Consider the following 413,725-nt stretch of genomic DNA (forward strand, 5'->3'; position numbering starts at 1 on the left):
CACAAGCATGGATGCGGCGGCCAGCTGGAGCAGACGGGTGCGCGGCCCGCTGCCCCGGTGCACCACGGCCACCACCACAACCAGCGCCACCAGGGCGACAAGGACTGAAACAACAACCGACAACATGCGGACCCTACCCGTGCCTATCCCCTAGAAGGAACAATTTTCATCAGAACGATAATGGCACAGCAGCGGCAAAGAGTCTACCCCCACATCACTTGTGTGGGAGAGAATCAAGCGAGAACCAGCCGTCCTCGTCGGTACCGGTTTCCAGGCCACAGGCTTGCCTGGCGGCGCAAGGCAAGGCACGCCATCAGGACTGCCAGACTAGGATCGCGGTGGGCGACGCAGGCCTCGCCCCAGCCAGCGCATAGCCCGCGATGGCCTGACCTCGGTGGAGCGCACGGCACCCGGCACATCCTGGGGTGGCGTCACTCCCAGGAGAACGTCCTCCACGACCTGGTCCATGGAGGCCAGCAGCAGCCCGGCCGAGGCCTCCTCCCCCGCCTCTGCCTCCACGTAGCGACGGGCGGTGACCGTACCGGACAGACCGGACTCGATACCGACATCAGTCGCCAGGTCGGCCGTCATAAGGACCACTCCCGCCCGGGACACCCGGGAGAGGCTGGCGGCCAGCTCAGCCGCCTCAGCAGGCTCGGTATCCGCACCGCCGACCAGCTCGGAGATGTCCCACTCCTCGTGGGCGGAGACCAGCTGCCTCACCGCCAGGGCACCACTGGTGGAGGGCACCACGATGCACTCCAGGTCGCTCACGGCGCACAGCGCGGCCAGGGCCTGGGCACTGGCCACCGGGGTGACCACGACGGCGACCTTGACCGCCCTGGGCGCCTGGGAGCCGCCAGCCTGGTCCGGCTGGTCCCACAGGTCGTCAGCCCGGTCCGGCTGACCCCTGCCCGCCGGGCGGGCCTCCTCGTGCCCGTCATCTCCCTGGTCGGGGTCGGACTCCTCAGCCAGAGCCTTAGAGCCTACTGGCTCAGAGGCTGCCAGGCCCTGGGTCAGAGCAGCGAACTCCGCATCCACGTCGCGCGGGGCACCGTCATGGTCACCGGTGTGACCACTGGTCCGGCCAGCGGCCTGACCGTCGCCGCGGCCAGTGCCCTCACTGCTGCCCTGGCCGTCCCCCGACCCGCCGTCCCACGTGTCGTCACGGCTGTCCTGGCTCATCACAGGGCTCCTTTCGTCGAGGGAATCGCCTCCACACGGGGGTCGTCCTCGACCGCTGCCCTCAGCGCACGGGCCAGGGCCTTGAACTCCGCCTCGGCGACATGGTGCGGGTCACGGCCGGAGATGACGCGCACGTGCAGGCAGATACCGGCGTGGTAGGCGATCGCCTCCAGCGCGTGGCGGACCATCGACCCGGTGAAGTGTCCGCCGATGAGGTGGTGGACAAAGGCGTCGGACTCGCCCTCGTGCACCAGGTAGGGGCGCCCGGACAGGTCCACCACGGCCTGCGCCAAGGCCTCGTCCAGGGGGACCAGAGCGTCCCCGAAGCGACGGATACCCCGCTTGTCCCCCAGGGCTATCCGCAGCGCCTGGCCGATACAGATCGCCGTGTCCTCTACGGTGTGGTGGACGTCAATGTGGGTGTCACCCGTGGCCTGCACGCTCAGGTCCATCAGCGAGTGCCTGCCCAGGGTCGTGAGCATGTGGTCGTAGAAGGGGACTGTTGTGGACACGTCCGTGGTACCGGTGCCGTCGAGGTTGAGTCCGACGACCACGTGGGACTCGCTGGTGGCCCGCTCCACACGTGCGGTCCTCGGGGCAGGTGTGCTCATGCTTCCTCCTTGACAACGGTCGCGACGACGCTGGACGCCGCCGCGCCAGGCCTCAGGGCCTCAGACGCCAGGACGGCGGACAGAGACCGGCGGAAGAGCGCCGTCTCCTCAGGCGTGCCCACACTGACACGCAGGTAGCCCTCAGGACCGACGACACGTACCAGGACGCCGTCGTCCAACAGGTGCTGCCAGACCGCCTCGCGGTCGGCAAAGGAGCCGAAGAAGACAAAGTTTGCGTCAGAGTCACAGACGTCAAGACCCCTGCCGCGCAGCCACGACACCAGGTCGTCACGCTCGGCCCGTAGCGAGGCCACCTGCGCCATCAGCTCCTCACTGTGGTCCAGCGCCGCCAGGGCGGCGGCCTGGGTGAGGGAGGAGAGGTGGTAAGGCAGACGCACCACACGCAGCCAGTCAACCAGCTCGACGCTGGCCGCCAGGTAGCCCAGACGCAGGCCCGCCGCACCAAAGGCCTTGGACATGGTGCGGGTGACGACCAGGTGGGGGTAGGTGTCCAGGAGCTCCAGGGCGCTGGGCACACCCGGGCGCCGGAACTCAGCATAGGCCTCGTCCACGACGACGACGCAGTCAGCGGCCTGGGAGCCTGCCCGGTCCCGCTCACCAGCCGCAGGCTCCCGGGGCCCACTTCCGCGAGCGGCCTCCAGGACGGCACGCAGGTCCTGGGGGGGCAGGGCGGTTCCCGTGGGGTTGTTAGGGCTGGCCAGGACCAGGAGTGCGGGGCGACGGCGCCGCATCAGGGCAGTCACCGCCTCCAGGTCCAGGGAGAAGTCCCGACGGCGCGGCACGGTCACGTACTCAGTGAGGGTGTCGCGGGCGTACTCGGGATACATGGAGTAGGTCGGGGTTGCGGACAGGCAGGCCCGTCCCGGCCCCCCGAAGGCCTGGAGGAGGTGGAGCATGACCTCGTTGGAGCCGTTGGCCGCCCAGATCCTTCCCGGCGCCAGGCGCACACCGGACTCACGCTCCAGGTAGCCCGCCAGAGCCTCCCGGAGAGCCGGAAAGTCCCGGTCCGGGTAGCGGTTGAGTCCCGCGGCCGCACGGGCCACAGCCGCAGCGACGTCGGCGACGACCTGCTCCTGCGGGGGGTGCGGGTTCTCGTTGACGTTGAGGCGCACGGGTACGTCCAGCTCAGGAGCACCGTAGGGCTGGCAGCCCTCCAGCCCCGGGCGCACGGGCAGCACGGGTGGTCGGGACCGCCCGGCGTGCGGGGCGGAAGGCGCGGCAGCAGAGGCAGGAGGCTTGGTAGAGGTCACGGCAGGAGTCTAGGAGGTGGCAACGGGTCTCAGAACCTCTCGCTGGCCAGGCGGGCGCCCTCCACCAGGGACTCCAACTTGGCCCAGGCGATCTGGGAGTGGACACGCCCGCCCAGGCCGCAGTCGGTGGAGGCCACCACCCGGTCCGGACCGACGGCACGGGCAAAGCGCTCGATACGGTCGGCCACCAGCTCGGGATGCTCCAGCACATTGGTGGCATGGGAGACTACGCCAGGGATCAGGTACCTGTCCTCGGGCAGCTCGTGGACCAGCCAGAGTTTCCACTCGTGCTCGTGCCGGACGTTGGCGGCCTCAAAGCTCAGGCCGTGGGCGCTGACCATCGCCGCCAGATCGAGGAGCGGCTCAAGCCCCAGGTCTGTGGAGTGGGGACCGTGCCACGACCCCCAGCACACGTGGTACCGCACCTGCGAGGGGTCGATCCCGCTCAGGGCGTGGTTGAGAGCCTCGATACGGACCCGGGAGAAGTCCCTGTAGGCCCCCATGTCGGGCTCGGTGACGAACTGGTCCCAGGACTCGGCGAGGTCAGGGGCGTCAATCTGGAGAGTCAGGCCCGCCTCGGTGATGGCCAGGTACTCCTCGCGCAGCGCCTGGGCCCAGGCCCAGACGGCGGCCTCGTCGTCCTCGTAGTAGTAGTTGCCGATCCGGGCCGCAGCCGCCGGGGAGACCGCGGTCAGGAACCCGTCGCTGACAGGCCTGCCCACGGCGCGCAGGGCTGAGGTGAGAGCAGCGACGTCACGGGCCACCGCGTCCTGCCCGGTGTAGGACAGCTCACCGGTGACGGCCGGGACCACAGGCGGCGGGGCGCTGGCCAGGTGGATGCCGCTGGTGGGGTCCTGATAGGCCTCGGCGAAGGCGACCCAGTCACGCCGGTCGCTCATGGCGTCCAGCTCCAGCTTGCCTGCAGGCGTGGGACGCCTGGATGCCGCCGCCTCCTCGGGGCTGAGGACGGACAGCCCGGAGAAGCGTTCAAAGGTGTAGAACCACCAGGCCCCGTAGTCGACCTTCTCGGTCATGGCGTGGCCGTACTCGCCGTCGTTGACGGCGCTCAGGCCGAGATCGGCCTGCCGACGCACCACCTCGGCGGTCTCGGCCTGGACCACCTGGGCCAGGCCGGCGGCGTCCAGGCCACCTGCGGCATGGTCGGCATTGGCCTGCCGGAGGGCGTCGCTACGAGGCAGGGAGCCCACGTGGGTGGTACGGATCGTCGTTGACATCAGGAATCCTTCCTGGACAGGGCCAGGCGCGCGGGGGCGTCGGCGGAGCGGCCTCAAGGCAGCTGGCGTAGTAGCAGGTCCGTGGCGCTGCCCTGAACGAGGCACCGGTCCCGGTGCCACCGCCAACGCTACCCTGTCCCCGACGTGGTGGCGATCCCCGTCACAGCAGACCCCGACCAACCCGCAGACTCCGGGGCAGGCGCTCAGGCAGTCGTCCCCCGGGCGGCCTCGGCAATCGCCTCGGCGACTCCCATGCCTGCCTCGTCCTCCAGGTAGTACCACCAAAACGGTGCTCCCCACGCCGTCTCGCGGCCCATAGCGGCGCTGGTAGCGTGGGTGATCACCGCCTCGCGGGCAGCAGCCAGGTTACTCGACGAGCCGAACCACCACGGTCCGTCATCCAGGTCCGCACCTCCGTAGCCGAGCTCGGTCAACGCGACCTGCGCGGCGGGCCAGGCCTGCTCCAGGGTGGCCAGGACCCTGTCCGCTGCCGTCCCCAGGGGGTGGAGCTGGGGGTAGACCGACAGGCCGACCACGTCTACCAGATCCCGCAGGTCCTCCCCCACCTGGTCGGCAAGAAAGGTGAACACCGAGCCCTCCGGGCTGCCCTGGCCCAGCTGGTAGTACAGCGTGAGCAGCGTCTGGGCACCGGTCCTGTCACGAACCTGGCGTGCGGCGTAGGTGGTGCGGGACACCGCGCTGTCTCCCAGCCAGTCCCCGCCGAGCTCGTTGCCCACCTCCCACACGTCGGTACCCGGCAGCGCATCAAGCAGAGCGTCCACCCGCTCCTTCCAGGCATCCCCGTCCACGGACCCCATCAGCTGGGAGTCACAGACCTGCCCTACGGCGAGGGCGCCGTGACGGTGCAGCTCGGCGACCACCTCCTTCCACCCCGCCGTCTCAACAGGGTCGGACGGGTCGAGCACCACCATGCGCGCCGCCAGCCGCCGCACCCCACCCGTGGGCCCCTGGGGTCCCACCAGGGAGGCCAGCTCGACTTGTGAGGGAGGACGGGTCAGGGTCACGCCTACCACGGCGTCCTGCGGACCCCGGGCTGCCAGCTCCTGGTCCAGGAGGAACTGAGCCGAGCTGGCGGCCTCCAGGGCCATACGCGACCAGGTGCCTCGCTGGGTCCAGGAGACGGCGCTGCCGCAGGCCTCCAGAGCCTCCTGCGCCCTGGCCCGGCTGGCGAGGAGCCCCGCGCTGGCCTCCACACCCAGTGCCGCCACGCCCGCCTCCTGCCTGCCGTGCAGCGAAGAGGCGGCCAGCTCCAGGAGGTCGTACTCACCGGGACCAGGCAGGTCGGCCATGAGGGCGGAGTACCCGTGGCTGGTCGGCCAGGACAGGGACAGGACGTAGGGTCCCCCAGCAGGAAGGTCCAGGCAGACCCCTGTCCCGGCGGCCTCCTGAAGAGGCCAGGGGGTGACCACGGTCAACGTGCTCGCGTCCAGCAGGACGTCGTCGTAGCCGTCCTCACCGACACCGTTGGACTGCACGGCACGCACGCCCTTCAGGTCCAGGGCGGCCCCGGTCCCATCCGTGACGTGAAGCACCACCCGGCCCCCTGCGGTAGGCCCGGGTCCCGCAGCCGTGGCGCGGGAGGGCAGCAAAGCAGGTAGCGTTCCTAGGCCAGCCAGTCCCAGTGCCGTCCGCCTGGTCATCGTCACGGCCCGGCGGCCGTGACGGGCACAGTACCCTGTCATGGCGACACAGAATAGCCCTGGCGGGCCCTGACAGCCTCCGCGTGGGCCGGGAGGTCCTCGCACCGGGCCAGGGCCTCCAGCGGGTCGGCCAGGCTCGCCAGCGCCGCGGCGTCGTAATCGATGACCTGGACAGGCCTGAGGAAGGCCATGACGCTGAGTCCCGAGGCAAAGCGGGCCGTCCCGCCGGTGGGCAGCACATGGTTGGAACCTGCCAGGTAGTCGCCCAGCGGTACCGGACTGTGGGGGCCGACGAACACCGCGCCAGCGTTGCGTACCCGGCGGGCCACCTCTGGGGCACCAGCGGTGTGGATCTCCAGGTGCTCGGCGGCGTAGGCGTCAACCACGGCTACTCCCTGGTCCAGGTCACGCACCAGAAGGGTGCCGGACTGGGGGCCGCTGAGGGCGGTGGCAGCGCGCTCAGCGTGCCGGGTACCGGCCAGACGGCGACGCAGCGCCGCGTCCACCGCATCAGCGAGCTCAACGGAGTCGGTGACCAGCACGCTGCCCGCGCTCGGGTCGTGCTCAGCCTGGGAGAGCAGGTCCGCGGCCACGTACTCCGGGTCCGCGGTGGCGTCAGCCAGCACGGCAATCTCGGTGGGACCGGCCTCGGCATCGGTGCCGACCACACCGCGTACCGCCCGCTTGGCCGCTGCGACGTAGATGTTTCCCGGGCCCGTGACTACGTCGACCGCCTCGCACAGGAGCGAGCCGTCCCCGGCGCCACGGTCGGTGTCCGTGTCAGCAGAAGCACCGTAGGCAAACATCGCGACCGCCTGGGCACCGCCGACGGCGTAGACCTCGGTCACACCCAGGAGAGCGCACGCGGCCAGGACCGTCGGGTGCGGGAGACCACCGTACCCGGCCTGGGGGGGGCTGGCCAGGGCGACCTGCTCGACGCCCGCGACCTGGGCGGCGACCGCGTTCATCACCACCGAGCTCGGGTAGACGGCCAGACCACCGGGAGCGTAGAGCCCTACCCGACGCACCGGGACCCAGCGCTGAGTGATCGTCCCGCCGGTCACGACCTCGGTCACGCGCTCCGTGGGCAGCTGGGCGGCATGAGCGCTGCGGGTGTGGTCGATAGCCAGCCGCAGCGCGTCACGTACCTGCGGGTCCAGCTCCTCCAGCGCTCGGGTCAGGGCCACAGCCGGGACCCGCAGGTGCTCAGGACGAACCCCGTCAAAACGCTCGGCAGCGTCACGCAGGGCGGCAGCCCCCCGGACACGGACGTCCTCGACGACCGGCCGGACGGCCTCCAGGGCGGCGGAGACGTCCAGGCGGGCACGAGGGAGCACCCCCGCCAGGTCACGGGTGTGACGGTCCAGGTCCCGCAGGTCGGTACGGCTGAGCATGGGCACAGGATATCGTCGGCCAACCCCGCCGCCAGAGCGAGCGCGCCACCGTAGGCTAGTCTCTCCCCTACCTTGGGGCCCAGTAGTCCCAGCAGGCCTGACGTTCCGGCGGTGCCCAGGACAGGTCGGGGGTCCCCACCTCCCCGGTCGCGGCGGTAACCACCAGGGACGGCAGACCTGGCTCCCCACGGGCCGCGCAGTCATGACCAAGCATATGGAGCAGAGGACCCATGTGCCGGGGCAGCACCATCCCCGATATCGCCTCGCTCAGCTCGCCGTAGGTCATGACCTCGCCGTGGCTGGCAGCCTCAATGAGGACGGCACGTGCCCGGGCAGTGGCCAGGGCCAGGCGCCGGGTCAGCAGGTGCTCCCGATGTCCCACCGGGTAGCGGGAGCCGACCTGGAGGACCAGCCCCTCCTCGACGGCAGACTCGGGCTGCGCCGGCCCCTGCAGGTCCTCACCGCGGCGCTGTCGCCCCGGGTCAGGCACCCTGGCCAGCCCCGTCCTGCCAGGCGACGTTGACCAGCACCCCCCGGTCCACCGCGGTGCCTGCCTGCGTCCCCAGGGCCTGGGCGACGTCGTCAGGAAGAGGGTGGCCTGATCCGAGGGCGGGACCTGCCGGGCGGAAGTCCGAGGTCTTCCAGGCTGTGGGGTCCGGGGACTCGCTGACGAGCAGCGGGTTGTCCTGCCTGCTGCCATGGAGGTCCAGCCCGTTCTGCTCCCGCGCGGGCAGCGTCACGTGGGGGCTGTGAGTGAACTCAGCCAGGGTTGGGGCGTTGACGGTCTGGGATGACAGGTCCTCGCCCCAGTTCCACAGCAGCGTCGTCGACGGCAGATCGGTGTCCTGGTCCCGGTAGTAGGCGTTGTAGTTAACCGTGGAGACCATCTCGTTTGCGTAGACGGCTCCTGAGCCGTCATCGTTGGCACCACCGGTGACCTGGAGCATGGCGGCATAGCGCCACGGGTCACCGGGAAGCGGGGTCGTCTGCTCCGAGGACAGGATGTTGTTAACGATCTCGGTGCCGGTGGTGTCCCAGGACAGGCTGTGGCTGGCGCTCCAGTTCTGCACGGCAGTGCAGGTCCCGTCCTCGGAGCGGGCGTTGCACCCGTCGGAGCGGGAGTCCTCCTGGACGACGATGCTGGTCAGGGCGTGGGAGACGGTGTTGTTCCACACCTTGGTGGAGTCAGACCCCGAGATGTGAACTCCTATGCCGGCCCCCTCAATGAGGTTGGAGGCCACGAGGTTGCCGGAGGAGACCTCGTTGAAGACCGCCACTGGAACATTGACGAAGTAGTTGCCCAGGACCTGGGATCCGATAACCCCCTCGTCAAACCAGACCCCGACCCTGCGGTCGGTCCTGAAGACGGTTGGGTCGGAGGCGTCGGCCTCGGCCCCGGAATAGTCAACAGTGTTGAAGGCGAATCGCACGGCAGTAGAGTGGGTGACCTTGGTGTCGCCGATGGTGCAGTACGCCCCGCAGCCGGTCGTGATGAAGCCGGCGGTGTTGTTGGAGGTAAAGACATTGCCCTCAACAGTCACGTTGCTGGAGGAGTTGACGCCCAGCCCGACCCCGCCGTTGCGCTCGAAGCGACTGCCTGTCACTGTCGAGCCCGAGCCGCCGGAGACCGCCAGGGCGGTGCCGGCCGCTGAGTAGCGGAAGACGGAGTCCTCCACGACCGCCCTGTCGGAGGTGGTCACCACCATGGCCCCGCCCGTGGCTGTACCGATCTGCGGATCGGCGTAGTCCCAGCGCTGTACCGGGGAGTACTTCTCGACGGTCAGGCCCCTCAAGGTGACGTCGTCAGCGCTGACCGATATGGCCCGGGAGTGCTGCACCACCTCTACGTGGTGCTCCTGCGGGTCGACACCGATGACGTAGGAAGCGCCGGTGTGCGGGCTGGCGTTGTACCCGGCACGGTTGTTCCCGCTCTGCCTGAGCGTCACCGGCTCAGGGTCCTCCACATAGAAGGTGGAGGCGGTGACCTCGGCACGGCTGGTCACCTGCGTCAGCGGCTGGCCGTCGACGAAGACCTGCTCCGGGTAGGCGGCCATCCCCTCCTCCGCAGGGTCAGCGTTCTCCGTGCACACCTGGCAGAACCGAACCATGTCCGCGGAGGTCGTCCACCTCCCGTCCGCCTGGGTCCAGGAGGAGGGCACGACCGCCCCTGACAGGACCGGGCTGGCACCTGCGGCGGCTCGCACCGTCACCGATGTGCTCACAACCAGCTCCCCCTCGCGGTAGGTGCCGTCCGCAAGCTCAATGACATCCCCGTGCGAGGCCGCCTGGAGCGCAGCGGAGAGGGTGCGAAGCGGGCTGTCAGACGTCCCGTCCCCGGTGTCGTCGGAGCCGCTGCGGGCCGAGACGTGGATCGTGGTTCCCCCGGGCTCAGCCGCAGCCGGGGAGGCGAGCAGGCAGGTGGCGGTCAGGGACGGAAGAGCCAGGACCAGGAGCAGGACCACGGTGCTGGCGGCAAGACGACGCATACCGATACTCCTCAGTATTTTCTCAGCACGGCTGATACCGTCACCATATCGCAGTCTCCCTTCCCTGAACTGCCTGCTACCTGGTTCCCAGGATATTCCAGGGTGAGGAAGAGCCCGCTCTGCGGCACCGACAACTCGCCGCCCAGCCACCAACCCGTCGCCAGCCCGCAGGAGCAGGCGGACCGGCCCGCGACGCGCCTGGGAGGTGTCTGCGATGATGGCCACCGTGACACAACAGCCCTCATCGACAGAACAGCCCTCATCATCAAGGACCTCATCGCAGCCTTCACCGTCCTGCCCGCCTGTTCCTCACCTGCTCCGGGTCCCGGTGCAGGGCCGCATCCGCCTGGGGCAGTTCCTCAAGCTCGCCGACCTGGTCCGGGACGGGGCGCAGGCGCGCGCGGCGGTCCAGGCGGGCGACGTCACCGTCAACGCCGTCACGGAGACCCGGCGTGGCCATCACCTCGATGACGGCGACGTGGTGGTGGTCGACCTGCCTTCCGGCCCGGTAGCCGCCGTGGTGGAGGTCAGCGCCGCAGGCACCCCGGCCCCAGCAGGGCCTTGATATCGGAGTAGAAGGCCGGTGAGGCCTCCACCCGCAGGGAGGCGTCCAGCTGGGTGCGAACCTCCCGCCCCGGGCTGGTCAGGGTCAGGCGCACGGTGGACATCCCGGGGTGACGCACCAGGACGTCCTTGAACTGCTCCACCAGGGGCCCGGTGCACCGGTTGGTAGGCAGGGTGATGAGGACGGCCTCGTGGGTGGCGCTGGAGACGTCGGGGATCGTCATCTCCTGGGCGTACAGCGCAGTCTGGCCGTCCCGGCGGTTGAGGCGTCCGCGCACCGTCACCACCGTGTCCGGAGCCAGCATGGTAGAGACCGTCTGGTAGGTCTGGGGGAAGAACAGCACCTCCACACTGCCCGCCAGGTCCTCCACCTGGGCGATCGCCCACAGATTGCCCTGCTTGGTGGTCTTGCGCGTCAGAGAGGTGATGAGCCCGGCGACAGTAACCACCGCGCCGTCAGGCAGGGCGTCGTCCTCGTGGAGCTCGGCGATCTCCCGGTCGGCCAGGCGGCCCAGCACGCCCTCCAGACCCATGAGCGGATGGTCGGAGACGTAGAGACCCAGCATCTCGCGCTCGTAGGCCAGTTTGTCCTTCTTGTCCCACTCCGGCAGGCTGGGAACCTCCGAGGAGAAGACCGGCCCCGAGCCGAAGGCGGCTGCGGCGGAGGCCGGGGAGGCTTTGCCGCCCGAGCCGCCGTCAGCACCGTCCGGGCTGTCAAGGAGCGAGGCGAACAGGTCGAACTGCCCGGCGGCCTCGTTGCGCTTGACCCCGATGACCTCGTCGACAAGGTCCTCGTGGCAGGCCTGGAGGGAGCGACGGGTGCGCCCCAGGGAGTCGAAGGCTCCCGCCTTGATAAGGGAGTCGATGGTGCGCTTGTTGCACACCACGGCGGGCACCTTGTCCAGGAAGTCCTCGAAGCTGGTGAACTCGCCCTTGTCCCTGCGTGCCGCCACGATCGCCTCGACCACGTTGAGACCCACGTTGCGCACCGCGGCCAGGCCAAAGCGCACGTCGTCGCCGTCAGCGGTGAACTGGGCGCGGGAGGCGTTGACGTCTGGAGGGAGCACGGTGATCCCCATGTGGCGGCACTCCCCCAGGTAGACGCCGAGCTTGTCCTTGTTGTCCTTCTGGGAAGTCAGCAGGGCGGCCATGTACTCGGTGGGATAGTGCGCCTTGAGGTAGGCCGTCCAGTAGGACACCACGCCGTAGGCGGCGGAGTGGGCCTTGTTGAAGGCGTACTTGGCAAAGGGCACCACCACGTCCCACAGCGCCTTGACAGACTCCCTGGAAAACCCCCGCTCCACCATGCCCGCCTCGAAGTCGACGAACATCGTCTCCAGGATGTCCATCTTCTTCTTACCCATGGCCTTGCGCAGCGCGTCGGCCTTGCCCATGGTGAAGCCCGCCAGGTCGGTGGCGATCTTCATCACCTGCTCCTGGTAGACGATGAGGCCGTAGGTGGTCCCCAGGATCGGCTCCAGGGCCTCCTTGAGCTCGGGGTGGATGGGGACGATCTCCTGCAGCCCGTTCTTGCGCAGAGCGTAGTTGGTGTGGGACTCCGCCCCCATGGGCCCGGGACGGTAGAGGGCACCCACCGCAGAGATGTCCTCGAAGTTGTCCGGCTTCATCAGCCGCAGCAGGGTGCGCATACCGCCGCCGTCGAGCTGGAAGACGCCCAAGGTCTCCCCACGGGAGAGCATCTCATAGGTGGGCCGGTCGTCGAGCTCGACGTGGTCGATGTCCAGGGGCTCCTTGCCGTTGGCGACGATGTTGTCCAGGGCGTCGGAGATGACGGTAAGGTTGCGCAGCCCCAGGAAGTCCATCTTGAGCAGGCCCAGGTGCTCACAGGTGGGGTAGTCGAACTGGGTGATGAAGGCTCCGTCCTGGAGGCGCTGCATCATGGGGATGATGTCGGTCAGCGTCTGGGAGGACATGATGACGGCGCAGGCGTGCACCCCCCACTGACGGGTCATGCCCTCCAGCCCCTTGGCCAGCTCGACGATGCGCTGGGCGTCGGTGTCGTCGGCGTGGAGCCTGCGGAACTCCTCGGCCTCGCCGTAGCGCTCGTCCTCGGGGTTGAAGATACCCTTGATGGAGATGTCCTTGCCCATGATGGTGGGTGGCATCGCCTTGGTCAGGCGGTCCCCCACCGCGTAGGGGTAGCCCATGACACGCGAGGAGTCCTTGAGCGACTGCTTGGCCTTGATGACACCGTAGGTCACCACCTGGCTGACCCGGTCGTCCCCGTACTTCTCCTTGACGTACTCGATGACCTCGTCGCGCCTGCGCTCGTCGAAGTCGACGTCGATATCGGGCATGGAGATGCGCTCGGGGTTGAGGAAGCGCTCGAAGATCAGCCCGTGCTTGAGGGGGTTGAGCTCAGTGATACCCATGGCGTAGGCGACCATGGAGCCAGCCCCCGACCCGCGCCCCGGGCCCACGCGGATACCCTGGGCCTTGGCCCAGTTGATGTAGTCGGCCACCACCAGGAAGTAGCCGGGGAAGCCCATCTGGACGATGACGTCGATCTCGTACTCGGCCTGCTTGCGGCAGTCCTCGGGGACGTCGCCGTGGAAGCGGGCGTCCATACCGCGCCAGCACTCCTTGACGAACCAGGACTCCATGGTCTCCCCCTCCGGAACGGGGAAGACCGGCATGAAGGAGGCTCCCTCGTCCACGGTGGTGAAGGAGACGTCGCACTGTTCAGCAACAAGGAGCGTATTGTCGCAGGCCTGGGGCATCTCAGCAAAGAGCTCGCGCATCTCGCGGCCCGGGCGCAGGTAGTAGGTGTCGCCGTCGAACCTGAAACGGTCAGGGTCGGTGAGCACCGAGCCGGAGTTGATGCACAGCATGGCGTCCTGGATCTCTCGGTGCTCGGGGCGCACGTAGTGGGAGTCGTTGGTGGCCAGGAGCGGGGCACCCAGCTCCTTGGCCAGGCGCAGCAGGTCCTTGGTGACGCGGCGCTCGATCTCCAGGCCGTGGTCCATAAGCTCGACGTAGAAGTAGTCGCGCCCGAAGATGTCCTGGAGCTCGGCGGCGCAGCGGCGGGCCTCCTCCCACTGCCCCAGGCGCAGGCGGGTCTGGACCTCCCCGGAGGGGCAGCCGGTGGAGCCGATGAGGCCAGCGCAGTAGCGGCTCAGCAGCTCGCGGTCGATACGGGGCGCCTTGCCCCACTGCCCTTCCAGGGAGCCGTAGGAGTCCATGCGCATGAGGTTGCTCAGGCCCTCGTTGCTGCGGGCCAGCAGGGTCATGTGGGTGTAGGAGCCACGGGCGGAGACGTCGTCGCCGCGCTGGGACTCCTCCCCCCAGAACACGCGGGTCCGGTCGAAGCGGGAGGTGCCCGGGGTCATGTAGGCCTCGACCCCGATGATGGGCTTGATCCCGGCCTTTCTGGCGGCAGCGTAGAACTCGTAGGCGCCGAACATGTAGCCGTGGTCGGTGATGGCCAGGGCAGGCTGGCCCAGGCGCTTGGCCTCAGCCACGTAGTCCTGGATCTTGCCCGCGCCGTCGAGCATGGAGTAGTCGGTGTGGACGTGGAGGTGGACGAAGTCGTCACCGGTCCCGCCCCTGGTGCTGCTGGCTCCTGCCGTGCTACCCGTCGTGCTACCCATGCGGTCATCCTATGCCCCTGTCCCCGAGGAGCCGCCCAGGCGGTCCCGACAGCCGTGGAAGGGCAGTCGGGACCGCCCGCTTACGCCCCCTCCCACCCGTGGCACTGGTGCGCCGGTGCGCTGCCGCACCAAGGGATGGAGCCACGAAGCATTCAGCCGTAGGGGCCACGGGCGGCGACCTGTATGAGGACCTGTATGAGGACATTGAGGGGCTGACGGCACCGAGGGCCTGGCTGTCCTGGCCCGAACCGGCGTCGACGTAGTCCTGGCTGACGCCCGCATGCCGGGCATGAACGGCGTGGAGCTGGTAGAGCGCTGCCGTGGCCTTTACCCGGAACTTCCAGTGGTGGTGCTGACCACCTTCGACGACGACGCACTGGTCCAGGACGCGCTGGGTGCGGGTGCCGCAGGGTTTGTACTCAAGGACTCCTCGGTCGAAACCCTGGCCAGGACCATCACCTCGGTGCACGCTGGGGGGATGGTCATTGACCCTCGGGTAGCTCGTGCGGCTCTGCGGCACGATCCTCCGGCCCCAGCACCCCCCCCGTCTGCGGAGGACCCGCAGCTGGCTGTCCTGACCCCCGCCGAGCGGGAGGTTGCTGTCTTGGTGGCCCAGGGGCTGACCAACCGGGAGATCGCTGCCAGGATGGTCCTGGCCAAGGGGACGGTGAAGAACGATGTCTCAGCGTTGCTGCGCAAGATAGGCTCAGGCAACCATACGGCGCTGGCGCTAGCACTGGACCGCCTGCTTCGCGCCCAGCCGTGAGCCAGGCGCCGGATCACGGCGTCAGCACACGTGCCATGTCCTGGTGGGGGATCCCGGCGTCCAGGTAGCGCCGCCCGCTCACAGCCTGGTAGCCGCAGCGCTGGTAGAAGCCCATGGCCTGCTCCTGGGCGGACCCGCCCCGGCACGGCCCCACAAGCTCTCAGACCAGGCGCAGGACCTCCAGGGCGTGCACCAGGTCCTCGGGATAGTCAGAGGTGAAGTCCATCCTCTCCCCGGTGACCGGGTGGGCCAGCCCCAGCCCCACCGCGTGAAGCCACTGCCGGGCCAGCCCGGCCCGGGCACCCAGGCGCGGGTCCGCCCCGTAGGTCCCGTCACCGACACAGGGGTGCCCCACCGCCGCCATGTGCACACGGATCTGGTGGGTACGCCCTGTCTCAAGACGCACCTGCACCAGGCAGGCACCCGGCATGACCTCCATGACGTCATAGTGCGTCACAGACTCCCTGCCACCGGGGACCACCGCCATCTTCCACTCCCGCCCCGGATGACGACCGATAGGCGCCTCAACCGTTCCCGAGGACGGGTCCAGGTGCCCCTGCACCAGGGCGTGGTAGGTCTTGTCCACACGGTGGTGCCTGAACGCCGCCTTGAGCACGCTGTAGGCACGCTCCCCCTTGGCCACGACCATGACCCCGGAGGTGCCGACATCCAGGCGAGAGACGATACCCTGACGCTCAGGCGGCCCGGAGGTAGCCACCCGCACCCGCATCGCCCGCAGCGCCCCCAGGACGTCGGGCCCATCCCACCCCACCGACGGGTGAGCGGCGACCCCCGCAGGCTTGTCCACCACGACAATGTCCTCGTCCTCGTAGACCACCCCCATACCCTCCACAGGCGTAGCCACCAGCCGACTGACCGGAGGATCAGGCAGCTCGACCTCCAGCAGGTCACCCTCACCCAGACGCTGCGACTTAGCCAGCACCACTCCCCCACGACGCACGGCACCCTGCTGGCACAGGTCACCCACCCTGCTGCGCGACAACCCTGTCATCCGGGCCAGGGCAGTATCCGCCCTCTCGCCGACCAGCCCCTCAGGTACCGGCATGACACGCAGGCTCATGCCTGACCCTCCCGGCCGCCCGCTGCACCAGCAGGCCGCTGCCGGGTACCGTCACGGTCCCGGCCGCCCAGGGTCAGCACCAGGAGCCCCACCGCAGCCACCACGATAGCGATGTCAGCCACGTTACCCACAAAGTACCCGCCGTAGTCGATGAAGTCGACGACGTGCCCGCGCAGGGGGCCCGGGGGACGCACCAGCCGGTCCAGGAGGTTGCCAGCAGCCCCTCCCAGCACCAGTCCCAGCACGAGCGCCCACCAGGTGGAGGCCAGCCTCCGCGAGGCCCGCACGATCGCGACGATGACAGCGACAGCCACCAGTGACAAGACCCACGTGTACCCAGCGGCCAGGGAGAAGGCCGCGCCCGAGTTGCGCACAAGCACCAGGCCGAGCACGTCACCCACAACCGGGAGGCGAGCCCCGTCGCCCAGGGCAGACAGCGCCCAGGCCTTCGTGACCTGGTCCGCCACCACCACGGCACCAGCAACCGCCCATAGCAGCACCGTCGCTGGGACGGCCTGTCTGCCGGCAGCAAGAGGCAGGCCACCGCCCTTGTCAGCCTCTACGGACTGGCCGTCGCTCATGGGATCCTTTCAGTGGCAGGAGGCGGGCCGCACAAGGTCACCAACGCACCACGCAATGTACTAACTGCACTAACTCGGTAGCCACCGTACCCGCCCAGAACTCACCCGCTATTGAGGCAATATTCAAGCGACGCTCAGAAGATGTTCACGCGAAACCACGGCCCACCCGGAGAAACGTTATTGACGGTCCGACAGCAAGGGTCGCCGCCGTGACTGCTCCAGTACGCAGCCACGGCAGCGGAACACGCAGCAGCACCCGGTAGCCCCGCCTGATCACGGGACGGGCCAGGCGGCGGTCGTGACAGCAAGCCTCAGCTGGACTGTCACACACCGCCCCTGGCCGTTGTCAGCGCCTCAGAGGCGCTGACAAAAGGCACCGCTTGGGCACGGTCCGCATGACGCTACCTCAGGTATGCAAGGGCTCAGACCTACAGACCTGCAGTGGCGCCGTCGCTGCCGTCCTCCACGTTGGTGAGAAGGTTTTGCAGGTAGCTCTTGAGTCGGGTCCGGTAGTCGGACTCGAAGCGACGCAGCTCGTCGATCTTGTGCTCCAGGCCGGAGCGCTCCTTCTCCAGCTGGGCCAGGGTGCGGTTGCGCTGGTCCTCGGCCTCACGAACGATCTGCTCACCGGTGGAGCGGGCCTCAGTGACGATGCGCTCACCCTCTGCCTTGCCGTTGGCCACGTGCTCGTCGTGAAGGCGCTGGGCCAGCTCGAGCATGCCTGAGGCAGCAGCCGGGCCCTGCGCGGAGTCGGCCCCGGGAACTACCGGCACGGAGCCGGAGACAGGGACGGAGGGCTCGGGCATAGCGGCAACAGGAGCCACAGGGGCTGCCGCCGCTCCCTCCCCCAGCTCCGCGACACGCCGGTTGGCAGCCTCCAGCTTCGCCTTGAGGTCTGCGTTCTCAGCCTCCAGCTGACGCATGGCCTCAACCACCTCGTCGAGGAAGTCATCGACCTCGTCCTGCTCGTAGCCCTCGCGGAACTTGGTGGCCTGGAACTTCTTGTTGAGGACGTCGTCTGCCGTCAGCAGCGTCATAGTCGTCACCTCGGTGTCGTTACGGGAAAGGTCACGAGCACCGGGATACCGGTCACTCATGCGGACAGAGTACCTGAACTCAGGGTCCAGGCCGTATCAAGCGCGCTGCCTGTCACGTTGGGATCATGGCAGCAGCATATATCGTCTCGGTCTCGCCCGTCCTCAGATCAAGAGGACAAGCAGACGCTGGACGACGATGATCCCAAGAAACAGGACCAGGAAGCTCAGGTCGATCCCGAGCCCGCCCATGCGAAGCATGGGCAGCACCCCGCGGATCCAGCGCAGCGGCGGATCGGTGAGGGTGTAGACAAGGTTAGCCAGGACCAGGACGACACCGGTCGGGCGCCACTGGCGGGCGAACATCTGGACCCAGTCCAGGACTACCCTGACGAGAAGGACCAGGGTGTACAGGCTCAGGAGGCTGGAGAGTATCCGGGCAACCAGCGCGATGGGACCCATGTGCGCGGCTCAGCCCTGATTGAAGAAGCGGTCCCGGCCCTCGACCGCCTCGCCGCCGTCAATCTCGACACTGGCGGGAGTCAGCAGGAAGACACGAGGCGTGACCCTCTCAATAGCCCCGTGGAGACCAAAGACCAGTCCTGCGGAGAAGTCAACCATCCGGCGGGCGTCGGACTCACTCATCCCCGTGAGGTTGATGATCACCGGCACCCCGTCACGGAAGGACTCGCCGATGACGCGAGCCTCGTTGTAGGTGGAGGGGTGGACCGTCACGATCCTACGCAGGTCTGCCGGGACGACGGGCTCAGGGACCGAGGCGGCGTAGTCCTGGAAGTCGTTGTCAGCGAGCTCGTCCTGCTCCTGCACGGCATAGTCGGACTCCGCGACCTCAAAGTCGTCCTCGTAGGCCTCTTCCGTCGGCTCGGAGTAGCCGAGGAAGTTGCTCATACTGCGCAGCGCGCCCATGGGTAGCTCCTTGATTCGTCCGGTCCCCTGCGTTCCGGATGTGGGCCGACGTTATCCGCCCACCCACCGCCACAGGGGGACGCCGTGTCGGCGTGTCACCAACCCCAGGTTCCAGAAAGATTACGTCCAGGATACTCCCATATTGTGTTTTTCTCACACACTACCCGGACCCTTCCGCGGCAGGAAACCCCTCTCCTCCCAACGCCTTAGACGCACCGTGGCACGACGACTCCGGCAAGACGACCGGTCCTGCCGTCGCGCCGGTAGGAGTAGAGGCCGGGGTCCTCGTAGGTGCACCAGTAACCGGTGCTGATCCGCTCGATTCCGCACCGCTCCAGCTGCGCGACCACCCCGGCGGCCACGTCGAGACCAGGGGTGCCCCAGCGGGTCACCGCAGCACAGGCGGGTTCGCGCTGCGCGGATTCCGCACGCATACGCTCACTCACCTCGTAGCAGCCCGAGCAGATACATGGTCCCGTAGCGGCCCACAGGTCGGCCACGCGCGCCCCGGCCGCGACCAGGGCGTCCACGGTGGCCGGGACGACGCCGTCGAGCATCCCGCGACGCCCCGCGTGCACTGCAGCCAGCAAGGAGCCGTCCCCGGAGGCGAGCAGCAGGGGCACGCAGTCAGCGACCAGGACGCAGGCACCTGCCGGGGCTGCGTCCTGGCGGGTGTCGAGCACCAGGGCGTCGGCCGTGGGGACCTCGTACGCCGAGGCGGCAGCGACCACGGCGGAGTGGACCTGGTCCATCCAGGCCAGGCCCCCTGCGCTCCCGCTCCCGGCACCCCTGCCGCCGCGGATCACGCGCCGCTCCAGCTCGGCACGATTCCTGCCGACGCGATGAGGGTCATCACCTACGTGCAGCGCCAGGTTCCAGCCCGCATAGGGGTCCCCGCCGTCACCGGCACCACGCGCACGAGCTCCGGCACCCCGGGTCGTGAAGAACCCGCGAGCGCCGGGGCCCAGGTCAACCTCCAGGAGGTCGCCGTACCCGTCGGCCGCCGGGCCGCTCAACGCAGGAAGTCAGGCAGGTCGATACCGTCGTCCTCGGCATCGACCCCGAGGACCGCCGGGACCTCTAGCTCAGAGGCCGCCCGGCCGGCTGTCTCGTCCACGTAGGCAGGCACCTCACTGGTTGATACCTCGGACTCCGGCACGGGGAGCTCCACCAGGTGCGCAGCCGGTGCCGGGCGAGTCACGGGGTTGCGGGCCGCGTGGGCACCTCCCCGACTGGGCAGGACCTCCTCAGCCGAGGGTGACGGTGCCGAGGCCGCCGCAGAGGCAGACCGGGCAGCACGCGAGGCCGCGGCCACCGCCGCAACAGGCTCGGCATCGAAGCCGGCCGCGATGACGGTGACGCGGACCTCGTCCCCCAGGGCACCGTCCACGACGTTGCCGACGATGATGTTGGCCTCGGGGTGGACCGCCTCGCGAACGAGGTTGGCGGCCTCGTTCATCTCGAACAGGCCCAGGTCCGAGCCGCCCTGGAAGAACAGCAGGACACCGTGCGCCCCGTCGATGGAGGTCTCCAGCAGCGGGGAGGCGATCGCCTCCTCGGTCGCGGTGACAGCACGCCCCTCACCGGTGGCCGAACCGATCCCCATCAGGGCGCTGCCCGCTCCCTGCATGACCGACTTGACGTCGTTGAAGTCGACGTTGATGAGGCCGGGAGTGGTGATAAGCTCGGTGATGCCCTGAACGCCCTGGAGGAGGACCTGGTCGGCCTGCTTGAAGGCGTCGACCACGGAGATGTTCTTATCGGCGATCTGCAGCAGACGGTCGTTAGGGATGACGATGAGGGTGTCGACCTCCTCGCGCAGCGCCTGGACGCCGTCCTCGGCCTGGGCCGAGCGTCGGCGCCCCTCGAAGGAGAACGGCCGCGTGACCACGCCGATCGTAAGGGCGCCGATGGCCTTAGCCAGGCGCGCGACGACAGGAGCACCCCCGGTACCGGTACCGCCCCCCTCCCCTGCGGTGACAAAGACCATGTCCGAGCCGTCCAGGGCCTCGCGGATCTCCGACTCGTGGTCCTCGGCCGCCTTACGACCTATTGCCGGGTCGGCCCCGGCCCCGAGCCCGCGGGTGAGGTCGCGGCCGACGTCGAGCTTGACGTCGGCGTCAGACATGAGCAGGGCCTGGGCATCCGTGTTCACGGCAATGAACTCCACACCACGCAGATCCGCCTCGATCATCCGGTTGACGGCATTGACACCGCCGCCACCGACGCCGACGACCTTGATTTCGGCCTGGTAGTGCTGTGTGTCGTCCACAGCCATGCTCTCCGCCACTGGCGTTCCCCTCACGGTCGTCATGAGTCCCGCGCGGGACTCCCCTGCGCCCTCAACCTGAAGTTAAGGTTTACACTTATGTCATTCTTCGAACGACGGACACAACGCTATAGAACCACATCGTTGTGCTACGTATTGAGGCCCCGGCGTGTTCGCCCCCGGAGCCACCGCCCCGACCTGCTCCAGCCGCTGTGAGGAACCACGGCGCCAAGGCACCTGAGCACCTGTCACCCTGACTGCTGTCACCGCTACGCCCGCTCTCACCGCTGGGCGCCGGAGTCCTCCGGAAGGCCCGACTGGGAGGTTGTCGGGTTGTGCGGTGAGGACACGTCGTAGACAGCGGCCTCAGTCTGCATCAGCACCGACAGCGCCCGGGCCTTGAGGTCGTTGTCCTCACTGCCTCCCCACACCACTGTGGCGCCGCCCTCCATCACCAGGGTCACCTGGCCGTTGTCCGTCGAGGTCCCGCTGGACACCTGGGCCAGAACCTCCGGGTCCAGGGCGCCCACGGCCTGCGTCACCGCCGAGACCTGCTGAGCGCTGAGCGCCCCCTGGGGACTGTCACCGGAGTCGGCACCCTCCTGCGCCACGATACTGACCAGATCCTCGGGAACGGAGTCAGCCGTCTCAAGGACCACCGCCTCCTCGTCCAGGACCTGGTAGCCGTCCTCACCCCGGTAGGAGGCTACCGGCACCCGCATCTCCAGAGCCACCTCCACACCGTGGGGCCACGAGCGCGTCACCTCAGCGGTACGGACCCGAACCAGGCTGTCCTCCACGGCGGCCGACATCTCGGCAGTATCCAGGAGCAGCAGAGAGTCCCCCTGGTAGCCAGCAAGCACCTCACGGACCTGCACATCCTCCACGCTCCCGTCTGAGCCCGTCACCGTGACGGCTGAGCCACGCAGGGCGACAGCGGGAGAGGCCAGGAGCACCCAGGCCACCGCTGCGGTAGCCAGCACGGCCGCAGCGAATAGGGCCACCTGCCGCAGACGCAGACGGGCCAGGGCGTGCCTGCGCTCTGCCAGCCGATCAGCCAGGCCCGTGGAGACCACGGTGCGCTCGTGCCGTGGCTCGGAGACCGGGCGACGGCTGAAGACGGCCAGCTCGGTCGAGCCCGACGCACCCGCCGAGTCCCGTGAGCCGGAAGAACGTACCGCGTCCGCGGTACCCGCGGAGGCGGCTGGCACAGCCGAGGCCCTGGCCGGGCGAGAAGCCGGGGAGGACCCCGGGGAGGACGCAGCAGCACCGCTGGCGGCTGGAGGTGAGCCTGCCCGCCCGGGAACTGGTGCGCCGCTGCCCCCACCACGACGCTGCTGCCCGGAGGCAGCCTCGGTCAGGCCGGGGGAACGACGTCGGTCGGCAGAGGGTGCTCCGCGGCGGGAGGAGCCCCCACGCACGGGCGGGACAGCAGGCGGAAGATCCTCCCGCTGGGTAGCCGGCGCCTCCGGGCGGGGGCGAGCGGGCTTCCTCATCACGGCTCAGTCCCCCTGCCCGTCGGAGAAGGGAGAGCATTACCTCCCCGCTGGGCGGAGGAGGCCTCCAGCTGCTCCAGGACTGTCACACCCAGCTCGGTGACGTCACCAGCCCCCACCGTCAGCAGCACGTCCCCGGGACGCGCAGCCGAGGCGAGGGTACGTGCGGCCTTGCACCGGTCAGGCACGTAGAGGGCCGCAGGTCCTGCCCCACCAGACCCGCCAGAAGCAGCAGGAGCGCCGCCCTGGCCACGGCCCTGCACCACCTGGTCCACGACCATGGCGCCGGAGACCCCGGGGAAGTCGGCCTGTGTCTCGCGTGCCGGGTAGATACCCGTGACCACCACGGTGTCGGCCAGGGCAAGAGCCTCTCCGAAGCGCTGGGCGAAGGCCCTGGTGCGTGAGTACAGGTGGGGCTGGAACAGGACCAGGACCCGCCCGTGACGGGAGCGGGCGACCTCGCGTGCCGTCCTCAGCAGCGCCTCCACCTCGGTGGGGTGGTGGGCGTAGTCGTCGATGACCCGTACGCCAGCAGCCTCGCCGCGGTCCTCGAACCGACGCCCGGTACCGGAGAAGGCCCCCAGTGCCCGTGCCATCGCCTCAGGGTCCACACCCAGCTCCAGCCCGACCGCCCACGCCCCTGCGGCGTCCAGCGCGACGTGGTCCCCCGGTACGGACAGCCGCAGAGGCACCGGCCCCGTAGCGGAGGGACCGCCGTGGCTGCCACGCGAGGTCAGGGTCACGGCAGCCCGGGTGGCGGCCTCCGTGCGCTCGTGCACATCCAGGTGGACGTGGCCCTCCCCCAGCAGTACCTCACCCGGCAGCCCCTCAACGCCCTGGGAGGAGTAGGTCACCACCCTCAGTCCCTCCTGGACGGCTCTGACCGCCAGCCGCAGCGACCCCTCGTCGTCGGCACAGGCCACGAGGAGCCCGCCGGGGACCATGCAGTGCGCGAACTCTGCAAAGGCCTCCTCAAACGCCTCGGCGGTGCCGTAGCTGTCCAGGTGGTCCGGCTCCACGTTGGTAACCAGCTCGACACGAGGCCTGTAGTTGAGGAAGGAGCGGTCGGACTCGTCGGCCTCCGCCACGAAGGCTCTCCCGCTGCCCAGGTGGGCTCCCGTCCCCAGTGCGCGCACGACACCCCCGACAGCAAAGGACGGGTCGGCACCGACCAGGGTCAGGGCCTCGGCCAGCATGCCCGAGGTCGTCGTCTTGCCGTGGGCGCCGGCCACAGCCACGAAGTCGGTGCCCTGTGCTGCCAGAGCCAGGGCCTCGGACCGGTGGATCACCTCCTGGCCGCGCTGGCGAGCCACCCCCAGCTCCGGGTTGGTCTGCCTGATAGCCGAGGACACCACCACGACAGCCTCGGTGGGCACCTGGGACGGCTGGTGCCCCACACGCACGTCCAGCCCCAGCTCGGCCAGCTGTCTCAGGGCGGGGCTGTCCTGGGCGTCCGACCCGCTGACCCGGGCACCACGGGCCGCCAGGAGCCGGGCCACCACGCTCATGCCCGCGCCGCCGACGCCGAGGAGGTGGAACGCCCTGCCCTCCAGAAGCGGACCACCACCCCGTCCCGTCTCGCTGCGGGCGGCCTCCCCCGAGCCCCCGGCTACGGGCATCACCCCGGCCGCCCTGGCCGCCTCGGTCTCCGTACCAGCCTCGCTGCCGCTGCTACGACGCTTAGTCCTGCTCATTGGTCCCTCTCCCTCAGGTTCCTGCCTGGCTGTCCTACGCCGGCTACCCGCAGACCCGCACCTAGCGCGGCTCGTCCTCTCCCGAGGTCACGTCCACGTCGCCCGTCCGTCCGGCGCTGTCCCGCACCAGGGCCGTCAGCCGGGCAGCGGCGTCACGCACACCTGTGGAGGCCGCGGCCTGGGCCATGGCGCCGCGCCGTCGGGGATCAGTCACCACCGCCGTGAAGTCCAGGACGTCGTCCACGGTGAGCCGGGCGTCGAGGACCAGCCGCCCGCCTCCGGCCGACACGACGTCGGCGGCGTTGAGACGCTGTTCCCCGTTACCCACCGGCAGGGGCACGTAGAGGGCCGGTAGCCCCAGGGCGGTCAGCTCGGCCACCGTGCCTGCGCCCGAGCGGCAGATCACGCCGTCCGCGCACGCGTAGGCCTGCTCCATGGTGGTCAGGTAGTCCAGGACGTGGTAGCGCTCCTCCAGGTCCCCTCCCCCCTCGGTGCGAGCCGCCTGGGCCAGGGCCTCACGCACCGGGGCGTCCTTGCCCCGGCCGGTGAGGTGGACAACCTGAAGGGAGGCGGGCAGACGTGGCGGGTCGGCAGCGACGGCCTCAACGAGCACCTCGTTGAGCCGCTGCGCGCCCAGGGAGCCCCCGGTCACCAGCAGCACCGGGGCCGAGGGGTCCAGCCCCAGCGCCGTAGCAGCCTCCTGGCGGGCCTGCCAGGCCTTCTCCTCCGTGGCGCGCGCGGCCACCAGGTCAGCCACGGCGGGCCTCAGGGGCAGGCCTGTGACCTCGGTGCGTCCTCGCCGGGCTGACAGCCGTGTCGAGGCGAAGGTCAGGGCAACCGCTCTGGCCCAGGAGGCCCCCAGGCGGTTGGCCAGCCCGGGCCGGGCGTTCTGCTCGTGGATGACGACGGGCACTCCCGCCTTGCGGGCTGCCAGGTAGGCGGGAGTAGCGACATAGCCGCCGAACCCGACGACCACCTCCGCGCCGATGGCCTCAATGGCCTCGGCAGCCGCGCCGACCGCCCGACCCATCTGTCGCGGAAGCCGCAGCAGGTCCCCGCTGGGGCGGCGCGGCAAGGGGACCCGGGGGACGTAGGCGAGGTCGAGACCAGCCTCGGGCACCAGCCGGTCCTCCAAACCCTCCCGGGTACCCAGGACCAGGACCCGGGTCCGAGGGTCCCCGCCGCAGCCGGGGTCCTGCAGCGCCGCTGCGGTGGCCAGCAGCGGGTTGACATGCCCCGCAGTCCCGCCTCCCGCCAGAAGGACCCGCAACGGCCGGGCACCGGGCGCGCCAGGGCCGGAAGCGGCAGCGGTGTCGGCGGACTCAGCAGGCTCAGGCACGGTTCCTCCTCGGGACGATCACCGACAGGGTGCGGCGCAGAGCGCCGGGGCTTGATCTCAGGGCCTCCTGGGCGCCTGGCTCGTGACGAGCGAAGGCCAGCAGGACGCCCATGGCCAGCAGGACGGAGACCAGAGCGGTCCCGCCCCGGCTGACCAGGGGCAGGGGCAGCCCCAGGACGGGAAGGATACCGGTCACGACCATCATGTTGATGAGAGCCTGGCCCACCACCCAGGCACCGATGGCCGAGGCGGTGGCCACCACGCAGGGATCCGTATGCCGCCGCATGGTCCGCAGGCAGCAGCCCCCGATGACCGCGAACAGGGCGATGACCGTCAGGGTGCCCAGCAGGCCGAACTCCTCCCCCAGCACCGCGAACACGTAGTCGGAGTCCGCCTGGGTGAGATAGCCCCACTTCTGTCGCGAGGAACCGGGGCCGACCCCGAACCACCCTCCCGTGCCCAGCGCCCACTGGCCGTGGCGCGGCTGGTAGCCCACACCAGTGGGGTCGGCGCCGTCGGGACGCAGCCAGGCGAGGATCCGGGCACGACGGCTCACCGACAGCAGGGAGGCGGTCATGAAAAGGAGCAGCCCCAGGCAGCCCAGGGCAGCGAACCACCTCCGGGCCAGGCCGCCCACCCACAGCGCCCCCGCAACGATGAGGACCAGGACGATCACCGTTCCCAGGTCCTGGCCAGCCATGACGCTGAGGACAGCCAAGGCCACCATCACCCACCCGGCCATGACCGCTCGCCCTCGGCGACCCTGGGCGTACCAGGCCACCAGCGTCCCCAGGGCCAGGGCCAGGGCCAGCTTCATCGGCTCCGAGGGCTGGGCGGTGCCGATCCCGGGAACCTGGATCCAGTTACGGTTGCCGTAGACGTTCACGCCGACGGGAGAAAAGACCAGGAGCTGCATCCCCATCGTCAGCACCAGCATCACCCAGGCCAGCCTTGGGAACCAGGACAGGGGCACCCGGGAGAGCGCGAGCATCCCCACGACACCCACGACGGCAAAGACCAGGTACTTGGCGAAGTCCGTGTACGGGTTGCCCCCCGTGGCGGCCACCGTCACCGACTGGACCGAGAAGACCATAACGAGCCCCAGGGTCAGCAGGACCAGGGTGGACAGCAGTAGCGCGTAGTAGGTCAGTGTCGCCTGCTCCCCCCCACGGCGGCCCCTCCCGCCTGCGGCGCCGCGGTCGTCGTCGGGCCGGGACCGTCTCCAGGAGCCGCTCCATGGCCTCCACCGCCGCAACCGGGACCGCAGCCCCTCGCTACCAGGCAGGTCCTGGCCGACGTGGCCTGCCGACGTGGAGGGAGCCGCAGCAGGACGCAGCCTCGGCGGTGAGACAGGCACGCTCACTCCTGGCACCTCCTCTGCCCCCGGCTACGCCCCCCGGCTCCCGACAGGTCCCCGGCGTCACCCGACTCCTCCACCAGCGCGCTCACCGCGGAGGCGAAGAGATCCCCGCGCTGGGCGTAGGAGGAGAACTGGTCCCAGGAGGCGCAGGCGGGAGCCAGGACCACCGTGTCGCCAGCGCGGGCCAGGCGGGCGGCCTCGCTCACCGCCGCGCGCATCAGGGCGCTAGGCGGGGCGTCAGGGACCTGCCGCACCGGCACCTGGGGAGCCTGTGCCGACAGAGCCGCCAGGACGTCGGTCTGGTCCCGTCCGATGACAACCGCACCGCGAAGGCGCGACCTCACCGCGGAGACAAGGTCGAAGAACCGGGCGCCCTTGGTGTCGCCCCCCACGACCCACACGGCACTACCGGCAGGCAGGCCGCTGAGCGCCGCCTGTGCCGCGTGGGGGTTGGTGGCCTTGGAGTCGTCCACCCAGGTCACCCCGTGCGCCTGGGCCACGGTGACGCTGCGGTGCGCCCCCGGGCTGTAGGCACGCAGCCCCGCGGCGACTGCCTCCTCGTTGGCGCCGCCGGCACGGGCCAGGCACGCCGCAGCCAAGGCATCGGCCACGATGTGCCCGGGCAGCCTGTCCACGGCTGCACCCGGTGCAAGGTGGGCCAGGTCCAGGGTCGTGGCCAGCTCGACGGCGTGAGAGCGTCCACGAGAGTGGAAGGCGCGGTCCACGAGCAGGCCGTCCACCACGCCGACCTGGCCCGGGGCGGGGGCACCCAGAGTGAACCCGACCGCCCGGCAGCCCTCCACGACGTCGGCCCTGTCGACCATGTCGACAGTGGCCCGGTCAGCGGCGTTGTACACCGCCGCGGCCCTGGTCCGGGCGTAGACACGGGCCTTGTCCGCAGCGTAGGCCTCCAGGTCCCCGTGCCAGTCGAGGTGGTCAGGCGCCAGGTTAAGGCAGGCCGAGGCCAGCGGGGAGATGCTCGTCGTCGTGTGCAGCTGGAAGCTGGACAGCTCGACAGCCAGGGCGTCCGCCCCGCCCTCCAGGACCGCCTCAGTCACCGGCCTACCAATGTTGCCTACGGCGGGTGCCCTCAGGCCCGCCTGGCCCAGGATCTCCGAGAGCATCGAGACGGTGGTCGTCTTGCCGTCCGTACCGGTCAGCGCCAGCCAGGCCACGTCCGGGCGGGAGGAGTCCTGCTGGAGCCTCCAGGCGAGCTCGACCTCGCTCCACGTCGTCGTGCCGACACGGGCCAGCGTCCTCAGGACGGGGCCGGTGGCGGGAACTCCCGGAGAGACCACGACCAGTTGCAGGTCGCTGTCCTCCAGCGCCCGCGCCGTCGCCTCCGCGTCACCCACGGTGACACCCGCCACCGTGCTCCCCAGTGACTCGACCGAGGGCTCCCGGGAGTCGAAGACGTGGACCTGCGCACCCAGGGTGGTCAGCGCCTCCACGGCAGCACGGCCGCTGCGCCCCAGGCCCACGACGCCAGCGCGGGCACCCTCCAGGTCCTGGCGCAGCGGCCTGCCGACCGGGCCGGTGGTCCGAGAAGGCCGCTGCGGGGGCACACTGCTGGTCGCTGCGGTGGTCACGGTGCTGTACACCCTCCTGCTGGTCCTGGCTGTGGTCAACACTGTCAGCACTGTGCTGAACACCGTGCTGAACGCGGTGGCGTCGGTACGCCCCGCGGCCCGCCGACGTGGGTGCCGCGGCACGGCCGCGCCCAGAGTACTCAGGCTACGAGGAACTCCGCGTAGAACAGGCCGAGCCCCGCGACGACGCACAGGCCGGCAATGATCCAGAAGCGGATCACGACGTTGACCTCGGTCCATCCTCCCAGCTCAAAGTGGTGGTGGAGTGGAGCCATGCGGAAGACACGCTTGCCGGTTGCCTTGAAGGAGGCGATCTGGATGACGTCGCTCATGACCTCGGCCAGGAACAGCCCTCCCAGGACCACGGCAAGGAACTCCGTACGGGTCAGGATCGACAGCCCGGCCACGGCTCCCCCCAGCGCCAGGGATCCGGTGTCCCCCATAAAGATCTTGGCCGGGGAGGCGTTCCACCACAGGAAGCCGAAGCTGGCCCCCATGAGCGCTGCGGAGACCATGGCCAGGTCCCGGGGGTCGCGTACCTGGTAGCAGGTCGTGGCCACCACGTCGGAGTGCCCGTAGAGGCAGGACTGGTTGGTCTGCCACACCCCGATAAGGGTGTAGGCAGCGAAGACCATGGCGGAGGCGCCCGCTGCCAGGCCGTCGAGTCCGTCGGTGAGGTTGACCGCGTTGGACCAGGCAGTGATGAGGAAGTTCGCCCACAAGATGAACAGGAGGAGGCCCACAAGAGCCCCGGCGAAGGCGAGGTCCAGGGAGGTGTCCCGGGCGAAGGAGACCCGGGTCGAGGCCGGGGCGACGCCGTCACGGTCGGTAAAGCGCAGGGCCATGACCGCAAAGCTGATGCCGATGAAGGCCTGGCCGACGATCTTCTGCCAGGCCCGCAGGCCCAGGGACCGCTGCTTTGAGATCTTCTCGAAGTCGTCCAGGAAGCCGATGAGCCCCAGCCCCACGACCAGGTACAGCAGGAGGACCCCGGAGGCCCGGGGAGTACGCAGCTCGCTCAGGTTGGCCAGGGCGTAGCCCGCCACCGTGGACAAGATGATGACGACACCACCCATGGTGGGGGTGCCACGCTTGGTGAAGTGCCCCTGCGGGCCGTCCTGGCGGATGAACTGCCCGTACTCCTTGACCTGGAGGTAGCGGATCAGCAGCGGTGTCCCCAGGAGTGTGCCGACCAGGCCGACAAGGCCGGAGACGAGGATGGCGGTCATCGGGGGCGAGCCTCCTTGAGGTGGTCGGCCAGGCGCCAGGCGCCGGAGCCGTGGGATCCCTTGATCAGGACGGCGTCGCCGTCACGAAGCAACGTGCTGGACCGTGTCACAGCCTCCTGGGCGTCGGCGAGGCCGACGGCCTCCACGCCCTCAGCCCGGGCCGACTCCAGGGCCGGCTCCGTCCCCGCTCCGATGCCTACCAGCAGGTTGGCCCCTGCCTGGGCCGCCAGCAGGCCCGTCCGAGCGTGGTCTGCCACCGAGGCCCCACCCAGCTCCAGCATCTCCGAGACGACGACGACACGCCGCCGCTGTCCCGCCAGGGCAGGCAAGGCTGCCAAGGCTGCGGTCATGGAGTCGATGTTGGCGTTGTAGGAGTCATCGATGAGCAGCAGGTCACCCCCGAGCACAGCCACGTCCATCCGGTGCGGGCTCTCGATCTCCACCTGTCCCAGCTGGTCGGCGACGACCTCGGGAGCGGCCCCGGCAGCCAGCGCGAGCCCGGCCGCGGCCAGCGCGTTGGAGACGTTGTGCGCCCCGGGAACAGCCAGGTGGACCCGTCGGGGCTCGGCGAGCCCGGGAAGGCTGAGAGTGAAGGACGCCCGGGCTCCCTGGCCCACGACGACGTCGCTGGCGCGCAGATCAGCGCGGCCTCCGCTGGCTGAGAAGGTCAGGACCGGTCCGGGTGCACTGGTGACCATAGCCGCAGCGCGCTGGTCATCGACGTTGAGCAGGGCCGTGCCCCCAGGCAGCAGGCCGGAGAGGATCTCTGCCTTGGCCTGGGCCACGCCCTCGATGGAGCCGAAGCCGCCCATGTGCGCGTGGCCGACCATGAGGACGGCGGCCGCGTCCAGGGGCGCGACACCGGTGAGGTAGTCGATGTGGCCGGGGCCGGAGGCCCCCATCTCCAGGACCAGGTAGCGCGTGGCCTCGTCAGCCTCCAGCACCGTCAGCGGCAGCCCGATCTCGTTGTTGAAGCTGGCTCGCGGCGCGACGGTAGGACCACAGGCGGCCAGGACCTGACGCGTCAGGTCCTTGGTGGTGGTCTTGCCCACCGACCCGGTCATCGCCACCACGTCCAGGCGGCTGCCTCGAGCCAGGGCCGCACTGCGCAGGTGCTCCAGGTGGGCACGGGCCAGGGCACCCAGCGCCTCTACCGTGTCGGGGACCACCACGAGTCCCAGGGGCAGGTCGGCACCCGCCTCAGGGCTGCTCACCAGCGCACCCACGGCCCCTCGCTCCAGGGCCGAGGCCAGGTGGGCGTGCCCGTCAGTGCGCTCCCCGCGCACCGCGACAAAGAGCGAGCCGGGTCGAGCCTGCCGGGAGTCAGTAACCACCGGTCCGTCCACGACCGCGTCAGGTCCGAGGAGGCTTCCGCCGACGACAGCAGCAGCCTGCGCCAGGGTGCGGCTCATGCCTGGGGCCACTTCTGGGCGACGGCCTGGGCCATGACCGGGGCGTCGTTGTAGCGGATGAACTCGCCCCCGGCCTCCAGGAAGGGCTCGTGGCCCTTGCCTGTGACGATGACAGTGTCCTGCGGCCCGCACAGCTCCACACCCCGACGCACGGCGTCGCCGCGCCAGGTCGTGACCTCCTCGACGTCGCGCAGGTCCGGACGCACCGAGCGCACCCCCTCCAGGACGGCGTCACGGATGGACTGGGGGTCCTCGCTACGGGGGTTCTCGTCAGTGACGACGAGGACGTCCGCGAGCCTGGCGGCTACCGCGCCAAGCATGGGGCGCTTGCCCTGGTCACGATCGCCGTCGGAGCCGAAGACCACGATGAGACGCCCCGGGGTGATAGGCCGCACAGCCTGCAGCGCCAGCTCCAGGGCGTCCGGTGTGTGCGCGAAGTCCACGATGCACAGCCCCCGGGTCCCGTCACGCTGGCTGATGCGCTGCATCCGTCCGGGCACGGCGTGGGCGCCCGCCAGCGCCTCCACCGCGGTCTGCGCCGGGACCCCGGCACACAGGGCCATGACCAGGGCCAGGGCGGCATTCTGCACGTTGACGGCGCCGGGCAGCGGACAGGAGGCGGGGAGCTCCTGCCCGTCGGGGCCGTGGAGGACAAAAGTGGTCGCGGCCTGCGTCAGGGAGACGACGGCGTCGCTCACCCACCACTGCGCCTGCGCGTCACCAGGGTAGGTCCGTACCCGCTCCACCGGCACGGCCGCCGAGGCGGCCAGCTGTCGGCCCCACTCGTCATCGACGCACACCACCCCGCGGCGCGCGTGCTCCGGGGTGAACAGCCGGGACTTGGCCTCCAGGTATCCCTCCATGGTGCCGTGGAAGTCCAGGTGGTCACGCTGGAGGTTGGTGAAGCCGACGACGTCCAGGACCGTTCCGTCCAGCCGGTGCAGGACGACAGCGTGGCTGGATGCCTCCAGGCAGGCCGCGCCCACCCCCTGCTCCGCCGCCAGGGCGAACATCCTGTGAAGCACCGGGGCCTCGACGGTGGTGCGCGGAGACTCCACCCGGGAGCCGCCCACACGCAGCTCGACGGTGCCGGCCAGCATGGTGGACCCCAGGTGCGCCGTGAGGATCGCGTCCAGGAAGTAGGTGGTGGTGGTCTTGCCGTTGGTCCCGGTCACAGCCGTGGTCACCAGCTGCCGGGCGGGGTGGTGGTAGATCTCAGCAGCCAGCGGCCCAGCGAGCGCCCGCGGGTCGGGGCAGGTCAGGACCGGGGTGCCGGGAGCCGTCTGACGAGCCAGGGACACCCCGTCAGGGTCGGTCAGCACGGCGACAGCGCCGTCGGCCACGGCCTGACCGCAGAACCGGGCACCGTGGGCAGTGAACCCGGGCACCGCGACAAAGACCTCCCCAGGTGCCACGTCCGCGGAGTCCACAGAGGCCCCGGCCACAGCCAGCCCGGCCAGGGCGGCCGCGTCCTGGTCAGTCGCAGGGCTGGCGCCCAGGCGCTGGGCGAGCACCTCTAGCGAAGTGGGCGCGTTGTGCTGCGGCCGCAGCGAGGCTGCCGACTCGTAGGCGTGGTTGGTCATAGTTCCTCAATCTATCGCGAGCCCGGATGTCGATCCCCCACAGATGGAGTATCAGTGACGCATCTCGGAGGTGCTTGCTGTCACGTCCGCCTCTTCTACCTCTCCTGCCCCGTGCTGTCCCGCACCGCAGCCCGGTCACCGCGCGTCCACACCGTCAACCTGCTCCCCGTCCCCCTGTGCCGCGGCCCCGGCAACGACTGCGGGGTCGGGGGCGATTCCCAGGGACTGCATGGCCGCCAGGGCCACCTCACGGAACACGGGAGCGGCCACCGTGCCCCCGTACACCCCCTTGGGGCGGTAGACGATGACGGCGATCGCCAGAGCGGGCTCCTTGGCTGGCAGGAAGCCGACAAAGGATGCCACCGTCCCGTCCTCAGTGAGGATTTCAGTGGTACCGGTCTTGCCCGCCACCAGGTAGCCGTCAACGGAGGCCGCCTCGGCGGTGCCACCCTCCTGGGTGACACCGATGAGCATATCCGTGAGCGTGGCGGCCGTCTCCTCGCTGATGACGCGTACCCCCTCGGGCACCGTCTGCGTGGTCTCCTCGCCGTCCGCAGTGATCCAGGCGTCGATGACCCGTGGCGCGACCCGCACACCACCGTTGGCAATGGTCGCCAGCACCTGGACGGCTTGGAGGCTCGTGCAGGCGATCCCCTGCCCGAACATGGTGGTGTAGCGGGTGCGGTCGTCCCAATCCTGCGGGGAGGTGAGCAGCCCGGCGGACTCGGCGGGCATCTCGATCCCGGTGGGCGCCCCCCACCCGAACCTCTCCATGCAGGAGTATCGAGCCTCGTCCGAGACCCGTTCGCCGACCTGGACCGTACCGACGTTGGAGGACTCCGCCAGCACCTGGGCTGTTGTGAGGACCTGGTGGTCGTGAGGGTGGGAGTCCCGGAAGGACTGGCCGTTGGAGGCAGTCCAGGTGTAGGGCACGTTCCACGTCTCCTCGGCAGTGACGGCCTCCTCCTCCAGGGCGGTCGCGAAGGTCACCACCTTGCCGACACTTCCGGGCTCGAAGACGGCCTCCACGCTGCGCGCGCCACGGTCCTCCTCGGCGGTCGCCGCCGGGTCGGAGGGGTCCACAGAGCCGGAGTCGGCTAGGACAAGCACCTTGCCAGTGGCCGGCTCCACGGCCACGACGACGCCCCACAGCGCCGACTCCTGGGCAACCACCTTGTCGATCGCGGCCTGGGCTATCGACTGCAGGTCCGGATCCAGGGTGGTGCGCACGGTGGTGCCGGGTACCGCCTCGTCGTCCTGCTGGTCCCCGGTGGGGATGATGGCCCCGGTACGGCCGATCTCCTCGCTGCCACGCCCGTCGGTACCGGTCAGGAGGTCGTCCTGGGTCAGCTCGAGGCCGGCGGAGCCGATCAGCTGGCGGCTGTCGCCCTCGTAGGTGTAGCCCAGGACGTTGCCGGCGACGTTGCCCGCCGGGTAGGTGCGCCGGGTCCGCTGATCGGGCTCGACACCGGGTATCCCCAGAGCCTTGATCCGGCGCCAGGTGTCAGGATCGACCTCCTGGGCAATGATTGAGTAGGACGAGTCACCAACCAGCGCGGCCCCCAGCTCCAAGGGGTCCTGGTCCAGGACCGCAGCCAGCTGGGCCGCGGCGGCCGCGGCCCCGTAGCCCACTACGACCTCTCGCGTGCCGCCGGTAGCCTCGTCGGCCTGCTCCTCAACCTGCTCGTACTGGGACACAGCCTGCTGGTTGACTCCGACGTCGTAGGTGACGGCGCTGGAGGCCAGCACCGTCCCGTCCCGTCCCGTGATGTCCCCGCGACGCGCACGGTTGACCCAGCTCACGGTCCGCTCCGCCTTGGCCCGAGCTGCCAGCTGTGGTCCGGCGACGGCCTGGATGTAGACAGTACGACTCGCAAGAAGACCGAACAGGCCGATTCCTGCCAGCCGCAGCGCCTGGCGACGAGAAGGGTTCACCGCAGGCTACCCCGCCTGGTTCGCGTCATCGGTGGCAGGGGAGCCCTCCGTCAGCGTGGAGCGCTCCAGGTCCACCACTCCGGGCGCCCCCGCCGGGACCATACCCCGCTCGGAGGCACGGGTCGCCAAGGAGTCCGGGGCGGAGGCCTCCTGGACGTCGGTGCGCAGCGTCTCCACGTGGTCGTTGAGGACGTTGAGCTCGACCTGCGCCTCCTTCATCCGGTAGGCGGTGTCAGCCATGCGGGCGTTGAGCAGCATGGAGGCGACCAGCGCTCCCGCCAGGACGAGGATGATGATCGCCAGGAAGGGCAGGGTGGTGCGTGCGGGGGCGGTTCCTGTGACCACACGCAGCCGAGGACGACTGGTACCTGCCTCGTCGTGCTGGAGCCCACGGGCGTCGCCCTCACCTGCTACCAGGGAGCCGCCCCAGGACACTGCGGAACGACGTGTCGCAGCGGGACGGGTTGCTCGCGCTGTCGCGGCTGCGCTCATCTCTTGCCGGCCTTTCCTCGTCGGTTACTGGTGTCTGTACGGCGCGCATACGGGCCGCCGCGGGGCTCGGGTGCGGGCGCCTCCTGCACGCTCCTGGTGCGGGCCGCTGCCCGCAGTCTCACGGATGCCGCCCGCGGGTTGAGCGCGACCTCGTCGGGACCAGCCCTGACGGCACCGTGGGTGAGCAGCTCGAGGTAGGGGCGGTCGGAGTCCGGGACGGCGGGAAGACCGTGGGGCGCTCTGGTGGTCGCGCCTGACACCAGTGCCCGCTTGACGATCCTGTCCTCCAGGGACTGGTAGGACTCCACCACCACGCGCCCACCGACCCGCAGGCAGTTCAGTACCCGCGGTACCGCGGTCTCCAGGATCTCCAGCTCGGAGTTGACGGCGACGCGCAGCGCCTGGAAGGTGCGCTTGGCGGGGTGGCCTCCGCTACGGCGCGACGCCGCCGGGACCACCTGGCGGACCAGGTCAGCCAGGTCCTGGCTGGTGGTCACCGGGTTCCCCGCCTCACGGCGACGCACCACCGCCCGGGCGATCTGGGAGGCGAAACGCTCCTCCCCGTACACCCGCAGGATCCAGGTAAGGCTGGCCGCGTCCTCAGTTGCCAGGAGGTCACGGGCCGTGGGACCAGTGGTCTGGTCCATACGCATGTCCAGGGGCACGGGCCTGGAGTAGGCGAAACCGCGGGCGGCCTCGTCCAGCTGGAGGGAGGACACGCCCAGATCCATGAGGACGGCGTCAACAGTGCCGTCGGCTGCACCTGCGAGGAGGGGGGCATGCTCCCGCACGATCTCAGCCACCTGGTCGTAGGTACCGTGGACAGCGAGGAAACGTCCCCCGTAGCGGGCCAGCCGCGCCTGGGCCAGGCGGAGGGCCTGCGGGTCGCGGTCGATACCGATGACACGCAGGCCCTGGAAGCGGTCCAGGGCTGCCTGGGTGTGCCCACCCATGCCCAGGGTGCAGTCGACCATAAGCGGTGCGCCCCGCCCCGCCTCCCCGTTGGCGTCCGCGGTAGCCAGGGCAGGTTCCAGGAGGTCCAGGCAGCGCCCCAGGAGGACGGGAGCGTGCCGACGGGCGACATCCTCCGCCTGCAGCGGCTGTGGTGGTAGGCGTGTAGTGCCAGCAGCGGTCACGGCATGTCCTCCTTCCGGCTGTCTTCCTGCTACGTTGGTCTGTCCTGCCGGGGCCAAGGCCCCCGCCCCGGTGAGCCACCTGGCCAGGACTCCTCCCGTGGTTCCGGCACCGGGGAAGAGGTGCCGGACTCGGCATCGGGCGGAGACCTCGTCAGGCGGGTCACCGTCGGGGCGTCTCAGAAGAACCCGGGGATGATCTCCTCGGCTGTGTCGGCAAAGACCTGCTCCTGAGCGGCCAGGTAGTCGCTCCAGGCAGTGGCGTCCCATATCTCCACCCGGGCCCCTGCCCCGATAACGGCCAGGTCCCGTCTCAGCCCGGCATAGCTGCGAAGCTGAGCGGGGAGGGTGATCCGCCCCTGCTTGTCCGGAACCTGGGAGTCCGCTCCTGAGAGCATGACTCGGATGTAGTCGCGTGCCTGCTTCTGGGCCAGAGGTGCCTCACGGAGCTGTGCGTACATGCGCTCGAACTCCGCAGAGGTGAACGCGTACAGACAGTGCTCCTGACCTCGGGTGATCACCACGCCGCCAGCCAGCTCCTCACGAAACTTGGCAGGCAGGATGAGGCGGCCCTTCTCATCCAGCTTTGGGGCGTGGGTGCCCAGGAACAACGGGACACCTCCTTCCCCTCGGCTTTCCCCTGGCCCCCACCTTACTCCACTTTCCTCCCCTCCTTCCCACGCCGTGCGGGAAGGCTGTCACGTCACGACGTCGTCTTCCGCCAGATCAAGCGGATCTGCCGTGGTGGAGGGAAGTGGAGGGGGACGCGACACGCCAGTCACGGCCAACCTCTCCGGGCACCGGGCGCAGGAGAGCCGGGACGACTACGCCCCAGCCCGGGCGGGTCAGGAAGGGTCAGGAAAAGGCATCAGAGAGGGACAGGTAAGAGGGACAGGCTGGGTGTTTAGGGATCGAGGGAGCCGGGAAGGGGTCCGGGGACAGGCGAGGTTCTCACGCGGGACTCATGTGGAGGCTGCGGGAGGGAGCCCGCAGCCTCCACGTCTACCGGGCACGTTGGCGAGGCCGACCGGGTGGAGGGAGGCCGACCGGGTGGAGGACAGTGGAGGGAGGAGACGCGATACCCGGCACCACACAGGAACGACCGGCGCACCCGGTCAGGGCGTACACATCACTCGATGCCGACGCAGCGTGCGCACGGCACCCAGGGACACCTGCTCGGGGGCACGCACACGTCACCCCCGTCAGGCACGGCTCGCTCAGCCCTGAGAACCGCGCCGACGGTCCCACCGCTGCGACTGACGGTCCATGAAGGAGGAACGCCGTGAGGGACGTCGGGACGACCCAGGACCGCCACCGGCCTCCACACGCGTCAGGGCGAGGGTGACACCCCAGACGGCCATCCCGAAGCCGACGACACCCAGCAGGATAGAGATCACGCTGTTACGCACAACCACACCGCCGACGACCAGGCTCATCCCCACTAGCACCAGGGCGACTCCGGCCCCGATGTGCCTGGGGGACAGACGCAGGGGCCCAGTCGTCCTGCTGTCCATCGTGTCGGCAAGTCCCGGGTCCTCCTGGTGGAGCTGCGACTCCAGATCACGCAGGACCTGCTGCTCTCGCTCTGACAGTGCCATCGTGCTCCTCGTTTCTGAGCCAGGGGGTGGAGTCGTGTGCGTCGTAGCGGGACGGTCTACGCGGTCGGCTGGGGCCGCTGTTCCGCCACAGCCAGGATAGGCCTTGTTGTGCCCCGGGAAAACCTGGGAGCCAGATTGGTCATCCCTCGGGACGTGGTGAGGTCGGCGGGGGCAGCAGGCTGGCTGGCCTCAGGGCCTGCCCGCCCCAGCGTCTGCGCACGGCGTCCGCAGCCCTCTCCGGCGCGCCGTATCGGGGGTCCTCGTCCAGGAGGAGCTGGACACCCTCCTGGACGCGGAACAGTCCCTCGACCCGAACGCCCAGCAGGCGGAAGCCTCCGGGGGGCGTGGGCAGCGCGTCGAAGAGACCGCCCAGTGCCTGCCAGACGTCACGGGCCAGGTCCGTTGGCACGGCCAGGGTCCGCGAGCGGGTCACCGTGGTGAAGTCCGCCCCCCGGGCCTTGAGCACCACGACGCGGCAGCGCAGAGACCCAGCGCGCAGCCTGGCGGCGCACTGGTGGGTCTGGTCCAGCAGGACCCGGCGAGCGTGCTCACGGTCGGTAATAGTGGAGTAGAAGGTGGTCTCGGTACCGACGGACTTCTCCTCACGGACCGGGTTGACAGGCCTGGGGTCGATGCCGTGGGAGAGGTCGTGAAGATGCCGCCCGGCAGCGGTACCGAGGATCTTCTCCAGACGGCGCACGTCCGTGGCGGCCAGGGTCCGCACGTCCTTGATACCCCAGCGCTGGAGCACCTGCGCGCTCCTGGCACCCACCCCCCACAGTGCCTCCACGGGGAGCAGGTCCAGGAAGTCCCTGGTGGCTTCAGCCGGGATCAGGAGCAGGCCGTCAGGCTTGGCGTGGGCCGAGGCGAGCTTGGCGACGAACTTGGTGGAGGCCACCCCGACCGAGGCGGGAACCCCTACGCGGCCGCGCACCTGCTCACGGATCCAGGTAGCGACCTGGACGGGGCCGCCCATGCGGCGCCTGGCGCCCGAGACGTCCAGAAAGGCCTCGTCCACACTGACCCTCTCCAGGACAGGGGTCACTTCGGCCAGCACCGCCATAACCCTGGCCGACACCTGGCTGTAGAGCTCGTGGCGCACGGGCAGCACCACGGCCTGGGGGCAGCGCCGCAGCGCCTCCGCCATGGGCATGGCCGAGGACACGCCGTAGGCACGAGCCTCATAAGACGCGGCAGAGACCACGCCACGTCCGTGGGAGCCCCCGACGACGACCGGCCGCCCCTCCAGCTCAGGATGCTCCATGACCTCCACGGAGGCGAAGAAGGCGTCCATGTCCACGTGCAGGATTGGGGTCCCGGAGTCGTCCTCCCCCCAGGAGCGACGGGCTGACTCCGCCCGCGGAGCCCTGCTCATGACCCTCACCTCCCTATCCGCAATCTCTTCCTCAGCCGCAGCGGTACCGCCGACAGCGCCCCTCCTCAGAGCCGGTGACAACGCTACGACCGCGTCCACTCCGCAGCGCACCCCGGCAGGCACCCCGCACGCGGCATCCTCGTCCAGGCTAACCTGTCCCTGTGACACGTAAGCGCGGATTCAAGGGGGTCGTGTCCCGCCAGTCCCGCAGGCCCGACGCTGTGCAGACGCTGCCCTCGGGGCCTGTCACCACCTCCTGCTCCACCGCCGAGCTGGTCGTCAGGGACACCGGGGTGCTGCTTCTCCTGGACGGCGCGGAGTCCTCCTACCTCGACCTGCGTGACCCCGCCCACCTGGACTTTGAGTACCACCAGCAGATGGACGCGGTGCTGACGGTGCTGCGCGGCCCGGAGGCAGCAGTCCGGGCCGCGCACCTGGGCGGAGCGGGATGCGCGCTCGCTCGGGCCTGGGACGCGGCTCGGCCAGGGTCCCGACAGCTGGCGGTGGAGATCGACGAGGTACTGGCCCGTCTGGTACGGCAGTGGTTCGACCTGCCACGCTCACCTCGGCTACGAATCAGGGTCGGCGACGCGGCCGAGGTCGTGGATACCCTGGACGCCGGGAGCTGGGACGTCGTGGTACGTGACGTGTTCGCGGCCGGACAGGTCCCGGACTTCTGCCGCACCGAGAAGTTCCTCACCTCCTGCTCCTCCGCCCTGGCACCGGGGGGACTGCTGCTGACCAACTCCCTGTCGACCCCGCGCGCGCCGCTGCACCAGGAGCTGTCCGTCCTCACCGCGATCTTCGGAGGTGTCCTCGTGGTGGCTGACGCTGCTGCCGCTAGGGGCAGACGACAGGGAAACGTCGTGACCGTCGCGCGACGCGACCCCTACAGCACCCGCGAACGCGAGGAGATCGACCGTGCGGTGCGACGCCTGCCCCTCCCCGTACGCGCCTGGGACCCCGCAGACCTCCCGCTGACCCGTGGCTGAGACTGCGTTGCCCCGTCGCTGAGGGACGCTGAGGGACCCCGAGCGAGCCCGGTCGGGCAGCAGGAGCTCAGCCCTCTGGGCTGGGGCTCCAGCCCTGCTGCCCCAGGTCGCCGGACTCGTTGGCCTCCAGGAAGGCCTCTAGCCGGGCACCGATCTCATCCGCGCTGGGCAGGTCGAGCACCGGGGCCGCGCCGGAGGCGTCAGCTGCCGAGATCCGCGGAGCCAGTGCGTCGTACTGGGCCTCCAGGGCCGACACGACGGCGGAGACCTCCGGCTGCTGGGCGGCCTCGGCGTCGATCTCGGCACGATTAGCGCTGGCGGCCGCCTCCAGGTCTCCCACAGGCAGAGCCAGCCCCGTGGACTGCACGACGGCTGTCAGCAGCGCCGAGGCTCCTTGCGGGAACTCGTCCCGGGCCACGTAGTGGGGGATAGCAGCCGAGACTCCCCGGGAGTCCAGCCCCAGCTCACCCAGGCGCATCTCCAGGTAGGCCGCCAGTGAGCCAGGAAGCTCCACGTGGCCGAAGATCTCGGCCTGGGTGGGCAGGAGGTCCGGCTGGCTGCCGTGGAAGTGGACGTAGGTCGGGCGTGTGTGGGGCACGGCCATGGGAATACCACCGATACCCACCGCCTGGCTCACACCCATGGACACCGCCAGGTGCGCGACAGCGCCGACGAACTCGTCCCACCGGTAGTCGGGCTCGGTGCCGTGCAGGAGCAGGAGGTCCTCCCCGTTGTCGTCGTGAAGAAGGTCCAGGACCAGCTCAGGCATGGACACCGAGCTGTAGGTGTTGTGGGTGAAGGTCATGACCGGTCGTCGGGCACGATAGTCCACAAGGGAGTCGACGTCGAAGGTCGCCAGTCGCTCGTTGGGAAGCGTCATGAGGAGCTGCTCGACAGCGAGCGACCCAGCGTTGCCGGCGTCCATGGCCCCCTCGAAGTAGTGAATGAGGACGCGCGGGGAGACCGGCTGGTCCGCTGGGTGCTGCACGCTGAACAGTGGTCTCACAGATCTGCCTCCTTCCTCGTGTCTCCTCGTGTGGTGCTGCCTGGTCGGACCGCTGCGGGGCGACCCGTACTGCTCGAAGCCTAGACGAGCAGCGCCGTCTGTAGGCCGAACAAGCCGAGGCGCCCATGTGTTCCCGGCACACCAGGCAGCGACGGCCGCTGTTCGCCGTCGGCTTTCCCGCCGCCACAGCAGCAGGAGAATAATAGGGCGTCCCTGTGCCGTGGGAGGCTACGGCACCGTGCACCGTGTATACCGTGCGGACGGCGGCACACTCTGCTGCCACCAGCCTGACCGCGCTCCGTCCGCCCTGACCCTCAGTGAGGCCACGTGAGTCACACACCACCCTCCTCAGGCGACCAGCCGGGACCCCGACAGCCAGCATCTGCTGAGTCTGCTGAGGCCGCCCGTCGCCGCGAGCTCGACACCGAGCAGCAGGTGGTCGACCTCGCCTACGCCGAACTGGACCGCCAGCTGGACCGGGCCCGCCGGTCCCTGGCCGAGACCGAGGCACAGGAGGTCTCCGGCACCCACCAGTCGCGCGGTGAGCGCGACGCCTACGCCGTCCACTACTCCGGCCTGGTCTCCTCCCTGGAAGGAGTGGAGTCCAGGCTGGTCTTCGGACGGATGGACATGACGGCCCAGGCCGCCCAGGCAGCAGGAGGCTCCTCCCCCGTCACACGCGGCGGCGCACGCCACTACATAGGCCGCACCGGGCTGCAGGACTCTGCGCATCGCGAGGTAGTCCTGGACTGGCGCGCTCCTCTGGCCCGCGCCTTCTACCAGGCCACTGCACGCGACCCGATGGGCCTGGTGCGCCGCCGCCACATTGACACCCGCGACCGCACGGTGGTGGGGGTGGAGGACGAGTTGATCGACGTCACCGCCCTGGGCGGGAAGGACGGGCACCAGGATGACGGGGGCAGCGGGAGGCGCACCCACGACCTGCAGGAGGAGGACCTCCAAGGGGAGGGGGCGCTCATCGCGGCCATGTCCGCGGCACGTGACGGCCGCATGGGCGACATCGTGGCCACGATCCAGGCGGAGCAGGACCGGGTCGTCACCTCCGGCGGCAGGGGCGTCCTCGTCGTCCAGGGCGGTCCCGGCACGGGCAAGACCGCAGTGGCGCTGCACCGGGTGGCCTACCTGTTCTACTCCGAGCGCGAGCGCCTGGAGCGCTCCGGGGTGCTGCTGGTCGGCCCCTCGCCGACGTTCCTGCGATACGTCGAGCAGGTCCTGCCCTCGCTGGGAGAGACCGGGGTGGTCTCCACCACCATGTCCGACCTCCTGCCCGGGGTGCGGGCGCGCGGCACCGAGCCTGCACAGGCGGCAGAGATCAAGGGGCGCTCCGCGTGGGTGGAGATCCTGCGTCGCGCGGTGCGCAGTCTGCAGCGGGTTCCTGACGGGCCGCGCACTATCAGGGTCGAGGGCACCAGCCTGGTCCTGGAGCCCTCACAGGTGCGTGAGGCGGCCACGCGGGCCCGGCGCTCCGGTAAGCCCCACAACCAGGCCAGGGAGCCCTTCGTCCTGTGGCTCCTGGAGAGGCTGACCGACCAGTACGCGGCCGCCACGGGACAAGACGTCTCGGACCCTGACACGCGCGCCTGGATCCGCGAGGACATCCGCACGGCACGCGACGCCCGCCGGGAGATCAATCTGTGCTGGATGCCGACCACGCCCACGGGGCTCCTGGAGCGGCTGTGGACGCGTCCCCAGCTCCTGGAGACGCTGGCCCCCGAGCTTACCGCGACCGAGCGCGGCCTCCTGCGACGACCTGCTGGCTCCGCCCTGACGGCCGCCGACGTGCCTCTCCTGGACGAGCTGGCCGAGCTACTAGGTCCCAGCGAGGACGCCCAGGCCCACCAAGCCCGTCTGGAGGCTCAGCGCCACGAGCAGCTGGTGGCCTACGCAGCCCAGGCCATTGAGTCCCAGGAGCTGGGCAACGGCATGGTCAGCGCGCAGATGCTGGCCCAACGGGTCCAAGGTACAGGCCCGTCCCTGACCTTGGCGGAGCGCGCCCGCGCGGACAGGAGCTGGACCTACGGGCACGTGGTCGTCGACGAGGCCCAGGAGCTGGGCGCTATGGCCTGGCGGGCCCTGGCGCGCCGCTGCCCAGTCCGCTCCTTCACGGTGGTCGGTGACCTGGCCCAGTACTCCGGCCCCCACGCGCCCGCCAGCTGGCAGGAGGCGCTGGCCGGGCTGGGGACCTCGGCGGGTGGGAGCCCCCCGCGAGGATCTCGTGGCCACAGTGGTAAGAAGACGTCGGGGTCAGCGCCCCTGCGCCAGGAGGTGCTCAGCGTGTGCTACCGCACCCCTGCCACCATCATGGCGGCGGCCGAGGCCGTGGTCGGCGCGCTCGGGCACCCCACCCCCTACCCGGTGCGCTCCGTGCGCGACCTGCCTGACTGCCTGCACGTGGACGACCTCTCCGGCACCCGGTCGGCTCAGGACGACCAGGCCTGGGCACAGGTGCTGCGTAGCGCGGTCAGCGAAGAGCGTGACCTCCTGGACTCCTGGGCCGGTCCCGGTGGTGGACGCCTCGCCGTCATCACTGCGGAGGCTGACCAGGAGACCGACCAGGTGGTCCAGGCGCTGGCCCAGGACCCGGCGCTGGCTCAGGCCATGGAGGCACCCGGCGGTGACGTGCTGCGTGCCCGTGTGGCGGTCATGGCGGCGGCAGCGGCCAAGGGCCTGGAGTTCGACGTCGTCGTCCTGCTGGACCCCGACCGCCTGGCTGCGGCCAGCCCGGGGGACCTGTACGTGGCCATGACCCGGCCTACACGGCGTCTGCGGGTCCTGTGCCGCTCCACCCCGCCCCAGGGCCTGGACGGACGACACCGCTGACACCAGCTACTGACCACACCGACCACCACCGGCCGCGCCGACCACCGTGGCATCATCTGACACTGTCCGTGAGCGTGACGACACACTATTCGCCTCCTCCCCCCACGGGACGCGAGGCTACGCATCCGTAGGTTAGCGTTGCGCCAGGCACAGTACCTGCCTCGGTACCTGCCCGCCTCGGCGGGCAGGTACCGACACCACCCCGTGTTCTTGAGCGAAGGAGAGACCGTGAGCACCCAGAGCACGCCCGTGCCCCCTGAGTCCCGCGGCGACGGCACACCTGCCCCCCGCTCCCCTCACTACGCCCCGGGGGTCCCTGCCACCATCCCCCCGGTCACCGAGCCCCTGTCCTGTATGCTGCGCGACGCCGCGAGGCAGTTCCCCGACCAGGTGGCCCTGGACTTCATGGGTGCCACCACCACCTATAGCCAGCTGACCCATCAGGTGTCCCAGGCCGCCCAGGCCCTGCGAGGGCTGGGAGTGCAGGCTGGCGACGTTGTGGGGGTGGTGCTGCCCAACTGCCCTCAGCACGTGGTCCTGGCCTACGCGGCGTGGCGCATCGGCGCCGTGGTCGCCGAGCACAACCCCCTGGCCCCGGCCTCCCAGCTGCGCGAGCAGGTACGTATCCACCGGGGGCGCGTGCTCATCGCCTGGGAGAAGACCCTCGAGCGCCTGGTCCAGGTCACCGGCTCCCTGCGCGAGGCCGGCCTTGCGGACATGGAGGTGTACTCCGTGAACCTGTCACGGGGCTTGCCCCTGCGCAGCCGCCTGGCGCTGCGTCTGCCAGTCGCCGCCGCCCGGGAGCGCCGTCGCGAGCTGCGGGGCCGGGTCCCTGCCGGAGTCCGCTCCTGGGACGACGCGGTCGCCTCAGCCCCGGCGCTGGCCAGCAGCCACCCGCTGCCCGGCGCGGGGGACCCGGCGGCCCTGCTGTACACCGGCGGCACCACCGGCACGCCGAAGGCCGTCTGCCTGACCCACGCCAATCTGCGATCCAACGCGGAGATGAGCCTGGCGTGGGCCTCACAGACTACCGTAGTGGGGCAGGAGACCTTCTACGCAGTCTTGCCGTTCTTCCATGCCTTCGGGCTGTCCCTGTCGCTGCTGTGCGCCGTGGGCCTGGCCGCCACTCAGGTGGTGCTGCCCAAGTTCGGCACCGACATGGTCCTGGCGGCCTGGAGGCGCAGACCTGCCACCTTCTTCCCCGGAGTCCCCGTCATGTTCGATCGGCTGGCGGCCCGGGCGGCAGCCACGGGTGCGGACCTGTCCTCCTGCAAGATCGCCGTCTGCGGGGCCGCTCCCAACCCCGTGGCCGTGGCCCAAGCCTGGGAGGAGGCCACCGGGGGTGTCATCATCGAGGGCTACGGAATGACCGAGTCCTCCCCCATCGTCCTGGGCAATCCGATCTCGCCCGAGCGCAGACCCGGGACGCTGGGCATACCCTATCCCTCCACCGAGGCGAGGCTGGTGGACCCGGACAACCCCGACCGTGAGGTGGCCCCCGGTGAGATTGGCGAGCTGGTGGTCCGTGGCCCGCAGGTGTTCCCGGGCTACTGGCAGGACCCGCAGGAGACGGCAGAGGTGCTGACCAAGGACGGGTGGCTGCGTACCGGTGACCTGGTGCGTGAGGAGGAGGGCTTCTACGTCATCGCCGACCGCCGCAAGGAGCTCATTATCTCAGGGGGCTTTAACGTCTACCCCTCCGAGGTAGAGGAGGCGGTGCGCTCCATGCCGCAGGTTGAGGACGTCGCCGTCGTCGGCCTGCCCGGCGAGGCGGGTGGGGAGTCCGTGGTCGCGGCCATCCTCCCTAAGGAGGGGCAGAACGTGACCCTGGAGCAGGTCCGCGACTGGGCCGCCCGGACGCTGTCGCACTACGCCCTGCCGCGCCAGGTCGCCATCCTCTCCGAGATGCCCCGCTCCCAGATCGGCAAGATCCTGCGCCGGGCGGTGCGCGAGGAGCTGCTGGCTGCGCGCGAGGCCGCCTCGGTGGCGGCCACCGCGGCCGTCACCTCTGTCAAGGGGCACCTGGCTGGGGGTACCGGCCAGACCGGGGACGGTCCGGCCTACCAGGGCGGTACCGAGCCCGGACACAGGGACGACCAGAGGCCCGGCAAAGACAGCACTCCGGCGTGAGCAGCCTGCTGGAGACGGCCACGGACTTCTACCCCAGCGGATCGCCCTGGACTTCAAGAGTGCCACCCTCACCCACACCGAGCTGCTGGAAGCCTCCGAGCGTGCCGCCTGGCTGCTGCACCGCGCCGGTGTGCGCCACGGCGACCGGGCGCCCCTGCTGCTGCCAAACTGTCCCCAGCACGTCGTCGCCATCTAAGCGGCCCTGCGGCTGGGGGCGATCGTCTCCGAGCACAACCCCTGGCCCCGGCTGCCGGGGTCCGCGCCAGCTGGTCGGCGACGGCGCGCAGGTGCTGGTGGCCTGAGAGAAAGGGCTGGGACCGTGAGGTCGCCCGAGCCCAAGCCCAGCGCCTACCCACCGCTCACCCCTACCCTGCGGTCCCCGACGTCGCGGTCCTGCTCTACACCGGCGGTACCACGGGCACACCCAAGGCGGCGCTGCTGACCCACGCCAACCTGCGGGCCAACGTGAACCGGGTGCCGATGCCGCACGAGGGCGCGGAGACCTTCCTGGCGCTCCTGCCGTTCTTCCAAGCCTTCAGGCTGACCTTCAACGTGCTCAGTGCCGTGCACAAGGCGGCAACCCAGGTGCTGCCCCCCAGTTCGACGTGGACCAGGTGCTGGCCGCCCACAGACGCCGACCCTTTACGTTATGCGGATGACGCGGGCGGCGGGCGTCCACTGTGAGATCGCGAGGGCGGGGCCGGGTCCGCCCACATGTCGCCTGTTGACAGACCGTCCACCGAGGGATTAGTATTCCTGTTATACTTACTAAGTAGTAAGTAACGACCGTTGTTGAACACCGCTGTTCAATGAAAGGGTCCACGCACATGGCACAGCAGCCCGCGTCCCCCGCCGAGGAAGACACCTCGGCCCTCTCCAATCTCGCGCCCGACACCGGCCTGCCGCTACAGCGCGCCACCATGGTGCGCTTCGGCATCGGCTTCTTCGGCATCTCCATACTGTGGGCGATCGGCCTGAACACCATCGCCGCAGTCCTCCTTCCTCAGCGCCTGAAGGACATCGGCGTCGACAACCCGACCGCCCTGCTCGGATCCATATCCGCGGTCACCGCCTTGGTGTCGCTGTTGTCCAACTTCATCTTCGGGAATCTCTCCGACCGCACCCGCTCCCGCTTCGGCAAGCGCAGCCCCTGGGTGGTCAGCGGCGGCGTTCTCGGCGGCCTGTGCCTGTTCGCCATCGGCATCCTGACCAACGCCAGCGCCATCACCTTCATCTACTGCGTGTGCATGGTGGGCCTCAACATGATGCTGGCCCCGGCGATCGCCGTGCTGTCCGACCGCGTGCCGGAGACAATTCGCGGCACCATGTCCACCTTCTGGGGCGTCGGCGTCTCCATCGGCTACCCGATCGGCGCGATCGTCGGCGCCCGCTTCATCTCCGAATCTGGCGCCTCCGTCTCCGGATTCACCCTCGGCGGCATCCTCATGGGCATCGCCGGCATCTTCGCCGTTGCGGTATGGCCGCGCGAGCGCTCCCCCGTGAATGAGGCCACCGACGCGGGGGGCCTGGTTGACCTCCTGCGCTCCTTCATCCTGCCGATCCATGGCGCGGCCGACTTCTGGAAGGCCTTCTTCGGCCGCTTCACCATGCTGGTCTCGTACCAGATGATCAACGCCTACCAGCTCTACATCATCCAGGACTACCTGGGCCTGTCTACCAGGGAGTCCGCGGCCACCGTGACGCTGATGTCCACGATTACGCTGGTGGTCGGATTGATCGGCGGCTTCATTGGCGGCCCACTGTCCGACCTGCTGCGGCGCCGCAAACTGCCGGTGGTCATGGCCTCCATGTGCTTCGCCCTGGGTGTGCTCATGCCCTGGATCATGCCGACGACAACCGGAATTTACCTGTTCGCCTTCATCGCCGGCTTCGGCTACTCCGTGTACAACTCGGTGGACCAGGCCCTCAATGTGGACGTGCTGCCCAACCCCGACACCGCCGGCAAGGACCTGGGCATCCTCAACATGTCCACCACCCTCGGCCAGATGTCCGGGCCGGTGATCACCTCCACGATCGTCACCATCACCGGTGCCTACACGCTGGTGTTCCCGGTATCCATCGCCTGCGCCCTGATTGGCTGTATCTCCATCCTGGCGATCCGCTCGGTGCGCTGAGCGCAACCTCGCACGCGCCCGGCCGGGCGCGCCTTATTGTCGCCACCCGGGCCAAACGCCGGCCGGACGCTTCTCAACCACCTGTAGAACCGTACGATCTCAACGACCCGCAGTAGGGCGGCCACCGCTGCGGGTGCGTTTGTCCCGGATTCAGACAGTTGACAAGCCCTGGCCATAGGATCGGCACATGCCGCTAGCGTCCTCCACCAAGCGTCACCGCATGACCGCCGCCCAGCGGCGCGAGCAGATCGTGGAGGTCACCACCGAACTGGTGGCCAAGCACGGGTTTAACGGACTGTCGCTGCAGGAGGTGGCCGACGCCGTCGGCATCACCCAGGCGGGACTGCTGCACTACATCGGTACCAAGAACGGCCTGCTGGAGCTGCTGCTGGATAACCGCTACGACCGCCAGGGCACCCCGCAGGACTTCATCGACTCCGGCGACCCGGCGGCCACCCATCCCGATGGCATCAGCCTGCCGGCCTACTTCCGCTACCTGGTGGCCTTCAACGAGGCCCGCCCGGAGCTGATGGAACTTTATATGACGCTGGGCGTGGAGGCGACCGACCCGCGCCACCCCGCCTACGACCACTTCATCAACCGCCCCGACCAGGTGTGGGACCACTACTCCACCTTTACCTGGCGCCTGCCACCCGACATCGTCGCGGCGGGCGGCTGGGAGACGATGCGGCCGCTGGTGGAGATGGCGATCGAGGCGATGGACGGGGCGCAGATCCGCTTCTTCCGCCGCCCGCCCATCTCCCTGACCAAGGAGTGGGCGCGCTGGGAGGCTGTGTTGTTCCCCTCCCCGGTCTGGGACGACTACCGCTAGCCGCACCCCATACATTGCACGACCCCGGGGTCGTAAAACGTCACCAAGGTCGTGGAATGGGCCTACAAGCGAGCGCAGCCGGGAACAGCAAGCTGCGAGCGCGGGCGGGAACAGCGGGCTGCAGGCGTGGCCGGGGCTTGGCAGGAGCACTCCGAGGCGCGAAGGCTACGGATGGTAGACCAAGGCCTCTGCCGCTCCCGCCCGTCCTGCGGGGGCCGCTCCCGCGCACCGCTCAGGCCAGCGGCTTGGAGGCCACCTCCACGTGCTCGGCGGGCACCACCACGGTCACCAGGGAGTCGGCCGGGGCGGTGAAGGACACGTTCCTGTTCCCCACGCCCACCACGAACTCCTGCGGAGTGGTCATGTCATTCTGGGCGGCCACCACCACCGAGCCGTCGGGGTTGTGGAAGGCCAGCAGGTTCTCATACCCGGTGTAGGACAGCGTCGGCACGAAGCGGGCGCCCGGCTGCACGAAGCCGGACAGGTGCCGCAGCACGTAGTACTCGTAGGTGAAGCGGCTCTTGCCGGTTTCAGGGTCCACGGTCACCAGGGAGTTCTGGCTCCACCCCCAGCGGGAGACGCCGCCCTCGTCCAGCGCCAGGTTCCAGTAGTCGTAGACGCAGGCCCCGTTGTTGAAGTAGTGGCGCATCATCGTCCAGGCGTAGCGGGCGTAGCGCCAGTCGTTCCTGCCGTCGCCGCACTCCTGCTCGGACTGGTAGATCTTCAGCTCCGGGTGGTTGTGGTGGACAAAGGGCACCGCCCGCTTTCCGTCCCACTGGAAGCCGGCACCGGCGATGTGCGGGCCCACCTCCGGATCAGCCAGGACCTTCTCCACCATGGTGTCGTCCGGGCGCTCCATGGTGCCGAAGAAGACCTTCACGCCGCGCCGCTCCATCTCGGGGACCAGGTGCTTCAGGAAGGCGATCAGTCCCTCCGACGTCCAGGTGCAGGCGGGGTAGATCTGGGCGGAGTTGAACTCGTTCTGGGGCATGACCATGGAGATGTCGATGCCGCGCTCGGCGTAGGCGTCGATGAACTTGCCGAAGTAGCGGGCGTAGGCGTCCAGCACCTCCTCGGTGAGAATCAGCCCGTCGGTGCCCTCCTCGATCTGGTTGTCCGGGGGCAGGCCGTTGTCGAAGGCGGTCTGCTCGCTCATCGGGTTGGGGGCGGCGCAGGCGTAGTGCTTGTTGCGCTTGAACCAGGACGGCGGCCCCCAGGGGGAGGCCCACAGGGTCAGGTCGGGCCGGTGGGCCTTGGCGGCCTGGATGTAGGGCACCAGGGTGGCGTCGTCGTGCTCGACGCTGAAGTGCTCCAGGGCGAAGTCGCCGTCAACCTCGTCGTAGGAGTACCAGTCGGTGGCGAAGTCGTTGGCGCCCACCGGCATGCGGCACACGGTGAGGTCGGTGCCAACGCCGGGTGCGAAGACCTGCCGCAGCACCTCGTTGCGCTCGGCCTCAGACAGCCGGGACAGCGCCACCCAGCCGAGCTCGTTGAAGCAGACACCGAAGCCGTCGATCTCCTGGGCGGGCGCGTCCAGGCGCAGGAAGGTGCCGGGGAAGGTCTGCATCGGCTCGATGGTGACGGGCGTTTCCGGGGTGAACCAGGGATCGGCCTCGGTGGTGGCGTAGAACTGGAAGCCGTCGGCGCCGACGGCGAGGGGGCTGGCTGGGCTGGTGTCGGTCATGGTGCTCTCCCAATGGTGCAGTTTGTGTGCTTCATTGCGGGTTGCCGGGGCGGCTCAGGCCTCGACGAGGAGGACGCCCCAGGCGGGAATGGTTACGGTGGCGCCGGACTCCAGGCGAGTGCCCGGGGCGACGACGGTTCCCAGGACGTCCTCACCGCCCTCCGGCAGGGCGATCTCGACGGCGTCACGGGAGTAGTTCAGGAAGTAGCTCAGCCCCCGGCCGCGGCCGTTGGTGCCGCGGCGCACGGTGACGGTGCCGACCAGGTCCTGCGCCCAGTCGGTCACGTCCGCCCGCTCTGCCACCAGCCGCAGCACGGCGCGGGTCAGCGCCGGGGCGGTCATGGTGGCCAGGTGGGTGATCGAGCCGGCGCCGACGGCGCGGGTGGCCACCGCCGGCCCGGACCAGGTGTGGTGGTCGTACTCGGCGAGCACCTCCACCTCGGCGTCACCCTGGAGAGTGTCGGCGTCGACGGGGGTGAGCAGCTCCATGAAGGTGGAGGCGGCCAGCTCTGTCGGGACTGCCGGATCTGTCGGGCCGGCGACGCCGTCGTCCAGGGCCGCGGCGAGCGCGCCCACCGGGCGCAGGGCGACGCCGTCGGGGCGGGTGAACTGGTCGGTTCCCAGGCCCAGCAGGCCGGACAGGCCATGGGGCTGGCGGTCGGTGAAGACCTGCAGGTTCTCGTCGGCGACGCCGGTGCGGAAGGTGGTGACCAGGTGGCCGCCGCCGGCCACATAGGCGCGTAGGGCGTCGGTGGTGGCCTGGGCAGTGACGTACAGGGCGGGGGCGATCAGTGCGGCGTAGCGGTTAAGGCGCTCAACGGGGGCATCGGCGGGGACGACGTCAACCTCCAGGTTCAGGTCGAACAGGGCGTCGTAGAGCCAGCGGAAGACGTCGTTGTAGTTGGCGCCACCGCCCGCGTACTGGCGGGGGAAGCCGGCCTCGAGGCTGAACCACTCCAGGGCGGTGTAGGCCTCGTTGGAGACCATGACGGCGATCCGGTTGTACTTGCGCAGGCCGGTGAGCGAGTCGGCATGCTCGGCCAGCTCGCGGCCGATCGCGACCGCCTCCCGGTAGGTGGGGTTGGGCGTGTAGTCCTGGCTGAGCAGGCCCTTCCAGTAGGTCTCGAAGGAGTTGTGGATGGAGCCCCAGTGCCAGTACATGACGCCGCAGGCGCCGGAGGCCAGGTGGGAGTATGCCTGCAGGCGCAGCTGGCCGGGGTAGGGCAGCCAGCCCATCTGCCCCTGCGCCTGCGTCTCGATGACCAGGTAGGGGTCGCCGTCCTTCAGGGAGCGGGAGATGTCGCCGCCGAAGCCGATCTCCCTGCCGGTGAGCTGGTCCTCGCCGGGGTGGTAGATATCCACACCGGCCAGGGTGACGGCGTCGGCGGCCTGGAAGTGGTCAACGGCGGGCTGGATGCCGAAGGAGTAGCCGCGCCACTCGTAGTCGAAGTTGTGGGTGACGAGCTGGTCCTCGCGGCGGTACTCGTCGACGATGGCACGCTGCCAGGCGAGGAAGTCAGTGACCAGGCCGCGACGGAAGGCGTCGAAGGCGGCCGCCAGGGAGGCGTTGATGGTACCGGTGACGTCGGGGAAGTCCTGCCAGGCACCCACCCGGTTGGACCAGTAGTTCAGGCCGAACGCTGAGTTCAGAGCGTTGAGGCCCTCCTGCCCGTCGCCGAAGCGGTCCTTGAGATGGTCGACGAAGGCGCGCTGGATGTCGGGGTTGGCGGCGTCGTAGTACTTGGTCTCGTTGTCCAGCTGGAAGCCGACCACGTTCGCGCGCGGCGCGGTGTGCTCCACCAGGGCACGGATGGCCGCCTCGCCGTAGCGGCGGTAGGCGGGGGCGAGGATGTTCATGTTCTGGCGCGGCCCGTACTTGTTGGGTCCGGCGGCGGTGACACCGAGGACCTCGGGGTGGCGGGAGGCCAGCCAGGTGGGGATGGCGGCGGTGGGGGTGCCGATGATGACGTCGAGGCCGTGGCGCTGCGCGGCGTCAAGGGCGCGGTCGATGTGGGTGAAGTCGAAGGCGTCGGGGGCGGGGTTCCAGGTGCCCCAGGTGAACTCGGCGATGCGGATCGTGGTGAAGCCTGCCTCCATCATCATCTGCATGTCGCGTTCGAGCCGGTCCGGGCCCGCGGCAGCGGGGGTGTACTCGTCGTAGTAGGCCGCTCCGAAGATGAGCCGGTCCGGGTACTGCGTCATTGTGCCCTCCTGTGCGGCGCCCTCGCCGCTTATCTAGTAGTTACTAGATAGTAGGTCAGATGGGCGTGGAAGGGAAGACACGGTCGCGAGCCGGAGTTCTCCGGCCACGCCCGAGGACAGCACTCCGGGCCGGTGGCCGCTGTGCGCTCGAACGCGACAGCACCACCGGCCCGGGGGCCTTTCATTTCGTTGATTTACAGCCATATACCGACGTGCGTGTGGCGGACCCCGACGACCCCGACCTCGCCCGGGAGGTGCCCGACGGCGAGCCGGGCGAGCCCCTGGTGCGCGGCCCCAGGTCTTCGCCGGGTAGTGGGAGGACCCCGGGACGACTACGGCTGCTGTGCTAGGGGACGGCTGGCTGCTCACCGGCGACATGCTGCGCCGGGAGGCCAGGCGCAGGCTGCTGGAGAGCGGCTCCTAACCGGTGGGGACCGCAAGGCACTGGCACGACAGGCACCCGGCTCAGCTCTCTGTGCGTTCTGTGTGCGCTCTGTCCCCAGGCGTAAGTGCCAGGCGGGCGGCTCGCGTACGGCCGCCCGTGCTGGTCAGGGCCTGGACGCGTCCCGCCCGTCTGTCCACCACCTGCCGGTGCTGTCCTCCTTGAGCGAGGCGCTTAAGGCGGCCGTGGCAGCGAGCAGGACGATGATGGCCAGGGCCTGCAGCCCCGGCTGGTTGAGCGCGGCGGCCAGGGGGACCATCATGGACCCCAGGGCCATAAGGACCCATCCGGCGAGGCGGCTGAGAGACAGAAGCATCTTTGTACGGTCCTTTCAGGGTCGAGCCCCGGCCGAGCACCTAGGAGCCGGGGGCTCCCAGGAGACTGCGGAGGGGGCGCAGACGGCCAGCGGGCTGCCGACCTGACACGTCCTATTCCACAAGAGACGCACCGACCGCGAATCACCCCCGGGAAGGAAAAACCGAACCAGGCCTCCCCCAGAAGGAGGAGACCACCCTCACAGCGCTGTCGGCAGGGGACGAAGGCCGCCCAGGCCGACCGCAGAGCCCGTCGTGCCGCGCCCTTTCGGACTGCCCTTGAGCCGCGTGCCAGCGGTCTGCTGCCATCAGGGCCAGCAGACCTAGGGCACGCAGCAGTCAGGCTCCCTGCGCCAGCAGCCCACAGGCCTCCAGGGTGGTGCGCAGCGCCTCGACCTCCGCCGCCTGCGCGCGTACCAGGGGCAGGCGCAGGCCCGCGTAGGGCAGGCGCCCCTGGAGCACCAGGGCCTCCTTGGCCATGACCGCCCCCTGGCCACCCCCCATCATGGCCCGTACCAGGGGCCTCATGCGCTGGGCGACGGCCCGGGCACCTGCTAGGTCCCCAGAGTCGACCTCAGCGATCATCTCCCGCCAGGAGTGCGCATCAGCGTGAGCCACTACGGAGACGACGCCGGAGGCACCGTGGGTCAGCCACGCAAAGTTGAGGCCGTCGTCGCCGGAGTAGTACTCCAGTCCTGTGGACTCCATGCGCTCAAAGCCTTGCTCGACGTCACCGGTGGCATCCTTGACCGCCTTGACGCGGGGGTGCTCGGCCAGGCGGGCCAAGGTCTGGTCACTGATCCGCACTCCGGCGCGTCCGGGGATGTCATAGATCATGATCGGCAGGTCGGTGGCCTCCACCACAGCCATGATGTGGCGGTAGACACCCTCCTGGCTGGGGCGGTTGTAGTAAGGGGCGTTGACCAGGAGCCCCTGCGCCCCCGCCTCCTGGGAGCCCACGCCAATGCGTACCGCGTGGGCGGTATCGTTGGAGCCTGCCCCGGCGATGACCATAGCCCGCTCCCCCAGTGCCGCCCGGACCTCCCTGATGAGCAGCTGCTTCTCCGGCAGGTGGGTAGTGGGGGCCTCCCCAGTGGTGCCCGACAGCAGGACCGTGTCCACGCCGTCGTCCACAAGGCTGACCGCCAGTGCACAGGCGGCGTCCACGTCCACCTTGCCGTCAGGGGTGAAAGGCGTGACCATGGCGACGCCGACGGAGCCGAAGGTGCGGGAGGCAGCGGTGCTCATGGAACAAGCCTACCGGTGCCGCAGCACCTGTTCCGTGGTTCCTGGGACCATGATCGCGCACGGCCACCTACCCCGACCTCTCCAGGCGTGCTACCACTTCAGGCATATTCAGGCATGCTGCACATCTTGGAGGGGGCGCGGACAGGTCCCGCCAACACGATCTGGCGGTATGACAAGGTTCCGGAGAGCAACGCGTGGCTTCAGCAGCGCGCGAGGGGTCTGAAGATGTGCAGCGAAGGTTTCGCTGCACATCTTCGGTCCGCGACCTGGGGCATCAGTGGGACAGCAGCACTTCCTGACTACTGCCTCTCCGCAGAACATCGCCGGTCGATTGCCGCCAGGGCTGGCGACACTGCGCAGCAGCCCGTTGACGATGTGCAGACGGATAGGCTGGGAGCATGACCGCTCCCCACACGCCCGAGGTGCCAGAGCCCACCGGCCACGACGACGCCGCGCCAGAGCCGACGCAGCTCCCACAGCAGCCAGACAGCCCCGCACCGGACATGGCGGGAAGCGCGATCGCGGATCTGGACGCCCGCACCAGCCACCTCGACTATCTCAGCGGTCACGCCACCCCCGCGAAGCACAGCCCCGGTCGTGGCCTTTCCCAGGGCGCTGGTACCGACGGCACGGGCCCGGCGGGCGTCACCGGCTTTGTGCGGGAGGCCCGCCCCGACGACCTCACCGCGATCGGCACCGTCCACGCCGCGTCCATGCTGGCATCCCTGGAGGCAGGCCACCGCAGCGCCCACGGCACGGACCTGCCCGAAGGTGTGCGCGCCATGGTCGCGCCCCCGGTTGTGGCCACCGGCTGGCAGGAGGCTGTCACCTCTCCCCCGTCCCCGGACCACCACGTGCTCGTGGCCACCCAGGAGGGGACGGTCGTCGGCCTGCTGGGGCTGGCCCCGACCCGGTCAGTGGGTACCCAGCCCCTTGCCCCCGACAGCTCCGAGCCTGGCAGGGCTGACAGCTCCGAGCCTGGTGGAACTGACAGCACCGGGGCTGACGGCACCGGGAGTGTCGCTACAGGGCGCACCGGTTCTGAGTCCGTCGTGCCCGCCGCTGCCGGGACCAAGCCCCCTGCACTTACCGATGCGAACAGGTCGCAGGTCCCCCCGAGCCTCCCGGTCCCTCGGGACTCACGGCCGACCGAGAACCGGGCGTCCCTGCCCGCAGCCGAGGTCACGGCCCTGGGCGTGGACCCGGCCTACCAGCGTCGTGGTCACGGCTCCCGCCTGCTGGCTGCTGCTGCTGACACGGCGCGAGACCGAGGAGCCAGGGCGCTGGTGGTCTGGGCGGTGCGCGGTGACGACTCGTTGGCCCGGTTCCTGCGCTCGGTCGGCCTGGCCCCCACCGGGGCGCACCGTGGGCTTCCCGTGGGCCAGGGGGTCACCGAGGACTGCTGGGTGGCGCAGCTGTAGCGTGCCAGGACTGTGGGCACCCACCGCGCGTGCACCAGCCGGGACCCTGCGGGCGCCTCACAGACCCCAGGCCAGCTCCTAGAAGTCCTTCCTGGTGAGGCTGCGGTAGCCCCACAGGAACAGGGGCAGGCACCAGGCCACGGCCAGCAGCACCGTTACCGCTGGCTCCTCCAGCCAGATGGAGGGGGTGTTGGCCACGCCCTGCAGCCTGGCCAGGACCGCGTTGGGCGTCACCGCGTACACCGGGTACAACAGCGCCGCTCCCCGCCCGGGCATCAGCAGCGAGACAGCCACCGCGCTCATGACCTGGGCGCCCCCGATCGCCAGGGCGAAGATGATGGAGGCGGTCGCGACCAGGCGTGTTCCCATGGACAGCAGGGCGCCAGCCGCGCTGGCTAGGGCCAGTACCAGTCCCGCCCGGACCACGGCCTCCAGGGAGGTGGCCAGGTCGAAGGGGACGGACTGGTAGTCCATGTAGGGCCTGGTGGTCAGGGCCAGCCCCAGCATGAGCATCAGCGCGGGCAGGGCCGGGACCGCTGCGGCGCAGACCAGTTGTGCCCAGAACAGCCTGGAGCGGCTGCCGACCGCAACTACCGTGGGCATGATGGCGCCGGAGGCGTACTCCGCCCCGCCGATGACGATGCCTGCAAGGCCTGCCGGGACGCAGGCCGCCTGGACCCCGGGCACTCCGACGTAGGAGGAGAAGAAGCCTACGACGCACAGCTCGAGGACAACCAGGACCTGGACCGAGCGTGTCCTCACCGCCTTGTCGAGCTCGCCAGCCAGCACCCGGCGCCAGGTCACCGTCGACGGGGCGGCACGGTCACCAGTCATGACTCCTGGCCTCCTTCTTCCAGCACGTGGAAGAACCAGTCCTCCAGCGTGCGGCTGGCCTGGCGCATCTCGGTGAAGGAGAGCCCCTCCTGGGAGAAGGCCTTCTGGACCTCCTCAATCTCCGCGTCTATGAGCACCGTGTCCTGGTCCTCGTGCTCCTCCACCTGCCACTGTCTGGCCCGTGCCAGCACGAGGACCCGGGCACGCTCACCCGAGCGGACCAGGACCCCACTCGAGCGTCGCACGTCATCGGTCCAGGCCTGGGCCAGGACCCGCCCCTCCGTGAGGACGACGACGCGGTCGGCTATGTCCTCGACCTCGGCGAGCAGGTGGGAGGAGACCAGGACGGCTCTGCCCTCCTCGGCCTGGCTGCGCAGGAGGGCGCGCAGCCACCGGACCCCCTCGGGGTCGAGGCCGTTGAAGGGCTCGTCCAGGACAAGGTTGCGGGCCTGGCCCAGCATGGCAGCCGCCAGCGAGAGACGCTGGCGCATTCCCAGAGAGTAGGTCCTCACCTTGCGGTCCCTCACCGCCGCGATACCGGCCTCTTCCAGGCACTGCCTGACCCGGCTCTCCGGGACCCCGGAGGTCATGGCCAGACCCTTGAGGCTGTGGAAGCCGGTGCGGGACTCCACCCAGTGGTCCGGTCCGAGCACGAGCCCCAGGTGCCCCAGGGGGAAGGAGGAGGTCCCCGGTGCGGCACCGTCCACTTGGACCTCTCCCCCGTCAGGCCTTACCAGTCCACCCAGCGCCTTGAGCGCGGTGGTCTTCCCGGCGCCGTTAGGCCCCACCAGGCAGGTGACAGCGCCGTCGGGAACCTCAAAGGAAGCGCCCCGAAGCGCCTGGACGTGGTCATAGACTTTATCCATCAACGTGACAACTAACGACATCTACACCCCCAACAAACTACGTAAACAAATACGGCCTACACGCTGCTCGTCCAACTATTGGAGCGAACTTTTACAACAGTTCCACCAGAAATCTCATAAACAGCGTCCGCATATTTCAACGTAGATTTCCTATGAGTTGCACAGATAACAGCGACCCCCATTCCCCTCAACCTATCAGTCAGTAACATCATGCCGCTTTTGTCGACTTAGCTCATCTAGAGCATTGGATTCTGATTGAGGATCATCTTTTCTCGAAGACATATGGCATTTATCGTACTGATTACGAACATGGCATATACGCACAGCAGTGCTGTGATGCTCGCGTCGCCTTGCTGGTGTAAACTAGTGGAGCCAAAGAACACCATATGTACCCAAGCTGTCCACCCTGCCCACCTGACTCGGACAGGAGTCGCACTAGCGAGGAGGCGCACCCAGACCAGCTGCTCCACAATGAGGACGCAGTAGACTACAATGGTGGCCCTGACGCTTGTAGGCTCAAAAGCAAGCGGTTGCGACGAGAGGCACGCATCAACCAGGAACGCGCAACACAACGCTGCTCCAGCAAGAAACAGAAGACGGGCCGTTGTAAGTCTAGGAGAAACATGTGCGGTTCCTCGCGGCGCTGCTTGCATTGTCCGCTCGGACACCATGCGTTACCACTCTGCCTCTGGGCGGTTGGTTTCGATTGCGGGCTACGTTGTTGGCGGGTCCTTATGTAAGTAGTTTAGCAGACGCGGATGTGTCGCAGTTCACAATACTGCCGATTTTCTTTACTCTCAATGAGATGCATCACATACATTTATGCTTCGTTACATCTCCATCACTGCGTCCAGCCCCACTGTCAGGCCCTCCAGCCAGCCCACCTGGCGCACCGCCAGGATGACGCCAGGCATAAAGGAGGAGCGGTCGAAGGAGTCGGTACGGATGGTCAGCTGCTCCCCCGGGTTGCCCAGGACCACCTCCTCGTGCGCCGTCAGCCCGCGCAGGCGCACGGCGTGGACGTGGATACCGTCGATGACCGCGCCCCGCGCGCCGTGCAGGTCCGTCTGGGTGGCGTCAGGAACCGGTGCCAGACCTGCCTGCGCCCGGGCGGCGGCGATCCCCCGTGCGGTAGCCACCGCTGTCCCCGAGGGGGCGTCCACCTTGTCCGGGTGGTGGAGCTCAATGACCTCGGCGGACTCAAAGAAGCGCGCGGCCCTGGCAGCCAGGCTCATGGCCAGCACCGCAGACAGCGCGAAGTTGGGGGCGATGAGCACGCTGCGCCCCGCCGCCTCAGGGCGGGCCAGGTGCTCGCGCACACGCTCGTAGGCTGCCTCGGTCCACCCGGTGGTGCCCACGACGACGTCACACCCTGCGTCAACGAGGGCGTGGACATTGGCCTCAGTCACCCCAGGAACAGTAAAGTCCACAGCGACCTGGGCGCCGCCCAGGTGCTCGACGTCGATGGTGTCCCCCACGTCCAGGCGGGCCACAAGCTCTAGCCCCTCGGCCTGCTCCACCGCCTGGCAGACGGTAGAGCCCATGCGCCCGGCGGCGCCGATGACAGCAACAGTGATGCTCATGGCCCGACCCTAGCAGCTGTAGCCGCAGCCGACTCACGGCACCACCCACGCCTAGCAGCCTGTCCAGCACCACGCTGGGCGTCACAGGACCAGCACCAGCACGGGACAGCCACACCCGCCGTGGCACTGACCAGCTGCGCGCAGAACACTCTGCTCCGCCGACCCGCCGCGTCCCCACACCGATCCCCGTTGATTTAGCCTGGGCACCTACCGGGCGCCACCGGGACCACGCACCGAGCACGAGAGCGAGGGCGAGCGCGCAGGGGACCTCTATCGGGGCTGGCACTCGCTGGCCAGGCGGGCGATATGGAGGGTCAGGTAGGCCAGCTCGGCGTCGGTCAGGCACGGCCCGTTGACCTCAAGCAGCGCGCGCACGCGAGAGGCGGCGCGGAAGGCCAGGGGCTGCGCCTGGCGGATCGGCGTGACCAGGTCCTCCAAAGAATCCGATATCTGGCGGCCGTCCTCCAGCCGGACGAACAGGTAGCGCAGGTGAGTTGCGAAGCGCGCCGCGCTCATAGCCTGCTCATCCACCTGGATGCCCAGCACGGCGGAGACCACGCCCAGGATCTGGGTGATGGTCCTGGTCATCCGCACCGTGGGAGCCAGGTCGGAGCCCGCGAACTGGGCGTTGACCAGGTGCAGGGCCAGGGTAGTGGCCTCTCCGTCGTCCAGCCGCACGCCCAGACAGTCCTCCACCAGGCGCACCGCCTGCCTTCCCCAGCGGGTCTCCTCCGGGTAGAGCTGCTGGACCTCCCAGCGCAGCGGGTGGTCCACGACGATACCGCGGCGACTGCGCTCCACCGCGAAGCGCAGGTGATCGGCCACGGCCAGCAGCAGCGACTGGCTGACCGCGACCCTCCCCTGGGCGCGCACCGGCTCCAGTGCCTCCGAGGCGAGCCGGACGGTCTCCAGCGGGGTCTCAGACAGGAAGGACACCAGCCCGGGCACCGAGTGCTCGGCGTCAGGGACGAAGATCTCTGAGACGGACCCGGCGTCAACCGGGTCGCCCAGGTGCCTGCCGTAGCCGATCCCCCGCCCCAGGAGCACCGCCTGGCCCGCGTCACGGTCCCGGGCCAGCACGGCGTTGTTGTTCAGCACCCTGACGATCTGCCAGGCCCTGGCCCCGGCGCTATCCGACATCCTCGTGTCCTTCTTGTCCCGTGGACCTTGCTCCACAGATCCCGCTCCGCAGACCGTGTGTTCCCCGGTCCGTACTCCTACCAGAGGGTCCGTACTCCTACCAGAGCTGCGCGCCGTTAGAGGCGATGACCCTGCGGTACCACTCGAAGGAGTCCTTGGGCCGCCGCTCCAGGCTGCCCTGGCCCGCGTCGTCGCGGTCGACGTGGATCATGCCGTAGCGCTTGCGCATCTCACCGGTGGTAAAGGACACCAGGTCGATGATCCCCCAGGGGGTGTAGCCGATGAGGTCCACTCCGTCGTCGAGCACGGCCCGCTTGAGCTGGTCGATGTGGGAGCGCAGGTAGTCGATACGCTGGGGGTCGTGCACGGAGCCGTCCGACTCAACCTGGTCCACAGCCCCGAAGCCATTCTCCACCACGAACAGTGGCAGCTCGTAGCGCTCGTAGAGCATGTTGAGCGTGTAGCGCAGGCCCACCGGGTCCACCGGCCAGCCCCAGTCGGTGGAGGCCAGGTGAGGGTTGTCCACCGAGTTGGGCATGCCTCCGTTGAGGCTGGTGGAGGTGTCGGCCCGGGCCCCGGCCCGCACCACCTGGGACATGTAGTAGGAGAACCCGATGTAGTCCACCGTCCCGGCTGCCAGGATCTCAGCGTCCCCGGGCTGGACGCCCAGATCCCACCCTTCCCGCTCCACGCGCCGCTGCCAGGCGGCCGGGTAGTGGCCGCGCACGTGGACGTCGGGGAAGAGGAAGCGGTCGCGGTTGGCGACGGCAAAGGCCATCATGTCCTGCGGGTCGCAGGACCAGGGGTAGATGGTCGGGGAAGAGATCATGCAGCCGATGCGTAAGGCAGGGTTAAGCCCATGGCCGACCACGACCGCCCGTGCGGAGGCCACCAGCTCGTTGTGTCCGGTGCGCAGCATGACCTCCACAGGGTCGTCGCCCGCCTGGAGGGTCACCCCCGAGTTCGTCCACAGGAACAGGGGGTTGTCCACGTTCATCTGGTTGTTGATCTCGTTGAAGGTCATCCAGTAGGTGACCCTGTCCCCGTAGCGCTCGAAGCACACCCGGGCGAAGCGCACGAAGTGGTCAGCCACCTCCCGGTTGCGGAAGCCGCCGAGGCTGCGAGCCAGGTGCAAGGGCATCTCAAAGTGGGACAAGGTCAGTACCGGCTGGATGCCGTGGGCCAGGAGCTCGTCGATGAGGGCGTCGTAGAAGGCCAGCCCCTCCTCGTTGGGCTCGGCCTCCTCGCCCCTCGGAAAGATCCGGGACCAGGCGATGGAGGTGCGCAGGCACCTCAGGCCCATCTGGGCCATGAGCGCGATGTCCTCCCGGTAGCGGTGATAGAAGTCGATCGCCTCATGGTTGGGGTAGTACTCCCCGGGCTCGACGCGCTCGGTGATGCGCCGTGGCACGCCACGGGCGCCCGCGGTGAGAACGTCCACGACCGAGGGCCCCTTGCCGCCGACGTCCCACCCGCCCTCCAGCTGGTGGGCAGCCACGGCACCTCCCCACAGGAAGTCCGCGGGCAGAGGCCTGGTGTCGGCCACATCAGGCGGCAGGCCCCACGGGTCGCCAGCCACGTCCTGGCGGAAGGGCTGCGCGCCCGGAGAGGACGGACTGGGGCGAGAGGACTGGGACGACTGGGCTGTCATGGGTGTGCTCCTCCCGCCCGTCAGGACTCGTCCCCGGCCTGTGCCTGGGAGACGGCCGCCCCGGAGACCTGCGCCTCGTCCTCAGCCTCGTCCTCAACGCCCTCAGAGCCGGTCAGGAGGGCCGTAGCCAGCTCCTCACCGTGCCTGACGCTGGACTGGGGGTAGAGCAGCACCTTGTCATAGGCGTCGGCGTTGGTGACGATGACCGGGGTGACGGTCTTGTAGCCGGCCTCGGTGATAGCCTCGCGGTCACACTCCATCAGCAGGTCGCCAGCCCTCACCTCCTGGCCTGCCTCGACGTGGCTGGTGAAATACTTGCCGTCGAGCTCGACAGTGTCGATACCGATGTGGATGAGGAGCTCGACCCCGTCGGAGGAGATCAGCCCCAGCGCGTGCCTGGTAGCCGGCACCATGACCACCTTGCCGTCAAAGGGCGCGTAGATGCTGTCCTCGCTGGGCTCCACGCCCACACCCTTGCCCATGGCACCCGAGGCGAAGACGGCGTCAGGGACGTCACGCAGGGGCACGAGCTCGCCGGAGACCGGGCTGGCCACGGCATAGCGCTGGGAGGCCGCTGCCAGCTCGGCGTCATAGTTCTCCTCCCCCAGCTGGGAGACCATCGCACCAGGCGCCGCAGAGACCTCGGCCCCGTCTGCACCGGCGGCCCCACCAGCCTCGGCAGGGTCCTCAGGGTCCTTGGGGTCCTCAAAACCGGTGACCCACACCAGGGCGATCGCACCCAGGAAGGCCACCAGGCAGCCGATGACCTCACCGACCAGGGAGCCTGAAGCCGTCTCGGAGTAGCTGTTGAGGATGGTCAGCGGACCGGGCAGACCTGCGTAGGCGTAGTAGTGGGAGCCGAACAGGGCGACCACGACCGCGCCGGCCGCCCCGGCGAGGCAGCCCATGACGAAGGGACGCTTGAGCCGCAGGGTGACACCGTAGATGGTGGGCTCGGTGATGCCGAAGATACCGGTGACGGCGGCGGATCCGGCTACCCCGCGCATCTGGCGGGAGCGGGTGCGGATGAGCACGCCCACGGCCGCCCCGACCTGGCCGATGACCGCCGCGGTCTGGAAGGCCTGGAAGGTGTCCTGGCCGTAGTTGTCAAAGTTGGCCAGGACCATGGGCGTAACCCCCCAGTGGACCCCGAAGATGACAGCGACCTGCCACACACCTCCGATGACGGCACCAGCGATCACCGGAGCGACCTCGACGAGCCAGTTGTAGCCGTTGGCGATACCCGTGGCTGTCGAGCTGGACAGCGGACCGATGACCAGGAAGGTCAGGGGCACCATGATGACAAGGCAGAAGAAAGGGGTGAACAGCTGCTTGGCCGCTGCCGGGAGGTGGTTGTTGAGGAAGCGTTCCAGGTAGGACAGCAGCCACACCAGGATGAGGGGAGGCAGCACCGAGGAGGTGTAGACGGTGGGCGACATGGGGATAGTGAGGAAGCTGATGGTCTCCCCCTGCGAGATGGACTCCGCCATGGTGGTCCAGTCCGGGTTCATGATGGCCGCGCAGCACAGGACCGCGACGTAGGTATTGGTCTGGAAGTGGCGGGACGCGGTGATCGCGATGAGGACAGGCAGGAACGTGAAGGGCGTCCAGGACATGAAGGACAGCACCTGGTCCGTCCCGGTGTCGGTGAAGTCCGGGTAGAGCATACGGGTGATGATCAGCGCCCCCTGGAGGATGCCAGCCGCAGCCAGCACGTAGATGAAGGGAGCGAAGACGCCCGACATCGTGGCAATGACACGGTTGAGGACCGACTGCTTGGGGACCTCGGCCTCCGAGCCTGTGCGGTTGGCCAGGTCAAGCTCCTTAGCAACAGCGTCGTAGACCTCGGTCACGTGGTTGCCGATGACGACCTGGAACTGGCCTCCCGACTCGACGACGGTGATGACACCGGGCATCTGGGAGATCGTGTCCTTGGCGCCCTCCGGTGTGGTGCCCAGCACCAGCCGCAGCCGGGTGGCACAGCGCGAGGCCTGCCGGATGTTGTCTCCACCACCGACGACCTCAATGATGTCGTGGGCAAGTCTGGGGTAGTCGCGGACCTTCTCAGCCATTGAGGGTCTCTCCTTTACGGAACGGGACAGTCGAACCCTGTGACGGCCAAGGAAGACCACGCACTATAGCGCCTACGCTACAGCGCGAGGCGTGCCGCCTCAGGCGTGGCACCACACGACCCCGCGTCCAGGAACGCAGGATACTGGGTACCGCTACCGACCTCGGGTTCTTGCCTCGACGGAGTAACAGGCCCGACGACCATGCCCTAGACTACGCGGCACCACCGCCACAGACAAGCCCCCGGCGAGACTCACCCGGTATGCCCGTGAGAGAGGCTCCGCGCCCCATCAGGCGGATCGTCGTGGAGTGCGGCCCGGAGCAGGCAGTGCGAGGCCGGGGCCTGCGGAGAGGACCCGAGACGTGCCGTCCAGGGGCGCGGTCCCGGGGAGGCGTGGCGACCACGCTCTCAGGAGGAGGACCTGGGGAGCGCGTCAGTCCCCCGGTCCCACCAGTACCTGGCAGCGCTCCTGGCTGACCAGCCACGCGGCCAGGTCACGCACCTCCTGGGCGGTGACCTGGTCCAGGAGGTGCAGGCTATGGTCCATGGAGCGCAGGCGCCCGGTCACCACCTCGCTGCGGCCCAGTCGACTCATCCTGGCCAGGGAGTCCTCGCCTCCCAGCACCATGGCGCCACGCAGCTGGCCGCGAGCGCGAGCCATCTCCTGCTGCGTAGGCCCGTGGGCGGCCAGCTTCTCAAACTCGCCGAGCATGACTGCCCCCACCTCCTCCACGTTGCGCGGCGCGCAGCCCGCGTACAGGCCGAAGGCCCCCGCCCCGGCGTAGGAGATATCAAAGGCGTAGGTGGTGTAGGCCAGCCCGCGCCTCTCCCGGACCTCCTGGAACAGGCGCGAGGACATACCCCCGCCTAGCACGGTGGTCAGCACGCTCATGGCCCAGCGGCGCTCGTCACGCACCGGGATGCCCTGGCAGGCCAGGTAGAGATGTGCCTGCTCCGTGTCACGCCCCACCCTCACGTCGTGAACCTCCAGGGGCGTGACGGGCTCGGCCTCGAAACGACGCGGCCTGGGTGCCACCGGGGAGGAGTCCCACCCCGCGCGAGCCAGGTCCTGACTGACCCGCTCGCACAGCTCGTCATGGTCCACCGCTCCGGCAGCAGCCACGACCAGGGCGTCGGAGGCGTAGGTGCGCCGGTAGTGGTCCCACACGGCGTCGCGCGACACCTCGGAGACGGTCTCGTAGGACCCGCCGATCGGCCGCCCCAGCGGGGTCCCCTCCCCGAAGGCGGCCCGGGCGAAGGCCTCCTGAGCGACCTCGGCAGGGTCGTCGGCGGCCTCAGCCAGCTCGGAGACGATGACGCCCCGCTCGGTCTCCACCTCATCAGGGTCTAGGAGGGAGGAGGTGACCATGTCCGTCACGACGTCCACAGCCCCCATGGCGTCAGGGGCCAGGACCCGGACGTAGTAGGAGGTGTGCTCCTTGGAGGTGGCGGCGTTGGCCTCACCGCCGATCATGTCGAAGGCCTCGGCGATCTCGCTGGCACTGCGAGTCGCGGTGCCCTTGAACAGCAGGTGCTCCAGGAAGTGGGTCGAGCCCTCCTGCCCGCTGGCCTCGTCACGAGAGCCCACCCCCAGCCACAGACCGATCGCCGTGGAGCGCAGGCCTGGCACCGACTCAGTAATGACACGCACGCCACCGGGAAGCACGCTGCGGCGCGTCAACGCGCCGTCATCCTCCAGCGAGAACTCAGTGCCTGCCTGTCCGGGCTCGCCACGCACCAGCTCGACCTCGGTGTATCCCTCAGAGAGCTCCACACCGCCGACAGGTGTCACCGCCCCGGCCCCCGGGGAGGAGCCGGACGCTGGCTCTGCGCCACCACCTGCCGTACTACCTGCCCTACCGTCAGCGGCACGAGCTGTCACGCTGCGTGCCGCACTACCTGCTGCACTGGTCATCACCGGCTGAGCCTACCGAACAGCGAGGGCTCCAGCAGGCCGGCCCCAGGTGTCAACCCACCTGGCACGCAGCCAGTCCTTGCTGACACTCTCCACCCGGGTGGCAGCCGTGCCAGCCCACCTGGCACGGCTCCCACTGAGATGGAAGTGTTCACAGGGACTATCCCGCCCTACCCAGAGAATGCAGTATCACAACACAGAGACTGGCCTCCTCGCGGGAGGGTGGGCCCACCCGTCAGGTCAGGCGATCCGCCCTGGGGGGCTGCACCCAGGCCGAGCCCCCTCGTAAGTCACTCCTCCTCTGAGTCTCCCTCCCGCAGCGGCGTTCGCTCCACCGAGACGGTCCCTGTCTGGGAGGAGAGCCGGGCAACGGCGTCCCTGATGCGCTGGCCGACAGCTGCGTCAATACTGTCCCAGTACCACAGGGCACGCTCCAGCACCTCGGGCCGCTCGACCTGGACCAGGCTGCTCGAGACCGTCTCTACCAGCCGTCGGCGCTGGGCCTCGGTAAAGACGTCACGCACCAGGATGCCAGCCTGGCTGAAGTCGTCATCGTCCTCCCGGAGAGTCTGGGCGGCGACCACCATCTCGCCGTCAGCCTCCCACCCGTCCTCCAGGCGACCTTGCTCGTCAGCATAAGGGCGTCCACCAGAGTTGGCGGCGTAGGTCGGCTGGCCGCCAGAGTGGAAGTAGCGCATCGGCCCGTCGAAGGTGTAGGTGTTGGCGTGCTCACGCACCTCCGGCAAGGGCTGGTTGACCGGCAGCTGGTCGTGGTTGACGCCGAGCCTGGCCCGGTGGGCATCGGCATAGGCGAAGACACGGGCCAGCAGCATACGGTCTGGGGAGAACCCGATGCCCGGGACGATATTGGAGGGGGCGAAGGCCGCCTGGTCGATCTGGGCGAAGAAGTTCTCCGGGTTCTCGTTGAGCGTCAGCGTCCCCACGGTGATGAGCGGGTAGTCCGCGTGGGGCCAGGTCTTGGTCAGGTCGAAGGGGTTGATCCGATAGGTCTTGGCCTCCTCGTAGGGCATGACCTGGATGGACAGCGTCCAGCTCGGGTAGTCGCCCCGCTCGATGGCTTCGAACAGGTCGCGGCGGTGGAAGTCAGCGTCCACCCCGGCCAGCTCCTCGGCGTCCTGGCCGCCCCAGTTCTCCACACCCTGGTTGGTGTGGAAGTGGAACTTGGTCCAGAACCGCTCACCCGCCTCGTTGATGAGCATGTAGGTATGGGACCCGTAGCCGTTCATGTGCCGCCAGGTGCGCGGCAGGCCCCGGTCCCCCATGAGGTAAGCGACCTGGTGGGCGCTCTCTGGGGACAGAGTCCAGAAGTCCCACTGCATGGTCTGGTCACGCAGGCCCTTGTCCCCCAGGCGCTTCTGGCTGCGGATGAAGTGGGGGAACTTCATGGGGTCCCGCAGGAAGAAGACCGGGGTGTTGTTGCCCACCAGGTCCCAGTTACCCTCGCTGGTATAGAACTTGAGGGCGAAACCGCGCACGTCGCGCCAGGTGTCAGGCGACCCGGCCTCCCCTGCGACGGTGGAGAACCGCAGTAGTGCGCGCGTGCGCGCACCCGGCTGCAGAGCGGCAGCCTTGGTGTAGCGGCTGATGTCGTGGGTGATGACCAGCTCACCGAAGGCTCCCGAGCCCTTGGCGTGGGGCTTGCGGTCAGGAATGTTCTCGCGGTTGAAATGAGCCAGGGAACTGACCAGGTGGTGGTCGTGGAGCAGCAGCGGCCCGTCCGGTCCCAGGGTGATGCTGTGACGCTCGCTCGTGGCCGGGGCGCCGTTAGCCATCGTGGACCCAGATCCGCCACTCGGATTAATCGGCTTTTCCAAAGTATTACCTCCTCATCGACGGTAGGCACAATAGAAGCACGAAGAGCCTCAGATCACCAGCAGGTTGCGGCCACAGCCACCGGGAGGAGCGTCAATCGGGAGAATATCGCCAGAAGACCCGCACCAACGACAGCGCTCACCAGCGTCGACCGTGTCACGACAAGGCCGACGCCTCCCCCTATTCATCACCCTCCTGTTGCGAATTACCAGACAGAAGGATCACGGACCCACTAGGGGAACAGACCGAGCACGCACGGTGGGGCCGAGCCTTCCGGCCCGGCCCCACCGCAGTAGTGACCAGTAACGACCAACAACGACTAGCAGTGCCAGCAGCAGCTGCCGAGGACGCCCTGGTCGCAGCGGACTTCTACTCGTCCTCGGAGTAGTCCACCGCACGCGTACGTCGCCGACGCGGACGGCGCTCGCGCCGCTGGCCGTCACCATCGTGGTCCCGGCGGCCCCAGTGCTCGGAGTGGCTCACCGCCTTGCGAGCGGCCTCGTTCTCTGCCTCGGCAGCCAGCTGCTCGTCAGTGAGGACCGCGTTGAGGGAGAGCTTGCCGCGCTGGTCGATCTCCGCGAGCTCGACCTGGACCTTGTCACCCACGTTGAGGACGTCCTCAACGTTCTCAACACGCTTGCCGCCCACCAGCCGACGGATCTGGGAGACGTGGAGCAGCCCGTCCTTCCCCGGGGTCAGGGACACGAAGGCGCCGAAGGTCGTGGTCTTGACCACGGTCCCCACGAAGCGCTCGCCGATCTCCGGCATCTGGGGGTTGGCAATGGCGTTGACGGCCTCGCGGGCAGCCTCCGCCGAGGGGCCGTCCGCAGCACCGATGTAGACGGTGCCGTCGTCCTCGACCGTGAGGTCGGCGCCGGTGTCCTCCTGGATCTGGTTGATCATCTTGCCCTTGGGGCCGATCACCTCACCGATCTTGTCCACAGGGATCTGCACGGTCAGCACCCGCGGAGCGGTGGGAGCCATCTCGTCAGGGGCGTCAATAGCCTGTGCCAGCACGTCCAGGATGAAGAGACGGGCGTCGCGCGCCTGCCCCAGCGCCCCGGCCAGGACCTCGGAGGGCAGGCCGTCCAGCTTGGTGTCCAGCTGCAGGGCGGTGATGAAGTCCCGCGTGCCGGCGACCTTGAAGTCCATGTCGCCGAAGGCGTCCTCGCTTCCCAGAATGTCGGTGAGCGTGGCCCACCGGGTCTCGCCGTCGATCACCTCGTGCATGAGCCCCATGGCGATGCCGGCCACAGGTGCGCGCAGCGGCACGCCCGCGTTAAGCAGGGACAGCGTGGAGGCGCACACCGAGCCCATGGAGGTGGACCCGTTGGAGCCCAGCGCCTCCGAGACCTGGCGGATGGCGTAGGGGAAGTCCTCCCGGCTGGGCAGCACCGGCACTAGCGCACGCTCAGCCAGGTTGCCGTGCCCGATCTCTCGACGCTTGGGAGCACCCACACGCCCGGTCTCACCGGTGGAGAAGGGGGGAAAGTTGTAGTTGTGCATGTAGCGCTTGTGGGTCACGGGCGAGAGGTCGTCCACCTGCTGCTCCATGCGCAGCATGTTGAGCGTGGTCACCCCCAGGATCTGGGTCTCCCCCCGCTCGAAGACAGCCGACCCGTGGACGCGGGGCAGGACCTCCACCTCCGCGGCCAGGGTCCGGATGTCCTTGAGGCCGCGGCCGTCCATGCGCACGCCCTCGGTCAGGGTGCGGTGGCGCACGATCTTCTTGGTCACGGAGCGGAAGGCGGCCTTGAGGGCCTTGAGGTCCTCCTCGGCGGGGAAGGACTCACCGACCTCGGCGAGCACCTGCTCCCTAACCGTGTCCACGGCCTCGTCACGAGCCTGCTTGCCCTCGGTGGCCAGGGCTGCGGCAAGACCACGGGCCTGCGCTGCCTTCTCCACAGCGTCGTACTGCTCGTCAGTGTAGTCCAGGTAGAGGGGAAACTCCGCCGTGGGCTTGGAGGCGTGGGCGGCTACCTCGCCCTGGGCCTCGCACAGCGCCTTGATATGCGGCTTGGCCGCCTCCAGGCCCTCGGCAACGACCTCCTCGGTGGGGGCGACGGACCCGGCCCTGATCAGGTCCCAGGCGTTCTCGGTGGCACCGGCCTCCACCATCATGATAGCCACGTCACCGGAGTCCAGGACCCGGCCGGCCACCACCATCTGGAACGTGGCCTGCTGCTGCTCGGAGTAGCGGGGGAAGGCGACCCAGCTGCCGTTGACCAGCGCGATACGGGTGCCTGCCACCGGCCCGGAAAAGGGAAGGCCGGCGATCTGGGTGGACATGGACGCGGCGTTGATAGCCAGGACGTCGTAGTCGTCATCAGGGTGGATCGCCAGGACCGTCTCAACGACCTGGACCTCGTTGCGCAGCCCCTTGACGAAGGAGGGGCGCAGCGGACGGTCGATGAGACGGCAGGCGAGGATGGCCGAGGTGCCGGCCCTGCCCTCGCGCCGGAAGAAGGATCCGGGGATCTTGCCTGCCGCGTACTGACGCTCCTCCACGTCGACGGTGAGCGGGAAGAAGTCAAACTGGTCCTTGGGCTGCCTGCCGACGGTCGTGGCGGACAGGACGGCGGTCTCACCGTCGAGGTAGGCCATGGCGCTTCCAGCAGCCTGCTTGGCCAGACGACCCGTCTCGAAGCGAACCACACGCTTGCCAAGGGGGCCGTTGTCAATCACTGCCTCCGCGGCAGTGACCTCGGGATCATCAATGAACATCTGCGATGCGTCTCTTTCTCGTGATCTGGGCCAGGCCGTGGCCTTCGATCGAGGCCCACGCAAGCAGGTACCACCCCGCCCAACCCGCTGCGTGACCCCAAGGAGCATACCCTGAGAGCCACAACGTGCCTGGCAAGAGGTCCCGATTCCGGGGGCCACCACCGAAAACCGACGGCGGCCGACATCCGCGGCGCGGAGACCTGTCTGCCCCGCGCGCGAGGCCGCTCAGATCGGGGCGCTGGCAGGCGCCTTGAGAGCAGCCGCAGTGGATAATACCGTGCGAACACAGCCTGTGGCGCCAAGGTGACCAGCGGGTCACGTGAGATCGGCCGCGTAGGTACGCCTCCCCTCGCCCCCGGCCCAGCGTCGTCTCGCCACCAACCCGGGACCTTGGGGCTCTGGTGCCGCGCAGCCCAGAGTGCCATCGTGCCAGCAAGACCACCAGGAACCAGCACCCGACAAAGCCAGAGGGGCACCGTCAGCCCCCCAGAGAGGACAGACCGCCATGACCCACCGCATGATCCTCAACCAGACCGGCTACTTCGGTCGTGGCTCGATCAGTTCCATTGCCCCCGAGATCATCCGCCGGAACCTGACCAGGGCCTTCATCGTCACCGACCCGGCCCTAGTGGGCAACGGTACCGTAAGACGGGTCACCGACCTGCTGGACGAGGCCCGCGTGCCCTGGGACATCTTCTCCGACGTCGTGCCCAACCCGCCGGTGGAGAAGGTCCAGGCAGGCCTGGCCGCCTTCCGGGCGTCAGGGGCCGATGTCCTCATCGGCCTGGGAGGGGGCTCGCCCCAGGACACCTGCAAGGCGATCTCCGTCATCGCCACCAACCCGGAGTTCGAGGACGTCGTGAGCCTGGAGGGGCAGTCCCCGACCAGGAACCCGGGCGTGCCGATCATCGGGGTTCCCACCACCGCAGGAACCGCCAGCGAGACCACGATCAACTACGTCATCACCGACACCTCCGCGCAGCGCAAGTTCGTGTGCGTGGACCCGCACGACATCCCAGTTGTGGCTGTCGTCGACCCCGACCTCATGGACGGCATGCCCCGCTCCCTCAAGGTGGCCACTGGCCTGGATGCGCTGACCCACGCCATCGAGGGATACGTCACCCCGGGCGCCTGGGAGCTGAGCGACGCTCTGTGCCTGCGCTCGATCCAGATGATCGCCGCCAGCCTGCGCGCCGCCGCCGACGGGGACCCGGAGGCGGTAGAGCAGATGGGCCTGGCGGCTTACATCAACGGCATGGCCTACTCCAACGTGGGCCTAGGGCTCGTCCACGGCATGGCCCACCCGCTGGGCGGGCGCTACGGCGCCCCTCACGGCGTAGCCAACGGCATCCTGCTGGCCCCGGTCATGGCCTTCAACGCCGAGCACACCGGGGAGAAGTACCGAGACATAGCCCAAGCCTTCGACGTGGCCGACTCCCGGACCATGCCACTGGACCAGGCGCGCGCCGCCGCCGTCGACGCCGTCGCCACCCTGGCAAAGGAGCTGGGCAACCCGACCAGGATCTCGCAGATCGGCGTGGACGCCTCTGGGATCGATGCCCTGGCCGACGACGCCTTCGCCGACGTGTGCACTCCGGGTAACCCACGCCCCGCCACCCGCGAGGACATTCACACCCTGTACACCTCGCTGCTGTGAAGACAGGCGCAGCCCCGGGACGAGCCTGTGTCCACCGCCCGCCCTACCGGCGGATACCGAGGCGGGCGATCAGGGAGCGATAGCGCTCGATGTCCTCCCTCATGAGGTAGTCCAGGAGGCGGCGACGCTTACCGATGAGCAGGTAGAGCCCCCGGCGCGAGTGGTGGTCGTGGATATGGCCCTTGAAGTGCTCGGTCAGGTTGGAGATGCGCTCGGTCAGGATGGCGACCTGGACCTCGGGTGAGCCCGTGTCGCCCTCGTGGGTCGCGTACTCGGCGACGAGCTGCTGCTTGCGCTGGGGGCTGATCGACATTCGGACTCCTCAAGTCTCGTTGCGCGGAGCACCGGGGCAGGTTCTCCCGGGCATGACTCGTCCGCGGCCGGTCTACGGCGGCGCAAGACTACCAGCGGAGGCGGGGTCCTGCGCCACCACCTCCTGTGGGGCAGAACACCTACCGAACAGCACCAGCAGGGCGCCTGGAAAACGCCCCACAGGCAGCCCACGAGGACTCCATGAGGCAGCCGACAGGAAGGCACCCTGGCAGGGAGGGGATGCGGGCACGATCAGAGACGACGGTAGACTCCAGCCCGGTCTGCCTGACGCCGCGCCAGCCACGTTCCCGCAACCACTCCCGCCACAGATGCCGCGGGGCCGACACCGTGCCCCCGGCCATCCCTCCACCCCCTACGCCCCTCCGCTCCCATATCCTCCCAGCCCCCACCCGACCAGGACCCCCCTACCAGCACCAACGACCGGAAAGGACCGATCGATGCACCGCCGGAGCCGCCGCACCCTGCCTGCCCTCTTTCTGTGCGTCTTCCTGTCCGTCGTCGTGTTTCTCGGCATGGCCACCTACCTGCTCCCCGAGCCCGGCACCCACAGCCCCTCGGCCGCACCCACGGCGACTGCCAGCCCCGCCAGCACGGGGTGCGACTCGCAGCTGTCCCCTGGCACGACCACCGTGCAGGTCACCTTCTCCGGGCAGCGCTACCCCGTCCGCGTCCACCTGCCCGAGGAGCCCTCTATCCAGGGTGCCGAAGACGGCACCCGCGACGAGCTCCCCGACCAAGCCACCCCGGCGACTGACCAGGAGGCCCTGGCGCTGGTCCTTGACCTTCACGGCTCCGGTGCCAACGCTACCGCCCAGGCGCAGATCAGCGGTCTGGACGAGATCGCCGACGCTCACGGCTTCGTCGTGGCCCAGCCGACCGCCGCGATCCCGCTGGAGTCGGACAGCCCGCTCCCCGACGGGAGCTGGGCCTGGAACGTCCCCGGCGTCCCGATGGTCGCGGGAGACTACCCTCCTGAGGACGCCCGTGACGACGTCGCCTTTCTCACTGCGGTAGTGGACCACCTGGTCCAGACGGCCTGCGTGGACTCCCAACGTGTCTACGCCACCGGCTTCTCCGGTGGCGGGCGCATGGCCAGCGCCCTGGCCTGCGCCCGGCCCGGTCTGCTTGCCGCGATCGCCCCCGTGGCCGGGCTGCGCGCGGGCAGGGCCGCCTACGACAACACCTCCGAGACCGACCCTCTGACCTGTGACCCGGCTACAGGGGTCCCCGTGCTCACCTTTCACGGCACCGACGACTGGGTCAACCCCTACGAGGGCAATGCCGACCCCCGCTGGGGCTACTCGGTGAACACCGCTCTGGGGCGCTGGGCGGAGCTCAACCAGTGCACCGAGCCGCCCACTCAGACCCAGGTCAGCGAGCAGGTGCTGCTCACCTCCTACAACGACTGCTCCGGCGGCTCCGGGCGAGTACAGGGCTACACCCTCACTGGTGCGGGCCACACCTGGCCGGGAAGCGAGGCAGACTTCGGCGAGCTGGGAACCGTCTCTCAGGAGATCGGCGCCTCGGAGCTGATGTGGGAGTTTTTTGCCAAGCACCCCGGCCGGTAGCCGCCTGCGGCAGTACGGGGCTAGGCCGTGACGTCCTCCGGCCGGATCGGGCCGGGGACGGGCACGCCCAGGATCTGCGCAGTCTGGGCGACGTCCTGGCGCATCTGGACCAGCAGGGGGTCCAGTCCGTCAAAGGCCAGCATGGGGCGCAGGTACTCCACCAGCTCGACGCCAACCTCCTCCCCGTACAGGTCAAGGTCGCAGCGTCCCAGCACGTGGGCCTCCACGGTGCGCTGGGGAACATCGTCGAAGGTCGGGTTGGTGCCGATGGAGACCGCCGCGGGCAGGCGCTCCACCTGGTACCCCACCTTACGGACAGCCTGGGCACCTAGAGCCTCCCGGCCGCCGCTGCCCTGGTTCTCGCTGTTCTCGCTGCTCCTGGCGTCCTCACCGCGCCGACCGCGCACGAGCCAGCCAGCATAGACGCCGTCCGCAGGGACCACACCGGCGGTAGCCGCGTCCAGGTTGGCGGTGGGGAAGCCTAGCTCCCGCCCGCGGCGCTGGCCGTGGACCACCCTCCCGCGCAGCCGGTGAGGGCGGCCCAGGATGTCAGCGGCCTCACGCACCTGCCCCTTCTCCAGGCAGCGCCGCACCCAGGTGGAGGACCACCGGCGCCCCTCCTGAGAGCTGACCTCACCCAGGATCTCCACGTCGAGACCGACCGCACGGCCGATCCTGCGCAGGTAGGAGGCGTCCCCCGCGTTGTCGCGCCCAAAACGTACGTCGTCACCAACGACGACGGCCCTGGCTCCCAGAGTGCCCAGCAGCCAGGTACGCACGAACTCCTCCGGCTTCTGGGCGGCAAAGTCGAGGTCGTAGGTGACCACGAGGACGGCGTCCAGCCCGGCCTCCTCCAGGGAGGCCAGACGGTCCGTCAAGGAGGTGATGAGCGCGAAGCGCTGCTCGGGGTGGTGGACGTGACGGGGGTGCGGGTCGAAGGTCATGGCCACGGCCAGCGGCCGGACCCGCCCCTGCCCTGTCCCCTCCGCCATCTCGTGGGCGCGCTCGACCACACGGTCCAGGACCGCCCGGTGCCCACGGTGCACACCGTCGAAGACGCCAACTGTCACCACGCTGCCCGGCCCTGCGGCCGCGCCCAGGGACGCAGGAACCTGCTGCGCGCTGTACCAGACCTCCACCGCGTCCCATCCTGTTTCTCGATCCACCCGGCAGGCTGCACGGACCGTGCCGGTCTTGCGGGTCAAACCCTGCCACGACCAGACCGTGCCGCGCGACCCCGCCAGCCCTGACACGCCCGCCCTGGCACACCAGTGCTCGCACACCCGTCCCGACGCGTCTGCCCAGACACGCCCCGGCTTGACCCGACCGCCGAGCATCGCTAGGGTCCTTCTCGACCGACGGTCGGTCGATGTGCTGAGCCAAGCACCGACGAGACGTCAGCAGCCAGGGAGACCCGGGAAAGTCCAGGAAACCCAGGGAAATCCAAGAAGAGCAACGAAAGAAGGGAGGGCCGCACCGTGCCAGCCGCCCGATCCGCCAAGCCTGCGCCCCAGCGGCGTACCGAGATCCTTGACGCCGCCCAGCACCTGTTCGCCACCCAGGGGGTCCAGGCGACCTCCATGGAGGACATCCTCTCCAGGGTCGGTATCGCCAAGGGGACGCTCTACTACCACTTCTCCTCCAAGGAGGAGATTCTCCACGCCCTCATCTCCCGCACCACCAGCAGAGTGGCTGAGCGGGCCCGAGACGTCGCCACCAGCCAGGAGCCCACCATCCGCAGGTTCCTGCTCATCGTGGCCGCCGCGCGCGTCGACGAGCCAGAGCGTCGGCTCGCCGAGGAACTCCACGCAGCGGACAACGCCGCGTTCCACGTCCTGTCGATCGTCGAGACGGTCCGCAGCCTGGTACCGGTCCTCACCGAGGTCGTCGAGCAGGGGGTCTGCGAGGGGGTCTTCGCCACCGAGCATCCCCGCGAGGTCGTCGAGATCCTCCTGACCAGCGCTAGCATGCTCCTGGATGAGGGCATCTTCGCCGGTGAGCCGCAGGAGGCCCAGCGACGTGCGGCCGGGATCGTCCACGCCGCCGAGACGCTGCTGGGCTGTGAGCCCGGAGCGCTGGCGCCAGCCCTGGAGAGACTGTCATGAGGTACCTCTACCTCCTGCTGGCTGGCGTCCTAGTCAACTCCCTGGGCAGCGGCCTGACCGCCTTCGGCCTGGCGGTCTTCGCCTACACCACCTACGGCACCGCCTCAGCGGTGGCCATGGTCCAGCTGTGCGCCTTCGCCCCCGTCGTGCTGCTGGCCCCCGCGGCCGGCGCCCTAGCCGACCACTTTGACCGTCGTCTCATGATGGTCCTCGGCGACGGCGGGTCCGTCCTGGGCCTGGGCGTGGTCGTGCTCGCCCTGAGCACGCCCTCTCCCCGGCTGGGACACATCCTCCTGGGGGTGGTCCTGTCCTCCTGCCTGGCCGCGCTCACCGAGCCGGCACTGCGCGCCTCCGTGAGCGACCTGGTGGACCCACAGGACCATGTCCGCAGCTCGGGGCTCCTGCAGGCGGCATCCTCCGCCCGCTACCTGCTGTCCCCGGCGCTGGCTGGCCTTCTTCTGCCCCTGACGGGCCTGCGGGCGCTGCTTGTGCTCGACGCCGCCACCTGCCTGGTGACGGCCGCCTGCTCCTGGAGCGTCATGCGGGCGGTGGGACGCAGGCCAGCCGAAGCCTGGGGCAGCCGGGCCGACGTCGTCAACCACACGCTGGGAGGCTGGCGGGTGCTCGCAGCCCAGCCCGCTCTGAGAGCGCTCGTGGGCCTCATGACAGTCATGACGCTGCTCCTGGGTACCCTCCAGGTCCTGGTCAAGCCCATCCTGCTGCCCCACGCCGACGCCGCCGCGACAGGGCGGGCCGAGACCCTGGCCGCCTGATTGCCTCCACCTGGGCCACGCTGCGGCGACTGAGACGGATCCCCGCCGTGGAGGCTCTGCGCAGCACGACCAGCGGCGGGCTGGCCAGGCGCCGTCACCGCTGGAGCCTCGCCAGGGCGCGCCGCCTGCCCGTCCAGGTGTGGATGGGGGTGCGTGAGGCGTGCCGCCCCAGCAGCGCGCTCCTGACCGGGGTCCTGGCAGTGTGCGCGCTCACCATGGTTCTTCCGGCCAGCGCCTACACCACCCTGGAGGATCCACGCTTCATCACCTACCTGGGTATCGGCGAGGCCGACATCCGTATTGACGTCTACTCCGGTTCCGGCGACCTGGCACAGGTAGAGGACGTCGTCGGCTCCGAGACCCGCATCACCCACCACACCACCCTGCTGAGCCGCCGATACGAGATGGCCGCCTCCGAGGGGCAGTGGGAGTCGGTCGTGGTCGAGGTCGGCGACCATGACGCCATCCCCCTGAGCTACGTCTCGGGGGAGCCTCCCACCAGTCCCGACGAGGTCGCCCTGTCCACCGCCCAGGCGGAGGCGGTAGGTGTCGAGACAGGGGCGCGGGTCCCCGTGCGCACCGCGGACGGAACCGTCGACCTCACCGTCACCGGCACCTACCAGGACATCACCAACGGAGGGCGCACGGCCAAGGCCGTCCTCGACGACGGCAGCCCGGATCTGTGGCAGGTGGTCTACGCCGACCTGGAGGATCCGCAGCAGGGCGACCTCGTGGTCGACAGCCTCAGAGCCAGCCTGCCCGACGCCCAGGTCAGGACGACCGACGACTACGCCTCACAGGTGCTCGGCGCCACCAGCAGCCAGCTGCGCACCGTTGCCGTCCTGGCCTGCGCCGTCGCCCTGGGGCTGGCCTTCCTCGTCACCACCCTGCTGACCACCCTCCTGGTCTCCCGGGAGAGGCAGGCTACCGCTGTGCTCAGTGCCCTGGGCTGCACCCGGAGGGACGTCACCCTCCAGTACCTGACCCGTTTCATGACCATCACCCTGGCAGGCCTCGCCCTGGGCGGCCTGGTGGCTGCCACCGCAGGCCAGCAGGTCATCGGGGGCGTCCTGTCGGCACTGGGCGGAGGAGGCGCGCAGATCCAACTCCTTGCCCGCCCGTGGCTGGTCGGAGGGGCCGTGCCGCTGGCGCTGGCTGCGTGCGTGGCGGGGGCCGTCCTCGTGGCGCTGCGAAGGCTCCCCGCACCCACGCTCACGACCCTGGGAGCAGGCGAGTGAGACCGGGTAGAGGCAGGTGGCAGGAGCCCTCCCGCGCGGGCACGCCCGCTACCGTCCGGCCTCCTCCCGGTAGTACCGCGGCGGCGTGCCCGACGAGGCACCACAGAGCAGCCGCGAGCACCCACAAGCACCTCCAAGCACGACATCAGCCCAGGACAGGAGAACCAGCATGACAGCACCCAGGACAAGCAGCACGACGACATCGGCCCAGGCCTCGCAACCGACCAGAGACAGCAGGACCACGAGACCGCCGGCCTCCACCGTCGCAGGTGTCGAGCACGAGGCCGCCAACCCTTCTGTCCCCGCGCTCCGAGCCCGAGGGCTCACCAAGAGCTATGCCAGGAGCTGTACCAAGAGGTACGGCAGGAGCCGTAGCCTGGCCTGGGCCAGACCCCGAGCCGGGACAGCGCCGGAGGACTCTACCACCCCCGTGCTGGACAGCCTTGACCTCACCATCGAGCGGGGACAGCTCGTCGCCGTCATGGGACCCTCCGGGTCAGGCAAGTCCACGCTCCTGCACTGCCTGAGCGGCATGGACCGACCCACCTCAGGCGCAGTGCTCCTGGAAGGCACCGACCTCACCACCCTGACGGAGCCCGAGCTGGCGGCACTGCGCCTGTCCCGCCTGGGACTGGTCTTCCAGCAGCCCCACCTGCTGGCGACCCTGAACCTGCTGGACAACATCGTCCTGCCCGGCCTCATGGCCGGTCACCGCCCCCGGCGCGAGGTCGTGTCACAGGGTCGTGAGCTCATGAGCCGTATGGGAATCGCTGAGCTCATGGGCTCCGACGTCACCCAGGCCTCGGGTGGTGAGCTCCAGCGTGCCGGCATCTGCCGCGCCCTGATCAACGACCCTGACATCGTCTTCGCCGACGAGCCCACGGGAGCCCTCAACTCAGCCACTGCCGCACAGATCCTCGACCTGCTCACGAAGATCCACGTGTCAGGAACCACCATGGTCGTCGTCACCCACGACGCCCGTGTGGCGGCCAGGGCCGACCGGGTGCTGATTCTGGTGGACGGCGCGGTGGTGGAGGACCTCAGCCTGGGCGGGTTCAGGCAGGACGAGGCCTCCTCACGGCTGGCGATCGTGTCCGAGGCCCTGGGACGGCACTCTGTCTAGCAACCGCTGGGAGCCCCGGCTCCGCAGTCTGGTCCCAGCCTGAGCAGTCTTGTCAAGCCCGTCTGGAGCGCTGCGCCCTGGCCCAGGGTCTGGTCCCAGCCTGAGCAGTCTTGTCGGGCCTCGGCACCCGCCTCAGTGCCCGCCGCAGCCGCAGGCGGACCGGCGGTGCTCCTCGTGCCCGGCGCGGCCGCCGCCGCAGCCACAGCCGCCCGAGGGCGCCGCGGAGACGTCTCGCAGTCCCAGCTGGTTACCTGCCTTGCGTCCCGGTAGGACTCCCGCGGCCTGCCCTGCTGCCGTCGTCGGGGTGCCTGCGCTCCCCTCTGCCTGCATCAGCACGGAGACAACAGCCTGGGCGATCGCTGCAGGACTGCCCGGTTGCGCAGGGGCCTCCTGCTCGGGGGCGTCGGGAGCCCCGGTGCCCTCAGGTGGCTGGCCGTGCCCACCGCAGCCGCAACTACAGCCCTGTCGTGAGACGCCGTCCTGGCTCACGCCGGTTTCCCTCGTCTCCTCGCTCTTGGCTGTCGTACCTGATGCCTGTGTTGTCTGTGTCATGGGAGCGTGCTCCTGCCTGTTCCCCGCAGTCCTGCTTCTCGCAGCACTTCTCACGATTCTCGCAATACTGGCCGCTTCGGCCGCTCGTGGCGGCCCAGCCCCGCCGAGTCCTGGATTCTGCCAGCAGACGGCCTCCCGCTCACGCCGGGGCCAGTACCAGCACTGGACGGGCTCTGGTGCCCTTGCGAGCCAGCAGCGCCACGAGGGTACCGTCCGGGTCAAGTCCCGCGACCACGTCCTGCCCCTGGGCCGCCTTGGAGGTGACAGGCCGCTCGGGGAGCTGTGCCTGGTCCAGGAGCGCCGCCTCCAGCGGCTGCCCGTATCCCAGCGCACAGGCCTGGGAGGTGGTCAGACCCACCGTGGGCAGACAGCGGCGAGCCACCGCGCCCAGAGGAAGTACCGGCAGCCCCCGCGGGTCGCCGGACGCGGCATCAGCCTCCACCTGGACGCTCAGCTCCTCCAGTGTGGCTGCCTCGCCACAGTCGAAGGGTCCCACCGAGGTGCGGCGCAGCGTGGTCAGGTGCGCCCCACAGCCCAGCGCCCGGCCCAGGTCCCGGGCCAGGGCACGCACGTAGGTCCCAGAGGAGCAGGCCACGTGCAGGTCGACGTCGACCACCGCGGTGCCGTCCCGCGCCGTGGTCGGGCGTGGCTGCCCGAGCAGGCCTATGTGGTGGACCACGACCTCCCGGGCCGCCAGCCCGACCTCCTGTCCCGCTCGCACCCGCTGGTAGGACCGCCTACCGTCCACCTTGACCGCGGACACGGCGCTGGGAACCTGCATGATCCGCCCTGTCAGCGGGGCCACGGCCTGCTCGAGGCGGGGTAGTAGCACATCCTGAGGCTGGCAGCCGGTACTGGCCGTCACCGGCCCCTCAGCATCCTCGGTGAGCGTCTCCTGCCCCAGCCGCACAGTGGCCTCGTAGGTCTTGTCCGCACCCACCAGGTAGGTGAGAAAGCGGGTCGCACGGCCCACCCCCAGGACGAGCAGACCGGTCGCCATGGGGTCCAGGGTGCCCGCGTGCCCGACCTTGCGGGTGGCCGCCAGACGTCGCAGCGCCCCCACGACGTCGTGGCTGGTCACGCCCTGGGGCTTGTCCACCAGGACGAGGCCGTCGGGCGCAGCCACCCCGGCTCGCGCGACGCGCAACCGCGGACGGGCTGCGGCAGCGCCAGCACTCACCGGAGCCCGTCGAGGCCGCCGGAGCCGTCACCACCGCTCAGGTCGTCAGGGCCGCCAGGTTCGTCAGGACTGTCGGGATCGTCGTGGCGGTAAGGGTCTGCCTCTCCGGCGTAGGAGGCGCCGCGAGCGGCCTGGGATATCTGCCGGTCACGCTCACGCGCCTGGGCCAGGGCCTCCTCCATGGTCCTGGCAGTGTCAGGCAGCGCGTCACGCTGGAAGAACAGGGCCGGAGTCAGCCGGATGCCTAGTGCCCTCCCCACCTCCGAGCGGATCAGTCCCCTGGCTGACTCCAGCGCCGCGGCCGAGGAGTCCTGCTCCTCCTGAGAGCCGTAGACGGTGTAGAAGACCGTCGCCTGCTGGAGGTCACCCGTCACACGGACGTCAGTGATTGTGACAAAACCGAGCCGAGGATCCTTGAGGCGGTGGAGAAGACGGGCCACGGTCTCGTGGATGCGGTCGGCGACCTTGCGGGCGCGAGCGGGGTCAGCCATAACGGATCCTCCTGGGGGCGCGGGCTCCTCGTCAGGTCCTGGCGAGGTAGTAGTGACAGGGGCCGGTGACACGGATGCCGGGGTCTGGGCGACACACGTCACCAGCGGGTGTGCGGCCGCTGGCCCGTCCGGCAGCCGCCGGTCAGCCGGGGCGCACCTGCCTATGCTACGCAGCGCACGACCCAGGTGGAGCACGACCCGAGTACAGTCAGCACTATCTCCCCAACGCGAACGGACCGCTCATGACACCTCCTGACCGGGCTGGCAGGACCAACCGGGCTGGCAGGGTTGGCAGGACCAACCGGACTGACTGGGCTACCAGGAGTCACAGGACCGGCAGGGTCAGCGCTCCTCCCCCCGATCCTGCTCCCGGCCCCGGCCACCATGCCACCACGACCCGTACCGGGGCTGCCCTGGTCCTGGGGTGCTACGTGCTGTGGGGGTTCTTCCCCCTGTACTTCCGCCTGCTGTCGGCAGCGGGCAGCCTGGAGGTCATCGGCAACCGGGTGGTGTGGACCCTGGCTACCTGCCTGGTGCTGACCGCCGTGCGCCACCGCTGGCGGGTGCTGTGGTCCGTGGCCTCCACGCCCGGCCTGCTGGGGACGCTGGCCGTCTCTGGTGCGCTGGTGAGCCTCAACTGGCTGGTCTACGTCTACGGCGTCACCACCGGGCGCACCGCCGACGCCGCCCTGGGATACTTCATCAACCCCCTGGCCACCGTGGCGCTGGCGGCCCTGGTGCTGGGCGAGCGCCTGCGCAGGGCCCAGGTCGTGGCAGTAGGGCTGGCAGCGGCCGGTGTCGTAGTCCTGGTCGTGCTCCAGGGGTCGCTGCCCTGGATCTCCCTGGCCCTTGCCCTCAGCTTCAGCCTTTACGGCCTGGTCAAGAAGCAGGTCGGTACCAGGGTCGACGCCCTGACCGGGGTGGCGGTGGAGACCGCGGCCATGTCTCCCCTGGCACTGGCCTACCTAGGGTGGCTGGCAGCTCACGAGAGCCTGGTCGTACAGGCTTCACCGCTCCCCCTCCCTCTGGTGGTGCTGCTGGTGGCAGCCGGACCAGTCACGGCGCTGCCCCTGCTGCTCTTCGCCGCCGGGACCCGTCAGGTCCCCCTGTCCCTGGTCGGACTAAGCCAGTACCTCACCCCGATTACCCAGTTCCTACTGGCCTGGGCCGTCTTCAGGGAGGACATCTCCCCGGCCCGGTGGGCAGCCATGGCTCTGGTGTGGGCCGCCGTGGCTGTCCTGGTCACCGATACCGTCCGCCAGGTCGCCCGGCGCCCACGCCCTCACCTCACGAACCCGTGACAGCTGTGCACCGTTCCGGAGAACCTGCGAGGGACCCCGGCCTCATGCCTGCTCCTTGTCACTAGCATCCCCGGCGTGACCTCCCAGCAGAAGGGGCACCACGTAGCGCTACCCGCCGGGGAGGCCTCCAGGGAGGCCCTCCGCTACCCCGGGCGCGTGGGAGACCAGACCAGGCACAGGGCCTGGTAGCGAGTCGACCAGGACCAATCAGGACAAGGAGCACCATGACTTCTGCGGCACCCTTCGCAACAGTCTCCGCAACGATCTTGGCGGCGGCCCCAGCATCCACGGAGTCCGGCCGGTGCTGACCACAAGTCTCCTGCCTGCCCTGATCCTCCTCGGCCTCACCGCACTGGTTATCACCCGAAGCGGACCACTGACCCAGCTCCTTCTGCGAGACGCGGCCAGCAGGCAGCTGTCCGTCAGGCTCTCCCCCCGGTTCCGGGTCCTCCCTCTCCTGCGGCGACAAGTGCCAGGCAGCTTCACCCTGGCCTATCCCCGGTGGCCCTACACGGACAGCAGCAGCTCCCGAGGGTATGAGGAGACGGACGACCGAGGTAGCGGACCGTGGTCAGTCCTCGAGGTCGGCAGGTGGAAGATCCTTTGCCATGACGTGTACCACCTCTACGAGCTGGTCCTGGAGGTACGGGCCGCAGGGACTTCCGTGGCCTACTCCGACCATGAGATCCTCACCCGGAGAGCCGCACGCGACCAGGTGCACCCCCTCCAGGGGCTCACGGTCCTGGCAGGAGACGAGGGACCCAGCGCCACTACCGTGGGAGCGGGCGACCACGCAGCCAGTGAGACCGACCCCGGGGACACACACAGGGGCCTTGACGCCATCATCGCCCACTGCGACAGCAGGCCGACGGCCTTCGAGTCCTTCTGCGCCGACCTCTTCCGGGCGCACGGCTACCACGTTGCGGTCACGCCGTCCTCGCGCCCGCGGGGATTCAACCTGCGCCTGCTGCGCAACCAGCGCATCTCGCTCGTAGAGTGCCTCTACGATCAACACGACCCCGTTGATGTCCCTGTCGTCGAGAGGCTGCGCAGCGCCAGCGCCCGCGAGCACGCCGACGCCCTGGTCGTGGTGACGACCGGCTCGTTCACCCTGGAGGCGACTTCCCTAGCCCGCCAGAAGGACGTCCGGCTCGTTGACGGCCAGAAGCTGGTGGCCATGTGCCGCCAGGTGTGGGGAACCTTCCTGGAGAGCACCGCCCCGACCGAGGTCGGGCCGGTGCACGACGTGGTGGGGGCCTCCTCCCCGGATACCGGGGAGGAGGCCCCCACCACGACCGTGAGCGCCAGGCTCAGGAACGAGGCTTCTCCCGCATCTCCCAGGTCTCAATGACGTCGCCCTCAGCGATGTCCTTGAACCCCAGGTTGATACCGCACTCGTAGCCCTCACGGACCTCGGTGACATCGTCCTTCTCCCGGCGCAGTGTCTCGATGGACAGGTCACCGTTGACGACGACGCCAGCCCGCACCAGACGCGCCTTGACGCCACGCCTGATGGTGCCAGAGCGCACGAGGGACCCGGCGATCGAGCCGAACTTCGAGGAGCGGAAGATCTGGCGAACCTCTGCCGTCCCCAGCTCGACCTCCTCGTAGACCGGCTTGAGCATGCCCTTCATAGCGGCCTCGACGTCCTCGATCGCGTTGTAGATGACCGAGTAGAACTTCATGTCCACGCCCTCGCGGTCGGCAATCTCCGAGACGCGCTCGGCAGGGCGGACGTTGAAGCCGATGATGATCGCTGAGTCCACGGTCGCCAAGTTGACGTCGTTCTGCGTAATCGCGCCCACCCCGCGGTGGATGACACGCAGCGCGACCTCCTCGCCGACGTCGATCTTGAGCAGGGAGTCCTCCAGGGCCTCCACGGCGCCCGAGGAGTCGCCCTTGAGGATGAGGTTGAGCGTGTCGACCTTGCCCTCCTTGAGGACGTCGGAGAGGTTCTCCAGGGACACCCGCTTGCGGCGCTTGGCCAGCATGGCGGCACGCTCGGCAGCCTCTCGCTTGTCCGCGATCTGACGGGCCGTGCGGTCGTCAGGAGCCACGATGAAGGAGTCCCCGGCACTGGGTACGTTGGTCAGGCCCAGGACCAGTGCCGGACGCGCGGGACCGACCTCCTCCAGGTTCTCACCGTGCTCGTTGAACATGGCGCGCACGCGCCCGTAGGCGCTGCCTGCCACAATCGGGTCACCGACGTGCAGGGTACCGCGCTCGACCAGGACCGTGGTCACAGCACCACGCCCCTTGTCCAGCTTGGCCTCAATGGTGACACCGCGAGCATCACTGTCCGGGTTGGCCCGCAGGTCCAGCGCGGCATCAGCCGTCAGCAGCACCGCCTCCAGCAGCTCGTCAATGTGGAGACGCTGCTTGGCGGAGATGTCGACGAACATCGTCTCGCCACCGTACTCCTCAGGCACCAGGCCGTACTCGGTGAGCTGGCCGCGGATCTTCTCCGGGTTGGCCCCCTCCTTGTCGATCTTGTTGACCGCCACCACGATCGGCACGTTCGCGGCCTGGGCGTGGTTGAGGGCCTCGACCGTCTGGGGCATGACGCCGTCGTCGGCGGCCACGACAAGGATCGCGATGTCGGTGACCTCGGCCCCCCGGGCACGCATAGCCGTGAAGGCCTCGTGACCCGGGGTGTCGATAAAGGTGATGCGACGGCTCTCCCCTGCCAGCTCGACCCCCACCTGGTAGGCACCGATCGACTGGGTGATACCGCCGGCCTCGGCAGCCACGACATCTGTAGAGCGGATGGCGTCCAGCAGCTTGGTCTTACCGTGATCGACGTGCCCCATGACCGTGACCACCGGGGGACGCGGGAGCAGGTTGGCGTCGTCCTCGTCGGCCTCCTCAGCCTCCAGGTTGATGTCGAAGGACTCCAGCAGCTCTCGGTCCTCGTCCTCCGGGGAGACGATCTGCACGTTGTAGCCCAGCTCGGCACCCAGCAGCGCGAAGGTGTCCTCGTCCAGGGACTGGGTAGCCGTAGCCATCTCACCCAGGTGGAACAGCACGGTGACCAGTGCCGCCGGGTTGGCGTTGATCTTCTCCGCCAGGTCGGTCAGGGTAGCGCCCTGCTTAACACGCACCAGGGTGGAGCCGTCACCGCGGGGGACGACGACACCGCCGATCGACGGGGCGCTCTGCTGCTCGAACTCCTGCCTCTTGGCCCGCTTGGACTTGCGCCCGCGCGGGGCGCCGCCGCCACGGCCAAAGGCGCCCTGGGTGGACCCGCGTCCGCCACGGCCTCCACGAGGACCGCCAAAACCGCCGCCCGGGCGGCCTGAGCCGCTACCAGGACGCCCCCCACCGGGGCGCCCACCACGGCCACCGCCACCAGAACGAGCCGGGGCACCCGGACGTCCGATAGAGGACTGGCCCGGCATCATGCCCGGGTTGGGACGGGCGCTGCCAGAACGTGCCGGTCCCGGACGGGCCGACGTCTGGGAGCGACCACCGCCACCAGCCGACTGGGGCCGCGGCCCCCCGGGACGAGGACCCCCCTGGGGCCGAGGGCCTCCTGCCCCGCCGGGACGGGGCATGCCCTGAGAGGAGGCGTAGGGGTTGTTACCAGGCCGTGGGCTGCCGGGACGCGCGGAGCCCGAGCCGCCCGGGCGCCCTGTCCGCCCTCCTGTCCCGCCGGGACGGGGCATGCCCTGAGAGGAGGCGTAGGGGTTGTTACCAGGCCGGGCCGGGCCGGGCCGGGGCCCGGGCGTGGACGCGCCGCGCCGCGGCCCGGGCACAGGAGCCTTCCTGGAGGTGGGGGAGCCCGACGTCCCCGCACCACGACTACCAGTCCCAGGCCTGACAGCATCCTGGGGCTGCGGCCGGGGACGGTCACGGTCAGCCGCGGCAGCCGTCCCGGTCGGCTGGTCCTCTACCGTCCTGCCGGGCGCCTCCGATCTGGGCGAGGCGCCTACGGGTCCGGGCTTGGGCGAGGCACCGCCAGGTCCCGGCCTGGGCACGGGCTTGGGCGAGGCACCACCGGGTCCCGGCCTGGGCACAGGCTTGGGCGAGGCACCACCGGGTCCCGGCCTGGGCACAGGCTTGGGCGAGGAACCGCCAGGTCCCGGCCTGGGCACGGCCTGCGGGGTCGCACCTGCCTCACGGGAGGTGGCACCCCCCCGAGGAGACGGGGTCGTCTGGTCGGCCTGCGCCGCGAAGTGCTCGCGAACCCGGCGAGCGACGGGGGGCTCCACCGTGGAGGAAGCCGCCTTGACGAACTCTCCTTGGTCCTTGAGCCAAGCAAGGATCACCTTGGAGGTGACCCTCTTGCCAGTGGGGTCGAGCTCTTTGGCGAGCTCGTGCACGCGTGGTTTAGCCACTTTTCTCCTGTCCGGTTACCCACCCCGGACAGGGGTGGGTGCTTCTAGAGGCAGCTCATCGCCGGGTACTCATCGGGTGCCCATCAGCTTCCTACCCGCCTTTGCCATCGGTCGGCCTGCTACCCGGAGGGACAGCAGGGTCCGTGCTGAGCCGCCCAGCCAGCCACCGCCAGACCAGGTCGGAGTCAAGCGGTGCGCTGACACGCAGGGCACGCCCGAAGGCCCGCCTCCGCTCAGCACGGGCGACGCACTGAGGATCCGGGTGGATCCATGCGCCGCGTCCGGGCGCGGCCGCCCGGAGGTCGACATCGAGCACTCCGCCCGGTGCCAGCACGAGACGCACCAGCTGCGCCCGCGGGACCCGTTCCCGGCAGCCGACGCAGGTCCGCTCAGGAACATGTGGTGCACGTGCCAAGGTACAGAAGTTCCTTCCGCTTGCTGGGCCACCTGCCGACACGCTGCTGTCACGAAGACGCAGCAGCCGCAAAGGTCCGCTAAAAGTCTACCTCTCGGCGTCACCGCCGTCAGTCGGCCACCTCTGAGGGGCCCGTCACGTCGTCGGCCTGGGAACCCCGCCCCGGCAGGACCTCACCAGCCTCGGCGTCGGCGTGGATGTCAACTTTCCACCCCGTCAGACGGGCGGCGAGACGGGCGTTCTGCCCCTCTTTGCCGATGGCCAGGGAGAGCTGGAAGTCCGGGACCACGGCCCGGGCGATCTGCTCCTCCATGCTAAGCACCTCCACCGAGGAAACCCGCGCTGGCGAGAGGGCGTTGGCCACGAACCGCGCAGGGTCCTCCGAGTAGTCGACGATGTCGATCTTCTCCCCGCCGAGCTCAGCCATGACCGCGCGCACGCGCTGCCCCATGGGTCCGATGCAGGACCCCTTGGCGTTGACCCCACGGACACGGGCACGCACCGCCATCTTGGTACGGTGCCCGGCCTCCCGGGCCAGGGCGACGATCTCCACGTCCCCGGAGGAGATCTCGGGCACCTCCTTCTCGAAGAGTCTGCGGACCAGGCCGGGGTGCGTGCGGGAGAGGATGATCTGGGCACCCTTGACGCCTCGGGAGACCTCCGTGACGTAGACGCGCAGCCGGTCGCCGTGGCGGTAGCGCTCCCCCGGAACCTGCTCGTGCGGGGGCATGATGCCCTCGTGCTCCTCGTCAAGACGGACGTGGACCACCCTGGGGTCCCGCCCTTGCTCAACCGTGCCGGAGATGAGCTCACCGGTCTTGTCCTTGAAAGTCCCCAGGACCTCGAAGTCACGCCGGTCCTGGATCCTCTGGACGATGACGGAGCGAGCCGTCGCCTGGGCGATGCGGCCGAAGTCGTCCGGGGTGTCGTCAAAGTACTCCCCCGTCGGCTGGTCCTCCTCGTCGACCTCGGGCGCTAGTACGCTCATGTGCCCCGTCCTGCGGTCGATCTCGACGTGCGCACCCCGGATGGCACCCGGAACCTTAAAGTAGGCCCCCAAGATGGCGTCCTCGATAGCGGGCAGGAGGTTGTCCAGGTCAATCCCCAGCTCGTCAGAAGCCCCTCGCAGCTCCGGCATGTTGATGTCCATGGGTCCTATCGTCCTCTCTCATCCATCTGTCGTCCGTGGCGGTCACGTGCAACGCCGTCTGCAGCACCGTACTCAACAGCGCTCAACCCAATGGTGCTCACGGTACTCTGCGCCCCCTGCGCCCGCTCCCCCGAGACGGTACCCGCAGGCACGGCCGCGCTACCTTGTCGCTACCTCGTCACGGGATCAGAATCCGGATACCACCATCCGGGCGGCCGTGACGTCCTCCAGGGCGACCACCGTCACCTCTCCGTCGACATCCAGGGTCACGTGGGTCTCATCCGCCTGCGTGACAGTCCCGCTAACCTCGCCCCGCGCGGTGACCAGAAGCACGTCGTGGCCCACAGCACGCCGAAAGTGGCGGGGCGTGGTCAGGCTGCGCTCCGCCCCGGGGGTCGAGACCTCCAGGGTGTAGCGGCCCTTGACAGGGTCCGCCTCGTCCAGGGCCGTCGAGACCGCCGAGGAGACTCCCTGCAGGGAGTCCAGCGGGAGGTCGCCCGGACCGTCGGGGAGGTCGACAAGGACCCGTACCACGGAGAACCTCCCCGCCCTGGTAGTCTCCACCCCCTCCAGGAAGAGGCCCTCACGCTCCACCACCGGACGCAGCAGTGTGGCAAGGGCATGGTTGTCATGTCTGCCGTGACGGTCGTGACCCCCTCCACCGTAACTCGTGTCTGCCATAAGGTCGGCTCCCCTCCTGAGGCGTACCCTGTCCGGGCGTGGTCTGGCTAGGATCATGCTACCTGCCGTGGGAGGATCACCAGGTGACGAGTCCCCTAACGCCGCCCCGCCTCGCTCCTGCCTCGCGCCGCCCGACAGGCCGGGAAGCAGGAGAACGACTGGCACGCGGGAGCACCTGCCTCCTGGTGGTGCTCCTCGCGGCGCTGCTCAGCGGCTGCGGGCTACGTCTGGGAGAAGGAACGCCAGCCTCACTGCCCCAGCCTTCTGCCCAGGAGTCCGTGCGCGACGCACTGGCTCGGCACGCCTGGCTCATCTCCTCCAGCGCCGCCGTCGTGGCCCGATCCGAGGACCGGCAGGCTGAGGCCGCGCAGCAGGTGGAGACGGCAGCAAACTCCCAGCTCGACGCCCTGGGCGGGGTGTGGGAGCCGTGGGCGTCCGAGGTTCCGACGCGCTTTCCCACTGTCAGCCCAGCGGCCACGGCCGCAGCGACCGCCACCAGCGAGGACCTGGCCGCGCTCCTCAGCGAGGGCGTCACCCTGGCCCAGGAGGCGGCCATGAGCGCACCCTCCGGCCAGGAGGCCCGGCTCTACGCCTCACTAGCCGCCTCCTGGGCCGTCCAGCACGAGACCGTCTCCCCCGGATCGACCACCTCGGTCCCGCGCAGCTCGCTGGACACGCCCCAGCAGATCAGCAGCGGGCTGCTCGCTGCCTACGACGCAGCCCGCTACGCCTGCCAGGAGGTGGCCGCGCGCGCGCAGGCCGCCACGCGTGAGCGCGCCACCCAGGACGCGGCCTCCGCCTCCACTGCTGTCAGTGCCGCGTTGGCTGCCGGCAGCCAGGACAGCCGTCTTTCGTCCTATGCGAGCCCCTCCCAGCAGTCTTCTGAGGCCTCTGCAGCAGACACGGACGTCCTGTGGGCCCAGACCGTGTGGTCAGACGTGGTTGACCACGAGGCCCTGGAGACGGCCTCCACGCAGGCAGGGTCCCCCGCCCGGCAGGCTGCCGTGGAGGCGACGACCGACGCGGCCCTGCGCGCACACGCCTGGGGGACACAGCTGTCCTCCCTGCCCGGCTACCTGGAGTCCTCAGAGTCGCCCTAAGAAGCCAACCTGAGAACACCCTGACAAGAGGCTCACGCCAGGGCGGCACGGACCAGGCGGACCAGCGTGACGGCCGCCTCACTGGCCAGGACCGAACTGCGCTCCCCGCTGCGACGGTCACGGATCTCCACCGTCCCCTCCCGCCCCAGGTCACGGCCCACGACCAGCGTGTAGGGAAGACCGAGCAGCTCGGCGTCGGCAAACTTCACCCCGGCGCTGACCTTGCGGCGGTCGTCGTAGAGGACCTCGACACCGGCGTCATCCAGGTCCGCGGAGATCTGGGCGGCCACGGCAAAGACCTCCTCCCCCTTGCCGGTGGCCAGCACCTGGACGTGGTAGGGGGCCACCACGGCTGGCCAGGCCAGGCCGCGTTCGTCGTGGTGGGCCTCGGCCAGGGCGGCCATGACCCGGGAGACCCCGATGCCGTAGGAGCCCATGGTCACCACGCGCGCCCTGCCGTCCTCGTCCAGCACGCTCAGCCCCAGGGCTTGGGAGTACTTCCGTCCCAAGGCAAAGATGTGGCCGATCTCAATGCCCCGGGCCAGCTGGAGCGGGCCCGAGCCGTCGGGAGCGGGGTCGCCCTCACGCACCTCAGCAGCCTCGACAGTACCGTCCACCTCGAAGTCACGCCCCATGACCAGGTCCAGGACGTGCTTCTGGGGCTGGTTGGCCCCGGTGATCCAGGCAGTGCCCTGCACCACGCGCGGGTCCACCAGGTAGCGAACCGAGCCGACCAGCCGCTGGCTGCCGTCCTCGGCGGTCTCCACACGGCGCAGAGGCGAGCTGGGGCCGACAGCCGGCGGACCGATGTAGCCACGCACCAGCTCGGGGTGGCCCTCAAAGTCCTGATCGGAGGCCATCTCCACCTGCACAGGAGCCAGGGCGGCCTCCAACCGCCTGAGGTCGACGTCGCGGTCACCGGGGACGCCGACGACCAGCAGCTCGCGCTCGCCCGAGGGGTGAGTCGCCACGACGACGACGTTCTTCAGGGTGTCGGCCGCGGTCCAGGCCTGCCCGTCCTGGCGGGGGTAGAGGTCGTTGCACACCGCGACAAGGGAGTCGATCGTGGGGGCGTCAGGGGTGTCCACAACCCGGGCAGGTCCCGTCCGCGAGGCGTCAACGGCCTCGGGCACCGGGGTGGTGACAGCCTCGGCGTTGGCCGCGTACCCGCCGTCAGTGCGGACAAAGGTGTCCTCCCCGATCGGGGAGGGGTGGAGGAACTCCTCGGAGCGAGAGCCTCCCATGGCCCCGGCCACGGCGTTGACGATGACGTAGTCCAGGCCCAGGCGTGTGAAGATACGGTCGTAGGCCTCGCGGTGGGCCTGGTAGGAGGCCTCCAGCCCCACCTCGTCCAGGTCGAAGGAGTAGGAGTCCTTCATGACGAACTCGCGCCCACGGATGACCCCGGCCCGCGGGCGGGCCTCGTCACGGTACTTGGTCTGGACCTGGTATATGACGGCAGGCAGGTCCTTGTAGGAGGAGTAGAGGTCCTTGACCGCGAGGGTGAACATCTCCTCGTGGGTGGGTGCCAGCAGGTAGTCCGCGTCCTTGCGGTCCCGTAGCCGAAACAGCGTGGGGCCGTAGTCCTGCCAGCGCCCGGTGGCCTTGTAGGGCTCAGCGGGCAGCAGCGCGGGAAAGTGGACCTCCTGGGCGCCGATTGCGTCCATCTCCTCACGCACGACGCGCTCGATCTTGCGCAGGGTACGCAGCCCCAGCGGGAGCCAGGTGTAGACGCCCGGGGCGGCACGACGGATGTAGCAGGCTCGTAGGAGGAGCCGGTGGCTGGCCACGTCGGCGTCGGCGGGGTCCTCACGCAAGGTGCGGATGAAGGCGGTGGACATCGTCTGAATCACAGGCACATGCTACGTGCTCAGCCCCGCCCGCAACGCACCGCGCCCTCCGGACGCCCCCGCCGGACCCACTAGGGTCCTCACCACAGCCTGGCCGCTACAGCCACCAGTCAGGTTCATACCGGCAGCGCCAGAGGTCGGGGCGGGCTGTCCCGGCGCACCATCATCGAGCTGGCGCGCACCGGTGTCGCAACGGCCGACGTAGAGGAACTGCGCCGCACCGACGCCACGGTGAGCAGACCCGCCACTGAGACAGCCGCTGAGACAGGCTGGCGTGGCAGCCGTGCACGGTCAACAAGGCCTGCGTGGAGAAGAGCCACGTCAATGACCCGCTCACAGACCGTCCCATCGGCCTCAGTGTCGTATAGGACCTGTATGCGCCCGGCGGCTCCTGTGCACACGGCCCAGATGAAGTCAGCCAGGCAGCCAAGAACATCAGGCAGATATAGCACGGAGCCGCTGACATCGACACCCGTCAGACTAGCCGCAACCAGGTAGCCGCCCCCGTCCTGCGGGTAGCGGCGTCTCTTTTGTAGCGGCCACCGCCTTCATCCATACCCTGCGCCAGGCCGCCGACACCACGGTAGGGACGCAGAGGTGCCCGTCAAGGCACCCACGCACTGGAGGCGGACATTGTCTGAGGCACCGAAACACGAACACGCCGTGCTCCAAGCGTCGCCGACGGCCTCGCTTACCGGGAGACAGGCGCTCCAGGCGACCAGGGACCTGCCCGCCTGGCACTGTGCTGCCGGACCAGCTGGGCCAGGAGCTCCTCCGGGGTGGTGTCCAAGGTAGCGGTGAGGATCCTGCCCGGTCCGCTGCCCGTACTGGCGTTGGCACGCGCGACCAGCGCCCTGAGGCCCCTCATCCGGCTCCATGGCCACCGGGGATCGACGAAGACGATCTCGACGCCGTCCAGGAGTCCCGATGCCGCAGGAGCCTGTGCGGAAGCCGGTGGGCGCTCTAGCCTGCCTTCCTCCTCACAGGCCTGCACGCCCTCTGCGCTCTGCACACCCCGCGCAGCTGCCGCCTCATCCTGGCCCGTCCAGAATCCTGCCACCTGCTCCCACGGCACATGCTGGACGCAGACCAGGCTGGTGCGGTTAGTGATCCCGCTGTCGTCCACGCGCAGCGCAGGACCGCAGGCCAACCAGGCGATCCCCAGGCCGCCCCCTCCGAAGAACACCAGGGAGGCCAGGCCCACGAGCACGTAGAACATCCCCTCCAGGCCTCCTTCCTGGGCCTGGGGCAGTCCCGTGCTGACCATGACGATGCCCGCCACGACGAAGGCCGCCGCCCCGACGAGACGACCAAGGACGGACCACGGCCTGTGCCAGATCACAAGCGGTGCCATGCCTCTATCCTCCCTCACAGGTTCCTGCCCACGCAGGCCTTCGGGCGCAACCGCAGATGCACCCGCTCACAGCACCTTGCAGCGGCTCATAACAGCACCGTGGCGAAGGTGTCCACCTGGGTAAAACCCACCGACCGGTACAGGGCCAGGGCGGGGGTGTTGAAGTCGTTGACGTAGAGGCTCACCATGCCCTGCGGCCCCACGTGGTCGCGACGCACCGCGTCCACCACGGCGGCCGTGGCGACGGCCCCCACCCCCCGGCCGCGCAGGTCCGGCCGGGTCCACACCCCGGTGAGCATGGCCACGTGGTCCCGCGCACTGCGCCACACGGAGCCGACGTCCGCCTTGAAGGCCACCACCGCAGCCGATCCAGGGCGCGCAGGTGCCCCAGTGCCGTCGTCCAGGACGACGTAGCTGCGTCCTGTGGACACCAACCAGCTGACGTGGCGTGCGTAGGAGGAGCCTGTGGTCGTCGGGTCGTAGCCGACCTCGTCGGTGAACATGGCCACCGAGGCCGGCATCACCAGGGGCTCCTCCCGGCGCGTGGCAGCGTGAAGCCCCTGGGCTACCCAGCCCAGGGCGGGCCGACGGCGCCGCTGCCCCGCCGCAAGGCCCTCTCCCTCCAGGGAGGCGGGGGCGCACAGCAGCGGCTGGTTCCACCGCTCCTCGCGGGCTACCACTCCCAGGCCGCGCAGCGGCTCCCACAGGGCCGCCACGTCGCGGGCCACACCAACCACCGAGCCATGCCGACCGAGGCGGGGCCCAGTGTGCTCGGCCAGGGCCAGGAGCGTGGAACGCGCCACGCCACCGTGCCCGGTACCGGGTCTGGGGGCGAGCCCGAAGGGCATGGCGACGCCCGTGGTCCAGGCCGCGCCGACAGGCGCCCGGGGGTCTCCCGCCACGACGACGTCGCCTCGGCCCCACCTGGACCAGCGCTGCACCTGGTGAGCCAGCGGAGTGGCCTGGACCGGCTCCGTACCGCACAGGTCCAGCAGCCCGCCGACTCCGTCGGCGGACACGGGCACCAGGCCTGTTCCTTCCGGGCCTCGGCGCCACAGCCGACTCACCAGGGTCATACCGTCCTCAACACCATCCTCAGCATCGCGCTCAGCGCTGTCCTCCTGCCCCAGGGCCCGCACCCTGCCGGGCCGCGCCGTGCTAGCCAGCGGCAGAGACCATGGGAGCCGTGCCCGCGAGTGCCTCCTCGCCGAGCTCGCGGGTCATGTCCTCGGCCATGTCCTGGGCGTAGCGCAGCAGGGTCTCCACCACCTGCTCCTCGCGGACGGTCTCGACCACCTTGCCGCGCACGAAGATCTGGCCCTTGCCGTTTCCCGAGGCGCAGCCCAGGTCCGCCTCCCGGGCCTCACCTGGACCGTTGACCACGCAGCCCATGACGGCCACCCGCAGCGGGGCGGTGACGCCCTTGAGCCCCTCCTCGACCTGCTCGGCCAGGGACCACACGTCCACCTGCGCGCGCCCGCACGAGGGGCAGGAGACAATCTCGAGCTGACGCTGACGCAGACCCATGAACTCTAAGAGCTTGGTGCCGACCTTGACCTCCTCCACGGGCGGGGCCGACAGGGACACGCGGATCGTGTCACCGATGCCCTCCGCCAGCAGGGTCCCAAAGGCGGCGCAGGACTTAATGGTGCCCTGGAAGGCCGGGCCGGCCTCGGTGACCCCCAGGTGAAGGGGCCAGCGCCCGGCCTGGGACAACAGGCGGTAGGCATGGACCATGGTGACCACGTCGTGGTGCTTGACGGAGATCTTGAAGTCGTGGAAGTCGTTCTCCTCGAACAGGCCCGCCTCCCAGGTGGCCGACTCCACCAGCGCCTCAGGCGTGGCCTTGCCGTACTTCTTAAGCAGGCGTGGGTCCAGGGACCCGCCGTTGACCCCGATACGCAGGCTGACGCCGTGGTCGGAGGCTGCCTTGCAGATCTCAGCCACCCGGTCGTCAAACTTGCGGATGTTGCCGGGGTTGACACGCACGGCCCCGCACCCGGCCTCGATCGCGGCAAAGACGTACTTAGGGTTGAAGTGGATATCGGCGATGACGGGGATACGCGACTGCCTGGCGATGACCGGCAGGGCGGCGGCGTCCTTGTCTGTCGGGCAGGCCACGCGCACAATGTCGCAGCCCGCTGCGGTCAGCTCGGCGATCTGCTGGAGAGTGGCGCCGATGTCGTGGGTCTTGGTGGTGGTCATCGACTGCACCGTGACGGGGGCGTCCCCACCCACCTCGAGACCACCCACCCTGATCTTGCGCGTGGGCCTGCGCGGTGCCAGCACGGGCGCCTCGGCACGCACGGAAGGGATACCAAGATCGATCACGTCGCTCACGCGCCCAAGTATGGCACCGGCGATCACCGCCGATCATGCCCGGACGTGTGGCATGGCTCCCTGCCTGCGGCACCACCGCGCAACCACGACACCCAGACCTCCGCAGCTGCTCCCGAGCACGGGCGGGGTCGGCCCTGAAGGTAGCGACCAGATGCCGCAGCCTGCCAGGCTCCCGTGCCGCCGACGGCTCAGGTCACCGGCGCCACGAGGTCCGCCCACACCAGGACCACCGCCATGACGACAAGCAGGGCGAAGACGACCTGGCTGACAGGCAGCAGGCGGGCGATGTCCACCGGACCGGGGTCAGGTTGCCCGCGCACGGCAGCCCAGCGCCTGCGGAGCCCTTCCCAGCACGCCCCAGCCACGTGCCCGCCGTCCAGGGGTAGCAGCGGCACCAGGTTGAAGGCGAACAGTGCCAGGTTGAGGCTTCCCAGCAGGCTCAGCATGGCCGACACCCGTCCTGCGAAGGGAACAGTTCCCTCGCCGACCCCCGTGCTGGAGACCTGCCCTGCGTAGCGGCCCAGCCCCACCAGGCCGATGACCCCGGTGGTGCTGCGCTCCTCCAGCCCCAGGCCGGCGGCGACCACGTGGTACAGCCCCACCGGCAGGGTGGCGATCGCCCGCAGCGTCCCCCCGACGGCCTGAGCGACCATCCCCGGCAGCTCGCCCAGGGGCACGCGCCGGATCTCAGTGGCGGGAGCAACCCCCACGTAGGGTCGCGACCGGGTGAGAACGGTACCGGTAGAGTCGGTGACCGGGCTGCCCTGGTCATCGCGCACGGCACGCTCCACCTCCACGGCCGTGACGCTGACAGCGCTGAGCGCCCCGTCCCGCTCGACAACCACCTCCGCCGGGGTGGTCCCTGCCCGTTCGATCTGGGCAGTCACCTCCTGCCAGGTCGAGACCGGGACACCGTTCCAGGAGATGATCCGGTCCCCCGGCTCCAGCCCGGCCCGGGCCGCCGGGGATTCCGGGTCCTCCTCGGTGCAGGGCGCTGCGGCGTCGATGTCGGAGGAGACGCAGGGGGCGACTGTGGCCAGGGAGGAGGTGCTCGTCGGGACTCCTACCACACCGAGGCTCACGGCCAGCAGCACAACACCCAGGAGGAGGTTGGTGAGAATGCCGCCGGCCATGACCACCAGCTTGCGGGGGACGCTGAGCCGGTAGAAGGCACGGGCCTCCTCACCGGGGGCGATCTCCTCCATGGAGTCGGCCCGGGCCTGACCCACCATGCCCAGCTCGCCGCTGCTGGTGCGCCGGTCCGGACGGTCGGGGTTCTCCGGCGGCAGCATGCCGACAAGCTTGACGTAGCCTCCCAGCCACAGGGCCTTGACCCCGTACTCCGTCTCCCCGCGCCGCACCGACCACAACCGCGGGCCGAAGCCGATGAAGTACTCGGGAACCTTCACCCCGAACTTCTTGGCGGGCAGCATGTGGCCCAGCTCGTGGAGGGCCACGGACACGGCGATACCAGCCACCATGACGGCGATACCCAGGGCGTAGGCCAGTGCCTGGCTCATGCGTCTCCTCCCATGTGCCCGGTCCGGGCGCCCGACCGGTCCTTGACCATCTCCTGGGCCCGTGCACGCGCCCAGGACTCCACCTCCAGCAGCTCGTCAAGACCAGGACTGCTGAGGCCCTCGTGCTCTGTCAGGACCGCAGCGTCGATGCTGACGACGTCCAGCCACTCCAGCCCGCCTGTCAGAAAGGCCTCCACCACCTGCTCGTTGGCCGCGTTAAGGACCGCAGGATGGGTGTCGGAGGCCGATACGGCCTGGCGAGCCAGGTCCACCGCCGGGAAGGTCTGGGAGTCCAGGGGCTCGAAGGTCCAGGCCACCGGGTTCTCCCACCTGTTGGGCTCGACCAGCCCTGACAGGTCCTCCCGGTCTGGCCAGGTCAGGCCCAGGGCGATGGGCAGGCGCATGTCGGGCGGGGAGGCCTGGGCGATGGTGGCGCCGTCGAGGAGCTCGACCATGGAGTGGACCACCGACTGCGGGTGGACGACGACGTCGATGTCGCCGGGGGCCACGTCGAACAGGAGGTGGGCCTCAATGAGCTCCAGGCCCTTGTTGACCATGGTGGAGGAGTTGACGGTGACCACGGGTCCCATCGACCACGTGGGGTGGTCCAGGGCCTGGGCCGCGGTCACGCCAACCAGCTCCTCGCGGCGCCTTCCCCGGAAGGGCCCCCCGGAGGCGGTCAGCACCAGCCTGCGCACCTCGCTGCGGCCGGTAACCAGAGGACTGGTCAGGCCCCTCTCGTGACGGGCGGACAGCAGGCACTGGGCGATGGCGGAGTGCTCGGAGTCCACCGGCACCACCTGTCCCGGACGCTGCAGGGCGTCACGCACCAGCGCACCTCCCACGACCAGTGACTCCTTGTTGGCCAGGGCCAGACGGGCACCGCTGCGCAGGGCTGCCAACGTGGGCAGGAGTCCCACGGAGCCGGTGACGGCGTTGAGCACGGTGTCGTTGCGCGCCGGAGCCGCAGCCTCCACCACGTCCACCGTGGCCTGCGGACCGGTGAGGACCGTGGTCACAGGGTCGGGCATCACGCTGCGGGCAGCCGCCCGGGACAGGGCCTGGCGCAGGTGCTCCCGGACAGAGTCCTGCTCCTCCCCCCGGCAGGCGACAGCCAGGACCGGCACCTGCCAGGCCACGGCCTGCTCAGCAAGAAGGTCCAGGCGGGAGCCGCCCGCGGCCAGCGCCGCCACCTGCGGTGCGCGATCGCGCAGCCTGGTGAGGACCTGGAGGGCCTGGGTCCCGATAGAGCCCGTAGAGCCCAGCAGGACGAGACGAGAAGGTTCAGTCATGAGGATCTGCCCGAGGGTGTCTGCCCGGAGGCTGTGTCCGGGACCGGTGGATGCTGCCGTGCACGCACGACAGGCACGGCCACGGACACCCTACACGGGAGCGCCCAGGTGATCTGTCACCAGGTCCAGCCGCTGTCACCACCTGCTCCACCGGCAGCTACTCCACCGACAGCAGGACCTCCACCACACGGGCAAGGTAGCGGTCCACGCTGGCCTCGTCATAGGCCTTGGAGCCGCGCGCCGCCCGAAAGACCGCGCCCCTGACCTCGGTGGAGGCCAGGGCGTTGTCCGAGTCGAAGTAGCCTGCGATCCGGTCCATGAGCGCGTCCACGTCCTCCTTGATGTAGCCCTGACCGCTAGCGGGCAGGAAGCGCTCCCCCTCGGGCCTGAGCAGCCTGGGGTAGAGAGTGGTGGCCAGTTGGGTGACCTGGTCCATCCAGGCACGGCGGCCGTGCTGGGCCACGAAGTCGGCGCGGCGTCGCTGCAGGAAGGCCGCCTCCAGACGGTCCAGGGCGGCGTCGACTGCAGCGGGCTGGTACCCCCCGGGAACGATGTCGAAGGCAACCGTGCGCACACCCTCGGAGTCCATCTCGTCAAGCTCGCCGGCGTCGTAGATCTCGCGCGCGGTCTCAAAGTAGCGGTCCACCTGCTCAGGGCGGTAGCCCGGTCGCAGGGGCATGGACTTGGGAAACATGTTGCTCATTGCGTCCTTGCCCTCTCCTGGTTGAGTACCTCCGTAGCGAGCTGGCCGCAGGCACCGTCGATGTCACTGCCCCGAGTGTCTCGCACCGTGGTGGTAATTCCAGCACACCGCAGCGTGTCGACAAAGGACTGCTGGGCCTGGGGCGTAGAGCAGGTCCAGATCGACCCTGGGGTCGGGTTAAGGGGGATGGGGTTGACGTGGGCCCAGCCCCGGCCTCTGCGGCTGAGCTCCTCGGCCAGGCGCTGCGCCCGCCAGGCGTGGTCGTTCATGTCCTTGATGAGCGCGTACTCGATGGACACGCGGCGTCCGGAGGCCCGGAAATAGTCGTAGGCGGCGTCCAGGAGGTCAGCGACCTTCCACCGGGAGTTGACCGGGACCAGTTCGTCACGCAGGGCGTCGTCAGGCGCGTGGAGAGAGACCGCCAGCGTGACCGGGATCCCTTCTCCAGCCAGGCGACGGATAAGGGGAACCACCCCCACCGTGGAGACCGTGATGCTCCGCGCCGACATTCCAAAGCCCTCCGGCGCGGGGTCGACAAGGCGGTGCAGGGCTGCCACCACGTTCCTGTAGTTGATCATCGGCTCGCCCATCCCCATGAAGACCACGTTGGACAGGCGTGCGGGCCCGCCCGTGAGGTCGCCTCTGGCCGAGGCCAGCGCGGCGTGACGAACCTGCTCGACGATCTCTGCAGCGGACAGGTTCCGGGTCAGCCCCATCTGGCCGGTGGCGCAGAAAGGGCACGCCATCCCGCAGCCGGCCTGGGAGGACACGCACAAAGTGGTGCGGTCCTCGTAGCGCATGAGCACGGACTCCACGCGCACGCCGTCGTGGAGCTCCCACAGGTACTTGACGGTACGACCGGCGTCAGCACGCAGGGCACGGACCTCGCGGACGAGAGGCGGCAGCAGCTCGGCGCACAGCTGGTCCCGCTGGGATGCCGGCAGGTCGGTCATACGCGCCGGGTCGCGTGTGAGGTGGCTGAAGTAGTGGCGTGAGACCTGGTCGGCCCTGAAGCCTGGCAGGCCCGCGTCCCGGCAGGCGGCCTTACGACCCGCCAAGTCCAGGTCCGCCAGGTGCCGAGGCGCCTTACCACGAGGCGTCGGCACCGCCAGGGACAGCCGGGGGCGGGCGTCAGGACTGGTGGCGCCCTCGGGGGGCTGGTCGGTCGGCAGGACCTGGGCCTCGCCAGGAGCCGGGCCAGCAGGACCGGTACGGCTGACAGGAGCTGGCCCCCGGTCAGCGGGACCGCGCCCGGCCGGGGCACCAGGACGGTGACTGGTGGGACTCACTGTCCTCACGCTCCTTTCCGGGCGGCCTCAGGGCCGCCTACCACACCACGAGGGTGAAGACGTAGACCACGGGCGCGGCCACGAGAACCGAGTCCAGGCGGTCCATCATCCCCCCGTGGCCGGGCAGGAGGGTGCCCATGTCCTTCAGACCCAGGTCACGCTTGAGCAGCGACTCCCCCAGGTCTCCCAGGGTCGAGACCACCACGACACACGCCCCCAGGACCGCGCCCGCCCATACAGGGCCGTCCAGGAGGTGCAGGATCCCCGCACCCGCTGCGACCGAGGCCGCCAGGGAGCCGATGAACCCCTCCCAGGACTTCCCGGGAGACACCGAGGGGGCCATGGGGTGGCGGCCGAGCAGGACGCCGACCAGCCAGCCGCCGGTGTCGCTGGCGGCTGGCAGGGCGATCATCATCATCACCCGCTGCGCCCCCTCCTCCTGCGCCGCCACCAGCACCGCGAAGGAGGCCAGGAAGGGCAGGTAGGTGGCGGCGAACACCGATGCCGCCGCAGAGCGGGACCGGGAGCGGCGCACCATGTCGTGGAGGTCGCTGCGAGGCACGGCGTTGCCGGACTCCTCCAGCGGCGTACCGGTGTCGGCCTCCGCCTGATCCATGAAGCACCACAGGACACAAGCCCCTGAGGTAGCCACGTAGGCGCCAAAGGCTGCCTCGGCGCCCACCTGCCACGCGCACACGGCAGTGCCCAGGGTCCCCAGCCACAGAGGGGCCAGCGGCAGGCGGATCCGCTTACGGGCTAGCGCGCCTGCCATCTCCCACAGCGCTGAGCACACGGCCACCACAGCCAGGAGGACAAACAGCTCCCTGTAGAACAGCAACGACCCCGCGACTAGAACAACAAGGACAACCGCCACGCCCACAGCGGCAGGAAGGTTGCGTCCGGCACGCCCCGTCGCGGGAAGAGGGGCACGGTCACGTGTGGGGGGCGGGGTTAGCAGGGTGCTCACGACACCCACGGCTCACGTCTTGAGGTCATCAGTAGTCCTCCAGTCACGAAAAGTCACCTCCCGTCCAGGCGTGGCTCTCCTGGCCACGACGGCGAGCTCAACGTCGCACTGCCGACGAGCCAGGGGCACGCTCGCCCAAGAGCTCACACGTCCAAGAGCTCGCTCTCCTTGGCAGCCAAGGCCGCATCAACCTGCTCCACGTAGCGCCGGGTCAGGGCGTCTAGCTCCTGCTCGGCCCGCTTGACCTCGTCCTCTCCGGCCTCGCCGTCCTTCTTGATCGCCTCCAGCTCCTTCTTGGACCGGCCCCGGATACCGCGCACCTGGACACGAGACTCCTCTGCCCGTGAGCGGGCCAACTTGACATAGTCCCTACGGCGCTCCTCCGTGAGCGCCGGCAGTGTAACCCGAATCACGGTACCGTCGTCGGTGGGGTTGACGCCCAGGTCGGACTCGCGCACTGCGGTGACAATGTTCTTCGTCGCTGAACGGTCAAAGGGAGTGATGAGCACGGTACGCGCCTCTGGGATCGTCAGGGAGGCCAACTGCTGGAGAGGAGTGGGAGCCCCGTAGTAGTCGACCATGATGCCGTGGAACATGGAGGGGTTGGCCCGGCCGGTACGGATGGAGGCCAGACCGCTCCTGGCAGCCTCAAGAGCCTTGTCCATCCTGTCCTCGGCATCAAGCATGACGTCGTCAATCATGGTGCTTCCCTCCGGTGGTGGTAGCGTAACTTGGTGGGGGTTCTTACGGCGGCAGGGCAGGTCGGTACCCGGTCAGCCTGGACTGACAAGGGTACCGATCTTCTCACCCAGGACTGCCCGGGAGATGTTGCCAGGCTCTCCCATCCCGAAGACCCTCATCGTGAGCCTGTTGTCCCGGCACAAGGAGAAGGCGGCGGCATCCACCACCTGGAGACCGTCGGCCAGCGCCCGCTCGTAGGTCAGGTGCTCCAGCAGGACGGCAGAGGCGTCCTTGCGGGGGTCGGCGGTGTAGACACCGTCCACCCCGTTCTTGCCCACGAGCAGCTCGTCGCAGTGAGTCTCCAGGGCGCGCTGGGCAGAGACGGTGTCGGTGGAGAAGTAGGGAAGCCCGGCCCCGGCCCCAAAGACCACCACGCGCCCCTTCTCCATGTGCCGGATAGCCCGCAGAGGCACGTAGCTCTCAGCGACCTGGCCCATGGCTATCGCAGTCTGGACCCGTGCGGGGACCCCGGCCTTCTCGATAAAGTCCTGCAGCGCCAGGGCATTCATCACGGTGCCGAGCATTCCCATGTAGTCGGCGCGGGCACGGTCCATGCCGTGGGCGGACAGCTCGGCGCCGCGGAAGAAGTTGCCTCCCCCGACGACGACGGAGACCTGCACCCCCTGGCCCACCGCTGCGGCGATCTGCTGAGCAGCAGCGGACACGACATCAGGGTCCAGCCCGACCTCCCCACCCCCGAATACCTCGCCGGAGAGCTTGAGCAGGACCCGCCTCGGGTGCCTGGTGTGGGCGACGCGGTCGTCACGGGCCGGGGACTCACTCATGCCGGTGCCTCCTGAGCTGTTGTTCCGTTGTGTCAGACGTCCGCCACAGACTACCCTCTCCGGAGACGTGCGCCACCACCCGCACGCCGCTGCGCGGCTGGCAGCCGGGGACCGTGACAAGCCAAGACACGCTGCGGCAGGCAGCAGGGCGGGCACAACTCCTCGCAGGAGGAGCCGTGGGGTGGCAGCGGGTCCCGGCGGGACCCGCTGCCACCCCACGGCCACACGGCTCAGGCTCCGACCCGGAAGCGGACGAAGCCGGTCAGCTTCCCGCCAGAGGCCTCGACAATCTTGCCTACGGTGGCCTTGGGGTCCTTGGCGTAGGCCTGCTCCAGTAGGACGTGCTCCTTGAAGAAGCCTCCCAGACGCCCCTCGACGATCCTGGGGATCGCCTTGTCAGGCTTGCCCTCAGCCCGGGTGGTCTCCTCGGCGATAGCCCGCTCCTTGTCCACCACCTCGGCCGGGACGTCCTCGCGGGTAAGGTAGTCCGGGGCGTAGGCGGCCACGTGCATGGCAACGTCGTGAGCCACCTCGGCGGCCTTGGCATCGGTCCCGACCAGGACACCGACCTGGGCGGGAAGGTCAGGGCTGGTGCGGTGCAGGTAGAGCTCCACCGCGGGGGCGCTGAGGCGGGCGAGGCGGCGCACCACGATCTTCTCGCCAATCACCGCCTGCATGCCGTCGGTCAGGTCCTTGACGGAGGTGCCGTCCACCTCGACCTCGGCCAGGGCCTCAGCGTCCTGGGCACCGGAGTCCACAGCCGCAGCCAGGACCTGGTCAGCGAAGTCGAGGAACTTCTGGTTCTTGGCCACGAAGTCCGTCTCCGCGTTGATCTCGACCAGCACACCGACCTGCCCCTGGCCGTCGTCAGCCACCGTGGCCACCACCAGCCCGGCGGAGGCCGCCCGCCCCTCGCGCTTGGCGATCCCCTTGAGTCCCTTGACCCGGATGATCTCAACAGCCTTCTCAGCGTCACCGTCAGCCTCGTCGAGGGCCTTCTTGACGTCCATCATCCCCGCCCCGGTCCTCTCACGCAGAGCCTTGATGTCAGCAGTGGTGTAGTTCGCCATAGATATCTCCTGAAGTGTCTCGTGTCTCAGTCACGCCAGCACCGCGCTGCGCAGCCTGCGAGCATGACTGCGCGACACGGCTGGCAGCCGCAGGCTCAGGCCTGCTCGGGAACCTCTGCCTGCACCGGCGCCTGGGCCGCGTCCCCGGCGTCCTGGGCCACCTGCTCCTGGGCAGCCCCAGCGCCCCCGGCAGGCTCGGCAGCCGCCCCGCTCGAGGCGGCCTCCGCGCCGGCAAGCAGCTCGGCCTCCCACTCCGGCAGCGGCTCGGCGTCCACGGGATCAGGCTGCGCCTGTGCCCCGCTGCGTCCGCGACCCGCGGACCGAGCCAGCAGCCCCTCCGCAGCGGCGTCAGCCACGACACGCGTCAGGAGGGAGACGGCGCGGATAGCGTCGTCGTTGCCCGGGATGCCGTAGGTAGCCTCATCCGGATCACAGTTGGTGTCAAGGATGGCGATGACGGGAATCCCCAGCTTCTGGGCCTCGGAGATGGCCAGATGCTCCTTCTTGGTGTCAACGACCCACACGGCTGCAGGCAGCCTGCTCATGTCGCGGATACCACCCAGCGTGCGCTGGAGCTTGTCCTTCTCCCGGCGCATCATGAGCAGCTCCTTCTTGGTGCGGCCGGACCCGGCCACGTCGTCGAAGTCGACCTGCTCGAGCTCACGCATACGGTCCAGGCGGGTGCGCACGGTGGAGAAGTTGGTCAGCATGCCGCCCAGCCATCGCTGGCTGACATAGGGCATGCCCACGCGCTGGGCCTGCTCGGCAACGGCGGCCTGGGCCTGCTTCTTGGTGCCGACGAACAGGATGTTGCCGCCACGGGCGACGGTCTCCTTGATGAAGTCGTAGGCGGTGTTGATGCCCTCGATGGACTGCTGGAGGTCGATGATGTAGATACCGTTGCGCTCGGTGAGGATGAAGCGCTTCATCTTGGGGTTCCAGCGGCGGGTCTGGTGCCCGAAGTGAACACCGCTCTCAAGGAGCTGACGCATTGTGACGACGGCCATGAAGGTCCTTCCGTGTGTGGGCCGAGAGGTTGCTCGACGCACGTGTCGTTCAGGGGACCCTGATGCTGAGGCCAGCGGGGTCCCGGCTTGTACCTTGGGTTCACCCCCGTCAGCCGCCTCGCAGGGGTCTCCCCCCGGAAGGCAGCCACAGGGCCTGGTGCCCGCGACGCGCAGCCACCCGCTCCTCACGGTGCGGGACCACGGCTGCGTCGTCCGGAAGGGACGTCCCGAGTACCTCAGGGTACCTCGGGTGCGGGCACGCGAAGTCAGCTCCTCCGAGCCGCCGGAACGATCCGCAGGATGCTGCGGAGCAGAGGCTACCACAGGGCAGGCTCCACCCAGCAGCCGAGCAGGGATGAGCCGTCGTCGTCCCGGTCACCACAGGGAGGGTCAAGCAGGCTGCTGCCACAGGCCGGTGATACCGACATGGCCCGAAGGCGACGCCACCTCCCACCCTGCATCCATGAGACTCCTTCCCCCTGGAACTCCACCCGGTACCGCTGCCCCTGCCAACCAGGCTCCCGGCACTGCCAGCCCTGCTACCGGCACCGCAAGGACCGACACAAGGACCGCTACAAGGACCGCTACAAGGACCGCTACAAGGACCGCTACAGGGACAAGGGTGCTTCCTTGGCCGCTGCGGGCAGGCATCGCGGTCCTCCTGGCCGCCACCGCCCCTCTCCTGCTCGCCGCCGCACCGGGAGCAGGGGACTCCCCACGCGCCTGGGCCGTGCCGCCAGCCGCTGTCCCCTCTGAGGAGGTGCCGCCGCAGCCGGGGACCCGCTACGGGTGGCCCACCGGGGAGGCGGCAGCCGTCCTGCAGCCCTTCGACCCTCCGGCACTCGTGTGGGGGGCCGGGCACCGCGGGGTCGACCTTGGGGCTCCCGCCGGGTCCCCCGTCCTGGCCGCCGCCGACGGCACCGTGGCCTTCTCCGGGGTGGTCGTCGACCGGCCGGTGGTCTCCGTAGACCACCTTGACGGAATACGCACCACCTACGAGCCGGTGGAACCGGTGGTCAGCGCAGGCCAGGCTGTCACCCGGGGACAGATGCTGGGCACCCTCGTGGCAGGCCACCGCACCGACGGGAGGGACGCCCTGCACTGGGGTGCACGTACCGGTCCTACGAGCTATGTCAACCCGTTGCGGCTGGTGCAGCCCGCCGTCATCCGGCTCAAGCCGGTAGGCGCAGACTGAGCCGACCACTGCTCCAGCGGGCCTGGCAGCCCCGGCGGGCAGCCGGGTCAGGCCCGGGGGAAGGCCTGCTCGTAGACAGCGCGCAGGCGTTCGGCGGAGACGTGCGTGTAGCGCTGGGTGGTCGCCAGGGAGGAGTGCCCCAGGATCTCCTGGACGCTGCGCAGGTCCGCGCCGCCGGACAGGACGTGGGTGGCTGCGGAGTGCCGCAGGCCGTGGGGGCCGAGGTCGGGGACCTGGGCTGCCGCGCACAGGCGGTGGACCACCTGCCGCACGACCCGAGGGTCGATACGACGCCCGCGTGCCCCCAGGAAGAGCGCCTGGCCAGCATCCGTGCCCGCTAGCTGCGGGCGGGTGCCCAGCCACCGGTCCAGGGCGCGCGCGGCGGGGACGCCGTAGGGGACGACCCGCTCCTTGTCTCCCTTTCCCAGCACTCTCAGCGTGCGGGCGCTGCGGTCAAGGTCAGCAGCGTCCAGACCGCAGAGCTCTGAGACCCGCACCCCGGTGGCGTAGAGGGTCTCGACCAGCGCCAGGTCCCGCACGGCCAGAGGGTCCTCCTGACAGGCAAGCTCGGCTGCGGTCGCAAGCAAGCGACCGGCCTGCTGCGTGGTCAGGACACCGGGGAGGCGGTTGTCGGGCCGTGGGGAGCGCAGCCGGGCGGCCGCGTCAGCGGGGATCAGGCCCAGCCCGTGCGCCCACGACGAGAAGGCTCTGGCCGCCGCCGCCCGCCGGGCCAGCGTCGCCCGCGAGCGACCCGAGGCGGCCTGCTCCGCCAGCCAGGCGCGCAGGTCAGTCAGGCCCAGGCTGGCCAGCACCGGCCCGACCGGCTCCTCATCCCCGGGTCCTACGCCGAGGAAGCCGAGGAGGTCGCGCAGGTCGGCGGCGTAGGCTCGCACGGTGTGCTCGGAGAGGCCTCGCTGGAGGCTCAGGTGGCGCAGCCACCCCGCAACCAGGCTGCCACGTGTGAATGAGCCTGGGGAGCGCCCCGGGTCACCTGGAGCCTCGCGACGCTCCCCCGTGCTCCCCGACGGTGTACCGCGCCCCTGGGGAGCAGCACTGGGCAGAGAGCCGGGCGCAGGTCTGGATGCAGGGACGGACACGGGCCCAGGCTAGGACCACGGAGCCCATAGACTCCCAGGGCGCGCCAACCAGGAGCCCCGCGACACGCCGCCTCCTGGCACTCACGGTTCACTGCCCTTGGCACCAGCCGAGCCCCCTGGGCACGGCTGGCACGCAGCGGACCGCGGCAGACACCGTCAGGCACGCGCCGACCGGCGTCGTCGCCACCGGCTACCGACCCGCTCCACTCGTCCGGCCAGCTCCAGGATCCCCAGCGCCGCCGTGGTCTCACGGGGTGAGAGCCCGCAGGCACGCACAACCGCCTCGGTGGAGGCCGAGGAGCGGGCAGGCAGCGAGTCGAGGACCACAGCGCTGGCATGGTCGAGGCCGTCCAGCAGCCGACTGCTGCCCAGGGAGTGCTCAGCCTCCTTGAGCCCGTCGGCGTCCACCGTCCCCAGCGGGCACACCAGCTCCAGGACGTCATCGGTGTCGGTCACGCACACGGCACCATTGCGCAGGAGCCGGTGGCACCCGACCGAGGTCATAGAGGTGACCGGCCCGGGAACGGCACCGACAGGCCGTCCCAGCTCCTGGGCGCGGTGGGCCGTAGACAGCGCCCCGGAGCGCCAGGCTGCCTCGATAACCACCGTGGCCTGGGACGTCGCGGCGATCAGCCGGTTACGGGTGAGGAAGCGGTGCCGTGCCGGCGCGCACCCCGGGGGGACCTCAGCCACGAGTGCCCCGCGGTCGATAACCGCCCGCAGCAGGTTGGCCTGACCCTGCGGGTAGAACCGATCCACTCCCCCGGCACTGACGGACAGGGTGGTGCCGCAGCGCAGCGCGCCCCGGTGGGAGGCGGCATCGATCCCGAAGGCCCCGCCGGAGACAACGACGACGCCTCGACGAGCCAGCCCGGCAGCCAGGTCGGAGGCGACCTGCTCCCCGTAGGGTGTCGCGGCGCGAGCCCCGACCACTGCGACAGCACCCGGGCCTTCCGGACAGTCTGCTTCCGGAGGGGTGCCACCGACCATGACAGCAGGGTCCCCGCGTACCCACAGGCAGAACGGTGGCTGTTCCAAGTCGTCCAGCCCCCCTGGCCACCACCGCTGCCCCGGAAGGACCAGGTGCCCGCCCAGGCGCTCCAGGACGTCCAGCTCACGTCGTATGTCCAGGCCCTGGAGCCTGGGCGCCCACCGCGTCGCCGCCTGCGCCCACCTGACCCCCGCCTCCCCCGGATCACCGGGAGCGGGCAGGGGCGGGGGCGCGGCCGTGCGCACCTGCCCATCCCTGGTCAGCGCCTCCTCAAGCAGCCATCCCAACGCCCGACTGGGCCCCAAGGCTCCCACCAGGCGGGCGGCAGCGGGATCGGCAGGCTCAGCCAGGCGGGACCAGGTAGCCCGGGCCAGCCTGGTATCGCTCACGTCGTAGGGAAGCAGCCGGGGCGGCCGGGAGGTCCGGGAGGTCACGGTCGCGCTCCCCGGGTACGCAGGGCCAGCGCGGTCCCCAGGTGCTTCGGGGAGGGCGTGTCAGCCCGGTCGAGGTCGGCCAGGGTCCACGCCAGGCGCAGGACCCGGTCCACCCCGCGCAGGGAGAGGTCCCCACGGTCCATCACCCGCATGAGTCCTCGTGACACCTCCGGGCTCAGACCACCCTCGGGACCACGCAGGTAGGACCCCGGCACCTCCGCGCTGACCTGCCACGGGGTGCCTGCCAGGCGGCGGGCCGCACGCTGACGCGCCCGGAGCACACGTCGGGCCACGAGGACGCTGGACTCCCCTGTCCTGGCGGCGGCTATCTCTGCCGCGCTGTGGGCAGCGACCTCCACCTGGATGTCCACCCGGTCCAGCAGGGGGCCGGACAGGCGGGAGAGGTAGCGGCGGCGCTGGAGGGAGGTGCAGGTGCACTCCAGCCCCCTGCCGCCTCCCCTGCCGCAGGGGCAGGGGTTGGCCGCCAGGACCAGCTGGAAGCTCGCGGGGAAGGAGGCCCGGCCACCGACACGGTCGATGGTGACGGTTCCCGACTCCAGGGGCTGACGCAGGCTGTCCAGCACGCCGGGGCTGAACTCGGGGGCCTCGTCCAGGAAGAGGACGCCCCGGTGCGCTAGTGAGATCTCGCCGGGGCGGGGCATGCCTGTGCCCCCACCGACCATCGCCGCCCGTGTCGCCGAGTGGTGCGGGGCGCGCAGAGGCGGGTCACTCATGAGACCTGACTCCGGGCTGAACACACCAGCCACGGAGTGGATCGAGGTGACGGTGACCGCGTCCTCCTGTCGCAGTGGCGGCAGGATCGTGGGGAGGCGCTCGGCCAGCATCGTTTTGCCAGTGCCCGGTGGGCCGGTCAGCAGCAGGTGGTGCCCGCCCGCCGCAGCGACCTCAAGGGCGTGGCGCGCCTCCTCCTGCCCGATGATGTCAGCCAGGTCCGGCTGCCGGGCAGGCGAGGGGGTCGCAGGTGCCCCAGACCGGCGGAAGGCGTGCTCGACCGAGCTGCTCACCAGGTGGGCTGCCCCCGCTGGCAGCACTCCTCCGTAGCGCTGGATCATCTCACCGAGATGGTCCACGGCCACGACCCGGGCTCCCGGGACCAGCCTGGCCTCGGCAGCGGCCGCCTGAGCCACGACAACCTCCTGCGCACCGGACTCCACGGCGGCATGCACGGCGGGAAGCACCCCACGCACCGGGTGCACCGTCCCGTCCAGGCCGAGCTCGCCGATATAGACCGTGCGGCTCAGCATCTCCGAGGCGTCGCTGGTGAGCCGCCCACGGGCTCCCAGGACCGCCAGGGCCAGGGCCAGGTCCAGGCTGCTGCCCGACTTGGGCAGGTCCGCCGGGGAGAGACTGAGCGTCAGCCGCTGCTCCCCCCAGGCCAGGCCGCAGGTGCTCAGAGCCGCCCTGACACGCTCCCGGGACTCCCTGACCGCGGTGTCGGGCAGCCCGACCAGGGTGAAGCCCGGCAGTCCCTGGGTCGCGTGGGCCTCAACCTCTACCAGGTGCCCGCTGAGCCCGGTCAGGGTCACTGCCAGCGTCCTGGCCAGACCTGTCACAGTACCACCCCCCGGTGGTGACGTAGGACCGCAGGCTGTCGGGAACGTAGCAGGACAGATACCACGTCAATGCGTGTCCCGCCGTGGACAACACGATGAGTGGCAGCCCACAGCGCTGCCAGGCTGCGTATCCTGGCGATCTTCCTGGCCCCCACGGCCTCGGCCGGACAGCCGCGGCTCAGGGAGGTCCGGGTCTTGACCTCGATGACGACCAGGACCGGCCGCTGTCGGGCGGTGTCGCTGCCTCCCTGGGCGGCCTGCTCCCGTCCCGCTCCCGTCCCCGGATCGAGCGCGATGACGTCGAGCTCACCGCGCCTGCTGGTCGTCGGCCGCCAGTTGCGCTCCAGCACCTGCCACCCGGCGTCCTCCAGGTAGCGGGCGACCAGGTCCTCACCACGGCGGCCCACCTCGGCACTGTGGCCGGCACTGCGACCAATGCTGGGCTGCGAAACCGGTACCGTGCCCTGCTCTCCTTGTCCCCCCGACCTCTCCTGCAGACGACGGACAGTAGTGTGTGCCTCCACGACGGCATCCTCCCTCCCTGAGTGCCCTGAGCATGGCCCACGGCGGAGGCAGCAGGTGCAGGGGAGCCCGGCGCCTTGTGGACTGCGGTCCCGCACAGGCACCTGTGGTGACCAGGCAGGCTCAGGCAGCGGGGGCGGAGCCTGTCACCAGGCTGTCCCAGCAGCCTCAGGAGGGGATGTCCATCTCCAGCTTAGTCAGTTCCTCGACGTTGACATCTTTGAAAGTGACGACGTGGACGGACTTGACAAAGCGGGAGGCACGGTAGATGTCCCACACCCAGGCGTCCTCCAGGGCCAGCTCGAAGAAGACCTCACCGCCGTTGCCACGGACCTGGACGTCAACAGCGTTGGCCAGGTAGAAGCGGCGCTCGGTCTCCACCACGTAGGAGAACAGGGAGACGACGTCGCGGTACTCCCGGTACAGGGCCAGCTCCAGCTCGTTCTCATATGCCTCAAGGTCGTCGGCGCTCACCAGGCCATCATGCACGACCGGCGGGCACAGCGGGCGTGGTCAGCCGGGCGAGTCGGTCCAAGGGTGCCCGCCCCGGGTCAGGTCCGGGGACCGCTCAGCCCTGGCAGGCGCCAGCTGCGGCGGTGGTGCTCGCTGGCCCCCAGCCTGCCCAGTGCCTCCACGTGGGCTGCCGAGGCGTAGCCCTTGTTCGAGGCCCAGCCGTATCCGGGGTCCTCCAGCTGTGTCATCACCGAGTCGCGTTCCACCTTGGCCAGGACGCTGGCTGCCGCGACGACGGCGCAGGTGGCGTCAGCCCTGGCCCGCAGGTGCACGCGCGGAGCCTGCCAGCCCGGCCCGCGAGCCTGGTCGAGGTCGGTGTGAAGGTCCGTGTGGAAGGCGCTGTGGAGGTCAGTAGTCTCCCTGCGGGCAGCGGGCCTGAGCCCGCTGAGGAGGTCGGGGGGCTCGGTAGTGGCCCCGAGAGAGGCCTGGAGGCTCTGGGGATCCTGAGGACGCAGCCAGTCCGAGACCCCGTCGAGGATGAGCGCCTCCGGGGTGTGCCCGCGGGCGGAGACCTCCGCCAGCGCCCGCTGGCCCGCCAGGTGCAGGGCACCGGTGATCCCGTAGGCGTCGATCTCAGCGGAGGTGGCGTGAGCCACGGCCCAGTCCTCCAACCACTGGCGCAAGGGCATGACCAGCGCCCGGCGCCTGGGCGCACTCAGCTGCTTGGAGTCGGCCAGCCCCCGCGGGAAGGCATCAGGAGTCTCCCGGGAGACGATAGCCACACCGACGCTGACGGGACCGGCCAGCGCGCCCCGGCCGACCTCGTCGACGCCACCCACCAGGGCCGCGTCCACCAGCAGGTCACGCTCCAGGCAACGGTCAGGCCGCAGCCTGTCCCTGGCAGCAGGTGTCACTGGCCGTCCCCGGAGGCAGCCGTCGGCTGGGGAGACCGGGAGTGCCCAGGAACGTCAGCAAAGACGGTGCGCCCCTCGTCAAGGACCTCCCAGCGGTCCAGCGGCCAGATGACGTACCTGGCCACACCGACGATACTCGACTGCGGCACGAAGCCTGCGTGCTCCTTGTCCTGGTGGTAGCGGGAGTCCGCCGAGTTGGAGCGGTTGTCCCCCATGACCCAGACGTACCCCTCCGGCACGGTCACGTCGAAGGCGGTCAGTGAGGCCAGCTCGCCGTCCCTGAGGTAGGTCTCCTCCACGACGGTCCCGTTAACGGACAGTACCCCTTGCCCGTCGGAGACGACGTGGTCCCCGCCCACGCCGATGACACGCTTGATGAGGTGGTGACCCGTGTCCTGGGGTAGCAGACGCAGGGCGACAAGCGCCTCCTGGAGGACCCTGCGCAGGCCCGTGGGCTCAGTGACGTCGAGCCACCCGCCCGGATCGGTAAAGACAATGACGTCACCACGCTCGACCTGTCCCGAGTCATACATGGTCACCGCCACCTGGTCCCCGACACTGAGGGTGTCCTCCATGGACGCCGAGGGGATCGTGTACGTCTGGAGGACAAAGGTCTTGAACAGGGCCGTCACCAGGAGGACGGTGACGATGAGCCCCAGGCAGGCCACCGCGCGTGAGGAGCGCCGCCGCACCGGGACGATGACAGGAGCGGGACTGCGACGCGGAGGGATAGAGGGCGGCAGGGGCGGCTCGTCCCCCGGTTGCTGGACACCTCCCTCGCTGGCCTGCTGGTCCCGGCTCTCATGATCGGCGTCCTGCGACAGGCTCACGTCTCCCTCCCCGCTGACCTCATGGTCCTGGTGGTAGGTGCCCCAGGAGACGTCCCGGGGCACCTACCAAGGCACCAGGAAGGTCACGACTCGCGACGCTCCTTGATCTTGGCCGCCTTGCCGCGCAGGTTGCGCAGGTAGTAGAGCTTGGCACGACGGACGCGACCACGGGTGACGACCTCGATCTTGTCGATCGAGGGAGTGTGGAGGGGGAAGGTGCGCTCCACCCCCACACCGAAGGAGATCTTGCGGATGGTGAAAGTCTCGGAGACTCCCCCTCCCTGCCGGGCGATGACGACGCCCTGGAAGACCTGGACACGTGTCCGCGTGCCCTCAACCACCTTGACGTGCACCTTCAGGGTGTCACCCGGACGGAAGTCGGGAATGTCCCGGCGCAGGGACGCGGCGTCGATCTCGTCGATCAGGTTCATTGCTTCCTCCACACCCATGCCGCTGGTCACGAGTGATTACCTCAGCGGTGCGACCCCCCACGAGGCCGACCGGTCTGCGACGCCCCGAGCCGCCTGAGCGCAGGCCTCCCCAGCGGCAGAGGCGCTACGGCGCACGAGAGCGTGCCTAAGTGTGCCACACGCTAGAGACCGCCAGGCGGGAAGACCGTAGGGACGTGCCAGAGTTCACGCCCGAGTAGCACAGCTCGTCGTACCACAGGCCGTTCCTTGCGACCGCCGCCCCAGGCCCGGCCAGCACAGGGTGGCCCTGCGCCTGGCCCCCGGGCAGGGGCGAGGCCTGGGGAGCCGGGACGGAGCGGAACACCTCCCTGCCCCCACCCAGGCCTGTCCAGTGAGTGACCGGCCACTCCACCGCCTTGGCGACACCCACGACGTTGCTCAGGGGGACGAATCCCCCATGGGTGTCATCACGGTGGAGGCGGGAGTCAGCCGAGTTGGAGCGGTTGTCCCCCATGACCCAGACGTACCCCTGCGGCACGGTCACGTCGAAAGCGATCTCTGAGGCGGAGCGCCCGGGCTTGATGTAGGGCTCGTCGACCTCGACGCCGTTGACGCTCAGGCTCCCCTGACCGTCCGCGACGACCCGGTCCCCAGGCATGCCGATCACCCGCTTGATGAGGTGGTGCCCCGCGTCCTGGGGAAGGATACGGATCGCCACCAGCACGTCCTGGACGACGCCCTGCAGCCCAGAGGGCTCGGTGACCTCCAGCCAGCCGTCGGGGTCGGTGAAGACCACGATGTCACCGCGCTCAATGTCCTGGGAGTCATACATGGTGACAACCACCCGGTCCCCCTCGGAGAGGGTGTTCTCCATAGAGCCGGAGGGGATGATGAAGGACTGGAGCACGAAGGTCCGGAACAGCGCCACCAGAAGCACCGCGACACCGACATAGAGCAGCGTCGAGCCCCACCGCAGCGCCAGGGCGAGGCCGCTGACGGAGCGCGTGGGTTCGTCGGCGCCTGCGCCTGCACGCCCTCTGCGAGCACCTGACACACCGTCGCGGCGTCGGCTGGTGGCCTCCACGCGCCTCACAGCGTCCGTCACGGCACCGTCCACGCTACCGTCCACGTCATCATCCACGCCGTCCTCCACCGCGTCTTCTCCTATCTCCTCCGTGGTCTCAGTGACATTCTTCATCGTGTCCCTCGTCGCCTGCGCTACAGCGCCCGGCGTCGTGCCCGCATCCTGCTCCTGCCTGCCCCCGGAGATGCTGGGGTACTCTCGGCCGCGACTGGCCGACATGGCCTCGCTCATGACCGTGCTCCCGTCCCTGCCGACGCCACGCCCGGCCCTGTCCCGGGCTGAGGCCCCGAGCCCGTCCTGGCTGGTGCCTCACGGACCATGACGACGTCGCGGCACAGGCGTCCCCCGACGTCGTAGGTCCGGGTGCCGACCCGGGCGAAACCGACATGCCTGTAGGCCCTCTGCGCCCGTCTGTTGGAGGTGCTGGTCCCCAGCCACACCAGGTCCACGCCCCGCTGGGTGGCACAGTACAGCACCTGGTCCAGCAGCGCCCGGGCCAGGCCAGACCCCCGCATGGAGGAGTCGACATAGATCTTGGACAGCTCGGCCACCCTGCGGCCCTCACCTGCCGTGACGCACTTCGGCCGGGGATCCAGCCCTGCGGGCACGTTCCCGTCCCGGTCAGCCTGCTCCTCGACGACCAGGGCGTAGCCGACGACACGGTGGCACTCCTGCGGCTGGTCCTCCAGCTCGGCCAGGACCAGCTCGGCACGGGGGTCCTCCACCCAGGAGGCAAAGTGGCTGCGTGTCAGATTCGTGGCGATATGCTCCGCAACCTGGTCCGAGGTGATCTCCCGAGGGCAGGCGTCCGGGAAGGTCCGTGCCGCCAGGTCAGCCACGGCCCCGACGTCCTCGTGGCAGACGTGCCGTACCCGCGCCCGCACCGGGTGGTCAGCCCCCTGCGGCACCACCCACCCGTGGGCGGCCAGGGCCGCACGGTCGGCGCCGTCGAGGGCGGAGGCCCCTAGCACCGCGACCAGGTCCGGGCGCCGCTGCGCCGTGCGGGCAATCGACTGGTCCCTGCGGAGACGACGCACACGGGCGTGGTCCCCCGAGACGAGTACCGGGTCAACCTCCAGGCCCCGCCAGGAGAGGGGACGGGTGTAGGCGGGGTGCTCCAGGAGCCCGTCAGCCCCGTGGGACTCCTCCACCACCGAGTCCGGGTTGCCCAGGACACCGGGAACGAGCCGGGCCACAGCCTCGATAACCACCAGTGCCGCAACCTCTCCGCCGCTCAGGACGTAGTCCCCGATGCTCAGCTCACGGACCTCGACGCCACGCGCCCGGTAGTGCTGCGCCACCCGGGCGTCAATGCCCTCGTAGCGCCCGCAGGCGAAGGTGATGGTGGCCGCCGAGGCCAGGTCCTCGGCGGTGCGCTGGGTGAAGAGCTCCCCCGACGGGGTGGGGACCACCAGCACCCGACGTCCCGGGGCCGGGTCGGCACCGTCCGTGGACGAGCCCGTACCGTCCAGGCCCATGACCTCGTCGAGCGCCTTGCCCCAGACGTCAGGGCGCATGACCATACCCGCTCCGCCACCAGCCGGGGTACCGTCCACCGTGCGGTGCCGGTCGTGGGCCCAGCGGCGCAGGTCGTGCACGTGCACCTCCAGGGTGCCTGTGGCGACGGCCCTGCCGACCAGCGAGAGGTCCAGCGCCCGCAGGTAGTCGGGAAATATTGTCACCACGTCGAACCTCATCACTGCGCCTCCGTCCCGCCCTCCTCGGGGAACAGACCTCCTGGCGGGTCCAGGACGACCACGGCGGAGGCGGTATCCACCACCGGGACAAGAGCCTCGACGAACGGAACGGAGACCTGGGAGCCCTCCGGGGTGCGCACCACCAGGCGGTCCTGGGCGACACCGCGCTCCAGGTCGACAACCTCGCCAAGGTGGGTCCCGTCGACACGGCGCGCCCTCAGCCCTACCAGCTGGTGACGGTACCAGCCCTCCTCGCTGTGCCCGGAACCACCCTGCCCGCGGTCCGGCTCCTGATCGGTGTCCACCAGCAGGCGGACGCCGCGCAGCGCCTGTGCCGACGTGCGGTCGGGGGCCTGCTCGAAGGCCGCCAGCCACCTCCTGCCGTCACGGCGCAGCCGGGTGACCGTCAGCGGCCCCACCTGCACGGGATCCGTGGGCAGCACAGTCCCCGGGGCCAGGCGCCCCTGGGGGTCGTCAGTGCGGATGTCAAGGCGGACCTCGCCCCTGAGGGCGTGAGCGGCCCCGATGACGGCGACGGTAAGCAGCACCTGGTCTCCTGCCTGGTCGTGGTAACGGTCGGTGCTAAACCTACCGTGGTCTACGGACGCAGTGGTGCCCGGCCCTGGTGGGGCCGGGCACCACAGTAACAACGGTGGAACGAGGAGGCGCCTCGTGCGCCGCGTCGCACAGGTCTGCTCAGCGCCGATCGGTGTCGACCACGTCAACGCGTACCGGGGCATCGGCCAGCGCTCCCACGACCGTGCGTAGCGCCCGGGCAGTACGGCCGGAACGGCCGATGACCCGGCCGAGGTCCTCAGGGTTGACCCGCACCTCCAGCAGGTCCCCGCGGCGCAGGGACCTGGAGGTGACGGTCACGTCGTCAGGGTTGTCGACGATGCCGCGCACGAGGTGCTCAAGCGCCTCGGCTAGCATCTCAGGACTCCTCAGCAGGTGCTGCGCCCTCGGCAGGCTGGTCGGCCGCCGAGTCGTCCCCGGCCGCCTCCTGCTGCGCCTTGGCCTGGGCCGCGTCAGCCTTGCGCTTCTCCGCGTCGTCAGCCGCGGCCTTGACGGCGGCAGCCCTGGCTGTGGCGGCAGCGTCAGCGTCCTTGACCTTGAGACGGCCCTCCGCCCCGGGCAGACCCTTGAACTTCTGGTAGTCACCGGTGATCTTGAGCAGCTTGAAGACAGCGTCTGTCGGCTGGGCGCCCACGCCGAGCCAGTACTGCACACGCTCGGAGTCGATACGAATCAGCGAGGGCTCCTGCGTCGGGTCGTAGAGACCGACCTCCTCAATGACGCGGCCGTCGCGCTTCTTGCGGGCGTCGAGGACGACGACCCGGTAGAAGGGAGCGAACTTCTTGCCCATGCGCTTGAGGCGAATCTTGACTGCCACTTGGTTGAACTCCTGGTCCTGGATGAGGTGGTCCGTGCCGGCTCCCGGTGGGGGCTGGCAACAGGCTCCGGTACGGGCCGATGACGCGGCTGGAGGCGGGAGAGGGCCGACCTGAAGCCGAGTACAGCCGGAAATTCTGCCAGAGCGGCGCCGACAGACGCCACCGTGCGGGACCACGAGCCACTCTCTCCTCGTGCGAGATCGCCCACACACTCGTGGCTGCGGCACGACACCGTCGTGGTGCCACGCGTGCCGCACGGCAGGCATGACACCTGTCATGCCCAGGCGGTGACAGGGCTCAGCACCGGCAGGTCGGCCACGAGCACATGCTGGCACCATGAGCATCTCGCAGCCTGGCACGCACAGCCCGGCCCCGACCGTCCCGCGACCTGCCCGGACCCCTGCCGTCGAGGCCACGGGCCTGCGCAAGAGCTTTGGGCGACTGACCGCCGTCAGCGGCCTGGACCTCACGGTCACCCCCGGTGAGGTCGTTGCCTTCCTGGGACCCAACGGGGCAGGAAAGTCCACCACCTTGGACATGATCCTGGGGCTGTCGAGTCCCGACGAGGGGAGGGCTCGCGTCCTGGGCAGGTCACCGGCTGCGGCGGTGCGTGACGGCGCCGTCGGGGCCGTCCTCCAGGACGGGGGTCTTCTCGGCGACCTCACCGTGGCCGAGACCCTGCGGGCGGTGGCCTCCATGGGCAGCGGGCGGGTGGACCTGGACGACCTTGCGGCCCTCACCGGGTTGTCTGAGGTGCTGCGCAGGCGGGTCAGCCGCTGCTCGGGCGGCGAGCGTCAGCGGCTGCGCCTGGCCCTGGCCCTCATGCCCGACCCGGAGGTGCTCGTCATGGACGAGCCGACGGCCGGGATGGACGTCGCGGCACGTATCACCTTCTGGGAGACCATGCGCTCCCAGACCAGGCGGGGGCGCACCGTCCTCTTTGCCACCCACTACCTGGAGGAGGCCTCCTCCTTCGCCGACCGCGTGGTCATCATCGCCCAGGGCAGGGTGGTGGCCGACGGAAGCGTCGACGACGTACGTGGCTTGGGCACAGGGGCCACCGTCACCGCCTCCTGGCCCGGCGCCAGCGAGCACGTCCTGAGCACCGCCCTGGCCTGGTGCCCCGTGTCCTCCACGGTTCTGCGCACCGTGGTACGCGGTACGCACGTGGAGATCCGCACCACTGACCCCGACGGCCTCGCCCGCTGGCTCCTGACGGACACTCCGGCCCGGAACCTGGGCGTCACCGCCACCAGCCTCGACGAGGTCTTCACCTCACTGACCTCCTCAGGCACAAGCCCGGCGCCCTCAGCAGCAAAGGACAGCTGATGCCCTCCCCCACCTCCAGCACCACCTCCAGCACTACCTCCAACACCACTGCGCGGGCCGCTCCCGCTGGGGCAGGCACGGCCGCCCCCCGGATAGGCAGGGTACGTCCCCTGCTCACCTACATACTGCTGGAGACACTGCGTACCCTGCGCCACCCGGCCAACCTGTTCTTCGTCATCGCCTTTCCCCTGGTCATGTTCCTTGTCTTCAGCGGTATCGTGTCCGGCCAGGCCACCAGCGGCGCGGACGGGGACTACATCTCAGCCACGATCATGCTGGCCATGGCGGGCTTCAGCTCCTGTCTGAGCGCCGCCAGCACCGCCTCCGCGGCCGCCGTCGAGCTCAACGAGGGCTGGGGACGGCAGATGGCTCTCACCCCCCGAGGCCTAGTGGGCTACGCCCAGGTCAAGGTTCTCGCGACGGCGGCATCGGCAGCCGTCCCGGTGGGCGTGGTGATGGCAGCCGGTGCCCTGACCACCGCGCAGGCGCCGGCCCGGGTCTGGGTGCTGGGGCCGCTCCTGTGCCTGGTCAGTGCGCTCCCCTTCGTCCTGTGGGGCCTGGCCGTCGGGCTCTGGCTGCCGCCCCAGGCCTCAGTGGGGATCGCCACCTCGTTGGTCAGCCTCTTCGGCTTTCTCGGCAACACGTTCATGCCGCTCAGTGAGACGCTGCTGAGCATCGGGCGCCTCACCCCGATGTACGGACCCACGGCACTTGCCCGCTGGCCCCTGACCCACGGGTGGGTCTATGCCACCGACGCCCCGTCCTTCCAGGACCCCCTGTGGATCCCGGTCGTTAACCTGGTGGGGTGGACACTGATCTTCGCCGCGCTGGTGGCCCTGGCCCGGCACCGGATGACGGTGCGCCGGTGACAGGGTCCACTACAGGTCACGGCAACGAGGGGCGTGACACTGCCATCAACACCGCATCAGAGTGGCTGAGCACCGCAGAGGCGACCGAACGGCCTGTGCCGCGGCCTCCCGTGCCAGCCTTGCCACAGCCCTTACGGCACCGATGGGTCAGTAGCCTCCGTAAGGTCAACTGGATGGCGGTGGTCTGGGTCGGCTTCCTGGCCCTTCCCCTCATCCTGCTGCACACCGGGCACGTCGAGCCCTGGCGGCGCGTGGCGGGCTCAGCCGGGATCATCGGCTTCACCCTCACCTACACCTGGGCCACCTTCCTCATGGTCGACACCAGGAGTGCCGATCAGCCCGGCTTGGCCAGCCCCGGCTGGTCGGCCCTGCGGGGTCCTGCCCTGTCCCGGCTGGTGCTCCTGATGGTGTTCACGGGCCTGACCACGGCGGCCACGGGATGGCTAGCCGCCTACCTCTTCCCCTTCTTCTGCGCCTTCCTGCTGTATATCTCGCCACTGGTGCCAATGCTGCCCGGGATATGTCTGGTAATGGTGGCCATAGGTGTCCTTGACGCTGCCATTCTGACCTGGGCACCCTCTCCCTACGCCCGCTGGATGGCCCTCGGCTGCTGCGCGGGGGGAGTCATCATCATCCTGTCACGCCTGTCCATGGAGTCCTCAAGGCGCCAGGCGCAGGCCGATCGCCACCTGGCTGCCGCCACGGAGCGCGAGGAGATCAGTCGTGACGTCCATGACATCCTCGGCCACTCCCTGACCCTTCTGACCCTCAAGGCGGAGGTCGCCCACCGCCTGCTGGCCCACGACCCGCAGGCGGCCGAGCGCGAGCTGGCCCAGGTCATTGAGCTCTCACGCGCGGCACTGGCCGACGTGCGCACGACTGTGTCGCGCCTGCGCACGCCCGACCTAGCCAGCCAGCTGGCGTCATCCCGGTCCGCTTTTGCCGCGGCAGATCTTACCGTCGCGGTGTCAGGCAGTGCCTCGTCAGTGCCCCTGCCCCAGCGCGAGCTGGTGGCCTGGACCCTGCGTGAGGCCACGACCAACATCCTGCGCCACGCACGGGCAACACGTGTGAGCATCCAGCTGGCACCAGGACTGGTCCGGGTAACCGACGACGGCCAGGGCCTAGGAGGGGCACCCATGGGCAACGGCCTGCTGGGACTGCACCGGCGCGTCGAAGCCGCCGGTGGCCGTCTGGTGCTGACCAGCCCGGCCCCAGCCAGCGTCGCCACCCCGGACCGCGGGACAGCCGTGGCCGCGGGCGGGCGCCCAGGCACCTGCCTGGAGGTGCGACTATGAGCGTCGTCGTAGGCTCCGTGCCCTCCCCCACCCCGCCCTGCGCCCATACCATCCGCCTTCTTGTCGCCGACGACCAGGCGCTGGTGCGCGGCGCCCTGGCCACACTGCTGGGCCTGGAGAAGGACATCGCCGTGGTGGCCCAGGTGGGCACGGGCAGGGAGGTCGTCGGTGCCGTCCGGGACCAGCGTGCCAATGTCGCCCTCATTGACATCGACATGCCGGACATGGACGGCCTGGCAGCCACCGCGGCACTGACCGCCTCGGGACTGGCCTGCCGCAGCCTCATCGTCACCACCTTCGGACGACCGGGCTACCTCTCCCGCGCGCTGGAGGCCGGGGCCAGCGGCTTCCTGGTCAAGGACACTCCTCCCGGGGATCTGGCTGAGGCGGTGCGCCGGGTCCACGCGGGCCTGCGGGTCATTGACCCGGCCCTGGCCCAGGAGTCGGTACTGCTGGGTCCCAACCCGCTGACTGACAGGGAGCGGGCGGTGCTGCGTCTGGCCGCGAGGGGCGCCGACGCCCGGGAGATAGCCGTGGCGCTCCACCTTGGCCAAGGCACCGTGCGCAACTACCTCTCCAGCGCCATCGCCAAGACGCACGCCCGCAACCGCACCGAGGCAGCCCGCGCCGCCGAGACCAACGGCTGGCTGTGACACGGGTGGCTGTGGGCGGCCGAATGAGCCGAGACCGTCAAACCTCCACCTACAAACCTCCACCAACAGCACCGCTGCAACCGGTCTCCTCAGGCGCCGCAGAGGTTCCTACACCTAGGAGTATCCAGGATCACCGTGTGCCCGCCGTCATGCCCTATCCGCACTGCCGTCCCTGCCACCCAAAGCCACCAGCAGGTCGTGTTCGAACGCCGCGAAGGACGGGCTGCGGCCCCGCGCGGCCTCCAGACTCATCACTCCTGTGAAGCGGACCTGGTGGAGCGTCTCCTTGTAGGACTCGGTCATGATCTGCTCAAGGCGTCCCTTCGCGTCACGAGGACGCTCCGGGTCGCCGTCGAAGCTGGCGTCGTCACGAACGGCGGTATGAGAACGAAGCGACTCGGCGGCAGCCAGGAACCACGCCTCGTACTCCCGCACCGCCACAGCGACAACCGTCTGAATCCCGCCCAAGGCCTCTAAGGTCAGGCGCCGAACTTTCTGCGGATCGTCGTCATCGGCGTCGCACAAGACGACGACGACACCACCCTGACCGGCTCTCAGCCGCTGCATGCGCACCGCTTTCGCCACCTTGCTGCCCGTCATCTCGGCTCGAGGCAGCCGGTGTGGCTGGGTGGTCCTCACACCGTAATGACCATGCTCCTCGGCGATACGGCGGATGAGCACAGGGAGGGCACTGACCTCACCATGCCCCTCAACCACGGCTCCCACACAGGGAGTCATGAGGCGACCACCTCACGCACCTCGGGATGGAGCTGGTCAGCACGCAGAAGCTCACCGGCAGTGAACAGCGACTCCTTGAGAGCCATACGAGAGGCCTCGTCGGGTCGGCTGACCTCGGTGGTACCCTCGACCGACCTGACCGCAAGGAGCTCGTCAGGGCGGATCGACGCGGAGTCAAGAAGGTCCGGGCTGTGAGTAGTGAGCAGGACCTGCCGCCGCTCAGAGGCGTCACGGATCGCGTCAAGAAGCACCCCGGCTGCGGCAGGGTGCAGCGCTGTCTCGGGCTCCTCCACCCCCACGGCGGACAGGGTGGTGCCGGTTCCGGCGAAGAGGGCCACCAGCACACCCAGTGCGCGCAGCGTCCCGTCGCTCACCGACGTCGCCTGGAAGGACCATGGGGCCGACGCACCCTGTACCCTCTGCTGGAACTCCAGGGTCTCCCAGCGCGCGACCGCGAGGCGTCGCACCGACTCGACACCCGGGACGATCGAGTGCAGGTAGTCCTCGATCCTGCGCTTGACCTCCGGTCTTGCACGATCAAGGCGCTCAATGACGGAGGCGATGTTCGAGCCGTCACGTCGCAGCAGATCACCTGGATCAGGTGCGACAGGTCGCCGCATGGCCTCAGGGGACGGGCTGAACACCTCCATGGCGGACAGCCCGTCGTACACAGGCCGGAAGACCTCAATGCCCGACAGGGAGACCAGAGCCAGCCTGTCGGCAGACAGGCGCGGGAGGCGGTCCTCCGAGGTCGAGACCACCTCTCCACCCCGGATCTCATAGTAGTGCCTCCCACCGCCGGGCTCCGTCGAGGTGATGGTGCAGGACTCCTTTGCCACACGGAACCCGCCACCGGATACCGCCCCGACCTGAAGTTCGTAGGTCCCCTCCGCACCACCTGCGGACTCCAGGAAGTCGATCGTGACCGTGAAGCTGGTGGGGCGGCCGGTCGAGCGTCTCCGGACCTCCTTGACTCCGCCACGGTCCCTGAGAGCGTTGTCAAGGGTCTCGCCGAGGGCCTGCCGGACGAGCCTCAGCGAGTCCAGCACGTTCGACTTGCCAGACCCGTTGGGGCCCACCAGCATGGTGACTTGTCCCAGCTCAAGGTTGCACGAGCGGATACTGCGGTAGTTCCTTAACCTCAGGCGACTCAGCCTGAACCTGGAGAACGTGGAGCCGGTCATGTGCCCAGGTTATATGACTCCCGCCTCCACTCAGCCCAGCCCCATGTGGCGGCGCAGGTCCTCCGGGAGCGCGGCGAGCGCCTGAGCCGGGTCAGCAGGCTCGCTGGCCGCCTCCTGCGTGCCAGATTCAGGCATGATCCCGTAGGAGCCCGCCGCGCCTCCACCCAGGCCGAAGGCAGAACCTGCTGAGTCCGCGGCCGGGGCGGCCTGAGCCGCCTGGGACCTGCTGGCCGCTACCTCCCTGGCCTGGCGGGCCGCCTTGGCCGGGTTGCCGGAGCGCCCCTTCTTCCCGCCCTTGCCCTTCTTACGGGAACGGGGGGCCTGGCGGCCCTTGGAGTGCTTGCCGCTGGAGGGCATGGCGCCCGCTCCCGGCAGGCCACCAGCACCGAGCGCCCCTGCCCCGCCGCCACTGGCGGCCATGGACTCCATCATCCTCTTGGCGGCCTCGAACCGGTCCACCAGCTCGTTGACGGCCTGGACGGTGGTACCTGAGCCCTTGGCGATACGTGAGCGGCGTGAGCCGTTGAGGATCGACAGGTCCCTGCGCTCCGCGGGGGTCATGGAGCACACGATCGCCTCGATGCGGTCCACCTCCCGCTCGTCAAAGCTCTCCAGGGCCTCGCGCATCTGGCCCATGCCGGGCATCATGCCCAGCAGCTTCTTCATCGATCCCATCCTGCGGATCTGGCGCAGCTGGGAGAGGAAGTCCTCCAGGGTGAAGGTCCCCGAGGCCAGCTTGGCGGCGGCGTCCTCGGCCTCCTTCTGGTCAAGGGTGCGCTCCGCCTGCTCGATGAGGGTCAGGAGGTCCCCCATGTCCAGGATGCGTGAGGCCATCCGGTCGGCGTGGAAGCGCTCGAAGTCCCCCAGCCCCTCACCGGTGGAGGAGAAGAGCACAGGAGCCCCAGTCACCCCCCGCACCGACAGGGCGGCACCGCCGCGGGCGTCGCCGTCGAGCTTGGACAGGACCACGCCGGTGAAGCCCACGCCGTCACGGAAGGCGACCGAGGTGTTGACCGCGTCCTGGCCCACCATGGCGTCCAGGACGAAGAGGATCTCGTGAGGGTCCACGGCGTCACGGATGCGGACCGCCTGGTCCATCATCTCCGCGTCCACGCCCAGGCGCCCAGCGGTGTCCACCACCACGACGTCGTAGCCCTGCTCACGCGCCCGCTGCACCCCGGAGCGGGCCACGGCCACCGGGTCACCCACCCCGTTGCCCGGCTCAGGTGCCCACACGTGGACGCCCGCCCGCTGGGCCACGACGCTCAGCTGGGTGACGGCGTTGGGACGCTGCAGGTCGGAGGCCACCAGGAGCACCCGTTTGCCCTGGTCGCGCAGCCAGCGCCCCAGTTTCCCGGCCAGGGTGGTCTTACCTGCGCCCTGAAGGCCCGCCAGCATGATGATCGTGGGACCGGTGGGTGCCCAGTGGATCTCCCGGCTCTGGCCACCCAGGACCTCGACCAGCTCCTCGTTGACGATCTTGACGACCTGCTGGGCAGGGTTGAGCGCCTGGGACCGAGCCGCGTCCGTCGCCTTCTGGCGCACAGCTGCCGTGAAGGATCGCACCACCGGCAGAGCGACGTCAGCCTCCAGCAGGGCACGTCGGATCTCTGAGACGGTCTCATTGACGTCCGCCTCGGACAGACGACCCTTGCCTCGCAGCGAGCTGAAGGAGGCAGTGAGCCGGTCGGAGAGATTGCCGAACACGTGGGGTCCTTCCTGGCGCACCGGGCGCCGGGGTCGTTGCTTGTCGGTCGCACACCCGCCGAGGTAAGACAAGGTAGGCACAGGCACAGGTACGTCACCCAGGGCGCGGAGCCGACCGGGACTGGCTGCGCACCAGGATAGCGGGCAGACCACGAACCCGCCGCAGCCTAGGCAACAGAAACGTCGTAGGACACCATGGTGCCACGTTGTCCTACGACGTTTCTGTTGTCCGGGCAGCCGGAAAGCCCGGCCTCAGGCCAGCAGGGCGTCGACGAACCCCTCCGGGTCGAAGGGGGCCAGGTCGTCAGCCCCCTCCCCCAGGCCCACCAGCTTGACAGGCACGCCCAGCTCCTTCTGCACGGTGACCACGATCCCGCCCTTGGCGGTACCGTCGAGCTTGGTCAGCACGATACCGGTAATACCCACGGCCTCGGAGAAGACCTGGGCCTGGCGCATCCCGTTCTGCCCAGTCGTGGCGTCCAGGACCAGGAGAACCTCGCCTACCGGGGCCGCCCGGTCCATGACCCGCTTGATCTTGCCCAGCTCGTCCATGAGGCCAGCCTTGTTCTGCAGACGTCCCGCCGTGTCCACCACGACGACGTCGCTGCCCTGCTCGGCCGCGCGCCGCACGGCGTCAAAGGCGACCGAGGCCGGATCGGCACCCTCACGCTGGGAGCGCACCACCTCGACCCCCACGCGCTCGCCCCAGGTCGCCAGCTGCTCGGCAGCGGCAGCCCGGAAGGTGTCGGCCGCGCCCATGACGACGGTCTTGTCCTGGGCGACCAGGACGCGGGCGAGCTTGCCACAGGTGGTGGTCTTGCCGGTGCCGTTGACACCGACCATGAGGATGGCTGCGGCCGGAGAGCCTGAGGAGGTGTCAAAGCCCTCAGCCGGGGTCGGACGGTCCAGACTGAGGGACCGGTCCAGGGTGGGGTCCACCAGGGTGAGCAGCTGGTCCCGAAGGACTGCCCGGACGGCCTGCGGGTCAGTGGTGTCAAGGACCCTGGCCTGAGTGCGCAGCTCCTCCATGAGGGCGGTCGTGACGTCGAGGCCCAGGTCGGCCGTCAGGAGCGTGTCCTCAATCTCCTCCCAGTCCTCCTCACTGAGGTCGCCGCGGGACAGGACAGCCAGGACGGCCCGCCCGAAACCTCCAGAGCCGGCCAGGCGCGCCCGCAGGCGCTGCATGCGGCCGGGGATGGACTCCGGGGCCTCCACCGTAGCGACCCCGCCCGGTCCGCCCGGCGCCTCCACAGGGGGTGCCACCCCAGCCTGGCCCGACGACGTGCCCGACGGCTCCTGCCCCCGCTCAGTGGGGGCGGTATCCCTGTCGGGAGGCGAGGGCGTGCCCCGGTCCTGGGACAGCCGCCCCCTTCGCCGGCGAGTGTAGAGCCACAGGCCGCCAAGAAGCAGGAAGACGGCGAGGACGGCAAGTACGACATAGATAGGGTCCATAGTCACATCATGCCTGATCAACCAGCACCGGCTTCAGCCTGCCTGCGTCTGCTAGGCCTGACGTCGTAGGCGGGGACAGCACGACCGGGCATGGCACGCCTGAACGCCCGCTAGGGAAGACGGGAACAGCCTCCCAGGCGGGCGCTCAGGAAGGTGTGACAAGACAAGGGTGCCGACGGACGGACCAGGCCGTCCACCTGAGGATGCGCGGGCGCGTGGCCCGCAGCAGCCGCGGCGCTAGTCGCGTGCTGCTCAGCCGTTGATAGGACCGCTGTGCTGGACCTGGGTCTTGGCCGCACGAGTCTGGCGACGCCTGGCCTCCAGCTCCTGCGCCCTGCTCCCGGCGCTCTCCCTGGCCCTTTCCGCAGAGTCCATGGCCTTCTCCACGACGTCCACGAGCCCCTGAAAGGAGTCGGTCCCGGTATAGACGGCAGGGCCCTCACGGGTCATCAGCTCAGAGAGGTGGGCCTCCTGCGCGACGACCTCCACGCCAGGCTCCTCCTCACGAGCATCCTGCACAAGTCCGCGTACCCGCTGCGGCCAGGAGCGCACAGGGTAGCGGTCAGCGATCACCACGCCCAGGACGAGCAGCGCGGCAACCAGGACGACGGCCAGTGGAACAATCATGACACCCATGGACCTGATTCTGCACCGGCGGGACGAAAAACCCAAGCCCTATCGTGGCGATGTCATCAATCATACAGTGGATCCTGATCAATCTCTGATATCGATGTTGAGGGAATCCGGCAGTCCTCGCCGCCCTGACGGGCATTGTCGCCCGGGGTCCGTCAAGCCGCCCATCCATACGCCGTGACAAAGAGGGCTGACCGGAGACCTGGCCAAGGGCGAGCGCCGTCGAGGCTCCTCAGCCGCCGCCGTCGTGGGGACCACGGCGGTCACCTCCCAGGTCGCCGCTGCGCCCGCCTACCTCCCCGTGCTCCTTGCTACGGCTCCCGCCGCGCTCACCACCTTTGGCCAGGCGCTGGGAGACGGCCTTGGTGATCCCCTCGCGCATGGTGATTCCGTACAGGGCGTCGGCCACCTCCATAGTGCGCTTCTGGTGGGTGATAATGATCAGCTGGCTGGAGGCCCGCAGCTCGGTGATGATCTCCAGAAGCCTGCCCAGGTTGGTGTCGTCCAGGGCGGCCTCCACCTCGTCCAGGACGTAGAACGGTGAGGGTCGTGCCCTGAAGATCGCGATCAGCAGCGCTACCGCCGCCAGGGAGCGCTCGCCACCGGACAGCAGGGACAGGCGCCTGACCTTCTTGCCCGCAGGCCGGGCCTCGATCTCGACACCCGTGGCGAGCATGTCGTCGGGATCAGTGAGCACCAGCCGCCCCTCCCCGCCGGGAAACAGCCGGTCAAAGACCGTGGCGAACTCCCGGGCGGTGTCCCTGAAGGCGCTGGTGAACACCTCCCGGACACGGGCGTCGATCTCCTCCACGATGCTGAGCAGGTCGTCCCGGGAGCGCTTGAGGTCCGCCAGCTGCTCCGCGATGAACTGGTGGCGCTGCTCCAGGGCGGCGTGCTCCTCCAGCGCCAGGGGGTTGACCTTGCCCAGCCGTGCCAGGTCCCGGGATGCCTGGGCCAGACGTCTCTCCTGCTCGGCGCGCACGTAGGGTCTGCCCGCCCCGTCCGACCGCTCCTGGCCGACCAGGTGTGCACGCCGCCTGTCGTCGAGGTCCTCACCGTCCTCAGCGCCGTCAGGACCCGCGTCAGCACCGGGGTCTGCCGTGTCGGACAGGTCGGGCACCAGCACGTGGGGACCGTAGCCCTCCACCAGCGTCTCGAGCTCGAGGCCAAGGTCCTTCATGGCCTTGTCCGCCAGCGCCTCCAGGCGCGTGCGCCGTTCAGCACGGGCGACCTCCTCACGGTGGGTGGCGTCGCTGAGCCGGGTCCGCTCCCGGACCAGGGAGTCGATCTCCTCACGCACCGCGTCGGCAGCGCTGCGGGCCTGCTCCCGCTCGGCCTCGACAGCGGCACGACGTGCGGAGGCCTCCTCGGTACCGACCTGGGCCACCCGGGCAGCCTCCCGCGCCCGGTCCCGCACCACGGTCGCCACCTCCAGGCGAGCGGCCCGGGCCTTTGCCGCCCGGCGGGCTTCCTCCCGCTGCTCACGCTCGCGCCGGGCGGCGGCACGCAGGGAGTCGGCCCGTCCCCGCACGGAGCGGTCACGCTCCTCGGCCGTGCGCAGAGCCAGCCTGGCCTCCGTCTCGTCCTGGCGGGCCTGGCGGGCCTGTGCCCGGGCCTGGTCGCAGCGGGTCCGGGCCTGCTCAAGGACGTCGTGAGCGCCCTGCCCCAGCTCAGCCTCCTCTCCGGTATGTCGCCCCCCTTGCCTGTCTGCCCCGGTGGCCCGGCTGTCCTGGGCCTCCTCGAACTCAGCCAGTGCTGTCGTGGCCGCGGCCAGCTCGGCAGCGTGTCGAGCCGCCTCCTCCTCCGCGCGCTCCAGGAGTCGCTGAGCACGCTGGGTCTCCTGTGTCGCGGCCTGGACCGCCGAGGTCAGGCGAGCAACGGCCTGCGCCTGCCGCGCCGCCTCGGCGTCGGCGCGGCGCAGGGTGTCCAGGGCCTCGGAGACTGCACGGCGGGCGACCTCCTCCTGATGACGGGCGTCCTCAAGAGCAGTGTCAGCCCGGGACTCCTCCTCCTGGGCGGCCTGGGCCGCGTCCCTGGCCTCCTCGTAGGCCGCAGCCAGCTCTAGGACGGAGGAGGAGGCGCGCCCCGGTCCGGCCACCCATCCGGGTGCCAGGACCTCACCCGCCCGGGTCGCGACGACAGTGTCCGGCCGCGCCTGGCGCAGGCGGCGGGCAGCCCCCAGGTCCTCCACCACCCAGGCCTCGCCCAGGAGCCTGTCCATCACGCCATGGAGCCCTGGCAGCCTTACTGTCACCAGGCTCGAGGCCCGGACCGCCCCCGCCGCAGGCGCCGCCTCACGGCTGTCGGCGTCCAGGGCGTCAGGGCCACCAGGAGCCCCCGGCCCTGGGTCGGGAGGACCGCCGTCGCGGGCACCAGCGTCTGGGGCGCTGCCTCCTGGCGACGGCGCGTCGTCAGGCCCTGCCGACCCGACCTGGGGAGCCCGGGCCACGACCAGCCGTACCGGTCCTGCGTCCCGGTCCCGGGCGTGCTCCAGGGCTCGCAGCGCAGCGTCGGCGTCGGCAGCGAGCCCAGCCTCAGCCAGCCCGCGCAGCAGGCCGGTCACGGCGTTCTCCCAGCCGCGGCGCACGCTCATGTACTGCCTCAGGGCTCCCAGCACACCGCCAGGCTGGTCCTCCAGCAGGGCCGCGGTACCGTCCTGGCTACGCAGGGACAGGGCCAGGGTGTCTCGCCGCGAGACCCAGGTAGCGTGCTTCGACGCCGCCTCACGACGGGCGTCAGCGGCGGCCAGGACCGCGTCACGGGCCTGAGACAGCACCTGGGTGGCCCGCTCGTGCGCGGCAGCCGCCTGGGCGGAGCCCGTCTCCTCCGCCTCGGCTGCACCGTCCTCGGCTGACCGGCCAGCCTGCCCGGGGTGGCCGCCCGCCTCAGCCAGGCCGTCAAGCCCTGCCCGCGCCTGGTCCTGCCTCTCCTGGGCCTCGGACAGGGCGGTTCGAGCCTGCTCCACCGCAGCCAGGGAGGCCTCGTACCTGCTGCGGGCTGAGGCCACCCGACCCCCGGCACGAGCCACTCGCTCCCGGCGCTCAGCCTGCTCGTGCTGCAGGGCGGCCAGCGTCCTGTCCGCCTCCTCCTGCGCCTTCTCCGCCTCGGTCCGCTCCTGGACGGCCTCGTCCAGGACGCAGCGGGCGGCCTCGACGGACTCGGCCAGCGCCTCCTCCTGCCTCGCCGCGGCCTGGGCACGGCGGTCGAGCTCGTCGGGGTCGGTCCCGCGCACCGGTGCCGGGACCGAGGCCAGCAGCCGTACCCGCTCGGCAGCGACCTCAGCCAGCGCCGTGAGCGACTGCCCCACCCGGGTGAGCTCCTCCCACAGGTCCGTGGCCTGAGACAGCCTCTCCACGGAGGTGACCTCCAGCCGGGCGAGCTCCTCCAGGCGGGAGCGGGCCGTCGTCTCCGCCTCGTCCACCTCGCGGCTGCGCCGCGCCAGGGCGGCGGAATCCTCCTCCCCCGAGCCCAGGAGCGCCTGGACCTGGACGACGTCATCAGCCAGGAGCCGTGCCGTGGCGTCACGGACCTCCGCCTGGATGACCTGTGCCCTGCGGGCGACAGCAGCCTGCCTCGCCAGGGGCGCGAGCTGGCGGCGCAGCTCCTGGGCCAGGTCGGAGACACGGGCCATGTCGGCCTGCATGGCCTCCAGCTTGCGCAGGGCACGCTCCTTGCGCCGTCGGTGCTTGAGGACCCCGGCAGCCTCCTCGATGAATCCACGACGGTCCTCAGGCGTGGCGGTCAGGACGGCGTCGAGCTGGCCCTGCCCCACCACGGAGTGCATCTGGCGGCCCAGACCGGTGTCGGAGAGCAGCTCGGTAACGTCGAGCAGCCGGCAGGAAGTGCCGTTGATCCGGTACTCCGAGCCCCCTCCGCGAAACAGGGTACGGCTGATCGTCACCTCGGTGTAGTCGATGGGCAGGGCGCCGTCGGTGTTGTCGATGGTCAGCGACACCTCGGCCCGGCCCAGGGCCGGGCGCGAGCCGGCGCCGGCAAAGATGACGTCGGCCATGGAGCCCCCGCGCAGGTTCTTGGCCCCCTGCTCTCCCATGACCCAGGTCAGGGCGTCGACGACATTGGACTTTCCCGAGCCGTTGGGGCCGACGACCGCGGTGATACCAGGCTCCAGACGCAGGGTCGTCGACGAGGCAAAGGACTTGAAACCCTTGATCGTCAACGTCTTCAGGTGCACGGCCCCACGATAGCGGCCAGCAGCCACGGTACCGCTCCACGCCGCGGCCAAGTCGGCCCGGCAGCACGAGCCTGAACGAGCCTGACGGTGCGGCAGGCCCGGTGTCCCGCCCCGTCCCCCGATACGCTAGGATATGCCGCCGTTACCGCTCCCGCCAGCGGCTGCCTCACCTGCCCTGAGCGAGCCCTGCCCCTGCCCTGAGGAGACCCGTGCTCTCAGTGTCCCGCCTGTCCAAGCGATTCGGACGGCTCCAGGCCCTCGACGACCTCTCCCTGCACCTGGCCCAAGGGGAGATCGTCGGGTTTGTCGGCGCCAACGGCGCGGGCAAGTCCACCACCATGCGCATCATTATGGGCGTGCTCACCGCCGACTCGGGAACCCTGACCTGGAAGGGGGCTCCCGTGGACGCGGCCGTGCGCCGCTGCATCGGCTACATGCCCGAGGAGCGCGGCCTCTACCCCCGGATGAGGGTCACCCACCAGCTGTCCTACCTGGCTCGCCTCCACGGGCTGGGTGCCGCACAGGCGAGGACGGCAGTGCACCACTGGACCGACCGCCTGGGGCTGGCTGAGCGCCGGGGCGAGGAGGTCCAGAGGCTCTCCCTGGGTAACCAGCAGCGTGTCCAGCTGGCTGCCGCCCTGGTCTCCGACCCGCAGCTGCTCATCCTGGACGAGCCCTTCTCCGGGCTGGACCCGGTGGCGGTCACCGTCATGAGCGAGGTGCTGCGCCAGCGCGCCCAGGAGGGCGTACCCACGCTCTTCTCCTCCCACCAGCTCGACGTCGTCGAGCGCCTGTGCGACCGTGTCGTCGTCATCCGCTCGGGCCGGGTCCTCGCCGAGGGGACCGTGCCCCAGCTCCAGGTCGGCTCCGGGCGACGCTGGCGGGTCGTGGTCACGCCGGACCGCCCCGACAGCGAGGAGGCCCAGACGGCGCTCGACCAGGCGCTGGCGGGCCTGCCCGAGGTCTGCGTCAGCGCTGCAGACGGCGCCGTCGGCACAGGCAGCGCAGACAGCACGGCTGCTGCCGCCACGGGCTCTCCCGCGGTTCCCACTACTCAGCCCTACACACTGGCTGAGGCGAGTGGCCGCCTCGTCATCACCGCAGGCGGTGCGGACGAGCAGCCGCTGCTGGCCGCCGCCCAGCGGATTGGCACCGTGCACGAGCTGGGGGCGGTGCGACGATCCCTGACTGAGGTCTTCCAGGACTCCCTGACAGCCGACGACGGCACCGATGACGACACGGACGACCCCGTGCACAACAGGACCCCACGTGCCAAGGAGGCGCGCGCATGAGCAGCCCGGCTGGCCCCACACGCCCCACGCCTCGGGGGTCCCAGGGCTCTCAGGAGTCCCCGCACCTGAGCCGGTGGGAGGAGATCCGGCTGGTAGCCGCTCGTGAGCTGCGTACCCAGGCAGTGAACCGGGCGACCATCATCTCCACCCTGGTCATGCTGGTCCTTGTCGTGGGCGGCATCCTGGCCTACGCCCACCTCAGCGGGGGCGAGACCCAGCCCTACCGGGTCGCGGTCGCCGGCCCCCAGGAGCTCACCGGCCTGGACCAGGTAGTGGACTCCGCAGGGCAGCCAGTCAGCATCGTCAACCTCCAGGGCGCTGAGCCGACCACTGCCCTGGACTCCGACGCCCCGCAGGACGTGCGGGTCGACATGGTGGTCGATACCACCGGGACCTCACCACGTCTGCTCGTGGCCGAGGAGGCCGACGAGGCCGTCTCGGCGGCGCTGACGTCCCTGCTCCAGCAGCAGGCCCTGGCCAGCCAGGTCACCTCGCTAGGGGGCGACCCCTCCTCCCTGGGCCAGGTCCTGGAGCAGGCCTCCCCAGAGGTGGTCGCCCTGGACCCCCCGCAGAGCGACGCGGAGGACTTCTTCACCAGGTACACCGTCCTCCTGGCCATGGACGTCCTGCTGTTCCTCGTCATCATGGGAGGCGGCCAGGTCATCGCCATGAGCGTGGTGGAGGAGAAGTCCAGCCGTATCGTGGAGATCCTCCTGGCCTGCGTGCGCCCCTCCTCCCTGCTGGCAGGCAAGGTCCTGGGCACTGGGACGTGGCTGCTGCTGTCCAGCGCGCTCCTGGGGGGCGCGGCGGTGCTCACTGCCAACGCCACCGGGATCATGCCGGAGGCCGACCTCGACCTGGACACCACCTTCCTGGCCATGCTCGGGTGGATGCTGGTCGGTTACGCCACCGTCTCCGTGCTCTTCGGCGCGGCGGCCTCCCTCGTGAGCCGGCAGGAGGACGCGGGAACCGTGACGGCACCGCTGGCCATGCTCCTCGCAGTGCCCTACGGTGTGTCCATCCTCATGGCGATCGGCGACCCCCAGATGGTGGTGTACCGGGTGCTGTCCTACCTGCCGGTCCTGTCCCCCTTCCTCATGCCCGCACGGCTGGTCCTGGGCGTGTCCAGCACGGTGGAGCAGAGTGTCGCCCTGGCCCTGTCCCTGGTAGCCCTGCCGCTGCTCGTCGCACTCTCAGGCAGGGTCTACACCCGTGCGGTGACGCGGACAGGCGCACGTGTCCCCCTCAGGGAGGTCCTGAGTCGGAGGTCCTGAGGCGGGGCAGGGTGGTCAGGGCCAGCAGGACGGCGGTCGCCACCACCACCGCCGTGACGGTGGTGGGCAGGCCAACCCCCTCGGCAGCGAAGCCGATGAGTACGGGACCACCCAGGTGGGCCGCGTAGCCCACCACGCTCAGGCGGGCAGTGACTCCGGCGACCCCGGCGACCCCAGCGGCGTTGTGCGCTGCCACCCGGCCCGCCTGCGCTAGCGCCAGCGGGAACAGGGGGCCGACGCACGCTCCGGTGACCACCACGCCGACCACGGTGGCAGGCACCGAGCCCGTGGCGAGACCGGTCGGGACCGCCAGGGCGAGGAGCACCGCAGCGGCACGCAGCAGTGTGGCCTCCTCCACCCGTCGCAGGAGGGCGTCGCTGAGTGACCGGGAGACGAACATCGCCACGCTGAACATTGACAGCACGGAGGCCGCCAGCGTGGGCTGTGCACCTAGGTCGCGGCGCAGCAGGAGGGCTGACCAGTCGGTGAGGAGCCCCTCCAGCAGGAAGCCTCCTACGGCGATGACACCGACGCCCAGGGTCAGCCCGGGGACGGCCAGCTGCCCCCGCCTGGGCGGGCCGGGCTTCGCGTCCCCTGAGCCGACCGAGCCCGCCCGCTCCTCCGAGGACGAGCGCGTCGGCGCCGTGCGGGGTGCCCGGGTGAGGAGAACCACTGAGGCGCTGGCGGCGGCCAGGAGCAGGGTGGCGCTCACGGCCACGAAGTGGCGGCCGACGCTGAGGCCCAGGTAGGTCGCTACGGCAGCGGCGGCCGTAGCCGCCAGGACACCCAGGCTGTAGGCGCCGTGGAGGCGCCCCAGGACCCGCGTGCGCCACAGCACCTGCAGGCGCACCGCCAGGGTGTTCATCGCGATGTCGAGGCAGCCGCTGGCCGCGCCCAGGAGCATGAGCACCGCCATGAGGCCGGGCAGGCCCGTGACCACGTCGATGAGCGGGAGGGCAGCGGGGAACACCAGCGCGGCCACCGCGCACACGGCCACGTCGCTGACACGCCCCACCAGGCGCGCGGTGACGAGCATGGCTGGCACGGCGCCCAGGGCCACGCCCAGCAGCGCGACACCGAGGTCGGCGTCGGACAGCCCTAGGCGCTGCCTGACGTCGGGGATACGCGGGGCCCAGCTGGCAAGCACGGCCCCATTGACAAGGAATACCAGCCACAGGCTGGACACGACGACACGACGTGACGCTGGCATCAGCACCTCCGACCGCCCTGCAGCTTCAGGAACGTCGCCGCTCCCGGACGGAACAGCAGTGACTGGCGACTACCTTCTGTCTACCTTGTCCACACCCTCACCAGCACCTGGCCAGCAGGCCTGGTCACGTCAGCTCAGGGAACCAGATGGCGATCTCGCGGGCGGCCGACTCGGCGCTGTCCGAGCCGTGCACCAGGTTCTGGATGGCTGAGGTCCCCCAGTCACGTCCCAGGTCCCCCCGGATGGTGCCGGGAGCGGCCGTCGTGGGGTCGGTAGCACCCATGAGGGAGCGCACCCCCTCCACCACGCGCTGCCCCGCCACGACTGCGGCCACGACCGGGCCGGAGGTCATGTAGTCCACCACCCCGGGGTAGAAGGGCTTGGTCACGTGCTCGGCGTAGTGTGCGGCCAGCGTGGCCGCGTCGGGGGTCAGGACCCGCAGGGCCACCAGCTCGTAGCCCTTGGCCTCAATGCGCCGCAGGATCTCACCGGTGAGACGGCGCTGAACAGCGTCAGGCTTGATGAGGACAAGGACGCGCTCCCCGGTGGAGCGGGCCTGCGGCCGGTCCTGGGGCTGGGTCTGCGAGTGGGGTGTGGTGGGCAAGGGTAGGCCTTCCTGTGCAGCGTGGTCCTCACGCGGCGCGCGGACAGGACCGTGGACGGGATCGGTGCGATTCTCACAGGAGGTCGCCGTCGGGGCAAGCCCGCCCTGCGAGCCAGGCTGCAGGAACGTAGCGCAGTACACGCACCGGACAGACCACACGCGCTGAGCTGCCCGTCGGCTTGCTAGATTGAGGCCCTCAGCCGAGGCCCTCGGCACGGCTGGTCCGCAGGCCCGTAGCCAGGGCCGCAGCACCCACGTGCCGCAGCCAGGCACAGGAAGGAACACACTCGCCGTGGCCCAGGCCAAGTACGACCAGATCGTCCAGGTCCTGCGCTCCCAGATCGAGGAGGGCCGCTACGCCTTCCGCGACCGGCTCCCCTCGGAGCACACCCTGGCGGCCGAGTTCGGCTGCTCACGCAACACCGTGCGCAAGGCCCTGGCCCTGCTGGCCTCACGCGGCTACGTACAGGCCGTACAGGGCAGTGGCAGCCAGGTGATCTACCAGCGCAGGCCGACCTCCACCTTCCTGCTGGGCGGTATCGAGTCCCTGCCGGAGGCAGCTGCGCGCAACGAGGTGGACCTGCGCACGGTCATGCTCAGCCTGGAGCCCACCACTGTGGACCAGCCCTTGTCCGAGCGCTCCGGGCTGAAGGCGGGCACCCCGGTCCTGCGGGTCCACCGTCTGCGCCTGCTGGACGGCCGCCCGCTCATCCTGGACACCTCCTGGCTGCTGACCTCGGTGGTACCGGTGCTAACCCGTGAGGTCGTGGAGACCTCGATCTACTCCTACCTGGAGGACGTCCTGGGCGTGCGGGTCGTCAGCGCCTCACGCACGGTCACTGTGGAGAGGGCCACGCAGGAGGACCGCGCCCGCCTGGACCTGGAGGACATGGGGTGCGTAGCCGTGGTCTCCAGCGCCACCTTTGACTCCTCCGGGCTCATGTTCGAGTACTCCTGCTCACGCCACGCCCCGGCAGGCTTCGAGTTCCACGGCAGCGCGCTGCGCCTGCCCTGAGACGAATGGTCCGGGGACCGGGACGGCCCAGGGCAGGCGCAGGCGCGTACGGTGACGCGGTGACAAGGAGGCGGCGCGCTACGGCAGAGGAAGCTACGACGAGGAGGCCACTGGCTCGCGCCTGCCCAGCCGGACCTTCCTAACCTCACGGCCCTTGTCGGCGTCGGCGTCGGTGTAGCCGAAGAAGTAGGTGCAGGTGAAGGACACCACCAGAGCCGCCAGAGAGGCGATCCAGTAGCCGGTGAAACCGGAGTCCATGCCCTCGGGGTTGACGAAGGACGGGAAGCCGACGAAGGCCCCGGTGAACCCGTACATGTTGACGTCGAGCAGCCCGGTCAGCAGCCCGCCGACCGCCCCGCCCAGCGAGGCGGTGAGGAACACCCGGCCGTACTTGAGGTTGAGGCCGTACATCGCGGGCTCGGTGATGCCGCAGAAGGCGGAGATGGTCGCGGGCCCGGCCAGGGTCCGGATACGCGCGTTGCGGCTCCTCACCCAGATGGCCAGCGCGCCGCCGCCCTGGGCAATCATAGTGGTTGACACGATGGCGTTGAGCGCAGAGCTGCCGGTGGCGGCGATCTCAGAGGAGATGAGCGGGATGACGGCCCAGTGCAGCCCGAAGATGACCAGGCACTGGTAGAAGCCGCCGATGACCAGGCCCGCCAACGGGAAGCTCAGGTCCAGGACCGCGTTGATCGCGGAGGCGATACCGCCGGAGGCAAACATGACCACCGGGCCGAAGACCACCAGGATGAGGGCTGAGACCACGAAGACCTCAATGAGCGGGGCGAAGATCGAGCGCAGCACCACCGGGATGTACTTCTTGAGCAGAGGCTCGATCCGGGCGGCCAGCCAGGCGGCGACGATGACGGGGAAGATCGAGTAGCTGTAGGCGTTGCCCTCAGGCAGGGCCACTGGGATCCCGAAGAAGTCGGCGTTGAACACCGTGCGGCCGATGCTGGCGGTCACCTCGTAGCCCTCGGCGTCAGGACTGGCCATCTCCACGATGGAGGGGTAGCACAGGACGCCTCCGATGATGGCCACCACGATCGGGTCCGATCCCAGTCGCCGGGCAGCGGTAAAGCCGACGATGATGGGCAGGAAGTAGAACATCGAGTCCGACATCGCGTTGATGATGGTGTAGGTGGGGCTTCCGTCCTCCACCAGGTCGAACTGCGTGAGCAGGGCCAGGATCCCCTTGAGGATGCCGGAGGCAGCCAGCAGGCCAATGACGGGAATCATGGAGCCGGTGATGACGCCGATGAGCGAGCTGAAGCCGAAGCGGACCCAGCCGACCAGGGTGGTGGGCCGCTCCACCTCCTCCTGCTCCTCGGCGGAGGTCTCACCCCCGCCAGCCCCCTGGGGCAGCTGTCTGACAACCGCCTCGTAGACCTCCCCGACGGCAGGCCCGATGACGACCTGGTACTGACCACCCGCCTTGACGACGTCGATGACGCCCTCGGTACCGGTTACGGCCGCGTCGTCGGCCAGGGACTGGTCCTTGAGGTAGAAGCGCACCCGGGTGATGCAGTGGATGACGGAGCGGATGTTGTCCGCCCCGCCGACACCGGCGATGATGCCGTGGGCCGTGGCGTCGTAGCCGCTGAGTTCCTGGCCACCAGGTGCCGCGCCACCCTCGCGCGGGGCCACGGCGGAAGGGGCGGCAGCACCGCCAGCCCGGCCCTGCTCCTGCGTGTCCCGGGTAAGGACGGCCGTGGCGACCTCCTGGCCCACCGGGGCGCTTCCCAGGCTGACGCTTAGGGACTCCAGCCTCTGGGCGGTGTTGGTGACCACCAGGATCGCTGTGGCGTCCTTACCAGCCGCCTGGATGACCTCCAGGTCCATCGTCCCCAGAGGCTGGCCGGCCTCAACCTTCTCACCCACCTCGACACTGAGGTCAAAAGGCCTGCCCTCCAGCTCTACCGTGTCAACCCCCAGGTGGAGGAGCACCTCAAGCCCCTGGGGGGTTATCAGGCCGATAGCATGACTGGTGGTAGCCACCATGGTCACCGTCCCGCTCACGGGAGCAGCCACCATCATCAGGGAGGGGTCGCAGGCAGACGGCGGCCGGACGCCGAAACCGTCGCCGACGGTGCGGGCGGAGAAGACGGGATCGGGGACGTCGGCCAGGTCAATCACCTCACCAGCTACGGGTGAGACGATCTTGGCCCCTGGCTCATTCTCGTCGTTGGACACAAGGCACCTTTCTGTGTTGTTTCCTGCGTGAGGCTCTGCCCTCAGGGCAGCGGGTCAGCTCGGACCGGAAGCGTCATGAGAGGCAGATAGGGATAAAAACAGTTAAAGAAACGGGTCATGGGCGACGGCGGGGCGGGCGGCGGCAGTCGCGGTGGCGCCACCGTCTCAGTCTGTCTGGAGGGAGGACCTGACAGGGCAGGAGACCAGCAGCGCCAGCGCCTGGTAGGGCCTCAATCTGACCGCCACGTCTGCGCCGTCACTGGCCAGCCAGGTCGGCTCGTCATCGTAGTTGGAGACGAGCACCCGGCTGTCCTGGAAGTCGGCCGGGACCTCGATCGTGGTCTCGTAGGCGCGGAAGCTGCACAGCACGAGCAGGTGCTGCCCCTCGTGGTGGCGCTGGTAGGCCAGGACGTCAGGGTGGTCCAGGGCGTAGGGCTCGTAGCTGCCCTCGGAGACGACCGGGTACTGCTTGCGCAGGGCGATAAGACGCCGGTAGTAGGGCAGGATCCTTCCCTGCCTCTCCTCGGCCTCCACACTGACCTGGTCCTGGTTGGCGGGGCGCAGCCAGGGGGTGCCGCGGGTGAACCCTGCCCCCGGCCCAGGCTCCCACTGCATGGGTGTGCGGGCGTTGTCCCGGGCCTTGGCACGCACCACGTCGAAGGCCTCCTCCTGCGTCAGCCCCTGGGTGAGGAGCTCCTGGTAGGCGTTGAGGGCCTCGACGTCGACGTAGTCACCGATGCTGGTGTAGGCGGGGTCGGTCATGCCGATCTCCTCACCCATGTAGACGTAGGGGGTTCCGCGCATGAGGTGGATGACGGTGGCCAGCATGGTGGCGGACTCGACGCGGTAGCGCCCGGGGTCGGCGAAGCGGTTGAGCGCGCGGGGCTGGTCGTGGTTGTTCCAGAACAGGGCGTTCCACCCGCCTCCGGCCTGCATGCCCACCGCCCAGTCGTTGAGGACCCGCTTGAGGGCGGGCAGGTCGAAGTCCATGGTGGTCCACTTCTGGCCCTCGGCGTAGTCAACCTTGAGGTGGTGGAAGCTGAAGACCATGTCCAGCTCGTGATTGGCGGGGTCGGAGTAGCCCACGCAGGCCTCGATGCTGGTGGAGGACATCTCCCCCACCGTCACGGTACCCGGGTCACGCCCGAAGCTGGCGGCGGCGAGCTCGCGCAGGTAAGTGTGGACGTCGGGGCCGTCGGTGTACATGGCCCGGTCGTCCGTACCGGGCGGGGCGTCCAGAAGCACCTCGCTCTTGCCGATGACGTTGATGACGTCGAACCGGAAGCCCCTGACCCCCTTGCCCCTCCAGAAGTTGACGATGTCAGCCACCTCGGCGCGCACCGCGGGGTTGCGCCAGTTGAGGTCCGCCTGCGTGAGGTCATACAGGTGCAGGTAGTACAGTCCGGTGTCCCCAAAGGGCGCCCAGGCCGGGCCGCCGAACTTGGAGACCCAGTTCGTGGGCAGGGCACCGTCGGCGCGGGCGGGCCGCAAGATGTAGTAGTCCTGGTAGTGCTTGTCCCCCTCCAGTGCCCGGCGGAACCACTCGTGCTCGGTGGAGGTGTGGTTGAGCACCATGTCCACCATGACGCCGATACCGTGCCCGCCCAGGGCCTCGACAAGCTCCTCGAAGTCCTCCATGGTTCCCATGGCCGGGTCGACGGCCCGGTAGTCGGACACGTCGTAGCCGTTGTCCCGGCCGGGCGAGGGGAAGAAGGGGTTGAGCCAGACGTGGTCCACACCCAGGGAGGCGATGTAGGGGACCTTCTCGATGACACCCCGCAGGTCACCGACGCCGTTGCCGGTGGAGTCACGGAAGGACCGGGGGTAGACCTGGTAGACGACGCTGTCGTGGAAGGACATGAGGGGTGTCTCCTCGGGAACCGGGACCGGCCCGGGGCGCAAGCCGGGCCGCTTGTGCACACAAGATTACATCTGTGTACACAAGCGGGAACGTGACGGGAGCGTGACCTCCCCCATACTTTGTGCTGCCTCGATTCCCGGTGCTGCTGCGAGCCAGTACCCCGGCAGGTCCCGGGGCTGGCGGGGCAGCGTGCGCCCACAGGCTCCCGGGCAGCACCCGGGCGGCACCGCGAGAGCGCCAGGGGCACGAGGCCCGGTCTACCGTGCTCCTGCCGCGCTCCTAGCGTGCTCCGAACAGCGCCCGGGCCTGGGCGGCAAGGAGGACCGAGCCGACAATGACCACCCCGGACGACGTCGCAGGAGCGTCAGTGCCCTCCGCGAGGGTCGCGGCCAGGTCCACGCCCTCAGCCAGGTCATGGGCGAGGCTGACCCGGTCCTGCCCGTAGACCTCCCGGGCGACCTCCGCCAGGTCCTCCACGTCCATGGCCCGCTCAGAGGCGATCGGCACACAGACCACCGCGTCGGTGGCCGGCTCCAGCCCGCCCAGGATCCCCTCGACGTCCTTGTCCGCCATGACACCCACGACGGCCACCAGGTGGCGGAAGCCGAAGACCTCCTCGACCGCCTCGACGAGCGCCTCGACGCCGTGGGGGTTGTGGGCGGCGTCCACCAGGACGGTCGGCGAGGAGCGCAGCACCTCCAGCCGCCCCGGGGAGGTCACCGAGGCCAGCCCTTCCTCCACTACCCGGGGAGGCAGTGCCCGCCCACCCATGACCGCCTCGGTCGCAGCCAGGGCCAGCAGGGCGTTGTGCGCCTGGTAGCGGCCGTGCAAGGGCACGAAGACGTCTTCGTAGACGGCCGCAGCCGTGCGCAGGGTGACCAGCTGGCCGCCGACGGCCACCTGGCGCCCGCTCACCTCCAGCACGCCCGCACCCGGCTCCTCCGGGTCCTCCAGGGTGTCGTGCTCACGGCGTTCCACCGCCCGGTGGGCAGCCACAGCCTCCTCCACCTGGGCACGGACCTCGGGAAGCTGGTGGGCGGTGACCACGACGGCGCCGTCCTTGATGATCCCAGCCTTCTCACGAGCGATGTCGGCCAGGTCCGAACCTAGCCAGCGCTCGTGGTCCCGGGCGACGGGGGTGATGACAGCGACATCGGGGCCGATGACGTTGGTGGCGTCCCATCGACCACCCAGCCCGACCTCGATGACCGCCACGTCCACCGGAGCGTCAGCGAAGGCGGCCAGGGCCATGACGGTGAGCACCTCGAAGAAGGACAGCCGGGGACCGCCCTGCACCTGGGAGCGCTCGTCCACCATCTGGATGTAGGGGGCGACGTCCTCCCAGGCCGCGATAAAGCCCTCCTCGCTGATCGGCTCGCCGTCGAGCGTGATGCGCTCGCGGATCGTGGCCAGGTGCGGGGAGGTGAACCTGCCGGTACGCATCCCGGTAGCGGCAAGCAGCCGCTCGGTCATGCGGGCTGTCGAGGTCTTGCCGTTGGTGCCGGCGACGTGGACGGTGCGGTAGCTGCGCTCCGGGTGGCCCAGGATGTCCAGGACTGCCTCGACCCGCTCCAGGGAGGGCTGGACCTGGTGCTCGGGCGCCCGGGAGAGGATCTCGGTCTCGACCTGGCGCATGCGTGCGGACACCTCCACCTGGCGGGCCGCCGCCTCCAGGTCGCGGCGACGGGTCTCCTCCTCGGCCAGGTCAGCAGCCGGGTCAGCAGCCGGGTCCTGCATGCCCGAGGTGTCAGAGGGGTCCTCATCCGGCTGCGGCTCCCAGGAGCCCCACCCGTCAGGATCATCAGCGTCCTCCGCGTCAACCTCGGCGAGGAGCTCGTCAAGACGCTCCAGGTCCCCGCCGGGCAGCATGCTGGCCACCACCAGCTCGCGCAGAGCAGCCAGGTCCTCCTCCTCAGCCTGGGCCTGGCGCTGCCAGGAGGTGTCCTGAGCCTCAGCGGCGTCCGCCAGGGACCAGCCGTCGGCGGAGCCGCCACCGGGACCGGCACCGTCCACTGTCTCCGCTAGACCAGCGGCACCGGCAGGGTCCTCGGGGTCAGGGGCGTCGGCAGCCTCCAGGTAGGGCAGGAGCTCGGGGTCCACGCCACCGGTCTCTCCGGCACCCCTCACGCCGCCGGGGCCCTCACCACCCTCAGGAGCTCCCCGGCTACCAGCCCGCCGGGTAGGACCCAGGGCGGCGCCGTCAGCCGCGACACCAGCGGCGCCCCCCTCACCGTTTTGCTCACCGTCCTGCCGACCAGCCCGGCCGGGGAGGCCAAAGGCCGCACCTGGGTGATGGCCTGGCCGAGGACCTCGACCCTGGCGGCCGACGGCGTCACGCTGGTGCCTGCTGCTCATGTCCCTGAGTCCTGCTTCCTGGTGGGTGCTCGTACCTGAGGAAGCAGCCTAGACGACAGGCCCTGGCTGTACGTCCCTGTGAGGTTGTGTGCGTGCTTGTGCGGAGGTCTGGCCGCTGGGGCCGGGGCTGGTGGTGGTGTGGGTCAGTGGGTGCCTGGCGCGCTGAGGGCCTGGCGCCGAGTGTCTGCTGCCACACCTCCTGGGAGGGGTGGGGTTGTCCGTTTGAGCGGATCCACTCCTACGGGACTCGTGCGAGGTGAGCTGGCACGAATCAGCCCTGGCTAGAAGGTGTCACCAGGGGGTGGATCGGCGCCAGCACACCAGGACACGCTGGGGGCCAGGCGGTCCCCGCCCTCCAGCCCGGGGTGGATCGGCGCCAGCACACCAGGACACGCTGGGACACCGGCAGTGCCCGGGGGTGTGAGACTGGCTCGCGCTGCTGCACCCCACAACGACACCCTTCACCCACGCGGGAGCGGTGACAGGCAGGCTCACATCACTGCACCCCACCTGGAACAGCCCAAACAAGCACACGGCCCACCCCCGCCAGCCTCCCGCCCAACAAGTAGTCCCAGACTCCCGGCCACGCGAGGCGGCTGAGCCCCGAGTGGCTCTGACGACGCGAGGCGGCTTCGAGCGGCTTCGAGCGGCACCGAGCCAGCCGGGCGTGGCCGGCCCCGGCACAGGACCCTTCACACGCGGCGTGGATCAGGCCCCGGCCAGGCAATGCGAACATCGTGACCCACAGCATGCTGGAGACCCTCACCACCCACCCTGTCCACAACCCCCAGGGAAGTGCACCTAGTCGGCCTGGCTCCGCTCACTACTCACTCGCTCTCGGCGCTCCACTGACCCTCAGGCGTGCGGTCCAGACGGTCCAGGATGCCGGCGTCGCGGAAGGCCCGCAGCGTGGCACCGGGCCCGTCGGCAAAGTGCTCCCAGCCGGTGTGGTAGGCAACTACCACGTGCGGGGAGCCGAGTACCTGCGCGGCCGCGCTGGCCCGCTCGGCTGACAGGCTCAGCGGCCTGCCCCCGAGCTTGGCTGGCACGGTGGCCCGCCCCGCGTGCAGGACGGCGTGGTCGGGGACCCCGAAGCGCTGCCTGACCTGGGCCACCAGCTCCAGGGAGGCGTTGTCACCACTGAGGTAGACCGTGGTGCCCCGAGCCTGGAGGAGGAACCCGGTCACCTCGCAGTTGACGAAGCCTGCGGCATCGGTCTGGCCGTCGGCCGGCCCGTGCTGGGCCGGGACGGCCCTCACGCCCACCCCGTCGGCCACCTCGGCGGCCTCCCAAGGTGCCAGGCCCTGAGCGCCCTCCCCCAGCAGCCGGGCCGAGCCCGGGCAGGTGAGCAGGCGCGGGGCGGCCAGGGCGAAGTCGCGCCCGGCAGCATCAAGGTTGTCGGCGTGGTCAGCGTGGCTGACAAGCACCACGTCAGCGTCGGCGAGCGCCTGGGCGGGCACTGCGGGTCCGCGGGTCTTACGCAGGAGGCCGTAGTCGGTGGGCGGGTCGAAGGTGGGGTCGGACACGATCCGCAGGCCTGCGACGTCGATGACCACAGTGGGACCGCCAACCACGAGGAAGCCTGTGTCGTGGCGGGGAAGCAGGGACGTCATGAGTCTCCTTGAGACGGTCGCAGGGCGTGTGACGGGGAAGGTGCAGGGCAGGAGACCTGTCGGAGAGCTGACAACGGTCAGTGGGACCGCGCGACAAGAGTGGTGGGCGGACCTACGGGACCAGGCAGCAGGGCTCGGGCGGCGCGGTCAGGAGGCGGGTCGATCCGTAGGGGTGGCCCAGTGGCTGGAGCACCAGGTACATCATGCCACCAGCCCGTCCGTCAGCCCCCTCATGATCTGAGCCACGGTTCCTGTGGGTGTCTGCTGCCAGCTGGTGCCAGCCCACAGGGACAGGTTGTCGAGGTCGCCCGAGCGTGCAGCCGCGGCACGCAGCACTCCGGTCAGCCTGTTGACGGCAGGGTAGGCGGCGGGGGCGCCGTCCGAGTAGGCGTCGGTGAACCCGTTGCGCAGTCCGCGCGCCCACCGCCCGGAGAAGGCCCGGGTGACCACGGTCTGGGTGAACCGGGAGTCGTGCAACGCGGCCCGGTAGAGGGGGTGGGTCCCCGCCTCCTCGGCGTCAAGGAACGCGGTGCCCAGCGCCACGGCGTCGGCCCGGCCCAGCCAGGGACGGACCTCCTCGGGCGCCGTCAGACCGCCGGTGACCACCAGCGGCAGGTCCACGACGCTGCGCACGGCGCCGAACAGGTCGTCGAGGCTCTGCTCGGGCGGGTTGGCGCGGGCGTCGAAGACCGCGCGGTGGCCCCCGGCGCCCGGTCCCTGGACCACGAGGGCGTCCACCCCCGCAGCAGTGGCCCGCCGTGCCTCCCCGGCCGAGGTGACGGTGGCCAGGCAGGCGGTTCCGACCTGGTGGAAGCGGGAGACGACATCGGCGGGCGGGCAACCGAAGGTGAAGGACACCATCGGCACCCTCAGGTCGAGCAGGGCCGGGATCTTACCGTGCCACCCGTCGTCGTCAGCCCCGCTGGTACCCGCCCTGTCGTCATCCGGGTCCAGCCGGGGCATCTCGACACCGTAGTGGCGTGCCAGCGGTACCAGACGGTCGCGGTAGGTGCGCACGGCAGCCAGGTCGCTGGGGCTGGTAGGTCGGGTGCCGGGAACGAAGAGGTTGACGCCAAAGACGGTGGTACCCGCGCGCTGGACCATCTCGACCTGCTCGACGACCTCCTCGACGCTCCTGTAGCCAGCGGCGAGGAAGCCCATACCACCAGCCTCGGCAGCAGTGGTGACGAGCCCCGGGGTGGAGGGGCCTCCAGCCATGGGGGCGACGATGACCGGGCGGCTGAGATCCGATACATGAAGCACAGGACCAGGCTACGCTCCCCCGCAGGCCCAGCCCTCAGCCCTGGGTCCCCACAGGAGCCTCAGCCGGTCTCGGCTGCTCTGTGAGACCAGCCCTCGACCTTCTCCACCCTGGCAGTGGGCGCCGTGGCCCCAGGGACGGCAACCACCGAGGCGTCTACGCAGCCCACCTCGCTCTTGACCAGGTCGATGTGGGTGTGGGTCCAGGCCCCCTTGTCCTGCGGGACGCTCAGCTCCAGGCGGATACGGTCACCCACGTGCAGCCCGGCGGCCTTGCGCTCGTCCTGGACCAGACGCACCAGGTCGCGCGCCCACCCCTCAGCCTCCAGGGCGTCGTCCAGGGCGGTGTCCAGGAGCACGAAGGCGCCCGAGTCCAGCATGGCAGCGGCCAGGGAGTCGTCGTCAACCTCGATACGGCTGGTCACCGTGAAGGCGGAGTCCTCGGCCTCCAGCACCACGGGCACGCCGTCCAGCAGCACCTGGCTGAAACGTAGGTCGCCGTCCTCGGTCAGCTCCCACTCCCCCGCCTTGACAGCGGCGAACAGCCGGGAGGTGAGCCTGCGCACCTGCGGGCTCAGCGCCCGGGGGTTGAGGGCGACCTCCCTGGTGACCCGGTACCCGGCAGACTCAGCATCCAGGACACGCACCTCCTTGACGTTGACCTCCCCGGCCACCAGGTCCTTGAAGGGCGCCAGGGCACCGGGGTCCGCGGTGGCGATGGTCAGCGTGCGCAGCGGCTGACGCACGCGCAGGCCCTCCGTCTTGCGCAGGCCCAGCGCCGCGGAGACCGCCGCCCGCGCCTCGTCCATGGCGGCCACCAGCGCCGGGCTGCCCACGTGGTCGGGGATCACCGGCCAGTCTGTCAGGTGCACCGAGCGGCCTCCGGTCAGGCCCCGCCACACCTCCTCGGCGGTCAGCGGGGCCAGCGGCGCCATGACCTCGGTGAGCAGGCGCAGCACGGTGTGGAGGGTGTCGAAGGCGGTGGTGTCACCGTCGGTGAAGCGCTGCCGGGAAGTACGCAGGTACCAGTTGGTCAGCACGTCCATGAAGTCACGGATCGTGGCACAGGCCCCGGTGATGTCGTAGGAGTCCATCTGGGCGCCCACGGTGGACACCAGGTCCCGGGTTCGGGCCAGGATGTAGCGGTCCATGACGTGCAGCCCGCCCCGGGAGACGAACAAGGAGGCGTCGTGGAGGTCCACGCCCTGGGTGAGGTAGCCTCCCCTGCCCCCCGGCTGCCCTCCTGGGTCCTGGCTGTCCTCCCTGCCCTCACCGCCCGCCTGGGCGGCGTAGAGGGCGAAGAAGTACCAGGTGTTCCACAGGGGCAGCAGCACCTGGCGCACCGTGTCACGGATGGCCTTGTCAGTGACCACGAGGTTGCCACCACGCACCACCGGCGAGGACAGCAGGAACCAGCGCATGGCGTCGGCGCCGTCGCGGTCGAAGACCATGGAGACGTCGGGGTAGTTGCGCAGGGACTTGCTCATCTTCGCCCCGTCGTCGCCCAGGAGGATGCCGTGGGAGACGCAGGTGGTGAAGGCGGGCCGGTCGAACAGCGCGGTGGCTAGCACGTGGAGGGTATAGAACCAGCCGCGGGTCTGGCCGATGTACTCCACGATGAAGTCCCCCGGGTTGTGGGACTCGAACCACTCCACGTTCTCGAACGGGTAGTGGACCTGGGCGAACGGCATGGCGCCGGACTCGAACCAGCAGTCCAGGACGTCGGGGATACGGCGCATGGTGGAGCGCCCCGTGGGGTCGTCCGGGTTGGGGCGGGTCAGGGTGTCGATGAAGGGCCGGTGCAGGTCGGTGACCTCCACCCCGAAGTCGCGCTCCAGCTCGGCGAAGGAGCCGTAGACATCGGTGCGCGGGTAGTGCGGGTCGTCAGAGACCCACACGGGGATGGGGGCTCCCCAGAAGCGGTTGCGCGAGATCGACCAGTCCCGCGCACCCGCCAGCCAGTTGCCGAAGATCCCGTCCTTGACGTGAGCGGGGAACCAGTCGATCTCCTGGTTGAGCTCGACCATCCGGTCGCGGATGGCCGTGACCCTCACGAACCAGGAGGACACCGCCTTGTAGATGAGCGGCTTGCGGCAGCGCCAGCAGTGCGGGTAGGAGTGGACGTAGCTGGACTGGCGCACCAGTACCGCCCGCTGGTCCTGGGGGCGCCGGGCCAGGGGCCCGGCGGCGTCGCGCAGGTCAGCCACGATCGGCCTGTTGGCGTCAAAGATGTGCGTGCCCGCGTAGTCGCCCACCTCAGTGGTGAAGCAGCCGCCGTCGTCGACGGGGATGACCGTGCCGATGCCGTGGGCCTGGCAGGTGTACATGTCGTCCTCACCGAAGGCCGGCGCCAGGTGCACCAGCCCCGTCCCGTCGGTGGTGGTCACGTAGTCGGCCGCGACGACCTGCCACGCGGCGGGACCGGGGGCGGCGCCCTCGGCGCGGTGGGTCTCGTCGTCAAAGTAGTCGTAAGCGGGCACGTAGCGCGTCCCGACCAGGTCGGCGCCCCTGTAGGTGGCCAGCACCTGCGGGTCCTCCCCCAGCTCGCGGGCGTAGGCGCCCAGCAGGTCACGGGCCAGCAGCACGTCCTGCCCGGCCACCGGGGAGTCCAGGCTGGCGTCCACGCGCACGGTCACGTACTCGATGTCGGGCCCCACGGCGACGGCGGAGTTGGACGGAAGGGTCCACGGTGTGGTGGTCCAGATCAGGGCCAGCTCGGGGGCGGCGTCGGGGTGGGTGGTGTCCAGCCGCTGCTCCAGGCGCAGGCCGACGGTGACGGTGGTGTCCTGGCGGTCGGAGTAGACGTCGTCGTCCATGCGCAGCTCGTGGTTGCTCAGGGGGGTGCGGTCGTGCCAGCAGTAGGGCAGGACCCGGTGGCCCTGGTAGGCCAGGCCCTTGTCGTAGAGGCTCTTGAAGGCCCAGATGACCGACTCCATGTAGGTGGGGTCCAGGGTCTTGTAGTCGTTGTCGAAGTCAACCCACCGGGCCTGGCGGGTGACGTAGTCCTCCCACTGACTGGTGTAGCGCAGCACGGAGGTGCGGCAGGCCGCGTTGAACTCCTCGATGCCCAGGCCCCCGGGCCGGGTGATCTCGGTGACGTCGTCGATGCCCAGCTCGCGCTGGGCCTCCAGCTCGGCGGGCAGGCCGTGGGTGTCCCAGCCGAAGCGGCGCTCCACCCGCCGCCCGCGCTGGGTCTGGTAGCGCCCCACCGCGTCCTTGACGTAGCCGGTCAGCAGGTGCCCGTAGTGGGGCAGGCCGTTGGCGAAGGGCGGGCCGTCGTAGAAGACGAACTCCTCGCAGGGCTCGCCGCTGCTGTCAACGCGGCTGCCGGCACGGTTGTCGACAGACGCCTGGAAGGTGGCGTCCTCCTTCCAGTAGGCCAGGACCTCCTGCTCCAGGGTCGGGAAGGACGGGGAGGCGGGGACATCCTCGCCGCTGCGGTGGAGGGGGTAGAAGGCAGCCCCCGTGTGCTGGGTGGCGGTGGTCCTCCCCGTGCTCGTGCCTGCCATCAGTGGTGCGCCTCGCTCTCGCTCGTGCCTGCCGCCCCGGGCGGGTGCCCGGGGACTGCGAGGACGACACCACCGCCCGGCCGGGGCGTGCTGCCTGGCGCAGCCCCGGTGGGCGCCGCGTGCCGCGGTACCACCTCGCTTGTCGCGCTACGCCCGCCCCCCGGGGACCGGGAGGCCAGGCCTGCGCGACCGCCTCGTGACCAGCTGTGACGGGCTGTCCCGTCCGGTTCTACTAGGGGCAGCCCACGCACGCGCCGGTCACGCCCTGTTCCTCCGGAGGCTCGCCGGTGATAGCCGGGTCCACGCCTTGTGCCGGGAAGTCTAGGACACCGGCACCGCACGGGCCAGCACGGCCCGGGGCCAGGCAGCGTCATCCCGGCCACACACCACAACCCGACATACCCCGGCCAGCTTCACCTGCGTCCCGGTGACCGCCGTGGCTGCGGCGGTCAGGCCGTCGAGCCGGTCCCCTGGCCGACCGACAGCGCCTGAGGGCGTCACCGAGGTCGATCAGGCTGAGGCTGGCGACACCGAGGGCTGTGCCGACTCCTCCGAGAACCTGGAGGGCTCCGTGGCACCAGAGCCTGAGTCCTCGGAGCCACCAGACCCGTCGGAGCCCTCAGAGGCGCCGGGGTTACTACTCTCCTCGGGCCACGGGCCGCTTCCGTCAGGGACCGTCCGCCCGTCCCCGCCCGACCAGTCTTGCCCCTCCAACCCGTCCGCGCCGTCCATGGGACCGGGACCACCGTGCCCTCCGGGCATCCAGTCCTCGTGCGAGCCGCTACCCCTGTGCTCGTCGTGCCACCCGCCTCCAGCCATAGCGTGGGCACCCCATCCCAGGCCGAAGGAGCCCGCCAGGAGGGCCACGGCAGCAGCGGCACCCACGACTCGCCTACGGTACCATGGCCGCTTGCCGCTGCCGCTCTTGCCGTCTGTGCCCGCCTGCGGCTGGGCGTACGCGGCACCGGCCACCGTCGTCAACCCGGGGGCGGGTGCCCCACTCGCCGCCGCCTGCGGGCCAGCCGCAGGGGTGGGCGCCGCCGCGGGGGCGGGGGTCCCGGACTGAGGCCCGGACCGGGGAGACGAGGAGGCGGCAGCTGGCTCGCCAGCAGGGGGCTGCTCAGCCGACCCCTGCTCAGCCGGTCCTTGAGCGGCTGGAGCCTGCTCAGACAGACCCCGCTCGGAGCCGTCCGGCGCTGGCGACGTGGTGTTGGCCATGCATATGTCCTTTCGCGTCTTAACGGCATGGTTCCGGGCTCCCGGAACATCCCTGACACTACGGACAGGCCCTGTGCCTGGCTCAGGCCCCTCCTGTGCGCAGTCTGTGACCCAGCGGGCACCGGTGGCAGCAGCCGGAGCCGCCACCGGCCACCCAACCGACCGTGCTGGCAGGACTGGCCGGGCTGGTGTGCTGGCTGTGCCAGCCGGTCCTGGCCGAGCCCCTCAGCCCTCGCGGGCCACCACCGTGTTGGAGGCTTGTGCGCGCGGCCGCACGATCATCGAGTCGATGTTGACGTGGGAGGGGCGCTCCAGCGCCCACGTGACGCACTCGGCCACGTCCTGGGCGGTCAGGGGCTGCGCGACCCCGGCGTAGACCTTCTGGGCCGCCTGGGCGTCACCACGGAACCGGTTGAGGGAGAACTCCTCGGTGGCCACCATCCCGGGGGCGATCTCGATGACGCGCACCGGCTCTCCCACCAGCTCCAGGCGCAGCGTGCCCGCGATGACCCGCTCAGCGTGCTTGGCCGCGACGTACCCTGCCCCACCCGGGTAGGTGTCGTGGGCCGCGGTGGAGGTGAGGAAGACCAGGTCCCCGCCGCGCTCGCGCAGACCGGGGAGGAAGGCCTGGCTCACCCGCAGCGCCGCCAGCACGTTGCGCTCATACATGGTCATCCACTCCTGCGGGTCGCCCTGCGCCACAGGGTCGACACCCAGGGCACCGCCGGCGTTGTTGACCACGGCGTCTACCGGTCCGTCCGCCAGGACCTCGCGGGCCAGGCGGTCGACGTCGTCGCCCACCTGGAGGTCGGCTACCACCCAGGTGCAGCCGGTCTCTCCCGCCAGGGCCTCCAGCCGCTGCTGCCGACGGGCTGTGGCCACCACCTGCCAGCCGTGGGAGCGCAGACGCCTGACGGTGGCAGCACCGATACCGGTGGAGGCGCCTGTCACCACGGCCCTGCGTGCACCGTTGTCGCTAGTGGTGCCGCTGGTGATGTCACTACTGGTCGGAGTCACGCTCATGGTCCCATGATGCACCCCGGGACGCCCTGGCGCCGACCGCTCACGGCCCGCAGAGAGCCCCGGCAGCACAACCGGGACGCCAGTGCGCCACCACGGTCGGGAGCACGGCAGGCAGCACGGCAGGCAGCACGCCGGACCAGACGCCAGGACACGGCGGGCACAGCAGACGCAGCAGGCACGGTAGGCTCTGCCCGCTCCCTCCCTCGAGTCGGAAGGCTCCACGATGAACGCCGTCCTTCTTGCCGTCCTGGTCATGCTCGTCCTGGCCACGTTGCGCGTGCACGTGGTCCTGTCCCTGTTCGTAGGCGCCCTGGTGGGCGGGCTGACCAGTGGCATGGGGATCGAGGGGACCATGGTCTCCTTCCAGGAAGGGCTTGCTGGCGGCGCCCAGATTGCCCTGTCCTACGCGCTGCTAGGCGCCTTCGCCATGTCCGTGGCCCACTCGGGGCTGCCCCAGCTGCTGGCCAACTGGCTCATCGCCCGCCTGGACACCAGTGACGCGAGCACCTCGCAGAAGATCGTGAGCACCAGCCGGTGGGCGCTGCTGGCCGGGGTCATTGCCATGGCCGTCATGAGCCAGAACCTCATCCCGGTGCACATCGCCTTCATCCCGCTGGTGGTCCCGCCCCTGCTGGTCGTCATGAGCCGGCTGGGACTGGACCGGCGTGCGGTGGCCTGCGCCATCACCTTCGGCCTGGTGACCACCTACATGTTCCTGCCCCTGGGATTCGGCCGGGTCTATCTCAACGACATCCTCTACGGCAACATCGCCAGGGCGGGCCTGGACGTCTCCGACGTCCCGGTCACCCACGCCATGGCCCTGCCCGCCCTGGGGATGCTCGTCGGTGTGCTCACCGCCCTGCTGGTCACCTACCGCAGGCCGCGCGCCTACGACCTCAACGCCCAGGTCGACGCCACCACCCCGCAGACCATCGACCGCCGCCGCGTGGTCGTCGCCCTGGTGGCCGTCGTGGCCTGCTTCGCCGTGCAGACGGCCCTGACGCTCCTGGACTCCGAGGCCGACCCCCTGCTCATCGGCACCCTGGTGGGACTGCTGCTGTTCATGGCCACCAGGGTGGTCGGCTGGAAGGAGGCCGACGACGTCTTCACCAGCGGAATGCGCATGATGGCGCTCATCGGCCTCATCATGATCACTGCCCAGGGCTTCGCCCAGGTGCTCCAGGACAGCGGCCAGATCGACTCCCTGGTGGAGTCCGCGACAGGCCTGTTCTCCGGCAGCCGCGCCGCCGCAGCACTAGTCATGCTGCTGGTGGGTCTGGTCATCACCATGGGTATCGGCTCCTCCTTCTCCACCCTGCCGATCATCTCCGCGATCTACGTGCCCCTGTGCGCCACGCTGGGCTTCTCCCCCGCCGCCACCGTCGCCCTCATCGGCACCTCCGGGGCCCTGGGCGACGCGGGCTCGCCCGCCTCGGACTCCACGCTGGGACCCACCGCCGGCCTCAATGCTGACGGACAGCACGATCACATGCGCGACTCGGTCATCCCCACCTTCATCCACCTCAACATCCCTCTCATCATCGCCGGGTGGCTGGCGGCCATGGTGCTGTAAGACTCCCGGGCCCAGTGGTTAGCCCACCGTGAGCCCCGGCACGAGGCTGCGGCCGCTACGCTGAGGCCATGGCCTCCTCCGCGACCCCCCCAGCACCACCCCCACCGACTGCTGCTACGACCGTCGGCTTCATCGGCGCGGGCAACATGGCGGGGGCTGTCCTCCGTGGCGGCACAGCCTCAGGGGTCCTGAACCCCAAGGAGGTGCTGCTGGCCCCCAGCCCGGACCCCAGCGCCGAGCGGCTGGCCGCCGCCACGGGAGCCCGGGTCGCGGACAGCGCCCCAGCCCTGGTGGCCGCCAGTGACGTCGTCGTCCTGGCGGTCAAGCCGCACGTGGTACCCATCGTCCTCGCTGAGGTCCATGACGTCGCGGCCAGCCACACCCCGCTGGTGGTCTCGGTGGCGGCCGGGCTGAGCACCACGCGTCTAGAGTCCCTGCTGCCCGCCGGTGCCCGGGTGGTGCGCACTATGCCGAACATGGCCGCCCTGGTGGGCGAGGCCATGACCGCCCTGGCACCGGGTCGCTCGGCCACCCCTGAGGACCTGGCCACCGCCAGGCGGCTCATGGGCTCGGTGGGCGCCGTCACCGAGCTCGACGAGCACCTCTTCAGCACGTTCACCGCTATCTCGGGTTCCTCACCCGCCTTCGTCCTCACCTTCGTCGAGGCCCTGGCACGGGCGGGTGTGCTGGGCGGGATCCCCAAGGGCCAGGCGGTGGAGATCGTCACCCAGGTCCTCCTGGGCACGGCCCGCACCGTCCAGGCTGAGGCACAGCAGGCCCAGGCCGGCCAGGCTGCCCGCACGCCAGCGGACCTCGTGGACGCCGTGTCCTCCCCCGGCGGGACAACTGTGGCCGGGCTGGTGGCCATGGAGCGGGCGGGCTTCTCCGACGCCGTCATCCGGGGTGCCCAGGCGGCCGCGCAGCGCGACCGCGAGCTGGGCGAGGACTGAGGTCCCCCACTCCAGCAGGCAACCGGACAGTGGAGACGTGCATGGGCATCACAGTCAACTCGATAAGCAAGTCATTCGGCCACGGCGAGGGGGCGGTCCAGGTACTCAAGGACGTCTCCCTCACGGTGGACACCTCGGAGATCTGCTGCGTCGTGGGGGCCAGCGGGTCGGGGAAGTCGACCCTGCTGAACTGCACCGGAGGCCTGGACCGGCCCGACTCGGGCACGATCACCGTGGCCGGCCAGGAGATCACCTCGCTGGGGCACAAGGCGCTGACCCGGTTCCGCCGCCACCACATCGGGTTCGTGTTCCAGTTCTACAACCTCGTCCCCAACCTCACGGCCAGGGAGAACATCGAGGTCTGCGAGTACCTGAGCAGGACCCCCATGCCGCTGGACGAGCTCATTGACGAGCTGGGCCTGGGCGAGCACCAGCACAAGTTCCCCTCCCAGCTCTCCGGCGGCCAGCAGCAGCGGTGCGCGATCGCGCGCGCCCTGGTCAAGCGACCCGCCGTCCTCCTGTGCGACGAGCCCACCGGCGCGCTGGACTACGAGATGTCCAGGGAGATGCTCCGGCTGCTGGAGCAGGTCAACCAGGACCACGGGACCACGGTGGTCATCGTGACCCACAACCAGGCGATATCCGCGATGGCCCACCGCACGGTCACGGTCAGGGACGGACGCGTCGAGGACGTCTCCCTCACACCGAGCCCCGTGCCCGCGTCCAGCCTGTCCTGGTGAGAGAGCTGAGGGAGTCTGAGCCATGAGCACGCGCGTGCTACGTCGGCGCAGCATGAGGGACCTGCGCGACCACGCAGTTAGGTACGCAGGCTCGGCGCTGCTGGTCCTGCTGGGCGTGTTCGTCGCCACCGGCATGTCCGCGGGAAGCGAGACGGCCCTGGGCACCGTCCTGGACAACCACGAGGCCGCCCACGTCGAGGACGTCTCCATGACGACCTCCGGCCCCCTTGACGCCCAGGTCCTCGAGGCCCTGGAGCACAGGGGCGTGCAGGTCGAGCGGTCGGACTACCTGGACGTGTCCGGGCCAGGTGACAGCACCAGCACTGGCAGTCCTGACAGCACTGTGCGCGTCTTCCAGGACCGCTTAGAGATCAACACCGTCACCCTGGACTCCGGGAGCCTGCCGCAGTCCTCCGACGAGGTCGTCGTCGAGAAGCTCTACGCCGCAGCCCACCGCCTGGACGTCGGCTCCAGCATCGAGCTGGACGGCGCCTCCTACACCGTCAGCGGCCTGGGATCCACCCCCGACTACTCCACCGTCGTGTCCCGGGCCTCCGGCGTCATCGCTGACGCCGAGACCTTCGGCACCGCCTTCGTCTCGCCGCAGGGATGGCAGCGCCTGGCAGACGGCTCCCGCACACCCGTGAGCGCCTACTCCTTCCTGCTGGGAGACTCCGGCCTAAGTGCCGAGGACCTGGCCACCGAGGTCGCTGAGACGTCGGCCAAGGTCGCGGCCCGGTCCCGCCAGCAGCCGGACGCAGGAGACGCATCCGACCCGGCTAGCCTGGCTGACGCGGCCGTCTCAGCGGTGTCAGTCACCTCCTTCCTCAAGCAGGAGGACAACCCGAGGATCGTCGCAGCCGCGGACGACCTGCGGCTCACCACGCAGACCGCCCGCCTGGCGGGAGGCATCGCCATGCTCCTCATCGCCTACGTGCTGGCCACCCTGGTCGCGGAGAGCATCCGCAGGGACTCCCCGGTGATCGGCACCTTCTACGCGCTGGGGCTGACCCGTGGCGAGCTGATCCGGCACTACATGACTCTGCCCCTGGCCCTGACGGCCGCCTCCGCCGTGGTCGCCACGGGCGCGGGTGCCCTGGCCGCCCCCTACATGCAGAACCAGACGAACTACTACTCGCTCCCCGCCGTCCACGCCAGTGTCACACCGCTGACGGTGGTCTACGGCCTGGCGGCCCCGCTGGTGTCGGTCACGGTGGTGGGCTACATGGTGCTCAGGCGGAGGCTGTCCAAGGAGCCCCTCCAGCTCCTGCGGCGCGACCTCGGCAGGACCCGCCCGCCTAGGATCAGGCTCTCCAGGCTGTCCTTCGCCGCCCGGTTCCGGGTCCGTCACGCGCTGCGGGAGTACCGGACCTACCTGCTCATGCTGTGCGCGATGCTCCTGTCCGTCCTTCTGCTCGTCCTCAGCCTTGGCATGAGGGCCAGCATCGCCGCCTATGCCGATGACGTCAGGTCAGGTATCCCCTTCGGCTACATGTACGTGCTGGCTGGCGACCTCCCGTCCTCGCAGCACCCCGGCGACCTCCCCGACGACCTCCTCGATGACCTCCCCGACGACGCCGAGCTGGCCTCGGTCCGCTCGGTGTCCCTGTCACGGCCCCTGTCGCGCTCCTCAGGCGCGGGGCCTGACAACGTGAGCCTCATCGGGGTCAGTGAGGGCAGCCGCTACTTCACCCAGGACCTCCAGGTCCCCGCGGCGGACCACGTCTACGTGTCCGAGCCCATGGCACTGCGCCACTCGCTGTCTGCCGGCGACCAGCTCACCCTCACCACGGCAGACGGCCAGGGCCATGACGTCGTCGTCGAGGGGACCGTCTCCTACCCCGAGCCCATGGTCTTCTCGCCCCGGGCCAGCGCCAACGAGCTGCTCGGCGAGCAGCCCGACTCCGCCAACGCCGTCCTGACCAGCGCCGAGGACGACGCCCTGGCCCGGCAGGCCGTCACCACCGTCAGCCGCAGCGGCATCATCAAGGGGGTCGACACGATGGCCAGCCTCATGGCGACCCCGGTCTACACCGTGCTGGCAGCCTCGGTGGCCCTGCTGGTCCTCGTCATGCTGCTGCTGATGAGGATGGCCATCGACAAGGAGACCTACTCCATCTCCTTGATGAGGACCCTGGGCTACTCCGAGCGCGAGGTCGGCTCGTTCTACCTGGACAGCTACCTGCTGCTCGCGGTCGTGGCCCTCCTGGTAGGGGTGCCCCTGTCGGTGGCGGTCATGCGCCCTGTGTGGCAGGTCCTCATCGCAAGCGTGTCCTTCTCCATCGAGTTCGTCCTGCCCTGGGGCTCTGTGGCCGTCATCGCGGCGCTGGTCATCACCACCTGTGCCGCCGCACGCCTCGCCGCCGGGCGCCACCTGAGCAGGGTGGAGGCCACGGAGATCCTCAAGGACAGGGAGTAGGCCACAGGGAGCAGGTCCGGCCGCGCCCCGCCCCCGGCCACGCGCCCGGCGCTGGCTAGCAGCCGCGAGCCCGCCCGTACCACCGCACGTATGAGGCTAACCACACTTGCCGTCAGCAAGACGCTGTGCCTAGCATCCCTGTCATGACCTCCCAGCACGCGCTGCGCACCGTCGGGCACCGCCTCGCGGTGGGTCGGCGTGCCCATGCTTGGGTCATGTGTTGTCAGGCCTGACCAGCGCCTGAGACCCAGCGGGAGGCACCTGCCACGCTGAGCAACGACTCGGGCGCGACGACGCGTCCGGGCGGCCTGCTGCTCTCACGAGGCCCCAGCACCCAGACAGCTCTCGACGGCACTGCCAGCTGTGCCCAGACGACTGCTCCGGACGCTCCCCACCCACACACGGAGAAGCCTGGAGAAGCCATGAGCACCGCAGACAGGCCCGGTACCACCGGTACCGGCACCCGCCCGCAGCCAGCGGAGAGGGTACGCCCTCCGCGCAAGGCCCGTCCCAACGGCCAGTGGGCCGTCGACGGCACCACCCCGCTCAACGAGAACGAGGCCGTCAAGCAGCAGGGTCCCCCGCTGGAGGTGCGTGAGCGCATCCTCTCCACCTACGCCACTGGCGGCTTCGAGTCGATCGACCCTGACGACCTCCATAGCCGCTTCCGCTGGTGGGGCCTGTACACCCAGCGCCGACAGGGGATCGACGGCGGGCGCACCGCCCAGCTCGACATCTCCGAGCTGGAGGACCACTACTTTCTTCAGCGCATCCGCCTGGACGGAGGCAGCCTCAACCGCGAGCAGCTGCGCACCATAGGCGGGATCTCCAACGACTTCGCACGCGGCACCGCCGACCTCACCGACCGGCAGAACATCCAGCTCCACTGGGTCGAGATCGCCAGCGTGCCCGAGATGTGGCGGAGGCTGGAGTCCGTGGGCCTGACCACTATCGAGGGCTGTGGGGACACGCCGCGCGGCTTCCTCGTCTCCCCCGTGGCCGGTATCGCCAAGGACGAGGTCATCGACCCCACCCCCGTGGCCCAGGCCATCAGGGACACCTATCTGGGCGACCCCGAGCTGGCCAACCTGCCCCGCAAGTTCAAGACTGCCTTGACCGGCTCCCCCACCCTGGACGTGCTCCACGAGATCAACGACATCGCCCTGGTGGGAGTCAGGCACCCCAAGCTGGGCCCCGGCTACGACCTGTGGGTTGGTGGCGCCCTGTCCACCGCCCCGCGCCTGGGCCAGCGCCTGGGAGCCTTCGTCAGCCAGGAGGACGCCCTGGACGTGTGGCACGGGGTCATCAGGATCTTCCGCGACTACGGCTACCGCCGACTGCGCAACAAGGCCCGGCTCAAGTTCCTTATGGCCGAGTGGGGGCCGCAGCGCTTCCGTCAGGTCCTCCAGGAGGAGTACCTGGGGCGGACGCTGCCCGACGGGCCACCGCCCGAGCCACCCCGAGGCGACAGCGACCACATCGGTGTCCACGAGCAGAAGGACGGCCTGTTCTGGGTGGGAGCCAAGCCACCTGTGGGACGGCTGTCCGGAGACGTCCTGCTGGGCCTGGCCGACCTGGCCGGGCGGCTGGGCAGCGACCGGGTGCGCACCACACCCTCCCAGAACCTGCTCCTGCTCGACGTCCCCCCCGAGCGGGTCCCTGAGGCCGTCAGCGGACTACGCGAGCTGGGCCTGGAGGCGCAGCCGGGTGTCTTCCAGCGCCACACCATGGCCTGCACCGGCCTGGAGTTCTGCAAGTTCGCCATCGTGGAGACCAAGAGGCTGGCCGAGCGCGTCACCGCCGAGCTCGACCAGCGCCTGGCCGACCTGGGCGAGGCCGGCCCGGACCGCAGGATCACGCTGACCGTCAACGGCTGCCCCAACTCCTGCGTACGCATCCAGACCGCCGACATCGGGCTCAAGGGGCAGATCATCACTGTCGACGGCGAGCAGGTCCCCGGCTTCCAGGTGCACCTGGGAGGTGGCCTGGCCACGGCTGGGCGCTCCGAGGCGGGGCTGGGACGCACGGTGCGGGGCCTCAAGGTGCCCGCCAGCGACCTGACCGACTACATCGAGCGTCTGGTGCGCCGCTACCTCGCCCAGCGCGAGGACGAGGAGTCCTTCTCCCAGTGGGCGCACCGGGCAGACCAGGAGGAGCTCCAGTGACACCAGCAACGACACCATCCACCACGTCACCGGGGACGCCGGGGGCACAGCTCGGACCGGCGGCAGCAGCACCTGGCGCCCGTGGTCCTCAGTCCTCGGCCCCGCCCACCCGCCCACGCCGCCCCGTCACCGAGCTGCGCGAGCTGGCCGAGCGCGGCGCCCGCGAGCTCGGTCACAACGCCCCCGCGCAGGCCGTGGCCCGCTGGGCGGTGGAGAACTTCCCCGGGACCCTCGCCGTGGCCTGTTCCATGGCCGACGCCGTCCTCCCCCACGTCATCTCCCAGGAGGCGCCCGGCGTCGACGTCCTCTTCCTGGACACCGGCTACCACTTCCCCGAGACCCTCGGCACCCGCGACGCGGTGGCGGCCACCATGGACGTCAACGTGGTGGACGTCGTGCCCCAGGAGAGCGTGGCCGAGCAGGAGGAGCGCCTGGGTGCCGACCTGTGGGCGCGCGACCCGGCCACCTGCTGCCGGCTGCGCAAGGTCGAGCCCCTGAACCTGGCGCTGGGCGGGTACGAGGCCTGGGCCACCGGCGTGCGCCGTGAGGAGGCGCCCACCCGTACTGCGACCCCCCTGGTCGGCTGGGACCAGACCCACCAGATGGTCAAGATCAACCCCCTGGCCCCCTGGAGCCTTGAGGAGCTGATGTCCTACGCAACCGAGCACGGGGTCCTGGTCAACCCGCTGGTCTACGACGGCTACCCCTCCATCGGGTGCGCCACCTGCACCAGGCGGGTCGCCCCCGGTGAGGACCCGCGCTCAGGGCGGTGGGCCGGCTTCAGCAAGACCGAGTGCGGCATCCACCTGTGAGCAGGCAGCCCATCGCATGGCACCAGCACCTCAGGAACCATGTCAGGACCAGCCGCAGCGACCAGCACAGCAGCCACAAGCCACGAGAGCCGGAGAACGATGAGTACGACCACGACATCGAGTGAGACAGCAGCCCCGGTCAGGCAGCCGAGCGCCCCTCCCACGGGACGCGGGCGCCTGGACCACCTGGAGGCCCTGGAGGCCGAGGCGATCCTGGTCATCCGGGAGGTGGTCGCCGAGTGCCGTCGTCCCGTGCTGCTGTTCTCTGGCGGCAAGGACTCCGTGGTCTTGCTCCACCTGGCCCGCAAGGCCCTGTGGCCAGCGCCCGTCCCCTTCCCCGTGCTGCACGTGGACACCGGTCACAACTTTCCCGAGGTCCTGGACTATCGTGACGCTGTTGTCCGTGAGCTGGGGCTGCGGCTGGTGGTCGCCAGGGTGCAGGACTACATCGACGACGGCCGCCTGCGCGAGCGGGCTGACGGCACCCGCAACCCCCTCCAGACCCTTCCCCTGCTGGACGCCATCGCCGACGGAGGGTTCGACGGGGTCTTCGGTGGCGGCAGACGCGACGAGGACCGGGCGCGGGCCAAGGAGCGCGTGGTGTCCCTGCGTGACGAGTTCGGCCAGTGGGACCCGCGTAACCAGCGCCCCGAGCTGTGGAACCTGTTCAACACCCGCCACCGCCCGGGTGAGCACGTGCGGGTCTTCCCGCTGAGCAACTGGACCGAGCTGGACGTGTGGCGCTACGTCGAGCGTGAGGACATCAGGCTGCCCAGCCTCTACTACGCCCACGAGCGCGAGGTCGTCTCCCGCGACGGCATGTGGGTGGCTGTGTCTCCCGTGACCGTGCCGCGGGACGGGGAGGAGGTGGTCACCCGCACCGTGCGCTACCGCACTGTGGGCGACATGTCCTGCACCGGCGCGGTTCTGTCCCGCGCCGCCACCAACCACGAGGTCGCCGTCGAGGTCGCCGCCTCCACTGTGACCGAGCGGGGCGCCACCCGTGCTGACGACCGCCTCAGCGAGGCCGCGATGGAGGACCGCAAGAAGGAGGGCTACTTCTGATGGACACCCTGGCCCAACCAGCCCAGTCGGCCCCGCCGCAGGCGCCAGCCGACCAGCCGGCCCAGCACTCACCCGTCGGCGGGCTGCTGCGCCTGGCCACCGCCGGCAGCGTCGACGACGGCAAGTCCACGCTCGTGGGCCGCCTGCTCCTGGACTCCAGGTCGGTGCTGCGCGACCAGATGGCCGCCGTCGAGCAGGTCAGCCTCGACAGGGGGCTGACCAGCGCGGACCTCGCTCTGCTCACCGACGGCTTGCGGGCCGAGCGCGAGCAGGGCATCACCATTGACGTCGCCTACCGCTACTTCGCCACCACGCGGCGCTCCTTCATCCTGGCTGACTGCCCCGGTCACGTGCAGTACGCCCGCAACACGGTCACCGGCTCCTCCACCGCCGACGTCGTGGTGCTGCTGGTGGACGCCCGCCACGGCGTGGTGGAGCAGACCCGCAGGCACCTGGCGGTGGCCGCGCTGCTGCGCGTGCCCAACGTGGTGGTCGCGGTCAACAAGATCGACCTAGTGGGGTTCTCCGCCCAGGCCTACCAGGAGGTCGACACCCAGGTTCACGAGGTCGCCTCCGGGCTGGGAGTCAGGCAGGTACGCACACTACCCACCTCCGCGCTGCTGGGGGACAACGTGGTGGAGGCCTCCCAGCGCACCCCCTTCTACACAGGCCCCACCCTCCTGGGCCTGCTGGAGACCCTGCCCGCCCAGGTCGAGGAGGCAGGACTGCCCTTCCGCATGCCGGTCCAGATGGTCATCCGCCCGCAGGCCGCGGCCCCCAGCGAGGAGCTGCGTGACTACCGCGGCTACGCGGGCCAGGTCTCCTCCGGCAGTGTGCGGGTGGGCGAGGAGGTGGTAGCGCTGCCCAGTGGCAGGCGCTCCACCGTTGCCAGCATCGACCTGGCCGACACCCGACTGGGCGAGGCCTCAGCCGGGCAGTCGGTGACGATACGCCTGGCCGACGACATCGACCTCGCCCGCGGGGACACCCTGGCCTGCGCCAGCATGCCGCCCCAGCCTGTACGCAGGCTTCAGGCCGACCTCGCCTGGCTGAGCGAGGACCCGCTGCGGCCACGCACCCGGGTGCTGCTCAGGCACGGTACTCAGACCGTCCAGGCCCTCGTGGAGGAGCTCGAGGGACGCCTCGACCTCGACGACCTGACCACCACACCGACCACCTCCCTGGTACTCAACGACATTGGCCGCGTCCGGCTGCGCCTGGCCTCCCCCGTCCCGGTGGAGGACTACTCCGTCTCCCGCCGCGACGGGGCCTTCCTCCTCATCGACCCTCAGGACGGGGGGACCCTGGCGGCGGGCATGGCCCGTCTGCCCCACGGCGCGCAGCCTGCCCCAGCGCCCCCGGAAGCCGGGATGGTCCTGCCGTGAGCGCCGTACGGGACACCTCCGGACTCCCTGCCCACCACCGGGCTACCGGGCCTGGCTCCCAGGGCTGGGTGGCACTGATCGGCGGAGGGCCCGGTGCCGCCGACCTCATCACGGTCCGTGGCCAGCGGCTGCTCGCCCAGGCTGACGTCGTGGTCACCGACGCCCTGGCCCCCCGGGCCCTGCTCGACGAGGGCCTCCCGGGACCGGCAGGCGGCGCCTCAGGGGTCGGCGCAGAGATCATTGACGCCTCCAAGCGACGGGGCAGCCACACCATGGACCAGCGCGACATCGACGCCGTCCTGGTGGAGCGCGCCCTGAGGGGCCAGCGTGTGGTCCGGCTCAAGGGCGGCGACCCCTACGTCCTGGGACGCGGGGGCGAGGAGGCGGCTGCCTGCCGCAGCTCGGGTGTGCCGGTGGAGGTCGTACCCGGGGTGACCAGCGCCGTGGCCGTGCCCGCAGCCGCGGGCATCCCGGTCACCCACCGGGGCCTGTCCCGCGGGTTCACCGTGGTCACCGCCCACGCCGACCTCGGGGAGGTGCCCCGCAGGCGGGACCACACCCTCATCCTGCTCATGGGGGTCACCCACCTGGAGGCCTCGGTGGGGGTGCTGCTTGAGACCGGGCACGACCCGGCGACACCCGTGGCCGTCATCGAGCGCGGCTACCACCCCGACCAGCGGGTGACCACCACGGTGCTGCGGTGCCTGCCCGACGTGGCCGCCAGGGTGGGCGTGAGCGCCCCGGCGGTCATCGTCATCGGCGACGTCGTCACGGTCAGCCCGGCCTGGGCTGACCGGGTCACAGCTGGGTCCACGGCTGGCTGAAGGAGCTCTCACCATGCGCACACTTGTCCTCCTGGCCGTCTTCGGCCTGGTCGCACAGCTGGTGGACGGCACCCTGGGAATGGGGTACGGGCTCACATCCTCCTCCCTGCTCCTGCTGGCCGGGCTGAGCCCGGCCACGGCCTCCGCCAGCGTCCACCTCGCTGAGATCGGTACCACGCTGGCTGGCGGCGCCTCCCACTGGGGCCTGGGCAACACCGACATGCGTCTGGTGGCCCGCCTGGGCCTGCCCGGGGCGCTGGGGGCCTTCCTGGGAGCGAGCATCCTGTCCCGCCTGCCGGTCCGGGCGGCCACCCCGGTCACGGCCACCCTCCTGGCCGTCCTGGGGGTCTACGTGCTGGCACGCTTCACACTGCGTCCTGCGCGGCAGGGCGGGACACGCACGTGCCCGCACCGAACCCGCTTCCTGGCGCCGCTAGGAGTCGTAGGCGGGTTCTTGGACGCCACCGGGGGCGGCGGCTGGGGACCAGTAGTCACCACCGCACTCATGTCCTCGGGCAGGACGGCCCCCCGCACGGTGGTGGGCTCGGTCAGCGCCTCGGAGTTCCTCGTCACCGTAGCGGCCTCCCTCGGCTTCCTCGCCGGGCTGGGCGGCACCGGTATCCGTCCTGGCGTGGTGGCGGCACTGCTGGCAGGCGGGCTGGTGGCCGCGCCGGTGGCGGCCTGGCTGGTGGCCAGGCTGCCCACGGGCGTCCTGGGCGCCGCGGTGGGCGGCCTCATTGTGGCCACGAACCTGCGTACCCTGCTGGCCTGGGCTGAGGCCTCGGCCCAGGCCTACGCCATCACCTACACGCTGCTGGTACCCACCTGGCTGGTCCTGCTGTGCCTGGCTGTCAGCCGGTCCCACACCGGACAGGCAGGGCGGGCGGCCACGAGCCTGTCCCGCCCCCAGCGACAGAAGGTCGGCGTATGAGCGGCACGAGCCGCGCGGCGCGTGGAAGCCAGCCGCCCCTGGTCCTGCTGGCCCACGGGTCGAGGTACCCCGCACGCTACCCACCGCTGGCCCGCACCGTGCAGCAGGTCCGCACGGCGCTGCCCCGGGTCGAGGTGCGCTCCGGCTACGTCGACCTGCAGGAGCCCGGGCCCGAGGCGGCTCTGGAGGGGCTCACCGGCCCTGTGGTTCTTCCGTTCTTCCTGGCCCGGGGCTACCACGTCCTCCACGACGTCCCCGCTGCCGTCCACCGGCACGGCTCGGGGACGGTGACCACCCACCTGGGGAGTGACAGCCAGGTGGTCACGGTGGTCGCCCAGAGGCTGGACCAGGCGGCACGGCACCTGGGCGGGACCGAGGCGCTGGACCACGTCGTCCTGGGCGCCGCAGGGTCGCGCAACCGCGCGGCACTGGCTGAGGTTGAGGCCGTCTCAGCCAGGTTGTCTCAGCTCCTGGGCCTGCCGGTGACAACGGCCTACCTGTCCGCGTCGGGACCCAGCGTGGCCCAGGCGGTCCGCTCCGCCCGACTGCGCGGGGCCGCCCGGGTGGGCGTCGCCACCTACCTGCTGGCCCAGGGACGCTTCCACCAGGCGCTGGGCACCACAGGGGCCGACATCGTGGCTGATCCTGTGGGAGGGCACCCCGGCCTGGCGGAGGTAGTGGCACGCCGCTACCTTCAGGCCGTGGACCGCCAGCAGCCAGGCACAACGCCATCTCTCCCGCTCTACCCGTCCGTCCTGCCAGCTCTGGCAGGTCTGTCAGCCCGGCACCCCCAGGCCTGAGCGGCCAGGCAGGTCGATAAGGCGCATCTCGCGGCGGCTCAGGCTGCGCACCCGTTCGGTCAGCGCCTGGGCGGCGTCGTCCTGGCTGGCCAGGGGGTCGGGCAGGTCCACTGGCGTGGTGGGCGGGGAGTCCAGGCGCAGGCTCTCCCAGGTCACCGAGAAGTCTGCCCCCCGGGCCAGGCAGGCCCGGACAAACTCCCCACGCAGCGCGGCCCGTGTGGGCGGGGGCTGGGTGCGGGCCCGGGCCGTCTCCTCCGGGTCGCACAGACTGGCCAGACCACCCTGCTGGCGCAGCCGCGCGGTCAGGCCGGTGTCGGCGTCCAGGTCGTGGTAGGCCAGGTCCACCCGGGTGCGCAGCACCTCCAGGGCCCTGCCGCCCAGATCAGGGTGGCGCGCACGATGTGCCCGCATGACCCGCCTCTTGACCGCCCAGTCGATCTCGGTGTCGATGCCGCTGGCGTCACGGGTGCGCAGGGCGGTAACCACCCTGGGGGCGAGGTCACGCAGCAGGTGGTCGGCCCCTTCCAGGGCGGGCGGAGTGCCCTCGGTCTCCAGACGGCGTGCCAGCCGCTCGGCGAAGGCCTCCTGGACGTCGACGGCACTGAGCTCGCGGCCCCGGCAGGTGCGCGCCTCGGCCTCGCCCCAGGCACTGGTGCCCAGGCGGCCCAGCACCGCCAGAGGATCGGCCAGGACCAGGTCAGAGAAGTCCTCCCCCGCCTCCAGGGCGTCCAGGAGCAGGAGGGTCAGCACGCTGCGCAGGCCCGCCGTGGGCTCGGCCATGGTGGTGTCCGCGCAGGTCACGTGCAGGCGGCGCAGACGCTCACGGTCGGCGTGGGGCTGGTCACGGGTGTTGACCAGGGCCCGCTGCCCGGTGGTGTCCGCCGAGGCCAGGGCGCGCAGATGAGGGGCGCGCGGAGACAGCCCCCAGCAGGCGTCCTCCGACAGGTCCACCTGGTCCCCCCGGGTGTCCCGGCCCGGCAGCTCGTGGCCCTCCTGGCCGGGCGCGCCCCCGGGCAGCGGCACCCCGGTACCCACCAGGACGGGCCGGGTAGCCAGGAAGGAGGCGAGCACCGGCATCACAGCCTCAATGTCCAGGCTGCGGGGCACGGAGTAGTTCTCGTGGCAGCCGTAGGTGTGCCCGGCGGAGTCCGTGTTGTTGGCCAGGACGTGGATGCGTGCGGGCGTGCCGCGGCGCGACAAGGTGGTGGTGGCCCGCCGCGCCATGGCGGCCAGGAGCGCGCGCCCGGCCTGGTCCTGGGCCACCAGGTCGCGCACGGTGGCGCACTCCGCGGTGGCGTACTCCGGATGGGAGCCGACGTCGAGGTAGAGCCGCCCCCCGTTGGGCAGGAAGAGGTTGTCCGAGCGGTAGCCCTCAGGGCGGTGGCGCAGCAGGAAGGCGGCGGCCTCCTGCGCCCCCATAAGGTCCGCTGGCCCTGTGGAGCCAGTGGAGTCCGCCGACTCAGCAGGACCCGTGCGCCCGGTGGGCGCGTCTGCCCTGGCCCCGACCGCCCCGCGCAGCGGGGCGCAGACCACAGCCAGCTCGGTCTCCAGACCTGTGACGCGCCCGGGGCGGCTGGCCATCCCTGTGCCTGGGAGGCTCTCCGGGCGGCTCACTGGCCACCCTTCTGGACGAACCCGCGAACAAACTCCTGGGCATCCACCGCCAGGACCTCGTCGATGACGTCAAGCACAGAGTCAAGGTCCTGGCCGCGGGCGGGCCCCGCGGGGGCGGGGGGCGGGGTGTCGTCGGGCGCGGGGTCGTCGTGGTGGGAGCGCGAGGGCTGGGCGAACTCACTCATGGGTGCCTCCTGGCGGGTCAGGCTGTCAGGTCGACTCTGCTGTGCTGTCTGTCTGCGTGCTGGGCTGGGCTGCCTGTCTCACTACCTGCGTGCAGCCGGGCGGCTCACGGGTCCCGGGCACGGCTCCAGGCACGCGGCACACTCACACCGTGCCACAGCGCGCCCCGGCTCACAGCGCACGCTCCCGCTGGAGCACCCGCATGGACACTACCGCGGCACCACGCCGTCCTGCCACGCGCGCCCAGTCGTCGGGGTGGACGGTGGCAGGCAGTCCCTCGTTCTCCACGATCTCCTCCACGACGGCGTGCTCCAGGTGCCCGGCCCCCAGGCCGCGCGCACCGGTAGTCACCAGCTCCTTGACAGCCGCCTTCTTGGCGCGGTCCACAATGTTGGCCAGCATCGCCCCGGAGACGAGGTCGGCAACGTGGAGGATCTCCACCTCGCCGTCGGCACGGCTCAGCTCGACCATCTCGGTGGCGGTGGTGCGCGTGTAGAGCCGTGCCACGACGTCGTCGGCCAGGGCGGCCACCGCCGCCGCCGGCGAGCCGTGGGCAGCCACCAGGTCCTCGCGCAGGGGCAGGTCCTCGGTGAGGTAGGTGGCCAGGATCTCCCGGGCACCGTCAGCGTCAGGGCGGGCGACGTGGATCTTGACGTCCAGGCGGCCCGGCCGCAGGATCGCCGGGTCGATCATGTCCTCCCGGTTGGTGGCGCCGATGACCACGACGTTGTCCAGCTCGTCCACGCCGTCGATCTCGGCCAGCATCTGGGGCACCACGGTGGTCTCCACGTCCGAGGACCGCCCCGAGCCGCGGGTACGGAACAGGGAGTCCATCTCGTCAAAGAAGACGACCACGGGGATCCCCTCGGCGGCCTTCTCCCGGGCGCGGGCGAAGATGACGCGGATGCGCCGCTCGGTCTCGCCCACGTACTTGTCCAGCAGCTGGGGGCCCTTGATGTTGAGGAAGTAGGAGTCCTGGCCGCTGCCCTGCCCCAGGGAGGCGGCCACGGCCTTGGCAATGAGGGTCTTGCCGCATCCGGGCGGGCCGTAGAGGAGCACGCCGCGCGGCGGGGCCAGGCGGTGCTCCCGGTAGAGGTCGGGGTGGAGAAACGGCAGCTCGACGGCGTCGCGGATGAGGTCGATCTGGCCACCCAGGCCACCGATATCGGTGTAGGAGACATCAGGCACCTCCTCCAGGAGCAGGTCCTCGACCTCGGCACGCACCACTGCGCGCATGGCCATGCGCGCGGTCAGGTCCGCCACCAGGGCGTCACCCACCCGGGGCCGTGCACGCTCCAGCTCCTCGGACAGGGCCAGGACCTGTTCCTCGTCGTGACGGGCCAGCACCAGCACGGTGGAGTCCGCGTAGGTCTCCTTGACGGTGACTACGTCACCGAAGCGTGGCGCCGGGGCCACGGCGGTGATGACCAGGTGCTCGTTGAGGACCACGTCGGTGCCGGGGGCCAGGGTGGAGGCGATGACGCCCGGCCCCACCCCCACCCGGTGGCGCCTACCCGCCAGGGAGACGTCCGCGGTGCGCTCGGTGGCGTCAACGGCGAGCACGGTGGCGTGGGCCAGGGGCGGGGCCTGGAGGGCCTTGACGTCGTCGTGGAGGGTGGCCAGCTCGGTGCGTGCCGCCCGCAAGGCGCTGGCCAGGTGGTTGTTCTTGCGGGTGAGGGCACCCACCTGCTCGGTCAGCTCGCGCAGACGGGAGTCGGCACCCTCAGCCTCCCCGACCGCAGATGGGACAGCGGTCTCCGCAGGCCCCGGGCTCCCTGTGCTCTCAGGGCTCTCCGGAGCGGGTGAAGCGGACGTCGCCTGAGACGCCCGTGGCGTACGAGAGGTGGCGGCCATGGGTCCTCTGCTGCCTCCTGTCCCTGCCTGCGTGCGGGCGGTCCTCCTCGACCTCGCACCTGGTACAAGAGTACCAAGTTCGCCCGGGCCACGTTCATCCGGGTTCACCTGGACGTCCCCGGACTCACCCAGACAGTGTCCCTTCCGTCCCTTCCGTCCTTTCCGACCCTTCCGTCCGTGCTTCCCTGCTCCCAGAGCGCCGGGACGCGCACTGTCCCGACCTACTCCCGACCCACTCCCGACCTACACTGTCACGATCACGTCGTCAGATGACACTGTGGCTATGGTGCCGTCAGTGCCGTCCCGCTCACCGCTCAGGAGCGGCGAGCTCGTCCAGCAGCGTCTCGACCTCGTCCATGACGGCCGCCGCCACCCAGACGCGGTCGCGCCTGCGCTGAACCGCCAGCCGCAGGACACCCGCCGAGGTCAGGGAGTCCAGGGCGGCATAGGTCGCGGAGACCGAGGCCCCGCTCACCTCCCGGGCGTCCTCGGCATCCAGGACCGGGTGGTCCAGGAGCGCCCCCAGGAGAGCCGCCTCCGCGGATCCAGCGCGCGGAGCGCGCACCTGGCGCCACTGCCGGGGAAGAGCCTCCAGCCTGTCAGCCGCACGCTCGGAGGCGAGGACCGCGCGCTGCACGGCGTCGGCCAGCAGCAGGACGATCTGGTCGGCGTCACCGTGCCGGTAGGAATCCAGCGCCGCGAAGTAGGTCTGCCGCCGCCCGGCCAGCGCGGCCGCCACCGGAACCGGCACCAGGGCTGGGGAGGCTGGGCGGATCCCGGCTCGACGACGCAGGACTGCGTGGATGAGAGCACGACCAATCCGGCCGTTGCCGTCCACGAAAGGGTGGATGGACTCGAGCTGGGCGTGCACCAGGGCAGCCTGCGCCAGGGCTGGCAGGTCCGTGCGGGCCGCCAGGCCCAGGAGGTCATCCATGCAGGCTGGGACACGGTCTGGTGAGGGCGGGACGTGGAGGGCACCCCGCGGGGAGTAGTCAGAGCCCCCGATCCAGTTCTGGACGGTACGCAGCCTGCCCACCTGGTCCCAGGAGCCCACAGATCCCACAGCCTCTTCTCCCATGAGCTCACGATGCGCCGCAAGCAGGTCCTCTAGGGTCAGGACGTGGTCGTCCGCTGCTGCTAGCAGCAGCCGTGCCGCCCGCGCCGCTGCCGCCACCTGACGGGCGCCCGTAGGCGTCCTCACCCCGAGCGAGGCTGCGGCCACCTGGTCAGCATGGGCCTGCACCTCCTCAATGCGGGAGGAGGCGATTGACTCCCCTCTCGCCAACAGGTCGGTGACAGGTCCGAGGAGCCTGGCAGAGGACCGCCCGGAGAAGGCGGCCAGTGCCGTCGCCGCCTCGTCAACTTGCCTGAGGACGCCCGCCCCCGGCAGGTACTGGGCCTGGGCGACAGCCGGGGGCACCGTAGCGGTGTACTCCGTGAGCAGGCGGTCAGCCCGCGGCCCACGTGCGCGCGGCACCCACGGCAGCGTCTCGGCACCGTGAGCAGGCCAGCCGCTACGGGCGGCAGCGCCCGCACCGGCAGCACCGCCAGGGCCAGCCGCGCCGGTGCTGGTCGTGTCACTCACCCTGCCGACCTCCTCCTGACACGGTATCTGCCCCTACCGGTCCCGACGCCGTCACGAACCTACAAACCTGGAGCACCGCCCCGTTGTTCCAGGTTAGCATCCACAACCTGGAACAACGGAGCGTGGCCCAGCCTCCTCTCTCTCCTCACCTCACAGAGGCCGGAGTCGTGGCCGAGCCGCCTCACGTGCCAGAATCTGCCCCATGTCTGAGACCTCCACGCCCGCCGAGGGCTCCCGCCACCTCCCCTCCGAGCTCCACAGCCCGCGCGTGCCCGGCAAGGTCAGCACCGACGGCCTGGAGGAGACCTGGGGGCAGCGCTGGGAGGAGGAGGGCGCCTACGCCTTCGACCGGGACGCGCAGCGCCACGAGGTCTTCTCCATCGACACCCCGCCGCCCACGGTCTCCGGCTCCCTGCACGTGGGCCACGTCTTCTCCTACACCCACACCGACACGATCGCCCGCTACCAGCGCATGCGTGGAAAAGCCGTCTTCTACCCCATGGGCTGGGACGACAACGGCCTGCCTACCGAGCGCCGCGTCCAGAACTACTTCGGGGTGCGCTGCGACCCCTCCCTGCCCTACGACCCGGACTTCACCCCGCCCCACACCGGCGGGGAGGGGAAGTCGGTCAAGGCCCGGGACCAGGTGCCGGTCTCGCGCCGGAACTTTGTCGAGCTGTGCGAGCGCCTCACCGTGGAGGACGAGGCCCAGTTCGAGGCCCTGTGGCGCCGCCTGGGCCTGAGCGTGGACTGGTCACAGACCTACCAGACCATCGGCCCGCGCGCCCGCACGGTGGCCCAGGCCGCGTTCCTGCGCAACCTGGCCCGTGGTGAGGCCTACCAGGCCGCTGCCCCTGGCCTGTGGGACGTCACCTTCCAGACTGCGGTAGCCCAGGCCGAGCTGGAGTCACGGGAGTACCCCGGCTTCTACCACCGCCTGGCCTTCCATGTCACTGACGCCCAGGTCGCCGCGCAGGCGGCCGCAGCCGGGGCGCCGGTCGAGGACGGCCCGGGGGGTACCAGGGACGTGTGCATCGAGACCACCCGGCCCGAGCTCCTGGCCGCCTGCGTGGCGCTGGTGGCCCACCCCGACGACGAGCGCTACCAGCCCCTGTTCGGCGCCACCGTCACCTCACCCGTATTCGGTGTCGAGGTGCCGGTCCTGGCACACCCGGCGGCGGAGATGGACAAGGGTGCGGGCATCGCCATGTGCTGCACCTTCGGTGACACCACCGACATCGACTGGTGGCGGGACCTGGACCTGCCGCTGCGGGCGATCCTGCGCAAGGACGGTCGGATCGAGACCGAGGTGCCGCAGTGGATCACCCAGGAGGCGGGCCGCCAGGCCTACGCGGCCATGGCGGGCAAGACCGCCTTCTCCGCCCGGCAGGTGGTGGTGGAGGCCCTGACCGCCTCCGGGGAGATGCGCGGGGAGCCGGTCCGCACCGTGCGCCAGACCAACTTCTTCGAGAAGGGCGACAAGCCCCTGGAGATCGTCACCTCCCGGCAGTGGTACATCCGCAACGGCGGCAGGGCCTGGACCAACCCGGCCTCGGGCAGGGACCTGAACGCCGAGCTTCTGGAGCGCGGCCGTGAGCTGGCCTTCCACCCCGACTTCATGCGGGTGCGGTACGAGAACTGGGTCACAGGCCTCAACAACGACTGGCTTATCTCCCGCCAGCGCTTCTTCGGCGTCCCCTTCCCGGTGTGGTACCGGGTGGGCGCCGACGGCCAGGTGGACTACGACGCCGTCATCACCCCGGAGGAGTCCGCCCTGCCGGTGGACCCCTCCTCTGACCCGGCCCCCGGCTACACCGAGGACCAGCGGGGGGTACCCGGCGGGTTCGTCGGCGAGGTGGACATCATGGACACCTGGGCCACCTCCTCCCTGACGCCCCAGCTCGCCTCGGGGTGGCTGACCGACGAGGACCTGTTCGCCCGGGTCTACCCCATGGACCTGCGCCCCCAGGGACAGGACATCATCCGCACCTGGCTGTTCTCCTCGGTGGTGCGCGCCAACCTGGAGTTCGGCGCCCTGCCGTGGGCCAGCACCGGGCTGTCAGGGTGGATCCTGGACTCCGACCACAAGAAGATGTCGAAGTCCAAGGGTAACGTGGTCACCCCCATGGGCCTGCTGGAGCAGTTCGGCGCCGACGCCGTGCGCTACTGGGCGGCCTCGGCCCGCCTGGGCCTGGACGCGGCCTTCGAGGAGTCCCAGATCAAGATCGGCCGACGCCTGGCCATCAAGATCCTCAACGCCTCCAAGTTCGCCCTGTCCATGGGGATCCCCTGGGACGCCGACGAGGAGGCCCGTGCCGCCGCACCCGCGCCCCGCCTGGACGCCTCCCAGGTGACCGAGCCCCTTGACCGGGCCGTGCTGGCGGCGCTGGCAGATGTGGTGGAGGCGGCGACCACCGCCTTCGACAGCTACGGGCACGCCCGCGCCCTGGAGGTCACCGAGTCGTTCTTCTGGACCTTCTGCGACGACTACATCGAGCTGGTCAAGGACCGTGCCAACGACGCCGAGGGCACCCACACGGCTGGTGCCGTGCGCAGCGCCCGGACCACCCTGGCGCTGGCGGTGGACACCTTCGTGCGGCTGCTCGCCCCGTTCCTGCCCTACGCCACCGAGGAGGTGTGGAGCTGGTACCGCACAGGCTCAGTGCACCGCTCCGCCTGGCCTGAGGCGGCACCGCTGCGCCAGGCCGCTCAGGGTGCGGACCCCACCCTGGTGTCCCAGGCGGGCACCGTCCTGGCCGCGCTGCGGCGGGTGAAGTCGGAGGCCAGGACCAGCCAGAGGACCCCGATCCTCAGCGCCGTGCTGGAGGTCGCTGCCGACTACGAGCCAGCCGTGGAGGCGGTGCGCTCCGACCTGGTGGAGGCCGCCAAGGTCACCGGCTCCTTCAGCGTCAAGGTCGCCGGGGCGGTCCAGGGCGCGGACGTAGCCACTGAGCCTGTTGACAGTGGTATTGCGGCTGCCGACAGCCCGGACACCGGTGCCACGGGCCAGGACGCTGAGGCTGGTAGCAGTCACGGGGAGGTACCGGTGCGGGTCCGCTCCGTCGAGCTGGATGAGGCACCGGCCCGGCCAGCCCGATCCACCACCTAACTACCTTCCGAACCTGGACAGGCTCCAAGGGGACAAGCCCCGACAAGAGGACATACCCGGGAGGCGGGTCGGAAGCTCCTGGAAAGGCCCATCGCTCCTCAGCCCCGCCGGGGCCACGGGGGCGCCGTCGAGCCGTGGTCATAGAGAATCCCGTCCATGAGGGTGTGCTCGCAGAAGGTCGGTTCGGCACTGACGCGCACCATGAGGTCCCCGGCAGCACAGCCCATGGCCGCGCGGTCCACGCTGACCTCGCTAACCAGTCTCTCCTGGACGTCCCGGAACCCCGTCGCCCCCAGGCTGATGAGGGAGAAGCCCTCAGGGATGCTCAGCCCGCGCGCCAGCGCCGCGGCAACAAGGCCACCCATCGCCTCCGGGTTATTCGACACCACTGCGGTGCACCCCTCCACCAGCGTGTCATTGTCCAGGACCCGCAGCCCCTGCGCCACGTTCTCAGGCACAGGAACCTCCAGGTGGAACAGGCCCCGGCGTCGCGCCGCCTGGCGCAGGGCACGGCGCTGGGCCTGGTAGGCGTTAGCCTTCTGCGTCTTGTCACCGCGCATGAGGAACACCAGGCGCCGGTGCCCCAGGCCCGCCAGGTGGCTCACGGTCAGGTCAGCCATCTGCTCAAAGTCAGCGTCCACGCTCGGGGCCCCGCCCTCCTGCCGGGAGGTGCCGATGAGGACGGTGGGCATCTCCTCGTCCAGCAGCATCCGCTCCCGCTCGTCCCCCACGGTCACGTCCATGAGCACAGCCGCGTCCAGCGTCTGGGAACGCACCAGGCCGCGCAGGGAACCCAGGAGGCTGTCACGGTGGAGCACCGGCACCGAGACCTGGATGCCCTCGGACTCCAGCCGCGAGCGCACCCCGTCCACGTAGTCCAGGTCCGACAGGTCGATGCCGGCCCGCTCCATACGGAAGAGAACCCCGACCGAGCGGGGGACGCGGGAGGCCAGCGACCGCGCGGCCGTGTTGGGCTGGTATCCGAGCTCACGCACCGCCCGCATGACGCGCTCACGAGTCTGCCTACGGGTGGGGCGCTCACCGGTGAGGACGTAGGTGACCGTGGACGGTGAGACGCCAGCCCTTCTGGCGACGTCGGCACGGGTAGCCACCATACAGTGCACCTCCTCGACAGGCTCAACAGGCTCGCGTTCCCCACGGTGCCACCCCTGAGGACGAGGCAGCCGCCTCCGGGCGGATCGGCACAGGCCGACCCCAACCGCCTCCAGGCCATCGCAACCAGTGGGCCACCAGGTGCAGACGAACCCGGCCTAGCACCCGGTCACTGGGCTCGGGGCGACTCGGCTGACTGGAGCCAGCAGGCCGAGCCAGCAGGCAGTACCAGCCCGTCGGCAGCCTGGCCCTCATCCTCACCCCAGGAGGTGAGAACCAGACGACCACTCCCTCCGAGACTGCTGAACGGAATCTCCGTGTCCGTCGTATTGAGCACGACGGCGGTAGCCCCGTTGCGCAGCGACAGGACCCCCTCAGGTGCCTCCTGCCAGCTCACCCCTCCGCGTCCCAGCCCCAGCTCACGGCGCAGCCGCAGCGTGCGGCGGTAGAGGCCCAGGGTGGAGGCCGGCTTCCCCTCCTGGGCTCCCGGGGCGTACTCACCCCACCCCTGGGGCTGAGGCAGCCAGCTGCGGCCGGTGTCGTTGAACCCGTAGGCAGGTCCGTCCTGGGACCACGGCAGCGGCACCCGGCACCCGTCCCGGCCGCGCACGACGTGCCCCGTACGGCTCCAGGTGGGGTCCTGACGCGCGGAGTCCTCCATCGTGGTGTGCTCGGGCAGGCCCAGCTCCTCCCCCTGGTAGAGGTAGGCGCTGCCCGGCAGCCCCAGCATGAAGACGGTGGCCCCGCGCGCCCGGCGCAGTCCCAGGGCGGTGTCAGGCTGCGGGTCGCCCGCACCGATCCCCAGGTCGGTCCTGGTGCCGGGCGGGTAGGCGAAGCGGGTCATGTGGCGCACCACGTCGTGGTTGGACAGTACCCAGGTGGTGGGTGCCCCCACGGCGTCGTTGGCCCGTAGCGAGGAGTCGATGACCTGCCGCATCCGTGCGGCGTCCCAGCCCGCCTGCAGGAAGGCGAAGTTGAAGGCCTGGCTCATCTCGTCGGCGCGCACGTAGCGGGCGGCCTCCTCCTCGGGCTGGACCCAGGCCTCGGCGACCAGGAGTATGTCGGGGGCCAGGGTGTCGAGGAGCGAGCGCCACTCGCGGTAGACCTCGTGGACCCCGGGCTGGTTGAAGGCGGGGCCGACGTCCGGCTGCTTTGCGGGGGACTCCCCCACTGCGTCCTCCTCGGCCCTCCACCGGTCCGGACCGATCTCGTCGTCAGGTAGCCCCTCCGCCTTGACCAGGCTGTGGGCCACGTCCACCCTGAAGCCGTCCACACCGCGCTCCACCCAGAAACGCAGGACACGGCGGAAGTACTCGCGGACCTCCTCGTTGTCCCAGTTGAGGTCGGGCTGCTCGGCAGCGAACAGGTGCAGGTACCACCAGTCCCGATCCTGCCCCCGCCCTGTCAGCGGCTCTACCTGCTGCCAGGCGGGACCACCGAACAGCGAGCCCCAGTTGTTGGGCGCCGCACCCGGGCTGCGGCGGAACAGGTAGCGGTCCCTCTCGCGGGACCCGGGTCCCGCTTCCAGGGCGGCACGGAACCACTCGTGGCGGTCCGAGGTGTGGTTGGGCACCAGGTCGACCACCACGCGGATGCCGGCCTGGTGCAGGTCCGCCACCAGGGCGTCGAAGTCCTCCAGGGTCCCGTACTCGGGGGCGACGTCGAAGTAGTCGCTGACGTCGTAGCCGGCGTCCACCTGCGGGGAGGGATAGAAGGGGGACAGCCACACCGCGTCCACGCCCAGGTCCACCAGGTGGGGCACACGGGCACGGATACCGGGCAGATCCCCTATGCCGTCACCGTCGGCGTCAGCAAAGGAGCGCGGGTAGATCTGGTAGATGACGGCGTCGCGCCACCAGGCGTCCTGGTCGGTGCGGGCCAGCAGTGCGGCAGAGCGGGTCATCTCTTCTCCAAGGAGCAAGCGGGTCGGGGGGCAGCGGACAACCACCGAGGAGCCGGACAGCTGTGGGTCCTACTTGACGCCTCCTGCGGCCAGGCCGGCCACGATCCGACGCTGGAAGAGCAGCACCATGGCCACCAGCGGCAGGGTCATGACCACCCCGGCGGCCATCTGGGAGCCGAAGGGCGTGTTGAACTGGGAGGCGCCGGTGAACTTGGACAGCAGCACCGTGGCCGGCTGCATGGAGGGCTCCTGGATCATGGTCACCGCCACGAGGAACTCGTTCCACGCACCGATGAAGATGATGATGGCCGTGGTGAAGATGCCCGGTGCCGCCAGGGGGAGGATGACCCGGCGGAAGGCCTGCCCCGGCGTGCACCCGTCCACCATGGCGGCCTGCTCCAGCTCCTGGGGCATCTGCCTGAAGAAGCTGGTCAGGTTCCACACGGCCAGGGGCAGGGAGAAGGACAGGTCCGGGATAATCATCGCCTGGTAGGTGTCGGTCCACCCCCAGGCGGAGAAGTTGCGCAGCAGGGGGACGATGATGGCCACCAGCGGGAACATCGCGGTGGCGATGACCAGCATGAGCAGCATCCCCTTGCCCCGGAAGTCCAGGCGGGCCAGCGCGTAGGAGGCGAAGGTGGCCACGGCCAGCGCCACCACGGTCACCGTCACCGAGACAATGAAGGAGTTGAGCAGCCCGGAGCCAAAGTTGTTCCTGGAGGAGAAGACGGCCAGGTAGTTCTCCAGGGAGGGGTTGGCCGGCCACCAGGTGTTGTCGAAGATCTCGGAGTCAGGCCTCAGGGAGGACACGAACATCCAGTAGAAGGGCGCCAGGCAGTAGATGACGATGAGGATGATCCCCCCGGTGGACAGGAGCTGCCCCCAGTCCGCTCTCCAGGGGCCTCTCCGGCTACGCCCCGCCCGTGAGGCTGCCGTCCGGGCTGCCGTGGCTGCGGTACTCATGCTGTCCTCCCCGTGGTGCTGGCCGTGGTGGTGCTGGTCGTCAGGGTGTGGTGGGTGGCCCCGGTGTCATCCTGCGGGAGTCGGCCCCGCCCCGAGCGCCAGCCGGGCAGGAAGGCGGAGGCGGAAAGCCTGGTCCCCCGGCTGCGGCGAGGCGGCTCGGTGGAGGCTCCTAGGTCCGCACCCAGGACCCTGACGAACACGAAGGCGATGATGAACACGTACAGGAACAGGATCACGGCGTAGGCGGCGGCGCTTCCGTAGCGCAGGTTGGAGGCCTCGTCCTGAACCAGCATGGACAGGGTCTCCACGCTTGACCTCCTGGGGCCGACGAGGATGTAGGGCAGGTCGAACATGCGCAGCGCGTCCAGGGTGCGGAAGAGCACGGCGACCACCAGGGCGGGCTTGACCAGCGGCAGGGTGATGGCGGTGAATCGCCGCCACGCGCTGGCGCCGTCGATCTTGGCCGCCTCGTAGACCTCGTCGGGGATGACCTGTAGGCCGGCCAGGGTGAGCAGGCCGATGTAGGGGGCGGTCTTCCACACGTCGGCGATGATGATGGCCCACTTGGCGCTCCAGTCCCCCGAGGCCCACATGATGTGCTGCCCCAAGATGGCGTTGGCCACGCCCTCCTGGTTGAAGATCCACCCCCACAGGATGGCCGAGACGGCGGTGGGGATCGCCCAGGGGATGAGGATGGAGGCGCGTACGATGCCCCGTCCTCTCATCGCCCTGTGCATGATGAGCGCCATGGCTACGCCCAGGATGGTCTCCAGGACGACGGTGACCACACCGAAGAGCGTGGTGTTGTACAGGGCAGGCCAGAAGCGCTCACCGCCTGAGGTAAAGACGGAGGTGTAGTTGTCCAGACCGACAAACGGCTCGGTGTCGGAGACGAATCCGGTCTCCGGGTCCAGGCCTGCCCGGCCGCGGAAGGACTGCTGGATGGACTGGAAGACGGGAAAGATGATGACGACGGAGAGGACCAGGATGGTCGGGGTGATGAGGATGGCGGCCAGGCGCGACTGCGCCCTGGCGTTCTTGGACCGCGACCTGCGAGCCCGTGGCTGGGCGGGCGCGTCGGTGACTGTGGCTGTCATAAGTGTCCTTGCTGCCTGCGTGGCTGCCTGCGTGCTACCGGTGAGACGACGATGACCAGGGGGTGACCAGGGCCGCCTGCGCTGCCCGGGCCGAGTGTCCCGGGCAGCGCAGGCTGACTCAGGCCAGGTCCTTGAGCCGGGACTCCAGGGCGGCCACCGCGTCCTCAGCGGACCCGCCCTTCTGGAGCTCGGGGTAGACCGCGTCCTGGATCGCGGCGGTGACGTCACCGTAGGCCACCGCCTGCGGCCTGCCCTTGGCGGCGTCCAGGGAGTCCTTGAGGATCGGCAGGTAGGGGAACTTCTCCAGCATCTCCTCGTCCTCATAGAGGGAGCCGAGGATGGGTGCCAGGGTCTGGGTGTCCAGGGCGTAGCGCTCGGAGTCCTCGGAGGTGAACCACTTGATGAACTTCAGGGCGGTCGCCTTGTTCTGGCAGTTGGTGGTGATAGCGCAGTTGTGCCCACCCAGGGTGGGCACAAAGGCGTTGCCGCCGATGGTGGGCAGCGCGGCGACGTCGAACTTGTCGGTACCGAGGTTCTCCAGGTTGTTGGCGTACTGGTAGGGCCACTGCCGGTAGAAGAGAAGGGAGTCGCTCTCGAAGGCGTTGCGCCCGTCCTCCTCCATCCACTCCAGGGCCTTGGTGGGGATGTAGTCGCCGCTGAAGGCGTCGATAGCCGCCTTGACCCCGGCGACCGTCTCCGGGGTGTTGATGACGAGGTTGCCCTCGTCGTCGTAGAACGCACCTCCCGCCGTGTGGATGAACTCGGAGATGTTGCAGGTCAGGCCCTCGTACTTAGCCCACTGCCCGCCAAAGCCCCCGATGTTCTCGTGCCCGGGCAGCGCACGCACGGCGTCGACCGCAGCGGTGACCTCCTCCCAGGTGGTGGGCACCTCCACCCCAGCCTCCTCCAGGAGGTCCTTGCGGTAGAACATAACCGGCGCGTCGGTGGCAAAGGGCATGGCGTAGAACCTGTCCATGTAGACGCCGGTGTCCCACACGGGCTGGATAATGTCATCGTTCTTGAGCTCGTCTGCGGGCAGCTCCACGATCCACTGGTTGGCGGCGAACTCCGAGACCCACACGTTGTCCACGGAGATGACGTCGTAGGCCTCGGAGTTGGTCTGGGCGTTCTGGACCATGGACTGGCGCTGCTGATCGGCCTCCGCGGACAGCTCGATGAGAGTGACCTTCTCATCGGGGTAGAGCTCGTTCCACTCGTCAATACGCTTCTGGACCATCCCGCCGGAGTTGTCCTTGCCCTGGACCCACGTGATCGGCCCAGTGCCCTCGAAAGCGACCTCGCCCCCGGAGCCCCCGGAGGACCCCGAGCCATCTGAGCCGCTGGAGCAGGCTGCCGCAGCAGCGAGAGCGGCGGCCAGTGCGGAGCCCTGCATGAAGCGACGACGGGGAAGAGTGACCATGTTTCCTCCTTGAAACAAGCGACAGGCAGGACCGGCAGCAGCGCAGATCCCCTTGGGTGTCGTTGGATATCGACGCGCGTCGACGCGTCAGTCAGAGGGTACACACACTGATGTGCCCGGGCAACTCGACCACGGCACCACCACCGGCACCGGCACCGGCACCGGCACCGGCCGCCACCGTGCCGACACCGTGCCGACCAGGCCTGGGAGGACCCGGCCGGACCCGGACCGCTCTCAGGCAGAGGCAGGGCTCACCGGGTGCCGGAACCACGCCTGTCCCGCACGCCTCCCGTGCTCCTCCAAACCTCAAGGACCTGCGGCTGTGAATTTCTCCATAAGGACGCCGCGGTTCTCTCACCCCAGGCCGCCTCGGCAGGAGAGTGCTCTTGCCACAATATACGAGTGATCACTCGCCCCGTTCCCAGCCTGGAGGCCGCACGGCCACAGGACTACCCGCACTCCCTGACTGACGGCGTCAGTGCCACCGATGTGCCCTTCGAGCCTGAGGCGCACTGGTCGGTTCCCTGGCTGCTGGCCCAGCGCGTCTCCCGCAGCGGCGACCGTCCCCTGGTGGCGCGCAGGTCCCCGCTGGGCGGCGGCTGGCGCAACGTGTCCGCCAGGGCCTTTGGCGACGAGGTTGCCCAGGTGGCCGCAGGCCTCATCAGCATGGGCCTGGAGCCGGGCCAGCGCGTGGGCATCATGGCCCGCACCTCCTACAGCTGGTTCCTGCTGGACATGGCCATCGCCCGGGCGGGCCTGGTGTCAGTACCGATCTACGAGACCAGCTCGGCGGAGCAGGTCCGCTGGATCGTCTCCGACGCTCAGGTACGCCTGGTCGTGACCGAGACGGGCGCGATGTCGGACCTGGTGCACGAGGCCTCCCGAGAGGTGGACCACGAGGTCCAGGTCATGGCCCTGGACGCCGACGCCGTCGCCAACCTCATCGAGGTCGGCAGGAGCGTCGGCCTGGCCCAGGTGGACGAGCGCTCCGAGGCACTGCGCTGCGACGACCTCTACTCCATCATCTACACCTCAGGCACGACCGGCCGCCCCAAGGGGGTCGAGCTGACCCACCGCAACGCGGTCGGCATCCCCCACCACGGGGTGCGCTACCTGCCTGCCGTCCTGCGAGGCAGCGAAGTGCGCCTGCTGCTGTTCCTGCCCCTGGCCCACGTCTACGCCCGCTGCCTGCAGCTGCTCTCCCTGGCGGGCGACGGCGTGGTGGGGCACACCCCCGACGTCAGCACGCTCCTGGCAGACATGCAGTCCTTCGCGCCGTCCTACGTGCTGGCTGTCCCACGCGTGCTGGAGAAGATCTATAACGCCGCCGACGCCGCGGCGGGCAGCGGCGCCCGACTCCGGCTGTTCCGCTGGGCCTCCAGGGTCGCTATCGCCTACTCCCGCTCCCTGGACACCCCACAGGGCCCCTCCCGCGCCCTGCGCAGCTCCCGGGTCCTGGCGGACAGGCTGGTCTACCGCCGGATCCGCGCCCTGCTGGGCCCCAACGCCAGGTTCGTCATCTCGGGGGGCGGCCCCCTGGGCGAGCGCCTGGGACACTTCTACCGCGGTATCGGCCTGGTCATCCTGGAGGGCTACGGCCTGACCGAGACCATCGGCCCGGTATGCGTCAACGCCACCTGGCTCAACAAGATCGGTACCGTAGGACCACCGGTGTGTGGCAACCAGATCCGGGTCAGCCCGGAGGGCGAGGTCGAGACCCGGGGCCTGGGCGTCTTCTCCGCCTACCACAACGACCCCGAGGCGACCGCGGCGGCCTTCACCGCTGACGGATGGTTCCGCACCGGCGACCTGGGAACGGTCGATGAGGACGGGCACGTCCGCCTCACCGGCCGCAAGAAGGAGATCATCGTCACCGCAGGAGGCAAGAACGTCGCCCCCAGCCTCCTGGAGGACCGCCTGCGAGGCCACCCCCTGGTCAGCCAGGTCGTCGTCGTGGGCGACGGCGAGCCCTTCGTCTCCGCACTCATCACGCTGGACGCCGAGATGCTGCCACAGTGGCTGCACAACCACGGCCTGCCCAAGATGGGCGTGAGCGAGGCTGCCTCCCACCCCCGGGTGCTGGCCGCGCTGGACCGCGCCGTGGCCCGCACCAACGAGGTGGTCTCACGTGCCGAGTCCATCCGCACCTACCGGGTGCTGACCACGGACTTCACCGAGACCAACGGCCTGCTCACGCCCTCGCTCAAGGTCAGGCGCACAGAGGTGCTCCGTGCGCACGGTGAGGTCGTGTCACAGATCTATGCCTCCTCCGGGAAGGGGCCGACCGAGGGCTGAGCGCAGCGTGCATACTTGCCGCCATGACCCATGACGACACCACGCCCCCGGAGGGCGTCCGCCTTCCCGGCGGTCCCGTGCGTGAGCTCAGCACCGAGCCCCTGGTCGCCGCCCACCCCGGGATGACCTGCCCCTGGGCCCTGGCCGAGCGGGTCAGCCGAAGCCCCGAGGGGGCGCTGGTGTCCCGCAAGACCGCCCTCGGGCGCGGCTGGCAGGACATGAGCGCCGCAGCCTTCCGTACCCACGTGAGGGAGGTGGCCGCGGGCCTGGTCGCGGCGGGCCTGCAGCCCGGTGACGCCGTGGGCATCATGGCACGTACCTCCTACGAGTGGACCCTCATGGACTTCGCGGCCTGGGAGGCGGGACTGGTTGTTGTCCCGGTCTATGAGACCTCCTCGGCCGAGCAGGTCCAGTGGATCCTGACCGACTCCGACGTCCGCCTGCTCCTGGTGGAGAACCGGGCCATGGAGGTGATGGTCGACTCGATCAAGGCCTCGCAGCCCCACCTGGCGCACCTGACGGTCCTGTGCACTGAGCGGGAGGCCCTCCCCTCCCTGGTGGCCGCAGGACGCAGCGTGGAGGCCGCCGAGCTCGACCGGCGCAGCGCCGCCCTGACCTCTGACACGCTGGCTACGGTCGTCTACACCTCCGGCACCACGGGCAGACCCAAGGGTGCCGAGCTCACCCACGGCAACCTCGTCCACCTGTGCGTCAACGCCTGCGCACACGTCCCGGAGGTTCTGGGCGGCCCCGATGTACGGATCCTGCTCTTCCTTCCGCTGGCCCACGTCCTGGGACGCTTCCTGGAGATCGCGGTGGTGTGCTCTCAGGCTGGCGTTCTGGGGCATGCACCCGACGTGAGGAACCTGGTCCCCGACCTGGAGTCCTTCCAGCCTACTGCTGTCCTGGCCGTTCCCCGGGTGTTTGAGAAGATCTACAACGCCGCGGACGCCCGGGCCGTCGGCACCAGGCAGAAGGTTTTCCGCCTGGCTGCCAAGACCGCGATCGCCTACTCACGTGCCCTGGACACCGCCAAGGGACCCTCGCCGACACTGCGCGCCCAGCACGCGGCCTTTAACCGTCTTGTCTTCGCCCGGCTGCGCTCGGTGCTGGGCGGCCGGGTCCGCTACGTGGTCTCCGGAGGGGGTCCCCTAGGCGAGAGGCTAGGCCACTTCTACCGGGGTGCAGGCGTCAACGTGCTGGAGGGTTACGGCCTGACCGAGACCATGGGTCCCTGCACAGTCAACCTACCCGGTACCACCCGCATCGGTACGGTGGGAATCCCGCTGCCCGGCTGCTCGGTGCGCCTGGCCGAGGACGCAGAGATCCTGGTCAGAGGGATCGGTACGTTTCGCGGCTACCACGACGACCCTCAGGCGACCGCAGCGGCCTTGACCCGGGACGGATGGCTAGCCACCGGTGACCTCGGCTCTATCGAGGAGGGAGGCTTCCTGAGGATCACCGGCCGCAAGAAGGAGATCATCGTCACCGCTGGAGGCAAGAACGTCGCCCCCAGCCTCCTGGAGGACCGCCTGCGAGGCCACCCCCTGGTCAGCCAGGTCCTGGTCGTGGGTGACAACCGCCCCTGCATCGGGGCTCTCATCTGTCTGGACGCGGAGATGCTGCCGCAGTGGCTGCACAACCACGGCCTGGAGGAGATGGACGTGGCGCAGGCCGCCCGGGACATCAGGGTCCGCTCCGCCTTGGAGAGGGCCGTGACCCGGGCTAACCAGGCGGTGTCCCGGGCGGAGTCCATCCGTACCTTCAGCGTCCTGCCCACGGACTTCACAGTGGCCAACGGCCTGCTCACGCCTTCGCTCAAGGTACGCCGGGAGGAGGCCCACCGGCGGTTTGCCTCAGAGATTGACGAGCTCTACGCCCGCCCCCTGTCTGCATAAGTCCGTATGACGTCATGCCTATGACATCATGGCCTCCGCAGCCTCCGCACGAGCCCGGCTGGCGCCGTCCCCGACGAGTCCCACCGGGTGAGCGGGTGAGCTCCTCAGGATGCCCCCCAGGCTCCTCCTCCGGACCGAATCTCCTGGTGGTGCTGGATCACCTCGGCGAGGATGAAGGCGTAGAACTTCTCGGCGAAGGCCGGGTCCAGGCCGGAGTCGGCAGCCAGGGACCTCAGCCGCTCCAGCTGCCGGGCCTCCCTGGCGGTGTCGGCGGGCGGAAGATCCAGCTCCGCCTTGAGCCGCCCCACCTGCTGGGTGCAGCGGAAGCGCTCGGCCAGCAGGTGCACCAGGGCAGCGTCCAGGTTGTCGATTGTCATCCGGTAGCGGGCCAGCTCGGGAGGCACGTCCTTGATCATGGTGGCCTGACTGCCCTCCACGTCCGGCAGGACGTCCCAGCCGTGAGCCTGCCTGTCCTGTGCCTGGCTGCCGTTGTCCTGGTTAGCGTTCATGCGCTGCGGGTCCTCTCTCCTGCCTTTGACGTCGAGCTCAGTGTGCCCGCGCCGACCTCGTACCTGGGCCTGCCGCCTCCTGTCACGGCGTCAGCGTCAACGACCACGCGGCCGACCTCCGGCATGGAGGGGACCTCAAACATGGCCTGGCCCAGGACCTCCTCCACGATAGAGGTCAGCCCCCGGGCACCGGTCTGGCGCTTCAGGGCCAGGGTGGCCACAGCCTCCACGGCCTCGCGGGTCAGCTCCAGCTCCACGCCGTCGAGGCTGAACAGGTACTTGTACTGCGCCACCAGTGCGTTCTTGGGCTCGGTCATGACCCGCACCAGCTCGGGGACACCCAGGTTCTGGACCGTGGCGATCACCGGGAGGCGACCGATGAACTCGGGGATGAGGCCGAAGGTGTGGAGGTCCTCGGGGCGCACGGGCGAGCTGAGGACGTCCTCCCGACCCACAGCGGACAGCTGGGCGCCAAAACCCACGACCTGCGCCCCGGACTCCTTGCGCTGGCGCTGCCGCACAATGTCCTCGATTCCGGCGAAGGCACCAGCGGCGATGAACAGGATATTGGTGGTGTCGATCTCCAGGAACTCCTGGTGGGGATGCTTACGCCCGCCGCCGGGGGGCACCGAGGCGGTCGTCCCCTCAATGATCTTGAGCAGCGCCTGCTGGACACCCTCGCCGGAGACGTCACGGGTGATGGAGGGATTCTCCGCCTTCCGACCGATCTTGTCGATCTCGTCAATGTAGATAATGCCCTTCTCAGCCCGCTTGACGTCACCGTCAGCCGCCTGGATGAGCTTGAGCAGGATGTTCTCCACATCCTCGCCCACGTACCCGGCCTCTGTCAGGGCGGTAGCGTCCACGATGGCGAAGGGGACGTCCAGCAGTCGGGCCAGGGTCCTGGCCAGGTGCGTCTTTCCGGTCCCGGTGGGACCCAGCAGGAGGATGTTGGACTTGCCCAGCTCCAGGCCGTCGCCCTCGGCCACGGCGCGCTCACGCACCTGGACCCGCTTGTAGTGGTTGTAGACAGCCACGCTCATGGCGCGCTTGGCGGCCTCCTGGCCGATCACGTACTCGTTGAGGAAGTCGAAGATCTCCTGCGGCTTGGGCAGCTCCAGCGGCACTCCCGCGCCGGAGTCACCCAGCTCCTCGTCCACGATCTCGTTGCACAACTCGATGCACTCGTCGCAGATATAGACTCCGGGACCTGCGATGAGCTTCTTGACCTGCTTCTGGCTCTTCCCGCAGAAGGAGCACTTGAGCAGGTCGACACTCTCAGCGTTTCGTGCCACCGGGGATCTCCTCCAAACTCACTGCGACCAAATCCGCGCGGGGTGGGACACGCTGCCAGCCTACGGTGGTCCCTCCCGGGAGGCTTCCGGGACCCGACGGCGTGTCTGAGAAGCAATATGCCACGTTCCTCACCTTGTGGCTACCCACAGCCGAAATCGCCCACATGCTGGCCGCCACCGCTGGTCTGTGGCCCAGTTGCGCCGGGCCTATCAGGGCTAAGAACGGGGCGGGCCTGGGTGGGAGTCATCCCCCTCCAGGCCCGCCCCGCGCACCAGGGTCAGCCGGGCACAGGATCAGGAGGAGTGCGGCGACGACGGCGCCTTGCGCGAGCTCAGCACCTGGTCGACGATGCCGTACTGCCTGGCCGCCTCAGCGGTGAGGATCGTGTCGCGCTCCAGGTCCTTGTGGACCTCCTCGCGGTCACGGCCGGTGTGGGCGGACAGGGTGTCCTCCAGCCAGGTCCGCATACGGTCGATCTCGTTGGCGACAATCTCGATGTCACTGGCCTGGCCGTGCATGCCCTCCATGGCAGGCTGGTGGATAAGCACCCGGGCGTTGGGCAGGGCCAGCCTCTTGCCCGGGCTCCCCGCCGCCAGCAGTACTGCGGCCGCCGAGGCCGCCTGGCCCAGGCATACCGTCTGCACCTGGGGCTTGATGTACTGCATGGTGTCGTAGATCGCCGTGAGCGCGGTGAAGGAGCCACCGGGGCTGTTGATGTACATGGTGATGAGGCCGTCAGGGTCCTGGGACTCCAGGACCAGCAGCTGGGCCATGATGTCGTCGGCGCTGGCATCGTCGACCTGGACGCCCATGAAGACGATCCGGTCCTCGAAGAGCTTGGCGTAGGGGTCCTGGCGCTTGAAGCCGTAGGCGGTGCGCTCCTCGAACTGGGGCAGGACGTAGCGGGACTGGGGCATGGTGGCCGCCTGGGCGAGCTGGCGGGCCGCGGCCTCAAAGTAGGGACGGGTGGTCATGGGTCAGTCCTCCCCGTTCTGCTGGCCGATCTCCCGGCTTGAGCGCACGATGTGGTCGACGAAGCCGTACTCCAGGGCCTCCTGCGCGGAGAACCAGTGGTCACGGTCGGAGTCGGCGATGACCTGCTCCACGCTGTGACCGGTGTTGGCAGCGGTGATCTCCGCCAGCTCGTGCTTCATCTTGATGATGAGGTCGGCGTTGATACGGATGTCCGTGGCAGAGCCTCCCGCACCGCCGGAGGGCTGGTGCATGAGCACCCGGGCGTGCGGGGTGAGGTAGCGCTTGCCCTTGGCGCCAGCCGAGAGCAGGAACTGCCCCATGGAGGCGGCCAGGCCCGTCGCCACCGTCACCACGTCAGGCTGGACGTACTGCATGGTGTCGTAGATGGCCATCCCGGCGGTCACCGACCCGCCGGGGCTGTTGATGTAGAGGTAGATGTCCCGCTTGGGGTCCTCAGCAGCCAGCAGCAGCATCTGCGCGCAGATGGCGTTGGCGTTGTCGTCACGCACCTCGGAGCCGAGCCAGACGATGCGCTCCTTGAGGAGGCGGTTGTAGATGGAGTCGGTCAGGCCGAGACCCGCGACGTTGCCGTCAGCCGCCCGGGGGGCGGCGGGCGTGTAGAGCTCGCTCACGTCAGTCCTCTCAGTGTCGGTCACGCCAACGCTAACCCGCGCCCCAGAACCAGCATGCCCGGGCTGCCACGCTTTTCGCCCACGGCGCAGGTTGACCAGGCGGACAGCCCAGACGTGCCGACTCATATCATGGCTGCCACGCCGAGTGCGGCACGCAGGTACCCGCACGCGAACGCACAAGGCGCCCGGCAACCGGGCAACCCGGCAATTACGACGAGCCACGAGCCACGAGCGATGAGAGGACGCCATGCCTACGACACCCGTCTCTGAATCCCTGTTCCGCCTGGGCCTCAACGAGGCCCTGCCGATCAGCGAGGAGGCAACCACCTCGCGCGTGGTCGTCAACAACGACGCCCTGCGCACCGTCATCTTCACCTTTGACGCGGGGCAGCTCCTGACCGAGCATGCCTCCCCCAGGGCTGTGGTGGTCACCCTCCTGGAGGGCGAGATGGACTTCTCGGTGGGCGAGCGCACCGAACGCATGGCCGCAGGCGACGTCATCTACCTGGCCCCAGGCGAGCGTCACGCGCTGACTGCGGTCACTCCCTGCCGTATGCAGCTGGTCATGGTCGAGGACAGGACCAGCCCCCGGGAGTGAGTCGAGCATCCCGGGAGCAGCCTGCCAGGCGCTCCCGGGAGCACCCCGACCACGAGAACACGGGAAAACACGGGAAGCAGACGGGTGGTCGGCTCCGGCCCCGTCCAGCAACGTCGAGCAGCGTGGTGTCACGCTGCCGGACCCGGCCCTGTCACCGCGTCACCGTCTCAGCACCGGTCCCCGACCAGTCCTGTCAGTTCAGTCCCTGTCCTGGCTGCCCTCGGCCTCGACGACGTCCTCACCCTCGGCAGGAGCGTCAGGCTGGGAGACAAGCCCGCCCGTCCTGACGATGTCGTCAGCCTGCGCGGCCTCATCCTCCCCAGCGGAGTCACCAGCAGCATCGTCAGTCTCGTCACTGGTCTCGCTGCCCGTGCCGCCGCTATCGGCCTCGTCGGAGCCGATGAACTCCGTCAGGTCCACGGCCTGGCCTGCGGAGTCGGTGACGCTCACCCGTCGCAGCGCCACCGCCAGGGACTTGTTGCGGGCGATCTCCGCGACGAAGTTCGGCATCTGCCCGGCCTGCTGTGCCCCCTGGATGAACTGGGCGGGCTCCATCCCGTACTGCTGGGCGGTCTGGAAGAGGAACTCCCACAGCTCGTCCTGGGAGACCCCGACCTCCACCTGCTCCACGAGGACGTCGAGGATGATCTGGTCGCGCACGCTGGAGACCACGTCGTCGCGGATCTCCTTGGCGTGGTCGTCATCAGCCTCCTTGCCCTCGGCCTGGAGGTGGCGGGAGATCTCCTGGTCAACCACGGCCTGCGGGACCTCGAAGTCGATGGCCTCACGCAGGGCCTCCAGGAGGGCGTCGCGGGCGGCCACGGCCTGCTCGCTGGTCCGGCGCTGGGCGACCTGCTTGGACAGGTCCTCACGCAGCTCCTCGATGGTGTCGAACTCGGAGGCCTCCTGGGCGAAGTCGTCGTCGGCCGCAGGGAGGTCGCGCTGCTTGACGGCGGAGGCGGTGACCGTGACGTCAGCCTCCTCGCCCTCGTGCTCACCGCCGGCCAGCGTGGTAGTGAAGGTGGTGGACTCACCGGTCTTGAGGCCACGCAGCGCGGTGTCCAGCCCCTTGAGCATGTTGCCCTTGCCGATCTCGTAGGAGACGCCGGAGACGGAGTCCACCTCCTCACCGTCGATGACCGCCGTGAGGTCGATGGTGACAAAGTCGCCGGTCTTGGCCTTGCGGCTCACGGACTTCAGGGAGCCGAACCGGGCACGCAGGCTGTCAAGCTCCTCGGTGACGTCCTCCTCGCTGACCTCGACCGCGTCCACGGTCAACTCCAGTGAGTCCAGGTCGGGGATGGTGATCTCGGGGCGGACCGTGACCTCAGCGGTGAAGACGAGCTGGCCGCCGTTGGCACCAGAGACGTTGGGCAGCCCGGCGACCTCGACCTCGGGCTGGACCATCGGCACCCGCTCAGAGGTCTTCAGCGCGTCCTGGTAGAGGTCCGGCAGGGCATTGTTGACGGCCTCCTGGATGACGGCCGCCCGGCCCACGCGCTGGTCGATGATGCGGTTGGGGACGTGGCCCGGGCGGAACCCCGGCACCTGGACCTGGGAGCCGATCTCCTTGTAGGCAGCCTCAAGGCTAGGCTGAAGCTCCTCGTAGGGGACCTCCACGGTCAGCTTGATGCGACTGGGGTCAAGGTTGTCGACAGTGGTCTTCACGAGGGCTGCTCCCAATAGGTGTGTACGTTCAGCGGTACCGGTGATCCGGCGGACACGACATGGCGTCAATCCGTGCCATCTTAGGGCACGCCCGCCACGACGGGGCTATCCGCCCTGGCCCGGGTCCATGACGCTGGACACAGCAAGGCCAACGGACCGGCCAGTGCCGGGAGACGCGTTCACCCGACGGCCCCCGGCCAAGAGGAGCAGCACCATGGTTAAGGCCCCGAGGCACTGGGACCAGCCTCACTCAGTCCTGCCACTAGCAACCTAGTCACGCTGCAACCTCAGTCACAGCGGCCGACGAGGAGGAATCACCGTACCGCGCACGAAAAATCCCGGAAGGACAAGAGTCAACCGCACCCAGACTTCCTCACGACTAGCAGCAGCAATCCGCCGGGGCGTCTACACCAGCGTCCCAGCTATGCGCAGGACTAAGGTGCCGATCTACCTCGGCCAACCTCTCCCGCACCCTAGCAATGGGGTGGGAGAGGTTGGCACTGCACGGACCAGACGCGTCTACGCCTGCACAGTTGCGTGGGTGTCCTGGGTGGTGAGGCTACCGTCCGTGACGTACAGGACGGGACCCTCGACCCTGCCGACCAGCTCAAGAGTGCGGCCGTGATAGGGGTAGGTCAGTACCACGCTGCCGTCAGCGGCCGGTGAGATCTCCTGCTGACGGGTAACGTTGCGCACCAGTGCACGCACCCGGTTCTCGCTCAGGCCCGCCTCACCCAGGTCGCGAGCCGCCGCGCTGGAGAAGAACGACCGGTCCGCAACTACCGAGTACTGGCTACTCCGATCCGCAAGAACCGGGGCGTCAGCACCGGCACCCAACACGTTGGCGTTGGCGGCAACGTTGACGTTAACCGCAATGTTTGCAAGGGCAACGGCCGCAACTGCTACCCATGCAGTGGATATCTGAGGGTCAGGATTATTGGGGTCTGCCGCCGCATGCGAGGCCTCGTCCACCACACTGTCGAGCACCACAAAACGCACCCCCTGAGGAGCGGATTCCAGCACCTCTCACAGCCGTTTTACCTCGGCAGGTGACGCCCCAGGAAGAAGTGTTTCTGAGGGGACAAGAACCCCTTCGGGTCTTCCTTGACGGCTTGACGGTCCTCCGCAGATACCGTTAGCACCCCCGAAGACGTACCAGCAATTCAAGCGACGCAGCAGAGCCGCCTGCCATGTCTGTCTTGCCTGCCCCAGCGTCTACCTAAATCCCGTTCCCTGTCTGGCTCACGATTACGTACCCCTTTCCTTCACATGGCTCCGAGCCCGGTCAGTTCCTGTAGATCCTCATCTAGAACATGTAGAGCGCTACTTAACCCGCGCATCACCCCTACCAAATTGAGCCTGACGGTTCAACCTACGTGCATGCAGGGTGGCGAAGATACCAACTACAAGCACAAACGCGAACACTGTCACCGTTATCGTGCCCACAGCCTCCCTGGCGCCCTGCTCGTCAACAAGAGACGCGGCACCCAGGATGGCAGCAACCGCACCAACAGCACAAAGTAAACCCACCACCAAGAAGAGTACCGCATATCTCCTGTGCATATCTGTCCAGATCTTTTCTGACTTCATGATCTGACTCGTGCGCAGCCCCAAGGCCCAGTTCAGCGGAAGAGTACCGCGTCTACTTACCACAAACGTCCACAGAGAAAGTGGGCTGAATACGGCAAGAATTAATCCCGCCCCAAGGAGCCCACCGTGCACAAGACCACCCACAATTCTCTCCTTCCAAGATACGCGCACGGACCTACCGCACACTCGCCGAGACCACCAGCCCCAGCCAAGGAAGACTCCAGACACCACCTTGGCCACCACGCCAGCGGCACTGATGACGTGCGACCCAGGCACAGGCAACCGTCGCCATGCCCGAAGGAAGCCTCCCCAGGCCCTCACATGTAATAATATACCTCATCACCAAGACGCTGCCAAGAGGTCAACAGGCCATTGGAAGCCACGTCAAGCCCCCTCGACGCACAGTTGGCCACGTGACCTGCGAAAACGCATTACCACAGAATGACCCGACATAATGCTTGGAAGTTCCTGAGAACAGAGCCCCGGGGCGGGAGCATCCCGGGAGGCGGGATAGCGGGATAGGTCGACCAGGGCTGACCTCCTGGCAGCAGAGGCGGCCGCGGACGGGAGGGACGTCACATGCCTGGAGCCCGGCACGGGGTGGAACCGCCGCCGCAGGAGCGGTTATAGTGTCCGACTGTCCCGATGTCAGCGGATCGACGATCCCCTAGCAGGAGAGGAGCGGGCTCATGGCAGTGCCGAAGCGGAGGATGTCCCGTAGCAACACCCGTAACCGTCGCTCGCAGTGGAAGGCCAAGCTTCCTCGGCTGCAGACGATCCGGGTCAACGGACGGGACATCACGGTGCCGTCCCGCCTGGCCAAGGCCTACAGGACCGGCCTCATCGAGTACTGAGGAGGCATGCGGGGCAGCGCCCCGTCACTTGCGGGTGTAGCTCAATGGTAGAGCCTCTGCCTTCCAAGCAGATGGCGCGGGTTCGATTCCCGTCACCCGCTCTGAGGAGCCACCTGGCGCCGCCCATACTGTGGCATCAGGTGGCCCACCCCGGGCTGTGGCGCAGTTTGGTAGCGCACCTGCTTTGGGAGCAGGGGGTCGTGGGTTCAAGTCCCGCCAGCCCGACCACAAGGGCCATCGCCAGCCGAGCGGGGCCCTCTTTCGTTGGAACCACGCGGGTGCCTCCAGCCACCCAGTTTTGACCCCCTGCATGTGTGGTTACTTCGCAGTCACCTTCCCACTCACGGTCCCAGGACCTGCCTAGACCCACGCAGCCCGTTGAGTCCCCCGTTACGCCAGCACAGGCTCAGCACCAGCGAAATGACCACCACAAAGGTGACACACGCAGGCACCCCCAAGTCCTCCGGCCAGCCCAGCCGTCTCCACATCCAGCCAGGTCCTGTACTGGTGACGCGGGATTTCTCCACACACATGCACGCTGACCCGCCAGCCCGTGAACAGCGCTACCCCGCTCATGCCGCATCATGGGGCCATGAGCCGCAGCACCCGCCGCACCCGTCACGCGTCCCGGCGGGCTGCGGCCACAGCACCCTCGACGTCCTCGACATCCTCACTATCCTCAATGTCCCCGACGTCGCCCTCAGCCTCGCTGTCAACGACCTTGCCGCCCTACGCCTCCTCCCGGAGCCCGGAGCACCTGCCGCCTCATGACGGCCTCTCCCCCGTCGGCTACCTCACCCTGGCCCGCGCCGAGCAGCCCGTCACCGAGCTGGAGGTCCGGCGCTCCCGGTTCCTGGCCCAGGCCGCACGGGCCGGTACCGAGGAGGCCGCCCGCACCTTCATAGCCCGAGCACGCTCCACCTATCCAGACGCCCGCCACCACTGCTCGGCCTTCATCGTGGCCGTTGACGGCGCCCAGCCCGTGGAGCGCTCCAGCGACGACGGGGAGCCCTCCGGTACCGCAGGCGGCCCCATGCTGGAGGTGCTGCGCGCCAGCGGGCTGGTGAGCACCGTGGTCGTGGTGACCAGGTACTTCGGCGGGACCCTGCTGGGCACCGGCGGCCTGGTGCGCGCCTACTCCGAGGCTGCCGCCCAGGCCCTGTCTGCCGCCACCCGGGTCCGCCTGGTCATCCGCTACCTGTGGACGCTCACCGTGCCCCCGGCCCAGGCGGGCCACCTGGAGGCGGGGCTGCGCGGCTGCGCCACCACTGCCGACGTCACCGTGGAGGAGACGACGTGGGAGGCCACCCAGGTGGTCCTCACGGTGTCCACCCCTGACGCCCAGGCCGCCGCCCTGCGCCCGCTGCTGGCCTCCCTCAGCTCCGGGCAGGCCCGGCTTCACCCGGCAGGCACCCGCCTGGTCGAGGTGCCGGAGCCCCCTGGCCGCACCTGACACAAGGGCTGCGGGAAAGTCAGCGGGAAAGTCAGCAGGGAAAGAGAGGCGCAGGAGCGCAGGAAAAGGACGCAAGACCGGAATGACGGGAAAGAGCGCTGGGAAGACGCCAGGAAGACGGCGGGAAGGTCAGGAGAAGTACCACACGGCGGGCACGCGCGTCACGCCCACCGCGAAAACACCCCCGACAGCACCCACAACTACACCGTACCGATTGACGTCACCGGTGGCGGAGGGGTTAGCCTTCCTCCAACCACGACGCCCACACCATCTGCGTGCGGGCGTGTCTGGTGGGCCAGCCTGTCGGCCAGCCCACTGAACCTGCTGAGACAGGCCTGAGGCAGTCGGCCCGGCCGTACACGGGAGAGGAGGACCCCACGATGACGCTCACCGTCATGTGCGCGATGTCCCCCTCCTGCTGCCGGTGTCTCTAGGGCGCCAGGCCTTGAGGACTGTGCGCGCGTCGCGGCGCGCATGCCCGGCGCTCGCACGACTACCGGAAGACGATCGGCACAGCCGTTCCCCGCCTCCTGAAGTCCTTAACTGAGTTCTTGCGCTGCGACCTCGCGGAGCACCCCTGCTCAGACCCCCTGACGGCCGCGAACCGTCACCCGGGCTGCCGCCCCCGCGCGCCCCTGACCGGAACGCGCTCCTGGGCCAGCCCCCGCACCGCCGAGAGGTGTCCGCCATGACACCGACGGCACGTCCCACCCCAGTACCAGCAAAGGAACACCCATGACATACGCCCACGACGTCACCGCCCTCGTCGGCAACACCCCACTGGTCCGCATCAATCGCGTCACCGACGGCGCCCCGGCCACGGTCCTGGCCAAGGTGGAGGCCTTCGAGCCAGCCTCCTCAGTCAAGGACCGCATCGCCCTGTCCATCGTGCGCGCCGCAGAGAGGTCGGGAGAGCTCCAGCCCGGCGGCACCATCGTGGAGGCAACCTCCGGCAACACCGGGGTGGGCCTGGCCATGGTGGGGGCCGCCCTGGGCTACAGGGTCGTTATCACGATGCCGGAGACCTTCTCCAAGGAGCGCCGCGCCATCATGCGGGCCTTCGGCGCCGAGCTGGTGCTCACCACCGAGGGCGGTGTCGCCGGAGCCGTCAAGCGGGCGGAGGAGATCCAGGCAGCCACCCCCAACTCCATCCTGGCCTCCCAGTTCGCCAACCCGGCCAACCCCCAGGTCCACCGCGAGACCACAGCCCGCGAGATCCTGGAGGCCACCGGGGGCGAGCTGGACGTCTTCGTGGCCGGCATCGGCACCGGCGGCACCCTGACCGGCGTGGGCCAGGTGCTGCGCGAGGAGAAGCCGGAGGTCACGGTGGTCGGCGTGGAGCCCGCCGAGTCGCCACTGCTCAGTGAGGGGTCCTGGTCCCCGCACAAGATCCAGGGCATCGGCCCCAACATCATCCCGGAGGTGCTCGACCAGGAGATCTGGGACGAGCTGCTGCACGTCGAGTCCCAGGCGGCCATCACCTACGCCCGGCGCGCTGCCGCCGAGGAGGGCCTGCTCGTGGGGATCTCCTCAGGTGCGGCCCTGGCCGCTGCCGTCCAGCTGGCCCAGCGGCCCGAGATGGAGGGCAAGACCATCGTCACCGTCCTGCCCGACACTGGCGAGCGCTACCTGAGCACCGTCCTCTTCCAGGACCTGCTCGACTGACGACCAGACCAGACCCTGTGGCGCCCTGCCCCCGGGTGGGGCGCCACAGGCACTCACCTCACGGCGCCCGAGGGCCCTACCTGGCTGGAGCGGTGCCGCGGACAAGGAGCACCTCATGCACGACCCCAACAGACCCCTCCTAGACCTGGCGCGCGAGGACCTGGCCACGGCGCGACGCCGCGACCCGGCTGCCCGCTCCAGCGTCGAGGTGGCCCTGCTCTACCCGGGGGTCCACGCCCTGTGGGCGCACCGCGCTGCCCACAAGCTCTGGCACCGCGGCCACCGGTTCGCCGCCCGGGCACTGTCCCAGGTGGCCCGCGGCGTCACGGGCATCGAGATCCACCCCGCCGCCCGGATCGGCAACCGCTTCTTCATCGACCACGGTATGGGTGTGGTCATCGGGGAGACCGCGGAGGTCGGCGACGACGTGCTCATGTTCCATGGCGTCACTCTGGGCGGGGTCTCCATGAACCCCGGCAAACGCCATCCCACGATCGGCAATGACGTCCAGATCGGGGCGGGCGCCAAGGTCCTGGGGCCGGTGACGGTGGAGGACGGGGCCAAGATCGGCGCCAACGCGGTCCTGGTGAAGAACCTGCCCGCCGAGCATGTCGGTGTGGGCGTACCCGCGCGCGCCCGGGACCCACGCACCGACCCCGAGCTCATGCTCGACCCCACGATCTACATCTGACCCGTGTCCTGCACCTGGCCTGCGCCCTTGTGCCCGACGTGTCAGGCAGCCTGGCACACCGGGCACCAGAACAGCCGACGGCCAGCAACCTCGCGCTCACGCACCACGGCTGCGCACCGCAGGCAGGAGCGGCCGCTGCGGTGGTAGACGTACCAGCGTCCAGCCTCCGGGTCGTCCTCAGGCAGAGGGTCAGGGACGTCGTCCACCTCTACCGTGGTAATGAACCCGGTGGCCACCCCGTAGTCCATGAGCGGGCCCAGGTCCTCCCAGATCCGGTGCAGCCGGGCCTCGCTGACCCGGCTGCCCGCCCGGAACGGGGATACACCGACACGGAACAGCGTCTCGGCACGGAAGATGTTGCCGGCCCCGGCGATGACCGACTGGTCCATGAGGAGCTCCCCGATGCTGCGCCTCCTGGAGCGCACCGCCGCCACGAAGGCCTCCACGTCCCCGTCGGCGCGCAGAGGGTCCGGGCCCAGGCGACGGCGCACCGCTGCCACACCCTCCCCGTCCAGCAGCTCGCAGGCGGCTGGCCCCGTCAGGTCAGCCACGCCGTGGTCCCCCTGCAGACGCAGCCGCACGGCCCCGCGAGGCACTGGCGGGTGCCACCGGCCCGGGGCGACAGCACCGCCACCGCCGTTGTCGCCGACCCCGCCCCCGTCACTCTCGCCACTCTCACCAGTCGTGTCGCTGTCCTCGCCACCGGCCCCGGGCACGTGACCGCTCAGCCCGCTCAGGGCGGAGCCGCCCCCGCCCCTGAGAGCGTGCTCACCCCGCTCCCCCACGCGCCGCCGGGGAGCACCGATGGCGTGCGGGGCGGTGAAGCTGCTGTCCCCGTCAAAGGTCCACGAGCCGTACAGGCCCAGGTGGACCCTCAGCCAGGTGACGGACTCGTGGTCCACAGGGAGGTCCCGGACGGGAGCGAGGGCCACGAACAGGTGCTTTCCGTGGGCCTGGGCGCCCAGGAGCACGAGTCCGTCCAGCCTGGCGGCGCCCTCGGCGAAGCGGCCCTGCGGGGAGGAGGCCCTCAGGCGCTGCCCGCCATAGAGCTCGGCCAGGGCTGCCGCCAGACGGTGGATCGTGTGTCCCTCCGGCACGACTCAGTCCTCGGGCGGGACACCGGCACCAGCACCAGAAGCGCCAGCCCCTCCGGCGCCAGGGGTGGCAGCGGCACCGTGGACGCGCACCTCGTAGTCCGCCAGCTGGGAGATACGACGTGCGTGGCGCTCGTCGCCGCTGAAGGGCTCGGCGATGAAGGCGTCGATGATCCCCAGCCCCTGGTCCAGGCTGTGCATCCGCCCTCCTAGGGCGACAACGTTGGCGTTGTTGTGCTGGCGGGCCAGCCTGGCGGTCTCCAGGGACCACGCCAGAGCCGCTCGCACACCGTCAACCTTGTTGGCAGCGATCTGCTCGCCGTTGCCGGAGCCCCCCAGGACGATCCCCAGGCTGCCCTCGTCAGCAACCACGGCCTCACCACACTCCAGGCAGAAGGCCGGGTAGTCGTCGTCGGGGTCAAAAGTGTGGGCACCGTGGTCAACCACCTCGTGCCCACGAGCGGTCAGGTGCTGGCGGACGGCAGCCTTGAGCTCGAAGCCCGCGTGGTCGGAGGCGATGTGGATGCGCATGAGACGATTGTGCCTCACGCGAACACCCCTCTACACCGCAGACACGGCCCGTACCGGAGCGCCACCCCAGGATAGCGTGCGCGCATGAGCGACTCCTCCTCGTCCCCCGCTTCCTCGTTCCCCTCTTCCTCCCGGGACCAGGGGCTCGACCAGCCTCCCCTCGACGCCCCCGGCCAGACCCCCGGCGACGCTCCTGCCGCCCAGGGGCCGAGCGAGGGTGCCTCCTTTCCCGCAGGTACCGACGCCGTTGCCGAGCCCCGGCCCCAGGACGACCTGTTCCGCTACGTGAACGGGACCTGGCTGGCGCAGGCCCAGATTCCTGCCGACCGCCCCGGCACTGGCGCCTTCGTCGAACTTCGGGATGCTGCCGAGGAGGCGTGCCGCCAGATCGTGGAGGAGGCAGCGGCGGCGGGCCATGACCTGGACTCGGGGCCGGGGCGGATCGGTGCCCTGTACGCGGCCTTCATGGACGAGGATCACCTGGAGGATCTGGGCGCCCGCGTCCTAGAACCCGAGATAGCCCCTGTCCTGGCGGCCGACACCAAGGAGGAGCTGGCCCGGGTGCTGGGCAGGCTGCTGCCCAGCGGCTTCACCGGCGTCGTCTCCGTGGGCGTGGACAACGACCTCAACGATCCGGGGCGCTACACCACCTGGGTCTCCCAGGCAGGGATCGGGCTTCCCGATGAGTCCTACTACCGTGAGGACGACCAGGCGGGGCTGCGGGAGTCCTACGTGGCGCACGTGGCCAGGATGCTTGACCTGGCAGGGCTACCCTCCGCCCTGGCCCCCGAGGGGGCCGACGGTACCTGCGCCGCCGACCTGGCCCGCAGGGTCATGGAGCTGGAGACGGCCCTGGCCCGGGGCCACTGGGACCGGGTGACCTGCCGAGACGTGGAGAAGATGAACAACCCGACCTCGTGGCCGGACCTGGTCGGCTCTGCCCCGGGCTTCCCGTGGCAGCAGTGGCAGGCCGGGGTCCTGGAGGCGGCCGCGGCCGCCGACGTGGAGCAGACCTCCTTCCTGCAGGAGGCAATCGTCTGCCAGCCTGACTACCTCGCCCATGCCGCAGGAACCTGGGAGGCCACCAGCCTGGTGTCCCTCAAGGCCTGGGCCGCCTGGCACGTGGTCCACGGCCGGGCCGCACTGATGTCGCGCGCCTTTGTTGAGGAGAACTTCGGCTTCTACGGGCGCACTCTCCAGGGCACCGACGAGCTGCGCGCCCGCTGGAAGCGGGGGGTAGGCCTGGTGGAGGGCTGCCTGGGTGAGGCCCTGGGAGAGCTCTACGTCCAGCGTCACTTCCCCGCCTCGCACAAGGCCCTGGTAGAGGAGCTGGTCGCCCGTCTCATTGAGGCCTACCGGCAGTCGATCTCCTCCCTGGACTGGATGAGCCAGGCCACGCGGGAGCGGGCGCTGGACAAGCTCTCCCAGTTCACCGCCAAGATCGGCTACCCCGTGCGCTGGCGGGACTACTCCGCCGTCGTGGTGACACCGGGGGACCTGCTCGCCTCGGTGCGCAGCGTCGAGGCCGCCGACACGGCCCGGGCGCTGCGCAAGCTGGAGGGTCCCGTGGACCGCGAGGAGTGGCATATGACCCCACAGACGGTCAACGCCTACTACAACCCGACCATGAACGAGATCGTCTTCCCGGCAGCGATTCTCCAGCCTCCCTTCTTCGACCCCGACGCCGACGACGCTGTCAACTACGCGGGCATCGGGGCGGTCATCGGCCACGAGATCGGGCACGGCTTCGACGACCAGGGCTCAACCTTCGACGGGACGGGGCGGGTCAGCGACTGGTGGAGCGAGGCCGACCGCGAGGCCTTCACCCAGCGCACCCGCGCCCTCATCGACCAGTACAGCTCCTATGTGCCCGCAGCGCTGCTGGAGCGCGCGCGGCGGGAGGGGACCCCGGTGGAGGAGGTTCCTCACGTCAACGGTGCCCTGACTATCGGTGAGAACATTGGAGACCTGGGAGGCCTGGGGATCGCGCTCAAGGCCTACCGCCTGGCGCTGGCCGAGACCGGCGTCGGCTCGCTGGACCAGGCACCAGTCATCGACGGCATGACCGGGCTGCAGCGCTTCTTCTGCTCCTGGGCAAGGATCTGGCGGGGCAAGAACCGCGACGACTACGCCGAGCTGCTTCTCACCGTGGACCCCCACTCCCCGTCAGAGTTCCGCTGCAACGGGATCGTGCGCAACGTCGACGCCTTCTACGAGGCCTTCGACGTCGGCCCCCAGGACCGCCTATGGCTGGACCCACAGGAACGGGTGACTATCTGGTAGCCCGTCACCATGGTAGTGGCCCCCGGGGCCCGGCCGGTCAGGACCAGCCAGACCGAGGGGCACCAAGTCCTCACAGGATGACTGGCACGTCAGTCACCTGTGAGGACTTGGTACTGGACGAGCTCCTGGGAGACGGCCCGGACGGGGCGCTACCCCGCTGGCACGCCTCTTTTGGGACAGACCTCTCATCAGGAGGTCACATTTTCGTTACGACCGCAGTTGTCAGGAGTGTCACCTTCACGCTAGTCTCGGTGTGTCACGGTGACATCACAACGTCACCCTCTTACCTCATCCCACCCTTGGAGGAACGATGCCTCTTCGACGTCCCTTCGCTGTTGCCAGCGCCACAGCCGCGCTGGTCGGCGCCTCTCTGCTGGCCACTCCAGCCGGGGCGGCCAGCGACTTCAGCGCGAGGGGAGAGGCGGTCGTCGACCCATCAGCTACGTCCTACACCGTCTCTGGTAGCGGATGCACCGGGCAGGACGCGACAGTCAGCGTCGCCCTGCTCCCCCCGGGCAGCCAGGACCTGAGCAGCGCGGTGACAGTGACCCCTGCGGCTGACGGAACCTGGAGCGCCACTCTCGATGTCGCCGCGCTGGTTACTACCAGCGGCGGTGACGTCGACGCGGACGGCTGGGCCGTGTCCGCTGCCTGCATGGCCTACAGCGAGACCACCAGCACCGCACGCTACGGCGTCACCCTGGACAGCACGCCGGTCACGGGAACCTTCTACATCAAGGGTGAGGCCGGCTCCCAGGTCTTCACCATTGAGGCTAACGGCTTCACCCCGGGCGAGACCGTCGAGGTCTACCTGGAGTCGCTCGACACCGGAGCGAGGGCTGCCTCACTGGGTAGTCTCACGGCCGCTGACGACGGCAGTGTCAACGGCTCCCTGGCGGCTCCCTCCGACGTCGCCAACGGTACCTACCGGCTGGCCCTGAGCGGGTCACGCTACGGGGAGTACGCCACCAGCAGGAAGCTCATCCAGGTCTCGGACGGTACCTACTCGGTCATCAGTGACAGCGAGGACGGTACCGACTCCGACGCCGTCGGTACCGGTGACCCTGCGGCTGAGGACCCTGACCAGGGGGCTGTCGCCACCGAGCTGACGGCTGAGGGGCAGCAGGCTGAGGACCGCTCCGCGTCGGGCACGAGCCCCACGGTCTCCGTGACCGCGGGATCCACCCGCGCCGCAGCCGAGTCCGACGCCTCAGGCCTGGCGCGCACCGGCACCAGCACCCTGCTCGTCGGCGGGCTCGCCCTCGTCCTGGCCCTCAGCGGGGCAGGCGCACTCTACGTCCGTCGCCACAAGGCCTCGCTGTAGCCGCGTCCCACCCAGGAGCGGCACAGGCGGCACAATGGCAAGATGACTCGCTCACACCACTCGCGTGCAGGGGGGAGGGCGCCTGACGGCGCCCTCCCCCCTGCACGTCGCCGACGACGGGCCAGCCTGTACGCAACCCTGCTTGTGCTGGTCCTGGTGGTCGCTGGGGGCGCTGACGTCGCCGTCCTGTCCTCACGGCCGCAGCGGGTCGACGTCACTATGCCGACCGCCGTGCCCTCCGCCACGCTCTCCCCGGACTCGGCCCAGGACAGGCAGCCCGAGCAAACCTGGCTCGTGCTCGGTGTGGACTCCCGGGAGACGGTACCCGAGGGACCGGACTACTACGGATCGGCCAGCGAGGTACCCGGGTCCCGCGCCGACGTCCTGGCTCTTGTCCAGCCCCGGCAGGGCGGCCTGACGGTACTCACGCTGCCGCGCGACCTGGTGCTGCTCGACGCGGACGGGTCGATGGAGCGACTGGCTACCAGCTACCTCTCCGGGGCCCAGAGAACGGTTGACCTCCTGTGCCGGGGCCTGGGTGTGTCCACCACGCACCTTGTCGTCCTCGACATGGCCCAGTTCGCCGCCGTCATCGACTCCCTGGGAGGTCTGGAGGTCGAGGTGCCCGAGCCCGTCAAGGACTCCTACACCGGCCTCAGCCTGCCTTCGGCCGGGAGACAGCGGCTCTCCGGCTCCCAGGCCCTCGCCCTGGTCCGGTCCCGTCATCCTGAGGTGCTGCAGGGGCAGACGTGGACCGCCCTGAGCCCGCAGGAGGGCAAGAGTCGTCGGAACGAGTACATCACGTCCGTCATGACGGCGACGCTGAGCGCGGTCAGGGAGCAGACGCGTACTCCCTGGGGTGCCCACCGGCTGGCCCATGAGCTGGCCAGCCACCTGACCCTCGACACGGGCACAGGGACCACCGACATGGTCTCCCTGGCCCGCGCACTTGCCTCGGCGCCCGACACAGGTCACGACCGCGGCGCCCGTCACGACGATACCCGTGCGCAGACCAGCCACGGGCTGGAGATAGTTGACGTCCCGGTCTTGGAGACTGACACCGGCCAGAACCAGGACAGCCCGGGCAACGACGCCTCCATCGTAGCCTTCGCCGACGACACGACCATGGAGGTCCTGGCCGAGCACGGCCACTCCCCCGGCTCGTGCACCACGGGGTCCCGCTAGGCTAGCGACCTCGCCCTGCCGACTAGGACCCTGCCAGCCGAGGCCCTGCCGACCTCACCGACTCCGTGGGGCGTGTCTCGCGATTCCGGGCCGGTACGTCAGCGGGCGCGCAGAAGCCCCTCCCACGCTTCTCCTGGCTGCCCCACAGTGCGACAATCACCCCCGGGACCCCTCGCCGCGCGTCCACGCGTGAGCGTGCCGCCCGCGCCGACCACGTCCCCAGCCGCAGCCACGGCCGCACACGACATCCGCCCACCACCACAAGGAGCACCCATGCCAGGGCAGAACCTGACCCGTGACGAGGCCGTCGCCCGTGCCGCGACCATCGCCACCGACAGCTACGACGTCGTCCTGGACCTCACCACGGGAGACAAGGTCTTCCGCTCCTCCACGACCGTGCGCTTCACGGCCGTCCCCGGATCGTCGACCTTCATCGACCTCATCGCCACCGAGCTCAGCTCTGTCAGCCTCAACGGCCGGGTCCTGGACCCGGCCGAGGTCTACGCCGACTCACGTATCGCCCTGGACAACCTGGAGGAGTCCAACGAGCTGGTGGTCACCGCCGACTGCGCCTACATGCACACCGGTGAGGGGCTGCACCGCTTCACCGACCCGGCCGACGGACAGACCTACCTCTACAGCCAGTTCGAGGTCCCCGACTCCCGGCGCGTCTACGCAGTCTTCGAGCAGCCTGATCTCAAGGCCACCTTCACCTTCACCGTCACCGTGCCCCGGGAGTGGACCGTCCTGTCCAACTCCCCCACTCCCTCCCCCACAGCCACGACCGGGGCGGACGGCGCTGCGGCCTCCCGGTTCGCCTTCGCCCCCACCCAGCGACTGAGCTCCTACGTGACAGCCGTCGTGGCCGGCCCCTACGTGGGAGTCACCGACGTCTACACGGCACCGGACGGGCGGGAGGTGCCCCTGGGCGTCTACTGCCGGGCCAGCCTGGCCGAGCACCTGGACGCCCAGGAGGTTCTGGAGCTGACCAGGAAGGGCCTGGCCTACTACGAGGACCTCTTCGGGACCGCCTACCCCTTCCCCAAGTACGACCAGGTCTTCGTCCCCGAGTTCAACGCCGGAGCGATGGAGAACGCGGGGTGCGTGACCCACCGGGACGACTACGTGTTCCGCTCCCGCCCCGTGGAGGCCCGGGTCGAGCGCCGTGCCGTGACCATCCTCCACGAGCTGGCGCACATGTGGTTTGGCGACCTGGTGACCATGAGGTGGTGGAACGACCTGTGGCTCAACGAGTCCTTCGCCGAGTACACCTCCACCCTGGCCACTGCCGAGACCACGCGCTGGAGCCAGGCGTGGACCACCTTCCAGACCCTGGAGAAGGGGTGGGCCTACAACCAGGACCAGCTCAGCTCGACCCACCCCGTGGCGGCGGAGATCACCGACCTCCACGACGTCGAGGTCAACTTCGACGGCATCACCTACGCCAAGGGCGCCTCGGTCCTGGCGGCGCTGGTCGGCTACGTCGGGCGCGAGAGCTTCTTCACCGGCATCGCGAGGTACCTTCAGGCTCACGCCTACGACAACGCTGAACTGGCTGACCTGCTGGCCGAGCTGGAGGCCGTCTCCGGCCGGGACCTGTCAGCCTGGACGCGCGTGTGGCTCCAGGAGGCGGGGGTCACGACCCTGCGCACCGAGGTCACCGTGGACGACGACGACGTCATCACCTCTGCGGCGGTCCGTCAGGAGGTGCCTGCAGGTTCACCAGCTTCGCTGCGCCCGCACCGCGTGGTCCTGGGCTCCTACAGCCTGCGGACAGGCGACGGGCCGGACAGCGCCCGGATAGAGCGGACCGGACGCGTCGAGCTCGACGTGGAGGGCGAGCTTACGCCGGTACCGGCCCTGGTGGGCACCCGCCGCCCAGACGTCCTTCTTCTCAACGACGAGGACCTTACCTACGCCAAGACCCGCCTGGACGCCGGGTCCCTGGCCCTGGGGCTGGAGCACGTGGAGGCCTTCACCGCCTCCCTGCCACGCTCGGTGCTGCTGGCCTGCGCCTGGGACATGGTCCGCGACGGCGAGCTCGCGGCCTCCCGCTACCGTGATGCCGCCCTTCAGGCGCTGCGTGTGGAAGAGAGCTCCTCGGTCGTCCAGGGGCTGCTGGGCCGCCTCGCCACCTGCCTGTCCCTCTACCTTCCCCCTGCACGCCGTCAGCAGGCAGCCCTCCATACCACCACGGCTCTCCTGGACCTGGTAGAGACCGCCGCACCGGGAAGCGACAAGCAGCTCCAGCTGGTCCGCGCCGTCGCCGCGCACGCGGTCGCCCCCTCCCAGCTCGACGTCCTGGAGGGGCTGCTGGACGGTACCCGGCACCTGGACGGCCTGACCATGGACCAGGACCTGCGCTGGGAGGTGTTGACCGGACTGGTGGCAGCGGGCCGGTGGGGCGAGGAGCAGATTGCCGCCGAGGCCCGCCGTGACGTCACCACCACCGGCCGCGAGCGCGCCGCCCAGGCCCGCGCCAGCATCCCCACACCCGAGGCCAAGAGGCGCACGTGGCGCGAGCTGGTGGAGGACACCACCATGCCTAACGAGACCCAGGTCCGTGTCCTGCGCGGGTTCACCGACGTGGAGCGCCGCCCTGACCTGCTCCTGCCCTTCGTGACGGACTACGTCGCCCAGATCGAGCAGATCTGGGAGTCCCGGACCTTCCACATGGCTGAGAACCTGCTGTCAGGGCTGTGGTCGTGCGCCACCGTCGGCCTTAGGTCCCCTGAGGCCCTGGAAGGTACGGAGGCGGGCTCGGACCCCCAGGGCGCCCTGCGAAGCTGGCTGGACTCCCACCCACAGGCCCCTGCCGCCCTGCGCCGGATCGTGCAGGAGAACCTGGACGACACGGTGAGGGTAGCCCGCGCCCAGGCGGCTGAGACTGCTGCGACTGCGCAGTGACGGGGAAGTAACGGACAGGTAGCGGCCGTACGGGCCGTCAGCGGGAACGCACCGACAGGTGGGAAGGCCCGGAGGTCCCGGAGGTCCCAGAGAGCTCCTTGCTGACGGCGGCGAGCAAGCTCGACAGGCGGACGTTACCGGGGAGGTCCTCGATCATGACGACCTCGCCGGAGCCGTCGGCCAGCGGCATCTTCCAGTTGGGGTACTCCTGGTCCGTACCGGGCTGGTTCTGCGCCCTGCGCTCCCCGACACCGTCGGTCAGCGCGACGCCGACCAGCACGGAGGGGGTACGCACCACGTACCTGTGGAGCGCCTCGATCACCTCACGCTCCGTGGGCTGGTTCCCCAGCAGCCCGTGCTCACGCAGACGCGACAGCATCCGGTCACGCTCGATGCGCGCCTCCGTGCGCACCTGGTCCACCGGCTGGGTCAGCAGCCCCAGCCGCTCCCGCAGCTCGACGTGCTCGTCAGCAAGGTAGCCCGCTGTGGGCGGAAGGTCGTGGGTCGAGACCGTGGACAGCGCCAGGTGCCGGTAGTCCTGGGGCTGCAGCGGCCACCCGTCGCCCTGCTTCTCGAACCACAGCACGCTAGTACCCAGCACGCCGCGGCTGGTCAGGTAGTCGCGCACCCACGGCTCCACCGTCCCCAGGTCCTCCCCGATGATGACGGCCCCGGCCCGGTAGGCCTCCAGGAGGACCACGCCCATCATCGCCTCGTGGTCGTAACGGACGTAGGCCCCGTGATTGGCCGCCATCCCCGCGGGGATCCACCACAGGCGGAACAGCCCGATAACGTGGTCGATACGCAACGCGCCGGAGTGGCGCAGCACCGTGCGCAGCATCTCACGCAGGGGGGCGTAGGCAGACTCCGCCAGGTAGGCGGGGCTCCACGGCGGCTGAGACCAGTTTTGCCCCTGCTGGTTGTACATGTCCGGCGGCGCCCCGACCGTCACCCCCCGGGCGAAGGCGTCCGGCTCGGCCCACACGTCAGCACCGTAGGCGTGCACACCCACAGCGAGGTCGCTCATGACACCCAGGGCCATGCCGGAGGCCCTGGCCTCCTCCTGGGCACGGGCGAGCTGCTCGTCAACGACCCACTGGAGCCAGGCGTAGAAGTCGATCCGCTCCGTGAGCGTGCGGGCCTCGTTGGCGACGAAGGCGGAGTCGGCGTCGTGGAGGGTAGCTGGCCACTGTGCCAGCGGGCCGTACTTCTCCGTCAGGGCGCACCACAGCGCGAAGCGCTCCAGCCCTTCCCCCTCCTCGGCACGGAAACGCTCGAAGTCACGCTGGCGGGAGTAGGAGCGCCCGGCGGCGAAGATGACCTCCAGGGCCTCACGCTTGGCCTTCCAGGAGGCGTCGCGGTCGATTGCCTCCGCGCTGAGGTCGGAGTCCCGGACCTCCTCCACGGCCCACTGCACCAGGGATCGGCGTGGTCCTGACAGGCGAGAGAACTCCACGATGTTCTCCGGCCGGATATAGAGCGGATTGACAAAGCGCCGGGTGACCGGCAGGTAGGGCGACGGCGTCATGGGGCTGACAGGCTCGGCCGCGTGCAGGGGGTTGATGAGCAGGAAGTCGGCTCCCTTGTCCCCCAGGAAGCTGACCAGCTCGGTGAGGTCGTCGGTGTCGCCCACCCCCCAGGAGGAGCGCGAGCGCACGGAGTAGAGCTGGGCCATGGCGCCCCAACCGCGCTCGCCCAGCGAGCGGGGCAGCTCCAGGCGGTCCGGTGTAACCGCCAGGGGGGCGGTCACCGTACTGGTCACCGTACTGGCGCTCCCGGCAGAGCCGTCCTGGGTGCCGCCCACCCGGGCCACCAGCGTGTGCCATCCGAGGGGGAGGTCGCGCGGAAGGGAGAAAGAGGCGCGGCCAAGCATGGTGCCGTCCACCTCCCTGGGCAGGGTGAGGTCCTCCACCTGCTGCAGCGGGCGCACCCGGCCGTCCTCCAGCCGCACACTCAGGGTGACCGCGGCACCGTCGGGGACGTGGACCGGGACCGTGGTCGCGCGGGAGGCCCGTACCACGACCACCGGAGGAAGCGTGCGGCGCCACGGGGCGACCTCGTGCTCCGTGAGCGCCTGTGCGATCTCCTGGTCAGTGTGCGCCCTCACCCCCAGCGCGTCCAGAACTGCCTCCAGGGTGGCGCGCGACGGCGAAGCGAGGTGGCCGTGGTAGTCCCAGTACTCGGTCGAGACCCCGTGGGCCTCGGCAAGCTGCTTTAGACGCTCAGAGGCGGGCTCGTGGACGTGGGCGACGTCTGCTCGGTGGGAGGTGGGCTCGTTCATACGTGTGGGTCAGCCTTGCGGTTGGTTCTTGGCACGGGCTCCCTTGCATCCTTCCTGCACGAGCGGCAGCGCCCACGCAGGGGACGCCGGAAGGACGGGGCAGCAGCGTCAAGTCTGCCCTGTGGTCCAGGCTAGGGCCGCAGGGCGCGCCGCGCTCCAGCGGTAAGCCCGCGACGACGGCATCGGGATGGCATCGGGTGTCGGGCGGTTGTCGAACGGTCAGACGGGCCGTCAGGGCAAGACCCGAGTCACAGGCTCGCGATCTGCGCGGCGATCTCGTCGGCGGAGGGTCCGACCACCACCTGCACGACCCGGCCGGAGCGCACGACCCCGAAGGCACCGCAGGCGCGCAGCGCCTCCTCGTCCACCTTCTCCTGGTCCACGACCTCCACCCGCAGCCGCGTGATACAGGGCTCCAGGGCCGTGATGTTGTCCTGCCCGCCAAGGCCGGCGACGATGTCCGCTGCGGTACTCATGAATGCTCCTAACGCCCACCCCGCTCAGACGCACGGGCCCTGGACGGATGAGGCCTGTCGTGGTTGTAGCCAACCTTATCCCAGCCCTGACTCCCCCACCCCGCCTGCCACGCAGGGCGCCCGAGCACCGAGATACTTTTCTTCCCCTGGCGGAATGCCCTCGCGCCCGGCCTCGACAAGGCAGAATGTGCGTCGATCCCGTTCCGTCTCCGATGAGGAGCAGCGCAATGACAGCGTCCACCGACACCACCACCCTCACAGGCATCGGCGTGAGCCCGGGCCTGGTCGCCGGGCCAGTCGCCCGCATGGCCCCCTCGATCCCCGAGCCGGAGATCGAGACCCTGCCCTCGGGTGCCGACCTGGAAGAGGCGTGCGACAGTGTCGCAGCTGCTGCCCTGACCGTCAAGAAGGGCTTGGAGCTGTCGGCCGCCGAGGCCAAGGGAGAGGGCCGCACCCTTCTTGAGACGACCGCCCAGATGGCGGCCGACCCCACCCTGACCTCCTCGGCCCAGGCGATGATCCGCGAGCGACGCCTGGTCCCGGCGCGCGCGGTGTGGGAGTCGGCCGGCACGCTGGCCTCCATGCTGGAGTCCCTAGGGGGCTACATGGCCGAGCGCACGCGCGACGTAGCCGACGTCCGCGACCGGATCATCGCGGTGCTCACCGACTCCCCCATGCCCGGCATCCCCCGCCGACCCGAGCCCTTCGTGCTGGTAGCGGAGGACCTCGCGCCCGCCGACACCGCCCTGCTGGACCCGGAGAAGGTCGTCGCCTTCGTTACCTCCGAGGGCGGTCCCACCTCCCACACGGCGATCCTGGCCCGTTCTCTGGGCATCCCGGCAATCGTGGGTGCCGGGGCCGAGGTGACCGATGCCTTGACCGAGGGCGACATCGTCCTGGTGGACGGGACCAAGGGCACCATCACCGTCAACCCGTCGGAGGACGCCCTGCGCCGCGCCCGCGAGCTGGCCAGCCGGGTGCGGGAGTTCCACGGCGACGGCGCCACTCGCGACGGTCGCGAGGTCCAGCTCCTGGCCAACGTCGGCGACGGCGACGGCGCTCGCTCCGCGGCCGAGGCCAACGCCATGGGGGTGGGCCTGTTCCGCACCGAGTTCTGCTTCCTGGACCAGCCCGAGGAGCCCAGCATCGACCAGCAGGTCGAGGCCTACAAGGCCGTCCTGGAGGCGTTCCCCGGAAAGAAGGTCGTGGTGCGCACCCTGGACGCCGGGGCGGACAAGCCCCTGCCCTTCCTCACCGACGCCTCCGAGGCCAACCCTGCCCTGGGGGTGCGCGCCTACCGGACCTCCCGCCGCGACCCCGAGGTCCTGGACCACCAGCTGGAGGCCCTGGCCCGGGCAGAGGCGGACACCGAGGCCAACGTGTGGGTCATGGCCCCGATGATCTCCACGGCTGAGGAGGCCCAGGCCTTCGTGGACAAGGCACGCTCCTACGGCCTGAGGACAGCAGGCATGATGATCGAGGTCCCCTCAGCGGCCATCATGGCGGACAAGATGTTCGAGCACGCCGAGTTCGCCTCGATCGGCACTAACGACCTGACCCAGTACGTCATGGCCGCCGACCGCCTGCTGTCTTCCCTGGCCGACCTGTCCACGGCCTGGCAGCCGGCGGTCCTGCGCCTCATCAAGTCGGCCTGCGACGGCGCGGCCCCCCACGGCCGTCCTGTCGGGGTGTGCGGCGAGGCCGCCGCGGACCCGGCGCTGGCTGTCGTACTGGTGGGCCTGGGAGTAGCCAGTCTGTCCATGACGGCACGCGCGCTGCCCGACGTCGACGCGGTCCTGAAGTCCGTGGACTTCGCTGACTGTCAACGCCTGGCGCAGCTGGCCATCGACAGCCCCACCGCCGAGGAAGCCCGCTCGGCCGTGCGCTCCGGGCTCCCGGTCCTGGAGGAGCTTGCTCTGTGACGCGCCCCTACCCCGTCCCTAGCGCCACCGAGGAGCCCCTGGGCTCGGTTACCCGGGTCCTCGCCCTTGCTGCCGGGAACGGGGAGGACGTCTTCACCGGGGGCAGCCTGCCCCAGCTCTCCGGCCGTGTGTACGGCGGGCAGGTGGTGGCCCAGGGGCTGCTGGCCGCAGCCGCCACCGTGCCTGACGGCAGCGACGCAGACAGGGCGGTGCACTCGGTCCACGCCTACTTCATGCGTGGCGGCCAGCCGGACAAGGACATCACCTTTGCCGTGGAGCGCCTCCACGACGGGCGGTCATTCTCTCAGCGCCGCACCACGGCCTGTCAGGACGGGGTCGCGATCCTGTCCATGATCTCCTCCTACCAGGAGCAGCAGGAGGGACAAGAAGTTCAGGCTAGCCCACCACAGGTCCCCGGGCCGGAGGAGCTGACCAGCGCCCTGGAAATCTTCCGGACCATCGACCACCCGGTGGCCAAGTTCCTGGGACGCACCGCCGCCTTTGACCTGCGCCACGTGGAGGGGAACCTGTACCTGAGGCCCGCCAGCCAGGCCAGCAGTGTCCAGCACCTGTGGATGAGGGCACGCGGACGAGTCCCCGGCGATGCCTCGCAGACGGTGCACCGGGCGCTGCTGACCTATGTGTGCGACCAGGTCATGCTGGAGCCGGTGCTGCGCAGCCAGGGGCTGAGCTGGCGCAGCGAGGGCCTGAGCCTGGCCACGCTGGACCACGCTCAGTGGTTCCACCGGGACGTGGACATGAACGACTGGCTGCTCTACGCCCAGGACTCCCCCTCCTCCCAGGGGGGTCGGGGCATGGCCCGCGCCCAGGTCTTCGACTCCATGGGCCGCCTGGTGTGCACCATTGCCCAGGAGGGCATGGTACGCATGCCCACCTCCTCCTCCCAGGGGTCAGGACGCTGGGCCATCCGGGTGGAGGACTCAGAGGAGCCAGCAGCGCCGACACAGCCAGCGGAGGAGGCTCCCACGGTCTGACGGTGCGGTTGGGTACCCGGGCAACGGAAACGTCGTAGGACAACGTGGCACCGTGTTGTCCTACGACGTTTTTGTTGCCTGAGGGTGCGCCCGGCCTAGCCGCACGCCCGTGCTGTCGTGCCAGTGGACGCTCATCGTGACAGCAGCTGACATCGATAGCAGGCCTCTGAAGGCCTCTGAGACACCGTAATGATCCGTGCGTATTATGTGTGCTAGATAACGACGATCCTTGCGTGAGGACCACTCACAGTACTGAGAGCACGACCAGCAACCAACAACGCCAGAGCTGGGGCCAGCGTAGTCAGCTGGGGCCGCTGAGCTCCTGCTCTCCAGGTCGAGTCAGCCAGCATAGTCCTGCGGTGACGTCACCCGGTACTTGAGGACGTGGACCTGCGCCGCCAAGGGAGTGTCGCCGCCCTGGCGGGACCCAACGGCAACGGCAAGTCCACGCTGCTGCGGGTCGTCGTCAGCCTGCCCCCCTCTCCTCGGGCTCTGTGCGGATGGCGGGCCATGACACCCGCTCCCAGCTCGGTACGGTACGGCGCCACATCGGCTCCCTGCCCCCAGAAGGCCACCTTCCCGGGCCGCTTCACGGTAGCTGAGACCCTGGCCTACGCGGCCTGGCTGCAGGTGCTGGGCGCCAGAGCCACCCGACACCGCACCACTGGGCTCGTCTCCGCCCTGGGCCTGGAGGAACACCTCAACCACTCGCTCATCACTCTGCCCCGCGGCACCCGGCAGCGAGTCTGCCTGGTCCCGCATGAGACGGCGCAGAAAGATACAGAATCTGCACTGGAGAGAACGCTCAGTTCCTTGCTTGCCGACTCCCTGGCTCACTGAGTAGCCCTCACAGCGACCTGCACGCCTTTCAGGCGACTCATGTCAGCGCGCGGCCAGGGCAGGGCCGCCTCAACCCGTCCACTGCCCACGGCTGCTGCGCAGCACGGGGCGCAGGACGTCATCCGCCAGGAGAGCCGGAAGAGCCAAGAGAGCCAGAAAAGCCCTGACACCCGTACGAAAGAGCCTTTATGTCTGAGCCTGGTGGCCTTTGTCTGATGACCTCTGGCGGCGACCGGGCATGATCTCCTACGTCTCACGCCGCACGGAGGATGGGGAAGAACGCCTCGACCGGACTCAGCTCAGTCACACAGCCAACGGTACACGGTCGACGGTACACAGCCGACGGTACACAGACTGCGCGGACGGAGTCCGACCAGGCGGCCCAGGTTCTCAAGGAAGGCTCAGGTGACCCCGGAGGGGACCTGGGCAGAGGCCAGGAGGACAGGAGTGCCTGCCCGTGGCAGGGCCTGCTGCGGCGGGGCGCTCAGAGAGCACGTCCGCTCACGGGCGGAGGCAAGGCTGCACCGAGCGGCTCAGCAGCGCTGGCATCCGGTTCCCCGGCGCTCCCGCTCGGAGGCGATAACGAAGGGGAGGTCCTCGTCCCGGGCGCGCTGGACAGGTGGCCAAGCCGCCCCCGGGTCATGGCGCTGCACTACCTGCTGGTCCCCCAGCTCCTCGCAGCACCCTTCTTCCTGGCTACTGCGGGCCTGGTCAGTGCGGGCCTGGCACTGACCAGATGGTTGGGCACCAGTCCCGCCTGCGTCGCACAGGACAGCCCCAGCCACTCCCAGGCAACGGAAACGTCATAGGACAACAAACTGCCGCGTTGTCCTATGACGTTTCCGTTGCCTGGGCCGCGGCCCCGCCTCAGCCGCGAGTCAGCCTGCGGTAGGTGACCCGGTGGGGCCGGGCTGCCTCCGCACCCAGGCGGGCCACCTTGTTCTCCTCGTAGGAGGCGAAGTTCCCCTCGAACCAGTACCAGCGGGCCGGGTCCTCCTCGGTACCCTCCCAGGCCAGGATGTGGGTGGCCACACGGTCGAGGAACCAGCGGTCGTGGGTGATGACCACCGCGCAGCCAGGGAACTCCAGCAGGGCGTTCTCCAGGGACCCCAGCGTCTCCACGTCCAGGTCGTTGGTGGGCTCGTCCAGGAGGATAAGGTTGCCCCCCTGCTTGAGAGTCAGCGCCAGGTTCAACCGGTTGCGCTCACCGCCGGAGAGCACCCCGGCGGGCTTCTGCTGGTCCGCCCCCTTGAACCCGAAAGAGGCCACGTAGGCTCGCGAGGGCATCTCCACGTTACCGACCTGGATGTAGTCCAGGCCGTCGGAGACGACCTCCCACAGCGTCTTGTCCGCATCAATGCCGGCGCGGGACTGGTCGACGTAGGACAACTTAACGGTCTGGCCGATCGTGAGCTCGCCGCCGTCCAGCGGCTCCAGGCCGACGATGGTCTTGAACAGGGTGGACTTGCCCACCCCGTTGGGTCCCACCACACCCACGATCCCGTTGCGCGGCAGGGTGAAGGACAGCCCCTCGATCAGGGTGCGCCCGTCGAAGCCCTTGGACAGGTTGGTGGCCTCCAGGACCTGGTTTCCCAGGCGTGGGCCCGGCGGGATCTGGATCTCCTCAAAGTCCAGCTTACGGGTGCGCTCAGCCTCAGCGGCCATCTCCTCGTAGCGGGCCAGGCGGGCCTTGGACTTGGCCTGGCGGCCCCTGGCCGAGGAGCGCACCCACTCCAGCTCCTCACGCAGGCGCTTGGCCAGCTTAGCGTCCTTCTTGCCCTGGACCTCCAGACGCTTCTCCTTGGTCTCCAGGTAGGTGGAGTAGTTGCCCTCGTAGGGGTAGAGGCGACCACGGTCCACCTCGGCAATCCACTGAGCCACGTGGTCCAGGAAGTAGCGGTCGTGGGTCACGGCGATGACCGCACCCTTGTAGGCGGCCAGGTGCTGCTCCAGCCACAGGACCGACTCGGCGTCCAGGTGGTTGGTGGGCTCGTCCAGGAGGAGAAGGTCAGGGGCCTCCAGGAGCAGGCGGCACAGGGCCACCCGGCGGCGCTCACCACCAGAGAGGTGCCTCACCTGCGCGTCCGGGGGCGGGCAGCGCAGCGCGTCCATGGCCTGCTCCAGCTGGGAGTCCAGGTCCCAGGCATTCGCTGCGTCAAGCTGGTCCTGCAGGGCGCCCATCTCAGCCATGAGCGCGTCAAAGTCGGCGTCGGGGTCGGCCATGGCCTCCGAGATCTCGTTAAAGCGGTCGAGCCTGGCCTTGGTCTGGGCAACTCCCTCCTCCACGTTGCCCAGCACCGTCTTGTCCTCGTTAAGCGGGGGCTCCTGGAGAAGGATGCCCACCGAGTAGCCCGGGGACAACCGGGCCTCGCCGTTGGAGGGCTGGTCGATTCCGGCCATGATCTTGAGGATGGAAGACTTCCCGGCCCCGTTGGGACCGACCATGCCGATCTTGGCCCCGGGCAGGAAGGCCATGGTGACGTCGTCAAGGATGACCTTGTCACCGTGGGCCTTGCGTGCCTTGATCATCTGGTAGACGAACTCAGCCACGAGTACACCTTTCGTGTGGGTACGGAGTGGGTATGTTCCTTGCACGCCTGGGCCCTGGTCCAGGGCCACCGCTGTGGCGGGCAGCGCGCACCGCGTCCAAGGGTACGGGTGACTCGCCCGCACTGCGACGACGCAGCCAGGTTAGACGGCCCACGATAACCGCCTGCGGGAACCAGCCTCGGCCCGTGGCCGCCGCACCGCGAGGCCAGGAGCGACCTCTCGGCACACCACTTTCCAACGCGACGGCGGGCGCCGCACCGCGAGGCCAGGGCCGACCAGGCCAGGGCCGCAGCCAGGTGCGAGGAGGTGCGTGCCGCCACGTCGCCCAGCCTGGGAGCCGGGCTAACCGCAGCCACACCGTATGACATTTTTTGTCACCTCAATATGACTCATTCTGACACAACTTGACACTAATGATCGCGACTTGTATCCTTCTTCCATGAGGTACGCGACCCGGCTCAACTCCTTCATCGTTGACGGAGACGTCAGGGCGGCCCTGCGAACGGTCGCCGGCATCAAAGGTGTCACTGACGTTGACCTCAACTACCCGGAACACTTCGACACGCTCGACCCGGTAGAGATGAGAAGCCTCCTTGACCGGCTGGGCCTGCGTACCAACTCCGTGGCCATGCGCTATCGCGACGACTTCGTCAACGGCGAGCTCACCAATCCGGACCCCTCCCTGAGACGGCGCGCCGTCGACCTCACCCGCGACGGCATCGAGGCGGCCCGGGTGCTGGGCTGCGACCTGGTGACCATCTGGCAGGGCTTCGACGGTACCGACTACGCGTTCCAGAAGGACTACGCGGCAGACACCGCGCTGATCATCAGCACCTTCCAGGACCTGGCGGACTTCGCGCCGGACGTCAGGCTCAGCATCGAGTACAAGCCCTACGAGGAGCGGGTCCACGCCCTGATCCCCTCCCTGGGCTCCACCCTGTACCTGCTCGACCGGATCGCACGCCCCAGCGTCGGCGCCACCGTGGACTTCGCCCACATGCTCATGGCGGGTGAGGCCCCGGGCCAGGGGGCGAGCCTCCTGCTCGCCGAGGACCGGCTCTTCGGTGTCCACCTCAACGACGGCAACAACGCGCACGACGACGGGCTCATGGTCGCCTCGGTCCACCCCTGGGAGACGGCTGAGCTCCTCTACTACCTCTTGCGCTACGACTACGACGGCGTCATCTACTTTGACACCTTCCCCCGCCGCGAGGACCCGGCCCGGGAGGCGCAGGCCAACATTGCGACGACGAACACCCTGGTCGAGCGCATCACGGCCTACGGGGTCGACCGTATCCGCGAGATCACCGCATCCAACGACGCTATTGCCGTGCACGGCCTACGCCTGGCCCTGCTCGGCGGGTCACCGTGACCCGCTCTCCCACGACGACGTGAAGGAGGAACCATGGACGCACCAGCACAGGCCGCCAGCGGCAAGGACGGTGTTCTTGTCGTCGGCAGCATCAACGACGACCTCATCGTCTTCCAGGACCGCCTGCCACGACGGGGCGAGACCCTTGTGGGGCACCACCTGAGGGAGTCCTTTGGCGGCAAGGGCGCCAACCAGGCGGTCCAGGCCAGCAGGATGGGTGCCCGGGTCAGCCTCGTCGGGGCTGTCGGGCAGGACCTGCGCGGCCGGTCCTGCCTGGAGAACCTGCGTGAGGAGGGGATCGAGTGCCGGGTCCGCACAGCGCAGGAGGACACCGGCGTCGGCGTGGAGCACATTGTCGACGGCGACGTCTTCGCCACGATCGTGCCTGGGGCCAACGCCCGCGTGGACCCCGAGTGGGTCACCTGCCAGGAGGACCTCTTCCGTACCGCCTCCGTGGTTGTGCTGCAAAACGAGATCCCGGCCGAGTCCAACGTGCAGGCCGTGCGCCTGGCCCGCCTCCACGGCGCCCGGGTGGTCTACAACGCGGCCCCGGCACGTGCTGCCGACCCGGCCATGATGCGCGAGTGCGACTACCTCGTGGTCAACGAGGAGGAGGCCCAGCACTACCTCGGCTCCCGTATCACTGACCTGGACGACCCGCAGGAGACCGCACGGGCGGTCACGGCCCTGCGCCACCTGTCCCCCGGCGTCATCATGACGCTGGGTGAGCGTGGTAGCCACGTCGCTGTCAACGGGGAGGTCCACCACGTCCCGGCGGTTCCGGCCCAGGTCGTGGACGCCACCGGGGCCGGCGACTCCTTCGTCGGCGCGTTCGCCGCCGCGCTCGACGGTGGACGCGACGACCTCGGTGCGGCGATACTCGCCTCGCACGTCGCCGCGAGGACTGTCACCGGGGCTGGCGCGCAGACCAGTATGCCGAGGTACAAGGACCTTTCCGATGAAGCAGTTCGAGCGCAGGGAGGCGATTCTCACCCTGCTGCGTGAGACCAGCGGTGTCGTCTACATCGACGACCTGGTCGCGCAGACGGGAGCCTCCCCGTCGACCGTCCGCCGAGACCTGCGTACCCTGGAGACCGCAGGTGAGCTTACCGCCCTGCGCGGGGGTGCCGTACGGCTCAATGAGCGCATGTCCGAGCTCCCGGTGGCGGCCAAGGAGCTGATCAATATCCATGAGAAGCGGGCCATCGCCACAGCGGCAGCTGATCTGGTCGAGGACCGCGACACGATCTACGTCGACTCAGGGACCACGACCCTGCAGGTCCTGCCCCTCCTCAGGAATGTCCGCGTCCACGTCGTGACCTCCAACACCCATGTGCTCGCGCTACGGCTCGACCCCCGGATCCAGGTCACGATGCTGCCCGGCGACTACCTCGCTGACACCGGCTCGGTGGCCGGAGCGCTGACGGACCGTGTCCTGGAGGACATGTTCTTCGACAAGGCCTTCATCGGGGCCAACGGATGTAGCCGCAGGGCAGGCGTGACGACCTTCGACCTGCGTGAGGCCAACAAGAAGCGGCTGGCCCAGGAGCACAGCGGCGAGACCTACGTGCTGGTGGACCACACCAAGCTCGGGGCCACCGCCCTGTGCCGCGCCTTCGACCTGTCCCAGTGCACCGTCATCTGCGACCAGGACGACGAGCTGCTGGCCGCAGCCAAGGGACGCGTCATCGCCGGGAAGGCGGCCGAGGAGGACAGCCAGGCCAGCCGCCGTCGCCGGGAGGAAGCACGCGTCGCACCCGGGGACGCCGGGACGGGCTGAGGGCGCCGTCGCGGCGGAGCCTCAGCCCGCGCTGCCACGCCCCGCAACGGGAGGGCCTGACACAAGGCCTCAAGATGACAAGAAGTGACGTTTCTTGACAATTTCAGTCATGTGTTCCTACCATCGTGACACGAGCAGTTCACTCTCACAACGAGGTGAAGGAGCATCATGCTTGAGAAGATCGGCCTACCCCCCAGCCTGTTCTGGGGATACGTCGGCCTGACCCTGTTCATGGTCGGTGACGGCGTGGAGCAGGGCTGGATATCCCCCTATCTCGTGGATCGTGGGGTGAGCGTGACCGACGCCGCCTCCCTCATCACCGTCTACGGCGTCACCGTGGTGATCGCTGCCTGGCTGTCCGGAGTCCTGGTCCAGACCCTCGGCCCCCGCCGGGTCATGACTGCGGCGACCGTGGCCTTTACGGTCGGCAGCATCGGGTTCATCGGGGTCGGGGTCCCCACCCTCAACTGGCCCGTCATGCTTGTGTTCTACGCCGTCAGGGGGATCGGCTACCCCCTCTTCGCCTACTCCTTCCTGACCTGGATCAACTACAGCGCCCCCCTGAGGAACCGTGGCCTGGCCGTCGGCTGGTTCTGGTTCATGTTCTCCCTGGGACTGAGCGTCATCGGCCCCTTCTACTCATCGGTCACCATCCCCGTCATCGGCCACATCGGTGTCCTGTGGACCGGTCTAGCCTTCGTCCTGGTCGGCACCGTCGTCGCCGTGATGCTCAACCGCGACCAGATCCCAGCCCACGAGATCCACGACCTCAGCGCAGGCGAGCTGCTCAAGGCGGTGACCCTGCTGCGTCGCCCCCGCATCTCGATCGGGCTCGTGGTCAAGACGGTCAACGGACTGGGCCAGTACGGACTGGCCGTATTCATGCCGATCTACCTCGCCTCCTTCGGCTACTCGACCACCGAGTGGCTGCGCATGTGGTCAGCCGTGTTCACCGTCGCCATCTTCGCGAATCTCTTCTTCGGCTATGTCGGCGACCGGGTCGGGTGGCGCAACACGATCCAGTGGGTAGGGGGCGTCGCCTACGCCGTTGTGCTCGTCGCCGTCTACTACGCACCTGAGGTAATCGGTCACAACCCCGCGCTGATGACCGTCATCATCTGCATGTGCGGGGTCACCATGGCCGGGTACGTCCCCCTGTCGGCCCTGTTCCCCATGCTGGCCCCCGACAACAAGGGAGCAGCGATGTCGATCCTCAACCTGGGTGCCGGCCTGTCCACCTTCGCGGCCCCGGCCATCGCGGGCCTGCTCTTCGACCGCTTCGGAGCGGGCGCGGTCCTGTTCACCTACGCGGGCTTCTACCTCCTCAGCGCCGTTCTGACCCCCTTCCTCAAGACCCCCGACGAGCTGGCCGGACGCACGAGGAACGAGATGAGTCTCGCGCCAGAGCCCTCCCAGCCCGCCTGAACGGACAGCCAGCGCGGCCGCGCGGCCGCAGTCAGCCCTCGCCCTGCTCCTGCTGCCTGCGCCAGCGGATACCCGCGTCAACGAAGCCGTCAATGTCGCCGTCGAACACGGAGTCCGGGTTGCCGACCTCGTAGCCGGTCCTCAGGTCCTTGACCATCTGGTAGGGGTTGAGGACGTAGGAGCGCATCTGGTCCCCCCAGGAAGCCTTGACGTCCCCGGCCAGCTCCTTCTTCCTGGCGTCCTCCTCCTGCTGCTTGAGCAGCAGGAGGCGGGACTGGAGGACGCGCATGGCGGCAGCACGGTTCTGGATCTGGGACTTCTCATCCTGCATGGAGACCACCAGGCCCGTGGGCAGGTGAGTGATGCGCACGGCAGAGTCGGTGGTGTTGACGCTCTGGCCCCCGGGTCCGGAGGAGCGGAACACGTCCACACGGATATCTGACTCGGGGACGTCGATGTGGTCGGTAGACTCGATGAGCGGGATGACCTCCACCGCGGCAAAGGACGTCTGGCGGCGGCCCTGGTTGTCGAAGGGGCTGATGCGCACCAGGCGGTGGGTGCCGCCCTCCACGCTGAGCGTGCCGTAGGCGTAGGGGGCGTGGACCTCGAAGGTCACCGACTTCAGACCGGCCTCCTCCGCGTAGGAGGTGTTGAGGACCTTGACGCCGTAGTCGTGGCGCTCAGCCCAGCGGGTGTACATGCGCAGCAGCATCTCGGCGAAATCCGCCGCGTCCACGCCTCCGGCCCCGGAGCGGATGGTGACCACCGCGTCACGCTGGTCGTACTCCCCCGACAGCAGGGTGCGGATCTCCAGCTCGGCCAGGTCCGCGCTGATAGCGGCCAGGTCCGCCTCCGCCTCTGTGAGGATCTCCGCGGCGTCCTGGCCCGGCTCCTCACCGGCAAGCTCGACCATGGCCTCCAGGTCGTCGATACGCTCTCCCATCTTCTCCACACGAGCCAGGTCGGCCTGGGCATGGGACAGGGCGGAGGTCACCACCTGGGCGGCCTCCGGGTCGTCCCACAGGTCGGGAGCGGAGGCCTGCTCGGAGAGGTCCGCGATGCGTGCGCGCAGCTCCTCAGGGTCGCTGACCGCGGCGACAGAGGCGTAGGTGTGTCGAAGTCGTTCGATCTCGGAGGAGAAGTCAGTGGCCACGGAGGAAGTCTACGGCACCCCTCCTACCCGCCCCGGGCAGGCTGCCTCGGCCGCCCACGGGCAGGTCCCGGCCGGCGTCCTCGTCTCCGGTAGACGCGTGCGAGGCGACTCGCTGAGGTACAACGTCTCCTCCTGCACACGCTCCGCCTCCCTCACGGTCGGCGAGGTCGGGAGTCGGCGAGGTCGGGAAACGTCCTAGGACGTGTTGCGAGAGCCCGCTGGGGGTCTTCCCGCCCCTGACCGGGCCCACAGTGCTCCGCGAGACCCACCGCTTCCTCAAAGACGCACCGATTCCCACAGATGGCTGGCGTGCCAGTCGTCCTGTGAGGAATCGGTCCTGCTGTGAGGATAAGGACACCCCTGTAAGGAATCGGCAGGTCTCGCGAGGACTGCGCGCACCTGCGCCTTCTCCCACTGACGTCCCACGGCCTGTGACGCCTGCGGGCCTCAAGGCGGCCAGGGCAGCTAGGGCTGCGTGGTCACCCGCGCGGACCCCGTGGCCGTGATAGTCAGTCCCGCCTTGGGAAGAATTCCCCAGGGCGGGAGGAGCGGACGGGTGCGTGCCCTCAGTGTGACCACGGCCAGGGAGCCGTCCACCGCCTCAGCCGTGACAACCTGCACCCCGTCCAGCCCGGCTACCGCAGCCTGCGCCGCTACGTCAGCACGGGCGGCAGCCTCCACCCCCGCCGTGGTGATGACGACAGGCCCCTGACCCGCCGCTGCGCTACCCTCGGCGCCACTGGATGCCTCGCCGTCCTCATCTTCTGAGCCCCGGTGTCTCCTCTGGCTGCCTTCCCGGTAACCCTGGTAGTAGGACGTCTCCTCCACACCGCTGGCACCGGCGGCAGCGGCCGAGTCTGCCAGAGCGGTCAGCGTCTTGGTGTCGAGGTAGACAGCAGTGGCTGAGGTACCGACCAGCAGGAGCGCCAGGACAAGCACCACGGTCCCGACCCCTAGGACCAGGACCTGCCCGTGCTCCTGGTCGCGCAGGCGCCGCGACACCACCCCTGGCAGCACACCTGGCAGCACTCCCAGCAGCATCCACGGCGGTGTCCTCGGCGGTGTCCTCGGCGGTGTCCTCGGCGGTGTCCTCGGGCGGTGCGGGCGCAGCGACAGCACTCTCAATGGCTGGGTCGGGCGCACTACTCCTCCTGGTCCGCAAGACTGACGGAGCGCCGGGCCTCCACGGCCACGGCCTCATGGCCCAGGCCGACCGTCGCCAGGCCAGGCAGCGGCACACGGGCCTCCACGGTGACCACGACCCGCTCAGAGCAGTCGGACACGCAGCTCAGCGACAGGGCCGTAGCCGGGTCGGCATCTATCCCCTGGTCCGACAGGGCCAGCCCGGCTGCGACACGCGCCCGGCCGACCGCCTGCGAGGAGCCGTCCACCTCCAGGACCCGGCTGGCCGCATCGGCGGCGGAGACAACGGCGAAGGAGGCCGCCTGCACCTGGGCGAGCACCACCAGGAGGTAGACCAGAGGCAGCACGATGACCGCCGTCCAGCCAATGAACTCCACCGAGGCGCTGCCGCCTTCCCCCGCCGTCCCCGCTGGGGACCACGACAGGGGCTGCGACCCGCACCGCGACACGGACCGTGGCCCAGGCTGTACGGACTGCGACAGGCAGGAGGCCCGGATTCCAGGGACGCCCCGATAGCCTGCGGCGCGCCGCAACGGGTACAGGGCGCTCACCTCTGCTCCTCAGCTCCCACGAGGGAGGCTTCGTCAACAGCGTGCCCGGTCACGCCCACCACCCCTCCCGGTCCCACGAGGCCGAGGAGCGGCAGGGGTGCCGTCACCCTCACCTCCACGACCACGAGGTCATCGACCTGGTAACGGGTCATGGCGACCTCCTGGACGTAGCCCTCCGCCAGGGCGGAGTCCACCAGGCTGCGTACCCGCTGCTCCGCCTCCTGCCGCGTGCCGCCGACCAGGGCCGCTCGCCGCGCTCCCTCCCCGGCGGCGTCAGTGAGAACGTTACGCACGTGCAGCCCCAGGGCCAGCTGGAGCAACGAGGCCGCCACCGCCAGGACGAGCGCGCCCACCATGACGAAGTCGGTCACTGCCGAGCCGCTCTCGCCCGGCCGCCAGCAGCCGACCCACCGTCGAGGGCCGCTACAGCGTGCAGACGCCGGGAGGCAGCGACACGGCTCAGACCGCACCGGTGACCCGCCCGATCGCGTCGACAAAGACCTGGGTCAGGGTCGGTCCTGCCACGGCCCACAGCGCGACGACAAGCCCCGCAGTCATGAGGGTGACCAGCACCCAGCCGGGAACGTCGCCCCGCTCCGGGCCGCAGGGACCCGGGTCGTGGCCTCTCATCAGAAGGCGCCTGGCCAGGAGACGGACGATGCTGCTCATACGAGCTCCTCTCTCGCAAGGATCAGGGACAGTGAGGAACAAGGAAAAGTGAAGAACAGAGAAGAAACGGGGATGCACAGGGAGCAACAGGGACGGGGACGGGTACCGGCGGGGCAGTGGGCATCCTGGGCGCCCTTCGCGCCGGTGGCGGCGCCTCACAGGCCCAGCCTCAAGACAGCCACCCCGGGGAACAGGGCGAAGGCGACGGTGACCGGCAGGACCAGGAAGACCACGGGAACCATCTGGGCGATCTCCCGCTTGCCGCCCTCCTCCATCAGGTTGCGCCGAGCCGCCTCACGCACGTCCGTGGCCTGGGAGCGCAGCACCTGTGCCAGAGGCGTGCCCCGCTCCAGGGCGACAGCGACCGCCTCGCACAAGCGGGTGACGTGCAGCGAACCAACGCGCGCCTCCAGACGTTCCAGCGCCGTGGTCACCACAGTCCCGGAGCGCACGTCCGACAAGGTGTCAGCCAGCTCCTCGACCAGGTCCCCCTCCCCCAGGGCCACCACGCGCTCGATCGCGGAGACAGGTCCCTGGCCTGCACCGACAGCCAGGGCCAGCAGCTCGACGACGTCGGGCAGCTGGGCCTCGATACGACGACGTCTGCGCTCCACCGCCTGAGACAACCACCAGTCGCGCGCAGCGGCCCCGCCCACGCAGGCCAGGAGGGCCAGCACCAGGAGCGCGGGGACGCTGACCGGACGGGTCAGGGCCAGGAGGACACCCGCCCCTACCGTGGCGACGAGCCCGGCACACGCCCACACCAGCTGCTGGAGGCGCAGCTGCTCCACAGTGAGGGTGGAGCCGCTGCGAGCAAGGCGCGCGCGCACCGAGGCCGAGGAGGACCCCAGTGACTCCATCACGCCGCTGAGACCGACGAGTCGGCCCAGCAGGACGGCGCTGACCGTCTGGCCCCGGCCGTCGTGGTAGGCAGCGGGACGCAGCAGTCCTGAGGTCGCTGGCCGCTGGTGCACGTAGGGCTCCAGCCTCGCCATGAGGGTGGGGGTCCTGCGCCCGCAGGCGCTCAGGACGTACAGGGCGCCTGCGCCAGCCAGCGCCCCGGACACGCACCCAAGCAGAAGGTGGCTCATCGCAGTGTCCTCTCCTCCTCCGGCAGGCGTCCCAGCCTCAGCATGAGCCGATAGGCCAGGACCGACACCAGCCCCCCGACCAGGAGCACCATCGCCCCAGCCGAGGTGGCGTAGGCCGCCGCTGCCTGGGTCCGGGTCGACAGCAGGGCCAGGACAAGCCACGGGGCTGCCACGGCGACCCGGGCACCGTTGACGGTCCACGACTGACGGGCCTCCAGCTCACCACGGGTGCGCATGTCCTCACGCAGCATGCGCGACAGCGAGCGCAGGAGCGCCCCCAGGTCCGTTCCACCCACCTCGTGGGCCAGACGCAGGGCCTCCACAATCCGGTCCGCCACCGGGTCGGCAAAGCGGGCCTTGAGCAGGTCCAGGCAGTGGGTGAAGCGGGCCGTAGCCGCGTAGTCGGCGGCAAAAGCCTGGAACTGGGGCCGCACCGCCTCAGGGCCTCGCTGCCCCAGGTTGGCCAGTGCCTCGGGCAGGCTCATGCCCGCCCCCACCGCGGACACGAGGGTGTCCACCGCCTCCGGCCAGGTCTCGCGCAGCCTGGCCCTCCGGGAGCGGGCACGCGCGGAGACCAGCACCGTCGGCGCGGCCGAGCTGATGACCGCGAAGGCCACCGCGACCGGCCAGGCCCGGGAGGCCCCCAGGAATGCCAGGCCGACGGTGGCGCCCAGGACCAGGCTGCCGACCAGGAAGGTGGCGGGGCTGGTGCGCCCCGCACCCGCCTGGACCAGCAGGTCCGCCAGGTGCTGGGACCGTCGTGAGCGCCACCGGGGGACCTCGGAGGTGCAGGACAGCCACACCAGCACCACGCCCACGCCCGCCATGAGTCCCGCGACCGCCCCCATCAGGACCGTGCCCCCGTCACGGAGGGGACCCCAGGAGCCAGGAGAGAGGAGAGGTCGATCCCCTCCCGGGCGTAGCGCTGCTGGTTGGCGGGCGCCCCCGGCCCTCGCACCAGGACTCCCTGGGCGTCACGGTGATAGATGTCGGACAGCTCGACGACGCCGTTCTCCACCCGTCCGGACAGGCCAGCCACCTCCCGCACCGTGCGCCGCCCTCGGGTGTCCAGGTCCAGGTGCACCACCAGGTCCACGGCGGAGGCCACCGTAGGCAGCACGAAGCCGCTGGAGACGTTGTCCCCGGCCAGCAGGGGCAGTGTGCACAGCTTGACGACCGCCTCACGGGCCGAGTTGGCGTGGATCGTGCACATGGAGGGAAGCCCGGAGTTCATGGCGATGAGCAGGTCCAGGGCCTCCGCCTCGCGGACCTCGCCGACCAGCAGCCGGTCGGGACGCATGCGCAGTGCCTCCTTGACCAGGCGGCGCAGGGTGATCTCCCCCGTCCCCTCCAGGCTGGCGGGCCGGGTCTGCATGGCCACACAGTCCCTGTTGCCCAGGGCCAGCTCGAAGACCTCCTCACAGGTGATGACCCGCTGCCCTGCCGGGATCGCACCAGCCAGCGCCCGTACCATGGTGGTCTTGCCGGCCTGGGTGGCTCCGGAGACCAGGATGTTGAGCCCGGCCCGGACGGAGGCGTCGAGGAAGGCGGCCGCCTGGTTGGTCAGGGACCCTAGCCGGACCAGGTCCGAGACCCGCCACACCCTGGCCCCGTGCTTACGGATGTTGACGGCCCAGTGCCGGGAGGTGATCGGGGGGATGACGACGTGGAGGCGCTCTCCCCCGGGCAGCTGGGAGTCCACGAAAGGGGCCGACAGGTCCAGGCGGCGCCCCGAAGGGCGCAGCATCCGCTCCACCAGGACGTGGAGCTCCTCGCCGTCCAGGATCGTCGTGGTCAGCTCCGGCCTGCCCGAGCGGGCCACGAACACCCGCCCCGGGGCGTTGACCCAGATCTCCTCCACGGAGTCGTCGTCAAGGTAGCCCTGGAGCGGCCCCAGCCCAGCCAGGCGGTCCACGGCACGTGCCCGGGCCGCATCCGGGTCGACCAGGGGCGGGACAAGACCTGCGTCGGCCCGGCGCAGGTAGTCGGCGCAGGCCTCGGACACGAGGCCGTCCAGCCTCGCGGTATCCCTGGCCGGGTCGACGCCGCGGGTGCGGACGAGCTCGCGGATCTCGGTCAGCAGGAGGTCAGCAGCGTCCATGGGTGTCTCAGCCTCTCTGTCCAGGCTTGTGCCCGAGCCCGTGCCCGAGCCTGGTCTGTCCGGGGACAGCGGGCCGGGCAGGCCGCCCCGGCGACGGGTCACGCAGCCCACCCCGGCACAGCGCTTGCAGCGCAGCCAGCACAGCCAGTACGGGCACGGCGTCGCCGTCACCAGCAGACAATAGATCATCAGCACCCAGGGCACCACTCTTTATCCCGGCTTGTGGAAAATAATTGTCCCACCATGCACTGATCCGTGGGCACGCCCGGCAGGAGCAGGAGGCGGGCACAGAGCCGGCTCCGGGCGACCCGGAGCCCCCACCCGGGTGAGCACGCGGCGGCACTCGGCGCGCGCCACGCTCCTCGCCCCCTCCCTGCCGCTCGGGCGGGCGCAGGCGGTGCACGGCGGGTGCGCACAGGCTCGACGAGGCCGGAGCGGGCGGCTCCCGGCCAGTTCTGTATAGACTTCCCGGCGTGAGTGCGCACGATGGCAACGAGGGCAGGGTCTCGCTGCCCGGCGGCCTGGTGGTCGGGGCCGACGGCCTGGTCCGGCCCACGTGGGCGGCAGCCAGCCAGCTGGAGCAGGACTACTACGACCACGAGTGGGGCAATGAGGTCCACGACGAGTCGGGAGTGTTTGAGCGCCTGAGCCTGGAGGGGTTCCAGGCGGGGCTGAGCTGGGTGGTCATCCTGCGCAAGCGACCGCACTTCCGGGAGGTGTTCCACAACTTTGACCCGGAGAAAGTGGCTGCTTTTGACAGCTCAGATGTCGATCGTCTGGCGGCCGACCCGGGTATCGTGCGCAACCGTCGCAAGATCGAGGCCGTGGTCTCCAACGCGGCAGCGGTGCTGGAGCTGCGCACCGAGGGCGGCCTGAGCGCCCTGGTGTGGTCCTACCGTCCGTCCCAGCCTCACCGACCGCTCAGCGGCGAAGAGGTCCCGAGCACCTCGCCGGAGTCGGAGGCCTGCGCCAAGGAGCTGCGCCGCCGCGGGTTCCGGTTTGTCGGCCCTACCACCGTCTATGCCCTCATGCAGGCGATAGGCATCGTCAACGACCACGTGGTCGGCTCGCACCGCCGTCCGCACTGACACACGGCTCTTCCTGCCCCAGCCGGTGGCGCACGGGCGCGGCGGGCCGTGAGTACGCGGGCTGTCGCCTACGGTTGGGGCATGCCTGAGCCTCCGCAGTCACCAGACGCCCCAGAGGACGCCGCACCCGTCCCCGGGTCCGGTGAGGCCACTGCGAGCACCGAAAGCACCAAGAGCACTAGCAACCCTGGAAACAAGCCTGGAAACACTGTCACCACTGGAAACATCAAGAGCGTCAGGAAGACCACGGGGGGCGCCAGGACCCACGACTCCCCCGCCTCTCCCCCGCCCCGGGCACGTCCTGCCGCCCCCCGCTCGGCACTGGCGCTGGCGGCCTTGGCCACCGTGGCGGTCCCGAGCCTTCATCCTGCACGCCTGGCCCTGCCCCAGACCCGTACCTCCGTGCTTCAGGTAGTGGGCGTCATCGATACCAGGGGCCGCCACTGGGAGGTCATGGAGGCACTTGACGCCGCCGCCGGAGCGGCTTTGGAGGCAGAGGCGGAGATCCTGCGCCGCGTCGGAAAGGTGGCAGACTCCGGTCTGGTGTCCTTCGACGTCTCACGCGCAGCCGGGTCGCTGCGCAGCGACGAGGCGCACGTGCAGGTCCGCTCCCACATTGAGGGCCGCCCCGTCCAGATTCCCTCCCTACGTCCCGGGCCAGGGCTATCAGCAGGCCTGGGCAAGGCCCTGGGCGAGCTGCACGAGATCCCGACCTCGGTGGTGTCGGAGTCCGGCATGCCCGTCTACGACGCAGAGGAGGTGCGGGAGCGTTGGCTGGCTGTCCTGGACGACGCGGCTGCCACGGGCAAGGTGCCTCCGGCACTCCTAAGCAGGTGGGAGGAGGCGCTGGAGGAGACAGCGTTGTGGCGGTTCCGTCCCACGGTCGTCCACGGGGACCTGGCGGAGGAGAACATCCTGGCTGCGGGGGGCAGCGTCGTCGGGCTGCGGGGGTGGACCCAGGCGCACGTGGGAGACCCGGCGGAGGACATGGCCTGGGTCTACTCCACGGTCCCGGTAGACTGCCTGAGCTCCATCGAGGACGCCTACGACGTGGCCCGCAGCGAGGGCGTTGACAAGCACCTGCGTGACAGGGCCGAACTCGTCAGCGAGCTGAGCCTGGCCCGGTGGCTGCTGCACGGAACACGTGTCGGGGACCCTTCCGTGGTGGCAGACGCGGTGGATATGCTCAGGGACCTGGCCGCCCAGGTTGGGGACGAGCCGCTTGTCGAGCCGACGACCCCCCGGCTGGCCCCGGTGCCGGGAGAGAGGCAAGGCGCCGACCCGGATGCCTCCACCAGCCCAGTCACCATGGTCCCCGTGGACTCGCAGAAGGACTAGAGAGCCGGTCCGCACACTCCCCTATGCCGTGAGAGAAGGCGGTTCCAACCGCCTGATGAGCCAGTGACGAACGAATAAGGTCAGTACCTATGGTTGTGACTATGTCAGTGAAGAGCACAGCACACGCAGGACGGTCATGAGCAGGGGCAGCGACGTGCCTGTCGGGGGGAGCTCGGTCTGGGAGGACATCACCAGTGCCGTGGACGCCAGCCCTGCCCATCTGGCCATCCTCCCCTCCACCACGAAGCGGGGTCGTGACATCGCAGCCCGTCTGGGCCTGACCGAGAGCTCCACGCTGGGGGCGCTCCTCCACCACTGCGGCGGAATCCTGGTCGACCACGGCCGTCTACGGATCCTCGCCGCTGGCAGCGGGTCGCTGCCAGACGTCCTGACCGCCAGCAGGTCCCGCAGAGGTGTCCTGGTCGTGGGTCACGACGCCTTTGGCGGGCGCTTCGCCATCGACGCCGGAGGTCTGGGGGTCGGTCACGGCCAAGTCTGCTACTTCGGCCCGGACACGCTGCACTGGAGGGGTACAGGTATGAGTCACGGTGCCTTCGTGCGCTGGGCCATCGACGGCGGTAGCGAGAGCTTCTACGCCTCCTGGCGGTGGCGAGGGTGGGAGCAGGAGATCGGTGCGTTGCGCCTGAACCAGGCGCTGAGCACCCAGCCCCCTCTGTTCTCCCGCGAGGGGCGCAATATCAGCCTGACACGGCGCAAGCCTGTGCCCTTCGACAAGCTCGTCGCCTTCCTGGAGGAGTCAGCCCACCCGCGGGCAGGTAGCTAAGCTACGGCTGGGGCTGGCACAGGTGCCGGGGCCTGGCTCAGTACGCTGGCTGGAGCCAGGGTCGCCCCATCCTGCAGCCAGCCTGAGCGCCGCCCAGCTGGTTGCCAGCCCGCGCGGCGCTCAGCCAGCCTGCCCGCCGCCAGGCTCCCCGTCGCCAAGGGACAGGGCTGCTGCGATCTGGTCCAGGCCCAGCAGGTCGGCAGCCGCCAGCTCCTCGACGCTGCCGTCCTGGACGTAGACGTAGGCGGCTCGCACGCGCTCCACGCTCACGCCCTGCGACTGTGCCCACGCGTGGACGTAGACGCTGAGCTGGTCCGCTGCCACGCGTCGGCTCCCTGTCTTCCAGTCGACGACAAGCCACTCGGGCCCGGTGCTGCGCCTGAAGACGGCGTCGATACGGCACCGCAGGGTGGTTCCTGCCACCGTGAGCTCCAGGGCGGCCTCGGAGGCGGCCAGCACGTATCCCTCCAACAGCGGCAGCTCCTGGACAGTGGCCAGCCAGCGCTCCACCTGGACCCGGTCCTCGTCGCTGAGCGTGCGGGGAGCACCGACCTCCTCCAGGCTCAGCAGGCTGCCGCGCGCGGCCAGCTGACGGGAGACCATCTCGTGGAAGACGGTGCCCAGGCGTCCTGCCGCCTGCGGCTGGGCAGGCAGGGGTCTGCGCAGGTCCAGGGCGAAGGTTTCCGGCTCGTGCCTGAGCCGGTCCAGGCTGGTGGCGGCGAGGTGGGCCGGAAGACGCACACCGGGCGGTGCGCCAGCCACCTGGTCCCGCTCGGCCAGGAGAAGCCGCGCCTCCTGCCACCACCGCGTCACGACAGGATCCTCCCCCACCCGGTCCTCCGCCTGCGCGGCGGCGTCGCCCACGCTAGGGAAGACCCTACGGGAGGATGAGCTCGCAGGCGCCTGGGCCACCAGTGCCCCGGGGCGCGTCGAGCCCGCCTGGCGCACAGCCTGTGCGGCCGCGCGTCGCGCCCGGGCCACGGGGTCCTCGGGGTGGGTCTGGGGCCACGGGGCGGTGACCACCCGCTCCAGGAGCGGGTTGACGGCCTGAGGATCCGCCTCGGTCAGCCCCTCCCCGTAGGGCGTGACCAGGTCACGGCGTACCAGCTCGGCCAGGTAGCGGGACCGGGGACGCGGGGTCCTGCTCCTCCCGGACAGGTGGCTACCGGTCAGTAGGATGTCGTGACGGGCCCGGGTCAGGGCCACGTAGGCCAGACGACGCTCCTCAGCCAGGGTGTGGCGTCCCAGCGCCAGCCTGTAGCGCAAGAGTGCCTCCTTGACCTCCTCGACCTCCTCCTTGCCCACGGCCGAGGAGTCGTAGGCCGCCAGGTCAAAGGGAGGCAGGGTAGCGGCGTCGGCCCGCAGGGGGTAGGGGAGCTCCCCGACCCTGGTCATCCAGGACCACTCCGCTACCGACAGGTCCTCCTGGGGCCTGGCGGCGTAGCCGGGAAAGGTTCCCTCGCTCATGCCCACGACCGCGACGCAGTCCCACTCCAGCCCCTTGGAGGCGTGGATCGTGAGGACCTGGACAGCTCCGGGCTGCGGGTCGGTCTGAGGCGCTTCCAGGCCGTCCTCCTCCTCCTGTGCCACGTCCAGCCACTGGAGGAAGCCGGCCACCGTGGGGGCCTGCGTGTCCTCGACATAGCTGAGCGCGGCGGCCCGGAAGGCGTCCACGGCCCGCGCCCCCAGGGGGTTGGCAACCCTGGCGGCCACCTCGATGTCCAGGTCCAGGGCGCGCTCGGCGGCCTCGACGACCTCCGGCAGGGGCAGGGACAGCGCCGCACGGACACGGCGCACGGCGCGGGCCACCCGGTCACAGGCCTGGGCACCCGCAGGTGTCATGCCAGGTGGGGGGACGACAACGCCCTCGGCGTCAGCCCGGCGCGCGACGGCCTCAAGTGCCTCGGCCAGGAGGGGCTGGCTGCCCGGTGAGCGGGCACCCTCCCCGGGCTCCCCTCCTGCGTGCCCGGGACCGCGGTCTGGAGGGGTACCACGGCCCCCCCGGGCCAGGAAGCGGGCGCTGTCGGCCAGCGCCCGCAGGTCGCCGGCGCCCAGGCCCGCGCCTGTGAGGAGCCGCATGAGGCGGTCGCCGCGCTCGGGGTCGGCGGCCACGGTGATGACAGAGCGCATGTCGGCGACCTCAGGGAGGGTAAGCATGCCCCCTAGGCCCACGACCTGGTAAGGCACACCGCGAGCCTCCAGGGCCTCGGCAATGACCGGGAAGGCGGAGCGCACCCGGGCCAGGACCGCCAGCTGGGCCTGGGGGTGCCAGCGCTGCACCATGAAGTCGGCAACGGCGTGCGCCTCTGCCAGGGAGTCGGACAAGTAGGCCGCCGTGACCAGTCCCGGGGCGCTCTCACCGGGCCGTGGGCTCAGGGGCTCTACGGGAACGTGGGACACCTGCGCGTCACCGGGCTGGTTACTGGCGGCACGCAGCGGGGCGGAGACGGTATTGGCCGCGTCCAGGATGGCCAGGTCATTGCGCCAGGCGATGGACAGCGGGAGCACGGGGGCCGCCTGGTCCGGGCTGGCACCTGCCTGGACCTTGGCCCAGCCCTCGGGGTTGAAGGCCGGGTGGAAGGAGTCCAGCGCTGCTGCCGAGGCTCCGCGCCATCCGTAGATTGCCTGGTTCGGATCGCCCACGGCCGTCACGCCACCGTCGCGGAAAAGGGCGGACAAGAGCCGGATCTGGGCCACGGAGGTGTCCTGGAACTCGTCCAGGACGACGGCGGGAAACCGCGCCCGGACCTGGGCCACGACCTCAGGGGACTCCTGGGCGATCCGACAGGCCAGCGCGACCTGGTCCCCAAAGCTGACCAGGCCGTGGCGGCGCTTGTACTCCCGGTAGTCGGCCACGGCCTCCAGCATCCCCAGCCGGTCCCTGCCACGGGAGGCAGCCTCTCCGAGAGCCGACTTGAGCCCGCGCACCTCCGCCAGGCCTTCAAGGAGCCCAGTGAGGTCCTCCATCTGCTCCGCAGCCTGCTCCACAGTCAGCAGGTTCTCCGACAGGGCCGCGTCCAGACGCAGCAGGACCCGGGTGGCCGAGGCCAGCCGCTCCACCGGTAGCGGGCTGGTGCGGGCCTCCAGGAGGGAGGAGGCGATCTGCCAGGCGCGGGCGTCAGTGACCAGGATGGAGTCGGGGTCGGCTCCGACCCTCAGGCCGTAGTCGCGCACCAGGGAGCCGGCAAAGGCATTGTAGGTGGTCACGGTGGGCTCGGGGTCGTCGCCGTGGGCACCGAGCCCGCGCGAGGCTAACTGCTCCAGACGGGTGGACAGCCGTCCGGCCAGCTCGGCGGTGGCCTTGCGGGTAAAGGTCAGACCCAGCACCTGGTCAGGACGTACCTGGCCGCGGGCCACCAGGTAGACCACCCGCTGGGTCATGGTGGCAGTCTTACCGCTGCCGGCCCCGGCCACGACCAGCACCGGGGTCAGGGGGTGGGTGATCACCCGGGACTGCTGGGGGGTGGGCGCGGGCAGGTCCAGGACCTGGGCCAGCTCCTCCGGGCCAAGGGCACCGGGGCCGCTGCGGCTCTCCTGCTCGCTGCGGGCCGACGGTTCCCTCCGGGTCCAGAGCCGATCCTCCTGCGGGCTGCCCGCCGGGGCGCTCCTCACCGTCGCTCTGCCAGTCACTGCCAGGACCTCCGTCCCTCGGGACGGGCCGGACAGGAGTCCTTCACGGCGCACCACTGGCAGTGCCTGCCGCTGCGGGCCTGCAGGACGGAGCCGGAGGCCGCCACGGCTGCCCGGGCCACCAGGTCGGAGGCCCAGTCCTGGCCGTCGTCGGGGTCGGGGCTGGGCTCCAGGGCCGCGCCGCGCGGGGAGACCACCACACCGCCGTCCCGACGCGTCGGCGTCCTGCCCAGCATCACCAGCCCGGCCCCGACCACGTCGTAGCCGAGTGCCTCCAGGGCGAGCCGGTAGCTGGCCAGCTGGGGGTGGCGCGCGGCGTCGTCGGGTACCACCGCCCCGGTCTTGAGGTCCATGACCCGCACCCGGGTCCCGTCAACCCTGGGCAGAGGGGCGTGCGGAACATCTGAGCAGTCCTGGGCTCCAGCGTGTCCCGTGCCAGGAAGGTCGGCACCAGGGTGCTCGGTGTCCAGGTACTCGACCCGGTCGATCCGGCCGAGCAGGCGGACAGGGACCGACACCTCCTCCGAGTCGCCTGCCTCCCCCGGGTCGGGCGATCCGAGGGAGGCAGGCAGGTCGACACGCACGTCCACGCTCCTCTCCACACCTACCTGTCCGGGCACGCCGGACAGGTAGGTGTCCAGCCTGCCCACCATGTCGCGCACGCGCTGGGCAGCCAGGCCACCCAGCCAGGTGTCGGGGTAGCCCAGCTCCTCAAGGACTCCCTCGGTCAGCTCCGTCAAGGCCTGGCCTCGCAGGTTCCTGCGCTGGGCCTGCTCGGCAAGGTGGTGGATGAGGGTGCCCAGCGTCTGTGCCGCGCTCGCGCCGGGCCGCCCGCCCTGTCGGCTGAGGAACCACCGCAGAGGGCAGGCGGTGAGGGACTCGACGTCGGAGGGGCTGACCTGGACAACCTCCCCCGGCTCGACGAGGGGGGTCTCGCAGGTGGGTGTCCCCAGACCCGCCCAGGTGGCCGGGGAGGCCTCCTCCACCCCGGCTCCGGCAAGCGCGGCCAGCAGCCGAGCGGCCTGGTCGGCCCGTGAGCGCTCCTCAGGACTGGCCCCCTCTAGGTTTCCCACGGTAGCAGCCCGTCGCAGCTCGGCGACCAGGCCCCGCAGAGTCAGGTCCCCCACGTCCTCAGCAGGACGTGGGCCGTCAGGGCTGTCCCCCAGGTCGGAGCCTGCCGCCCGGGCCACCTCCAGGAAGAAGGACGAGGGGACGTGGTCGGCATCGGAGACCGCCGTGACTATCAGACGCCGCGACGCCCTGGTCAGGGAGCACAGGAGCATGCGGCGCTCGTCGGCACGCACCTGGTGGCGCGCACCTATCGGGTCCTCCTGGCCTACTGACCTCCCTTGCCCGTCCAGAGGCAGACGACCCGTGACCACGTCGACCAGCAGCCCGGAACGGGTCAGGGAGTCCCGTAACCGCAGATCGGGCCAGGAGTCGCGCACCAGGCCAGCCACCGCGACCACCTCCCACTGCCGCCCCGCTGCAGCCGCCGGGGTCAAGACGGCCACGCCCCCGGGACGGACTCCCTGGGGAGCCACGGAGTCGGAGGGCAGGACCTCGGCAGACAGCTCGGACAGGAACTCCTGAGCCGGGGCACCCGGGTTGCGCTCGCTCCACACCTCCGCCCGCTTGAACAAGGCTGTCACCACGTCCAGGTCGTGCTCGGCAGCCTGGGCCACTGCCGCCTCGGGACTGCCGGGCGGGCCCGAGGGGCGCAGGGCGGCAGACCGCCATATCTCGGCCCGACCGGAGGCGGACCAGACGGCCCACAGCAGGTCCTCAACACCAACGACTCTGCGAGGCTTACCGCCAGGGTCACCACCGGGCTCTCTACCAGGGTCATTCCCAGAATCGCTGTCGGTCTCGCCTACGTGCCCGCTGTCGGACTCATCTTCTGTCCCAGCATCTGTTCCGGCAACGACGCCGCTGACCGCGGCCACGACCTCAGAAGCGACGACGAGGAGCCCGGCCTGGGCGGACAGGGTAGTCCCGGCCAGCTCCTGGGCAACCTGCCGGGCGGAGTCCGGGCTGGCCAGGAGACGCAGGATCTCGCGGTCCGTCCCGTCCCCGGGCCGCCCCTGGAGCAGGTGCCTGCGCAGACGCCGCAGGTCGAGCGCGGTCAGGCCCACCAGAGGCCCGGTGAGCAGGTCCAGGGCAGCGGCGCGGTCCGCGAGGACGTCACCGGCTCCCAGCCTGCCATCCAGTCCCGCCCGGACGGTGGCGAGCAGGGCGGCGACGGCCGGCTCCTCCCTCAGGAGCACAGCAGGGGTGGAGGAGCCCACCGGGACCCCACGACGCCGCAGCTCACGCCCCATGGTGTCCGCCTGCTGCGCGGAGCGGACGACGACGGCCATCTGCTCCCAGGCGGTACCGTACTTGACATGCTCCTCCCTCAGCGTGCGAGCCAGGTGCGCGGCCTCCTGGGCGGGAGAGGAGGCCACCAGTGCCGTCACCCCGGAGGGGGATGGCTCCCGGGCGGTCGGGCAGCACTCCCTTGGCCCCTCGGGCGGGTCAGGAAGCAGATCAGGCAGAGTGGCCTGGAGGGCAGGCAGGTCAGGACGTCGGTGCCGGCCCGTGCCGGTCACCGGCAGCCGGGAGGCCTGGTCCTGCCACAGGCTGGCCAGGGTGGGCGTACCACGGTGGAGGGTGCGCAGCACCAGGCGCCGCGCGGCCAGCCCGGACCGGTCCTGCGCCTCCACCAAGAGGCTGGGCGAGCCACCGCGGAAGGTCTCCACGGCGACGTCGGGGTCTCCCAGGACCACCACCTGGGCGCGGCGCCCCCGAGCGTCAGGGCGGGCCAGGGCGCCCAGGAAGCGGGCGGTAGCAGCAGTGCAGTCCTGGTAGTCGTCCACGACGACCAGGTCAGGAACGGGACGGGGCTCGGTGACGCCGTCCAGGTCCCAGGTCTCCAGCGCCTCACCGGCACGGTCCTGCAGACGTACCGGGTCCATCTTGCGCACCTCAGCACGGCGCTGGGGGCTGGGCCGTCCCTGGGCATCCCAGACGTGCAGGAGGCGAGAGGCGGGCTGCCACAACGCCACCCCCAGGTCCTGGCCCAGCCGGGACAGGACCTCGGCGCTGACACCGAGCTCACCGCAGCGGGCCAGCAGGTTGCGCAGCTCGGAGCGGAAGGCCCGGGACCCCACTGCCTGCGGGGGCAGCCCGGGCCAGCTGATAGCGGTGACCATGGGGGCCAGGGCCGCGTCCTCCTCCGCCCCGGCCAGCAGGACGGGCGCAGGCAGGGGGTCCGCCCGCCGGGTCAGCGAGGTGGTCAGGACGGACAGCGCCAGGGAGGTCGGCGTGCGCACCCGGACCGTCCCGTCACCGTGGCCTCCGCCCAGCAGGTGAGCGGCCCGTGACCGCAGCGCGTCGGCCCGGGAGCGGGTGGGGGCGAGCAAGAGCGCGTCACGCCCGGCGGCCACCGCCCGCACCAGCACCGACAGGGCGAGGGTGGTCTTGCCGGTCCCCGGGGCACCCAGCACCACCACGTTGTCCCCGCCCGCCACGTGCTCCATGACGGCCTGGCCGGAGGCGTCCAGCGCAGGCAGACCCGGTTGCGGCAGCGGAGGCAGCAGGCGGAGGCGGTCGGGCTGGGCTGGCATGGGAACATCCCATCACGGAGTACCGACATGATTCGCAGGGGCACGACCGCAGGGGGCGACCCGCAGAAGCGATGTAGAGGGCAGGTGTCCGCGTGAGGCGAAAATGCCCAGGAGAAGGCCCAGTACCCGGGGTCCGGGCCAGGTGTGCAGGCTACCCACCCCGTAGGATTCCCTCAGGAGCGAGCCGTAGCCCAGCGGTGCCGACACCGTCGGCGCACACGGACCCCGCCCCACCAGGACCTACCAGCACCTGAGGAGCATCATGCAGGTCACCATCGGTATCAAGCACTCCAGCCGCGAGCTCTCCCTGGAGACCTCCGCCTCCCATGACGAGGTGCTGGAGGCTGTGGCCAAAGCCACCACCGAGCCCGTGACCCTGACCGACGACCGCGGCCGCAAGGTCTTCGTCCCCGCAGGCTCCCTGGCCTACGTCGAGCTCGGGGAGTCCGAGCCCCGCCGTGTGGGATTCGGTATCTGACCCCGGAACGCCCCAAGAAACGCCCCAGAGCCCAGACCAGGAGGCTTGTGGGCGCAACTGGTCTCCGGCCACGTCCTTCGTGTCGTCACCGTCACACCCGCAGCCCCAGGCCCCTCATGCGGGAGACGGCACCCTGGGACAGGACCGCGTGCATCTGCTCCGCCCCGGTGTCTCCCAGCAGCTCGGGGACCTGGGCCAGCAGGCGCTGGAGAGTGCCGATCTCCTCGCCCACCACCCGGCGCCCCCACAGTCCCAGCCTTGCAGCCAGCTGCGGGTCGCCAGCGATAGCAGCGTCCAGCTCTGCGGAGGCGTAGGTTCCGACCGGGTCCTGGGCCAGCTCGTCGATGAGGCCGGAGCCCAGGGGCTCGGGCAGGCTGTCGCACAGTGCCATACCGAAGTCCACGAGCAGCCCCAGGCAGAGGTAGGTCTTGACCAGCCGCTCGGACCAGTCCAGAGGCCGTAGCCGCTCGTCGAGGTCCCCGAGCACGCCCACGAAGCGTTCCACGGCCCCGTAGACCTCCACCCCGTGGGCGGCAGCCAGCTCCACGACACGATCGAAGGACGCGGCCGCCCGGGCACTCATCCGCATCAGCGCCACCCGTGACTCCATCCGAGGCGCCCTGTCGGCGTCCTTGGCGTAGCGCACGCACGCGACGGTGCGCGAGAAGGCGACCACCCCAACCACGCTGAGCTCGTGCAGACCCACCTGAATATGGGCGGACGGGCGGAAAGCTCCAGGTACCCCGGCCTCGTCCCGCACCTCACCCGACGCCCCGCCAGGCGTCCCGCTCCCGCTCGGAGTGTCAGTCATGAGCACAGGGTAGAGGAGGCAGGGCCGCCGGGCAGCCCGGGACGGGCTGGCTTCCCATCAGCCCGCGCTGCCACGTGACATCAGACACGACACCTGGAGCATCGTGGCCGTCGCAGCGAAACCGTGCAGGTTTCCGGCTACCCTGGCTGACGTCTGTCGGCTGCTCGGTCCTCCTGTAGCCAAGCCTGTCGCCTGCCGCCACGGCCACCGTGCTCACCCGCCGTACTCACCGCGTGGGACGCAGCCCGACCACGCACACCGAGACAGTACCGATAGACAGTACAGCCAGACAGCACAGATAGTACGCCGAGACAAGGACACTTGTGACCGACGAGAACCGCACAGCCGCCGTGGACAGCACCGTAGACGACGCCACGGATGACACCGTGGAGCCCCTGACCGCGCAGGCTGCGGCCCAGGCCTCAGCACCCGCCGACAGCATCACGGCCGGGACCGCTGGGACTACCGGGCAGACCGGCGTCACTGGGATCATTGAGACGATCGGCGCCCACGCGCCGGTCCTGGAGGAGTCCGTCCCGGACGTCACCGACGGCGAGGACACGCAGGCAGGCACGGAGGCCGCGGCCCGCAGGACCTTCGCGGACCTAGGGGTGGAGCCTGAGATCTGCGACGCCCTGACGGACAAGGGCATCACCCACCCTTTCCCGATCCAGGCCCTGACCCTGCCCATCGCCCTCAAGGGACAGGACATCATCGGCCAGGCCAAGACCGGTACGGGCAAGACCCTCGGCTTCGGCATCCCGCTGCTCATGGACACCCTGGGCCCCGGTGAGGAGGGGTGGGACGAGGACCCGGCCTCGGGCTCTCCCCAGGCACTGGTCGTCCTGCCCACCCGTGAGCTGGCCAAGCAGGTGGCCGAGGAGCTGGCTACCGCTGCCGCCAGGCGCACCGTGCGCATCATCCAGGTCTACGGCGGCCGCGCCTACGAGCCTCAGATCGAGGCCGTGGAGAAGGGCGCCGAGGTCGTGGTGGGCACGCCGGGCCGACTCATCGACCTCATGGACCGCGGAGTGCTGGACCTGGCCCACGTCACCACCGTCGTCCTGGACGAGGCCGACGAGATGCTAGACCTGGGCTTTCTGCCAGACGTGGAGAAGATCCTGTCACGCACCCGGGCGGACCGCCACACCATGCTGTTCTCCGCCACGATGCCCGGCGCCGTGGTGGCCCTGGCCAGGCGATACATGACCAGGCCCACCCACGTGCGTGCCCAGGACCCCGGAGACGACGGGATGACCGTCCAGACGGTCCAGCAGGTGGTCTACCGCACCCACGCCCTGAACAAGGTGGAGGTCATGGCCCGGATCCTCCAGGCCCGGGATCGGGGCCGCACCATCGTCTTTGCCCGGACCAAGCGGACGGCCGCCCGCGTGGCGGAGGACCTGGCCTCACGCGGCTTCGCCACCGCCGCCCTCCACGGCGACCTGGGTCAGGGCGCGCGCGAGCAGGCGCTGCGAGCCTTCCGCAAGGGCAAGGTGGACGTGCTGGTGGCCACCGACGTGGCGGCACGCGGTATCGACGTGGACGACGTCACCCACGTGGTCAACTACCAGTGCCCCGAGGACGAGAAGATCTACGTCCACCGCATCGGGCGTACCGGGCGAGCCGGGGGCTCGGGCACCGCCGTGACCTTCGTCGACTGGGACGACGTGCCCCGCTGGCGCCTTATCGCCAAGGCGCTGGGCCTGCCGGTCCAGGAGCCCGTGGAGACCTACCACACCAGCGACCACCTCTACACCGACCTGTCCGTGCCCCGGGAGGTCACCGGCAGCCTGCCGCGTGACCAGCGCACCCTGGCCGGGCTGGGTGCGGAGGAGATCGAGGACCTCGGCGAGACCGGAAGACGGGCACGCGAGGACAGGGGTGACAGCAGGCAGCGAGACCGTGGCCGCAGGGGCTCTCGAGGCCACTCCGACAGCCGCGCGGGGCAGGACGGCCGGGCCCGGCGCGGCCGGGCACGCCGCAACGGGCAGGAGAGCAGCGCGCACGCCGCAGGTCGCGGTGGCCTGGGCGGTAGACCTGCCGGGGACCCGGGCCAGCCGCCCCAAGCCGAGGCTGGCTCCGGCTCCCCGGCAGGCTCCGGTGGAAGCACCGGGACCGAGCGTGCGCAGGCAGGACAGGCCGCCGGGACGCCGCGGCGCAGGCGCACCCGTCGGCGCACACGCGGCGGCCGCCCCGTTCCCGGGCGCTGACTGACAGCCTGAGGCCCCGCCTTCCGGGCTAGGTGCACCATCGGTCACCTGGCCCGGCCTCTCATGGCCAGGCCTCTCAGGGCCCGGCCATGCTCAGGGCCGGACCAGGGGCAGTGCCCCCTCGTCAACCACCTGCTCCAGGAGCTCAGGAGGCATGAGATTCTCCCCTAGCCGGTTGGGCTTGCCGGTTCCGTGGTAGTCCGAGGCGCCGCTGGTACCCAGCCCCAGGCGCCGAGCAAGGGCGCGGGTCTCCTCCCGCTGCCCGGGGCCGTGGTCGCGGTGGTTCACCTCCAGGGCGGCCAGACCTGCCTCCGCCATCGCGGCGAAAGTCTGGTCGGGGACCAGACGACGCTGCCGGGAGAGTGCACGAGGATGCGCCGCCACCGGCACACCCCCCGCCGCCCTGACCATCTGGCAGGCCTCGACGGCGTCCAGCGCCCAGTGCGGCACGTAGTAGGGCGAGCCGGTAGCCAGCGGTCCGGCAAAGGCTGCGGACCGGTCAGGAAAAGCCCCGCAGGCCACGAGCGCGTCAGCGATGTGGGGACGCCCCACGACGGTGTCCTCACCGCACTGCTCCAGCACGTCCTGCCAGGTCACGGGGTAGTCCTCGCCCAGAAGCTCAACCATCCTCCGGGCACGCAGCCCCCGTGACTGGCGGGAGCGCCGCAGGGCGGAGGACAGGGCCGGGTCGTCCTCGCGGTGCAGGTAGGCCAGCAGGTGGAGAGTCACCCCCTCGCTGGCGCAGGAGACCTCCGTGCCCCGCAGCAGCACCACGCCCGTGCGAGCCACGGCCTGCGCCGCCTGCGCCCACCCGGCGGTGGTGTCATGGTCGGTGAGGCCGACGACGTCAAGACCTGCCGCAGCGGCAGCCTCCATGAGCTGCTCCGGCGAGTCGGTCCCGTCGGAGCAGGTCGAGTGGGTGTGGGGGTCAATACGCACCCAGCCAGTCTAGGCAGACCCGAGCCACGGATCCTGTGGCCCCGCGCAGCGGCCCAGGGCCGGGTCATGACCGGTCGGCGCAGGCCAGGGGGACCTGAGACCCCCACGCCGCCGGGAGACGGTGGAAGACTTCTCCCATGGTTGCCTCCCCAGCCCCAGACCTCCCGTCAGCCGACCCGCAGCAGGCCCCGGTGCGCTTCGGTGTCGTCGGTGCCGGGTTCATCGCCCGGTGGTTCGCCGAGGCAGTCGCCCAGGAACCCGGTGCGCAGATCGTGGCGGTAACCTCCGCCCGGGCCGAGCGCGCCGCCGCCTTCGCCCGGGAGCACGGCGTGGACTCCTCCTACGCCAGCCTGACACAGATGCTCCAGGCCCACGGGCCCGACAGCACGCAGCCGGTGGACGTGATCTACGTGGGCTCCCCCAACTCCTTCCACGCCGAGCACACGATCACCGCCCTGGAGGCGGGGTTCCACGTCCTGGTGGAAAAGCCCTTCGCGCTGACAGTCGCACAGGCCCAGGCAATGGCTCAGGCGGCACGGGAGGCGGACCGCTTCCTCATGGAGGCCTGGCTGTCGGCCCACGAGCCGGGCGTGGCCAGGCTACGAGAGACCCTGCCCCGCATGGGACGGCTGCGTCGCGCGGTACTGGTCAAGGAGCAGCGCTCCTCCCGGCTGGACGCCTACCGGGCCGGGAAGAACCCGCCCGCCTTCGACCCGGCAGCGGGTGGGGGCTCCCTCATGGACCTGGCGGTCTACCCCGTCAGCCTGGCTATCCACCTGTTCGGTACACCGGACCGGGTCACCGCCACAGGCCACCTCCTGGACTCCGGCGCCGACTCCCACGGAACGGTGGTCCTTACCTACGACCACGGCGAGAGTAGCGGCCTGGAGGTCGTGTGCACCCACTCCAAGACCTCGCCAGCCGGGGCCGGCTCCTTCATCGCCTCCGAACAGGACGCACTGGTCATGGACGACTGCCAGTGGCCCCGGCGCATCGAGCTGCGCGGGCCGGCGGCCAGTGACCTCAGTGGGGAGGGTGACAGGGGCGCGGCCAGGAACGGCAGCAGGGGTGCCGGACCCCAGGCCCGTCAGGACCTGTCCGTGGACCGGCACGGTCCCGCGCTGGGCTACGAACTCGCCGAGGTGTGCCGACTGGTGCGCTCCGGTGCCAGAGGCTCCAGCCTGCACCCTGTCTACGCCTCCATCGCCGCCGTGGACGTCCTTGCCCAGGCCCGCGCCCAGGTCGGGGTGCGGTTCCCCGCCGACGAGTGCGGCCAGCCCCGCTAGCACGCCTGGCCGCCGTAGCCGTCCTCCCCCGGCCCCTCACCGTCCTCCTCGATGATCTCCGTAGCATCGTGGTGGCATTATGGGGGCATGACGGACACCTCCCCGCCTCCGGCTTCCGCGACGACCCCCGCCCCTGCGAACCCGTCCGGGCAGGCTTCCCACAACGGCACCGGTGCCGCCGTAGACGGCAGCTCCCGCCCCGAGGCCTCCCAGCCCCTGGCCCAGCGCGGGGACAACCGCTCCCGCCGACCGGACAACCAGGCCTTCCGTGACTTCATCGCCTCCGGGTGGGGGCCCAGGTCCCACGAGCTGCCCGATGCCCTGCCCTCCGCCCCCTGGGCCGCGGCGCGCAGGCACCGCCTGGGCCAGCTCTTCCCGGGCGAGCGGCTGGTCCTGCCCGCCGGGAGCCTCCAGGTGCGCAACAACGACTGCGACTACCGGTTCCGCCCCCACAGCGCCTTCGCCCACCTGGTCGGCACCGGGACGGACTTCGAGCCGGACGCTGTGCTGGTCCTGGACCCCCTGGCAGGCTCCCACGTCTTAGCCCAGGCAGAGGGCGCCCGACCAGGCGCCCAGACCGCCGCCACCCACGAGGCGGTCCTGTACTTTCGCCCCCGCGCCTCCCGCAGCTCGGAGGAGTTCTACGCCAGCGCGCGCTACGGGGAGCTGTGGGTCGGTGCCCGGCCGTCCCTGGAGGAGGTGGAGGCAGCCACCGGTATCCGCTGTGCCCCCATCGACGCCCTGGGCGAGGCCCTGGCCAGGGACGCAGGCCCGGTACGGCTGCGGGTGATCGCCGAGGCGGACCCGGCCGTCACCGCCCTGGTCGCTACGACCCGCCATGCCGCCGGGCTGCCCGGGGGCCAGGAGGCCCAGGAGCTCGACGACCGCCTCGCCGAGGCCGCCAGTGAGCTGAGGCTGCGCAAGGACACCTGGGAGGTCAGCCAGCTCCGGGCCGCGGTGGAGGCCACCAGGACGGGGCTGGAGGACCTCATCCGCTCACTGCCCAGGGCCACGAGGCACTGGCGGGGCGAGCGCGTCCTGGAGGGAGCCTTTGCCGCCCGAGCGCGGGAGGAGGGCAACGGCCTGGGCTACGACACCATCGCGGCGGCGGGGGACCACGCCAACACCCTGCACTGGATCACCAACGACGGCCCGGTGCGCCCCGGGGACCTCGTCCTGGTGGACGCCGGGGTGGAGGTGGACTCCCTCTACACCGCCGACGTCACCCGCACCATCCCCGTGGACGGCCGCTTCACCGAGCCGCAGCGCCGTGTCTACCAGGCCGTGCTGGACGCCGCCGACGCCGCCTTCGCCCGGGCCAGTGAGCCAGGATGCCGATTCAGGGACGTCCACGCCGCCGCCATGGAAGTGATCGCCGACCGCCTAGAGCAGTGGGGCCTGCTTCCCAAGGGAGTCACCGCCCAGGACTCCCTGGCGCCTGAGGGCCAGTACCACCGCCGCTGGATGGTGCACGGCACCAGTCACCATCTGGGCCTGGATGTCCACGACTGCGCCCAGGCCCGGCGTGAGACCTCCGTGGACGCTGTGCTGGAGCCGGGGATGTGCTTCACCATCGAGCCGGGGCTGTACTTCCGCTCCGACGACCTGCTGGTCCCACCCGAGCTGCGCGGCACCGGGGTGCGTATCGAGGACGACGTGGTAGTGCGCGAGGACGGTCGGGTGGAGTCCCTGACCGCAGGCATCCCCCGCACCGTGATAGAGGTGGAAGAGTGGGTGAGCACCCTCCTGGGGGAATAGGCCGAGGTAGGTGGCAGTGGCGGGCCTCCTCAGGAGCCGCCGCGAGAGCCCTCTCAGGCCAGGCCCCACCCGGCCCACCCTTGACATTGCTTCGCCACTCACCGATATCATCGGCATATGACGATTGTTCATGGCCTGCTTCCTACCGACGTCACCAATGACGAGGCAGCCGTCCACGCCGTGGCTGACCTGGCGGTCCTCCTGTCCACGCTGGGCGACCCGACCCGCCTGGCCATCTTGAGCCACCTGCGTGGAGGAGAGCACCGGGTGGGCGAGCTCGCCCAGCACCTGGGCCTGGCCCAGTCGACGGTCTCCCAGCACCTAGCCGTCCTGCGGGCTGCGGGGCTGATCTCGACCCACACCCACGGACGGGCGCACGTCAGCACCCTGGAGCACCCCGACGAGCTCGCCGCGCTGCTGGTCACCGCCGCAGCGCTCCACCGCTCCACGACCGCCGCCCAGAAGACCACAGGCACTGCAGGCACCACGGACACCGTAGGCGCCATGGATGCTGTCCAGGAGGCACCGTGACTCCTGAGAGAACCCCCGAGACTTCTCCCCAGCGGACTCCGGAGAAGACGCCTGTGCCCGGTCCTGAGCAGTCGCCTGGGCCGACGACCGGGACAGCCCCGGGAGCCCGCTTCCACCACCAGGACGCCCCCTGCCGCTCGGACCTCCCGTCTGGCCGCCACAGCAGCCGCCCCGAGGACGCTGGCCACGACACCAGCCACGGCAGCCACCACGCCGCCAACCACCACGACCATGCTGCGGGCGCCTCCCGGGGACGGCTCGCTATCGCCCTGGGGCTGACCACCACTGTCCTGGTCGCCGAGATCGTCACCGCCCACCTCACCGGGTCCCTGGCGCTGCTGGCCGACGCCGGGCACATGCTGACCGACACCGCAGGCCTGGTCATGGCCCTGGTCGCCGCGCACCTGTCCACCCGGCCCCGCACCGAGCGCTCCACCTGGGGGCTACGGCGTGCAGAGGTCCTGGGCGCGGGGCTCCAGGCAGGCATGCTCGCTGTCGTCGGCGTCCTCGTCGGCGTGCGGGCGCTGGGGGCGCTCCTCGGCGGCGCGCAGGTCGAGGCCCCGGGCATGCTGGTCATGGGAGTCGTCGGGCTGGCGGCCAACCTGGTGTCGCTGTGCGTCCTGGCACGGGGGCGGGAGGACAGCCTCAACATGCGTGCCGCCTTCCTGGAGGTGGCCAACGACACCCTGGGCAGCCTCGGAGTCATCGTGGCCGCTCTCGTCGTGGCGACCACGGGATGGACCGGTGCGGACGCGGTCGCCTCCCTGGTCATCGTGGCGCTCATCGTCCCCCGGGCGGCCGCCCTGCTGCGCGCCACGGGCAGCGTCCTCATGGAGCAGGCCCCCTCCGAGCTCGACCTGGCCGAGGTCCGCGGCCACCTGCGCTCGGTGGAGCACGTCGAGGAGGTCCACGACCTGCACGTCTGGACGGTGGCCTCCGGGCTGGCGGTGCTGACGGCGCACGTCGTGGTCAGGGACCAGTGCCTGCGCGACGGGCACGCCGAGCAGATCCTCCACTCCCTCCAGGAGTGCGTCACCAGCCACTTCCCCGTGCGCATCGAGCACGCGACCTTCCAGGTCGAGCCCGCCCGGCACCGCGACCACGAGCACCTGGGACACTAGAGGTAGCGACACCGGACGCCCTCGGTCCTTGCAGCCCCGGCTCACGGTGGGCGTCCCTGACTCACCTCTCCCGACGGTAGCGCCTGCGGGTGGGCTCGGGCACGTGCACGTCCCCGCCCCTGCCCTCCAGGTGCTCGCGCGCAAATGCCAGGGCGCTGGCCAGCCCCTCACGCCTCTGGTCCGGGCTCATGCTGCCGGTCTTGACCTCGACCACCACCTGCCCTCCCCGGGCCTGGAAGCCCGTGGCCGCCAGGTGGGCCAAGACGCCCGCGCAGTCCTGGTCGCCCTGCCCGGGCAGGAGGTGGTCGTCCAGCGGTCCGGGGACACCGTCAGTCAGGTGGAGGTGGCGCAGGGTGGGTCCCAGCGCCCGGGCCATGGCCAGGGCGTCAGACCCGGAAGTGGCCGCGTGGGAGATGTCCAGGGTCACGGAGCGGTACCCCTGCCCCACCGGGTCCCAGGTGGGTGAGTAGGCCTGGAAGTCCCTTGTGGAGTGGGCGTTTCGCGGGCGCCAGGTGAACATGTTCTCCACCGCCAGGTAGATACCGGTGGTGGCCTCCCGCTGGGCCACCCCGGCCACGAAGGAACGGGCGTAGCGGGTCTGCCAGAAGAACGGGGGGTGGAGCACCACCGTGGGCGCCCCCAGGTAGTGGGCCAGCTCCACGGAGCGGTCGATCTTGTCCCAGGGATCGACCCCGAACACGCTGCGTGTCACCAGCAGGGTCGGGGCGTGGACCGCCAGGACCGGCTGGCCGTAGTCCTGCGACAGCCCCGCCAGGGTGCGGGCGTCCTGGGTGGCCTTCTCGCTCCAGACCATGACCTCCACGCCGTCAAAGCCCAGGGCAGCCGCCATAGCGAAGGCGGCGGGGGCGCTGGGAGGATACACCGAGGCCGTCGACAGGCCGACAGGCACCCCCACCGCTCAGTCCTCGTCCTTCACGTCGTACTGCTCGTAGTGCCCCGACTGACCTGGCTGGCCAGGCTGGTCCTGACGGTCGGGCTGCCCGACGTGCGGCCCCACCTGCCCTGCCTCACCGGCGGCCCCGGCACCCGGGTCCCCACCCTCGGGGTCCTGAGCCACCGGCTCACGCACTGCCTCACGCGCTGCGGTGTCCTGCACCGGGAGGCCGTCCGCCCCCTGGGGCAGCCGCACCCCGTAACGAGGCTGCTCGTCGGGACGTGAGCCGAAGGCGGTCGGCCCCCTGTTCGCCTCCCTGGCCCGGCGGCGGTCCTCGGCGCGGCGCGCAGCCTCACCGCCACGGGTGAGATTGCCAGGCACGTGAGCCAGAGCCCGGGCGGCCTCCCTGGCGTCCTGGGCAGCGATGATAGAGTAGCGCGAGGCGATGACTTGACTGATAGAGGTGAAGTCACGCCGACCCCGAGTCAGGGCATAGCTGATAACCTGAAAGAGGATGCCCCACACCACTCCCATAAGGACACAGGCCACCAGCGGGATGCCCGAGTTCGAAGGGTTGAACAGCTGCATCATGACACCGAAGAAGATACCGATCCACAGGCCGGACCCGGCGCCGGAGGCGATAGCCCTGCCCCAGCTCATGCGCCCGGTAATCCGCTCCACCTGCCGCAGGTCCGTCCCGACAATCGCCAGGTACTGCACGGGAAAACCCTCGTCGGACAGCGCGTCCACAGCGTGCTGGGCCTCGGCGTAGGTCGCAAAGGAGGCGATCTCCTCCCCGCGCGGCATGACTGCCCCACCAGAGGTAGCCAGGGCAGGGGACGGAGTCAGGTTCACGCTCATGGGCACATGGTTGCACGCTCCCGGCCGCCGCACCCCGCGCGCGGCCGTGCCAACGCCCAGGGCGCATAGTATTGGCTTGTGGAGAACACCAGGACACGTGCACCCAGCAGAGTCTTTATCGCCAGGCTGATCGGCACCTCTGTCTTCGACCCGCTGGGGGACGCAGTCGGCAAGGTGCGCGACGTCGTGGTCCTGCTGGAGGCGCGCGGCAACCCCCGCGCCGTCGGCCTGGTCACCGAGGTCGCCTCACGGCGCCGTGTCTTCCTGCCCCTGTCACGCGTCACAGCTATCGAACCCGGTGCAGTCATCACCACCGGCCTGATGAACATTCGCCGCTTCCACCAGCGCAACGTCGAGACCCTTGTAGTCGGCGAGCTCCTGGACAGGGTCGTGACCCTCAGGGACGGCTCGGGCACCGTCACGGTACGTGACGTGGCCATCGAGCAGGACCAGAGCATGGACTGGACGGTGACCCGCCTGTTCGTCCAGCGCGGTTCCAGCGGCCCCCTGGGCCTGCGCCGTGGGGAGAGCCTCACCGTGCGCCCCGAGGAGGTCGCGGGCCTGGCCGGCAGCGCGGCCCAGCAGGAGGCCACCGCCCTGCTGGCCACCATGGAGGACCTCAAGCCCGCCGACCTGGCCGACGCCCTGCGGGACCTGCCGCAGGCCAGCCAGTCCCGCGTCGTGGCCGAGCTCAGTGACGAGCGCCTGGCCGACGCCCTGGAGGAGCTCGGCGACGAGGCCGCGGTAGCCATGCTCTCCAGCCTGGACGCCGCGCGGGCCGCTGACGTCCTGGACGCCATGCAGCCCGACGACGCCGCCGACCTGGTGGCCCAGCTGCCCCAGCCCAAGGCGACGGAACTGCTGAGCCTCATGGAGCCGGAGGAGGCCAGGGACGTGCGCCGTCTCATGGCCTACGACGACTACACTGCCGGAGGCCTCATGACCACCGAGCCGATCATCCTGCCCCCCGAGGCCACGGTGGCAACCTTCCTCGCTCAGGCGCGCAAGGCGGAGATCACCCCGGCGCTGGCGGCGGTCGCCTTCGTGTGCCGCCCGCCCCTGGAGTCCCCCGCCGGCAGGCTCCTGGGTCTGGTACACATCCAGCGGGCGCTGCGGGAAAGGCCCCAGAAGATGGTGGGCTCCGTGCTGGACACCCACGTGGACTCCGTCCACGCCCAGGACTCCATCGGCACAGTCACGCGTCTCCTGGCCACCTACAACCTGACCGCCCTGCCCGTGGTTGACAACGCCGGCCGTCTCCTGGGCGCGGTGAGCGTCGACGACGTCCTGGACCACCTCATGCCCGATGACTGGCGCGAGGCCGACGAGGCGGTCACCGACGAGATGATCGAGAGGAGCGCCAATGCCTGAGCCGCTGGACACACCCCTGACCCGCAAGCGCTCACGCTGGCTGCGCCGCAGCCCGGGCAGGGCCTCCCAGTCCGACGTGGCAGGCCGCGTCTCCGAGGCCATCGCCCGCTTCTCCGGCACCCCAGCCTTCCTCATCTGGCTGACGGTGTTCGTGGCGCTGTGGCTGGGGTGGAACACCTGGGGACCGGAGAGGCTCCAGTTCGACCGGGCCTCCCTGGGGTTCACGGCCCTGACTCTTATGCTCTCCCTGCAGGCCTCCTACTCCGCCCCCCTGATCCTGCTGGCCCAGAACCGCCAGGACGACCGCGACCGAGTCACTGCCCAGCAGGACCGCCAGCGCGCTGAGCGCAACCTGGAGGACACCGAGTACCTCACCCGGGAGATCGCCTCCCTGCGGCTGGCCATGAACGAGGTGGCCACGCGCGACTTCGTGCGTTCCGAGCTGCGCGACATGCTACGTGAGATCCTCGCCGAGGAGCGCCGCACCCGCGCCGAGCTCTCCGAGTCCCCCGACTCCGAGGCTGCCAGCCAGTCCCCGGCAGCACCTGCGCCCCCGTCCCGGACTGACCAGGACACGGGGAAGGAGCTCCCCGAGCGGGACCAGGAACGTGCTACTCGCCACACCAACAGCCCTTCCCCGCAGCCCTAGGATAGTGATATGCCCGCACCCACACAGGAAGCCGTCCTTGAGGCCCTCAGCCGTGTCAACGACCCCGAGCTGCGCCGCCCCATCACCGACCTGGGGATGGTGTCCTCCGTCGAGGTCGGTGACGACGGGGCCGTGTCCGTCGGCGTGCTGCTGACCGTGGCGGGCTGCCCGCTCAAGGACACCATTACCGGGGACACCCAGCGGGAGGTGAGCCAGGTCGAGGGCGTGACCAGCGTGTCCGTCACCATGGGAGTGATGAACGACGAACAGCGCGCCGAGCTGCGCCGACGCCTGCGCGGGGGCGCAGCAGAGCCGGTCATCCCTTTCACCCAGCCGGGGAACCTGACCCGGGTCTACGCCGTCACCTCCGGCAAGGGCGGGGTCGGCAAGTCCTCGGTCACGGCGAACCTGGCTGCGGCCATGGCCTCCCAGGGGCTCAGCGTGGCTGTGGTCGACGCCGACATCTACGGCTTCTCCATCCCGCGCATGCTCGGGGTCAGCCAGGTTCCTACCCAGCTGGACGGCATGATCGTGCCCGTGACCGCCCACGGCGTAAAGGTGATCTCGATCGGCATGTTCGTGGAGGAACGCCAGCCGGTGGTGTGGCGCGGGCCGATGCTGCACCGTGCCGTCCAGCAGTTCCTCACCGACGTCTACTGGGGGGACCTGGACGTCCTGCTGCTCGACCTCCCTCCAGGGACCGGTGACGTCACGATCTCGGTCGCCCAGCTCCTGCCCAACGCAGAGATCCTGGTGGTGACCACGCCCCAGACTGCCGCGGCCGAGGTCGCCGAGCGCACCGGGCTGATCGCGGCCCAGACCCACCAGCGGGTCGTGGGCGTGGTGGAGAACATGTCCTACATGCCCCAGCCCGACGGGTCCAGGCTGGAGATCTTCGGATCCGGTGGGGGCCAGATCGTCTCAACCTCCCTGAGCGAGACCCTGGGCTACGAGGTCCCGCTCCTGGCCCAGCTGCCCCTGGACATCCGCCTGCGCGAAGGCTCTGACACAGGCGTCCCTGCGACGTCAGCCAATAACGGCAGGCCGCTGGCCGACTCCCCCGCGGCTCTTGAGCTGGCCGCGGTGGCTCAGCGCCTCACCCACCGGGCGCGGGGCCTGTCAGGCATGAGCCTGGGGGTCACGCCTGTGAGGTGACGAGCCCGCTCCCAGGCTTGTGCCCCGGTTGGCGGCGACACTACTGGCTGCTGCGGGCGGCACGGGCTCAGGCGGCTCAGGCGTCCTCCAGGACCACCGCTGCCGCCTCGGCGCGGGTACGGGCAGCCTCGTTGGCAGCACGCACGATCTCCCGCGGGGACAGGGGGCGCCCGCCCCCAGCACCGGTACCTGCGGGCAGGCTGTCCCGGGAGGTGCCGTGCGTGGCAGCGGACACCAGAGTTGAGGGCACTGTCGTCGGCTGCTGGCCTGAGCCCTGGTTCTGCGGGTCAGGTACCGCCTCGGCCGGGTCCTCGGCAGCCGGGTCGATCTGGGTTGGACTTGCGTCGGCCGGGTCGTCGTCAGCAGCACCAGGCCCGACGCCCGGCTCGGTGACCGCGTCCAGGACGCCGGAGCCCAGGATGTCGGGGTCCAGGGAGACGTCGCCTGCACCCGGGAAAGTATCCTCCTGCGCGTCCTCCGTACCGTTCTCAGCAGCGACCGCCGCAGCCGCCTGTGCCCTCGTCTCACTGATCTTCTCGCTGACCTGCCTGCTCAGGGAACGGCCCTGGTCCGCACGTACCGCCTCGTTGACCGCCTGGGCCGCAGCGGCCGAGCCCTCCCTGGCTGTCTGGGCCACCGACCGGAACGGGTGGGTCAGGTCCTCCCGAATAGCGTTGATATCCTCGCTCAGGGCGTCACGCACGATCCTGCGGGGGTCGTACTGTCGGGGGTCGAAGTCGGACAGGTCCAGGTCAGCGAGCTCGGGCCCCACCTCCTCGGCGATCTGCGCACGGGCGTTGTCCAGGTACAGCCGCAGCCGACGCACCATCCGGGTCAGCGTGCGCGCGTACTCGGGCAGGCGCTGGGGGCCCACCACGATCACCGCCACCAGGATAAGGACGAAGAACTCGGAGCCAGAGATGCCGAACACGCCGCCTAGTATAGGGAGGCCTACGTCAGCACCGGTCCCGGACGGGTGAGAACGGCCCAGGACGCCCTAGTGCCCCACCCCGCCGGACCGGGCGAGGTAAGGCAAGCATGTGGCGGATCCCCTCATCCCTCCCGGTTCCTGGGACAATACGGCCTGGGCGGCTACGCCCCACGGTCGGCGGCTGGAAGAGGGTCACAGTGAGTGCGGACAAGACACTGAGCTGGTCCTACACGGAGGACTTTCCCCTGGAGGACGACGCCATCGCCCAGGCCCGGATGCGGAGCCTGGAGCTGGGCATCGCCCCCGTCTCCTCGGGCACCGGTGCTGCGCTGCGCGTGCTGGCTGCCTCCGTCGGGGCCAAGTCCGTGGCGGAGGTCGGCACGGGAACCGGTGTGTCCGGGCTGTGGCTCCTGGGCGGGATGGGGGCCGACGGCGTCCTGACGACGATCGACGTGGAAGCCGAGCTGCAGCGGCAGGCCCGGCGCTCCTTCGACCTCGCCGGCTTTCCCGCGTCACGCACTCGCGTCATCCAGGGACGAGCCTCCGACGTCATGCCCCGGATGGCAGCACGCAGCTACGACATGGTGGTCCTTGACGTCGAGCCGCGCGACGCTGTCGACCTGGCTGACTACGCGCTGCGCATGCTGCGTACCGGCGGGGTGCTGGCCGTGACCCGGGCGCTGTGGCACGACCATGTCGCCGACCCGGCACGCCGAGACGCCACCACGGTGGCCGCTCGCGAGCTCGGCAAGGCGCTGCGTAACTCCCCGCTGCTGCTCACCACCCTGCTCCCGGTGGGCGACGGCCTCCTGGTATCCGTCAGGCAGGCCTGAGGCTGCCACGACACGGGTACACGGACGGCAAGGTACGCATAGGTGACAAAGCATGCGGACCGGGCCCCTGACAGACCCGGTCCTACTCCGTGGCGCCATCCCACGGCGTCCCACAGCCCTGTGCTGACCCGAGGCGATCCCGCACAGGCCCGCGGTCTCAGATCTCTCAGATCTTCGCGTTGGCGAGAGCCTCGCGCATCTGCCTGACCTCGTCGGCCGTGACCTCCAGGACTAGGCGCCCGCCACCCTCCAGGGGAACTCGCATGATGATGGCACGACCTTCCTTGACGACCTCAAGAGGGCCGTCACCGGTCCGGGGCTTCATAGCAGCCATGTGATCACCTTTCGTCAGTGCGGCGCGGACTCATTGTTGCGCGACCTCGATAAGTCTACGCCATCATAAAGATGCCCATATGATGATCCGTGCGCCCTAACACTCGCGGCGACCACGTAGCTCACGGCCTCCTCGGCGGTGTCGACCACGTGCACCAGCTGGGGGTCCTGAGGTGAGATCGTGCCCCGCTCCACCATGGTGGAGCGGATCCACTCCAAGAGGCCTGACCAGTATCCCGAGTCCACCAGCACGATAGGGAAGGAGGAGATCTTCTGGGTCTGGACCAGGGTGAGGGACTCGAAGAGCTCGTCCAGAGTCCCCATCCCGCCTGGCATGACGACAAAGCCGTCAGAGTACTTGACGAACATCGTCTTACGGGCAAAGAAGTAGCGGAAGTTGACCCCTAGGTCCACGTACTCGTTCATCCCCTGCTCATGCGGCAGCTCGATGCCCAGCCCCACGGAGGTACCTCCGGCCTCGTGGCAGCCCTTGTTCGCTGCCTCCATCATCCCCGGTCCACCGCCAGTGACCACCGCGTACCCGCTGCGGGCCAGGCCCGCACCCACCTGCTCAGCCACCGCGTAGGCAGGGTCACTGGCCAGGGTGCGCGCCGAGCCGAAGACGCTGACAGCCGGCCCCAGCTCAGCCAGGGCACCAAAGCCCTCGACGAACTCGGCCTGGATACGCATGACCCGCCAGGGGTCGGCGTGGAGCCAGTCGCTGTCACCACGCTGGTCCAAAAGACGTGCGTCGGTGGTCTGGTGGGGAATCTGGGTGCCGCGCAGCAGCACCGGTCCCCGGCGGTAGGTCTGTCGGTCACTCATGCTGCCCATCCTCCCCCAGCCACACCCAGGCCGTCGGTTCCACTGCCAGGCCCGGACACCACGTCTGCGCAGGTCACGCGCCCGCCCCACCGCACCGACGGGTCGGCGTGTCCCCCACGGCAGAACCTGGAGACAGGTCGTAGGTCACCACCCTGTGTCTGGAAACACCGGCGATTGGTGTCATAGTGCCGCTTTCTGCCCACTCCCCCACGGTAGCGTCGCCGCCATGACCCAGCCTGCTGAGCCGACTCTCGACACCGCAGTCGCCTCCTGGATCGACGAGGATCCGGACCCTGCCACCGCTGCCGAGCTCTCCCGCCTGCTGCGCGCCCACCATGACGGTGACCCCGAAGCCACCGCCGAGCTGGCAGACGCCTTCGCCGCCCCTCTCGCCTTTGGTACCGCTGGTCTGCGCGGGCGCCTCGGACCTGGCCCCAACCGGATGAACCGAGCCGTGGTCATCCGGGCGGCAGCGGGACTGTCCGCCTACCTGCGCTCCGTGGTCGGTGAGGGCTTCACCGTCGTCATCGGCTACGACGCCCGCAAGGGCTCCAAGCAGTTCGCCCGCGACACAGCCTCCGTCGTCACCGGGGCCGCAGGCCGTGCCCTCCTCTTCGAGGACCACTGCCCCACCCCGATCCTGGCCTTCGCCCTGCGCCACCTCGAGGCTGACGCCGCAGTGATGGTCACCGCCTCCCACAACCCGCCCCAGGACAACGGCTACAAGGTCTACCTGGGTGGGCGGACGGTCTCCGGCTGGGCTCAGGGCGCCCAGATCGTGCCGCCCCACGACGCCGACATCGCTGCGGCGATCAGCGCAGTAGGCCCCCTGGCCTCCGTCCCCATGCCACAGACGGGGTGGGAGGCTGTGGGGCAGGCAGTGCGTGAGGACTACGTGGAGCGGGCCGCCCAGGCTGCCCATATGGGTGCCGCCGCACCGCTGAAGATCGTCCTGACCCCTCTTCACGGGGTAGGAGGACACACCTGCCAGGAGGCACTGGCCCGCGTCGGGTTCGAGGACGTGGTCAGGGTCGCCGAGCAGTGGGAGCCCGACCCGGACTTCCCGACCCTGGACTTCCCCAACCCTGAGGAGCCAGGTGCCCTGGACCGGGCCGTCGCCCTGGCTCGCTCCCAGGGCGCGGACCTGGTGATCGCCAACGACCCGGACGCCGACCGCTGCTGCGTGGCCGTGCCAGACCCCTCCGCGACAGGGGGCTGGCGTCAGCTGAGCGGGGACGAGGTGGGGGCGCTGCTGGGTGAGCAGGCGGCCGAGCTCGCGGCCTTCGCCGGCAACGGGGTGCTGGCCAGCTCGGTCGTCTCCTCCCGCCTGCTGCGCCGCATCGCCCAGACCCACGGGCTGGCCCACCAGCAGACCCTGACAGGCTTCAAGTGGATCAGTCGGGTACCCAACCTGGTCTACGGCTACGAGGAGGCACTGGGCTACTGCGTGGACCCGGCCGCAGTCCGGGACAAGGACGGGATCTCCGCGGCTGTGCGTGTCGCGGTGCTGGTCTCCGTCCTCAAGCAGCAGGGCCGCTCGGTCATTGACCTGCTCGACCGCCTGGCCCGTGAGCACGGGCTGCACGCCACCAGCCCGCTGACCATCAGGGTGGACGACACCTCCCGCATCACCGAGGCCATGGAGAGGCTGCGCCGGGACGGGGCACCCGTGAGGCTGGCCGGCTCACTGGTGACCACAGCCGTCGACCTCAGGGACGGCAAGCCCGACGGCGCAGGAGGACGGCTGCCCGCCACCGACGGGCTGGTATGGACCACGGCGGCGGACGACCGGGTTGTCATCCGCCCCTCAGGCACCGAGCCCAAGCTCAAGTGCTACTGCGAGGTGATCATGCCGGTCGGCAAGGAGTCGGTCCCCGGGACCCGCAAGGCCGCCGCAGCCCGCCTGGAGTCCATCAAGGAGGACCTCCGCAGCGTGCTCGGGCTCGGCTGAGTGCCTCCGTCACGTCGTGCGACTGCTCGTCGGGCACGTGCGGGACATACTTACACATACTTACTGGGGCAGGGGAAGGCAGGGCCGCCCGACAGGTCGGCCCTGCCCGGGCACTAGTCCGTGCCGTCCACGCCAGCCCCTGCTCAGTCCTCCAGCCCTTCCAGCACCGAGACGGTCGCCGACACTCCCAGGCGTGAGGCACCAGCCCTGAGCATCGCCACCGCGTCCTGTGCCGTGCGGATGCCACCGGAGGCCTTGACGCCCAGACGCTCCCCCACCGTGGCGCGCATGAGAGCCACTGCGTGCGTCGAGGCGCCTCCGGCAGGGTGGAAGCCGGTGGAGGTCTTGACGTAGTCCGCTCCTGCCCGTTCGCTGGCCCGGCACACGGCGACGACCTCCTCGTCACTCAGCGCGGCGGACTCGATAATAACCTTGAGAAGGCTGTCGCCCACGGCCTCCTTGACCGCGCGGACCTCCGACTCCACGGCGTTGTAGTCGTGCTCCTTGACCTGCGCGAGGTCCAGGACCATATCGACCTCGTGAGCGCCCCTGTCCACGGCCTCACGGGCCTCGGCGGCCTTGACGGCGGTCGTGTGGGCGCCTGAGGGGAAGCCGCAGACAGTGGCCACCCGCAGCCCCCCAGGAACAGCCACGGGCAGCTGGCTAGGGGACACGCACACGCAGTAGGTGCCCAGCCTAGCCGCCTGGGCGACGAGCTCGGCGACCTGGTCTGCCGTGGCCTCGGGCCGCAGAAGAGTGTGGTCGATGACAGCGGCGGCCTCAGCCCGGGTGGGTGTGGAGGCAGGCTGCGCACGCCACGTACCCGCAAGCGGCGTCGGCTCGCTACCAGCGGCATGACTCATGTGGTTCCCTGTCCTTTCCTCTGTGCAGCCCCTGCCCGGGTGCCCACCCAGACGAGAGCCGCGCAGCTGCCTTCCGCTCACCCCGCCTGTCCCTGTGTGACTACCTCCAGCACCACGCCAGCCTCACGACGGGCACGTGCCTGGACCGCCTCACGAGAGTCAGCCGGTGAGACGACGATACCGTCCCCCAGGGCCTGGAGCGCCCGGTCCACACGCCCGGGCGTGGCCGTGTGGAGGCTCAACAGGGGCTGACCCCGGTTCACGACGTCACCCGGCTTGGCGTGCAACCGCACCCCCGCCACTGCCTGGACAGAATCCTCCTTCCGGGCACGCCCGGCTCCCAGGCGCCAGGCCGCCACCCCCACCGCCAGGGCGTCCAGCCGGGTGAGCACACCGCTGGCCGGAGCGGGAACGACCTGCGTGTGCGGGGCGCGAGGCAGGGGTGCGTCCGGATCGCCTCCCTGACGGCGCACCATGTGCCGCCACACGTCCATGGCGCGCCCACCCGTCAGTGCCTGGCGCAGCAGGTGCTCCTCCACCGGCCTGCCAACCACGTCGAGCATGTGGCCCGCCAGGGCGAGGGTCAGGTCCACGACGTCACTCGGCCCGCCACCAGCCAGTACCTCCACCGCCTCCGCGACCTCCAGGGCGTTACCGACAGTCAGTCCCAACGGCGTGGACATGTCGGTGAGCACTGCCCGGGTCCTCACCCCCGCATCCCGGCCCAGGTGCACCATGGTGCGGGCCAGCTCACGCGCTTGGTCCCGTTCCTTCATGAAGGCGCCGCTGCCGACCTTGACGTCCAGGACGAGAGCACCGGTCCCCTCGGCGATCTTCTTGGACATGATCGAGGAGGCGATGAGGGGGAGGCAGGAGACGGTGGCAGTCGTGTCGCGCAGCGCGTAGAGACGCCTGTCAGCGGGAGCCAGGCCCGGCCCGGCCGCGCAGACCACCGCACCGGGTCCCCCGGGTCCGAGGGCGGACATGATCTCGTCGCGGCTCAGGTCGGCCCTCCAGCCGGGGATCGACTCCAGCTTGTCCAAGGTACCCCCGGTGTGCCCCAGGCCGCGTCCTGACAGCTGGGGGACGGCCACCCCAAAGGACGCCACCAGCGGGGCCAGCGGGAGGGTGATCTTGTCCCCCACGCCCCCGGTGGAGTGCTTGTCCACCGTGAGGCGCCCCAGGCTGGAGAAGTCCATAAGCTCCCCGGAGCGGATCATGGCCCGGGTCCACCGGGCAGTCTCGGCAGGTGCCATCCCCCGCAGGTAGACGGCCATAGCCAGGGCGCTCATCTGTTCCTCGGCCACCACGCCACGGGTATAGGCGTCCACCACCCAGTCGATCTGGGCGTCGCTGAGCCGGTACCCGTCCCGCTTGGCCGCGATGACGTCAACGGCGTCGAAAGGCTCCTCGGCGTCGCCGGGCCCGGTCAGGTTGCTCATACGTCGGCCTCCTGGCCAGGAGCGGCTCCCACGTCACCTGGCAGGACCAAGCCGCCCCTAGACGCACCCAGGTCACCTGCACTCCGACGCTGCGCACCCGCAGTGCCCGGTACCGCGGTGACACGAGCGATGTCGGAGCCGGTAAACTGGTCGGGCAGGATCTCCTCAATGGTCATGATCCCGGAGGGCATGGCCAGCAAGAGCCCCGGGGCCGCGTGCTCGCTGAGCAGCTGGCGACAGCGTCCGCAGGGCGCGCAGGGCTGGTGGTGAGCGTCCACGCACACCACAGCCACCAGCAGGCCTCCCCCGGAACGGACCAGCTCGGAGACCAGGCCGCACTCGGCGCACAGCGTGGCCCCGTAGGAGGCGTTCTCCACGTTGCAGCCGCTGACGGTGCGGGAGTCGTCCACCAGGGCCGCAGCCCCCACCTTGAAGCGCGAGTAGGGAGCGTAGGCCTGCTCCATGGCCTCTACGGCCAGCGTGTACAGCGCCTGCCAGGCAGCCCCGTCCACGTCAGCAGGAGTCACCGAAGGCGGAGACACAGCGCTACGGTCCTCAACAGAGAAGGTCACGGGTAGGGCACCCCCTCTGCGGCGGGGGCGCGGACCCTTCCCACGAACCCGGACACGGCCAGAATTGTCACGACGTAGGGAATCATGAGGATGATGTTAGCGGGGACAGGACTGCCCACTACGGACAGGGTCTGCCCCACGGAGGTGGCAAAGCCGAAGAGCAGCGCTGCGCCAAGAGATCCCAGAGGGCGCCACCCGCCCAGGATCATGGCCGCCAGGGCGATATAGCCGTTGCCCGCCGCCATGTCCTTGGTGAAGGACAGGCCGCTGCCCACGGTGAAGAAGGCACCGCCCAGGCCTGCTAGGGCACCTGCGAGCACCAGGTTGGCCACCCGGGTGCGCATGACGTTGATGCCTACCGTGTCAGCGGCCTTGGGGTGCTCCCCGCACGCACGCATCCGCAGGCCCCACCGGGAGCGGAACAGCATGAAGGAGAAGAAGGCCACCGCTGCGTACATGAGGTAGACGAGGATAGTCTGGCGGAAGAGGACCGGCCCGATCACGGGCACCTGGGCCAGGCCGGGAACCGAGATGACTGGCAGACGCAGCGGCTGGTTGAGACCGGGGTCGCGAGAGAGAACCGTGGAGAACAGGAAGCCGGTCAGTCCCAGGACCAGGACGTTGAGCACCACCCCCACGACGATCTGATTGACCCGGTAGCGCAGCCCGAACAGGGCCAGCAGGAGGGAGACAAGCACGCCCGCCGCAGGGGCGGCGACCAGCCCGGCCCAGGGGCTGGAGGCTGCAGAGGCGACCACGGCCCCCAGGAAGGCCCCGCCCAGCAGCTGGCCCTCGATAGCGATGTTGATAGTGCCGGACCGCTCACCGATGACGCCAGCGAGGCTGCCGAAGACCAGGGGGACGCTGAGTGCCAGCGTCGACGACAGGATGGTCACCATCGGCACGAGGGTGTCCCGGCCGGCGCCTGCCCAGGTCAGGAAGGCCAGGACAAAGGCTGCCCCCAGGATGGTCACCGCCCCCGCACCGACCCCCTCGCGCCGCCAGGAGCGCCACCATGCCCAGCCCGTGGCAACCACGGCAGGAACCGCCAGCGCCAGGATCGTGGCACGCGCCGGGACGGTGATGACGGGAAGCGCCAGGAGGTCGGAACGGGTCGCCAGGGCGAAGCGTGTCGACCCGTGGGCAGACAGCGTCATGAGCACCTGGAGAACCGTCACCACGACTCCGGCGACCGGGATCTTGAGCTCCACGGACTCCCGAGCGACCGTGGTCGCCACACTTCTGGGAGCGGCAGAGCTGAGGACGGGTGAGGCAGTAGTCATGGCTCAGGCCTCCCTGCTGGTCGGGGCCGGGGTGCCCGCAGCCGCAGCGGTGTCCTGCTGGCGCGTCCACGAGCCCCGGGCGGGCAGCCGGTAGAGGGCGCGTACCAGGGAGGGCGCAGCAATGAACAGCACGATGGTGGACTGCAGGACCAGGACGATATCGACCGGTGTGCCCGTGGCTGCCTGCATCGTGGTGCCACCGGCGCTCAGCGCCCCGAAGAGCAGGCCCGCCAGGACGGTGCCCAGCGGGGTGGACCGTCCCAGGAGAGCCACGGTGATGGCGTCAAAGCCGATAGTCCCCGCCACGGACAGCCCCAGGTACCTCTGTGTGCCCAGGACCGGGGCAGTAGCGGCCAGGCCGCACAAGGCGCCGGAGACCATCATGGCCACGGCGGTCACCCGGGACACGTTCATCCCGGCGGTGCGGGCCGCCTGGGCGTTAAGGCCGACAGCCCGCAGCTGGAAGCCCAGCCGCGAGCGCTCCATGAGCCACCACACGCTCCCTGCGGCCAGCAGGGCGACAAGAAAGCCCGCGTGGAGGCGGAAGGAGTCTCCCAGCAGAAGCGGGTAGTGAGAGGACCCGGCCAGGTAGAGGGACTTGGGGTTGCTACCGCTCTCGCCGATAAAGACGGTGGTCGTAAGCAGCTGGGCCAGCAGGTACCCCGCCACGGAGTTGAGCATGATGGTGACAATCACCTCGTTGGCTCCGGTCCGGGCCTTGAGCAGGCCTGCGAGACCGCCCCACACGAACCCGCCCAGGACAGCGGCGAGCACAGCCAGCGGCAGGTGGACGACGACGGGCAGCTCCCAGGTGATACCTACGTAGGTAGCCAGGATCCCGCCCAGGACGACCTGTCCCTGGCCTCCGATGTTGAACAGGCCCGCGCGAAAGGCGACCGACATCCCCAGGCCCGCAATGATGAGGGGGGTGGCGTTGGTCAGCGTCTCAGTGAGGGGGCGCACCATACGCGTGGCCGTGGTCGCCCTCCAGTCGAGGACCGAGCCGCGCAGGAGGGAGGTGTAGGCCTCGACCAGGCTGGAGCCCGCAGCACCAAGGAAGTCGCCGGGACGGGCGAGGAAGTAGCCGGCGGTGGTGCGCACCTCCTCGTCGGCGACAAGGATGAGGACCGAGCCCACGATCATGGCCGACACGACGGCGAGGACTCCCGCCAACGCCGTGGACTCCGCCACCCGCCGCAGGACCCCGGGGCGGGGCGGGTTGGCGGACGAGTCCGCGGACGGCTCGCCGGACGGGTCAGGGAGCGGGCCACCGGGGGTGGCCGGGGTGGCTGGGACCGCTGTCACTGCTCCTGGCTCCTCTCTGTCCCCTTGTCCGTCTTTTCATCTGTCCTCATCTCAGTCTTGATACCGGTCCGTGTCTTGGTCGTCTCAGCATCCTCGGGGGCATCCTCGGGGACGTGCGCACCCGGCTCCCCCTGGCCGGGGTCCTCCTGGGCACCCGCCTGGGAGGGGGACGCGCCCGCCATCATGAGCCCCAGCACCTCGCGCGGCGTGTCCGGGGTGACCACGCCGGTCACCCGGCCGCGGTACATGACCGCGATACGGTCAGACAGGGCGTAGATCTCGTCCAGCTCGGAAGAGATGATAAGCACGGCCGTCCCCGTGTCACGCTCAGCGACGAGCCGCTGGTGGACGAACTCGATAGAGCCGACGTCCAGGCCCCGGGTGGGCTGGGAGGCCAGGAGCGCCGTGAGGGGGCGGGACAGCTCGCGGGCCAGGACGGTCTTCTGCTGGTTACCGCCGGAGAGGGTGGAGATGGGGTCGCCGACCTCGCCGACCCGCACGTCGAACTCCTCGCGCAGCCTCTCGGCGTTGCGGCGCAGCAGTGCGGGAGACAGGGAGTGCCTCCGTCCCAGGGATGGGTCGTCGTAACGGTCCAGGACCATGTTCTCAGCCACGGAGAGGTCAGCGACCACGCCGTCGCGCGAGCGGTCCTCGGGAACGAACCCCAGGCCGTCGTGCAGCCGCTGACGCACGCTGTGGCCGGTGACGTCACGGCCTCCCAGGAGCACACGCCCCGCTGCAGGCGCGCGCAGACCCAGGACTACCTCGCCGAGCTCGGTCTGCCCGTTGCCCTGGACCCCCGCCACGCCGAGAATCTCGCCGGACCGCACGTGCAGGGTCACCTCCTCAAGCACGGCACCGCCGTCCTGGTCCAGCAGGGTGAGGTCCTCCAGGATGAGGCCGTCGTCCCCGGGGTCAGCGGGGTCCTTGTCCACTGTCAGGGACACGTCGTGGCCCACCATGAGGCTGGCCAGCTCGGCGGCAGAGGTGGTGGGCTCGGCGGTACCGACGACCCGCCCCCGCCGGATGACGGTGATAGCGTCAGCGACCTCACGCACCTCCCGGAGCTTGTGGGTGATGAAGACGATCGAGGTCCCGGAGTCCCTCAGTCCCCGCATGACGGCCATGAGCTCGTCGGTCTCCTGCGGGGTGAGCACCGCAGTGGGCTCGTCCAGGATGAGCACCCGGGCGTCGCGGGACAGCGCCTTGATGATCTCCACACGCTGCTGGACGCCCACCGGCAGGTCCTCGATACGGGCATGCGGGTCCACGTCGAACCCGAAGCGCTGCGATATCTGAGTGACCCTGGAAGCGGCAGCAGCGGTGTCGATGACCCCCGCCGGCCCGGTGGGCTCGTCGCCCAGGGCCACCGACTCCGCCACCGTGAACACCGGGACGAGCATGAAGTGCTGGTGGACCATACCGATCCCCGCGGCCACGGCGTCCCGGGGCCCGGAGAAGGTCACAGGCACGTCATCAATGAGGACCTGACCGCCGTCGGGCTGGTAGAGCCCGTAGAGGACGTTCATGAGCGTGGACTTACCCGCGCCGTTCTCCCCCAGGAGGGCGTGGACCTGCCCGGGCTCGATGGTCAGGTCGATACGGTCGTTGGCCACGACAGGCCCGAAGGTCTTGGTGACACCACGCAGCTCGAGCTTCACGCGGGACTCGCTTCCGGTCGGGGAGGCGTCAGGACGCCGTCGGCGGGGCAGTCGACAGGGCGCTGCACGGCAGGGTCAGGACGGGTCGTAGGGGGTGGACACGTCCAGGGAGCCGTCGATGATCTGCTGGCGCAGCTCCTCGATCCTGGTCTTGACCTGGTCGGGGACCTGGGAGTCGTAGTCGTGGAAGGGCGCCAGGGACACCCCCTCGTTCTCCAGGGTCCCGATGTAGGGCTGGGAGGAGAAGCTGCCCTCGGTGGCCTCCTGGACGGTGTTGTAGACGGCGATACCGATCTCCTTGACCACCGAGGTCAGGATCAGGTCACCGGAACTGGTGGACTCGTAGCCGTCAGCGTCCACCCATACCACCGCCTGGTCGCCAGAGGAGGCCTTGACCGTGGACAGGGTGCCCAGCCCCACGGGGCCGGCCACCGGCATGATGACGTCGGCGTCCTGGGAGAGGAACTGCTCAGTCAGGGACTGGCCCTCCTTGGTGTTCGAGAAGTCACCGACGAAGGAACCGGTGCTGGGGCTGTCCGGGTCCCAGCCCAGGACGGTGACCGAGGCGTCGTTGTCCTCGTTGTACCTCTCCACGCCCCTGGCGAAGCCCTCCATAAAGATCTCCACCGTAGGGATCTGCATCCCGCCGTAGGTGGCCACGATGCCCGTGCTGCTCACGCCCGCCGCGGCGTAGCCAGCCAGGTAGGCGGCCGCAGCCGTGTTGAAGATGAGCGGCTTGGCATTGTCCAGCTCCACCGGCTCGCCCTGGGTGTCAGAGAAGGTGGAGTCAACGAGAGCGAAGTTCATGTCCGGGTTGGCCTGCGCGGCTGTCGCCAGGTCCACGTCCAGGTTGAAGCCCGCACCGATGATGAGGTCGCAGTCCTGCTGGACGAGGGAGTCGATATTGGTGGAGTAGTCTGCGGACCCCTCCGACTCCACCGCGATGGTCGCCACCCCCAGCTCCTCCTTGGCCCGGTCCAGCCCCTCCTTTGCGGACTGGTTGAACGACTGGTCGTCAAAGCCGCCCTCGTCAGAGACTATGCACGCGGTGAAGTCGCTGGCCGCCCCGCCACCGGAGGCGCCCTCGTCCGGGGCGGCGCCGCAGGCGGTCAGGACCAGAGAGGCAAGCAGGCCGAGCGCCAGCGTAGGACGGGTCTTCTTCATCGGGACCTCCGTAGCAGGATTTCGGGGAGCACGAGCCACACCGCCCGTACCCGTACAAGGATACTGCGCTCACGGTGACAGCCAAGGAAACGACGCAGGCCGTCTGCGCAGCCCTGCGGGTCTGGGCAGCCCCAGCCGACCTCCGCCAGCCGCCCCCAGGTACGCCCGCACCGGGGCGGTACGGCCCCGTTCAGCGCTTCGTCACACGCCCTCCCGGCCGCTGGGGCCGCCTGGCGCGGTAGGCTTCTAGGCGTTGCCGCCGCCTGTGCGCGGCTGCTGGTCCATGTGCCCCGACGAGGAAAGAAGCAATGACTCAGAACCTGGTCACGAGTGTGCCCGCCCAGGTGCGCGCCGTCTCCGGTCGTCCCGCCGACGCCGCCACCCCCATGGAGGTCTGGCAGGGACTGTCCGCCGCCGTCGTCGACGCGATCGCGGACGACTGGTACGCCACCCAGCAGAAGTACCGCGCCGGACGCATGGAGCACTACCTCTCCGCGGAGTTCCTCATGGGACGGGCGCTGCTCAACAACCTCACCAACCTGGGGCTGGTGGACCAGGCGCGCGAGGCGGTGGGCGCCTTCGGCCAGGACCTCTCCCAGGTCCTGGAGCAGGAGCCCGACGCCGCCCTGGGCAACGGCGGGCTGGGACGCCTGGCCGCCTGCTTCCTGGACTCCTGCGCCACCCTGGACCTGCCGGTGTGGGGCTTCGGCATCCTCTACCGCTACGGCCTGTTCAAGCAGCTGTTCGAGGACGGCTTCCAGACCGAGCACCCCGACCCGTGGATGGAGGATGGCTACCCCTTCGTCATCCGACGCGAGGAGGCCCAGCGCCTGGTCCGCTATCAGGACATGACCGTGCGCGCCATCCCCTACGACATGCCTGTCACCGGCTACGGGACCAGGAACGTGGGCACGCTGCGCCTGTGGAAGGCTGAGCCGGTGGAGGAGTTCGACTACGAGGCCTTCAACTCCCAGCGCTTCACCGACGCCATCGTCGAGCGCGAGCATATCGCCGACATCTCCCGAGTCCTCTACCCCAACGACACCACCTACGAGGGCAAGGTCCTGCGGGTGCGCCAGCAGTACTTCTTCTGCTCAGCCTCCCTCCAGCAGATCGTGGACAACTACGTAGACCAGCACGGCGAGGACCTGACCGGCTTTGCCGACTACAACTCCATCCAGCTCAACGACACCCACCCGGTCCTGGCCATCCCCGAGCTCATGCGCCAGCTCATGGACGTCCACCACCTCTCCTGGGAGCAGGCCTGGGACGTGGTGACCCGGACCTTCGCCTACACCAACCACACGGTTCTTGCGGAGGCCCTGGAGACCTGGGAGATGTCCATCTTCGACCGGCTGTTCCCGCGCATCGCCGAGATCGTCCGGGAGATCGACCGCCGCTTCCGCCTGGAGATGGCCAGCCGCGGCCTGGACCAGGGCAGGATCGACTACATGGCCCCTCTGGCTGGCGGCTCGGTACGCATGGCCTGGATCGCCTGCTACGCCTCCTACTCCATCAACGGCGTGGCTGCTCTGCACACCGAGATCATCAAGCGCGAGACCCTGGGTGAGTGGCACGACATCTGGCCCGAGCGCTTCAACAACAAGACCAACGGGGTGACCCCGCGCCGCTGGCTGCGCCAGTGCAACCCCCGCCTGGCGGACCTCCTGGACGAGGTCACCGGCTCCGACGCCTGGGTCAAGGACCTCACTGTGCTGGCGGACTACACCGACGCCGTTGACGAGTCGGTCTACGACCGCCTGGGCGAGGTCAAGCAGGCCAACAAGGCCGACTTCGCCGCCTGGGTAGCCAGCCGCGAGGGCGTGGAGATCGACCCTGAGGCGATCTTTGACGTCCAGATCAAGCGCCTGCACGAGTACAAGCGCCAGCTGCTCAACGCCATCTACATCCTGGACCTGTACTTCCGCATGAAGCAGGACCCCGGCCTGGAGGTCCCCAAGCGGGTCTTCATCTTCGGCGCCAAGGCCGCTCCCGGCTACATCCGGGCCAAGGGCGTCATCAAGCTGGTCAATGCCGTGGCCGAGCTGGTCAACAACGACCCGGTGGTCTCCCAGACCCTCAAGGTGGTCTTCATCCACAACTACAACGTCTCCCCCGCCGAGCACATCATCCCGGCGGCCGACGTCTCCGAACAGATCTCCACCGCAGGCAAGGAGGCCTCCGGGACCTCCAACATGAAGTTCATGATGAACGGCGCCCTGACCCTGGGCACCCTGGACGGTGCCAACGTGGAGATCCTGGAGGCCGTGGGCGAGGACAACGCCTACATCTTCGGCGCCACCGAGGACGAGCTGCCCGCCCTGCGCCAGACCTACGACCCGGTGTGGCACTACGAGAACGTCCCCGGCCTTAAGCGCGTGCTGGACGCCTTCACCGACGGGACCCTGGACGACAACGGGTCCGGATGGTTCGCCGACCTGCGCCGCAGCCTCCTGGAGCCCTCCTACGAGCCCGCCGACGTCTACTACGTGCTGGGCGACTTTGCCGCCTACCGCGAGAAGAAGGACGCCATGGCTGCCGACCACGCCGACCAGAGGGCCTGGCAGCGCCGCGCCTGGGTCAACATCACCCGCTCGGGCCGTTTCTCCTCCGACCGCACCATCCAGGACTACGCCCGCGAGGTGTGGAAGATCGAGCCCACGCCGGTGGACTAAGCACTGGGCGGCCGGGGCCGCGCCCGCTCACGCAACCTCAGGCAACGGAAACGTCAGAGGACAACACGGCACCGTGTTGTCCTCTGACGTTTCCGTTGCCTCTTCTTTGTTGCCTCGTCGTCTCCGCCGGGCTGGGCGTTCAGGGACGCCTGCCCCGGCCCGCACGCGTCGGGACCGGGGCCACGCCCGCTCACGCAGCGGATTGAGGCCGCCACTACCAGAAGACACTCAGCAAGTTTTCTCCCAGAAACTTCCTCACAGACTTCTACCAAGTATTCCGTCTTCTTCGGCTCTTACCGCAGACATCCGCCCCCCTGCTGCGCCTCATGAGTGCTAGACACCTCCGAGCCGCTTCAGCGCACACGGGAGAATCTCACCACTGAAACCTTTCATCGACGGGTCCACCCGCCTTAAGGGAACCTGAGACCGTTGACATACCACAGCAGGAGAAAGCACTATGGCAGTGCAGGTTGTCTACCACGGGACAAGCGAGAGCTCACAGCATTTCCGGGATACCGGCCTACAAGATACGCCACCAGACAACGTCCAGTCTTAGTAGGAAGCCACCACCATGAAAACCACCACCATGAGGCACAGCCTGGTCACCAGGCTGTCGGCAGCCGCCTGCACAGCCCTGTTGCTCGCCAGTGCCGCCACAGCAACAGCCCAACCAACATCGCCACCCACCAGCGTAGACGTCGGCACCGAGAACGCTCCTGACAAGCAGGAGACCCTGCAGGCCGCGCTAGACTACATTGCCAGGTTTACCGAGCCCACGGTCGAGTATAGTGACGATGGGAAGCAGGCAGTTGTTTCCTTCTCCGACACCGTTGACGGTAGCAGCCATCGCTACACTCTTAGTCGAGATGAAAGCGGTCAGGCAGGGAGGCCGAATGACCTGACCGGCGACATCGTCTCCTTTGAGATATGGACTCGAACTGGGTGGGTACTCAACCGGGCCGAGACCGACTCGCTCTCACGGGAAGGAGCCACGTGGGCTGAGCTATATAGTATTGCTGCTGCACTTGGAGTCGGGGCCCCTGCTGTTATTGGAGCCGCTATTGAGGGCAACTGGGCCGCGCACGCAGCTAGCTACTACAGTCATGGAAACTGCATCAAAGTCCACTACTGGCTCACAGTAAGCGAGATCAAGCGTGGGTCCCGGGGGTGCCGGTGAACAGGTTCCTCAGGCGCATGCGCCTTCCCTGCGTCGTCGGCCTCGCCGTGAGCGGCGTCCTGCAGGCCTCCGCCCTGGTCGGGGACGTCGCGACGCCAGTCACCGTCCTCTACCTGGTCCTGATCCTCCTCCTCGTGGCAGGCGCCCTCGGCGCAGAGGCGGTTCTGCGCACAGGCCGACGCAGCAGTCAGGACGACCAGGACCTGCCCAGCGACCAGGAGCACTGACCTTCCTGGGGGCAGATCCCAGCAGACACAGGCCTCTGGACCCGGGCACTAGGTAGGGCCTAGCCCGCCGCAGGCAGGATCGCCACGACCGCGCCTTGGGCAGGGACCGGTGTCGGGCAGGGACTCAGTCTCAGCCCCGCAGCACTCAGCGGCTCTCAGTACAAGAGGCTGGCCAGCATGCGGCGGGCGCGGGCGACCTCCGGGGTGGTGGCACCAATGACCTCAAAGAGCTCCAGGGCACGCAGGCGGGCCTCCTCCCGCTCCTCACCGGTGTGGGAGCGCACCGCCTCCAGGACACGCCCCAAGGCGGCGTTGACGTCGCCCAGGGCCAGGGCCGCGTCCGCACCGGCCAGGACGGCCTGGAGGTCCTGGGGAGTAGCGTCGGCAGCAGCCAGGAGGGCCTGCGGGTCCTGACCGTCCATGCGGGCCATCAGCCTTACCTGGTTGCGAGCAGCCCGGAGGCTGTCGTCAGCCGGGTTCTGGTTGATAGCGTGGGTGTAGACCTCCTCCGCCGCCGCGAAGTCCCCGGCCTCGATAGCCTCCCGGGCGGCTTTTTCCACCTCGGTCTCCTCAGCCTCGGCAGGTGCCTGGTCGGCCCCCGAGGCATCAGGGCTGACGGCAATGGTCCCGGTAACGCCGTTTGCCGCAGCCACCTCCAGCACCTGGTCCAGCACGCCACGCAGCTGGGGCTCGGTGGCACCGCCCTGGAGCAGGGGCACCGGCTGGCCGGCCAGCAGGGCGAGGACAGCCGGGACCGCCTGGGCCTGGAAGGCCTGGGCGACTTCAGGGGCGGCGTCCACGTCCACCCGGGCCACCTGGAACCGACCCGCGTAGTCCTCGGCCAGACGCGCCAGCAGGGCGGCCAGGTCGGAGGAGGCCTGGCTGCGTGGCGTGTGCAGCACGACGACCACCGGGACCCGGGTGCTGAGCTCAGCCGTCTCACGCAGGGTGGAGGCATCGACGTCAACGACCAGCGGCAGAGGCAGTCCCCCGCCAGCCTCGGTGGCACCAGGCTGCCCCGGGGACCGGCCTGCGGCTGCGGGGCCTGCTGCACTCCCAGACCCTGAGGCTCCTGGGGCGGGTGCCCCGGATGAGCCGCCGGAAGGGACCAGGCTAGACAGGTCGACAGCACCGAACATGGACATGGATGACAGCCTTCCCCGGGCAGCGCCCGACTGTGCCCGACTACTGACAGGGACGCGCGCTCCTGCGCGCAGCCCGGACTATTGTGTCACCGTGACGCTGCCCGGGCCTGTGCCCGGGCAGATCTCCGCTCAGGGCCAAGCGGGAGCCCCCTCCTGCCTCACCTGGACGTGACTAGTCCTGGGCAGTGGGAGCCTGGTCGTCGTCACGCTCCACCTTCGCCAGGACCGCCTCGGCACCCAGGGCCACAGGACTGCTGTCAGAGCCCTCAACGGGGATGGCGAAGGCCACCACGGCCTCGTAGGTAGCGGTCACGGTCCCGATCACCGAGGGGTCCTCCACCATGGACGCCACAGGACCCTGCAACGTCACCTCCGAACCGTCCACTGTCCGTCTCAGCGTGGTCGTGTAGGACAGGGTGGTCACCACGATGGCTCCCTCGTCGTCAGTACGCAGTCCCAGGAAGCCGTCGCTGCCTGCCGAGGCGGACACCGAGACCTCGCCCACCTCACCGAGGTCGATGGCGCGGTCCGCCTCCACCTTCTGGCGGAGGGCGTCGTCCGCCCAGGCCTTCCCGTCCTCGCCGTCAGGGTCGTTGAGGGCGCCCACGTAGGAGTCTAGGACCTCCTGCGGCGTGGACACCAGGCCGTCGCTGTCGGCGACCACCTGCTCGGAGCCGCCGGCAAGAGAGGCGATAGGAGGTACCTCGGCCCCGGCAAACAGCTGCACCCAGGCCCACAGCTGGAAGTTGTCCCGCGCCGTGTCCTGCTGCAGGGCCATGAGGTAGGGGGCGACGTCATCAGAGGCGTCGGTGACGTTGATCGCCACGCGCGGGAAGTCCAGGGTGACCCCAGCCGAGCTCGTCTGGCTCGTCGTAGCCGGGAGGACGTGGACCTGGGAGTCGTCCTCGGTGGCGGTGGCCAGGGAGTACTGGGCCTGACGGACCCTGACCCCGGGGCCATTGACGTAGCCGGACAGGAGATCGGGGTTCTTCTCCTTGTCCGCGGCGTCCATACCTTTCTTGATGCGCTCCAGCACCTCAGTCAGCCTCTCGGCGCTCAGCACCGACTCGGCCACGGCGCTCTCAGTTACCTCCGGGGTCACCGCCGGCTGGTCCTGCCCGCAGGCGGCCAGGGCAAGGGCGACGGCGGAGGCCGCACCACCTGTCAGTAGGGCACGACGGCTGGTACTCATGCTTGCTCCTCGTGGTTGGGCGCCGCCTCGTCGGAGGAGGGCGCGACGGGCTCGGCCTGGACCGCTGCGACCTCGGCGGTCACTGCAGGGTCCTCAGCCTCAGCCTGGGGACCCGTCATGCTCGGAAGCGGCGCCTTCATCGCCCGGGCCTCAGGTCGACCAGGGCCAGTCTCGGGGACGACCTGACCAGAGGCAGCGTCAGGCTCAGCCTGCTGCCCTGTCCCCAGAGGCGAGAGCTGCCAGGGCTGGGCTCCCGGCAGTGCCCCCTCACCCTGCGGCTGCCACTCCTGGGTCACGGGCTCCGGACCCCAGCCAGCCTGCTGCTCGGGGGAAGGCTCAGGAAGGCTGAGCTCGCGCGGCGGCTGACCGTAGGACACCTGGGACTGCTGGGGCTGGCCGTACGGCGGTACGTACGAGTCCTGCGGCACCTGGGGATCCTGCGGCACCTGCGACACCTGGGAGCCACTGCCCTCCCGTCCCGGCCAGCCCCACATACCCGGCTCAGGCGACCAGTCCCATGTCTGCGGCTGCCCGGGTACCTGTCCGGGTTCCTGCTGACCCTGGTACTCCTGCTCCTGGCGCTGGTCCTGCGGTAGGTCGGGCACCGTAGCCGGCATCGGAGGTGACACAGGCTCCTGGCCCGGGACCGCCTGCTTCCACGGCTCAGGGGCACTGTCCTGCACCGCCTGGCCCCATGCCTGGGGAGCGTCCTCCTGGGTCACCGGCCCTACAGCGTCCTGGGACTGCGGGGCCTGCGGGGGAACAGCCCCGGGGACTGCCGCCGGGTCAAAGGTGAAGGCGGATACGTCAGCCGCCTCCCCGCCCGCCTCCTCACCAGGCGCAGGCACCGCAGCCCCCGGCGCGGGCTGGAAGGCTCCTGCCCCTGGCGGGGCGAAGCGGGAGGTCGAGGAGGTCCAGGGGCCTGTCTCAGCCTCCGCCTCGACGTCCACCCCCGCGTCAGGGGCACCAACTGGGTCAAGGTCCGGGCCAGCACCAGCGACGTCGGCCGAGCCAGCGTCTGGGACGGCGGGGACAACCACGGTCTCCTCACCGCTACCCACGGACGCGCCACCTGCGACCTCATCGACCCCGGCAACGGCCTGGCCACCCCAGGCCTGGCCGTCCCAGTACCCAGAGACCGCCTCTGTCGACCCAGGTACCCCGGGCAGGCCCGCCGCGTCACCAGGCTGCTCACTTGGCTGCCCGGCGTCCTGCGCCCCCCAGGCCTCCTGGGCTCCCGGCACGTCGGGGACCTCAACACCGTTGACGTGGACGCGCCCGGTACGCGGGTCGACCCACTCCAGCCCAGCGGCCTCAGCCCTCTCCTTGTCACGCTGCTCGCGGCGGGTCAGCTTGCGGCTGGGGTCATCGAGGCGGGGCAGCCCGGCCGTGGTCACCTCGTCCGCAACCGCGATCCGCGCGGCCTTCTCAGCCGCCTGGGAGCGACGTCGCCTGTCGGCGTGGCGCATCTGGATGTCGATGAGGAACAGGAAGACACCAACCAGGACCAGCAGCCCGCCTACCACGAGCCCCGCGTAGAAGTACCAGGGTGTGGACACGGTGCGCGGCCAGCTCAGGGTCAGCGTCGGCGCCGCCTCCTGGCCGTCCGTCACCGCGAGGATGACGTTGTGCGCGTTGGTGGCCGAGTAGGTAAAGCTGACGCTGGAGGTCCCTGTGTGCTCGTCGATCCACAGGTCGGAGCCCACCGGGTTGCTACCGGTCGCCTCCCGGGGGACGCAGCCTGACTCCTGCACCGAGGCCTGCGCGGAGGCATCCGCACTGGCCCCCTGGGTCGGCTCTGCGGTCTGGTCAGCGTCCTGGGAGGAGGCCTCGTCGCCGCACACCTCAGTCACGTCGGTGGACTCCAGGGTCTCGGAGCCCTCTGCCAGCCCGGTCACCGACACGTAGGGGTCCTCGTCAAGCCAGGCCTGGACGTCAGCCGCCCGGGCGACGATCACCGTGACCTCAGAGTCACCCGGCGCGCTCGCCTCTACCGTGACCTCAGAGCTGACAGTCCCCAGGACCCCGGGCTCGGTGACCAGGTAGGGCTGGGTCGGGCTGCTGGCCAGGGTGGCCTCGACCGTCGGACTGGGCCTCCAGATGGTGGCGGAGCACACCGCCAGGGCGATGGCCACCAGTCCGAGGACGGTCACGATCACGCTCACGATACGTCGCCTCACGACGTGGATCTCCTCTGCTCGCGGACACGGACGCGGACCTTCAGGCCCACGGGGCTCTCCCGCAGGTCCTCAGCCGCTGCCAGCGCACCCGGGCGCCAGCAGAGGAACAGAATCGCACGACCGCTGCCGCGACGCTGGTAGGACCCGGCAAGATCACAGGAATCCACGCGCTGAGCGAAGCGGCCTGGGCACCAGGTACAGGTAGCCCCGCTGCGCCTGCACGTCGTCTCCGATGGGTCTGCACGTCGAGCCGTCGCCTCGCTACGCTTGGAGGTGTGGCGGTGACCCTGACCGCCCGGCAGGAGGAGAAAGACGTGCCCGAGGAGCTCAGCGAGTTCGCCATCACCATGCGCGGCTATGACCGCGCCCAGGTTGACCAGCGTATCGACACCCTGAACCGCCAGCTGGCTGACGCCCGCCGCGAGGTCGCCAGCCTGGACCAGAGAGCAATGACCCTTGCGGGGGAGCTGGCGGACGCGCAGCGTCGGCTCCGGGAGTCGGACAAGCCCACCTACGCGGGCCTGGGCTCCCGGATCGAGCAGCTGCTCCGCAGCGCGGAGGAGCAGAGCGCCTCGGTCCTGTCCAAGGCCAACGCCGAGGCGGACGCGCTGCTGACACGGACCCGCACCAACGCCAAGAACCTGTCGGAGCGCAGCGCCTCCGAGGCTGCCACGATGCTGGCTGAGGCCCGCCGTGAGGCCAGCGAGCTGCGCTCCCGCTCCGAGACCGAGGCCTCCACCACCCTGGCCAACGCTGACGCCCGCTCCCGCGAGCTGGTCGCCGCCGCGGAGCGCAAGGCGGCCCAGATCACTGCTGACTCGGAGTCGGCCGCCACCGAGCTACGGGCCTCCGCAGAGCGCGAGGCAGCCCTCATCCTGTCCCAGGCCCGTAAGCAGGCGGCTGAGATCGCCATCTCCTCCGAGCGCGACGCCACGACCCAGCGCGACGCCGCGCTCGCCGAGGCCGACGAGCTGCGGACCTCCTCGGCTGCTACCGCCGAGGAGATCGTCTCCGACGCCAAGCAGGAGGCGGAGCTGACCCTGGGCAAGGCGCGCCGTGAGGCCGAGGAGATCCTCACCTCCGCGCGCACCGAGTCGGAGACCCTGCGGCGCACCGCAGCCGACGAGGCCGCGGCGGCCCGCGCGGAGGCCACCGAGCTCAGGCAGCAGGCGACCCTGGAGATTGCGGCCGCCCACGAGGCGGCCGCGCAGGAGGACTCTGACGCCCACGACGCCACCAGGGAGCGCATCCAGGAGATGCAGGAGCAGGCCCAGGCGCAGGCCCAGGATGCGGAGACCCGCTTGCAGGAGGCCCTGTCCCGGGCGGAGGAGGTACGCGCCCGTACCGACGCGGAGACCCGCGCCCGGCAGGAGGAGGCACTGGCCAAGGCTGAGGAGACTATCGCCCAGGCCCGCCTGGAGGCGGAGCAGATCGTCGCCGACGCCCGCGCGGAGGCCGACGTCACCGCCACCGTCGCCAGTCGGCAGCTTGAGGAGCTCGAGCGTCAGCGTGACTCCGTGTCCACCTACCTGGCTGAGATGCGCGGCGTCCTGGGCGGCTCCCTGCCCCAGGCCCCCGCCCTGGTCTCCCGGGAGACCTCTGCGGGGACGACGGTGCACGACGACAGTGAGGCCAACGGGGAGGCCAACGGCGAGGTCGCGAGCAGCCACGACGACGCCGACCCCGAAATCGCTGCCACTACCACCGACACCGCCGAGGCAGACGAGTCCTCCTCTGGGGCTAGGACTGTCGCGGGCAGCGCTGCCCAGGACAGTGCCGGGGACAGGGACAGTGAGGAGCCTGAGACCGCAGCAGCTACCGGTTCTGTAAGCGCCTCTGAGCGCTCCTCCGAGCGGGAGCACTCGCAGGGCGGCCGAGGGCAGGGAGCACGACAGACGCCAGAACGGCCGGGCTCCTCCCCCCGGCGCAGAAGCCGACGCTAGGCGCCCACCTCCGGCTGTGCCGGGAGGGGGTGCGACATGGGGGCGTCGACGGCACCGTACGGGTGCTGCCAGCGCCCCCATGTCACGTGCTGGGAAGGCCAGGATCTCCTTAACGCTCGCACTGCTTCTTATGCGCCTGTGCCGCCCTGCGCTACCACAGCCCACGCTGCCAGCAGGACGTGTGCCAGTGCCGACGCTCCTCCAGGCCCCGCTCCGCACCGAAGAGCGACTGGCTGGGCCAGGCCACCACGTGAGGCGTTCCCGCCGGGACCTGATGGTGGCAGCCGGGGCACGTGTAGGACTTGTCCCCTCCTCGTACGTGGCGCACGGTGAACTCGGCTCCGCCAGGGCCTGTCTGCCTACGCGGGAGCGAGGAGAGACGAGTCATGTCCAGCGGAACGTGGTCGCGCCCGTAGGGACGCTTAGAGCTGCGGCGTGCCATGGACCAAGATCTAGCACAGGACCTGCCACACAGGCTGACACAGGACCGCGCCGAAGCACCTCAGGCTGCCGTGTGTCAGATCCCGTGTCAGGCATGGTGCCAGGTGGTGTCAGATAAGGCCCATTCCCGCCACGGCGTCCTTCTCCTCAACCAGCTCGGCCGCTGAGGCGTCGATACGGCTCCGGGAGAAGTCGTCGATCTCCAGGCCCTCCACGATTGTCCACTCCCCGCCGGAGGAGGTGCAGGGGAAAGAGGAGATGATGCCCTCAGGGACCCCGTAGGAGCCGTCAGACATCACCGCGGCAGAGGTCCAGGAGCCCGAGGTTCCCAGGACCCAGTCGTGGACGTGGTCGATGGCGGCAGAGGCGGCAGAGGCGGCAGAAGATGCTCCCCGGGCGGCGATGATGGCCGCGCCCCGCTTGGCCACGGTGGGGATGAAGTCCTCCTCCACCCAGGCGCGGTCAGCCAGGATCTCCGGGATGGGCGCCCCCTTGATGGTGGCCTGGGTGAGGTCGGGGTACTGGGTCGTGGAGTGGTTGCCCCACACCGTGACCTTGTCGATGTCGGTGACGTGGACACCCGCCCTGGTCGCCAGCTGAGCGAGGGCGCGGTTGTGGTCCAGGCGGGTCATGGCGGTGAACCGGGACGAGGGGATGTCCGGGGCGTGCGAGGCGGCGATGAGGGCGTTGGTGTTGGCAGGGTTTCCTACTACCAGGACCTTGATGTCGTCAGCCGCGCCTGCGTTGAGGGCCTCGCCCTGGGGGCCGAAGATCCCGCCGTTGGCGGAGAGCAGGTCGGAACGCTCCATCCCGGCCTTACGAGGCATGGAGCCGACGAGGAACGCGATGTTGGCACCCTCGAAGGCAGCCTTGGGGTCGTCGAAGATGTCGACGGACCCCAGGGTGGGGAAGGCGGCGTCGAAGAGCTCCATAGCGGTGCCCTCAGCGGCCTGGACAGCCTGGGGGATCTCCAGCAGACGGAGGTTGACACGCTGCTCCGGGCCCAGCAGGGCGCCGGAGGCGATACGGAAGAGCAGCGCGTAGCCGATGTTGCCGGCCGCACCGGTGACGGTGATGTTGACGGGGGCGTTGGCCATCAAGGACTCCTTTGAGACGTGTGTCGGCTCGAACCGCAGGCAGCAGTCCTGCTGAGCCAACGCTATGACGTCGCGCAGGCCTGGACACCTCAGTCCAGGCGTTTCGTGACTGTCACCACCTGTTCCGGCCCCTGGGACGAACCGGGGTCCCCGCGAGGGGGAACGCCGGGACCCACTGCCTGCTTGTCCCCGACCGCCTGGGAAGACAAGGCGCTCCCAGCCCGCACCCGCGCTCCCCTCGTTCTATCGTGAGCCCTGGTAGTACGTCTCCTACCGAGCCGCTCCACACCACCCGTCACCGCCTCACCGCCTCGCCCCACAGTTCCGCCTCCCCCCAGGATCGTCATGCCTGCTGCCCGCCTCCTGCCACGCCTGCCCCGCCCGGGCTCCCCGGGTCCGCCCATCTCCTCACCCGCTGGCAGGCATGCCTATGTAGTCTCCCTCCTCCTGTCCCTCCTGGCCTCGCTGGCCACAGGCTGGGCGCTCATCTCCACAGGCTGGGCGCTGGGAGCCCTGCTCGATGGCACAGTCTGGTCCCACCTGGTGTCCCAGGCCCTCACTGCTGCGGCACTGGCGGGTGGGCTGCGGGCTGGCGCCGAGCACGTGACCCGCTCCAGCGCCACCACCGAGGAGGCCCACCTGCGCCAGCTGGTCCTGGGGCACCTGCTCCGTCTGGGTCCGGCTCGTACGGCTGAGGACCGCAGCGGCGCCACCGTGTCCCTACTGACTGACGGCGCACAGCGCGTCGCCCGGTACCGGCAGACCTTCCTCGCCCCGGCGGCAGCCTCCCTCCTGGCCCCGCTCCTGGTCCTCACCGAACTGGCCCTGGCGGTGGACACGATCGTCTCCCTGGTCCTGGCCGCCATGGTGGTCCTGACCCCTGCCGTCATCGCCCTGGCCCACAGCCGGCTGAGAACCTCCTCCTCCGGCTCCCGCGACGCCCGGCTGCGTCTTGCCGCCGACTACCTTGACGCGATCCAGGGCCTGACCACCCTGACCCTGTCCCGGGCGGCACGGCGCACCAGCCAACGGCTGGCCGCCACCGGGGAGGCCAACCGGCGCTCCCTCATGCAGCTCTTGGCGGGCAACCAGCTCGTCATCCTGGTCACCGACGGCCTCTTCTCCCTGCTCCTTGTCACCACGGCCACGGCGCTGGCCCTGAGCAGGCTCGCCTCCGGGGCGCTGGGGACGGGAGACGCCCTGGCCGTCGTCCTGACCTCCTACGCGCTCCTGGAGCCGCTGGACCACGTCGGGGCCTTCTTCTACGTCGGCCTGACCGGCCGGGCCAACCAGCGGTCCCTGCGCGCGATCCTCTCCCGGCCAGCAGGGGGCCTCAGGCGGGCCGTACCGGCCGATCCCGCCACCTGCACGCGCGAGCCTGCTGCGCGTGGGACCGGTGACGAGCCCACTGCTGCGCGCGAGGCCAACGACGATCCTGAGGCGGAGATCCTCCTGCGGGGCGTGGAGGCGGTCTGGGACACCGAGCCGGTCCTGCACGACGCCGACCTGGTCGTCTCAGCCGGAGAGCACGTGGCTGTGGTTGGCCCCTCGGGCGCAGGTAAGTCCACCCTGCTGGCCGTGCTGGCCGGGGACCTGCTTCCCAGCGCGGGGACCGTGGTGGTCCACGGGACCAGGCTGGAGGCCTCCACCCAGGAGCAGGTGCGGCAGGCCTCGGCCCGGGTGGCCCAGACGACCTGGCTGCTCACCGGGACGATCGCGGACAACCTGCAGCTGGCCAGACCTGACGCCACCCCCTCGCAGATGTGGCGGGCGCTGGAGGAGGTGGGGCTCGCCGAGGAGGTGGCCCGCATGCCCTCAGGCCTGGCGACCCAGGTCGGTGAGGGGGGCCTGGGGCTGTCGGGCGGCCAGGCCCAGCGCGTCTCACTAGCCCGTGCGGTCCTGGCGGACCGCCCCGTCCTCCTCCTTGACGAGCCCACCAGCCACGTGGACCTCGCCAGCGAGGCTGCGATCATGGCGGCCGTGGAGACAATGGCGCCGGGGCGTGCGGTCGTGACGGTGACGCACCGCGAGGGCGCCGTGGCCGGGGCAGACCGGGTCCTCGTCGTCACCGGAGGCAGGCCCCAGCAGGCACAGGAGGAGACCCGGTGAGAGACCCCGTGAGTCTGACAGCTCCGACAGGTCCAGCGCGTCCACCGAGCACAGCCAGCCCAGCCGGGGCTGCCCGGGGCACCAGCAGCCTGCGGCCGCCCGGGCAACGGGTCCTGCTGCGCTGGCTCCTGGAGGTGACCCGCCCCGTCCTGCGGCCGTTACTGAGGTCCGTCGTGTGCCGGGTCGTCAGCCTCCTGGCAGGCGCCGCCCTGCTGGCCCTAGGCGCCTACGCCGTCGCTGACGCGGCCGTGCACCTGTCGCGCACCGGTGCACCTGGAGCCCTGCGGTCAGCATGGGCGATCGTGTCCGCCATGGCCGTCCTGGCCCTGCTCAAGGCTGCGCTGCGCTACGCGGAGCAGTTCCTCGGGCACCTTGTGGCCTTCAGGGCACTGGAGCTGCTGCGGGCGGAGCTTTTCCGCGCCCTCCTGCCCCGCGCGCCCCGACTGTCCGCAGGATCGCGCTCTGGCGACCTGCTGGCCCGCGCCACCAAGGACATCGACCGTATCGAGGTCTTCTTCGCCCACACGCTCGCTCCCGCGGTGTCGGCACTCGTCGTTCCTGCAGCCGTGCTGGTCGTCGTCAGTGCGACGACGTCGTGGGTGGTCGCCCTGGCGGTCCTGCCTCTCCTGGCTGCCCAGCTAGTCCTGGTCCCTGCCCTGGGAGCCAGGGCCTCGGTGCGGGCCTCACGGGCGGCCTCCCGGCAGCGGGCCGCACTCACCCACCATGTCAAGGACACCGTCCAGGCCATGGGCGACATCGTCGGCTACGGCCGTGAGCGGCAGCGCCTGGAACAGCTGGCGGCCCTGGACGCGAACGTCGCCTCCGCCCTGCGGCCCTCCACCACGTGGGCCTCGCTGAGGCGGGGTGCCAGCCAGGTGCTGGGCCTCGCCGCCCCGGTGGTCGTCGTGGCTGCAGGAGCCGGTAACGTCGATTCCGGCTCCGTCAGCGTCCCGGCCCTGGCCGCAGCCGCAGCCGCGGTCCTGCGGCTGTCCGGGACAGCACAGGGGGCCGAGGCGCTCGTCAGCGCGCTGGCTCCCGCTCTTGCCTCCGCCGAGCGGGTCTGGGAGGTGGTCCACGCCCCCGTCGAGCGCCACGACGGTACCCGGGAGCTCAGCAGCGGCATCTCACACGAGGTCCTGTGGCAGGGGGTGAGCTACACCTACCCTGCTGCCTGCGCTGCCCTGGACAGCACCAGCGGCTCCGGCAGCCTAGGTGGCAGCGTCCTGCCCGGCCGCGCCGCACCCACAGCTGACGCAGGCCGCATGTCCCGCGCAGCCCCCGCAGCAGCCCCCGCACTCAACGACGTCAGCCTGAGAGCCAGGGCCGGGAGGTGGACCTGCGTGGTCGGAGCCTCTGGCTCGGGCAAGTCGACCCTGGCCATGCTGGTCCTGCGCTGCGAGCCCTTGGGCCCGGGAAGCGCCCAGACCGGGCGCGTTCTTATTGACGGCATCGACGTGCGTGACCTGCGCACAGACTCCCTGTACCAGGAGGTGGCGCTGGTCCCCCAGCACGCCCACTTGTTTCGCGCCTGCGTGGCCGACAACGTGCGCCTGGCCGCCCCCTCAGCCAGCGACGAGGAGGTCCGCGAGGCCTGCCGGGCGGCTGGCGTCCACGAGGAGGTCGAGGCCCTCCCCCACGGCTACGACACTCTTGTGGGTGAGCGTGGTGAGACCCTCTCGGGTGGCCAGCGGCAGCGGCTTGCCCTGGCCCGGGCGCTTCTAGCCCGCCCGAACCTGCTCGTGCTCGACGAGCTGTCCTCACACCTGGACCCGCAGACACAGGCCCGGGTCCGGGCGGGCATACGCCGCTACCTTCCTGAGGCGACAGTCGTGGAGATTACCCACCAGGTGCGCCAGTCGGTACAGGCGGACCACGTCGTCGTGCTGGACGCCGGAAAGGTCGTCCAGGAGGGCTCCCCCTCGGTGCTGCTGGAGGTGGACGGGCCGCTGCGCACTCTGTTGGCCCGAGGTTAGCCAGGTTGGCCCGAGGTTAGCCAGGTTCGAGGTTACCGAGGCCGCTGACTACGGACCGCCGGTGAGGAGCTACTCACCCCCAGCGGCAGCGTCCACCGCCTGGGCGGGACTGTGCACGCGGGCGGAGGCCTCCAGCTCCTCGGGGCTGACAACGCCCTCCACGCTGACCTTGTCCAGGTAGGCCATCCCGTCGAAGGACAGCTCCCGGGCGTTGGCCGGGTCCGCCTCGGCCCCGATGCGCCCGCCCGCCAGGCGGTTGACCAGCAGGGCGATCGCGCCGTCACCGGTGACATTGGTGGCCGTGCCAAAGGAGTCCAAGGCGATGTAGGTGGCGATCATCAGCGCCACCTGCTCCTCGTTGAAGCCAAGCATGGAGGACAGTAGTCCCGTGGCAGCCATGATGGCGCCCCCGGGGACACCCGGGGCCGCCACCATGGTGATGCCCAGCATGAAGATGAACCCCGCCCACTGGGCAACGGAGACCTCGATGTCCTGGGTCAGGACGATCGCGTAGGCGAAGGCAAAGATCTTGGATGTCGAGCCCGCCAGGTGGATCGTGGCGCACAGCGGGACCGTGAAGGACGCGACGGCGTCCGACACGCCGTTGCGGCGCACCTGGCGTAGCGTCACGGGGATGGTCGCAGCCGAGGAGGCCGTGCCCAGGGCGGTGAGGTAGGCGGGAAGCATGGTGACCAGGGCGCTCAGCGGGTTCCTGCGGCTGACAGCACCGGCGACGAGGAACTGGGTGCCCAGGATGGCCACCTCAAGGAGGAGCACGACGACGACCACACGCAGCAGGGTGCTCACGATGTCCCACACCTCTCCGGTGTAGGTGAGGTTGAGGAAGATACCAAAGATATGCAGCGGCAGCAGCGGCACGATGATCCGCTCAATGAGCCGGGTGATGATCGCGCGGAACTCGATAAAGCCCTTGCGCAGCACGCCCCGGGGCACCATGGACAGGCCGATCCCGATGACAAAGGACAGCAGCAGCGCAGTCATGACCTCCACCGCCGGCGGCATCTCCACGGTGAAGTAGCTGGACAGGGCGCTTCCGGGCTCCTCGACCTGGTCCAGCGAGCCTCGCCGCAGGACGGAGGGCAGCGCGGCGGCGCAGACCAGGTAGGTGAGGAACCCCGCGAAGAGTGTGGAGCCGTAGGCTAGGGCGGCGGTAACCCCCAGCCACCGGCCCGCGCCACGCCCCAGGTCGGCGATGGCCGGGGTGACCAGGCCGATGATGATAAGGGGGATAGAGAAGCTCAGGAACTGGCTGAACAGGTCGGAGAAGGTGACGAAGACGTTGCCGACCTGGGCCGGGACCAGGTGTCGGCCACCAACCGTGGCAGAGCCCAGCAGCAGAGCCAGGATGATGGCAAGAAGGACCCAGACCAGGATGCCTCCCCTGGTCAGCAGGTTCCTGCTCTCGCGCCCCGGCTCTCGGGACTCACCAGAGCGGGCGGGAGTGGGCTCAGACATGTGAGGACCTTCCGGTAGGGCAGGGAGGACGGTCGGGCCGTCAGTGACGGGGGCAGACTGCCACACCGAAGAGGTTGCGGCACCTCACGCCCACAAGGTGGTCCGCTCACTGCGTGATCCGCCCGGCCGTGAGCGCGGGCTGCGTCACAGGACGTAGGCAGTTGAAGAAGAGGTCACAGAAGGCGGGGAAGGTTCACGTACTGGGCCAAGGCAAGCAGCGCCCCGGCCAGGATCGTGCCAAAGGCCACGTCGAAGACACGCCCCCGGGCTGCCAGCCAGCTGCCCTCAGGGCGCCGCAGACGCACCAGCGCCAGGACCAGGATCCCCACAGCCAGCCACAGGACCGCCAGGAGCCGCTGCCCTAGGAGGGTCAGCACGGGTACGACGGCCAGTCCCAGGGCCACCAGCACTACCCCGACGGTGCTGTAGGGCTCCTTGTGCCCAACCTGCCTGAGATGCTCCTGCTGTGCCACGACTGCAGTCTACGGCTGCGCCCCGGTGGAGGCCATGGGAGAGCAGGGCAGAGTCAGTGGGAGAAGTGGCGGGCACCGGTGAGGTACATCGTCACTCCTGCCGTCTGGGCCGCCTCAATGACCTCCTGGTCCCGGATCGAGCCTCCCGGCTGGACGACGGCACGTACCCCGGCGTCCAGGAGCACCTGGAGGCCGTCGGCAAAGGGGAAGAAGGCGTCGGAGGCGGCCACGGACCCCCGCGCCCGCTCGGGGGCAGCGCCTGGAGCACCCTCAGCGCCTGCGCCCGGGACCTCCTGCCCGCCCTGTCCCAGGGTGTTGGCGCGCTCCACGGCCAGCCTGCAGGAGTCAACCCGGTTGACCTGGCCCATGCCGACCCCGACAGTGGCACCGCCGCGAGCCAGGAGCACGGCGTTGGAGCGTACGGACCGTACCGCGCGCCAGGCGAAGAGGAGGTCGTCCATGACGGCGTCGCCAGCCGGCTCGCCCGCCACGAGGGTCCACGAGGAGGGGTCGTCGCCCGGGGCGTCCAGGACGTCGCGGTGCTGGACCACGGCACCGCCGGAGACCTGCCTGATCTCGTAGCCCTCCCTCTGCGGGGGCTCGACGACGAGCAGGCGCAGGTTCTTCTTGGCGGACAGGATCTCCACCGCCTCGTCGGTGAAGGCAGGGGCGGCCACAACCTCCGTGAAGACAGGACGCACCTGCTGGGCCATCGCTGCCGTGACCGTGGCGTTGGTGGCGATGACCCCTCCGTAGGCAGACACGGGGTCGCAGGCGTGGGCACGGCGGTGGGCCTGAGCCACGTCGCCGTAGGCCGACACGGCGATCCCGCATGGGTTGGCGTGCTTGACCACGGCTACGCACACCTGCTGGCCGTGGTCCCAGGCGGCACGCAGGGCCGCGTCGGTGTCGGTGTAGTTGTTGAAGCTCATGGCCTTACCGTGCAGCTGGCGGGCACCAGCGACCCCGCCGCGAGCCCCCGGCGCCCGGTAGACCGCGGCCTCCTGGTGGGGGTTCTCCCCGTAGCGCAGCAAGGACAGGCGCTCATAGCCCGCCCCGATGTAGGCGGGCAGGGCCGCGCGCGCCTGCGCGTGCCCGCCGTCCCCGGCCACAGCTGTCTCAGCAGACTCAGCTCTCCCAGGGTTGTCCTCCTCCCGCTGGTCCTGCTGGACCTGGGTAGACATCCAGGTGGCGACGGCGGCGTCGTAGGCTGCGGTGTGGGCAAAAGCGGCAGCAGCCAGGCTGCGGCGCTGGGAGCGGGTGAATCCCCCGGCGGTGAGCGCCTGGGCGACCTCGGCGTAGCGTCCCGGGTCAGTCACCACGGCCACCCCGGGGTGGTTCTTGGCTGCGGCGCGCACCATGGCAGGCCCGCCGATGTCGATCTGCTCGACGCAGGCGTCAAAGGGTGCGCCGCGCTCCACCGTGTCGATGAAGGGGTAGAGGTTGACCACCACCAGGTCGACGGGGGTGACGTCGAGGTCTTCCAGCTGGGCCAGGTGGTCAGGCTTGCGCCGGTCAGCGAGGATGCCTGCGTGAATCCGGGGGTGGAGGGTCTTGACCCGTCCCTCCAAGCACTCCGGGAAGCCCGTCACCTCCTCCACCGGGGTGACGGGCAGGCCTGCCTCGACGATAGCGGCAGCGGTGGAGCCCGTGGAGACGATCTCGACACCGGCCTTCACCAGGCAGGTCGCCAGGTCGGCGAGACCGGTCTTGTCGTAGACCGAGACCAGGGCACGGCGCACGGGTAGCAGGTCGGGGTCGTCCGCCCGCACCGGGCTGGAATCAGGGCCGGTCGGGATCGGGGCGGTGGTGGCAGAAGTGGTGGGGGCCTGGGTGCTCACGGGGGCGCTCCTGGGGCAGGGGGCTGGCGGGACGCCCAGGCGGACGACGTCCCCTCCACGACGGACCAGGCCGCTCCCCGGTGGTGGCCCACCCTCGCCAGTTACGGCCACCACACACTGTACCTGCTCACCACCTCTCAGCACAGGTCCGGAACCGGGTCATAACACGGTGCCGTGGTCCTGGCGCCTAGCGGGGCGTGGGTCGTGTGGGGGTGCCCCTGTCTGGGGGTGCCTGGGGCGGGTCTCGTGCCTGGGGGTTGTGGTGGTGTGGTGGTGGTTACGGTTTGGTTTATGCGGATGAGCAAGGAGGAGTGGTACCAGGGGTGGCTGCACGCGACCCCGGAGTGGGTGGACGCCCTGATGGACAACGCGCTGGGGCACCGGGGGTGGTTGCCCATGGGTGTGGGTGCCCCCGCCTCCGCCGAGCACCTGGAGTACTTCGGTGGGGTGCTGTCGGCCTCGGTGCTGCACCTGTGGGAGAGGTTCGGGTTCGACGGGTTCGGGCAGGGGCGGTGGTGGTTCACTGACCCCTTCCGGTGGGCGCCGGTGGTCCAGGCGTGGCTGGAGGGAACCCCTGTGCCGTTCCCCAGCCAGCGGTGGTGGTGCCTGGCCCGCTCCGCGACGGGTGACATGGAGCTGTGGGGGGAGGTCTCCGGACCCGCGCTGACTGTTACCCCGGTGATGGGGTGGCTCCGCCCCCATGCGGGCAAGGCGGCCAGGATGTCGGACCCGGTGATGCGTGAGCGCATGGGGGCCACCACCCTGGTCTCGGCGTCGGAGGACCTGGACGACGACGACACCGGGGTGCTGGTGGCCGACTGGGCCATAGACAACCTGGGGGTGCTGGGGGCTGACCAGGTCTACGGGCTGACCCCCGCCTACTGCCTCACCGGGAGGGTCAGCCTGGACCAGGTCGGTATCGAGGACGCGGTCGCGCACCTTACTTTTCTGGCCCAGGCCCAGGACCACGTCCTGGAGCAGGACTTCTCCGCCGCAGCCGCGCAGGTCGCCGCCAGCATCGCCGCAGACGGCCCGGGCGGTTCTGGTGGCCCCGGGGGCACGCCGGGTGAGGGCGCCAGTGGTCCCGGTGGCCCGGGGGCGGGGTCGTGACGCCCAGGCGGTGGCGCTGGTCGCGCAGGCGCGGGAGCCCCACCGCCCCCGCCGCTGGCCCCGCTGCGCCTGGCGGCGGGACCGGTGGTGGTGGCCCGGCCCCTGGCCACGGGGGCGCGGCTTCCGCTTCCGCCCTGGTGGCCGGGGACATGTTCACCCCCGGCAGGGCGGGCCGGTGGCCAGGGGGTGCTGGTGTGGGAGGGGTCTGCTGCGGCGCCTGACAGCCCGCTGGCGTGGCACTCGCGGGTCCCGGTGGAGGTGTTCTTCCACACCGGCCACCACGACTCCACCCGGGTCCTGGCCTCCGAGTTCACCCACCAGCTCGACCGCCAGCTCTCGGCCCTGTCCCTGCTGTCGGCGGAGCGTCTGCTGGAGGGCATCCGCACCTACCGCGCCCAGGGCCGCCAGCCCACCTCCAGTGCAACCAGGAAAAGGCGCAGGAAGTTCATGGACGAGGTCGTGGGCGACCTGACTCGTGTGCACCACCTCTCCGACGAGGAGGCTGCGGCCAGGGCGGCTGAGGTGGACCGGGCGCTGGTGGTGCTCCACGAGTCCGACCAGGTCACCTTCGGCCCCTCCCAGCCCGCCACCACCGCCGAGGGCTGGCCCTCCCTGGGCCACGGGGCGGTCAACTCCTCCGTCGGCGGCCAGCAGCCTCCCGTGGCCACGGTCCTGGAGCAGGCCGCCCTGGCCGTCCCGGCCGACCGGAGGCCGCGTGTGCGCCTGCTGGTGCGCGCGGTGCTGACTGGCCCCCCCGACCGGGCCCAGGACCTGCGACACGGGCGCACCCACCTGGAGCCGCGCACCCAGGCCCAGAGGGACGCCACCAGCCCCCGGGGGCCACCCTGGACCCCCGCCCACGTCGCCGCCACCATCGCCACCGGCCACCCACCCTGGCACCCACCCACCCGGGCACAGGAGCCCGCGCCCTCGGCCACGACCCGGCCCGGGGCCGGGCAGCCCCACCAGCCAGGCCAGCCCGGCCCCGCCACCACCCAGCCAGGCCCCACACGGACGGGCGCCACCCCGGCCGGGCCGGGCCAGCCGGGCCACAAGATCACCCGCGAGGAGGTCCTGGCCGACATCGAGGCCCGAGTGGCCCAGCCGGCCCGCCAGGGCAACCAGCCCCGGGCCGCGCGGGAGGCACCCGCCGGGACCGGCCCCGCCCGCACCGCCAGCCTGCGCGAGGCCTCCTTCCCCCACCCGCCCACCACCGCCGCACGAACACCACCAGCACAGGCCCAGCCCCAGACAGGCCAGCAGCCCCAGGCGGGCAGGCCGGGCCACAAGATCACCCCCGAGGAGGTCCTGGCCGACGTCAAGGCCCGAGCCGCCCGAATAACCCAGGAGCCCCCCACCCCACGCCAGACCCCCACCAGAAAACACCGACGCAACCACGGCCTAGGCCGCTAAAACCCGACCCGGACCTGCACCCACCACAACAACCGGCCGCCCTGCCCGTGGGTGGTGAGCTGGATGAGCAGACACCCCACGACCTGCTGTCACTGGCCCTAGACGTCCTGGGCAACCTCCGGGTCGGCCCCGGCGCCTGCTCCCTGGAGACCTTCTCCCCGCACCATCTCACGCGCCAGGCGCCCTACCTGCGCCACCAGCTGGGGGGTCTCGGCCGCCTTGATCCGCTGGGTGAGGGTCGCCTCGGTGTCCCCGGGCAGGACCTCCACCTCCACCTGGGCAATGTGCTCACCGGTGTCCACCCCCTCGTCCACCCAGAACAGGGTGGCGCCGGAACGGTCAGCACCGGCGGCAAGCGTGTCGCGGACGGCGTGAGCGCCGGGGAAGTCTGGCAGCAGCGAGGGGTGGGTGTTGACGACACGACCGGGAAGGCGCTCCAGGAAGCCGGGACCCAGCAGGCGCATGAAGCCCGCGCACACCACCAGGTCCGGCTCCCAGGCGGTCACGGCACGCACCAGGGCCTGGTCCCAGTGGGGCCGGTCGGGAAAGTCTCCGGGCGCCACCACCTGGGCAGGCACGCCCGCCCGGGCGGCGTGATCGAACCCGGCACAGGCGCGGTCAGCAAGCACCGCCACTACCTGGGCGCCGTAGGAGGGCTCCTCGCAGGCCTCCAGCAGCGCCAGGAGGTTGGAACCTGCTCCCGACACCAGGACCACCAGCCGGGCACGCCGTAGCACGGGACCGGTCCTGTCACAGACTGTGCCTGGTGCTGCCGCCTCAGACTCTGCCGCCGCGGGCGTCGCCGACGGTGCCATCCTGGTTCCCACCGCAGCAGTGTATCCGCCAGGCAACCTCCTGCGCCCGCTCCCGCCCAGGCACGGCCCCTGCTCGCCCCGGCGGAACTGATGGGGCGGTGCAGTACTTGTACACGCGCTCGGTCTCCGCCTCACCCCTGCCTACTCCGGGGAGCCGGAGCCGCTGCCCGGCTCCCCGGGCTCCCCGACGGCCGTCTCCGTCTGAGGGGTTCGTTCCTGCCGCCCGTGATCACGGGACGGTGCGGACGGATGGGCAGCGTGCCGGTACCGTCCGGAGCCCACGGCCGACCCCAGACGCGCCTCCACCCGGTGGCGCGCGTCGCTGGCCGCCTGGGTGGTCCCCGACACCGCCTCGGTAGCCCAGGTCCGGGTGTAGGGGTGTGTCAGCACCGCAGTAGCCCCCAGGCCCACGGAGACCTCCAGAAAGACCAGCAGGACGGTGTAGCCGGTCTGCGGACCGACGTCGACCATGCGACCGGGCCCCACCGAGCCGGAGGCGGCCAGGCACGCCACCCCCGTGGTCAGGGCGAGAACCGTCCCGGCCAGCAGGGAGGCCGCTACCGCGTACCTGACCCGCAGGGCGCTGAGGACGTGCCGCCGTCTCCAGGCGACCACCATGGCCGCCACCGTGACTACCAGTGGCAGGTAGAGCCCCACCCTCCCCACCGGTGCCGTGGGCAGCAGCCCCAGCAGGGGCAGCGATGGGACAGGACCGGCGGCGACCCGTTCCGGGGAGAACATGCTGCCTGTCCCCACGGAGAAGCCGGAGCCCACCAGCCAGGAGCAGGCCCACACACCCGCCGTCGGCAGCCAGCCTGCCTGCAGGACGAGCAGCCCGACGGTGGACACGATCCCGCCGCCAGCCAGCGTGTCGTGCAGGCGTGAGGCCCGCCCGGCACCGGAGACCAGCGCCACCACCAGGACCGCGGCAGTGAGGACAGCCAGGGCAACCGCCGCGCCCCGTGCCAGGGACAGGCCCGGGGAGACCCAGTGGGGGCGGCGGTCCCACCAGGCGGACAGCCTCTGAGACCCCCGACCACGCCGCTGCAGCTGGACCGCCACCACCACGGCAGTTAGAGCAGTCAGTCCCAGGACGGCGGGCCAGGTGCGCGAGCCCGGTGGTCCCGCCAGGCTGGCCAGCCCGGCCACGACCGCCGCCGACACGACGGTCCACGCACCGGAGACGGGACCGCGCAGGTCGGCCCGGCGCACACAGCTCCACGTCCAGGCGGCCTGCGCCAAGGTCAGACCCGTCAGGGGCAGGCTGAGGACGCCGCTGTCCGCCTGGGACAAGCCCAGAGACCCCCCGAAGCCCAGGCTCCACAGGGCCGTTCCGGTACGCAGGGCGTCACCGGTGGTCAGGGCGGCGGTGGCGTCCAGGCTGGAGGTCGCCAGGAAAACCAGGACGGTGAGGAGAACGACCAGGACCCACCCCAGCGCCGCCGACTCGACCCCGGCGCGCACTGCCCAGCCCCAGTCATCAGGACGCAGGCGCCGGGGGCTCACGCCTGCTCGCCCAGCATCTGGCGGTAGAGGTCTCTGGCGACCTGAGCGGTCTGGCTGGGTGTCTCGCCCACCCGCACGCCCGCAGCCTCTAGAGCGATCTTCTTGGCCTGCGCCGTCCCCGAGGAGCCGGAGACAATAGCGCCGGCGTGCCCCATGGTCCGCCCCTCAGGGGCGGTGAAGCCTGCGACGTAGGCGACAACCGGGGTGGTCATGGACCGGCTGATGTAGTCAGCGGCGCGCTCCTCCGCGTCCCCGCCGATCTCCCCGATCATGACGACCAGCTTGGTGTCCGGGTCCGCCTCGAAGGCCTCCAGGGCGTCAATGTGGGTGGTGCCGACCACCGGGTCCCCGCCGATACCGATGCAGGTGGTAAAGCCCAGGTCCCGCAGCTCGTGCATGAGCTGGTAGGTCAGGGTGCCCGACTTGGAGACCAGGCCCACAGGGCCGGGGCCGGTGATGTCGGGCGGGGTAATACCGACGTTGGAGCGGCCGGGGGAGATGATACCGGGACAGTTGGGGCCGATGACCTGAACCCCCCTGGACCGGGCGTAGGCGCACATCCAGGTGGCGTCAGCCACGGGGATCCCCTCGGTGATGACGACCACCAGACGCACCCCGGCGTCCACGGCCTCGGTCACGGCGTCCTTGGCGGCGGCGGGGGGTACGAACACCACGCTAACCTCCGCGCCGGTGGAGGCCCGGGCCTCGGCGACGCTGCCCAGGACAGGGACCTCGAGCGTCCCGGCGACCACACGCCCCGCCCCGGGGCCGACAGGCGCCACGTCGAAGGCGACGGTGGTGCCCGCCTTGCGCGGGTTGACCCCGGCGACCACCCTGGTGCCCGCGCTGATCATGCGGGCCGTGTGCCGACGCCCCTCGGAGCCGGTCATGCCCTGGACGACGACACGGTCGGCCTCAGTCAGGAAGATGCTCATCGCTTGGCCTCCTCGGCTCGGGTCCTCCCGGCAGGCGCGGCCGCAGCCTGCCCGGCACTCTGCTCGGCAACAGCGGCGACGAGGTCGGCGGCCCCGTCCATGGTCCCTGCCACCGTGACGCCGTCGATGGCGGCCTCCTCCAGGATCTGGTGCGCCAGAGGCGCGTTGTTGCCGTCTAGGCGCACTACCACCGGCTTGGGCAGCCCGCCCAGGGTCTCCACGGCCGACACGATGCCCTCGGCCACCGTGTCGCAGGAGGTGATGCCCCCGAAGACGTTGACGAGGATGGCACGCACCTGGGGGTCGGAGGCGACCACCTCCAGGCCGGCAGCCATAGCCTGTGCGGAGGAACCACCTCCTAGGTCCAGGAAGTTCGCCGGCCGCATGCCTCCGTGCCTCGCCCCGGCCGCGGCGACGACGTCGAGGGTGGCCATGACCAGCCCGGCACCGTTGCCCAGCACGCCGACCTGGCCGTCCAGGCGCACATAGCTGAGGCCCGCCTGCCTGGCCCTGTCCTCCAGCGGGTCGCGCGCACCGACGTCGGCCAGGTCGGCGTGGCCGGGGTGGCGGAAGCGGGCGTTGTCGTCCAAGGTGACCTTGCCGTCCACAGCGAGGACCTCCCCCTGAGGGGTCAGCACCAGGGGATTGACCTCGACCAGCGTCGCGTCCTCGGCGGTGAGGACCTCCCACAGACGGGTGACGGTCAGGGCCACCTGGGCGGCGACTTCCCCGGGGAAGGGTCCCGCTGCCTCCACGATCCTGTCGGCTACCTGCGGGGTCAGCCCCTCCAGGGGATCAACCGGCACCTGCGCCAGGGCCTGGGGACGCTCCCGGGCCAGGGTCTCGATCTCCATGCCGCCCTCGCGCGAGCACATGGCCAGGTACTGGCGGCGAGCGCGGTCCAGGAGGATGGAGACGTAGTACTCCTCAGCGATGTCAACACCCTGGGAGACCAGGACGCTGCCCACCACGTGCCCCTTGATGTCCATGCCCAGGATCGCCTCGGCGTGGGAGCGGGCCTCGGCGGGACTGCGGGCGAGCCTGACGCCCCCGGCCTTACCCCTCCCACCGGTCTTGACCTGGGCCTTGACCACGACGAGGCCGCCCCCCTCCCCCAGGAGGTCACGGGCGGCAGCCTCCGCCTGGTCCGCCGTAGTGGCGACGACCCCGCCGGGAACCGGGACGCCGTGGGAGCCGAACAGTCCCCTAGCCTGGTACTCGTACAGATCCATGCGGCTGGTCCTTACCTCTCCGGTGTCTCCGAGTGGTCTCTGCGGTCTCTTCGATCGTTGCGGTCTCGTCGGGCGTGCTGACAGGCGCCCCTGACGTGTCACCGACAATGACTGACTTGACTATGACTGACTATGGTGGCCGTCGCCCCGGCGACTCGCCGACAGCAGGTGGCACAGCCAGCCGGCACCGGCTCGCCGAGACCGACGCGCGGTCAGTGCCGTCACCGCCGACCCGATACCAGCCGACCACCAGCCAGGTACCGGTCAGGTGCCGACCAGCCACGTGCCTCACCCCACGATTCTAGCCGTTACTCCTGCCCACCGTGTCCAGACAGAGCCAGATTCAGGGACCGGGGCAGCAGCCGGCGCCTGGGCAGGGTCCGTGGTCATGCACGAGCACACGACCAGGGTCCCCCAGGGTGCTGGGAGGAACCGGGCTCACCGCTGATGACTCAGGCCACCACCTGGGGGCAGAATAGGCACCAGCTATACATAGCGCCCACCAGTCACGCACACGACCCACTCGCAGAAGGACCTTGTCCACCATGCCTGTCACACCTGCCACTCCTGCTCCTGCCAGCAGCCTCTCCCCCACCCCGGTCCCCGCTGAGCCAGGGACCACCTCCGGCTCCCCTGCACACACCAGCCAGGAGCCCCTGCGCATCGGAGTCCTCACCTCCGGGGGCGACGCCCAGGGCATGAACGCGGCGGTGCGCGCCGTGGTGCGCACCGCCATCCGCCTGGGCGCCCAGCCCTACGCCGTCATGGAGGGCTGGGCGGGCGCCGTGGCCGGGGGCGAGGGCATCAGGCCTCTGGGCTGGGACTCGGTGGGCTCGGTCCTCCAGCGCGGGGGCACCGTCATCGGCACCGCCCGCTCAGCGGAGTTCCGCGAGTGGGAGGGCCAGCGTGACGCCGCGCGCAACCTGCTGGAGCACGGCATTGACCGCCTGGTGGTTATCGGCGGGGACGGCTCCCTGACCGGCACCGACGAGTTCCGCACCAACTGGCCCGCCCTGCTGGCCGACCTGGTGGAGCGCGGTGAGATCACCGCAGAGACGGCACAGGCCCACCCGGTGCTCATGGTGGCCGGGATCGTGGGCTCCATCGACAACGACCTGGTGGGTGCCGACATGACCATCGGCACCGACTCCGCCCTGCACCGCATCCTGGAGGCCATTGACGACATCTCCTCCACCGCCGCCTCCCACCAGCGCACCTTCATCGTGGAGGTCATGGGGCGCCACTGCGGCTACCTGGCTCTCATGGCCGCTGTGGCCGGGGGATGCGACTACGTGCTCGTCCCCGAGCTGCCCCCGGGGCAGGGGTGGGAGGCCGACATGTGCGCCAAGCTCCAGGCGGGTCGCGACGCCGGGCGCCGCGAGTCCATGGTCATCGTGGCCGAGGGCGCCACGGACCGCTCAGGCAACCGGATCACGGCCGACGACGTCAAGCAGGTCCTGGCCGACCGCCTGGGCGAGGACGCCCGGGTGACGATCCTGGGCCACGTCCAGCGCGGTGGCCGCCCCAGCGCCTACGACCGGTGGATGTCCACCCTGCTGGGGTGCGCCGCCGCCCGCGAGCTGGTGACCATGGATGCCGGTGCCGAGCCGGTCATTATCGCCGAGCGCCACAACCGTATCCGCCGCCTGCCCATGATGGAGCAGGTCAAGGCCACCCGGGCGGTCAAGGACCTGGTGCGCGCCCAGGACTACGAGGCGGCCGTGGAGGCCCGGGGATCAAGCTTTGCCTCCATGCTGAAGGTGTTCGAGACCATGTCCACACCCCCGACGTCCACACCCCCGACCTCCACGCCCCCGCACCAGCACCAGACGCTGCCGGGCGGGGTCAGCAGGCCGGGGCCGGGCGAGCGCCCCAGCCGGGTGGCGATCATCCACGCGGGAGGCCTGGCACCGGGAATGAACACGGCGGCTCGGGCGGCCGTGCGCCTAGGCCTGGACCACAGCTTCACCATGCTGGGGATCTTTGGCGGGTTCCCGGGGCTCCTGGACGGCAACGTGCGCGAGCTCACCTGGGCCGACGTGGAGGGATGGGTCGGTGACGGCGGCGCCCAGCTGGGGACGCGTCGCGAGGTGCCCACCGTGGAGCAGCTCTACGCCCTGGGCCGGGCCATCGAGTCCCACGAGATCGACGCCCTCCTGGTGATCGGGGGCTTCAACGCCTACCTGGCCGCGCACCGGCTGGTGACCGAACGGACCCGCTACCCCGCCTTCCAGATCCCGATCGTGTGCGTGCCCGCCTCCATCGACAACAACCTGCCCGGTTCCGAGCTGAGCATCGGCACGGACACGGCGCTGAACAACGCGGTGGCGGCCCTGGACGCCGTCAAGCTCTCCGCGGCCGCCTCCCACCGCTGCTTCGTGGCCGAGGTCATGGGCCGCAGGTGCGGCTACCTGGCGCTCATGTCCGGACTGGCGGCCGGGGCCGAGCAGGTCTACCTGCACGAGGACGGGCTGACCCTCAGCCAGCTGGCACAGGACTCGGCACGGATGGTGGACTCCTTCCGCTCCGGGCGCAGCCTCTACCTGGTGGTGCGCAACGAGCGGGCTAGCGCCAACTACACCACCGGCGTGCTGGCCCGGATCTTCACCGAGGAGGGGCAGGGCCTCTACGACGTGCGCGAGGCCGTCATCGGCCACCTCCAGCAGGGGGGCAACCCCACGCCCTTTGACCGCATCATGGCCACCAAGCTGGTGGCCGCCGCCCTGGAGCTGCTGGCTGCCGAACTGGGGGGCGGCACCGCAGGCGCCTCCTACATCGGCCTCATAGGGGGCAAGGTGGACCACCGCCCCCTGGAGCGCATGACCGACGAGCTCGACCAGGACAACCGCCGCCCGCTCCACCAGTGGTGGACGGGCCTGCGCCCGGCGATCGAGCTGGTCAGCATCCATGAGGGAGTGCTGGGCCCGGAGCAGGTGCCCGACTTCGGCCAGGCTGCGGACCAGGCGGCCCAGGGGTAGACAAGGCGGCCCTCGGAAGGGCACGGGGGTGTATACAGCGGCTTACGCACACACAGTGGTGGGCACGGGTGGGCGCGGGCTGTGCTGGTGTCCCCGCCAGCAGACCGCCCCTGGTGCCGCTACAGGCCCAGCATCCGCTCCAGGACGGACACCACCGCACCGGGGCGCGAGGGGACGCGGACCGTCTGCCTCCTCGCCCTGACCCCCTCCAGGCCGTCCCCGACGGCGATACCGACGTCTGCCGCACGGATCATCGCCACGTCGTTGACGTCGTTGCCTGCCGCCACCCACGTGGAGACAGCCTGTGGCAGCAAAGCGGCCGTGTGAGCGGTGGTTGCAGGCTCTCCCGCGACGTCTGTGCCCTCGTTGATGGCCGTAGAGCTCGTGGCGGCCAGCGCCTCGCCACCGGGCAGCAGCCTCATGCAGATGCTCTTGTCCACCCCTGCCGCACAGACGTCGACCACGCCGTCCTCGTGCGGGTAGGCAGTGACACCGTCAAGACGAAGACCCAACAGGGCCTGGAGGACGCCTGCGCCCTCTGCGACGCCAGCCCCCCAACCGGGCACGGCACCCTCCGAATCGGCCAACCCCCGGCTGACGACCGTCACCTTGAGCACGTCGTCGACCGGCACCTGGGCCGGGTCGGCGCACCACCGGCCGTCCAGGTAGTCGCGCATGTGCTCCAGCCCCGAGCCCAGCCCCTTCTCGCGACCCGGTGGCGTAAGCACTGTGAAGGAGTGTCCCTGGTCCACGTAGGCAGGCACACCGATACGGAACGCTGCATCCACGACGGCACGCACATGCTGCCTCCTCATGCAGTGGCGCCGCTCCTCACTCCCCAGGCGCAGGAGTGCACCGTTGAAACAAGCCATACCGTCCAGGCAGGTCACGGCGTCTCCCAGCACCTCGGCCACGCCCCTGGGCGCCCGTGACGTCGCCACGATGACGGAGACGTCCCCACGTTGCGAGACACGCCTGAGAAAGGAGGGTAGCTGGGGGTCTGCGACCCCGTCGAAGACGACGGTACCGTCCAGGTCCGTCACCAGGCCCACCGGACTGGTCAGCACCGGCCGCTCGCTCTCGCGATATCGGGGATGACCCGACGCTGAAAGGTGGACTCGCCGCCAGGCAGACAGGTCACGGGCAGCCACTCCAGCGCCTCAATCTCAGAGTGGGGCTGCGGGTCACCGGCGATATCGCATATATAGACGACAATGGTGATCGACCTGCCCTGGTCGAAGACAGAGACGTCCTCGTAGGTGCCGAAGTAGGTGGCCGACGCCAGCGAGGCGCCCAGTTCCTCGGAGAGCTCGCGGCGAAGGCAGTCGAGGTGGGACTCCCCTGCCTCCAACTTACCCCCGGGAGATATAAGGGCGGTCGTGCCACGCTTGCGGACAAGCAGCACACGGTCGTCACGGATGATGGCCGCAGCGCACTTAACAAGAGGCTGTCCCTCCTCCGCGTCAGACCGCACCTACTCTTTCCTTCCTCGAAAGGCGAATATAGTACATGTTCAGACTGACGATCGCCCCGATGACCACCGCCCCACCCACGAGCGAGGCCGGCCCGGGATTCTCGTGGAAGAACATCCACACCCACACTGGCCCCAGCACCGTCTCTGCCAGTACAAAGATCGCCACATGGTGCACGGGCAGAAGCCTCGGTCCCACGGACAGGCAGACCAGGCCGACTGGCATGACCACGAATCCCTCAGCGACCAGGGGCAGCCATGATCCCAGGGCGGGAACCTCCACCCCGCGCAGGAAGACGGCAGCGGTGAGCGCGCACAGCGCCCCGCCGACCGCTGTGGTGAGAAACGGGCTGGACCGGCGTCGCGAGGAGAACACGAAGCCGCCGCTCATCGACACCGCAGCCAGCAGGGCCAGCAGCTCCCCCCGACCAGCGGCACTGGAGAGCTGTGAGGCGAAGATGATCGTCATGCCGACGAGCGACACCATGATCGCCAAAACTGTCGGCCGATCAATACTAGTCCGCAGAAACACCCGCCCCAGGACTGCCGACCACACCGGCATGGTCGCCATGATAAAAAGCGTGTTGGCGGCGGAGGTGCTCTCGATAGAGTACACAAAGGCCACCGACGCCACCCCGAACATCAGCCCGTTGCCCCAGGCAGCCCACTCGTTGTGCCAGCGCTGCCTTGCGCCACCAGCATGGCAAAGGGACGCTGCCAGCACCATGGCAGCGCATATCAGCACCCCGCGCCACAGCGACAGCACCCCGGCCGGCTGGCCCACGGCCCGGATAAGGGCGGCGTCAAAGGACATGAGCAAGACCCCGCCCAACACGATCACCGCACCCCGGACATATCGATCATCTAACAGACCCGGCATCCGACCAGCTCCTCTAGGTCGCGACAAAACGTTGCAGCAACCCCTTCCACGGGACGCCGCTCCACCCAGACACAAGAATAATAGGGCCAGAGGTGCTCAGAGGCGCCCAAGGCCGTGGATGACGACCTCTGTGCGCGACTGGCAGCCCAGCAGGGTGAGCAGCTCGGAGACGTAGATGCGCACAGTGCCCTCGCTGAGCCCGGTGCGGCGGGCGATCCCCCGGTTGGTCAGTCCGTCCAGGATCCCCTGGTAGACCGGGACCAGACGAGAAGGTATCGCGGTGGCGGTGCTGCTGACGTCGCCACCCCCGGACCCCGCATCACCAGACCCGTGACCGCCTGTATCACTGCCACCCGTGTCGCTGCTACCACCTGTCTCACCGTCGCTGCCATCCTCCCTCTCCCGTGGGTCCTGGACAAGTGCCTCAAGGAGGTCGCCAGGCCAGTCAGACAGCACCACCTGGCCCTCCGCCGCCCGCAGGAGCTGGTCGCCCAGGCGAGGGGACCAGCCCATGTTCTTGTCCACGAAGGCCACGACACCCGCCTCGACCGCATCCTGGAGGACCGCCTCGCTCCTGTATGCGGTCATGACAGCCGCGCGTACGCCATTGTCTGAGTGCTGCAGGCTCTCCAGCACTGCCGTAGCACCCAGGTCGGTGCTGTCCCAGTCCAGCAGGACCAGGTCCACGGCCCACTCAGACAGGGCTCCTAGCGCCTGGCCCCCGTCGCTGACGTGGTCCACCACCTCAAAGCGGGGGTCCCCTCCCAGGCCGGTCTCCAGGACGAGAGCGCGACCCACGCGGTCAGCCCCGGAACTCGACCCAGGTACCGGCGCCCCGGACACCGCGCTCACCTGCCATGACTGTTCTCCTTTCGCTTCTGGGACCGGCCACCTCTGCATGCTGTCTCACTATCTGTCTGGCCGATCCCGGAAACAGCGTAGGCACACGACGCTACGTAGAACAGTTGATCAATGTCAGCTATCGGAGGCGTGCAGCCGACCACCCGTTACCTCGTTGTCGGTCGACATGATGTCTTGTCCTTGTCGTTATAATGATCCTGAGTGCTGTTACCGGCCGCCGCAGGGCTGCCGGTAACAACTGATCAGCAGGGACGGACCGATGGCCCTTCGAGCCCTTTTGTGACGTGGGTGCAGGGCCGGAGCCTGTCGGCTGGTCCCACACCGAGAAAACGGAAAGACGAGCTGGATGCGAGCCGATGACACAGACGTGTTCATCGGCACTGACGTGGCAAGACCGAGCACCGGGTCACAGCCCTGACCGCAGACGGGAGGAGCCTCCTCGACAGTGCCCTGCCCAACGACGAGAGTCAGCAGCGCGAAGTCTATGAGCGGATCGGCAGCCACAGCCGGATGCTGGTGGTGGTGAACCAGCGCGGCACCATCAGCAGCCTGGCAGTGACGGCCACCCGGGCCACGGGCGTCACCGTAGGGTACCTGCCCGGCCTATTGATGCGCTGGGTCACCATCCCGACCCGGGTAGTGCCAAGACCGACGCGAGGGACGCGGAGATGATCGCCGGTGCAGCCCGCACGGTGCCCCACACGCTCAAGTCCACCAGTACCTCGGACGAGGATGCTACCGCCTTGCGCATGCTGCCCGCTATTGACCGGGACCTGGCCCGGAAGATCAACCAGGCCGCCAATCGGGTCCGGGGCCTGTACACCCAGGTCCATCCCGCCTCCTAGCAGGTGCTGAGCAAGTGGCTCACGCACGACGCCGTCCTGGAGGGCATCAGGTCATGGCATAACCCTGCTCTTCTACGCGGGGAATTCCTGAACAACTCCTCTCACGAGCCTACAACGCCTTCAAGGAATTCTGTCCCCTTTTTTCTCCTGTCAGTACTGGCTGTATCAAGCCCTCACAAGACCATAAGCACAGTGGTGTTCTGCGAAGCTCTTGTACAGTCGCGCCCCGGCGATCAGCGCCTGACTCCCCTAGACCCAGCGCCGCAGCAGCACCGAGTCCCAGCCGCCCAGGCAGGGAGGCGCCCCCACGTGGCCGGACGAGGGCTGGACAGCCGGATCCGCGGCCTGCAGCAGCCGCCGGGCACCCGACCACTCCCCCGCGTCCAGGCCCTCGGCGGCCAGCGCCTCCCACAGGCCACCCTGCCCCTCCAGCACCAGCTCCTCGCGCGCGCACTGGGCGATGAGCAGGAGCTGCTCACGCCCGGTCCGCGTCTCCAGCTCGCGCAGCACCACCCAGGCGGTGGGGTGGTCGGCAGCCAGCAGGCGGAAGGTCCCCAGGGCCAGTACCTCGTCGTCGTGACGCAGGGCGATGAGCGCCCGGTAGTGCTCGAAGACCGACCCCGCCACCCCGACCTGGGCGGCGGCGTTGACCTCCCGGTACCCCGGAGTCACCGGCATCCACGGCAGGCCGGTGGTGAACCCGGCGTGTTCGGCGTCGGACCACTGCACCGGGGTGCGGGCGTTGTCCCGCGAGCTGACACGCATCGCCAACAGCAGCGCGGCCGGGTCCTCCCCCACACCGACCCGCTCGTGGAAGTAGTTGACCGACTCCAGGTCCCGGTAGTCCTCGATCCGCTCCAGGACGGTGTTGACCATTCCCAGCTCCTCGCCCTGGTAGACGTAGGGCGTGCCTCGGTGGGCGTGGAGGATGCTGGCCAGGGTCTTGGCGGACAGCTCTCGCCAGGCCGGGTCGTCGTCACCGAACCGGGAGACGGCGCGCGGCTGGTCGTGGTTGTCCCAGTACAGGGAGTTCCAGCCGGTCTCTACCAGGTGCCCCGATGCGGGGGCAGCGCCCGCTGCCGTCCCGGCACCGCCACCTTCTGCCACGGCCTGCGGAGCCAGCCCCTCCTGCCAAGAGGCCAGGTTGCGCCTGAGAGCCACCAGGTCCACCGGTACCGGGTCGAACTTGCCGCCGCTTCCCTCGGCCAGGCCCATGTGCTCGAACTGGAAGACCATGTCCAGCTCACCGCGCCCGGGCCCGGTGTAGAGCCGCGCCTGCTCACGGTCCACCCCAGGCATCTCACCGACCGTGATGACGTGGCCCGGCCTGGGGGCAAAGACCTCCCGGCTCATCTCCGCCAGGAACTCGTGGATACGCGGACCGTTGGCCGCAGCAGCCAGCCCCGAGCCGTAGAGCTGCCCCTCCCCCAGAGGGGCGTCGGCCAGCGGGTAGGTCTTGGAGACCAGGTTGATGACGTCCATGCGGAAGCCGTCCACGCCCCGGTCCAGCCACCAGGTCATCATGTCGTAGACAGCCCGGCGGACCTGCGGGTTCTCCCAGTTGAGGTCAGGCTGCTTCGGGGAGAACAGGTGGAGGTAGAACTCACCGCTGGCCTGGTCCCAGGCCCAGGCGGACCCGGAGAAGGCCGAGCCCCAGTTGGTGGGCTCGGTACCGGGCTGCCCCGGCTCCAGCCCCTCCACCTGGCGGGCAGGCCGCCAGATGTACCAGTCGCGCCGGGCCGAGGCAGGTGAGGACCGGCTGTCGCGGAACCACTCGTGCTCGTCGCTGGTGTGGTTGACCACCAGGTCCATGACCAGGCGCATGCCCCGCTGGTGGAGGCCCGCGATGAGGGTGTCCAGGTCCTCCAGGGTCCCGAACAGGGGGTCGATGTCGCGGTAGTCGGAGATGTCGTAGCCGTTGTCGTCCTGTGGGGAGCGGTAGACGGGGCTGAGCCAGACCACGTCCACGCCCAGGGCGTCCAGGTAGTCCAGGCGGGAGGTGATACCCGGGATGTCGCCGTACCCGTCGCCGTTGGTGTCCTGGAAGGAGCGCGGGTAGACCTGGTAGACGACGGCGCGGCGCCACCAGTCCTCCTCGGTGCCGACGTGCCGGGCGGAGACGACCAGGGGCGGGACGGTGAGGCTCATGGGGGTCCTTCTACAACGGTGGAGAGGGCAGGGCTGAGGGCGCTGGGCCAGCCCGACGGACAGCCGATTCTGCCAGACTTGCTGCACGTCTTCAGCCTTCGAACCTGGCCGTGTAACCGGCCGACTCTCATGTTCCTGCGGTTACGTCCTGCGAGCAGCCACCAAGGACGTGCGCCTCACACACCTTGGACGCCCTGTGCGCCCTCGGGGTGCGCCGCGCGTCCCGCTGTACGTAGCGCCCCTCAAGAGGTCTGGCCTCGCGCCCTCGGGGTGCGCCGCGCACCCCGAGGTGCGACCCTTCTGCCATGACCTCCCCGCTGTCGCGCGGCCCCAGCACCCCGCGCCCGGCCCCGGCCCGTCCGCAGGCCCTGGTGACCGGCCCTACCTACCGGTTCACGGTGCTCACCAGCCGACTCATCCGCATGGAGTACTCCCCCACCGGGGCCTTCACCGATGCCGCCACCCAGCTCGTCACCACCCGCGACCTGGGTGAGCCGCCCGCCTTCCGTGTCATGACCGGGCCGGACCGGGTGGAGGTCGTCACCGAGCACCTCCACCTCACCCACGTGCCCTCCCTGGGCTTCACCCGCTCCGGGCTCAACGTACGTCTGCGCCGGGCCAGCGCCGCGCCCCACGGCGGCGCCTGGTACCACGGTGACACCTGGGACCCTGCGGAAACCTTCCCGACCAACCTGGGCGGCACCACCCGCACCCTTGACGAGGTTGACGGGCGCGCGGCCCTGGACCCGGGCCTGCTGTCCCTGACCGGGATCGCGGTGCTGGACGACTCCGCCTCCCTGCTTCTGACCCACGACGAGTGGGTCGAGCCCCGCGCCTCAGGCTGCGGCACCGAGGGCGGGGACAGCAGCGGCGTCCCCCGGGAGGGTTCCGCCGACGACCCCCGCAGCACCCACCTCAGCAGCTCCCGCAGCGGCTTTCAGGGCACTGCCCAGGAGCTCCACCAGGCAGCCCAGGCAGCCCAGGACCTCTACCTCTTTGGCTACGCCCAGGACTACCGTGCCGCCCTGAACGACTTCTTCCGCCTCACCGGTCCCAGCCCGCTCATCCCCCGGGCGCTGCTGGGCAACTGGTGGAGCCGCTACCATGCCTACAGCGCCGAGGAGTACCTGGCGCTCATGGACCGCTTTGCCGCCGAGGGCCTGCCCTTCTCCGTGGCCGTCATCGACATGGACTGGCACCTGGTTGACATCGATCCGGCGATCGGCACGGGGTGGACGGGCTACACCTGGAACCATGACCTCTTCCCGGACCCCCGCTCCTTCCTGGAGGCCCTGCACCAGCGCGGGATGCTGGTCACCCTCAACGTCCACCCGGCCCAGGGCGTGCGCCGCCACGAGGAGGCCTACCAGGCGGTGTGCCACGACCTGGGCCTGGACCCGGCGGCCGGGGAGGACGTCCCCTTCAGCATCGCGGACCGTGACTTCGTACGAGCCTACCTGGAGCACGTGCACCACCCCCTGGAGGAGCAGGGCGTGGACTTCTGGTGGTTGGACTGGCAGCAGGGAGGTACCACGACCCTCCCCGGGCTGGACCCCCTATGGATGCTCAACCACGTCCACTACCTCGACTCCGGCCGTCAGGGGCGCCGCCCGGTCACCTTCTCCCGCTATGCCGACCCCTCCAGCCACCGCACACCGGTCGGCTTCTCCGGGGACACGGTCGCCACCTGGGACTCCCTGCGCTTCCAGCCGGAGTTCACCGCGACGGCAGCCAACATCGGCTACTACTGGTGGTCCAACGACATCGGCGGGCACATGCTGGGCCAGCGCGACGACGACATGGCCGCCCGCTGGGTCCAGCTGGGCTGCTTCTCCCCGGTCAACCGACTGCACTCCACCTCCTCGGAGTTCAACTCCAAGGAGCCGTGGCGCTACCGCCGCGACGCGCGCGCCACCATGGGCGCCTACCTGCGGCTGCGCCACCGTCTGGTCCCCTACCTCTACACCTGGGCCAGGCGCTCGGTGGTCGAGGGCGTTGGCCCGGTACGCCCCCTCTACCACGACTACCCGGACCAGGCGGGTGCCTACGAGCTCCGTCAGACCTTCCTCTTCGGGGACCTGCTGGTTGTCCCGTTCACCAGCCCCCTGGACCCCGTGACGGGCCTGGGACGTGAGCCTGCCTGGCTACCGGAGGGTGTGTGGTACGACCTGCCCACGGGACGCCGTTATGACGCAACCACCCCGGCCGGTGAGGATAGCGGGCGCAGGCTCGTCCTTTCCAGGCCTCTGGAGCGCACCGTGGTCCTGGCGCGTGCGGGCAGCGTCATCCCTCTGGCAGGCAGCGTGGACGAACCCGCGTCCCACAATCCGCGCGAGCTGGAGCTGGTGGTCCTCCCTGGTGCCGACGGTAGCACCGTCCTGGAGGAGGACGACGGCTCAGCGGCTCCCGGGCCGCAAGCCGTGGCCCGCACGGTGATCGAGCTGGAGTGGCCGGGCAGCCAGGCGACGGACTGCAAGGAGCCGGGCACCCAGGTGACAGCGGGTGCTACGACAGGTCACCAGGGGCGGGCTGTCGTGCGTGTCCGGCTTGAGGGAGCCGCCCACGTGGTGCCGCAGGCACGGCACCTGAAGCTGCGGCTTCTAGCGGGCTCCTGCTCGGGGGCGGTACTGCGGCACGCACAAGGCCACACCCCCGGCCCTGCCGAGCCCACAGGGCTCACAGGACCTTCAAAGCCCTCCAAGCCCTTAGAGTCCTCGGGGCTGCCCGTGAGGCAGGTCGAGGCCGACGGCTTCACCCTGGGCGCGGGCACTGAGGTGGACCTGGGCTGGCTGAGCGCCCAGGAGCTGGTTGACGGCGTGGAGGTGGTGCTAGCCGACGCCGTACAGGCTCCGGCACCCTGGCCTCAGGAGGTCTACAACCTACTGGAGGCGGCACAGCTGCCCTACGAGGTCAAGGACCGCTCCTGGGCGGCGGTGCAGCGGGGGCTGAGCGGGGCCGCGCTGCTGGCCGAGCTGGAGGCCGTGGGCCTGCCCGACTCCCTGCGCAGCGCGGTCGCTGAGGTGCTGTAGCTGAGGTGCTGTAAGGTGTGAGCGAGCACCAGGCGAACACCGTCAGCGCATCTGGCCCCATGGAGTTGGCCGCAGACCGTGCCGTGCTCTGCCCCCGTGCACCCCGGCCTGCCGACGAGGCCCAGGGCTCTCCGGCCTTCCGCGACCTTACCTGTGCTCGTCGCACTCAGCCCAGGCACAGCGGCCTGAAGACGCGCGCCTAAGCTACGCCTTAAGAGTCCAGGCGGACAACGACGTCACGGTGCCGGGTTCCCGGGACACCAGTGGCGGTGATACTGACCTCCTGGACCGAGCCGTTCGTCCTGCGCAGCCTGACCCGCACAGCACGGGTGGGCTCTGTGCTGCCCACCGCCTCCGCCATCAGGGCGTGCAGCTCCACCAGGTCCTCCGGCGAACCGTCAACGAGCCCCCTGAGGCCCCCGACGTAACCGAGACGCTCCCGCCGCCACGACGGTGACGTCATGAGAACATCGAGTGTCATCGCATCGACGACCGCCATCGGCTCCCTGGCCAGCCCCATGACCCCGTGCAGCACGTCGTCAACCCGGGCCGCACTGTCGTCCTGCTCAAAAGCCATGTCGCGGAAAGTCTCAGGCACCTCATAGCTCAAACCCAGCAGAACGATCTTGTCGTCATTGGGAGCAACCGGAGCGGCCGTGCCGACCGAGCGCAGGTGGCGCCTTCCCCGTACGGGCGAGCCGTAGCCTGTCACTACATGGTAGGTGAGATACCTGTACACACCCGCCGTGCCTGGCAGCCCGTCACGAATCCCGTCCCGGATTGACCGGTTGACCCGCATCTGGTCCGCCTGGTCGACCAGCTCGTTGGCCCACTCACCCACCTCCCAGTAGCCCCGCTGCTGCTGGGCCGCACCCGGGTCGACGTCGTAGATGAGAAAGAGGTTACGGTCCCAGTAGGTACGTCTGCGCGGGGTGGGCTCACCGTCCTCGTCCCGCTCGATCTCCCACTCCCACGAGCCCACCAGAGGGAGGTCAGGAATACTAGCCTCGGCGGGGAAGACTCCCGCCAGCACACCAACAGTCCTGGCTGAGCGGGGCGAGCCTACCGGGTGCAGCCTGACGACCCACTGGGTCCCGGCATGCGAGACCTCCTCGCGGACATGCTTGGCGTCCTGGGCGGCTCGGGCCACCCGCCCCTCATCCAGAAGCAGCCGACGCGTCAGGGAGCGGGAGACCTTGCGTGCCGAGACAGGCCCGCAGGGCTGGTCGTCAACGAGCACCAGCCGCCTGAGGTCCTGGCCGCAGAACAGTCCCCAGGAACCAACGTCGAACGGTATAGACACCCTGTCAGGTCCTTTCCTTGTCCCTTGTCCAGCCCGGCCTGACACGGCCCGGCAGAATGTGCCCACGGCATGCCGCTCCTGCGTGGCACGTCCGGCACAGCCCAGGTAGTAGAGTAACGAAAGAACAACGAGTCAGGACTTGTACCCCTGCGTCGGCAGACGGCAGGCGGTGTCCGGTGCGTTGGTAGACGACACACGGTATCCGCCGCCCTCCTGCCGGAGGAGGCTGAGACCACGTGACATTTCTGAGTTGCGCCCGCCACGCCCGTCTCTGCGGCGCAGGACGGCCTGCCGGCGCCCGGGAACTCCCTGTTTCGCCTATTGCGGCATACCCCGCTTCCTCCTTCCCCGGACCTGCGCCGTGGCAGCCGTCCGCAGCGCGCCGCCCACCACCGCGGCAGCATGCACCTCCCTCGCTCCGGCGGACCTCGGTCCCAGCCGACCTCAGCAGCCACAGCATCCCCATGCGGGAGCGTCAGCCGCTACAGCCTGCAGGGTGGGAACTGGGCACCGGCACAAGCGGGTTCAGCCACGCGCGTCAGCACCACCCACCACCGCTGACGGTCGCGCGCCCCGACAACACCCCCACGACTTCCACGACGCGGACCCAACGAGCCGACAGCCACGACACGACCCCCACGGAGGACACCATGCCACTGACCATCACCCCCCTCCAGGACACCCGGAGCCCGGGGGACACCACCCAACCCTCCAAGGAGCCCAGCCACCTGTGGCAGGGCACGATCGACTCGATGAGCGCCATGGTCATCGTGTTCCCGGACAACAGCACCGACGGCCGCGCCCGCAGCGACATCTACAACCTCTACCTGGCCAACGACGAGCGGCCCGCCGCCACCCTGGAGGTCGATATCGACACTACCCGCGTCGTGGGACGCACCGGGTTCGGCTCCGCCCTGCCCAGCGGGCACACCGCCATCGACGCCCTCACCGAGATCGTGCGCACCCACCGTGCGATCGTCATGGACCACGTGAAGTAGGTGGAAGCAGCCTACGGGGAAAGCCCCCGCCAGCCTCTGTGACCGTGCAGCCACCGACGTGCCAGACGCCTCATCCGTCCCCGATTCACCGCCCAAACAACCGGGTGGCAGAATGGCTGGACGACGCCCCGCCCGGCGTCATCCAGTCCAGGAGAGAGATGGCAGACCAGTCAGAACCAGCCACGAGCGGCTCCGCCCCAGTGGGAGCCGCGCAGGCCTCAGCGGAGCCCGCTAGCGGAGCCAGTACAACCGGCCAGGCTGGCACGACACAGGGCATGACCTTCCGCCCGGACCGACGCTTCTGGGTGGTCTATGGCTGCCTCATGCTGGTGATGTTCCTGTCCGCCATGTACCAGACCGTGGTGGCCACCGCCCTGCCCACCATCGTGGGAGACCTGGGCGGGGTCTCGCGCATGTCCTGGGCCATCACCGCCTACACCCTGGCCCAGACGGTGGCAATGCCCGTCTACGGCAGGCTCGGCGACACCATAGGGCGCAAGCCCCTCTACCTGGTGGCCATCGCCCTGTTCGTGGGCGGCTCGGCACTGTGCGGCACATCGACGAGCATGGAGATGTTCGTCGCCTTCCGGTTCCTCCAGGGGCTGGGCGGGGGCGGGCTCATCATCTCCTCCCAGGCCATCACCGGGGACCTCATCCCGCCGCGGGTACGCGCCACCTACACGGCCCCGCTGGGTGCCATGTTCGGCCTGGCCTCGATCCTGGGGCCGCTGCTGGGCGGATGGCTCACCGACGTCCTGAGCTGGCGGTGGGTCTTCTGGTTCTTCCTCCCCTTCGGTACCGCCGCCTGGGTCCTGGTCGCGCTGAACCTGCAGCTGCCGCGGCGCCACGTACGCGTGCGTATCGACTGGCTGGGCCTGGCCCTGGCCAACACCGGAGCGGTCGGCACCGTGCTCATCGCTACCTGGGGAGGTGCCCTCTACCCGTGGAGCAGCCCGGTGATCCTGGGGCTGGGTCTGCTGACCCTCCTGGCCTGGGGCGCGCTCCTCCCGGTGGAGAGGCGCGCCGCCGAGCCGATCATGCCCCCCTCCATCCTCACCAACCGGACCTTCGCGGTCGCCACGGTCGTCTCAGTCCTAGCCCTGGGCTGCCTGTTCGGTATCAACGGGTACCTGCCCACCTACCTGCAGATGGTCTACGGTGTCTCCGCCTCCGCCTCCGGCCTGCTGCTGGTGCCCGGGGCCGCGGGGATGGTGATGGGCTCCATGCTGTCGGGCGCGCTGGTCACCCGCACGGGCCGCTACCGGCTCTACCCGGTCGTGGGCAGCCTCCTGGGTGCGGCGGGGATGGCTGTCATCGGCCTGGCCAACCAGGCGACGCCGCTGTGGTGGATGTGCGCGGGAGTATTTGTCCTCAGCCTAGGCATAGGCCTGTTCTTCCAGCTGATCGTCCTGGTCATCCAGAACGCGCTGCCCGCCTCCGTCCTGGGCACCGCCACCAGCGCCAACAACTTCTTCCGCGAGATCGGGGTCTCCCTGGGCAACACGATCGTCGGCGTCGTCTTCACCTCCCGGCTCACCTCCGCCCTGACCGCAGCGGGGCTCAGCTCCCAGGACTCCTCCAGCCTGACCCCGCAGGCGGTCAGGGAGCTGGGTCCGGCGGTGCACGCCAGTGTCGTCAGCGCCTACGTGGACAGCCTGTCCCCCGTAGTGCTGGCTCTGGTCCCGGTGCTCCTGCTGTCCGCCCTGGTCGCCCTGGGCTTCGAGGCGATCCCCTTGTCAGCCAGAACCGGCCTGGAGCAGCGTGAGCTGGAGAAGGCGCTCACCGCCGACCCGACGCCCCTGGCCGGGGATGTGCCCCTGACCGGAGACGAGGCGCAGCCTGAGGCAGGTCAGAGAACGCCCGAGGCGTGACCCAGGAGCGCCGGACAGGCTCCAGCCCTGCCGCCCTGAACGGGCGGGACGTACAGCGGCCTCTTCCGGGGCGCTGTCCCGTCGCAGTCTGCTGCCTGGCAGGCAGAGCACGAGATCATCACCGAACCACCGCGTCGCAGATCACCTACCATGACACGACCTCCGAACCCATAATAGGCGGCATGTATCTGCGCGGTAATGGTTCCCACTGGCGTCACAGAACTGCTGCCACGGCCCTCCTGGCCGCTGCGACCCTTACCCTGAGCACTCTTCTCCCAGTCTCACCGTCACAGGCAGGGGAGACCAGAGGTACCAGTGCCCCCGGGGACGCTGCGGGCACCAGCAGTAGCGACAGCGGCACCAACGTCACCACCCCGGCCCTGTACCCCGCGCCCCAGTCCCTCACCTGGGAGGGCCCGCAGGTGGACCTGACCGGCGCCGTAGAGCTCGTCACTGTCGGTGACGCAGCAGACGCGGACACAGCGGACGGTGACGCAGCAGACGCCGTCACGCTGGTGCGGGAGCTGGTCACCGGCTCCGGCGGCACGCTGAGCACCCCAGGTACTCCAGAAAGCCCGGCTGTCGCGGACTCCGAGGCCTCAGCCCCAGCGGGCGCCTCCCCCGCAGCCCGGGTCGTAGTGGGGACCGCCGGTCCTGACGCCTCCGGCTACCTTGAGGGAGACAGGGCAGTGCCCGAGCACGAGGAGGGCTACCTGCTGGCCACCACGACCGCTGCTGACGGGCTTCCCACCGTCGTGGTCCTGGGCGGCGGTCCCGACGGGCTCTTCTACGCCGCCAGGACCCTGGGAGAGGTCACCCGGGACGGTGTCGTGGCCGGGATCCAGGCCACCGACGAGCCTGCGATGGACGTGCGAGGCGTGGTGGAAGGGTTCTACGGGATCCCCTGGAGCCACGAGGCCCGGCTGGACGCCCTGGACTACATGGCTCGGTGGCGGATGAACACCTACGTCTACGCCCCCAAGGACGACGTCTACCTGCGTGACCAGTGGCGCGAGCCCTACCCCGACGAGGAGCTGGACCGCCTGGCAGAGCTGGTGCAGCACGCTCGCTCCCGTCACGTGGAGCTTGTGGTGGCCCTGTCCCCCGGCGAGGACATCTGCTACTCCTCCCAGGACGACCTCACGGCTGTGGAGGCCGTCTTCGACCAGCTGGGAGAGGCGGGGGTGGACAGCTTCTACCTGGCCCTGGACGACACGCCACAGTCCCTGGAGTGCGAGGCGGACCGGGAGGTCTTCACCGACCCTGACCCCTCCGTCGCGCTGGCTACCGCACAGGCCCACCTCCTCAACCATATCCAGACCGACTACGTCGAGGGCAACGGCCTCCCGGACCTGTGGACAGTCCCGACCGAATACACGGGAACACAGGCCACGGCCTACACCACCGCCTTCGGCCAGGCCCTCGACGACGCCGTGCAGGTCCAGTGGACCGGGGAGGCCGTGGTCACCGACAACCTGACCACCCAGCAGGCCGCCCAGGCCGCCCGCAACTACGACACCACCAGCCTGGTGGTGTGGGACAACTTCCCCGCCAACGACGGGGACAACCAGTCCCGCCTCTTCCTGGGAGCCGTGCCCGCCCGCGACACCACCCTGGCGAGTGCCATCACCGGGATCACCACCAACCCCATGATCCAGCCCTACGCCTCCCGGCTGGCGCTGGCCGAGTACGCCAGCTACTCCTGGAACCCCACGGCGCACGACCCCCAGGCAGCGCGTGACACCGCGGTCGCCGACCTCGTCGGCGAGGACTCGGGCCCGGTCTGGGAGACGGCGCAGGCCTTCATCGACGTCCACAGGCCGTGGGAGTTTGCCGCCTGGGAGGCGACCGAGACCTGGGAGGAGGTCAACGCCGTCACGCAGGCGCTGGACACCGATGACGACACCGCGCTGGGCGACAGCGCCGCCCGGCTGCGCTCCCGCCTGGCACTGCTGCGTGACGCGCCCACGACCCTGGCCTCCATGGAGGAGAGGGGCTTCTATGACGACGTCAGCCCCTGGGTCGAGGCGACGTCCGACTGGGCCGAGGCCGGGCTCGCTGCCGTGGACCTCCTCATGGCACTGCGTGCCGAGGACACTGCCACCGCTCAGGCGGCCAGCACGACCATGGACCAGGCCGTCTCCCGGGCGGAGCAGCCCCGTGTTGCCTCGCTGAAGGGGACGAGCGTGGTCGAGGACGCCGTAGTGCCCCAGCTCGGCGAGACCGCGCTCAGCGAGCTGGTAGACTACGCCGCTGCCGCCTGGCAGGCTCGCTAGCCGCGCGCCCCAGGGAGCAGGTCAGCCCCGTGGTGCCAGCTCCTCCCCTCGCTTTCGCTCAGCCGTTTTATCAGATAGCATCCGGGACGTAGCAGCGACAATGCCGGTACCCGTAGGAGATTGCCCCAGGCGGTACTCATTCCTCCCACCCACAAGGAGTGCTGATGCCTACCTTGACAAGCAGGCTAGCGCGCATGCTGCTCATGCGGGCAACCAGCAGTGACAGCACTGGGGACGCCGGACGCGTGGAGGAGCAGGAGGACGCGCTGGACAGGCTCGTGTGGCCGGAGGTCCTGTCCATGGAGAACCTGGCGGACGCCGTGGGCCGGGCCTGCGGCATGAACGTCGTGCTCAACCCGATCCCCAGCGAGCTACAGAGCGCCGAGGTCAACGGCGTGACCGTGTCCGTGGGCGCCACGGCCATGGTCTACTACGACTCCCGGCTGTCACCGCTCAACCGTACCCAGACGATCCTGCACGAGCTCGCCCACGTCCTGCACGGTGACATCTGTGCCGAGCACACCACGGCGAGCTGCCGGACCACGTTTGGCAGCGTACGGGAGCGGCGCGCCGAGATCACCGCCATGCGCATGATGTTCGAGGTCTACCGACGTAACCGCAACTCGACCGTCCTCAGCTTCCTCGTCGGCAGGGCGGGAGCCAACCGGTAGTCCTGCGACCCCCTGCCTGGGCACGCAGGAACCGCCTGCCCAGGTTGCCGCGACGTCACGCCCGTAACGAGGCCTGCTCACGTCCAGGCCGCCGCACCAGCTCAGAGCCGAGCGCAGCAGGCGGGGTGCGGCGGGGCAGCAGTCCCCGCGTGGGCAGCATCCAGGCGGTGGAGCCAGAGGCCTGGGACCACCAGCAGGCACTATGCCCGCCTGGAGCTGCTACCCGACACTCGTTCGTTGGGAATGGAAATATTTCTACTGCTGTGACATCATCGAGATGATGAAGTCAGCAGCGCCTCCTCAGTGCGTCCCGAGCCGACCCAGGCGCGACGCCGAACCTGGGGCGCCTCCTCGCAAAGGAGGTAACACAGCCCACACAGCGACACTCACCACGCCCGCCGACCCGCCTGCCCCTACCCACCAGCCCCTCACCGCACGACGACTGAGGTCCTACCTGCCACTGACACCACACACCTTGGAGCTACTGAGCACATGAGCAGTCACCACGATCTTGCCCACGCGGCGCACCTTGTTGACGACCTTCTCACCGGGGCAGGTGCCACCCGGGAAGAGCGTCAGGCGATTGCTGACCACCTGACCGGCAGGAACCACCTGGCTCTTCACGGCCCCTCCCAGGACCCCTGGACACTGACCACCGCCCTCGCCCACGCCTGGCACACCTACTCCCGGCGCACGGACCTTCCCGCCCCGGCGCTCCTGACGATCCTTGACGGAGAGTGCGACATGGTCTCCACCTACGTCGACACCGAGACCGCCACCCAGATCCTCCAGGACGGCGAGGACACGCCGACTCCCGACCAGGTGGCAGACCTTGTGCACTGGCTGGAGAGGGAGGACCTCTGGCGTGACGAGGTCACCGCGGCCCAGCTCCGGGCCGCCTGGGCCAGGTACCGCGCACAGCACCCCACCACCCCCGGAACCACCCACCGACGCACGACTGGTCCCGTAGACCCTGTTGGCCCCGTAGACCCTGTAGACCCTCCCACCCCGCTGAGGCCCAGGCCCTCCCCCGCTCACGGCAGGGCTCTGTCCTGCGATCAGACCACTCAGACCCTGGCCACAGGTGCGTAGCGCAGCATCAGGCGCTTGGTCGTCACCGCCCCGGCGACGGTGAACTCCACCCGGGCTGTCAGGGAGCGGCCCGCGCCCTCCAGACCAACCACGGTCCCGATCCCGTAGGAGTCGTGACGAACCTGGTCGCCCACCCGCAGGCCGGCTACTGCTGCTGGCAGCGCCTCGTCCTGAGACCGCCCTGCCTCGTCACCGGCGCCCACGCGACCTCTCTCCTGCTGCCCTGAGCGGCCCCGAGGACGGCCTGGGCTGCCGTCCAGACGAGTCGGCCGACCACGCCTAGCCGCCCGCTCAGCCCGGCGGGCCTCGGCGCGGTCCTTGGCTGTCTCCACCCGTCCCAGACGCCCGGTGCGGCGGTTCCCCGACCCGACCGGGGGCGCGAAGTCGTCCTCGTCAAGGTGGGCAGGACTCTCCCCGGGCTCCCCGCCACGGTCGGCACCTGCCCGTCTTCCCGGACCCCCACGAGCGCCACGGCGGCCGGAGCCGTAGCCGCCCTCTCCCCAGCTGGAGCCCCAGCCAGTGCTGTCGCTGTACAACGCCACGGTGTCCGAGGCCAGTCTCCTCCAGTCCACGACCTCGGCCGGAAGGTCGTCCAGGAACCGGGAGGCAGGCATGGCCTGAGTCGTCCCCCAGGCACTGCGCACGGCAGCACGGGTAAGGTAGAGCCGCTCGCGGGCACGAGTCAGCGCCACGTAGGCCAGGCGGCGCTCCTCAGCCAGGTCGGCCTCCTCGCTCAGGGAGCGGACGTGAGGGAAGGTGCCGTCCTCCATGCCAGTGACAAAGACCACCGGGAACTCCAGCCCCTTGGCAGTGTGTACGGTCATGAGAGTCACCTGCCCTTCCGGGAGGCCTCCTGTGCCTGCCTCGTCCGCGTCGGGGAGCTGGTCGGAGTCGGACACCAGGGAGACTCGCTCCAGGAAGTCCGCCAGGGTTCCTGTCGGGTTGGCAGCCTGGAAGTCGGAGGCCACCGAGTGCAGCTCAGCCAGGTTCTCCACCCGGGTGGCGTCCTGAGGGTCGTCACTGGCTCGCAGCTCAGCCAGGTAGCCGGAGGCGTCCAGGGCCGAGTCAAGCACCTCGGCCACCCCCTGCCCCTCGCCCAGCATCTGGCGCAGGGAGACCAGCAGCTCGTGGAAGCCACGCACCTGGTTGCGGGCGCGAGTCGTCAGGCCTTCCACAACCGGCGGCTCGTCATCGCCCTGCCGGGCGGGATCCTCACGCGGCACGCCGGCGGCGTCGGCAACGGCCCGGCCGAAGGACACCGCGTGGCGGGAGGCGTGCTCAGCCAGGGCCGCCTCCGCCTTGTCCCCCAGGCCCCGCCTGGGGACGTTGAGGATGCGGCGCAGGTTGACGTCGTCGTCGGGGTTGTCCACGGCGCGCAGGTAGGCGATGGCGTCCTTGACTTCGCGCCGCTCGTAGAAACGGGTACCCCCGACGACCTTGTAGGGCTGTCCGGAGCGGACGAAGACCTCCTCCAGGGCGCGGGACTGGGCGTTGGTGCGGTAGAAGACGGCCACCTCCGCTGGCCGCACGCCGTGCTCGTCAGCCAGTCGGTCGATCTCCTGGCTGACCCAGCGGGCCTCGTCGTGCTCGGAGTCGGCCACATACCCGGTCACAGGTGCGCCGTCGCCGGAGCTGGTCCACAGGTTCTTAGGACGGCGGCCGCTGTTGCGGGAGATGACCGTGTTGGCTGCGGTCAGGATGTTCTGGGTGGAGCGGTAGTTCTGCTCCAGCAGGATCGTGCGCGCGCTGGGGTAGTCCTGCTCGAACTCCTCGATGTTACGGATCGTGGCACCACGGAAGGCGTAGATGGACTGGTCGGAGTCGCCCACCACCGTCAGCTCGCCCGCCGGCAGGGGCGAGCCCTCCCCGGAGGTGCCCGGGCCGCCGACCAGCTCACGCACCAGCACGTACTGGGCGTGGTTGGTGTCCTGGTACTCGTCCACCAGCACGTGGCGGAAGCGACGCCGATAGGCCTCGGCCACGGCGGGCTGGGTCTGGAGGAGGGCGACGGTACGCATGATGATGTCGTCGAAGTCCAGGGCGTTGGCCGCCGCCAGGCGCTGGGCGTAGGCCTGGTAGACCTCTACCAGGTGGCGCTCCATCGGGTTGGTGGGTTGGGCCGTGCGGGCGAGCTCCTCGGGGGTGACCAGCTCGTTCTTCAGGTCGGAGATGCGGTGGGCAAAGGTCTTGGGGGTGAAGCGTTTGGGGTCGATGCCCAGCTCCCGCACGATGAGGGTGATCAGGCGGGTGGAGTCTGCGGCGTCATAGACAGAGAAGGTCGAGCGCAGGCCGGCCGCCTCGTGGCTGCGGCGCAGGATACGCACGCAGGCGGAGTGGAAGGTGGACACCCACATGCGCTCCCCCGCAGGTCCCACCAGGGCGGTGACCCGCTCACGCATCTCGGCGGCGGCCTTGTTGGTGAAGGTGATCGCCAGGATCTCCCCGGGACGCGCCCGACCGGTGGCGATGAGGTGGGCCACACGGTGGGTGAGCACGCGGGTCTTGCCCGAGCCGGCCCCGGCGATAATAAGCAGCGGAGAGCCCGAGTGCGTGACCGCCTGCGCCTGGGCGGGGTTGAGTCCCTCGACCAGGCTGGCGGGGTCGGCCACGGTGACCCCCCAGGGCACGCGTGGCGCCCCCGTGTGCCCCGCGTACCCCGTGCGCACGGTGCCGACGGCGCCCACTGGCTCCCGGCCGGCCGTCGCGCCCCCAGCGCTGCCCGCACCGGGGCGCACCAGCCCTTCTGCGCCCCCCGTGGCAGCAGCCGCTGCCAGGTCGGCCTCAGCCCGCTCAGACCACTCGGCCTGGGCGCGGGCTGCTGACGCGTCCGCCTGGGCGCGGGCCACGAGGCCCGCCGTGACCGCCTGGCGCTCTTCCCAGGAGAGGGGCGCGGTGCCACGGTCCTCGGCAGGCTCCCCGCCGTGGTCGGCAACAGGGCCTGCGCCCCGAGTCCTGACGGGGTACTCCCCAGTCCCCGTACCACGGGCCCCGCCGGGTAGGTCCTCGCGCACCCAGTCCTGCGGTCCCCCCTCCCCCGGCTCCAGGTCCTCCTCGTCGGGGGGCTCCACGTCGGCCCAGGAGTCGTCGTCAAAGGTAGCCAGGGAGGGCAGGGCGGCCTCGGCGGGCGGGGAGGTGCGGCTTGTCCCGGGCATGGACAGGTTGCCGAAGAGGGCGTTCGTCGCGTGAGTCATGGCAGGCCAAGCCTAGGCCACGTGCTACCCAGCGGCCCACCAGCACTCGCGCGGGCGAGGCCAGCGTCGCAGAGCACTTGGGCAGCATGAGGACCCCGTGAGCGCTCGCACGGGCGACGCACCTCGTCGGGCCCACGGACGTACCTGTCCAGGAGGACCTGGCCCTGCCCCGAGCCTGTCCCGCACCTTTGCGCGGAGTCTTCTGAGAGAATTGAGCCATGACTGTTGCCGCTGCAGCCGATCCGGATGCCATCAGGGATGCCTGTAGGCGTTTCGGTGTGGCGCGGCTCAGGATCTTTGGCTCAGCCGTGACCGGGACCTTCGACCCGACCACCAGCGACCTCGACTTCCTCGTCGATTTCCAGGAGGACCGAGACAGTCGCTTCGAGGACTTCTTCGGTCTGCAGGAGGCCCTGGAGCACGTTGCAGGCCGTCCTGTGGATCTCGTGACGACAGACTCCCTGCGAAACCCCTACTTCCGGGAGTCGGTCCTGGCTACAGCGGAGGACGTCTATGCGTCATGAGAGCGCCGCCTACCTGTGGGGGGCTGCCGAGGCAGCCCGGTCGGTGATCACGTTCCTTGACGGTGTCAGCTGGGACCAGTTCACCCAGGACGCGATGCGGCGCTCCGCAGTTGAGCGTCAGCTTGAGATACTCGGCGAGTCACTCAACCGGGTACGTCGAACGGATCCGCGGATAGCAGCGCAGATCCGGGATGTGAGCCGCATAGTCGGGATGCGGAACATTCTTGCGCACGAGTACGGGACCGTTGACGCCCGACTCGTCTACGAGGCGGGGACACGAAAGGTTCCGACCCTGCTGCCACAGATCGAGGCGTTGCTCCCCGCCAGCAGCGACGGCTGAGCACACCACCGCCACTCCTCTCCCGGTTTGGACGCACGAGGTCATGAGCTGGCAGGCAGCCCGGGAGCGGATCCGGAAGCAGGTAACAGGCAGCCACCCCCTTGCTGCACATCTTCAGCCTGCTCCTTCCGTGGGGATCCCCGGAATCCCGCGCCAGCCGGTTAACGGAAACCGCGTGCAGGACGTCGAAGATGTGCAGCAGCGCATGGTCGCACGCGGCCCGGGACCGCACCGGCCTGAGACAGGTCAGCCACTCTTTGACAGTATGCTGTCAATGCCAGTACGGTCCCAGCATGCCTGAACGGACCGCTCTGACTACCCAGTCCTCACACGTCACCTCACGCGTCATCGCCCTGTACACCACTGACACCATGGCGGACTGGGAGTACGCCTACCTGACCACCCAGGTCACCACCGCGGAGAGCATCCGCCCCGGCCGCTTCCGCCTGCTGCTCGTCGGTGACGGCCTGGAGCCGGTGACCTCCCTGGGAGGTCTGCCCATCACGCCGTCCGCAGATCTCAGCGAGCTCACCACCCTGACGGAGGAGGGCCGTCTTGCCGCCCTGGTGGTCCCGGGCGGGGAGACCTACGCCCAGGGGCACGAGCGGCTCACCGCAGCCGTCCAGGACCTGCTGGAGCGCGGCGTCTCCGTCGCCGCCATCTGTGGCGGCACCTTCCTCCTGGCACGCCACGGGGTCCTCGACACGCGCTCCCACACCTCCAACAGCAAGGGGTACCTGGAGGCCAGCGGCTACCGTGGCAGCCCACGCTACGTGGAGACCCCTGTGGTCACCGACCAGGGGGTCACCACCGCCTCCGGCATCCACGCAGTTCCCTTCACCGCCGAGGTCACGCGGGTCAGTGGCGTGCTACCCACCGCAGTCGCCGACGCCTGGGAGCGCCTCTACCTCACCGGGGACGCACGTCACTACGAGGAGTTGGCGGAGGTGACCCGTGCCTGGCAGGAGTCCTGAGGGAGACGCACTGACAGAGCTGGTCCTGCCGGTCTTCGAACTGGGCGGAGAACTCCTCGCCGCAGCAGCCATGATGACCGCGCACCACGAGCTGACGCCAGCCCGCTGGCGTGTCCTGGGTGCGGTGCTGGAGGAGCCGCTGAGCGTCGCCCAGGTCGCCCGCCGCGTAGGCCTGGGCCTGTCGCGCCAGAGCGTCCAGCGGGTAGCCAACGACGTGGTGGCCCAGGGCTGGGCAACCTGGCAGCCCAACCCCGCCCGACGTGGTCAGAACCTCCTCGTGCTCACCGACCGTGGGCGCGAGGCTGTCCAGGCGCTCGCCGCCGAGCAGCACGCGTGGGCCGACGCCGTCGGTGCCGAGGTCGGCGAGGAGGATCTGCACCTCGCGCTCGACCTGGTGCGCCAGATCACCGCAGCATCCCGTCGGTACCGTGAGGACAACGGCTGAGGCGCTCCTGTCAGGACTCCCCACGCATCCTGGCAAGGTTGTATCCGGAGCGGGCGTGCAGCAGCACCCCTGCCGTCACTGAGACGTTGAGGGACTCCACGGCCTCATTCATGGGGATGGAGACGGTCGTGGCAGCCAGGTGGCGCGCCTGCTCGGAGGCTCCCACCGTCTCGGCACCGAGCAGCAGGGCCTGCGGAGCGCTGCGTGCGGCCACCTGGTCCAGCCCCGTACCACCGGCGGTGTCCAGCAGCACGACGTCCATCCCGGCCTGGTTGACCAGCTCGGAGACCTCCTCCCACGTCATGAGGGCCACCGGCAGCGAGAACACGTAGCCGCGGCTGGCCCGGATCAGCCGACGATCGGTGATGCTGCGCAGACCGGAGTCCACTAGCACCACGCCCGCAGCCCCGAAGGCGTAGGCGCTGCGCACGATCGCGCCGATGTTGCCCACGATCCGAACGCCGTCGAGGATGAGGACGTCACGGCCGGGCGCCTGGAGCCGCTCGATGCCCGGAGGCGGGGGCACCCGCGCTACGCCGAACACGTCCGGGCGCTTGTCCGACCTGAAGAGCTCGGTGGCCAGGGCAGCGCTCATGACGGTCACGGGGACACCAGCCTGCTCGCAGGACTCGACAACCCCGCGCGGCGGCTCCACGGAGTCCAGGACGTAGACGCCCAGGAACCGCAGCCCCGCGCCCAGGGCGGCCAGAAGGGGCTCCTCGTCCTCGATGAGGACTGACTTGCCGGGTGACACCGACGCCTTCGCCAGGTCGGCGATGCGCTGGGCCTGTGGCGCGGAGCGGTCGGTGAGGGTCGCGTAGTCGGTCACGGTCTCGGTCCTCCTGGACGCGGGCGGTCGGTGGTGCCAGCCAGCAGCGCCACTGTGAGGGGCAGCCGACAGGCGGCTGACGGGCAGCAAACAGGTTACGTGTAGGCGCGCGCCTTCTCCGGCACCTTCTCCCGGAGCACCCAGTGTCCCGAGACGGCTCTGACCGGCACCCGCCTCAAAGTGCCCGGGTCTCGCTGATCACGAAGTGCTGCTCGCGGCGGCTGATGAGCCACTTCCCGTCACGGAGCACCAGGGTGTCGGTGTAGCGGATGGAGTGGTCAGTCAGCACATCCTTGCCGTCAACCTCCTGGACCAGCAGGGCCTTGCCGTAGTGGACATCAGTAGCGGTGCCCCCGTCAACAGTGATCACCTGCTGCCCATTGATGTGGTAGGCGGTCTTGACCCCCGCCATGGCCGCGCCAAAGCGCTCGACGAGCGTGTCCGCACCGTCGAACTCCATCATGACGGAGCCGTCAGCGGCATAGACGACGACGTGCGCGTCCGGCGTGAACAGCTTGGCCTGCTCGGAGACGTCCACCTCCAGGGCGGCAAAGCGGTCGATGACCTCGCGGATTGCGTCCTTGTGCTCCAACGGTGTTGTCATGGTGTTCCTTTGCTGTCTTGACAATCTTGACAATCTTGAGAATCTTGACAATATGGTCGCGCCCATATCTCCTCCGGCAGGCTCCCTTCCTGCTGCCAGCCCTGCGCCCGCTCTTCCAGCCGTCAGCCCCGGTCTGGGTGCTGGCAGGGCGGCGTCCCTCGCGCCCGGGTCACCACCCTGCCGCCTGCCCAGCGGCTGGGCAGAGTGGTGGAGCGACGCTCTCGGCCGCCCCTTGCACCAGTCCCTGCCGCACGGCGACGACCTCCTTAACCAGCCGCGCCGTTCACGCTCACCTGCCAGCCACTCGGGCGACATCCTCCTGGACGCGGGCGGGCTCCTCGGTCAGCGCCACGTTGTTGGTGTCCAGCACGCCGTCCAGGGAGCCCGGCTCGTCAGCGCGCGTGGCGGCTAGCAGCGCCTCAAAGTCGGTGACCGGGGAGCCGGAGGCGCTGAAGACCTCCACCGTGCGGCGGGAGCCGGAGGGGTTGAGTGCCCCCTCCAGGAGCACCTGGGCGATGTGGTGGCGGTCCACCCCGGGCTGGCCCGTGACCAGGTCACCCTGGCGCAGGTCGATCCTGCGGTCCCCGGACCCCTGGTAGTCGAACCAGCCGGGGCGCACGATCGTGTAGGACAGGCCGCTGGCCCGCAGCAGGCGCTCGGCCCGCCGCTTCCACTCCACAAACTCATACCCGGTCACCGTCGCGGAGTGTGAGGCGTTCATGGTGGTCATGAGGCTGACGTGGGTGGTGGGCTGTCCCAGTGCGTCCAGCGCGTCGATGACGGCGCGCACCACGTCGTAGAAGGTGGCGCCGCCCCTCCCGTCAGAGTCGGTGCCGTGGGTGAGGACGACAGCATCCGCCCCGGTCAGCACTGGGCACAGGGCATCGACATCACTCGGCGAGGCCTCGACGACCTCCGCGCCCCGAGGCAGCCGACGACGGGCGCGAGAGGCGCTGCGGGTCTGGGCACGCACCGTGGCCTCGCGGGCGAGCGCCTCCTCGACGACAACCCGGCCCACCTGGCCGGTGGCTCCAATGATGAGAACGGTTGTCATAGTCCTTCTCTCCTTGAGGTAGGTCTGCTGATGGCGTGGCCGCAGCCGGTCGCTCGAGCCCTGCACACGGCTACTGCCCCGAGGACGGAAGACACGGAAGACCTGGCGCGGCAGACCTCCGAGGACCTCGATGCAGGGCAGCCTGGTTGGGCTCCTTGCTGAGCCTCCCACCTCCAGGAGCCAGGATCCAGGCCCTCCCGCACCCCCGCTGCGTGTACCCCCGGCACGGCTGACGACCCACGGTCTCACCGCGCCCGCCACCACGGCCGCCGTGGTCAGCGGGCGAGCCTGGCGCCACGCAGGTAGGAGGCGGTACGCAAGGCGATCGGGAAGGGGGCGTCAGGGTGGCAGGGATACATGTCCTGCTCCACGATCACGAAGATCTCCGGGTCCAGGCGCCACATCTCACGAGTGATGGACTCTGCCGTGGGCACGCCACCCGGGGGCTCACAGATCGCGCCGAGCTGGACCGCGTCGTAGAAGCCCAGGTCCTTGTCGCGCACCACCGACATCTTGGCCGGGTCAACCTGCTTGAAATGAATGTACTCCACGCGCTGCGGGTAGCGACGGATGATCTCGGCGGAGTCGCCGCCGCAGTACTCGATATGGCCGGTATCCAGGCACAGGCCCACGACCTGCGGGTCCGTGGCCTCCAGCCACTTGTAGGTCTGCTGCTGGGTCTCCACGTGGGAGTCGGCATGCGGGTGGAACACGGAGCGCAGCCCGGTCTCCTCCCTGACGACCCGGGCGACCTCCTCTGTGGCCCTCACCAGCTGGGCGAACCCGTCCTCGTCCAACTGCCTGTCCTCGACGAGCTCACCGGAGAGCAGGTCGCGGTACATCGCGGGCAGCAGTACCAGGTAGGTTGCGCCGACGGCGGCAGCCAGGCGGGCCACGTCCAAGGCGTCCTTGGTGATGGCACTCAGCTCCTCCGCACGGTGGAAGGCGCCACCGACTGTCCCGGCTGAGACCCTGAGGTCACGCTGGGCAAGCTCGTCGGCCAGCCGGGCCGGGTCAGAGGGCAGAAACCCGTAGGGACCAAGCTCCATGTAGCGGTAGCCGGCCTGGGCGATCTCGTCGAGGTAGCGGGTGCTGGTGGTCTGAAGGGGACTGTCAGGCATCCACACTCCCCATGAGTCAGGGGCGGAGCCCAGGCGGGCGCGGGTGACGATCGAGGACATCGTTGTCTCCGTTCTTGAGGTCAGGTCGTCGACGAGGCGAGGCCTCACAGGACGATCATTGTGTGGTCACGTGACAACCATAGCGCACCTCCCGTACCCTGGCAACCCTGCACCATAGAGAGCCCGTACAGCCTGTCAGTTCCCACTCACAGCGGCTGCACGCCCACTCCTCCTTGGGAGGCCTCCGCGATCAGCCCCGGCGCGGTGGCGCCGTCGTGGAACGCACGCTGAGGGTCGGCGCAAGAACCTGCTGGACAGGGGTGGTCCTGAAGGCCCCGCCTCCCAGGCCCAGCCCTCGCTGGCTCCCCTGGGACAGCACGTCCTCGTCACCCTCACCACCCTCGCGCCCAGCGCCCTGGGAGGAGTCCTGAGCCTCAAGAAGCGCACGCACGAAGGCCCCGGAGATCCTCCCCTGCTCGGCTGCGCCCTGGTCCACCGTGGTCAGCCCGGCCAGGCGCGCCAGGGGCTGGTCGTCATAGCCGACCACGGAGACCGCCCCGGGCACGTCTACCCCGTGGTCACGCAGCGCGTCGAGCACCCCCAGCGCCATGTGGTCGGAGCCGCAGAACAGCGCCGTAGGAATCTCGCCGCCGTTCACCAGGGCGCTGACCGCCTCGTAGGCGGCCCCACGCGTCTGCGCCTCCGGCGTGATGACCCACGGCGCCAGCCCAGCGCGCTCCATGGCGGTCATGTACCCAGCGGCACGCTCCTCGTAGGGGATCCCCGGGGGCAGCTGGAGGTGAGCGATACGGGCGTGCCCGAGCTCGAGGAGGTGGCGGGTGGCCAGCATCGCCCCGGTCCGGTCGTCGCTGTAGACCGAGCGCACACCGGCCTCGGAGATGCGGCGGGTGACCGAGACGATCGGGATGGAGTGCACCGCCGCGGTCAGCGCGTTGGTCGAGCCCGCGTACCCTGCCACGACGACGCAGTCAGGTGAGTAGGAGACCAGCTGGCGCAGCCGGGCGTCCTCCTCCTCGGCGTCCAGGGATCCCTCGACGATGACCAGCTGGAAGCCGTGCCCCCGGAGCTCGGCCCTGAGACTGTCGTAGACCTCGACGAACAGGGCGTTGGACAGCTCCTGCGGCAGGAAGCCGACCAGCCTGCTGCGCCGGTTGCCAGCCAGCGCCGTGGCGAGCCCGTTGTCAACGTAGCCCAGCTCCTGCACCGCCGCCAGGACCCGCTGGCGCTTGTCCTCGCTGACCTTGTCCAGCCCCTGCAGCACCCGGGAGACGAGGGAGCGTGAGACCCCGGCGTACCGGGCGAGGTCCGCCTGCGTCACCCGTCGTCTGGCCATGGGCGCTCCTTCCGCGCGGTTGAGGTAGCGCACGGATCGTATCGTAGACACTGTGCACCCCGGCCCAGCGCCTGCTGCGCACAGCAGGAGGACTCACAGTCCCTCCGGTAGTCCAGCCCCTCCAGCAAGACGGTCCACCGTCCCTAGCCACGCCGCGTCAGGGGCGGTCCCGCCAGGGACCGCCCCTGACCCCTTACCGGCGCCTGCGCCAGCAGCACCTCGGCCGCGGGACACAGGCGCCAGCACTCGTCTGCGGTCACGTGACCGCACTGCTCACGGGCAGGCGCCTGCCTGGCAGCCCGGCACCACTCAGCCCCGAGAGCCGGGTAGCCGCCCTGCTCACCTGGGCGTGACAGGCGTCCGCGTACGCGCCGACTCCTCAGCCGCCTCAATAATCGCCATCGTGGGGATCGCCTCGGCAAAGGGCACTGTGACCTCGCCCCTGCCCACGACAGCGGCGACGAACTCCTGGATCTCCCCCACGAGGTTCTCACCGTACCCGGTCCCTACGCCGCGGCCGGGCATGCAGGCCACGTCACTGAAATAGGGGAAAGCGGGTCCGGCGATGATCTGGCGAGGGCCGTCGAAGCCAGGGGCGGACTGCTCAGGCTGGCAGAGGTAGAGCTCGTCAGAGTGCGGGGACTCGAACTTCGCCCACCCCTTGCTCCCGTACACCTCGATCGCGAAGACGTCGGTGATGCCTGTGGCGATACGCGAGAGGTTGACCGACCCGACAGCACCACTGTTCATACGCAGGGACACCACTGCGTTGTCGTCGTTCTCCACGGCGCCGGTCTCAGTGAGGGAGGCCCCCTGGTTGTGACCGGTACCCCCGGTGGGCAGCGGCCGCTCGGTAATGACGGTCTCCAGCGTGGCCGAGGTGACCTCGGCCACCTCGCCCAGGAGGAAGCGCACGGTGTCGATGATGTGGGCGCCAATGTCAGCAACAGCGCCGCCACCGGCGATATCGCGCTGGAAGCGCCAGGTGCGAGGAGCCTGCGGGTCGGCGGCGTAGTCGGCGAAGTAGCTGGCGCGGAAGGAGTGGACCGTACCGATGCCGCCCTCGGCGACGACCTGGGCCAGGGCGGCCAGGGCAGGGACGCGGCGGCGGCAGAAGCCCACGGAGGTGACCACGCCCGCCTCCTGGGCGGCGCGGGTCATCTCCCGGGCCTCTGCCGTGCTCAGGCCCAGCGGCTTCTCGCAGAAGACGTGCTTTCCAGCCTCCAGCAGCCGTGGGACGACGCCAATGTAGGCGTTGTTGGGCAGGGCCAGGGACACAGCCTCGATCTCGGGGCGCTCAAGGATCTCCTCGACACAGGAGGCGGTCCTGGCAAAGCCGTACCTGGCTGCGACGGACTCCGCCAGTGCTGTGCTGGGCTCGACGAGGGTGTCCATGATGACGTTGACGCCCTCGAGCGCAGGCAGCATCTGGGCGTTACGGAATCCGAAGGCGTGGCCCTGGCCGGCGAAGCCGGCACCGACGACGGCGATGTGCAGGTCACGAGACATGGTGGTTGTTCCTTTCAGGTGGTGAGGGTGTGGCAATGTCAAAGCGTCAAGTGTCTGGAGCCTCAAGGGTCAGGAGCGGCGAGAAAAGCAGGAGCGGCCAAAGTGGTGGGTCCGCCGGCGGGCCCAGGGTCAGCCGACAGCCCCTGGGCCCACGGCCCGACCGTCGGCACCGGAGGCGAGCTCCTCCTCCAGGTACTCCAGGGACTTCCCCCTGGTCTCGGGCAGATACCTCTGCTCCCACAGGAGGATGACAAAGTTGACGGCCGCGAAGATGAAGAAGGTCCGCATGCCGATCGCGTCCAGGAGGATCGGGAAGCACAGGGTGACCACGGCGTTGGAGATCCACTGGCAGAACACCGCGATCCCCATGGCCACCCCGCGCACCCTCAGCGGGAAGATCTCGGCCATCATGAGCCAGAAGCAGATCGCGCAGAACATCTGCATGAACCACAGGAAGCAGAGCATGAGGGCGAGGATGATGTAGCCGCGCCACGGGGCCTCAGGCAGGAGGGAGGCCAGCCCCAGGAAGACCTGGGACATGACCAGGCCCACCATGCCGATGCGCAGCATCGTCCGGCGGCTGGAGCGCCCGATGACCGCGATGCCGGTAGCCACAGCCACCACAGAGACGACCCCGTTGGCGATCGTGGCCACGAGCGAGGCCTGGGTCCCCATACCGGTGCTCATGAGCACCGTCGGGGCGAAGTACATGATGGAGTTGACCCCGGTGAGCTGGATGACCACCCCGAAGCCGACTCCGATGAGGGTGATGCGCCGGATCCAGGGCACGGTCAGGTGCTGCCAGGAGTTGCGCTGGAGCCTGGCGGTCTTCTCCACGACCTCGGATATCTCGGCCACCTCGGGTGCGGGATCCTCCACACGCAGCTGGCGCAGCACCTCCAGGGCCTCGTCCCTGCGCCCCTGGGAGACCAGCCAGCGGGGGGACTCGGGAACGAGGAGCACGCCGACCCACAGCGCCACGGCGGGCACGGTGGCCAGGCCGAGCATGATGCGCCAGGCGTGGGCGCCCTCGGCGACGAAGCCGATCACCGCGTTGGAGGTGTAGGCGATGAGCTGGCCGGTGACGATCATCAGCTCGTTGCGTGAGACCAGCTGGCCGCGCCGGGACGCGGGCGCGAGCTCACCGATGAACATGGGGACCGTTGCGGAGGCACCGCCGACGGCGAATCCCAGCACCATGCGGCACCCGACCATGACGGGCACGGTGGGCGCCAGGGCGCACCCCAGTGCCCCGACAAAGAACACGAAGGCCAGCATGAGGACGTTGTGGCGGCGTCCGTAACGGTCGGACAGCCGCCCGCCGATGATCGCACCGAAGGCTGCGCCCAGGAGGAGGGAGGAGGTCACCAGCCCCTCGGTGGTGGGCGTGAGGTCCAGTCCGCCGGCGTCGGTCGGCAGGGTCATGAAGGGCAGGGCGCCGGAGATGACGCCCGTGTCGTAGCCAAAGGCGAGCGCACCAAAGGTAACGACGATCGTCACGGTGTTGAGTCTGCGTCTGACCGCCCTGGCATGGGCCTGGTCCATGGTGGTAGCGGGCGGTGTGGTGTGTGTCGTCATAGCCATCCCCGTTGATGAGCGAAGTCACCATGGTTGTCACGTGCTAACCATGTGGTTCCAGTATGCATCGCCTCTCGTTCGGCTGTCAACGCCCCATCGCAGGTGCCGCCAGACGTCGCGACACGGCCCCAACACGGCTTCCGGGTACCGGAGAGCTCTACCGCTTGCTCTCGTGTGGGCACCTGACACCCCAGACAGCTCGCTACCTGCGGGCGCTACCGCACCGCCCGCAGGTAGCGGTCCCGGCCAGCGAGATCCTGGCCGGTAGCTGCCTGTCGAAAGCCCGCACCCAGCGCCGCCTGACACAGCGCAGCCGACTGGCCCGGGTCGTGCTCCATGACCAGCACCCCGCCCCCGCGCAGCAGCACCTCGGCTCGGGCGATGACGGCACGCGGTACGGCCAACCCGTCGTCTCCCCCACCGTACAGGGCCGTGCTCGGCTCATACCTGCCGGTCTCGACGTCCTCGACCGCGCCAGCGGGCACGTAGGGCGGGTTGGCCACCACCACGTCCACCCTCCCGTCCAGCCTGGACAGCGTGGCGGGGTCAGTTGCGTCGGCGTGGACCACCGTGATCCGGCCCGGGACGAGCCGTTCGCAGTTCTCGCGCGCCAGCTCCACGGCAGCCGCCTCCAGCTCGACGGCAACCACCCGGGCCCTGGGTACCTCCGTGGCCACGGCGGCGGCAACCGCCCCGGATCCGGTGCACAGGTCAACCACCAGCGGTGCGGCTGGCGAGACCGTCGGGAGGGGCGTCACCGAGGATCCCGTCTGGGACCTGCCAGCCGCTGGGGGACTGTCAGCCCGCGGGAGCCCGTCGCCCACCCCCAAGCCGTCGGCCTCGGCCTCAGGCCCCGATATCCCCCGGGACGGTGCCCGCAGGGCGTCGATCGCGGCAGCCACGACCACCTCCGTCTCAGGGCGCACGATGAACACGCCGGGACGGCTGACCAGCTCCAGGCCGCAGAACCACATGACGCCCAGGACGTGCTGGAGCGGCTCCCGGGCGGCGCGACGCTCGACCAGCACCGCGTAGCGCTCCACGAAGCCGTCACCGGCACCCTCGGCCAGCGCGAGCGGACGGCCCAGGAGGTGCTCGGCGATGAGCCGGGCATCCGTTGCGGGCGAGGCCACTCCGGCGCGCGCTAGCCTGCCCCCCGCCTCACGCACAGCTCGGCGCAGCGCGTAGCGGTCAAGCACGCTCATGGTCGTGCCCCCGTGAGATCCCGAGGGGCCTGAGGGCAGGCATCCCGGCCCCTTTCCTCGTGCGAGGTACCACAACCCTCACTACTCGTCGGCAGCAGCCAACCGGGCGGCCTCGTCGACGGCGAGCGCGGATGCGATGACGGGTCCCAGGTCGCCGTCGAGCACCGCGTCAAGGTTGTAGGCCTTGTAGCCGGTGCGGTGGTCGGCGATCCGGTTCTCGGGGAAGTTGTAGGTGCGGATGCGCTCGCTGCGGTCCACGGTGCGCACCTGGGAGCGCCGGGCGGCACTGGCCTCGGCCTCGGCCGCAGCAGCCCGCTCGGCCAGCAGGCGGGCACGCAGGACACGCATGGCCGCTTCCTTGTTCTGCAGCTGGGACTTCTCGTTCTGCATGGACACCACGATGCCGGTGGGCAGGTGGGTGAGGCGCACCGCGGAGTCGGTGGTGTTGACCGACTGCCCGCCCGGGCCGGAGGAGCGGAAGACGTCGATGCGAAGGTCGGCCGGGTCGATCTCCAGCTCACCGGGGTCGTCGGCCTCAGGCATGACCAGCACCCCGGCGGCGGAGGTGTGGATACGTCCCTGGGACTCGGTGACGGGCACGCGCTGAACGCGGTGGACACCGCCCTCGTACTTCAGGTGCGCCCACACCCCCTGTGCCGGCTCCACCGCGCCCCGGGACTTGACCGCCAGACGAAGGTCCTTGTAACCGCCCAGGTCAGACTCCGTGGCACTCATGACCTCCACGGCCCAGCCCTGGCGCTCGGCGTAACGGGTGTACATGCGGGCCAGGTCGGAGGCGAAGAGAGCCGACTCCTCACCGCCCTCACCCGCCTTGACCTCGATGATGACGTCGCGGGCGTCGTCAGGGTCACGGGGAGCCATGACCTCGCGCAGGCGGCTGGCGGCGGCGTCACAAGCCTCCTTCAGGGAGGGGACCTCGGCGGCGAAGTCCGCGTCCTCGGCAGCCAGCTCAACGGCGTCGGCGAGATCCGCGCTGGCCCGCTCCCAGGCCCGGTAGGCAGCCACCACCCGGCCCAGCTCGGCGTAGCGGCGTCCCAGCCGCCTCATGGCGCCCGGATCTGACGCCGCCAGGGCCATCTCGGCCTCGATCGCGGCGTACTCCTCCAGCAGGGGCAGAACCGGGGTAAAGTCGTCGCTCATAGGTCCTCCAGGGTGCTTCTGGGCGTGCGATCTCTGGGTCCCGCCGTCCCGTGCCCTGACCCGGGAGCGCTGAGCCACGATGGCGGCTTACAGCCGCAGCACGGGAGGGGCCAGTAGCAACGCACGACGCCGACGGCGGCCCACCGGAGCCTCCGTCGGCGTCGTGCCAGTCAGCTACTTCTTGCGCTTGCCGTAACGGGCCTCGAAACGGGCCACACGGCCACCGGTGTCCAGGATCTTCTGCTTACCGGTGTAGAAGGGGTGGCAGGCCGAGCACACGTCCACACGGATCTCTCCGCTGGTGACAGTGGAACGAGTCTCAAAGGTGTTGCCGCAGGTGCACGTGACGGTGGTGGCCACGTAGTCGGGGTGGATCCCCTGCTTCATAGCGTCTCCTCAAGCTCTCAGAGGGTCCCGGGTCCCACGTGGACACGCGGGTGAACCGGAGGCCGCGGTAATTGTGCCACCACGCGTGAGGCGAGGCAATGCGCGGGCCCGTGGCAGAAAGTGAGAACGGGCACCACACCTTAGGGACGGTCAGCCGTGGGCTGCCTGCTTCCAGCAGCACAACGCACACACAGCGCAGGAGGCCCCCTCCGCGACGACCACGACGGGACGTCGCGAAGAGGGCCTCGTGCGGGCACGTCGAGGCCCCAGTGCCCAAACCGACGCCTCGCGGCAGCCGCAGGGGGTCCCAGGGCAGAGTGGAGTCAAGAGCGGAGTCAGTCTGCGTCAGCGTCGGCGTCGGCCAGCGAGGTGCCGCTCGGTGTCGTCTTGGAGATGACCATGAGGAACTCGGCGTTGGACTGGGTGTCCTTGAGCTTGGACAGCACCAGCTCCAGGGCCTGCTGCTGCTCCAGCCCGGTGAACAGCCGACGCAGCCTCCACATGATCTTGAGCTGGGCGGGATCGATGAGCAGCTCCTCGCGGCGGGTGGAGGAGGCAGCCACGTCCACGGCCGGAAAGATCCGCTTCTCCGCCAGCTGGCGGGACAGGCGCAGCTCCATGTTGCCCGTGCCCTTGAACTCCTCAAAGATGACCTCGTCCATCCTGGAGCCGGTATCTACCAGGGCTGTCGCCAGGATGGTCAGGGACCCGCCGTTCTCAATGTTGCGGGCAGCACCGAAGAAGCGCTTGGGCGGGTAGAGGGCGGAGGCGTCCACGCCACCGGAGAGAATCCGCCCCGAGGCGGGAGCGGCCAGGTTGTAGGCCCGGCCCAGGCGGGTGATGGAGTCCAGGAGCACGACAACGTCCTGGCCCAGCTCAACCAGACGCTTGGCCCGCTCGATAGCCAGCTCAGCCACGGTCGTGTGGTCTGACGCCGGGCGGTCGAAGGTAGAGGCGATGACCTCGCCCTTGACCGTACGCTGCATGTCGGTGACCTCCTCCGGACGCTCGTCCACCAGGACGACCATGAGGTGGGCCTCCGGGTTGTTGACGCTGATCGCGTTGGCGATCTGCTGGAGGACGATGGTCTTGCCTGCCTTGGGCGGGGAGACGATGAGGCCGCGCTGGCCCTTGCCGATCGGTGAGACCAGGTCGATGACGCGCGGGGTCAGCGCCTTCGGCGTGGTCTCCAGGCGCAGCTGCTCCTGGGGGTAGAGCGGGGTGAGCTTGGAGAAGTCAGGGCGCCGCTTGGAGCGCTCGGAGTCCATACCGTTGACGGTGTCCACGCTCACCAGCGGGTTGTACTTGACACGACCCGCACGACCCTGGCGGCGGTTACCCCGCCCGCCGGACGCGAAGCCAGAGGTCTCCCCTCCCTCACGTACCCACCCGGTCACGGCGTCCCCAGCGCGCAGGCCGCTGTCCTTGATGAGGTGGCCAGGGACGTAGACGTCCTTGGGCCCGGACAGGTAGCCCGAGGTCCGCAGGTAGGCGTGCTGGTTGTCGGTGACATCCAGGATGCCTGCCACGGGCAGGAGGACCTCCTCCTCCCGGGGCTGGGTCCTGGCCTGGCGCCCGGTCCCCTCACCGCCGTCGCGGCTGTCGCGGCCGTCCCGGTCCCGGCCGCGCTTGCGGCCACGACGGCGCCGTCCCCCCCGGTCCTCGTCATAACCGTCCCCGCCCTCCTCACGGGAGCGCCGACCACGGTCGGAGTCGACCACGGAGGTACCCGTGGCGTCAGCCAGGTCCCGCATCAGCGCGGCCTTGGCGTCACGGTGGCCCTCGGGGTCACGGGCCTCGCCGCCAGAGAGCTCAGTGCGCTGGGCGATCTCGGGCGAGCCCGCAGCAGCCTGGACCCGACGCCGGCCTCGCCGGGACTCACGTGAGCGGGGCTCCCACCCGGCAGACTCCGACGAGCCGTCGCCGTCGTCACCGACAGGCGCCTTCTCCCGCCTGTCGACCGAGTCCCGGCCCCCTCGCCCAGGGCGTCCGCCCCGCTCGGGACGACCAGGAGCGACCTCCTGCGTGCTGGCGCTGCCCTCAGCACCGACACCGGAGTCGGTGTCAGGGGTGTCGGCACCAGGCCCGCCTGGCGCGTCAAGCCCCAGGTCGAGGGCCGGGGCGGCCTCCGAGGAGGTCGCCCCACCAGCCTGGGAGGCGGAAGACGCACGACGACGTCGTGAGCGCGTGCCCCTGGGGGCCTGCGCCTGGTCACCCTCAGCCGCACCCTGGGGCTCTGGAGTACCAGGGTCCTGCGCAGGGCCGGGTTCTGCCGCCGCGGCAGCAGGCCTGTCGGCGGCCCGCCGGGACCCGCGCCGAGCAGGAGGAGCGTCTGCGGGGTCGAGGGAGCCGTCTACCTCACGGATGGCAGCGACAAGCTCACTCTTGCGCATACGAGAGATGCCCTTGAGGCCCATCTGGCCAGCAAGCTGTTGAAGCTCAGCCAGTCGCATCGTGGAAAGCGAGGGCTGGGCGGTCGAGGTCTCGGTCACGAGTGTCCTTACGGTGTGATGGAGCGACGCGGGGAGGCGTTCACCTACGGCCTCTCCTCAGACATCCACGGAGAGAGCCCGCACGCCCGGTTTCCTCCTGAGGCAGTGCCTCATGAACAGGGGTCGTGCAGCCGACGGCACGGTGCAGTCCGAGCGGCCGACAGCCGCATCATAGCAGCACGGCACCGTAGGGCCACTGCGCCTCGCCACCGTGGGCAGGTACACACTACCGCGCCGCACCACAGAATACATCGTAATGTAGATCATCTCCTGGTGGCGGGAGCGCTCCGCGCCGACGACACCAGGCGTCCCTCACGATCCCGTAGACCGCAAGCAGCCGTCCAGCCGACCACCGGGCCAGCCCCACGGTCCGGCCAGCCACTGCCCTGGCAGAAGTACCAGCAGCGCCAGCAGGCGCCGGGCCATCTGCGCGCTGGCACGCTCGCCCCTGTCCCCCAGTGGTACCTCGCGGTGCTCAGAAGCGGCCTGCGCCCCCAGGACGCCCCGAAGTCCTCGCTGGCAGCGAAGACCGACAGCGTCACCGGCTGGGCCTTGAGGTCGGTGAACAGAGGCCTCAGTGAGCCGCTCAGCCAGCACCGCCGAGGTCGACGGCGCCCCCAGGCCTGCGTTAACAGCCACGAGCCTGATCAGGCGTCCCATCTGGGCGCGGTCGTAGGCGTCATCAGCCACGCTATCCACGTCTGCGATCCCTACCCACGTCAGATCCTCACCTTTCGGCCGGTCAGCGGGTCGAAGTCGCCGACCAGGGCAAAGGGCTCCTCCGCCGGGGGCTCGCCGCCCTCCAGGAGCGCCCGGTGGCGCGGGTGCAGCGGAGCCTCCGGGACACCTGCGGGCCGGGAGCCCTCCAGCTCGGCCCTGAGAGCCGGGACAACCGTGGTCCCCAGGACCTCCAGCTGCCGCATGACCTCGGCATGGGGCATACCTCCCATGTCGATGATGAAGGCCTGGCGCTGGTAGTCACCGACCTGGTCACGGTAGGTCAGGTACTTGTCCACCACCTGCTGCGCGGTACCCACGGCCAGCGGCGTGTGCCGGACCATCTCCTCCAGGTCGGCCCCCTGGTACACGTAGCTGTTGCGGAAGTAGGGCTCGAAGCGTTCCACCGCCTTGGTCCGGGTCTCGGCCACGAAGAGCTGCCCACCCAGCCCCACGACCGCCTGCTCGGGGGTGCCGTGACCGTAGTGGGCGAAGCGCTCACGGTAGAGCTCGACCATCTTCCTGACGTGGTCGATGGGCCAGAAGATGTTGTTGTGCAGAAAGCCGTCTCCGTAGTAGGCGGCCTGCTCGGCGATCTGCGGCGAGCGGATCGAGGCGTGCCAGACAAACGGCGGTACGCCGTCGAGCGGGCGTGGCATGGAGGTGAAGTCCGTCAGGGGCGTGCGGAACTCCCCCTCCCAGTCCACGTTGGTCTCGCGCCACAGCTGGCGCAGGAGGTCGTAGTGCTCCACCGCCAGGGAGATGCCCTTGCGGATGTCCTGGCCGAACCACGGGTAGACGGGCCCGGTGTTGCCCCGCCCCATCATCAGGTCCACACGCCCGTCGGCCAGGTGCTGGAGGTAGGCGTACTCCTCGGCGATACGTACCGGGTCGTTGGTGGTGATGAGCGTCGTGGAGGTGGTCAGCAGAAGCCGCTGGGTCCGGGCGGCGACGTGGGCCAGGAGGGCCACGGGGCTGGAGGGGACGAAGGGCGGGTTGTGGTGCTCCCCGGTCCCGAAGAAGTCCAGGCCCAGCTGCTCGCTGGCCACCGCCATCTCCACGGTGTTCCTAATGCGCTGGTGCTCGCTGGGCGCCTGCCCGGTCGCAGGGTCGGTGACGATGTCGCCGACGGTGAAGACACCGAACTGCATAAGGGCTCCTCTCCCTCAAGATCCGGAGTGGAGCATAGGAGTCTTCTAGTTTAACAATCAACCACTAGGACTGAGGACGTTCCTCACACGCCAGGTCTCCTACCTGTTACGCCGCAGAGGCAGCGCAGGACGACCCCTAGACCAGCCTGGCCCCCTCCATGTCGATGCCGGGGGTGAGCAGGGTCCAGCCCTGCCGCTCAAGAGCGGCACGCGCGTCCCCTTCCAGGCGGGACAGCACCAGGACGGTAGGCCCCGCCCCAGAGATGACCGCCGGGTAGCCCTGCTGCCTCAGGGAGTCCATGACCTCCATGGAAGAAGGCAGCACGCTGCGGCGGTACTCCTGGTGGAGCCGGTCCTCGGTTCCCGCCAGCAGCAGGTCCGGACGCCCCGCCAGGGCCAGCATGAGCACCGCCGCCCGGGAGGTGTTGAACAGGGCGTCAGCCCGGGGCACGAACTCCGGCAGCACCTTGCGGGCCTGCCGAGTGGACAGGCGCGTGGCCAAGGGCGGAACCACCAGGCTCACCGGCAGCGAGGCGTCCACGGGCATCGGCGCCGCACGCGGGGCTCCGTCCTCCTGCGTCCAGGCGACCGTTGCTCCGCCGAAGACCGCAGGGGCCACGTTGTCGGGGTGCCCCTCGAACTCGGTGGCCAGGGAGAAGACAGCGCTGTCATCAAGCGCCCGGGGGTCGGAGAGCAGGCCGCGGGCCAGCACGAGCCCCGCTACCACGGCACTGGCCGAGGAGCCCATGCCGCCTCCGTGGGGGATCCGATTGACGCAGCGCATCTCGAACCCTGCCTGCGCAGCGCCAGCCGCGTCCAGGCCCGCGCGCAGGGCGCGCACCACCAGGTTGTCGTCCCCCTCAGGCACACTGCCCGCCCCCACGCCCTCCACACGCACGCGGGTCGCACCGGTGACGGCGCGGACCTCGACCTCGTCGTAGTAGGTGAAGGCCATGCCGAAGGAGTCAAAGCCCGGCCCCATGTTCGCCGTCGTCGCCGGGACACGCACGGCGGCACGCTCGTGGGCCAGACGCACCTCAGTCACCCTCGACACGTCGCACGGAGACGACCTCTACCACACGGTCGCAGCGCCTGAGCCCATCAACAGCGGCATCCAGGTACCGCACGGCAGCCGGGTGGGTGACGATCGTGACCACGGCGCGCTCCTGCCCCACGTAGGCGCTCTGGCGCACAGAGTTGATGGAGACGCCGTTGTCGGCAAAGACGCTGGCCATGACGGCGAGCGAGCCAGGAGCGTCGTCGACGAGCAGCTGGACCTGGTAGCGGGTGACGGCCGCCTCCGGCCCCAGGACCGGCAGCGCCGCGTAGCTGGACTCGCGCGGCGCCTGGCCGCCGTAGACCCGGTGCGCGGCCGCGGCGACGACGTCGGACAGGACCGCTGAGGCCGTCGGCGCGCCGCCGGCGCCCTGCCCGTAGAACATGAGACGGCCAGCGCTCTCAGCCTCCACCAGGACCGCGTTGAAGGCCCCGTGGACACTGGCCAGGGGGTGGTCGGTCGGCACGAGGGCGGGATGGACGCGCACAGAGATACCAGAGGTACCGCCAGTATCCCCGGTAGTGCTGACGCCCTGGCTGCCGCTCCCGGCACCCGGCCCCAGGCGCTGGGCGACCGCCAGGAGCTTGACCTCACAGCCCGAGGCATGGGCCTCTCGGATGTCCTCGGCGGTGATGTCCCGGATCCCCTCGACGGTGACGTCGTCCAGGCCCACCCGGGTGTGGAAGGCCAGGGAGGCGATGATGGCGCACTTGGCAGCCGCGTCCAGGCCGTCGACGTCAGCCGTCGGGTCCGCCTCGGCGTAGCCCAGCTCCTGGGCCGTGGCCAGGGCGTCGGCAAAGGAGAGACCCTTGGTGGTCATCTCGTCCAGGATGTAGTTGGTGGTGCCGTTGACGATGCCGAGCACGCTGGTCACCCGGTCCCCCGCCATGGACTCGCGCAGCGCGTAGACCACAGGGACAGCACCGGCGACAGCAGCCTCGTAGTAGAAGTCGGTGCCCGCAGCCGCCGCGGCCGCGTAGAGCTGCGGGCCGTGTGCAGCGATAAGCGCCTTGTTACCAGTGATGACGCTGGCCCCGGACTTGAGGGCGGCCAGGATGAGGGTGCGGGCAGGCTCGATACCGCCGATGAGCTCGATGACGATGTCGTTGCTGGTTGCCACGGCAGTGGCGTCGTCAGTGAGCAGGTCGCGAGGGACCGCGGGATCACGTCGGGCTCGCGTGTCACGCACGGCCACGCCTGTCACCTCCAGCCGCGCACCGGAGCGGACCGTGAAGTCGTCAGCCTGCTCAGCCAGGAGCCGGATCACCTGTGTCCCCACGGTGCCGGCTCCCAGGACACCAACAGTGAGAGTGCGCCCTGCCTGGGAGGTCACCTGTTCCACCTCTGCCATCCTGCCTTGTCGTGTCGTCTTGCCTTGTCGTGCTTCCGTGCCGCCACGGCAGCCACGGTGGTCGCAGCGGCTTGCAGCAGCCATGACCCGCACCGGGCGGAGCGCGGTTCCACGAGCTCCGCCCGGCACAGCATAGGCGCGTGAGGGCCTGGTGAGCACCAGTCAGGCAGCCGACTCACCCGTCCAGGACGTGCTGTCGGCCGCAGAACAGGCTCACCGTGCCAGGTCCAGGTCCCGCAGGAAAGCCCCGGGCGGAAGGACCCGCTGACGCACGAAGGCGGCCCCCGGCAGCGAGGTCTCGCTGCCGGGGGCCGCCTGTCCAGGCCCGTCGCCTAGGTCAGACCAGGGAAGGCGTCCTGGTCTCAGGACCGCCGCCGACGTGCCAGCAGCAGGGTTCCGCCACCGATACTCGCTCCGATAAGAGCCAGGAACGCGGCTACGTTCGCACCAGTACGGGCCAGGCTCTGGCCTCCCCCGGAGGGGGGCGCCGCCTGTGTGGCGGGCGCCGGGTCAGCCTCTGCGGTGGCGTTGTGGCCCTCACCGTCCTCACCGCCGCCCGCCGGAGGCTCGGAGCCCTCGGAGGTGGCACTGGCTTCTGGATGCGGCTGGGCCCCGTCGTCAGCCGGTGCCGGGGTAATCGTGGAGGAGTCCTCCTGGGACACCACAGTGTTAATCAGCGAGACGCTGGTAGAGACCTGGTCACCGATAGTGAAGGTGTCCGTCTCCTCCCCCTCCACCACGAACACGGGCGCGGCCCAGGTGTAGCCAGCGTGATCAGTGGTGGCATCGGAGGTGTGCTCGCTCAGGGTAACGGTGGTCCCTGCCGGGAAGGTCCCGTCAAACTGGGTTCTTTCCCCGACTGTCACCGTCATCGACGTGGTCCCTGAACGCTCCTCGCCGGAGGGGGCGTCGCCCTCGGGAGCGCTCCACCCGGAGTAGGAGCTGGCCGGGGCCGGGAGCTCGTAGGCGACGTCCACCACGAAGATGGAGCCCTCAGCAGTGAACGGGACGTCGCCCTCGATCGTCTTGGTGATGTTAAAGGCGCCGAAGCCCCGCTCCATCTCGACGGAGATGTCAAAGTACTGGACGTAGGAGCGTGTCTCGGTGTCACCGGCAGCGGTGCCGTCCAGGAGCACGGAGTTGGTGTAGGAGACCCCCTGGGTCGCCTGGCCGCCGTCGAAGGAGACCGGGTACTCCATGGCGTAGTCGGCGTCAGCCTCGAAGGGGCCGGTGATCGAGATCGTGGCGGTACGACCGTCGGAGGACAGGGACACGTCCATGTCGAAGTCCCCGCGCTGCGTGCTGTCGTCAGTACCGTCCGCGCGCGTGAGCACCGAGCCACCGCCTCCGGCAGAGTCGTTCTTGAGGTACTTCAGCGCCAGGGTCCAGCGGCTCATGTCGGTGGAGAAGGTGGAGCCGGCACCAAGTTCATCGGTGAAGGTCACGGTCTGGCGCGTCTGCCCGTCCAGGGTCAGGCCCAGCTGGTCAGCCACGTAGTTGGAACCGAAATTGACCCCCCAGGTCAGCTCGGAGTAGTCGTTGTAGAAGCTGGAGGCCCACTTGTCGATCTCCCAGTCGCCGTAGCCCGGGCCGGTCCCGATGCCTCCCCCGCCAGGCAGGTCCACCGAGGCGGTGCCGTTGGCGGTGATGTCGGCCGTCGCCGAGGTGGTCGTCTCCGTGATCGCCAGCAGAGCGGTCCCCTGGCCCCTGAACCCGTGGAATCCTGCGGAGCGTAGCTGGGTGACCTGCTCGGAGAAGGTGCACACGATGGTCTTGGTCGTAAGCTCGCAGGTACCGACCTCCACGTCGGCACCGTCGTGGCTGACCGACATGGGCAGTGACTCAGACCGCTGAAGGTTCTCGAAGTAGGTTCCCAGGTCGATCGTGAAGGAGTCGCCGGGCTGGAGGTCCGCGCCCGAGGCGTCCCAGTCGAAGGTCAGGCGGGCGTTGTCGTAGTAGAGCAGCGCTCCCTCCTGCGGCTCGTTGTTGCCGTTGACGCGGGTCAGGCTCATGTTGCTGACGGTGATCCCCGTGCTCTCCTCGGCCTGAGCGGAGGAGGCCAGTGGGGTGACCACGGCCAGGGCCAGGGCGAGAGCGGCAACCAGCACGGCAACCGCTCCTCCTGCGAGGGCACGGCGAGACGCGATGCCCGTTGACACTGTGTTCATAAGGTCTCCGAGTTCAAAGGGTTGAGGACACAGGACGGAGGGAGTCACTTCTCCACTCATCGCAGGAGCGCAGCACGCCCGCTGGCGCACCGTCCGCGACATGTCCGCAATGATTGTAACCACCTTGTCACAAGGAGCGACCGCGTCCGCCTTTTTCTGTTGATTCAGGAAGAGTTTAGATACTCACAGGAAATCGTCAGCGACTGGAGAGACCATTCCCGTTCCGACGGCCCTCGGCGCAAAACCAGTCCCAGCAGGAGTGTCGACCAGCCTTGGCGCCACCGCAGACAACAGTCTCCGCGCACCGGGGACTCTGCAGCAGCCTACCCGGCCAACCCTATTTAGAAACCATACAATAAAGGACCTCTAGGTCGGTCACTCTATTTTCAGAGTATCCCCAGACAATACAGGGGCGACACCAGGTCCAGACTGCCCCGCTTTCTTGCGGGTCCTCTACAGGTCCCCCTCCAGCCCACGCAGGTCCTCCAGCGTCTCAGGGCGCAGCACCCAGCCCTGACGGCCTCCCTCCACCCAGGCGACGCCCGGACGGGTGAACAGGTTGTAGCTGCTAGCCATGGAACGGCCGTAGGCCCCGGTCGCAGGCACCGCCAGCACGTCCCCGACCCTGATGTCGGCCGGAAGGTCCACGTCACGCACCACCACGTCACCGCTCTCGCAGTGCTTGCCCACGACGCGGGAACGCACCAGCCCTGCCCCTGGCTCCGGCAGCCGACTGGCCAGCAGCGCGGTATAAGCCGAGCCGTACAGCGCGGGCCGGATGTTGTCGCTCATGCCCCCGTCCACGCTCACGTAGAGCCGACTGGTACCCGCTTCCAGCTCGACACGCTTGGTCCCGGTCACCGTGTAGAGGGTGACCATGGCAGGGCCGATGACGCTGCGGCCCGGCTCAACCGAGACCCGAGGGATGGAGTCGCCCATCTCGGCACAGGTCTGGCGCACGGCCTGGGCCAGCGTCCTGGCCACGACAGCGGGCGAGGGCGCCACGGGGTCGTTACCGGTGTAGGCGATACCGTAGCCGCCGCCCAGGTCAACCTCGGGGCACAGCACCCCGGTGCTGGCGGCGACCTCATGACGCAGGCGCAGGACCACGGCGACCGCCTGCCTGAAGCCGGCCAGGTCCATGATCTGGGACCCGATGTGGGAGTGCAGGCCGACCAGCTCCAGCTCCTCGGTTGCTGCGACCGCCTCTACCACCCGGAGCGCCTCACCGCTTGACACGGACAGGCCGAACTTCTGGTCCTCGTGGGCTGTGGAGACGTAGTCGTGGCCTCCGGCGTGGATGCCTGTGGTCAGACGCACCATGACCCCGCCCCGCTCCCGGGGGCCGTAGTGCCCGCTCTCCCGCCAGTGACGCACCGCAGCGACGGCGTAGCCGACCTCCTCAGGCGAGTCGATGACCAGGTGCCCCACGCGGTGGTAGACGGCGGCGGAGACCTCCTCCTGCGTCTTGCCGTTGCCGTGCAGGCCCAGCCGCCGTGCCGCCGTCACGGACCCGTCCCCCTCGACCGCCCGCAGGGCGTCCAGACCCACCGCCAGCTCACCGCGCGAGGCGGTGTCGATGCCCATCCCCTCCTCCAGGAAGACACGCCCCACCCCAGTGCTGAGGAAGGCCTTGGCCGCGTAGAACGCCTCCCCTCCGGACATGCCGTAGCCGGGCCAGAACTCCTCGGCCATGGCAGCACTCCAGGTAGCAGCACGACCACGCAGGTCACAGCGATCCAGGACGAAGACCGGAGAGGGAGCCTGGTCCAGGATCTCACTGACTCGCAGACCACCCAGGGCCAGCTCACCCACGGAGGTGCGCTGCGCCGTGGTTGGCCACAGGTCGGGACGCTCCTGCGGCTCGGGACACACCAGCGCGCCCAGGGGGGCCTCGCCGACGGGGACCTGGGAGGAGGCGGGGACGGCAGGAAACGGGGCGCAGGCAGAGGACATCAAGACTCCTTGGGGCCGTTGAGCGGCTACGAGCGGGGACGGACGAGCAGGGACAGGGACCACCGGGCTTGACGGTGGCGCACCGGGGCCGAGGAGGCGGCCGACGTCACAGCCTCGGTCGGCCCTACATGCGCTCCGGGGCACTGACCCCCAGCAGCTCCAGCCCGTTAGCCAGCACCTGGGTGACGGCGTCGTTGAGCCACAGGCGGGCGACGTGCCCGGAGTCCACCGGGTCCTGCCCGCGAGGGGTCACGCGCGTGGCCCCGTACCAGGCGTGGTAGGCAGCCGCCAGGGACTCCAGGTACCGGGCCACCCGGTGCTGCTCGCGCAGGGAGGCCGCCTGGACCACGGTGGCCGGGTACTGGGCCAGGACACCCAGCAGGTCGGCGTCAGCCCGGGTGCCCAGCGCGGCCGGGTCGAAGCCCGCCTCCCGGCTCACCCCGTGCTCGGCGGCGTTGCGAGCCACGCTGCGGGTCCGGGCGTGGGCGTACTGGACGTAGTAGACCGGGTTGTCTGAGGAGGAGGAGGCCAGCAGGTCCAGGTCGATGTCGATCATGGAGTCCATGGAGGACCGGGCCAGCGCATAGCGAGCGGCGTCCACACCCACAGCCTCGACCAGGTCCTCCAGGGTGACGATAGTGCCCGCCCGCTTGGACATGCGCACCGGCTGGCCGTTCCTGACCAGGTTGACCATCTGGCCGATGAGGATCTGCATGTTGGTGCCTGCCTCGTCCCCGTAGGCAGCGCACATGGCCATCATGCGCCCGACGTAGCCGTGGTGGTCCGCGCCGAGGAGGAAGATGCAGCAGTCGGCCCCACGTGCACGCTTGTCCAGGTAGTAGGCCACGTCCGCGGCAAAGTAGGCGGGCTGGCCGTTGGACTTGATGAGCACCCGGTCCTTGTCGTCGCCGAAGTCGGTGGTGCGCAGCCAGGTGGCGCCGTCACGGTCCTCAATGACGCCGCGCTCACGCAGCCGACCGATGGCACGATCCACTGCACCTGAGGTGTGGAGAGAGTCCTCGTGGAAGAAGACGTCGAAATCGCTGCGGAAGGCGTGGAGCTCGGCCTTGATAGAGTCAAACATCAGCGCCACGCCGCGGGAGCGGAACACCTCGGCCGCCTCCCCGTCAGGCAGGGTCGCAGGGTCAGGACGTCCCTCAGCCACCTCGGCGCGCACCACCTGGGCGGCGATCTCGCCGACATAGGAGCCACCGTAGCCATCCTCGGGAATCTCCTGCCCCCTGGCGCAGGCCAGTAGGGACTCGGCGAAGCGGTCGATCTGGGCGCCATGGTCGTTGAAGTAGTACTCACGGGTCACGGTGGCGCCGCACGCGGCCAGGACGCGGGCCAGGGAGTCCCCGACGGCGGCCCAGCGTGCCCCGCCCAGATGGACAGGGCCAGTCGGGTTGGCTGAGACGTACTCCAGGTTGACGTGCTGGCTTGCCAGGGTCTCGTTGCGGCCGTAGGCGGACCCGGCCTCCACGATCGTACGAGCCAGGACGCCGGCGCTGGCGGCGTCCAGGCGAATATTGAGGAACCCCGGTCCCGCGACCTCCACGCGGGCCACGCCCGCGACGTCAGCGAGCCGGCCTGCCAGCAGCTCGGCCAGCGCGCGGGGAGTGGTCCTCGCCTTCTTGGCCAGCTGCATGGCCACGTTGGTGGACCAGTCCCCGTGGTCCCGGCTGCGGGGTCGCTCGACGCGCGGCTGGGGGACCTCGTCCTCAGGCAGGCTCAGGGAGCCGTCGGCGACGGCCTGCGTCAGGACGGTACGGACTGCTGCTGCGAGCTCTTCAGGGGTCACGCGCGCAAGCGTACAGGCAGTCGGTCGCACCTCACCCCGCGACAGGGCTCGGCAGGAGCTGGCCCAACCCGTCGGCCGGAGTCGACCGAACGCCACGGACGGACTAAGATTTCGGCTGTCCGAAGTTTTCTTGTCCCAAGCCCGCTCCACGAGGTCCTATGAGCAGCAACCCTGGTACCGCCCCGCCTTCTGCCACCCCACCACCCCTCGACGGCGCCAGCGCACCTACCCGCACCCGCCCGGAGCACGGGGCCACGACAGGTGCCCCGCTCGACGACCCCGTTGCGCAGATCGCGGCACGTCACGCTGCCTCCCACCCGCGACCCCCGCGGCACCGGCTGCTGGCCCTCCTGGGGCCTGCCTTCGTCGCGGCCGTGGCGTACGTGGACCCTGGAAACGTCGCGGCAAACATCACCGCCGGAGCCCGTTACGGCTACCTCCTGGTGTGGGTGCTCGTGGCTGCCAACGCCATGGCTGTGCTCATCCAGTACCAGTCCGCCAAGCTGGGGATCGTCACCGGACGCTCACTGCCCCAGGTCCTGGGAGAGCGCCTGGGCCGCCCCGCACGCCTGGCCTACTGGGCACAGGCCGAGCTGGTCGCCGCCGCTACCGACCTGGCCGAGGTCATCGGGGGCGCCATCGCCTTGAACCTGCTGCTCGGGCTCCCCCTGCTGACCGGTGGACTCATCGTAGGAGTAGCCTCAATGGCGCTGCTCGCCCTCCAGGAGCGGCGCAGCCAGCGGACCTTCGAGGGTGTCGTCGTGACGCTGCTGATCGTGGTGACCATCGGGTTCCTCGGCGGCCTCGTCGTGGCTCCCCCCGACTGGGGCGGCACCCTCGCCGGTCTTGTGCCCCGCCTGGAGGGGACCGGCAGCCTCCTGGTAGCAGCCTCCATGCTGGGGGCCACCGTCATGCCTCACGCCATATACCTGCACTCCTCCCTGGTGCGTGACCACAACCATGAGCTGTCGGCAGCCGGAGAGGCGTCGCAGGCCGTCGGCGCCACGAGCACGTCGGGTGCGCCGCAGGAGCACCCAGGCCCCGGCAAGACCGTGTATGCCGCGTGTACTGCGCCAACCGCGACCACGGGCCCCGGGAGCACCTCACGTCTCCTTCACGCTACCCGGGTGGACGTGGTCTGGGCCCTGATCGTGGCCGGCGCCGTCAACATCGCGCTGCTGCTCCTGGCTGCCTCCGCACTGGCCGGTGCGCGAGGCACAGACACTATCGAGGGGGCGCACGCAGCCATCACCGCAAGCCTAGGACCCGCGGTCGGGACGGTCTTCGCCATCGGACTGCTGGCCTCGGGTCTGGCCTCGACCTCGGTAGGGGCCTACGCGGGCTCAGAGATCATGGCGGGGCTGCTGCACACACGAGTCCCCCTGCTGCTGCGCCGAGGAGTCACGCTTGTCCCCGCCCTGGTCATCATCGCAGTCGGTGCCGAGCCGACCTGGGCGCTGGTGCTCAGCCAGGTGGTGCTCTCCTTCGGGATTCCCCTGGCCGTGGTCCCGCTCATGCGGCTGACCGGCTCGGCACGGGTCATGGGCCAGTGGCGTGACAGCGCGCCACTGCGCTGGTCGGCCAGGGCCGCAGCGGCGCTTATCGTCGCGCTCAACCTGGCCCTGGTCTCCCTGACGCTCTCCGGGCAGGCCTGACAGCCGCATGCAGCCACAGGGCACCACGACAGAGGCCAGAGACCACAGAGGCCAGAGACCGCTGAGGTCTGGCGAGACCTCAGGTGACCAGCCAGAGACGCGTCTCTCTTTTCCGGATCTGCGGACAGCCTGGTACAGTTTCCTGCCGTGCCCCGGTAGCTCAGTGGATAGAGCGTCTGCCTCCGGAGCAGAAGGCCGCAGGTTCGAATCCTGTCCGGGGCACCACACCACCACCGTGGGCGCTGTCGTCCCCGAGGCAGGGGCACCTCGGACTTCCTGCCCTCACCTCCACCTGCTCTTCTCGGCCAGGACCTCCTGGGCCAAAGTGGGCACGTCGGTCATGATCGCGTCCACATTGAGCCTGGCCAGACGACGCATCTGCTCCGGGAGGTCCACGGTCCACACATGCACCTCCAGCCCCATCCTGTGCGCTGCGGCAACGAGGCGGGGAGTCACCACAGTCACTCCCCGATAGGTCAGAGGTACCTGGACCGCGTCCACCCGACCACGGGTCCAGCCCCACCGGGTGTGCGGCAGCGGCACCGAGGCCTCACTCAGCAGCATGAGACCGACGACGTCGACCCTTCCCAGCGAGGTGGTGGCCCTGGGCTCCTGACGTCGCAGCACCGCCAGGCGCCGCGCGGAGAAGGAGGCGAAGCGGACACGGTCCAGAGCGTCGGCGTCGCGCACGGCCTGCAGAGCGGGCTGGACGACGTCGGACTCCTTGAGGTCCATGTTGAGACGCAGGTCCGGGTGCGCAGCCAGGAGATCAGGCAGGCAGACAAGCCCGCGAGCGTCACCGGCATCCAGGTCGGCAAGCTCTGCCCACATCACCTCCCGGACCTGGCGAGGGTCGGCAGCCAGGCGCTGCAGATCCGCGTCATGACAGAGAACAGGCACGCCGTCCGCGCTCAGACGCAGGTCCGTCTCCATCCATTCCAGCCCCAGCCTCCTCACGTGCTCCACCGCGCTCCAGGTGTTCTCCGGGACCTCCCGGCTACCACCACGGTGGGGGATCACTCGCGGGCGGCCGCTCACAGCCCTCTTGGTAGCCATGTCGTCCCCTCCCTCTCTCATGCGGCCGACCCGCCTCTACCCGTCTGCCCGGCGCTGCCCGGCTCTGTCAGGCGCAGTCGGTCGTCAGCTCAACAGCCCCGTGCTTCTCAAGCCACTCCCAGGGGTCGACAGTGGAGTCGTCGGAGTAGTCGTCAGCAGTGCGCACCTCGAAGTGGAGGTGCGCACCCGAGGACCGGCCCGTGTTACCGACCCCGGCAATCAGGTCACCCGCAGAGACCGTGTCCCCCTCCTCGACGTAGATACCGTCCTCGTACATGTGAAGGTAGCTGGTGTACCAGACCTCGCCGTCGATCTCATGCTTGATGGTGACCGTACCCGTGCCGTCCACCATTCCTGCGGTGGTCACCGTCCCCTCAGCCGCGGCGTAGATGGCCGTGCCCACCGGCGCGGCCATGTCCTGCCCAGCGTGCAGCTTCAGGACGCCTAGGGTGGGGTGGATGCGGTAGCCGTACACTGAGGAGATCTCGTAGCTGCCCGGCAGCATCGGGTAGAAGAGCTCCGGTGTCGCGTTGAAGGCAGCCGTGTCTCCTGAGGCACCTGTCTCAGAGGAGCAGGTCTGGACCGCGTTCTGGTAGGCCTCACGGATACGAGCCAGTGTGGCGGCGTCAGGCACGTTGGACAGCTGGTCGTCAGTGTCCTCGTCCCAGTCAGCGTCCGATCCTAGGACGGCGGCAGCCACGGAGGAGGCGCGATCAGTCGCCTCCTGGGAGGAGTCATCCGGCTGGGAGGAGGACCGGGTCGAGGCCAGTGCCGCGTTGGTCAGGTAGCCACTCAGGGGCGCAACCACCGTCGCCACGGCCAGGACACTGAGAACCGCGCTGCGCCCCACCACACCGGCGCCCCGGCGGCGTGCCGAGGGCCGGGGGGACTGTGAGGCCTCCGTCCCCGGACCGTCCTCGTCGCGGGCAGTGTCCGCGTCTGCGGACGCCTCCCGTCCCGTCTGCCGAGCACGCCGAACCCGACGCACCTCCGGAACCTGCAAGGTGTCAGCGCTGCGGCGCTCGCGTACCTCCGGGGAGAAGCGAAGCTCGCGCGGAGCCGGTCTCGCATCCTTCCCGGACCCGGCAGGTTCCGCGACCTGCGCCGAGGCCGACCGCGAGGTCGGCTGCGAGGCCGACTGTGCAGACACGGCCAGCATGTCAGCAGGCACCGGCTGCCCCACAGGCTGCGCAGCGGCACCGGGCAGGCCTACCGGCAACGGTGTGGGCAGCTCGGCCCCTGCCGGGACTGTAGCGGCACCTGGAGGGGTACCAGTCAGCGAGCCGGTGCTCAGCGTCACGGTGGGCACCGAGGAGACAACGGCCTCATCGGGAGCCTGGTCTCCTGTCTCCCGGGAGCGCCCTCCCCTGCCCCCTGAGCCTTCTGGGACCGCCTGCCTGGAAGCAGGCTGGGCAGACGGCGCCACACCTGCGACCCGGGTCCCGGACCGCTGGGACCGCCGTGTCCGCCTACGCTCGGGAACATCGCGCTCGGCAACGCTGCGCTCAGGAGCAGATACGCCAGGCAGGCCCGACTGGTGCAGGGCGGCGGGCTCCGCTCCGGATGAGGACGGAGGCCAGGTCCCTGCGGGCGAGGGCACCTCAGCACCCCGGGACCGCGATGGTGCGGCGGGGGAAGTGACTGGGTCAGGTGGGACCTGCACGGCCTCGGAGCTTTGCAGACGCCTCCGCCCCCCGGACTGAGCCGCCGGGGCAGCCTCTCCAGACGGAGAGTACCCGCCAGAAGCCGCAGCACGGGACAAGGGCTCCTGGGCTGCCTCCCCGGCCGTCTCCCGGGCTACGGGCGCCGACGGCGTCGGTGCCTGGTCCCGGCCCGGGCGCTGACGCCGGGAGCGACGGGTCTGCCCCGGCTCCTGGGAGCGCACGCCCCGGGGCGGTGCAGCGGAGCCGTGGCCAGCAGGCCCGGCAGGTGCCACGGAGGCCGTGGGGGGCACAGAGGCGGAGGGCGTGGAAAGAGGAGAAGAGGAAGAGCCAGACGTCGCAGATGAGGCGGCGGCGGAGGCCTCTGGTGTCGTGATGCTCGTCGGCGGCACCGATTGGTGCGGTGCCGCCTGCCGCCTTCGCTCCATACGGCTCAGCGGAGGCGCTGCGTCCCCCGCCTGCCGGGTGGTCGCTGTCGGGGAGACCGTCCCGGAAGCGGACTGGGGGTCACGCCTACGGTACGCTCCCGGTTCTGGAGCACCCTGCCCGCCGAGCAGGACGCTGGCGGCCTCGGCCTCCGTAAGCCGGTGCCCCGACGTGCCGCCACCCTGCCTCTGGGCCGGGGCGTCAGACCGGGCGCGAGCGGCCTCTGCGGCGCGCTCAGCCTCACGACGCTGCCGTCGGCTCAGGGGCTGTGAGCTCACGCTAGTGCCTCCCAAGGCTGCTCGCACGATGATCTGGACCGGGTCAGGGCTCCTCACGGGAGCGTCCCCAATCCGCTAACCCGGGTAACGATACGACGTTGACCGGAACATGTCTTCTAGAAGAATAGCCAGGCAGCCCGATCACGCCAAGATACGTGTCACATCACGGTGTATCCACACCCTGGTCGTGCCCGGCCGCCGACCGGGCTCCGCTGCGCTGCATGGCGTCGTTGACCTCCCCCACCAGCTCCTCAAGGACGTCCTCCAGGAAGACCACCCCCAGCACCTGACCCGCCGCGTCCTCCACGCGTCCCAGGTGGGCACCGGTGCGCTGCATGGCCGCCAGCGCCGTCTCAATCTCGTCGTGGGCACGTACAGGGACCAGGGCGCGCGCCCGCCAGGCTGGGACGGGACGCGTGCGCTCCTCGCCGTCGGCGTCAAGAACGTCCTTGAGGTGCAGGTAGCCGGTGACAGCTGGTACCTCACGGCCACCCTTCTGCCCCGGCCGCTCGGCCCTGGCGACGTCAGCCACGAGAGGGAACCGGGAATAGCCTGTAGAGGCCACCGCCGCCTCCACGTCCTCAGGCGTGCAGTCCAGGGGCAGGGTAACCAGGTCCCCCACCGGCACCATGACGCTTCCCGCCGTCTCCTCGGAGAACTCCAGCGCCCCGCTCAGCAGCCCGGTGGCGTCCTCCAGCACGCCCTCGGCGGTGGAGCGCTCCACGATGGAGGCCACCTCCTGGGCGTTAAAGGCTGCCGCGACCTCCTCCCTGGGCTCAATACCCAGCAGACGCAGCACCCCGTTGGCCAGGCCGTTGAGACCGGAGACGACGGGACCAAGGACCGTGGCCACGCGTACCAGGGGCGGAGCCAGCCACCGCACCGCCTTCTCCGGGGAGGAGATCGAGATGTTCTTGGGCACCATCTCACCCGCCACCACGTGCAGGTAGACCACGATCACCAAAGCGATGAGCACCGCTACCGCGTGGGTACCAGCCTGACCCGCGCCGTGGCGGGCCAGCCAGGGCTCGATCGCGTGGGCGATGGCAGGCTCGGCCACCACGCCAAGGCCCGTGGAGCACAGGGTCACCCCCAGCTGCGCGGTAGCCAGCATGCGTGAGACGTGGCGCAGTGCCCACAGCGCCGTCACGGCCCTGGTGTCACCCGCCTCAGCCAGGGGCTCGAGCTGGCTGCGGCGTGCCGAGGTCACCGCGAACTCCGCCCCGACGAAGAAGGCGTTGCCGACCAGGAGCACGGCTGTGACCAGCAGGGCGGCGGGGGTGCTCATCGCAGGCCCTCCCCGCCGTGTCGAGGCCTGTCGGCGGTCCCCGGCCCAGTGGCAGGTCCAGTCGGCCCTCCGACCGCACCTGAGTCTCCCCCCTCTGCCTCAGAACCGACACCGCGAGCCCGCAGCCGGACGACACGGCGGTCCTCCATGGCGTCCACGACCAGGACCGCCCGAGGCAGGCTGACACGGTCCCCGACCTGAGGGATGCGGCCCAGCTCGGTCATGACCAGGCCGCCCAGGGTCTCGTAGGGGCCGTCGTCAGGCACCGTGACGCCTGTGCGGGAGGCCAGCTCGTCAGGACGCATCCAGCCGGGCACCACCCAGCTGCCCGCTGGGTCCAGGTGGACGCCGGAGCGACGGGGGTCGTGCTCGTCAGTGACGTCCCCGACCACCTCCTCCACGGCGTCCTCCAGGGTGACCACCCCGGCGGTCCCACCGTACTCGTCGACCACGACCGCCATCTGCGACCCCTGTGCCCGCAGCTCGACAAGTAGGTCCGCCAGGGGCATCGTCTCAGGCACTCGTGGCGCGACCGCCATGAGAGAGGCGGAGACCACCGGGACCTCGGCGCGCCTGGCGTAGGGGACAGCGACGGCACGGCGCAGGTGGGCGATCCCGAGGATGTCGTCCACGTCCTGCCCGGTCACCGGGAAACGGGAGTGCCCGGTAGCGCGGGCCAGGTGGACCACGTCCTCCGCGGTGGCCCCGGACTCCAGGGTGTGGAGGCGTCCCCGGTCGGTCATGACGTCGACAGCGGTCAGCGCCCCCACGCCGATCGACCTGGTCAGCAGGGTGGCCGTCGTGGAGTCGAGAGTGCCCTCCCGCGCGCTGTGACGCACCAGGGCAGCCAGCTCCGAGGCCGACCGGGTGCCGCTGATCTCCTCAGCCGGGGTGATCCCCATCGTGCGCAGCACCAGATTAGCGGTGTCGTTGAGGACGACGATGACCGGTCGCAGCAGCAGGGAGAAGCCTATGAGGAAGGGCGCTACCAGGGCGGCAGCGCGCATGGGATCGGCCAGGGTGGCGTTCTTGGGGATGAGCTCGCCCACGACCATGGAGAAGGCGTTGACCACCACCAGTGAGACGGCTGCGGCAGCGCCCACCGCCACCGACTGCACCAGCCACCCGCTCATGACCTCCGACAGAAGCCTGGCCAGGGCAGCCTGCATCGTGTACCCCAGCAGGACCGTGGTCAGGGTGATCCCCACCTGCGCCCCGGACAGGAGAGTGGACAACCGGCTGAGCGCCCTACGGACAGCAGCCTCCCGACGCCCGCCAGAGGCTGCCCGGGTCTCCACCGTGGAGGGGTCCAGTGACACCAGGGAGAACTCCCCGGCCACGAACAGGGCCGTCCCAAGCGTGAGCAGGACGCCGACAAGGATCATGAGCCAGTCACTCACCACGGCCTCCCGTGCAGGTGCTGACGGGGCACCGCGAAAGGTAGCGGGGACAGCAGTGGTCAGGATCAGGGTGCGGGCGAGACAGACGTCCGCGTACCCGGCGAGCGTGTCGGCGCATAGTAAGGCGCACGCTACCACCGAGGGAGGCAGCCGGGCCGTCAGGCCGACCGTCCACAGACCCTGCGCTGCCGCCCTGCACCCAGCCCCTGCGTGCCGCCCCCACATGCCGGGAGCCGCTTGTAGCATGCTGTGTGGTACCAGTCTGTGCCACTCCTCATGTACCAGGTCCCAGGCACCGGCTCTCCACCAGCGCCGTGCGCGCCGTCCTCCGGCCGGGGGCGCCGGGCCGGAGGACGGCGCGGTAGCAGGCCTGGACCGCCACCGCCGACAAGGAGATGCCGTGCCAACGCAGGACCGCGCCACAGGAGCCGCAGGATTCGGCGCCAACGAGTGGATGGTGGAGGAGATGCGGGCCTCCTGGGCCGCCGACCCGTCCTCGGTAAGCCCCCAGTGGCGTGAGCTGTTCGAGACCGACCCGCAGGCGGGTCGGCACCAGGTCGTGGGCTCCGCCCCGGGCACGACCGCGACGGCGCTGCCGACCGCGCAGCCAGGGCAGTCCGTCGCGTCCCCCCACGACGCCGCCCGCCGGGCCACCATCACCGCCCCGCACGCCCTTCCCGCCTCGGGGCAGCAGGCCTCTGCGGTCCAGGACGTCAGCCGCTCCGACCTACCCCCTGCCCCGCCCTCCGACACTGCCCCCCCGACCTCCCCCTACGCCCGGCGCCTGTCCCGCCAGCAGGCCCGCGACCTGGAGGCCGGGGCAGGCAGCGGCAGCACCGGCGGCGGAGACGTCGGCGCAGACAGCACCAGCGACGCTGCCAGCAGCATAGACGGCACAGGCCACGACGCCGACGGTGCTCGTGCCAGCAGTGCCACAAGCGCCACCAGCACCCGTCTCAAGGGGGCGGCTGCCCGCACCGCCAGGAACATGGAGGACTCCCTGTCGGTGCCCACCGCCACCTCCGCACGGGCGGTCCCCGCCAAGGTCCTTGTCGAGAACCGCTCCATCATCAACGCGCACCTGGCCCGAACCCGCGGCGGCAAGGTGTCCTTCACCCACCTCATCGGCTGGGCGCTTGTGGAGTCGCTGGCCCAGATGCCGGAGATGAACGTCTCCTACACCACCGACGAGGCGGGGCGGCCCTGCCTGCGCACTCCCGCGCACGTGGGGCTCGGCCTGGCCGTCGACGTCCCCGGCCCGCAGGGCCAGCGTCGGCTGCTGGTGCCCTGCGTCAAGCAGGCTGACCTCATGGACCTGGCCAGCTTCGTCTCCGCCTACGAGGACCTGGTACGCCGAGCACGGGACAACGCCCTGAGCCCCGCAGACTTCCAGGGCACCACGGTGAGCCTGACCAACCCGGGCACGATCGGCACCCTGCACTCCGTGCCCCGCCTCATGGCGGGCCAGGGCCTCATCGTAGGCGTGGGCTCCATGGACTACCCGGCGGCCTTCGCCGGAGCCAGCGCCGAGACCCTGGCCCGCCACGGCGTCGGCCGCACCCTCACCCTCACCTCTACCTACGACCACCGGGTCATCCAGGGAGCCTCCTCCGGGGAGCTCCTGCGCCTGGTGGAGCACAAGCTCCTGGGGCTGGACGGCTTCTGGGAGCGGGCACTAGAGTCCCTGCGCATCCCGCACGAGCCGGTGCGCTGGGCACGCGACACCACCTACGACCCCGAGCACGAGACCGGTAAGCACGCCCGCGTGGCCGAGCTCATCCACGCCTTCCGTCAGCGCGGCCACCTGGCCGCCGACACCGACCCGCTGACCTACCGGCTACGCCGCCACCCTGACCTGGACATCGTCTCCTACGGTCTGAGCCTGTGGGACCTGGACCGGACCTTCCCCACCGGGGGCCTGGGAGGCCGGGACCGGGCCACCCTGCGTACGATCCTGGACATGCTGCGTGACACCTACTGCGGCACAGTAGGGATCGAGTACATGCACATCCAGGACCCCGCCCAGCGCGCCTGGTGGCAGGAGCGCCTGGAGGGAGGCCGACGAGAGATCGACGCCGCCGAGCGCCGCCGGATCCTCACCAAGCTGGAGCAGGCCGAGGCCTTCGAGACCTTCCTGCAGACCAAGTACGTGGGCCAGAAGCGCTTCAGCCTGGAGGGCGGGGAGTCCCTCATCGTCCTGCTCGACCGCCTCCTGGACTCCTGCGCCCACGACGGCCTGGACGAGGTAGTCATCGGTATGGCCCACCGGGGGCGCCTCAACGTCCTGACCAGCATCGCGGGCAAGTCCTACAGCCAGGTCTTCGACGAGTTCGACGGCAACGGCGTCATTGAGGGCGCAGGTACCGGGGACGTGAAGTACCACCTGGGCACCGAGGGCGTGTTCACCGGCACCGACGGGGTCTCCACCCGCGTCTCCCTGGCTGCCAACCCCTCCCACCTGGAGACCGTCGACGGCGTGGTGGAGGGGATCGTGCGCGCCAAGCAGGACCGTATCGGCCTGGGCGAGAAGGGCTACACGGTCATACCGGTGCTCGTGCACGGAGACGCCGCCTTCGCAGGCCAGGGCGTCGTCTACGAGACCCTCAACATGAGCCAGCTGCCCGCCTACCGCACCGGGGGGACGATCCACGTCATCGTCAACAACCAGATCGGCTTCACCACCGGAGCCGCCTCGGCCCGTTCCACCACCTACCCCACTGACCTGGCCAAGGGCCTGCAGGTACCGATCTTCCACGTCAACGCCGACGACCCCGAGACGGTGGCCCGCGTGGCCCACATGGCCTACAGCTACCGGCGGACCTTCCACAAGGACGTCGTCATTGACCTTGTCTGCTACCGCAGGCGCGGTCACAACGAGGGCGACGACCCCTCCATGACCCAGCCGGTCATGTACCGCCTTATCGACTCCCTGGCCTCCACACGGGAGGTCTACACCGCCAACCTCGTGGGCCGGGGCGACATCACCCGCCAGGAGGCGGAGCAGGTCAGCGCCGCCTACCACGCTGAGCTGGAGCGGATCCTGTCCGAGGCGCGCACCAGGGGCGAGCCCTCCCAGCAGCCCGCCACCGACCTGGCCTCGGCGGAGTCGCAGGACCAGGCCGACCCCACCACCGTCGGCCTGCCCCGCTCCTCCCTGGAGGTGCCCACCTCCCAGCAGGCGGGGACGGGCATGATGATCGGCTGGAGCTCGGCGGTGCCACGCGACGTCGTCGAGCGCATCGGGGACGCCCAGGTGGCCTGGCCGGAGTCCTTCACCATCCACCCTCGCCTGTCCGGCATGCTGTCACGGCGCCAGGACGCCACCCGGTCAGGCGGCATCGACTGGGGGCTGGGCGAGCTGGTCGCCCTGGGCAGCCTCCTCATGGAAGGCGTGCCGGTGCGCCTGGCGGGCGAGGACGCTCGGCGCGCCACCTTCTCCCAGCGTCACGCCGTCCTGCACGACTACAGCTCCGGCACGGAGTGGACGCCTCTGAACTTCCTGACCCCGGACCAGGCCCCCTTTGAGGTCTACGACTCCCTGCTCAGCGAGTACGCCGCCCTGGCCTTCGAGTACGGCTACTCGGTGGAGCGGCCCGAGGGTCTGACCCTGTGGGAGGCCCAGTTCGGCGACTTCGCCAACGGCGCCCAGAGCGTCATCGACGAGTACGTCGCCTCGGCCGCGCAGAAGTGGGGGCAGCGCTGCGGGCTGGTCATGCTGCTGCCCCACGGCCAGGAGGGGCAGGGGCCGGACCACTCCTCGGCGCGCATGGAGCGCTACCTGCAGATGTGCGCGCAGGACAACATGTGGGTGACCCAGCCCTCGACCCCCGCCAACCACTTCCACCTACTGCGAGAGCACGCCTACCGCCGCCCCCGCCGTCCCCTGGTCGTCTTCACCCCCAAGCAGCTGCTGCGGCTCAAGGCGGCGACCTCACCCGTGGAGGACTTCACCTCTGGACGGTTCCAGCCGGTCATCGGCGAGACCGACCCGGGGCTGCTCGGCCAGCCGGGGCCAGCAGGTGAGGGGCAGGCAGCCCGGTCCCCGCAGCAGGGCGCGCCCAGCGCCAGCACCGGGGGCACCTCGCAGGTGGACCGGGTACTGCTGTGCTCGGGCAGGGTCTACTACGACCTGCTCGCCCACCGGGAGGCCACTGGCGACAGGCGTACCGCCATCGTGCGCCTGGAGCAGGTCTACCCACTGGAGACCGACGCCGTGGCCACGGCCCTGGCTCCCTTTGCCGGGGCGGAGCTGGTGTGGGTCCAGGACGAGCCCGCTAACCAGGGGGCGTGGCCCTACCTGGCGCTCCACCTGCCCACCGAGCTCACCGGTGGCGTGCTCCCGCGCCTGGTCTCCCGGCCGGAGGCCGCCGCCCCTGCCGTGGGTACGGCAGGCGTCCACAGGCAGCAGCAGACCGAGCTGGTCGAGGCGGCCTTCGCCCGCTGACAGGCAGACGGCACGGCACTGAGACGGCAGTTGAGACGAGGACGTCAGGGAGGGGCGCGTCGTGGAGGACACGAGGCTGAGCTTCATCGGTGACGAGCTGGTCGCTGGCTACGGGGACGGCCGCGCCCTGGGATGGACCGGGCGGGTGATGGCGCGCACGCCCCGGGAGGTCCCGATCCTATGGACGACTCTTGCCGTCCCCGGTGAGACGACGGCGCAGCTGGCCGAGCGGTGGCAGGCAGAAGTGGCTCGCCGCTCAGCTCCCAACGGACGCAACCGGCTGGTCATCGGCCTGGGCGTGGCTGACGTCATCGCGGGTGTGTCCTACGCGCGCTCGCGCCTGGCCCTGGCCAACATCCTGGACGCGGCGGCCTCGGAGCAGCGGCGGTGCTTCGTCGTGGGGCCCCCGCCCCTGGCACAGGCCGACCCGGACGCCACCTCCCGCCTGTCCACAGCCGCCTCCGAGGTTTGCCAGCGTCGGCAGGTCCCCTACGTGGACACCTTCGAGCCCCTGCGCAACCACGAGCAGTGGAACACCGACGTCACCGCGGCCGGGGGCTCGCACCCGGGCCAGGCCGGCTACGGCCTCCTGGCCTGGCTGGTCCTCCATCGAGGCTGGTACGAGTGGCTGAGTACCGGGCGACCTTAAGCGACCTACAGCACCTGAGGCCGGGCAGGCGGGGCCGCACCGCTGGGGCACCCCCTGGCAACCAGACCGCCCGGTCCTCGCCCCTGTCCGTAAGAGGGGCTTCCCACGCGCCCTCACAAGGATGTATCGTTGCTGACAGGGATTCACATCTCTGCCTGGCAGCCCTGCCACTACGGCCACAATCCTGCCAGGGGACCCGGTTCCCAACGGCTTCTCAACGAGGAGAAGCAGACGAGGAGCAGTCATGCGCACCTCGGTCTCACGTCGCGCCGCCCTTACCCTGGGCGCAGGCGCTGCGGCCTCCATAGCCCTGGGGTCCTGCTCACCCGCCCGTCAGGACGCGAGCACCTCCCCTACCGTCCCCCCTGCCCGGGGCAGGGTGACGCTGACCTACTGGTCCTGGCTCAAGGACCTGCAGAAAGTCGCCGACCTCTACTCCCAGGTCAACCCGGACGTGAGCGTCCAGGTCACCTGGATCCCCTCCTCGACGTCGGGTGGCTACCAGAAGCTCTACTCGGCCCTGGCAGCGGGCGGCGGCCCGGACGTCGGACAGGTAGAGATGCGCATGATCCCGGAGTTCCTCCTGGCCGACGACCTGGTCGACCTCTCCCTCTACGGCGCGCGCGAGGCCCGCGCCAGCTTCGACCCGGCGGCGTGGAACTACGTCGACATTGCCGACGGCGTCTACGGCGTACCCCAGGACACCGGGCCGGTGGCCCTGTTCTACCGCGCCGACGTCCTGGAGGAGGTGGGGGCAGCGCCACCCGCCACCTGGCAGGAGTGGGCGGAGACGGCCCGCGCCCTCAAGGACGCCAGGCCCGACACGTTCATGGACGTCCTCAACGTGGGTGACGGCAACATCCTGGCGACCTTCTGCCAGCAGGCAGGCGCCAGGTGGTTCGTCCCCCAGGAGGACGGGTGGGTCGTCAACCTCACCGACGAGGCCACTGTGCGGGTAGCCGAGTTCTGGGACACCGCGATCGACGAGGGGCTGGTCTCCACCGCCTTCGGCCCCTTCACCTCACCCTGGCTGTCCGCCATGGGGGCAGGGACGCTGGCCACCTACACCAACGGCTCGTGGGCCGACGCCCTCATCGAGTCCGTACCAGGAGGCGCCGGGAAGTTCCGGGTTGCTCCCATGCCCCGCTGGGAGGACGGGTTCGGCTCCAGCTACTCGGGCGGATCGACGGCAGCCGTCATGGCAGGCTCCCAGCACCCCGCCGAGGCCCTGGACTTCGTGGTCTGGCTGCACACCGATCCCCAGGCCATAGACGCCCTGATCACCACCTGCGGCATCGGCTGGTCACCAGCAGCAGACCACATCGGCACCCCCCGCGAGGGTCCCAGCGAGTTCTTCTCCGGCCAGAGCTACAACACCGAGGTCATGGTGCCTATGGCCCAGGAGCAGAACCTGGAGTGGGCGTGGCCGCCCCTGTGCCAGCAGTCCATCAACATCGTTGCCGACGGCATGCGTCGCAAGCTGAGCGAGGGGACCGCCCTGGTGGACTCCCTAGCCACCAGTCAGTCCCAGATCGTCCAAGCCTTCCGTAGGAAGGGCCTGGCAGCCAGGGAGGCGCAGCAGTGAGCACAGCACGCACACCAGCAACGCCACCTGAGCCGCTGAGAGCCAGCCCACCAGGATCGGGAACAGGACCGGGGCGAAGACGCCTCAGGAACCGCACGCTAGCCCCTTACCTGCTGGTGGCCCCCTTCATGCTCCTGTTCCTGATGACCTTTGTCATTCCGATCCTCGTGGCCCTGGTCCAGTCCTTCACCCGTACCCGCTACGCAGGAACCTACGGGCAGGAGGGGACCACGCAGGTCTTCGCGGGCCTGGACAACTACGCCACGGCGTTGGGCAACGCGGGCTTCACCCAGTCGATCGGCCGCGTGCTGCTCTTCGGCGTCGTCCAGGTCAGCGTCATGATCGCCGCGGCCACGATCCTGGCCCTGCTGCTGGAGTCCGCCTCGGCCCGGTGGCCGGGGCTCTTCCGAGCCCTGTACTTCATGCCCTACGGGGTGCCCGGCGTCATCGCCACCATCCTGTGGTCCTTCCTCTACATCCCGGGCCTGTCCCCGGTGGTAGACGCCCTGGAGGTCGTGGGAATCCAGTACGAGTTCCTGGCCGAGGGCAACGTCCTGTGGTCCATCGCCAACATCGTCACCTGGGCCTACACCGGCTACAACATGCTCATCATCATCGCCCAGCTCAAGGCGATCCCCTCCGACGTCTACGAGGCGGCCAAGGTGGACGGAGCGGGTCCGCTACGCATCGCCGCCTCGATTCAGATCCCGCTCATCCGCCCGGCGCTGCTGCTGACCATCGTGTTCTCCATCATCGGCACGCTCCAGCTCTTCGCCGAGCCCCAGGTACTGGCCACGATCACCCCGGCGGTCGACACCGAGTACACGCCCAACTACTCGGCCTACACCTGGGCGTTCCAGTACAACGACTACGGGGTGGCTGCGGCAGAGGCGGTCATCATCGCGCTAACCGCGTTCACGCTGTCCTTCGTCTTCCTCACGGCCACCACCAGGCGAAGGGGGCAGTGACATGTCCCCAGGCAGGACCCCGGGCACTACTCCGGACGAGCCGGACAGCCGGGACACCAGCGGGCCCGCCCCACACGCACGCGCGGTGGGCACCCGTCTACGCAGCAGGAGCCCTCACAACCGTCAAGCAGGCACTCGTGGCTCCACCACCTTCTTCGTCACCAGTGTCCTGCTGGTGGTCTCCCTCTACTTCCTCATCCCGGTGCTGTGGGTGGTGGTCAACGCCACAAAGACTAGTGACGACCTGTTCGCCACCAACGGCTTCTGGTTCGGTGACACCTTCGTCCTGTGGGAGAACATCCGGCTAGTCCTGGCGTCCAACGACTCGATCTTCCCCCGCTGGTTCCTCAACTCGCTGCTCTACTCCGGGGCCGGGGCGCTGCTGGCCACCTATATCGCGGCCGCAGCAGGCTACGCGCTGTCCACCTACAGGTTCCGGGGCAGGAACCTCCTGCTCGGGATGGTCATGGGAGGGGTCCTGGTCCCGGGAACAGCCACGGCCCTGCCCCTGTTCCTCGTATTCTCTCGAATCGGGATCACTAACACCTACCTGGCCGTCCTCATACCGGCGGTCGTCTCCCCCTTCGGCCTGTTCCTGTGCCGGATCTACGCCGACGCCGCAGTGTCGACCTCACTCATCGAGGCCGGGCGGATAGACGGGGCTGGCGAACTGACAATCTTCCATCGCATCGCGCTGCGGCAGATGGCACCGGCCCTGGTGACTGTCTTCCTCTTCCAGTTCGTCGCGATCTGGAACAACTACTTCCTGCCGCTCATCATGCTGGCCGACGAGCGCCTCTACCCCGTGACCCTGGGCCTGAACACATGGCTGTCCCAGACCGACCGGCTGCCCGAGTTCTACCAGCTCACGGTCGGCGGGGCGCTGCTCAGCGTCATCCCCCTGGCCGTCCTCATGCTGGTGCTCCAGCGCTTCTGGAGGGGAGGCCTGACCGAGGGGGCTGTCAAGGAGTAGCTGACAGGAAGAAGCCAGAGCCTACAAGCAGGCCGACATCCCCAGCAGTCCCCGTCAGCAACGCCAACAGCCGTCGGTAACTCCCGACAGTCCCCGGACAGTGGGGGAGCCGACCAGCCACCGCGGTGGCTGGTCGGCTCCCCCACTGTCCTCCGTAACGCGCACAGGCGCGGCACGGCTCAGGTGTTAGGACGCTTGCCGTGGTTGGCACCGCTCTTGGCCCGTGCACGACGCTTACGACCGCGCTTGCTCATGCCTGCCTCCTCGTAGTTGCTGCTGGCTCACAACACCGCCCCGCCGGGGGGCGTGGAACGGCGGTAATCCTGCCACATCACCGACCCGCCTACCAGCCCCGTGGCTGCGGAGCGAGTCTCCACGACCCTGGCCGCGACCCCGGTGGCCCTGGACGCGCTGACACTGGTGATACTGGCCGAAGTGGTCACCGAGTCCCTGACAGTGCTGGTAACGCTGGTTACGCCGGTAACACTGGCAACACTGGTGTCACCGGTGGCACTGGCCGCCCGGATCAGGGACAGCCGCCCCAGGACCCGGGCGCGCAGCTCGGGAGGAGCCTCCTCCGCGCAGCGCGAGCGCAGGATCGCACGCAGGTGGGTCTGCGCGTCCGCCAGGCGGGAGCAGTGGTCGCAGGCGGCCACGTGCTGAGCAAGTCGGTGAGTCAGGTCCTGGGAGCACTCCTGGTCCAGAAATGCCTCAAGATGGGCGCGCGCCTCGCTGCAGGAGCAGTCAGGCGGCTCCGGTGTCGCATCAGCGCCACGTTCGGGCGTCATGTCGTCGGACCTGTCAGGTGTCATTGCCCCTCCTCCCCGTCCGAAGTGATGTAGCCCAGGGAGCGGGCATGGTCGGCCAGCAGCCCACGCAGCTGGCGCCGACCCCGGTACAGGCGGGACATGACGGTCCCGATCGGTGTGTCCATGATCTCGGCTATCTCCTTGTAGGCAAAGCCTTCCACGTCAGCCAGGTAGACGGCCAGACGGCGCTCCTCGCTGAGCTCGCCCAAGGCAGCCTTGATCTCCTCGTCAGGCAGCTCCTCCAGGGCTAGGTTCTCGGCACTGGGCAGTCCGACGGAGTCGTGGGAGGCAGCCCGGTGCAGCTGCCAGTCCTCCACGGCGTCGGCGTCGGACTGGAGCGGCTCACGCTGCTTCTTGCGGTAGGAGTTGATGAAGGTGTTGGTGAGGATCCGGTACAGCCAGGCTTTGAGGTTGGTGCCGGGCCGGTACTGGTGGAAGGAGCCAAAAGCCTTGGCATAGGTGTCCTGGACCAGGTCCTCGGCGTCAGCCCTGTGGCGGGTCATCCGCAGGGCAGCGCCGTAGAGCTGGTCCAGATAGGGCAGGGCCTCGGCCTCGAAGCGGGCGGCACGGGCCTCGTCGTCCTCATCGGCGGGAGCACGGCCAGGCGGCACCGCCGCCTCCGTGCTCCTCCCCTCGTCCAGTCCCTCGTCCAGGGTGGTGTCTGCAGGGTCGTCGGTCTCCGTCATCACCCACGAGCCTAGCCCGCCTGCGTGTGCGCTGCCGTAGACAGCGCCGGCGTCTTGCTCCCTGGCCGCCCGGGCGAGACCCCCAGGGGCCGACAGCGTACTGAGAAGCGTCACGACCAGGACAACAGGAGAGGAAACCGGTTTCATTCCCGGCTCACCTCAGGCTGTAAGGGCACAGCGAGGCCAGGCCACAACCCCACCCGGGCCGGGCCGCGAGGTCCCACGGGGACTGCCACAGCAACGACGAGGCTCACCCGGCTGCGCGGAGCCCGTTCCTGGCAGCCCGGGCCTGCTCACCCGAGGAGGCTGACACCCTGCCAGCAGCCAGCCCATCCCTTGCGGCCGGAACCCGCCCACCGCCACAGCCCAGACCATCCACAAGCCGACCACCCAGCAGCCGGGCCCGCAGGAGCCTGGGCCGCCCAGCCTGCCAGTCCACAAGAGGAGGCCCGGAAGTGTGCTGTTTGCCATATTCTCAGATCGGGGCGGGGTAGTTCGTGTGAGTAAGTCTGCCTCTGCGGGATCCGTGCCAGGTAGGCGGGCACAGGTCACGCCGGGCTAGAGCGCCCCAACGGGAGCCGAGTCCGTGGCAGCCCCTGCAAAGTCTCGCAAACCCGCCCGAACATCTGGCAAACCCCGCGAGGCTGGCCCGCACCAGTCTGGGCGTCCGCTCGCGACGGGCCTGGATGAGAGCAATCTCCACGGACCACAACCAGCCCGTCTGGGCGTCCGCGCGCGGCAGGCCCCTGCGGAAGACCCCGTGAGGCACGGCTTGCACTGCTCCTACCCGCCTGGAATCAGGCAATACAGAGACATGCCTCACGCTCGCGCGCCAACAGCCATGCGCCTCGGCCGAACCGCCCGCCAGGAAAGGGAGCCGTCAGGGATCAGGGAGCCGCGGGGCAGCACCCGCACCAAGCCCTGCACCGCAACTCCTGCGCTAAGCCCCGCATCAACGACCACACCAGGCCTAGGCGTGAGCGCCCAGGAAGAGCCCACGCTGCCAGAGTCATGAATGGCACGCTCACCTTGCTCCATTTTTATTCGCGTCCGCGGGACCGCGCCGTTTTGCGGGTCAGGGCAGCTGGCCTGATCGGTTCCCATGTGCGTTGAGGTGCTCAACGCACATGGGAGCCCAGACCTCAGGTCACATGCAAAGGCAGGACCTGCGGAATCAGGCGGTTTCCGCCTCGGGCCCAAAAAGGTGAGCGTGCCACCAGGCCCGCAGCCGGCGCCTGGCTGCCCACAACCGCACCACCAGACGGACGTGCAAAACCCGGGCCAGGGGTGGGGGCGGGACCCGGGCCAGGGGTGGGGGCGGGCTGTCGTGGCTCCAGCGGTCTCCGGCAAGGGTTCTCCGGCGAGCCTGGTGTGGTCTGCGGGGGATGTGCTGCGCGTGCCATTGTGGGTGGCTACCCAGGGCGGGCGCACTGGCCCAAGGCGTGTGCACGGGGTGTGGCTGGCTGGGCGTGATGGGCATTCGTGGGTCGGAGCCGACCTGAACTGTCTGCCAGGCTGGCGCTCCTGGGAGAGAACAGCGCTCCGGGGCGAGAACGCGCACGCAGGAGCGTGCACCAGACTCGCCGCAGCACGCTGAGCTCTGCGCATCACGTCCGGCCCGCTCACACCCGACCCGCACCGCGTCTGGCTTGCTCCCACCTGGCCCGCATCGCATCCGGCCCGCTGCCGCCCAGCAGCCCCTGCAGGTCCCAGCCACCCGGTGTACTGAGTGCCTGGGGCAAACGGCAGCCCCTGCGGGTCCCGCTACCCCAGACTACAGGGGCACGGCACCTCACCTGAGTCCTGGCCCACAGCCGCCAGGTGGGTCAAGATGGTGTCATGAACCTTCTACGCGCCCTCGTCCGACCAATGCTTGCCGCCCCCTTCATCGCCGACGGGATTGACGCCGTCACCCGTCCCCAACGGCATGTGGAGAAATTTGAGAAAGTCGCCCCCACCCTGGAGCGGGCCGGACTCCCGCCCCTCCTGACCTCCGACACCCGGCTGCTGACCCGCCTGTCGGGGGCAGCCAGCCTGCTAGCCGGCCTCGGGCTGGCCTCAGGCAGGGCACCACGTACCAGTGCCGCCGTCCTCGCGGTGGTCAACACTCCGCTGACGCTGGTCAACTACCCGGTGTGGACGGCCCACGACCCGGCCGAGCGCAGGGACAGCGTCTCCGGGCTGCTGCGCGGGGCAGCCGTGGGTGCAGGCCTGGTACTAGCCACTGTGGACCGCCAGGGGAAGCCCTCCCTGGCCTGGAGGCTGCGCAGCGCCCACCACCGGAGCAAGGCGGCCAGGGCGGCAACGCAGACCAGCTAGTCTCTGCCCACCACACTGGACCAGACATGGGGCCCTCGCAGGCCCCGCCCGAATCGTGAGGGAGTACCTGTGCCTGAGACATCCGACAAGCCGCGTATCGTCTACACCCTGACCGACGAGGCGCCCATGCTGGCGACCCGCTCCCTCCTTCCTGTCGTGCGCGGCTTCCTGGGCCGTGCCGGCATTGAGGTGGACACGGCCGACATCTCCCTGGCCGGGAGGATCCTGGCGGCCTTCGGTCTGGTTGATGACGACCTGGCAGCCCTGGGCGCCCTGACCCGCTCCCCGCAGGCCACCATCATCAAGCTCCCTAACATCTCCGCGTCCCTGCCCCAGCTCAAGGCCGCCATCGCCGAGCTCCAGGCCCAGGGCCACGACGTCCCCGACTACCCGGACTCCCCCGCTACCGCAGCCCAGCACCGCTCGCGCGCCGCCTACGACGCCGTCAAGGGCAGCGCCGTCAACCCCGTCCTGCGCGAGGGCAACTCCGACCGGCGGGCACCGGCCGCGGTCAAGGCCTACGCCCGCTCCCACCCCCACTCCATGGGGGCCTGGTCCCCCGACTCACGGACCCGCGTGGCCACCATGGACTCCGGAGACTTCCGCCACAACGAGCGCACCGTGGTCGTGCCCGAGGCAGGGGCCGTAGTGATCCGCCTGCGCCCGGCCGACGGCGGAGAGCCGGTGGTGCTGCGCGAGCCCCTGCCGGTGACCGCCGGGGAGGTCCTGGACGCCACTTTCATGTCAGCCACCGCCCTGGACGACTTTCTGGCCCGGCAGGTCACCGCCGCCAAGGACGACGACGTGCTCCTGTCCCTCCACCTCAAGGCCACCATGATGAAGGTGTCCGACCCCCTCATCTTCGGCCACGCCGTGCGCGCGGCGCTGCCCGGCGTGTTCGCCGCCTACGGGGAGGTGCTGGCGGCGGCAGGGCTGCGCGCTGAGGACGGCCTGGCAGCCGTCCTGACCGGCCTGAACACCCTCCCCCAGGGCGAGGAGATCCGCTCCGCCGTCGAGGCAGAGCTTGCCGCCGGCCCGCGGATCTCCATGGTGGACTCCGACCGCGGGGTGACCAACCTGCACGTGCCCAGCGACGTCATCGTCGACGCCTCCATGCCCGCCATGATCAGGAACGGGGGGCGCCTGTGGGGACCGGACGGGCAGCCGGACGACACCCTGGCCGTCATTCCCGACTCCTCCTATGCCGGTGTCTACGCCGCCGTCATCGAGGACTGCAAGGCCAACGGCGCCCTGGACCCGACCACCATGGGCTCAGTGCCCAACGTCGGCCTCATGGCCCGCAAGGCCGAGGAGTACGGCTCCCACGACAAGACCTTCCTCATCGACCGGCCCGGCACCGTGGAGGTGGTGGTCGCGGAGGGAACCGGCTCCCCCGCCGGTACCGTGCTGCTGTCCCACGAGGTGGCCGCCGGTGACATCTGGCGGGCCTGCACCACCCAGGACGCCCCCGTACGCGACTGGGTACGCCTGGCTGTGGCCCGCGCCCGGGCCACCGGCGCGCCTGCCGTGTTCTGGCTGGACCCCGCCCGCAGCCACGACGCCGTCCTAGCCGACCTGGTGGAGCGCTACCTGGCCCAGGAGGACACCCAGGGCCTGGACGTACGGGTCCTGGACCCGGTGGCAGCCACACGCCTGTCACTGGAACGTGCCCGGCGCGGCGAGGACACCATCTCGGTAACCGGCAACGTGCTACGCGACTACCTCACCGACCTGTTCCCCATCCTGGAGCTGGGTACCAGCGCCAAGATGCTCTCGGTAGTGCCGCTGATGAACGGCGGCGGCCTCTACGAGACGGGCGCAGGTGGCTCGGCCCCCAGGCACGTACGCCAGCTGCTGGAGGAGAACTACCTGCGCTGGGACTCCCTGGGCGAGTTCCTGGCCCTGGCCGAGGCTCTGCGCCACGTGGCCGAGGTCGGCGGGAGCCCCCGGGCCACGGTGCTGGCTGACGCCCTGGACACGGCCACGACCACGCTGCTGGAGGAGGGCCGCTCGCCGTCGCGCCACCTGGGAGGTACCGACAACAGGGGCTCCCACGCCTGGCTGGCCCTGTACTGGGCGCGCGAGCTGGCCGCCCAGGCTGCCGACACCACCCTGGCTGAGGTCTTCGCCCCCGTAGCCGCCCGGCTGGAGGCCGACATCGAGACGATCCAGGCCGAACTCGTAGCCGTCCAGGGCTCACCTGCCGACATCGGAGGCTACTATCGCCCCGGTCCCCAGGCCGCCGACGCGGTCATGCGCCCCAGCACGACGCTCAACGCTATTGTCGACGCGCTCTGACACGATGGAGACACTCCCCGAGGCCAGCTCCTGGTGGCCTGCCCCCACCGCCTCCGGGCTGCTGGACGCGACTGTGAGTCTGCCCGGCTCAAAGTCGCTGACCGCGCGGGCCCTCGTGCTCGCCGCAGCGGCCCGCGAGCCCACCACATTGACCGGTGTGCTGCGCTCGCGTGACACCGACCTCATGACTGGCGCCCTGCGCACCCTGGGTGCCGGCATCACCGAGGTCGCTGATGCCACTGCCACCGACGCCGAGGCACTCCCCGCAACGGCTGACACGGGCGCTGGCACCCGCCTGCGGGTCACGCCGTCGTCCCTGCCGCTCCACGTAGCACCCGGGGGGAGCGTGGACTGCGGCCTGGCAGGCACGGTCATGCGGTTCGTCCCGGCCCTGGCTGTGCTGGCCGACGCCCCGGTCGTGCTCGACGGGGACCCGGCAGCGCGCTTGCGCCCGATGGCGCCTCTCCTGGAGGTCCTGTCCACCCTAGGGGCCACGGTCACCTACCTGGGACGTCCGGGGTTCCTGCCGGTGCGCATAAAGCCGGACGCCGACCGCCTCCTGCGCCCCGGGACGGGTAGGCCCAGCCCGGCCCTCGGGCAGCCTCACCGGGTGAAGGTGGACGCCTCCAGCTCCTCCCAGCTCCTCTCCGCCCTGCTCCTGGTGGCACCCCTGCTACCCGGTGGGCTGGAGGTCACCACCACAGGGAGCGTCCCCTCCATGGCGCACGTGCGGATGACGGTGGAGTCGCTGCGGCAGCGTGGCGTGACGGTGGAGGAGCCGGACACGCCCGGCCCGGGGGCGACCTGGCGAGTCCTCCCCGGGCGGCCCGTCGGCGGCAGGCTCTCCATCGAGCCGGACCTGTCCAACGCGGGCCCCTTCCTGGCCGCCGCCCTCGTAGCGGGTGGCACGGTGCGGGTGCTGGGCTGGCCGTCGTCGACCACCCAGGCTGGAGACGCCTGGCGCACCCTGCTGCCACGCATGGGCGGCAGCGTCGCCCTGGCCGCCAGCCCCGTCGGCGGTCAAGTGCTCCCTGTGCTCTCCGTGCACGGGAGCGGGCAGGTACACGGCATCGACGCCGACCTCTACGACGTGGGGGAGCTGGCTCCCACAGTCGCCGCGCTGGCTGCGGTGGCCGCCCACCAGGGGCGCGGCAGCAGGCTCACCGGCATCGCCCACCTGCGCGGCCACGAGACGGACCGTCTGGCCGCCCTTGCCACCGAGATCCGCCGCCTGGGGGGTGACGCCCAGGAGACGGACGACGGCCTGGTCATCCGCCCCGCCCGCCTGCACGCCGCCCGGCTGCACAGCTACGCCGACCACCGGATGGCGACCTTTGCCGCCGTCGTGGGCCTGGCCGTGCCGGGCGTAGAGGTTGACGACGTGGAGTGCACCTCCAAGACCCTGCCGGGCTTTGCCGGGATGTGGCAAGCCATGCTCGACAGCACAGGCCATAGAGGCTGTGAGGGGCACCGCAGGGACCAGGGGGAGCCTCGCGGCGAGGGGCACCGGGACACGGGTGGCGCCGGTGCCAGGACTGCCCGGGACGCCCAGGACTGATGGCGCGCAGGGACACCGGTACTGACGACCCTCGGGTGCGTGTGCGCCCGGGCAGGGGCTCGCGCCCACGCACCAAGCAGCGCCCCGCGCACGCCGACGCCCACCTGGGCATGGTCACCCGCATCGACCGGGGGCACTACCGCATCCGCCTGGAAGAGCGCGGTCTGACCCTGGACGGCAGCGGAGACGTGACGGCGATGAAGGCTCGCGAGCTGGGGCGGGGCAAGGTGGTGGTCGGCGACCGTGTGGCCGTGGTCGGTGACGTGTCCGGGCGGGCGGGCAGCCTGGCTCGCATGGTCCGGGTGGAGGAGCGCCGCACCCTTCTGCGTCGCAGCACCGAGGACGGGGAGGCCGCGGGCAGCGAGCGTCCCGTGGTAGCCAACGCCGACCTGCTGGTGGTCGTTGTCTCCGTGGCTCGCCCGCAGCCGCGTCCTCGCATGATCGACCGCTACCTCGTGGCCGCCTACGAGGCCGACATGGAGCCGCTCCTGGTCCTGACCAAGACAGACCTGGCAGACCCCAGCCCCTTGCTGGACACCTACCACCCACTTGGGCTCACCACGCTGACCACGCACCTGTACCCCGACGGGGGCGTGGGGGCGGTGCGCCAGGCCCTGGCCGGGCGGGTCTCGGTCCTGGCCGGGCACTCAGGGGTCGGCAAGTCCACCCTGGTCAACGCCCTGGTGCCTGGCGCGGGCCGGGCCACCGGAGACGTCAACGAGGTGACCGGGCGGGGACGCCACACCTCTACAAGCCTGCAGGCCCTGGAGCTGCCGGGAGGCGGGTGGGTCATCGACACCCCGGGGGTGCGCTCCTTCGGGGTCTCGCACGTCGAGGCCGACGACCTGCTTCGCGCCTTCCCCGATCTGGCAGCAGCAGCACAGCAGTGCCCGCGCGGCTGCACGCACCTGGAAGGCGCCCGGGACTGCGCCCTGGACACCTGGGCGTCCCAGGAGCCGACCGCGTCGGCGCTACCCCCGGCCTGCGACGAGGTACCCAAGCCAGCGACAGCGGTGCAGCGCCGCTTCCGCGTGGGCTCCTTCCGTCGTCTGCTGGTGCCCTCCCTCCAGGCGCAGGACCCGACGAGGTCCTAGCACGTCCTAGCGCCCGCCTCCTAAGACCCGGGCAAGCCCGGATCAGCCTGGGCGCCGACTGCAGGACACCAGCCCGGCGCCCGGTATCCCCCGGGACCGCAGCAGCCTTCCAGTACCCGCGCCCCTCCAGCAGCTGCGAGGCCCGGCCCTGGATACGTCGGGACACGGGCGGGCACCAGGCCGACCACCGTGTCGACGACGGGTCGTCGACCAGCTCCCCATACACCTCATTCCCAGGCCTTCCGTCCCACACCACGCCATTGCGTGTCAAAAATCACTACTCCCCCTGTGTCACAGTTAGACGGCCCTCAGCACCATCGAGCCGATGGGCAACCACCCTTGGGAGAGGCGACTACACTCCCATCTTGCCCAGCGATACCAGAGAAAAGCGGCCTTCACGGGAGCGTCCGCCATACCCCGCAACGTACCTGCATAGGAATAACAGGTCCATTGCAAGGTTCAGCTACTAAGTCTCTTTGGTCGTTTCCACAACCAAAGGCGCGTTATTCTCCTGCCATGCACAACAGCAGTCTGACATCGCTGCCCCGCCCGGCACTCAACGACCTGTCCGCGCGCGCCGACCTGTCCGCCGCGCGTCGGCGCGTTCTTGAGATCGTCGAGGCCTCTGCCGAGCCCATGACCGCGGTCCAGATCGCGGACGCCCTCAACCTCCACCACAACACGGTCCGCGAGCATCTCGACGCGCTCGCTGCCGCCGGCTTCATCGCCGTGTCCACACGCCCCACGGGCAAGCGGGGACGGCCCGCCCTGCGCTACTCCTCCACAGCCCCGGACCCGCGTCAGGTTGTCGAGTCCTACGTGCACCTCCTGGACTCCATCGCCCAGACTCTCGACAGCCGGGAGGACGCCCGCGCCATGGCACTGGAGATCGGCAGGCTCTGGGCCGAGCACACTCCTGTGGTCCTGGAGACGGCCACCGCAGCAGGCAACACCGTCAAGGAGCGCATGACCGCGCTCCTGCCTCACCTGGCCATGATGGGCTTCGCCCCGGAGGTCAACGGTGACGACATCGTGCTGCGCTCCTGTCCGCTGGTGACCCAGGGCCACACGCCTCACTCCCTCCTGTGCACCATGCATGAGGGCTTCCTTCGCGCCGTGGCCGACCTGGACGACGAGCCCTCCGACAGGGACCCCAACACCGTGCCGGAGCGGATCCGCGTCATTCCCTTCGCCGGGGACGGCTGCCACCTGCGGGCCAACGTGCTCGCGGCCAAGAACGCTGAGGCCTGAGCGCTCGACCGGAGCACCAGGCTCTCCACAGATACTGACCACACACGATGACACCGGCTGGACCGGTCATGGGGGAGGGCAGGCGCCGCGGCGCCTGCCCTCCCCCATGAGGACTGCCAGGGAGACACCACCGGCTACTCGGTTACGTGCAGCACACCCCTGGCCCCCTTCTCCATGTCTGCGAAGGAGTGGGTGACCATCACATAGTGGCCCGGCTCGGCGGGAACACACTCCACGAACCCTCCCTGGGCCGGGTGCAGCCCCAGGGCCTGGGAGCCTGCGGCCCACTGGGCACCGATGCGGCTGGGACCACCGAGCGTCCACGCGCCCTCAAGGAACACCTGGTCGAACTGGAGCCCGACAATGTGGAAGGAGCTGGGCAGGGACGGTCCGGCGTCAAGCACCCAGAAGCGCAGCCGCTGTCCGACCCTGGCCTGAAGAGGCTGGTGGGTGTACTGGAAGGCCACCCCGTTGAAGGACATAAGGTCCGGGGTCTTGGCGGAGACCTTGGCACTGCTGGTCTCTCCCCCCTCCGGCCCCAGGTACAGCTCGGACTGGACGATGACGAACTCACGGTCCACCTGCCCCAGACCGGGCGGGTCGATGATGACGACGCCGTGCATTCCGGAGGCCAGGTGCAGGCTCATGGGAGCCGTCGAGCAGTGGTAGAGCCATATGCCCGAGTGCTGCGCGGTGAAGGTGTAGACCAGGGACTCCCCGGGGGCGATGGAGCGCATGGCGTCGTCGGGTGGGGTGATCCCGGCGTGGAAGTCGATAGAGTGGCTCATCGTGCCGTCGTTGACCAGGGTGATCTCAAAGGTGTCGCCAACGCCGCCGCGCAGCACGGGGCCGGGAACCTGGCCGTTGAAGGTCATGCGCGCCTGGGTGACGCCGCCGCCGACCGCCATGACCTTCTCAGTCACGGTGAAGGTGTGCCGGTGGGTCACCGGCCCCGCAGGGTCTGCGGGCGCTGCGGGCAGGACGGCGTCGAAGGCGGTGAAGTCCTCAGGCAGGTCGGCCTCGTAATCCGCGACGGCGTCGGGCTCTGCGCCGACGCCCGGGGCCTGGCTGCTGTCCTGGGAGTCAGAGGCGTCGGGAGCGGCTGCGGAAGATCCTACTGTGACATGAAATACCATGCCCTGCGCCCGGTGGCCGGCGACAGAGCACCACCCCTGCGTGTCGGAGGTGATGACCCCGGCGTCCAGGACGGCGGACTGGCCAGCAGGTACCCGCCCGGTCGTGGCCCCGGTCTCCAGGACCAGGTCGTGGACCATATCCCCGGTGTTGTCCAGGGTGATGAGGAGACGGTCCCCTGCTGCCACGTCAACCGTATCGGGGACGAAGCGCATCCCCTCCACGGCGACGGTAGCCTCCACCGTGTTGCCCGTGGAGCTCCTCGCAGAGACAGGTGCGCTGCCGTCGCGGCCCGGGCTGCTGGCGCGGCGGGAGCGGTAGACCGCTGCCGCGCCTCCTGCTGCGACGGCGGCACAGGCCGTCAGCAGACCGAGCAGAGCACCACGTCGGCCGGAGGACCCCGCACCGTGCTCACCACGACGCCCCCCGGCACCGGCCGCCGAGTCCTTGCCGGAGCCTGCCGCCCGGGCAGACAGGCGGGCTCCCCTGCCCACAGCGGGGAGAGTCCCCGCCGTGACCGCACTGCGACGGGCCGGGGCGTCAGGACCGTCAGAGTCAGCGGGGCCGCCCTCGCCCTCCTGCGACGCCCCGTCGTCCGGCGACGCTACAGCCTGCTCAGGCTCGTCCGGCGCCACCTCGTCGGACGCGGGCGTGGGCAGCCCCGGCTGCGTCTCGTCCTGCGGATGCTGAGGATCACCGGGACTGTCGACGGCCGGTGAGCTGCGATGCGTCATGGTCAGCTCCTGTCCTGGGTAGTGTCGGGCCTCACGGTCAGCCTCCCCCTAATTCCTACGAGAGCCTCGCCCCGCTACCAGCCACAGGCACCGGCCCATCCCAGCGAGCAGGTAGGCGGTGACCGCTCCTGCCAGGACGCCACCAGCCAGGCGCACCTCCCAGGGGAGGAGGGCGACCACCGCCAGCAGGAGGCCTGTGTTAGCCGCCGTGACCCGGTAGGAGGCGAAGCGGTTCATGACTGCGTTGGTCCTCCGCGCCATCGCGGGGCCGCCGCCGAGCATGACCGGGGTGAGGTAGCTCAGGGCGGCCACCAGGACCTGGAGGGCGAAGCCTGCGCCCAGGGCCAGGCGGACCACGTGGATGGTCTCGCGGGCGGCAGCGAGGTCGTCGGCCAGGTAGGTCCCCAGACCGATGAAGCCGATGCACCCTAGCAGCCAGGAGATCGCTGCCGCCGCCGAGGCGGTGGCAAAGGAGGTCGGGGGGACGCGCAGCGCCGTCTTGAATGCGGGGACCACCACCCCGCAGGCCCCGGCAACGTAGACCAGGACACCGGACAGTGCCAGCGGCCGCCACGCCCCGCAACCAGCCATCAGCACCGTCCCCACCACCAGGAACGGCAGGCCGCGGTGCGCCCAGCGGGCTGCCTCCGGCTCCATCCTGGTGCGCAGCATAGTGGGCCACAGCACCGTCAAGGTGCCCAGCACGGTGGTCCCGACAAACCCCAGGACCATGGTGGTGGTGTGTGCCAGGTAGAAGACGTCGGCCAGGTCTGCCCTGCCCGTGGTGTCGGCCCAGGAGGTGAGGTATCCCAGAGCGGCCCCAAGGGCCAGGAGCACCAGGGCCACGGCGTAGTGCATAGCCAGGGGGGCCATCCTCGCGGCGACGGCGCGGCGGTACTGCACCCCGATAGCCACCACCCCGGTCAGGGCCTGAGCCATGATGACGGCGACCCCGACCACGGTGACCTCAGCCCGGCCGATGGTCACGCCAGTCAGGACCACGACCGTGCCAACAGTGTGGGCGCACAGGCGCGCGTCCAGCAAGGCGGCGCCGCCCAGGGCAGGGCGGTGCAGGAGAGTGTCGGCAAAGTGGGCGGACCAGGTGGTGATCGCCGAACCGATCCCGCCCAGGAGCAGGGCGTGCAGCGGCAGCCAGGTCCCCAGCCGGGCCAGCGGGCCGATGACAGTGAGCCCGGTGAGGGCGGCAGCGGTGACCAGCCAGGCCACGACGACAGCGTTGCGACGTACCTGGGTGGTACGGCGAGAGGCCCCAGCACTGCGCCTGGCGCCTCCGGGCCGCCCTGCCGACACCCCTGCGACGTTCACCGCCTTACCGTAGTGGGCGCCTGCCCGTGCGCGCAATCGTCAGACACAGGCGTGAGGACCGTCCCGACCTGGGACGGCTCGCGCGCACCTGGGCCCGGGTCCCCTCCGCCCCGGACCGGGAGTAGGCTCGCGAGTGCCGCCACACAAGGCGGCCGCACGCAGCAAGGAGAGAACACCGCCATGAGCCAGCCTCCCAACCTCATCCCCGTCACCGAGACCACCTCCTCAGGCAACTCCTGCGGGTGCGCGGAGCACGCCGAGCGCCTGGCTCTGGACGTGCGTGCGATCCCGCACCGGCTGCGCCACCCCGCCGTCATCGGCGCCGCCTCCTCCCTGCAGGTGGGCGAGGGCTTCGACCTCATCGCCCCACACATGCCCACCCCGCTGCTCAACCAGCTTGACGAGCTACCTGTCACCTTCCAGTACACGGTGCTGGAGCAGAGCGAGGGCTATGCCCGCGTCGAGATCCTGCGCACAGCCTGACAGGATGGCGCACCACCGGGTGGCGGCATCCCGGGTCGCGCTGCCCGTGCCCGTCGTGCGTCCACGCCCCCTCCTGCCTGACGGCGTGCCGGAGCGCCTGACCGACCGCTACGGGCGCACGGTGCGCGACCTGAGGCTGTCGGTCACCGACCGCTGCAACCTACGGTGCACCTACTGCATGCCTGCCGAGGGCCTGGACTGGCTGCCCGGCCCGCTCCTGCTGACCACGGAGGAGATCACCCGTCTGGGGCAGCTGGCCGTGGAGCGCCTGGGAGTGGAACGGATCCGTCTGACCGGGGGCGAGCCCCTCATGCGCCGCGACCTGGAGGCCATCGTGGGGGCACTATCCGGACTGCGGACCAGCCGAGGGACCAGGCCCGACATCGCCCTGACCACTAACGGGCTGGGCCTGCACCGACGTGCCGCCGCCCTGAGGCAGGCTGGTCTGGACCGGGTCAACATCTCCATTGACACCCTGGACCCCCGGGGCTACGCCGAGCTGACCCGCCGGGACCGGCTGGACGACGTCCTGGCTGGGGCCGAGGCGGCACAGGCCGCCGGGCTGTCCCCACTCAAGGTCAACGCAGTGGCGCTGCCAGGCACCGTGGAGGAGCAGGCGCCCCGGCTGCTGCGCGAGTGCCTGCGCCGAGGGTGGCAGCTGCGGTTCATCGAGCATATGCCGCTGGGGCCGCAGGGCTCCTGGCGGGCAGACGGCGTCGTCAGCGCGGAGGAGGTCCTGGCAGCCCTGCGCGGAGCAGGATTCGAGCTGACCGAGCAGGGGCGCCCAGGGAGCCGTCCGGCCGCCCTGTGGCACGTGGCCGCAGGGGCGGGCCACCCGGCGGGGGACGTAGGGATCATCGCCTCTGTCACCGCGCCCTTCTGCCAGGACTGCGACCGCACCCGGGTCACGGCCGACGGCAGGGTCATGCCGTGCCTGTTCTCCTCCCAGGAGACCGACCTGCGTGGCCCGCTACGCGCCGGCGCCGACGACGACGAGCTGATCCGTATCTGGGCAGGCGCCATGTGGCTCAAGCCGAGGGCTCATGGGTCAGACACGGTGAGCCCGGCAGCGGACGGCACCTCCAGCACGCCCGACACGACCGAGGCAGGGACCGGCCGCAGGACAGGGACCAGTGACAGGTCAGGAGGCTTTGCCCGCCCGCTGCGGACCATGTCGGCTATCGGCGGGTAGCCGCCCGGTGGACAGGCAACCTGACTGGCAGACCCTCTCCCGTCCGCTGGCGGAGTCTCAGGCCTGGAGACGCGGCTTCTTCCCCGGGCTCTGAGTGCTGATCCTGTGCCGCGGCTAGGATGTCACGACCCACGACGTCTCACCCTACGGAGCCCTGATGACCACCCCCTCTTCTGACCCTGCTGCCGACGCTGTCACCCTGACGCTGCGCTACTTCGCAGCAGCCGCCGACGCGGCCGGGTGCATGGAGGAGCACCTGGAGGTCCCCGCTGGAACGACCCTGGCCGGGCTGCGCGAGGCGCTGGCTGGCAGGAGCCTGGCTATGGCGCAGGTGGTCTCGGTGTCCAGCTACCTGGTCAACTCCCTGTCCACCCCTGCGGACGCGCTCACGCCCCTGGCGGACGGGGACGCCGTTGACGTCCTGCCTCCCTTTGCGGGCGGGTGAGCCGCCGCTTGTCACGGTGGAGGCAGCCAGGCCCCTCGCCCTGTTGCTGCACATCTTTAGGGCGCTGGCTGCGGCAGTCGTTACCCGCAGCTGCTCCAGCACTACGGCTGGCTGCGCCGTGAACTTGTCACCGTCGCCGCCTGTACTGCTCTGGGTACGTGTGCACCGCAGCTGCATATTCACATGCAGGGCTACCTCAACGTTGACGGAAACACCGGGGAACTCATCGAGATCATCATCCAGATGGCCGTCTATGCCGACTTCCCCGCGGCTCTTAACGCCCTCACCCAGCTGCGGGCAGTGCTGGCCGAGCAGGAGGTTCCCTCAGCGGCCGCGGACAGCCCAGGTTGTCGAGGGTAGTAATAAGCCACAGTACTGTCCTGACTGTCCTGCCTCCTCAGCCCAGGTTGCTCCACTGGGCGGTCCCGTCGGCGAAGCGCTGGTGCTTCCACACCGGGAGGCTCCTCTTGACCTCCTCGACCAGCTCGCTGAGGGCCGCGAAGGCGGGTCCGCGGTGGTCGGCGCTGACTGCCACGGCGAGCGCGGTGTCACCCACCACCAGGTCCCCGACACGGTGGACGACCGCCAGGGCGCGCACGCTGTGGCGCACCCCTGCCTCGGTGGCGATCCGGGCGATGACGTCCCCGGCCGTGGGGTGGCAGGCGTAGTGGATCCCGGTGACCCCGCGGCCGCCGTCGTGGTTGCGTATCACACCGGTGAAGGTGACGAGGGCTCCGGCGGCGGGGTCCTCAACCAGGTCCGCCAGGTCGGTGACACTGACTGGAGCCGTGGTGACCTCGGCTCGCACCACGCGCGCCCGGCTCCCACCGGGTGCGGCGGCACACGGCCCAGGGCTCTGCTCGCAAGCGGTCATCACGATCCTCCATCGCCTCCCGTCCTGCCCCTGCCTGGCAGCAGCCCCAAGGCTACCCGCTGGCACCACCCCGGCCTGCGGGCCGGGAGGCTGTCCTGCGGGGCGGGGAGAGCGTGGGGAGACCTCGGGGAGGACCAGAGGAACCAGCGGCGGCCGCCGCAGCCCCCCGCCGCGGCCGCGCCGGGGGACAACCGGGGGGACAATGACGCCGCGTCCAACCCTCACCTGCGCGGAGCCTCCGCGCGAGCCCTCACGGAAGGAGGCCCGTATGCCGATGCTCGCCCCCGAGGAGTACCTGGCACAGGTGCTGGAGGACCTCACCCCCCTGGCGCCTGTGGAGGTGGCGCTGCACCGTGCCCACGGGCGCGTCCTGGCCCGCGACGTCACGGCCCGGCTCCCGGTGCCGCCGTGGAGGAACTCCGCCATGGACGGCTACGCGGTACGCGCCGGTGACACCGTTGGCGCCCGGGCAGGCTCCCCCGTGCGGCTGCCGGTCGCGGGCGACGTCCCGGCGGGTACCGTACCCCCGCCCCTGGAGCCCGGGACCGCCCAGCGGATCATGACCGGTGCCGTGCTGCCCGACGGCGCGGACGCGGTGGTCAGGGTAGAGGACACCGACCAGGCCCCCGGTCCCCGCCCTCTGCCCGGGGCGGTGGAGATCCGCGCAGCCGTGGCTGCAGGTGCCAACGTGCGCCAGGCCGGGGAGGATGTCACCACTGGGGCCCCGGTGCTGGCAGCGGGCACCGTCCTGTCCGCGACCGGGGTGGCCGCCCTGGCCTCGGTTGGCCTGGGCAGCGTCAGCGTGGTCCCGCAGGTGCGTGTCGCCGTGGTCTCCACCGGAGCCGAGCTGTGCGACGTCGGTCGGGAGCTGGCTGCGGGCACGGTGCCTGACTCCAACGGGCTGCTGCTAGAGGGTCTGGTGGCCGAGCACGGCGCCCGGTGCACCAGTACCACCCGTAGCGGCGACGACGCCGAGGAGCTGGTCGGCCACCTGCGCCGCGTCGCGTGCCACGCGGACCTGGTGGTCACCTCCGGCGGCGTCTCCGCCGGGGCCTTCGACCCCCTGAGTACCCTGGACAGTGCGCCGGACACTACGGGGGCAGGCCGCAGCGGCCCGGCGGCGGACGGGTCGGCCCCCGCAGGGCCGACCCCAGGTAGCCCTCCCCCGAGCCGCCTGGAGACCGACCTGGTTCCGCCAGCCCCGGCCCCAGTGCGCCTACGCCGCAGCGCGGTGGCGATGCAGCCGGGCAAGCCGCAGGGGCACGGGTGGGTGCGCGCTGAGGACGGCCGGGAGGTGCCACTGGTGTGCCTGCCGGGCAACCCCGTCAGCGTCCTAGTCTCCTTCACCACGCTAGTGGTCCCGGTCCTGGCCCGGCTGGGGGGCTACGACAGCGGCCGACCCGCAGAGTGGGACAGCCTGCCACCAGGTGACAGCGCCGCCCCCGGCCCGGCAGGCCACGGAGCAGCCTCCGAGCCCGCCGACCCCCCGGGCACGCGGGCTGGTGCCGCCCGTGTCACGGCCCTGCCAGGACGGGCGCGGGCGGCCACCAGCTGGACGACACCGCGGGGTCGGCGCCAGTACGTCCCGGTGCGGCTGGTGGCGCCACCCCCGGCTGCAGCGTCCTCACCGCCGCGGGAGACCACCCCTGACCGGGCGCGCCGACCGGAGCAGGCTGGCTGGGCAGACACGCGGCAGACCACCGCAACGAGCGGGACGGCCTGGGTCGCGCCCACCCACAGGCTGGGGTCGGGCTCCCACCTGGTCGCCTCGTTGCCCGCCGCCCAGGCGCTGGCGGTGGTGGAGGCCGACGCCGCCGGGGTCACCGAGGTCGCCGTGGGTGACGAGCTGGAGCTCCTACCCCTGCCGACTCCTGCCGCCCCTACCCGTGCAGACCTGCCCCGGAACCAGGCCGACAGCGTGCCACCTGCCCCCACGCCACCCGGAGCAGTGCCCCAGGGCGGCAGCCTGGCACCCCACGCCGACATCCCCAGTCCTGAGGGCAGTCAGGACCCCCGGGGCAGTCGGCAGGTCGTCCTCACCCACCTGGACGAGGCAGGCGCGGCACGCATGGTTGACGTCACCGGTAAGGCGCCCAGCGTCCGGCAGGCCCGGGCCACCGCCCTCGTGACCTGCTCGGCGCCGGTGGTCCAGGCGCTGCGCACGGGCAGCGTCCCCAAGGGTGACGTGCTGGCCGTGGCCCGCGTGGCCGGGATCGCCGCCGCCAAGAAGGTGCCCGACCTGCTCCCCCTGGCCCATGTCATCGGGGTCCACGGCTGCCAGGTGGACCTGGAGGTCATCAAGGAGGGGGTCCGCGTGGAGGCCACGGTACGCACTGCCGACCGTACGGGGGTGGAGATGGAGGCCCTGACCGCCGTCACCGTGGCCGGGCTGGCGGTGGTGGACATGGTCAAGGGCGTGGACCGCGACGTGGCGCTGCGCGACGCCAGGGTCGTGGCCAAGTCCGGGGGCCGCTCAGGAGACTGGAGCCGTCCCGCCAGCGCGGACGACACCGGCGGCACACAGGACACAGAAGACACTGGCAGCAGCCGGATCAGCCAGGAAAAGCAGGACAGGCACTGTGGCAGGTCCTGAGCCTACCGGGCGCCAGCCCGGGGTCCCTCCGCAGGCTGTCGGCACACAGGTCGGGAGTGAGGCCGTCGGCTGCCTCGGGAGCGCTCCCACGCTCGACGCCGTGGTCCTGGCCGGGGGCACGGGGCGGCGCCTGGGCGGGGCCTCCAAGCCCGACGTCGTGGCACGAGGCGCCCGCCTGCTCGACCACGTCCTGCGCGGCCTGGACCAGCTGCGCCACGACGGTGTGCCGATGGGACTGGTGTGCGTCGTCGCCCCGCAGACGGTGGCCCTGCCTCAGGGCGTGCTGCGTGCCCTGGAGGACCCTCCCCTGGGTGGCCCGGTGGCCGGCGTCGCCGCGGGCCTGGCCAGGCTGAGCCGCGCACGACCACCCCGGGCTGACAAGGGCCACCAGGCAGCAAGGACCTGCGCGGACCTGCCCGCAACCGGACCGGGCGGACCAGCGCCGCTGACCGCCGTCCTCACCTGTGACGCGCCACAGGGCTGGCGGGCGCTGCCCGAGCTCCTCCGCGCCTGCACGGAGACCGCGACCAGCCCCGACGGCACCGCCGACGAGCCCGGTCGGCCGCAGGCAGCTGCTCAGGGCGCGTGCGCGCTCCAGGACGGCTACGTCCAGTACCTCCTGGGGGTCTACCACACCGGTGCGCTGGAGCAGGCCGTCGCCCCGGGCGGGACGGCGCTGCGGGACACGGCCGTGCGCCGCGCCCTGGGCAGGATGGACGTCCGGGCCGTGCCGCTGAGGCGGCACCCCCGGGCCGCCCACGACCTGGACACCTGGGAGGAAGTCCGCGCCTGGGACCAGCAGACGTCACCGCGTGAGGCCCGAGGGCAGCCTGGACACAGAGGCGCCGCCCAGGACCGCGAGCGCGACCGCGGCAGCCACGAGGGCCGGCGTAAAACCTAGCCGCTGTACTCCGAAGCCGGTGAGCAGCGGGCCGACAGCCATCCCGCCAGCGTAGGCGAGGTTGTACAGGGCGAAGGAGCCGCCAAGCGTCGGCGGTCTTGCGGCGTAGCCCTGGTCAACGACCAGCGCCGTGGCAGGGACGAGGAGGAGTGCGGAGGACAGGCCCAGAAAGACCATCCCCACGCCTGTGAGCCACAGCTCGGTGGCGACACCGACGGTGACAAGCGCAGCAACCACGGCAGCCAGTCCAAGCGCGGTCAGCAGCCGGGCGGACACCGTGCCGACGCAGGAGCCGACCACCGGGTTGGCGATGACTCCGGCCAGCGAGGCCAGGGCGAACAGCAGGCCGACGCTGAGGGCGCTGGTGCCGAGGTGGACGGGGAGAACCGGTTCCAGGCTGGACAGGACCGCGGCCCCCACGAGGATGGCCACCGTGACTGGCACAGAGCCGGGGACTCTCAGGACGGCGAGCGGACCTGCGGCGTCGTCGCTCACGCGTGGGGAGTCCTTGACCAGGACGACGCGCAGCACCCCGTCCAGGCAGGCCACGCAGGCCGCGAGCAGGAAGGGGGAGGCGGTACTGAGGTGGTCCACCATGAACCCGGCCAGGACCGGGCCGACGAGGACACCGAGGGTGATTGTCGACAGCGCGGTCCCCATGGCCTGGCCGCGCCTGTCCATGGGAGTTGTGGCCGCGATCAGGGACAGCGAGGCGACCCAGGACATTCCCCCCGCGATCCCCTGGCAGAACCGTGCGACGAGGAGGAGCCAGTAAGGGCCGCCTACGGCAAAGAGCAGGGTGGCGGCCGCCAGTCCGACAAGGCCGACCAGTAGCGGGCTCCTGGGGCCGTAGCGGTCCACGGCGCGTCCGGCGGCAAAGGTCGCCATGACCATCGCCACGGCGTAGGAGGCGAACAGGACTCCTGTGGCTGCCGGGCCGGCGTCCAGCACCGAGGGCAGCAGCGGGAGCACCGGGACGGCAAGGCCTACCACGAGCATGTCCGTGAACAGGGCTATCGACCCCACGACAAGCGCGCTGGTGGCAGAGGTGCCCTGTAGTTCCAGGGCAGGATTATGACTCTTCATGAGAAGGGACTCCGTATTGGTCTGTAGAAGGGACTCCGTATTGGTCTGTGCGCGGCCCGCGCGTCGGGGTCACCGGAGCTCAACAGGCTCCAGGACCGCGTCGTGTCATCTGCAACTAGTAGCGATGACGGTCATTGCTTTCAGTAGCCGCCACCGCTCCGGAACTCAGGCAGCGGCGGTGTGCTGCTGCGGCACAACAACCACGGCAGACGGGGAGCCTTGTGGGAGACCCGGGGCACCCGGCACGCCCGACGCCCTCAGTGGTCCCCGCCGCCGAGCTGGTCCAGGACGTGGGGCACCAGGGGACCGATAACGGCGACGGTGTCCCTGACCCCGCCGCGCGACCCCGGGGCGTTGACTACCAGGGCGCCGTCGGCCTCACGGGAGGTGACCCCCACCAGTCCGCGCGACAGGCCGGCCAGCGGGGTGCTGGCCAGCCCGTGGGCGCGCACCTGTGCCTCGACCCCCTCCAGGCGGGTGGCCAGCAGCGGCGCGGTGGCCTCCGGGGTGAGGTCGCGCGGCATGACCCCGGTGCCTCCGGTGGTCAGCACCACGCGCGCGCCCGAGGCGAGCGCGTCGGTGATCGCCTCGCGGACGCTGTCCACGCCGTCGGGCACCACGACGACCTCGTCCACTACCACGCCGTGCCGACCCAGGAGCTCGGCCGCCAGCGGGCCCGAGACGTCCTGGCGCTCCCCGCTCACGCAGCGGTCCGACACCGTGACCACGGCGCCCCTCACCGGCTCCGACAGGGTGCGCACCCCGCGTGACCCAGCAGGCCCAGAAGGCGACGCAGGAGCCGACACCGAACCCGACGCAGCGACATCGGACACAGCGACATCCGATGCAGCGACGGCAGGGGAGGCAGGAGCACGTCCGCAGGCCGGGGACGCCTGGTCGGAAACCTGACCGGGTACCTGGTCGGGCACCCGGTCAGATACGTAGTCGGCACGGGGGTCGCTCATGGCACCCAACGGTAGCCACCGCCTCCCGGCACCACCACTCCCGGCCCACGACCTCGGCCCACCGCGCCTCCCGCCTGACCCGCTCCCCGATTTGCGGGACATCACGTTGACGCAATAACTAGCCGCGCCTCGTCGGATAACCCTCATTTCTCCTTGCTATTCTATGAAAAAGTGGCTTTCGTGGTGCGACCTGCACCGATCCGGGCAGACTTGCGTGGCACGTCGACGTCGTCGGTCACCCGTCCCGGCAGCAGGCCAGCAGGACCACCCGCCCGACACCACCCCCAGGAGCACGATGCCTACATCCACCGTCGCCGACACACCGGGCCGGGTCCTCACCGACTGGGACCCCGAGGACCCGAGCCGCTGGTCGGCCACCATCGCCTGGCGCACGCTGGCCATCACCACCTTCTCCCTCATGCTGGGCTTCACGGTCTGGTTTCTCCCCAGCGCCATCGCTCCACGGCTGGGCGAGGTCGGCTTCGACCTGTCCCGGGAACAGCTGTACTGGCTGACCTCCATGCCGGGGCTGTCCTGCGGGTTCCTGCGCCTGGTCTACATGTTCCTGCCGGCCACCATCGGCACCCGCATGATGGTGGGGGCATCTTCTCTGCTCTACGTCCTGCCCATGCTGGGCTGGTTCTTCGCCGTCCAGAACCCTTCCACCTCCTTCCCGGTACTGCTGGGGCTGGCCTTCACCTGCGGCATCGGCGCCGCCACCTTCTCCGGCTACATGCCCTCCACCGGATTCTTCTTCCCCAAGAGGCTGTCCGGCACCGCCCTGGGGCTTCAGGGCGGCCTGGGAAACATGGGCATGAGCGTCATCCAGCTGGCCGCTCCCTTCCTCATGAGCGCCAGCCTCTTCGGCCTGACCTGGGTCCAGCCCTTCGACGACGACGCCCCCATGGTGGTCAACGCCACCGTCTTCTTCCTGCCCTGGTCGCTGCTGGCCGCCTTCCTGGCCTTCACCTACCTCAAGGACGTGCCCGTCAAGGCCAACATCCGCCAGCAGCTCGACGTCTTCGGCAACATCGACACCTGGCTCATGACCGTCATCTACATCATGACCTTCGGACTGTTCTCCGGGTTCGCCGCCCAGACGGCGCTCATCATCAACAACAGCTTCGGCGCCAGCTCCCCGCTGGCCGACTCCTTCCCCGCCTCGCAGCTGCCGGCGGGCGCCTCCTACGCGTTCCTGGGCACCCTCATCGGCTCCTTCCTCCGATTTGCCTGGGGACCGCTGTGTGATCGCTTCGGCGGTGCGGTGTGGACCCTGGTCTCCGCTGTCGGGATGGCCGCCACCATGGCCTTCTGCGCGGTCCAGCTGACCAGCCCGGACCACCCCAGCGACTTCACCCCCTTCCTGTGGGGGATGCTTGCCATGTTCTTCTTCGCCGGGGTCGGCAACGCCTCCACCTTCAAGCAGATGCCTATGATCATGCCCCGCCGCCAGGCGGGTGGTGCCATCGGGTTCACGGCAGCGGTCGCCGCCCTGGGCCCCTTCCTGGTCGGGGTGGCGCTGTCCGTGCTGCCCGCTGCCACCTTCTTCTGGTGCTGCTCCGTCTTCTGCGTGGTGTGCGCCGTCATCACCTGGGTCCGCTATGCCAGGCCGGGAGCCAAGCGCCCCGGGTGACCACCCGCCCACGGCCGCAGCCAGGCTCGTGGCGCGGCCGCCGGGGCTACCAGCCGGGCACAGGTCAGCCCGCAGCAGCCACGAGCACGACAGACGCACCCAGGAGCAGCAATGACCACCACCCGCCCCGCAGGCAGCCCCCAGGACAACCATCCCACCGTCCCCGGACCCGGCACCCAGGTCGAGAACGTCCCCGGACTGTTCGCCCTGGGCTCCTACCTGCGCCGGGGACAGCCCTCGGCCGACGCCCGCAGGCTGTTCCTAGAGGGCGGGCGCGACGCCGACACCTTCTACCGGCACCGGTGGAGTCACGACCGAATGGTCCGCTCTACCCACGGGGTCAACTGCACCGGGTCGTGCGCCTGGGAGGTCTATGTCTCCGACGGGGTCATCACCTGGGAGAAGCAGGCCACCGACTACCCCACCACCGGCCCGGACATGCCCGAGTACGAGCCCCGGGGCTGCCCGCGCGGGGCGGCGTTCTCCTGGTACACCTACTCCCCCACCCGCATCCGCTACCCCTACGTGCGCAGCGTCCTGCTGGACTCCTTCCGTGCCGCCAAGGCCGCCAATGACGGCGACGCCGTGGCCGCCTGGGCACAGGTCACCGGCGAGGAGGACACGGCCCGGGCCTACAAGTCAGCCCGCGGTAAGGGCGGCATGGTGCGGGTGAGCTGGGAGGAGGCCATGGAGATCGTGGCCGCCGCCTACGTCCACACCATCCGTACCTGGGGGCCGGACCGTATCGCCGGGTTCTCCGTCATCCCCGCGATGTCCCAGGTGTCCTACGGTGCCGGGGCCCGCCTCCACGAGCTCATCGGCGCCACCATGCTCTCCTTCTACGACTGGTACGCCGACCTGCCGCCGGCCTCCCCCCAGGTCTTCGGTGACCAGACCGACGTGCCCGAGGCCGGGGACTGGTACAACTCCCAGTACCTCATCATGTGGGGCTCCAACCTGCCCCTGACCCGCACCCCCGACGCCCACTTCATGACCGAGGCCCGCTACCACGGCCAGAAGGTCGTGGCCGTCTCCCCCGACTACGCCGACAACACCAAGTTCGCCGACCAGTGGCTGCGGGTGGCGCCGGGAACCGACGGCGCCCTGGCCCAGGCCATGGGACACGTCATCCTCTCCGAGTTCCACGTGGGCAGGCGCGAGCCCTTCTTCCTGGACTACATGCGCCGCCACACCGACTCACCCTTCCTCATCACCCTGGAGGCCTCACCTGACGGTACCGGCCTGGTGCCCGGGCGGTTCCTCACCGCCTCAGACGTGGAGGGCGTGGCCCAGGGCGCACCGAAGAACGAGTTCCGCCCCCTGGTGTGGGACCGTCAGCGCGGCCCGGCCGACCCAGGCGGGACCCTGGCGGACCGCTTCACCCCCGAGGGCGAGGGCCGGTGGAACCTGCTCATGGACGGGGTGGACCCGGTCATGAGCATCCTGGACCTCCACGAGCCCGGTGCCACCGGGACCGGGACGTCCGCACCGCCCGCCGACGGGTCTGACCCGGCCTCTGCCGCGCACCTCCCGGTGCAGGCAGCCGAGGTGCTCCTGCCCCGCTTCGACCTGCCGGGCTCGCAGACTCCCCAGGGAAGCGTGGGCGGAGGGGTCGTGCGCCGTGGCGTCCCCGTCGCCCGGGTGGGCGACCGGCTGGTGACCACGGTCTACGACCTGCTGCTGGCCCAGTACGCGGTGGCACGCCCCGGCCTACCCGGCCAGTGGCCCGAGGGCTACCAGGACGCCACCGTCCCGGCCACCCCGGCGTGGGCCAGCGAGGTCACCGGCGTGCCCGGACCAGCCATGATCAGGGTGGCCCGGGACTTCGCCCTCAACGCCGTCGAGTCGGGCGGACGATCTCAGGTTCTCATGGGCGCGGGCATCAACCACTACTACCACGCCGACCAGATCTACCGCACCATCCTGGCACTGACCTCCATGTGTGCCACCCAGGGCGTCAACGGCGGCGGCTGGGCCCACTACGTGGGGCAGGAGAAGGTCCGCCCCATCTGCGGCTTCCAGCAGTACGCCTTCGCCCTGGACTGGCACCGCCCAGCCCGGCAGATGATCTCCACGGGATTCTGGTACCTCACCACAGACCAGTGGCGCTACGACTCCACCTCCGCCGAGCGACTGGCCTCCCCCCTGGGGCCGGGCACCATGGCGGGCAAGACCACCACCGACACCATGGTGGAGGCCATGAAGCGCGGCTGGACCCCGTCCTACCCCACCTTCAGCCGCTCTCCCCTGCTGCTGGGCCAGCAGGCGGCGGCCGAGGGCATGGACCCCGCCGACTACGTCGTCAAGGAGCTCCAGGCGGGCACCCTGCGCTTCGCCTGCGAGGACCCTGACGCCCCGGAGAACTTCCCCCGCATCGTGTGCAACTGGCGCACCAACCTGCTGGGCAGCTCGGCCAAGGGCACCGAGTTCTTCATGCGCCACATGCTGGGAGCCGACAACGACGTGAACGCCGCCGAGACCGCCCCCGAGGACCGCCCTGTCTCGGTGACCTGGCGGGAGGAGGCACCCACGGGCAAGCTGGACCTGCTGTGGACCTCAGACTTCCGCAACACCTCCTCCACGCTGCACTCCGACGTCGTCCTTCCTGCCGCCACCTGGTACGAGAAGCACGACATCTCCTCCACGGACATGCACCCCTTCGTGCACTCCTTCAACGCCGCCATCGACCCGCCGTGGGAGGCACGCACAGACTTCCAGATCTTCCAGGACCTGGCCGGGCTCATCTCCGCCTGGGCGCCGCGCTACCTGGGCACCCAGACCGACGTCGTGGCCGCCCCGCTCAACCACGACACCCCCGACGCCCTGACCATGGCGCACGGCGATGTCTCCGGCCTGCCCCGCGAATGGGTTCCCGGGGTGACCATGCCCAAGCTGGTCCCCGTCGAGCGCGACTACACCCAGATCCGGGCCAAGTTCGACACGCTGGGGCCGCTGGCGGAGAGGCTGGGGCTGCCCTGCAAGGGCATCATGCTCAAGCCCGGCCCCGAGGTGGAGCGCCTAGCCCGCAACCACGGGACCTCCTCCTCGGGCCAGGCAGCAGGCCGCCCCCTCCTCGACACCGACATCCGGGCGGCCGACGCCATCCTGACCCTGTCGGGCACGGCCAACGGGCGCATCGCCACCCAGGGGTGGCAGGACCTGTCCACCCGCACCGGCACCGAGATGGTCGGGCTCAGCGCGGAGGAGGCCGCCAAGATCATCTCCTTTGAGGACACCCGCACCAAGCCGCAGGGAGTCATCACCTCCCCGGAGTGGTCCGGCTCTGAGCACGGGGGTAGGCGCTACTCGGCATTCGTGGTCAACGTGGAGCACGCCAAGCCCTGGCACACCCTGACTGGGCGCATGCACTACTACCTGGATCACGACTGGATGCGCGACATGGGCGAGTCCCTGCCCGTCTTCCGCCCGCCCCTGGACTTCCACGCCCTCTACGGAGAGACCCCTCCCGGCACAGTGGGCACCAGCCAGGAGGGCACCGCCCAGGTGGCGGTGCGCTACATCACCGCCCACAACAAGTGGGCGATCCACTCCCAGTACTTCGACAACCTCCACATGCTCACCCTGGGACGCGGCGGCCAGACCATCTGGATGAGTCCTCAGGACGCGGACAAGATCGGGGTGCGGGACAACGAGTGGGTCGAGGCCTACAACCGCAACGGCATCGTGGCCGCGCGCGCCGTCGTGTCCCACCGCATCCCCGAGGGCATGGTGTTCATGCACCACGCCCAGGAACGCACCATGAACACGCCCCTGACCGAGCGCAGCGGCAGGCGCGGAGGCACCCACAACTCCCTGACCCGCATCGTGCTCAAGCCCAGCCACTTTGCCGGGGGCTACGGCCAGCTCGCCTACGCCTTCAACTACATCGGCCCCACGGGCAACAACCGCGATGAGGTCACCCTCATCCGTCGTCGCAGCAACCAGGAGGTGACGTTCTGATGAAGGTCATGGCCCAGATCGCGATGGTGATGAACCTTGACAAGTGCATCGGCTGCCACACCTGCTCGGTAACCTGCAAGCAGGCCTGGACCAACCGCGAGGGCACTGAGTACATGTGGTTCAACAACGTGGAGACCCGGCCGGGCGTGGGCTACCCCCGCGGCTGGGAGGACCAGGACCGGTGGCGCGGCGGCTGGGAGCGCACCGCCAGCGGGCGCCTGCGGCCGCGCTCCGGGGGTCGTCTGCGTCGGCTGGCCCAGATCTTCGCCAACCCGGACATGCCCACGGTCGAGGACTACTACGAGCCCTGGACCTACGAGTACGACCGCCTGCTGTCGGCCCCCAAGGACTCCCCCACCGTCCCGGTGGCCCGGGCCCGCTCCCAGCTGACGGGCGAGTACATCCCCACCATCGAGTGGGGACCCAACTGGGACGACGACCTGGGCGGCTCCACCGAGACGCTGTCGGAGGACCCGGTCCTGGTCGGCATGAGCACCAAGGTGCGCACGGACATCGAGTCCGCCTTCATGTTCTACCTGCCGCGCATCTGCGAGCACTGCCTCAACCCCACCTGCGTGGCGGCCTGCCCCTCCGGCGCCATGTACAAGCGCACCGAGGACGGCATCGTCCTGGTAGACCAGGACGCCTGCCGCGGGTGGCGCATGTGCGTGTCAGCCTGCCCCTACAAGAAGGTCTACTTCAACCACGCCACCGGCAAGGCGGAGAAGTGCACCCTGTGCTACCCGCGCCTGGAGATAGGCGAGCCCACGGTGTGCTCCGAGACCTGCGTGGGGCGCCTGCGCTACCTGGGCGTCCTCCTCTACGACGCCGACCGGGTCTCCCAGGCGGCCGCCGTCAAGGACCCCCAGGACCTCTACGCCGCCCAGCGGGAGATCCTGCTGGACCCCCACGACCCGCAGGTCGTGGCCGGGGCCCGGGCACAGGGTGTTCCCGACAGCTGGATCGAGGCCGCCCAGGCCTCCCCCGTGTGGGACCTTATCGACACCTACGAGGTAGCCCTGCCCCTGCATCCGGAGTACCGGACCATGCCTATGGTCTGGTACATCCCGCCCCTGTCCCCCATTGTGGACGAGGTAGCAGCGGCAGGCCTGGACGGGGAGGACCACAAGGTCCTGCTGACCGCCGTCTCCGAGATGCGTATCCCTCTGGAGTACCTGGCAGGTCTGTTCACGGCGGGTGAGACCAACACGGTGGAGCTGGTGCTACGGCGCCTGGCCGCCATGCGCTCCCACATGCGCGAGGTCCGCCTAGGCCGCGAGCCGGACCCGGCCATCGCCACCAGCGTGGGCCTGGATGCCCAGCGCCTGGAGTCCATGTACCGGCTGCTGGCCATCGCCAAGTACGACGACCGCTACGTCATCCCTACTGCCAAGCCGGAGGTGCCCCGGGGCATGGCCGGGGTGGAGGGCGCGGACCACGACGTGCGCCTGCTGCTGGGCGAGGGTGCTCCCGCAGGCTGCGGCTCCGACGTCGCCTCCTTCCACGGCGCGTCCGGGGCTACCAGGGTGACTCTACCTGTGCCCACCATCAGGAGGGAGCCGGTCCCCGCCGCAGGCCCGGGCACCTCCCCGGTGGGCGTGCCCCGGCCAATCGGCACCGACGTCCCCGCCACGGGCACCGCCGCAGGTGTGTCTGCGGCGCCGGGCGCAAGCGCAGCAGCGCCGACGACGCCGGGCGGGGAGTCCTGACATGGCGGGCAGAGGTGGCACAGCAGGTGCGGCCCCCTTCGTCCGTGCCCCCCGGGTGCTCCAGCCCCCGCCGGTGGTCGCGCTGGACGCCACCGGGCGTTCCATCGTCCACATGGCCGCCTCCCTCCTCCTGGACTACCCGCAGGAGGGGGCGCTCAGCCAGCGCCTGGACGCCGTGGAGGCTGCCCTGGCGAGCAGCCCGGAGGCGGTGCCCCAGGCCGTGGCCGCCCCCCTGAGGCGCTTCGTGGACACTGCCCGCCGCCACGGCGAGCGCACCATGGCAGAGCACTACGTAGAGACCTTTGACCGCCGTCGCCGCTGCTGCCTGTACCTGACCTACTACGCGGTGGGCGACACCCGTCACCGGGGCGCGGCCATCCTGGCCTTCAAGCAGGCGCTGGCAGCCACGGGCTACGAGATGGCCGGTACGTCGGGTGAGGAGCTGCCCGACTACCTGCCCGTGGTCCTGGAGCTCAGCGCCCGCAGCAACGACGAGGTGGCCCAGGTCCTCCTGTCCGCCCACCGCGAGGGCATTGAGGTGCTGCGCTCGGCCCTGACGGACATCGGCTCCCCCTACGCCGACCTGGTGGAGGCGGTGTCCATGACGCTGCCTCCCGTTGACGAGGCCACCGCCGCCCGGGTGCAGGCCCTGGTCGCGGCCGGGCCGCCCACGGAGACCGTCGGTGTCACGGATATGCTCCCCTTCCCCACCCTGCCGGTGTCCTACCCCGCCGCCGAGGCCGACACCGGACCCCACTCCCCGCGTACACGATCACCCCGCCAGGAGGTCCTGACATGAGCCCGGTCGAGCAGAACCTCGTGTGGGTGGCGCTGCCCTACGCCTGCCTGGTCCTCCTGGTGGCGGGCATGGTCTGGCGCTGGCGGACCGACCAGTTCGGGTGGACCTCACGGTCCTCCCAGTGGAACGAGTCGCGGATACTGCGCCTAGCCTCCCCCGTCTTCCACCTGGGCTTCCTCATGATCATCGGCGGCCACCTGGTGGGCCTCATGGTGCCCAGCTCCTGGACCGAGGCGGTGGGGGTGAGCCAGCACGTCTACCACCTGGGCGCCACCTACCTGGGCACCTTAGCGGCGGTACTGACGATCCTGGGGCTCGTGGGCCTCATCTACCGCCGGGTAGTGGTCAGGTCCGTACGTCTGGCCACCACCCGCAACGACGTCGTCATGTACTGCTTCCTCACCGTCCCGGTGCTCCTGGGCACCTTCGCCACAGTAACCAACCAGCTCCTGGACGCCCACGGCTACAACTACCGGGAGACAATCAGCCCCTGGCTGCGCTCGGTGCTGGTCTTCCAGCCCCAGCCGGCTCTCATGGCAGAGGTCCCCCTGTCCTTCAAGCTCCACGTGGTGGCTGGCCTCCTGCTGCTGGCAATCTGGCCCTTCACCCGCCTGGTCCACGCGGTGTCAGCACCCGTGGGCTACACGACCCGCCCCTACGTGGTCTACCGCTCCCGTGAGGCTACCGCCACGCCCTCCCAGCGCCGGGGCTGGGCACTGGTGCGCACTCAGGGCACGGGCAACCAGGGGGCCAACGACATCGCCCCCTCCCAGGGTGCCTGAGGTCTCCATGAGCCCAGCCTCCCAACCCGTCCACGCTACCGTGCGCGCCACGGCCCGCACCGCCCGCCCAGCGGCTGTGGCAGCCACGATCCGGCTGGCCGCCGCCTACCTCGCCACTGTCTTGCTGGCCGCCTGTGCAGGACCCGCCGAGGGACCCCAGGCAGCCACGGACACGGCTACCCAGACAGGATCCTCCGCGACCGCCGCCTCCGCAGAGCTGACCGTCCTGGCTGCCGCCTCCCTCCAGGAGGCCTTCGAGGAGATCGGAGCCGCGGTGGAGGAGGACAACCCGGGCCTGACTCTCACCTTCGACTTCCAGGGCTCCCAGGACCTGGTAGCCTCCCTGGCCCAAGGCGCTCCCGCCGACGTCCTGGCCACCGCCAGCACCACCACCATGGAGGACGCCGTCTCCCAGTCCCTGGTGGGTGAGCCCACCGAGTTCGCCACCAATGTGCTTGCCCTCATCGTCCCGGAGGGCAACCCGGCGGACGTCACCGGCCTGGACTCCTCCCTGGATGGGGCTGACCTGGTGGTCTGCGCCCCCGAGGTCCCCTGCGGGGAGGCCACCGTCAGGCTGGCCGAGGCCCTGGGCGTGACCCTGGACCCGGTCTCGCAGGAGCAGAAGGTCACCGACGTGCGCGGCAAGGTGGAGAGCGGTGAGGCCGAGGCGGGCATCGTCTACGCCACCGACGCCGCCGCGGCCGTCGGCGTGGAGCGCCTCGACGTCCCCGACAACGGGGTCGTCAACCACTACCCCGTCGCCACCACCTCACAGACCTCCAACCCGCAGGCCGCCCAGGTCTTCATCGACGCCGTCACGGGAGAGGAGGGACAAGCCGTCCTGGCTGACTACGGGTTCGGGGCACCCGGGAACAGCAGCCCTGAGGAGCCAGCCGGGTCCGGGGAGTCCGACGCCCCCGGAGCCTCCGCCAGCCCCGGGGACACTTCCAGCACCACTGCCAGCACCGAGGCCTCCCCGCCCGCTGGCACCTCCCAGGCCGCCCCGGGGACAGCCCCACCCGCTTCCTCCGAGTCCTCACCAGCCGGGCAGTAGTGAGCCCTCTCCTCCAGCGGGCACAAGCGGCTCCCGACCACCGACCAGGCACCGGCCCCCGTCGCCTCCTCCCCCGGCGCCCCCGCACGGGTCGCACCCCCCTGCCTACCATCGTCGTGCTCCTGGCGCTGGCAGGCGCCTGCGCCCTCACCCTGCCCCTGCTGGGCCTAGGCAGCCGGGTCAGCTGGGGCCAGCTGCCGCACCTGCTCGCCTCCGACAGCGCCCGTAGCGCCCTGCTGCTGTCCCTGCGCACCTGCCTGGCCTCCACCGCGGCCTGCGTGGTGCTGGGAGTGCCTCTGGCCCTGGTGCTGGCCCGGCAGTGGCCGGGGGTGCGCCTGGCCCGGGTGCTGGCGGTCCTACCCATGACCATGCCGCCGGTGGTAGCCGGGATCGCCCTGCTGTCTACCCTGGGACGGCGTGGCCTGCTGGGCGCGCGGCTGGAGGCCTGGGGGGTGGGTGTCGCCTTCTCCACGACGGCGGTGGTCATCGCCCAGGTGTTCGTCTCCCTGCCCTACCTGGTGGTAACCCTGGAGGCGGCGCTGCGCACCCGCGACACCCGGCCGGAGACGGTGGCACGCACCCTGGGGGCCGGGCCCTGGCAGGTCCTGCTGAGCATCACCCTGCCCCTGGTGGCACCGGCGCTGGCCCGGGGCACCGCGCTGGCCCTGGGGCGCAGCCTGGGCGAGTTCGGGGCAACCCTCGCCTTCGCCGGGTCCCGGGAGGGGGTCACACGCACCATGCCCCTGGCCATCTACCTGGCCCGGGAGAGCGACACCCCCACGGCCCTGGCCCTGGCGGTGCTCCTCATCGCCGTGTCCTTCGCGGTGGTGGGCGCGACCACCCTGCGCTGGGACCGCCTGCTCGCAGCCGCCTGCCCAGGCGCAGGAGCCCGGGCAACCCGCACCTGGCCACCCCCAGGCGCTGAGAGGCCTGACCCGTGCGACGCCCCCATCAGTACCAGCACCGCCACCTCTGACGCCACCCGCAGCACCCCTGACAGCAACGGCACCTGTCCCGCCGCCACCCGCAGCACCACCGTCGGCCCCGGTCCCGGCTCCGGCGTCTCAACCAGCCGCGGGGAGGACCTGGAGGTGGTCTTCTCCTCCCCTGAGCGCGACGTCGTCGTCAACCTGCTCGCGCCCGCCGGGAGAGTCACGGCACTCCTGGGTCCCAACGGCTCAGGTAAGTCCACGGTGTGCGCCGTGGCCGCCGGGCTGCTGGACGCCACGGCCGGAAGAGTGTCCCTGGGCGGCAGGATCCTGGACGGGCCCGAGGACTTCGTGGCTGCGGGGCGCCGGGAGGTAGCGCTGCTCGGCCAGGCGCCGACGCTGTTCCCCCACATGTGCGTGCTGGACAACGTGGCCTTCGGCCCCCGCTGCCGGGGGCTGCCGCGCGGCGAGGCTCGCAGCCTAGCCCGCTCCGAGCTCGCCGCCGTCGGTGCGGCCCACCTGGCCGACCGCCCGTGCGGGACTCTCTCCGGCGGGCAGGCGGCCCGGGTGGCCCTGGCCCGTGCACTGGCCATCCGGCCGCGGGTCCTCATCCTGGACGAGCCGACAGCCTCCCTGGACGTATCCGCCCGCCAGGAGCTGCGCCACCTGGTGTCCCGACGCGCGCGGGAGGAGGGCCTGACTGTGCTCCTGGTGACCCACGACGTCGTGGACGTCGCAGCGCTGGCCGACACTGTCGTCGTCCTGGAGCAGGGGCGGGTGGTTGAGACAGGTGAGACGGACCATGTGCTGTCGTGTCCTGGTTCCGACTTCACCGCGCGCCTGACCGGCACGGCAGTGCTGACCGGGACCCTGGCGGGGTCGCCGCAGGCCCCGGCGGTGGAGCTGAGTGCTGGTCCAGCCACACATCCAGCCACGGTACCGGACAGCGAGCCGACTTCTCGTACAGGTGCCGTCCATGCTGCTGCCACAGCAGAGTGGACCGCTGAGCAGAGGTCCGAGCAGGGGTCTGGACAGTGGCCCGGACACGGCCCTCGCACCATCGTCCACGGACGACCCGAGGAGGCGATCGAGGGCTTCCAGCCGGGCCTACCGGGTACGGCCCTCGTACCGCCCGACGCGGTCGCCCTCTACCGCAACGCCCCCCAGGGCAGCCCTCGTAACGTGCTGGCCGGGACGGTGAGGAGCCTGGAGCGTGTCGGCGCCCTGGTGGAGGTGCAGGTCGAGGTCGCTGCGGGCCAGCGGCTGAGAGCCACCGTGACAGCAGGGGCCGTGACCGACCTAGGAATCGAGGCCGACCAGGAGCTGTGGGCGGTGGTCAAGGCGGTCGAGGTGCGTATCGTGCCCCGCCGGGCTCCCGCCGCCGAGCTTCCGCAGGTCCCGCGCACTGTCGGGACACAGCCCTCAAGGCCCTCACGACCTTCGCCCTCCTCGGACCGAGAGCAGACATGAGGAGCAGACAACCATGACCCCTAGTCCCGACCGGCTGTCCGTACCGGCTCGCCCGCCTGACTCCACCACCCCACCGCTGCGGCCCCCGGTGGTCGGCGACGACCGGCTGGCACCGCTGAGCCGCGACGAGCTGGTCCGTTACCACCGCAACGCCCTGGTCCCCGAGGTCGGGGTGGCAGGCCAGCAGCGCATCCGGGCCGCGAGGATCCTCCTGGTAGGAGCCGGGGGCCTGGGCTCGCCCGCGGCCCTCTACCTGGCTGCGGCTGGGACCGGGCACCTGGGGGTGGTGGACGACGACAAGGTCGACGTGAGCAACCTCCAGCGCCAGGTCATCCACACCACCGCCGGTGTGGGCCGTCTCAAGGTGGACTCGGCAGCCGAGGCTCTCTGCGCGCTCAACCCTGATGTGGAGGTCCGCACCTACCGGGAGCGGGTCACCGCCTCCAACGCCGTGGAGGTGCTGCGCGGGTGGGACGTGGTCATCGACGGCACGGACAGCTTTGCCGCCCGCTACGTGCTCAACGACGCCGCCGCCATGCTCGGGCTGCCTCTGGTGCACGGGGCGGTGCTGCGCTCCCACGGGCAGGTCGGGGTCTTTGACTCCCGCCACGGCCCCTGCTACCGCTGCCTGCACCCGGCTCCCCCGCTACCGGGCTCGGTACCCTCCTGCGCCGAGGCCGGCGTCCTGGGCGTGCTGCCGGGGATCATCGGGGCTATGCAGGCCGCCGAGGCCCTCAAGCTCGTCGTCGGCGGGGCCCGGCCGCTGATCGGGCGGCTCCTGGTGGTGGACACCTGGGGCGGGCAGATCCGGGAGGTGCCGGTGTCGCGGAACCCGCAGTGCCCCACCTGCGGGGACAGCTCCTCGGCACCGGCCGCTACCTCCCCCACGTCCGCGCCTACCGCCTGCTCTGCACAGCCCAGGCTAGCTAGCCCGGCGGGTGGCCAGCCCGAGCCAGCCTGCCCCGCACCTGGTACCCCGCCCGCCGCGCCGTCCACGGCAGCCCACGCAGCCATAGGTAGGAGGCCGCCCACGCCCTCTGCCGGGCCTGCACCCCGGCCTGTGCCCACGGTGACGCCCGAGTGGCTGGAGGAGCACCGTGGCCAGGGAGAGACCGTGACCGTCCTGGACGTGCGTGAGGAGGTGGAGACGGTCATGGAGCCCCTTCCGGGCGCTCCCCTGCCGGGCGCCCGGCACATCCCCCTGAATGAGGTGGTTGAGCACATGGACGAGCTTGACATCGAACGGCTTACGGTGGTGGTGTGCGCTGCCGGAACCCGCTCTGCCAGGGCGGTCGAGATGCTGCGGGCCGCTGGCTTCACGGGCAGGCTGGCCAGCCTGGAAGGCGGTGCGCGCGCCTGGAGGGAGCGTAGGAGGCACTAGGGATAGGGATAAGGATCGCGTAAACCCGCCTCAGGCACCGGAAACGTCATAGGACAACACGGTGCCGTGTTGTCCTATGACGTTTCCGGTGCCTGAGTCCATGAGAAGGAAGCCGTGTAGGAGGTAGCGTGCTAGGTGCCCAGTACGGGCGGCGGTACTAGTGCACCCAGGGTGGGGCCCGGACACGCGGGGCCGGGAGGCCCTGTCAGAGCCTTTCTCCGGCATCCGCGCGGGTCTATGGTGGAGGAGCAGCAGGGACCAGCCGTCAAGAAAGGAGTCCTTGTGACCACCACACAGCAGCCTCTTCCCACCACCATGCGTGGTGTGGTCATGCACGGCACCCGCGACGTGCGGGTGGAGGACCGTGAGGTCCCCCGCGTCGTGGAACCCACCGATGCCGTCATCAGGCTGGAGGCAGCCTGCATCTGCGGCTCCGACCTGTGGCCCTACCGCGGCGTGGACGAGGTCACCGAGCCCCGGCCCATGGGGCACGAGTACGTGGGCACCGTCGTCGAGACCGGCTCAGCCGTCAGCAGCGTCAAGGTCGGCGACTTCGTCGTGGGCTCCTTCTGCCTGAGCGACAACACCTGCGAGATCTGTGCCGACGGCTTCCAGTCTCGTTGCGCCAACGGTGGCTTCATGGGCGACACCCAGGCCCAGTACACCCGTGTGCCCCTGGCCGACGGGACGCTGGTGACCGTGCCCGGGGGCAGGCCCCAGGACGAGGACGTCATCGCCTCCCTTCTAGCCGCCTCCGACGTCCTGGGAACCGGGTGGTTCGGAGCCGTGGCCGCCAACGCTGGGCCGGGCCGCACCATCGCCGTGGTCGGCGACGGTGCCGTGGGCCTGAGCGCGGTCCTGGCCGCCAAGGCCCTGGGCGCGGAGAAGATCATCGCTTTCTCCCGCCACGAGGACCGCGCCGAGCTGGCTCGTGAGTTCGGCGCCGACGTCGTCATCGCCGAGCGCGGCGAGGAAGGGGCCACCAAGGTCAAGGAGCTCACCGGCGGCTACGGTGCCCACGGCGTGGTCGAGGCTGTGGGGACCCAGGAGTCCATGATGCAGGCGATCGCCTCCACGCGTCCCGGCGGGCACGTCGGCTACGTGGGCGTGGCCCACGGCGTGGCACTGCCCGGCGAGCAGCTGTTCTTCGCCGAGGTCAGCCTGCTAGGCGGGCCAGCCCCGGTACGCCGCTTCCTGCCCGACCTCATCGACCGCATCCTGTCTGGCGAGATCAACCCGGGCAAGGTCTTCACCATGCGCATCCCCCTGGAGGAGGCCGCCGAGGGGTACCGGGCCATGGACGAGCGCCGCGCTATCAAGGTACTCCTGCGGCCCTGAGCCTGGGCGTCGGCAACAGCCACAACCGCGACCGTGCCCCCGGCGGCGTCTGAGGACGCACGCCGGGGGCACGCCTCTGCCCTGCACGCAGACCGCTCGTGGGGCACTCAGGCCAACCCCTCCTGATACCGGACGTAGCCGTGGTCGGACAGCCACCGCTCAAAGCGCGAGCCGACAATCCTGGCACCGCTGAGGCCCCCGTCCGGCGCCAGCCACTCCTCGCTGAGGCTGCCGGTCGCGGGGTCGTAGCGCACGACGACGTCGCAGGGCACGCGCCCCACGTTCTCCAACGCCCGGCGCACCACCCCCAGGTCGTGCTGGTCGGCCACGTCCCAGGAGGCTTCCATGAGGTCCTGGAAGCCAGCCATCTCTCCGGAGCCCTCCACCCCACTGCTGCGGTGAGCGTAGGCCTCGCTGTGGTTCATGACCCAGTAGTCATCACAGATAAAGCGCGTCGTAGCATTGTGGGTGCCGCGTCCCATATGCACGTAGGTGACGGCCTCGCAGCAGGTGGCCCCGTCCAGGAATCTCCGCCACCAGCCGGACCACGCCTCCAGGTAGTCCGACCAGAGGGTGTCAGCCACACGGCACCTGTCCTCCAGACTCCAGTTGCGCTTCTGGTACTCGCTGTCCGCGGGATCCAGAAGGGGCCCATAGTCCCACTGCGACTCACGGTACCCCAGCCGGAAGAGGACCAGGCTGCTCACCCGGTTGGGCAGCATTCCCGCCGACCTGAGCCTGGAGGCCAGGAGAAGGCTGGTAGTCCCGTTGACCTCCTGCAGGAAGCGCGTGATGTCCTCCCTGCCCCGGCCCCGGCAGGCCCGGACCTCCTCCGGGTCCTGCCAGCCCTCCCCGCCGCGGAAGGCCACCGTAGTACGCGCCGAGCCGTCGCCGTCCACCTCCGTGACAACGCTGAGCGCGTCGTAGCCGTGCCACGGTCCGAGAAAAGTGTCTGCCGCGTCGACCACGTGGTCAAGGTGGCGGGCGTAGACGCCCTCGACCCCCGGATCCACAACACCTGCGACGCGGTCACCAAGCGTCTCCGAACGCGGTGTGCTGCACATTGCTGCTCCTGTTCCGGTGGACCGGTCCGGCCACCTCACCATGACGTTACTGTGCCGTAATATAGTGCGTCCCGCCGAATTCCTCCTACTGAGACACCGCACTTCCCACGACCTGTCGCACAGCCGGGCAGGCGCGGACACAGGAGCGCCCTGACAAGGCAGGGAACCCGTCTCGTCAGGGCGCTGGGCACCACTGCCACGACGACCCTCAGCCGAAGGTGTCCAGCGTCGGGAGCCGGTCCGCCACGAGTGTGGCGGCGTACTCCTCGGCCCGCTGAGCCAGGGCTGCGTCGCTGATCTCCAGCGCCCCCACCGTCAGGAACGGAACCGCGTACCTGGTGCCGATGACCCGCGCCGAGCCCTGGAAGGGGCGCAGAAGCTCGTGAAGCGTGTAGGAGTGGGCCGCCTCGCGCCCGTAGGCGCTGCCACCGGGGCTGACGGCAAGCAGGAGCTCCTTTCCGTGCAGAGCCGTCCCCTCCTCCCCGTAGGCCCAGCCGTAGGTGAGGACGTCGTCCTCCCACTGCTTGAGCAGCGCGGGGCTGGAGAACCAGTACATGGGAAACTGCAGGACAATGCGGTCGGCGTCCTGCAGCGCAGCCTGCTCAGCGGCGACGTCGATCTTGAAGTCCGGGTAGAGGTCGTAGACGTAGCGCACCGTCACGTTCTCCCCGGCGGACTCCGCCCTGTCGGCCAGGGCCTTGTTGACCCGCGAGCTCTCCATGTGGGGGTGGAAGACAAGAACTAGGGTTTTCACAGGGTTCTCCGTTCCTCGGGTCTGCTGGGTCTGCTGGGTGGAGTAGCCGTGGGAGGACGCCCCCGAGTGGGTGGTCGCGGCGGACGCGCCCGCCGTCACCTGCCCGAGCGCGCGCAACCCCTCGATGAGGACCTCCACCTGGTCCTGGAGAGCGCCGCCCTCCAGCCAGGAGTCCTCCGGACGCAGAGGGACGTCCGTGTCGCCCCCGCCGCCCGGCGAGGAGGAGTCGCGCACCTCCGTGCCGAAGGAGGCGCCAGGCTGGCCGAAGCGCTCGTCCCACATCCTGGTGGCGACGTCGACCCCGCGCAGCCCCTCCTGGGCTCCGGCGACGTCCTCCACCGGGGCACGCATCGCCGAGGCGCGCCGGTGCGCCGTCAGCACGGTGGCGACTAGGTAGTCCAGGCCAAGGTAGGCCTCGTGAGGACCCAGCCCCCCGGCCACCAGCGCCGCGTGGGACTTCTTTGCCACCGGGACAAACGGAAGGTAGGCCCAGGGCAGGTCGACAAGCGTGTGGTCCAGGCCCGGGTGCCGCTCCAAGACCGCCCACAGCGCGTCCGCCAGGTGGCGGAGGTAGTCAGGCCAGGCCAGGCCGGCCCGGGGCAGGCGCAGATCCGAGGTGACCCGCTCCAGGCAGGCGCTCACCAGGTCCTCCCGCGAGCTGACCGCGCGCCTGAGGTCACTTGGACGCACCCCGAGACGCCTGGCCACCTTTCCTAGGGTGAAGGTGTCGATCCCTATGTCCAGCGCGGCAGCGACGACATCGTCCCGCGTGAACCCGCCTACGGGCTCGCTGTTCCCCGCATGGTGTGTCATACGCATACAGTAACGATGGCGTAACACGAATGCCAAATCGAATCCCCGGGCTCCGCCTATCTCCTACGCGTCCAGCCACGCCCGACCAGGCACCAGCAGCAGACCCGATCTCGCACCCTCTTCTTCTACCGCCCGCTCTTACGCACACGTTATCGTGGACACGACACTTTCCGTGCCGCTGCACCACCCGACAGCCCCGTCTTAAACAACGAGCCAGACAACAATAGTTTGCGGGTATTCACAAATAGTGGAGGGCCTGCAAACAGCCCGCGCCGACGCCCGCGACATCACGCCACGAGCCGACGAGCACCAGCGAGGACCCTGGCGAGCGTCCGCTGAGCCGCTACCGTGGTGTCATGAGCGAGACCTCCGCCACCTCACGTCCCGCGTCCCCGGAGACCAGGCGCCGCTGGCGTGACGACCTGCGCCTGGCTCACACGATCACCGACCAGGTGGACCGGCTGACCCAGGCACGCTTCGATGCTCGTGATTTCACCGTCGAGACAAAACCCGACCTGACCCCGGTGACCGAGGCCGACCGCGAGGCGGAGCGCGCCATCCGCGAACGGCTGTCACGTGCCCGCGGGCGCGACTCGGTCCTGGGCGAGGAGATGCCGACCACGGGCAGTACCGGCAGTACGGCGCGCCAGTGGGTGGTGGACCCGATCGACGGGACCAAGAACTTTGTGCGCGGGGTACCGGTGTGGGCCACGCTGATCGCGCTGGTGGAGGAGGGACAGGTCGTCGTCGGACTGGTGTCGGCGCCGGCACTGGGCCGACGCTGGTGGGCCACGACGGACGGGGGCGCCTGGACCGGCCGGTCCCTGAGCTCGGCGCGCCGTCTCCAGGTCTCGCGGGTCGCCGAGCTCACGGACGCCTCCCTGTCCTACTCCTCCCTGTCCGGGTGGGCCGGCACCGGGCGCCTGCGTGGCATGCTGGCGCTTATCCAGTCCTGCTGGCGCAGCCGCGCCTACGGGGACTTCTGGTCCTACATGCTGCTGGCCGAGGGAGCAGTGGACCTGGCCGCCGAGCCGGAGCTGGAGCTCTACGACATGGCCGCCCTGGTCCCGATCGTCACCGAGGCCGGGGGCACCTTCACCTCGCTGGAGGGGCAGGCCGGCCCCTTCGGGGGCAGCGCCCTGGCCTCCAACACGCTTCTGCACCCGGCTGCCACGCAGTACCTGGGCACGCTGACCGACTGACGAGCTGACCGACGGCCTGCCGGCCAGCCGCCGACCACCTGCCTGTCGACTGGCCGGGGCCTGCTGACGGGGGACCGGCTGAGGTGGGATCCACATCCAGGAGGATAGGGCAGCTACGGCTCTCCCGGTAGCCTGCCTCTGCCATACAACCAACCCAACTGACCCAGGGAGTCCCCGTGAACTGGCTGCACGCCATCATCCTCGGCATCGTCGAGGGTGTCACCGAGTTCCTTCCGGTATCCTCCACCGGCCACCTCAATATTGTGGAGCGGCTTCTCGGATACGACATTGACTCGGTAGGAATGACCGCCTTCACGGCGGTCATCCAGATCGGCGCAATTATCGCCGCGATCATCTACTTCTGGGACGACATCGTGCGAATCGTGGCGGCCTGGCTGCAGGGCCTGAGGGACAGCAGCGCCCGCAGCAACCCCGACTACACGCTGGGATGGGGAATCATCCTGGGCACGCTTCCCGTTGCGGTGGCGGGCCTGGTCCTGCGGCCCTTTATCGAGGTCACGGCCCGCTCCCTGTGGATCATCGCCGGGGCACTCATCGTCTGGTCAGGCGTCATGTGGCTGGCGGACCGGCAGAGGAACCTCAGCAAGGGGATGCGGCAGGTGGGCATCCGAGACGCCCTGACCATCGGCGTCTTCCAGGCCCTGGCTCCCGTCTTCCCCGGTATCTCCCGCTCGGGCGCGACCATCTCGGCAGGCCTGCTGCTGGGCTTTGACCGGGTGACGGCTACGAGGCTGTCCTTCTTCATGGGGATACCTGCCCTGGTGGCCGCCGGGCTGCTGGAGGCGGTGACGGCAGCGGGCGAGATCGGCCACTCCAGCATCGGGTGGAGCGCCACCCTCATTGCCACGCTCGTGTCCGGCGTGGTGGCCTACGCCACTATCGCCTGGCTGCTGAAGTTCGTCTCCTCCAACAAGTTCACTTCCTTCATCATCTACCGCGTGGCCCTCGGGGCGGTCATCATGGTCCTGGTGGGCACCGGCGTCGTCGCCGCCTGACAGGCCTGACCCCACAGGCCTGTCCGCAGGACGCCTCGCACCAGGCCGCCTACGGGTCGAACCTGCCCCGGGGCGGCACGCCCCTCCTGCCCGGCCCCCGCGCGCTGCCCACTGGTGTCGGCACCCTGTGAGAGGGTGCCGTCATGCGGATCCTCCACACCTCGGACTGGCACCTGGGGCGCAGCTTCCACGGCCAGGTGCTTGACGACGACCACGCCGCCTTCATCGACCACCTGGTGACGCTGGCGCGAGAGGAGCTCGTGGACGCCGTGCTCGTGGCCGGGGACGTCTACGACCGCGCCCTGCCGCCCGCAGCCGCCGTCAGCCTCCTGGATGAGGCGCTGCGTCGCCTGACCGAGATCACCCGGGTCGTCCTCATACCCGGCAACCACGACTCGGCCCGTCGCCTGGGCTTCGCCGCCGACCTCATGACCGACCACCTCCTTATCCGTGCCCGTGCCACGGACGTGGGCCGCGGCGTCGTCCTGCCCGACGCGCAGGGCCACGAGGCGGCAGTGGTGCACGCCCTGCCCTACCTGGACCCCGACGCCGCCCGGCAGTCACTGCCGCCTGTGCTGGCTGAGCTCCTGGGCGAGCGCCCGGGCAGGCAGGACGCCCGTGGCCCCTCCCAGGAGCCGGGCCAGGCCAGTCCTGAGGAGGGAAGTGGTCGGGACACCGCAGCGGCTGCCGACGGCCCCCCGCTCCTGCCCCGCTCCCACGAGGCCGTCGTCAGCGCCGCGCTTCGCCTGGTCGCAGCCGACCTGGAGCGCACGCGTTCGGCCCGCTCGCGGCGTCTGCCCAGCCTGGTCATGGCCCACACCTTCGTCGTGGGCGGCCGGGCCAGCGAGTCCGAGCGGGACATCCGGGTGGGGGGCGTGGACGCAGTACCCGCGCAGGTCTTCACCACTGCAGGCGGCTCGCCGCTGGCCCAGGCCTGCGGCGGCATCGACTACGTGGCCCTGGGGCACCTGCACCGCCCCCAGGAGGTATCTCCCTCCCCCGGGGAGGCGGGGCCGGGACCGCGCCTGGTCTACCCCGGCTCCCCGCTGGCCCTGTCCTTTGAGGAGGCCGACGCCGCCAAGTCCTCGGTGCTGCTCGACGTCGGCCCGCGCGGTGTCACCGCCCTGGAGCGCGTCCCCGTCCCGGTCCGCCACCACGTCCGCACCGTGGAGGGCACGATGGACGAGCTCCTCTCCCCCGCCACCCAGGACGCCACCGGGACGGACTCGTGGGTGCGCGTCGTTCTGCGGGGGGAGCGCCCGCCCGGCGCCCTGGCGACCCTGCGGACCCGCTTCCCCGGGCTGCTGGCCTTCCACCACGAGGCTCCCGCACCCGGGCTGCGAGAGCAGGTGGGTGTCACCGCCGCCGCAGACCCTGTGGAGGTGGCCACCAGATTTCTCACCGACGTAGGCGGCCGCCCCCCGGACCCGGCCGAGCGCTCCGCCGTGTGGCACGCCTACGAGGCCGTCCTGGCCCAGCAGCGGAGCGGCTCGTGAGGATCCACCACCTGACCATGACCGGGATCGGACCCTACGCAGGTACCGAGACCATCGACTTTGACGCCTTCAGCGACTCGGGGCGCTTCCTGCTGACCGGTCCCACGGGCTCGGGCAAGTCCACTGTCATCGACGCCATCGTCTTCGCCCTCTACGGTGACGTGGCGGACACCTCCGACTCCTCCAGGCAGCGGATACGCTCCACCCTCCTGCCCCCGCAGGCGGGCAGCGCCGTCGAGCTCGTCATCTCCACCACCGCAGGCGTGTACCGCATACGTCGTACCCCCGGCTACGAGCGGCCCAAGAAGCGGGGGCAGGGCACCACCACCGAGCACGGGACAGTCAGGCTGTGGCGCCTCGCCCACCCACAGGGCCAGCCCGTGGAGGAGCCCGTGACCCGTGTCGGCGAGGCAGACGCGGAGATCAGGCGTGTCGTGGGACTGAGCCGGGAGCAGCTGACCCAGACCGTCGTCCTGCCGCAGGGAAAGTTCGCCCGATTCCTGCGTGCCGACTCCTCGCAGCGCCAGGAGCTTCTCCAGGACGTCTTCGGCACCGGCGTGTACGACTCCCTCCAGTCCCATCTGGCTGAGGCCTCCAGGGCGGGGACCAGGGCGGTGGAGGAGGCTGCCACCGCCCTGCGGGCCCAGGGCCGCACGCTAGCCCTGGGGCTGGAGCCACTCCTCAGTACCCCGCAGGCTCCGCAGCCGACACAGGGATCAGCAGACCAGGGATCAGCACAAGGGCCGGCGGAGGCGTCGACAGCCGGGACCTGCCCAGCCGCAGCCCCCACCACCGGGGAGGCTGCGCCCGAGCCTCCGGCAGCCCACGCAGCCTGGGCCGGTGCGCTGGCGGAGGAGCTGGAGGCCGCGCTCGCCGCGGCCGAGCCCGATCCTGAGGCACTGTGCCACGTGACCGCCAGGCTGCGCACGCTGTCCCTCCAGGTGGTCGACCTGGCCGCAAGCACGGCGCAGACGGCCCAGGAGGAGCTGCAGCAGGCCCAGCACAGGTACGAGGAGGCGCGCAGCCTCCACGAGCGTCTGGAGCGCCGCCGTGCCCTCCTGGCCGACCAGCAGGCCCTTGACGAGCGTGCCGACCAGGACGCGGAGGCTGCCAGGCATCTGGAGGACGCTGCCAGGGCTGACCGCGTCGTCGCGGTGCTGCGCTCGACCGAGGCCGCCCGAGCCAGGGCCTCCACCGCCGTCAGCGCCCTGGAGGAGGCGGGGGCGCAGCCCGGCACGGGTCAGGCCCCCAGCCCGGGCAAGGCCGTGGAGGCCGTGGAGGAGATACCGGCGGGGGCCGTGGAGGAGGCCGGAGGGGAGACGCTGGACGCCCTCCTGGAACCCGTGCGCCGCGAGGCACGACGTCGCCTCCGCGCGCTGAGCACCTCAGCCCCCGCAAGCACCGGCACCGGCCCGGAGGAGACCGCCCTGAGCACCCGGGCCGTGGACCGGCGTGCCCACCGGCTGCGCCAGGAGCACGGTCACCTGGAGGCGCTGGCCGCCCAGGAGGCCGACCTCACGGCACGCGAGCTGGACCTCCAGGAGCGCTGCCACGACCTTGCCCGCCAGGAGCGCGAGCTCACCGACCAGGCCAAGGCCCTGGCCGGTCACCCGGAGCAGCGCTCAGCCCTGGTCGAGGATCTTGAGGCCACCCGCGACGCCCGCAGCCGCCTCACTGAGCTGGAGCACCGCTACAGCCTGTGCCAGGAGCAGTACCAGGCGGTGAGCGACCTCCCTCGGCTGGAGGCCCGGCTGGACCACCACAACCAGGCCCTGGCCACGGCGAGCCAGGCGGCCCTGCAGGCCGCCGCCCGGGTCCAGGACACCCGGGTGCGGTGGATCGCCTCGGCTGCGGGGGCGCTGGCGGCCGAGCTCAGGCAGGACACCCCCTGCCCGGTCTGTGGCTCCCTGGACCACCCGGACCCCGCGCCAGGTGCTGACCAGGGCACCACGCGCGAGCAGGTCGAGGAGGCCGAGGCCTACCAGGACCAGGCGGACAGCAACCTGGTGGAGGCCCGTCAGCTGGTCAGGACCTGCCAGGACCGTCTGGAGGAGACCCGCCAGGCCACGGCGGGCCTGAGCCTGCAGGAGGCGCAGACCCGCCTGGAGGAGGCCCGCCAGGCCCTGGAGGAGGCCCGTGTCCTGGCAGGCCAGGCCCAGGTCGCCGCGTCGCGCCTGGCCGACTTCGACGCCGCCAGCCAGCGCCTGCGCAGCGAGCACGACCGTGCGCGCACCGCCCTGACCGCCTCACGCAGCAGGCTGGAGGCCGACCGCAGCCAGCTGGAGCAGGACAGGAGCTCCTACGAGCAGGCCCGCGGCTCCTGGCCGAGCGTGGCGGCCAGGGCCGCAGCCGTTCTGGCGCAGGCCGAGGCCGCGGAGACCGCCTCCCTGACGGTCAGGCAGGCGCAGGCCGCGCTGGAGACAGCCGCGCAGGCTGGTGAGGAGCTGGTGGAGGCCCTGGAGGAGGAGGGCTTTACCACCACCCAGGAGGTCCGGCTGGCCCTCCTGGACCCCGGTGCCCGCCAGGCCCTGGCCACCAGGGTGCGTGACGCTCACGCGCAGCGGGAGCGTGTGAGGGCGGGGCTGGCTGACCCGCAGGTCGCCACCCTCACCGGTGCCGAGGAGGCCGACCCGCAGGAGGCCGGTCGGCTCCTCCGGCTCGCGCAGGCCCGCCACCAGGAGGCTGCAGACCACCACGCCAGGAGGCAGGAGGCCCGCGCCCACCTGGAGCGCGGCTGCCAGGGGGTGGAGTCCGCGGCCCGCGCCTACCAGGAGGCGCTGCGCCATCACGCCCCCCTGCGCCAGGTCGCCAGGCTGGCCAGGGGGGACAACCCCCAGGCAACCCCGCTGGCCACCTGGGTGCTCCAGACCCGCTTCGAGGAAGTCCTCGTCTTCGCTAACGAGCGGCTGGCACAGATGTCCTCCGGCCGCTACGAGCTGGTCCGGGTCGCGGAGGAGACCGGCTCGCGCTCCCGCCGCAGGGGGCTGGGGCTGGCTGTCACCGACCACCTGGCGGGCGAGCACCGTCGCGACCCTCGGACTCTGTCGGGCGGGGAGACGTTCTACGTCTCCCTGGCCCTGGCGCTGGCACTGGCCGACGTCGTCGCCGCAGAGTCAGGGGGTACCACCCTGGACACGCTGTTCATCGACGAGGGCTTCGGCAGCCTGGACCCGGAGACGCTCCAGGCTGTCATGGCCCAGGTGGAGCGTCTGCGCGCCGGGGGCAGGACCGTGGGCATCGTCTCCCATGTCGAGGAGCTGCGCCACCAGGTCGCCGACCAGGTTCAGGTGCGCCGCTCGCCCTCCGGCGGGTCCACGCTGAGAGTCGTGCGGTGAGGTCGGTGAGGCAGCCCGCCAGGTGGCACCTACGCGCTCAGGCACCGAGGTCGTCAGCCAGGTGGTCGCGCTCGGTGACGTCGTACCACAGGAGGTCCGCCTGCGCGGCGCGCTCAAAGGCCTCCTCGTCACCGTGTCGAGCGGCCCGCACGTCAGCCTGCGCCTGGGCGTCGTCGACAAAGATCGCGGCCACGTCCTGCCAGTCGACCGCGACCGTGACCTCCACCGTCCCCGGGAGCACGTCCTGGCCGGGGTCCAGCTCGCGCACAGTATCGTCGGCGGCGTCGGCGGCAATGACCACGCGCCGGTCTGCGTGGCGGGCCGCACCGGGCTGGGCCAGCAGGAGCAGGGAGGCGTCCGCCGCGCACAGGGAGGCTGCGACCTCCAGGCCCTCCTGGTCCTCCTCCGGCAGTGCCCGGGCCAGGGTGGGGGTGGCGGCGTGGGCCAGGCGGGGGCTGAGAGACTCGGCCCGCAGGTCCGTCGCGGTGGCGGGAAGGAAGACACGCATGCCCCTAGTGTGCCTGAGGGGGTACCGGGCCGGGAACGGTACCGTCAGCGGCGGTGGCGTCCTCGACGACGCTCCAGGGAGGCCTGCGCATCCCTGACCAGCTGCCCGCCGGGTGGCCCTGAGGACCCGGAGAGGTCCTCGGCCACCGGCAGCGTCCCGGGCGGCTCAGGCGGGGGCGGAGGCGGCGGTCCCGGCTGGAGGGGTGGTGGCGGCGGCTCAGGCGGGTGTGGTGGCCCAAGAGGGCTTGTCGGCTCCGGCGGGCTTGTCGGATCAGGAGGAGGTGCCTCCCACTGGCTCACCATCGCTGCGGGTCGTCGTCGTGCCCGCGCTCGTGGCTCCTGGCGGGTCCTCTGCCACCCCGGCACCTGCCCCTGCCGGGCTCGCAGCGCTGCCCACAGCCTGCGCGGCCCCCGGCCCTGCGACTGCCCCCGCGCACGAGCGGCTGCGCCCGCACGCGGGTCTACCCGGTCCACCAAATCGGCTAACGCCCGTCCCAGGGCACTGGTGGGGGCGGCGTCCAGGACGCTGCGCCCCTCAAGCAACGCCCTGTCAGCAGCGGCCGCGTCCTCAGGGAGCAGCACGACCCGGCTCACGCCCCCGTAGCGCTCCACAGCCTCACGAACAGCCCGGTGAGGAGCGGGTCCGGCGGCGGAGGCCCGGACCCGGTTGACCACGACCTCCGTCCTGGTCCCCGTGGTGGTGACGGTGTCCAGGTCGGCCAGGAGCTGGACGAGCCGCCTGACCCCGACCGGGTCGGCCGCCCCCACGACGACCACGACGTCGGCCGCCGACACAAGGTCGCAGGCGACCGCCGAGCGCCCCGGCTCGAAGGTGAAGCCGTCGGTCTCGTCCTCAAGGGGACCGCCGGACACGTCTACCACGGTCCAGGCGGCGGCCCGGCGGCACTGGAGCCACACCTCGGTCATGGAGGCCGCAGGCAGCTCACGCCACCGCCCGGCACGACCCAGCCCGGCCAGAAGGTGGAGGTTGGTGCCCGCCGACGCCAGGAACCTGCTGAAGGACTCTGCGTCCAGCCTGCCGTGGGTGGCCAGGCGGGCAGCACCTGCCAGCGCCGAGGAGTCGTCTGGCATGCCCAGGAGCTGGACCAGGCAGGGGGCCTCCACGTCGGCGTCGGCAAGGACTGCTCCTCCGGCGCTGGCCAGCCCGTGCGCCAGGGAGGCCGCCACCGTGGAGCGCCCGGGGGCGCCGTGGGTCCCCCATACGACAGCGAGCCTGCCCAGGGCCTCACCGGGAGGCACCCCCTCACCGCCCGACCCCGCCGCGGGCGCCTGCGGTGACCAGGGGACCTCCTCCGGGACGCCCGACGCGGCTCCAGGTCCTCCCGGGGCGGGTGCGGGCGAGTGCAGCCCCGGTGGCAGGGACGAGAGCCGGGAGCCGGGGGTGGACGAGGAACCCGCGACGAGAGGCGCTCCAGCCCCCTGCACCGCCTCGCCCGCCTGTGCAGGCCAGTGGTCCTGGAGCTGACCAGCCTGGCCAGGCTGCTCAGCTCGGCCAGGCTGCTCGGGCTGCCCGGCACGTGAGCGGGCCAGGTCCTGGAGCAGGCCACGCACCTGTGTAGCGGGGGCGTCACGGCGCTCCACGAGCCAGCCCACGCTGCGCCAGCGCTCCTGCTCACCCGGCTCGACCAGCAGGAGGCCGCTCAGGCCTGCCCGGCCCAGCCTGTCGAGGACGGTGCGGTCGATCTCCTCGAAGCCGGTGTCCAGGACGACGAGGGAGGCCAGCCCTGCCATGCCCGCCGACAGCAGCTCGGGCAGGTCGGCGCAGCGGCGCACCACGCTCAGCCCGCTGCCCGCCTGGTCCAGCGCCCGCACGATCTCAGCGTCCTCACCACTGAGGGCCAGGAGGACGCCGGCGCGCGGCGTGCTCACCGCACCGGCTCCTGGCCCGCTGGAACCAGGGCCAGTGACCTGCCCTGGCCCACCGAGGTCAGTACCGAGGCCAGCACAGAGTCGGGAACGGCCACCTCCACGCTGGTACCGGGCAGCCCGACCATGGCTGCCGAGGCCTCGGTGACCTCGACGACCACCAGGCCTGTGGCGACCTCCTCTGCCTGGGCCGACTGCTCCTCCTGGGACTCCTGGGAGGCGGACTGCCCCCGGGTGTCGTCCGGCAGGAGCCACAGATCCACCTCGTCGCCGGGTCCCGTGCCCGTGGTCAGGGGCGTGGCCACCTCCAGGACCACCCGACGCAGCTCCAGGTCCTCACTGGAGCCCACGGCCTGGCGTGGCAGCAGCTCGCCGCGGCTGAGGGAGCGCGTGGCCACCGCGCCCTGGGGCAGGTCACCGACCTCGACGTAGGCCTGGGTCCCCGGGTGGGCCGCCACGGTGGTGAGCACCCCCTCCACCTCCAGGTCGGTACCCGGAGGCACGTCCTGGCTGAGGACGTATACCTGCGTGGTGTCTGCCGCCGCGTCAACCGCCCAGGCTCCCAGGGCGACAGCGGCACCGATGAGGGCGATGCCGCCGGAGAGCCGCGGGTCCTTCCAGGCAGGACGGCGCCAGGGGCTGTCGGGGGCGCGGCGCTGGGTGCCCGCGCGGTGGGGTACATGGTGGGACTGAGGGCGGGGCGGCGTCATGGCATCCTCCTTGGTCGCGTAAGATCATCCTCGACACACGCCAATAAAGCAAGGTTATCCACAGAACTATTCGATGATGGCGTCCTGGGCGCGAGAGTGAGATCATCACTTCATGAGCGCACGCTTCCTCACCATCGCCGACGTCGCCGAGCAGCTCCAGCTCTCCGCCCAGGGAGTGCGCGCCCTCATCCGCTCCGGCGACCTGCCCGCCATCCAGGTAGGAGCGCGCAGGCTGTGGCGGATCGAGGACCAGGCCCTGGAGGACTACATCCAGCGCCAGCTGGCCTCCACCCGCGCCATGGTCGCCGCAGGGACACTCAGCGAGGACGAGGACGCGGACCAGAGGGCCTGACCACCTCCTGCTCCCGACTCCCACTCCTGAATCCCACCCTGACCGCCCGGGCGCGGAACCTGCACCTGGCGCGCCCAGTGCCAGGCGCCCACGCACCTGGCCCCCAGCACCCGCCGGAACCACCCACCACCTTCGCCGCCCAGGCCGCCCGGCACGGGTCAGCACCACCCCAGGCACGGTGCACACGCAGTACTCGCCGGACGCTGTAGTCGTCGAACGCTGTAGTCGCCGGACGCTGGCACCAGGCAGCACTCGCCAATATTTCGACAGCAATCGTCGACCGCCTGGGACCCATCAGGACACCATCGCCACGCAGAACCGTGAGGCGGTCAAGTTCCGCTGCTACGCCCAGGAGGGCCTCGCCCAACCTCCCGCCAAACCTCCCACCCAAGGCCCGCGTATGCATCGCCCTCGTATGTATCTGTAGCAGCTGTTCCAGGTACGGTGGAGCAGCGCGAGCCTATTTAGCGCGATTTGCGCGCAGGTGGAAATCGTCGCGCTCAGGGTGATCAGCGCCAGCCAGGCTCACGCACCCGGGACGAGACACCGACGGCGGTAGGGTCGGCCTGGTCCTGCGACGCCAGGCTCACGCACCCGGGGCGAGACAGGATGGCGCGGATTCCGTCCCCCTCAGCGCACCAGACGACATAGCCACCATCGCCAGACAGGCGAGGGCGCAGGACAGCCAGGATGGCACAGATTTGGCTCAGATCAACAAGTTCCTTTCCAGCGTGATCGGCACCAGCCCACTTCCCGCAGATCTCGCCAAGATGGAACCGCCCGAACACACCCTGCACCCCACACCCAAAGACGTGATAGATCCCATATGACCAAGCGCGCCAGGAGACCAGTCGACTAACTGCCGGGACGGCACAGCCAGGAGAACGGCAGAGCCAAGCCCACCTGCACAGACTCCACACCACCACCGGCACCAGGGCGACCAGACTCATGACGTACGGGCAGGACCTCATGGGTACCGCGCGAGCACAGAGCCGCAAGAGCCGTCAACGGCTGCGGAGGATCTCCACGGCCGAGAGCATGACGGTGGTGACGAGCGCTCCCGCAGCGTACCCCGGCCGCCCAGCCCCCTCCGGGTCGAGGGCGACATCGACGTGGTCGGCACCCACGCGCACCAGCCGACCAACCACCTCCCCGGCGCTGGTGTACAGGCGCACCCGGACACCACGCCGGGCGATCTCGCGCAGTAGGGAGCCCAGGGTGGGCAGTCGCCGGACCTCAGGAGGCGCGGGCCGGGGCAGGGGAGCCATCGTGGCCAGCCCGTCCACGGGCACCACTGCCTGGAGCCCCTGCCCCTCGTCTACCACGGCATAGGCGGAACCGGCCCGGCGCACGACGCCGTCCACAGGCAGGCCGCTACGGGTGCGCAGGCGCACAGCCCTGCCCACCGCGCCTCGGAGCCGGTCGGCAGCAGTAACAGCCGCCGTCTCCGCCTCCGCCAGCTCGGCACTGTGGACAGCCAGCTCAGTGCGCCTCTCCGCCTCAAAGCGGCTCTCCAGGTCAGCCAGCATCGACTCCCAGTCCACACCCCAAGCCCACCACAGGCGGTCGCGCCCGGCAGGTAACGGCACACACCGCAATCCCACCAGATCTCCCCACCAGCTACTCCACCACGAGCGCACCTCACACACAGGTTATTGACAGGCCAGTCGCAGCGATGTATATCTAACATCATCAAACATCATCTAATGACCTAGAGAGGTGCCATGACTCAACGAACCGGTCTGACGGTCCTGGCGGTAGCGTCCGCAGCGCTGACAGCAGCCCTATGCGTGGCACTACTCAGCTCTGTACGCACCCTGGAAGAGACTCCTCTCTCCCTGTGGGGAGGCAGCCAGCTCACCAGCGCCGTCGTCGCTCTTGCCAGCGGGGCCGGAGCAGCCGGGGCGCTGTGGCACGCCGTGTCGGCAGCAGCGGCTCTGGCGGCCCTGCCGGGCGCCGGGGGGCGAGGGCACCCCGCCAGCGACGTAGCGTCGCGGCTTCTTCAGCGCTGGGGCGCGCCCCTTGTCAGACGAGTCGCTGTGGGCGCGGTGGTGGCAGGCCTCAGCACAGCGCCCGCCCTGGCCGCCGAGCCCGACCCGCCACCGAACGACCTGGGCTGGAGGCCCGCATCCTCCGCGACCCAGGAGACCCCCGCTTCCACCACTCCGGAGCCAGGTCCTGCGGAGCCCACCGACCCCCGACCACAGGAGGTCGGCAGCACCCCGCAGGAGCCGGCGGAGCCACCAGGGTCGCCGCCGCGCAGCCATACCGTCACGCCGGGGGAGTCACTGTGGTCCGTCACCGTGCACAGCCTCCCCGCAGGCAGCAGCGCCGAGGACATCTCCGCCGCCTGGCCCGCGCTCTACGAGGCCAACCGGGAGGTTATCGGCCCCGACCCCGCAGTCCTCCGCCCCGGTACCACCCTGATACTGCCGGAGTGGACCGCTACGACCCAGGTACCACAGGAGGGACAGGACACCCGCCCCTCACCTCCCTAGCCGCTCATCCTTCTAGCCCCAGCAGGACCAGCCCCACAGCCTTGACCCCACCGCCCCGACGCCGCTCCGGCTCTCGCCCGATCCCGGACAGCGCCGGGCGGGTAGCAGACCGGCCCACCCACCACTGACCAGAGAGCAGGCAGCCATGGCCACCGACACCGCCACAACCGCCAGGAAGGCCGATGCCGTCGGCCCCTCCGGCCCTCGCACCAGCACTCACCCGCGCCCGACCCGCCCCACCCCGGGACGTCCCGCCACCGGCCGGCCCCCAGGGACTGTAGCCAGCACCCCGCCCCCAGGTACCACCCGGGGCACGCGCGCGGGAGACCTGCTCAGCTTTAGCCCCCGCCTGCCCCCGGAGACCACCACTATGCGTACTGCGGCGAGCACGGTACCGACGGTGTCGCGCACGCCCCGGCGCCGCCGCCCCACCCCGGGCACGACCGGGGCGCCCCAGCAACAGCCTCCGCCCTCCCCCGCACGCACCGCGGCTACCGTGGTCACCGCCGCCGCAGAGGTCCTCATGGGCTCACGCCCCGTCGACCACCTGGCCCGATGGACCACCCCCGCCCTGTTCCGCGCCCTGTCGCGCCGCGCAGGACTGGCCTCCCGGGTCCTGGGGCCAGGCAGGCGCAGAGCCAGGCCAAGGACCCGTTCCGTGCGCACCCAGGCGACGCTGCACGGCGCCTGCGAGGCCACGGTCCTGATCGAGGACGGGGAGCGGGTCCGGGCCGCCGCCGCCCGACTGGAGCCGCTGCACGGCCAGTGGGTGCTGACCAACCTGGAGATCGCGTGAGCACCCCACCCCGGCACCCACGTGCAGAGGACCTGCGCACAGGGTCACGAGGAGCCAAGGCCCCACCCCGGCAGGCAGCCGACCACCGCGCCTTCGCAGACACTAGCGCCCTCCACAATACCCACTGAGGGCTGGACCGTGGACGCCAGCACCGCTACAGTTTACCCAGTTCTGCCAGTCACGTCATTAGTTGGGGCTGGCGGGACACGCCCCTCCACCGCTTCTGTCAAAGGTGGCTGTCATGTCCCTGTACTCCCAGCACTCGCGTCGGGCACCTGGAGCGAGCCCGACTCCGGGCTCCCGGTGCCCTGGATGGTGCGGACGATGTGGGCGGCACGCGCCCAGCCATCGCACCCTGGTCCTTGCGTCCGTGGGAGTCCTCGTCGGCCTCCTCGCCGCCACGGCGTGCGGCCTGGGCGGGTGCTCCCGGGCGGACGGGACGGCGGCCACCTCGCCGACCTCGATGTCCTCCCCAGCCACAGCCAGCACCACGCCCTCGCCCACACTCTCACTGCCTCCCCTACCACCGCAGCAGGAGACCAGTCGCCAAGCAGCCCTGGCGACGCCCCCACCGGACCGACCCGCAGGCATGGACGAGCAGACCCCCGAGGGGGCCATCGCCACCGCCGAGTACCTGCTGAGTCTCATTCCCTACATCAGTGCCACCGGAGACCTGAGCCTGTGGCAGGAGCACACCGAGGACAGCGGCTGCGTCTTCTGCCAGTCCGTCACCGACAACACCAACAGTCTCCACGCCCAGGGCGGGTGGGAAGAAATCTGGAATACCAACGTCACTCAGTCCGGCTACGCCGATCCCGAGCAGGGTTACCACTACTCCCGCGTTGACCTCGTCTTCGACCACGATGCCGTCTACCGCTACGACGGCAGCGGAAGCGACCCGCAGGTCTACGAGGCCCAGACGCAGAAGATGATGACCTTTGCCCTCATCTACCGCGACGGCCAGTGGCTCCTGGGCGAGGCCGAGGTCTATGAGGAGGACCAGTGAGGTACACAGCCGTCCCGCTTCCCACCGTTCCGGCTCGCGCCATCCCGGACCCGGCCTGCGCACACGCGCCCCGTCCCTCCAGAAACCCCGGGCCGGGACGACGCCGGAGGGCAGCGACGTGGTGGGGATGCGTCCTGGTCCTGTGCCTGTTGTCCACCGTCCTGGCTATGGCCCCGCCCGCTTTAGCAACCGGGGACGATGACCGCATCTCCGTATACCGGTCCGGCAACTCCGGCCTGAGCGTGGGCGGCTCCACGACCACGACCGTGGTCCCACCCGGGACCACGACGGGCGGATCGGGTGGTGGAGGCTCTCCGGGAGGGGGCTCCCCAGGAGGGGACCAGGCACCCGCCCCGCCTGACCGCTCCATCCTGCCCCAGCTGGAGGAGAACGTCCGCCAGGGGTGTGCCCAGTCCGTCACCGGCCCCGAGTGCACCAACGCCCTCACCGAGCTGCTCGCCTGCCAGCTGGTCTGCAAGGACCCCACCCCGCAGGCAGCCCCCCAGCTCCCCGTCGCCCAGCCCGAGCCGGTCACCCTGACGGTCTCCGACGTCCAGCGCCTCATGGTCTCCGGCAACGGGCTCACCCGCCAGCCGGGCGGTCCCCAGGCACTGGTCACCAAGCCTGTCATCGCCTACACCAGCGATGCCCCGCAGACCCTGACCACCACCGTGGCCGGGACCCAGGTCACCGTCACCGCCACTCCCACCTCCTACCGCTGGGACTGGGGGGACGCCACCACGGACACCACCACCGACCCCGGCGCCCCCTGGCCCGACCACACCGTCCACCACACCTACGCCACGACTGCCACCGACGTCACCATCACCCTGACCACCACCTGGACCGCCACCTGGAGCCTGCCTGACGGCACCACCCACGACCTGGACGGCACTCTCACTACCACCGACACTGCCACACCCTTCGACCTGGTCCGTCCCCTGGCCTATCTCACCGACGACGCCGAGCACGCCCAGGGGCACTAGCCCCGCTGCTGCACGCGCTCTGCACATCTTGGGCCGCCCTCATCACGTCCCGGCAGAAGAGATCCGCAGAGTTCCGGGCAGCAGCGCACGGCTACTCCCGCCAGGCAGTCCAAAGATATGCAGCCTGTGGCACCCGGTCCCGGTGCGAACCTGAACTTTCCCGGTCACGGGGATGCGGCCTGGGCCTGGGCTGCCTGGCGCTCCCTCTCCTTCCGGGCTCTCCTGGCCTCACGACGACGCGCGTTGGCAGCCTTGCGCCTCTCGTTGGCCGCCACACCCGCAGCCATCCAGTCCGGGACGTTCTCCGCATCCCTGGGGTAGCGCTCCAGCTCCAGCGCACAGTCACCCGGGCCGGGCCGCCCACCACCAGGAGGGTCGAACACCGGCTCACGCATCCAGTCACACTCCTGGTGCAGCACCCACTCCCCCGCCACCATCCACAGCCGGCACCACGTCCACGCACCCCACCCAGGCACAGCCTGCCTATCACGCAGCTTGCCAACCACGGACAGAATCTCGTCAGGAACCTCCGCCAACCGGCTCACCCCGTCCTGAGTCACCCTGCTAGGACCCAGCGTAGACACCAGCCCTATTCCACTGATCTCAATATCAATCCGGGAACCACCAGTACCAGGAAGCCACTCAGCAAGCAGGCTCTCGGCACGAACCATCAACTCCTCAGCAGACATACGAGACATACTCACCAAGACCAGCCGCCTTTCTCACTCATTGACAAAACGGCGCGGAACCGTTCTCATCCTCTGCTCATCAGTCCATGAGACACGGAACTCGGTGGGTACCCGGCCTGCCTGGGGCACCCCGCTCAGCGAGGTCCCCGGCTCCACCCCTGGTGGGCCGTCGTACTCGATCCGGATGTCGATGTTCTCGTAGGCGCCCCGGCTGGCGGCGATGTCGTCCTCGAGCTTCTTGTAGCTGTACGGGTACATCCCCTCAGTCCCCTGGTTGAGGCTGCTGCGCATAGGCACCACGTTGATGTCCTCCGGCCCCCC

323 protein-coding genes, 3 tRNA genes, 5 pseudogenes and 1 riboswitch are annotated in these 413,725 nt (G+C 70.0%); of the genes and pseudogenes, 134 read left to right on the forward strand and 197 right to left on the reverse strand.

Annotated features, from left to right (window positions below):
• Positions 1-327: 327 nt before the first annotated feature.
• The 8 genes from D4740_RS03820 to D4740_RS03855 all read right to left on the reverse strand — a co-directional run bounded on the left by D4740_RS03820 (position 328) and on the right by D4740_RS03855 (position 9,843).
• Positions 328-1,185 (reverse strand): hypothetical protein, encoded by an 858-nt coding sequence (locus D4740_RS03820; RefSeq protein WP_259390649.1) that lies wholly within the window; start codon positions 1,183-1,185, stop codon positions 328-330.
• On the reverse strand, positions 1,185-1,796 hold the full coding sequence (hisB, locus tag D4740_RS03825) for an imidazoleglycerol-phosphate dehydratase HisB (RefSeq protein WP_119835643.1): 612 nt from the start codon (positions 1,794-1,796) through the stop codon (positions 1,185-1,187). Before hisB ends, D4740_RS03820 begins: the two co-directional genes overlap by 1 nt.
• A complete protein-coding gene (locus tag D4740_RS03830; protein WP_119835644.1) occupies positions 1,793-2,995 on the reverse strand; it encodes a histidinol-phosphate transaminase in 1,203 nt (400 codons plus the stop codon). Before D4740_RS03830 ends, hisB begins: the two co-directional genes overlap by 4 nt.
• A gap of 101 nt (positions 2,996-3,096) precedes the next feature.
• Positions 3,097-4,302, reverse strand: coding sequence for a cobalamin-independent methionine synthase II family protein (locus D4740_RS03835; protein ID WP_119835645.1), 1,206 nt, complete (start codon positions 4,300-4,302; stop codon positions 3,097-3,099).
• A 203-nt stretch (positions 4,303-4,505) separates the two neighbouring features.
• On the reverse strand, positions 4,506-6,005 hold the full coding sequence (locus D4740_RS03840; RefSeq protein WP_243106965.1) for a Tat pathway signal sequence: 1,500 nt from the start codon (positions 6,003-6,005) through the stop codon (positions 4,506-4,508).
• Positions 6,002-7,357 carry a histidinol dehydrogenase gene (hisD, locus tag D4740_RS03845; protein ID WP_119835646.1) on the reverse strand — a complete coding sequence of 452 codons (1,356 nt, stop codon included), beginning with the start codon at positions 7,355-7,357 and terminating at the stop codon, positions 6,002-6,004. Before hisD ends, D4740_RS03840 begins: the two co-directional genes overlap by 4 nt.
• Before the next feature lie 67 nt (positions 7,358-7,424).
• Positions 7,425-7,811, reverse strand: coding sequence for a hypothetical protein (locus tag D4740_RS03850; protein WP_182911346.1), 387 nt, complete (start codon positions 7,809-7,811; stop codon positions 7,425-7,427).
• 28 nt (positions 7,812-7,839) lie between these two features.
• Positions 7,840-9,843: a NosD domain-containing protein gene (locus D4740_RS03855; RefSeq protein ID WP_119835648.1), complete on the reverse strand. Its 2,004-nt coding sequence runs from the start codon at positions 9,841-9,843 to the stop codon at positions 7,840-7,842.
• A gap of 328 nt (positions 9,844-10,171) precedes the next feature.
• Here D4740_RS03855 and D4740_RS03860 point away from each other — a divergent pair, with 328 nt between their 5' ends.
• On the forward strand, positions 10,172-10,408 hold the full coding sequence (locus D4740_RS03860) for an RNA-binding S4 domain-containing protein (RefSeq protein WP_243107043.1): 237 nt from the start codon (positions 10,172-10,174) through the stop codon (positions 10,406-10,408).
• On the opposite strand, the gene dnaE is transcribed toward D4740_RS03860, so the two are convergent.
• Complete coding sequence (gene dnaE / locus D4740_RS03865) at positions 10,371-14,018, reverse strand: DNA polymerase III subunit alpha (RefSeq protein WP_119835649.1); 3,648 nt, start codon at positions 14,016-14,018, stop codon at positions 10,371-10,373. The genes D4740_RS03860 and dnaE overlap by 38 nt on opposite strands.
• A gap of 223 nt (positions 14,019-14,241) precedes the next feature.
• Between dnaE and D4740_RS13175 the strand changes: the two are divergent.
• Both D4740_RS13175 and D4740_RS13180 read left to right on the forward strand, forming a co-directional pair.
• A pseudogene (locus D4740_RS13175) lies at positions 14,242-14,463 on the forward strand (response regulator transcription factor); the annotation flags it as partial.
• Positions 14,464-14,496: 33 nt separating this feature from the next.
• Positions 14,497-14,784 (forward strand): LuxR C-terminal-related transcriptional regulator, encoded by a 288-nt coding sequence (locus D4740_RS13180; RefSeq protein ID WP_259390674.1) that lies wholly within the window; start codon positions 14,497-14,499, stop codon positions 14,782-14,784.
• A 13-nt stretch (positions 14,785-14,797) separates the two neighbouring features.
• Here D4740_RS13180 and D4740_RS03875 read toward each other — a convergent pair.
• From D4740_RS03875 to dinB, 22 genes and pseudogenes are all read right to left on the reverse strand, one after another.
• Positions 14,798-14,917 (reverse strand): annotated as a pseudogene (locus D4740_RS03875) (GNAT family N-acetyltransferase); the annotation flags it as partial.
• 27 nt (positions 14,918-14,944) lie between these two features.
• Positions 14,945-15,865 carry an RluA family pseudouridine synthase gene (locus D4740_RS03880; RefSeq protein ID WP_119835650.1) on the reverse strand — a complete coding sequence of 307 codons (921 nt, stop codon included), beginning with the start codon at positions 15,863-15,865 and terminating at the stop codon, positions 14,945-14,947.
• Positions 15,862-16,446 carry a signal peptidase II gene (lspA, locus tag D4740_RS03885; RefSeq protein ID WP_119835651.1) on the reverse strand — a complete coding sequence of 195 codons (585 nt, stop codon included), beginning with the start codon at positions 16,444-16,446 and terminating at the stop codon, positions 15,862-15,864. Before lspA ends, D4740_RS03880 begins: the two co-directional genes overlap by 4 nt.
• A 428-nt stretch (positions 16,447-16,874) precedes the next feature.
• Positions 16,875-17,483, reverse strand: coding sequence for a DivIVA domain-containing protein (locus tag D4740_RS03890; protein ID WP_119835652.1), 609 nt, complete (start codon positions 17,481-17,483; stop codon positions 16,875-16,877).
• Between the two features lie 162 nt (positions 17,484-17,645).
• A complete protein-coding gene (locus D4740_RS03895; RefSeq protein ID WP_119835653.1) occupies positions 17,646-17,942 on the reverse strand; it encodes a YggT family protein in 297 nt (98 codons plus the stop codon).
• A gap of 9 nt (positions 17,943-17,951) precedes the next feature.
• A complete protein-coding gene (locus tag D4740_RS03900) occupies positions 17,952-18,407 on the reverse strand; it encodes a cell division protein SepF (RefSeq protein WP_119835654.1) in 456 nt (151 codons plus the stop codon).
• A 206-nt stretch (positions 18,408-18,613) separates the two neighbouring features.
• Complete coding sequence (locus D4740_RS03905) at positions 18,614-19,423, reverse strand: polyphenol oxidase family protein (protein ID WP_119835655.1); 810 nt, start codon at positions 19,421-19,423, stop codon at positions 18,614-18,616.
• A complete protein-coding gene (ftsZ, locus tag D4740_RS03910) occupies positions 19,420-20,721 on the reverse strand; it encodes a cell division protein FtsZ (protein WP_182911335.1) in 1,302 nt (433 codons plus the stop codon). The genes D4740_RS03905 and ftsZ overlap by 4 nt, the downstream gene beginning before the upstream one ends.
• A 236-nt stretch (positions 20,722-20,957) precedes the next feature.
• A complete protein-coding gene (locus tag D4740_RS03915; protein WP_119835656.1) occupies positions 20,958-22,172 on the reverse strand; it encodes a cell division protein FtsQ/DivIB in 1,215 nt (404 codons plus the stop codon).
• Positions 22,172-23,791 carry a UDP-N-acetylmuramate--L-alanine ligase gene (gene murC / locus D4740_RS03920; protein WP_119835909.1) on the reverse strand — a complete coding sequence of 540 codons (1,620 nt, stop codon included), beginning with the start codon at positions 23,789-23,791 and terminating at the stop codon, positions 22,172-22,174. The genes D4740_RS03915 and murC overlap by 1 nt, the downstream gene beginning before the upstream one ends.
• A gap of 136 nt (positions 23,792-23,927) precedes the next feature.
• Positions 23,928-25,205: a UDP-N-acetylglucosamine--N-acetylmuramyl-(pentapeptide) pyrophosphoryl-undecaprenol N-acetylglucosamine transferase gene (locus tag D4740_RS03925; RefSeq protein WP_259390651.1), complete on the reverse strand. Its 1,278-nt coding sequence runs from the start codon at positions 25,203-25,205 to the stop codon at positions 23,928-23,930.
• Positions 25,198-26,562: an FtsW/RodA/SpoVE family cell cycle protein gene (locus tag D4740_RS03930; protein WP_259390652.1), complete on the reverse strand. Its 1,365-nt coding sequence runs from the start codon at positions 26,560-26,562 to the stop codon at positions 25,198-25,200. The genes D4740_RS03925 and D4740_RS03930 overlap by 8 nt, the downstream gene beginning before the upstream one ends.
• A 2-nt stretch (positions 26,563-26,564) precedes the next feature.
• Positions 26,565-28,154 carry a UDP-N-acetylmuramoyl-L-alanine--D-glutamate ligase gene (gene murD, locus D4740_RS03935; protein WP_396027219.1) on the reverse strand — a complete coding sequence of 530 codons (1,590 nt, stop codon included), beginning with the start codon at positions 28,152-28,154 and terminating at the stop codon, positions 26,565-26,567.
• A 140-nt stretch (positions 28,155-28,294) separates the two neighbouring features.
• Positions 28,295-29,383, reverse strand: a complete 1,089-nt coding sequence (mraY, locus tag D4740_RS03940; RefSeq protein ID WP_119835659.1) for a phospho-N-acetylmuramoyl-pentapeptide-transferase — start codon at positions 29,381-29,383, stop codon at positions 28,295-28,297.
• A complete protein-coding gene (murF, locus tag D4740_RS03945) occupies positions 29,380-30,795 on the reverse strand; it encodes a UDP-N-acetylmuramoyl-tripeptide--D-alanyl-D-alanine ligase (RefSeq protein ID WP_243106960.1) in 1,416 nt (471 codons plus the stop codon). Before murF ends, mraY begins: the two co-directional genes overlap by 4 nt.
• The gene (locus D4740_RS03950) at positions 30,792-32,378 is read right to left on the reverse strand and encodes a UDP-N-acetylmuramoyl-L-alanyl-D-glutamate--2,6-diaminopimelate ligase (protein ID WP_119835661.1); all 1,587 of its coding nucleotides are present in this window, start codon (positions 32,376-32,378) and stop codon (positions 30,792-30,794) included. The genes murF and D4740_RS03950 overlap by 4 nt, the downstream gene beginning before the upstream one ends.
• A 135-nt stretch (positions 32,379-32,513) precedes the next feature.
• The gene (locus D4740_RS03955) at positions 32,514-34,313 is read right to left on the reverse strand and encodes a penicillin-binding protein 2 (RefSeq protein WP_119835662.1); all 1,800 of its coding nucleotides are present in this window, start codon (positions 34,311-34,313) and stop codon (positions 32,514-32,516) included.
• A 6-nt stretch (positions 34,314-34,319) separates the two neighbouring features.
• The gene (locus D4740_RS03960) at positions 34,320-34,805 is read right to left on the reverse strand and encodes a hypothetical protein (protein WP_119835663.1); all 486 of its coding nucleotides are present in this window, start codon (positions 34,803-34,805) and stop codon (positions 34,320-34,322) included.
• The gene (gene rsmH, locus D4740_RS03965) at positions 34,802-35,941 is read right to left on the reverse strand and encodes a 16S rRNA (cytosine(1402)-N(4))-methyltransferase RsmH (protein WP_396027220.1); all 1,140 of its coding nucleotides are present in this window, start codon (positions 35,939-35,941) and stop codon (positions 34,802-34,804) included. The genes D4740_RS03960 and rsmH overlap by 4 nt, the downstream gene beginning before the upstream one ends.
• 176 nt (positions 35,942-36,117) lie before the next feature.
• A complete protein-coding gene (gene mraZ, locus D4740_RS03970) occupies positions 36,118-36,549 on the reverse strand; it encodes a division/cell wall cluster transcriptional repressor MraZ (protein ID WP_119835665.1) in 432 nt (143 codons plus the stop codon).
• Between the two features lie 606 nt (positions 36,550-37,155).
• Positions 37,156-37,536, reverse strand: a complete 381-nt coding sequence (locus tag D4740_RS03975) for a DUF3040 domain-containing protein (RefSeq protein ID WP_119835666.1) — start codon at positions 37,534-37,536, stop codon at positions 37,156-37,158.
• A gap of 139 nt (positions 37,537-37,675) precedes the next feature.
• Positions 37,676-38,911, reverse strand: coding sequence for a DNA polymerase IV (gene dinB / locus D4740_RS03980; protein WP_119835667.1), 1,236 nt, complete (start codon positions 38,909-38,911; stop codon positions 37,676-37,678).
• A 161-nt stretch (positions 38,912-39,072) separates the two neighbouring features.
• On the opposite strand from dinB, the gene D4740_RS03985 reads away from it, so the two are divergent.
• The gene (locus D4740_RS03985; protein ID WP_396027221.1) at positions 39,073-39,903 is read left to right on the forward strand and encodes a spermidine synthase; all 831 of its coding nucleotides are present in this window, start codon (positions 39,073-39,075) and stop codon (positions 39,901-39,903) included.
• A gap of 67 nt (positions 39,904-39,970) precedes the next feature.
• On the opposite strand, the gene D4740_RS03990 is transcribed toward D4740_RS03985, so the two are convergent.
• Complete coding sequence (locus D4740_RS03990) at positions 39,971-40,909, reverse strand: PAC2 family protein (protein ID WP_119835668.1); 939 nt, start codon at positions 40,907-40,909, stop codon at positions 39,971-39,973.
• 327 nt (positions 40,910-41,236) lie between these two features.
• Here D4740_RS03990 and D4740_RS03995 point away from each other — a divergent pair, with 327 nt between their 5' ends.
• From D4740_RS03995 to D4740_RS04015, 6 genes are all read left to right on the forward strand, one after another.
• The gene (locus D4740_RS03995; RefSeq protein ID WP_119835669.1) at positions 41,237-43,750 is read left to right on the forward strand and encodes a DNA/RNA helicase domain-containing protein; all 2,514 of its coding nucleotides are present in this window, start codon (positions 41,237-41,239) and stop codon (positions 43,748-43,750) included.
• A gap of 249 nt (positions 43,751-43,999) precedes the next feature.
• Positions 44,000-45,880, forward strand: a complete 1,881-nt coding sequence (locus D4740_RS04000) for an AMP-binding protein (protein WP_259390676.1) — start codon at positions 44,000-44,002, stop codon at positions 45,878-45,880.
• 85 nt (positions 45,881-45,965) lie between these two features.
• Entirely contained in the window at positions 45,966-46,076 is a 111-nt protein-coding gene (locus D4740_RS13185; protein WP_259390677.1) for a hypothetical protein, read from the forward strand.
• A 197-nt stretch (positions 46,077-46,273) separates the two neighbouring features.
• Positions 46,274-46,564: an AMP-binding protein gene (locus D4740_RS13190; RefSeq protein WP_310732071.1), complete on the forward strand. Its 291-nt coding sequence runs from the start codon at positions 46,274-46,276 to the stop codon at positions 46,562-46,564.
• A gap of 143 nt (positions 46,565-46,707) precedes the next feature.
• On the forward strand, positions 46,708-48,015 hold the full coding sequence (locus D4740_RS04010) for an MFS transporter (protein ID WP_119835670.1): 1,308 nt from the start codon (positions 46,708-46,710) through the stop codon (positions 48,013-48,015).
• 187 nt (positions 48,016-48,202) lie between these two features.
• A complete protein-coding gene (locus tag D4740_RS04015; RefSeq protein ID WP_119835671.1) occupies positions 48,203-48,847 on the forward strand; it encodes a TetR/AcrR family transcriptional regulator in 645 nt (214 codons plus the stop codon).
• A gap of 232 nt (positions 48,848-49,079) precedes the next feature.
• Here the strand turns inward: D4740_RS04015 and D4740_RS04020 are convergent, their stop codons facing one another.
• The 4 genes from D4740_RS04020 to dapA form a co-directional block, all read right to left on the reverse strand.
• Complete coding sequence (locus D4740_RS04020) at positions 49,080-50,531, reverse strand: glycoside hydrolase family 30 beta sandwich domain-containing protein (protein WP_119835672.1); 1,452 nt, start codon at positions 50,529-50,531, stop codon at positions 49,080-49,082.
• Positions 50,532-50,585: 54 nt separating this feature from the next.
• The gene (locus D4740_RS04025; protein ID WP_119835673.1) at positions 50,586-52,733 is read right to left on the reverse strand and encodes a beta-galactosidase; all 2,148 of its coding nucleotides are present in this window, start codon (positions 52,731-52,733) and stop codon (positions 50,586-50,588) included.
• Between the two features lie 548 nt (positions 52,734-53,281).
• Positions 53,282-53,491: a hypothetical protein gene (locus tag D4740_RS04035; protein WP_119835674.1), complete on the reverse strand. Its 210-nt coding sequence runs from the start codon at positions 53,489-53,491 to the stop codon at positions 53,282-53,284.
• A 337-nt stretch (positions 53,492-53,828) separates the two neighbouring features.
• Positions 53,829-54,737 (reverse strand): 4-hydroxy-tetrahydrodipicolinate synthase, encoded by a 909-nt coding sequence (dapA, locus tag D4740_RS04040; RefSeq protein ID WP_119835675.1) that lies wholly within the window; start codon positions 54,735-54,737, stop codon positions 53,829-53,831.
• Positions 54,738-55,135: 398 nt separating this feature from the next.
• Here dapA and D4740_RS04045 point away from each other — a divergent pair, with 398 nt between their 5' ends.
• Positions 55,136-56,158, forward strand: coding sequence for a GNAT family N-acetyltransferase (locus D4740_RS04045; protein WP_259390654.1), 1,023 nt, complete (start codon positions 55,136-55,138; stop codon positions 56,156-56,158).
• A 78-nt stretch (positions 56,159-56,236) separates the two neighbouring features.
• Here the strand turns inward: D4740_RS04045 and D4740_RS04050 are convergent, their stop codons facing one another.
• The 9 genes from D4740_RS04050 to D4740_RS04090 all read right to left on the reverse strand — a co-directional run bounded on the left by D4740_RS04050 (position 56,237) and on the right by D4740_RS04090 (position 70,775).
• Positions 56,237-56,992 (reverse strand): hypothetical protein, encoded by a 756-nt coding sequence (locus tag D4740_RS04050; protein WP_119835676.1) that lies wholly within the window; start codon positions 56,990-56,992, stop codon positions 56,237-56,239.
• A complete protein-coding gene (locus D4740_RS04055) occupies positions 56,989-57,858 on the reverse strand; it encodes an ATP-binding cassette domain-containing protein (protein WP_119835677.1) in 870 nt (289 codons plus the stop codon). Before D4740_RS04055 ends, D4740_RS04050 begins: the two co-directional genes overlap by 4 nt.
• 830 nt (positions 57,859-58,688) lie before the next feature.
• Positions 58,689-59,441: a 4-hydroxy-tetrahydrodipicolinate reductase gene (gene dapB, locus D4740_RS04060; RefSeq protein ID WP_119835678.1), complete on the reverse strand. Its 753-nt coding sequence runs from the start codon at positions 59,439-59,441 to the stop codon at positions 58,689-58,691.
• A 270-nt stretch (positions 59,442-59,711) separates the two neighbouring features.
• Positions 59,712-60,581: a PRD domain-containing protein gene (locus D4740_RS04065; protein ID WP_119835679.1), complete on the reverse strand. Its 870-nt coding sequence runs from the start codon at positions 60,579-60,581 to the stop codon at positions 59,712-59,714.
• Between the two features lie 97 nt (positions 60,582-60,678).
• The gene (locus D4740_RS04070; RefSeq protein WP_119835680.1) at positions 60,679-62,232 is read right to left on the reverse strand and encodes a 6-phospho-beta-glucosidase; all 1,554 of its coding nucleotides are present in this window, start codon (positions 62,230-62,232) and stop codon (positions 60,679-60,681) included.
• 20 nt (positions 62,233-62,252) lie between these two features.
• The gene (locus D4740_RS04075) at positions 62,253-64,304 is read right to left on the reverse strand and encodes a beta-glucoside-specific PTS transporter subunit IIABC (RefSeq protein ID WP_119835681.1); all 2,052 of its coding nucleotides are present in this window, start codon (positions 64,302-64,304) and stop codon (positions 62,253-62,255) included.
• A 432-nt stretch (positions 64,305-64,736) separates the two neighbouring features.
• Positions 64,737-66,218: a pitrilysin family protein gene (locus tag D4740_RS04080; RefSeq protein WP_119835682.1), complete on the reverse strand. Its 1,482-nt coding sequence runs from the start codon at positions 66,216-66,218 to the stop codon at positions 64,737-64,739.
• A gap of 290 nt (positions 66,219-66,508) precedes the next feature.
• Positions 66,509-68,011: a catalase gene (locus tag D4740_RS04085; protein WP_119835683.1), complete on the reverse strand. Its 1,503-nt coding sequence runs from the start codon at positions 68,009-68,011 to the stop codon at positions 66,509-66,511.
• A 409-nt stretch (positions 68,012-68,420) separates the two neighbouring features.
• Positions 68,421-70,775 carry a polyribonucleotide nucleotidyltransferase gene (locus tag D4740_RS04090; protein ID WP_119835684.1) on the reverse strand — a complete coding sequence of 785 codons (2,355 nt, stop codon included), beginning with the start codon at positions 70,773-70,775 and terminating at the stop codon, positions 68,421-68,423.
• Between the two features lie 505 nt (positions 70,776-71,280).
• Here D4740_RS04090 and fucO point away from each other — a divergent pair.
• The gene (fucO, locus tag D4740_RS04095; protein WP_119835685.1) at positions 71,281-72,432 is read left to right on the forward strand and encodes a lactaldehyde reductase; all 1,152 of its coding nucleotides are present in this window, start codon (positions 71,281-71,283) and stop codon (positions 72,430-72,432) included.
• Between the two features lie 43 nt (positions 72,433-72,475).
• Here fucO and rpsO read toward each other — a convergent pair whose 3' ends face one another.
• Positions 72,476-72,745: a 30S ribosomal protein S15 gene (gene rpsO / locus D4740_RS04100; protein ID WP_119835686.1), complete on the reverse strand. Its 270-nt coding sequence runs from the start codon at positions 72,743-72,745 to the stop codon at positions 72,476-72,478.
• 457 nt (positions 72,746-73,202) lie between these two features.
• Between rpsO and D4740_RS04105 the strand changes: the two genes are divergently transcribed.
• Positions 73,203-74,333, forward strand: coding sequence for a PHB depolymerase family esterase (locus tag D4740_RS04105; RefSeq protein ID WP_205570099.1), 1,131 nt, complete (start codon positions 73,203-73,205; stop codon positions 74,331-74,333).
• Positions 74,334-74,353: 20 nt separating this feature from the next.
• Here the strand turns inward: D4740_RS04105 and D4740_RS04110 are convergent, their stop codons facing one another.
• Positions 74,354-75,472, reverse strand: a complete 1,119-nt coding sequence (locus tag D4740_RS04110) for a bifunctional riboflavin kinase/FAD synthetase (RefSeq protein ID WP_119835687.1) — start codon at positions 75,470-75,472, stop codon at positions 74,354-74,356.
• Between the two features lie 339 nt (positions 75,473-75,811).
• On the opposite strand from D4740_RS04110, the gene D4740_RS04115 reads away from it, so the two are divergent.
• From D4740_RS04115 to D4740_RS04130, 4 genes are all read left to right on the forward strand, one after another.
• On the forward strand, positions 75,812-76,438 hold the full coding sequence (locus D4740_RS04115) for a TetR/AcrR family transcriptional regulator (protein ID WP_119835688.1): 627 nt from the start codon (positions 75,812-75,814) through the stop codon (positions 76,436-76,438).
• Positions 76,435-77,211 (forward strand): MFS transporter, encoded by a 777-nt coding sequence (locus D4740_RS04120; protein ID WP_119835689.1) that lies wholly within the window; start codon positions 76,435-76,437, stop codon positions 77,209-77,211. Before D4740_RS04115 ends, D4740_RS04120 begins: the two co-directional genes overlap by 4 nt.
• 47 nt (positions 77,212-77,258) lie before the next feature.
• Positions 77,259-78,449 carry an ABC transporter permease gene (locus D4740_RS04125; RefSeq protein ID WP_119835690.1) on the forward strand — a complete coding sequence of 397 codons (1,191 nt, stop codon included), beginning with the start codon at positions 77,259-77,261 and terminating at the stop codon, positions 78,447-78,449.
• 169 nt (positions 78,450-78,618) lie between these two features.
• Positions 78,619-79,572 carry an ABC transporter ATP-binding protein gene (locus D4740_RS04130; RefSeq protein WP_119835691.1) on the forward strand — a complete coding sequence of 318 codons (954 nt, stop codon included), beginning with the start codon at positions 78,619-78,621 and terminating at the stop codon, positions 79,570-79,572.
• 132 nt (positions 79,573-79,704) lie between these two features.
• Here D4740_RS04130 and D4740_RS04135 read toward each other — a convergent pair whose 3' ends face one another.
• The 3 genes from D4740_RS04135 to rbfA all read right to left on the reverse strand — a co-directional run bounded on the left by D4740_RS04135 (position 79,705) and on the right by rbfA (position 81,795).
• Positions 79,705-80,124 (reverse strand): hypothetical protein, encoded by a 420-nt coding sequence (locus D4740_RS04135; RefSeq protein WP_147392840.1) that lies wholly within the window; start codon positions 80,122-80,124, stop codon positions 79,705-79,707.
• 139 nt (positions 80,125-80,263) lie between these two features.
• A complete protein-coding gene (gene truB, locus D4740_RS04140; protein ID WP_396027222.1) occupies positions 80,264-81,304 on the reverse strand; it encodes a tRNA pseudouridine(55) synthase TruB in 1,041 nt (346 codons plus the stop codon).
• Positions 81,301-81,795: a 30S ribosome-binding factor RbfA gene (rbfA, locus tag D4740_RS04145; protein ID WP_119835694.1), complete on the reverse strand. Its 495-nt coding sequence runs from the start codon at positions 81,793-81,795 to the stop codon at positions 81,301-81,303. The genes truB and rbfA overlap by 4 nt, the downstream gene beginning before the upstream one ends.
• 242 nt (positions 81,796-82,037) lie before the next feature.
• Between rbfA and rarD the strand changes: the two genes are divergently transcribed.
• Positions 82,038-83,096, forward strand: coding sequence for an EamA family transporter RarD (gene rarD / locus D4740_RS04150; protein ID WP_119835695.1), 1,059 nt, complete (start codon positions 82,038-82,040; stop codon positions 83,094-83,096).
• Positions 83,097-83,397: 301 nt separating this feature from the next.
• Positions 83,398-84,447: a restriction endonuclease gene (locus D4740_RS04155; protein ID WP_182911336.1), complete on the forward strand. Its 1,050-nt coding sequence runs from the start codon at positions 83,398-83,400 to the stop codon at positions 84,445-84,447.
• On the opposite strand, the gene infB is transcribed toward D4740_RS04155, so the two are convergent.
• From infB to rimP, 4 genes are all read right to left on the reverse strand, one after another.
• A complete protein-coding gene (gene infB / locus D4740_RS04160) occupies positions 84,407-87,433 on the reverse strand; it encodes a translation initiation factor IF-2 (protein ID WP_119835697.1) in 3,027 nt (1,008 codons plus the stop codon). The two genes, D4740_RS04155 and infB, sit on opposite strands and share 41 nt — an antisense overlap.
• 91 nt (positions 87,434-87,524) lie before the next feature.
• Positions 87,525-87,890, reverse strand: a complete 366-nt coding sequence (locus D4740_RS04165; RefSeq protein ID WP_259390679.1) for a YlxR family protein — start codon at positions 87,888-87,890, stop codon at positions 87,525-87,527.
• Between the two features lie 67 nt (positions 87,891-87,957).
• Positions 87,958-88,998, reverse strand: coding sequence for a transcription termination factor NusA (gene nusA, locus D4740_RS04170; RefSeq protein WP_119835699.1), 1,041 nt, complete (start codon positions 88,996-88,998; stop codon positions 87,958-87,960).
• A gap of 186 nt (positions 88,999-89,184) precedes the next feature.
• Positions 89,185-89,679 (reverse strand): ribosome maturation factor RimP, encoded by a 495-nt coding sequence (rimP, locus tag D4740_RS04175; RefSeq protein WP_119835700.1) that lies wholly within the window; start codon positions 89,677-89,679, stop codon positions 89,185-89,187.
• 83 nt (positions 89,680-89,762) lie between these two features.
• On the opposite strand from rimP, the gene D4740_RS04180 reads away from it, so the two are divergent.
• Positions 89,763-90,779, forward strand: a complete 1,017-nt coding sequence (locus D4740_RS04180; RefSeq protein ID WP_259390657.1) for a Tat pathway signal protein — start codon at positions 89,763-89,765, stop codon at positions 90,777-90,779.
• A gap of 32 nt (positions 90,780-90,811) precedes the next feature.
• Here D4740_RS04180 and D4740_RS04185 read toward each other — a convergent pair whose 3' ends face one another.
• The 13 genes from D4740_RS04185 to rpsB form a co-directional block, all read right to left on the reverse strand.
• Positions 90,812-92,620 carry a proline--tRNA ligase gene (locus D4740_RS04185; protein ID WP_396027227.1) on the reverse strand — a complete coding sequence of 603 codons (1,809 nt, stop codon included), beginning with the start codon at positions 92,618-92,620 and terminating at the stop codon, positions 90,812-90,814.
• Between the two features lie 700 nt (positions 92,621-93,320).
• On the reverse strand, positions 93,321-93,983 hold the full coding sequence (locus tag D4740_RS04195; RefSeq protein ID WP_119835703.1) for a hypothetical protein: 663 nt from the start codon (positions 93,981-93,983) through the stop codon (positions 93,321-93,323).
• 86 nt (positions 93,984-94,069) lie between these two features.
• Positions 94,070-95,059 carry a GNAT family N-acetyltransferase gene (locus D4740_RS04200; RefSeq protein WP_119835916.1) on the reverse strand — a complete coding sequence of 330 codons (990 nt, stop codon included), beginning with the start codon at positions 95,057-95,059 and terminating at the stop codon, positions 94,070-94,072.
• 82 nt (positions 95,060-95,141) lie between these two features.
• Positions 95,142-96,323: a flavodoxin-dependent (E)-4-hydroxy-3-methylbut-2-enyl-diphosphate synthase gene (gene ispG, locus D4740_RS04205; RefSeq protein ID WP_119835917.1), complete on the reverse strand. Its 1,182-nt coding sequence runs from the start codon at positions 96,321-96,323 to the stop codon at positions 95,142-95,144.
• A 188-nt stretch (positions 96,324-96,511) separates the two neighbouring features.
• Positions 96,512-97,843, reverse strand: a complete 1,332-nt coding sequence (locus D4740_RS04210) for an RIP metalloprotease (RefSeq protein WP_119835704.1) — start codon at positions 97,841-97,843, stop codon at positions 96,512-96,514.
• Positions 97,840-99,135 carry a 1-deoxy-D-xylulose-5-phosphate reductoisomerase gene (dxr, locus tag D4740_RS04215; RefSeq protein WP_119835705.1) on the reverse strand — a complete coding sequence of 432 codons (1,296 nt, stop codon included), beginning with the start codon at positions 99,133-99,135 and terminating at the stop codon, positions 97,840-97,842. The genes D4740_RS04210 and dxr overlap by 4 nt, the downstream gene beginning before the upstream one ends.
• A 157-nt stretch (positions 99,136-99,292) precedes the next feature.
• A complete protein-coding gene (locus tag D4740_RS04220) occupies positions 99,293-99,838 on the reverse strand; it encodes a DivIVA domain-containing protein (protein WP_119835706.1) in 546 nt (181 codons plus the stop codon).
• Positions 99,835-101,127, reverse strand: coding sequence for a 23S rRNA (adenine(2503)-C(2))-methyltransferase RlmN (rlmN, locus tag D4740_RS04225; RefSeq protein WP_243106950.1), 1,293 nt, complete (start codon positions 101,125-101,127; stop codon positions 99,835-99,837). The genes D4740_RS04220 and rlmN overlap by 4 nt, the downstream gene beginning before the upstream one ends.
• A gap of 37 nt (positions 101,128-101,164) precedes the next feature.
• Complete coding sequence (locus tag D4740_RS04230; RefSeq protein ID WP_119835919.1) at positions 101,165-102,094, reverse strand: phosphatidate cytidylyltransferase; 930 nt, start codon at positions 102,092-102,094, stop codon at positions 101,165-101,167.
• 143 nt (positions 102,095-102,237) lie between these two features.
• Positions 102,238-102,795, reverse strand: coding sequence for a ribosome recycling factor (gene frr / locus D4740_RS04235; protein WP_119835707.1), 558 nt, complete (start codon positions 102,793-102,795; stop codon positions 102,238-102,240).
• A gap of 72 nt (positions 102,796-102,867) precedes the next feature.
• A complete protein-coding gene (pyrH, locus tag D4740_RS04240; RefSeq protein WP_119835708.1) occupies positions 102,868-103,620 on the reverse strand; it encodes a UMP kinase in 753 nt (250 codons plus the stop codon).
• 230 nt (positions 103,621-103,850) lie between these two features.
• Positions 103,851-104,690 (reverse strand): translation elongation factor Ts, encoded by an 840-nt coding sequence (tsf, locus tag D4740_RS04245; protein WP_119835709.1) that lies wholly within the window; start codon positions 104,688-104,690, stop codon positions 103,851-103,853.
• A gap of 95 nt (positions 104,691-104,785) precedes the next feature.
• Complete coding sequence (gene rpsB, locus D4740_RS04250; protein ID WP_119835710.1) at positions 104,786-105,697, reverse strand: 30S ribosomal protein S2; 912 nt, start codon at positions 105,695-105,697, stop codon at positions 104,786-104,788.
• 622 nt (positions 105,698-106,319) lie between these two features.
• On the opposite strand from rpsB, the gene D4740_RS04255 reads away from it, so the two are divergent.
• A complete protein-coding gene (locus tag D4740_RS04255) occupies positions 106,320-106,892 on the forward strand; it encodes a M23 family metallopeptidase (RefSeq protein ID WP_259390658.1) in 573 nt (190 codons plus the stop codon).
• A gap of 47 nt (positions 106,893-106,939) precedes the next feature.
• Here the strand turns inward: D4740_RS04255 and D4740_RS04260 are convergent, their stop codons facing one another.
• The 13 genes from D4740_RS04260 to rpsP form a co-directional block, all read right to left on the reverse strand.
• Entirely contained in the window at positions 106,940-107,842 is a 903-nt protein-coding gene (locus tag D4740_RS04260; protein ID WP_119835920.1) for a tyrosine recombinase XerC, read from the reverse strand.
• Between the two features lie 303 nt (positions 107,843-108,145).
• Positions 108,146-109,414: a DNA-processing protein DprA gene (dprA, locus tag D4740_RS04265; protein ID WP_119835712.1), complete on the reverse strand. Its 1,269-nt coding sequence runs from the start codon at positions 109,412-109,414 to the stop codon at positions 108,146-108,148.
• Positions 109,411-110,988 (reverse strand): YifB family Mg chelatase-like AAA ATPase, encoded by a 1,578-nt coding sequence (locus D4740_RS04270; RefSeq protein ID WP_119835713.1) that lies wholly within the window; start codon positions 110,986-110,988, stop codon positions 109,411-109,413. The genes dprA and D4740_RS04270 overlap by 4 nt, the downstream gene beginning before the upstream one ends.
• Positions 110,985-111,395 carry a YraN family protein gene (locus tag D4740_RS04275; protein ID WP_259390659.1) on the reverse strand — a complete coding sequence of 137 codons (411 nt, stop codon included), beginning with the start codon at positions 111,393-111,395 and terminating at the stop codon, positions 110,985-110,987. Before D4740_RS04275 ends, D4740_RS04270 begins: the two co-directional genes overlap by 4 nt.
• A 283-nt stretch (positions 111,396-111,678) precedes the next feature.
• Positions 111,679-111,984, reverse strand: coding sequence for a DUF2469 domain-containing protein (locus D4740_RS04280; protein ID WP_119835714.1), 306 nt, complete (start codon positions 111,982-111,984; stop codon positions 111,679-111,681).
• Between the two features lie 77 nt (positions 111,985-112,061).
• The gene (locus D4740_RS04285) at positions 112,062-112,877 is read right to left on the reverse strand and encodes a ribonuclease HII (protein ID WP_119835715.1); all 816 of its coding nucleotides are present in this window, start codon (positions 112,875-112,877) and stop codon (positions 112,062-112,064) included.
• Positions 112,874-113,707, reverse strand: a complete 834-nt coding sequence (gene lepB / locus D4740_RS04290) for a signal peptidase I (RefSeq protein ID WP_119835922.1) — start codon at positions 113,705-113,707, stop codon at positions 112,874-112,876. The genes D4740_RS04285 and lepB (D4740_RS04290) overlap by 4 nt, the downstream gene beginning before the upstream one ends.
• A gap of 83 nt (positions 113,708-113,790) precedes the next feature.
• Positions 113,791-114,138 (reverse strand): 50S ribosomal protein L19, encoded by a 348-nt coding sequence (gene rplS, locus D4740_RS04295; RefSeq protein WP_119835716.1) that lies wholly within the window; start codon positions 114,136-114,138, stop codon positions 113,791-113,793.
• A 145-nt stretch (positions 114,139-114,283) separates the two neighbouring features.
• Positions 114,284-115,432 (reverse strand): signal peptidase I, encoded by a 1,149-nt coding sequence (lepB, locus tag D4740_RS04300; protein WP_243106948.1) that lies wholly within the window; start codon positions 115,430-115,432, stop codon positions 114,284-114,286.
• The gene (gene trmD / locus D4740_RS04305) at positions 115,429-116,898 is read right to left on the reverse strand and encodes a tRNA (guanosine(37)-N1)-methyltransferase TrmD (protein WP_119835717.1); all 1,470 of its coding nucleotides are present in this window, start codon (positions 116,896-116,898) and stop codon (positions 115,429-115,431) included. Before trmD ends, lepB (D4740_RS04300) begins: the two co-directional genes overlap by 4 nt.
• Positions 116,898-117,446 (reverse strand): ribosome maturation factor RimM, encoded by a 549-nt coding sequence (rimM, locus tag D4740_RS04310; protein ID WP_119835718.1) that lies wholly within the window; start codon positions 117,444-117,446, stop codon positions 116,898-116,900. Before rimM ends, trmD begins: the two co-directional genes overlap by 1 nt.
• Positions 117,447-117,594: 148 nt before the next feature.
• Entirely contained in the window at positions 117,595-117,831 is a 237-nt protein-coding gene (locus D4740_RS04315) for an RNA-binding protein (protein ID WP_119835719.1), read from the reverse strand.
• A gap of 1 nt (position 117,832) precedes the next feature.
• Entirely contained in the window at positions 117,833-118,291 is a 459-nt protein-coding gene (gene rpsP, locus D4740_RS04320) for a 30S ribosomal protein S16 (protein WP_119835720.1), read from the reverse strand.
• Between the two features lie 337 nt (positions 118,292-118,628).
• On the opposite strand from rpsP, the gene D4740_RS04325 reads away from it, so the two are divergent.
• The 4 genes from D4740_RS04325 to D4740_RS04340 all read left to right on the forward strand — a co-directional run bounded on the left by D4740_RS04325 (position 118,629) and on the right by D4740_RS04340 (position 122,441).
• Positions 118,629-119,621 (forward strand): ABC transporter ATP-binding protein, encoded by a 993-nt coding sequence (locus D4740_RS04325; RefSeq protein ID WP_119835721.1) that lies wholly within the window; start codon positions 118,629-118,631, stop codon positions 119,619-119,621.
• Positions 119,621-120,490 carry a hypothetical protein gene (locus tag D4740_RS04330; RefSeq protein ID WP_119835722.1) on the forward strand — a complete coding sequence of 290 codons (870 nt, stop codon included), beginning with the start codon at positions 119,621-119,623 and terminating at the stop codon, positions 120,488-120,490. The genes D4740_RS04325 and D4740_RS04330 overlap by 1 nt, the downstream gene beginning before the upstream one ends.
• A 173-nt stretch (positions 120,491-120,663) precedes the next feature.
• Complete coding sequence (locus D4740_RS04335; RefSeq protein WP_119835723.1) at positions 120,664-121,788, forward strand: sensor histidine kinase; 1,125 nt, start codon at positions 120,664-120,666, stop codon at positions 121,786-121,788.
• The gene (locus tag D4740_RS04340; RefSeq protein WP_119835724.1) at positions 121,785-122,441 is read left to right on the forward strand and encodes a response regulator; all 657 of its coding nucleotides are present in this window, start codon (positions 121,785-121,787) and stop codon (positions 122,439-122,441) included. The genes D4740_RS04335 and D4740_RS04340 overlap by 4 nt, the downstream gene beginning before the upstream one ends.
• 147 nt (positions 122,442-122,588) lie before the next feature.
• On the opposite strand, the gene D4740_RS04345 is transcribed toward D4740_RS04340, so the two are convergent.
• The 6 genes from D4740_RS04345 to D4740_RS04370 all read right to left on the reverse strand — a co-directional run bounded on the left by D4740_RS04345 (position 122,589) and on the right by D4740_RS04370 (position 132,347).
• On the reverse strand, positions 122,589-123,179 hold the full coding sequence (locus D4740_RS04345) for a DUF4276 family protein (protein ID WP_119835725.1): 591 nt from the start codon (positions 123,177-123,179) through the stop codon (positions 122,589-122,591).
• The gene (locus tag D4740_RS04350) at positions 123,176-124,363 is read right to left on the reverse strand and encodes an AAA family ATPase (protein WP_119835726.1); all 1,188 of its coding nucleotides are present in this window, start codon (positions 124,361-124,363) and stop codon (positions 123,176-123,178) included. The genes D4740_RS04345 and D4740_RS04350 overlap by 4 nt, the downstream gene beginning before the upstream one ends.
• A gap of 30 nt (positions 124,364-124,393) precedes the next feature.
• Positions 124,394-126,070 (reverse strand): signal recognition particle protein, encoded by a 1,677-nt coding sequence (gene ffh / locus D4740_RS04355; RefSeq protein ID WP_119835727.1) that lies wholly within the window; start codon positions 126,068-126,070, stop codon positions 124,394-124,396.
• Between the two features lie 252 nt (positions 126,071-126,322).
• Positions 126,323-127,522: a signal recognition particle-docking protein FtsY gene (ftsY, locus tag D4740_RS04360; RefSeq protein ID WP_119835728.1), complete on the reverse strand. Its 1,200-nt coding sequence runs from the start codon at positions 127,520-127,522 to the stop codon at positions 126,323-126,325.
• Positions 127,523-127,774: 252 nt separating this feature from the next.
• The gene (locus D4740_RS04365) at positions 127,775-128,158 is read right to left on the reverse strand and encodes a hypothetical protein (protein ID WP_243106947.1); all 384 of its coding nucleotides are present in this window, start codon (positions 128,156-128,158) and stop codon (positions 127,775-127,777) included.
• A gap of 229 nt (positions 128,159-128,387) precedes the next feature.
• Positions 128,388-132,347: an AAA family ATPase gene (locus D4740_RS04370; RefSeq protein WP_119835924.1), complete on the reverse strand. Its 3,960-nt coding sequence runs from the start codon at positions 132,345-132,347 to the stop codon at positions 128,388-128,390.
• 209 nt (positions 132,348-132,556) lie between these two features.
• On the opposite strand from D4740_RS04370, the gene D4740_RS04375 reads away from it, so the two are divergent.
• Positions 132,557-133,639 carry an ABC transporter ATP-binding protein gene (locus D4740_RS04375; RefSeq protein ID WP_119835729.1) on the forward strand — a complete coding sequence of 361 codons (1,083 nt, stop codon included), beginning with the start codon at positions 132,557-132,559 and terminating at the stop codon, positions 133,637-133,639.
• Complete coding sequence (locus D4740_RS04380) at positions 133,636-134,913, forward strand: ABC transporter permease (protein ID WP_119835730.1); 1,278 nt, start codon at positions 133,636-133,638, stop codon at positions 134,911-134,913. Before D4740_RS04375 ends, D4740_RS04380 begins: the two co-directional genes overlap by 4 nt.
• Here the strand turns inward: D4740_RS04380 and D4740_RS04385 are convergent.
• Both D4740_RS04385 and ndk read right to left on the reverse strand, forming a co-directional pair.
• Positions 134,885-136,123 carry an MFS transporter gene (locus D4740_RS04385; protein ID WP_119835731.1) on the reverse strand — a complete coding sequence of 413 codons (1,239 nt, stop codon included), beginning with the start codon at positions 136,121-136,123 and terminating at the stop codon, positions 134,885-134,887. The genes D4740_RS04380 and D4740_RS04385 overlap by 29 nt on opposite strands.
• 124 nt (positions 136,124-136,247) lie before the next feature.
• On the reverse strand, positions 136,248-136,727 hold the full coding sequence (gene ndk / locus D4740_RS04390; protein ID WP_119835732.1) for a nucleoside-diphosphate kinase: 480 nt from the start codon (positions 136,725-136,727) through the stop codon (positions 136,248-136,250).
• 292 nt (positions 136,728-137,019) lie between these two features.
• On the opposite strand from ndk, the gene D4740_RS04395 reads away from it, so the two are divergent.
• Positions 137,020-137,742, forward strand: coding sequence for a UTRA domain-containing protein (locus D4740_RS04395; protein WP_119835733.1), 723 nt, complete (start codon positions 137,020-137,022; stop codon positions 137,740-137,742).
• A gap of 93 nt (positions 137,743-137,835) precedes the next feature.
• Here the strand turns inward: D4740_RS04395 and D4740_RS04400 are convergent, their stop codons facing one another.
• The 8 genes from D4740_RS04400 to D4740_RS04440 form a co-directional block, all read right to left on the reverse strand.
• A complete protein-coding gene (locus tag D4740_RS04400; protein ID WP_119835734.1) occupies positions 137,836-139,935 on the reverse strand; it encodes a PTS glucose transporter subunit IIABC in 2,100 nt (699 codons plus the stop codon).
• Between the two features lie 165 nt (positions 139,936-140,100).
• Positions 140,101-141,795, reverse strand: coding sequence for an alpha,alpha-phosphotrehalase (gene treC / locus D4740_RS04405; protein WP_119835735.1), 1,695 nt, complete (start codon positions 141,793-141,795; stop codon positions 140,101-140,103).
• 280 nt (positions 141,796-142,075) lie between these two features.
• Complete coding sequence (locus D4740_RS04410) at positions 142,076-144,151, reverse strand: folylpolyglutamate synthase/dihydrofolate synthase family protein (RefSeq protein WP_119835736.1); 2,076 nt, start codon at positions 144,149-144,151, stop codon at positions 142,076-142,078.
• An 827-nt stretch (positions 144,152-144,978) separates the two neighbouring features.
• The gene (locus tag D4740_RS04415; RefSeq protein WP_119835737.1) at positions 144,979-145,764 is read right to left on the reverse strand and encodes an MBL fold metallo-hydrolase; all 786 of its coding nucleotides are present in this window, start codon (positions 145,762-145,764) and stop codon (positions 144,979-144,981) included.
• A 201-nt stretch (positions 145,765-145,965) separates the two neighbouring features.
• Entirely contained in the window at positions 145,966-147,027 is a 1,062-nt protein-coding gene (locus D4740_RS04420; RefSeq protein ID WP_220475012.1) for a nitronate monooxygenase family protein, read from the reverse strand.
• A 59-nt stretch (positions 147,028-147,086) separates the two neighbouring features.
• Positions 147,087-150,533, reverse strand: coding sequence for an isoleucine--tRNA ligase (gene ileS, locus D4740_RS04425; RefSeq protein WP_119835739.1), 3,447 nt, complete (start codon positions 150,531-150,533; stop codon positions 147,087-147,089).
• A 510-nt stretch (positions 150,534-151,043) separates the two neighbouring features.
• Entirely contained in the window at positions 151,044-151,751 is a 708-nt protein-coding gene (locus D4740_RS12685) for a hypothetical protein (RefSeq protein ID WP_147392841.1), read from the reverse strand.
• 225 nt (positions 151,752-151,976) lie between these two features.
• Positions 151,977-152,774: an SDR family NAD(P)-dependent oxidoreductase gene (locus tag D4740_RS04440; protein ID WP_119835741.1), complete on the reverse strand. Its 798-nt coding sequence runs from the start codon at positions 152,772-152,774 to the stop codon at positions 151,977-151,979.
• A gap of 223 nt (positions 152,775-152,997) precedes the next feature.
• Here D4740_RS04440 and D4740_RS04445 point away from each other — a divergent pair, with 223 nt between their 5' ends.
• The 11 genes from D4740_RS04445 to D4740_RS04495 all read left to right on the forward strand — a co-directional run bounded on the left by D4740_RS04445 (position 152,998) and on the right by D4740_RS04495 (position 166,438).
• A complete protein-coding gene (locus tag D4740_RS04445) occupies positions 152,998-154,347 on the forward strand; it encodes a Na+/H+ antiporter family protein (protein ID WP_119835742.1) in 1,350 nt (449 codons plus the stop codon).
• Positions 154,348-154,415: 68 nt separating this feature from the next.
• Positions 154,416-155,297: a pyrroline-5-carboxylate reductase gene (gene proC, locus D4740_RS04450; RefSeq protein WP_119835743.1), complete on the forward strand. Its 882-nt coding sequence runs from the start codon at positions 154,416-154,418 to the stop codon at positions 155,295-155,297.
• A gap of 41 nt (positions 155,298-155,338) precedes the next feature.
• Positions 155,339-156,037 carry an ABC transporter ATP-binding protein gene (locus tag D4740_RS04455; protein ID WP_119835744.1) on the forward strand — a complete coding sequence of 233 codons (699 nt, stop codon included), beginning with the start codon at positions 155,339-155,341 and terminating at the stop codon, positions 156,035-156,037.
• A 22-nt stretch (positions 156,038-156,059) separates the two neighbouring features.
• Positions 156,060-158,456 carry an FtsX-like permease family protein gene (locus D4740_RS04460; RefSeq protein ID WP_147392842.1) on the forward strand — a complete coding sequence of 799 codons (2,397 nt, stop codon included), beginning with the start codon at positions 156,060-156,062 and terminating at the stop codon, positions 158,454-158,456.
• Between the two features lie 422 nt (positions 158,457-158,878).
• A complete protein-coding gene (locus D4740_RS04465) occupies positions 158,879-160,621 on the forward strand; it encodes a nitrite/sulfite reductase (RefSeq protein ID WP_119835746.1) in 1,743 nt (580 codons plus the stop codon).
• On the forward strand, positions 160,618-161,433 hold the full coding sequence (locus tag D4740_RS04470; RefSeq protein WP_119835747.1) for a phosphoadenylyl-sulfate reductase: 816 nt from the start codon (positions 160,618-160,620) through the stop codon (positions 161,431-161,433). Before D4740_RS04465 ends, D4740_RS04470 begins: the two co-directional genes overlap by 4 nt.
• Before the next feature lie 99 nt (positions 161,434-161,532).
• Entirely contained in the window at positions 161,533-162,498 is a 966-nt protein-coding gene (gene cysD, locus D4740_RS04475) for a sulfate adenylyltransferase subunit CysD (RefSeq protein ID WP_182911338.1), read from the forward strand.
• Positions 162,498-163,883, forward strand: a complete 1,386-nt coding sequence (locus D4740_RS04480; RefSeq protein ID WP_119835749.1) for a sulfate adenylyltransferase subunit 1 — start codon at positions 162,498-162,500, stop codon at positions 163,881-163,883. The genes cysD and D4740_RS04480 overlap by 1 nt, the downstream gene beginning before the upstream one ends.
• A gap of 68 nt (positions 163,884-163,951) precedes the next feature.
• Positions 163,952-164,707 (forward strand): uroporphyrinogen-III C-methyltransferase, encoded by a 756-nt coding sequence (gene cobA / locus D4740_RS04485; protein ID WP_119835925.1) that lies wholly within the window; start codon positions 163,952-163,954, stop codon positions 164,705-164,707.
• A gap of 13 nt (positions 164,708-164,720) precedes the next feature.
• Entirely contained in the window at positions 164,721-165,638 is a 918-nt protein-coding gene (locus D4740_RS04490) for a sulfite exporter TauE/SafE family protein (protein ID WP_119835750.1), read from the forward strand.
• Positions 165,635-166,438: a sirohydrochlorin chelatase gene (locus tag D4740_RS04495; RefSeq protein ID WP_119835751.1), complete on the forward strand. Its 804-nt coding sequence runs from the start codon at positions 165,635-165,637 to the stop codon at positions 166,436-166,438. Before D4740_RS04490 ends, D4740_RS04495 begins: the two co-directional genes overlap by 4 nt.
• Here the strand turns inward: D4740_RS04495 and D4740_RS04500 are convergent.
• The 4 genes from D4740_RS04500 to D4740_RS04515 form a co-directional block, all read right to left on the reverse strand.
• Positions 166,415-168,019 carry a proteasome accessory factor PafA2 family protein gene (locus tag D4740_RS04500; RefSeq protein WP_119835926.1) on the reverse strand — a complete coding sequence of 535 codons (1,605 nt, stop codon included), beginning with the start codon at positions 168,017-168,019 and terminating at the stop codon, positions 166,415-166,417. The genes D4740_RS04495 and D4740_RS04500 overlap by 24 nt on opposite strands.
• Before the next feature lie 29 nt (positions 168,020-168,048).
• On the reverse strand, positions 168,049-168,237 hold the full coding sequence (locus D4740_RS04505) for a ubiquitin-like protein Pup (RefSeq protein WP_119835752.1): 189 nt from the start codon (positions 168,235-168,237) through the stop codon (positions 168,049-168,051).
• 169 nt (positions 168,238-168,406) lie between these two features.
• Positions 168,407-170,089 (reverse strand): proteasome ATPase, encoded by a 1,683-nt coding sequence (arc, locus tag D4740_RS04510; protein ID WP_119835753.1) that lies wholly within the window; start codon positions 170,087-170,089, stop codon positions 168,407-168,409.
• Between the two features lie 307 nt (positions 170,090-170,396).
• Positions 170,397-171,674, reverse strand: a complete 1,278-nt coding sequence (locus D4740_RS04515) for a Fic family protein (protein ID WP_220475013.1) — start codon at positions 171,672-171,674, stop codon at positions 170,397-170,399.
• Positions 171,675-171,876: 202 nt separating this feature from the next.
• On the opposite strand from D4740_RS04515, the gene valS reads away from it, so the two are divergent.
• Entirely contained in the window at positions 171,877-174,783 is a 2,907-nt protein-coding gene (valS, locus tag D4740_RS04520) for a valine--tRNA ligase (RefSeq protein ID WP_119835754.1), read from the forward strand.
• 98 nt (positions 174,784-174,881) lie between these two features.
• Here the strand turns inward: valS and D4740_RS04525 are convergent, their stop codons facing one another.
• The 5 genes from D4740_RS04525 to D4740_RS04545 all read right to left on the reverse strand — a co-directional run bounded on the left by D4740_RS04525 (position 174,882) and on the right by D4740_RS04545 (position 181,279).
• Complete coding sequence (locus D4740_RS04525) at positions 174,882-175,898, reverse strand: LacI family DNA-binding transcriptional regulator (protein WP_119835755.1); 1,017 nt, start codon at positions 175,896-175,898, stop codon at positions 174,882-174,884.
• Between the two features lie 167 nt (positions 175,899-176,065).
• Positions 176,066-177,799, reverse strand: a complete 1,734-nt coding sequence (locus D4740_RS04530; protein WP_119835756.1) for a glycoside hydrolase family 13 protein — start codon at positions 177,797-177,799, stop codon at positions 176,066-176,068.
• A gap of 69 nt (positions 177,800-177,868) precedes the next feature.
• On the reverse strand, positions 177,869-178,762 hold the full coding sequence (locus tag D4740_RS04535) for a carbohydrate ABC transporter permease (RefSeq protein ID WP_119835757.1): 894 nt from the start codon (positions 178,760-178,762) through the stop codon (positions 177,869-177,871).
• The gene (locus tag D4740_RS04540) at positions 178,759-179,859 is read right to left on the reverse strand and encodes a carbohydrate ABC transporter permease (protein ID WP_119835758.1); all 1,101 of its coding nucleotides are present in this window, start codon (positions 179,857-179,859) and stop codon (positions 178,759-178,761) included. The genes D4740_RS04535 and D4740_RS04540 overlap by 4 nt, the downstream gene beginning before the upstream one ends.
• A 118-nt stretch (positions 179,860-179,977) precedes the next feature.
• Complete coding sequence (locus tag D4740_RS04545) at positions 179,978-181,279, reverse strand: ABC transporter substrate-binding protein (RefSeq protein ID WP_119835759.1); 1,302 nt, start codon at positions 181,277-181,279, stop codon at positions 179,978-179,980.
• A 402-nt stretch (positions 181,280-181,681) separates the two neighbouring features.
• Here D4740_RS04545 and D4740_RS04550 point away from each other — a divergent pair, with 402 nt between their 5' ends.
• Positions 181,682-183,574, forward strand: coding sequence for an AMP-dependent synthetase/ligase (locus tag D4740_RS04550; RefSeq protein ID WP_396027223.1), 1,893 nt, complete (start codon positions 181,682-181,684; stop codon positions 183,572-183,574).
• Between the two features lie 23 nt (positions 183,575-183,597).
• Positions 183,598-185,472, forward strand: coding sequence for a long-chain fatty acid--CoA ligase (locus D4740_RS04555; protein WP_119835760.1), 1,875 nt, complete (start codon positions 183,598-183,600; stop codon positions 185,470-185,472).
• A gap of 104 nt (positions 185,473-185,576) precedes the next feature.
• Here D4740_RS04555 and D4740_RS04560 read toward each other — a convergent pair whose 3' ends face one another.
• The 4 genes from D4740_RS04560 to D4740_RS04575 all read right to left on the reverse strand — a co-directional run bounded on the left by D4740_RS04560 (position 185,577) and on the right by D4740_RS04575 (position 188,884).
• The gene (locus tag D4740_RS04560; protein ID WP_119835929.1) at positions 185,577-185,888 is read right to left on the reverse strand and encodes a chorismate mutase; all 312 of its coding nucleotides are present in this window, start codon (positions 185,886-185,888) and stop codon (positions 185,577-185,579) included.
• Between the two features lie 89 nt (positions 185,889-185,977).
• A complete protein-coding gene (clpX, locus tag D4740_RS04565) occupies positions 185,978-187,276 on the reverse strand; it encodes an ATP-dependent Clp protease ATP-binding subunit ClpX (RefSeq protein ID WP_119835761.1) in 1,299 nt (432 codons plus the stop codon).
• Positions 187,277-187,570: 294 nt separating this feature from the next.
• On the reverse strand, positions 187,571-188,251 hold the full coding sequence (locus D4740_RS04570) for an ATP-dependent Clp protease proteolytic subunit (RefSeq protein ID WP_119835762.1): 681 nt from the start codon (positions 188,249-188,251) through the stop codon (positions 187,571-187,573).
• A gap of 3 nt (positions 188,252-188,254) precedes the next feature.
• The gene (locus D4740_RS04575; RefSeq protein ID WP_119835763.1) at positions 188,255-188,884 is read right to left on the reverse strand and encodes an ATP-dependent Clp protease proteolytic subunit; all 630 of its coding nucleotides are present in this window, start codon (positions 188,882-188,884) and stop codon (positions 188,255-188,257) included.
• A 247-nt stretch (positions 188,885-189,131) separates the two neighbouring features.
• On the opposite strand from D4740_RS04575, the gene D4740_RS04580 reads away from it, so the two are divergent.
• The gene (locus D4740_RS04580; RefSeq protein WP_119835764.1) at positions 189,132-189,482 is read left to right on the forward strand and encodes a cupin domain-containing protein; all 351 of its coding nucleotides are present in this window, start codon (positions 189,132-189,134) and stop codon (positions 189,480-189,482) included.
• 198 nt (positions 189,483-189,680) lie between these two features.
• Here the strand turns inward: D4740_RS04580 and tig are convergent, their stop codons facing one another.
• From tig to D4740_RS04595, 3 genes are all read right to left on the reverse strand, one after another.
• Entirely contained in the window at positions 189,681-191,150 is a 1,470-nt protein-coding gene (gene tig / locus D4740_RS04585) for a trigger factor (protein WP_119835765.1), read from the reverse strand.
• A gap of 519 nt (positions 191,151-191,669) precedes the next feature.
• Positions 191,670-192,140: a hypothetical protein gene (locus D4740_RS04590; protein WP_119835766.1), complete on the reverse strand. Its 471-nt coding sequence runs from the start codon at positions 192,138-192,140 to the stop codon at positions 191,670-191,672.
• Between the two features lie 333 nt (positions 192,141-192,473).
• Positions 192,474-192,884 carry an SdpI family protein gene (locus D4740_RS04595; RefSeq protein ID WP_119835767.1) on the reverse strand — a complete coding sequence of 137 codons (411 nt, stop codon included), beginning with the start codon at positions 192,882-192,884 and terminating at the stop codon, positions 192,474-192,476.
• A 545-nt stretch (positions 192,885-193,429) separates the two neighbouring features.
• Here D4740_RS04595 and rpmF point away from each other — a divergent pair.
• The 6 genes from rpmF (at position 193,430) to cysE (ending at position 197,403) form a co-directional block, all read left to right on the forward strand.
• Entirely contained in the window at positions 193,430-193,594 is a 165-nt protein-coding gene (gene rpmF, locus D4740_RS04600) for a 50S ribosomal protein L32 (protein ID WP_119835768.1), read from the forward strand.
• 30 nt (positions 193,595-193,624) lie between these two features.
• Positions 193,625-193,695 (forward strand) — tRNA-Gly (locus D4740_RS04605).
• 50 nt (positions 193,696-193,745) lie between these two features.
• Positions 193,746-193,822 (forward strand) — tRNA-Pro (locus tag D4740_RS04610).
• Positions 193,823-194,186: 364 nt separating this feature from the next.
• Positions 194,187-195,047, forward strand: a complete 861-nt coding sequence (locus tag D4740_RS04615; RefSeq protein WP_310732066.1) for a YigZ family protein — start codon at positions 194,187-194,189, stop codon at positions 195,045-195,047.
• Between the two features lie 735 nt (positions 195,048-195,782).
• Positions 195,783-196,712 carry a cysteine synthase A gene (cysK, locus tag D4740_RS04620; protein WP_119835770.1) on the forward strand — a complete coding sequence of 310 codons (930 nt, stop codon included), beginning with the start codon at positions 195,783-195,785 and terminating at the stop codon, positions 196,710-196,712.
• Positions 196,713-196,827: 115 nt separating this feature from the next.
• The gene (gene cysE / locus D4740_RS04625) at positions 196,828-197,403 is read left to right on the forward strand and encodes a serine O-acetyltransferase (RefSeq protein WP_119835771.1); all 576 of its coding nucleotides are present in this window, start codon (positions 196,828-196,830) and stop codon (positions 197,401-197,403) included.
• Positions 197,404-197,444: 41 nt separating this feature from the next.
• On the opposite strand, the gene D4740_RS04630 is transcribed toward cysE, so the two are convergent.
• Positions 197,445-198,500, reverse strand: a complete 1,056-nt coding sequence (locus D4740_RS04630; RefSeq protein WP_119835772.1) for an Fpg/Nei family DNA glycosylase — start codon at positions 198,498-198,500, stop codon at positions 197,445-197,447.
• 3 nt (positions 198,501-198,503) lie between these two features.
• Positions 198,504-199,028 (reverse strand): ribose-5-phosphate isomerase, encoded by a 525-nt coding sequence (locus D4740_RS04635; protein WP_119835773.1) that lies wholly within the window; start codon positions 199,026-199,028, stop codon positions 198,504-198,506.
• 84 nt (positions 199,029-199,112) lie between these two features.
• On the opposite strand from D4740_RS04635, the gene D4740_RS04640 reads away from it, so the two are divergent.
• The 4 genes from D4740_RS04640 (at position 199,113) to pepN (ending at position 206,727) form a co-directional block, all read left to right on the forward strand.
• Positions 199,113-201,311: a M13 family metallopeptidase gene (locus tag D4740_RS04640; protein WP_119835774.1), complete on the forward strand. Its 2,199-nt coding sequence runs from the start codon at positions 199,113-199,115 to the stop codon at positions 201,309-201,311.
• A gap of 310 nt (positions 201,312-201,621) precedes the next feature.
• On the forward strand, positions 201,622-202,635 hold the full coding sequence (locus D4740_RS04645; protein WP_119835775.1) for a hypothetical protein: 1,014 nt from the start codon (positions 201,622-201,624) through the stop codon (positions 202,633-202,635).
• Between the two features lie 42 nt (positions 202,636-202,677).
• Positions 202,678-203,820 carry an LCP family protein gene (locus D4740_RS04650; protein ID WP_119835776.1) on the forward strand — a complete coding sequence of 381 codons (1,143 nt, stop codon included), beginning with the start codon at positions 202,678-202,680 and terminating at the stop codon, positions 203,818-203,820.
• A gap of 273 nt (positions 203,821-204,093) precedes the next feature.
• On the forward strand, positions 204,094-206,727 hold the full coding sequence (pepN, locus tag D4740_RS04655) for an aminopeptidase N (protein WP_119835777.1): 2,634 nt from the start codon (positions 204,094-204,096) through the stop codon (positions 206,725-206,727).
• Between the two features lie 37 nt (positions 206,728-206,764).
• On the opposite strand, the gene malQ is transcribed toward pepN, so the two are convergent.
• Together malQ and D4740_RS04665 are read right to left on the reverse strand one after the other, a co-directional pair.
• Positions 206,765-209,008, reverse strand: coding sequence for a 4-alpha-glucanotransferase (gene malQ / locus D4740_RS04660; RefSeq protein WP_119835778.1), 2,244 nt, complete (start codon positions 209,006-209,008; stop codon positions 206,765-206,767).
• Positions 209,009-209,256: 248 nt separating this feature from the next.
• Positions 209,257-209,484: a glucose PTS transporter subunit EIIB gene (locus tag D4740_RS04665; RefSeq protein WP_119835779.1), complete on the reverse strand. Its 228-nt coding sequence runs from the start codon at positions 209,482-209,484 to the stop codon at positions 209,257-209,259.
• 227 nt (positions 209,485-209,711) lie between these two features.
• Here D4740_RS04665 and ptsP point away from each other — a divergent pair, with 227 nt between their 5' ends.
• From ptsP to D4740_RS12845, 4 genes are all read left to right on the forward strand, one after another.
• Positions 209,712-211,406, forward strand: coding sequence for a phosphoenolpyruvate--protein phosphotransferase (gene ptsP, locus D4740_RS04670; protein WP_119835780.1), 1,695 nt, complete (start codon positions 209,712-209,714; stop codon positions 211,404-211,406).
• A complete protein-coding gene (locus D4740_RS04675) occupies positions 211,403-212,401 on the forward strand; it encodes an acyl-CoA thioesterase II (RefSeq protein ID WP_119835781.1) in 999 nt (332 codons plus the stop codon). The genes ptsP and D4740_RS04675 overlap by 4 nt, the downstream gene beginning before the upstream one ends.
• Positions 212,402-212,785: 384 nt before the next feature.
• On the forward strand, positions 212,786-213,241 hold the full coding sequence (locus tag D4740_RS04680; RefSeq protein WP_119835782.1) for an ATP-binding cassette domain-containing protein: 456 nt from the start codon (positions 212,786-212,788) through the stop codon (positions 213,239-213,241).
• A 641-nt stretch (positions 213,242-213,882) separates the two neighbouring features.
• Positions 213,883-214,050 carry a hypothetical protein gene (locus D4740_RS12845; RefSeq protein ID WP_182911339.1) on the forward strand — a complete coding sequence of 56 codons (168 nt, stop codon included), beginning with the start codon at positions 213,883-213,885 and terminating at the stop codon, positions 214,048-214,050.
• A 58-nt stretch (positions 214,051-214,108) separates the two neighbouring features.
• On the opposite strand, the gene ettA is transcribed toward D4740_RS12845, so the two are convergent.
• On the reverse strand, positions 214,109-215,791 hold the full coding sequence (gene ettA, locus D4740_RS04690) for an energy-dependent translational throttle protein EttA (RefSeq protein ID WP_119835784.1): 1,683 nt from the start codon (positions 215,789-215,791) through the stop codon (positions 214,109-214,111).
• Between the two features lie 439 nt (positions 215,792-216,230).
• Between ettA and D4740_RS04695 the strand changes: the two genes are divergently transcribed.
• The 4 genes from D4740_RS04695 (at position 216,231) to D4740_RS04710 (ending at position 220,368) form a co-directional block, all read left to right on the forward strand.
• The gene (locus D4740_RS04695; RefSeq protein WP_119835785.1) at positions 216,231-217,163 is read left to right on the forward strand and encodes a sugar phosphate isomerase/epimerase; all 933 of its coding nucleotides are present in this window, start codon (positions 216,231-216,233) and stop codon (positions 217,161-217,163) included.
• A gap of 33 nt (positions 217,164-217,196) precedes the next feature.
• On the forward strand, positions 217,197-218,168 hold the full coding sequence (locus D4740_RS04700) for a ribokinase (protein WP_119835786.1): 972 nt from the start codon (positions 217,197-217,199) through the stop codon (positions 218,166-218,168).
• The gene (locus D4740_RS04705) at positions 218,122-218,943 is read left to right on the forward strand and encodes a DeoR/GlpR family DNA-binding transcription regulator (RefSeq protein ID WP_119835787.1); all 822 of its coding nucleotides are present in this window, start codon (positions 218,122-218,124) and stop codon (positions 218,941-218,943) included. The genes D4740_RS04700 and D4740_RS04705 overlap by 47 nt, the downstream gene beginning before the upstream one ends.
• 168 nt (positions 218,944-219,111) lie before the next feature.
• Positions 219,112-220,368: an MFS transporter gene (locus tag D4740_RS04710; RefSeq protein WP_119835788.1), complete on the forward strand. Its 1,257-nt coding sequence runs from the start codon at positions 219,112-219,114 to the stop codon at positions 220,366-220,368.
• A 31-nt stretch (positions 220,369-220,399) separates the two neighbouring features.
• Here D4740_RS04710 and prfB read toward each other — a convergent pair whose 3' ends face one another.
• The gene (prfB, locus tag D4740_RS04715) at positions 220,400-221,521 is read right to left on the reverse strand and encodes a peptide chain release factor 2 (protein WP_119835789.1); all 1,122 of its coding nucleotides are present in this window, start codon (positions 221,519-221,521) and stop codon (positions 220,400-220,402) included.
• Between prfB and D4740_RS12690 the strand changes: the two genes are divergently transcribed.
• Positions 221,514-221,720 (forward strand): hypothetical protein, encoded by a 207-nt coding sequence (locus D4740_RS12690; RefSeq protein WP_147392843.1) that lies wholly within the window; start codon positions 221,514-221,516, stop codon positions 221,718-221,720. The two genes, prfB and D4740_RS12690, sit on opposite strands and share 8 nt — an antisense overlap.
• 266 nt (positions 221,721-221,986) lie before the next feature.
• Here D4740_RS12690 and D4740_RS04720 read toward each other — a convergent pair whose 3' ends face one another.
• The 7 genes from D4740_RS04720 to D4740_RS04750 form a co-directional block, all read right to left on the reverse strand.
• Positions 221,987-222,562: a glycosyltransferase gene (locus D4740_RS04720; RefSeq protein WP_119835790.1), complete on the reverse strand. Its 576-nt coding sequence runs from the start codon at positions 222,560-222,562 to the stop codon at positions 221,987-221,989.
• Positions 222,563-222,663: 101 nt separating this feature from the next.
• On the reverse strand, positions 222,664-223,215 hold the full coding sequence (locus D4740_RS04725; RefSeq protein WP_259390660.1) for a hypothetical protein: 552 nt from the start codon (positions 223,213-223,215) through the stop codon (positions 222,664-222,666).
• The gene (locus D4740_RS04730) at positions 223,212-223,586 is read right to left on the reverse strand and encodes a TadE/TadG family type IV pilus assembly protein (RefSeq protein ID WP_259390661.1); all 375 of its coding nucleotides are present in this window, start codon (positions 223,584-223,586) and stop codon (positions 223,212-223,214) included. The genes D4740_RS04725 and D4740_RS04730 overlap by 4 nt, the downstream gene beginning before the upstream one ends.
• A gap of 88 nt (positions 223,587-223,674) precedes the next feature.
• A complete protein-coding gene (locus D4740_RS04735; RefSeq protein WP_119835792.1) occupies positions 223,675-223,884 on the reverse strand; it encodes a hypothetical protein in 210 nt (69 codons plus the stop codon).
• Between the two features lie 155 nt (positions 223,885-224,039).
• Positions 224,040-224,975, reverse strand: a complete 936-nt coding sequence (locus D4740_RS04740; RefSeq protein WP_119835793.1) for a type II secretion system F family protein — start codon at positions 224,973-224,975, stop codon at positions 224,040-224,042.
• A complete protein-coding gene (locus D4740_RS04745) occupies positions 224,972-225,823 on the reverse strand; it encodes a type II secretion system F family protein (protein ID WP_119835794.1) in 852 nt (283 codons plus the stop codon). The genes D4740_RS04740 and D4740_RS04745 overlap by 4 nt, the downstream gene beginning before the upstream one ends.
• Positions 225,823-227,076, reverse strand: coding sequence for a CpaF family protein (locus tag D4740_RS04750; RefSeq protein WP_119835795.1), 1,254 nt, complete (start codon positions 227,074-227,076; stop codon positions 225,823-225,825). Before D4740_RS04750 ends, D4740_RS04745 begins: the two co-directional genes overlap by 1 nt.
• Before the next feature lie 473 nt (positions 227,077-227,549).
• Between D4740_RS04750 and D4740_RS04755 the strand changes: the two genes are divergently transcribed.
• From D4740_RS04755 to D4740_RS04765, 3 genes are all read left to right on the forward strand, one after another.
• The gene (locus D4740_RS04755; protein WP_205570092.1) at positions 227,550-228,164 is read left to right on the forward strand and encodes a DNA-3-methyladenine glycosylase I; all 615 of its coding nucleotides are present in this window, start codon (positions 227,550-227,552) and stop codon (positions 228,162-228,164) included.
• Positions 228,165-228,245: 81 nt separating this feature from the next.
• A complete protein-coding gene (locus D4740_RS04760) occupies positions 228,246-229,502 on the forward strand; it encodes a phosphotransferase (RefSeq protein WP_119835796.1) in 1,257 nt (418 codons plus the stop codon).
• A 136-nt stretch (positions 229,503-229,638) separates the two neighbouring features.
• Positions 229,639-230,286 carry a DUF2625 family protein gene (locus D4740_RS04765; protein ID WP_119835797.1) on the forward strand — a complete coding sequence of 216 codons (648 nt, stop codon included), beginning with the start codon at positions 229,639-229,641 and terminating at the stop codon, positions 230,284-230,286.
• A 120-nt stretch (positions 230,287-230,406) separates the two neighbouring features.
• On the opposite strand, the gene D4740_RS04770 is transcribed toward D4740_RS04765, so the two are convergent.
• Both D4740_RS04770 and D4740_RS04775 read right to left on the reverse strand, forming a co-directional pair.
• Complete coding sequence (locus D4740_RS04770) at positions 230,407-233,916, reverse strand: ATP-dependent DNA helicase (RefSeq protein ID WP_259390662.1); 3,510 nt, start codon at positions 233,914-233,916, stop codon at positions 230,407-230,409.
• Positions 233,913-237,524: a UrvD/REP family ATP-dependent DNA helicase gene (locus tag D4740_RS04775; protein WP_119835798.1), complete on the reverse strand. Its 3,612-nt coding sequence runs from the start codon at positions 237,522-237,524 to the stop codon at positions 233,913-233,915. Before D4740_RS04775 ends, D4740_RS04770 begins: the two co-directional genes overlap by 4 nt.
• 262 nt (positions 237,525-237,786) lie before the next feature.
• Between D4740_RS04775 and D4740_RS04780 the strand changes: the two genes are divergently transcribed.
• Positions 237,787-238,002, forward strand: coding sequence for a DUF3107 domain-containing protein (locus D4740_RS04780; RefSeq protein WP_119835799.1), 216 nt, complete (start codon positions 237,787-237,789; stop codon positions 238,000-238,002).
• A gap of 91 nt (positions 238,003-238,093) precedes the next feature.
• Here the strand turns inward: D4740_RS04780 and D4740_RS04785 are convergent, their stop codons facing one another.
• Positions 238,094-238,813 (reverse strand): ferritin-like fold-containing protein, encoded by a 720-nt coding sequence (locus tag D4740_RS04785; protein WP_119835800.1) that lies wholly within the window; start codon positions 238,811-238,813, stop codon positions 238,094-238,096.
• Between the two features lie 323 nt (positions 238,814-239,136).
• Here D4740_RS04785 and D4740_RS04790 point away from each other — a divergent pair, with 323 nt between their 5' ends.
• Positions 239,137-241,026, forward strand: coding sequence for a DEAD/DEAH box helicase (locus D4740_RS04790; protein WP_396027224.1), 1,890 nt, complete (start codon positions 239,137-239,139; stop codon positions 241,024-241,026).
• Positions 241,027-241,119: 93 nt separating this feature from the next.
• On the opposite strand, the gene D4740_RS04795 is transcribed toward D4740_RS04790, so the two are convergent.
• A complete protein-coding gene (locus tag D4740_RS04795; RefSeq protein ID WP_119835801.1) occupies positions 241,120-241,965 on the reverse strand; it encodes a PHP domain-containing protein in 846 nt (281 codons plus the stop codon).
• Between the two features lie 137 nt (positions 241,966-242,102).
• Here D4740_RS04795 and D4740_RS04800 point away from each other — a divergent pair, with 137 nt between their 5' ends.
• The 4 genes from D4740_RS04800 to D4740_RS04815 all read left to right on the forward strand — a co-directional run bounded on the left by D4740_RS04800 (position 242,103) and on the right by D4740_RS04815 (position 246,661).
• Entirely contained in the window at positions 242,103-243,251 is a 1,149-nt protein-coding gene (locus D4740_RS04800) for a Gfo/Idh/MocA family protein (RefSeq protein WP_119835802.1), read from the forward strand.
• Positions 243,252-243,338: 87 nt separating this feature from the next.
• Positions 243,339-245,009 carry an aminopeptidase P family protein gene (locus D4740_RS04805; RefSeq protein ID WP_119835803.1) on the forward strand — a complete coding sequence of 557 codons (1,671 nt, stop codon included), beginning with the start codon at positions 243,339-243,341 and terminating at the stop codon, positions 245,007-245,009.
• 117 nt (positions 245,010-245,126) lie between these two features.
• Positions 245,127-245,540, forward strand: a complete 414-nt coding sequence (locus D4740_RS04810; RefSeq protein WP_119835804.1) for a metalloregulator ArsR/SmtB family transcription factor — start codon at positions 245,127-245,129, stop codon at positions 245,538-245,540.
• Positions 245,537-246,661, forward strand: coding sequence for a cation diffusion facilitator family transporter (locus tag D4740_RS04815; RefSeq protein WP_396027225.1), 1,125 nt, complete (start codon positions 245,537-245,539; stop codon positions 246,659-246,661). Before D4740_RS04810 ends, D4740_RS04815 begins: the two co-directional genes overlap by 4 nt.
• Before the next feature lie 61 nt (positions 246,662-246,722).
• Here D4740_RS04815 and D4740_RS04820 read toward each other — a convergent pair whose 3' ends face one another.
• Together D4740_RS04820 and D4740_RS04825 are read right to left on the reverse strand one after the other, a co-directional pair.
• Entirely contained in the window at positions 246,723-247,577 is an 855-nt protein-coding gene (locus D4740_RS04820; RefSeq protein WP_119835805.1) for a sugar phosphate isomerase/epimerase, read from the reverse strand.
• 3 nt (positions 247,578-247,580) lie between these two features.
• Positions 247,581-248,417, reverse strand: a complete 837-nt coding sequence (locus D4740_RS04825; RefSeq protein WP_243106938.1) for a general stress protein — start codon at positions 248,415-248,417, stop codon at positions 247,581-247,583.
• Between the two features lie 78 nt (positions 248,418-248,495).
• Between D4740_RS04825 and D4740_RS04830 the strand changes: the two genes are divergently transcribed.
• Genes D4740_RS04830 through D4740_RS04840 form a run of 3 tightly spaced genes read left to right on the forward strand, consistent with a single transcriptional unit; the run spans position 248,496 to position 251,592 of the window.
• The gene (locus D4740_RS04830) at positions 248,496-249,788 is read left to right on the forward strand and encodes a magnesium transporter MgtE N-terminal domain-containing protein (protein ID WP_119835806.1); all 1,293 of its coding nucleotides are present in this window, start codon (positions 248,496-248,498) and stop codon (positions 249,786-249,788) included.
• The gene (locus D4740_RS04835) at positions 249,781-250,437 is read left to right on the forward strand and encodes a DUF1003 domain-containing protein (protein WP_119835807.1); all 657 of its coding nucleotides are present in this window, start codon (positions 249,781-249,783) and stop codon (positions 250,435-250,437) included. Before D4740_RS04830 ends, D4740_RS04835 begins: the two co-directional genes overlap by 8 nt.
• Before the next feature lie 9 nt (positions 250,438-250,446).
• A complete protein-coding gene (locus D4740_RS04840) occupies positions 250,447-251,592 on the forward strand; it encodes an Mrp/NBP35 family ATP-binding protein (RefSeq protein WP_119835808.1) in 1,146 nt (381 codons plus the stop codon).
• Between the two features lie 76 nt (positions 251,593-251,668).
• Here D4740_RS04840 and D4740_RS04845 read toward each other — a convergent pair whose 3' ends face one another.
• Positions 251,669-252,523 (reverse strand): twin-arginine translocase TatA/TatE family subunit, encoded by an 855-nt coding sequence (locus D4740_RS04845; RefSeq protein WP_119835809.1) that lies wholly within the window; start codon positions 252,521-252,523, stop codon positions 251,669-251,671.
• Positions 252,524-252,720: 197 nt separating this feature from the next.
• Between D4740_RS04845 and D4740_RS04850 the strand changes: the two genes are divergently transcribed.
• Positions 252,721-253,356 (forward strand): O-methyltransferase, encoded by a 636-nt coding sequence (locus D4740_RS04850; protein ID WP_119835810.1) that lies wholly within the window; start codon positions 252,721-252,723, stop codon positions 253,354-253,356.
• Between the two features lie 166 nt (positions 253,357-253,522).
• On the opposite strand, the gene D4740_RS04855 is transcribed toward D4740_RS04850, so the two are convergent.
• Entirely contained in the window at positions 253,523-253,690 is a 168-nt protein-coding gene (locus tag D4740_RS04855) for a DUF3117 domain-containing protein (RefSeq protein ID WP_119835811.1), read from the reverse strand.
• A gap of 14 nt (positions 253,691-253,704) precedes the next feature.
• Positions 253,705-254,514, reverse strand: coding sequence for a TIGR00730 family Rossman fold protein (locus D4740_RS04860; protein ID WP_119835812.1), 810 nt, complete (start codon positions 254,512-254,514; stop codon positions 253,705-253,707).
• A 226-nt stretch (positions 254,515-254,740) separates the two neighbouring features.
• On the opposite strand from D4740_RS04860, the gene D4740_RS04865 reads away from it, so the two are divergent.
• Entirely contained in the window at positions 254,741-256,465 is a 1,725-nt protein-coding gene (locus tag D4740_RS04865) for a phospho-sugar mutase (RefSeq protein WP_119835813.1), read from the forward strand.
• Positions 256,466-256,608: 143 nt separating this feature from the next.
• Here D4740_RS04865 and deoC read toward each other — a convergent pair whose 3' ends face one another.
• From deoC to D4740_RS04900, 7 genes and pseudogenes are all read right to left on the reverse strand, one after another.
• Complete coding sequence (gene deoC / locus D4740_RS04870; RefSeq protein WP_119835814.1) at positions 256,609-257,328, reverse strand: deoxyribose-phosphate aldolase; 720 nt, start codon at positions 257,326-257,328, stop codon at positions 256,609-256,611.
• Between the two features lie 77 nt (positions 257,329-257,405).
• Complete coding sequence (locus tag D4740_RS04875) at positions 257,406-258,770, reverse strand: thymidine phosphorylase (protein ID WP_119835815.1); 1,365 nt, start codon at positions 258,768-258,770, stop codon at positions 257,406-257,408.
• A 119-nt stretch (positions 258,771-258,889) separates the two neighbouring features.
• A pseudogene (locus D4740_RS04880) lies at positions 258,890-259,297 on the reverse strand (cytidine deaminase); the annotation flags it as partial.
• A 41-nt stretch (positions 259,298-259,338) separates the two neighbouring features.
• Positions 259,339-260,625 (reverse strand): ABC transporter permease, encoded by a 1,287-nt coding sequence (locus tag D4740_RS04885; protein ID WP_119835816.1) that lies wholly within the window; start codon positions 260,623-260,625, stop codon positions 259,339-259,341.
• 3 nt (positions 260,626-260,628) lie between these two features.
• Positions 260,629-261,930, reverse strand: coding sequence for an ABC transporter permease (locus D4740_RS04890; protein WP_243106937.1), 1,302 nt, complete (start codon positions 261,928-261,930; stop codon positions 260,629-260,631).
• The gene (locus tag D4740_RS04895; protein ID WP_119835817.1) at positions 261,927-263,591 is read right to left on the reverse strand and encodes an ABC transporter ATP-binding protein; all 1,665 of its coding nucleotides are present in this window, start codon (positions 263,589-263,591) and stop codon (positions 261,927-261,929) included. Before D4740_RS04895 ends, D4740_RS04890 begins: the two co-directional genes overlap by 4 nt.
• A 75-nt stretch (positions 263,592-263,666) precedes the next feature.
• The gene (locus D4740_RS04900) at positions 263,667-264,755 is read right to left on the reverse strand and encodes a BMP family protein (protein WP_119835818.1); all 1,089 of its coding nucleotides are present in this window, start codon (positions 264,753-264,755) and stop codon (positions 263,667-263,669) included.
• A gap of 308 nt (positions 264,756-265,063) precedes the next feature.
• Between D4740_RS04900 and D4740_RS04905 the strand changes: the two genes are divergently transcribed.
• The 3 genes from D4740_RS04905 (at position 265,064) to D4740_RS04910 (ending at position 268,834) form a co-directional block, all read left to right on the forward strand.
• Positions 265,064-267,430 carry a glycogen/starch/alpha-glucan phosphorylase gene (locus D4740_RS04905; RefSeq protein ID WP_119835819.1) on the forward strand — a complete coding sequence of 789 codons (2,367 nt, stop codon included), beginning with the start codon at positions 265,064-265,066 and terminating at the stop codon, positions 267,428-267,430.
• 571 nt (positions 267,431-268,001) lie between these two features.
• Positions 268,002-268,607 (forward strand): hypothetical protein, encoded by a 606-nt coding sequence (locus D4740_RS12695; RefSeq protein WP_147392844.1) that lies wholly within the window; start codon positions 268,002-268,004, stop codon positions 268,605-268,607.
• Positions 268,608-268,624: 17 nt separating this feature from the next.
• Positions 268,625-268,834, forward strand: coding sequence for a hypothetical protein (locus tag D4740_RS04910; RefSeq protein WP_119835820.1), 210 nt, complete (start codon positions 268,625-268,627; stop codon positions 268,832-268,834).
• Between the two features lie 155 nt (positions 268,835-268,989).
• Here D4740_RS04910 and D4740_RS04915 read toward each other — a convergent pair whose 3' ends face one another.
• The 3 genes from D4740_RS04915 to D4740_RS04925 form a co-directional block, all read right to left on the reverse strand.
• The gene (locus D4740_RS04915) at positions 268,990-269,979 is read right to left on the reverse strand and encodes a tetratricopeptide repeat protein (RefSeq protein WP_119835821.1); all 990 of its coding nucleotides are present in this window, start codon (positions 269,977-269,979) and stop codon (positions 268,990-268,992) included.
• 172 nt (positions 269,980-270,151) lie between these two features.
• The gene (locus tag D4740_RS04920; protein WP_119835822.1) at positions 270,152-271,171 is read right to left on the reverse strand and encodes a hypothetical protein; all 1,020 of its coding nucleotides are present in this window, start codon (positions 271,169-271,171) and stop codon (positions 270,152-270,154) included.
• Positions 271,168-273,351 carry a hypothetical protein gene (locus D4740_RS04925; protein WP_119835823.1) on the reverse strand — a complete coding sequence of 728 codons (2,184 nt, stop codon included), beginning with the start codon at positions 273,349-273,351 and terminating at the stop codon, positions 271,168-271,170. Before D4740_RS04925 ends, D4740_RS04920 begins: the two co-directional genes overlap by 4 nt.
• A 314-nt stretch (positions 273,352-273,665) precedes the next feature.
• Between D4740_RS04925 and D4740_RS04930 the strand changes: the two genes are divergently transcribed.
• Positions 273,666-275,294 (forward strand): hypothetical protein, encoded by a 1,629-nt coding sequence (locus D4740_RS04930; protein WP_259390682.1) that lies wholly within the window; start codon positions 273,666-273,668, stop codon positions 275,292-275,294.
• Between the two features lie 551 nt (positions 275,295-275,845).
• On the opposite strand, the gene D4740_RS04940 is transcribed toward D4740_RS04930, so the two are convergent.
• A complete protein-coding gene (locus D4740_RS04940) occupies positions 275,846-276,832 on the reverse strand; it encodes a malate dehydrogenase (RefSeq protein WP_119835825.1) in 987 nt (328 codons plus the stop codon).
• A gap of 345 nt (positions 276,833-277,177) precedes the next feature.
• Here D4740_RS04940 and D4740_RS04945 point away from each other — a divergent pair, with 345 nt between their 5' ends.
• Together D4740_RS04945 and D4740_RS04950 are read left to right on the forward strand one after the other, a co-directional pair.
• A complete protein-coding gene (locus D4740_RS04945) occupies positions 277,178-278,941 on the forward strand; it encodes an ABC transporter ATP-binding protein (protein ID WP_119835826.1) in 1,764 nt (587 codons plus the stop codon).
• Positions 278,942-278,949: 8 nt separating this feature from the next.
• Complete coding sequence (locus D4740_RS04950) at positions 278,950-280,914, forward strand: ABC transporter ATP-binding protein (protein ID WP_310732067.1); 1,965 nt, start codon at positions 278,950-278,952, stop codon at positions 280,912-280,914.
• Between the two features lie 69 nt (positions 280,915-280,983).
• On the opposite strand, the gene D4740_RS04955 is transcribed toward D4740_RS04950, so the two are convergent.
• The 3 genes from D4740_RS04955 to purH form a co-directional block, all read right to left on the reverse strand.
• The gene (locus tag D4740_RS04955; protein ID WP_119835827.1) at positions 280,984-282,390 is read right to left on the reverse strand and encodes a dicarboxylate/amino acid:cation symporter; all 1,407 of its coding nucleotides are present in this window, start codon (positions 282,388-282,390) and stop codon (positions 280,984-280,986) included.
• Between the two features lie 173 nt (positions 282,391-282,563).
• Positions 282,564-282,863 carry a DUF3017 domain-containing protein gene (locus tag D4740_RS04960; RefSeq protein ID WP_119835828.1) on the reverse strand — a complete coding sequence of 100 codons (300 nt, stop codon included), beginning with the start codon at positions 282,861-282,863 and terminating at the stop codon, positions 282,564-282,566.
• 53 nt (positions 282,864-282,916) lie between these two features.
• Positions 282,917-284,704 (reverse strand): bifunctional phosphoribosylaminoimidazolecarboxamide formyltransferase/IMP cyclohydrolase, encoded by a 1,788-nt coding sequence (purH, locus tag D4740_RS04965; RefSeq protein ID WP_396027226.1) that lies wholly within the window; start codon positions 284,702-284,704, stop codon positions 282,917-282,919.
• A gap of 26 nt (positions 284,705-284,730) precedes the next feature.
• A riboswitch (ZMP/ZTP riboswitch) is annotated at positions 284,731-284,819 on the reverse strand.
• A 176-nt stretch (positions 284,820-284,995) separates the two neighbouring features.
• Here purH and D4740_RS13425 point away from each other — a divergent pair.
• Together D4740_RS13425 and D4740_RS04975 are read left to right on the forward strand one after the other, a co-directional pair.
• Positions 284,996-285,814, forward strand: a complete 819-nt coding sequence (locus D4740_RS13425; RefSeq protein ID WP_119835829.1) for a GAD-like domain-containing protein — start codon at positions 284,996-284,998, stop codon at positions 285,812-285,814.
• A 192-nt stretch (positions 285,815-286,006) separates the two neighbouring features.
• Positions 286,007-287,227 carry a polymorphic toxin type 15 domain-containing protein gene (locus D4740_RS04975; protein ID WP_182911340.1) on the forward strand — a complete coding sequence of 407 codons (1,221 nt, stop codon included), beginning with the start codon at positions 286,007-286,009 and terminating at the stop codon, positions 287,225-287,227.
• Positions 287,228-287,325: 98 nt separating this feature from the next.
• Here the strand turns inward: D4740_RS04975 and purN are convergent, their stop codons facing one another.
• The 4 genes from purN to sucC all read right to left on the reverse strand — a co-directional run bounded on the left by purN (position 287,326) and on the right by sucC (position 291,715).
• Positions 287,326-288,054: a phosphoribosylglycinamide formyltransferase gene (gene purN, locus D4740_RS04980; protein ID WP_243106935.1), complete on the reverse strand. Its 729-nt coding sequence runs from the start codon at positions 288,052-288,054 to the stop codon at positions 287,326-287,328.
• A gap of 129 nt (positions 288,055-288,183) precedes the next feature.
• A complete protein-coding gene (locus D4740_RS04985; RefSeq protein ID WP_119835831.1) occupies positions 288,184-289,548 on the reverse strand; it encodes a DUF6350 family protein in 1,365 nt (454 codons plus the stop codon).
• Entirely contained in the window at positions 289,545-290,483 is a 939-nt protein-coding gene (sucD, locus tag D4740_RS04990) for a succinate--CoA ligase subunit alpha (protein ID WP_119835832.1), read from the reverse strand. The genes D4740_RS04985 and sucD overlap by 4 nt, the downstream gene beginning before the upstream one ends.
• The gene (gene sucC / locus D4740_RS04995) at positions 290,480-291,715 is read right to left on the reverse strand and encodes an ADP-forming succinate--CoA ligase subunit beta (RefSeq protein WP_119835833.1); all 1,236 of its coding nucleotides are present in this window, start codon (positions 291,713-291,715) and stop codon (positions 290,480-290,482) included. Before sucC ends, sucD begins: the two co-directional genes overlap by 4 nt.
• Before the next feature lie 698 nt (positions 291,716-292,413).
• On the opposite strand from sucC, the gene D4740_RS05000 reads away from it, so the two are divergent.
• Positions 292,414-294,693 (forward strand): 6-phosphofructokinase, encoded by a 2,280-nt coding sequence (locus D4740_RS05000; protein WP_396027228.1) that lies wholly within the window; start codon positions 292,414-292,416, stop codon positions 294,691-294,693.
• Between the two features lie 119 nt (positions 294,694-294,812).
• On the opposite strand, the gene D4740_RS05005 is transcribed toward D4740_RS05000, so the two are convergent.
• From D4740_RS05005 to D4740_RS05020, 4 genes are all read right to left on the reverse strand, one after another.
• Entirely contained in the window at positions 294,813-295,760 is a 948-nt protein-coding gene (locus tag D4740_RS05005) for an HAD hydrolase family protein (protein WP_119835835.1), read from the reverse strand.
• Positions 295,754-296,167, reverse strand: coding sequence for an NUDIX domain-containing protein (locus D4740_RS05010; protein ID WP_119835836.1), 414 nt, complete (start codon positions 296,165-296,167; stop codon positions 295,754-295,756). The genes D4740_RS05005 and D4740_RS05010 overlap by 7 nt, the downstream gene beginning before the upstream one ends.
• Complete coding sequence (locus D4740_RS05015; RefSeq protein ID WP_119835837.1) at positions 296,157-297,044, reverse strand: DMT family transporter; 888 nt, start codon at positions 297,042-297,044, stop codon at positions 296,157-296,159. The genes D4740_RS05010 and D4740_RS05015 overlap by 11 nt, the downstream gene beginning before the upstream one ends.
• A 96-nt stretch (positions 297,045-297,140) precedes the next feature.
• Entirely contained in the window at positions 297,141-297,896 is a 756-nt protein-coding gene (locus D4740_RS05020) for a response regulator transcription factor (protein ID WP_259390663.1), read from the reverse strand.
• Positions 297,897-298,319: 423 nt separating this feature from the next.
• Between D4740_RS05020 and D4740_RS13505 the strand changes: the two genes are divergently transcribed.
• Entirely contained in the window at positions 298,320-298,577 is a 258-nt protein-coding gene (locus D4740_RS13505) for a transposase (RefSeq protein WP_119835838.1), read from the forward strand.
• Positions 298,520-298,750, forward strand: coding sequence for an IS110 family transposase (locus D4740_RS05030; protein WP_259390683.1), 231 nt, complete (start codon positions 298,520-298,522; stop codon positions 298,748-298,750). Before D4740_RS13505 ends, D4740_RS05030 begins: the two co-directional genes overlap by 58 nt.
• A gap of 249 nt (positions 298,751-298,999) precedes the next feature.
• Here D4740_RS05030 and D4740_RS05035 read toward each other — a convergent pair whose 3' ends face one another.
• Positions 299,000-300,898 (reverse strand): alpha-glucosidase, encoded by a 1,899-nt coding sequence (locus D4740_RS05035; RefSeq protein WP_119835840.1) that lies wholly within the window; start codon positions 300,896-300,898, stop codon positions 299,000-299,002.
• Positions 300,899-301,203: 305 nt separating this feature from the next.
• On the opposite strand from D4740_RS05035, the gene D4740_RS05040 reads away from it, so the two are divergent.
• The gene (locus D4740_RS05040; RefSeq protein ID WP_259390665.1) at positions 301,204-303,927 is read left to right on the forward strand and encodes a TIM-barrel domain-containing protein; all 2,724 of its coding nucleotides are present in this window, start codon (positions 301,204-301,206) and stop codon (positions 303,925-303,927) included.
• Between the two features lie 211 nt (positions 303,928-304,138).
• Here D4740_RS05040 and D4740_RS05045 read toward each other — a convergent pair whose 3' ends face one another.
• Positions 304,139-305,230, reverse strand: a complete 1,092-nt coding sequence (locus D4740_RS05045) for a hypothetical protein (RefSeq protein WP_119835841.1) — start codon at positions 305,228-305,230, stop codon at positions 304,139-304,141.
• Positions 305,231-305,880: 650 nt separating this feature from the next.
• On the opposite strand from D4740_RS05045, the gene D4740_RS05050 reads away from it, so the two are divergent.
• The 5 genes from D4740_RS05050 (at position 305,881) to D4740_RS05070 (ending at position 312,138) form a co-directional block, all read left to right on the forward strand.
• Positions 305,881-306,228, forward strand: a complete 348-nt coding sequence (locus D4740_RS05050; RefSeq protein WP_119835842.1) for a hypothetical protein — start codon at positions 305,881-305,883, stop codon at positions 306,226-306,228.
• Positions 306,229-306,386: 158 nt separating this feature from the next.
• Positions 306,387-308,099: an MDR family MFS transporter gene (locus D4740_RS05055; RefSeq protein ID WP_259390666.1), complete on the forward strand. Its 1,713-nt coding sequence runs from the start codon at positions 306,387-306,389 to the stop codon at positions 308,097-308,099.
• 182 nt (positions 308,100-308,281) lie between these two features.
• On the forward strand, positions 308,282-310,375 hold the full coding sequence (locus D4740_RS05060; RefSeq protein WP_119835843.1) for a beta-N-acetylglucosaminidase domain-containing protein: 2,094 nt from the start codon (positions 308,282-308,284) through the stop codon (positions 310,373-310,375).
• 164 nt (positions 310,376-310,539) lie between these two features.
• Complete coding sequence (locus tag D4740_RS05065) at positions 310,540-311,046, forward strand: ImmA/IrrE family metallo-endopeptidase (RefSeq protein WP_147392845.1); 507 nt, start codon at positions 310,540-310,542, stop codon at positions 311,044-311,046.
• Positions 311,047-311,538: 492 nt separating this feature from the next.
• Positions 311,539-312,138, forward strand: a complete 600-nt coding sequence (locus tag D4740_RS05070; RefSeq protein ID WP_119835845.1) for a hypothetical protein — start codon at positions 311,539-311,541, stop codon at positions 312,136-312,138.
• Here the strand turns inward: D4740_RS05070 and D4740_RS05075 are convergent.
• Positions 312,114-315,329: an ATP-dependent helicase gene (locus D4740_RS05075; protein ID WP_119835846.1), complete on the reverse strand. Its 3,216-nt coding sequence runs from the start codon at positions 315,327-315,329 to the stop codon at positions 312,114-312,116. The genes D4740_RS05070 and D4740_RS05075 overlap by 25 nt on opposite strands.
• A gap of 218 nt (positions 315,330-315,547) precedes the next feature.
• Here D4740_RS05075 and D4740_RS05080 point away from each other — a divergent pair, with 218 nt between their 5' ends.
• From D4740_RS05080 to D4740_RS05095, 4 genes are all read left to right on the forward strand, one after another.
• On the forward strand, positions 315,548-315,853 hold the full coding sequence (locus D4740_RS05080; protein ID WP_119835847.1) for a nucleotidyltransferase family protein: 306 nt from the start codon (positions 315,548-315,550) through the stop codon (positions 315,851-315,853).
• Positions 315,843-316,193 (forward strand): DUF86 domain-containing protein, encoded by a 351-nt coding sequence (locus D4740_RS05085; protein WP_119835848.1) that lies wholly within the window; start codon positions 315,843-315,845, stop codon positions 316,191-316,193. The genes D4740_RS05080 and D4740_RS05085 overlap by 11 nt, the downstream gene beginning before the upstream one ends.
• Before the next feature lie 293 nt (positions 316,194-316,486).
• Complete coding sequence (locus tag D4740_RS05090; RefSeq protein ID WP_119835849.1) at positions 316,487-317,167, forward strand: DJ-1/PfpI family protein; 681 nt, start codon at positions 316,487-316,489, stop codon at positions 317,165-317,167.
• On the forward strand, positions 317,148-317,612 hold the full coding sequence (locus tag D4740_RS05095) for a MarR family winged helix-turn-helix transcriptional regulator (RefSeq protein WP_119835850.1): 465 nt from the start codon (positions 317,148-317,150) through the stop codon (positions 317,610-317,612). Before D4740_RS05090 ends, D4740_RS05095 begins: the two co-directional genes overlap by 20 nt.
• Before the next feature lie 10 nt (positions 317,613-317,622).
• Here the strand turns inward: D4740_RS05095 and D4740_RS05100 are convergent, their stop codons facing one another.
• From D4740_RS05100 to argS, 18 genes are all read right to left on the reverse strand, one after another.
• Entirely contained in the window at positions 317,623-318,441 is an 819-nt protein-coding gene (locus tag D4740_RS05100; RefSeq protein WP_147392846.1) for a TrmH family RNA methyltransferase, read from the reverse strand.
• 175 nt (positions 318,442-318,616) lie between these two features.
• Positions 318,617-319,045 carry a nuclear transport factor 2 family protein gene (locus D4740_RS05105; RefSeq protein ID WP_119835852.1) on the reverse strand — a complete coding sequence of 143 codons (429 nt, stop codon included), beginning with the start codon at positions 319,043-319,045 and terminating at the stop codon, positions 318,617-318,619.
• A gap of 289 nt (positions 319,046-319,334) precedes the next feature.
• Positions 319,335-320,099, reverse strand: a complete 765-nt coding sequence (locus D4740_RS05110; protein ID WP_119835853.1) for an NAD(P)H-binding protein — start codon at positions 320,097-320,099, stop codon at positions 319,335-319,337.
• A gap of 275 nt (positions 320,100-320,374) precedes the next feature.
• The gene (locus tag D4740_RS05115; protein WP_119835854.1) at positions 320,375-321,280 is read right to left on the reverse strand and encodes a TIM barrel protein; all 906 of its coding nucleotides are present in this window, start codon (positions 321,278-321,280) and stop codon (positions 320,375-320,377) included.
• Between the two features lie 190 nt (positions 321,281-321,470).
• Positions 321,471-322,574, reverse strand: a complete 1,104-nt coding sequence (locus D4740_RS05120) for a LacI family DNA-binding transcriptional regulator (RefSeq protein WP_119835855.1) — start codon at positions 322,572-322,574, stop codon at positions 321,471-321,473.
• Positions 322,575-322,913: 339 nt separating this feature from the next.
• Complete coding sequence (locus D4740_RS05125; protein WP_119835856.1) at positions 322,914-324,083, reverse strand: Gfo/Idh/MocA family protein; 1,170 nt, start codon at positions 324,081-324,083, stop codon at positions 322,914-322,916.
• 129 nt (positions 324,084-324,212) lie between these two features.
• Complete coding sequence (locus tag D4740_RS05130; RefSeq protein ID WP_310732068.1) at positions 324,213-325,667, reverse strand: sugar porter family MFS transporter; 1,455 nt, start codon at positions 325,665-325,667, stop codon at positions 324,213-324,215.
• 209 nt (positions 325,668-325,876) lie between these two features.
• A complete protein-coding gene (locus D4740_RS05135; RefSeq protein WP_259390667.1) occupies positions 325,877-326,866 on the reverse strand; it encodes a HemK/PrmC family methyltransferase in 990 nt (329 codons plus the stop codon).
• Between the two features lie 81 nt (positions 326,867-326,947).
• The gene (prfA, locus tag D4740_RS05140) at positions 326,948-328,027 is read right to left on the reverse strand and encodes a peptide chain release factor 1 (RefSeq protein ID WP_119835857.1); all 1,080 of its coding nucleotides are present in this window, start codon (positions 328,025-328,027) and stop codon (positions 326,948-326,950) included.
• Positions 328,028-328,201: 174 nt separating this feature from the next.
• Positions 328,202-328,414, reverse strand: a complete 213-nt coding sequence (gene rpmE, locus D4740_RS05145) for a 50S ribosomal protein L31 (protein ID WP_119835858.1) — start codon at positions 328,412-328,414, stop codon at positions 328,202-328,204.
• A 335-nt stretch (positions 328,415-328,749) separates the two neighbouring features.
• On the reverse strand, positions 328,750-330,906 hold the full coding sequence (rho, locus tag D4740_RS05150) for a transcription termination factor Rho (RefSeq protein ID WP_119835859.1): 2,157 nt from the start codon (positions 330,904-330,906) through the stop codon (positions 328,750-328,752).
• Between the two features lie 312 nt (positions 330,907-331,218).
• A complete protein-coding gene (locus tag D4740_RS13430; RefSeq protein WP_119835860.1) occupies positions 331,219-331,605 on the reverse strand; it encodes a hypothetical protein in 387 nt (128 codons plus the stop codon).
• A 20-nt stretch (positions 331,606-331,625) separates the two neighbouring features.
• Positions 331,626-332,774, reverse strand: a complete 1,149-nt coding sequence (locus tag D4740_RS05160) for a CE1758 family FMN-dependent luciferase-like monooxygenase (protein ID WP_119835861.1) — start codon at positions 332,772-332,774, stop codon at positions 331,626-331,628.
• A 136-nt stretch (positions 332,775-332,910) separates the two neighbouring features.
• Positions 332,911-333,810, reverse strand: a complete 900-nt coding sequence (gene thrB / locus D4740_RS05165) for a homoserine kinase (RefSeq protein ID WP_119835862.1) — start codon at positions 333,808-333,810, stop codon at positions 332,911-332,913.
• Position 333,811: 1 nt separating this feature from the next.
• A complete protein-coding gene (locus tag D4740_RS05170; RefSeq protein ID WP_182911341.1) occupies positions 333,812-335,173 on the reverse strand; it encodes a homoserine dehydrogenase in 1,362 nt (453 codons plus the stop codon).
• A 371-nt stretch (positions 335,174-335,544) separates the two neighbouring features.
• Entirely contained in the window at positions 335,545-337,350 is a 1,806-nt protein-coding gene (locus tag D4740_RS05175) for a DUF5979 domain-containing protein (protein ID WP_119835864.1), read from the reverse strand.
• Positions 337,351-337,803: 453 nt separating this feature from the next.
• Positions 337,804-339,306: a diaminopimelate decarboxylase gene (gene lysA, locus D4740_RS05180; protein ID WP_119835865.1), complete on the reverse strand. Its 1,503-nt coding sequence runs from the start codon at positions 339,304-339,306 to the stop codon at positions 337,804-337,806.
• A gap of 124 nt (positions 339,307-339,430) precedes the next feature.
• Entirely contained in the window at positions 339,431-341,107 is a 1,677-nt protein-coding gene (gene argS, locus D4740_RS05185) for an arginine--tRNA ligase (RefSeq protein ID WP_119835866.1), read from the reverse strand.
• A gap of 158 nt (positions 341,108-341,265) precedes the next feature.
• On the opposite strand from argS, the gene D4740_RS05190 reads away from it, so the two are divergent.
• Together D4740_RS05190 and D4740_RS05195 are read left to right on the forward strand one after the other, a co-directional pair.
• Entirely contained in the window at positions 341,266-342,762 is a 1,497-nt protein-coding gene (locus tag D4740_RS05190) for an Nramp family divalent metal transporter (protein ID WP_119835867.1), read from the forward strand.
• A gap of 149 nt (positions 342,763-342,911) precedes the next feature.
• Positions 342,912-342,987: transfer RNA gene (locus tag D4740_RS05195), tRNA-Arg, on the forward strand.
• Positions 342,988-343,044: 57 nt separating this feature from the next.
• Here the strand turns inward: D4740_RS05195 and D4740_RS05200 are convergent.
• From D4740_RS05200 to D4740_RS05215, 4 genes are all read right to left on the reverse strand, one after another.
• A complete protein-coding gene (locus D4740_RS05200; RefSeq protein ID WP_182911343.1) occupies positions 343,045-343,818 on the reverse strand; it encodes a glycerophosphodiester phosphodiesterase in 774 nt (257 codons plus the stop codon).
• Between the two features lie 67 nt (positions 343,819-343,885).
• Positions 343,886-346,183: a peptidoglycan DD-metalloendopeptidase family protein gene (locus D4740_RS13220; protein ID WP_259390668.1), complete on the reverse strand. Its 2,298-nt coding sequence runs from the start codon at positions 346,181-346,183 to the stop codon at positions 343,886-343,888.
• A gap of 163 nt (positions 346,184-346,346) precedes the next feature.
• Complete coding sequence (locus D4740_RS05210; protein WP_119835868.1) at positions 346,347-347,471, reverse strand: hemolysin family protein; 1,125 nt, start codon at positions 347,469-347,471, stop codon at positions 346,347-346,349.
• The gene (locus D4740_RS05215) at positions 347,468-348,871 is read right to left on the reverse strand and encodes a hemolysin family protein (protein WP_182911344.1); all 1,404 of its coding nucleotides are present in this window, start codon (positions 348,869-348,871) and stop codon (positions 347,468-347,470) included. The genes D4740_RS05210 and D4740_RS05215 overlap by 4 nt, the downstream gene beginning before the upstream one ends.
• Before the next feature lie 400 nt (positions 348,872-349,271).
• Between D4740_RS05215 and D4740_RS05220 the strand changes: the two genes are divergently transcribed.
• The 5 genes from D4740_RS05220 (at position 349,272) to D4740_RS05240 (ending at position 357,490) form a co-directional block, all read left to right on the forward strand.
• Positions 349,272-353,315: a multifunctional oxoglutarate decarboxylase/oxoglutarate dehydrogenase thiamine pyrophosphate-binding subunit/dihydrolipoyllysine-residue succinyltransferase subunit gene (locus D4740_RS05220; protein WP_119835869.1), complete on the forward strand. Its 4,044-nt coding sequence runs from the start codon at positions 349,272-349,274 to the stop codon at positions 353,313-353,315.
• Between the two features lie 61 nt (positions 353,316-353,376).
• On the forward strand, positions 353,377-353,964 hold the full coding sequence (locus D4740_RS05225) for a GDSL-type esterase/lipase family protein (protein ID WP_119835870.1): 588 nt from the start codon (positions 353,377-353,379) through the stop codon (positions 353,962-353,964).
• A gap of 244 nt (positions 353,965-354,208) precedes the next feature.
• Positions 354,209-355,549, forward strand: coding sequence for a sugar ABC transporter substrate-binding protein (locus D4740_RS05230; RefSeq protein WP_119835871.1), 1,341 nt, complete (start codon positions 354,209-354,211; stop codon positions 355,547-355,549).
• Positions 355,546-356,517, forward strand: a complete 972-nt coding sequence (locus D4740_RS05235) for a carbohydrate ABC transporter permease (RefSeq protein ID WP_220475014.1) — start codon at positions 355,546-355,548, stop codon at positions 356,515-356,517. Before D4740_RS05230 ends, D4740_RS05235 begins: the two co-directional genes overlap by 4 nt.
• Before the next feature lies 1 nt (position 356,518).
• Positions 356,519-357,490, forward strand: a complete 972-nt coding sequence (locus D4740_RS05240; protein WP_119835872.1) for a carbohydrate ABC transporter permease — start codon at positions 356,519-356,521, stop codon at positions 357,488-357,490.
• Positions 357,491-357,669: 179 nt separating this feature from the next.
• Here the strand turns inward: D4740_RS05240 and D4740_RS13510 are convergent, their stop codons facing one another.
• Genes D4740_RS13510 through D4740_RS05250 form a run of 3 tightly spaced genes read right to left on the reverse strand, consistent with a single transcriptional unit; the run spans position 357,670 to position 358,985 of the window.
• A complete protein-coding gene (locus D4740_RS13510) occupies positions 357,670-357,744 on the reverse strand; it encodes a 50S ribosomal protein bL37 (protein WP_396027229.1) in 75 nt (24 codons plus the stop codon).
• Positions 357,745-357,771: 27 nt separating this feature from the next.
• Complete coding sequence (gene rsrA / locus D4740_RS05245; RefSeq protein WP_119835873.1) at positions 357,772-358,302, reverse strand: mycothiol system anti-sigma-R factor; 531 nt, start codon at positions 358,300-358,302, stop codon at positions 357,772-357,774.
• The gene (locus D4740_RS05250; protein WP_119835949.1) at positions 358,299-358,985 is read right to left on the reverse strand and encodes a sigma-70 family RNA polymerase sigma factor; all 687 of its coding nucleotides are present in this window, start codon (positions 358,983-358,985) and stop codon (positions 358,299-358,301) included. The genes rsrA and D4740_RS05250 overlap by 4 nt, the downstream gene beginning before the upstream one ends.
• Positions 358,986-360,824: 1,839 nt before the next feature.
• Here D4740_RS05250 and D4740_RS05255 point away from each other — a divergent pair.
• The 5 genes from D4740_RS05255 to D4740_RS05275 all read left to right on the forward strand — a co-directional run bounded on the left by D4740_RS05255 (position 360,825) and on the right by D4740_RS05275 (position 367,505).
• Entirely contained in the window at positions 360,825-361,304 is a 480-nt protein-coding gene (locus tag D4740_RS05255; protein ID WP_119835874.1) for a DoxX family membrane protein, read from the forward strand.
• Positions 361,305-361,373: 69 nt separating this feature from the next.
• The gene (locus D4740_RS05260) at positions 361,374-363,602 is read left to right on the forward strand and encodes an NADP-dependent isocitrate dehydrogenase (RefSeq protein WP_310732069.1); all 2,229 of its coding nucleotides are present in this window, start codon (positions 361,374-361,376) and stop codon (positions 363,600-363,602) included.
• Between the two features lie 4 nt (positions 363,603-363,606).
• On the forward strand, positions 363,607-365,160 hold the full coding sequence (aroA, locus tag D4740_RS05265) for a 3-phosphoshikimate 1-carboxyvinyltransferase (protein ID WP_119835875.1): 1,554 nt from the start codon (positions 363,607-363,609) through the stop codon (positions 365,158-365,160).
• The gene (gene rsgA, locus D4740_RS05270; protein ID WP_119835876.1) at positions 365,160-366,254 is read left to right on the forward strand and encodes a ribosome small subunit-dependent GTPase A; all 1,095 of its coding nucleotides are present in this window, start codon (positions 365,160-365,162) and stop codon (positions 366,252-366,254) included. The genes aroA and rsgA overlap by 1 nt, the downstream gene beginning before the upstream one ends.
• Before the next feature lie 516 nt (positions 366,255-366,770).
• Positions 366,771-367,505 (forward strand): metalloregulator ArsR/SmtB family transcription factor, encoded by a 735-nt coding sequence (locus D4740_RS05275; protein ID WP_119835877.1) that lies wholly within the window; start codon positions 366,771-366,773, stop codon positions 367,503-367,505.
• 134 nt (positions 367,506-367,639) lie between these two features.
• On the opposite strand, the gene D4740_RS05280 is transcribed toward D4740_RS05275, so the two are convergent.
• Positions 367,640-369,373, reverse strand: a complete 1,734-nt coding sequence (locus D4740_RS05280) for a multicopper oxidase domain-containing protein (RefSeq protein WP_119835878.1) — start codon at positions 369,371-369,373, stop codon at positions 367,640-367,642.
• Between the two features lie 48 nt (positions 369,374-369,421).
• Entirely contained in the window at positions 369,422-370,699 is a 1,278-nt protein-coding gene (locus tag D4740_RS05285) for a hypothetical protein (RefSeq protein WP_259390669.1), read from the reverse strand.
• A gap of 180 nt (positions 370,700-370,879) precedes the next feature.
• Between D4740_RS05285 and D4740_RS05290 the strand changes: the two genes are divergently transcribed.
• From D4740_RS05290 to D4740_RS05305, 4 genes are all read left to right on the forward strand, one after another.
• Positions 370,880-371,182 (forward strand): DUF2249 domain-containing protein, encoded by a 303-nt coding sequence (locus tag D4740_RS05290; RefSeq protein ID WP_119835879.1) that lies wholly within the window; start codon positions 370,880-370,882, stop codon positions 371,180-371,182.
• 4 nt (positions 371,183-371,186) lie between these two features.
• The gene (gene moaA / locus D4740_RS05295; protein WP_119835880.1) at positions 371,187-372,374 is read left to right on the forward strand and encodes a GTP 3',8-cyclase MoaA; all 1,188 of its coding nucleotides are present in this window, start codon (positions 371,187-371,189) and stop codon (positions 372,372-372,374) included.
• 157 nt (positions 372,375-372,531) lie between these two features.
• Positions 372,532-372,819 (forward strand): MoaD/ThiS family protein, encoded by a 288-nt coding sequence (locus D4740_RS05300; protein ID WP_119835881.1) that lies wholly within the window; start codon positions 372,532-372,534, stop codon positions 372,817-372,819.
• 111 nt (positions 372,820-372,930) lie between these two features.
• Positions 372,931-373,179 (forward strand): carboxymuconolactone decarboxylase family protein, encoded by a 249-nt coding sequence (locus tag D4740_RS05305; RefSeq protein WP_259390685.1) that lies wholly within the window; start codon positions 372,931-372,933, stop codon positions 373,177-373,179.
• A gap of 37 nt (positions 373,180-373,216) precedes the next feature.
• Here the strand turns inward: D4740_RS05305 and D4740_RS05310 are convergent, their stop codons facing one another.
• Positions 373,217-373,693 carry a molybdenum cofactor biosynthesis protein MoaE gene (locus D4740_RS05310; RefSeq protein WP_182911345.1) on the reverse strand — a complete coding sequence of 159 codons (477 nt, stop codon included), beginning with the start codon at positions 373,691-373,693 and terminating at the stop codon, positions 373,217-373,219.
• A 274-nt stretch (positions 373,694-373,967) separates the two neighbouring features.
• On the opposite strand from D4740_RS05310, the pseudogene D4740_RS13515 reads away from it, so the two are divergent.
• From D4740_RS13515 to D4740_RS05325, 3 genes and pseudogenes are all read left to right on the forward strand, one after another.
• A pseudogene (locus D4740_RS13515) lies at positions 373,968-374,693 on the forward strand (molybdopterin molybdotransferase MoeA); the annotation flags it as partial.
• 984 nt (positions 374,694-375,677) lie between these two features.
• Positions 375,678-376,199 (forward strand): annotated as a pseudogene (gene moaC, locus D4740_RS05320) (cyclic pyranopterin monophosphate synthase MoaC); the annotation flags it as partial.
• 73 nt (positions 376,200-376,272) lie between these two features.
• Positions 376,273-377,187: a molybdenum cofactor guanylyltransferase gene (locus D4740_RS05325; protein WP_119835884.1), complete on the forward strand. Its 915-nt coding sequence runs from the start codon at positions 376,273-376,275 to the stop codon at positions 377,185-377,187.
• On the opposite strand, the gene D4740_RS05330 is transcribed toward D4740_RS05325, so the two are convergent.
• Complete coding sequence (locus D4740_RS05330) at positions 377,092-378,273, reverse strand: MFS transporter (RefSeq protein WP_119835885.1); 1,182 nt, start codon at positions 378,271-378,273, stop codon at positions 377,092-377,094. The genes D4740_RS05325 and D4740_RS05330 overlap by 96 nt on opposite strands.
• Positions 378,274-378,530: 257 nt before the next feature.
• Positions 378,531-379,034, reverse strand: coding sequence for a molybdenum cofactor biosynthesis protein B (locus tag D4740_RS05335; protein WP_396027230.1), 504 nt, complete (start codon positions 379,032-379,034; stop codon positions 378,531-378,533).
• 499 nt (positions 379,035-379,533) lie between these two features.
• Between D4740_RS05335 and D4740_RS05340 the strand changes: the two genes are divergently transcribed.
• The 9 genes from D4740_RS05340 to D4740_RS05380 all read left to right on the forward strand — a co-directional run bounded on the left by D4740_RS05340 (position 379,534) and on the right by D4740_RS05380 (position 394,293).
• The gene (locus D4740_RS05340; protein WP_119835887.1) at positions 379,534-380,871 is read left to right on the forward strand and encodes an MFS transporter; all 1,338 of its coding nucleotides are present in this window, start codon (positions 379,534-379,536) and stop codon (positions 380,869-380,871) included.
• Positions 380,872-380,982: 111 nt separating this feature from the next.
• Entirely contained in the window at positions 380,983-384,831 is a 3,849-nt protein-coding gene (locus D4740_RS05345; protein WP_119835888.1) for a nitrate reductase subunit alpha, read from the forward strand.
• A complete protein-coding gene (gene narH / locus D4740_RS05350; protein WP_119835889.1) occupies positions 384,831-386,540 on the forward strand; it encodes a nitrate reductase subunit beta in 1,710 nt (569 codons plus the stop codon). The genes D4740_RS05345 and narH overlap by 1 nt, the downstream gene beginning before the upstream one ends.
• 1 nt (position 386,541) lies before the next feature.
• A complete protein-coding gene (narJ, locus tag D4740_RS05355) occupies positions 386,542-387,339 on the forward strand; it encodes a nitrate reductase molybdenum cofactor assembly chaperone (protein ID WP_119835890.1) in 798 nt (265 codons plus the stop codon).
• Entirely contained in the window at positions 387,336-388,121 is a 786-nt protein-coding gene (gene narI / locus D4740_RS05360) for a respiratory nitrate reductase subunit gamma (RefSeq protein ID WP_119835891.1), read from the forward strand. Before narJ ends, narI begins: the two co-directional genes overlap by 4 nt.
• A 7-nt stretch (positions 388,122-388,128) precedes the next feature.
• The gene (gene modA / locus D4740_RS05365; RefSeq protein ID WP_119835952.1) at positions 388,129-389,175 is read left to right on the forward strand and encodes a molybdate ABC transporter substrate-binding protein; all 1,047 of its coding nucleotides are present in this window, start codon (positions 388,129-388,131) and stop codon (positions 389,173-389,175) included.
• Positions 389,175-391,574, forward strand: coding sequence for an ABC transporter permease (locus tag D4740_RS05370; RefSeq protein WP_119835892.1), 2,400 nt, complete (start codon positions 389,175-389,177; stop codon positions 391,572-391,574). The genes modA and D4740_RS05370 overlap by 1 nt, the downstream gene beginning before the upstream one ends.
• A 13-nt stretch (positions 391,575-391,587) precedes the next feature.
• Entirely contained in the window at positions 391,588-392,955 is a 1,368-nt protein-coding gene (gene moeB, locus D4740_RS05375; RefSeq protein WP_119835893.1) for a molybdopterin-synthase adenylyltransferase MoeB, read from the forward strand.
• A 315-nt stretch (positions 392,956-393,270) separates the two neighbouring features.
• Complete coding sequence (locus D4740_RS05380) at positions 393,271-394,293, forward strand: zinc-dependent alcohol dehydrogenase family protein (RefSeq protein ID WP_119835953.1); 1,023 nt, start codon at positions 393,271-393,273, stop codon at positions 394,291-394,293.
• A gap of 107 nt (positions 394,294-394,400) precedes the next feature.
• Here the strand turns inward: D4740_RS05380 and D4740_RS05385 are convergent, their stop codons facing one another.
• A complete protein-coding gene (locus tag D4740_RS05385) occupies positions 394,401-395,357 on the reverse strand; it encodes a hypothetical protein (RefSeq protein WP_119835894.1) in 957 nt (318 codons plus the stop codon).
• 208 nt (positions 395,358-395,565) lie between these two features.
• Positions 395,566-396,924, reverse strand: a complete 1,359-nt coding sequence (locus D4740_RS13435; RefSeq protein WP_310732070.1) for an NAD(P)H-dependent oxidoreductase — start codon at positions 396,922-396,924, stop codon at positions 395,566-395,568.
• Positions 396,925-397,280: 356 nt separating this feature from the next.
• On the opposite strand from D4740_RS13435, the gene D4740_RS05395 reads away from it, so the two are divergent.
• The 4 genes from D4740_RS05395 to D4740_RS13440 all read left to right on the forward strand — a co-directional run bounded on the left by D4740_RS05395 (position 397,281) and on the right by D4740_RS13440 (position 403,973).
• The gene (locus D4740_RS05395; protein ID WP_119835895.1) at positions 397,281-398,126 is read left to right on the forward strand and encodes an inositol monophosphatase family protein; all 846 of its coding nucleotides are present in this window, start codon (positions 397,281-397,283) and stop codon (positions 398,124-398,126) included.
• Positions 398,127-398,302: 176 nt separating this feature from the next.
• Positions 398,303-399,142 (forward strand): undecaprenyl-diphosphate phosphatase, encoded by an 840-nt coding sequence (locus tag D4740_RS05400; protein WP_119835896.1) that lies wholly within the window; start codon positions 398,303-398,305, stop codon positions 399,140-399,142.
• A 143-nt stretch (positions 399,143-399,285) separates the two neighbouring features.
• Positions 399,286-400,638 (forward strand): exonuclease subunit SbcD, encoded by a 1,353-nt coding sequence (locus D4740_RS05405; protein ID WP_119835897.1) that lies wholly within the window; start codon positions 399,286-399,288, stop codon positions 400,636-400,638.
• Positions 400,635-403,973: an AAA family ATPase gene (locus tag D4740_RS13440; protein ID WP_119835898.1), complete on the forward strand. Its 3,339-nt coding sequence runs from the start codon at positions 400,635-400,637 to the stop codon at positions 403,971-403,973. Before D4740_RS05405 ends, D4740_RS13440 begins: the two co-directional genes overlap by 4 nt.
• Positions 403,974-404,010: 37 nt before the next feature.
• On the opposite strand, the gene D4740_RS05415 is transcribed toward D4740_RS13440, so the two are convergent.
• Genes D4740_RS05415 through D4740_RS05425 form a run of 3 tightly spaced genes read right to left on the reverse strand, consistent with a single transcriptional unit; the run spans position 404,011 to position 407,077 of the window.
• On the reverse strand, positions 404,011-404,481 hold the full coding sequence (locus D4740_RS05415) for a DUF6912 family protein (RefSeq protein WP_119835899.1): 471 nt from the start codon (positions 404,479-404,481) through the stop codon (positions 404,011-404,013).
• A gap of 44 nt (positions 404,482-404,525) precedes the next feature.
• Positions 404,526-406,370, reverse strand: coding sequence for a hypothetical protein (locus D4740_RS05420; protein WP_220475015.1), 1,845 nt, complete (start codon positions 406,368-406,370; stop codon positions 404,526-404,528).
• Positions 406,367-407,077 carry a hypothetical protein gene (locus D4740_RS05425; protein WP_259390670.1) on the reverse strand — a complete coding sequence of 237 codons (711 nt, stop codon included), beginning with the start codon at positions 407,075-407,077 and terminating at the stop codon, positions 406,367-406,369. Before D4740_RS05425 ends, D4740_RS05420 begins: the two co-directional genes overlap by 4 nt.
• 112 nt (positions 407,078-407,189) lie before the next feature.
• On the opposite strand from D4740_RS05425, the gene D4740_RS05430 reads away from it, so the two are divergent.
• Positions 407,190-407,429, forward strand: coding sequence for a helix-turn-helix domain-containing protein (locus D4740_RS05430; protein WP_119835900.1), 240 nt, complete (start codon positions 407,190-407,192; stop codon positions 407,427-407,429).
• A gap of 1,004 nt (positions 407,430-408,433) precedes the next feature.
• On the opposite strand, the gene D4740_RS05435 is transcribed toward D4740_RS05430, so the two are convergent.
• The gene (locus tag D4740_RS05435; protein WP_259390671.1) at positions 408,434-409,018 is read right to left on the reverse strand and encodes a Fis family transcriptional regulator; all 585 of its coding nucleotides are present in this window, start codon (positions 409,016-409,018) and stop codon (positions 408,434-408,436) included.
• A 135-nt stretch (positions 409,019-409,153) separates the two neighbouring features.
• Between D4740_RS05435 and D4740_RS05440 the strand changes: the two genes are divergently transcribed.
• The 4 genes from D4740_RS05440 (at position 409,154) to D4740_RS13235 (ending at position 412,715) form a co-directional block, all read left to right on the forward strand.
• On the forward strand, positions 409,154-409,927 hold the full coding sequence (locus tag D4740_RS05440) for a LysM peptidoglycan-binding domain-containing protein (RefSeq protein WP_119835902.1): 774 nt from the start codon (positions 409,154-409,156) through the stop codon (positions 409,925-409,927).
• A 145-nt stretch (positions 409,928-410,072) separates the two neighbouring features.
• Positions 410,073-410,723, forward strand: coding sequence for an Rv3235 family protein (locus D4740_RS13010; RefSeq protein ID WP_220475016.1), 651 nt, complete (start codon positions 410,073-410,075; stop codon positions 410,721-410,723).
• Positions 410,724-411,093: 370 nt separating this feature from the next.
• Positions 411,094-411,729, forward strand: coding sequence for a DUF6318 family protein (locus D4740_RS05450; protein WP_120203843.1), 636 nt, complete (start codon positions 411,094-411,096; stop codon positions 411,727-411,729).
• Positions 411,726-412,715, forward strand: coding sequence for a zinc transporter (locus D4740_RS13235; RefSeq protein WP_259390672.1), 990 nt, complete (start codon positions 411,726-411,728; stop codon positions 412,713-412,715). Before D4740_RS05450 ends, D4740_RS13235 begins: the two co-directional genes overlap by 4 nt.
• 164 nt (positions 412,716-412,879) lie before the next feature.
• On the opposite strand, the gene D4740_RS13240 is transcribed toward D4740_RS13235, so the two are convergent.
• Both D4740_RS13240 and D4740_RS05465 read right to left on the reverse strand, forming a co-directional pair.
• Positions 412,880-413,419, reverse strand: a complete 540-nt coding sequence (locus tag D4740_RS13240; protein ID WP_259390673.1) for a hypothetical protein — start codon at positions 413,417-413,419, stop codon at positions 412,880-412,882.
• A gap of 18 nt (positions 413,420-413,437) precedes the next feature.
• Positions 413,438-413,725, reverse strand: a 288-nt coding sequence (locus D4740_RS05465; RefSeq protein WP_119835904.1) for a hypothetical protein, incomplete at its 5' end; no start/stop codon positions are given.

Origin of the sequence: Actinomyces sp. 2119 (assembly GCF_003591215.1) — a bacterium.
Taxonomy (GTDB): Bacteria; Actinomycetota; Actinomycetes; order Actinomycetales; family Actinomycetaceae; genus Actinomyces; species Actinomyces lilanjuaniae.

What these genes read in the sequence shown, in the direction of transcription:
- D4740_RS03820 (WP_259390649.1), bottom strand. Translation starts at nt 1,185, where the DNA reads ATGAGCCAGGACAGCCGTGACGACACGTGGGACGGCGGGTCGGGGGAC.
- hisB (WP_119835643.1), bottom strand. Translation starts at nt 1,796, where the DNA reads ATGAGCACACCTGCCCCGAGGACCGCACGTGTGGAGCGGGCCACCAGC.
- D4740_RS03835 (WP_119835645.1), bottom strand. Translation starts at nt 4,302, where the DNA reads ATGTCAACGACGATCCGTACCACCCACGTGGGCTCCCTGCCTCGTAGC.
- D4740_RS03840 (WP_243106965.1), bottom strand. Translation starts at nt 6,005, where the DNA reads ATGACAGGGTACTGTGCCCGTCACGGCCGCCGGGCCGTGACGATGACC.
- hisD (WP_119835646.1), bottom strand. Translation starts at nt 7,357, where the DNA reads ATGCTCAGCCGTACCGACCTGCGGGACCTGGACCGTCACACCCGTGAC.
- D4740_RS03855 (WP_119835648.1), bottom strand. Translation starts at nt 9,843, where the DNA reads ATGCGTCGTCTTGCCGCCAGCACCGTGGTCCTGCTCCTGGTCCTGGCT.
- dnaE (WP_119835649.1), bottom strand. Translation starts at nt 14,018, where the DNA reads ATGGGTAGCACGACGGGTAGCACGGCAGGAGCCAGCAGCACCAGGGGC.
- D4740_RS13180 (WP_259390674.1), top strand. Translation starts at nt 14,497, where the DNA reads ATGGTCATTGACCCTCGGGTAGCTCGTGCGGCTCTGCGGCACGATCCT.
- D4740_RS03880 (WP_119835650.1), bottom strand. Translation starts at nt 15,865, where the DNA reads ATGAGCCTGCGTGTCATGCCGGTACCTGAGGGGCTGGTCGGCGAGAGG.
- lspA (WP_119835651.1), bottom strand. Translation starts at nt 16,446, where the DNA reads ATGAGCGACGGCCAGTCCGTAGAGGCTGACAAGGGCGGTGGCCTGCCT.
- D4740_RS03890 (WP_119835652.1), bottom strand. Translation starts at nt 17,483, where the DNA reads ATGACGCTGCTGACGGCAGACGACGTCCTCAACAAGAAGTTCCAGGCC.
- D4740_RS03895 (WP_119835653.1), bottom strand. Translation starts at nt 17,942, where the DNA reads ATGGGTCCCATCGCGCTGGTTGCCCGGATACTCTCCAGCCTCCTGAGC.
- D4740_RS03900 (WP_119835654.1), bottom strand. Translation starts at nt 18,407, where the DNA reads ATGGGCGCGCTGCGCAGTATGAGCAACTTCCTCGGCTACTCCGAGCCG.
- ftsZ (WP_182911335.1), bottom strand. Translation starts at nt 20,721, where the DNA reads ATGACGACCGTGAGGGGAACGCCAGTGGCGGAGAGCATGGCTGTGGAC.
- D4740_RS03915 (WP_119835656.1), bottom strand. Translation starts at nt 22,172, where the DNA reads ATGAGGAAGCCCGCTCGCCCCCGCCCGGAGGCGCCGGCTACCCAGCGG.
- murC (WP_119835909.1), bottom strand. Translation starts at nt 23,791, where the DNA reads ATGCCCGTAGCCGGGGGCTCGGGGGAGGCCGCCCGCAGCGAGACGGGA.
- mraY (WP_119835659.1), bottom strand. Translation starts at nt 29,383, where the DNA reads ATGACCGCCATCCTCGTCTCCGGCCTTGTCGGCCTGGTCGGCACACTC.
- murF (WP_243106960.1), bottom strand. Translation starts at nt 30,795, where the DNA reads ATGAGCCGCACCCTGGCGCAGGCTGCTGCTGTCGTCGGCGGAAGCCTC.
- D4740_RS03950 (WP_119835661.1), bottom strand. Translation starts at nt 32,378, where the DNA reads ATGACCAACCACGCCTACGAGTCGGCAGCCTCGCTGCGGCCGCAGCAC.
- D4740_RS03960 (WP_119835663.1), bottom strand. Translation starts at nt 34,805, where the DNA reads ATGAGCGCAGCCGCGACAGCGCGAGCAACCCGTCCCGCTGCGACACGT.
- D4740_RS03975 (WP_119835666.1), bottom strand. Translation starts at nt 37,536, where the DNA reads ATGGCACTGTCAGAGCGAGAGCAGCAGGTCCTGCGTGATCTGGAGTCG.
- dinB (WP_119835667.1), bottom strand. Translation starts at nt 38,911, where the DNA reads ATGAGCAGGGCTCCGCGGGCGGAGTCAGCCCGTCGCTCCTGGGGGGAG.
- D4740_RS04010 (WP_119835670.1), top strand. Translation starts at nt 46,708, where the DNA reads ATGGCACAGCAGCCCGCGTCCCCCGCCGAGGAAGACACCTCGGCCCTC.
- D4740_RS04015 (WP_119835671.1), top strand. Translation starts at nt 48,203, where the DNA reads ATGCCGCTAGCGTCCTCCACCAAGCGTCACCGCATGACCGCCGCCCAG.
- D4740_RS04020 (WP_119835672.1), bottom strand. Translation starts at nt 50,531, where the DNA reads ATGACCGACACCAGCCCAGCCAGCCCCCTCGCCGTCGGCGCCGACGGC.
- D4740_RS04025 (WP_119835673.1), bottom strand. Translation starts at nt 52,733, where the DNA reads ATGACGCAGTACCCGGACCGGCTCATCTTCGGAGCGGCCTACTACGAC.
- D4740_RS04035 (WP_119835674.1), bottom strand. Translation starts at nt 53,491, where the DNA reads ATGCTTCTGTCTCTCAGCCGCCTCGCCGGATGGGTCCTTATGGCCCTG.
- dapA (WP_119835675.1), bottom strand. Translation starts at nt 54,737, where the DNA reads ATGAGCACCGCTGCCTCCCGCACCTTCGGCTCCGTCGGCGTCGCCATG.
- D4740_RS04045 (WP_259390654.1), top strand. Translation starts at nt 55,136, where the DNA reads ATGACCGCTCCCCACACGCCCGAGGTGCCAGAGCCCACCGGCCACGAC.
- D4740_RS04050 (WP_119835676.1), bottom strand. Translation starts at nt 56,992, where the DNA reads ATGACTGGTGACCGTGCCGCCCCGTCGACGGTGACCTGGCGCCGGGTG.
- D4740_RS04055 (WP_119835677.1), bottom strand. Translation starts at nt 57,858, where the DNA reads ATGGATAAAGTCTATGACCACGTCCAGGCGCTTCGGGGCGCTTCCTTT.
- dapB (WP_119835678.1), bottom strand. Translation starts at nt 59,441, where the DNA reads ATGAGCATCACTGTTGCTGTCATCGGCGCCGCCGGGCGCATGGGCTCT.
- D4740_RS04065 (WP_119835679.1), bottom strand. Translation starts at nt 60,581, where the DNA reads ATGTCGGATAGCGCCGGGGCCAGGGCCTGGCAGATCGTCAGGGTGCTG.
- D4740_RS04070 (WP_119835680.1), bottom strand. Translation starts at nt 62,232, where the DNA reads ATGACAGCCCAGTCGTCCCAGTCCTCTCGCCCCAGTCCGTCCTCTCCG.
- D4740_RS04075 (WP_119835681.1), bottom strand. Translation starts at nt 64,304, where the DNA reads ATGGCTGAGAAGGTCCGCGACTACCCCAGACTTGCCCACGACATCATT.
- D4740_RS04080 (WP_119835682.1), bottom strand. Translation starts at nt 66,218, where the DNA reads ATGACCAGTGCAGCAGGTAGTGCGGCACGCAGCGTGACAGCTCGTGCC.
- D4740_RS04085 (WP_119835683.1), bottom strand. Translation starts at nt 68,011, where the DNA reads ATGGCTAACGGCGCCCCGGCCACGAGCGAGCGTCACAGCATCACCCTG.
- D4740_RS04090 (WP_119835684.1), bottom strand. Translation starts at nt 70,775, where the DNA reads ATGTTCATTGATGATCCCGAGGTCACTGCCGCGGAGGCAGTGATTGAC.
- fucO (WP_119835685.1), top strand. Translation starts at nt 71,281, where the DNA reads ATGACCCACCGCATGATCCTCAACCAGACCGGCTACTTCGGTCGTGGC.
- rpsO (WP_119835686.1), bottom strand. Translation starts at nt 72,745, where the DNA reads ATGTCGATCAGCCCCCAGCGCAAGCAGCAGCTCGTCGCCGAGTACGCG.
- D4740_RS04105 (WP_205570099.1), top strand. Translation starts at nt 73,203, where the DNA reads ATGCACCGCCGGAGCCGCCGCACCCTGCCTGCCCTCTTTCTGTGCGTC.
- D4740_RS04120 (WP_119835689.1), top strand. Translation starts at nt 76,435, where the DNA reads ATGAGGTACCTCTACCTCCTGCTGGCTGGCGTCCTAGTCAACTCCCTG.
- D4740_RS04130 (WP_119835691.1), top strand. Translation starts at nt 78,619, where the DNA reads ATGACAGCACCCAGGACAAGCAGCACGACGACATCGGCCCAGGCCTCG.
- D4740_RS04135 (WP_147392840.1), bottom strand. Translation starts at nt 80,124, where the DNA reads ATGACACAGACAACACAGGCATCAGGTACGACAGCCAAGAGCGAGGAG.
- rbfA (WP_119835694.1), bottom strand. Translation starts at nt 81,795, where the DNA reads ATGGCTGACCCCGCTCGCGCCCGCAAGGTCGCCGACCGCATCCACGAG.
- rarD (WP_119835695.1), top strand. Translation starts at nt 82,038, where the DNA reads ATGACACCTCCTGACCGGGCTGGCAGGACCAACCGGGCTGGCAGGGTT.
- nusA (WP_119835699.1), bottom strand. Translation starts at nt 88,998, where the DNA reads ATGGACATCAACATGCCGGAGCTGCGAGGGGCTTCTGACGAGCTGGGG.
- rimP (WP_119835700.1), bottom strand. Translation starts at nt 89,679, where the DNA reads ATGGCAGACACGAGTTACGGTGGAGGGGGTCACGACCGTCACGGCAGA.
- D4740_RS04185 (WP_396027227.1), bottom strand. Translation starts at nt 92,620, where the DNA reads ATGTCCACCGCCTTCATCCGCACCTTGCGTGAGGACCCCGCCGACGCC.
- D4740_RS04195 (WP_119835703.1), bottom strand. Translation starts at nt 93,983, where the DNA reads ATGGCACCGCTTGTGATCTGGCACAGGCCGTGGTCCGTCCTTGGTCGT.
- D4740_RS04200 (WP_119835916.1), bottom strand. Translation starts at nt 95,059, where the DNA reads ATGACCCTGGTGAGTCGGCTGTGGCGCCGAGGCCCGGAAGGAACAGGC.
- D4740_RS04210 (WP_119835704.1), bottom strand. Translation starts at nt 97,843, where the DNA reads ATGAGCCAGGCACTGGCCTACGCCCTGGGTATCGCCGTCATGGTGGCT.
- dxr (WP_119835705.1), bottom strand. Translation starts at nt 99,135, where the DNA reads ATGACTGAACCTTCTCGTCTCGTCCTGCTGGGCTCTACGGGCTCTATC.
- D4740_RS04220 (WP_119835706.1), bottom strand. Translation starts at nt 99,838, where the DNA reads ATGAGCAACATGTTTCCCAAGTCCATGCCCCTGCGACCGGGCTACCGC.
- frr (WP_119835707.1), bottom strand. Translation starts at nt 102,795, where the DNA reads ATGATTGACGACGTCATGCTTGATGCCGAGGACAGGATGGACAAGGCT.
- pyrH (WP_119835708.1), bottom strand. Translation starts at nt 103,620, where the DNA reads ATGAGTGAGTCCCCGGCCCGTGACGACCGCGTCGCCCACACCAGGCAC.
- tsf (WP_119835709.1), bottom strand. Translation starts at nt 104,690, where the DNA reads ATGGCGAACTACACCACTGCTGACATCAAGGCTCTGCGTGAGAGGACC.
- rpsB (WP_119835710.1), bottom strand. Translation starts at nt 105,697, where the DNA reads ATGGCCGTCGTCACAATGCGTCAGCTCCTTGAGAGCGGTGTTCACTTC.
- rplS (WP_119835716.1), bottom strand. Translation starts at nt 114,138, where the DNA reads ATGAACCTGATCGACGAGATCGACGCCGCGTCCCTGCGCCGGGACATT.
- lepB (WP_243106948.1), bottom strand. Translation starts at nt 115,432, where the DNA reads ATGAGCGAGGCCATGTCGGCCAGTCGCGGCCGAGAGTACCCCAGCATC.
- trmD (WP_119835717.1), bottom strand. Translation starts at nt 116,898, where the DNA reads ATGAGGTTCGACGTGGTGACAATATTTCCCGACTACCTGCGGGCGCTG.
- D4740_RS04315 (WP_119835719.1), bottom strand. Translation starts at nt 117,831, where the DNA reads ATGCTAGCCGAGGCGCTTGAGCACCTCGTGCGCGGCATCGTCGACAAC.
- D4740_RS04325 (WP_119835721.1), top strand. Translation starts at nt 118,629, where the DNA reads ATGAGCATCTCGCAGCCTGGCACGCACAGCCCGGCCCCGACCGTCCCG.
- D4740_RS04330 (WP_119835722.1), top strand. Translation starts at nt 119,621, where the DNA reads ATGCCCTCCCCCACCTCCAGCACCACCTCCAGCACTACCTCCAACACC.
- D4740_RS04335 (WP_119835723.1), top strand. Translation starts at nt 120,664, where the DNA reads ATGGCGGTGGTCTGGGTCGGCTTCCTGGCCCTTCCCCTCATCCTGCTG.
- D4740_RS04340 (WP_119835724.1), top strand. Translation starts at nt 121,785, where the DNA reads ATGAGCGTCGTCGTAGGCTCCGTGCCCTCCCCCACCCCGCCCTGCGCC.
- D4740_RS04345 (WP_119835725.1), bottom strand. Translation starts at nt 123,179, where the DNA reads ATGACTCCCTGTGTGGGAGCCGTGGTTGAGGGGCATGGTGAGGTCAGT.
- D4740_RS04350 (WP_119835726.1), bottom strand. Translation starts at nt 124,363, where the DNA reads ATGACCGGCTCCACGTTCTCCAGGTTCAGGCTGAGTCGCCTGAGGTTA.
- ftsY (WP_119835728.1), bottom strand. Translation starts at nt 127,522, where the DNA reads ATGGACCCTATCTATGTCGTACTTGCCGTCCTCGCCGTCTTCCTGCTT.
- D4740_RS04365 (WP_243106947.1), bottom strand. Translation starts at nt 128,158, where the DNA reads ATGGGTGTCATGATTGTTCCACTGGCCGTCGTCCTGGTTGCCGCGCTG.
- D4740_RS04380 (WP_119835730.1), top strand. Translation starts at nt 133,636, where the DNA reads ATGAGCAGCCCGGCTGGCCCCACACGCCCCACGCCTCGGGGGTCCCAG.
- D4740_RS04385 (WP_119835731.1), bottom strand. Translation starts at nt 136,123, where the DNA reads ATGCCAGCGTCACGTCGTGTCGTCGTGTCCAGCCTGTGGCTGGTATTC.
- treC (WP_119835735.1), bottom strand. Translation starts at nt 141,795, where the DNA reads ATGTCCTTCCACGACAGCGTCGTCTACCAGGTCTACCCCCGGTCCTTC.
- D4740_RS04410 (WP_119835736.1), bottom strand. Translation starts at nt 144,151, where the DNA reads ATGAGCAGCAGGCACCAGCGTGACGCCGTCGGCCGCCAGGGTCGAGGT.
- D4740_RS04415 (WP_119835737.1), bottom strand. Translation starts at nt 145,764, where the DNA reads ATGACGTCCCTGCTTCCCCGCCACGACACAGGCTTCCTCGTGGTTGGC.
- ileS (WP_119835739.1), bottom strand. Translation starts at nt 150,533, where the DNA reads ATGGCAGGCACGAGCACGGGGAGGACCACCGCCACCCAGCACACGGGG.
- D4740_RS12685 (WP_147392841.1), bottom strand. Translation starts at nt 151,751, where the DNA reads ATGGCCAACACCACGTCGCCAGCGCCGGACGGCTCCGAGCGGGGTCTG.
- D4740_RS04440 (WP_119835741.1), bottom strand. Translation starts at nt 152,774, where the DNA reads ATGAGCGTGACTCCGACCAGTAGTGACATCACCAGCGGCACCACTAGC.
- D4740_RS04445 (WP_119835742.1), top strand. Translation starts at nt 152,998, where the DNA reads ATGAACGCCGTCCTTCTTGCCGTCCTGGTCATGCTCGTCCTGGCCACG.
- proC (WP_119835743.1), top strand. Translation starts at nt 154,416, where the DNA reads ATGGCCTCCTCCGCGACCCCCCCAGCACCACCCCCACCGACTGCTGCT.
- D4740_RS04455 (WP_119835744.1), top strand. Translation starts at nt 155,339, where the DNA reads ATGGGCATCACAGTCAACTCGATAAGCAAGTCATTCGGCCACGGCGAG.
- D4740_RS04460 (WP_147392842.1), top strand. Translation starts at nt 156,060, where the DNA reads ATGAGCACGCGCGTGCTACGTCGGCGCAGCATGAGGGACCTGCGCGAC.
- D4740_RS04465 (WP_119835746.1), top strand. Translation starts at nt 158,879, where the DNA reads ATGAGCACCGCAGACAGGCCCGGTACCACCGGTACCGGCACCCGCCCG.
- cysD (WP_182911338.1), top strand. Translation starts at nt 161,533, where the DNA reads ATGAGTACGACCACGACATCGAGTGAGACAGCAGCCCCGGTCAGGCAG.
- D4740_RS04480 (WP_119835749.1), top strand. Translation starts at nt 162,498, where the DNA reads ATGGACACCCTGGCCCAACCAGCCCAGTCGGCCCCGCCGCAGGCGCCA.
- D4740_RS04490 (WP_119835750.1), top strand. Translation starts at nt 164,721, where the DNA reads ATGCGCACACTTGTCCTCCTGGCCGTCTTCGGCCTGGTCGCACAGCTG.
- D4740_RS04495 (WP_119835751.1), top strand. Translation starts at nt 165,635, where the DNA reads ATGAGCGGCACGAGCCGCGCGGCGCGTGGAAGCCAGCCGCCCCTGGTC.
- D4740_RS04500 (WP_119835926.1), bottom strand. Translation starts at nt 168,019, where the DNA reads ATGGCCAGCCGCCCCGGGCGCGTCACAGGTCTGGAGACCGAGCTGGCT.
- D4740_RS04505 (WP_119835752.1), bottom strand. Translation starts at nt 168,237, where the DNA reads ATGAGTGAGTTCGCCCAGCCCTCGCGCTCCCACCACGACGACCCCGCG.
- arc (WP_119835753.1), bottom strand. Translation starts at nt 170,089, where the DNA reads ATGGCCGCCACCTCTCGTACGCCACGGGCGTCTCAGGCGACGTCCGCT.
- valS (WP_119835754.1), top strand. Translation starts at nt 171,877, where the DNA reads ATGTCTGAGACCTCCACGCCCGCCGAGGGCTCCCGCCACCTCCCCTCC.
- D4740_RS04525 (WP_119835755.1), bottom strand. Translation starts at nt 175,898, where the DNA reads ATGGTGGCTACCCGTGCCGACGTCGCCAGAAGGGCTGGCGTCTCACCG.
- D4740_RS04530 (WP_119835756.1), bottom strand. Translation starts at nt 177,799, where the DNA reads ATGACCCGCTCTGCCGCACTGCTGGCCCGCACCGACCAGGACGCCTGG.
- D4740_RS04535 (WP_119835757.1), bottom strand. Translation starts at nt 178,762, where the DNA reads ATGAGTACCGCAGCCACGGCAGCCCGGACGGCAGCCTCACGGGCGGGG.
- D4740_RS04540 (WP_119835758.1), bottom strand. Translation starts at nt 179,859, where the DNA reads ATGACAGCCACAGTCACCGACGCGCCCGCCCAGCCACGGGCTCGCAGG.
- D4740_RS04545 (WP_119835759.1), bottom strand. Translation starts at nt 181,279, where the DNA reads ATGGTCACTCTTCCCCGTCGTCGCTTCATGCAGGGCTCCGCACTGGCC.
- D4740_RS04555 (WP_119835760.1), top strand. Translation starts at nt 183,598, where the DNA reads ATGACCCATGACGACACCACGCCCCCGGAGGGCGTCCGCCTTCCCGGC.
- D4740_RS04560 (WP_119835929.1), bottom strand. Translation starts at nt 185,888, where the DNA reads ATGATCAAGGACGTGCCTCCCGAGCTGGCCCGCTACCGGATGACAATC.
- D4740_RS04570 (WP_119835762.1), bottom strand. Translation starts at nt 188,251, where the DNA reads ATGACCACCCGTCCCTACTTTGAGGCCGCGGCCCGCCAGCTCGCCCAG.
- D4740_RS04580 (WP_119835764.1), top strand. Translation starts at nt 189,132, where the DNA reads ATGCCTACGACACCCGTCTCTGAATCCCTGTTCCGCCTGGGCCTCAAC.
- rpmF (WP_119835768.1), top strand. Translation starts at nt 193,430, where the DNA reads ATGGCAGTGCCGAAGCGGAGGATGTCCCGTAGCAACACCCGTAACCGT.
- D4740_RS04615 (WP_310732066.1), top strand. Translation starts at nt 194,187, where the DNA reads ATGAGCCGCAGCACCCGCCGCACCCGTCACGCGTCCCGGCGGGCTGCG.
- cysK (WP_119835770.1), top strand. Translation starts at nt 195,783, where the DNA reads ATGACATACGCCCACGACGTCACCGCCCTCGTCGGCAACACCCCACTG.
- cysE (WP_119835771.1), top strand. Translation starts at nt 196,828, where the DNA reads ATGCACGACCCCAACAGACCCCTCCTAGACCTGGCGCGCGAGGACCTG.
- D4740_RS04635 (WP_119835773.1), bottom strand. Translation starts at nt 199,028, where the DNA reads ATGCGCATCCACATCGCCTCCGACCACGCGGGCTTCGAGCTCAAGGCT.
- D4740_RS04640 (WP_119835774.1), top strand. Translation starts at nt 199,113, where the DNA reads ATGAGCGACTCCTCCTCGTCCCCCGCTTCCTCGTTCCCCTCTTCCTCC.
- D4740_RS04645 (WP_119835775.1), top strand. Translation starts at nt 201,622, where the DNA reads ATGCCTCTTCGACGTCCCTTCGCTGTTGCCAGCGCCACAGCCGCGCTG.
- D4740_RS04650 (WP_119835776.1), top strand. Translation starts at nt 202,678, where the DNA reads ATGACTCGCTCACACCACTCGCGTGCAGGGGGGAGGGCGCCTGACGGC.
- pepN (WP_119835777.1), top strand. Translation starts at nt 204,094, where the DNA reads ATGCCAGGGCAGAACCTGACCCGTGACGAGGCCGTCGCCCGTGCCGCG.
- malQ (WP_119835778.1), bottom strand. Translation starts at nt 209,008, where the DNA reads ATGAACGAGCCCACCTCCCACCGAGCAGACGTCGCCCACGTCCACGAG.
- D4740_RS04665 (WP_119835779.1), bottom strand. Translation starts at nt 209,484, where the DNA reads ATGAGTACCGCAGCGGACATCGTCGCCGGCCTTGGCGGGCAGGACAAC.
- ptsP (WP_119835780.1), top strand. Translation starts at nt 209,712, where the DNA reads ATGACAGCGTCCACCGACACCACCACCCTCACAGGCATCGGCGTGAGC.
- D4740_RS12845 (WP_182911339.1), top strand. Translation starts at nt 213,883, where the DNA reads ATGGCGCTGCACTACCTGCTGGTCCCCCAGCTCCTCGCAGCACCCTTC.
- D4740_RS04695 (WP_119835785.1), top strand. Translation starts at nt 216,231, where the DNA reads ATGAGGTACGCGACCCGGCTCAACTCCTTCATCGTTGACGGAGACGTC.
- D4740_RS04700 (WP_119835786.1), top strand. Translation starts at nt 217,197, where the DNA reads ATGGACGCACCAGCACAGGCCGCCAGCGGCAAGGACGGTGTTCTTGTC.
- D4740_RS04705 (WP_119835787.1), top strand. Translation starts at nt 218,122, where the DNA reads ATGAAGCAGTTCGAGCGCAGGGAGGCGATTCTCACCCTGCTGCGTGAG.
- D4740_RS04710 (WP_119835788.1), top strand. Translation starts at nt 219,112, where the DNA reads ATGCTTGAGAAGATCGGCCTACCCCCCAGCCTGTTCTGGGGATACGTC.
- D4740_RS04720 (WP_119835790.1), bottom strand. Translation starts at nt 222,562, where the DNA reads ATGCTGCTGGGAGTGCTGCCAGGTGTGCTGCCAGGGGTGGTGTCGCGG.
- D4740_RS04735 (WP_119835792.1), bottom strand. Translation starts at nt 223,884, where the DNA reads ATGAGCAGCATCGTCCGTCTCCTGGCCAGGCGCCTTCTGATGAGAGGC.
- D4740_RS04740 (WP_119835793.1), bottom strand. Translation starts at nt 224,975, where the DNA reads ATGAGCCACCTTCTGCTTGGGTGCGTGTCCGGGGCGCTGGCTGGCGCA.
- D4740_RS04745 (WP_119835794.1), bottom strand. Translation starts at nt 225,823, where the DNA reads ATGGGGGCGGTCGCGGGACTCATGGCGGGCGTGGGCGTGGTGCTGGTG.
- D4740_RS04750 (WP_119835795.1), bottom strand. Translation starts at nt 227,076, where the DNA reads ATGGACGCTGCTGACCTCCTGCTGACCGAGATCCGCGAGCTCGTCCGC.
- D4740_RS04760 (WP_119835796.1), top strand. Translation starts at nt 228,246, where the DNA reads ATGCCTGAGCCTCCGCAGTCACCAGACGCCCCAGAGGACGCCGCACCC.
- D4740_RS04765 (WP_119835797.1), top strand. Translation starts at nt 229,639, where the DNA reads ATGAGCAGGGGCAGCGACGTGCCTGTCGGGGGGAGCTCGGTCTGGGAG.
- D4740_RS04775 (WP_119835798.1), bottom strand. Translation starts at nt 237,524, where the DNA reads ATGCCAGCCCAGCCCGACCGCCTCCGCCTGCTGCCTCCGCTGCCGCAA.
- D4740_RS04780 (WP_119835799.1), top strand. Translation starts at nt 237,787, where the DNA reads ATGCAGGTCACCATCGGTATCAAGCACTCCAGCCGCGAGCTCTCCCTG.
- D4740_RS04785 (WP_119835800.1), bottom strand. Translation starts at nt 238,813, where the DNA reads ATGACTGACACTCCGAGCGGGAGCGGGACGCCTGGCGGGGCGTCGGGT.
- D4740_RS04800 (WP_119835802.1), top strand. Translation starts at nt 242,103, where the DNA reads ATGGTTGCCTCCCCAGCCCCAGACCTCCCGTCAGCCGACCCGCAGCAG.
- D4740_RS04805 (WP_119835803.1), top strand. Translation starts at nt 243,339, where the DNA reads ATGACGGACACCTCCCCGCCTCCGGCTTCCGCGACGACCCCCGCCCCT.
- D4740_RS04810 (WP_119835804.1), top strand. Translation starts at nt 245,127, where the DNA reads ATGACGATTGTTCATGGCCTGCTTCCTACCGACGTCACCAATGACGAG.
- D4740_RS04825 (WP_243106938.1), bottom strand. Translation starts at nt 248,417, where the DNA reads ATGAGCGTGAACCTGACTCCGTCCCCTGCCCTGGCTACCTCTGGTGGG.
- D4740_RS04835 (WP_119835807.1), top strand. Translation starts at nt 249,781, where the DNA reads ATGCCTGAGCCGCTGGACACACCCCTGACCCGCAAGCGCTCACGCTGG.
- D4740_RS04840 (WP_119835808.1), top strand. Translation starts at nt 250,447, where the DNA reads ATGCCCGCACCCACACAGGAAGCCGTCCTTGAGGCCCTCAGCCGTGTC.
- D4740_RS04855 (WP_119835811.1), bottom strand. Translation starts at nt 253,690, where the DNA reads ATGGCTGCTATGAAGCCCCGGACCGGTGACGGCCCTCTTGAGGTCGTC.
- D4740_RS04860 (WP_119835812.1), bottom strand. Translation starts at nt 254,514, where the DNA reads ATGAGTGACCGACAGACCTACCGCCGGGGACCGGTGCTGCTGCGCGGC.
- D4740_RS04865 (WP_119835813.1), top strand. Translation starts at nt 254,741, where the DNA reads ATGACCCAGCCTGCTGAGCCGACTCTCGACACCGCAGTCGCCTCCTGG.
- deoC (WP_119835814.1), bottom strand. Translation starts at nt 257,328, where the DNA reads ATGAGTCATGCCGCTGGTAGCGAGCCGACGCCGCTTGCGGGTACGTGG.
- D4740_RS04875 (WP_119835815.1), bottom strand. Translation starts at nt 258,770, where the DNA reads ATGAGCAACCTGACCGGGCCCGGCGACGCCGAGGAGCCTTTCGACGCC.
- D4740_RS04885 (WP_119835816.1), bottom strand. Translation starts at nt 260,625, where the DNA reads ATGACTACTGCCTCACCCGTCCTCAGCTCTGCCGCTCCCAGAAGTGTG.
- D4740_RS04900 (WP_119835818.1), bottom strand. Translation starts at nt 264,755, where the DNA reads ATGAAGAAGACCCGTCCTACGCTGGCGCTCGGCCTGCTTGCCTCTCTG.
- D4740_RS04905 (WP_119835819.1), top strand. Translation starts at nt 265,064, where the DNA reads ATGACTCAGAACCTGGTCACGAGTGTGCCCGCCCAGGTGCGCGCCGTC.
- D4740_RS12695 (WP_147392844.1), top strand. Translation starts at nt 268,002, where the DNA reads ATGAAAACCACCACCATGAGGCACAGCCTGGTCACCAGGCTGTCGGCA.
- D4740_RS04910 (WP_119835820.1), top strand. Translation starts at nt 268,625, where the DNA reads ATGCGCCTTCCCTGCGTCGTCGGCCTCGCCGTGAGCGGCGTCCTGCAG.
- D4740_RS04915 (WP_119835821.1), bottom strand. Translation starts at nt 269,979, where the DNA reads ATGTCCATGTTCGGTGCTGTCGACCTGTCTAGCCTGGTCCCTTCCGGC.
- D4740_RS04920 (WP_119835822.1), bottom strand. Translation starts at nt 271,171, where the DNA reads ATGAGTACCAGCCGTCGTGCCCTACTGACAGGTGGTGCGGCCTCCGCC.
- D4740_RS04940 (WP_119835825.1), bottom strand. Translation starts at nt 276,832, where the DNA reads ATGGCCAACGCCCCCGTCAACATCACCGTCACCGGTGCGGCCGGCAAC.
- D4740_RS04945 (WP_119835826.1), top strand. Translation starts at nt 277,178, where the DNA reads ATGCCTGCTGCCCGCCTCCTGCCACGCCTGCCCCGCCCGGGCTCCCCG.
- D4740_RS04955 (WP_119835827.1), bottom strand. Translation starts at nt 282,390, where the DNA reads ATGTCTGAGCCCACTCCCGCCCGCTCTGGTGAGTCCCGAGAGCCGGGG.
- D4740_RS13425 (WP_119835829.1), top strand. Translation starts at nt 284,996, where the DNA reads ATGCGGATGAGCAAGGAGGAGTGGTACCAGGGGTGGCTGCACGCGACC.
- sucD (WP_119835832.1), bottom strand. Translation starts at nt 290,483, where the DNA reads ATGAGCATCTTCCTGACTGAGGCCGACCGTGTCGTCGTCCAGGGCATG.
- sucC (WP_119835833.1), bottom strand. Translation starts at nt 291,715, where the DNA reads ATGGATCTGTACGAGTACCAGGCTAGGGGACTGTTCGGCTCCCACGGC.
- D4740_RS05000 (WP_396027228.1), top strand. Translation starts at nt 292,414, where the DNA reads ATGAACGCGGCGGTGCGCGCCGTGGTGCGCACCGCCATCCGCCTGGGC.
- D4740_RS05015 (WP_119835837.1), bottom strand. Translation starts at nt 297,044, where the DNA reads ATGCCGGGTCTGTTAGATGATCGATATGTCCGGGGTGCGGTGATCGTG.
- D4740_RS05035 (WP_119835840.1), bottom strand. Translation starts at nt 300,898, where the DNA reads ATGAGCCTCACCGTCCCGCCCCTGGTCGTCTCCGCCCGGCACGTCGGC.
- D4740_RS05040 (WP_259390665.1), top strand. Translation starts at nt 301,204, where the DNA reads ATGACCTCCCCGCTGTCGCGCGGCCCCAGCACCCCGCGCCCGGCCCCG.
- D4740_RS05050 (WP_119835842.1), top strand. Translation starts at nt 305,881, where the DNA reads ATGCCACTGACCATCACCCCCCTCCAGGACACCCGGAGCCCGGGGGAC.
- D4740_RS05055 (WP_259390666.1), top strand. Translation starts at nt 306,387, where the DNA reads ATGGCAGACCAGTCAGAACCAGCCACGAGCGGCTCCGCCCCAGTGGGA.
- D4740_RS05060 (WP_119835843.1), top strand. Translation starts at nt 308,282, where the DNA reads ATGTATCTGCGCGGTAATGGTTCCCACTGGCGTCACAGAACTGCTGCC.
- D4740_RS05065 (WP_147392845.1), top strand. Translation starts at nt 310,540, where the DNA reads ATGCCTACCTTGACAAGCAGGCTAGCGCGCATGCTGCTCATGCGGGCA.
- D4740_RS05070 (WP_119835845.1), top strand. Translation starts at nt 311,539, where the DNA reads ATGAGCAGTCACCACGATCTTGCCCACGCGGCGCACCTTGTTGACGAC.
- D4740_RS05075 (WP_119835846.1), bottom strand. Translation starts at nt 315,329, where the DNA reads ATGACTCACGCGACGAACGCCCTCTTCGGCAACCTGTCCATGCCCGGG.
- D4740_RS05080 (WP_119835847.1), top strand. Translation starts at nt 315,548, where the DNA reads ATGACTGTTGCCGCTGCAGCCGATCCGGATGCCATCAGGGATGCCTGT.
- D4740_RS05085 (WP_119835848.1), top strand. Translation starts at nt 315,843, where the DNA reads ATGCGTCATGAGAGCGCCGCCTACCTGTGGGGGGCTGCCGAGGCAGCC.
- D4740_RS05090 (WP_119835849.1), top strand. Translation starts at nt 316,487, where the DNA reads ATGCCTGAACGGACCGCTCTGACTACCCAGTCCTCACACGTCACCTCA.
- D4740_RS05105 (WP_119835852.1), bottom strand. Translation starts at nt 319,045, where the DNA reads ATGACAACACCGTTGGAGCACAAGGACGCAATCCGCGAGGTCATCGAC.
- D4740_RS05110 (WP_119835853.1), bottom strand. Translation starts at nt 320,099, where the DNA reads ATGACAACCGTTCTCATCATTGGAGCCACCGGCCAGGTGGGCCGGGTT.
- D4740_RS05115 (WP_119835854.1), bottom strand. Translation starts at nt 321,280, where the DNA reads ATGTCCTCGATCGTCACCCGCGCCCGCCTGGGCTCCGCCCCTGACTCA.
- D4740_RS05120 (WP_119835855.1), bottom strand. Translation starts at nt 322,574, where the DNA reads ATGGCCAGACGACGGGTGACGCAGGCGGACCTCGCCCGGTACGCCGGG.
- D4740_RS05125 (WP_119835856.1), bottom strand. Translation starts at nt 324,083, where the DNA reads ATGTCTCGTGACCTGCACATCGCCGTCGTCGGTGCCGGCTTCGCCGGC.
- D4740_RS05130 (WP_310732068.1), bottom strand. Translation starts at nt 325,667, where the DNA reads ATGGCTATGACGACACACACCACACCGCCCGCTACCACCATGGACCAG.
- D4740_RS05135 (WP_259390667.1), bottom strand. Translation starts at nt 326,866, where the DNA reads ATGAGCGTGCTTGACCGCTACGCGCTGCGCCGAGCTGTGCGTGAGGCG.
- prfA (WP_119835857.1), bottom strand. Translation starts at nt 328,027, where the DNA reads ATGAGCGACGACTTTACCCCGGTTCTGCCCCTGCTGGAGGAGTACGCC.
- rpmE (WP_119835858.1), bottom strand. Translation starts at nt 328,414, where the DNA reads ATGAAGCAGGGGATCCACCCCGACTACGTGGCCACCACCGTCACGTGC.
- D4740_RS05160 (WP_119835861.1), bottom strand. Translation starts at nt 332,774, where the DNA reads ATGCAGTTCGGTGTCTTCACCGTCGGCGACATCGTCACCGACCCTGCG.
- D4740_RS05175 (WP_119835864.1), bottom strand. Translation starts at nt 337,350, where the DNA reads ATGAACACAGTGTCAACGGGCATCGCGTCTCGCCGTGCCCTCGCAGGA.
- lysA (WP_119835865.1), bottom strand. Translation starts at nt 339,306, where the DNA reads ATGTCCTCTGCCTGCGCCCCGTTTCCTGCCGTCCCCGCCTCCTCCCAG.
- D4740_RS05190 (WP_119835867.1), top strand. Translation starts at nt 341,266, where the DNA reads ATGAGCAGCAACCCTGGTACCGCCCCGCCTTCTGCCACCCCACCACCC.
- D4740_RS05200 (WP_182911343.1), bottom strand. Translation starts at nt 343,818, where the DNA reads ATGGCTACCAAGAGGGCTGTGAGCGGCCGCCCGCGAGTGATCCCCCAC.
- D4740_RS05210 (WP_119835868.1), bottom strand. Translation starts at nt 347,471, where the DNA reads ATGAGCACCCCCGCCGCCCTGCTGGTCACAGCCGTGCTCCTGGTCGGC.
- D4740_RS05230 (WP_119835871.1), top strand. Translation starts at nt 354,209, where the DNA reads ATGCGCACCTCGGTCTCACGTCGCGCCGCCCTTACCCTGGGCGCAGGC.
- D4740_RS05240 (WP_119835872.1), top strand. Translation starts at nt 356,519, where the DNA reads ATGTCCCCAGGCAGGACCCCGGGCACTACTCCGGACGAGCCGGACAGC.
- rsrA (WP_119835873.1), bottom strand. Translation starts at nt 358,302, where the DNA reads ATGACACCTGACAGGTCCGACGACATGACGCCCGAACGTGGCGCTGAT.
- D4740_RS05250 (WP_119835949.1), bottom strand. Translation starts at nt 358,985, where the DNA reads ATGACGGAGACCGACGACCCTGCAGACACCACCCTGGACGAGGGACTG.
- D4740_RS05255 (WP_119835874.1), top strand. Translation starts at nt 360,825, where the DNA reads ATGAACCTTCTACGCGCCCTCGTCCGACCAATGCTTGCCGCCCCCTTC.
- aroA (WP_119835875.1), top strand. Translation starts at nt 363,607, where the DNA reads ATGGAGACACTCCCCGAGGCCAGCTCCTGGTGGCCTGCCCCCACCGCC.
- rsgA (WP_119835876.1), top strand. Translation starts at nt 365,160, where the DNA reads ATGGCGCGCAGGGACACCGGTACTGACGACCCTCGGGTGCGTGTGCGC.
- D4740_RS05275 (WP_119835877.1), top strand. Translation starts at nt 366,771, where the DNA reads ATGCACAACAGCAGTCTGACATCGCTGCCCCGCCCGGCACTCAACGAC.
- D4740_RS05280 (WP_119835878.1), bottom strand. Translation starts at nt 369,373, where the DNA reads ATGACGCATCGCAGCTCACCGGCCGTCGACAGTCCCGGTGATCCTCAG.
- D4740_RS05290 (WP_119835879.1), top strand. Translation starts at nt 370,880, where the DNA reads ATGAGCCAGCCTCCCAACCTCATCCCCGTCACCGAGACCACCTCCTCA.
- moaA (WP_119835880.1), top strand. Translation starts at nt 371,187, where the DNA reads ATGGCGCACCACCGGGTGGCGGCATCCCGGGTCGCGCTGCCCGTGCCC.
- D4740_RS05300 (WP_119835881.1), top strand. Translation starts at nt 372,532, where the DNA reads ATGACCACCCCCTCTTCTGACCCTGCTGCCGACGCTGTCACCCTGACG.
- D4740_RS05310 (WP_182911345.1), bottom strand. Translation starts at nt 373,693, where the DNA reads ATGACCGCTTGCGAGCAGAGCCCTGGGCCGTGTGCCGCCGCACCCGGT.
- D4740_RS05330 (WP_119835885.1), bottom strand. Translation starts at nt 378,273, where the DNA reads ATGAAGAGTCATAATCCTGCCCTGGAACTACAGGGCACCTCTGCCACC.
- D4740_RS05340 (WP_119835887.1), top strand. Translation starts at nt 379,534, where the DNA reads ATGCCTACATCCACCGTCGCCGACACACCGGGCCGGGTCCTCACCGAC.
- D4740_RS05345 (WP_119835888.1), top strand. Translation starts at nt 380,983, where the DNA reads ATGACCACCACCCGCCCCGCAGGCAGCCCCCAGGACAACCATCCCACC.
- narH (WP_119835889.1), top strand. Translation starts at nt 384,831, where the DNA reads ATGAAGGTCATGGCCCAGATCGCGATGGTGATGAACCTTGACAAGTGC.
- narJ (WP_119835890.1), top strand. Translation starts at nt 386,542, where the DNA reads ATGGCGGGCAGAGGTGGCACAGCAGGTGCGGCCCCCTTCGTCCGTGCC.
- narI (WP_119835891.1), top strand. Translation starts at nt 387,336, where the DNA reads ATGAGCCCGGTCGAGCAGAACCTCGTGTGGGTGGCGCTGCCCTACGCC.
- modA (WP_119835952.1), top strand. Translation starts at nt 388,129, where the DNA reads ATGAGCCCAGCCTCCCAACCCGTCCACGCTACCGTGCGCGCCACGGCC.
- moeB (WP_119835893.1), top strand. Translation starts at nt 391,588, where the DNA reads ATGACCCCTAGTCCCGACCGGCTGTCCGTACCGGCTCGCCCGCCTGAC.
- D4740_RS05380 (WP_119835953.1), top strand. Translation starts at nt 393,271, where the DNA reads ATGCGTGGTGTGGTCATGCACGGCACCCGCGACGTGCGGGTGGAGGAC.
- D4740_RS05385 (WP_119835894.1), bottom strand. Translation starts at nt 395,357, where the DNA reads ATGTGCAGCACACCGCGTTCGGAGACGCTTGGTGACCGCGTCGCAGGT.
- D4740_RS13435 (WP_310732070.1), bottom strand. Translation starts at nt 396,924, where the DNA reads ATGACACACCATGCGGGGAACAGCGAGCCCGTAGGCGGGTTCACGCGG.
- D4740_RS05395 (WP_119835895.1), top strand. Translation starts at nt 397,281, where the DNA reads ATGAGCGAGACCTCCGCCACCTCACGTCCCGCGTCCCCGGAGACCAGG.
- D4740_RS05405 (WP_119835897.1), top strand. Translation starts at nt 399,286, where the DNA reads ATGCGGATCCTCCACACCTCGGACTGGCACCTGGGGCGCAGCTTCCAC.
- D4740_RS05415 (WP_119835899.1), bottom strand. Translation starts at nt 404,481, where the DNA reads ATGCGTGTCTTCCTTCCCGCCACCGCGACGGACCTGCGGGCCGAGTCT.
- D4740_RS05425 (WP_259390670.1), bottom strand. Translation starts at nt 407,077, where the DNA reads ATGACGCCGCCCCGCCCTCAGTCCCACCATGTACCCCACCGCGCGGGC.
- D4740_RS05430 (WP_119835900.1), top strand. Translation starts at nt 407,190, where the DNA reads ATGAGCGCACGCTTCCTCACCATCGCCGACGTCGCCGAGCAGCTCCAG.
- D4740_RS05440 (WP_119835902.1), top strand. Translation starts at nt 409,154, where the DNA reads ATGACTCAACGAACCGGTCTGACGGTCCTGGCGGTAGCGTCCGCAGCG.
- D4740_RS13010 (WP_220475016.1), top strand. Translation starts at nt 410,073, where the DNA reads ATGGCCACCGACACCGCCACAACCGCCAGGAAGGCCGATGCCGTCGGC.